The sequence below is a fragment of the Nannocystis exedens genome, assembly GCF_002343915.1.
GTDB classification, from domain to species: Bacteria; Myxococcota_A; Polyangia; order Nannocystales; family Nannocystaceae; genus Nannocystis; species Nannocystis exedens.
This window is the reverse complement of sequence record NZ_NETK01000001.1, coordinates 5,215,172-5,676,544: the sequence shown is the minus strand read 5'-3', so window position 1 is coordinate 5,676,544 and position 461,373 is coordinate 5,215,172. Positions and strand designations below refer to the sequence as shown.

The window sequence follows — 461,373 nt, the reverse complement described above, 5'->3', positions numbered from 1 at the left end:
GCAGCGCCTGCTTGGCGTCGTCGACGTCGAGCTGGACCTTGATCGGCAGCCCGCCGAGCACCTTGTGGCCCATCTCGCCGCTCACCAGCGCCTTGCCGCGCACGTGCTCGGCGTCGACCTCGGCGTGCGCGTGGACGTTCAGGGCCACCAGCGCCTGCTGCGGCAGCGGGCTGAACGGCTCGAGCGCGTCCTGGTCGAGCTTGTGGATGTCGAGGTCGATCTTGCCCGGCCGCTCGGTCGCCCACGCGAACTCGCCCGAGCGGAGGTCGACGTCGAGCGGCACCTGGCCCCCGAGCTCGAGGGTCGTCCTCTTGCCGAACCGACCGTGCCCGGCGACCTTCGCCAGCCCGTCGCGGAACTCGAGCTCGGCCCGCATGGCGCCGACCGGCTGGCCCTTGAACGACAACCTGTCCGCACGGACAGCTCCGCGCAGCTTCGGGTGGCGGCCCGCGCCGTCGAAGGTGATCCCGCCGGTGATGCGCCCGCCGAGGTTGAGGCCGAGCAGCGGCTCGAGCGGCGCCAGCTCGAGCTCGCGGAGGTCGAGCGTCAGCGCGTACCAGCCGTCGCGACGCCAGCGCACGCCCGAGTCGTCGAGCGCGACCGGGGCCAGCGCGCGGACCTGGAACCGCCCGATCTGGCCGCCGCCGCCCGACAGGTCGACCGCGGTCCCGCCGTCGCGCATGGTCGCCTGCAGCGACAGCGAGCCGAGCGCGATCCGGCGGTGCATCAGGCCCTCGCCGCGCAGCTCGGCCTGCAGCTCGGGCTTGGACACCGGGCCGGTCATCTCGGCCCGCAGCGTCAGCTTGCCGGCGGCGTCGTGACCCGGGGCGAGCGAGTCGAGCTGGTCGGCGACGTCGATGTCGTCGAGCTGCACCAGGACCCGGTGCTGGCGCTCGCGGTGCCACGCGAAGTGCCCGCGCAGCGGGTCGAGCTCGATCGGCACCTGCACGTGCACCTGCGCCCGCCCGCCGCTGCGGTGGAGGTCGACGTCGCCCTGCAACCACTCGCCGCGGTGGGTGACGCTGACCATCACGTCGCCGACCGGCGCGCCGGCGATCACGAGGTCCTCCGCGCGCCACTCGGTCACCACCCGCGGCGACGCCAGCGGCCCTTCGCTGGTGTGAGCCTCGAACAACACCATCCCGTCGACCTTGCCGGCGATCTCCGGCCGCTTCACCCACGGCTGCAGCCGGTCCAGCCGGAGATCCTGGGCCCGCAGCTCGACCTTGGTGTACGCCTGGCCGATCGACCCTGTCCGTTGCGACATGTTCACATGGACCGGCGCCTCGGCGCGCAGCTCGAGCTCGCGGGCCAGCGGCCCGCGCAGGGCGGCGTCGACCTCGGCGCGGCCGTCGGCGAGGCGGGCCGCGACGGCGAGGTCGCCGAAGCGGCCGCCCTTGAGGCCGGCGCCGGCGATCCGCACGTCCGCCGCGATCGACGGCGCCTCCGGCCGCCCGTGGACGCGCACGTGGGCCGAAGCGAGCCCGGCCGGGCGCAGCTTCGGCACCAGCGGCCGCAGCCGCGCCAGCGCCAGCCCGGTGAGGTCGATTTTCAGGTCACTGGGCCCGTCGGCGTCGACCACGCCGGCCGCCGCGAGACGCCCGCCGGCGATCTGCAGCGCCAGGTCCTCGACCTGCAGCTTCGTGCCCGACAGCACCGCCCGCGCCGGCTGCTCGAGCTCGGCGTGGAAGCCGGCGAGCTCGGCCTTGAGCATGTCGAGGTCCGCCCGAAGCTCCTGACCTGTCCGCACGGACACGTCGAGCTCGACCCGCGCGCCCGGCCCGAGCGCCCCGGCCCGCACCCGCGCGAGCAGCGGCGGCAGCGCGGCCGGCACCGGCGGCGCAACCGGCCCCGGCGCCAGCTTCTCGACGTCGACCCGGACCTCGCCGCGCTCGACGGTCTGCCCGCCGGCCCGCAGCGCCTCGACCGCGACCGCGACTGTCCCTCCGGACATGCCCTGAAGAACATCCAGATCGACCCGCGCCTGCTCGATTGCCACGCCCGGCGCGTCGACCCGACGCAGCTCGAGCGCGCCGGCGCAGCGCAGATCGGGGCCGACGCAGGTCCCGCGGCCCGTCAGCGTCCCGTCCAGCTCCGGCACCCTGGCGAACTGGCGCCCGACCGCAGCCGCGCGGGCCACGTCGACCACCGCCAGCCGCCAGTCGATCTCGCGCAGCGCCCCGCCGACGGCCGTCACGTCGACCAGCGCCCCGATCCCGGCCGCGTCCAGAGCTGCCTCGAGGGACAGGTTCTTGCCGGCCGGGTCGATCACCCCGTCGACGTCGAGCGAGACCCCGCCGAGCCGCTCGCACTCCGGGCAGCCCAGCCCGCCGGCCAGCGCCAGCCGCTCGCTCGGCATCTGCCGCGCGTGCAGCTCGAGCGTCGGCCGCACCCGCCCGAGCCGCGCCTGCGTCCACGGCGCCAGATCGACGTCGGCCGCCACGGTGATGTCGGCCTCCGGCGTCCCGCGCCACGCCCCCGCGCCCGCCAGCCGCAGCGCCAGGTTCGGCGCCAGCGCCAGCCGGACCTCGGCCGACATGTCCTCGGGGACACCTTCGGCCGCGACCGCCAGCTCGAGCGTGCCCGCCGGGGTCTTCAACTTCTCGAGCGAGCCCGGCGGCAGGTACTCGGCCAGGAGCCCCAGCGCCGCGCGGGCCTCGACGTCGACGATCATCCGCCACGAGCGCACGTCGAGCTGGGCCTCGGGGATCTCGAGCGACGCCGCGTCGGCCACCACCCGCAGCCCCTCGACCGCCGCCACCGGCGAGCCCCAGCGCGCGCGCAGCGCCAGCTCCTCGATCTCGCGGCTGCCCAGCAGGCGCCCGCGGCCCGCCAGCACCTCCGCCTCGGCCGCGCGCCCGATCCCCCGCGCGCGCAGGTCGAGGTCGACCGCCTCGACGATCGGCGCCCCGTCGGCGAAGTAGACCGCGGCGTCGCGCAGGTGCAGGGCCGCGGCGATGCCGAGCGGCAGGTTCGGACCTGGCGGTTCGGACATGTCCTTCGGGGTATCGTCGCCGGGCGGCGCGATGTCGGCGAAGCTGCCGCCGAGTCCGGGGAGGTAGACGCGCGGGCGCTCGAGCAGCAGCGAGTCGACCGCGAGGTCGCGGCCGAGCAGCGCGAGCGGCGACCAGTCGACCGCGATCGCGTCGGCCGTGATCAGCGCGCGGCCCTCGCGGTCGGACAGCGTCACCCCGCGCAGGGTGAACGAGCCCAGCAGCGAGCCCTCGGCCGCCTCGATCGCCACGCTGCCGGCGATCTTGTCGTTGTAGATCGGCAGCCCGACCCGCAGGGCGAGGCGCAGACCGACGTTGGTGGTCAGGATCACCACGACCGCCCCGACCACGATCGACAGGAAGATCGCGAGCCCCTTGAGCGTCGTGCGTGCGATCTTCCCGATCCTCGTCATCGCGTCCCCGCAGCTCGTCCTTGTTAGAATGCTTCACCGAGCCCGAAGTGCACGGCCCAGATCTTCTGGCCCCGCGCGTACTCGGTCTCGTTGAGGCGGAAGCCCACGTCCAGGCGGAACATGCCGATCGGCGTGTCGAGGCGGACACCGGGCCCAGCCGAGTAGTTGAATTGATTCAGCGCGAATTCGTTGATCCCGGCGCGCACATCGCCGCCGTCGGCGAAGGCGACGAAGCTCAGCATCTTGGTCGCCCGCACCCGCGCCTCGATGTTGGCGAGGATCATCGTGTTGCCGCCGACCGGGATGCCGCGACAATCCGCCTCGCCCGGCATGCAGCCGTCGGGGAACACCTGCGGCGACAGCCGCCGCAGGCCCCAGCCGCGCACGGTGTCGGCGCCGCCGAGGTAGAAGCGCATGTCGATCGGCGCGCCGCCCTTGGCGCCGTACGGCACGATCCACCCCATCTCGAAGCGGCCGGCGAAGGTGACCCGCCAGTGCGGCGTCCAGTACAGGCGGACGCTCGGGCGCACGCGGTGGGCGCTGAAGTCGCCGCCCAGGCCCATGATGTCGTAGACGACCCCGAGGATCGCGCCGTTCTGCGGCCGCAGCACCGAGTCGGTGAGGTAGATGCGCAGCGACGGCTCGAGGTAGCTGAGCGTGTACGGGTCGCGGAAGTCGAGGCCGAGGATCGAGTCCTGCCCCTGCAGGGTCGGCGACACGTTGAAGAAGTCGACGAAGCGGAAGTTGTAGGCCAGCTCGGCCTCGACGAAGCGGCTGAAGAAGCGCGACAGGCCGGCCCGCATGGTCGGGCTGTAGAACTGGTAGCCCTCCCAGATCCCCAGCTCGAACGCCGGCGACAGCGACGCCACCGTGCGCTTCTCGATCAGCCCCTTCTGCCGCAGCGTCGGCTCGAGCTTGACGATCGGCCCGTGCTCCTGCGGGTTGAACATGCTCGGCAGCTCGGCGTAGCCGGCGCGGGCGCGCAGGTCGAAGCGGGTCAGGTTCTTGAACAGGTTCTTGTGGGTGTAGAGCAGGCTGCCGCGCTGCTCCCAGCGGACGGGGTCGAGGCCGAAGCCGGCGCCGAGCTTGATCGACTGCGGCTTGGCCGGGCGCGCCTTGACCACCAGGTCGATCGTCCCCGGCTTCGTCTTCGACGGCTGCTCGTCGATCGTGACGGTGTCGAACACCTCGAGCCCGTAGGTCGCCGCCTCGACCTTCTTGACCAGCTTCGGCGAGTACGTCTTGCCGGGCGCGTAGTCGACCTCGTTGGCGACGTAGCGCTCGGGCACGTCGCCGAGGCCCTCGAAGCGGATCTCGCCGATCTTGTAGTACGGGCCCGGGCGGATCTCGAAGCGCACGACGGCGCCGACGCCCGGCGTCACCTCCGCCGCCTCGCGCACCTCCGCCTCGGCGTAGCCGGCGTCGCGCAGCGTCTCGAGCAATTGCTCGACCGAGCGGTTCAGCTTCGGCACCTCGAACGCGCGCTCCAGCTCGAGCGCGATCCTTTTGCGCAGCGCGGCCTCGCCGACCCTCGGGTCGCCGACGTCCATGCCGGGGCGCCCGGCCGGGAACGTCAGCTCGATCTTCTTGACCACGGTCGGCTCGCCCTCGCGGACGACCACCTTGATCGTCGCCTTGCCCGGCCTGCGCTCGCCGGGCGTGCGGGTGAACAGGCGCACGCGCCCGGCCTTCACCGTCGGCGTGATCGACACCACCTCGGCGTCGTAGTAGCCGTGGGCCTTGTAGACCTCGACGATCCGCTTGGCGTCGACCGGGATGTTGGCCGGCAGGAACGCGTAGCGGTCCTTCCACGGCAGGATCGACGTCTCGCCCATGTGCAGGTACCCCAGCAGCTCGTCCTCTTTGAACCGCTTGACCCCGACGAACTGGACATCCTTGATATAGGCGTCGGACCCTCGAACATCGTCGAGCTTGCTCGAGCAGCCGACGAGGACCGCGAGCACGAGTCCGAAGAGACATGTCCACAATGGGCGCACGACGCGCGAACTATGATCCCGACCGGCCTCAGGGGCCACGCGCGCGCCTGCAAGATTCCCCGCGCGGGCGGTGCTCCAGCCGTTTTCGGCCCATCTCACCGCGACGCCGCGCAAACTCCGCGAGCGAACGACCCCGCGCCGGTTCAATCATGACATGCCTGCAACGACATGCCCTTTCAGACATGTGCTCGCAGACGTCCAGCCACGCCCGGCTCCGCCCGTCGCTGGCCGTGCCCGGCGATCCGGATCAAGATCGCCGGACAAGCCCGGAGTCGACCCCATGCGGACACTGCGCAAGATCTTCCTGTTGCTCAAGGACGCCGCGCTCGAGTTCACGCGGGAGGACCCGTTCACGCAGGCGGGCGCGCTGTCCTACTACACGATGCTGTCGCTGGCGCCGTTCCTGCTGCTGCTCGTGGCGGTCGTCGGCCTGATCTACGGCGAGGAGGCCGCGCGCGGCGAGGTCGTCGACCGGCTGGCGCACCTCATCGGCGGAGAGGCCGCCGGCCTGGCGCAAGACATCCTCGCCCACGCGCACAAGGCCGGCGGCGGGTTGCTGTCCGCCGTCATCAGCGGCGTCGTCATGTTGGTCGGCGCGACCACGGCCTTCGGGCAGTTGCAGTCGGCGCTCGATCACATCTGGAGCGCCACCCCGAGCCAGGCCGGCTGGCGCAACACCTTGCGCGGGCGGCTTCTGGGCCTCGTCCTCATCCTCGCCCTCGGCGCCGCGGTCGTCGCCCTGCTGGTGGCCGGCTCGATCGTCTCGGGCCTGTCGGCGCTGCCCGGCTTCGAAGGTCTCGGGTGGTTCTGGCGGCTCGTCGACCTCGGCGTGTCGCTGACGGTGATGACCGGCCTGTTCGCGCTGCTGTTCAAGCTGTTGCCGAACGCCGAGGTCCGCTGGCGCGAGGTGGCGATCGGCGCCGCCACCACCTCGCTGCTGTTCACCGTCGGTCAGTGGGCGATCGGCGTCTACCTCGGCCGCGCCGCCGTCGGCTCGGCCTACGGCGCGGCCGGCTCGGTGGTGGTGCTGATGGCGTGGGTCTACTACTCGTCGCTCATCGTGCTGTTCGGCGCCGAGATCACCCAGGTCCACGCGCGGCGCTCCGGTCGCGCGATCGTCTCGCGGGGGCAGCAGGAGGTGCGCCAGGTCCCGGCCGGGGCCGTGACCTCGCATTCGTGACCGCGGTAGCGTCGGCCGGCGGCGGCGACTATGCTGCCGAGCCACGCCATGGCGCACGACACGCTCCTCGTCTGCGACGATCGCATGCTCGGCCACGAGCAGAGCCCTCTCCACCCCGAGAGCCCGGCGCGGCTGCGGGCGATCTGCGACAAGCTGCGCGACCAGCCGATCGCCGGCACCCGCTGGCTGTCGGCCCCCCCGGCCACGCGCGAGCAGGTCCTCCGCGTGCATCACCCGATCTACGTCGACGCCGTCGACAGCGCCCGCGGCGTCGCCTTCGACCTCGACCCCGACGTCCTGCTCGGCCCCGGCAGCGTCGACGCCGCCTACCTGGCCGCAGGGGCAGGTATCGCCGCCGTCGAGGCCGTGGTCGGCGGGGCCGCCCGCCGCGCCTTCGCCCTCGTGCGCCCGCCGGGGCACCACGCGGAGCACAGCATGGCCATGGGCTTCTGCGTGTTCAGCAACATCGCCGCCGCCGCCGAGCACGCCCGCGTCGCGCTCGGGCTGTCGCGCGTGCTGGTGATCGACTGGGACGTCCACCACGGCAACGGCACCCAGCACCTGTTCGAGGACCGGCGCGACGTGCTGGTGTTCAACACCCATCAGTCGCCGCACTACCCGGGCACCGGCGCGGCCGGGGAGGTCGGCAACGGCGACGGCCGCGGCTTCACCGTCAACGTCCCGCTGCCGGGCGGCCTCGGCGACGGCGACTACGCGGCCATCTATCGCGACCTCCTGACCCCGATCGCCGAGCAGTTCGCCCCCGAGCTGATCCTCGTGTCGGCCGGCTTCGACCCGCACCGCGACGACCCCCTCGGCGACATGCAGGTCACCGCCGACGGCTTCGCCCACCTCTGCGGCGTGGTCTGCGACCTCGCCGACCGCCTCGCGAACGGCCGCGTCGTCCTCCTGCTCGAGGGGGGCTACGATCTCCGCGGCCTGGCCGACAGCGTCCACGCCTGCACCGCCGTGCTGGCCGGCAGCACCCCGCCCGGCGGTCGCCCCGCCAGCCCCGGCGGCGAGGCGGCCGTCCGCCGCGCCCGCGCGGCCCAGGCCCCGTACTGGCGCTTCTAGCCGGCCGCCCCGGCGCCCGTGAGCTCGCCCAGCTCGGCGCGCGCGCCGGCTTCCGTTACTCTCCGCCTCCGCCGCCGAGCCATGGACATTTTTAAACAGTTCCGCTTCGAGGCCGCCCACCGCCTCCCGAACGTCCCCGCGAATCACAAGTGCGCGCGGCTGCACGGCCACTCGTTCATGGTCGAGATCCACGTGACCGGCCCGGTCGGCGAGACGAGCGGCTGGGTCGTCGACTTCGCCGACATCGCCGCCGCCTGGCAGCCGCTGCACGCGCTGCTCGACCACAATTATCTCAACGAGGTCGAGGGCCTCGAGAACCCGACCAGCGAGCTGTTGGCCCGGTGGATCTGGCGCCGCATGCTCCCCGCCCTGCCCGGCCTGTCGCAGGTCGTGATCCGCGAGACCTGCACCTCCGGCTGCATCTACCGCGGCGAAGACGAGCGCTGAGTCTTTTTTCACAACGAGGCGCCCCGTGCGGCTCGATGCGGCCGCGGGCTGCGAGCTGAGGGGGCCGTGGCGACGATGCGCGCCGGGCCCTTTCTCGCGGGAGCGGGGCGCCGGCCGCGTACGGCTCGATGCGGCCGTGGGCTACGAGCTGCGCGGGTCGTCGTGACGATGAGCTCGCGAGCGCGCATGTCTGCGAGGACATGTCGCATCGGCCATGTCCACGCCGCCGCCCCCGGCGCTGCTGCGGCGAACCGCCCGCGCCGCGATGGTGGGACGGCGAGCCCATGACGCAAGCGCGACCACCCGCAAGGTGGCGCACGAGCGCCACGAGGCGCTCGTTCGGCCCGCTGCGGGCACGGGCCTGTCTCAAACGACATGTCTCTCCAGCCAGGTATGGCGTCGCCCGGGTTGACCGGGGCGCGATCTGACCGCCGGTCACCACTGTTTCTCGTGTTCCATGCCGCGCCGCGCGCACATGGCGCAACCCGCCCATCGACTGCAAAGCGGCTTGACGCTCCATATGTTCGTTGCTACTTACCGTTCGTGCCCACTTACCAAGCCAATCCCTGGGACGCGCTGGGCGACCCGAGTCGGCGGGTGATCTTCGAGCACCTGGCGGACCGGCCCCACTCGGTGGGCGAGCTGGCCGACAAGCTGCCGATCAGTCGCCCGGCGGTCTCGCAGCACCTGCGCGTCCTGAAGGAGGCCGGGCTCGTGGTGTACCGCGCCGAGGGCACGCGGCGCGTCTACACGATCCACACGGCGGGCATCGCCCGCCTGCGTGCCGACCTCGACCGCTTTTGGACGCTCGCGTTGTCGGCGTTCAAACAGGCGGCCGAGGCCGACGAGCCCGTGAACGACGACGACGACAAGGAAGCGCCATGAACCAACCGATCCCCGTCCCCACCACCGAAGGCAAGAGCCTGCTCGTCTCCAAGTCCATCCACGTCGCCACCACGCCCGAGCGGGCGTTCCGCGTGTTCACCGAGCAGCTCGGCACCTGGTGGCCGCTCGTCAGCCACCACATCGGCCAGGTCGCGCCCGCCACCGCGGTGATCGAGCCGTTCGCCGGCGGCCGCTGGTTCGAGCGCGGCGTCGACGGCAGCGAGTGTCTCTGGGGACATGTGCGGGTGTGGCAGCCGCCCGGCCGGCTGGTCCTGTCGTGGGAGCTCAACTGCCAGTGGCAGTACGAGCCCGGCCAGGACACCGAGGTCGAGGTCCGCTTCATTCGCGAGGGGGACGGCACCCGCGTCGAGCTCGAGCACCGCCTGCTCGAGCGCTACGGCGACAAGGCCGAGCACATGGCCGGCGTCCTCGGCGGCGAAGGCGGCTGGGGCAGCATCCTCGCGTCGTTCGGGCGCACGGCCGAAGCCGCGGCGTGATCCGTCCCGCCCGCGAGGAGCGACCCCCACCGCTCCTCACGGCCCGCCGCGCTCGCGTCGAGGTATGTCGCGGCCGATCGGGTCGCTCGGTCCACGCGTGCACGACAGGCAGTCGCTGTCGAGCTCGCGTCGGTCGGGCGATCGGCCTCGCACGTCGCCGCACGACAGGCCCCGCTCGCGAGCGACGCGCCCCGCACGGGCGCGTCGGCGGGCGCCCTTGCCCTCACTTGCTGAACGTGCGCGAGTACAGCTCGTTGCCGTTCTTGTCGAAGATGACGCCGGTGAAGCTGTTGTCGTTGAGCTCGACCCAGGTGAAGCCTTCCATCTCGGGCACCTGGAAGTGCTGCGGGTTGTTGCCCGGCAGGCCGTTGGCCTTGCTGCCCGCGCCGGCGACGATGAACTCGGTGCCGCACTGGGCCTGCAGCCACTGCATCGTGTGGTCGTGGCCGCAGATATAGACGTCGATCTTGCCGCAGACCGACTCCTCCATGAACTCCTTGACGTTCTCGCCGGCGACGAACGGCAGCGGGATGCCCTCGAGGTCCTCGTAGTCGCCGGCGTTGCCGTGCTCGCCGTTGGACAGGTAGGGGTGGTGGCCGAAGGCGATCTTCCACGTCGCGGTGCTGGCGGCCAGGGTTTGGTCGAGCCAGGCCTGCTGGTCGTCGGAGCTGCCGTTGAACGGGTCGGTCATCACCTGGTTGGTGTCGAGGCCCCAGAACTCCGCGTGGGCCTGCTTCCACGAGTAGTACTTGTCGGGCATGCGCCACAGCTCGCTGTGCTGCGTGTACTCGACCTGGTAGTCCGACTTGCTGGTGTCGAAGTCGACGCCGATGCCGTTGCCGCCGTAGTCGTGGTTGCCGAGCACCGCGTAGATCGGGAACGTGATGCCCATGTACGGCAGCTCGAACTTCTCCTGCCACTGCGGGTCGTCGACGCCGTCGACGCCGCTGTCATAGAAGTTGTCGCCGGTCAGCATCGCCCAGTCGCAGCCGCGCTGCTCACACACCGCGATGATCGCGTCGGCGACCTGATACTGGTCCTCGTTGCCCTCGCCGACGTCGCCGAGCACCACGAAGCGGACCACGTTGTTGACGCCGCCGGTGGTCTCGTCGCCGGTGGTGGAGGACGCGGTCGCGTTCGTCGTCGTCGTCGTGTCGGGGCTGGTGGTCGCCGTCGCGGTCGTGGTCGTCGAGGTCGTCGAAGTCGGCGGCGTGGTCGTCGGGCCCGCGGTCGGGTCGGGCTCGCTGGTCGTAGTGGTCTGGCCGCCGGACTGGGTGCCGTCGCTCGAGCCGGTCGGGTCCGGATTCGAGGTCGGCCCCGGGCTCTGCGTCGCCCCGCTCGTGTCGGTCGTCTGCGCCGTGGTGTCGACGTTCTGGGTGCCCGCGCCCGTGCCCCCGTCGTCGCTGCAACCACCGGCGAGCACCGCCGCGAGCACCGTCCCATGCGCAATTCGGCTGACCATCTTCATGTCCATCGTCCCCTCAGGCCGCGGCAATATACACGAGCGGCCCTCGCTCGCGCGTCCGGAAGGCCCCGCGCGGGCACACCCTTCTTCGATGGTCGACGCACGTGCGCAAGCTCGCGGGTCGCCTGCAGCGTCACGACTGGGGGCTCGCCGCGACGCCGGTCGCCCGTCCGCAAGCTCGCCGAAGGCCGCCCGAGGGACCACACACCGTGGACCCGAGGACGCGGAGCCGGCGTGGGTCGACGTCGTCGCAGGCTCGCGAATCACGAGCGTCGCGACGCTTGTGTCGACTCGCCGGCTCTCGCTCGGCGCACCCGCGCGGCCGGAGCCGCGGCGCACGCGTTCCCGCCGCGAGACCTGGGCCTCGCGACTGGCCCGCCTGCGCGCCGTCTCCCGCAGCGACCCGCCGCCGCTCGCCTCACGCTCGGCGCAGATCGGCGCCCCTCGCCCGCGCGGTCGGCCGCGACCGCCCGAAGCCCCGCCCTGACCGCCGCGTCGGCGCGAACCGTCGCTCGCTGCGCCGCGCGTACCCATCGGCTCGCCGCTCTCGCGCGCATCCTGACCGTCAGGCAGCCGTTGCGAGCCCGACGGCGCGAGCTCGCCTGCCGGTTTCGGCGCGACCTCCGGCGCGATCGGCCGCCCGGGCCCGCAAGGCCCGTCCTCGCGCTGTTGCGCCCGAAGCGCGACCCCGATCGGAGATTCGTGCTACTCGCGAACCATGTCGCCTGCTGCCGTCTCCTCGAGCGTCCCGCGCGGTTTCCAGCTGGCCGTCCGCGGCCTGCAGCTCGCCCTCGCCAGCGCCGAGGTCCGCCGCGCCTACGCGCGCCTGGCGGTGGTCCTGGTCGTCCTCGCGGTCCTGCTGACGGCGGCGCTCGGCGGCCTGTTGTGGTGGATGGTACCTGTCGATGGGGACATGTCCTGGACGACATGGCTCGGAAGATGGGCGCTGCGGATCGGCGGCGGCCTGCTGGCGCTGGTCGCCGCGCCGATGCTGGCCTACTTCACCGTCAGCATCGGCTTCCCGATCCTGGCCGACGGCGTGTTCATGGCGGGCCTGCGGGCGACCGACCCGGCGCTGGCGGCCCGGCTGGAGCGGCCGGCGGAGCTCGGGTTCGTGAAGGCGACTCTCGGCAGCATCCGCCGCGCCCTGTACTTCCTCGGCGTCACGCTGGCCCTGTTCGCCCTCACGCTGGTGCCGTTCGTCGGGCCGGTGCTCGGGCCGCCGCTGCAGCTGTGGTACGCCGCCCGGACCTTCACCTGGGAGCTGCTCGACCCGTACTTCGAGCGGGTCGGCAGCGACTACTCGCATCAGCGGACCGTCGTGCGGGCGCACCGCGCGACCCTCGCCGGCTTCGGGTTGCCGTGGGTCGCGGTCATGGCGCTCCCGTTCGTGGGCCCTCTGCTCTTTGGTCTCGCGCAGGCGGCGGTCGCCACGGTCGTCGCCGACGAGCTCGAGGCGAGAGCAGCGCGCTGATCCTGTCCGCGGGGACAATCGGACGCCTGTCCGGGCGACCGTCCGAAACCTGTCCCAAAGGCCAGGTCGTCGGCGGGCCTCACGGAAGGCCCGGGGTCCGCGATCGGGACAGCGCTCGAACCGCGTTCGTCAGGCCCCTGAGGGGCGTGGACGCGCCCCCCCAGGCTGACCGCTGTCACGTGGCCTTCCAGCCCTGTGCATACGACGTGGGATAAACACCGCTATGTCGGCGCGGAGGGCGTCCTAGCGGCCCGTTCTCGGCAAATTGACGCTCCCCCCGGCTTGGCAAGGTTCTTGCTGTTCGAGACATGCCCCCCCTGGAGCCGCCATGTCCGCGAAGACCGAAGTTCCCTGGGTTTACCTGTGCCTCAAGGTGCAGTACGCCTTTCCGCAGGTTGGTGCCCGCCTGGCTCTGGGGCTCGCCCATACCTGGCCCGCCAACGACAGCGCAGAAGCGCCGACTCCCGCCGTGCCGGGCAAGCTCGGCGCCCGTCGTGACACCGCCTAGACCGCTGTTCTCCTGCCCTGGCGGCCGCCACCTGTCGCCGCCAGGCCTCACATCCCGTCCCGTCTCCGCGTGCGAGCCCTGCGTTGGGGGCCGCTCGTGGGACCGTGACAGCCCGGCCTGAAGCCCGGACCACCGTCCGCCTCGGGCTGTCACCTCCACTGCAGAGGCTGCCGCCTCTCCGTCCGCCGGCCGATCTCCATGTGGGCTGGCCCCGCCCGTCAGACCGGCCCGGGCGGCTCGTAGAGTCCTCCCGCCCGCGACCGCGCGGGGGGAGGAACCCATGGAGTACCGCAATCTCGGGCGCAGCGGCCTGTCGGTATCGACGCTGTGCCTCGGCACGATGACGTTCGGCGAGGCCGACGAGAACTCGTTCATGCACAAGGTCGGGTGCGACGAGGCGACCTCGTTCCGCATCATGAACCTGGCCCTCGAGGCAGGTGTCAACTTCTGGGACACCGCCGACGTGTACGGCCAGGACGGCCTCAGCGAGCGGGTGATCGGCAATTGGTTCGCCGAGACGAAGCGCCGCGACGAGGTCGTGCTGGCGACCAAGTTCCGCTTCCGCATGAGCAAGGGCGCCAACGGCACCGGCGCCTCGCGGCGGCGGATCGTCCGCTGCGTCGACGACTCGCTGCGCCGGCTGCAGACCGACCGCATCGATCTCTACCAGATCCACATGCAGGACAGCGACACGCCGGAGGAGGAGACCCTGCGCGCGCTGGACGACCTGGTCCGCGCCGGCAAGGTGCTCTACATCGGCTGCAGCAACTACGCCGCGTACCGCCTGGTCGAGAGCATCTACACCAGCGAGGCGAAGCACCTCGAGCGGTTCGTCAGCCTGCAGGCGCAGTACAGCCTGGTCGTCCGCGACCTCGAGCTCGAGCTGGTGCCGGCTTGCGTACGCCACGGGCTCGGGATCTTGCCGTGGTCGCCGCTGGCCGGCGGGTTTTTGTCCGGCAAGATCGAGCGCGGCGCGCCGCCGCCGCCCGGGACCCGCCTCGAGAAGTGGAAGGAGCGGTTCGCCGCCTTCGACACCGACCGCAACTGGCGCACGCTCGCCGCGGTGAAGGCCGTCGCCGGCGAGCTCGGCGCCACGCCGTCGCAGGTCGCGCTCGCGTGGCTGCTGCACAAGCCGGGCGTCACCTCGTGCATCTTCGGCGCCCGCTCCGAGGACCAGCTGCGCGACAACCTCAAGGCCGCCGAGCTCAAGCTGTCGGCCGAGCAGCTGCGCGGCCTCGACGAGGCCTCGGCCAGCCCGCTGCCCTACCCCTACTCGATGATCCGCAACATCCAGGGCCGCTGGTAGCGACGGGCGCGCCGCCCGCTCGCGACGCGCTCGCAAAAAAGGACAGGTCCCCGAGGACCTGTCCTTTCTAACATGTTTGAGAGGACCGACTCAGTGCAGCCACTCGTGGCGGCGCGCCCGCTCTTGCAGCGCCTGGACCGAGTCGTTGGTGTAGTCACCGATGATCTCGCGGACCACGGACTTCTGCAGCGAGCCCCTGGCGACCTCGCGCAGGCGGCCGACGAAGTCGGCCGGGGCGGCGATGACCAGGCGGCCGAACTGGCGCTGGTGCTGGGCCTGCGTCAGCCGCTCGACGATCTGGCGCACGAACTTCGAGTCCTGCTCCTCGGCCGCGCCGCGGGTCTCGCTGACCAGGTCGCGCCGGCCCGACGCGCTGCTCTGGCCGCCGCGCCGCTCGTACCGCGGGCGTTCCGGACTCTCGAGCGTCTCGATCGGGGTCAGCGTGGGCTTCATGCGTGAACCGTGGACCTCGAAGAGCAGGGCCTGACTGCGATCCGCGACGACGAACCAGGTCGATTCCATTCCGGTACCTCCTCATTTTCGATGCTGGGGCAGGCCGCGGGGCCTTACAAGCCGGATCGGGCCGCCCGGCCGCGTGAACAACCGCGGGGCCCCGGTCGCCCATTCCCGCCCGGCGATCCCCCCGGCGGGGCCCGTGGACCCGGCGCGCGGGCGGCAAAACTCCGTGACTACGCGTGAATTTCCCGCCCGCGGGCCTTGGCGCGCTTCGTGAGGCGGCGCATCTGCGTCGACGGCTTCGCGGACCGCCGCTGCGGGCCCCTGCGAAGGCGCTGGAGGGCCGGGCACCGCCGGGGCGCGGGGGGCGCCGCCGGGGCCTGCAGCGGCCGGCAAAAGCGCGTAGCCGCGTCGGACCGCCCGCGCTATCCTCCCGCCCCTCACGGCGTATGGCGAGCGAGCAGAAGACGGGGATCAACATCGAAGACGAGATGCGTAGCTCCTTCTTGGACTACGCCATGAGCGTCATCATCTCGCGCGCGCTGCCGGACGTACGCGACGGCCTCAAGCCGGTCCACCGCCGGGTGCTGTACGCGATGGACCAGCTGCGCAACACCCACGCGCAGCCCTACAAGAAGTCGGCGCGCGTCGTCGGCGACGTCATCGGCAAGTACCACCCGCACGGCGACGCCTCGGTGTACGACGCGCTGGTCCGCCTGGCCCAGGACTTCGCCATGCGGTACCCGCTGGTCGACGGCCAGGGCAACTTCGGCTCCATCGACGGCGACGCCCCGGCGGCCATGCGTTACACCGAGGTCCGCATGAAGCGGCTCACCTCGGAGCTGCTGGCCGACCTCGACAAGGACACCGTCGACTGGACGCCGAACTACGACGACAAGGAGCTCGAGCCGAGCGTCCTGCCGACGAAGATCCCGAACCTCCTCCTCAACGGCGCGGTCGGCATCGCCGTCGGCATGGCGACCAACATCCCGCCGCACAACCTGCGCGAGATCGTGGACGCCTGCATCGCTCTGGTCGACGACCCCAAGCTGCCGGCCAACCGGCTGCTGCAGATCGTCTCCGGCCCGGACTTCCCGACCGGCGGTCAGATCATCGGCCGCGCCGGCATCCGCCAGGCCTATGCGACCGGCCGCGGCAGCCTCACCTTGCGGGCCAAGTGTACGATCGAGGAGGACGAGAAGGGCCGCGAGGCGATCATCGTCCACGAGATCCCCTACCAGGTCAACAAGGTCCGGCTGATCAGCCACATCGCCGAGCTGGTGCGCGAGAAGAAGCTCGAGGGCATCAGCGACCTGCAGGACTACTCCGACCGCACGGGCATGCGGATCTGGATTCAGGTCAAGCGTGACGCCTCGGCCCAGGTCGTCCTCAACTCGCTCTACAAGTCGAGCGACCTGCAGGTCAGCTTCGGCGTCAACATGATCGCGATCGCCGGCGGGCGCCCGCAGGTGCTGAGCCTGCAGGAGTGCCTGCAGCACTTCATCGACCACCGCCGCGTCGTCGTCACCCGCCGCTCGCGCTACGAGCTGCGCAAGGCGCTCGAGCGGCGCGAGATCGTCGAGGGCATCGGCGTCGCCATCGACGCGATCGACCGCATCATCGCCATCATCCGCGCCGCGCCCGACCCGGACGCCGCGCGCGTGGCCCTGTGCGCCGAGCCGCTGCACGGCTTCTCCGGCTTCCTGGCCCGCTGCGGCCGGCCCGAGGCCGAGGTCGAGGCGGCGAAGGGCAAGCCGTACCACCTCAGGCCCAACCAGGCCAAGGCGATCCTCGACATGCGCCTGCAGCGGCTCACCGGCCTCGAGCGCGAGAAGGTCGAGGCCGAGTACAAGGAGCTGTGCGCGACGATCGCGTACCTCGAGAGCATCCTCGCCTCCGACGCGATGTTGATGCAGGTGATCCGCGGCGAGCTGGTCGGGATCCGCGACGAGTACGGCGACGACCGCCGCACGGAGATCGTCGACGACGAGTCGGAGATCGAGCCGATCGACCTGGTCGCCGACGAGCCGATGATCGTCATGCTGACGAACAACGGCTACATCAAGCGCCTGCCGGTCGGCGAGTACCGGGTGCAGGGCCGCGGCGGCACCGGCGTCAAGGGCGGCGTCGGCCGCGACGCGACCGACTTCGTGGTCGAGCTGTTCGAGGCCAGCACCCACGCCCACGTGCTGATGTTCACCAACACCGGCCGGGTGTTCCGCACCCGCGTGTTCGAGCTGCCGGCCGGCCGCCGCGACCACGCCGGCAAGGCGCTGGTCAACTTCCTCGACCTGCGCGACGGCGAGCGCGTGCTCGGCATGGTCCCGTACCGCGACGAGGACCTCGAGGGCGGCCACTACTACGTGGTGATGTGCTCGCAGCAGGGCTACATCAAGCGCACCGCGCTCGACGAATTCGCCAACATCCGCTCGACCGGCATCATCGCCGTCACCATCGAGGACGGCGACCAGCTGATCGACGCGCGCCTGACCAACGGCAAGCAGCAGATCATGCTGACCTCGGCCCAGGGCATGGCGATCCGCTTCACCGAGGACGACGTGCGCCCGATGGGCCGCACCGCCCGCGGCGTGCGCGGCCAGGACCTGCGCGAGGGCGACGCCGTCGTCAGCATGACCGTGCTCGAGCCCGAGAGCGAGGGCTCGATCCTCACCATGTGCGCCAAGGGTTACGGCAAGCGCACCGCCGCCTCGGACTACAAGGTCCAGAACCGTGCCGGCCTCGGCATCATCACGATCAAGGTCACCGAGCGCAACGGCCCGGTGGTCGCCGCCCTCCGCGTCGACGCCGACGACCACGTCATGGTCGTCACCAGCCGCGGCAAGGTCATCCGCACCACCGCCGCCTCGATCAGCGAGATCGGCCGCAACACCCAGGGCGTCCGCATCATCCGCATCGGCGAGGACGAGCGCGTGGTCGCGGTCGAGCGCATCGTCGACCGCGAGGAGGAGGCCGGCGAAGAGGTCGGCGAGGCCGCCGAGGCTTCCGCCGGCGACGAGCCGGCCGGCGACGAGGGCGGCGAGGAGTAACCTGCCCCTACGGACATGTTCCGAGGCACCTGGTCTGAAGGACAGCGATGAGCACCACGCCCGAGTTCTGGACCCAGATCCCCGGCGACGGCCGGGCCGGCGCCAACAGCCGCGCGCTCTTCAACGCCGCCCAGTTCGTCATCCCCGGCGGCGTCAACAGCCCGGTGCGCGCGTTCAAGGCGGTCGGCGGCGACCCGCCGTTCATCCGCGCCGCCCGCGGGCCCTACCTGCTGACGGAGGACGGCGTCACCCTGGTCGACTACGTCGGCACCTGGGGCCCGGCGATCCTCGGCCACGCCCACCCCGAGGTGGTCGACGCGGTCTGCCGCGCCGCCCGTGACGGCCTGTCCTTCGGGGCATGTACGGCCGGCGAGGTCGAGTTCGCCGAGCTGCTGTGCCGGCTGGTCCCGGCGCTCAAGGGCGGCATGGTCCGCCTGGTCTCGTCCGGCACCGAGGCGACCATGAGCGCGCTGCGCCTGGCCCGCGGCTTCACCGGCCGCAGCAAGATCGTCAAGGTCGACGGCGGCTACCACGGCCACGCCGACTTCCTGCTGGTCGCCGCCGGCTCGGGCGCCGCCACCCTCGGGATCCCCGGCTCTGAGGGCGTGCCCGCGGCCACCGTCGCCGACACCCTCACCGTCCCGTTCAACAGCGCCGCCGCGGTCGAGCAGGTGCTCGAGCAGCACCGCGGCCAGGTCGCCGCCGTCATCGTCGAGCCGGTCCCCGGCAACATGGGCTGCGTGCCCCCGCGGCCGGGCTACCTGCAGGAGCTGCGCGACCTCTGCACCCGCGAGGGCGTGGTCCTGGTGTTCGACGAGGTCATGACCGGCTTCCGCGTCGCCCTCGGCGGCGCCGGGCAGCGCTACGGCGTCATCCCCGACCTCGTCTGCCTCGGCAAGATCGTCGGCGGCGGCATGCCGGTCGGCGCCTACGGCGGCCGGCGCGACATCATGCAGCACGTCGCCCCGCTGGGCCCGGTCTACCAGGCCGGCACCCTCAGCGGGAACCCGGTCGCGGTCGCCGCGGGCCTGGCGACCCTGCAGATCCTCGCCCGCGACGACCCGTACGCCGCCCTCGAGGCGACCTCCGCCGCCCTGGCCGCCGGCCTGTCGGCCCGCGCCGCCAAGGCCGGCGTCCCGGTGGTGATGAACCGGGTCGGGGCGATGTTCACCGGCTTCTTCCGCGCCGGGGAGGTCCACGACTACGACGACGCCAAGGCCAGCGACCTCGGCGCGTTCGCCGAATTCCACCGCGAGATGCTGACCTGCGGCGTCTACCTGGCGCCGTCGCAATTCGAGGCCAGCTTTGTCTCGCTCGCCCACGACGCCGCGGCCATCGACCACACCCTCTCGGCCGCCGAGGCCGCCTTCGCCGCGGTCGCCCGTCGCTACGGCTAGCGGGAGGGATCTGCCATGACCGAGCGCCGCCGCAAGAGAGAGCCGCTGCTCAAGCAGGCGGGGTGGTTTCAGCTCGCCGAGGCCGGCTCGGTCGGCATCGAGATGGCGGTGGCGATCGCCATCGGGGCGTTCGGCGGCATGTACCTCGAGCGCCACGTCACGCACTGGGCCCCGTGGACCTCGTACATCGGCCTGGGCGTCGGCATCGGCGCCGCGGGGCTGGCGGTCGTCCGCACGGCCCGCAAGTTCAGCGCCCGCATCGAGGCCGAGGAGCGGGCCGCGGGGCAAAGTCACGAGTCGAATGACGATCCCGAGGTCCGGTAGTCGTGCGCGCCGACACCTGGGATCTCGTACGGCGTCGCGTGTATTTGTGGACGCTCACGCTCACCGCGATCGCGGCCGGTTCGGCGGCCGCGCTGGCGGGCGCGGAGCAGGCGTGGAGCGTGGTCGCGGGGGCTTTGATCGGCTTCGTCAACCTCGCCTCGCTCGCGCGGGCCGTGGTGCGTCTGGTGGCCGAGGTCCAGGCCGACCCGCAGCGCGGGGCCGGCGGGGGCGGCGGAGCCGGGCTTGCACTGGTGCGCTGGCCGGTCGCTGCTCTTGCGACCGTCGCCGTCCTTTGGTACATGCCCGGCCGACCTGAGGGGCTCGCAGCAGGGGTCCTGGCGGCGCTCGCCGCCTTCTGCCTGGCGGCTCTCCAGAGCCGCGCCGACCTCTCCCGCGACGATCCCGAACCGGACGCCTGAACATGGGTGATCACGACAGTTGGTACACGCTCCTGATGCCCGAGTTCTGGGCGCACTTGGAGTCCAGCGCCGCCGAGCATCTGGCCCGTGACAAGGCGTTTCTGATCTTCGGCGCCACGCACTTCACGCTGGTCCACGTCGCCGGGGCCGTCCTGGCGTTCGTGGTCCTGATCATCGCCGCGCTGCGCTACCGCGCCAGCTTGCAGGACAGCACGCGCGGCGTGGTCCCGCCGCGCAGCTTCGGCCTCGCCGCGATGGTCGACGGCTTCGTCGGCGCCGTCTACAACCTCTCGGTCGACGTCATGGGCGAGGAGGACGCCAAGCGGTTCCTCCCGCTGACCGGCACGCTGGCGCTGTTCATCTTCGTCTGCAACATCCAGGGCCTGATCCCCGGCATGTTGCCGCCGACCGACACGCTGAAGACCAACCTCGTCTTCGCGCTGATCGTCTTCCTCGTCTACAACGTCGCCGGCGTGGTGCGGAACGGCTTCGGCTACTTCGCCCACTTCCTCGGGCCGAAGATCGGCGGCTTCCCCTGGCTGTTCCCGCTGTTCCTGCCGATCGAGATCGTCAGCCACCTGGCCCGCCCGGTCTCGCTGTCCTTGCGCCTCACCGGCAACATCGTCGCCGACCACAAGGTCGTCGGCGTGGTCGCCCTGATGGTGCCGCTGCTGGTCCCGCTGCCGTTCCTCCTGCTGGGCACGGTCGTGGCGATCGTCCAGACCCTCGTCTTCACCCTGCTGACCATCATCTTCATCGGCCTCGCCGTCGAGCACGCCGAAGAGCACTGAGCCCCCTGTCCTCGCGGCCCTGGCCGTTCGGAGCTGTCCCATGCGCAACATCACCAAGATCGCCTCTTTCCTGTTCACCTTCCTCGTGCCCGCGATCGTCCTCGCCGCCCCGGCCGGCGCCGCCGAGACCTCCGGCTCCGAGCGCTCGATCTACGGCTTCGCCATGGCCCTCGCCATCGGCCTCGCCGCCCTCGGCGGCGGCATGGGCCAGGGCCGCGCCGTCGCGGCCGCCCTCGAGGGCATCTGCCGCAACCCCAACAGCGCCGGCAAGGTCCTCGTCCCGATGCTCCTCGGCCTCGCCTTCATCGAGTCGCTGGTCATCTTCGCGCTGATCATCGCCTTCACCCTCGGCGGCTACGTCGCCCCGACGATCGGCTGAGCCCGGCCGAGCCGCGCTCCGGCTCTTCGGCGCCCCACGAGCCCCTCGGACGGCCCCGTCCGCGGGGCTTCGTGCTTGGGTCGCGCCTGCCTTTCGGAGCATGTCCCCGAGGACCTGCTCCAAAAACTCTCGATCACTCCCATCGCGGCGCGAAGGCGCGGGACCCGGTGGCTCATGGCGCGACTCATTCCACCGCCGTGAAGCGCGAGGCAGTAGCGCCGGACCCCCTCACCGGACCGAGGCGCGCGAGGAACGAGCGCTCATCCTGCCGGTCAACTCGCGGCCGGCCCTTCCCCGGACCCCCCGCGAGGCGCAGTCGGCAATTCGGGGAGCATGCTCCCCGAGCTCGTCGGGCCCTTCGGGCGAGCTCAGTAAGGGCTGGCCGTCTCGCTCTTCTTGTCCGCCCCCGCCACCGACCGCTCGATGTACGCGATGATCGAGTCCGCGACATCGATCTCGGTCGTGCGCTCGATGCCCTCGAGCCCGGGCGACGAGTTCACCTCGAGCACCACCGGTCCGCGGCGGCTGCGGAGGATATCGACGCCCGCCACCTTCAAACCCAGGATGGCCGCCGCCCGCACCGCCGTCGACCGCTCTTTCGGCGTCAGCTTGATCTTCGTCGCCTTGCCTCCGCGATGCAGGTTCGAGCGGAACTCGCCCGGCGCCCCCTGGCGCTTCATCGCCGCCACCACGCGGTTGCCGACCACGAACGCGCGGATATCGGCGCCCTCGGCCTCCTTGACGAACTCCTGGACCAGGATGTTGACGTCGAGCCCGCGGAACGCCTCGATCACGCTGCGGGCCGCTGCCGGCGTATCGGCCAGGACCACGCCGATGCCCTGCGTGCCCTCGAGCATCTTCACCACCACCGGCGGCCCGCCGATCACCTCGAGCAGGCCCTCGATATCCTTGATCGAGTGGCCGAACCCCGTGACCGGCAGCCCGATGCCCTTGGCCGCCAGGATCTGCATCGACCGCAGCTTGTCGCGCGAGCGCGAGATCGCCTGCGAGCGGTTCGGCGTGAACACCCCCATCATCTCGAACTGGCGGACCACCGCCGTCCCGTAGAACGTGTTGGACGCCCCGATCCGGGGGATGATCGCGTCGACGTCGGTGAGGTCCTCGCCGTGATAGACCACGTGCGGTCGGCTCGACGTGATGTTCATGTAACAGCGCAGGTAGTCGACCACCTGCACCTCGTGCCCGCGCTGCTCCGCCGCCTCGCGCAGCCGGCTGGTGGAGTACAGCGACGCGTCACGCGACAAGATCGCGATCTTCACGACACCCTCCGCAGCTTGTGACCGCAGCAGTAGCTCCGCTGGGGGTCGACGAGGAAGCGCCCGCGCACCGCCTCGCGCCCCAGCAGCATGCGGAAGCCGAGCAGCGCCCGGTTCGACAGCGTGAGCTCGACCTCGAACTCGTGCATGCCGACCCTGACGGTCGTCTGCACGACCGGTCGCAGCTCGCTGTGGCCGCCGGACGTCCGGACCACGCGCTCGTCGACCAGCGTCGCCTCCGACACGACCTGCTCGCCGTCGTGGTTCTGGTGGGGGTGGACGCGGAAGCGGACCTTGGCGTTGGGCAGCTTCTCGACGCCGAACGCGTGCAGGGCCGAGGTGCGGGCGCCGGTGTCGACCTTGACCTTGAGCGCGCCGATCCCCAGGTCTGGCAACGCGACCCATTCGCGCCAACCGAGCACAACCAGGGCGTCGACCCCGAGCGTCGTCATCACCACCACTCTGTTCACCTCGTCGGCGCGTGCGCCTTGGCTAACGCTTGCCGAACTCGATGATACGGTCAAGCGCACGCCCCCCGGCGCGAGCGTGGCGCGCTCCGGGGGGCGTGCGACCTCACGCGTCGGTGAGGTAGTGAACGTGTCTGCTCACTCCGCGGCGAACTCGACATCTTCGCCGTGCGTGTCACACGGAGGGAGCACGTCGGGCTCGGCCGCGAGCGCGTCGGAGGCCGGGGCGGGGACCTCGCCGTCGTGCGTCGGGCGCGGCCGGATCGTCAGGCCCTCGCGGGCGCCGAGGCCCTCCGCGTGAGTGAACACGATTGGGTTGCGGAGCTCCTTCAGGCCCTCGGGGCGCTTGTGCGGGCGGTGGGTCACCAGCCGCTCGTCGGCGAGGTCGAGCTGCTCGAGCTCCGCGTCGAGCGCGTCGATCTCGTCGGCGGACATCACCTCGAGGTCCTCGACCGTCACGCCGAGCGCCTCGTAGTTGGCGGCATCGTCACAACCGGGCGCGACGACGGTCGCGGCGGCGAGGGCGGTGAGGGTGAGCGTGCGAATACGGGTGATGAACGACATGGCTATGGATCCTTGTGTGGTCCGCTGCTGGACCGGATGCCGCGCCCCTGTACAAGCCCCGCGCCGTCCTGCTTCTCCTTGAAATTATTCAATTATCGCCCGGAACGCCGATCCGAACCGCAACGACCGTCGCCAGCGACGGTCGCCCCCGCCGGCTACTCTGGTTGCCACACGCGTACAGCCGCCTCGGCGACGCCGCCGCGCACCTCGGGTCCGAACGCGAGCAGCTCGAACGCCGCCGCCGCGAGGCCGAGCCCGAGCGCCACCAGCACCCCGAGTCCGAGCGGCGCGGGCAGGCGCGAAAAGGGCGCCGTCAGCACGCGCAGGGCCGGGATCAACGCCCCCGCCGCCGCCAGGTAGTTGGCGAAGCCCATGCCGAAGGAGAACCCGAGGAACCACAGCAGGCGCTGCGTCGGCGGCCACTCTGCGGGCGCGCGCGGGTCGACCACCCCGAGCGACACCTCGAACCCCTGCAGCGCCACCAGCCCGAGGTAGGTGAGCGCCAGCGCGAACGTGTAGCGCACCGGCCGCGAGTCGATCGCCATCCACAGCGGCATCCGCCGCGTGTGCTCGCCGTAGTCGATGCGGCCCTCGATCGCGCCGGCGAGCAGCAGCAGCGGGAAGCAGGCCCACAGCATCGCCGCGTGGGCCTGGGCCGGGATCTGCCCGCCGAAGCCGTCGAACCGCGACAGCACCATCGCCGCGAACACCAGCGTGAACAGCCAGAACAGCGGCGCCACCGCCCCGGCCGTGAGGTCCTGCCTGCGGGCCATCGCTCACCCCGTGCGCCGGTTCATCGTCCGCCGCGTCGGGTAGGGCAACCCCGCCGCCGCGCGCAGCCCGGCGCAGATCTCGAGCGCGTCGCTCGGCCGCCACTTCATCGGGAAGCCCACGCACTGCGTCGGCTTGATCGCGTGGACCTCGCAGGTGTTCTCGGGCGTGAGGTACACGCACGAGCGCAGCGCGTCCCCCTGGTCGATCAGACAGGTCGCCCCGTCCTCGCGCCGCCAGGTGTAGCGGGCCAGATACGCCTCGACCGCCAGCCCCGCGTGCGCAGCCAGCCGGACGACGTCGTCGGGCGTCAGGGCCACGTCGCCGTCGCCGCGGCAGCAGTTGCCGCAGCGATGGCACTCGAACTCGGACACCTCGTAGGGCCACTCGGTTTCGGGGGGCGTCGCCATCCGGCCGCGACTATCGCCGCGCTCTCCGTCCGCGTCGAGCCCCCTCGGGCGTGGCATCATCCCCGCGTGTCGCCCCGCCTGCTCCTCGCCTGCGCCCTCCTCCCCGCCTGCGCCGCGAGCTCCGCGCCCCCGCCTGCGCCGGCGGCCGTCTGTCCGGTCCCCGAGCGGGACGCCCCCGTCGTGCGCGCGAGTGACATGTCCCCAGAGACAGCCAGCGCCGAGGCCCTCCTGCTGCGCGACGCCCGGCTCATCGACGGCAGCGGCGGCGCGCCGCAGGACGGCGTCGACGTCCTCGTCCGCGGCGGACGGATCGCCGAGATCGGCAAGAACCTCGCCGCCCCCGCCGGCGCTGCCGTCATCGACCTCGGCGGCCGCACCCTCCTGCCCGGCCTCATCGACGCCCATACCCATTTGCTCAGCGAGATGGCCCCGTCGCACGCCGAGGGCGTCATGCGCGAGGTCCAGGAGAGCGACGCCGACCTCGCCTTGCGCGGCGTCGCCCACGCGCGCGCGACCTTGCTGGCCGGCTTCACCACCGTGCGCGACGTCGGCGGCACCTTCGCCATCCGCAGCTTGCGCGACGCCATCCACGCCGGTCGCGTCAGCGGCCCGCGGATCGTCGCCGCCAACCACGCGATCGGCATCACCGGCGGCCACTGCGACGCCACCAACGGCCTGCGCCCCGACGTCTTCGGCGGCCCGCCCGACTTCCGCGCCGGCATCGCCGACGGCCCCGACGAGGTGCGCAAGGCCGTGCGCCATCAGATCAAGCTCGGCGCCGACGTGATCAAGGTCTGCGCCACCGGCGGCGTGCTCAGCTCGGGCGACGGCGCCGGCGACCCGCAGCTCACCCCGGCCGAGCTGGCCGCGATCGTCGACGAAGCGGCCCGCGCCGGGCGCAAGGTCGCCGCCCACGCCCACGGCACCGAGGGCATCAAGGATGCCGTGCGCGCCGGCGTCCACAGCATCGAGCACGGCAGCCTCCTCGACGCCGAGGCGATCGCGCTGATGAAGAAGAAGGGCACCTTCCTCGTGCCCACCGTCTACGTCGGTCGCGTCATCGAGCAGGCCGCCGACGGCGGCAAGCTCGCGGCCGACAGCGCCGCCAAGGCCAGGTTCATCGCCCCGCGCATGCGCGACAGCTTCGCCCGCGCCGCCAAGGCCGGCGTGAAGATCGCCTTCGGCACCGACGCCGGCGTCTTCCCTCACGGCGACAACGCCCGCGAGTTCTCCGTCATGGTCGACCTCGGCATGGCCCCCAAGGACGCCATCGTCGCGGCCACCAGGAGCGCCGCCGAGCTGCTCGGCCTGCGCGACCTCGGCCAGGTGAGGCCCGGCTTCATCGCCGACCTCGTGGTCGTCGACGGCGACCCGCTGGCCGACATCCGCGTGCTCGAGCGCCCCGCGCTGGTCGTGCAGGGCGGTCGTCCGGTGCGGCCGCCCGCCTGGTGATGTGCCAAACTTGCGCGCGCGTGTCCCCGCTCCCGCGCGACCTCAGCCTGCGGCTCGACGCGATCGGCAGCCCGCTGCCCGATCCCGCGCCGTTCCGCCACGCCGCCGTGCTCGCCCCGATCCTGGTCGAAGAGACACCCGGCGACGGCCCGCGGATCCTCCTCATCGAGCGCGCCGGCAACCTGCGCAACCACCCCGGCCAGCTCGCCTTCCCCGGCGGCAAGCCCGACCCCGACGACCCCGACCTCGTCGCCACCGCCCTGCGCGAGGCCTGGGAGGAGGTCGCCCTGCCGCCCGCGCGGGTCACCGTCCTGGGCCGCCTGAACCCCGTCCCGGTCCCCACCGGCTACGTCATCATCCCCTTCGTCGGCCTGGTCGACGGCCCCTTCGTCCCGACCCACGCCGAGGCCGAGGTCACCGCCGTGCTCATGCCGTCGCTGCGCCGCGTCGCCGACCCCGCCGTCTACCGCTTCGCCGGCGAGCGCGAGTGGCAGGGCCAGCGCTACGAGCTACACGAGTTCCAGATCCACGAGCCCCCGCTCTGGGGCGCCACGGCCCGCATCGTCTACGATCTTCTGCAACGGCTCGACCTCGCCCCCGCCCGCCCGCCAGAGGCGCCGTGAATCAACCTGTTCCCAAAGACAGCCCTCCAGGACCGGACGTCACCCCCGCGGGCGAGGCCACGCCGCGCGGCTCACCTGTCCCCGAGGACAGCGCCGCATCGACCCCAGCCCTCGCCGACGAGGCTCCGGTCCTCACCCCCGCGATCCTCGCCCGCCTCGCCGCCGTCGCCGAGGGCAACGGCCTTTTGAAACTCGGCGTCGTCCGCCTCGACCACCCCGGCTTCGCCCCGGCCCGGGCCGCGCTGGACGCCTACGTCGCCGCCGGCAAGGCGGGCGACATGGACTTCATCCCGCGCACCGTCGACCTGCGCAAGCACCCCGAGGGCATGCTCCCCGGCGCGCGCAGCTTGCTCGTCGCCGCCGTCCCCTACGGCGGCGAGCCGGGCCCGATCGCCCGCTACGCCCGCAGCCGCGACTACCACACCGTCGTCCACCAGCGCCTGATCGCCCTCGAGGCCGCTCTGCACGCCGAGCTGCCGGGCGTGCGCAGCCTGATCTGCGTCGACACCAAGCCCGTCCTCGAGCGCAGCGCCGCCGCCCTGGCCGGGCTCGGCTTTCTCGGCAAGCACGGCTGCCTGATCGTCCCCGGCCTCGGCAGCTACGTCCTGCTCGGCGAGCTCCTCTGCACCGCCACCTGGCCCGAAGGCCATCCCACCGCCGCCCCGACCAGCCCGCCGTGGGACGCCTGCGGCGCCTGCACCCGCTGCCTCGACGCCTGCCCGACGGCAGCCTTCGACGCCCCCGGCCAGCTCGACCCGCGGCGCTGCCTCAGCTACCTCACCATCGAGCACCGCGGGCATGTCCCGGAGGACATGTCCGAAAAGTTCGGCGAGCGCCTGGCCGGCTGCGACGTGTGCCAGGAGGTCTGCCCCTACAACGCCGGTCTCGGCCGCAACGCCCGGATCCCCGCCGTCGCCTGGCTCCCGCCCGCGCCCCGGCCGGCGCCCACCGTCACCGCCATGGCCGCGCTCGGCGGGGCCCAGTATCGCGGCTTCGTCCGCCACACTGCCCTGCGGCGGATCCCCCACCGCCTCATGCGGCGCAACGCCCTCCTCGCGCTCGGCAACCGCACCGGCGCGCCCGACCCCGGCGAGCGCCACGCCTTCGCCGCCGGCCTGCTCGAGCCCGACCCGCGGGTCCACGACGCCGCCCGGTGGGCCGCCGCCCGCCGCGGCCTCGACGAACAGGCCCTCGCCCCCGAGCTCGAGGAGCTCCGCCGTCTACGCGAAGCCGCGGCCGCTGCCGCCGAGGCCCGCGAGCGAGAAGACGACGACTGACAGGCCGCGGCCGCCCCCACACAGGAGCATCGGGCTCTGCTCGGACGATTGACGCCTCCACGCCATGGACGCGCCCGTCGCCGTTTGCTATGCGGCCTCGCGGCATGAGTGTCGTCGTATCGAAAGCTCCTGTGTTTGTTCCGCAGGGCCCCATCGTCCATCTCAATCCTGAACTGCATCCCGACTTCGAGTACTTCGGTGAACCGTTGCTGCTCGGCAGCTGGACGCTCGGGGACGAAGATCCCCTCACCGCGATGGCTTACCTCATCAAGGACAAGTCCGCCCACCCGCCGCGCGTGCTGGCTGAAGTCTGGTTCTGGGAGCCGCGCCTCGGGAGGCGACCGCACGGCGCGTTCCGGATCGAGCCAGGAGGCGGGCCGTACGACGAAGCCTGGACGCATTCCCTGCGCTGCGCGCTGCATGAACGGCTCTTTCCGCCGCCCGACAAGCGCGCGAGCTTGTAAAAGCTAGCGACGCTCGCTGCCCCGCGAGCGCACGAAGAGACCTGTCTCAGGGCCGGCGCGAGGCTCGCCTCACGCCGGCCCCGCCAGCCACGCCGCCATCGCCGCGTGTCCGCGGCGCAGCGCCGCCGGCCCGGCGTCGAGGCGGAACGGCGTCACCCGCGGCAGGTCGTCGACCACCAGCACCTTGCGACCTGGCCCATCGGACAGCCCCTTCGGCACCTCCGCCGACAGCCCGCGCCACGGGCTGCGCGAGCGCAGCGCGTGGTGGAGCGCCCGTTCGCCGGGCTGCAGCGCGCACAGGCCCAGGCGGTCGGCCACCCCGCCGTCGAGCAGCAGGCGGCCCTCGTGGCGGAGCGGGCGGAACATCAGCGGCACCGTGCAGGACGCCTGGATCGCCGGTCCCAGCGGCCCCTGGTCGACCGCGCGGACCCGGCGGGACGCGATGTCGTAGACCACCGCCGCGAACGGCAGCCGGCAGTCCTCGACCCGGCGGACCCCGCGGTCGTCGAGCAGCGAGCGCAGCTTCGCCGCGAACTTGCCGCCTTTGAGCAGCCCTCCGAGCGGCAGCCCCGGGTCCCAGAAGTCGGCCCGGCGCAGGCGCAGCAGCTCCTCGGCCAGCTCGGTCGCCGACAGCCCGGACGCCCACAGCCCGCCGGCCAGCGCCCCTGCGCTGACCCCGACGATCCGCCGCGGCGTCAGCCCGGCCTCCTCGAGCGCCTGCAGCACCCCGGTGTGGGCGAAGAAGCCGAAGAACCCGGCCGACAGGGCCAGCGTGAACGGCTCGGCGGCGAGCCACTCGCGGTTGGAGGCGTGCTTCATGGATGACTCAAGGGACATGTGCGTACAGCAAGGCGAGGACACGATACCCGGCCACCAGCTCCTCGGGAAGCCCGGAGCCCGGCAGCCCGCGCGCGCGCGCCTCGGCGAACAGCTGGGCCAGCGCCAGGGCCGCGGCCGCGAACAGCGCGTCGTGCGGCGCCTCCTCGGCCAGGGCCTGCTGGATCTCCGCGTTGCGGCGCCCGAGCTCGATCGACCACGCGCGCCCCTCCGCGTTGCCGAGCCGGGCCGCCTGCCACGACAGAATCGCCCCCTCGACCGCCACCGGCCGGGTCAGCGCCTGCCGCAGCAGCCCCTCGAGCCGGCGCGGCCCCGGGGCCAGCCGGCGCAGCGGGTGCTGCTTCAGCGACTGCGCGCACATGTCCGATAGGGCATGTGCGTCGAGCCCTGGCTTTTCGCGCATGAACTCCGAGACAGGCGAACCAGGCGCCGCGCAGCGCTCGTGGAAGGCGTCGAGCCCGGCCCGCTGGGGCGAGCCGGGCGCGTGCAGCAGCCGCTCGCGCAGCGCCGTGCGCACCACCTCGCGGGCCAGCCCCTTCACCTGCGCCGCCAGGCGTTCGCTCCCGGCCCGCGCGCCCTCGCGGGTCAGCGCCAGGCGTCCGCCGATCCAGTCGAGCGGCGGCGGCAGCTCGAGGTCGTTGATGTGCAGCCCGCCGCCCCACACCGCGATCTTGGCCGGCCGGGCCTCGACGCGCAGCGCTCCCAGGTACAGCGCGTCGGCCACCGGCAGCACCGCCAGCGGCGGCGGAGCCCCCCCGGCGCGGCGCACCGGCGCCCGGGTGGGTCGCGTCGTCGTCGCTGCCGTCGCCGCGGCCGCCAGCGGGTGCCCGGCCGCGTGCAGCAGCCGCGCCTCGCCGGGCGTCACCAGCAGCGCCGGCCCGGCCAGCGCGCGCGTCCCCGACCCCGGCGGCAGCAGCCCGAGCTGCTCCGTCCGCGCGTCCGAGCGCGACACCATCCGCACCGGCTCGAGCGTGCGTGGGTCGTAGCGGACCCACAGCGGCGCGTCGACCACCTCGGCCACCGCCAGCCCGAGCGCCTCCGCGACCAGCAGGTGGGCTCGCAGCTCGGCGCGCTCCCACGGCGGCCGCGCCGACGCGAGCGCCTGCGCGATCGCACCTGGCCCGAGGACCAGGCGCCGCTGGTCCTGCGCCGGCGCCGGCAGCAGGTGGCCCTCGGGCGTCGTCGGCATGTCCCAAAGGACAGCCGCGCCGATCATCCGCTCGCACAGCGCCCGGCCCTCGCGGCTCAGCGCCCACGGCTCGTGGCGAGGGTCGGGCGAGCGGAAGGTCGTCCAGCGCTGCTTCGGGTCCTCGACCACGATCCCGCCGACCTCGCGGCAGCGGACCAGCGCCTGCTGCAGCGTCACCGGCTGCCCGGCCATGTCGTGCCCGACCGCCAGCGCCAGCAGCGGCGACTCGTCCCACGCCAGCGCCGCCGCCTCTTCGCCGCCCGGCTCGCGCCGCGGCCGGTAGCGCACCGCCAGCGCCGCCCCCGTCAGCGCATTCGCCTGCGCGCGCACCAGCGGCAGCTCCCACGGGCTCTCGTGGGCCAGCGCCGGCGCCAGCAGACGATCGAGGACCCGCAGCGCCGCCGCCCGGCAGCTCTCGGCGATCGCGTTGAGGAGCCCCTTCTCGGCCCGCAGCCCGTCGATCGTCAGCGCCTCGGGCGTCTCGCCGGCCAGCTTGGCCACCAGCGTCACCCCGGCGATCGTGCGCGCCGGCTCGCGCACGTGGGCGACCCGCCGCTCGTGGAACAGCAGCGCGATCGCCCCCTCCTCGGCCGACGCGAACCGATGCACGAACGCCTCGACCGTCACGCGCACGCGGGCGCCCGCGGCCGTGGCCGCGCTCGCCTCCGGCCCCATCGGAACCTGTACAGGAGGCAATGCGCTTTTGAACAGGTTCGAAAGGTCAGCTCGTTCGAACTGCGGGCTCTCGCCGAGCGCGCGCGCCGGCACCGGCCGGGCCTCGGGGATCTGCTTCAGCAGCAGCGCCAGCTCCGACGGCCACAGCGCGTACACTCGCGCCTGGATCGCCGGCGCCACCGACTCGGCCTGGTGCGGCCACACGTAGACCAGGTCGCGGCCCTGGCGGCAGCGCTGGGCGACCTGCTCGATCGGCGCCGGCCGGCCGCTCACCGTCGGCGCGTGACGCAGCTCGGTCGGCCACTGGACCGCGAAGCCCGCCGCGCTCTTGTCGGGGAAGCTGTGGGCGCGCGCGTCGAGCAGCCACGCCGCCAGCAGCTCGCAGCCGGCGTCGAGCGCCACCGACGCCTCGTCGGCGGTCAACCGCACCCGCGGGCACTCGATCCACCCCGCGAACTCGGCGGGCGTCAGCCCGAGGCGGGTCAGCGCCGGCGCCAGCGACACCAGCCGCACCCCCTCGCGCACCAGCCACGGCCCGCCCTGCTCCGGCGCCCAGCCCCACGTCCCGACCGGCGCCTCGGCTGTCCCGAGAGACACCTTGAGCCCCGGCAGCGGCCGTCCCAGCTCGATCCCCTTGCTCGCCGTCTGGCTCGGCTCCGCCCCCGGCAGCGCCGCCAGCCACAGCTCCGTCAGCCCCGCCTCGGCCCCGGCCTGGCGCGCCAGCCAGCTCGTCAGTCGGCGCCCGAAGCCCGGCCGCGGCCACTGCAGCTCGACCTCGAACGCCTGCGGCAGGCAGCGCCCGGCCGACCGCAGCTCGCCGTACGGGTCCTGGCCGGCCGCGTGGCTGTCCTTGCGGACATATCGCACCGCCCCCGCCGCGGTCCGCACCTCGACCGCCACCGGCGCGCCGGCCAGCGCCTCGTTGACGCCCGCGCCGACCAGCCGGCGCCACGCCGCCGCCGGCCCCGAAGGATATGACCCTTCGGACATGTCCGAATCGCCCTCCGCCGCCGCCAGCACCAGCCCGCGCAGGTCGACGTCCGCGTAGTCGAAGCCGGCCGTCGAGAACGTCAGCGTCAGCGTCCGCAGCTCGCCGTCCTCGCGCTCGCGGGCGAAGCCGCGGGCCCCGGGCGCCACCGCGTTGGCCGCCCGCACCAGCGGCAGCGTGAAGTGCCACGCCCCCGGCCGCGGCAGCTCGCGCAGGCGCAGCACCGCCTCGGTGCGCGCCACCGTGAACGCGCGCAGCGCCCCCGCGTCGCCCTCGGCGCGGCGGATCCGCGCGAGCACCGAGGCCACGCTCGGGTGCAGCTCGCTCATCCGCGGCCCCTCCCGCGAGCGCTCGTCCCCGTCCGCCGCGCCGGCACGCGCGCGAGTCTACCGCAACCCGGCGCCCCGCACCCGCGCGCGGGCTCCGTCACGCGCAGACGAGCGGCGCCGTCACGCACTCGAGCTGCTGCGAATCGACCAGGATGTACGGCCGCAGGCACGCCCACGCCGCGCTCGCGGTGTTCTGCGCCCGACAGTCGGCGAACAGCTGCGGCGGCTCGAGGAGCAGCGCCGCCTCCCGGTACTCGTAGTTGAAGTCGTTGAGGACCTCTCGGCGCGAGATCACGAACTCGCCGGCGATCTCGAGCGCCCCCCTGTCGGTGCCCAGCACCGGCCAGCTCAGCTCGTACGTGACCAGCCCCGGCGTGCGGTCCCGCAGCGCCTCGAGCAGGCAATGCACGCGCGACAGATCCTCGGTGCCGGCCGCGTCCTCCCGCTCCGGCGCGCCCTCGAACGTGAACAGCCCCGCCGGCCCGTTCGACGGGCACACCACGGCGTCCTGCCCGCACGTGAACTGCACCGGCAGCACGTCCTCGTCCGGCGGCTCGAACGTCTCGAACGCCACGCACTCCCCGCCGGTCGTCGTGTCGCTCGTCGTCGTCCCCGGCTCCGTCGTCGTCGTCCCCGGCGCCGTCGTCGTCGTCCCCGGCTCCGTCGTCGGCGCCGTGGTCGTCGGCGCCGTGGTCGTCGTGTCGCTCCCCGTGTTCGTCTCCGACGGCGTGGTCGCGGTCGTCGCCGGCTCGGGCCCGCAGGCCCCGCTGACAAGAGCCAGCGCACCGAGGAGGGTCATGAGCTTCGTCGTCGTCAACGTCGGTCTTCCGGCGCGGGTGGTGCGCTCACTGTCGCACGCGGCGGCTCCGGTCGCCATCGCCGATCGAAGGCTGCGACCTGCCCGGCAACCAGGCGCCGGCGCTCGGGTCTGGAGCATGATATGTCTCTCGAGACAGCCAGCGCGCCGGCCCACGAGCCACGGCCGCGCCTCGCCGTCTCATCGACATGTCTCTCGGGGCACTCGCGCCGCGGGAGGCGCCCCGCCGGCCGACGCTCCGCTCCCGCCTCGCTCCGCGAGCACGCCGTCGCCGGCCTGACCTGACTCGCCACGGTCACGCGACCGAGCCGCTCTCACCCCGCGCGCCCGAGCGCCGCGTCGATCGCCTCCGCCACCCGCTCCGGCGCCGGCGCATCGAGGAGCTGCGCGCGGATCGCCAGCGCCAGCGCGCGGCAGGCCGCCCGCGGCTCGGCCGCGTGGCTCTTCGCCGCCGCGCGCAGCAGCGGCTCGCCGGCGTCGAGCCACAGCGGCGCCGCGCGCCAGCACGCCGCGGCCACCGGCTGACCTGTCCACAAGACCAGCACCCCCACCGGCCCGCGCCCGAGCTCGATCCCGACGCCCCCGCGCGGCGGCTCGCCAGCCTCGCCGGTCCCCACGCGCAGCCGCACCGGCGCCCCCGCGCTCACCAGCCCCGCCTCGACCGTCGCCCGCAGCGCCTCCGCCTCGCCGGGCGCCTCGCGGATCAGCGCGCAGCCGCGGCCGAGCTCGGCCATCGTCAGATCTGTCCCTTCGACCAGGCGAGCGAGCCACTCGAGGTCCCCCGCCTCGGCCGCCAGCACCGGCACGCCTGCCCCCGCCGCGACCGCCAACAGCCGCGAGGTCGCCTCGCTGGCCTGCAGCGGCGCCCACAGCAGCGGCCGCCCCAGCGCCTGCAGCTGCGCCAGCGACAGCGCCCGCTCTCCGGCCAGGTCGCGCAGGATCGGCCGCCCGAGCAGGCTCGCGCCGAGGTGGCTGCGCTCGCGGGCCAGGTGCGCGTGCAGGTACGCGTAGTGATCGTGGCGGGCCGGCGTCCACGGCCCGGCCTCGGCCGCGGCCTCGGCTGTCCTCTCGACCAGGCGCTCGCGCAGCCCCGCGATCGCCTGCGCGATCTTCCCCAGCACCGCCGCGCGGCCCGGGTCGTCGACGACCTTGTCGCGCGCCATCGTCGTGCGCAGGTTCGGCGAGTCGGCCCAGACCTGCAGGTGCTCGAGCGTCGGCCCCTGCGGCGGCTGCAGGTCGGGCAGCAGATCGGCGGCTGGCCCTTGAGACAGCACCAGCCCGCGCCGCAGCAGCACCGCCTCGGGCGGCACCGCGAAGGCCACGTGGATCGCCCCGTCGGCCTGGGCCTCGACGACGGCCAGCGCCCCCGGCGGCGCCGGAGCGTCCTGGATCAGCTCCGGCCCCTCGCCGCCGGCGACGTCCTCGAACGACAGCTCGAGCCGGCAGAACCGGCACCAGCGCCACAGGCTGTCGCGCACGGCCTCGGCGATCTGGACCCGCTCGGGCGCCCGGCCCCGGCGCAGCAGCGTCACCGTCGTGCCCTCGAACGGCTCGGCGAGCGGCCGCTTGTCGAACCGGCGGTCGGCGTAGAACGTCAGCTCCCACGCCTCGCCGGCGCGGCCCGTCTGCACCACCACCGCGTCGGGCTGCCAGGCGAACACGCTGACGAAGCCGATCCCGAACCCGCCGGCCATCGTGCGGTCGTCGGCCTTGGTCGACGCGAACAGGCGCGTCAGCCCGCCGTCGATGATCGCCTCGTCCATGCCCGCGCCGGCGTCGGCGACCCGCAGCTCGAACACCACCTCGTCGGGGTCGGCCGACTCGCCGGGGTGGACGTCGAGCGCCACCTCGGCGCGGTCGCTGCCGGCGTCGAGGGCGTTCTGCACCAGCTCGCGCAGGAAGTCGTAGGGCCCCTCGAACTGCGCGACCAGGCGGTCGAGCAGCGCCGCGACCCCGCTCACGCGCGACCGACCTGTCGTTTGGGACCTGGCCTCAAGAACATGCCTTACGTTCTTGCGGGCTTCCTTACGGCGCTTCGCCGACCAGCGCCGCCAGCTCGGGGTCGGCCGCCAGCAGCGCGCGCACGTCGCCGGCGATGTCGAGCTCGAGCGGGCTGGAGATCGCCGGGCGCCCGCGCAGGCCCCAGATCCGCTTCGACTGGTAGCGCACCGCGCCGAGCGGGTCGCCGTGCAGCATGATGCAGGCGTCGAGGCCGGCGTCCGGCTCGCACGACTCGGTGCGGATCTTCACAGACTTGTCGTCCTGCAGCAGGCGCATGTGAGCCCGACCCTCTTGCCCGTCGGGCTGCCACTCGAACAGCTCGAAGCTCCCCCGCAGCATCGAGCCCTTGTACAGCGCGCCGAACTGGCGCCGGCCCTTGGCCTCGAACACCACCAGGGCGCCGACGCTGTCGTCGACCTTCTTCGGCACGTGGGTCAGCCACACGCGATTGGTCAGCGGCAACGAATTCTCGGCGCCGTCACCGCCGCACGCAGTCATGGTTGTCAGGGAGACCCCGACAAGCGCCAGGGTCGCAGTTTGCAGAATGCGCGAAAAGCTGGTCACGGTGCGCTATGGTCGCAACAGTCATGGTTCGTCGCAAGCGTTCCGCACCAGTTCTGTGCTCTGGCCCGTTGCTCCTGCTTGGGGCCGCTCTCGCGGCGGCCGGCTGCGAGGGAGGCGCAAGCAAGACCGCCCCGGCCCCTGCCGTGGCGAGCAAGACCGAGAGCAAGTCGGAGGCCCCGAAGAAGAAGGCGAGCCGGCCGGTGCCCTCGGCCGCGCAGCTGCTCGAGACGGCGAAGAAGTACTTCTCGCCGCTGCCGGCCACCGCCGACTCGCCGACCAACCCGATCACCCTCGAGAAGGTCGCGCTCGGCCGGATCCTCTACTACGACACGCGGCTGTCCAAGAACCACGACCTGTCGTGCAACAGCTGCCACAAGCTCGACGACTACGGCGTCGACCACGAGGCGACCTCGCCGGGTCACAAGAAGCAACGCGGCGAGCGCAACACCCCGACGGTCTACAACGCGGCCATGCACATCGCCCAGTTCTGGGACGGCCGCGCGACCGACGTCGAGGACCAGGCGCTCAAGCCGGTGACCAACCCGGTCGAGATGGCGCTCGCCGACGAGGCCGCCTGCGTCGCCTCGGTCAAGTCGGTCCCGGGCTACGCCGACCTGTTCAAGGCCGCCTTCCCCGGCGACCCCGACCCCTGCAACCCGCGCAACATCTCGCTGGCGATCGGCGCCTTCGAGCGCGGCCTCACCACCCCCGCGCCGTTCGACGACTTCCTGAACGGCAACATGACCGCCCTCAACTCCGACGCCCTCCGCGGCCTCGAGCTGTTCATCGAGCTCAACTGCGTCAGCTGCCACACCGGCCCGACGCTCGGCGGCACGATGTACCAGAAGCTCGGCGCCGTGAAGCCGTACGAGACGAAGGACCTCGGCCGCTTCAAGGTCACGAACAAGCCCGAGGACAAGTACGTGTTCAAGGTCCCCGGCCTGCGCAACGTCGCCAAGACCGCGCCCTACCTGCACGACGGCTCGGCCAAGGAGCTCGGCGACGCGCTCGACGTCATGGCCGAGTACCAGCTCGCCAAGGGCAAGCTGTCCGACGAGGAGAAGACCTACCTGATCGCCTTCCTCGACAGCCTCACCGGCAAGATCGACATGGACTACATCAAGCTGCCCGAGCTGCCGGCCAGCGGGCCCGACACGATCAAGCCCGACCCGAACTGACCTGACCCGAAGGTCAGTTCGCCCGTCGCGCGACCTGACCTTTCGACCATCGGACAGCGGTGCCGCGGACCCGCGCGTGACCGCGGCACCGCTGTCACACTTGACCGTCCATGCCGGCCGAGCTACCCCGATCGTGCATGCGTTCGCTTATTTTCGGCTGTTCATCCGCGCTCCTCCTGCTCGCCGCCGCACCGGCCTCCGCCGCCGAGCTCGTCACCACCAGCGACACCGACTTCGAATTCGCCTCGGTCGTCATCGTCTCGCCGGAGGACGGCGCCGTCCTCGAGGGCAGCCCCGACGCCGTCGTCCCGGTCACCATCGAGCACGAGGGCTTCAACCCTCTGGCCGTCTCGCTGTGGGTCGACGACGAGAAGCTCGCCGACTGTCCCGAGGCGCCGCCCTGCACGATCGAGGCGACCCTCTCCCCGGGCATCCACAAGCTGAAGGCCGTCGGCGACGACGCCGTCGCGCAGTTCGACAGCCACGAGATCACGATCGAGGTCAAGGAGGCCGGCAACGCCACGGAGGGCCCCGACACCGAGACCGGCGCGGACACCGAGACCGGCTCCCCCACCACCGGCGTCGAGCCTGCCACCGACACCGACGCCACCGCGGGCGACACCGACGCCACCGCGGGCGACACCGATCCCACCGACGGCGGCGAGAGCGACGGCAGCGGCAGCGGCAGCGGCGACAAGGAGGGCTGCGGCTGCAAGGCCGTCCCCGGCGCGCCCGACCTGCTCGGCCTCGCCATGTTCGCCCTGTTCGCTCCCTGGCGCCGCCGCCGGCACGCCTGAGCCGCCGAGGCGCCATGCGACCCGCCCCCGGCCTCCGTCCAGCAAGCGCGCGGCTCGGCGCGCTCGCCACGATCGCGGGCGCAGCCTGCCTCCGACGCGCGCGCGCGGGGTTCGGCGCGCTCGCCATGATCGCGGGCGCGGCCGACCTTTTCGCGTGCGCGCAGGAGCCCGGGCCCGTCGCCTCACCTGTCCCCGAGGCCATGGTCCATCGCCTCACCGCCTTCGAGTACGCGAACACGGTGCGCGACGTCCTCGGGGTCGAGGCCGCGCTGACGCGCGAGTTCCCGGCCGACCCGCCGGCGCTCGGCTTCGACGCGGTGGCGGCGTCGCAACCCCCCTCCTCGCTGCTGGTCCAGCTCTTCCAGCACTCGGCGGAGTCGATCGCGGACGCGACGCTGCGCTCCGGGCCGGCCCGCGCGGCGCTCGTGGTGTGCGAGCCGGACCCCGCCGAACCCGCGCCGTGTCTGCGCGCGATCGTCGAGCCGCTGCTCGGCCGCGCCTGGCGGCGCCCGCCGACCGACGCCGAGCTCGATCGCTACCTCGCGCTCGTCGACCCCGCCGAGCTCGACGCCGGCCTGCGCCTCGTGCTCGAGGCCGCCCTGCTGTCGCCGCACTTCACCTTCCGCTGGGAGCGCGACCCCGGCGGGCCCGGCGAGTCGCACTGGCTCGACGACTACGCCCTCGCCGCCCGCCTGTCCTACTTTCTGTGGAGCAGCGCCCCCGACGACGAGCTGCTCGCGCTCGCGGCCGTCGGCGCGCTGCAGCACGCCCCCACGCTCGCCGAGCAGGTCGAGCGCATGCTCGCCGACCCGCGCAGCGCCGGCTTCGTCGACGGCTTCGCCGGCCAGTGGCTGTACTTCCGCGGCCTCGACGACATCTTCCGCGACGCCCACCGCTACCCGCGCTACGACGACGCGGTCCGCGAGTCGATGCGCGAGGCCATGCGCCGCCGCTTCCGCGAGTTCCTGGTCCCCGGCCGCGACCTCCGCGACCTCCTGCTCGACACCCACGCCCACGTCGACGCCGAGCTCGCCGCGCTCTACTACCTGCCCGAAGAGCTCGCGATCGACACGTTCACGCGCATCGACCTCGGCCCGCACAAGCGCCGCGGCCTGCTGACCGAGCCGGGCCTGATGACGGTGCTCGCCTACCCGTTCGCCAGCTCGCCGACCCGCCGCGGCCGCTTCGTGCTCGAGCAGCTGCTGTGCTCGCCGCTGCCCCCGCCCCCGCCCGAGGCCGCCGCGCAGGCCGAGAGCGAGGCGAGCACCGCCCGCGAGCGCCTCGAGCAGCACCGCGCCGATCCGGCCTGCGCCGGCTGCCACGCGATCCTCGACCCGATCGGCCTCGCCTTCGAGCACTTCGACGCCGTCGGCGCCTGGCGCGGCAGCGAACACGGCGAGCTCATCGACGCCGCCGGCGAGCTGCCGACGGGCGAGCGTTTCGCCGATGTCCGCGAGCTCGCCGCGATCGTCGCCGACGACCCCCGCTTCCCCCGCTGCGTCGCCACCAAGGTGCTGACCTACGCGCTCGGCCGTCCGCTGGTGGCCGAAGACGAACCTGTCCTCGAGGACATCTACAAAAAATTCGTCGCCTCCGGCCGCGATCTGGTCGCGCTGCTCGTGGCGGTGGTCCAGAGCGATCCGTTCCGGATCCGCCGCGCCCAGGAGCCCGCATGAAGCCCGCGCGTCTCGCTCCTACTCGGCGGCACGGCGCTCGGCGTTCGACCTGCGCGGACCTGGCCTCGAGTTCATGTGACTTCTCGTTCCTGCCGCAGGAGCCCGCATGAAGTCGACCACGCGTCACGCTCTCTCGCGCCGCGCCCTCCTGGCCGGCGGCGCCGTCGCGGTCGGCCTGCCCTTCCTCGACGTCATGCGCCCCTCGGCCCGCGCCGCCGGGCCGGTCCGTCCGCGGCGGCTGCTGTGCTACTTCGTGCCCAACGGCGTGCGCGGCGACGCGTGGTTCCCGGCACCCGACTCGGAGCTGCAGCTCTCGCCCTCGCTCGCCGCGCTCGCGCCGGTGAAAGATCGCCTGATCGTCTTCTCCGGCCTCGCCAACGCCCCGGGCATGCCCGAGCTGCCGGGCTCGCACGCCTCGGGCACGGCCGCGTTCCTCACCGCTCGCAAGGCGCGGCGCTCCGAGGTCGACCTGCACGTCGGCGTCTCGCTCGACCAGCGCTTCGCCGCCGCGAACGCCGGCGCCACTCCGCTGGCCTCGCTGCAGCTCGGCTGCGAGGGCGGCGGCTCGTTCGGCGCCTGCGACATCGGCTTCGCCTGCGCCTATCATCGATCGATCTCCTGGTCCTCGCCGACCACCCCGCTGCCCAAGCTCACCTCGCCGCGGCTCGCCTTCGACGTCATCCTCGCCGGCGACGACCCCGGCGCCAGCGCGGCCGCGCGAGCCGGGCGGCGGGCCGCGAGGCGCTCAGTCCTCGACGTCGTGCTCGCCGACGTCCACGACCTCGAGAGCGACCTCGGCGCGGCCGATCGCGTGCGGCTCGACGCCTACCTCGACGGCCTGCGCGCGCTCGAGCGCCAGGTCGATGCCCCAACCGGCCTCGGCGCGTGCACGGCCGCCAGTCCGCCGGGCGAGCCGGCCGACTTCCCGGTCCACGTCGACATGATGACCGAGCTCATGGTCCTCGCGCTGACCTGCGACCGCACCCGCGCGATCTCCTTCATGCTCGGCAACGCCGCCAGCAACCGCGCCTTCCCCTTCCTCGGCGTCGAGGGCGGCCACCACGACCTGTCCCATCACGCCGGTGACGCCGCCAAGATCGCCGGGCTGCGCCGAGTGGATGCCTGGCAGGCGGCCCAGTTCGCGCGCCTGCTGCGGCGGCTCGCCGACACCCCCGACGGCGACGGCGACCTGCTGCGTTCGACCGTCGTCCTGCTCGGCAGCGACGTCGGCGACGGCAACAGCCACACCCACCACGACCTCCCGGTCCTGCTGGCCGGCGGCGACGACCTGTGGGGCGGCGGCCGTCACCTGGTCTACGAGACAGGCACCCCCCTGGCCCGCCTGTACGTCTCGATCCTCCAGGCGCTCGGTCTGCCCGACACCCGCTTCGGCGAGGACGGCGACGGACCCCTCCCCGGCCTGCGCCTCGACGCCTGACGACCAAGATCGCCGGGCTCATGGAGCTGCGCCAACGGGCATGTTTACAGGAACATGTGCGAAAAAACATGTTCTGACGGACATGTCTTGATGCACTTGTCCTGTCTTTAACCCTTCGCCGACTTCGCCTTCCCGGCCTGCCTCGCGCGCTTCTTCTCTTTCGCCCGCGCCGCCAGCAGCGAGTCCATCGCCGGGGCCGGCGCTGCGAGCCACCAGCGGGGCACCACCTCGTCGAGCAGGGTGAGCCCGCCGTTGGTGGCGTAGCCGAGGGACACCTTGAACTCACCCTGTTCGACGATCCCCCAGCGGCCGAGCGGCACGCGGCCGCGGAACTCGTCGGATTCCTCCCTGGCCAGGGCGGCCGCGAACTCCTCGCGGGTCACCGCGACGTCGCCCTGCCCGGCCTCGGCCAGCGTCACCAAGAAAGCGCGCGCGTGCAGGCGGATCCCGGCGATCGCCGAGTTTCCGGCGACCTTGGCGAACAGCTCCGGCAGCCCCTCGCGGGCCTGCATGCGGTACGCCAGCGCGCCCAGGTTGTATGCCGCCGCCACCTCGTCCACGTCGGCCTGCGCCGCGCGCTCGAGCATCGTCATCGCCGCCGGGATGTCGCCGGAGAGGGCCGTCACCATCGCCGCGTTGTTGAGCGCGAGCGCCCGATCCTTCCCCGTCTTGCGCTCGCCCAGCGCCGCGAACGCCTGGGCTGCCCGCTGCAGCGACGCCTTGTCGCCCTCGCGGCCGGCGATCGCGTCGAGCGTCGCGCGGATCGTCAGCGCCGTGTCGGCGTCGACGGTGTCCGGCAGCGTCATGCCCGACTTCATCGCCGCCAGCAGCAGCTCGCCGTCCTCCCACAGGAGCGCCACGTCGAGCTGCGCGCGGACCTGTTGCACCCGCAGGTCGGGGTCCTGCTGCAGCGACGCCGGCAGCGGCGCGTTGGCCAAAAGCCGCGCCTTGCGCGGGTCGTCGAGCAGCCGCGTGCTCGAGAACACCAGTCGCCAGGCGTCGCGCGACTCGGGGAACTTGCGCGTCAGCGCCATCGCCTTCTCGGGCAGCTTGCGCACCGTCGCCATCGCCGGCTCGCGCTGCTTGGCCAGGAATTTCGGCACCGCCTCGCGCGCCAGCGTGAACAGCAGCTCGAGCACCGCCGCGCGCGCCGGGTCGTAAGCCCGGAAGCCGCGGGCCAGCTCGAGCACCTCGTCGAAGCGCGCGTCGAGGTCGGTCACCGGCGCGTCGGGCTGCTGCGCCAGCTGGGTCGCGACCTCGCCGATCATCATCGGCGGGATCGTGCCCAGCGCCACCTCGTAGTACAGCCGATCGTGATTGCTCAGCTTGCGCGCCGCGCGGATGTGGCGGATCACCCCTTCGACGTCGAGCTGGCGGTGGATCGCCACCAGCCCCAGTCCCGTCAGCGGCCGCGCGTCGTTCGGGTGGGCCGCCGCCAGCGCCTCGAACGCCCGCTGCGCGTCGCCCAGGCGGTTCAGCTTCAGCAGCAGGTGCCCGCGCTCGAGCTGCTGCTCGAGCTGCGTCGCCTGCTCGAGCTCGAGCGTCCGCCGCACCATCGTCCCCGTCGTCGCGAGGTCGGCCAGTCGTTTTTCGAACGCCGCCGCCTTGTCTTCGCCCGGCTCGTCGGGCCCGCGCGCCTCGGCCTGCTCGCGCGCCGCCTCGGCGCACGCCGGGTCGAGCGCCGCGTAGCACACGCCCATCACGGCCGCCCAGTCGCTGCCGGTCGCGCGCTCGCCTTTGCGCTGCACCGCCAGCCGGCGCAGCGCCACGCCCTCCTCGTACTGCTCGGCCTCGACCTTCGCCTGGCTCGCGCGCGCCAGCACCTCCGGCACCGTCGGGTGGTTCGGGTGCTCGCGCAGCAGGCGGGCCGTCGCATGCATGTGCAACGCCGGCGCGCGCTCGACCGCCCGGTCGAGCGCCGCCACGGCCTCTTCGATCTGCCGCGCCTCGAGCTGCGCCTCCTTGCGCGCCAGCTCGACCGCCAGGTGCAGCGTCTGCCCGAACAGCCCGCTGCGCTGGAGCATCCGCAGGCCGTGGACCACGCGGTAGGCCTTCGTCAGCGCCGCCAGCAGCTCGGGGTCGTCGCTGCCGGCCGCGACCGCGCGCTCGGCCAGGATCAGCCCGCGCGCGAACACCAGCGCGCGCTGCATCGCCGCCGCCGTGTCGGCGGCGTCGACCTTGTCCCACCCCGCGATCGCCTCGCGCGCCTCGGCCACCACTTGCGCCGACTTCGGGTCGCCGCTCAGCGACGCCTCGATCTTGCCCTTGAGCCAGGTCGGGAGCACCTCGTGGAGCGGCGGCTGCGGCCCGGGGTCGAGGCGAACGGCGACCGCCGCGAGCTCCGTGTCGACCACCTTCGGAGCCGCCGCCGCGGGCGACTCGGCCGGCGTCGACGTGGTGGGGGCGGGCTTGCACGCGGCCGCGAGGGCCATCACCAGCGCGAGTCGTCGCATCGACGCAGCTTACCGCGGGCCGCGCAGCGCCGTCTCGACCGCGGGATCGCGCCAGGACAGCCACAGCCACAGCGCGGCAGCGAGCGCGAACGCGGCCGCGAGCACGAAGGCCCACTGCAGCCCGAACTCCGCCGCGTGCCCGCCCGCGCCCGAGCCGATGAAGCGCGCCGCGCCGTAGCACAGCGCCGCGTACAGCCCCTGCACCGAGTTGCGAAAGTCGGGCGTCGCCTTGTGGTCGAGCACCATCGGCGGCAGCAGGTACAGGCTCATCACCACCGGGCCGTGCAGCACCTGCGTCGCCAGCACCGTCGCCGGCGTGGCGACGGTGGCGAGCAGCGCCATGCGTGCGGTCATGCAGGCCGCGCCGAACAGCATCAGCGAGCGCACGCTCGCGCGGCGGAGGATCGCCGGGGCCAGGAACAGCCACGGCAGCTCGGACAGCACCCCGAGGTTCGACGCCAGGCCGACCCATGCCGGATCGATCCCCACCTCGACCACCAGCCGCGGGTAGAACGCGTAGAACACGCTGATCGACACGAACAGCAGCACCAGCGGCCCGACCAGCGCGAACGTCGACGGCCGCCGCAGCTCGGCCCACGCCGCCGCCGTCGGCACCGTCGCCCCGCTGCGCGGCTCGGGCACCACGCGCGGCAGGAGCGGCGCGCACACGACCGCCAGCGCCGCCGCGGCCGCGCCCGTCAGCATCGCCGCGCGGCCGCCCGCGAGGCCCGAGTGCATCAGCGCGAACAGCACGAACGCCGGCGCCATGAAGCCGAGGCTGCCCCACACGCGCAGCGCCCCGTAGTTCGGCGCCGTCGCCCCGGTCGCCCGCGCACGGGCCATCTCGGTGAACGCGAGCGCGTCGAGCAGCGGCGTCATCGGCGTGTAGGCCAGCCCGAACGCCGCCGACAGCAAGAGCGGCGCCGTGAACCCGTCGGCCCACGCGAACACCAGCAGCACCGCGCACGACAGCGAGTAACCGACGGCCACCAGCGTGCGGCCGGGGACCTTGCGGTCGGCCAGCGCCGCCATCACCGGCGGCGCGAGCAGGACGGCGAGCCCGTACGCCCCGGTGATCCAGCCGATCTGGCTGTCCGGTAACTTCAAATCATGTCCCAAGAACACTGGCACATAGGGCAGGTACGCCCCGACCACCGCGTACAGCAGGAAGTAGTGGAGCTTGAACCCCGCCGTGCGCATGCGCCTCAGCGGAACACGTTTTCGCGGTAGAAGCGGAGCTCGGCGATCGACTCGCGGATGTCGTCGAGCGCGCGGTGGGTCTCGCGCTTGGCCGGCGCGCTGACGGTGGGGTACCAGCGGCGGACCAGCTCCTTGACTGACGACACGTCGATGTTGCGGTAGCTGAGGTGGCCGGCGAGCGCGGGCATGTAGCGGATCAGGAACCGGCGGTCGTGGCCGATCGAGTTGCCGCACAGCGGCGACTTGCCGGGCGGGCAGTGGCGGCGGACCAGCTCGAGCACCTGCGCCTCGGCCTCGGCCAGCGACACCGTCGACGCCTTGACCGCCGCGGTCAGCCCGCTGTTCCCGTGCTGGCGCGTGCACCACTCGTCCATCGCGTCGAGCACCGCGTCGGGCTGGTGGATCACGAGGTCGGGGCCCTCGGCGACGATGTTGAGGTCGCCGTCGGTGACGATCGCGGCGATCTCGAGGATCTGGCAGTGGTCGGGGTCGAGGCCCGACATCTCGAGGTCGATCCACACGAGCGGGGGCGCGGCGTCCATGGCCGCGCGATCCTACTACGGCTCTTGCAGGGCCGCGAGCACCTGTCCGATCTCCGCCAGCTCGGGATCGTCGGGCAGCGCCTTCTTCGCCGCCTCGAGCCGCTCCCACGCCTGCTCGATCGCCAGGGTGTCGCCGGCGTAGTACTGGATCGCCCGCAGCGCCGCCGCGTACGCCAGCACCGCCTCGCCTTTCTGCAGCCAGGCCGTCTCGCCGGACAGCAGCTCGGTCAGCTTCCACTGGGCCACGGTCTGCTTCGGCTCGCCGGAGACCGCGTCGGCCCAGCGGATCTCGACCTCGAGCACCCCGTTCATGTCGAGGTCGGCGACGCACGGGCGCAGGCGGCGGTGGACCACCGAGTTGTCGGTGGGTGCCGCGGTGACGTGGTCCTGGCCGACCGCCTCGGCGTCGGGCGCCGACGCGGGCTCGAGCTGGAGGCCCGGCGGCAGCGTCACGCGGACGTCGACCGTCGAGGCGGTCAGGCCGACCAGGCTGAGGAAGCGCTTGCCGAGCTGGATCTCGGCCGCCTCGGTGCTGCCGACGTAGATCGACGGCCCCGCGCCGGCCACGCCGATGGCGTCGATGAGGCCGCTGCGGTAGAGGCCGGGGTCACCGACGCCGACGCCGATCGCGTGGACGCCCGTCTTGTACGCGACGTCGCCGGCGCGCTTGGCCATCTCTTCGAGGTCGTCCTGGGTCGCGGTCGCGCCGCCGTCGCTGATCAGGATCAGGCGGTTGATGTCCTTTGGGACATACGCCATGTCGGCCTGCGCGTAGCCGGCGCTGAGGGCCTGCGTCAGCTCGGCCGAGCCGCCGACGGTGAACCCGTCGATCGCCGCGAGCAGCTTGGGGTCGTTCGGGCCGGCGACCATCGTCGCCGGCAGCAGCGGCGCGTCGGCCTGGTTCCAGCTGACCACCGCGACCGTGTCGCCGGCGCGCAGCTTGCCTGCCAGCACGTGGCCGGCGGTCTTCAGCAGCTCGAGCGCCTTGCCCTCCATCGAGCCCGAGTTGTCGAGCGCGAGGGTCAAGTGGACCGGCGGGCGGTCGGCCTCGGCGAGCTCGGGGCCGCGGATCGCCACCTGCAACTCGAACATGTCCCCGAGGTCATCCTTGCTCGCGCGCAGCTGGGCCCCCGCGAGAAGCTCCCCGGGCGGGGCCAGCGGGTAGGCGAACGTGTAGTAGTTGAGGAACTCCCACGGGCGGATCGCCACGCTGGTCAGCGACGGCCACGGCCCGAGCATCGCCTCGCGCGCGTGGGCCGGCGACGACATCGCGTCGGGGTCGCGCGCCGCCAGCCGCCACGCGGTGACCTGGTCGCCGCCGCACAGGTCCGCTTCGGGGACGTTCTGCGGGTCTTTCTCGTCGCTCGGCGCCGGCTCGTCGGAGGGCGGGGCCGGCAGTTCGCCGGAGCTCGAGGTCGTCGCGGGTCCGGGGTCGTCGCCGCCGGTCGTGAAAGAGCCGCCGGACACCTCCGACGTGCCCTCGGTGCCGGAGTCGCCCTGCGAGGCGGACAGCGATTCACCCGACGCGAACCCGCCGAGCGCGTCGCTGTCGGTCTCGCCGGCCTGGCCGCCGTCGAGGTTGGCGGCCGACGAGCACCCGACCATCAGCGCCCACAGCCCCAGCGCGGCGCCGAGGCCTCCCCGCCACGACCGCGCTCGCGGTGCATCGTCGGTGCGAGCTGCGTCCGCGGGGCGAACGACAGCGGCGGCAGGGGTTGGCGAGCACGCAGGGGGGGACCCGCGAAGAGAGGACATGGCGACCTCAGACAAGGAGTAATTCAGTGGGGGGGCCGAGGCCCGGGGCCCGGGGGCCCGTCCGAGGCCCCGTGGGGGCTTTCGGAAGCGCAAGCTTGAACTCAAGAGGCCGAACTCGGCCCGAGTTCAGTATATCGGGCCTGGCTGCGACGCGCCAACCCGCGGCAGCCACCCGACCGGCCCCGGCGAGCGCAGACCGGCGTCAAGTCGCGGGCCGTCCGAGCACCCGGTCGAGGGCGGCGCGGATCCATGCGATGTGATCGTAGTCGGAGCGGCCGCTGATCGCCTGCGGCGCGACGACCCGCGCGACCACGTGTCCGGGTGGGTCATGCGGTTCGGCCGGGCGCTCGACGAGGTGGATCTCCACCTCTTCCGGACACGCGGTGCACCGCGGCAGCGCGACCTGGCCGCCGTAGGCGTCGACGCAGTCGCGATAGTGCAGCCCGATGACCTCCGGGGCCTCGACGGCGAAGCCCGAGCGGTCGAATTCTCCCAGCCGCACCATCACCAGGCCGAGCCCGTGCAGGAAGTAGGTCGCCTGCTGCAGCGCCGGCAGGTCGCGCGACAGCCCGTCGAGCTCGAGGTCGACGCTGCCGAAGCGCCGCATCCCGCGGGTCGTGAGGCGCACCGCCTCGGGCTGGCGCGGGTCGACGAACGGGACCACGACGACCTGGTCGGCGACGTTGCCGAGGCTGGCCTGCAGCCGGCGCGCGGCGAACGCCGCCGGCCCGACGGTCTCGAGCGTGTCGGGGTCGTGGACGAGCGCGCCGGTGTCGGCCGCCACCGCCCTGACCAGCGCCTGCAGAAGCCGAAGCCCGCGGACGCCGCTCTGGTTGCGATACAGCGCGCGCAGCATCACCAGCTGGGTGCGCTCGGGCAGGCTGGCCCGCTCCTCGGGCTCGAGCGTCCGCGTCAGCTCGGGGTCGGCGAGCAGCTTCGGCTCGACCGCCGCGGCCGGCAGCGCCTCGATCTCCAGCCCCAGCAGGTCGGAGGTGGCCCAGACCCGGGCCGCCGCCTCCGGGTCGAGCGGCTGCTCCTCGCTGGCCTTCGGGACAGCCGGGTCCGGGCTGCGCAGCGCGCTCATGTCCGCGCGCGGCGGCGTGGCCACCAGGTCGAGCAGCAGCGCGACCTCCGGGTCGTCGATGCTCTCGGCGAACATGCGGCGCACGATCGCCTGCAGCTCCTCGCGCGTCGGGGCCGGCCCCGGCGGGCCGGGTAGCAGCAGCACGTACCCGAAGGTGATCCGGTCGGCGAACACCACCCGATGGGCGGCGGCCTCGGCCCGGCGCGCCTCCTCGGCCGCCAGCTCCGCCGGCGTCGGCGCGGGCGGGGGCGCCTCCTTCGCCTCGCTCGGCGCCGGCTGCTCCGGCGTCGCCGCGCGCGGCCGCGCCTGCTCGGCCGGGCGCCCGCACGCGAGGCTGCACAAAAGGACATGCCCCCAGAGGCATGTCTTCTTAAACATTGTCCTCGGAGCCATGTCCTTCATGACCTGTCCCGAAGTTCACACCGCCCCCGCGTGGCGGCCGATCAGCGCCGCCACCAGGGCCGGCTCGACGTTGCCGCCCGACAGGAGCACCCCGACCCGGCGCCCGCGCAGCGCCCCGGACAGCGCGGCGGCCAGCCCGGCCGCGCCGGACGGCTCGACCAGGACCTTGGCGTGCAGCAGCAGGGCCACCAGCGCGCGCCCGAGGGCGTCGTCGTCGACCTCGAAGCTGCCACGGACCGCCCGGCGGGCGATGTCGAAGTTCTGCTCGCCGACGCGGACCGGCCTCAGCCCGTCTGCCAGGGTCGGCCCCGGCGGGACCGGCACGCGCGCGCCGGCGCGGAGGCTCTGGGCCAGAGCGTTGCAGGTGCCGGGCTCGGCGCTGTAGACCGCGATGTCGGCGGCCTCGGCCACCAGGCAGGCGCCGGCGATGAGGCCGCCGCCGCCGACCGGCACGACGATCGCGTCGAGCTTCGACCCGCGGGCCAGGGCCTCCTCGACCAGCTCGAGCGTCGCCGTGCCCTGGCCGGCGATGATGTCGGGGTCGTCGAACGGGTCGACGATGGCCCCGCCGGTGCGCTCCTGGACGGCGAGCGCCGCCGCGCGCCGCTCGTCCGACGTCGTCCCGGCGAACACGATCTCGGCCCCGAGCGCGCGCACGCCGGCGACCTTGACCGCCGGGGCGTCGACCGGCATGGCGATCGTCGCCGGCACCCCGAACTCGCGCGCGGCCAGGGCCACGGCCTGCGCGTGGTTGCCGGAGCTGTAGGTGATCACGCCGCGGCTGCGGGTCTCGGGGCTCATGCGCCCCACCGCGTGCAGCGCCCCGCGCGCCTTGAACGCCCCGATCCGCTGCAGGCACTCCGCCTTGAGCCACAGCTCGGCGCCGGCCAGCGCGTCGAGGGCCGGCGAGCGCAGCACCGGCGTCCTCACGACCTTCCCGGCGAGGCGCTCCGCCGCGGCGCGCACGTCTTCGACCGACATCGACACGCGCGCCAGGCTACACCGGCGGCCGCGGCTTTGGTACGACTCTCCCGCTCGTGGCCTTCGGACCCGCCTTTCGCCCGCCGACCTGGGCGCTGTTCGCACTCGCCGCCCTCGCCGTCGTCGCGCTCAGCGCCTGGTCGATCGCCGCCTGCGGACCGTGGGACCCGTGGGAGACCCACTACGGCGAGGTGGCGCGGCAGATCCTCGTGCGCAGCGACCCGCTCGACCTCTGGTGGAAGCCCGGCGTCGGCCCCGACGGCAACGCCGAGAACACCTTCTGGTCCAAGCCGGCTCTGCCGTTCTGGCTGATGGCGCTGAGCATGAAGCTGCTCGGCGTCGGCCTCGGTGCGGCGCCGGACGAGATGGTGCGCGCCCCCTGGCCGGAGCTGGCGATCCGCCTGCCGAGCATGCTCACGGGCCTGGCCTGCGCGGTCTTCCTCGGCTGGGCCTGCGCCCGCCTGCTCGCCGCCGCCCGTCCGGCCGACCCCGGCCAGCCGGTGCGCGCCGGCTCTTACACCGCCCTCGCCCTCGTCACCATGCCGCAGTGGGCGATCGTGAGCCGGCAGGCGCTGACCGACATGTTCTTCGTCGCCCCGGTGACCCTGGCCATGGCCGCCTGGGCCCTCGCCTGGCTGCGCCCGGACCGGCCCCTCCGCCGCCGCGCCCTCGTCACCCTGCTCCCGCGCCGCCTCCGCGCCCGCTTCGCCGGCCCCGCCGACGCGCCGAACCGTCATGTCTCTTCGGACATGGTCCATCGGCCAGCGACGTCCGACGCGCGCGGCGAGCTGTCCGCGCGTACAGGTGCGCGTCCGGCGGGGGCGAGCGCCGTGAACCCGGCGCAGGCCCGCGCCGACGCGGCTTTTGCTGCCGATCTGTCCGGAGAGACAGGCGGCGCCGACCTGTCCGCATCGACAGCCTCGCCCGACCCCGCGGCCCGCGCGGCCGGACGGCGGGAGGTGTCCGATCTCCCGCGCGCCGCGACCGGCTGGCGCGCCCGGATGGCCGCCGTCGGGCGCTGGACCATCCCGTGGGACGCCGCCTACCTCGGCTTCTTCCTCCTCTTCCTGCTCGCGGTGGTCGCCCCGACCGCGGCCCTCGACCTCCACGTCAGCAGCGACCACACCGTCGCTCGCGTGTCGCGCTTCGTGAAGAAGCCCGGCGTCCCGCACTTCGGCACGCTCGTGAAGATCCACCTCGTCATGCTCGGCTACGCCGCCGTGGCCCTGCTGGTGCTGCTGCGGACCTTCCGCTGGCGCACGCGCGCGCAGGTGTGGATGGGCGTGCTCTACCTCGCCGCCGGCGTCTCGCTGGTCGGCAAGGGCATGATCGGCCCCGGCCTCGTCGGCCTGCTCGTGCTGCTGCACCTGCTGGTCGGCGGTCGCCTGACCGTCGCCAACCTGTGGCGCTGCGGCCCGCTGACGGGGCTCCTGCTGTTCGCGCTGGCCTCGCTGCCGTGGCACCACGCGATGTGGATCTACCGCGGCGACTCGTGGCTCAACGAGCTGATCATCGTCAACAACCTGGCCCGCTTCGGCAGCGGCGAGCAGGACCAGGCCGTCGGCGGCTTCGCCTACTACCTGCGCACCCTCGGCGTCGCCGCGCTGCCGTGGTCGGCCGCCCTGCCCGCCGCGCTGTGGGCCGCCGCCCGCCGCCTGCGCGACGACGGCGCCTCCGAGCACGTCCCCGGCGACCTGTCGCATTCGACAGGTCCCCAGGGACATGCCTCTCGGGCCAGCTCCATCGCCGACGCGCCGGCCCCGAGCTCGTCCGAGCTGTGGCGGTTCGCCCTGCTGTGGTTCTGCGCCACCCTGGCGCTGCTGACCACCAGCGTCACCAAGTATTATCACTACCTGCTGCCGGCCCTGCCGCCGCTGGCCCTGCTGCTGGGCCTGTGGCTGAGCGAGCCGGCCCCGGCCGCGCGCGACCGCAAGCTCGCGTGGGCCGCGGCCGGCCTCGGCACCGCCCTGCTGGCGCTGGTCCTGCGCGACGCGATCGTCGAGCCGGCGTGGATCACCCACCTCACGACCTACCTCTACGATCACATGTGGCGCAACGGCGCGCCCGAGACCACCGGCCTCGTCGCCTGCGCCCTGCCGTTCGCGCTCGGCCTGGCGCTGTGGGCCGCGCGGCGCCAGCGGGCCGCGCTGGTCGCCATGCTGCTGGCGGGCTTCGTCACCCTGCACTACACGCTCAACAGCTACCTGCCGGCGGTGTCGGAGCACTGGTCGCAGCGCTCGGCGATCCGCCACTACTACGACCACCGCGGCCCCGACGACCCGCTGGCCAGCTGGTGGTTCTACTACCGCGGCGAGACCTTCTTTACGAAGGGGGCGGTGTGGGTGCAGAAGGAGGCCGACCGCGAGACCCTGGCCGAGCTGATCGAGGCCAACCGCGGTCACGGCCGCAACGTCTGGATCATCACCACCGGAGGCCACGGCGCCCGCGCCAAGAGCTCGCTCCCGGCCGACCTCCGCGCCCGCAGCGAGGTCGCCTACGAGAACGCCCACTACACCCTGCTCAAGGTCCCGGTCCCCTAGAAGGTCCGCCGGGTCCTGGCGGCCGAGCACGGAGCCGGCCGCGCATCAGACCGAAGGGACATGCCCTTGCGTACATGTCCCTTCCGCCATCGAGGCTCGTCAGTACAGGCCCTGGCCGCTCGCCTCTGCTTGAAAGAACATGTCCCCCCGGACATGCCCTCCCGCTCTCAAGCCCGCAGCGCCGGTCGTTCGCGGGCCGGCGGCAGCGCGGCGATCACGTCGCTCGCGCACGCCTCGAAGCATTTCTTGAAGGCGACCTCCTGCGTCGCCTCGAGCTGCTTCGCCGCGGCGCGGCGGGACAGGCCCTTGCGGTGGGCGTCGAGGGCCAGCGCGTAGCTGGCCTCCGGGAGCGACAGGCCGGCCCGCATGTTCCGCAGGTCGATGCCGCAGCCGCCGCCGCAGCAGGCGTTCTCGAACATGTAGGCGCCGTTGGCCACCCACACGCCGAGGCCGAGGGAGATCGCCGCCAGCTCGGCCGCGGCCTCGCCGTCGATCTCCGCCAGCGCCGGCGACGACGTCGGTTGTATCCACAAGCCGATCCGTCCCAGTTCGCGGGCCAGGTTGCCCAGCAGCAGCGTCGGCGCGCGGAACACCTGCGGCATCACCACCAGCGCGAGTTCGGACCCGCGCACGAACGTGTGCAGCAGGTGTCCCGACGGATCGCCGAGCACCTTGAAGCCCGGCGGCACTGCCGCAGCGCCTGCTCCCGGCGGCGCCAGCGTGATCTCGACGTCGCCCTGGCCGATGTGCTCCTGGGCGGCGCACACCAGCTCGAACAGCGCGTCGAGGTCGCGCGGCGGCGAGGCCTTCTTCAGCGGCGACTCGGACACCCACTGCTGCTTGCGCGCGGGTGGCCCCAGGTGGGCCACCACGACGGCGAGGCTGTGCGCCAGCCAGGTGCGAGTCTCGGGGTCGGGGACGAACTCCGGGGCCTTCGCGGCCCGCTCTCCGAACTGCAGCATGTTCCGCCGCAAGATAGCAGCACCGGCGCGCCCCTGCAGGCCAGCTCGCGTGCGCGACGCCCCGCGCGTGTGCCCGCGGCCCCACGAAACGCCCGGGTGCGGGCCGGGCCGCGTCGGCGACGCGCCGCGCGTACTCGCGGCCCCGCGGGACGGGCCTGGCCGCGTCCGCAACGCCCCGCGCGTGCTCGCGGCCCCGCGGGCGCCCGGGTGCGGGCCTGGCCGCGTCCGCGACGTCCCCGCGCGCGTGCTTGCGGGCCTGCAAGGTCGCCGCGTGCGCGTGCTTGCAGACGGCGTCGTGCCTGCACCCGTGATCCCGTGCACGACGCGCTGCACCCCGCTGCGGCCTGCAGCGCGCCCGCGTACCTCCAGCCCATCGCGTGCGCGACGCTCCGCCCCGCTGCGAGCTGCCGGGCACTCGCGTGCTCCAGACCTGATCGCGTGCATGACGCCCCCTGCTGCCGGCTGCAGGGCGCCCGCGGCCCGTGTCATGGCCCGCGGCGAAGCGCTGCGTTCTTCACAAACTGTCCGCGGCGGCTCGGGTCAGGCGGCGGTCCGCGGACACCCGTGATCGCGTAGGCCCCGAGCCTCCGTTCGCTGCATGCTCGCGATCACCCGCGCGATGTGCTTCGCACCCCTCGGTGCGCACCGCGCAGTTTTTTTCCGCTGCGTTTCGGGTACTGTCGATCCTCGGGTGATACTGGCCTCGCGTTTCGGTCGGCACGTCGGTCCGCGCCTCGCAGCGCTGGCGGTCCTGTTCGTCACTGCGCTGGCGTTCACGCCGGCCTTCGCCGCGGACAAGCACGTCGTCCCCGACATCCGCGGCGAATCGCAGCCCGAGCTGCGCGCCGGCGCCCGGCTCGTGCGCCTGCCGCTGACGATCCACGTCGCCACCGGCGCGGACAAGGTCGTGTTCGACCTGCGCCGCCTCAACCGCGCCGTGTGGCGGGCCAACGAGGCCCTGCGCGCCTCGGGCATCGAGGTCTACGTCGCCCGCGTCGAGCTGCTGCCCGACGGCTTCGCCTCGATCCGCCACCGTCGCGATCGCCGGCGCCTCGCCACCTTCGCCCCGCCCGACGGCACCGTCCACGTCTTCCTCGTCGGCAACCTCGAGCTCGGCGGGGCCCTCCGCGCCGACCGCAGCGTCCGCGGCCTCCACTGGCGCTACCGCGGCCTGCTCGGCAAGATGCGCAACCGCGAGTACCTCATCGTCAGCAACGACGCCCCCGCCACCACCTTCGTCCACGAGCTCGGCCACCTCTTCGGCCTCGAGCACGACACCTCGCACCAGAACCTGATGTGCTCCTGCCGCCAGGGCCCGCGCCAGATCTTCACGCTCGACCAGGGCCGGCGCATGCGCAGCGGCGCCCTCGCCTTCGTCGCCCGCCAGCGCTGAGCGCCTGGCCCTGAAGGCACGCCGCCCAGAGCGCGCCGGCCCGGGCTGGATCTCGCGAAGAAACATTCTCACCCGCGCCGCGCGTATGTCCCCAAGGACATGCCGCCCCTCGACTCGTGTCGAGGCCCGGGCCGGGCCTCGCGCCGCGTCGCCCTCACCAGCGCCGAGCGTGTGCCCCGAGGACAGGCCGCCCGGCGACTCGTGTCGAGGCCCGGGCCGGGCCTCGCGCCGCGTCGCCCTCATCGGCGCCGAACGCGTGTCCCAAAGGGCAGGCCGGCCCGCGGCCTGCGGCCGAGCCGCGACATGCCCCATGGCACATGCCTTGACGAACATGCCTGTCGGCGCATGTCCGCCGAGACAGACTCTATTCGTCGTCCTCCTCGACGACCTCGCCCAGCTCTTCGAGCGCGTTGGCCGCCTCGGCGCGCACGCGGGCCGGGGGCGCGGCCACGACCGGCTGCAGGCGGGCGCGCGGGGGCGGAGGCGCGGCGATGGCCGCCCACTCGCCGCCGAGCGGCTGCAGCAGCGCCGCCAGCCCGTCGATCGCCGTGCGCACCAGCTCCGGGTCGCCGCCGGCCAGCACCGCCCGGGCGTCGCGCAGGCCGCCCTCCACCGTCGCGCGCACCTCGGGCGCCAGCTTGTCCTGCTCGGCGAGGATCCGCTCGCAGCGCTGGACCATCCCTTCGAGCCGCGTGCGCCGCTCGTGCGCCTCGCGCTCGAGCCGCCCCGCCGCCTCGCGCTCGCGCGCCGCCTCGACCATGGCAGTGAGCTGCTCCTCGGGGATCCCGCCGCGCTCGCGCACGTGCAGCCGGGCCTCCTTGCCGCGCAGCAGCTCGCGCACCGACAGCTCGAGCACCTGGTTGTCGTCGACGCGCAGCTTGACCTCGACCTCGGGCCGGCCCGTCACCACGAAGCTGGCCAAGAGGTCATCCTCCTCGGCCCCGCGGTCGCCCTGGTACAGCCGCGCCTCCGCCGAGGCCCGCCCGTCGCCCGGCGTGTTCAGCACCACCGCCGTCTCGGCCGGCACCGCCGCGCGCGCCGTCAGCAGCGTCTGCACCTCGCCGCCGGAGAGCCGCACCACCAGCGGCTGCACCAGCGCCTCGTGGACGCGCACCTCCGGGTGACGCGACGCCAGCAGCCCGGCGAGGATCGCCGCCCCGCGCGCGACGGTGTCGACCGCGTCCAGCTTGCTCGACGGGATCTTCTTGAAGATCGCCTCGATCTTCTCGTGCAGCGCGGGGATCCGGCTGGTCCCGCCGAGCAGCATGACCTCGCCGACGCGGTCCTGGGCCACACCTGACTCTTCGAACACCCTGGCCACGAGCCCGGCGATCCGCTGGACCACGTCGCCGGCCAGCTTCTCGAGCCGCGCCTGCGTCAACTTGGCCGCCAGGTGCTTCGGGCCCGCCTCGTCGGCGCTGAGGAACGGCAGGTGGACCTCGACGTCCTTGCGCTCCGACAGCGCGATCTTGGCCTTCTCGGCGGCGTCGCGGATCCGCGAGCGCACCAGCTCGGGGTCGCCGCCCTCCTCGCCGCGCTCGCTCAGCAGCCACTCGGCGATCCGCCCGTCGATGTCCTCGCCGCCGAGCGCGAGCCCCCGCTGGGCCAGCACCGCGACCTCGCGCTCCTTGATCTCCACCACCGCGCAGCTCACCCCGCCCGCGCCGGCGTCGACCACCACGATCACCTCGTCGTCGACACCTGTCCTTTCGGCCTGGTAGAGCAGCGCCGCCGCGGTCGTCGGGTGGACCAGCCGCCGCACCTCGAGCCCGCCGAGCCGGCACGCGTGCAGCAGCGCCCGCCGCTGCGCGTCGCCGAAGTGGACCGGCACCGTCACGACCGCGTGCGTCACCGGCTCGCCGAGCTGCTCCTCGGCGACCGCCCGCACCTCGGCGACCTGCGCGGCCACCAGCGCCTGCGGCAGCAGCGAGTGGTCGCCCAGCTTGACCGACGCGTCGCCGTGCTCGGCCCGCACCAGCGTCTGCGGCTGCCACACCCCCGGCGTCACCGCCTCGAAGCGGCGCCCGAGCAAGCGGTGGACGTAGAGCTGGCTGGCGTCCGGCCGCAGCAGCGCCATCCGCCGCGCCCGGTCGCCCACCACCACCGCGCCCTCGCCGTCGATCGCCACCGCCGCCGGCAGCACCATCACGCCCTTGCCCTGCAGCAGCGCCGACGCCCGACCGTGCTCGAAGATCCCCACCGTGCAGCGCGTCGTCCCCAGATCGATCCCGATCGCCGTGCTCATGCGCGGCGCACTCTTGCAACCCCCGCCATCGCTGTCAACACCCGCATCACCTGTCCCTCGGGACATGTCCGAAGATCACGGCCTCGCCCGAGCGCGTGGCCGTGAGCGGGTCGCGGCGCCGGCGGCCCGACCGCACGCTCCGCCGCTCGGCCTGCCCTCTCGGCTCCGGGCGCGGCGGGCGGTGTGGAGCGGACGGGAGCGCAGGCGGGGGAGGAGCCGCGCTCGCCGCCCGCACGGTCGTCCGCGCAGGAGGCTCACCTGTCCTTCGAGACACCTCGTGCTGGCGCGGCGGCGCCGGCCAGCCGCAGCGCCCGTCGTCGGCTGCGGCCCCGGTTTGGTGCCGCGCTCGCGCCCTCCGGGCCGCCTACTCGCCGTGGCCGAGGCGGCGCGCCAGCTCGTCGATGATCGCCTCGGCCGCGCGCGTCAGCACCGTGCCGGGGCCGAACACCGCGGCCACGCCCATCGCCTCGAGCGTGGCGACGTCTTGCGGCGGGATCACGCCGCCGACCACCACCATCATGTCGTCGCGGCCGAGGCGCTGCAGCTCGGCGCGCAGCTCCGGCACCAGCGTCAGGTGGCCGGCCGCCAGCGACGACACCCCGACCACGTGGACGTCGTTCTCGACCGCCTGCATCGCCGTCTCGGCCGGCGTCTGGAACAGCGGGCCGATGTCGACATCGAAGCCCATGTCGGCGAACGCGGTGGCGATCACCTTGGCGCCGCGGTCGTGGCCGTCCTGGCCCATCTTCGCCACCAGCAGGCGCGGCCGGCGGCCCTCCGCGCGGGCGAACGCCTCGGCCCTCGCCTGCACGCGCGCGACGCTGCGGTCGTCGTCCACCGCCGCACTATAGACCCCGCGGATCGTCCGCGTCACCGCCTGATGGCGGCCCCACACCTGCTCGAGCGCCGCGCTCACCTCGCCGACCGTCGCCTTCGCACGCACCGCGTCGATCGCCAGCGCCAGCAAGTTCCCCTGGCTGTCGCCGGCGCAGCGGGTCAGGGCCGCGAGCGCCGCCTGCGTGGCCGCCTCGTCGCGCCCGCGCTTCAGCTCCTCGAGGCGCGCGAGCTGGGCCGCGCGCACCGCCGAGTTGTCGACCACCAGCACCTCGAGCGGCTCCTCCTGCTCGAGCCGCTGGCGGTTGACCCCGATCACCGCCTGCGCCCCGCTGTCGATCCGCCCCTGCGTCCGCGCCGCCGCCTCCTCGATGCGCAGCTTCGGCAGGCCCTGCACGATCGCCTGCGCCATCCCGCCGAGCGACTCGACCTCCTGAATCAAAGACCATGCCCTTTGGGCCAGCTCGTGCGTCAGCGACTCGATGTAGTAGCTGCCGCCGAGCGCGTCGATCGTGCGGCACACCCCGGCCTCCTCTTGCAGGTAGATCTGGGTGTTGCGGGCGATCCGGGCCGAGAAATCGGTCGGCAGCGCCAGCGCCTCGTCGAAGCTGTTGGTGTGCAGCGACTGCGTCCCGCCGAGCACCGCCGCCAGCGCCTCGACGCAGGTGCGGGCCACGTTGTTGTACGGGTCCTGGGCCGCCAGGCTCCACCCCGACGTCTGGCAGTGCGTGCGCAGGGCCAGGCTCTTGTCGCTCTTGGCCCCGAAGCCGCGCACGATCTTGGCCCACAGCAGCCGCGCCGCCCGCAGCTTGGCGACCTCCATCGCCAGGTTCATGCCGATGCCGAAGAAGAACGACAGCCGCGGCGCGAACGCGTCGACGTCGAGGCCCGCGCGCACCCCCGTGCGCACGTACTCGAGCCCGTCGGCCAGCGTGTAGGCCAGCTCGAGGTCGGCCGTCGCCCCCGCCTCCTGCATGTGGTAGCCGGAGATGCTGATGCTGTTGAAGCGCGGCATGTGCTTCGCCGTGTAGGCGAAGATGTCCGCCACGATCCGCATCGACGGCTCGGGCGGATAGATGTACGTGTTGCGGACCATGAACTCCTTCAAAATGTCGTTCTGGATGGTCCCGCTGAGCTGCTCCGGCCGCACTCCTTGCTCTTCGGCCGCGACGACGTAGAGCGCGAGGATCGGCAGCACCGCCCCGTTCATCGTCATCGACACCGACATCTGGTCGAGCGGGATGCCGGCGAACAGCACCCGCATGTCGAGGATCGAGTCGATCGCCACCCCGGCCATGCCGACGTCGCCGAGCACGCGCGGGTGGTCGGAGTCGTAGCCGCGGTGGGTCGCCAGGTCGAACGCGATCGACAGGCCCTTCTGCCCGGCCGCGAGGTTGCGGCGGTAGAACGCGTTGCTCTCCTCGGCCGTCGAGAACCCGGCGTACTGGCGGATCGTCCACGGCCGCTGGGTGTACATCGTCGCGTACGGCCCGCGGGTGTACGGCGGCAGGCCCGGCAGCGTGCGCAGGCAGGCCGGCTCGATCGCCTCCAGCGCCTCGGGCACGTAGCTCGGCGGCACCGCGACGCCCTCCGGCGTCGTCCATGCCTGTCCTTCGGGACCTGTCGCAACAGACACCTGCGGCAGCTCGTCGTAGCCGAGCTGCGAGAAGTCGGGGAACGGCCGAGTCGTCGTCACGCGTGCACCTCCAGGCGCTGCTGCACCGCGCCGAGCGCCGCCAGGACGTCGGCGCCGGCGGCGATGAACACATCGACGCCCGCGGCCGCGAGCGCCTCCCACTGGTCCTTGGGCCGGCCGGCCAGCACGATCACCCGCGCGCCCGCGGCTTTGAGCCCGGGCACCAGCTCCGGCACCGCCGTCGCGTAGCGAGCGTCGGTCCCGCAGATCACGGCGACCCGGGCCCCGCTGTTGGCGAACCGCGCCGCCGCCACCTGCAGCTCCTCCGTCGCCTCGGCCTCGACCACCTCGAAGCCGCCGACCGGGAAGTAGGCCCGCGCGTACTCGACCCGCGGCCGCACCTCGCTCGCCGTGCCGAACGGCACCAGCGCGACCTTCGGCGAGCCGAGCGCCTCCCCGCGGGCCCGCAGCGCCTCGAACGGGGCCGCCAGGCGCCCGCGCCCGAGCGGCGTCACCCGCTCCCCGGGCCCCGGCCGGACGAACCCGCCGAGCCCGCGACCGGCCACGAACTTGGCTTGCACTTCGGACATGCTCCGAAGTGCATGTACGTCCGGCCATGGCGCATGCGACAGGTCCTCTGGGACAGCCGCGTCGCGCCCGGCCGAGCGACTCGCCCCCGCGCGCCCGGCGTCGCCAACCGCCGCCTCGCCCTCGCTCGGCCTCGTCGACCGGCCCGCGGAGCCCGGGTCGCCCGCGCCGCGCTCGCCCGCGCCCGGCGCTGCCGCGTCGCGCTCGGCCTGGGCCCCCAGCCGCGGGCCCATCGGCCGCGCCGCGTAGCGGCTCGCGCCGACGATCGGCAGCCGCAGCGTCGCCACCGCCTGCTCCTGCGCCCGCGCGGCCGCGGCCGCGCGCTCCTGCACCGCCCCCGCGCGCAGCGACGCCAAAAGGCCGCCCTCGCGCTCGATCGCCTGCAGCCGGTCCCACGCCGCCCGCGCCAGCGCCTCGGTCGTGCGCTCGATCGAGTAGCTGCCGCCGGCCGGGTCCTGCACCGCGCCGAGGTGCGACTCGTCGCGCAGCAGCAATTGCGTGTTGCGGGCCAGCCGGCGCCCGAGCGGCGACGGCTCGCCGAGCGCCTCGTCGAGGGCGGGCAAGGCCACCGAGTCGGCGCCGCCGAGCGCCGCCGTGACGCCCTCCGTGGTCGCGCGGATCAGGTTGACCCACGGGTCGAGGTTGCTCAGCTCGCGCCGCGACGCCCGCGCGTGCAGCCGCATCACCTGTCCTTCGGGACCGACGCCGCAGGCGGCCGCGACCCGGGCCCACAGGCTCCGGGCCGCCCGCAGCTTGGCCAGCTCGAGCGGCAGGTCGCGCCCGACCGCCAGCACGAACAGCAGCGCCTCGGCGGCCGCGTCGATCGTCGCCCCCGCGCGCACGAGCCCGCGCAGGTGCTCCAGCGCGACCGCCAGCGCCCCCGCGATCTCGTCGGCCGCGCTCGCCCCGGCCTCGTGCCACGCGGTCGCGTCGACCAGCGCGGTGCGCAGGCCCGGCGCCGTCGCCCGCGCCCAGCCTGTCAATTCGGCCATGTCCTGATAGACATGTTCGATCGACCAGCCGATCTCGCCGACCGCGAGCAGCAGCGCCAGCGGGTCGCCGGCGACCGCCCCGCGCAGCTGCCCGGGCGCGACGTTGCGCCGCTCGGCCTCCGCCGCCAGCGCCGCCGCGACCGGCAGCGCCCGCACGCCCGCGTCGATCACCACCTCGGCCCGGGCCAGGTCGACGCCCGCGAGCAGCGCCGCGACGTCGGCCGCGTCGCCGACGACCACCCCGGCGCGCGCGCGGCCTTCGCTGCCGCGCCCGACGCCCGCGCCCTCGCTCGCCGCGACCGCGGTGCGGCCGCGCTTTGCCACCTCGCGCTCGCCCGCCGCGACCTCGGTGGCCGCCGTGCGGCCACTCTTTGCGACCTCGCGCTCGCTCGCCGCGGCCTCGGCGCGGCCGCTGTCTGCGTCCCCGCCCGCCGCGCCCTCGCCCGCCGCTGCGCGCCCGCTCGCCACCCCGGCCGCCACGGCCTCGTCGAGCACGAACCACGCCGCTTCTGTCCCGTGGGACAGGTCGTCGGCCGCCGCCGCCCCGGCCGCGTGGGCCCGCGTCTGCCGGTACTCCTGGGCGACCGCCCAGCCGCGGCGGGAGCGGGCCAGCAGCGGCGCGCGCGGCACGGCGGCGCCGACGTCCTCGGCGGTCACCAGGGGCGCGAGCTCCAGGCCCTCGGGCGTGCGGGCCACGAGTTTTTGGGTGGAGGCGCCCCCCAGCTCGCGCGTGGCAAGCTCGCGCCAGTCGGCGAGCGTGACCGGGGGGAATCCGCAGAGGCTGTCGCGCGTCGCGTCGTCGTCCGCCACGCGCCGATGATACGCCGCGGGCGTGCGACCAGCTATAGTGCGCCCCGCCCCGAGCCCGCGATGAACCAGCCGCTGCCCGTGACCTCGCCCTCGTCGCCGCCCCCGTTCCGCCCGTCGCGCAACCCCATCGTCCGCCTGGTCCTGTGGTTCACCGAACCGTCGATGATCAAGGGCATGGCGGTGGGCGTCGTGCTGGCGCTCCTCGGCGGGGTCGCGCTCAAGCTCGACGCCGCCTGGTACATCGCCAGCGGCCTGATGCTCGTCCTGGCCGCGCTGATCTTCGGCGCCGTGGTCGGCCACTATCTGTTCGAGGCGCGCCGCAAGCGCCTGCAGCGGCACGGCCTTCAGATGCTGCGCCAGGCCGGCAGCGAGCTGCCGGGCCTCGGCGACGAGCTCGCGGTGGTGGTCCTGCAGCGCGACATGAGCCACCTCCCGGGTATCTGGGAGCGGCTCCGTCGCCTGCGCCCCGCGGTCGAGGAGGTCGCCGGCCTCGGCCTCGCCGCCTTCTTCCGCATGGCCGCGCTGTCGGCCCTGTTCGCGGTGCTCGGCAGCGCGATCAGCTTCGCCGTGTTCCTCACCTCGTTCATGCAGGTCGAGCGGATGACCGAGCAGAACGAGCTCATCCGGGTCCAGACCGACCTGACGATCAAGCAGCTCGAGTTCGAGGAGAAGCGCCAGGCCGTCGAGATCGCGCTCAGCATCGCCGACCGCCGCCAGACCACCGCGCGTGAGGTGTTCGCCGCGATCGCGGGCGACCCGGGCAAGCCCGGCTCCGACGACGACCGCAAGAAGCTGACCCAGGGGACACGTCTCCTGATCACCGCGACCGTCTCGCAGCTGCAGCCGTACAAGGGCGTCGACCCGGTCTCGAACAGCGTGACCGAGCAGATCAAGAGCCCCGAGCAGGAGCAGGTGCTGCGCTACCTGTCGGCGACCAACGTCGACGTCAGCGAGATCGACCTGTCGCGCGCCTTCCTCGACCACGTCGACCTGCACAGCACCGAGCTGCCGCAGGTGCAGCTCCCGGGCGTCAGCATCCGCCAGGCCGCGCTCTACGACGCCAAGTTCCCCGGCGCCAACCTGGCCCTGGCCGACCTGTCGATCTCCCAGCTCGCGCGCACCGACCTCAGCGGCGCCAACCTCACCGACGCCAAGCTCGTCGACGCGGTCCTCGTCGACGCCGTCCTCACCGACGCCAACCTCGTGCGCGCCGACCTCACCCGCGCCAGCCTGCGCAAGGCCGTGCTCAAGCAGGCCCAGCTCGGCAGCGCCAACCTCGGCGGCGTCGACTTCGCCCAGTGCGACCTCGCCAGCGCCGACCTCACCGACGCCGACCTCGCCCTCGCCGACCTCAGCGCCGTCGACCGCACCCCGCTGGTCCCCAAGGTCCGCGCCGCCGCCTGGTGGTGGCTCGGCGTCTACAGCGACGACTACGCCGCCAAGCTCGGCGTCAGCCCGGCGCAGAACGCCAAGAACCGCGAGGCCATGACCCGCCTGCGCGCCGCCGCCGGCATCGACGCGGCGCGAGCGATCCTCGCCGAGGCCAAGGCCGCCGCCCCCAACGCGCCGGGGTGAGCTGTTGAAGGGGCATGTCCGGCCGGACAAGCGCCGAGCCCGCCGAGCGGTCGCCGTCGGTCGCCGCGGCGCGTCCGTGCCATGATCATGCCGACGCTCGCTGCGCGCGCCCGGAGTGACATGACCCAAAAGCCAGCCTACCTCGCGCCCGACTGCCCGCTCACCCTCGCCGAGGGCCTCGAAGCGTTCGCCGCCGCCAACCCCGGCCTCTTGCCGCCCGGCGACGGCGAGCTGCGCGAGTTCATCCGCGCCCACGACGCCTGCCACGTCCTGTTCGGCCTCGGCACCACCGTCGAGGACGAGGCCGTCGCCGACACCTGGACGATCTTCGGCTCGGACGTCGGCCTGCGGCGCTACGCCTCCTACCTGGGGCGCCCGGAGATCGCCGGCATCATCCAGCAGATCGGCTGGTGGAACCTGACCGCCGGCAGCGCTCGCGCGCTCCCGCGGGTGCTCCGCGCGATCGTACGCGCCCGTCGCATGAGCGCGCCGTGGCCCTTCTTCGACTATGCTCGGTCCCTCGACGTGCCGATCGCCGCGCTGCGGCGGCGCTACAACGTGCGCCCGGTGTAGCGCTCGCGGCGACTGCCGGGGGCCTCGGCCCGGATTGACGCCCGCCGCGGGCCGGTGATAAGCGAGCACTTAATCACCGACGAACGAGGCATCATGGCGTTTCTCCTGCACAGCCCGCTCTGCCTCCTGATCGCGCAGCTCGTCGTCATCATCGTCACGGCGCGCCTGCTCGGCCTGGCGGCGCGGAAGATCCACCAGCCGCTCGTGATCGCCGAGGTCGTCGCCGGCATCCTGCTCGGGCCCTCGCTGCTCGGCCTCGTCGCACCCGACGTCGAGGCCGCGCTGTTCCCCGCGGCCTCGCTCGGGATCCTCGGCATGCTGAGCCAGGTCGGGCTGATCCTCTTCATGTTCCTGGTCGGCCTCGAGATGGACCTCGGCCTGCTGCGCGGGCGCGGCCACACCTCGGTGCTCATCAGCCACACGAGCATCGTCGTCCCGTTCGCCCTCGGCGCCGTGCTGGCGCTCTACATCCACCCGACGCTGATGCCCGAGGGCGTCGCCTTCTCGTCGTTCACCCTGTTCATGGGCGCGGCGATGAGCATCACCGCCTTCCCGGTGCTGGCGCGCATCCTCACCGAACGCCGCCTGCTCCGCACCAAGGTCGGCGCCGTCACCATCACCTGCGCCGCCGTCGACGACGTCACCGCCTGGTGCATCCTCGCCTTCGTCGTCTCGATCGTCCGCGCCACCGCGCTGACCGAGGCCATCGTCACCACCGTCCTCGCCGTCGCCTACACGCTGGGGATGCTGCTGCTCGTGCGCCCGTTCCTCGCCCGCGTCGCCGCGCGCGGCACCGGCCGCGAGGGCCTGACGCAGAACATCGTCGCCGTCACCTTCGTGCTGCTGTTCCTGTCGGCCTGGGCGACCGAGCTGATCGGCATCCACGCGCTGTTCGGCGCCTTCTTGATGGGCGCGATCATCCCGCGCGAAGGCGGCTTCGCCCGCGTGCTGGCCGAGAAGCTCGAGGACATCGTCGTCATCGTCCTGCTGCCGACCTTCTTCGCCCTCAGCGGCCTGCGCACCCAGATCGGCCTGCTCAACACGCCCGAGGCGTGGATCCAGTGCGCGCTCATCATCGCCGTCGCCTGCCTCGGCAAGTTCGGCGGCAGCTACGTCGCCGCGCGCTGGACCGGCCTCGGCTGGCGCGAGTCGACGGCCCTCGGGATCTTGATGAACACCCGCGGGCTGATGGAGCTGATCGTCCTCAACATCGGCCTCGAGCTCGGCGTGATCTCGCCGACCCTGTTCACGATGATGGTGCTGATGGCGCTGGTCACCACCTTCATGACCACGCCGATCCTGCAGGTCGTCTACCCGCCGGAGCTGCTGGCAGCGGACGTGATCGACCCGCCGCAGCCCGACACGCGCGTCACCTTGCCCGAGGGCTTCAGCGTCCTGATGTGCGTCGCGTTCGACCGCTCCGGCCCCGGCATGGCCCAGATCGCCGGCGCCCTGGTCGGCAAGCAGACCGCCTCCGACCGCCTCTACGGCCTTCAGCTGCACCGGCCCGCCGAGCGTACCTCCACCTTGCTCGAGGACGAGCACAGCCCCGAGAGCCCGGGCGCCCTCGAGCCCCTGCTCGCGCGCAGCCGCGACCACGGCCTCAACGTGCGGCCGATGTCGTTCGTCTCCGGCGAGCCCGCGCGCGACATCTGCAGCGTCGCCGAGGTCAAGGACGTCGACCTGATCCTCCTCGGCTGGCACAAGACCCTGTTCGGTCAGGCCCTCCTCGGCGGCACCGTGCACGACGTCATGAAGGACGCGCGGGCCGACGTCGCCGTCCTCGTCAGCCGCGACCTCACGGCCGTGCGCCGCGTGCTGGTCCCGTTCTGCGGCGCGCCCCACGACGAGCTCGCGGTCCGCCTCGCGCGGCGCATGGCCTTCGCCGTCGGCGCCGAGGTCACGATCCTGCGGATCCGCTTCCGCAACGCCGACGCCCCGCGCGTCGACGCCTTCCTCGCCGGCATGGCCGCCGACAAGGTCACGGTCGTCGAGGCCGTCGACGACGGCAACAAGGCCGTCGACCTGGTCGTCAAGGCCGCCCTGGGCCAGGACCTCGTCGTGCTCGGGGCCGCCCCGCTCTCGCCCGACCAGATCATGACCCGCTGCCCGACCTCCTTCCTCGTCGTCCACCACCACGAGCGGGCCCAGCCGGCGCAACGACGGCCGCGCCCGCTCACCGAGCCGCAAGCCGACGCGGTCGCGCACGGCTAGTCGCGTATCATCCCCCGCGAGCCCCCATGCACTTCGGCGCCACCCTCCGCCTCCTCCGCGTCGACGCCGGCGTCAGCCTCCGCGCCCTCGCGCAGAAGATCGGCGTCTCGAGCGCGTACCTCAGCCGGGTCGAGAACGGCCACGACCAGGCCCCCACGCCCGACCGCCTGATGGCGATCGCCCGCGCGCTCGACCTCCCGCCGACCCTCCTCATCGACCTGGCCCAGCGCGTCTCGCCGTTCGTCGCCCGCTACCTCGAGGATGTCCCTTCGGCCAGCTACCTGTTCCTCGAGATCGCCCGCCGCAAGCTCAGCGCCGCCCAACTGGCGCGCGTCCACGCCTTCCTCGAGGCCGAGTTCCCGGCCCGGGGCGCGACCGCCGGGCCCGCGACCCCGCGCCTGCACGAGCTGCTCGCCCCGGAGCGCGTCATCCTCAAGCTGTCGTGCAGCTACCTCGGCGACGCCATCGACGTCGCCGCCGTGCGCCTCGCCAACGCCGCGCCCGGGCTCAGCGCCGCGGCGATCGCCGCCGAGATCCGCGAGCGCGAGCGCGAGTCACCGACCGGCGTCGGGCACGGCGTCGCCGTCCCGCACGCCCTCGGCGCCAGCGTCCAGCCGGTCGCCGCGCTCGTCACCCTCGCGCGGCCGCTCCCCGTCGCCACGCCCGACGATATCCCGCTGCAGATGCTGCTCGTGCTCGTCGGCGGCGGACGCTCGCCGCTCGAGCTGCTGGCCCGGGCCGCGCGGCTGGCCACGCCCGCCACCGTCGCCGACCTGTGCCAGGCGAGCACGCCCGAGGCCGCGCTCGGGCGGGTGCGCCACGTCGAGAGCGAGTTCGGCTGACATGCTGAGCAACGACCCGCCCGTCCACTTCGCGCGGGTCCGAGAGATCTTGCAAGGCGCGACCTTCGAGCCGCGACCGAACTCGCGGGCCTCGAGCATCCTGCGGGCGCTCTTCACCGGCGAGACGGACACCGAGATCTCCCCGCGAGGCTTCGTCGTCCGCTTCGCCGGCGGCGGGACCATCCCGTACGTCAGCGAGGCCGCGCCGGCGACGATCCACGCGCTCCTGGCCCGCGCGCAGATCTGTCCGCAAGGACAGGCGCTCGCGTTCCGCCTCGAGGACGAGGACAGCTACGCCCTGGCCGGGCTCCCCGACGCGGCGCGCTGGGTCTGGGTGATGCCCGGCGAGGACGTCGTGCTGGTGTCGCTGCGCCGTCCGACCAGCGCCGGTCCGCCGCCGGCCGAGCCGCCGCCGCTGCCGCTGCCGAGCAAGCTGAAGAAGCTCTACGCCCACCTGGCGCAGCCGCTGGCGTGCCCTCACTGCGCGCGCGCCTCGTCGGTGTACCGCGCCACGCAGGAGACATGGGTATGCGGCGGCCCGCGCTGCGGCCAGTCGTTCAGCCCGCCGCACCGCGTCCGCGCGCTCGCCGAGCTGCGCGACGACGCCGGCGGGACCGTGCGCGAGACGACCGCGCGCGCGAAGATCTACCGCTGACACGCCAAGAAAAGGCGGGCCGCGACGAGGTTCGAAGCGACATTCTTACCACGCGCTCTACCAGACCGAGCCACCGTTCCCGCGAGGGAGCGGGCTGGATTCGAACCAGCGACCTCGTGGTCCCTTTGTAGTCACTTCGGCATTCGCGACCCTGAAGAAGGCGGCTGCGACGAGGATTCGACGAGACGTTCGATCGTGTGAAGATGGAGTCCCGCCGAGCATTCGCAGCCAGAGACAGGTGGACCTCGACGAAAGGTACGGAGACGTTTCGTGCTCTACCAGGCTGAGCTACCGCCCCGTGAGCGTGGAGCGGGTCGGATTCGAACCGACGACCTCGACCTTAAAAATGTAGTCCCCGCGGGCATTCGAGGGCCGAAACGGTGCGTGACGGAGAAAGGCGGCCGCGACGAGGATTCGGCGAGACGTGTGATCGTGAAGAGATGTAGTCCCGCCGAGCATTCGCAGCCAGAAATGTGCTCTACCGGTCTGAGCTACCGCCCCGGGCGAGCGGAGCGGGTCGGGTTCGAACCGACGACCTCGACGTGACGATGTCGTCCCCCCGGGCATTCGCGGCCCGAAACGGTGCGTGACAGAAAAGGTGGACTCCGACGAGGGTCGGAGAGACGTCCGCGCTCTCCCGCTGAGCTACCGCCCCATACTCGGAGCGGGCTGGATTCGAACCAGCGACCTCGATCTCCGTAAGATGTAATCCCTCCGTGCATTCGGAGTCCAAAAGCGTGGGTGTGCGAAAAAGGTGGGCCTCGACGAGGGATCGAAGGGACGAACTGCGGTCCGCTCTGCCGCTGAGCTACCGCCCCATACTCGGAGCGGGCCGGATTCGAACCGGCGACCCTACCGTTAAAGATGTAGTCCCCCCGGCATTCGGGGCCCGAAATCGTGGTGCGTGAGAAGGTGGGCTTCGACGAGGGATTGAAGAGACGACCAGTGCGTTCTGTCCGCTGAACTACCGCCCCACACACGGGGCGGGCCGGAGTCGAACCGGCGCCTCACCGTTGGAATGTAGTCCCTCCGGCATTCGAAGCCCGGAGATAGGCGGCTGCGACGAGGCGGTGGGCGAGACAGCGTCAACCACGATGTAGTCCCGCCCGGCATTCGCAGCCAGAGGTCTCAGGCGTTCACAGCGCGACCGCCTCGATCGCGCGGACCCAGTGCTCGCCCGCGAGGCCGCCGCGCGCGAACGCGGCGATGAGAGAGAACACGTCGTCGGAGAAGCCGCCGACGTTGAGGATGTCCTTCCGGTCAGGCGCCTGCGTGGTCGCCCCCGGCTGGACGTCGATGCAGACCAGCTTCGCGTTCGGGTTGCGGCGCTTGAACTCGCCCCACTCCTCCATCACCTGCGTCCCGCGGCGCCACGCGCTGCGGGTGTCGATCCACGACTCGTTGTCGGACACGTAGATCACGAGGTCGCCCTTGGCCTTGCGGCGGTTGAGCTCCTGCAGGGGCACCGCGCAGTTGGTGCCGCCGGACGGGAGCTGCGCCAGGCGCTGCGCGTTGGTGAGGACGCTGTCGCGGCCGTCGATCTTGCACGGCACGACCTTGTCGTGGAACGGGATCACCTCGGTGTCAGGGTTCTTGCGCAGGAACGCCGCGGCGACCAGGGCCGCCACGTCGATGCAGCGGACCGCCGTGGTCGCGCCCTTGCGGTGCCCCGTGGCCGGGGAGTGCATCGATCCCGAGACGTCGAGCAGGACGTAGACTTGCCCCTCGACCTCGGGCACGTTGTCGAGCGCCGCCTCCATGGCGTCGTGGAGCGCCTCGCGGATCTTCTTCGGGACCGCGACGTCGGCCTGCTTGTAGGCCATGAGCAGCTGGTACGGGAACACCCGCGCCTTGCGGACCTCCTCGGGCGCGGCCAGCTTCTTGGCGAGCGCCTTGGTGAGCGCCGCGTCGTCGAACACGCCGTGGCGCAGGAAGGTGTTGAGGTTCATGCGCAGCATCTGCCAGCCGGCGCGGGCGGCGATGGCCCGCCACGCGCTCTCGGGCAGCGGCGAGCCGGTGAGCAGCTGGAACGGCACGTCCGGCACGTCGCTCGCGCGCCCGGCCTTGAAGTCCTCGAAGGCGCGGACGCACGGCGGCAGCTTGTCCGCGTCGTGCGGGCGACCGAGCAGGTAGCCGTAGAGCGCCCGGCGGCCGTCGTTGCCCGGCTTCGGGTGGACCATCCGCAGCACGTCGGTCAGCGACGGGTCGTTGCCGACCGAGTCCGCCAGCACCTGGGCGTCGGTGCGCCGGTCGAGCCACCGCTGCACCAGCCGCTTCGGCCGCGTCCCGAGCGAGCGCCGCCCGGTCGCGCCCGACCGCACGATCTGCACGAAGTTGCGCAGCATCTTGCCGTTGTCGACGACCCGCCCGAACACCTTGTCGAGCATCTCGCCGTTGCGGCTCGCCAGCTCCGCCAGCAAGAGCGCCGGCATGTCCTTCATGTGGCTGTGCTGCCGGGTGTACACGGCCGTCTTCGCCACGAACTCGGCGTCGACCTTGGCGACCAGCGCCCGCACCGCGTCGAGCTGGCCCTGCCCGCTCGTATAAAACGTGTTGTTCAGGCAGCCGGTCGCGGCGTACTGCGCCAGCGCGTGCTTGTCGCTGAAGGCGTACGCCCGACCCCCGGCCTCGTTCACCGCGTTCGCGGCGGGAGCAACCTTGCGGGAGGTGAAGATCGAGAGGTTGACCATGACGGGCTCCTTGTCCTTGTCCCCCCCTTGAGCAGGCGGCAGGCCGAGCGCCGAGAGAAGGGCCGGGTCTGCGTAATTCCGAATATTTGAATGTCTTTGCCCGGGGAAAAATGGAACTTTTCTCTTATCCGGCGATATCTACCGGTAGACGGTCGTCGCGGGCGGAGCCGACCGCATGGCTTTCAGGACAGCTCGCTCTTCACGCAGGTCGACGCCTGCAGAGGGCTGTCTCTCGGGCCAGGTCCTCGCGGAGCCGCGGAGGCGTTCGTGCGCGGGCCTCGGGCCGACGGAAGGGAGCAGGTCCTGTCCCTCGGGACAACTCCTCGACCTCGGTCTCGCCTGACCTTCAAGCCAGCTCATCGAGGGCCAGGTTCGCCGCCTGTCCCTCGGGACATCTCATCGAAAGACAGCGCTCGTCACGGGCGCTTCGGCGGCGAGTCGGGCTTGCCGTCGAGGTCGGGTCGGCCGTCGAACAGGTCGCGGCTGATGGCGATCGCGCGCTGGATCATCGCGTTGAGCGAGGGCGAGCGGGCGAGGTCGGGGTCGCGGGCGCGGACGTGGTCGACCACCTGCTCGACCTTCACTGCCCCGCCCTGCTTCAGCTCGTGCAAGATCGCCAGCAGCATCCGCTCACTGCGCTCGCGCTCCGTCTGTTCGCGGCGGCGGACCACGATCGCGCGGGCCAGCAGGAGCCCGAGGATCACGACGATGAGCGCGAGGACCCACGCGATCCGCTCGCCGACCTGCGCGCCCTTGTGGAGCGTGTCGTCGATGCGGCCCCAGAAGCGCTCGCGGAAGGCCTGGTACTGCGGGTCGGTCTCGACCACGTCGAGGGCATCGACCGCGCCGAGCAGCGCCTCGCGGCTGACCTCGCGCGACACGCGTCCGGCTGCGGGCGCGAGCTCGCGGGTCAGCGCGTCGCGCAGCGCGGGCGCGACGTCCTTCTCGATCGTGTGGCGCAGGGCGGGGCCGACGTTGTCCTCGACCACCCGCTGGATCGCCGGGCCCACGTTGCGCTCGAGCACCGTCTGCGTCGCCGGGCCGAGCTCGTCGCGCAGGCCCTCGCTCAGCGTCGTCAGCGTCCTGCGGGTCAGCGCCTCGGCCATGTTCGCCGCGCCTTGCCGGGTCGTCGGCGACAGCGCCGACCGGAGCGCCTGCTCGACCGCCTGCCGCGTCGTGTCGACCACCGCCGGGCTCACGTCCTCGCGCAGCCCCTGGCCGACGGCCTTCGACAGCGCGCCGACGTAGTCCTCGCTGACCCGGCGGACCTTGGCCAGGCGCTGCTCGTCGGTCAGCCCGTCGAACGCCCCGGCCGCGACCTGCTCGGCCAGGTCGCGCGCGGCCTGCTGGACCTCGGGCAGGTCGAGCAGGTCGTCGATGCGCCTGCGGACCTGCGGGTCTTCGAGCGTCTTGAGGGTCTCGTCGATCCCGGCCGGCACCGCGCGGCGGACCATCCTCTCGGTTCCTGTCGCACAGGACATGTCCAAAAGGACAAGTCCGAGCGCCAGCGCGGCGGCGCGCGTGAGGGCCGGCCGGCGGCCACCTGCGCGCGGACGAGACGGCATCCGCGTCAGGATAGGAGAGCGGCGTCCTGGCCGCCAGTTCGTCAGCCGACCGGCGCCGCGCCGCTGACGACCCGGTCGATCCCGGCCGCGTCGCGGCGGATCTCGACCGCCTGGTAGCCGCGCGCCAGCAGCAGCTCGCGCGTCGCCTCGGCCTGGCCGAGCCCGATCTCGAGGAACAGCCGGCCTTCGGGCACCAGCACCCCCGGCGCCGCGCACTCGTCGATCAGCCGCCGCACCAGGTCGAGGCCGTCGCGGCCGCCGTCGAGCGCGAGGCGGGGCTCGTAGTCGCGGACCTCCGGTTGCAGCCCGGCGAGCTCCGGCGAGGCGATGTACGGCAGGTTGGCGGCCACCGCCGCGAAGCCGCCGGCGGCAACCGGCACGCCGCGCAGGAGATCGCCGCGGGCGAACGCGACCTGCAGGCCGAGCCTGGCCGCGTTTTCGCGCGCGACCGCGAGGGCGTCGGGCGAGACGTCGACCGCGACGACGTCGACGTCGCGGCGCGCGTGCTTGACGGCCAGCGCGATCGCCCCCGAGCCGGTGCCGACGTCGAGCACATGCAGCGGGAACGGCGGCGGCGGCGGCGGCAGCAGCTCGAGCAACCAGTCGACCAGGTGCTCGGTCTCCGGCCGCGGGATCAACACCCGGCGGTCGACCGCGAGCTCGAGCCCGAGCCCGTGGAAGCCGCGCTTGCCGGCGATGTACGCCACCGGCTCGCGCGCGAGCCGCCGACGGATCAGCTCGCGCAGCGTGGCGCGCTGGTCGTCGTCGACGAGCGCGTCGTAGCGGAGGAAGATCTGCATGCGCGAACAGCCGAGCGCCTGCGCCACCAGGTGTTGCGCGTCGGCGCGGGCCTCGCCGAAGCCGGCGCGCTCGAACCGTTCGACGGTCCACTGCAGCACCTCCTGGACGGTCCAGAGCTGCTGGCGCGCGGGTCGGGGCGGGGACGCGGAGGACACGGGGCGCGGAGTGTAGCCTGGACTTCGGGGTCTCAGGGCGCGGCGGTGTGTCCGCCGGCGGGGATCCCCAGCTGCCCGCGGAGCTCGGCGATCGGGATCTTCAGCACCACCTCGGCGTCGCGGCCGTCGACGTAGAGCGAGCGCTGGCCCTTCGCGGCGCGGAACGCCCGCAGCGTCCGCAGCGGCGCGACGAACAGCCCGCCGACCACGGCGGTGAGGTTGATCATCCACAAGAAGGGCGTGTTGCAGCCGGCGCGCAGCTCCCAGGCGCCGATCTCCGCCTCCCCGGCGAGGTCGGTGCCGTAGCCGGTGAGCACGTGGTGGAGGTCGTGCAGCGCGACCACGCGGCGGCGGGCCGGCGGGTTCGGCAGGCGCACCGCCCGGCCGAAGATGTAGAACGCGAAGGTCGGCGACGAGTACTCGGCCATCGAGAAGCCGTTCTGCTCGAGGTAACGGTCGCGGCCCTCGCCGAGCGGCAGGTCGGACGGCACGTGGGTGACGCGCTGCAGCGGCATGGCTCTCGTGTCGCGCACCTCGCGGGGGATGACCAGCCGTCGTCGCTCGCGCCGCGGCGGGCGCGCTCGCGCGGCTGCGCTCGCGAGGACATGTCTCTCGGGACAGCTACGGAGCGAAAACTACCGGCTCAGGACGAGGCCTTGGCCGGCTCCTCGAGCGGCGCCTCGATCTGCGCGACCATGCGCCGCAGCAGGCCCTCGACCATCAGCGCGCGCTCGCCCGAGTCGTACACGCCGTCGTGGTAGCGGGCCTGGATGTCCTCGTACTTCTCGCGGGTGTCGTTGATGAGCTGCTTGTAGGGCTTGCGGCGGGCCAGGACTTCTTTTTGGTTCTGCCAGAAGAACGAGACCATGGCGGCGACGGTGAAGCCGGTGAGGGCGACGCCGATCGGGCCGCTGACGATGTAGGCGAGGCCGTAGCGGAGGGCGACGACGCCGCCGACCCCGACCGCGAGCTCGCGGATCCCGCTCTTCTTCATCTTGCCCCAGGCCATCGGCAGCAGCTCGCCGGAGGCCAGCACCAGGGCCACGAATTCCGGCCGCTTGGCCCCGCGCTCGTAGGTGTCCTTGATCACCTGCTGCATGAAGGCGTCGAAGGACTCGTACACCTCGCTCGGGTAGGCCGTGTGACTGCTGCTGCTGGCTGCCATGCTCGCCAGCATAGCAGAGCCCTCGGATTCCTTTGACACGGCCGCGCGCGGCTCGCACAATTCCCGCCCCCATGCCGCGCTCATGGTCGTCCCGTCCGCGTGCCGCGTGGCCCGTGCGCTTGCTCGCGGCCCTCGCCGCCGCCACCGCCGCGTGCCGCACGGCCCCACCGGCCGCAGGCCCGCCGGCGAGCTCTGACCTGTCCGAACGTACAGCTCCGCCGCCGCTCGAGCTGGGCGGCCTCGACGTCCCCGAGGAGGGCGACGAGCCGGTCGCCAAGCCGCCGCCGAAGCGGCCCGAGCCCGCCCTCGTCCACGATCTGGCCGGCGCCTTCGCGGCGCTCGAGCAAGGCAACCCGGAGGGCGCGGCCGCCTTCCTCGCCGGCGCCCTGCGCCAAAAGCCAGGTGACGAGCGGGTCCGCCTCGCGCTCGCGCACGCTCATTTGGCCACCGGCGCCACCGACCTCGCCGCCACCGCGCTCGACCTCAAGGCCGGCCAGCCGAGCCCGGCGCGGCTGCGCCTGCTGGCGCGACTGCTCGCCGCGCGCGGCGACCAGGCCGGCGCGATCGCCCTGCTGCAGAGAGCCGCCGCCGATCCCTCCGAGCTGCCCGCCCGCGGCGAGCTGCTCAGCCTGCTGGTCGCCGCCGGGCAGGAGAAGGACCCCAAGGCCGTCGCCCTGCGCGAGCAGCTCTACGACGCCTACGACGCCGGCAAGGCCAAGAGCGTCGAGGAGCTGACGGCGGTGGCCCGGGCGGCGCTGGCCCGCGGCTCGACGGGCGCGTTCCACGACGCCAACATGGTGCTCGGCGAGGCCGAGAAGCTGCCCCTCGAGACAGCCTCGCTCGAGCCCGCGTTCGCGCTGCGCGACCGGGCGCTGCTGCTGCGGGGGGCGATGTTCCGCGAGAAGTACGCGGCGGCCGAGGCGATCGAGACGTACGAGCAGATCTTGCGCCGCGACGCGTGGCACGCCGAGGCGCTGGCGGGGGTCGCCGCGGCCCACCTCGAGGAGCTGCGCCTGGCGGCCGCGAGCGAGGCGGCCCAGCGGGCGCTGCAGGTCAACCCGCGCCAGCCCGAGGCGCTCGGCGTGCTGGCCAAGGTCGCGCTGGTCGAGGGTCGGCGCGACGAGGCGACCGCGCGGGCGCAGGGCGACATGCTGGCGGCCAGCCCCGGCCACCCGGACGCGCTGGCGGTGCTCGCCGGCGCCGCGCTGGCCCGCGACGACCAGGCCGCCTACGCCCGTTTGCGCGACCAGGCCGCGGCCGGCAACCCGCTGCCGTTCTACCTCGCGCTGGCCGACCTGCTCGTCTCGATGCACATGTACGAACAGACGGGTGCGGTGCTCGACGAGGCGGCCAAGCGGGCGCCCGACAACGCCTACGTGCAGTCGGCGATGGGCCTCAACCTGCTGCGCCTCGGCAAGGAGACCGAGGGCCGGGCCGCGCTCAAGGCCGCGTGGAAGCGCGACCGCTTCAACGAGCGCACCCGCAACACCCTCGACCTCTACGACCAGCGCATCGACCCGCTCTACACCGACGTCAGCGACGGCGACCTCAGCCTGCGCCTCCTCAAGGAGGACCAGGAGTATGTCTCTCCGGACATGCTGGCGATCATCGCCCGTGCCCGCCAGAGCCTCGACAAGCGCTACGCGCTGCGCCCGACCCCGCTGCGCATCGAGGTGTTCGCCGACCCCAGCGACTTCTCGGTCCGCACGATCGGCGTGCCCAGCCTCGGCGCCGTCGGCGTGTGCTTCGGCCGCCTCATCACCGCGCTCGGCCCCTACGCCGGCACCCACAACTTCCACCAGGTCGTGTGGCACGAGCTCGCCCACGTCTACGCCGTCCAGCTCAGCAAGGGCCGCGTCCCGCGGTGGTTCACCGAGGGCCTGTCCGAGTGGGAGTCCGAGCTCGCCGACCCGTCGTGGGCCCGCGAGAGCGCCGAGCTCCTGGCCGTCGCCCGCCGCAAGGGCACCCTGCGCCGCCTGTCCGAGCTCGAGCTCGCGTTCCTGCGGGCCGGCAGCGCCCAGGCGATGGAGGTCGCCTACACCACCGCCGCCTACGCCGTCCGCTACCTCGGCGAGACCTACGGCCTGCCGCGCCTGATCGCCATGCTCAAGGGCTACGGCGAGGGCGGCACCACCGAGGCGCTGATGGAGCGCCACCTCGGCAAGCCGCTCGCGGTGGTCGAGCAGGAATTCGAGACCTGGCTCTTCGGCCAGCTCGACAGCAAGATCAAGGGCTGGGAGCCCGCCAAGAGCCGCGGCGACAAGCCCGACGAGCGCGACAAGCTGCTGGCCGAGGCGCTGGCCCACGCGCAGAAGAAGGACATGACCTCGGCCGCGCGCGCGCTGCAGCAGCTGATCCAGGGCCGCGGCGACGGCTACGTCTCACGCATGACCCTGGCCGAGGTGCTGATGCAGGGCCCGAGCTGGAAGCAGGCGGCCGAGCACTACGACAAGGCCCGCGGCTTCCGCCCCGAGTCGGTCGAGCCGATCGTCCGCCTGGCCGAGCTGGCCCGCCGCGACGGCGACGTCGCCCGCGAGAAGGCGCTCCTGCGCGAGGGCCTGGCGATCGACGGCATGAGCTACGACCCGGCCGCGCGCCTGGTGATGCTCGCGGCCGTCACCGCCGACGCGCCGAACCGCGACTACGCGCTGGACCGCGCCGCCGCGATCGCCCCGCTCCACCCGCTCACCCTCGGCGCGCAGGCCCTGCGCGCCGCCGCGGCCGGCGACAAGGCCCGCGCCCGCAGCCTCAGCGACCGCGCCCTCAAGAACATGAACGACGGCCCGCTCGCCAAGGGCCCCGTCGACACCCTCGTCGTCCTCGCCCTCGCCGCCGAGGCCGCCGGCGACACCACCCGCGCCAAGATCCTCGCCGCCCGCGCCGGCGCCGAGCCCAAGCTGCCCGCCCCCGCCAAGCAGGCGATGGAGCGCGTCCGCACCGCGAAGTGAACCCGAGGACATGCCCTTTGGGGCATGTCCTCCACCGCATGCTCAATGAAGCATGTTCCGAAGGTCAGCTCCCGTCGAGCTCCCACCCGACCTCGGCCCGACCCCGCCGAGACGCCCGACCGCGAGCGGCACGGCCAGCGCCGGCGGCGACCAGCCCCGCGAGGCGTGCCGGTCGGTCGGAGCCCACGTCTCGCGTCCCGCTCACCCGCGCGCGAGCACCAGACCGGCCACCACCACGGTCGTCGCCAGGCGCCCGACCTCGAGCGGCACGGCCCAGCGCCGGCGCTCGACCAGCCCGGCGAGGGCGACCGCGCCGGCGATCACCGCGGCGCAGGCCAGCGCGGCCAGCCAGGTCGGCCACGAGCCGGCGGCGATCAGCACGGCCATCGCCGCGGCGACGATGCCGACCGCCTGCAGCAGGACGTAGAGCGCCATGGCCGAAGAGACAGGCACGTGGAAGCGCCCGGCGGCCCGCGCCGCCAGCTCGGCCTCGGTCAGCGGCGCGGCCGGCCCGCGCGGCGTCCAGCCCGGATGCGCCAGCAGCACCCGCAGCTTGCGCCCGAGCCCCCGCTCGGCCCGGGCCCGCCGGGCCAGCTCGGCGAAGTGCTCGAACTGCGCCCACAGCGGGTTGAGGCTGCCCAGCCGCCTGGTGGTGCCGTACACCGGCGCCTCGTCGAGCCGCGCGAACGTCCCGAACAGCCGGTCCCAGACGATCGAGATCCCGCCGTAATTCTTGTCGAGGTAGCGCGGGTTGACGGCGTGGTGGACGCGGTGGTGCCGCGGCGTGTTGAGCACCGCCTCGGCCGGGCCGAGGTCGCCGATCAGCTCGGTGTGGATCCAGAACTGATACAGCGCATTGATCGCCTTGCTGACCCCGAACACCAGCGGCGGCACCCCGAACAGCGCCAGCGGCAGCCCGAACACGATCAGCACGCCGGCGGTGAAGATGCCCTGGCGCAGCGCGACCGCGAGGTTGTAATCCTCGCTGTGGTGATGCACCACGTGCGTCGCCCACAAGAGGCCCACCTCGTGGCTGGCGCGGTGCCACCAGTAGTAGACGAAGTCGACCCCGATCATCGCCACGAGCCACGTCGTCGCGGCGCGCGGGTCGAGGTCGAACAGGCGAAACTCGTAGACGAGGAAGTAGATCGCCACGAACGCGGCCGAGGTCAGCACGCCGAACAGCTGCTGGACCACGCCGCAGCCGACGTCCGAGACCGACACCGAGAGGCGATAGACATCGCGCCGGGCCCGCCGCGCGAGCCAGTACTCGAGGACGATGAAGGCGACGAAGACGGGGATCGACCAGGCGATGAGGTGCATGGCCTTCGGGCCTCGAGCTTCACTTGAGCACAATGCCAGCAGCCCCGCCAGCGCCACGACCCGCACCAGCTGGACCGCTCGGCGAGGGCGCCGCACGCGAGCAGCAACGCCGGCGGCCCTCGCTCCGCGGGCAGCAGCAGGCAGTACGTCGACCACCGCGAGCGCCGCGACGCGCACGAGCAGGGCCGGCCAGTCTCGGCGTCGTCGCTCGGCGAGGGCGCGGAACCCGATCCCGGCCCGCCCCACCGCACACGGCGTCCAACGCTCCGTCATCACCGGCTTGCAGCGTGACGGCATCAGCGGCACGTCGAGGCCGGGCGCCGCAATTCCGGCGCGCCGACGCCGATCCGGCGTCGCGACCCAGGTGCCTCACACGTACGCAATCGCGCGATGCGGTCGCCCGTGACCGACTCGACCCTCCACACCGGTGCAGCGTGCCCGTGGCGACGCTTCGGGTCCGCGGGGACAACGCGGCGTGCGCCGCGTGACGCACTCCGGACAGCCGCCCGCTCGGCCCGGCCAGCGGCCCTGATCGGCGCGTCCTCGCCGGGCCCGCGAGACGAGTGACGCTGCGGAAACACCGAAGCGGCGGCGCCTGGCCCGCTGCACGACCCGGCAGACCATCCGTGAGCTCGCGTTCATCGGCCGTCGTCGCCGCGCGACGAGCGACCGACCTCTCGTGGGTCGACGGCCCGCCAGGGTTTTCGCTGCCGGGCCGGCCTGGTAGCGTGGGCCCCGCCATGGCCGCGCTGTTCCCGTTCACGACCGACGAGGCGAATGCCGTTCTCCGGGCTTTGAAGACCGTGGCGATGGCCGACGGCACCTTCGCGGTCAAGGAGCAGTCGTTGCTGTCCGCCTCGGCCGAGCTGCTCGGCGTCGACGCCGGCCCCGACGCGGTGACGACCATCACGCCCGAGGAGCTGGCCGGCGCGCTCGTCGATCCCGAGCGGCGACTGATGGCCCTCAAGGCCTGCCTCGTGATGGGCATCGTCGACGGCCAGATCTCGCCCGAGGAGTGGCGCGTGCTGTCGGCGTTCCGCTCGGCGCTCGAGGTCGAGGAGAGCGCCATGCAGGTGTTCCACGTCCTCGTGCAGCAGCACCGCCAGCGCACCCAGTACGAGCTGCAGCGCCGCCTCGGCTCGCCGCAGGCCGGCACCCTCTACGCGGCCCAGGGCTGGCAAGGCGTGCTCAACTTCTTCACGGAGGACCTGCTCGCCCTGCCCAAGACCCGCGAGAACAGCGAGCTCGCCTGGCGCTACCGCCGGATCGGCCTGCTGCCGGAGGGCACGCTCGGGCGCGAGCTGTGGCGGTACTACCGCGAGCGGCAGTTCGCGTTCGCCGGCGAGCAGGGCGGCGTGCCCGAGGCCCTGGTCCACCACGACATCACCCACATTTTGGCCGGCTACGAGGGCGACCTCCAGGGCGAGCTCGAGACGCTGGCCTTCATCGCCGGCCTGCGCGGCGAGGAGCCGTCGAGCGCGCTGTTCCTGGTGCTGCTGCAGCACGCCGTCGGCGCCCGGGTCGGCGACGGGAACGGCCTCAGCTTCGATCCGGCGCGGATCCTCGCGGCCCAGGAGCGCGGGCGCGCGACCACCGAGGACTTCTCGCGCCGCCACGACTTCTGGGACGTGATGGACCGGCCGATCAGCGAGCTCCTGCAGCGCTTCGGGGTGCCGCCGCGGTGACGGGCGCGCCGCAGGTGTTCGACCTCTCCGAGGTCGACGCCGACGCGCCCGAGGTCGTGCTCGCGTGGGTCGAGCGCCTGCGCGCGGCCGCGGCCCACGGCCGCGTGATCGTCCGCGAGTGCCCGCAGATGCTCGCGCACACGCTTTACAAGAGCGCCCTGCTCGGCGACGCGATCGTGCTCGAGTCGGTGCGCGCCGAAGAAGCCTACGGCTGAGCGCCGCGATCCCGTGCGCCTCGCGGCCTGCGTTCGAGTCGATCGGCGCCGTCGTCCCGCCGGCCCGCATGCAACCCCGCGCTCCAGCCTCTGCGCGCCGCCGAGTTCGCCCGCGACCCCGCGGCGCCGCCGCGAGTTTCACCGCTCCCCGCGCCCCGCCCGTTCGGTCGCGCCGGCCGGGGCCGCGAGCGCGCCGGGTTCGCCATGCTACGCTGCGATGCGATGTCCTCCGCAGCGCGCGCCTTCGCCAGAGCTCACGACCAGGCCCAGGTCACCCGGCGGGCCCGCGGCGCGCTCGTCGCCAGCGCCGCGCTCACCCTCCTGCTCTATCTCATCCCCTTCGGCGGCCTGCTGATCTACCCGCTGCTGCTGCTGTCGACCCTGGCCCACGAGCTCGGCCACGGCCTGGCGGCGCTGGCCACCGGCGGCTCGTTCCAGGCGTTCTACCTGTGGCCTGACGGCTCGGGCATGGCCGTTCATTCCGGTCCCGAGGGACATGTCCTTCAGGCCATCGTCGCCGCCGGCGGGCTGATCGGTCCGGCCGTGGTCGCCGGCGCCTGCTTCGCCCTGGCCCGCCGCGCCCGGCTGGCCCGCCTCGTGCTCGGCCTGCTCGGCCTCGGCTTCCTCGCGGCCGTCGTCCTCGTCGTCGAGAACCCGTTCGGCTTCTGGTACATCGGCGGCGTCGGCGCCGCGCTGCTGGCGCTGGCCGTCCGCGCCCGCGCCCCGGTGGCCCAGACCGCGCTGGTCTTCCTCGCCGTCCAGCTGGCCCTCAGCGTGTTCTCCCGCGCCGACTACCTGTTCACCGCCAGCGCCCAAACCTCCGCCGGCGTCATGCCGTCCGACTCGGCCCACATCGCCGCGGCGCTCGGCGGCTCCTACCTGCTGTGGGGCGCCGTCTGCGGCCTGTTCTCGGTGCTGGTGCTGGTCCTCGGCCTGTGGCTGTTCACCCGCGGCGCGAGCCGCGTCAGCCTGGCCAGCCTCCGCCGGTGACCCGCGTGACCCCCGAGCTGCGCGCGCTGGCCTCGCGGGTCTTGGAAGATGTCCCGGAGAGCATGCTCTTCTGGACATGTCTTCAAAGTCATCCACAGGGCGCCGCGATCTGGCGTGTCACCGCACCCGCAGGCGCGCTGGTCCTCAAGCAGCATCGCCACCCGCGCCCGTTTTCTCAGGAGCTGCGCGCCTATCGCGAGTGGCTGCCGGCGCTGGCGCGAGCCCCCCTGGAGGTCGGTCCCCTTCGCCTCGACGTCCCGGCGCTGCTCGCCTGCGACCCGCCCACCCGCACCCTCGCGCTGACCGCCGCGCCCGGCGAGCGGCTGTCTCTCGGGACCCATGACCCCGCGCTCGTCCCCGCCGCCCACGCGGCCGCCGGCCGGTTCCTCCGCGCCCTCCACGAGCTCCCGGTCGCCGACGACGACCCCCTGCCGCTCGTCGACGCCGTCGCCGCCCGCCAGGACGAGTGGCACGCCCGCGCCCGCGACCTGCTGACCCCGGCCGAGCGCGACGCCCTGCAGCGCCTGGCCGCCCGCCGCGACGCCTTCGCCGGCGCGCGCCGTGTGCCCTGCCACCGCGACTTCACCCCCGACAACTGGCTGCTCGCCGCCGACGGCCTCCACGTCCTCGACTTCGAGCACGCCCGCCTCGACGCCCCCGAGGCCGACCTCGTCAAGCTCCACGCCGACGTCTGGCCGGACCGCCCCGACCTCGCCGAGGCCTTCCTCGCCGGTTACGGCCCGCTGACGCCCGACGCGACCGCGCGCCTCGACGTCCTCCTGGCGCTCCACGCGGTCGCGACCCTGGCCTGGGCCGAGCGCCACGCCGACCCGGCCTTCGAGGCCCTCGGCCGCCGGGCCCTCGCCGTCGCGCTGGCACGCTCCTGACAGGCCCCGATCGACCTGCCTGCAAGCGCATGCCCCTCAGGACATTGCCCTCGGCGCATGTCTCCCAGGGCATGCCCGATCGAGCACCTCAGTGCAGCGCCGCCAGCTTGTCGGGATTGACCATGATGTGCAGCGAGTGGATCTTCTCGTCGTCGGTCTCGATCGACATCGCCGCCACGGCCACGCCGTGGTCCCACAGCACGGCGGCCGGCCAGCCGTTGATCTCGACCAGCGAGAGCGTGCCGTGAGCGCCGCCCTTCTTCGCCGTCCCGATCAGCAGGCGGGCCACGCGGTCGGGGCCGAACACCGGGTTGCGAGCCGCCCGGGCGCGCCCGCCGCTGTCGGACCACGCGATCACGTCGTCCGCGAGCAGCTGCTGCAGCCCGTCGAGGTCGCCCTGGGCGATCGCCCCGAGGAAGGCCCCCAGCAGCTGCTCGTGCTGCTCGCGCGAGCGGGCGAACCGCGGCCGCTTCGCGCGCACGTGCTCGCGCGCGCGGTGGGCCAGCTGCCGGCACGCCGCCTCCTCGCGGCCGATGATCGCCGCGATCTCGGCGAAGTCGTAGTCGAACACCTCGCGCAGGACGAACACCGCCCGCTCGAGCGGGCTCAGGGCCTCGAGCAGCACGAGGAAGGCGAGCGAGATCGACTCGAGATCCGGCGCCGTCTCGAGCCGCTCGGTCGGCAGCGGCTCGGGCAGCCAGGTGCCGACGTAGGCCTCGCGCCGCGAGCGGGCCGACTTCAGTTGGTCGAGGCAGAGCCGCGAGACGACCGTCGTCAGCCACCCGCCGGGCGCCTCGATCGTCGCGTGGTCGGCCGCCTGCCAGCGCACGTGCGCCTCCTGCAACACGTCCTCGGCCTCGGCCGCGCTGCCGAGCATGCGGTACGCCAGCCCGAACAGCCGCGAGCGGTGGGCCCCGAACAGCGTCGCCGCCTCGTCCGGACTCATTGCGCCGCCTCCACCGCCACCAGCGGCCGCGCCGGCCTGCGCTGCCAGCGATAGGCCAGCAGTTGCCGCTGCTCGGCCCGCAGCGCCAGCAGCGTGTAGCGGCACACCTGCTCCTTGATCCAGGCCGCCACGCGCCCCTTCAGAATCCGCTCGCGTGGCTGCCCGGCCGCGTCCATGAACTGCAGGATGCCATCCCGCCGGCCCAGGCTCACGCAGTAGCCCAGGTCGCCGTAGCTGAACTCGCGCACCGCGCCGCCGGTCAGCTCGGCCACCGCCGTGTCGGCCGCGTGCGCCGCCATCGGCATCGCCGTCTTGCAGCCGGCCCCCAGCCAGCCACCGCCGGCCGACGCGAAGGCCGCGGCGTCCCCGGCGACCAGCAGGTCCGGCCGGGCGTGGAGGTAGGCGTCGACGATCACCCGCCCGTCGGCCGCCATCGGCAGGCCGAGTCCGGCGAGCAGGGGCATCGCGCGGAAGCCGGCCGCCCAGGCGCACAGGTCGAAGCCGATCGGCCCGGCCTCGCTGTCGAGGTGGTCGGCCGCCACGGCCGTCACCCGCACGCCCTCCCGCACCGCCACCCCAAGGCGCTTCAGGACCGCCCGCGCGTGTTCGCGCGCCTTGCCGCCGAGCCCCGGCACGATCTCGCTCGCCGACACCAGCTCGACCCGCAGCCCTGGCAGCGCCTCGGCCAATTCCGTGGCGATCTCGACGCCGGTGAGGCCGCCGCCGCACACGGCAACCCGGCCGCCGCGCGCGGCAATGCGCCGCGCCTCGCTGAACAGGCGGGCGACGCGGTCGCCGTCGATGGCAAACGCGTGCTCGCGCGCGCCCGGCACGAGGTCGAGGTCGACCGAGCCGCCGGTGCAGACGATGGCGCGGTCGAATTCGAGCACGCCGGCGTCGGTGACGAGTCGACGGGGCGCGACTTCGAGCGCGCGCGCGTGGACGAAGCGGACCGCGGTGCCGGCGATCAGCTCTGCCACCGGGTGGGCGACGCTGCGGCCGGTCGCCGCCTGCTCGTGGAGGCGGACGCGCTCGACGAGCTGGTCGCTGGCGCCGACGAGGGTGACGGCCACGCGACCGCGGGCGATCCGCGCGGCGCGCAGGGCCGCGAGCAGGCCGGCGTAGCCGGTCCCGATGACGACGAGATGCGGGGTCATGCGAGTTCTCCTGGTTCGCCGGCATGACGAGGCAGCCCCCACGCCGCGTGACACGATTTTTTTCGCGTCGATCGTCGAGCCCACGACGCGGCCTCGGCTCGGAAGCGCCCGCAGGTCTCCGCCAGGCGACGGAGAGTAGAGGAAGCGGTCGAGGCACACGCGATTGCCGCGGACCGACAAATCGGCGCGGCGCCCCGCTCGCCTCGGGCAGTGAGTAGCGGGCCTCCGCCGCCCTTATCGCCGCCGAGCCGGCCGCATCGATCAGCCGGCACGGCCCGCGGACGCGTGATCCTCCAGCACCGCGTCCGAGCTCCTGCAGCACGAGCTCGACCCCCTCGACAGCGTGCTCGCGGTCGCCACGCCCAGCGGAAGTGGCGGATCCCGTCGATCGCCCACACTCCCCGCATCGATCGCACCGGCGCTCATGCCACGCCGGGGCTGACCGCGTTCCTGGCGGGCACGAGATGATAGGTCCGAAAAGACATGTTCGAAGAAACATGTGCGAGGTTGAGCGCCGCGGCGCTTGTCGGCGCGCGGGGGACGTGCGAGCGTCGGCGGGTGAAGCGACTCGGCGGCGTGCTCTCGGGCGAGGACCTGCTGTGGGCCGGCTGGCTGGCGCTGCTGCGGCCGGCCAGCGGCGGGCTGTTCCTCGAGGGCGGGCGGGTCAGCTGGTTCCTGGTGCTGGCGGCGGCTGGCTTCTGGGCCTCGGCGCTGACCAGCGAGCGCGGGGGAGGGCCGCGGCGCGGGACGGTGCTGCTGATGAGCCTGGGGATCTGCGCGATCATGATCGACGCCGGGCTCAAGCAGGTCGGCGCGGCGATCGAGGTTCGGCAGGTGCACACGGCGGTGGTGCTGGTGCTCGGCGCGCTGGCGGCGATCCAGCACCAGCGGACGCGCGGCGCGGCGTGGGTGCAGGCGCCGCGGTGGCTGCGACGCGGGCTGTCGTGGCCGTTCATGATGGTCTTGGCGGAGATGTTCTGGGGGATGATGGAGGCGATGGCGGCGCCGAAGGCGTGGATCGGGCCGCCCGTCTCGACCGGCGAGCGGCTGTTCTCGCTGGGCTTCGTGTTCCTGGTCTCGCTGCCGGTGGTCTACGTGTTCTTCGTGGTCGCGCCGCGCCTGGTCGCCTGTCCCGGAGAGCATGTCCGAACGGGCGGGTGGGTGCTGCGCTACCTGTGGGCGGTGGCGACTGCGCTGTTCGGGGCGCTGGTGCTGGGGCCGCTGCTGGGAGACACGTGATGCCGACGCTGGTGCCGTCGCCGCGCTACAGCGAGGACTCGATCGCCCGGTCGATCGCTGAACCTCGACCTCAGTAGAGGAGGCAGAAGCCGAAGTTCGTGGTCCCCTGGGCCGCGACCTCGGCGTTGTAGGGCTCGCCGTCCACACGAAGTGCATCGCGTCCTGCGTGTACTTGGCGTTCCACGCGTTCTGGATCGCGCCCTGCATGGCGAGCACGACCTGCCAGGCGATCGGCGCGTCGGTCGTGTTGCTGACCGTGACCGAGTTGCGCTCGCCCTGCTCCCACTTCGAGTCCTGAACGATCTGCACGTCGATGCCCGGCGACGTCATCGGCCCCGGCCCCGGCTCGCCGGTGGTCGTGCCGCCGCTCGTGGTCGTCTCGTCGCCGGTCGTCGGGTCGCCGCCCGTCGTCGGGTCGCCGCCCGTCGTCGGATCCTCGCCCGAGCTCGGCGCCCCGCCGCGCTCGCGGAAGAACCGCGTGCCGACCAGCGCCAGCACCAGGCTGTCGAGCCGCCCCTCGGCCTCGACGAAGGCCGCCGTCAGCTCGTCCTGCACGCACTTCAGCTCGCTGCCCGCGGCCGAGCCGACGGCGTAGCGAGTGTCATGGCGGCTGCCCCGACGACGACAGCGGGCGCGCCGAATCACATGTCCGCGAAGACAGCCCGTTTCAAAGGCTGTCTGAAGGGACAGCTAGGCGCGCGGCCGCACGTGCATGCGGATGCTCGCGGCCGGGCCGACCGGGACGTTGAAGCGGTGGCGGGCGTCGCTGTTCTCGGGGACCGGCGAGAACTCGTAGCGCAGCGCCAGGCGCGACAGCACGATCTTCGCCTCGAGCAGCGAGAAGTGCTGGCCGACGCAGCTGCGGGGGCCGGTGATGAAGGGCAGCCAGCGGTGGCCGACCGGCTCGTCGCCGAGGAAGCGGTCGGGGCGGAACGCCTCGGGCTCGGGCCAGTGGCGCGGGTCCTTGTGCAGCGCCTGCATGTGGACCATCACCTTCGTGCCGCGCGGGATGACGAGCTCGCCGAAGCGGTCGTCGACGACCGCCTCGCGCACGACGATCGGCACGATGTTGTACAGGCGCAGCGCCTCCTTGAGGCACGCGCCGGCGAAGTCGAGCCGCTTGAGCTGCTCGTAGTCGGGCATGCCCTCGCCCTTCCACACGGAGGCGGCGTCGGCCCGCAGGCGCTCGAGCTCGGCCGGCTGCTGCGTCAGCGCGTGCAGCGTCCACGTCAGCATCGCGCTCGAGGTGTCGTGGCCGGCGAACAGCATGGTCTTGAGCTCGTCGCTGACGAGGCGCTCGCTGTCGTCGGTCCAGCCGCGGTCCTCGAGGCTGATGAGCAGCATGTCGAGCATGTCGGCCGGGCGCGCCTGCGGGTCGGCGCGGCGGGCCTGCAGCCGCGCGCGGATCTTCTCGAGCAGGAACGCATCGAGCTGGGCCAGCGAGCGGTCGTAGCGGAACTTCGACGGCGTCGGCAAGTAGCCGCGGAACGGCAGCCACACCCGCTTGTTGGCCTCCTCCACCAGCGGCTCGTAGAGCCGCGGCAGCACGTCGTCGCTCTGGTGCGGCGGCATCTGCAGCGTCGCCTCCGCGATCACCTGCAGCGTCAGCCGCCGCATCTGCGCGCCGATGTCGACCGGCCTGCCGCTGCGCGCGTGCGCGTCGAGCACCGCCGCGAGCCGGTCGACCGCGCGGATCGACGCCTCGGCGACGTTGCGCAGCGCCTCGATGCGGAACGCCCGCGCCAGCACCGCCCGCTGCTTCTTCCACAGCTCGCCGTCGCTGGTCAAAAGGCCATGTCCGAGGATGTCGAGGAAGGCGCCCATGGCGCGCAGATCCTTGACGTAGTTGTCGGCGGCGCCGACGATCACGTGGCGGATGAACTCGGGGTCCGAGGTCACGAGGTAGCTGGCGCCGGGGATCTGCAGCCGCACGGTGGGCCCGCGCTCTCGCAGCCAGCGCTCGGTCACGTCCCACGGCGCTCCGGCCATGAGGGCGGCCATGTGACCGACGACAGGCAGCTTCTGCGGCGCGTGGGGGACCTGATCGAGCATGCGGCGGAGCATCGACCCCCCGGCCCGGCGCGCGCAAGACCGGCCTCCCCCGAGTGTGCGGTGAGCCCGCGCAAGATCGGTCCGAAGCTCGCGAAATTGCCCGGGGCAGGCCCCCCTGTGCTAAAAACCCCGGGCATGCGCGCCCTCGGCCTCGACGTCGGCAGCAAGACGATCGGCGTCGCCGTGTCCGACCCGAGCGGCACGATCGCCAGTCCGCGCCAGGTCCTCACGCGCCGCGGTCACGCCGAAGATGCCGCGGCCGTGGCCGCGCTCGCCCGCGACCTCGGCGCCAGCGACGTCGTCGTCGGCCTCCCGCTCGAGCTCGACGGCTCCGTCGGCCACCGCGCCCGCCAGGTCCAGCGCTTCCTCGCCGCCCTCGAGCCGGCCCTGGCGGCGCTCCCGGGCTCGCCCCGCGCCTGCACCTGGGACGAGCGCTTCAGCACCGCCGGCGCCGAGCGGGCGCTGCTGCAGGCCGACGTGTCGCGCGCGCGCCGCAAGCAGGTCATCGACGCCGCCGCGGCCCAGTTCATCCTCCAAGGCTGGCTCGACGGCCAGCGCCGTAAGGACATGTCCGGAGAGACAGGCACATGACGCAGGCCTCGAGCGCGGGGAGCAAGCGCCAGCGCCTGCCGTGGTGGCGACCGCGGCGCTCGCGCTGGGCGCAGTACGTGGCCCTGACGGTGGTGGCGGTCACGCTGGTGGTCGGCGGCGTGTGGCTGTCGCGCACGTACCAGCGGGTGATCGACTACCCCGACCGGCCGGGGGTCGGCAGCGCCGAGCCGATCGCCATCGAGGTGGCGAAGGGGGCCAGCTTCCCGCAGGTGCTGACGCAGCTGATCGAGGCCGGGGTGATCCCCGAGGACGAGGGCCTCTACTTCAAGCTGTTCGTGCTCCACCGCGGCGCGGCCGGCAAGATCACCGCCGGGGCGCACACCTTCCGCGCCGACATGACGCCGGAGCAGGTCCTCGCCGAGCTCGTCCGGGCCCAGCGCACCGAAGAGACGCGGGTGACGATCCCCGAGGGCCGCAACATCCTCGAGGTCGCCGACATCCTCGCGGTCGCCGGCTACGGCGACGCCTCGGTGATCCTCGCCGCCATGCGCGATCCCGCCCTGCTCAAGGAGCTCGGGATCGAGGGCGAGAGCGTCGAGGGCTACCTCTACCCCGACACCTACAAGTTCCCGACCGCGGCCACGCCGGACCAGCTGATCCGCCGCATGGTCGAGCAGCACCGCAAGGTGTTCGACAACCTCAAGCGCAGCCACCGCGAGTCGCTCGAGGAGCTGAAGAAGACGCTCGGTTGGGGCGACCGCGAGATCGTGATCATGGCCTCGCTGGTCGAGAAGGAGACCGCCGCCAAGCACGAGCGGCCGCTCATCGCCGGCGTGTTCCTCAACCGCCTGCGCTTCTCGTCGTTCCAGCCCAAGCGGCTCGAGACCGACCCGACGATCATCTACGGCTGCACGGCGGCGCTGAAGAAGTCGGCCGCCTGCGAGAAGTTCGAGGGCCGGATCCGCCGGATCCACCTGCGCGACCCCGACAACCCGTACAACACGTACACCCACGAGGGCCTGCCGCCGGGGCCGATCACCAACGCCGGCAAGGCCGCGTTCGAGGCCGTGCTCGCGCCGAAGAAGTCGCGCTTTTTGTACTTCGTGTCGCGCAACGACAAGACCCACCAGTTCTCCAAGACGATCGCCGAGCACGAGGCCGCGGTCGAGAAGTACATGCGCCAGGGCGCCGTCGGCGACGGCTCGGCCGCCGGCGCCGCCGACCCCGACGCGGAGTAGCCGGCCGCGCGCGTGCCACCCCCGGGGTCGTCGCTGGCCGGCAATCACATGTCCTTCGCGACATGTCCCGCCGGGCAGCGACGACTCGGCGCGCAGTGAGCAGCGCGCCTCCTCTGTCCCTCACGCGAGGACGCCTGCGACGAGGCGCGCGGCGTGGGCGCGCAAATCAGCTGTCCCTCGCGCCATGTCCACGTAGCGAGGACGAGCGACGGTTCGCCGACAGCCCCGGCAGCGCTCCCAGGCGGAAGAGCGCCCGAGCGCGTCCGACGAGGAGCAGCGCGGATCCGAGGATCGCATGTCTCCGAAGACATGTCCTTGAGATCAGCGCTCGGCGGCTCCGGGCGCGGTCTTCGCCGCGGCGTCCGCGGGCGCAGCGAGCTTCAGCTCGCTGAGGACCCAGCGGTCGCCGGTGCGGGCGAACGTCAGGCGGTGCGGTGGTTCGCGCAGCGTCACGGCGACGCGGCGCTCGCCGAGGGCCTCGCGCGAGGCCACCGCGAGCTCGCCGACCAGGGCCGCCAGCAGCTCGGGCAGGCGGTTCTCGGTGAACAGGAGGTGATCGTCGAGCGCGCGCGTGAGGTCGGCCAGGGCCTCGGCGCGCTGCTCCGGGCCCGCGGCCGCGTCGCGCACGGTCGCCGCCAGGCGCTGCAGCTCGGCGACGATCGCCTCCGGCTCGCCGTCGAGGCCGCGCACGCGGACGAACTCGTTGCCGGGGCGGGCGATCGCGGTGCGTATCGTGTCGAGCTGGCCGCGGGCCTCGCGGGGCGCGTCGAGGGCCACCAGCTCGCGCGCCTCGCCGACCCGCTCCAGCCGCTCGCGCGGGTTGTTCTGGCTGAATTCCCACACCTCGAGCCGCGGCGCCGCGCCCGGCCTCGCCACGGCCACGCCGATCTCCGCCTGCCCGTGCCGACCATCGGCGAGCTCGAACACCGGGCGCACGGCGAGCCCGGCCGGAGTGCTGTCGCGCAGGGCCGGCCCGTACAGCCACGGCTCCGGGGCGCGTGCGGGGGTCTGCGCGGGCTGCGGAGGTGGTGGGTCGGCAGCGGGCCCTTGCGGGCAAGCGGGCGCGAACGCGAGCGACGCGGCGAGCAAAGCGGTGCGGAGGGGGGTCACCGGGGCTTGCACAGGGTGGGATGGTGGAGGGGCTAAGGTCAAGCGTGATAGCCTCGGGAAGAGATGGACCTCGCGCGACGGAGCCTTGCGGTGGCGATGGCCGCCAGTGTGTGCCTCAGCACTTCGGGGATCGGTGAAGTCGCGGCAGCGGCCCCGCGGCCCGTGCTGACGTTCGCGGCCCCTGGCGAGGGCGCCGAGCAGCAGGGCGCGAAGCTGGCGATCTTGCCGCTCGTGGTCGAGGGTTCGCTCAGCGAGACCGACCAGAACTCGCTCACGCAGGCGCTCCTCAGCGGCCTGCAGCGCGGCAACTTCACCGTGCTGACGCCCGACCAGGTCGTCGCCGCCGACGACGGCGCCGCCAGCTGCGACAACGCCGTCTGCTACAAGTCGATCGCCACCAAGACCGGCGCCGCCTACATCGTCCGCGCCGCCGTCACCGTGCGCGACCGCGACTACAACGTCCACGTCGACCTGTTCAACGGCAGCGACGGCCAGCGGATCGCCGCCACCCAGGATGGTTGCGAGATCTGCGGCGTCGTCGACGCCAGCGGCCTCATCGACTCCGCCGCCGCCACCTTGCGGCTCAAGCTCGACGCCCTGGCCAAAGGGCCAGCCTCGTTCAAGCTGCAGACCGACCCGCCCGGCGCCCTCGTCACCATCGACGGCGAGATCGCCGGCACCACCCCGCTGAACCGCCCGATCGTCCCCGGCAAGCACGTCATCCGGATCAGCAAGGAGGGCTTCATCGCCCTCGAGCGCGAGGTCACCTTCGTCGAGGGCGTCGGCGAGGAGCTGCAGTACTCGCTGGAGAAGCTGCCGAGCCGCCTGCCCGGCAAGCGCTGGGGCTACGCCTCGATCGCCATCGGCATCCTCGGCATCGGCGGCGGCGTCGCCCTCACCGCCATCGACGGCCGCAACTACTCGTTCGACTGCGAGGGCGAGAACGTGATGAACCCGGGCATCACCGGCGAGAAAGAGTGCAAGTACCTCTTCAACACCAAGTGGTACGGCGTCGCCGCCACCCTCGCCGGCGCCGCCCTGCTCACGCTCGGCACCGTCATCCTCGTCAGCTCCCGGCCCAAGACCGACGCCGGGGACAAGCGCGCCGCTCGCCGCGGCGTCCAGCAGCTCGGCATCGGCCCCGGCAGCCTGATCCTCCGCGGGCAATTTTGATACGGGACATGCTGCTCAGGACATGTCCTGAACAGCATGTCTCCAGTACCATGCGAATCCCGCCAGCGGGCGAGCTCCTGGCGGATCGATCGAGTGGTAGCCGCTCCGGCCCGCCCACCGCGAGCTTCGACTGCGCGACAGGAGCCATTTCATTGGCACGAGACGACGCGCGACTGACGTGTCTCAAGGACCAGGCGAGCCCGGCGCCGCGCCCGTCATCGTCGCCCACGCCTCCGCCGCCAGCCACGACGCATCGGCTGCCGCGTGCGGCATCACGCCGAGGCACGGCAGCCCGCTCGCGGCCGCGATCACGGCCGGGTTGTGGGCGCGCGCCGCGTCGGGTCCGCCGTGGGTGTCGACCAGGAAGAACCCGCGCGGCGGCAGGCCCAGCGCGCGGAGGGCGAAGATCGTCAGGAGCGCGTGGTTGACCCCGCCGAGGCCGAGGCGACCGACGACGATCGGCGCGGCCCGCAGCCCGGCGATCCACGCCGGCAACCAGGTCCCGCCGGGCATCGGCACCCACAACCCGCCGGCCCCCTCGACCAGCGTCACGTCGGGCCGGTGCGCCGCCTCGAGCGCCTCCATGACCGTTCGGACATGCCCGATCGGCCCTGTCTCTTGCGCCGTGTCTTTCAAAAATCCCAACCGAGGGCCGCTGACGAAGGCCGAAGCGTCGTCGACGATCCCGGGGGCCAGCGGCGGGGCGTAGCGCAGCGGGCAGATCTCGCTGGCCGCCACGCCGAGGTCGCTGGCCGCGGCGAGGCGCTCGGGGTCTCCCGCCGGCCCCGACGGGCCGCTGGCGGCCGGCTTGAACGGCAGCGCGCGCAGCCCTGCGTGCGCGGCCGCGCGGAGCAGCGCGCACGCGAGGGTCGTCTTGCCGCAGTCGGTGTCGGTGCCGACCAGGAACACCCGCGGGGGCGGGCCTGCGGCGCGCGCTGCAGGCCCTGGAGGAGCCGCGGCGCTCAGAAGGCCTCGAGCAGCTTGGCGCGCTTGGCCTTGTACTCCTCTTCGGTGAGGAGCTCGGCCTCGAACGCGGCCTTGAGCTTGCGCAGCTTGGCCTCGAGGCTGTTGTCGTCGGCGGGCGGCTGCTGCTGCTGGAACTGCTGCGGCTGCTGCTGGAACTGCTGCTGCTGCGGATGGAACTGCTGCTGCGGGTTCATGGCGCCGGCCATGCCGCCCATCATCTGCGCCATCATCTGGCCCATGCCCATGCCCATGCCCATGCCCATGCCGGCGGACGAAGCCCCGCCGGCGCCGGGGTTGCGGGCCGCGTCGCGCATCACGCCGAGGCCCTCCCACGCCATCGTGTTGTCGACCCCGCGGGCCGCCTGCGCCGCCGCGGCGTCGAGCGCCTTCTCGATCTCCGGCGGCAGCGAGATGTTCTCGATCACGAAGCTGGTCAGCAGAAGGCCCAGCTTGCCGAACTCCTCGGCCAGGTCGCCCTTGACCGCGTTCTCGAGCACGTTGTAGTGCGCGGCCATGTCGGCGACGCTGAGGTCGCTCTTGCCGGCGGCGATGGTGAACTTGCTGACGAGCTGGCGCTTTAGGTACTCGGCGATCGAGTCGGTGGTCGTCAGGCCCTGGGTGCCGACGATCTCCTTGAAGAACAGGCCGGGGTCGGAGATCTTGAAGTTGTACGAGCCGAACGCCCGGATCCGCACGCGCCCGGGGCGGCCGCCGACCGAGAACTCGGGGTCCCGGATCAGCACCGGGTTGGCCGTGCCCCACTTCTGGTCGACGTACTGGCGCAGGTTGACGAAGTAGATCTCGACCTTGAACGGGCTGTTGAAGCCGTATTTCCAGCCCTTCAGGCGCGACAAGATCGGCAGGTTCTGCGTGCTGAGCGTGTGCGTGCCGGGGCCGAACACGTCGGCGAGCTGACCCTCGTTGATCAGGATCGCGGCCTGGTTCTCGCGGCAGACCAGCTTGGCGCCGTTCTTGATCTCGTGGTCGTCATCGGGGAAGCGGTAGACCAGCGTGTAGTTGGTGTTGTCGAGCCACTCGATGATCTCGATGAACTGGCCCTTGATGAAGCTGAGGATGCCCATGGTGCTCCGGTGCTGCTGCGGGTGATTCGAGAGGGTGACGCGGCCGGTGATTTTCAGGCCAGGCCCGCGCTGAGGGCCTCGTTTTCGAGCTCGACGAACTCGACGTTGCTCAGGCCGAACACGTCGGCGAGCTCGGCGAGCGCCAGGCGCTCGGCCACGCTGGTGCGCCCGTCGCGGTGGACCAGGGCGATCGCGGTCTTGAGGAAGATCCGGCGCAGGTAGGTCTTGTCGAGCACCTGCACGGCCTCGAACTTGCTGAAGCTGGTGCCCTTCAGGTCGTCCATCGTGATGCTGGCGCCTGCCTCGCGCAGGAAGTCGGCGATGAGCTCCGCCTCGCGCGGGTCGATGCCGTCGACGCTGGCGAGGTGGTGCAGACCGCGGGCGAACACGTCGATCTCCTCGGGGGTCATGCTGCCTTGCTGGCTCTCCATGGCCCGAGATGGTACGGGCACGAACCCGCCGCCGCCAGCGCCGGCCGCAAATAGAAAACGCCCGCGGTCCAGCCTGGACCGCGGGCGTCGCACGACTCGACGCCACCAAGCAAAGGACGTCTAGAGGACCTCGAATTCGCGGGTGAGCAGCAGTTGCGCGGGCTCGTCCCCCGCCAGCGTGAACACCTCGACCTTCCACCGGCCGCGCTCGTCGGGGTTCAGCGGATGGCTGGCCGCGAGCGCGAGCGTGGTCGTCGGCGCGAGGACGCCCGGGACCTCCTCGCGCGAGTCACCGTGCGTCCACACGAAGGTCACGGGGCGCGGCTCGAGCAGGCTGTCGGCGCGCAGGTGCAGGTGGACCGAGCCGGCCTCGGCCGGGAATGTGGCGGCGTCGACCAGCGGCCCGGCCGCCTGCGCCGCCAGCACGGCCGCGACCTGGACCGCGTGCCCGACCGGGCGAGCAGGCGTGGCCGCGAACGCGGCCTGGGACGACGACAGATCGGAGCGGAGTTGCCCGTCGGGCAAGATGTGCTCCGGAGTGATGGGCGCGTCGACGCAACCCACCACGAGCACGGCTGCAACGAGGGAGAGCAGGTTCGTGGTGCGCAAGCGGAAAACTTGACATGCCTGTCCCGTGCCAGGGGGCATGATCAGTGTTTCAAGCGACTTGGCTGGGGGCGCGAGATCCGCTCGCAATGAAAACCATCATCGTCGCGATGATTCGTAGATTTGCCCCCGATGCCCCCACATCGGCCATCGGCAGGGGCCGCCGGACGTTATGCTAGCGCCGATGGTCGCTCGTCGCCTCGCCGCGGGTCTCGCCTCCGTTTTGCTCTGCGCGTGCTCCGCGAAGGATCCCGGCGAGGCCGCGGCGGCCGCCCGCCCGGCCGAGGAGGCGGCCGCACCGGAAATCGACGTCGCCGCCCGCCTGCAGCTCGACCGCCGCCGCTTCCCGCTGACCGTGTGGGCGGCCTACGTCGTGCAGCAGGAGTACTTCGACAAGGAGCGCATCGACCCGCGCGAGCAGTTCGCCGAGGCCCTGCGCCACCTCGGCCTCAACACGCCCGAGTTCTTCGCCGCCGTCGCCGGCGACACCGCCACCGTCACCGTGGCCGACTTCCGCCGCGAGTTCTCGCTCGCCGGCCTGACCGACCTCCCGAGCGTCGCCGACCGCCTCGAGGAGGTGCTCGCGTTCGTGCAAGACAGCCTGCGCCTCGACGCCGAGGCCACGCACAAGGTCGAGTACGCCGCGATCAACGGCATGCTCGCGCCGCTCGACCCGCACACGATCCTCCTCACGCCCGAGGAGCACACCGACCTCGGCGTCAAGACGCGCGGTCAGTTCGGCGGGATCGGGGCCGAGATCCGCGAGGACGAGCGGCGGATCCGGATCGTCAAGGTCCTGCCGAACAGCCCGGCCGCGGCCGCCGGCCTCAAGGACGGCGACCTGCTGCTGCAGATCGACAAGCAGAGCACCGTCAACCTGCGCTCCCCCGACGCGCAGCTGATGCTGCGCGGCCCGGTCGACACCAAGGTGACGGTCAAGATCCAGCGCGGCCAGGAGACGCTGACGCTGACGATCACGCGCAAGATCATCCGCGTCGACAGCGTCACCGCCTCGCTGCTGCCGGGCAAGATCGCCTACCTCGAGATCTCCACCTTCCAGGAGAACACCGGCGAGCAGGTGCGCAAGGCCATCGCCGACCTCACGCCGAAGGGCGAGGCGCTGCGCGGCGTGGTGCTCGACCTGCGCGACAACAGCGGCGGCCTGCTGACGCAAGCGGTCGAGGTCGTCGACGCGCTGGTCGCCGAGGGCGAGCTGGTGATCGTGCGCTCGGCGATGGGCCGCGAGGCCGAGGACGCCGCGCCCGAGGTCAACCTGCCGGCCGACGCCGCCGTGGTCGCGCTGATCAACGAGGACTCGGCGTCGGCGGCCGAGATCGTCAGCGGCGGCGTCAAGGCGCTCGGCCGCGGCGTCGTCGTCGGCCGCCCGAGCTTCGGCAAGGGCACCGTCCAGCTGCTCAAGCCGCAGAACCTCTACGGCCGCGAGCTCGCGCTCAAGATGACGATCGCCGAGTACCAGGTCGCCGGCGACACCAAGATCCAGACCGTCGGCGTGCGCCCCGACCTCTCGATCTACCCCGTCGAGCTCAGCGAGATCGTCGCCGTCGCCAACTACTTCGACACCGAGCGGTTCGAGCGCCGCCGCGAGTCGACCCAGGTCGCGCACCTGCCCTCGGCCAAGCACGAGGCCGCGTTCGCCGGCAAGGCCGCCGGCGACGAGCCGCGCCTGCGCTACTTCGCCGGCCGCCAGGGCACGTCGCTGCCGCGCCCGAGCGAGGGCCCCGCGGCGATGGCCGACCCGGAGGTGCAGATCGCCCGCGACGTCGCCGACGCGCTGGCTGGCCTTTCGGACAGCAAGCAGCGGGCCGCCAGGCTCGCCGCGCTGACCGGCGAGATCGCCGCCCGCGAGGATCAGAAGATCGCCGACGGCATCGCCGCCACCAAGATCGACTGGACCGGCGCGCTCGGGGCCGGCAGCGACCCCGCGCTCGAGCTGCGCGCGCGCGTCGTCGACGACAAGAAGATCGCCGCCGGCCAGCCGTTCACCCTGCGCGTCGAGGTCACCAACACCGGCAGCGAGCCGGCCGAGCGCGTCCACGTGATCACCGACTGCCTGCGCGACGAGCTCGACGGCATCGAGCTGCTGCTCGGCCGCATCGAGCCGGGCGCCACCGTCAGCCGCGACGTCCGCCTCTACGTCATGGCCTGGCACACCGACCTCGTCGACACCCTGCGGGTCGACGTCCACGCCGGCGAGCCCGGCCCCGCGCCCGACGCCACCGCCACCGTGCGCTTCGACATCGCCGGCCTGCCGCGGCCGCGCTTCGCCTACGACTACTGGATCGTCGACGACCCCGAGCTGGCGACCGCCGCGCCGCAGCGGCCGAAGTCGCCGCCCATCCCGGGCGAGCCGCCGTTCGCGGTCAAGGGCAACGGCGACGGCGTCCTCCAGCCCGGCGAGCAGGTCCTGCTCGCGCTCGAGATCCGCAACGACAGCGGCGCCGACAGCTCCGACGCGCGCGCCCTGATCCACAACATGTCCGGCGCGCAGGTGCTGCTCGAGGAGGGCTTTTTGCAGCTGGGGAAGATCCCCGCCAAGACCGCCGTGCGCGGCGCCTTCGGCCTCAGCGTCAGCGAGCAGGCCGACCCGAACAAGCCCGTCGAGCTCGAGGTCATCGTCGCCGACGTCGTCGTCCGCGAGAGCGTGCGCCACAAGTTCGACGTCCCGCTCGGCCCGCCCGCGTCCGGCTTCGTCGCCGGGCCCGCGCGCGTGGTCGCCGGCGAGGAGCCGGTGCGCCTCTACAACGCGGCCGACAGCCAGGCGCGCCAGCTCGCCGAGGTCGCCGGCGGCACCGCGCTCGACATCCTCGGCGCCGCCGGCGGATGGAGCGCCGTCGCGGCCGGGCCCGGGCGCCGCGCTTGGCTGCCCAGCGACCTCGTCAAGCCCGGCGGCGCCGTCGGCAAGGGCAGCAAGCTGCCCGACCGGCCGGCCCTGCTGGTGCAGCCGCCGGTGATCGAGGTCGACCCGGTCGCTCCGGTGGCCACCGGCGATACGGTGGAGATCCGCGGCACCGCGCGCCACGAGGGCCGGGTCCGCGACGTCGTCGTCGCCGTCAAACCGCCGGGCACCGCCCAGGTCGAGCGCAAGCTCGATTACCGGGCCAATCCCGCGCATCAGGGCGCCGCCGCCCGCAGCCTCGACTTCGCCGCGCAGGTGCCGCTGGAGCCGGGCAGCAACCGGATCCTCGTCACCGCTCGCGACGGCGACGACATCGAGGCCACCCGCGAGGTCTGGGTATTTCGCGAGTGACGGGGGAACCTCCCCCCGCCGCCGCGGTCCCACCGGCCGCACGCCACTGTGATATAGCTGCACGGGCCTCCGGCCCCAAACGGCTGCACGGGCCTCCGGCCCTGGATTTGCGAGGTTGTCGTGAGCGAAGCGACGGATCCAGCAGACGACACTCCCCCGCCCTCGGGGTCCGATTCCATGGCCGGCGCCCCGCGTCGGCGCCGCTCTCCCATCATCGACGTCGCGGTGGTCGCGCTCGGCGGCTACCTGCTCTACTGGATGTTCGGCGACGTCCGCTACTTCCTGCAGGGCAGCGAGCCCCGCGACCTCGGCGACGCCGCCGCCTTCGTCGAGAAGGGCCTCGCCGAGGACCTCGACGACAGCTACGTCGTCCTCCGGGGCACCCCCGACGTCCAGCACGCCGCACGCCTGCGCATCGAGCCCAAGGGCGGCGGCAGCGGGCGCACGATCGGCTACCTGCGCATCATCGAGGGCGGCGGCAGCCTGTTCGCCGCCATCCCGCGGACCACCGAGGCCGCGCCGCAGCAGTTCGAGGGCGTGTTCGAGGGCCGGATCCGCCGGCTCGCCGACTCGCCGAACTTCGTCGCCATCCAGCAGCACTTCGACGGCGAGCGCATCGTCGAGGAGCGCGACGCCACCCCCGCCGCCCTGCTCGACGCGCTCGGCAAGCGCCAGGGCGACGCCCTCACCGTCGTCGACACCGCCGGCGAGAGCATCACGCTCGGCACCAAGGCCACCGTCACCCTGGTGGTCGAGCAGCCCGACGTGCAAATCCAGCTCGGGCGCAGCAGCTTCGACTCGCAGGCGTCCGCGGAGGCGGCCGTGGCCGCGCTCGGCTTCCCGTACTACGCCCCGCCGGAGCAGACCAGCACCCGCTTCTACAGCTTCTACGTGCGCCTGCCCGCCGGCGAGCGTGAGTCGGCGCAGGCCAAGCTGTCGGTCGCGGCGGTCATCCCGGAAGGCGCCAAGCCGGCCGACCCGAGCGTGGGCGCGGTGATCTTGCCGTGGATCACCAGCTACCCCGTGCCTGCGAGCGACATCACTGTCGAGGACGGCAAATTCAGCTTCGTGCCGGGCGACAACGCCAAGCCGGGCTTCGACCTGCAGGACGGCAAGCTCGTCCCGCGGCCGCTGCAGGCCGGCCGGCTCGTGCTCGCCCCCGGCGACGTCAAGGCCGTGCGGCTCGAACGGCCGGTCGTCGTCGACCCGCAGGGCTATGTGATCGACGTCGGCGTCCGCCCGCGCGACCGCTGGCTCGAAGTGGCGATGTGGTGCCTGGTGCTGCTGGTGGTCGGGTGGAACGTCGCCAGCCTGGTCGCAGGGTGGCGCGCCCGGCGGGCATGAGGCACACTGCCTCGCCCGAGATGAGTACGACGCCCACGCTGCTTCTTTACGACACCATGAGCGGGAGCAAGCGCCCGCTCGAGCCGATCGAGCCGGGACACATCGGCCTCTATCTGTGTGGCCCCACCGTCTACGATCTGAGCCACGTCGGGCACGCCCGCTCCGCCATCTGTGCCGACACCGTGGTCCGCTTCCTGCGCGAGCAGGACGTCCGCGTCACCTTCGTCCGCAACGTCACCGACATCGACGACAAGATCATCAAGCGGGCTCAGGTCGAGGGCATCAGCGCCGGCGAGGTCGCCGCCAAGTACACCGCGGCCTACCACGAGGACCTCGACTCGCTCGGCTGCCTGCGGCCCGACGTCGAGCCGCGCGTCACTGGCACGATCCCCGAGATCATCGCCCTCATCGAGACCTTGATCGCCCGCGGCCTGGCCTATGAGTCAGCTGGCGACGTGTACTTCCGCGTCGCCGCGTACCCGGCCTACGGCGCGCTGAGCAAGCGCAGCCTCGACGACATGCAGGCCGGCGCGCGGGTCGAGGTCAGCGAGCTCAAGGAGAACCCGCTCGACTTCGCGCTGTGGAAGGCGGAGAAGCCCGGCGAGCCGGCGTGGCCGAGCCCGTGGGGCCCCGGGCGGCCGGGCTGGCACATCGAGTGCTCGGCGATGAGCAAGGTCCACCTCGGCGAGACCTTCGACCTCCACGCCGGCGGCCGCGATCTCATCTTCCCGCACCACGAGAACGAGATCGCCCAGTCGCAGGGCGCGTGCGGGGCCGGCACCTTCGCCCGCCACTGGATGCACAACGGCTTCGTCGACTTCGCCGGCGAGAAGATGTCGAAGAGCCTCGGCAACTTCTTCACCATCCGCGAGGTCACCGCGCTCTATCCGCCCGAGGCCGTGCGGTGGTTCTTGCTCGGGGTCCACTACCGCTCGGGCATCAACTTCGACGTCGAGGTGCCGTGCCCGGCGTGCGCGCGCGCGCTCGACACCGAGGCGCAGCAGGGCAGCGCGTGCCCGGCGTGCGGCGCCGCGCTCGACCGCGAGCGCCTGCGGGCGCACATCCGCTTCCCCGGCCTGGAAGAGGCCGACGAGCGGGTCGCCTACGTCTACGACACCCTCGCGCGCGCTCGCCGCGCTCTGGCCGAGTCCGAGGACGGGCCCGAGAACACCGTCTCCGCGGCGGTGGCCGGGATGCTGGCCGCGTTCACCGCGGCCCTGCGCGACGACCTCAACACGGCCGCGGCCGTGGCCGCTTTGAGCGAGCCCTTGCGCGAGATCAACCGCCTGCTCGAGGCCAAGAAGAAGGGCGCCGCCGCCGGTCGCACGGCCACGCTGCGCCGCTTCCTCGCCGACTTCCCGGCCGTCTCGCGGATGCTCGGGCTGTTCGCCGCCGATCCGGAGGCCTGGCTGCTCGAGCGCCGGGCTCGCAAGGCCGCGCGGCTCGGGCTCGACGTGGACGATGTCGAGCGGAAGGTCGCCCTCCGCGACGAGGCGCGGGCCAAAAAAGACTGGAAAGAGGCGGACCGCCTGCGAGCTGAGTTAAGCTCGATCGGGGTCCTCGTCCGCGACGGCGTCGACCGCTCCACCTGGACCCTCTGAGCCCGTCCCCGCGGCCCCGCGGCCCGAGGGCTTGCATCGCCGCATCCGAGCGCTTCACTACGAACGACAAGGTCGTGTCCGCCAGCAGTCAAACCATCACGCTGCGCCTGTTCGGGGCGGGGGGCGCGTTCTCCCGCCGCTACGGGACGACCTGCTCGATGGTCACGCTGCGGGACGGCAAGCGCTGGCTGCTCGACTGCGGCCGCCAGGCGCCGGACCAGCTGCACGCGGCCGGCTACGCCTGGCACGACATCCACGGCCAGATCATCACCCACTGCCACGGCGACCACGTCTTCGGCCTCGAGGACTTCGCGTTCGTCCGCTACTTCGAGACCCACGCCGAGGTCATGGCCTCGAGCCGCGGCGGGCCGCTGCCGAAGTACATCTCGCACAGCGCCGTGCGCGACGAGGTGTGGGAGACGCTGGCGCCGTCGCTGCGCTACCTGCAGGACGGCCGCGGCAACCTGCGCTGCGGCACGCTGCAGCACTTCTTCGACGTCATCGCGCCGACCGCGGTCGAGCCGCCGCGCAAGAACCCGTGGAACCACTCCGAGACCTTCGAGGTCGACGGCCTGCGCGTGGTCACCCGCGAGAACGAGCACGTGCCCGGCAAGCCGTCGTGCGCGCTCGAGCTGCACGTCGGCGACGACCCGCACAGCCCGAAGATCGCCTGGTGGTCCGGCGACGGCACCGTCGACGCCGCGTTCCTCCACAGCATCGAGCCGCGCACCAGCATCTACTTCCACGACTGCACCTTCATCGACTACCCCGGCCAGGTCCACGGCTTCTTCGACAAGCTCGAGGCGCTGCCCGAGGCGGTCCGCCGCAAGCTCGTGATCATGCACCACGAGGACAACCTCGAGCTCTACCGCGCCCGCGTCGAGGCGGCAGGCTTCCGGATCGCCCTGCCGGGCCACGTCTACGACCTGGTCGCCGGCCAGCAGCTGCTGTAGCGCCTCGTAGCTGCTCGGAGGGACATGCCCCGCGGAGCATGTTCTTTGTGACATTGCGCGAAGAACATGGCCAGAGAGACATACGCCGAGGCCGCGCCGTCTCCCTCGACGCTCACGCCCGGCGCATCCTCCCTCACGGCCCGACCGCGCGCAGGTACGGGAACGCGGGGATCGTCGGCACAGCCGCGCCCGCTGCACGTCTGTGGCATGCCCTCCGCGACATGCCCCATGGGACATCCGCGCTCAACCCGGGCGCTCGCCGCGGATCCGCGGCAGCAGCTCGACGAAATTGCAGGGCCGGTGGCGGTGGTCGAGCTGCTGCAGCAGGATCTTGTCGAAGGCGGTGCGGACCGCGCCGGTCGAGCCGGGCAGCAGGAACACGTAGGTCGTGCCGCACAGGGCCGCCTCGGCGCGGCTCTGGATCGTCGAAGTCCCGATCTCGGCGAAGCTGAGCCAGCGGAACAGCTCGCCGAAGCCGGGGATCGGCTTGGTCACCAGCGGCGCGAGCGCCTCCGGGGTGACGTCGCGCGGCGTCACCCCCGTGCCGCCGGTGGTGATGACGACCTCGACCTCGGGGTCGTCGATGAAGCCCTTCAGGGCCGCGCAGATCGCCTCGCGGTCGTCGCGGACGATGGCCCGGCGGATCACGCGGTGACCGGCCTCGGTGAGGCGGTCGACGGCCAGGCGGCCGGACGTGTCGGTCTCGATCGTGCGGGTGTCGGAGACCGTCAGCACGGCGACGTGGACGGGGATGAATTCGCGGTCCGAACTGCTCATGGCCTGTTCAATACTCCTGGATCTCCGGCGCCACCACGAACTCGAGCTCCTGGATGGCCGCCGGCTCGCCGAAGGTGTTGAGCTCGATGTGGACCTTGCCTTGCTGGCCGGTGAGCGTCTGCGGGTCGGCGATCGCGTCGGGCACGATGATGGCGATGTACATGTGCTCGAGCGTGCCCATGCCGTCGTCCAGCGGGTAGAAGCCGACCGAGTAGTTGTTGAGGCGGGCGAAGTGGCCGCCGAAGCCGACGTTGTGGCCGTCGATGTCGACCCACATGTCGACGCGCGGCATCTTCGGGTTGTCCCAGTCGTTGGGGTCTTCGGTGATGACGAAGTTCTTGCCGCGGAGGCCGAACGGCAGCATCAGCAGGCCCTGGCCGCCGCGGACCACCGGCATCGTCCCGCCGGGCTCGAGCTTCTCGTAGACCGGCGGCAGGAACGGGTCGACCGGGTCGAACACCGCCTGACCGATCTCGAACTCGACGTCCGACACGATGCCCTCGTCCTCGCAGGCCGCGACCTCGGGGAACGCCTTCGCGTAGTTGCGCAGCTGCGCGTCGCACAGCGCCAGGCAGTCGGCCGCCGCCGCCTCGTCGCCGGACCAGCAGCTCCCGTTCGCGCCGTGGGTGGCCTCGGCCTCCGCGCCGGCCTCGGCGTCGATCTCCTCGAGGCAGGCGACGTAGCGCAGGCACACCTCGGGCGCGCCGTCGCCGTCGGTCGTGCCGGTGGTGCTGCCGGTGTCGCTGTCCGAGGCCGACTCGCTCTCGTTGTAGACGCGGAGCTCGCACGCGCCCGCGAGGCAGGCGATCCCGGCGACGAGCGGCAAAATCGGCGCGAACGACCTCGTCTTCGTCGTCTTCGTCGTCTTCACAGTCGAGGCGCCCGTCGACCTGGCGCCCAGGCCTCCGCGCGCCGGAATAAGCGAGTTCATGGGCGAGATGGTGCGACAGGCGCCGGGCGGCGGCAACACACATCGCGGGCGGCGGCCGGGCGGCGCGGATTTTCGCTATCATGGCGCCGCCTTGCTCGCCGCCGATCGCCGCCCCATCGCCGCTCTGATGCGCGCCGCGCTGGCGCTCGCGGTCGGCGTCGCCGGCGGCTGTTACAGCAACGAATACCTCGACGGCCTGTGCGCCAACACGGGCGTGTGTCCCGACCCGCCGCCCGAGAGCCCGGTGGCCTTCCGGATCACCTCGCTCGAGCTCGTCGACCCGCACACCTACACCTTCGACACCGTGCTCGGGGTGTGCACCGACTCGACGGCCACGCTCAACGGCTTCATCGCCCAGGGCATCGCCGACTACGACGTCAGCAACGTGCTCGTGCTGCGGCCGCTCGACCCGAAGAGCGCGGTCACCAAGCTGCAGTTCGTGTCGGCGCTGTGCATCGCCGGCGAGCCGACCAACTGCACCGACCGCATGGTCGCCGGCACCCACACCGTCGACGTCGACGCCTTCAACCGCGACGTCGGCGCCTGCGGCGGCACCGAGCCCAACTCGCTCAACTCGGCCTACGACGCCCCGCCGCAGCCGGCCGCCCCGTGCCTCGTCAGCGAGACCATCCCCGGCACCCCGGTGCGGCTGGCGGCGCAGGCGGGCATGCTGCCGCTCGACCTCGCCCTCGTCGAGGTCGAGATCGCGGCCGCCTACGCGGTCGACGGCGAGCCGCAGAAGCTCGTCCAGGGCGCGCTGCGCGGCTTCATGCCCGCGGCCACGGCGATGCTGCCGGCCGGGCAGGCCAACGGCATCAGCTTCGTCCCGTGGAACGTGCTCGCGGGCGGCGCCGGCTGTCAAGTCGACGCCATGAACACCTTCAGCGACATCGACAACCACGGCCTCTACGGCCAGGGCGTGTGGATGTACTTCAACTTCACGGCCGAGCGCGTGCAGTGGGCCACGGACCGGCCCGAGCCCGTGCCTGAGACCGGCGGGTCCGGCGAGACCGACGGCACCGGCACCACCACGACCTCGACCAGCGCCACCGGCGACCCGACCGCGACGACGACGGTTGGCACCGGCTCGTGAATCGCGCATCCTCACCCCTCGGATGGCCGAGACGCCGCAGGAACCGAAGTTCGAGCCGACCGACGCGAACGTCGTCCCGGTCGCGACCGAGCCGGCCACGCCGACCGCGTCGCTGAGCCCCGAGCTGCAGGTGGCCGCGGCCGAGCTGGCGCAGGTCGGCGACGACATGGGCGAGCCGTCGAATGTCCCGAGGGACATGTCGCCCGGCGACCTCGCCACCGTCAAGCGCTTCGCCAGGCTCCGCGCCTTCTTCGCCAAGCACGGCCACCTGCTGTGGTGGCTGCACTCGGCCTACGCCATGACCTTCGGCGCGTTCGTCATGATGTACGCCGCCGAGGGCTACGAGCGCGCGCGCTGGATGGTCGTGCTGCTGTGCGCCGGCTGGCTGGTGATCGTCCTGTTCTTCCGCCACTTCGGCCAGGGCCGCGGGCAGAAAGACAAGGTCACCGACACCAAGTCGAAGCTGCGCTTCTACGTGATGACCACGGCGCTGAAGAACCTCTACCAGAGCATGCTGTTCTTCCTGGTGCCCTTCTACTGGAAGGCCGCCACGCTCGACGCCGACAACCGCTTCTTCCTCTACCTGCTCGGCCTCCTGGCGCTGCTGTCGACCGTCGACGTCGTGTTCGACCAGGTCCTGATGCGCTACAAGGCCCCGGCCTCGATCGTCTACCTGTTCATCCTGTTCGCCTGCCTCAACCTGGTGCTGCCGGCGATCTTCCCCGACACGCGCACGCTCGTCACCCTGCTCGCCGCGGCCGCGCTGGCGACGGTGGTGTTCTTCACCATGCACGTGCCGTTCAAGAACCTGCTCAAGCCGGCGTGGTTCTTCGCCCTGATGGCCGCGGTCGGCGCGGCCGTGTTCGTCGCCTACGCCGGCCGGCGCGGCATCCCGCCGGTGCCGATGTACGTCTCGGTCGGCGCCGTCGGGCCGACGCTCTTGCCCGACGGGCGCCTCAGCATGCACGTCAGCGCGCTGCACGAGTCGCTGATCACGGAGATGCACGCGCTCACCGACGTCGTCACCCCCGGCGGCCGCGGCGACAACCTGCTGCACGTGTGGCGCCACCGCGGGCTCGAGGTCCAGCGCGGCGCCAGCGAGCCGGCCGCCGACCCGCCGCCCGGCAGCGTCCGCCTGCGCTCGACCCTGCGTTCGTTCCACATCCCGTCCGACCGCACCGGCCCGTGGAGCATCGACGTCGTCACCGAGGACGACCAGTTGGTCGGGCGCGTCGAATTCGAGGTCATACAATGACGAGCGAAGTCCGCGTCCGCCCCCCGCCCGGCCCGATCGTGGCCGCCCTCACCCCGCCCGGCTCGAAGAGCCTGACCAACCGCGCGCTTGTCCTTGCGGCCATGTCCGAAGGGACATCCGTCTTGCGCGGCTGCCTCGACTCCGAGGACACCCAGGTCATGCGCGCCGCGCTCGGCCGCTGCGGCGTCGTCTGCGAGGCCAGCGAGGACGCCGGCGAGGTGCGGGTGGTCGGCGTCGGCGGCCCGCTGCCGCGGGTCGACGAGCCCGAGCGGCCGATCGACGTCGCCACCGCCGGGACCGCCGCGCGCTTCCTCGCCGCCGTGTTCGCCGCCTCGCCGATCGCCTGCGTCGTCGACGGCAGCGCGCGCATGCGCGAGCGCCCCATGGAGGGCCTCCTGCAGGCCCTGCGGGCCCAGGGCGCCGACATCCGCTGCCTCGGCAGCGACGACATGTTGCCGTGCGAGATCCGCGGCGCTCGCCTGCGCGGCGGCGAGGTCCGCCTCGCCCGCCCGCCGAGCTCGCAGTTCATCTCCGCCCTGCTGCTGGCCGCCCCGCTGGCCGAGGCCCCGCTGCGCGTCGTGCTCGAGCAGGGCACCCCCGCCCGGCCCTACGTCGACATGACCCTCGCCTGCCTGCGCGACTTCGGGGCCGACGCGCGGTGGCTCGAGCAAGATGTCCTCGAGGTCAGCCCGACCACCCTGCGCGGCCGCGACTACCAGGTCGAGCCCGACGCCTCGGCCGCGACCTACTTGCTGTCGCTGGCGGCGATCTACGGCGGCGAGGTGCGGGTGCCGGGCCTCGGCCGCACCAGCCAGCAGGGCGACGCCCGCTTCTGCGACGTGCTCGGGCGCATGGGCGCGAACGTCCTGCAGGGGCCGGAGATCACCCTGGTCCGCGGGACCGGTGCGCTGCACGGCGTCGACCTCGACCTGTCGGACATGCCCGACACCACGCTGACCGCCGCGGTGCTGGCGCTGCACGCCGCGGGGCCGACGCGGATCCGCGGGGTCGACGTGCTCCGCCACCACGAGAGCGACCGGATCGCCGCGGCCGCCACCGAGCTGCGCAAGCTCGGCGCCGAGGTCGTCGAGCACGACGACGGCCTCGACATCACCCCGCCGGCGCAGATCATCCAGGGCGCGGCGATCGACACCTACCGCGACCACCGCGTCGCCATGGCCTTCAGCCTGGCCGGCCACGTCACGATCCGCGACCCCGGCTGCGTCGGCAAGACTTTCCCAAAGTACTTCGAGGTCCTCGCCGGCCTCGGCATGGTCGAGTGAGCGTGCGCGCGGGCGACGTCCTGATCGTCGACCTCGAGCTGCTCACGCCCGAGGGCGACGGGCTGGCCGAGAGTACCGGTACTTTCGTACATGTCCCCGGGGGCTACCCCGGAGAGCGCGCCGAGGTCCGGGTCGAGCACGCCTCGCGCCAGGCCCCGCGGGCCCACGCGCGGCTCGTCTCGCTGCTGCAGGCCCACCCGGCCCGCCGCGCGCCGCCGTGCCCGCACAGCGACGCCGGCGCGGCCCCCCGGGCGGGCGCGTGCTCGGGCTGCCCGCTGCAGGCGCTGGACGTCGCCGCCCAGCGCGAGCTCAAGCGCGCCGCGCTGGTCCGCCGCCACGGCCTCGACCCCGGCCCATTGGTCCCGAGCCCCGACGAGTGGGGCTACCGCTGGTCGAGCAAGCGCGTCGTCACCGGTACTTCGGGACATGTCCTCGTGGGCAGCTACCACCGCGGCTCCCACGAGCCGGCGGCCATGGACGACTGCCGCGTCGACCACCCTGCCATCGCCGCTGCCGCGCGCGAGCTGCAGGCGGCCGCCTCGGCCCTGGCGATCGCGCCCTACGACGAGGCGACCGGCGCCGGCGACCTCCGCTACGCCTGGTTCAAGACCGACGGCCGCGACGTCCTGCTGACATTGATCACCGCCGCGCGCCCGAGCCGGGCCGCCGAGCTGTTGCCGGACGCGCTGAAGCTCCCGGCGGGCATCGCCTGGAGCGTGCAGGCCGGCCGCGGCAACGCCGTGCGCGGCGACCCGCCCGTGCCGCTGCGCGGGAAACCTGTCCTTTCGGTCAGCCTCGCCGGCGTCCCCGTCGAGGTCGGCCCGCTCGGGTTCCTGCAGCCCAACCCGCGCGTCGCCGAGCTCGCCTACCGCGACCTCGTCGCCGACGAGGCCGGCGCCCCGCACCGCGGCGCGCTCGCCTTCGACCTCTACGCCGGCGCCGGGGTGACCACGGCTTTGCTGCGCCGCGAGTTCGCCGAGGTCGTCCCGTGCGAGTCCTACCCCGAGAGCGCCGCGGCCCTCGGCGTCCCGCCCGAGCCGGCCGAGGTGTTCCTCGCCCGCCAGCAAGCGGCAGGGCGCAGCCCCGAGCTCGTGGTCGCCAACCCGCCGCGCGGCGGCATGGGCCCCGCCGTGTCCGCCGCGCTGGTCCGGCTGGCCGCGCCGCGGCTGCAGATCATGAGCTGCAGCGCCGACGCTCTGGTCCGCGATCTCGCCGTGCTGCAGGCAGGAGGCTACGTCCTCCGCCACCTCCGCGCCTACGACACCCTGCCCCAGACCCCGCACCTCGAGCTGGTCGCCTGGCTGTCTCATAGGACAGGCGAAGGCTGAGCGGCCGCCCTCGTCTGCGTCGCGCTTTTCCCCGCGATCGCCCTTCCTCGGCTCCGGCTCTCGCGGGCTCACCGACTGGCCCAGGCCGCGAAGGAGGTCGACTCGACGCGAGGCACCGCGACCATCGGTTGACCCCGCGACGGACCATTTCTCGGGCCGGAGCGCCGGAGCGATCTCCCCGACCTCCCTCACTCGACGCTCCGTATTGCTGAGCCCGCTCGCGCTGCGAAACCCGGTCGCGCCCCCGACAAAACGTGCTCTTCCGGACATGCCCTTACAGGCATGTGCCATCATTCCATATTATTGGAATACGAACGGGTGATCAGAACTGATCTTCGATCTCGCGCAGCAGCCCGGGCAGCGCGCAGAGGTCGGCGGCCAGCCAGCGAGCGCCGGCCGCGCGGAGCTCGTCCTCGCTGCCCATGCCGTGCAGCACGCCGATCGTCGGGATCCCGTGGGCCGCGGCGCCGACCACGTCGTGGCGGCGGTCACCGACCATCACCAGCCCCTCGGCGCGGCCGGCGAACGTCTGCAAGGCGCGAGCGATCACGGCCGCCTTCGGCTCGGCGTCGAGCTCGAGCGAGCGGCCGCAGATCGCCCGGAACAGGTGGGCGACGCCGAGGCCGGCGAGGATCGGCCGCGCGAACACCTCGGGCTTGCTGGTCGCCACGGCGAGGTCGGTGCGGGCCGCCAGCTCGGTCATTACATCGACCAGGCCGGCGGCGGGCCGCGTCTCGTCGACGGCGGTCGCCGCGTAGCGCTCGCGATAGGCGGCGATGAAGCGCGCGAGCAGCTGCGGGTCGTCGCCGATCACCGACTGCGCGCTCTCCTCGAGCGGCGGCCCGATCAGCGGCCGGAGCGACGCCAGCGGCAGCGGCGGACGACCGAGCGTCTGCAGCGCGTGGTTGAAGCAAGCGCCGATCGAGGCCAGCGAGTCGACCAGCACACCGTCGAGGTCGAAGAGGACGCCGCGGAGCACGAGGGCTGTCTAGCACTCGCAGCGGCTTGAAGTCGCGCTCCAGAAGAGATCCAGACCTCTGGGACAGATCGCGTGCGGATGCACACAGCTGCGTCGCAGCGCGACGCGGCGCCCGACGCACGCAGCACGACGCGTGTCATCTTCGCGACCGCGACGCTCGCGACGATCGCTGCGCCTTCGGACCTCGTGATGCGGCGCGGCGAGTCAGCACACGACTTGTCCCAAAGGACAGGTCATTCACCGCCGGCCGAGCGCCGAAGGAACTCGGCGAACTTCGCCGTAGAACACCGTTGAAGCCCGAAATTCCGCGATCCGTGCGAGCGCACACGCGTGCGCGTCCACACGGGTCTGCGTCGATCCGCGACGTCGTCGACGGTCGCGTGGCGATCGCCACGCAGCTCCCCCGGCCCACCGCACGCGCCTTCCAAGCCGTGCGAGAGCACACTTGGAAGTGCGGCACACGAAGCGACGAGCCCATGTAATTTTTTGTCTGCGATGGACGCTTCGCCGCAGCAACACCCCCCCGTCGAGTTCGAGACCGATCCCTCGCGGTACCGCCATTGGCAGGTGCAGTACGACGGCGCGATCGCCAAGGTGCTGATGCGGGTCGACGCCGCCGCCGGTCTGCGCCCCGGTTACGAGCTCAAGCTCAACAGCTACGACCTCGGCGTCGACATCGAGCTGGCCGACATCGTCCGCCGCATGCGCTTCGAGCACCCCGAGGTGCGCACCGTCGTCGTCACCTCGGGCCACGACAACGTGTTCTGCGCCGGCGCCAACATCTTCATGCTCGGCAGCTCGACGCACGCGTGGAAGGTCAACTTCTGCAAGTTCACCAACGAGACGCGCTGCGAGATCGAGGACGCGACCGCCAACAGCGACCAGGTCTACCTCGCCGCGCTCAACGGCACCTGCGCCGGCGGCGGCTACGAGCTCGCGCTGGCGTGCGCCGAGATCTACCTGCAGGACGACGGCAACTCGGCCGTCAGCCTGCCCGAGGTGCCGCTGCTCGGCGTGCTGCCCGGCACCGGCGGCCTCACCCGCGTGGTCGACAAGCGCAAGGTCCGGCGCGACCGCGCCGACATCTTCTGCACCACCGCCGAGGGCGTGCGCGGCAAGCGTGCGCTGCAGTGGGGCCTCGTCGACGCCGTGTTCTCGCGCAGCCGCTTCGAGCAGGAGGTCGCCAAGAAGGCCAAGGCCTCGGCCGAGCGCAAGGTCGAGCTGCGGTCCGGCGAGCGCGTCGGCGTCAAGCTCGGCCCGATCACCCCGGACCGCGGCGAGAACCGCCGCAGCTACCGCCACGTCACCCTGAGCTGGGACCCGGCCGCGCGCACCGCCACGGTCACCGTCCGGGGCCCGAGCGCCGAGGACGTGGCGATCGTCGAGCAGGGCGGCGCCGCCATCCACGCCGCGGGCGATCAGCTGTGGGCGCTCCGGGCCATGCGCGAGCTCGACGACGCGCTGCTGTGGCTGCGGTTCAACCTGCTCGACGTCGGGCTCGTCCTGCTGCGCACCGAGGGCGACGCGGGCCGCGTGCTGGCGCACGACCGGGCGCTGTTCGCCGCCCGCGACCACTGGTTCGTCAACGAGGTGCTGCTGCACATGGCCCGCGTGCTGCGTCGCCTCGACCTGACCAGCCGCTCGTTCTTCGCCCTCGGCGACGGCACCGACTCGGCCTTCGCCGGCTGCCTGCTCGAGCTCGCGCTGGCGGCCGACCGCTTCTACCTGCTCGACGACGAGGACGTGCGCGTCGGCCTCGGCCCCCTGAACTTCGGGGCATTGCCGATGAGCCATGGCCCTTCGCGCCTGTCCGTAAGGCTAGCCGCCGATCCGAGCAAGGTGCAGGAGCTGCGCGAGCGGCAGGAGCTGATGGGCCCCGAGGACGCCGACGACGCCGGCCTCGTCACGGTGCGGCTCGACAAGATCGACTGGGACGACGACACCCGCGTCGCCATCGAGGAGCGCGCCAGCCTGTCGCCCGACGCGCTCACCGGCATGGAGGCCAACCTGCGCTTCGTCGGCGCCGAGAACGACACCAGCAAGATCTTCGCTCGCCTCTCGGCCTGGCAGAATTGGATCTTCATCCGGCCCAACGCCACCGGTCCGGAGGGCGCGCTCAGCCTGTACGGCAAGCCCCAGCGCCCGCACTTCGACCTCAACCGCGTGTAACTACCCCCCGATCGTTTTTGGAGCACCCGGATCCCATGGTCAGCAACAACGTCGACCTCAACGCCAAGATCCCCAACAACGTCGGGCTCGCCGACGACGTGAAGCTGCAGCGCGCGCTCGAGAAGTGGCTGCCCAGCTACCTCGAGTGGTGGAACGACATGGGCCCCTCGGACTTCGCGCAGAAGAACGTCTACCTGCGCACCGCCGTGTCGGTCGACAACGACGGCTGGGCCCACTACGACTACGTCAAGATGCCGGAGTACCGCTAGGGCATCTTCCTCAACCCGCGCCAGGAGGAGTCGCTGATCCGCTGCGGCGACGACGCCGGCAAGGCCGCGTGGCACGAGGTCCCGGGCGAGCACCGCAACGCGCTGCGCCGCATCATCGTCACCCAGGCCGACACCGAGCCGGCCAGCGTCGAGCAGCAGCGCCTGCTCGGCCACACCGCGCCCAGCCTCTACGACATGCGCAACCTGTTCCAGGTCAACGTCGAGGAGGGCCGGCACCTGTGGGCGATGGTCTACCTGCTGCACAAGTACTTCGGCCGCGACGGGCGTGACGAGGCCGACATGCTGCTCGAGCGCCGCAGCGGCGACCCCGACAAGCCGCGGATCCTCGGCGCCTTCAACCAGCCGTGCGACCACTGGCTGAGCTTCTTCGCGTTCACCATGTTCACCGACCGCGACGGCAAGTATCAGCTCGCCGCGCTGGCCCAGAGCGGCTTCGACCCGCTGGCCCGCACGACCGAGTTCATGCTGACCGAGGAGGCGCACCACCTGTTCGTCGGCGAGACCGGCATGGACCGCATCGTCAAGCGCTCGGCCGAGCTGCAGCGCCTCGACCCCAACGGCGACGTGCGCAACCAGGGCGGCATCGACTTCGACCTCATCCAGCGCACGATCAACTACTGGTACACCTACTCGCTCGACCTGTTCGGCGGCGAGATCTCGAGCAACGCCGCCGACTTCTTCGCCACCGGCCTCAAGGGCCGCTACCGCGAGGACAAGTACGAGGAGCACCGCGCCCTCGGCGGCACCTACCGCCTGCCGGTGGTCGAGGACGGCCGCCTCACCGAGCGCGACGTGCCGCTGCGCAACGCCATGAACGAGGTCCTGCGCGACGCCTACGTCCACGACTGCGAGCGCGCGCTCCGCAAGTGGAACCGCACCCTCGAGGAGGCCGGCTCGCCGACGCGGCTGTCGCTCCCGAGCCGCCGCTTCCACCGCCACCAGGGCATCTACGCCGACCACGCCTTCGACCCGAGCGGCAACCTGATCGGCAAGGACGAGTTCGAGAAGCACCGCAGCGAGTGGCTGCTGACCCCGAACGACAACGACTACCTGCTGTCGATCATGAAGCCCGCGCACGAGCCGGGCAAGTTCGCCAACTGGATTGCCCCGCCCACCCGCGGCATCGAGGGCCAGCCGATCGACTTCGAGTACGTCCAGATGCGCGACTGATCCCTCGCCGGCGAGGATGAAGGCGGCCCCGGTTCGGCGAACCGGGGCCGTTCGCGTCTTCGCAGCGCCGCTGCCCGCGAGGACGTGAGGACCGAAAGAGCATGCCCGATCGGACATGTTCTATACAACAGGCACGCCGCAGCCGGCCCGGAGTAGGCTTTCCGGTCCTGTTGCGGGCGCTCCCTGTCGGGGATAGCATGCGCGCATGGCACACCCATGGTGCCTATCGATAGGCTTGACCGCGGCGCTGGCTATCGGCTGCGGCAACGACAGCGACCCCTCGACACATTGACGACGAATCCTACGGCCTCCACGCCGGGGCCGGGGCCGGGGCCGGGATCCGGGCAAGATCCGACCGCGAACCCCGGCGACACGTCGACGACGTCCGACGACACCGGCGGGCCCGTCACCGAGGGACCCCCGACCAGCGGCACGACGACCACGACGACAGACGACCCGACCGACGGCTCGTCCACGGACCGCACGCCGTGCAATCGCTATATCGAGTGCGTCGCGGTCACCAACCCCGGCGGGCTGCTCGACGCCCAGGAGGACTTCGGTGAGGCCAGCGCCTGCTGGACCGGCACGCCGGCCGACGCCGAGCTGTGCATCACGGCGTGCAAGGCCGGGCTCGCGCAGGGCCACGCGCTCGCGCCCGACGAGCCCGCGTGCTTCGAGTGCGCCAGCGACGACGAGTGCGACGTCGGCGGCGGCGAGGCGTGCGTCGAGGGCAACTGCGAGGTCCCGACCCCCGGCGCGGCGGTGCAGCCGATCGGGAACACCTACTGCATCGAATGCCACGTCCAGGGCGGGTCGGCTTCGGGTTGGTTCATCCTCACCGAGGACGTCGCCTACGACAACATCGTCAACCAGCCGGCGCTCGGGGCGCCGCTCCTCCTCGTCGCGCCCGGCGACCACCAGAGCAGCTACCTCTGGCACAGGGTGAACGGCTCGCACCTCGAAGTCGGCGGCAGCGGCCCGCAGATGCCGCCCGGCGCACCGCTGCCGCAGGACGTGATCGACGAGATCGCCGCGTGTCTCGATCAGGGCGCGCCGCCCTGACCGCCGTCTCCGCGGCCGACACCGCCGGCGCGCTGGGCCGCGCCGACGCAGCCCAGCCGCCTGTCTTTACGACCTGTCCCTCGCACCCTGCGCGAAAGACCAGGAGCGACCTCAGGAGCGGCCGTAGACCGGCACGATCGCCCCGCTCGTCACGCCGAGCCCCGGCGACACGAGCGCGTGGATGACCCGGGCGATCTCCGCCGGCTTGGTCCAGCGCGAGAAGTCGGCGTCGGGCATGTCCCTGCGGTTGGTGGGCGTGTCGATGAGGCCCGGGGCGACCGCGTTGACCGTGATGCCCTCCTCGCGCAGCTCCTCGGCGAGCTGGGTGGTGAGCGCGACCACGGCGCCCTTGGACATCGCGTAGGCGCTGATGCCCGCGGTCGGGTGGGCGACCGTGCGGGCGACGGTGTTGACGATCCGGCCGCCCTGCTTGCCGGTCGCGCGGATCTTCGCCACCGCCGCGCGGCTGCACAGGAACGCCGTCACCGCGTTGAGCGTCCACTGGCCCTGCAGCTTGGCGAGGTCGGTGTCCTCGATCTTGGCCCAGGTGAACCCGCCGGCGACGTGGACCGAGGCCCACAGCGCGGGCAGGTCGGCGTAGAGCGCGTTGACGGCCGCCTCCTGGGACAGGTCGACGCGCGGCACGTAGCGCACCCCGGCGACGCGGTCGGCCGGGCCGTCGTCGATCGCCGGGACCACGATGGTCGCGCCGGCGTCGGCCAGCTCCTGTACGACGGCCCCCCCGAGCGCGCCGGCGCCTCCGGTGACGACGATGGTGAGCCCTTCGAGATCGCGCTGCATGCTTGAGAGATCCTTCCTTGTCTCGTTGCTGGTGATGATCTGTCCGAACGGTCAGCCGCGGTGGACGAACACCTTGATCATGTGCCACTCGATCTGGGTGATCTGCTCGGGCGTGGCCTTCATCTCGTTGTCCTCGATCATGCGGCGGATGACCTCGATGACCTCGGCCTCGCTGGTCGGCGGCGCCTTCTCGACCTCCGACAGCTCGTGGCACTGGCTGCACACGCTCTCGTAGGTCTTGCGGGCCACGGCCGGGTCGATCGTCGGCGGCGCGACCGGCTCGGTGGCGACCGTGGGCGCGGCGGCGGGCGGCGGCGCGGCCAGCACGGCCTCGGCCTGCTCGCGCTGCTCGTCCTGGGCGCGGCGCTCCTTGAGCGAGCGCTGCAGGTCGCGCGAGATGGCGATCAGGTACGCGGTGACCTGCCAGCCCTCGAACTCGGAGATCGGCTCGTTGAAGCTGGGCTTGATGACCATGCGGTCGACGGTGCCGACCCAGTCGAGCGGCGAGCGCGGGCGGTCGAGGATCGTCTTGAGGTCGTGGCAGGCGACGCATTTCTTGAGGAGCACCTGCCGGCCCGCTTGCAGCGAGTCGACCGACGAGAGCTCGTCGATCGGCGCCTCCTCGGGCAGCTTGGCCGCCTGCAGCAGCTTCTTCACGCGCTCACGGTTCTCGTCGCCGTAGACGTCGCCCATCTCGCTGGCGAGCGCCATCTCGCGGAACGCGTGCGGCATCGACAGCCCCGCCAGCATGATCGTGCACGCCAGGAGCGACGTCCCCAGCGCCGGCATCCACTCCTCGAGGTGGCGGAAGAACCGCAGGATCACCACCTTGATCATCAGGATGAAGCCGACCCCCATGCCGAGGCACATGTGCGCGACGGTCCGCGCCGGCCACTCGACCTGGTAATTCCACATCCGCGGCACCATCTCGAACATCAAGACGATGTAGATGACGATGTAGAACCACCCGAGCTGCCGGTGCAGCCGCATCAACGACGGCGGCGCGGCGCTCGTGCGCGTGGCTTTGTCGAACGGAAAGCCCCAGAGGTAGTACATCAGGAACACGGCAGCCGTGCCGACGACCAAAAACAGGAGCCCGAGGGAGGCGCTGAGAATGACGTCCATGTCGTTCGCCTGGGCCCATCATAACCCCGGGTCCTGCGCCCCGGCGAGGGCGTACAGCAGGATCGCGGTGGCGGCCGCGACCCCCAGCGAGTCGACGCCCGGACGCATCGGGATCGCGACCTCGTCGTCGCTGACCGCGCGCAACGTCGCCGGCAGCCCCTGACCCTCGCTGCCGACCAGGATCACGAGCCGCGCCGGTCGCACGACCGCGCCCAGGGGCCGCGCCCGCGGACCGGGGGTCGCCGCCAGGACGGTCGCGCCCGCCCGCCGCAGGCGACCGACGACCGCGACGAGGTCGCCGACGCCGGCGATCGCCTGCGCGAACACGTTCCCGGCGGCGGCGCGGATCGCCCGCCGGCTCAGCGGGTCCGCGCCCGCGCGGTCGAGCAGCAGGAGGTCGACGCCGAAGGCCCGCGCGGCGCGGACGATCGCGCCGACGTTGGCCGGATCGCTCAGCCCCTGCGCCAGCGCGATCGTGTACGCCGGCCGCTCGCCCAGCGCGGACAACATGTCCTCCGGGACATCTTCGAAAGCTGTCCCTCGAGCCATGTCGGCCCAGCGCAGCGCCGGCGGCCGCAGCCCGCAGGCCGCGACGCCGCGGTGGAAGTTGAAGCCGACGACCGTGCGCAGCAGCGCCTGCTCGCCGACGTAGACCGGCACCTCCGGGCGGCTGGCCAGGGCCGGGCCGAGGCGCGCGCGGTGGCTCTCGGTCGTCAGCACCGAGGCGACCGGGTACGGGCTCCGCAGCAGGCGCTCGACCACCAGCTCGCTCTCTGCGATGAAGCGGCGCGGGTCGGGGCGGTGGCCGAGCGCCTCCAGCTCGCGGTAGTCGGCGAGGCGCGGGTCGTCGGGGTCGTCGACGCGGACCGGGGTCATCACCGGCCTTGTAACAGCCGGTGCCAGGTCCGCACCGGGTCGCCGGACCCGTCATCCCCGGCCTCGCAACCGCCGGTGCCAGGTCCGCACCCGGGTCGCCGGACCCGTCATCCCCGGCCTTGCAACAGCCGGTGCCAGGTCCGCACCCACGTCGCCCGGCTCGCCGTTCCCGGCATGCCGCTGCCGGCAAGCAGCGCGACGCAGGCCGGGAAGACCCACGCCTCGCCGGTCTCGGCGGCGGCGATCGCCGCGCGCACGTCCGGGTGCTCGCGGCCGAGGTACAGGGTGGCCGGCTCGCCGGTCACCCGCGGCGAACCGGCCCCGGCGCACAGCTCGACGCGCTCGGGCGCCCCGGCGCCGCCGCGGACGGCCGCACGCAGGCTCGCCAGGAATTGCCGCTCGGCCGACGACAGCGCCGACTCCGGCAAGGGCCGCCGCGCCCCGCCGAAGGCTTGCCAGAGCCGCCGCCAACCGCGCGCCAGGTTGGCCGAGATCGGCATGCGCTCGTTTCCGCGCGGTGGCGGCGAGCGGAACCGCAACTGCAGCAGCTCGGCGAGGATCCCGCGGTCGGCGGTGCCGAGAAGGAGGACGGGCGGGCCGGGCAGCGCGAATTCGTCCGGGTTCTGCTCGGGGTCGAGGGCGAAGGCCGGCTCGGGGCGGGCCAGCGCGGGCAGGCTCTCGATCGCCAGCCAGCGCCGCTCGTCGCGGCTCACCAGCGCCGGCACCACCGGCAGCGCCAGCACCTCGGCCGCGCGCCGACGCGAGCGCAGCGCCTGCAGCAGCAGGTGCAGCACCCGCGCCTGGCTGACGGCGGGCAAGCTGGCCGAGCGCGCGCCGGTCGCCAACATCAACTGCACGCCGGCGTCGACGATCGCCTCGAGCGCGGGCGCGATCGCCTCGCGCAGGTCGGCCGCGGTCGCGGCCGGGGTCAGCTCGCCGGCGGCGAACTTGTCGGCCAGCTCGACCACCGCCTCGAAGCAGGGCGCGCGCGTGACCCCGACGTGGGTCGACACCACCCCGTGGACGAGCAGCCAGATCCGCGCCGGCTCGCCGCGGTGGGCCAGGGCCACGCTGCCGCGCAGCTTGAACTGCGGCAGCTCGAGCTCGGCGCGCGCGAGGTAGCGGCGCAGGCCGTCGCTGACGTCGGTCCCGTCGACGCGGACCGCCGCCGGCGCGAAGCGGGCGACGTCGGCCAGGTACGTGCGCGCGCGGGCCGGCTCGAGCTCGGCGCCGCGGACCGTGAACTCGGTCCCGCGGCCGCCGGACGGATCTGCACCTTCGGACAGGTTGGCGCGGCCCTGCCCGGCGAACTCGAGCCGGCGCACCAGCCCGTGCGAGCGCGCGACGACCTCGACCCGTCCCGGGCGCAGCGCCGGCAGGGCCAGCAGCGCCAGCGCGCCGGCCTGCTCGAGCGCGAGCAGGGCCCGGTGGCGCCGCTCGGCCTGGACCCCGGCGTCGAGCAGGTCGGTCAGCGCCAGCAGCAGCTCGCGCCCGATCGCCGCCCCGTCGTCGCGCACGCGCACCGAGGCCCGCCCGAGCTCGACCTCGACCGTGCGCGCCCCCGCCGACAGCGACCGCCGCACCAGCTCCGCCGGTAGCTGCCACGGCCCCTGCAGCTGCGCCGACGCCAGCTTGCGCAGCTCGGCCTCGATGTCGATCGCCAGCAGCTGGCGCAGGTCGACCGTCTCGCTCACGCCGACCTCCGCGACCAGTTTTTGACAGCATGGCGTCCGGATCTGCCCCGAAGGACATCTCCCGCGCGCGCCACGTCGCCCCGGTCCGGCGACGCGACCCTCGACATGTCCCGAAGGACACCTCCAGTCTTCGCCTCGCCGTCGCCCCCGCGCGGCCGCGCCACCGACATGTCCCGAGGGACGTCCTCGGTCCTCGCCGCTCCGCACGGGCCTCGCCGGGCGCCCCTCGACATGTCCCGAGGGCCATCTCTCCGCACGCTCACGCCGGCCTCCCGCGGGCCGCCTCGTGGACCGCCTCGCGGGCCGCCTCGCGGAGCAGCCGGGCGGTGCGTTCGGGGCCGAGGTCGAGGCGGTCGAGCAGGTAGTCGAGGGCCGCGAACACGGCGGCGGCGGGGCGGGCGGCCAGCACCCCGGCGGCGTCCTGCAGCCACGGGTTCTGGGCCCCGACCACCACCACCCTGCGGCCCCGCAGCGGCGACTTGCGCAGGCGGAGCGGCGCCAGGTCGAGGCTGCGCAGCTCCTCGGTGCCCAGCGAAGCGCTGGCGAGCACCTGCCACGGCTCGCCCGACGCCGTCAGCCGCGCGCTCACGGCCTTCAGCAGCGCCGTCTCGCCGGCGGTGGCCAAGAGCGCGTCCCACAGGTCGAGGTCGGTCGCGCCGAGGGCGTCGGCCACCGCGCGGGCCTCGGGGCGCTCCTCGTCGAGCACCGCCGCGTCGCCGGCCAGCGCGTCGACGGCCAGCGGTGGGCGCCGGCGCGTGCGGTAGAGCCGGCCGCGCGCGGCCAGCCGCTTGGCCTGCGACAGCGACAGCGCCCCGCCGGCGGCCGTCGGCACCAGCGGCCGCTCGAACACCGCCGGCACCGCCTGGAACACCTCCGGCTGCTGCAGCGCCCCCTGCAGCAGCCGCGACAGGTCGCCGCTGGCGTCGAGCGCCACCCGCCGGCGGGTCCGCTCGCGCAGCAGCCCGAACAGCGCCACCGCGAACAGCGCCGCCGCCCCGACGGCCAGCCCCCACGGCGCCAGCGCCCGCTGCCGCGACATGCCCGTTCCGACATGCTCCAAAGAACCTGCCCCGACGGCCATCTCGGGCTGCGCGTCGACCGACGCGGCCGGCGCCGGTTCGGCGCTCGTGTCGGCCGCGTCCGGCGCATCCGTGGTCTCGGCGGCCGCGTCGAGCTCGCCGGGTTCGCTCGGCCCGCCGGGCGTGCCGAGGGCGATCCCCGTGCTCGCGTCGGCCACCGCCCACTCGCCGTCCTGCCCGCGGTACTCGGCCCACGCGTGCAGCCACGGGTTCACCCGCCCGTCCTGGCCGACGAACCCGATCGCCAGCCGCGACTCGACCCCGGCCTCCTGCAGCAGCGCCGTCAGCAGCCCGTTCTGCACGTCGCAGTCGCCTTGCCCGATCTCGAGCGCGCGGGCGATGAAGTGCTCCCCGGCCAGCGCCCGGTGCTGCGCCGCCACCTCCGGCGCCGTGCTGTAGGCCACCAGCTCGCGGGTCAGCCGGGTCAGCGCCGACACGCGCGCGGCGATCGACTTCCCGCGCAGCGCTCGGGCCTCGCGGCGCACGTCGGGCGGCAGCAGCCCCGACGACGCCGGCCGCGTCGGCCGGTCCGCCGGCGCCGGCGCCGTGCGGTACACCAGCGTCGCCTCCGACGGCGCCGCCAGCACCAGCAGCGCCTCGCCGTCGGCCCCGACCTGCAGCGCCGCCGGCGTGCCCTCGGGGTGGTCGGCGTCGACGAGCGCCGCGCTGCCCGCGACCACCCGGTGGCCCGTCGGCACCGGCACCCGCATCGGCCCGGCCGGCGCGCCGAGGCGCAGCTCGACCTCCGGGCACACCTGTCCCTCGGAACATGTCGTGAAGACGTAGTCGCCGCGCGGCTCGGGCGCGCGGGCCTCGGCCGTGTCGCCCAGGCGGGTGAACAGCAGCGCGGCGAAGTGCAGGCGCAGGTCGGCCGGGCGGAACGTCAGCGGCGGCTCGCGGGCGCCGGCGCCGGTGAGCACGTCGACCTGCGGCCCGCGGTAGCGCGCGGCCAGGTCGGCGTAGCGGGCCGGCAGGTTGGCGCTGGCCGTTTCGCCATGTCCGATAGGTCCTGTCCCGTAGGACATCCCCGACGCGGACCGGAAGCGGGTCCACACGCGGTCGCCCCACATCGCGTAGGCGGCCCCGCCGGCCAGCGCCGCGCCGAGCAGCGCGGCCAGGAACATGCGCACCGCCAGCGAGCGGCGGACCAGGTCGCGCAGCCCGGCCCACGGGCGCTGCCACCACGGCAGCGGGCGGGCCGCGTCGAGCTGGCGGGCGATCAGGCCCTCGAGCTCGCGCTGGGCCAGGTCGACCAGGCGGCGCAGCGCCTTGTTGTCGCGGGCGTCGGAGCGCGACAGCATCAGCTCGAGCGCGTCGCTCTCGAGCAGCGCCTGCGGGGCCAGCCGGCCGGGCAGCTCGGTGAAGTGGACGCGGCTGTTGTCGGTGCTGCGGCCGCCCGCGACCACGAAGTCGGCCAGCGACGCGGCGGAGCGGACCCTGAGCCCGCGCGAGAACAGCTCGACCCGCGCCGCCTCGCCGAGCGCCACCACCCCGCGCACCCGCCCGCGGCGGAAGCTCGCGCTCGGGGCCGGCAGCGCGAACGGCTTGTTCACCTTGCGCCCGTTGACCGTCACGATCAGCGGCCGCTCGGGGTCGTCGCGGGTCGCCAAAAAGCGCGCGTTCTGGAACGCCGCGTCGAACACCCGCCGCTCGAGCGCCTCGTCGACCGCCGCCCGCTCGAGCTCGATCTCCGTGCCCGGCAGGCTCGGCGGCGTCGTCCGCCGGGCCGTCGACAGGTCGCCGTCGAGCTCGAGCGCCCACGCGCCCGACCTGTCCTCCGGGTCAGGTGAGTTCGGGTCGGGCCGGCGCGCGCGCGAGCGGATGGCGATCCGCTCCGGCTCGAAGCGCAGCACCGACCAGAAGCCGACGCCGAAGCGGCCGACCTGGTCGCGCCGCGACTCCTTGCTCGAGGCGTACAGCGCGAACAAGTAGCGGCGCGCGTGGGCGAAGGTCATGCCCTCGCCGTCGTCGCGGCAGCGCAGCACCCACCGCCCGCCGCGGGCCTCGCAGGTAAATTCGACCTTCGTCGCCCCGGCGTCGCGGGCGTTCTGCAGCAGCTCGCGCACGAACACCCACGGGTCGGGCCCGTAGCGCTCGGCCTCGGCGCGCGCGCGGGCGCGGAACTCGGACCCGGGCGACGCGCTGGTCATCCTGCGGCCTCGAGCCGGCCGTGGTGCGTCGGGGACACGGCAGCAGTGTACCGGCTGGCGCGGCCGGGACGAGCGCGCTTGTTTTCATGCGGGCGCCAGGGCGCGCGGCGGCGGCTCGGGCCGGGCGCGGCCCTCGTGGCTGCGGACCGGGGAGCGCGCCCGGCGACGGCGCCTGCGGCCGGAGGACGCGCGAGCCGGGGCGCGGCCGTCCTGGCTGCGGACCAGGGACGGCGCTCGCGCCGAGGCGCGAGCTCGACGCGGCCCGAGCAGGGCCGCTGCGGACCAGGGCGACGCTGCACGCGGCGAGGCGAGGCGCGAGCTCGACGCGGCCCCGGGCCGAGCACTCGCGGGCGCGCGGCCACGCTTTCGCGCCGCGGGCACTGCGGCCAGGCCCGTGCCCGCGCCGCAGCGCGGCTCAGCTCTCGAGCTTCGCCGGCTCCTCGTCGCTGTGCACCAGAAAGTGCGCGCTGGCCACCGCGATCGGGCGCGAGCGGTCGTCCTGCCAGGCCTCGACGCGGACGTTGGTCACGCGGCGGCCCTGGCGGGTCGGCATGCCGCGCGCGAACGTGTCGACCGGGCGACCGGAGCGCAGGTACTCCACGGTGAGACCGATCGTCCGCGGCGTCGCCGACAGCGCGCTCTCCCAGAGCAGCTGGAAGATCGCCGTCGACTCGAGCAACGCGCACAGGGCCCCGCCGTGCAGCGCCGGCAGCACCGGGTTGCCGATCAGGTGCTCGCCGAACCGCATCACCCCGAGCAATTCGCCCGCGTGCGGGCCGTCGGGCGCCAGCAGCAGCGAGATCCCCATCGTCTGCGCGTACGGCACCGCCGCCGCCAGACGGCCCGGGTCGCCGGCCGCGCGGGCCTCCGCGATCGCCTGTCGCAGCCACGGATGGGTGGTGCTCACGCGGCCCCCTCCGTGCGGCTGGTCGTGCGCGTGCCGAGCATGAAGGTCCCGGCGCTGGTGGCGATCGGGTCGTCCTCGCTGTCGAGGAACGCGACCCCGCGGACGAACGCGACGTGGCGCGTGACCTTGTAGCAGTGGGCGCGGGCGATCACGCCGCGGCCGGGCGCGGCCGGCTTGAGGTAATCGATGCGCAGGTCGAGCGTGGCGATCGCCATCGGCTTGCGCAGCGCCTGGAACACCGCGGCGCCGCAGCAGGCGTCCATCAGCGCCGAGATCGCCCCGCCGTGCAGCACCCCGGTCTCGGGGTTGCCGACCAGGCGGAGGTCGTAGGGCAGGAAGATCTCGGCCCGGCCCTCGCTCACCGCCCGGAGCTCGAGCCCGAGCGCGTTGTTGTGGGGCACGGCCCGCATGAAGCGCTGGCCGAGCTCGCGCAGGCGGGCCAGCTCTTCGGCGTCGAGTCGCTCGTCGGACATCGATCGTGGTTATGCCACGACCTCGACCGGCACGGCGTGCTTGGGGTTGAGCCCGGGGATCTCGGTCTCGGCGATGAGCACGTAGCGCAGGTTCTCCGCGTTCGGCGCCAGGTCGGCCGGCAGCGTGAGGACGACCGGCAGCTCGAGCTGCTCGTCCTTGCCGAGCATCCGTCCGCCGAGCGGGATGGTCACGCTCGCGTGCTGCTGCCAGAACGCGAAGTCGCCGCGGCCCTGCGCGGTGTACACCATGCGCTCCTCGTCGAAGTGCAGACGCACGTCCTGGACCGCGACGTCGTAGTCCCCACCGCGCAACATCACGGTGGCGTGCAGCTCGGCGCCGGGCCGCACCGGCGCGTCGACCTTCGTCAGCTCGATGGTCGCCTTGCCGATCCCCACGATGCTCTTGAGTCGGTCCAGGATCTCCATGCCTGGCACTTAGCCGAACCCGGGTCGCGCGGCACGTGAATCTCGGTTCATACGCTGCGCCGCCGCGCGGCCCGTCCGCCGGCTTTCACCGGCGACAGCGAGTGGGTGGCCCGGTGTGGGTCGGCGCCGCTGGCCTCGCTGCGCTGGCGCGCTCGCGCGGGCGAGACGGAGCACTCGTCGTGTTCTTCCGAGGTCCGCCGAGGGCGTGCCGCGAGCGGCGGCCGAGCTCGGTGGACCGTGCTCCTCGCGGCCGTCTTCGGCCGTCACGGGTCACTGTGGCCCGGTCCGTTTCCTTGAGCGGTCGGCCGGCCCGCGCTAAAAGCTGAGCTGCGCCATGCGTGCAATCACTCCTGTCCTGCTCGGCCTGTGCCTCCTCGGCGTCGCGTGTAACCGGTCGCGCTCGGACGCGGACGCCTCGGCGCCCCCCGACACCGCCGCTGCCAACACCGTCGCCAGCGGCCCGGGGAACGACCCATGCGCCGTCTACATCGAGCGGGTGGCCCCGGGCGTGCGCTGCGCCGCCGTCGACGACGCGCATTGCACCTGCGAGCTGGTCGCGGCTGCGAGCGCGCCGGCGCCCGAAGCCGCCGCGAATTCGAGCAGCGCTAGCGGCGCACCCGCCTCGCCGCCGACCGACACGGCGGTGGCCAACCTCGAATTCGCCAAGGGTCCGCAGAACACGATCGTGCAGTGCGTGAGCGGCCCGTGTCCGACGCGCTCGGCCGACTTCATCACCGGCGTCTACCCGCCGATCCCGATCCCCGCCGGCGGCGCCACCGTGCAGCTCGAGTTCCGGGCGATGCACTACAAGCCCTACGTCGGCACCTACAACCTCGTGCCCGGCCGCAACTACATCCAGTTCGCGCTCGAGCGAGAGTTCGGCGCCCCCGAGAGCGCCGTGTTCCAGTTCGAGGGCGCCCCCCCCGGCACCACCGTCGAGTGCGTCAGCGGGCCGTGCGTCAACAACAAGGCCTACACGGTCGACAAGTTCCCCGAGATCCCGCTCAAGGACGACGGCGCGACCTTGCTGCTCCGCTTCAACGCCCCCGGTTACCGCACCGCGATGACCTCGTTCCAGGTCCGCCGCGGCCCCAACGCGGTGCCCGTGCTGATGGAGAAGGCGCCGCTCGGCAAGTGAGCGCGAGCGTCGGTCGGGGCAGTGACTCGGCCCGCCATCGCTTATGCTTCGCCGCCCATGGCGACCCGACCGACCGCTCCGGCTGAGCCCGTGACCGAGCGCCCCGACGCCGCCTCGCGCGAGCCCGCCGGCGAGCGCCGCGAGCCTGCGACCGTGAGCGAGACCGGCGAGCCCGCGGCCGCCCTCTCGCCCGAGCGCCGCGAGCAGCTCGCGCGCGCCGTCGCCGACCCCGGCTTCACGCCCGGCCGCCACGACCTGCGCGACGTCGTCGAGCTGCTGGGCGAGGACGAGGACCTCGCCGTCCACGTCGAGCGGGCCCTCCTGCGCGCCGGCGCGGCCGCGAGCCCCGCCCTCTTGCGCCGCTTGCCCACGGCCGAGCCGCCGCTGCGCCCGCGCCTCGTCCGCGTCCTCGGCCGCCTGCCCGCCGACCCCGCCGTCGAGATGTCTTTAAAAACATGTCTCGACGACCATGACCCGAAGACCAGGAGAAACGCGATCGGCGCCCTCGGCAAGCGCGGCGGCCCCGGCGTCGCCGCGGCCCTGCTCGCCCGCGCCCGCGCCGAGACCTCGCTGCCGCACCTGCGCAGCCTGGTCGAGGCGCTCGGCAAGGTCGGCGACGCCGACGCCCTCACCTGGCTCGAAGCGCTCGCGACGGACGACCCGGAGCTGCAGCGGCTGACCGCGCGGGCCCGCCTGATGCTGGGCCGCAGCCTCGGCCGCGGCGAGTCCGGCTCGGCGATCGACCTCGACGCCGTCGCCGCCGAGCCGCGCCCGCTGGTGCTCGGCTGCCGCCCCGGCCTCGAGCCGCTGCTGGTCGACGCCCTCGGCCCCGCCTTCGCCCCGCGCCCGCTGGGCCCCGGCCGCGTCGCCGCCACCCTCCGCGGCCCGCTGCGCGACCTCCTCGCCGTCCGCCTGTGGACCGAGGTCGGCCTGCCGCTGCAGCCCCTGTCCCGCGGGACAGATCTGCCCGCGACCATCGCCGCCCTGCTGACCGGCCCCGAAGCCCGCCTGGTCTTCAAGACATATACCAAAGGACAGGTCCGCTACCGCCTCGCCTGGGCCCGCGGCGGCCACCGCCGCGCCCTCGTCTGGCAGGTCGCCGCCGCCGCCGCCGCGCTGTGGCCCGAGCTGGTCAACGACCCGCGCGAGACGACCTGGGAGGTCGTGGTCGACGACGCGGGCCCGCAGATCCGCGCCGAGCTGCGCCCGCGTCGCTGGAGCGCGATCGACAGGCCGGGCGAAGAACCTCCGCCCTCTCGCAGCACCGATCGCGAACCCGCGCCCCCTCGCAACACCACCGACCGCGAACCCGCGCCCTCTCGCAACACCACCGACCGCGAACCCGCGCCCCCTCGCAAGACCACCGACCGCGAGCCCGCGCCCCCTCGCAACACCACCGACCGCGAGCCCGCGACCTCTCGCCACCGCAGCGGCGCCGGCGAGCCATCCGATCCCACCGACGACAGGCCCGCGCTCGAGTCCGCCGACCCGCGATTTTCCTACCGCAGCGGCGACGTCCCCGCCGCCTCGCACCCGACGATCGCCGCCGCCCTCGCGCGGCTCGCCGAGGTCCGCCCCGACGACGTCGTCTGGGACCCGTTCGTCGGCTCCGGCCTCGAGCTGTGCGAGCGCGGCCTGCTCGGTCCGGCGGCCGCGCTCCTCGGCACCGACCTCGACCCACGCGCCCTCGCCGTCGCCGCCACCAACCTGCGCAACGCCGGCCTCCGCGGCGACCTCACCCAGGCCGACGCCACCACCCACCGGCCGGCCGGCGTCACCCTGATCGTCACCAACCCGCCGATGGGCCGGCGCGTCCATCGCGGCGACGTCGGGCCGCTGCTGACCGCCTTCGTCGCCAACGCCGCGGCCGTCCTGGTCCCCGGCGGCCGGCTCGCGTGGATCTCGCCGCTCGCGCGGGTGACCGACCCGGCCCTCCAGGCGGCCGGCCTGGTCCTGCGCCGCTCGCTCACCCTCGACATGGGCGGCTTCGTGGGCCAGCTCCAGCGCTGGGACAAGCCGCTGCGCCCGCCGGGCCGCCGCGGCCGCCGCTGACTCGCTCGCGGGACCAAACGCGAAGAGGCGGGGCGCCGCGCGCTCCGCCTCTTCCGCTGTCTTCTTGAGAGTGCCCAGGGACGGAATCGAACCGCCGACACGGGGATTTTCAGTCCCCTGCTCTACCAACTGAGCTACCTGGGCGTGGGGGCGCAGTGGTACGAGATCCGCGGCCTGGCGTCAAGCACCTGGCGACCGGGACAGGCGGCGAAAGGCATCTGCCCGCCCCACACCTGGAGATATTTCTCACCATCCCGAGCTCCCGCGAGCAGCGCCTCGCGTCCCGGCTCGCCGCCCCGGCACAGGCCGACGCCCGGCTCGAGGTCGACGCCGGCGATTCGGAGATCCCGAATTGTCGCCACCGCGCAGTCCAACAAATGCGGCGACGTCCTGCGATGGATCGACCGCGTCACGCCTCCGGACAATCGCAGCCGCAATCGCGTGAGAGCGCGCGCTCGATCGCGGCCTGAAGCCGCAGCGCCGCCTGACGACCCTGCTCGGATGGTTCGGTGCGGACCTCGATCCACTCCGCGTCGCGCGGCTCGACCTCCGCCTGCCCTGCGGCAGCTGTCAACATTCGACCGCCCCCCCCGTCAGCAGCAGCGCGTCGACGTCGTCGCGCTGCATCACGCGGCCTACGGCAGGAGCTTGGCCAGGAAGCCGTCGCCCCCGGGTTGGGCGACCAGCTGCTGGTCGCCCCAGAACATCGTGCCCGCGAACGTGCCCCCGACGTAGACGTGCCCCTGCGCGTCGCTGTCGACCCCGTGGGCGTCGTTCCAGGAGTGGTCGCCGACGATCCGGGCCCAGCGGAAGTCGCCGTCGGCAGCGCCATACTTGGCCACGATCGCGGCGCCGTTCGTGACCACCAGCCCACCGCCGAGGTCGAGCGTGTCCGCGGCTCCGCCGGCGACGATGACTGCGTCGCCGCTGTCGCGGGCGACGTCGTAGAACCCCCCGAAGCTGGTGAAGGGGCGCTGCCACTTCGCGCCGCCGTCGGCGCTGTCGAGGGCGACCAGGTAGTAATTACCGTGGACCGGGCCCAGGCCGAAGTCGACGCTGTGCAGACCGGGTTGCCCCGAATCGTTGTACGTTGCGAGCCACACCGTGTCGTCGTCGGCCGCGAGCGCACCGAGGCCGAGCGTGCCGAAGTGGTCGTAGGCGCACTCGAACTGCCGGGCCCACTTCGGCTGACCGTCGGCAGCGGCGAGCCGGGCGACCGCGAACGCGGCGTGCGACGTGTGCAGCGGCTGGCCGCCGATGTCGATCGTCCCTTCGTTGCTCGCCGCGACGACGAGGTCGCCGCCCGCCGTGAACGCGGCCGCGTGCCCGCTCTGCATCTGCCCAGCCCATCACCGGAGGGGTGTGTCCGGGCCAGGGACGATCGCCGGGCTCGGGACCGGTTCAATTGCACGAGGACGACAATCGCTTTCGCGAACGCGCCAAGCCGGACGGGTTCGACGGAACGGCGACCCGCGGCGTCAACCCGAGCGAGAGCGGCCATCAGAACTTCGGGAACACCGCCATCGTCAGCAGCGAGTCGACGTCCTCGCTGCGCATCACGCGGCCGAGCGTCTCCTTGAAAATTTCGGAGAACGCGAGCGACCCGAGCGCGCGGGTGCGGATGAACTCGAGGTCGAGGTCGTTGCGGATGTCGACCTGGTAGTCGCGGCGGCTCGGCCTCAACGACGGCACCCACGAGCCGTGGATCGTGAACGCGAAGTCGAGCTCCGAGTGGCCGAGGCGGACGAGCGGGCCCTGGGTGATGTCGGCGGCGTCGAACAGCCACAGCTCCTCGCCGGTCGAGCCGAGCGTGCGCGGCACCGTCTCCGACGCGTGGGCCAGCACCGCCACGTAGCCGTCGCGGGCGTGGCGGGGGCCGCCGCGGCGCGGGATGAAGTTCGGCGACAGCAGGCTCCAGCCGTTCGGCGCCGTATAGCTGCGCATCGCCCCGGTCGTCGTGTCGACCTCGAGCAGGCGCGGCGGCTCGCCCTCGGCCAGCGGCAGCGCCCCGATGTCCACGCGCGGCGCGTACGCCGTGAGCAGGCGGGCCGGCACCAGCTCGGGCGCGAACCCGCTGGTGTTGTAGTACACGACCTCGATCGGCTTCTCGCGGCCGCGGCGCGCGTATGTCCCGAGGGCCAGGCCCCAGGTCTCGCGGCCCTCGACGAAGCGCGACTCGGCCTCGCCCGACGTCACGTGGACCCTGTGGATCCCCAGGCGGCCGCGGGCCAGGGCGCAGGGGATCTGCATGCCCGCGACCGCGATCCCGGCCTCGCCGCCGCTCAGCAGGTCCTCGCCCTCGTGGATCCACTCCGACACGTCGAGCGTCGGCGTGTGCGGCACGATCAGGCGCACGTGCTCGCCGTCGTCCTCGAAGTCGGCGTAGAAGTGGACCGACTCGCCCTCGAGCTCGATCCGGTGGGCCATCACCGGCGTCGGGTGATCGGCGAACCCGCCCGCGCGCGGCCGCAGGTCGCGGCGGCGGATCGCGTGGATGATCGTCGTCGGCCGCTGCGTCCGCATCGAGCTCGCGCCCAGCAGCTCGCGCAGCGGCTCGACCGGCAGCACCTGGCCCAGCACGTCGAGCGCCAGCTGGCGCATCTCGACCACGAACGCCGAGTCCTGGATCAGCACCCAGTTGCGGGTGACCTGGATCTGATGCACGCACTGGTGGATCTGGATCGGCTCGCCGTCGCGGTCGATCAGGCTGAAGTGCTCGAGCGCCCGACCTGTCCAGCGGACCAGGTGCGAAAAGCCAGGTCGCCCGCCGGGCGCCGGGTTGGAGAAGTTGACGGTGAACAGCTCGCCGGTGGCCTCGTCCTCGGCCGGGTGGGCGGTGCTCAGCACCAGCGGGAAGGCCCACGGCACCGGGATCGAGCCGAGCCACTCGTCGGCCTTGCCGATCGGGGTCACCAGCTCGAGCGTGACCGGGTCGAACTCCCACGGGCGGCCGGCGTCGGTCGTCACGATCATGCGGTCGCGCAGCGGGATCGGCGAGTTGCTCAGGACCGTACGGACCCCGAGCAGCGGCGAGATCCGCGACAGGCCGATGTCGCGGAACTGCATCAGCTCGCCGAAGCTCGCGGCCGCCCGGTCGGCGTAGTGACACGGCGGCCGCACGATGTTCTGCGCCAGGCGGATCCGGTCGGGCTCGAGGTCGAAGCGGTACAGGGTGCCCTCGCCGGTGAAGGCGGGGCGGCCGAGCGACGCGATCGAGCCGGCGATGAACAGGTGCCCGTAAATGTCCGCCGGTATCGCTCCGTCCAGCACGTTGAGCTCGAGCTCGCGGCGGTGACCATCGAGGTCCTCCGCGCCGCTGCTGAGCATCGACGTGGGCATGATGCGGCTGGGCCCCTGCGGGATCTCCATGGCCCTCATCGTCGAGGATCGGCGGCGGAAAGCCTCCTGATCGCCCACCGCGCAGCCGTGCGGATCCTCAAGGTTCGCCCGCGCGCGAACGCGCTGGAGGACATGTCCCGAAGTTCACATGTCGACCGCGTCACTTCTGCGTCAGCGTCTCGCTGTACGCGTCCTGCCCGCTGTCGGGGTCGATGAAGCGGACCTGTACCTCGTCGGCGGCCGGGTCGAACGTGATGATGCAACCGTGCGGATTGGACGAGCCGAACGAGAATTGGGGGGCGGCGAGGAAGTCGCCGAGGACGTTGGTGTTGCCCCCGGTCACGGCGATCTCGCGCGTCTTGGCGACCACCCCGTCGCCGTCGGGCTCGACGTGGCTGATGAAGCACGTGTGGAAGTCTCCCGAGAGGAACCAGACGTTGCCGATGTCCTCGGCGGCGATGAAGTCGAGCAGCTCCTGGCGCTGGACCGGGTAGCCCTCCCAGCGGTCGCCCGCCGCGAAGTCCCACGGGATCGTCGGCATGTCGGTGATCGGCACCGAGTTGAGGATCACCTTGAAGTGACACGGGCTCGACTGCAGCCGCTCCTTGAGCCAGGCCATCTGCTCCTTGCTGATGTAGATCGGGTCGGCCGAGTTGGCGGTCGACGGCCTCCGCTCGGTGCGGCAGTCGAGCACGATGAACTCCGCCGTCAGGCCCCAGCGGAAGCTCTGCCACACGCGGAACTGCATCGGCGTGTCGGTCACCGGGATCGCCTCGAAGTACGAGGTCATCGCGTCCTGCAGCCGCTGCGGATCGATCGTCTCGGGGTTGAAGTCGTTGGTGACCTCGTGGTCGTCGAGCGTGCAATAGAGCCCCGCCCGCGCGTAGGCCAGCGCCATCCCGCCGCCGTCGGCCACCGCCAGGTAGGCCTGCCAGTTGCCGCGGTAGTCCGACAGCGCCATCTCGCCGTCGTTGTAGGCCATGTCGCCGAGGTGGAGGAAGACGTCGTAGTATTCGTCGCTGGTCCGCTGCAGCGCGGGCCACGGGAAGTTGTCGAGCCCGTTGCAGCACGAGATCGCCACCGTCAGCGGCTCCATCGCGTCGTCGGCGATCGCGGTGCGGAACTCGCCGAGCACCCCGCGCGCGACCGGCTCGCCGCGGTCCGTGGCGAAGAAGCCGTAGCGGTACCACTGCCCCGGGCACAGCCCGTCGACGAGCTGCCGCAGGTAGCCGTTCTCGTCGGGCGTCACCTCGATCTCGCGGATCACCCGCACCGTGCCCTCGCCGTCGCCGGGCTGCCACACGCGCAGCAGCACCGGGTCCGGCAGCTCGCTGCGGCCGTGGATCAGCGCCGACTCCTGGCGCATCGCCCCCGCCATCACCGCGGTGGGGAAGCGCGCCAGATCTTCGGCCACCGCGTCGGGCGCGAACACGATCTCCTGGCCCTCGCACGCCTGCGGCTGCGCGCCCATGTCGCTCGGCTCGCCGGTGCTCGTGCTCGTGGTGCTGTCGTCGCCGGTGCTGGTCGAGTCGACGCCGGTGCTCGACGTCGTCCCGTCGCCGGTGCTCGTGCCGGTCGAGCTGCTCGTCGTCGGCGCCCCCGTGGTCGGCACGTCGCCGCTCGAGGTCGTGCTGCCGTCGCCGGTCGTACTGCTGCCGCCGGGCCCCTCGGTGCCCGCCATCACGTCGTCGGCGCACGCCGGCACCGCCGCCAGCGTCGCTCCTGCCAGCGTCTTCAAAAAATCTCGCCGCGCGAGCTTTCGTTCGCCCCCGTGCTCGTCGTCGTGGTCGGACATCGGGCCCGACTTTATGGGCACTTCACATCACATCGGCGCGAACTCGACGTGACCTTCAGCGCGCGCCCCGATCAGCCCTCCGGATGCAGAAGGCCCCGATCGGGGTTGCGAAGACACGCCACGCGGATCGGGTGACGGTCGGGGATCGGTCGCAGGCGACAGCCCACGCGCTCGTGCCTGCATCGATCGCCCGCTCGCGTGGGAAGAGCTCGTGCAGCTCCGGAAAGCCGACATGTCCCCCGAAGCATGTCCAAAAGGCACAGCAGCGACGGGCCGTCGCGCGCTCTCGACCTGTCCCGGGGGCCAGCCTGATCGCGGTCAGTACACGCGGAAGCTGTAGGCGAAGAACGCGTGTTTGAAGCTGCTGCCGGCCGGCACGGGCAGCCGCGCGTCGCGGATCAGCTCGATCATGCAGGCCGCGGCGGGGTCGGAGGCGGGGCGGCCGACCGGCTTGATCTGGGTCAGGCGGCCGTCCTTCGTCAGCACGAACTTGAAGGTCACCGTGGCGTCGATCGCGACCCCGTGCTGGCGGCCGCACTGGGCCGCGGCCGGGCGGAAGGGCTTGAGCAGCTCGTCGATCTGCGCCTCGGTGACGGCGGTCGCCTCGTCGGGGTCGTCGACGATGTCGTAGTTGACCGGCTCCTTGGGACCTGTCTCAGAGGACCTGGTCGTTCGGGCAGCCTTGATCGCGGTCGGCTGGGGGTCGCTCGGCGGCAGCGGGTCGGGCGGCGTGGTCGGCAGCGCGACCGGCGGCTCCGGCTCGGGCGGCGGCTCGTCGGGCTGGTCCTCGACCTGCGGGTCCTGTGTCGGCGCCGGCGGCGTGGTCTCGAGCACGCGCGGGTCGGTCTGGGCGGGCCGTGGGGCGTCGGGCGGGGCCATGACCGCGGCCGGCGCTGCGACCGGCGCGGGGCCCGGCGGCGGGGCGCCGGTGAGGAATTCGAGGCCCGGGGTGCCGGCGAACACCCAGGCGATCAGGCCCGCGGCGATCAGCGCCAGGATGATGGTGACGCCGACGCTGCTCTCTTTGACCGGCGCGGAGGCGCTGGAGGCACTGCGGGACGGACCGGACAGCGCCTTGGTGCGGATGGCGGTGGCTTCGGCGCGGCCGATGCGGGTGTCGTCGAGCAGGGCGAGGCGCAATTCCATGATGTTTTGATAGCGCTCCTCGGGGGCCTTGCTCAGGGCCTTGAGGATCACCCGCTCGACCACGCCGGGGATGTTGGCGTCGGGCGCGACGCGCCGCGGCGGGATCGGCGTGTCGAGCAGCTGCATCGCCAGCACGGTCGTCTGCTTGCCGCTCTTGAACGGGCACGAGCCGGTCAGCAGCTCGTAGAGGAGGACGCCGACGGCGTAGATGTCGACGCGCGGGTCGGGCTTGGCCCCGCGGATCAGCTCCGGCGCCATGTACTCCGGGGTGGACAGGAGCACGCCGTTGGCCAACAGCCCCTCGGGCAGATCTTCGTCGACGATCCGCGCGATGCCGAAGTCGACCACCTTGACGTAGTCGTCGCTGGTGGCGTGACGCACGCGGTAGACGTTGCTCGGCTTGAGGTCGCGGTGGATCACTCCTTGCGCGTGGGCCGCCTCGAGCGCGTCGCAGATGTGCAGGAACATCGGCAGGACGCGCGTCCACGGCAGCGGCCCGTGGCGGCTCAAGGTCTCGCGCAGGCTCTCGCCCTCGAGGTACTCCATGACGATGTAGGCGAGCCCGCCCTCGATGCCGAAGTCGACCACGTCGCCGATGTGCGGGTGGTGCAGGCGCGAGGCGACGCGCGCCTCCTGGACGAAGCGCCGCTGCACGACATCGAGCGCGCCGCGGTTGAAGTTCGCGTTGCGCAAGATCTTGACCGCGAACCGCCGGTCGCCGCCGGCCGCCGCCCGGGCCTCGTACACCGACGACAGACCGCGCCCCCCGAGCGGCCGCACCAGGCGGTAATTGCCGAGCACGCGGTCGATCAGGTCGTCGGGGTCGTCGGGCTCGACGACCTTGGCGAAGCCGGTGCCGCTGCGCGACGCCGGGTCCGCCTCCTGCGCGAGGCTGGGGATCTTGATGACTCCCGAGGATTCACCGGGGGCCGGCTCGTGCGAGTGGGGCGACGGGTCCATAAGACGGGAGCAGCGGGAGCGACGGGACCGCGGCAAGCATAACCGAGGGGGGCGACGTGGATCGAATCCGTCGCCAGAACGCGAGGACCCGCGCGCTATCGCGCAATTGCCGCGGCGAAGAATGCAGCTTGCCGCAGGGGCGCGACTCGAAGCTGTCCTTTGGGCCAGAAACTCGGGAGCGCGACGGTCCAGATCCGTCACCGATCTTCGACCCTCCCCGACGACGCCTCCGCACACCTACCGGCGTCGGACTCGGCTTGTAATCACCGGGCCCGTCACGCATCGTACTCGGGTCCGTGATGCTCTCTGCTCGTCGCGCCGCGTTGTCCCTGGTCTGTTTCGGCGCGCTGGCGCTCGCCTGGACCGTCGCACCGGCCGAGGCCGCTGCGGCCCCGCCGTCGGTCGGACCGCCGCCCAAGCTGCCCGACATCGGCCCGCCGCCGATGCTGCCCGACGTCGGCCCGCAGAACGTCCCGCCCACCAGCCCCGGCCCGTCGACGCCGCCGAAGACCACGGCGCCGACGCCCGTCAAGCCCGCCCCGGGACCTCCGGTCATGCGCCCCAGCGTACGCCCGACGTCGGCGCCCACCCCGCCCGCGCCGCCGGTCGCCGCGCCCGAGCCTCCGGCCGAGTCGGTGCCCCCGCCGGCCGCGTCGGTCGCCCCGCCGCCGACCTCGAGCCCGGTGCCGACCCCGCCGCCACCTGTCTCTTCGGGCAGCTCGCCCGACGGCGACCCGCTGCAGCCCGAGGGGCCGAAGTCGTCCGGTCTGACGGACACGCGGGCGCCGAGGATCGAGGGCGCCGACCCGACCGGCGCCGACGGCAAGACGGACAAGCCGGCCGAGCCGCCGAAGTCGCAGGAGGAGATCGAAGAGGAGGCGGCCCGAGCGCGGCGCAAGCAGCCGAAGAAGTGGCGCCACGCCGGCCTCATCGTCGAGCCGCGGTTCGGCACGCTCGGCTGCACGCGCCAGTTCTGCGCCAGCAGCAGCGGCCACGGCGAGCGGCCGGGCGCGCTGCTCGGCGGCTTCATCGGCGGCAACCTGCTCGGCCTGCTCGACCTCGGCATCGAGGCCCAGTGGGGCACGCTGCGGCCGCGCGACGTCGAGGGCAAGAACGCGGTGACGCTCTTCGGCATCGACCCGGCGCGCCTCGAGCAGGCGCTGTCGGAGCGGCTCGGCACCGAGGTCGACGTCGACTTCAACCAGCTGATCGTCAACAGCGCCAAGGCGCGGGCCGTCAGCGCCGGCCCGGCCCTGCGGATCCACTTCCTCCGCAAGGGCCGCGGCGTCGCCTATATCGGCACCGGCATCCACTACCAGCTGTGGCGCAACCGCTACGACACCACCGGCGGCCCCACGCGCATGGACTTCCACGGCTTCGTCGCCCCGTTCCGCGTCGGCGGCGGCGCCTTCGTCCACCCCAACATCGCCGTCACCGGCGAGTTCGCCTATCACTACGCGTTCTACGTCATCACCGGGGTCAGTCACCCCGAGCTGTCCGGCGTGGCGCCGCTGACGATCATCGAGGGCGCGGCGCTCGACGCCGGCGCCAACCTCCGCAAGGGCCTGCCGCACTTCTGGTCGTTCTCCGTCAGCGTCCGCTTCCGCCTGGGCCTGTGAACCAGCCTGCCGCGAGGAGGCGGCGGGCAGGGCCTCGGGACCCCTGGAAGGCCCCGCCGGCCCGCGAGTTTCGGACTGCGCTCTTTGCGCACGCCGCTCGGATTTGACGCTCGCGGGACCCCGCTCTAAAGTCCGCGGCGATGCTCCGCGGTCTGGTTCACCGTCTCGTCCCCCTCGGCTTCGCCTCCACGCTGGCACTGTCGGCCATCGCCGCGTGCGACGGCGGCGGGTCCTCGGCTCCGCCCGTCTCGGTCACGAGCGAGCAGCTCAAGCCGGGCGGCGTGTTCATCACCTACGTCAACGGCTGCGAGAAGGGCTGCAACGAGCTCGGCCGCGGCGACCTCGTGCTCGAGCTGAACGGCCAGCCGGTGTCGACGGCCAAGGACCTGCGCGTCAGCCAGATCGCCACCGGCCAGCCCGTCAAGCTCAAGGTCCGCAAGCCCTCCGGCCAGGAGGTCGAGGTCGAGCTGGTCGCCACCCCGAACGACAAGCTGCAGCCGATCAAGGAGGCCCCGCCGTTCTGGTCGGTCGGCGCCGCCGACCTCGACAAGGCGCCCCAGTGGGCCCGCCGCAGCCTGTTCGGCCACGCCAGCCTCATGATCATGCTGATGAACATGGACGGCGGCGTCACCGACGGCCGGCAGATGGCCGGCAAGAAGCGCCTGGTCCTGTTCTGGGACTGGGCGACGCGTGACGAGCAGGCCCAGGCCGCCAACATGCTGCGCGTGCTGCAGATGGCCCGCGAGGACCTGCAGAACGCCGGCGTGGAGATCATGTTCACCCACGTGACCTTCCCGTCCAACTTCACCGGCACGACCAGCCAGGAGACCGGTCGCCCGCTGCCGCGCGTGGCGCCGATGAACGACTCCGGCCTGCGCGAGTGGCAGAAGACCAACGGCCTGCCCGACAAGCCGCCGCTGCCGACCTACCGCTTCCCCAACGCGACCGAGTATCAGGCCTCGCGCGAGCTCGGCCTCGAGGGCGCGACCACCTACCAGCAGTACCTCCGCCAGTCGCCGGCGATCGTCCTCCTCGACGAGGACGGCATCATCCGCTGGCACTCCGAGGGCATCCAGGCCCCGCCCGCCGGCGACGAGCTGGCCGGCAAGGGCAAGGACGACCAGTGGACGATCATCCAGGCGATCGAGTTCGCCAAGAAAGAGCTCTGAGCCGCTCGCTGGCGCCCGAGCCATGGCCCTTCGGACCTGTCCGGAGGGCCATTTGATTCTCCGGAGCTCGTCCCTGCGCCTCCCGGAGGTCGCGCCCCGACGAATGGGCCGCGACGCGCGGCCTGGCCGCGCTGCCGTGTCCCGGTCGCCGCGCCAAATCACGACCTCGCGGGTCAGCCCGCCCCGAACACACGACGGAGCTCGGCCAGCTCGCGGCGCTGGCGGGCCGTGAACGCACGGGTCTGCAGGCGCAGCAGCACGCCGCGCGGGGCGCGGAGCTGCAGGTCGAGCAACAGCGCAGGCCGCCGGCGCATCGGTCCATCGGTCAGCGCCTCGACGACCTCGGCGCGACCGCGCGGCTTGCCTTGCAAGTAGCGCCGTCCGTCCTCGAAGCGCGGCCGCTGGCGCAGCCACCACTGCATCGTCGGCAGCGGATCGGGCCGCGGGAGGTCGTGCTCGGGCGTGTGCTCGAGCGCCTCGTCCTCGACCACCACCGTCAGGCCGGCGTCGTCGAGATCGACCCCCGTCAAGGCCTGCATCATCTCGCCGATCAGCGGCCCGCACGCGGCGTCGTCGAGCCACTCGAGGCACGCGTCGACCAGCTCGGGCGCGCCGACGTGGCCGAGGACGTAAATCGCGGCCGCGCGCCGCGACGCGTCACTCAGCGCCGCCTGCACCACCGCACGGTCGCCCGCGGCGTCGCGCAGCGCCAGCAGCAGCATGGCCAGCCCGCCCCCGGGCTCCTCGGCGCGCGCCCGCACGCGCGTCCACGTCGGCGCCGGCGCGAGCACCAGGCCGGCCGCGATCGCGGCGTCGACGACCCGCGGATCGTCGTCGCCGAGCCCGGCCTGGATCGCTCGCACCTGGCTCTGGCCGTCGACCTCGCCGGGCAGGGCCCGCAGGCCGAGGCTGCGCACTGCCGGGTCGTCGCTGGCGAGCAGCAACGACAGCGCCTCGCCCAGCGGCTCGTGGCGGAACACCAGCGCCTCGGCGCATGCGGCGACGATCGCCTCGTCAACGTCGGCGAGCCCGGCCCGCAGCCGCGGCAACAGCTCGGCGTGGTCGACGCACGCGAACGCGCGCACCAGCGCGGGCCGCTGATCGGGCAGCTCGTGCAGCGCCGCGAACAACGTCGCCAGCGCCGTGTCCACCGGCCCGAGCAGCAGCGTCGCCGCGGCCGCGCTGACCCGCGCCGATTCATCCGACTCGAGCGCCGGTACCAACAATCGCTCGACGGCCGGCGCGTCGCCGATCACCAGACCGTCGAGGTGGGCCAGCAGCCGCGATTCGACCCCGGCGGCGACCTCCTCGAGCGTATAATTGGGGGCGACCAGGCTCTGCTCCCATGATTCCCACAGGAACTCGGCCTCGTCGAGGTGCTCCTCGAGCACGTCCCACAGCGGCTCGTCGTCGCCCTCACGCATGATTCAGTTGATCTGCACCGAACCGCCCTTGATGCGATTCGTGCCCTTCGCCCGGGTCTCGACGTAGGCGCCGCGGATCACCAGCTTGCCGTCCTTCTTGAGCGAGATGCTGGCCTCGCCGCAGCGCAGCTCGACCTCCTCGGTGCCGGTGAGGACCACGCGCTTGCCGTCGACGCGGGCCTCGCGGGCCGACCCCGGCGCCTGCACCAGCCCGACGATCAGCGGCCGGGACGGGTCGCCGCCCTCGAACATCAGCGCCGCCGGCTGCCGCGTGGCGACCGCGTTCGTCAGCGCGCGCGCGTCGAGCTCGACCAGCAGCCGCGCCGGCACCGGCCCCGCCGCGTTGCCCGGGAAGTCGACCCGCGGCGGCTCGGCGGCGGTGAGCCAGCCGAGGAGCACCGCCGGCAACGCCGGTGCCGGGTTCGGCGGGACGATCGGGACGACGCGGGACGATGCGGGGCGACGCGCGGCCATGAATTGCTCCTCGGGTTCGAACGGCTCAGGCGTGAGAAGTTGAGGGTGGAGGCGAATCGGGCCCGGAGGGCCGTGGAACGCGCCGCGCGGGCGCGGGGAACGAGCGGCGCGGGGGTCAGTTGAGCTTGATCTTCGAGCCCTTGACGGTGACCTCGCCGGTGGCCTTGATGCTGAGCTTTTTCGCCTGGATCGTGATGTCGCCGTTCTTCTTGAGGACGACCGTCGCGTTGCCGCACTGGATCGACAGCTGGTCGGCGGCGACGACCGCGGCCTTCTTGCCGGCGGCGAGGTTGAGGTTCTCGCCGGCGGTGACGTTGACGTGCTTGCCGGCCTGGAGGCCGATGTTCTTGCCGGCGCTCTCGGTGATGTTGTCGGCCGCGCTGACGCTCTTGGCCCCGCCGACGCTCTCGGAGCTGCTGCCGCCGACGCTCAGCGCGCGGGCGAGGCCGACGGTCTCGGACTTGGCGAGGCCGACGTTCTCCGTCATCGCCCCGCCGACGGTCACCGCATAGGCCGCGCCGACGGCCAGGGTGCTGGCGATGCCGACGGTCTCGGCCTTGTTGGCGCCGATCGACTCGGTCTGGTCGACGGCGACGGTGAAGGTCGCGCTGGCGCCGACGGTCTCGGTGAGGTTCTGGCCGACGCCGATCGACATGTTGGCGCCGATCCGCTCGACGTGCATCTTGCCGACGGTGATCGTGCGGTCGTTGCCGACGTCGATCGTCTCGTCGTGGCCGATCGCCACTGCGCTGTCGTGGCCGACCGACCGCGCTTCGTCGTTGCCGACCGACTGGGTCTTGTCGTGCTCGATGACGATGTTCCAGTCCTTCTGGCCGTGGAGGAAGATCTCCTCGCTGCCCTTCGCGTCCTCGAAGCGCAGCTCGTTCGAGCCGCCGCCGCCCGGGCTCGACTCCGACTTGATCGTGCTCTTCGTCTTCTGGTCGGGCAGCGGATAGGGCGGCGTGTTGACGCCGGTGTAGATCCGCCCGGTGATGATCGGCCGATCGGGGTCGCCCTCGATGAAGTCGACGATCACCTCGTGGCCGATCCGCGGCAGGAACATCGCCCCGAAGCCGTTGCCCGCCCACATCTGGCTGACGCGCACCCAGCACGAGCTGCCGTCGTCGAAGGCGCCGCGGCGGTCCCAGTGGAATTGCACCTTCACGCGGCCGTGCTCGTCGACGTGGATCTCCTCGCTGCCGGGGCCGACCACCGTCGCCGTCTGCACCCCGTGCACCGTCGGCTTGGGCGTGCGCCGCGGCGCGCGGTACGGCACCTCGGCGGCGCTGCAATCGAAGCGGTTGGTGTACGAGAACTCGCCGGTCGCGGCCTCGTCGAGCACCTGCGGCTGCTCGCCGCGGTGGACGACGCGGATCAGCCGGTACTCGCCGGCGAGGTGGGGACGCGACTCGTCGGCGACGTTGAAGAAATAGCCGGGGGTCAGGCGCGGGCTGTCGCTCTCGCCGCTGCCCGAGCGCCGGGTCGCCTGCACCGCCTCGAGGCGCAGGCGCGCCTGCTTGCCCGCCGTCTCCGGGCCGCCGCGGCCGCCGACCTGGAAGCCGCCGGGGTAGTCGTAGAGCTCGCGCGCGTCGCCCTGCCCCTCCTCGGCCTCGACCTCCTCGGCGGGGGTGTGGAGGTTGCGGTCGCGCAGCGACACGCGCTGCGGGCGGATGCTCTCGCCGAGGGTGAATCGCAGCAGTCGCTCGCGCTCGCGGGTGGCGTTGAAGCCGAGCGCAGGATCTTCGGCGATCGGCGAGCCGCCGTCGGCCTGATCGGTGATCACGAGGACGTGCCTGTCCTCGTGGTGCTCGAAGAAATAATACATACCGTCGGCTTCCATCAGCCGATGGATGAAGTCGAGGTCGGTCTCGCGGTATTGTACGCAGTAGTCGCGCGGGGCGTAGGTCGCGTGCAGCTGCGTCCGCACCCCGGCGCGCGGGATGCCGGCCGTCTCGAGCACCTTGGCGACGATCTCGGGCGTCGACTGGCCCTGGAAGATCCGGCTGCCCGCGCGCTGCTGGAGCGTCCAGATCTCCGGCACCAGCGTGACCTCGTGGAGGGTGTAGCTCGACGATTCGCCGACGTAACGCGCGTCACACACCAGGCCGTGGACGTGGCGGGGCGCCTCGCGGCCCTGGATCGTCAGCACCGCGGCGTGGCCGACCAGGTCGTCGAGCGGAACCGTCACGGAGGCCAGCTCGAGGCGGAACCCGAACAGCGAGGAGACGGCCTCCTCGCCGGTGAACCGGACCACCCGCAGCTCCTCGCTGCAGCCGTCCACGGTGAATGTGAACATCGATCGATTGCCCAGCAGGGCGGTGCTGCCACTTTCCGTCATGAGCGCTCGAACGAAGTCGGAAAGCTACTACACGCGATCGGCCCCGACAAGGCGCGGAGGCCCTGCGACGAAAACGCCCCATTACAGCGGCGCGGGCTGCTGCGCGACTTCGGTCATGTCATATGCGGTTGCTCGCCCGCGCCGATCGGTGGATGCTCGCTACGGTCGTGACGGGCACCAGCGAGGCGAGAGCCAGGGTCGGAGACGTGCTCGGCGGGCGCTGGGAGCTGCGCGAGCCCGTCGGCGGCGGCGGCCTCGGACGCGTGTTCCTGGCGTGGGACCGCGAGCGCCGTCAGACCTGCGCGCTCAAACTGTTCGACGCTTCCGCAACCTCGTCGGAGGCGTTCCGCCGCTACACCGAGGCCATCCGCACCGCCGCCGCGGTGAGCCACCCCGCGGTCGTGCTGCCCCAGACGCCTGTCGTCGCCGGCGGGCCGCGCTTCGCCGTCGCGGAGTGGCTCGCGGGCGCCGACCTCGACGGCCTGCGCGCCCGCGGCGAGCCGCTGCAATGGGCGCGGGCCGCGGAGATCGTGAGCACCTGCGCGGACGCGCTCGCGGTCGTGCACGAGGCCACAGGGCTCGCGCACCGCGCGCTCAAACCAGGCAACGTGTGGATCACCGAGAGCTCGCAGGTGCGGCTGCTGGACCTCGGGATCGCCGAGCTCGCGGTCTCGCCGGTCGCCCCGCGGGACGGCGGCGTGTTCGTCGATTACCGCGCGCCGGAGCAGATCGAAGGCAACGGCGGCGACGCCCGCGCCGACGTGTTCACGCTCGCGGTACTACTATTCGAATTGACGACCGGGGTCCATCCATTCGCCGGTGCGTCGGCGTTCAAGGCGGCCCACCGGGTGCTGCAAGCGACGCCCGATCTGTCGACCGCCGGGCTGCCGCTGCAGGCCCGGTCGCTCTTGACGCGGGCGCTGGCCCGGCGCCCGGACGAGCGCCACGCGAGCGCGCGCGAGTTCCTGCGCGCATTGACGCTGGTGCGCCAATCCGTCGGCAGCATGGCGCCGCGGCCGACCGCCGCCGACATTGCACACACCGCAGAAACCGTCGACGAGCCGGCTCCCACGGTCGATCCGACCACGCAATTGCGGATCCCCGTGGCCCGGCCGAAGCCGCCGATCGCCGCACCCGAGGCCGGCGCCCGCGATCCGCACAAGGACGCGGCATTCGTGGCACCCGTCGCGCCCGCCACCGCCGATTCGCCGCCCGCGGCGGACGAGCCCGCGCTGCTCGGCTCCGGGGCCGAGCGGCCGACGCCGGCGCGTCCGTCGGCGACCGGCAAGCCGGCGCACGAACCACTGCCGCACCTCTCGACCGGGCCCATCGTCACTCCCGAACCGAGCACCGAGCGAGACGCTCGCCGGCCGACGGGCCCCGAGCTGACGATGGCGCTGCGCGAGCCGGCTCGGGTGTCCCGAAGGCCAGGTCCGGCCGGGCGCGACCCCAAACCGGCGCCTGCGCCGAAGGGCGGCAAGAGCCGGCCGGAGGCCAACTTCGTGCCCGCTCCGCCCGAGCTGCCCGCCGACTGGATCACCACCGAGCGCGACTTCCGGCGCCCGGCCCCCCCGCGCGAGGCGACCGTCGCCCTGCCCTTGCCCGCCGACCTGTCCAAAAAGCCAGGCGTCCCCGCGACCGGGCGCGACGGCCGGCGCCGGGCTCCGCCCGAGAAGACCGCGCGCCGGCCGAGGTCCGACGAGCCGTCGAAGCAGCCGGGTCTGCCCGCCGACTGGACCACCTTCGCGCGCGACGGCCGGCGCCCCGCGCCCGAGACGACCCTGGCCCTGCCCCGCGCCGGCGGGCTGGCCGAACAGCCAGGTCTGCCCGCCGACTGGACCACCACCGAGCGCGACGGCCGGCGCCCCGCTCCGGAGGCGACCATGGCGCTCCCCGATCCCGCTCGCGCGCCGGAACGCCGCGCCCCGGCCGACGAGGACGCGGCGACGACCGCGATGCCGACGCTGAAGCCGCGTCCTTCCCAATCTGTCCCCGAGGACACCTTCGAGGAAGCCAACGACGACGAGGTGACGCGGGCCATCCCCCGCATCACCGCCCTCGGCCATTCGGACCTGCACGAAGGGCCAGATGGCCAGCCCGGCCGGCGCCCCGAGTCGACGGTCGTCCTCGACCGGGGCGGCGCGCGGCCGGCCGAGTCGACCCTCGCCCTGCCTGACCCGAAGGACATCCCCGACCGCGGCCCTCGCGACGCCCGCCCCGCCGCCGTGCCCGCAGAAACGACGCAGGTGGTGTCAAACCTCGGGGAGCAGGCCCGCGCCGCGATGACGCGCCGCCCGGCCGGCGCTGCGGAGCCCCGGGCGCCGGCCGCCGACAAGCCGTCGCCCGGCGAAAACCCGTGGCTGTCGCCGCGCCGGCTCATCCTCTTCAACATCGCCCTCGGCGTGTTGATCCTCGCCGCGCTCGCCGTCGTGCTCACTCGCTGACGGCGGCCGTTCCCGCGTCCTCCTCGGCGCCCGTCGGAGGGCTCGGGCGAGGTCGTACCGTCCGGGGCGCGAGCCGCAGCTCATTCGCAGTTCTCCCACGAGAGGAACGCAGACGGTCGACCCGGGAGTCCGAGTCGCTGGCCGAGGTCGGCGATCGCGCGGAGCCGCTCGGCGTCGAAGACGCGGATGTCGTCCCGGATCAGCTCGGACGCGTTGCTCTCGTCGAAGTGGTGGCCGGGCGTGTCCGCGTAGATCGTGAGCCTGGCGTCATCATGCGTCGGGAGCCGGCAAGTGAGCACGTTCCAGCCGCCGAAGAACTCGAGCGCGTCGCAAGGCGCGAAGCAGACGAAGGCCTCGAGCCCGCTCACGAACGCCGGCACGTCGAAGAACCGCTCGAGGTAACGGGCGAGCGAGTCGAGCTCGGACGACTCGTACGACCGACCGCTCGTACCGACGAGCGCCCGCAACACGGGGTACTGGCGCAGCGTCTCCATGTCGGGGTCCTCGCTCATCGCCTTCAGCCCACGGACCAACACGTCCAGCGGACCCCCGTCGCGGCCGCGGTTGGCCTCGAGTCGTAGCAACGCCCCGAACGCGGTCGGATAGGACATGCAGTCGCCTCCGGCCTGCTGAAATACGCGGACGATGGCGCCGTCGGGCGGCAACGCGGCGTTCAAATGCTCGAGCGACACGGCGCCCGGCGCCTCGTAACCGATGAGGATCGCCGGAAGGAACACGCCGGTGCCGAGCGGCTCGAGGCTGATCATCACAGCGATGATAGCCGGGCACGCCGTCATGGTCGCGGCCGGCCCGGGTGACGCGAGCGGCGCGTCCCGGTTCACTCGGCGTCGTCGGCGGCCGCTGGCTGCGGCGGCGGCGTCTGCCCGCGGCGGAGCGGATGCTCGAGGATCGGCAGGCGCTCGTTCTCGCTGCGCTCGACCACCAGCTCGAGCCCGTCGAGCAGCAGGTCGGGCGTGCTCACGCTGACGTCGACCGTGTTGCTGAGGATCCCGTCCATCGAAGTCTCCGCGCCGAAGCCCCCCGTCGCGCCGGGGGCGATCCGCAGCGGCAGCGCCTGGGCGCTGTTGCCGACGGCGCGGATCCGCCGCAGCACCCGCATCGACGCCGGGGCCAGCATCGCCCCGCGGATCAGCGTCTTCTTGCCCGACGCGTCGAGCCGGTAGATCTTCGCCGGCAGCGGCAGCGACACCTTGCGGCCGGTGCTGTAGCTCGTCGCGCCCTCGCGGTTGACCGGCCCGAGGATGTTGCCGTCGCGCAGCGACTCGACGATGTACGCGTACTCGTAGCCGTCCTCGCGGGCGCGGCGGAGCAGCTCCTTCTCGAGCGCCTTGCGCGTCGACCCGCGCTTCTTCGACTTGAGCGACAGGTTGGTGATCGCCGCGCCCCAGGCCAGGCCCGGGCTGAGGCGGGCGCGGCCGTTGCTCTCCTTGCGGCGCGGGTTCGGCGTGCGCGTCATCAGCAGCTCTTGCAGCACCCCGTTCTTCACCAGCGTCAGCGGCTTGGGGACGAAGCCCTGGGCGTCGACGGTCATGCGGCCGAAGCCCTCGCGGGGGTCGTCCTCGAGCTCGAGGAACGCCGGCAGCACCGACTTGCCGAGGTTGTCCTGCCAGTGCGGTTCGAAGTCGCGGGCGCGGCCGTTGTCGCCGAGCGGGGCCGGCGTGCCGCCGGTGTGCACCGCGATCGTCGACGCCAGCAGCTGCGCCGACGCCGGCCCGGCGAACAGGATCGGCCCGTCGTAGTCGTCGTCGAGCATCGGCGCGTCGGCCATCAGCGTCAGCTCTCGCAGCACCCCGTCGACCAGCTCCTCGCCGCGCTTCTTCAGCTCGTCGGTCGCGCGCGGCAGCTCCTGCAGGTGGATCGCCGCCCCGTGGTCGAGGTGCATCCCGTCGAGCGCGCGCGTGTCGGCCATCACCGCCAGCACCGCCCGGTCGCGCTGCTCGTGCAGGACCACGCCCTCGCTGGTGATCGTCGTGACGTGGCTGCGCAGCACCTGCACGAACACGTCGCCGTTGTCGATCGCCGGGTGGTCGGCGAACCGCTTGCTCAGCGCCCGCACCAGCTCGCGCAGGCCGTCGCGGTCGATCGGGTCGGTCGCCGGCGGCGGCGCCGGCTGGCGCACGAGCGGCTCCGGCTTGGGCCCGAGGTCGGGCGGCAGCGGCTCGCCGGCCAGCCGGGCCAGGATCGCCAGCTTCTGCGCGTACGTGCCGGTGGCGCGGCGGAACGCCTGGTCGAGCCCGAGCCACAGCTTGTGCCGCGTCAGCTCAACCGACGGCAGCAGCGACAGGTTGAAGCGCGGCCACGCCCCGTCCTGGCCGAACACGCCCGTCTGGTCGCGCTCGGCCGAGCCGACGCGGATGTCGATGCCCGCGGCCGCCTGGTTCTCGTGGACGTCGGTGATGATGCCGCCGTAGCTGCCGTCGATGCTGAGCACCTCGGCGCGCACGACGTAGACCACCGCGTGGTAGGGCGCCGGCGAGTCCGGCAGGCGCAGCCCCGCGAGGCCGCGGGCGATCTCCTGCTCGACCGCCGCGATCTCGCTCTCGGCCGCCTCCGTGCCGGCCGCCGCGGGCGCCGTCGAGGCAGGCGCGGGCGCCGGCGCCGGCACCGGAGCGGCGGCGGGCGCAAGCGCGAGGGCCAAGACGAGCGGCTTCACCGCGACCTCCGGGCTGGCTGCGCTGTCTCTCGGGACAAGTCCCTACCGCCATGACCGCCCGCATTCACGGCCTTGCGCGGCGGCGAGGCGGCTGGCGCGGGGGACATGCCCTTCGGGTCAGGCTTGCCGCCGACCGGCGGCGGCGGCAAAAGCGGCGGCTTGCCGCGCTCGTGGGTGGCGCGCTCGACCTCGAGGTTGCGCAGCAACAGCGACGGGCTGACGGCCGACACCGGCACCTCGCCGGACTCGGCGCCGCACATGCCGTTGAAGATCCCGGGCGAGTCGCCGGTGGCGATGATCGTCTCGAACGCGGCGATCGGGGTGCCGACGATGTCGACGCCGCGGACCAGCTCGTCGGGGCGGCCGTCGGGCCAGATCCGGTAGACCAGGAGCGGCATGACCTTGAACGCCTGCGGGCCGGCGCGCTCGGTCATCGTGTAGCCGCCCTGGATGTCGGAGAACCACAGCCCGTAGGGCTTGTTCTGGCGCTTGACCTCGTCGATGAGCGCGCGGCGGAGCTCCTTGTCGGGGATCGTCTTGCGGCTGGTGACGATCAAGTTGCCCTGGCGGGCGACCGCCTGGTAGCCGCGCTCGCGCCGGCCGTGGCCGTTGCTCTTCGTGAACGGCAGCACCGGCGAGCGGCCGAGCAGGAACGTGCGCAGCTTGCCGCGCTCGACCAGGACCACCCGCTCGGCCGGCACGCCCTCGTCGTCGACGTGGTAGTGGCCGGACAGCGGCACCCCGCCGAGGGTCTCGGCGGTGGGGTCGTCGACCATGTCCAAAAAGACAGGCAGCACCCGCTTGCCGACCATGTCGGCGAAGGTCTGGCCCTCGAGGTCGTCCTTCTGGCGGTGGCCCTCGAGGCGGTGGCCGAAGATCTCGTGGAAGAACACCCCGGCGGCGCGGCCGGCCAGGACCGCCGGGCCGGCGTAGGGCTCGGCCAGCGGCGCGACCCGCAGCGCCAGCACCTCGTCGCGCAGGCGCCGGGCGGTGGCCAGCAGCACCGACTGCGCCGGCAGCTGCTCCGGGTCCTGGGCCTCGAAGCTCTCGAAGCGGTCGAGCGTCATGCCGTCGTCGGCCTGGGCCTTGGCCTGCAGCATCAGGCGCAGGCGCACCTGCGAGCCCTGGATCCGGGTGTTCTCGCTGTTGACGTAGGCGCGGTTGTCGACCCACGCGAGGAACACCACCTGGCTCTCCAGCACGTGCGGGTCGTCGGCCAGCGCCGCCGAGACCTCGCGCAGCCGCGGCTCCCACTGCTTGCTCAGCGCGGCGAGGTCGAGCGCCACCGGCGGCTCGGCGTGGATGTTCGGCTTCTCCTCGCTGAAGTCCGGCGACGGCGGCTTGTCCTCGGTCTGGCTCTTCAGCTGCTCGGCGCTCTCGGCCGCGCTGAAGGCCGCGAGCGCGTCCTTGTACTGCGTCTCGGTGTACTGCCAGAGCGCCTGCGACAGCGCCAGCGGGTCGTCCTGCACCGACACGAACATGCCGCTGCCGAGCCCGTTGCCCGGCCCGTAGTTGGCGTCGCCCGGGTGGCTGTTGTCGAGCTGGCGCGTGCCGACGCGGACGTCGACGTCGACCGTGCGGTCGCTGTCCCGCCGGTTGCGCACGATCTGTCCGTCCTGCGCCTCGAGCCACAGGTGATCGCGCGCGATCAGATCGTAGGCGAGGAAGTACGCCGGCACCTCGGCGCCCTCGCCCTGCAGCTGGGCCAGGTTCTTGAGCGTCTCTTGGGCCAGGAAATCAAGGACAGGTTCGGGCAGGCCCACCGGCGCCCGCGTGCGCGTGATCGCGTGCTCGCGCGCCGCGTCGCCGCCCGCCTCCCAGACGTCCGGCGCCGGCGAGGTCGCGGTGTTTCGCGGCCGGCAGCTCGTCAGCGCCAGCGCGACCGTCAGCGCGGTCAGCCAGGGCCGCGCGGACCGTCCGCGCGCGGCGGCACCACGGCTCGCGCGCGAGTGCGCCGGGATCGCCGCGGGTCTGGCCGACATCGGCGGCATGATAACCGACATCGGTCAGCGCCGCGGGAGCTCGATCCGCGGGCGCTTCGGATCTTCGCGCGAGCGGCGGCGGTAGAGCACGACCACGCGGCCGATCACCTGCACGGCGACGCTGCCGGTCTGGGCGGCGAGCTCCTCGGCGGCTTCGACCCGCTCGCCGGGGAAGTTCTGCCCGAGCTTGACCTTGATGAGCTCGTGGTCCTCGAGCGCGATGCTCGTGGCGCGCACGACTTCGGGGGAGATCCCCTCGGCGCCGACCTGCACCACGGGGGCCAGGCTATGGGCGAGCGACTTGAGGAAGGCGCGGCTGCGGGCGCCGAGGACGGGGCGGTTCACGCGGCCAGTGTAACCGGCCCGGGCGCTCCGGGCGGCCCGGCGCACGCGTGCGCGCGGTCGCGCGCGCGGCTCACGCCCCGCGGCGCAGCCACACCAAGAATTCGCGGTTGCCGTCCTGGCCCTCGATCGGCGAGTCGCACAGGCCCATCTGGCGCAGGCCGAGCGCCTCGGCGGCGGCGACGACCGCGCGGCAGGCCTCGGCGTGGTCCTCGGCGTCGCGGACGATCCCGCCCTTGCCGACGCGCCCGGGCCCGAGCTCGAACTGCGGCTTGATCAGCGCCACGATGTCGGCGCGGGCCGCCAGAAACGGCAGCATCGACGGCAGCACCTTCGCCAGCGAGATGAACGAGCAGTCGGCCACCGCCAGGTCGGCGGCCTCGGGGATCGCCTCGCGCGGGAGGGTGCGGATGTTGCTGCGGTCGAGCACCACGACCCGCGGGTCGCTCGCCAGCTTCCACGCCAGCTGCCCGTAGCCGACGTCGATCGCGTAGACCCGGGCGGCGCCGGCCTGCAGCAGGCAGTCGGTGAAGCCGCCGGTCGACGCGCCGACGTCCAGGGCCACGCGGCCGCGGACGTCGAGCTCGGCGAACCGGTCGAGGGCGCCGCGCAGCTTGAGCCCGCCGCGGGACACGAACGGGTGGTCGGCCACGCGCAGGCGGACCGCCGCGTCGGCGGGGACGAGCGCGCCGGGCTTGCTCTCGGTGTGGTCGCCGACGACGACCTTGCCGGCGATGATGAGCGCCTGGGCGCGCGAGCGGGAGTCGACGAGGCCGCGGTCGACGACGAGCTTGTCGAGGCGGACGCGGGGAGGTTGCGGCACGGGGCCATGTCGTATATCGCAAGCCGGTGGTGCGCACGCAGATCGCCGGCGGGCTCGGGGCGGCCGCTCCCGGGGCCCTCGAGCGCGCCCTGCAGTGGTTCGTGTCGCCGCAGGACGGTCCGCAGCTCGTGCTGCTCCTCGTCGTGGTCGCGTGTGGGCTGCTCGGGCTGGCCTGGCGCGGTCGGCACCGGCGGCCGGGTGCGTGATGTTTCGCCCATCGTCGGCGCCCGGCGCGGCCGCCTCGCCCGTCGCTGACGCTTGCTTCGCAGCAGCACTTCGGTTAGCTTCCCGGGCCTCCAAGTTCTCCGGGGCAGTAGCTCAGCTGGGAGAGCGGTGCGTTCGCAATGCACAGGTCAGGGGTTCGATCCCCCTCTGCTCCACTCGAAAGCGAGCCCGAAGTCGTCCGACTTCGGGCTCGTCGCTTTTTACGCGCGCTTGATCGACGCGCGCGGCTTTCGTCCGCGCGACGGCCGCGATCATGGCTTGAACCGGCTGCGCCGAGGTGCCAGGATCGGCGGACCTCACGCTTTCGCAGCCCTCGTTCATGTACAAGCTCTTCAAGCGCACGTTCTACCCGGGCCACTTCGAGGTGCAGATGGCGGGCGCCTGCGACACCGGGATGTCGCGCGAGCACAACGAGGACGCGATCTCGATCCAGGAGGACGACGGTCGCGGCTACTACCTCGCCGTCGTGTGCGACGGCATGGGCGGGCACAACGCGGGCGAGCTGGCCTCGGCGCTCGCGGTCGAGAAGATCACCGCCTACATCGACCACAACTTCCGCAAGCAGGGCCCGCGCGAGCTGCTGTACCACGCGTTTTTGCTGGCCAGCACCGCGATCACCGAGTTCAGCGCCAAGAGCCCCGACACCGAGGGCATGGGCTGCACCTGCGTGATGGTCATGGGCATCCGCGACAAGATGTGGGTCGCGCACTCGGGCGACAGCCGGGCCTACCTCGTCGACAAGAAGGCCGCCACGCCGATCACCCTCGACCACACGATGGTCCAGGAGCTCGTGAGCAAGGGCGTCATCACCAAGGAGCAGGCGGCCGTCCATCCTTATCGCGGACGGATCTCCCGCTGCCTCGGCCACGGCCGCTCCAAGGGCGTGCCCGACATCAACGCCGGCATCATCGAGGCCGGCGACAACATCTTGCTGTGCTCCGACGGCCTCTCCGATGTCGTCCCCAACGAGGAGATGCACAGCATCATCACCCAGCATCACCCGCAGGAGGCCACGCGCCGGCTGGTCAACGCGGCCAACCGCCACGGCGGGCCCGACAACATCAGCGCGGTGCTGCTGCGGCGCGTGGTCTAGAGCCGCCCGCCTCGGGGCGCCCGACGCGCCGAGGCCCGCGTGTCGGCTGCCGAGCCGCGGATGGCCGCCGCCGCCCGGCGGGCGACCCCTGCTCGTGAGTCTTGCGTCACGGCTCGACGTCGGGCCTTCGAGTCGGACACATCGATCGGCCTTCCGTCCGACTTCGGCCCCCTTACGAGGTTTGCAATGGCCTCGCCGCCTTGCTACCAAGCCCAGACCCATGTCTGCGGGCAATGACATTACGGTCCCGGTCCCTCGCTTCGATCTGGCCGCGCGCCGGCGCACCCTGCCGCTGCTGCGGGCCATGCAAGAGCGCGTGCTCGTGTGCGACGGGGCCATGGGCACCATGATCCAGGCGCGGACGCTGACCGCCGACGACTACGGTGGTTGCGACGGCTGCCCCGAGATCCTGGTGCGCACGCGGCCCGACGTCATCCGGGACATCCACGCCGCCTACTTCGAGGCCGGGGCCGACTGCGTCGAGACCGACACCTTCGGCGGCATGCCGCACGTGCTCGCCGAGTTCGACCTGGCCAGCGAGTGTTACGCGCTGAACCGGCGCGCCGCCGAGATCGCCAAGGAGGTCGCGCGCGCGTACTCGACCCCCGACAAGCCGCGCTTCGTGCTCGGCTCGATCGGCCCCGGCACCCGCCTGGTCTCGCTCGGACACATGAGCTTCGACGATTTGCTGGCCAGCGTCTCGCGCCAGGCCGAGGGCCTCATCGACGGCGGCGCCGACGGCCTCCTCATCGAGACCTGCCAGGACATTTTGCAGGTCAAGTGCGCGGTGCTGGCCGTCAGTCGGGTCGCGCGTCAGCGGGGCGTCGAGATCCCCGTGCTCGTGCAGGTCACCGTCGAGACCACCGGCACCCTGCTCGTCGGCACCGACACCGCCGCCGCGCTGGTCGTGCTCGAGTCGCTGCCGGTCGACGTCGTCGGCCTCAATTGCGCCACCGGCCCCGACCTCATGGTCGAGCACGTGCGCCACCTCGGGCGCACCAGCACGCGCATGGTCTCGGTCCAGCCCAACGCCGGCCTGCCGCAGAACGTCGACGGCCGGGCCGTCTACCACCTCACCCCGGCCGAGCTGGCCAAGGCGCACCGCCGGTTCGCCGAGGAGTTCGGCGCCGGCCTGGTCGGCGGCTGCTGCGGCACCACGCCGGCGCACATCAAGGCGATCGCCGAGGCCGTCGCCGGCATCAAGCCCGGGCCGCGCCCCGACAAGTTCACCCCGCAGCTGGCGAGCCTCTACAGCACCTGTCCTTTGGACCAGGACTCCGGCCCGCTGCTGATCGGCGAGCGGACGAACGCCAACGGCAGCCTCAAGTTCCGCGAGATGCTGCTGGCCGAGGACTGGGACGGCATCGCCGAGCTGGCCAAGGAGCAGCAGGCCGAGGGCGCGCACGTGCTCGACGTGTGCGTCGCCTACGTCGGCCGCGACGAGGTCCGCGACATGAGCGAGTGCCTCAAGCGGATCGTGCCGGCGGTGTCGCTGCCGATCATGATCGACACCACCCAGCTCGACGTGCTCGAGGCCGCGCTCAAGCTGATCGGCGGGCGGCCGATCATCAACTCGATCAACCTCGAGGACGGCGAGGGCAAGTTCGACAAGATCGCCGTGCTCGCCCGCGAGTACGGCGCGGCCCTGGTCGCGCTGACCATCGACGAGGAGGGCATGGCCAAGGACGCCGCCGGCAAGCTGCGGATCGCCAGGCGCATGCGCGACCTCGCGGTCGAGCGCCACGGCCTGGCCGAGTCCGACCTCGTGTTCGACCCGCTGACCTTCACGATCGCCCAGGGCGAGGAGGACAGCCGCAAGCTCGGGCTCGAGACCCTCGAGGGCATCCGCCTGATCGACACCCAGCTCCCCGAGGCGCGCACGATCCTCGGCCTGTCCAACATCTCGTTCGGCCTCAAGCCCTACCCGCGGCAGATCTTGAACTCGGTCTACCTGGCCGAGGCGCGCGAGCACGGCCTCGACGCCGCGATCCTCAACGCCAAGAAGATCATCCCCACCCACAAGCTCGGCGAGGACGACCTCAAGGTCACGCGCGACCTGATCTACGACCGCCGGGCCGAGGGCTACGACCCGCTGTTTTCCTTCATCGACCGCTTCGCCGGGGCCAAGAAGATCGAGTCGGGCCCGGCCGAGGACGCGCTGCCGCTCGAGGAGCAGATCAAGAAGCGCATCGTCGACGGCAACAAGGTCGGCTTCGACGTCCTGCTCGACCGCGCGCTCGAGATCTACCCGCCGCTGCAGATCATCAACGAGATCCTGCTCGACGGCATGAAGACCGTCGGCGAGCTGTTCGGCGCCGGCAAGATGCAGCTCCCGTTCGTGCTGCAGTCGGCCGAGGCGATGAAGACCGCCGTGCGCCACCTCGAGCCGCACATGTCGAAGACGGCCGGCCCGAGCAAGGGCTGCATGGTGCTGGCGACCGTCAAGGGCGACGTCCACGACATCGGCAAGAACCTGGTCGACATCATCCTCAGCAACAACGGCTACAAGGTCGTCAACCTCGGCATCAAGCAGACGATCGAGGCGATCCTCGCCGCCGCCGCCGAGCACAAGCCGGACACGATCGGCATGAGCGGCCTGCTCGTGAAGTCGACCGTGATCATGAAGGAGAACCTCGAGCGCATGCGCGAGCTCGGGCACGTGATGCCGGTGATCTGCGGCGGCGCGGCGCTGACCCGCGGCTACGTCGAGCACAACCTGCAGAACGCCTACAGCGGCCGCGACGAGGACCTGGCCGCCGGCGAGGCCGCGACCGACGCGTCGCCGCAGCGGCAGGCCGAGTCGCGCCCGCGCTCGCGGGTGTTCTACGCCAAGGACGCGTTCGAGGGCCTGGCCCTGATGGACGAGCTGTGCGGCCACGTGCCGCCCGACAAGATCAGCCTGACCGCGCCGAAGCGGATCAAGGCCTACCGCCAGACCACCCAGGAGGAGTGGGAGGCGCACCTGCGCAAGGCGATGGAGACCTACGTGAAGAGCGAGGTCCAGCCGGCCGCGCGGATCCCCACGCCGCCGTTCTGGGGCGCCCGGATCGCCGGCCCCGAAGAGGTGCAGCTCGGCGAGATCTTCCGTTACATGAACAAGAAGGCGCTCTACGTCGGCCAGTGGCAGTACCGCCGCGGCAAGATGAGCGAGGCCGAGTACGAGGAGCTGCTCGAGAAGACGGTCGAGCCCAAGTTCCGCATGTGGTGCGAGCGGGCGGTCGCCGACAAGATGCTGCAGCCGCGCGTGGTCTACGGCTACTTCCCGTGCCAGAGCGACCACAACGACCTGCTGATCTACCCGGCGCCGGGCGAGCCCGACGACCGCACGCCGCGGGTCAAGATCACCTTCCCGCGCCAGCTCGACAAGGGCCGCCTCTGCATCGCCGACTTCTTCCGCAGCGTCCGCTCCGGCGAGCGCGACGTCATCGCCCTCACCTGCGTGACGATGGGCGAGGTGGCGACCCAGCACTGCCAGGAGATGTTCGCGGCCAACCGCTACGACGATTACCTGCACTTCTACGGCCTCGGCGTCGAGGGCGCCGAGGGCCTGGCCGAATTGTGGCACAAGCGGGTCCGCCGCGAGCTCGACATCGCCCAGGACGACAGCACCGACATCAAGGGCCTGTTCGGCCAGCACTACCAGGGCTCGCGCTACAGCTTCGGCTACCCGGCCTGCCCGCGCCTCGAAGACCAGGTCCACCTCTGCAAGCTGCTCCGCACCGAGGACATCGGCGTCACCCTCACCGAAGAGGGCTTCCAGCTCGTCCCCGAACAGTCGACCAGCGCGATCATCGTCCACCACCCGGACGCCAAGTACTTCAATATCTAGCGCCGCGCGCAGCCGCGATGTCGCCCCCGCGCGCACCGGGGTGCAGCCATTCGCTGCTCCCGGCGCGCCTGCCTCACGCGCGGGCCCGCTTCTCGCCGCCCGGGCCGACTGCCATGATTGCGCCGGCATGGGGAAGTCCAGGGTCGACGACGCGAACCTCCATGAGCGAGCCCAGGCGCTCGCCGCCTCGCCGGCCATCGACCCGGCGCTGGTCGCCGACATCCTCCGGCTGCTGACCTCCGCCCCGCCGGCGCTGCGCAAGGACCTCGCGGGCCTCATCGCCAAGCTCGAGCGCGACGCGGCCGCGGCCGCGCTGGTGGCCGCCGATGAACGCCCCGCCGCCCCGAGCCCCGCCGACATCCTCGCCCTCGCCCGCCGCGGGCCGGCGGCGCGCGCCGAGCTGCCCACATTGCTGCGACTGCTCGACAACGAAGACGAGGAGCTGCGCAGCCGCGCCGCCGAGGCGATCGGCGCCGTCGCCCCCGGCAGCGCGGAGCTGCTGCCGCGGCTGCTCGCGGCCCTGTTTCACCACCCGGGCCCGGGCCCGCGGGCCAACCGCTACGCCCGCGCGGTCGCCTCGGTCGGCCCGACCGCCGCGCCGGAGCTGCTGCGCAAGCTCGAGACCGGCAGCCCCGGCGAGCGGGCTCTGGCCGTGACCGCCCTGTGCGTGCTCTCCCTCGATTCGCCCCAGCCGGCCGCGCTGCCGCTGCTCTCGCGCGCCTGCGAGGATCAGGCGCTCGGCGACGCGCGGGCCCACGCGGTCGCGGCTCTCGGCGCGCTCGCGGGTACCTCCGAAGCCGTGCTGCCGCGCCTCGCCGAGCTGCTGCGCGACCGCGACGTCCGCGTCGGTCGCGAGGCCGCCGTCGCCCTCGCGCGCAGCGGCGCCGACGGAGCCGCGCTGCTGCTGCGCGCCTGCGACAAGAAGACCCGTCCGCCCGCGCTCAGGAAGTTCGGCTGGCTGCTCGACGACCCGGCGCGCACCCTGCCGCTCTTGCTGCTGCTGCTCGGCGACGAGGGCCCGGCCCTCGCCGACGAGGCGACGCGGGCGCGGATCAAGCACTGCGTCGCCCAGCGCAGCAGCGCCCCGCCGGCCCTGCTGCACCGGCTCGTCCGCGACAAGGATCGCGAGACGCGGCTGTCGCTGGCGCTCAACCGCGCCGCGCCCCCCGAGGTCCTCGCCGCGCTGGCGAAGGACAAGAACGAGGAGATCCGCCGCCTCGTCGCCGACCACCGCGCCCTGCCGGCGGAGGTGGCTGCGACCCTCGCCGGCGACAAATCCGACGACGTCAAGCGGACGCTGGCCGAGAACCCGAACGCCCCCGCCGAGGTGCTCGAGTCGCTGCTCGCGCAGAAGCTGCCGAAGATCCGCCGCCTCGTCGCGCGCCACAGGAACACCCCGCTCGCGCGGCTCGAGGCGCTCGCCGCCGACAAGGAGCCGCTCGTGCGCTGCGCCGCCGCCGGCAACCCGAAGCTCCCCTACGCCCTGCTCGAGCGGCTGTGCCAGGACAAGGCGCTCGGGCTGAACGAGGCCGTGGCCATGCACCCCGACGTCCCGCTGCCCGTCCTCGAGGGCCTGGCGCGTCACTACGACCGGAGCGTCCGCGCGGCCGCGGCGTTGAACCCGAAATTGCCGGCCACGCTGCTCGGCGAGCTCGCGCAGGACAAGTCCGTCGCGGTGAAGCGCAGCCTCGCCGAGAACCCGAGCAGCTCGCCCGCGCTCCTGCAGGCGCTCGCGTCCAGCGGCCTCGACAAGGTCGCCGAGGCGCTGGTCGACCATCCGCGCACCCCTCCCGCCGCGCTGGCGATCCTCGCCGGCCGCGAAGAAGTCTGGGCCCGCCTCGGCGTCCTCGATCACGACAACCTCCCGGACGACGTGCTCGCGCGGCTCGCCGGCGACGCCGACCGCAAGGTCCGCGCCACAGCCTCGCTGCGAATGGACCCCCGCCGCCCGTCGTGGGCCGAGGTCGAGGCGTCGTGGGCCGAATACGGCGATACCGGCGAGTGAGCGATGAAATCACCCCACTCGGGGCACCGCTCCACGATCGGCCGCGCTCGCAAGACCGAAGCTCGGGCCCCTGTCGGTCCCTGCTGCTGAGGCCGGCAGGTCCCCCGCTCGATGCGCCCCCGCCGGACCTGCGCGGGCCGTTTCCGACGAGCCTGGCGATTACCCCGGTGGCTCGCCGCGCCGACCGGACAGCGAGCTCAGGCGAAGGGTTCGCGCGGTCTCTGGGCCGAGCGCCCGCTGCGGCCGATGAGCCGCCGCCGCTCGCAATGCTCGTTCCCCGCGATACGATCACCGTTCTCGCCGGCGCGACCTCACCGCGCCCGTCCGCGACGATGCACAGATCCGCGCCGAGCCGTCGCAGCAGGCGAATCGGCCGCCCCTGGCCCGCGCCCGCTGCGACGGCGCAGAAGTCCGGGGCCATTGTCGAGACGCGCCCCTCGTGTCACCATTCCCGCGTGCGCCGGTTTGCGCTCGTCCTGCTCGCTCTGCTCGGCTGTTACGGGCTCGCGGAAGGCCAGGCCGGCGTGCTCGTGGCCCCGCCCCGCCCCGCCGGTGCGCCGCTGCTCGTCGCCGCCACCGCCCCACCGTCCATGTTCCGGTCCGTCGATTCCTGATCGCCCATGTCATTCCGGACAGCCATCGAACACTACGAGCGCGACCTGGTCTCGACCTTCGTCGCCGACCTGCGCGCGCACCTCGTCGGCTATTATCGACAGTTCGGCGCCGACATCGTCACCGCCGGCGGCAACACCTTGCAGCAGGCCCAGGACGCCGTGTCGCTCGACCTCGTCGTCGAGCTGGCCGACATCCTGGACGACCCCTACGCCCACGACCTCGACACCTTCCGCGTCCTGCGTCACCCCGACGTCGTGTTCCCCGGCTCCGACATCTCCTGGTTCGGCGCCTATCACCGCGCCACCTGCGTGCTCAGCCAGATCTACGACTTCAATTGAGCCTGTCATCGCTGCAGCACCATCTCGGCGCTCTTCGATTCCACGCCGTCGCGGAAGCCGAAGCCGCGATAGAACGATTGCGCGTCGCGGGTCCGCAGGCCCACGTGCCGGCAGCCGCGGACCTGCGGGTGGTCGAGCAGCAGCCGCACCAGCGCCTTGCCGAGCCCGCGGCCGCGCCACGAGCTCGCCACCGCGATGTCGAGCAGGTAGGCCCAGCGCGCCCCGTCGCCGAGCGCCCGTCCGGTCGCGATCAACCGGCCCGCCTCGTCGCGCGCGCCGACCCACGCCGACGACCTCGACTGTCCGACGGCGATCCTGTCCCGCGGGACATCCACGTTCCAGTACTCGCCCGCCAGCAGCTCGACCGCCGCCGGCAGGTCGGCCGGCCCGAGCGCGCACTGAAGCCGCGCCCCCGCCGGCGCGCTCAAGAACTCCGGCGTCGGCACGTCCGGGTTGGCCGCGCGCACCAGGTCGACCGCCCGCGGGTCGCCCGGCTCGCCGCGCGCCCACAAGAATCGCAGCACCTTGCCCAGATCGTCGGGCCCGCGGTTTTGGCCGAGCTTGGCCTTGCCGTCGACCTGCGTCAGCGGCATGCCGACGATCGCGATCCCCTTCACCGCCCCGCGGTAGCGCGGATCGTCGGCGGTGATCGGCGCGTACCCGCCCTCCGGCTGGTGTTTCTCCATCAACACCTGCAGCACGCGGGCCTTGAGCGCCGGTTCGTCGACCGCGTGCAGCGTCCCGTGGGCCTGCGCGCTGAGGTAATACGTGGTCGCGGGGCACGCTCGCTCCGGGTCGAACACGTGGCTGGGGATCGTCGCAATCGCCTCGTCGGCGGCGATCACCGCCTCGCGCCCGACCGCCTCCGACTTCTCGCCGACCGGCGCCGCGTGAAAGTACAGCCAACCGTCGATGACCACCGCGTGGAGCGAGCGCAGCACCGGCTGCCCGCGCTCGCCGACGCCCGCCAGCCGGACCACCGGCGCCGCCGCCAGCAACGCCACCGCCTCGTCGCGCGCCATCCCGAAGAACTCCTGCTTGCGCATGCCTCGAGGATGGCCGCACACTGGTCCATGAAAAAGGTCCAGTTCTTCGATGTCGACTAGACCAGTTCGTCCGTGGCAGATCGCCGTCGACCTCGACCCTGCCGGCGATCTGCCGCTGTTCGTGCAGATCGCCCACGCCGTCTCGGCCGACATCCGGCGCGGCCGCCTGCGCCCCGGCGACCCGCTGCCCGGCAGCCGCCGCCTCGCCGAGGACCTCGGCGTCCACCGCAACACCGTCCTCGCCGCCTACCGCGAGCTCGAGTCCGAGGGCTGGATCGACAGCGCCCAGGCGCGCGGCACCTTCGTCTCGCGCACCCTGCCCGAGCCCACGCCGCGGCGCTCCGGGCAGGCGCTGCGCACCGGCGTCCCGGCCCGGCCGGCGTTCGACCTCGCGCCCGGGCCGGAGGGCTACTTCCCGATGCCGCGCGCCCCGGGCCTTTTGGCCCTGCCCGGCGGCGTGCCCGACCTGCGCCTGGTGCCCGCGGCCAGCCTCGCCCGCGCCTATCGCCGCGCGCTCGCCCGCCCCGACCTGCTCGGCTACGGCGACCCGCGCGGCCTCGTCGACCTGCGCCGCGTCCTCGCCGACATGCTCGCCGCCACCCGCGGCCTCGCCTGCGGCGAGGACGACCTGATCGTCACTCGCGGCAGTCAGATGGCCCTCTCGCTCGTCGCCCGCACCCTCCTGCGCCCCGGTGACGTCGTCGCCGTCGAGGACCCCGGCTATCGCCCCGCGTGGGAGGCCCTGCGCCTCACCGGCGCGCGCCTCGTGCCGATCGCCACCGACGCCGGCGGCCTCGACGTCGACGCCCTCGCCGCCCTGCTCGCGCGCGAGCCGGTGCGCGCCGTCTACATCACCCCGCATCATCAATACCCGACCACCGTCACCCTCGCCGCCGGCCGCCGCTTGCAATTGTTGGCGCTCGCCCGCGCCCACCGCATGGCGATCCTCGAGGACGACTACGACCACGAATTCCACTACGAGGGCCGCCCCGTGCTCCCGCTCGCCAGCGGCGACGCGGCCGGCTCCGTCGTCTACATCGGCACGTTGTCCAAGGTGCTCGCGCCGGGGCTGCGGATCGGTTATTGCGTCGCCCCGCAACCATTGCTCGAGCGCGTCGTCGCCGTCCGCTCCTACACCGATCTCAACGGCGACCGCACGCTCGAGGCCGCGGCCGCCGACCTGCTGGCGAGCGGCGAGGTCGGTCGGCACATTCGCCGCGCGCGTCGCATGTACCTCGCCCGCCGCGACGCCCTCGTCGACGCGCTCGCCGCCCGCCTCGCCGGCGTCCTGCGCGTCACCCCGCCGAGCGGCGGCATGGCCCTGTGGGCCCGCGCGCACGGCGTCGATCCGTCCGCGTGGGCGCGCGCGGCCCAGGCCCGCGGCGTCGCGTTCCAGGTCGGCCGCCAGTTCAGCTTCGAGTCGCGCCCGCTCCCGCACGTGCGCCTCGGCTTCGCCGGCCTCGACGAGCGCGGCCTCGCCGAGGCCGTCCGCCGCATGGCCCAGGCGCTCGCCGACCTGCGCAAGCCGTGACGCCGCCCGCGGGCTCGTGGCAAGGTGACGTCGATGCCGTCCGACGCATCGACGCCGCCGATCCGCACCGGCTTCCGCCGTCCGCTGGCGCCGAACCATGCGCACGCGGTGGGCGCGGAGCTCGTCAGCCGCGCCTTCGCCGGCTCGCCGGACTACGATGATTTGTGGATCGGCTTCACCGAGCCCCACCGCCTCGGCGAATCGGCGCCTGCCGAACTCCGCACATTTTGGTCGATCTTCTCCGTCGTCTGCAACCAGGGCATCTGGTACCTCTGCAGCGCCGCGGTCCCCTCCGCGATGCGACCGCTGGCCCGACGGATCCTCGTCGACCACGGCCTGCCCCGCGCCGCGGCCTGGCAGCGAGGCCCGCACCCTCCGACCTGGTTCTACGGCCTGCGTCGACTCCACATCGGCGCCGACTTTGCCACGCCCGCGCGAATGTGCGTACTCGAGCTGCACGGCGACCGACGGGTCGAAGCCTCGGTCCATCTGCTGGCCGTCGACGCTTGACGGTGCCCTCCCCCGCGTCGCTCGGGGTGTCCTCGCAACCTGTCCCTCGAACCACACGCCGATCCCCGTGTCCGGCCCCTGGGGACGTCCCTTGGGTGACCACCCTCCGGCGTCGAGCGTCGCACGCAGGCTCCCTCTCGCGGCCTTTCGAGGCGCCTGCTCTTCGAAGCACACGAAGACCCGCGCCTCGCCGCCCTCCTGCCGCATTTCAGGTCCATCGACCCTGACCGGCGCGGCAACCCCGACAAGCTCCGCGGCGCGACTGGGACCGGGACCGCCTCCGCCGCCCGCGCCCGCCCGGCTCGGAACGCACGCCCACCGACCTCACCCGCCGATCGCCGAGAACGCCAGGGGTCGATCCGGCCGGCGACGCCGGACTCACCGCGACGCGCGACCGGGTTCGGCCCGCGTCGCCGCCCGACCCCTCGAGCGCAGCGCCCCGGGCGGGCGCGGCCGAATCATCACGCGACCTCCGCCACCGCCGCGCGCTATCCTCGGCGTGCCGCCATGACCCGCCTCCTGCTCGTCAGCAACTCCACGCTCCACGGCTCCGGCTACCTCGACCACTGCGCCGAGCAGATCGAGCAGTTCCTCGGCCGCGGCGTCACGCGCGTCCTGTTCATCCCGTTCGCGCTGTTCGACCGCGACGCCTACGCCGCCCAGGCGCGGGCCCGCTTCGCCGCGCTCGGCTACCAGCTCGACAGCCTGCACGAGGCCGACGATCCGCGGGCCGCCGTGCAGGCCGCCGAGGCCGTGTTCACCGGCGGCGGCAACACCTTCCGCCTGCTGCGCCAGCTCTATGCGCTCGACGTGCTCGCGCCGCTGCGCGAACGTGTCCTTTCGGGCGTGCCATACATCGGCTCCTCGGCCGGCTCGAACATCGCCGGCCTGACGATCGGCACCACCAACGACATGCCGATCGTCGAGCCGCCGAGCTTCTGCGCGCTCGCCCTCGTGCCGTTCAACCTGAACCCACACTACCTCGACCCCGATCCCGGCTCGACGCACATGGGCGAGACCCGCGAGAAGCGGATCGAGCAGTTCCACGAGGAGAACCCGCAGCCGGTGGTGGGCCTGCGCGAGGGCTCGATGCTGCGCCGCGAGGGGCCGCGGCTCAGCCTGCTTGGCGTCACCGGCGCGCGGATCTTCCGGCGCGGCCAGAAGCCCGCAGAGGTGCCCCCCGGCGCCGATCTGAGCGATCTCCTCGCGTGAAGGGTGCTATTTAATCGCGGCCATGTCCGCCGTGCACTATCGGGTCGAGTTCGCCGGACCGCGCTTCATCACCGTCGATCGCCTCGGCGACCCTCCGGGCTGGTCGCTGCGCGTCGACGCCACCGAGGGCCTCGAGTCGCTGCTCCCGCGCGGGTGGGTCCGCGCCCTCGGCGACGACCTCGTGCTCCTCTTCACCGAGGGCGAGCACGCCCGCACCGGCGCCGCTTATCATCACAAGATCCACCGCCTCACCCGTGACGGCCGCCTGTTGTGGTCGCTGCGCGCCCGCCCGGTCGGCGACCCTGTCCTCCACGGGGGCTACCTGCTCCTGCCCGCCGCGCCGGTCGCCCCGCGCACGCCCGAGGACGACGTCCCCCCGCTGCACCTGCAAGTGCGCGACCCCGAGACCGGCGCGCTGCTCGCCAGTTTTCCGATTCAGGCGCCCACCGTCCTCCGCAGCGCCTACCGCCATGCCGCCCGCGCCCTGGGCGCCCGCCTCAGCCCCGGCCCCCACGGCGTCCACGTGGCCGTGTCCGCATGGTTCACCGGCCCGTTCGCCCCACCCCGCGGCGCCGGCGCGTTCGACGTCCTGCTGGCCCTCGATTAGCCCGGCGCGGGGGCCAGGTCGGCGCGGAGCCTGCCTCGAGGGCCAGGTCGCGCTCGACCCCCCGCGATGGCGCTGGTGTTCGGGGCAGCGGTGCACCACAGCGCCGACGTCGAGCCGCCCGCGCCCCCATGTTCCGCGCCCGCCCGCCTGCCCAGCCTCGCCGCGGCAGCAGGCCACCGCCGCTCCGCTCTCCGGACATGTCCTTCGAGGCATGTCCGTCTCGACATGCCCTTTCAAACATGTCCTCTCAATCATCCGCCGCCGCGCCGGCGAACTCGCCCCAGCGCGGCAGGTCGAGCATGAGCCCGGCCTTGCGGCAGCGGCCGCGCCACTGGCGGAGCTGGGACTCGAGCTGTTCGCGCTCGCGCTCGAGCTCGGCCAGCTTCGCGGGGGCGGGGGCCTTGCGCAGCTCGGCCGCGCGGCGCTGGAGGGCCTCGCCGCGGCCGACCAGCTCGCGGTCGCGCGCGGCCAGGCGCTCGCGGGCCGCGTAGAAGTCGTCGGCCGGGCTTGCGTCGTCGTCGTCGCCGCCTGCCTCCTCGGGGTCGGCCTCGTCGACCTCGCGGACCAGCCGCTGCAGCTCGGCGCGCAGCCGTTCGCGCTCGCGCTCGACCTGGGCCGCCTGCACGAGGAAAGCGGTCCGCGAGCCGCGGAAGTCGCGGGTGATGGCGCGCTCGACCGCCTCGCGCCGGCTGAGCAGCGCCTCGCCGTCGGCCATCAGCTCGTCTTCGATCGCGGTCATCGCCGACCTCGCACGTCACCTGTCCCTGGGACCATGTCGAGGGCATCACCGCGCGGGCGCGGCGGGCGGGCGGCAGGAGGATGCGACGCGGACATGACCCTCCTGTTGTAGCGGATCTGCGGGCCCGACGGCGCCGCGCGCGGGGCCTTGTGCCCCCGTGGCGCCGGCGGGGTCGCTCTGCTATGGGTCCGCGCCATGACGATGCAAGGCAAACACGTGCTGATCACGGGCGGCAACACCGGGATCGGCAAGGCCACCGCGATCGGGCTGGCGCGCATGGGCGCGGCGGTGACGATCACCTCGCGTGACCCCGCCAAGGGCGAGGCCGCGGTCGCCGACATCAAGCGCCAGAGCGGCTCCGACGCCGTCGAGCTCATGCGCCTCGACCTCGCCTCGCTGGCCGACGTGCGCCGGTTCGCCGCCGAGTACCTGGCCGGCCACCCGCGCCTCGACGTCCTCATCAACAACGCCGGCCTCGTCCTCTCCGACCGCAGCGAGACCGCCGACGGCTTCGAGACCACCTTCGCCGTCAACCACCTCGGCCACTTCCTGCTCACGCACCTGCTGCTCGACCGGCTGAAGCAGAGCGCGCCCTCGCGGATCGTCGTGCTCGCCTCCGACGCCCACCGCGCCGCCCGCGGGCTCGACTTCGACGACCTGCAGGCCCGCCGCAAGTACAGCGCCTTCCCCGTCTACTGCCGCACCAAGCTGGCCAACCTGCTCTTCACGCTCGAGCTCGCCGAGCGCCTGCGCGGCACCGGCGTCACCGTCAACGCCGTCCACCCCGGCGTCGTCGCCTCCGGCTTCGGCCTCGACGGCGACACCCGCGGGATCTACCGCGTCCTCGTCGGCATCGCCCAGCGCTTCATGATCACCCCCGAGCAGGGCGCCCGCACCTCGATCTACGCCGCCAGCGCCCCCGAGCTCGAGCGCACCAGCGGCCAGTACTTCATCAAGTCGAAGCAGGCCCGCCCGACCCGCTACGCCCTCGACCGCGCCGCCGCCCTGCGGCTGTGGGAGATCTCCGAGCAGCTCACCGGCATCGCCAAGTCGGCCGCCGCCTGACCTTCGGGACAGGCCGCTCGCCTGTCCGCGAGGCCTGCCGTCGACCCGGCGGGGCTCCATGTCCTCGGCCTCTGGCCGCTCGACCGCCGAAAGCGGCGAGACCGGACGCGCCGCCTCGGCTCGTCCGGTCTCGGCGCGCGCGTCCAGTCGTTACGACCGCTCGGCGCCGAGCTGCGGCGCGTCGCTGGACTCGGGCACCACGCGTTGCTCGCGGCGGAGCGTCATCTTGAGGATGGCCGGCAGCAGGAACATCGTCATCAACGTCGACGCGCCGATGCCGAACACCACCGTGGTGGCCAGCGGGCGCTGCACCTCGGAGCCGGCGCCGGTGGCCAGGGCCATCGGCAGGAAGCCGAGGGCCGCGACCGCGCCGGTCGTGAGCACCGCGCGCATCGTGTGGACGGCGCCCTTGACCAGCGCCTTGTCGAACGGGTGGCCCTCGTCGAGCGCGTGGCGCACGTCGTTGGCCATGACCACCCCGTTGAGCACCGCCACGCCGGCGAGGGCGATGAAGCCGACCGCCGCCGGGATGCTGAACGCCATGTCGCGGATGATGAGGCCGACGAACCCGCCGATGAGCGCGAACGGCACGATCGCGAACACCGCGGTCGCGTAGCGGATGTCGCCGAAGTTCCAGAGCAGCATGCCGAAGATCAGCATCAGGCAGATCGGCACGACCACCGCGAGGCGCTTCGACGCGCGCTCGAAGTTTTCGAACTGACCCGCCCACTCGACCTTGTACCCCGGCGTGATCTCGACCTTCTCGGCCACCGCCGCCTGGGCGTCGTTGACCCACGACAGCAGGTCGCGGCCGCGCAGGTTGACCTCGACGCGGACCACGCGGATCCGGTTCTTGCGCCGGATCTGCGCCGGCCCCTCCGCCTCGACGATCGACGCCACCTCGGACAGGGGCACGCGGTGGCCGTCGACCGTCTCGACGAACAGGTCGCCGAGCGCCTCCGGCACCGGCGCGCGCGGCGGGATCAGGAGCCGCGCGTCGAACCGGCGGATGCCCTCGTAGACCAGGCCGAAGGTCTTGCCGACGCGGGCGGTCTCGATCGCCAGCAGCGCGTCCTGCATGCTGACGCCGTAGCGGGCCAGGCGGGCCCGGTCGGGCCGCACGGTCAGCTCGGGCATGCCGAGCACCTGTTCGACGCGGAGGTCGCCGGTGCCCTCGATCGGCCGGACCGCGTTGGCGATCTTGTCGGCGAGGTTCTTGAGCTCGAGCAGGTCGTCGCCGGCGACCACGATCTGGATGTCGGCGCGCGAGCCGCTGATGATCTCGTTGTTGCGGTCCTCGATCGGCTGGGACACCGCGACGAAGGTGCCGGGCACCTGCGACTCGATGTCGTTCTTGAGGATCACGCTGAGCTCGTCGAGGTCATGCGCGGTCGTCCACTGGTCCTTGGGCAGCAGCGGGATCGAGATCTCCGTGCGGTCCTTGCCGACCGGCTCGATCGCCACCTCGGCGCGGCCCGTCATCGTCAGCGTCTTGAGGATCTCCGGGTACTTCAGGAGGATCTTCTGCGTCTGGTAGTCGAGGCGCTTGGCCTCCTCGAGGTTGATCGACGGCGGGCGGCGGATGCTGACCACCATGTCGCCCTCGTCGATGCGCGGCACGAAGTCGGCGCCCTTCTCCTTGAAGATGTAGCCGGAGACGAACAGCGCCGCGGCGGCGCCGAGGATCAGCGGCCAGCGCAGCCGGATCGCGTGCGGCACCGCGCGCTTGTAGCCGCGGGCGATCGGGTTGAGCCAGCGCGCGCCCTCCTTCTTCAGCGGCGGCACGAACAGCGCCAGCAGCGCCGGCAGGAACACCACCGAGTAAACGAGCGCGCCGAGCAGCGCGAACGCCATGGTGGTGGCCATCGGCTTGAAGAGCCGCCCCTCGACGCCCTCGAGGCTGAGCAGCGGGATGTACACCAGCATGATGATCGCCACCGCGAACGCGACCGGGCGCATCACCGCCCCGATGGCCGCGTTGTAGGCCTGCGCCCGCTCCTCGCGGGACATCTGCTGGCCGACGAAGGTGGCGATCAGCGCCTCGAGCACGACGATCGGGCCGTCGACGAGGAAGCCGAAGTCGATCGCGCCGAGCGACATCAGGTCGCCGGCGACCCCGGCCCAGTGCATGCCGAACAGCGCCACCGACATCGACGCCGGGATGCCGAGCACGCACACCAGCGCGCCGCGGACCGTGCCGAGGAACAGCACGAGGACGATGAACACCACCGCGGCGCCCTCGGCGAGGTTCTTGAGCACCGTCGCCAGGGTGCGCTCGACGAAGTTCGCGCGGTCGTAGACCGCCTCGATGACCACGCCGGCGGGCAGGTCGGCCTGGATCTCCGCCACCCGGTCCTTGACCGCGTAGATGACGTCGCGGCTGTTCGACCCCAGCAGCATCATGATGATGCCGGCGACCGCCTCGTCCTCGCCGTTGAACGTGACGACGCCGTGGCGCAGGGCCGAGCCGTCGCGCACCTCGGCGACGTGGCGGACCAGCACCGGCTGGCCGTCCGAGACCTTGAGGACGACGTTGCCGATGTCCTCGATGCTGGTGAACGTGCCGACCGCGCGCAGCGTGAAGCTCTCGGCCGTGCGGTCGATGTAGCCGCCGGACACGATCGCGTTCGAGCCGATCAGCGTGTCGCTGAGCTCGCGGATCGTCAGGCCGTAGGCCGCGAGGCGGTCGGGCTGGACGATCACCTGGTACTGCTTCAGGTCGCCGCCGATCGAGTTGACCTCGATGACCCCCGGCACCCCGCGCAGGCGCGGCACGATCTCCCACTCGAGCATCGTCCGCAATTGCTTGCGCGTGTGGACCGGCGAGCGGACCACGAACTGGAAGATCTCGCCGAGGCCGGTCGACAGCGGCGCCAGGATCGGCGTGTTGATCGTCGCCGGCAGGTCGCCCCGGGCCTGCATCATGCGCTCGAACACCAGCTGGCGCGCGAACCATGGGTCGGTGCCGTCGCGGAAGACGACGGTGATCGAGGAGATGTCGGCGCGGGAGACCGACCGCAGCTCGTCGAGCCCGGGGACGCCGTTGAGGGCGTTCTCCATCGGGAAGGTGACGTTGCGCTCGACCTCGAGGGCCGACATGCCCGGCGCCTCGGTGATGACCGTGACCTGGATCGTCGAGATGTCGGGCAGCGCGTCGATCGGCAGGTTCTTCGCCGCGATCGCGCCGGCCACCAGCAGCGCGGCGAGCAGGCCTGCCATCAAGTAGCGCAGGCGAATGGAGATATCGATGAGTGCGCCCAGCATGGGTCTCTCCTCGGCGCCTCGCTAGCGGAACAGCTCGGACTTGAGGGCGAACACTCCCTCGGTGATGATGCGCTCGCCCGGCTCGAGGCCCTTCTTGACCTCGACCAGGTCGGGCCCCTGCGCGCCGACTTCGACCGTGCGCGGCATGACCGCGCGCTCGCCGACCTCGACGAACACCGTGGGCTTGCCGTCGACCTGCACCATCGCCTTGCGCGGGATCGCCAGCGCCTGCTTGCGCGCCGCGCTCGGCCGGATCCTCGCGTTGACCGCCTGACCGACGCGCAGCTTGCCGGCCTCGTTCGGGACCACCACGCGCACCTCGGCGCTGCGGGTCACCGGGTCGAGCACCGTGCTGACGAACGTCACCGTGCCGGTCAACACCTCGTCGGGCGTCACCTGCGACGAGATCTCGACCGAGTCGCCGACGCGGATGTTGATCACCTCGCCCTCGAACACGCTGAGGCGCACCCACAGCGTGCTGCGGTCGGCGATCGTGAACGCCGTGTAGCTCGGCTCGACCGCCTGGCCGCGGAACACTCGCACGCGGACCACGTCGCCCTCGATCGGCGAGGTCAGCGACATCACCCCGAGCGCCCCCTTGTCGGACGAGCCGCCGCCGAGCGCCTGCACCCGCTGCTTGGCCGCCCGCAGCTCGGCGCTGGCGACCGACACCTCGGCGCTGGCCAGGTCGGCCGCGCGCTGCGAGGCGATGCCCTCCTGCAGCAGCCGCCGCTTGCGCTCCTTGTCGCGCTCCGCCAGCTCGGCCTTGGCGACGACCGCCGAGATCTCGGCCTGAGCCTTGCCGAGCTCCGCGCTGTCGAGCGTGGCCAGGACGTCGCCGGTCTCGACCTTCGTGCCCTCGATGACCTTGACCTCCTTGACGCGCCCGGAGATCCGCGAGCCGACCTCGGCGATCCGCAGCTCGTCGAACTCGAGCACGCCGGTGACGTGGACGACCGGCGACACCTCGGTCATCTCGACCACGGTGCTCTGCAGCGCCGCCTTCTCGGCGAACACCTCGGGCAGCTTGATCACGCCGTCTTCGAAGTACGGCAGCTCCGGCGGCTTGGTCGCCGCGTCGGCCTCGGCGGCCTCTCCGTGGTTGCAGCCGAGCGGCGTCGCGACCGCGAAGACGAACATGAGCACGAACCAACGTCGCGCGTGGTCGAGGAGGATCAGCCAGCGCGAGGCTCGACCGGGTTCAGAGGAATTGCTCATCACGACACGTCCTGGGAGTCTTGTAATCCGCGCGCCACACTCGTGCGCGAGCGTGGCGCCAGGCCCGGCGGGACGAGGACGAATCTCCCCCGAAAAAGGCCCTGGGATGGTGTTTCAAACACCATTGCTTACATTACGGGGCCTTCATGTCAAGGTTCCGCCCGCCCCCAGAGCGCTCGGGCCGTGTCGAAACTCTCGGGCTGTACAAGGTCCTTGGCAACCTCGGACCCCGCGTGTAAGAGTCCGCGGGCTTGACAGCGCGCGACGAACTTGTCCGCACTCCGATTCGCATGCCACGCCGCACAGCTCTCACCCGGACCTCGACGATGTTCACGCTGGTCGCGGCCGTGACCGCAGCATCGCTCGCCCCCGCGGCCGGAGCCGCGCCCGCGCCGGCACGCAAACCCGCCGACGCGCCCGCGCCGCTGCTCGCGCCGATGCCCGAGCCGGCGCAGACGATCCCCGAACCCGTCGTCGCCGGTGCTCAGGTCCTCCCCCTCGACACAATTTTAAAACACGCCGAGGAGAACGCGATGCCGGTCCGCACCGCGCGCTCGCGCCTCGAGCTCGGCGACGCCGCCATCACCGGCGCCAAGCCGCTGCTGCCCGACAACCCGCAGCTGTACCTCGGCATGGGCGCTCGCCTCAACCCTGCCGCAGGCTCGCCGCAGTTCGAGCTCCAGGCCACGCTGCAGCAGCCGATCGAGATCGGCCGCGAGCGCAGCCTCCGCATCAAGGCCGGCCGCGAGTACCGCGAGTACCTCGACAAGGAGCTCGCGCAGGTCCGCTGGACCACGCACGCGCAGGTCCACTACGCCTACAACACTGCGCTGATCGCCAAGGAGCGCGCACGCACCGCCGCCCGCACGCAGCAGTTCGCCGAGCGCCTCCTCGACATCGCCAGCCGCCGCCAGCAAGCCGGTGAGATCTCGCGCCTGCGCGTGCGCGTGGCCGAGGGTGAGCTGGCGCGCGCCCGCCAGGCCAAGCTGGCGGCGGACCTCAACTATCGGCTCGCGTGCATCCACCTGGCCGAGATGGCCGGCTGGCCTTCGGGACAGCTCATCGCCCCCGCCGGGGAGCTCGGCGATCCGATCAAGGTTCGCGACCCCGAGGACCTGATCGCCAACGTGCAGAAGGAGCACCCCGCGCTCAAGGCCAAGGAGGCGCAGGTCGAGCTCGGCGAGGCGCGCGCCAAGTCGGCCAGGCGCGACCGCCTGCCCGAGCCGTGGATCGGCGTCTACGTCGGCCGCGAGCGCGAGCCCGGGGTCACCCTGCCCGCCTCGCGGATCGTGCTCGGCATGATCACGATCCCGCTGCCCTTCTTCAAACGCAACCAGCTGGCGCGGGCGCAGACCAAGGCCGAGCTCGGCGTCGCCAACACCGAGCTCGAGGTCACGCGCTACCAGCTCGCGCTCAACGCTCGCCGGGCGGTCGACGCGATCAACACCGCGGCCGAGCGGGTCCAGACCTACTCGCGCGAGGTCGTGCCGCGCTTCGAGGAGAACCTGCAGCTGCTGCAGCGGGCCTTCGAGCTCGGCGAGGTCGACATCATCGAGGTGTTCGTCGCCCGCGAGAATTTCTTGCGGATCCAGACCGAGGCGCTCGACGCCTACGGCACCTACTTCGACGCCATGTACACGCTCGAGACGATCATCGGCCAGGAGGCGGCCAGCCTCGCCGCGGCCCGTCCGACCCGCGCGAGCACCCCGCCGGCGAACCTCCGCTGACGCCGGGTTGCCTGCCCCTTCGGACAGGCGTGGGACCTTTCGCCCGCGTAACCTTGCAGCCTGTCCTCCGAGACAGGCTCGCCCTCCACGCCTCCTGGCCCGCGTGGGACCCTCGAGAACCTTTCGCCCGCACGCCGCCCGAGCTGTCCCTCGGACCAGGCAGTCGTCGCCTGTCCCTGCGGGCAGCTAGCCGCTCTGGAGCTCGACGATCCGCTGGGCCAGCTTGGCGATCGTCCGCGGCGACGAGCCCTCGGCCTTGTTGTTGACGATCACGTACACCGGCAGGTCGAGGTCGGCCTCGGCGCAGACGCGGGCGAGCTCCTCGCGGTTGCCGGGGTCTTCGTCGACGAGGTGGTCGAACGGGTCGTAGCGGGCCTCGGCGCGCTCGTAGTTCATGCTCGGGTGCAGCATCCAGCGGCACACCAGCGCCGGAGCCAGATCTTGCCGCACGCGGGACCGCTGCGCCCGCGCCGGCGGCATGCTCGGGTAGACGTTGATGCAGTGGCAGGCGCCGAACTCGGCCAGCGCCGCCGCGTAGGCGCCGGTCATCAGCTCGCGGTTGCGCAGCTCGACCGCGTAGAGCGGCCCGCGAGGCAGCCCGTCGAGGAAGCGGCGCAGGCGGTCGACCAGCCAGCGCGCCCCGCCGAGCGCGCCGAAGTCCTGCGGGGCGAACTGGAACAGCAGCGGACCCAGCGCCTCGCCGAGGCCCTCCACCGCCGGCATGACCACGAATTCGCTGGCGTACACCGGGTCGAGGAAGCGCTCGTTGGGCTGGCCGCGGACCTTGCCGTAGCGCTGGTGCCGGGGCCACACCGCCGTCGTGCAGGCCTCGTGGGCCTTGACCAGGAAGCGGAAGTCGCCCGGCACCGCCGCCGCGTAGGCCGCGAACTCGTCGGTCCGCGGCGGCGCGTAGTACGAGCGGTCGATGCCGACCGCGCGCATCAGCGGGTGGCGCGCGTACGCGGCCAGGCCCTCGCGCGCGAGCCGCTGCTGCGAGTGCGGCAGGTCGTAGACGATCCCCGACCAGCCCGGGTAGGCCCACGAGGACGTCCCGAAGCGCAGGTTCTTCGGCAGCCGCTCGGCCAGCGCCGCCAGCTCGGCGGGGGTCGTGGCCGGCAAGATCGGCGGCGGCGTCTTCTTGCCGGCGCCGCCACGGCCGTCGCCGCCGGGGGTCGGGCCCTGCGAGGGATCGGCGAAGAGATCGAGCTGGGGAGCCATGCGCGACTTTGCGCAGGATAGCCCCAGCTGCCCGCCTGCGCAAGCGCAGCCGACCTGCCCCGGAGGGCATGTCCTTCAGGACTTGCGAAACACCAGCGAGAAGTTGTTGGCCGGCATCGCCACCAGCTCGGTCAGCTCGAGCCCGTGGGCCGCGGCCGCGGCGCGGACGTCGGCCTCGTCGCGCACGCCCCAGGCCGGGTCGCGGGCCCGCAGGTCGGCGTCGAAGGCCGCGTTGCTCGGCGCGGTGTGCTGGCCCCCGCGCCGGATGGCGCCGTACAGGTAGAGCGGCCGGCCCGGGGCCAGCACGCGCCCGGCCCCGGCCATCAGCGCCTCGCAGGCGGCCCACGGGGCGATGTGGATCATGTTGATGCACACGATCGCGTCGGCCTCGGTCACCGGCCACGGCCACGCGGTGACGTCGAGCCGCAGCGGCCGCAGCAGGTTGGGCGTCCCCTCGCTCTCGACCCGCGCGGCGATCGACGCCAGCGCCTCCGGGTCGATGTCGGTCGGTTGCCACGAGACCCCAGGGAACGCCGCCGCGAAGCTCACCGCGTGCTCTCCGGTCCCGCTGGCGATTTCGAGCACGCGCCCCTGCGAGGGCAGGACCCGTGCCAACACCTCCGCGATCACCCCGCGGTTGCGGAGCGCTGCAGGAGACGACCGTGCATGAGACTGCTGTGGACGCGGCGGATCGTGAGGCTGCATCACGCGATCGTATCTCGAGATGACAGACTCGTGGTTTTGCGGGTTTGCGAGCTTCACGGGCCCGCGTCGCGGACACGGAACGTGAGTCGGGCATCACCGGCTCGAGCGGCGCGGGGCGCGTGGTCGCGTGCTATGGTCGTCGACGATGAGGTCCGGCTCCCGGCTCATGGTGCTCCTCGCGGCGTCGATCGGCGTCGTCGCGGGTTGCCTCGTCGAGCTCGACCCGCCGGCCGACTGCGGCGACGGCTTCATCGACGTCCTCGCCCACGAGGACTGCGAGCCGGCGCTGGTCGACAGCTACGCCGACCGCTGCGCCGAGCTCGGCCGGGTGGCGAGCCCGGCCGCCTGCGACCCCAAGACCTGCCGCTTCGCCCCGAACGGCTGCTCCGCCTGCGGCAACGGGGTGCTCGACGTCGGCGAGGAGTGTGACCCCAAGGACATGACCGGACCGACATGTCCCGGAGAAGGGGTCGCGACCTGCCGCGACAACTGCACCGTCGACCGCTCGGCCTGCTCCGCCTGCGGCAACGGGGTGGTCGACGTCGACGAGGAGTGCGACTTCGCCGCCGACCTCGACGACATCGCCGTCCCGATCGCCTGCACCGAGCTCACCTCCCCCGCCGGCATCACCCGCCGCTACGGCTCGGGCGACTCGACCCGCTGCACCAGCAAGTGCGAGTGGGACCGCTCGGAGTGCTCGTACTGCCAGAACGACAAGCTCGAGGACGAGGAGATCGTCGACAACCTGTTCGTCGACTTCGAGCAGACGATCATGCCGCCGCCCGAGGTGTGCGACAACCAGCAGGCCGACAAGGACGCCCTGGTCGCCCACTGCCAGGAGGCGTGCGGCAGCAACTACCGCGTCGAGTGCAAGTTCCAGTGCGCCGCCGACTGCCAGGCGTTCCAGACCGCGGCGTTCCCGATCGACGAGCTCGAGTGCTGTACGGCCCAGGGCGAGCTCTGCCCCTACGACCAGCAGGACAAGCTGCTCGACGACCGCAAGCCCTGCTGCTTCCAGCTCGCCAACCCCGGCGAGGAGAAGTTCTGCGAGCCGCTGCATTTCGGCGATCAGCTGTTCCTCGTCTGCCGCTGACGCCCCGGCTCCGCGAGGCCGGCGCCGCGCCTCGGAGGGCGCCCGCGACGGGCTCGCGCGTGAAGGCGCGTCGGTGTGCCCACGCCTGGCGTCCGTCGCCGACGACCGCGCGTCCAGTCGCCGGGCCTTCGCTGCGCTCACGCCGAGCGACGGCCCATCCAGGATCTCCGCTTCGTCCTCGCGCGAGCGGCGCGCGCCCGACGTCGTCGCAGGCGGCGATCTCGCGCCCCTCGTCGCGCAGCGAACGGGCCGGCACGCGCCCTTGCGAGCTCCGTTCCGCGGCCTCGGTCCGGCTCCGAGCGCCCCGCTCGGCGCCGGCTCTCGGCGGCTTTCCGGCGCTCTGCGAGGGCTCCCGCGGCCGGTTTGCGCCGTGTGCTACCTTGACGTCGATGCGCTCGTCGTACGCGCTGCTCGTCGCCGCCGCCCTCGCTGCGGCCGGGGGCTGCCTCGTCCCGCTGGACCCCCAGCGCGACTGCGGCGACGGCTACGTCGACAAGCTCGCCGGCGAGGAGTGCGAGCCCTCGCTGGCCGAGAGCATGGTCGGCTACTGCGCGGCCGACGAGGTCCCCGCGGCCGACGCCTGCGACCGCGAGACCTGCACGTTCGACCGCGACGCCTGCACCCGCTGCGGCAACGGCGTGCTCGACCCCGGCGAGGCGTGTGACCCGACGGACATGTCCCCGCCGCCATGTCCGATCGAGGGCACCGCCCGCTGCCGCAGCGACTGCACCCTCGACGTGTCCGGCTGCCCGCGCACCTGCGGCGACAGCGTGGTCGACGTCGACCTCGGCGAGGAGTGCGACTTCGGCCCGGCGAAGGACCTGACCGACAAGGGCGCGCCGGTCGAGATCGACTGCAAGGACCTGAAGCCGCCGACCTACCGCGCCTACGGCGGCGGGACGTCCTCCCGGTGCATCGACTGCAAGTGGGACCGCTCCGACTGCACCTACTGCGGCAACGCCCGCCTCGAGAGCACGGAGGTCATCGACAAGGAGGACCTCCACCTCGACGACGGGAACCAGCACGAGTTCGAGCCCGAGGTGTGCGACGACGGTGTGGCGCCCGATCCGCAGGCGCTGAGCGCGTTCTGCCAGGACCGCTGCGACGCCGGCGGTCTCATGGTCGCGTGCACGTACGCGTGCAGCGAGCGCTGCGACGTCTTCCTCGAGCCCGCCGACGGCGGCCCCGACAACGGCTGCTGCACCCCGTCCAGCGCCCAGTGCCCGTACAACGAGAACGGCGAGCTCCTCAACAAGCGCAAGCCGTGCTGCGGCCTGGAGGGCATGGACTTGCAGCAGGACCCGTGCGTCGTGTCGGTGGAATCCCCAGGCAACTACTCGCGCACCTGCCCTTGAGCGGCCGACGCGGGCTCGCTAAAGTCCGCGCCTCGCATGTCCGAGCCTCGCGCATCACTCGTCACCGGCGGCTGCGGCTTCCTCGGTCGCTTCCTCGTCGACGCCCTCGTCCGCCGCGGTGACAAGGTCACCGTCCTCGACCACCGCATCGACCGCTGGCGCGACGACGTCGACTTCGTCGCCGGGGACATCTGCGACCCCGAAGCGGTCGCCCGCGCCTGCGCCGGCCGCGACGTCGTGTTCCACAACGCCTCGCTGGTCCACACCAAGCACAGCCGCGTCGAGCAGGTCCGCGCCGTCAACATCGACGGCACCCGCAACGTCCTCGCCGCCTGTCGCAAAGGCCAGGTGCCGAAGCTCGTCTACGTCAGCTCGGCCAGCGTCGTCTACGAGGGCGAGGACATCGAGCGCGGCGACGAGAGCCTGCCCTACGCCCGCAAGTGGCTGGCCCCCTACGCCGAGACCAAGCGGATCGCCGAGGAGGAGGTCCTCAGCGCCAGCGGCCAGGGCGGCGTGCTGACCTGCGCGATCCGCCCGCACATGATCTTCGGGCCAGGTGACACCCGCCTGCTGCCGGCGATCCTCGCCCGCGCCAAGGCCGGCAACCTCAAGTTCACCGTCGGCGCCGGCGACCGCCTCAACGACTTCACCTACGTCAGCAACATCGTCGACTCGCTGCTGCTCGCCGACGAGCGCCTGCAGCCCGGCTCGCCGGTCTCGGGGCGCGCCTACTTCATCACCAACGGCGAGCCGATGAACTTCTGGGACTTCGTCCGCCGCGTCCTCGTCGGCCTCGGCTACCCCACCCCGCGCTTTCGGATCCCCTACGCCGTCGCCTACGCCGCCGCCGCCGCCCGCGAGACCTTCGACACCGTCGTCCGCGGCGGCACCCTCCACGCCGAGGAGGGCCTGTCGCGCTTCTCGATCCGCTACATCTGCACCCACCACTACTTCAGCTTCGCCCGCGCCACCGCCGACCTCGGCTACACCCCGCAGGTGACGATGCTCGAGGGCATCCGCCGCACGGTGGAGTACTTCCGCGCCCAGGGCGTGGCCGCCGTGTGAGCGCTCGCGCGCCGCGACCTCCGCTAGCGTGAGCCTCGTGTCGATCTACGGCCCGCCCGCTCCGCCGGACCGCGACCACGCGCGCAAGGCCTCGGCCCACCTCACCCGCGTCGTCATCGCCGTCATCGTCATCGGCAGCCTCGTCGTCGTCGCCGTGATGGGGCTGCTCGCGTATCAGCGACGCAGCAGCGATCGCCTCGAGGTCGACCGCGCCGAAGCGATCCGGCTCGAGACCGGGGCCAGTCTCGAGGCGCAGCGGCTGCAGTCCGCCGACTTCCTGCCGGAGCCGCCGGCGCGGCCGAACAGCGAGCTCCCGCCGCCGCTGCAAACGGCCGAGCCGCTGCCGCGAGGCGCATATCCGCGGCCCGTCGCCGGCGCCGACGACACCCCGACGGCCGAGCCGACTGCGCGGCCGCAGGTCGCCGAGCCGCTGACCGCTCCGCTCGAGCTCGAGCGGAAGACACCGCCCGCGGCCGAGCCCGCTCGCCTGCAGACCGCCGAGATCCTCCGCTGACGCGTCAGATCGGCGCGCGCTTGCGTCACACTGCTCGCGTGGCCGCTCCGCCCGACGAACCAGGCCTGCGCCGCTTCCTCGGCGTGTTCCGCTACGGCCGTCGCGCCGTCGAGCTGGTGTGGTCGACCAGCAAGCCGCTCACCGTCGCCCTCGCCGCGCTCACCCTCCTCGTCGGCCTGCTGCCGGCGGCCGCGGCCTACGTCGGGCAGCTCATCGTCGACGCCGTCGTCCACGCCGCCCAGGCCAGCCACGACCCGGCGCCGGTGCTGCGGCTCGTCGCCGTCGAGGCGTTGCTCGTCATCCTGCTCGCCTTCGCCCAGAGATCGATCTCCGTCTGTCAGTCGCTGCTGCGCACCCAGCTCGGCCAGCGCGTCAACGTCATGATCCTCGACAAGGCGCTGACCCTCGACCTCACCCACTTCGAGGACGCCGACTTCTACGACAAGCTGACCCGCGCCCGCCGCGAGGCCTCGAGCCGCCCGCTGAGCCTGGTGGGCCGCACCTTCTCGCTGGTCCAGAACACCATCTCGCTGGCCAGCTTCGCCGCCCTGCTGTTCGGCTTCTCGCCGTGGGCCGCGCTGATCCTCGCGCTCGCCGGCCTGCCCTCGTTCCTCGCCGAGGCCAAGTTCTCGGGCGACGCCTTCCGCCTGTTCCGCTGGCGCGCCCCCGAGACGCGCATGCAATATTATTACGAGACGGCGATCAGCACCCTCGATTACGCCAAGGAGGTCAAGCTCTACGGTTTGGGTCCGCTGTTTCTGCGCCGCTACCAGCAGATCTTCCACGACCTCTACGCCGAGGACCGCAAGCTGACGCTGCGCCGCGGCTTCTGGAGCGGCCTGCTCGGCCTCGTCGCCACCGGCGCCTTCTACGGCGCCTATATGTGGATCGCCGTCGCCGCGGTGGCCGGCGAGATCTCGCTCGGCGAGATGACGATGTACCTGCTGCTGTTCCGCCAGGGCCAGAGCGCCGTCTCGTCGATCCTCGGGGCGATCGGCGGCATGTACGAGGACAACCTCTACCTCTCGACCCTCTACGAATATTTATCGCAGGAGGTCGCCGCCCCCTCCGGCACCGCCACCTCCGGCCCCGACCCGAGCGACGGGATCCGCTTCGAGCACGTCGGCTTCACCTACCCCGGCGCGGCCGCGCCGACGCTGCACGACGTCAGCTTTCACATTCGCCCCGGCCAGAGCCTGGCCCTCGTCGGCGAGAACGGCAGCGGCAAGACGACGCTGATCAAGCTGTTGACGCGCCTGTACGACCCGACCGCCGGGCAGATCCTCCTCGACGGCCGCGACCTCCGCGAATGGGACACCACCGCCCTGCGCCGCCGCGTCGGCGTCATTTTTCAAGACTTCGCCCGCTACCAGCTCAAGGTCGGCGAGAACATCGGCGCCGGCGACGTCACCGCCTTCGAGGACCGCGAGCGCTGGCGTGAATCTGCCCAAAAAGGCATGTCCGAAGATTTTATCAAGGACATGCCGAAGCAGTACGAGACCCAGCTCGGCCGCCTGTTCAAAGAGGGTCGCGAGCTGTCGGGCGGCCAGTGGCAGAAGATCGCCCTGTCGCGCGCCTTCATGCGCAGCGGCGCCGACGTCCTGGTCCTCGACGAGCCGACCGCGGCGATGGACGCCGAGGCCGAGGCCCAGGTGTTCGAGCACGTCCGCAACCTCTCCAAAGATCGCATGGTCATCCTGATCTCCCACCGCTTCTCCACCGTGCGCGCCGCCGACCACATCATCGTGCTGCACGGCGGGCGGATCCTCGAGGCCGGCGACCACGCCTCGCTGATGGCCAGGGGCGGCCGCTACGAGCGCCTGTTCTCGCTGCAGGCGCAGGGCTACCGCTGACGTCGCCGGCGAGGCGGGCTGCATACCTGGCCGGCGCGTCCGCGTCCGCTGAGGTGTCCGCGTCGCCGACAGACCGACGACGGCGCGCGGTGAAGCGCGCGAGCCGTGGCGGCACCGGGCTTCGCCGGGCTTCGCCGGGCCGCTACACTGGCTCGGCGAAGCCCGCTTTCGGCCCGAGCATGGCGACGAGGATCCAGCGCTCTCCCGGACGCATCACCACCGCGGCGATGCAGCCGTTACTGAGCGTGTTGAGCTCGAGCGGGGTCGACCCGGGCGCGCTGCTCCGGGGCATGGGCGTCGATCCGTGGGCGTTCCAGAAGGGCCAGTCCCGCTGGCTGTCGGCGCTCCTCACCGATCGGCTGTGGCAGACGGCGACGGCCCACCAGCCGGATTTGCCGCTGCGGATCGCCGCCGCGGTCGAGCCATCCACGTTCGGGCTGCTCACCTACCTGCTCGCGTCGCAAGACACCATCCAGGCCGCGCTCGTGGGGCTCACGCGGTATTACTCGCTGCTCAGCGAGGCGACGACGTACCGGCTCGACATGAGCGCTCGCAGCGCCTGCATGACCCTCGACCTGCACGGCCCGCGCCCGCCCAGCGTCGAGTCGTTCGCCGTCGCGGTCTCGCTCTGCTTCGTGCGCCGGCAGGCCCTCGGGCCGCTCGGCGTACGGGAAGTGAGATTGACGCAGGAGCGGCCGCCGGCCGCTCTGGCCGACACGCACAGGACGCTCCTCGGTGCGCCGGTGCATTTCGGCTGCGCCACGACTGCGTACGTGTTCGACCGGCAAGCGCTGGCGGTCCCGCTCCGGCGCGCCGATCCGGCGCTGCTCGTGCTCCTCGAGGCGCACGCGGCGTCGGTCCTTGCTGCGCCGTCGGCGTGCGAGCTCGCCGCGCGCGTGCGCGATCAGCTCGTCGCGCGCGGCGTCGACTGCTCGGTCAGGTCCGAAGACGTGGCGGCCGACCTCGGCATGAGCGACCGGACGCTGCGACGACTCCTGCAGGCCGAGGGCACGACCTTCCGCGCCGAACTCGACGCGGTGCTGGCGGCCACGGCGTCCGAGTCGCTCGCGCGCGGGGGCGGCACCGAGGATGTCGCGGCAGCGCTCGGCTTCGCCGACGCGGCGGCGTTCCGCCGGGCCTTTCGCCGCTGGTTCGGGACCACGCCGCGGGCCCACGCGGCCGCGGCTCGCGGCGTCACTCCTCGAGGACGTTGAGCGCGAGCTCGAGGTCCGTGACGTCGCCGTCGCCGAGCTCCACCGCGACGCAGTCGAGCACGCCGTCGCCCGCGCTGCGGGTATACACGAGATCGCCGGGCCCCGGCCGCGGCGTCATCGCCATGGCGTCGCCGTTGTCGTCGAGGAAGAGCGCCAGCTGGACGCTCGTCCGCGGCAAATTCTCGATCGTGAACGGGACCGCCGCGTCCTCGCCTGCGAGATCGGCGTCGGCCACCACCGCGACCCCGAGGACTTTCCCGCCCCCGGTCAGGTCGCAGACATCGAGGGCCGCGACGAAGAGCGTCCCCTTGCCGTCGTTTCCGGGCGCGACGTCCACGGTCCGCGTCACGGTCCCGGCGACCGAGGCGGCCTCCGCCTCGCCGGTCTCGGACTCGCCGGATCCGCCGGACCCGCCGGACTCGCCGGATTCGCCTTCCACCTCGCAGCCACCGGCGGAGAGCGCCCCTCCGACGAGCGCCGCCGCCAGGGCGACGCGGGTCATCGTATCGAGAACATGACGTGAATGATGAACAGCCATGAGCCGAGGATGAACGGACGCGGCCGTGCGGACGAGGTCCGAGCCGGCCAATGTCATGGCCGGTTCGGACCTCTGCACCGGCCGGCGATTCGATCCACTCTCAATACGCCTCGCGGAGCTCGGCCCGCTCACGCGCCTCGCGTTCGCGGATCTCCTGCGCCTCGATCGTCAGCCGCGCGGTCGGCTCGGCCCACAGGCGTTCGAACGGGATCTCCTCCTCCGTGTCTTCGCAGATCCCGTAGGTCCCGGCCTGCATGCGGGCCAGGGCGTCTTCGACCTCGCGGAGGCGGGAGCGGTCGTGGTCGGCGATGCTGAGCTGGGCCACCTGGGCGGCCTCGTTGGCGGCGAGGTCTTGTTGGTCGCCGACGTCGGTCGAGGGCGGGGCGGTCGTCTCGGCGCGGTGCTCGAGCTCGCGGCGGAGCAGGGACGAGCGCTCGTCTTCGAGGCGCTGCTTCAGGCGGGCGAGCTGGTCTTTGGTGAGGTGGTCCATCGTCGGGCGAGAGCGTAGTACTGTTCGGTCACCGACGCAGCGCTCGCCGCTGTCCTGGGCGACCTCGACGGCGGGCGAGCTCGGCTCCGGCTCGCCGTTGCGGCTCGGTTCGGCGGCGGACAGCGGTTTGCCGGCGTTCCGCCGGCGTGACGGTGAGGGACCGCCGGTCCGGCGGCGGGTCCCTCCGTCAGGCTCGCCACGCCGACTGCGTGGGACGCGATCCCCGACGGGGTGTGGAGATTCGGCGCGGCTCCTGCGATCCAGGCTGGACGGGTCGCTGCGCGACGCTGCCGCCGGCCGGCTCGTCGCCCGCGCCGCGCCGGCCGTGATACACCGGGCACGTGAACACCGACTTCGACTACGACTTCATCGTCGTCGGCTCCGGCTTCGGCGGCAGCGTGTCCGGCCTCCGGCTGACCGAGAAGGGCTACCGCGTCCTCATGCTCGAGAAGGGCCGCGAGCTCGGGCCGGCCGACTTCCCGAAGACCAACTGGAACCTCAAGAAGTGGCTGTGGATGCCGAGGCTCGGCTGGCGCGGCCTGTTCAAGCTGACCTTCTTCCGCCACGTCACCGTGCTCTCGGGCGTCGGCGTCGGCGGCGGCTCGCTGGTCTACGCCAACACCTTGCCTGTCCCGAAGCACAGCTTCTTCGAGTCGCCCTCGTGGGCCCGCCTGGCCGACTGGGAGAACGAGCTGAAGCCGCACTACGAGACCGCGCTGCGGATGCTGGGCGCCGCGCCGAACCCCGCGGTCACCCCGGTCGACCGCGTCATGCGGGCCGTCGCCGCCGACATGGGCAAGGCCGTCGAGCCGACGCACGTCTCGGTCTACTTCGGCGAGCCGGGCAAGACCGTGCCCGACCCGTACTTCGGCGGCAGCGGCCCCGAGCGGACCGGCTGCACCTACTGCGGCGGCTGCATGCTCGGCTGTCGCTTCGGCAGCAAGAACACCCTCGACAAGAACTACCTCTACTTCGCCAAAAAGCGCGGCATGGAGCTCCTGGCCGACACCGAGGTCACCGCCGTGCGCGCCTTGCCGGGCGGGGGTTACCGCGTCGAGGCGCGCAGCGGCGCCGGCCTGTTCGGCCGGCAGGCGCGCAGCTTCACCGCCCGCAACGTCGTCCTCGCCGGCGGCGTGCTCGGCACCGTCGACCTGCTGCTGCGCATGAAGCGGGACCCCGAGGGCTTGCCGAGGCTGTCCGACCGGCTCGGCGAGAACGTGCGCACCAACTCCGAGTCGCTGATCGGCGTGGTCGGGGCCCAGCGCCAGCACGACCTCTCGCGCGGCGTGGCGATCGGCTCGATCATCCAGCTCGACGAGCACTCGCACGTCGAGCCGGTCCGCTACTCGGCCGGCTCCGGGTTCTGGCGCCTGCTGCTCGCCCCGCACGTCCCCGGCGAGAAGGCCCTGGTCCGCCTGTCGCGGTTCGCCGGCGCCTTCCTGCGCCACCCGGTCAAGTTCGCCCGCGCCCTGATGGTGCCCGACCTCGCCAAGTACTCGATCATCCTGCTCTACATGAAGACCGCCGAGGGCACCCTGCGCCTGCGCCTCGGGCCTGCCGGCCTCGCCACCGACCTCTCCTCGGGCAAGCCGCCGACCGCCTCGCTCCCCGAGGCCACCGACATCGCGCGCCGCGTGGCCGAGAAGATCCAGGGCTACTCGATGTCGCTCGTCACCGAGACCCTGTTCAACATCCCGACCACCGCCCACATCCTCGGCGGCTGCACCATGGGCGACTCCGCCGAGACCGGCGTCATCGACCACCAGCACCGCGCCTTCGGCTACGACGGCCTCTACGTCATCGACGGCTCGGCCGTCTCGGCCAACCCCGGCGTCAACCCCTCGCTCACGATCACCGCCCTCGCCGAGCGGGCGATGAGCCGGATCCCCGCCAACCTCGAGATCGCCGCCTCGGCCTGATTCGCGGCGAGAACCGCGTCTCCAGCCACCTGTCCCTTCGAACAGCTGATTCCCTCGCGCGCCGCCGCGCGCCCTGGCCTGCCCCGCCCCGCCCTTGCCAGGGGCTGCGCTTCGGTGTCTAGTCGATCCTGCCGTTCTCCCGAGGCGACGCATGACCTTCTTCGACCGTGAATGGATCTTCGGCCGTACCCCGCGCGAGCTCGTCTGCATCCTCGGCGGGCTGGCGATCATCACCTTCGAGGTGCTGCCGCCGGAGCCGATCGACTGGCCCAACCTGGCGGTCTACGTCGCCGCCACCCTCGCGTTCGCCGTCCGCTTCTACGCCGCGCGGGCGGCCGCGGTCGCCACCTGCCTCGGCGCCGTGGTCCAGCAGTGGCCGCACCTGCGCTTCGGCGAGGTCGACTGGGAGACGCTCGGCCTGCTGCCGCTGCTCGCCTTCGTGCTCCTCGCCTCGTCCGACCTCGTCGAGCGGTTCGAGCGGGCGCCGTCGCGGGTCCGCTGGCTGCCGAACCTGTGGGCCGGCTTCACCGCCGCCCAGACCCGCATTCTCCGCTGGTCCGCCTACGCGGCGGGCGCCCTCGCCGGCCTCCTCGACCACATCACCGAGCAGGCCGTGCAGGACGCCGGCTGGGCCCGCGGCGGGATGATCGCCCTGACCGTCAGCCTGCTGCTGCTGTGCGCCGGCCGGGCCGTCGCCCTCCTGCTGCTGTGGGCCACCAGCCTGGTCGTCGCCGTCCACGTCGTGCCGCTGGTGCTGCCCGCGGAGGCCACCCTCGCGCTGTCCGGCGTCGAGAGCTTCGCCCCCGCCGGCACGCCGCCGCTCCCCGCGGAGATCGCCGGCGCCGACCTCTACATCCTGCCCGCGGCCGCCCTGGCCGGCGTCGCCCTCGCCCTCACCACCCCCACGGTCGTCCGCCTGCTCCGCCGCACCCTGTTCGGCTGACTCTTTTTAAAGAGAGAGATCGAAAAGCGGTCCCTGTCGAGCCTGTCCCTTCGGACACCCGCCGCTCCGACCGTCTTGGCCCGGCTCTGCCGCTCCCCGGCGTCCCATCGAGCTGTCCTTTCGGTCACCCGCCGCCTTGACCGTCTTGCCCCGGCTCTGCCGCTCTCCGGCGCCCCATCGAGCTGTTTTTTCGGTCACCTCGCCCCGCGAGCCGCGTCGCCTGTCCCGGGGGACATCTTTCGCCTCGACCCGCCCGCGCGCCTCCGCGGTCGCGCGGCCTGTCATCGCCTGACCTTTCGGTCCGGTCTCGAGCCCTCGGGCGAAACTACCGCGATGGTTCACCTGTCCCTTCAGCCATCTTCGTGAGCGACCCCGCGCCTGGCTCCGCCGACTCGTCCGTGAGCCGGGGCGCCTCGATCGATCTGCCGGCCAGCAGCACCGCGCAGACAGCTTCCGGGGCTTCGCTCACTCGCGGGTGACGCCGGTCTGCGAGGTCCAGGGCCCCCGGGCGCTTGCGCGGGCGGGGCGGCATCGGTCTACTCCCGAGGCATGTTCGCTGCCGCCCCCAAGCACCTGTCCGTTTGTACCTGTCTCTTGATGCTGGCCGCCTGTCCGTCGAGCGGCGGCGAGACCACCGCCGCGACCGGCGACGCGACGGCGACGGGCACCGCGACCACGACCGGCGGCACCACGGCGACCACCGACGGTCCCGGCACCACCGCGCCGACCACCGACGTCCCGACCGGCACGACCACCGGCGAGCCGGCCCAGCGCGAGCCGTTCAGCATTCAGGTGCTCGACAGGGCGTGGATCAGCGGCATGGACGGCTGGAACACCCAGCACCAGGACGTCGCCTTCGACCTCGGCGCGGCCCCGTTTGCGAAGGTCACGCTGGTCGTCGACCTCGACACCGACTGTTACCCCTGGGAGAAGTGGCAGGACAATCCGCCGCCGCAGGGGCAGTACTGGCCGGCCTCGTGCGACGCGTTCGACCGGACCATGGGCTTCGTCAGCGACCCGGGCGGCGACCCAGGCGACCCGCCGGGCTTCGAGCTGCTGCGCTCGATCACCCCGTTCGGCGGCCCGGCCCACCTCGAGGCCGACATCACCGACTACGCCAACGCCCACCCGGGCGAGCACGTGCTGCGCTCGTACATCAACTCGTGGCCCGACGGCGCGGGCCAGGTCAGCGGCTCGGCCGGCGGCTGGCACCTCAGCGTGCGCATCGACGCCGAGCCCGGCCCGGCCCCGCGCGCCGTCCTCGCCGCGATCTCGCTGTTCAGCGGCGACGTCGGGGTCGACGGCGCGACCACCACGGTGCCGTTCAGCCTGCCCGAGGGCGTGGCCAAGGCGGAGCTGGTCTACACCGTCAGCGGCCACGGCGGCGCGACCGACAACGTCGGCGACTGCATCGGCCCGGCCGAGGAGTTCTGCAAGCGCAAGCACAACATCAGCCTCGACGGCGCCCTCGTCACCGCCTTCGACGCCTGGCGCACCGACTGCAGCGAGCTCTGCACGATCACCGACAACCCGCTCCCCGTCGGCCCCGACAAGTTCTGCGCCGAGAACCCCTGCGGCGCGATCGCCTCGGTCAACGCCGCCCGCGCCAACTGGTGCCCCGGCGCCCTGGTCGCCCCGCTGCGCGGGCCGGTGACCTCCGCCCTCAAGCCCGGCGCCGACCACGAGTTCCAGTTCGCCATCGACGGCGTGGTCGAGGGCGGCACCTGGACGGTGTCGGCCGCGATCTACGCCTACGGCCCGTGAGCGAGCGGTCGGACGTGCCTGTTCGGGCATGTCCGGACGGCAATGCCCTGCAGGACATGTCAATCCGGACATGTCCTGCGGTTCACCTCGCCTCGGCGCGGCGGCGCAGCCGCTCGGCCTCGTCGCCGCGGCCGAGCGCCTCGAGCCCCTCGGCGAGGATCCGCGTGAACGGGCCGCGGAGGTCGCCGCGGCGGACGGGCAGGCGGTCGTACCAGCGCAGCGCCTCGGCCATGCCGTCGCTCGCCTGCGCCGGCGAGACGAAGGCTGCCCGCAAGGACAGCTTGGCCAGGCGCGCGACGCACAGCACCAGGTGGCTGGCGCTCTCGCCCCCGAGGGTGGCGTCGTCGAAGTTGTCGCCCTGCAGCAGCGGGAACACCCGGCGCACGAAGGCGACGTAGCGGCCGAGGTTGCGCCCGGCGTCGGCCAGGCAGGCGACGTGGGCCGCGAACTCCTCGTCGAGCAAGACCTCGAGGCAGGGGCGGTCGGGCCGGCGGCGCTTCCACGCCTCGACCGCGAGCAGGCCGAGCAGGTCCTGGTCGGCCTCGGGGAGGGTTTGAGTCATGTACACGCGCAGCGCGAGCTGCCACGCCGACGAGAACTCGGGCGCCTCGTCGAGGATCGCCAGGGCCCGGGGCAGGCGCAGCCCGCTGAGGCGATCGAGCCAGCCGAGCAGCGCGCGGTCCGGCAGCGCGGCGATCTCGCCGATGCGCAGGAACCCGGGGCAGCGCAGCGACCACACGCCGTCGTAGCGGTACTCCTCCTCGAGCTGCGCCGCGTACGCGGGGATCTCCTGCTCCGCGGCGATGCTGGCGATGCTGCGCTCGCGCTCGTCGAAGGCCGAGGCGCCGAACCACCGCCGCATCAGCGCCGTCTCGACCGCGACCGCGGCGCGAGCCTGGGCCCGGATCCGGCTGCGCTCCACCGCTCGCACGGGTCGCGGTCGCCCTCGCGGGACGCGCTGCGGAAACCTGGCCATGCCCCGGTCTATGGGGCGGCCTTCGCGGCGCGGCAACGCGCACCGATGCACGACGTGCGCAGTCCGACGTTCACGGTCCAAAGCGCGCTGACAATGGCAGCAGAACGCCGCTGCGAACGACGGTCGGCCCGCACGCCGCGACGCTTCACGAAGTCGTGTGCAGGAAGCCTCCGTCACGCTCGCAAGGCGCCGGGGACGCCTGTCCAGGTGCGCCTGGCCCTTGAGCGCCGGAGCCGCTTCGCGCAAGCTCGCAGAGGATAATGACGCCGTTCCACGCAGCGACCGCAGCCTTGATCGTGCTGGGCTCTGGAGTCCTGGCGCTGGCGGCGAAGCGGACCCTGGCGCTGCTGCGACTGCGTCAGGTCACACCCCACGCCGGACCGTGGCGGGTCCTGCTCTCCCTGATCATCGTCTTCATCGCCGCCTATGTGGCCACCGCGGTCGTGGTGCTGCTCGGCTGGCACGAGGCGGTGGTGGCGCTGATCGGCGTCCTCTTCCTCGGCGGTGGGATCTTCGTCTACCTGGCCGCGCGCGCCAGCTTTCGCACGATGCAGGCGCTGGTGAAGTCGAGCATGACGCAGCGCCAGGTCGGCGACATGCTCGAGGCGCTGAGCCACGCGGTGCTGCTGGTCGACGACCGCGGCGTCGTCCGCACCGTCAATCGCAAGCTGTGCGAGCTCACCGGCCAGCCGGCCAGCGCCCTGGTCGGCAAGTCGATCATGCAGGCGGTCGGGCTCGAGAACCCGTTCGCGACCTCGGCGGTCAAGAGCAGCATCGACATGCCGCACACCCACGAGCACGAGCTGCGCCGCCGCGACGGCGCGGTCGTGCCGGTCGCGGTGGCGATCGTGCCGGCCCACCGCGGATTCGTGTGTGTCCTGACCGACATCCGCGAGGACCGCATGCGCCGGCGCCAGCTCGACGACGCGGTCCGGATCGCCGAGGAGATCCTGCGCGCGCGCAACGAATTCATGGCGCTCGTCGCCACCGAGCTGCGCGACCCCCTGAACCAGCTCTCGCGGGCCTCTCGCGCCCTCGCCGACGCCCCGCCCGAGGCCGACGTCGCCGCCATGGCCCGCAAGATCGGCGTCGCCGGCGAGCAGCTCGAGCGCGTCGTCCAGAGCGTCCTCGACATCGGCCGCCTCGGCGGCAGCGCCGAGGGCGCCAAGGTGTTCTACCCGGCCGCGCTGCTGCGCGAGGCCGCCGAGGCGCTGTCGGCCCAGGCCGCGCGCGCCGGCGCGGTGGTGCGGCATTACGTCGAGCAGGGCGTGCCCACGACGTTCTTCGGGCGCGAGGCGCAGATCCGCCAGATCCTCGGGCTGCTCGGGCAGAACGCGATCGCGCGCGCCCCCGGCGGGGAGATCCGGATCGCCGTCGAACCTGTCCCCGGGGACAAATCATCACACCAGCTGTTGTTCTCGGTCCGCGACACCGGCTATCCGCTGACCGACACCACGGCCGACCTCGACTTCGACCCGCTGACCAGCGGCGCGCGCAGCCAGGGCGGCCGGCTCGACCTGGCGATCTGCCGGCTCCTGGTGCTGTCGCTCGGCGGGCGCATGTCGGCCGGCAACACCACCGGCAACACCGCGACCGTGTTCTTCACGGTGGTCGGCGGCGCCGCGCCGACCTCGCAGCAAGCGACGCTCGTCAATCAACCCGGCGAGACGCAGGCCGTCGCCTCGATGAGCGGCGGCGGCTGGAAGAGCTCGTTCGAGGCCTCGGCGCGGCTGGCCCGGCTCGCCCTCCCCGACGCCGAGGCGGAGGCCGAGCCCGAGCGGCGCACCGGCTCGGTCCTGGTCGTCGACGACAGCCCGACCAGCCGCGAATTGCTGGCCCATCAATTGCGGCAGGCCGGCAACACCGTCGAGGTCGCGGGCACCGCCAGCGAGGCGCTCGACCTGGTGTGGCAGCAGGAGTTCGACGTCATCCTGCTCGACGTCCTCCTGCCCGACAGCGACGGCATCGCCGTGCTCGAGGAGCTGCGCGAGAAGGGCGCGCTCGAGCGGCTCAGCGTGCTGATGATCTCCGCGGTCGAGGAGACCTCGAGCGTGGCCGCCTGCATCGAGCGCGGCGCCGAGGACTTCCTGCCCAAGCCGGTCAGCCCGGCGATCTTGCGGGCCCGCCTCGGCGCCTGCCTCGAGAAGAAGTTCCTGCGCGACAAGGCCCGCCACCACCTGGTCCAGCTCGCCGCCGAGGGCCGGCGCGCCAACGACCTGCTGCGCGTGCTGCTGCCCGACCCGATCGCCGACGAGCTGCAGTCGACCGGCGCGATCGCCCCGCGCCGGCTCGACAACGTCGCCGTGGTGTTCGCCGACATCGTCGGCTTCACCGCCTACTGCGACCGCCACAGCCCCGAAGAGGTGCTGATCAGCCTGCAGGACCTGTTCACCCGCTTCGAGGAGCTCGCGCTCGAGTTCGGGGTGCAGAAGATCAAGACGATCGGCGACTCCTTCATGGGCGCGGCCGGCCTGTTCACCGCCGACGACGAGCGCCCGGCGCTGCGCTGCGTCAAGTTCGGGCGCGCGATCCTGGCGGCCAGCGCCGAGCTGTCGACCCACTGGAACCTGCGGATCGGCATCCACGTCGGCCCGGTGGTCGGCGGCGTGGTCGGCACGCGGCAGTACATCTTCGACATCTGGGGCGACACCGTGAACACCGCCCAGCGCGTCGAACAGAACGCCCGCGTCGGCCAGGTGTGCGTCAGCGAGGCGGCGCGGCGGCAGGTCGAGCCCGACTACAAGACCGAGAGCATCGGCCGCTGCGAGATCAAGGGCAAGGGCGAGACCGAGCTGTTCGTCGTCGTCGGGGGCGCGAATTGACCGGCGCGACGGTCCTCCTGGCCGTCGTCGTCCTCGCGCTCACGCTCGCCCTGGTCGCGTCGGTGGTCGTCGGTCGGCGCCGCGCCGCCCACCACCGGGCCGAGCTCGCCCGGCTCGCCGAGGAGAACCGGGTCCTGCGCGAGCGCAGCGAGGCCGCCCACGCGACCGCCGAGCTGCGCTCGCGCATGGTGGCGCACGTCAGCCACGAGCTGCGCACGCCGATGCAGGCGATCATGAGCCTGCTCGGGCTGCTCGACGACCAAAGTCTGCCGCTCGAGCAGCGCCGGCAGCACCTGAGCACGCTGCGCGGCTCGAGCGAGGACCTGCTGCTGCTGCTCGACGGCCTGGTCGACACCTCGCAGATCGAGGGCAAGCGGCCGTCGCTGCGGGCGGACGACTTCTCGCCGCGGGCGACGCTCGAGCAGCTCGTCGACCTGCTCGGCCCGAGCGCGCACAAGCGCGGGCTCGAGCTGCGGGCCGCGCTCGCGTCCGATCTGCCGGCGCGGCTGCGCGGCGATCGCCTGCGGCTGCGGCAGATCGTCATCAACCTGATCGGCAACTCGATCAAGTTCACGCGCCAGGGTCACGTCGAGCTGCGCGCCTCGGCGCGGGTCGAGGGCCAGGTCGCCAACCTCCAGGTCGAGGTCAGCGACACCGGCGTCGGCATCGGCCCGGAGGCCATGAGCAAGCTGTTCCGCGACTTCTCCCGCGTCGGCGACCTCGACGTCGAGGGCGCCGGCCTCGGCCTGTCGATCAGCAAGCAATTGGTCGAGGCGCTCGGCGGCCGCCTCGACGTCGACAGCGACCCCGGCGTCGGCACCACGTTCCGCTTCGAGGTGGCGATGCCGCTCCTCGCCGTCCCCGCGGCCGAGCGGGCCGCCGAGGCCGACACGCGCCCGCGCGTGCTGGTCGCCGACGACGACGGCGCCGGTCGCGAGCTGCTGGTCACCGCGCTGCGCCGCGGCGGCTACGCGGTCGACGGCGTGGCCGACGGCGCGGCCGCGGTCGCCAGCGCGCTGGCGCGGCCCTACGTCGCGGTGATCCTCGACATCCAGCTGCCCGAGCTCGACGGCCCCGCCGCGGCGCGGCAGATCCGGGACGTCCGCGGCGACGTCGCCCTGATCGCCCTCACCGGCCACACCGAGATCGACGTGCTCGGCCGCTGCAAGGGCGCCGGCATCGACGCGATCCTGATCAAGCCGGTCAAGCTCGAGACGCTGCGGGCGACGATCGCCCGCGTCGCCGGCGAGCGCATGCAGGCCGTCGACCTGGCGGTGATCCGCGGCTACGTCACCGCCGACGACGCCGCGTTCGTGCCGGGCCTCATCGACGTGTACCTCCGCGAGGCCGAGCGCGACCTCGAGGCCATGCAAGAGGCCGCCGCGCGCCGGGAGATCGCGCGGGTCGCTCAATTGGCGCACCGGCTCAAGGGCAGCTCGGCCGGGTTCGGTGCGCGACTGCTCGCCGAACGCTGTCAGTCGCTCTATGCCGCCGCCCGGGCGGAACAGCCCGCGAGCGACGAACTCGCGGCCGTGGCCCGCGAATTCGCCAGAGTCAAGGCCGCGCTGTCGGCCGAGCGGACTCGGCTCATATCATCGTAGCGGTAAATCGCCGCGCGCGTCGGATGTGACGGGCCCCACCGGGTCGGACGATGGTCCAGGCGATCGGGCGCATATAGAACCTCATGCATCGCTTCGTGTTGGCGACGACGCTCGCGCTGGGGGCCGCGGCGGCGGCGTGTGAGAATCAGGGGAGCCACGACTCCGGCAGCGACGGGGCCTCGGGCGGAATCGTGCTGACGGGTGACGACTCCACCGGCGGCATCGACGTGCCGGGCCCCGGCGTCATCGGCAAGCTCGACCTGCCCCCTTCCGACGGCGGCAGACCGGACGACCCGGCGGCGGCCGGCTGCGCCAAGGCCGATTTCCTGTTCGTCATCGACAATTCGGGCTCGATGGCCGACGAGCAGGCCAACCTGATCGCCTCGTTCCCCGGCTTCATCGCCACGATCACCCAGACGATCGCGGCCCAGGACTATCACATCATGGCGGTCCCGACCGACGACGGCCAGACCGCCGGCCTCAGCACCAAGTGCAACGACAGCGGGTGCGCCTGCATGCCGGCGCCGATCTGCTGCACCAAGACCTGCGAGCTGTTCGGCAAGGACTGCAACGGCTACGCCTGCGACGCCCTGCCGATCTCCGCGTGCGACCAGGTCTACGGGCGCGGCAACATCTACAACGCCGTCGGTCAGCGGTGCAACCTCGCCGACGGGCGCCGCTACATGAAGGCCGACCAGCCCGACCTCGCCGGCACCTTCGAGTGCGTGGCCAACATCGGCACCCACGGCAGCGGCGCCGAGAAGCCGGTGCTGGCGACGCTCGAGGCCGTCAGCGAGCCGCTCAACGGGCCCGGCGGGTGCGACGAGGGCTTCCTGCGCGACGACGCGATCCTGATCGTCATCATCATCACCGACGAGGAGGACGACAACGCGATCGAGGGCGAGGGCACGCCCGGCCTGCCGAAGGAGTGGCACGACCAGCTCATCGCCGCCAAGCACGGCGACGCCGACGCGGTGGTGGTGCTCGGCCTGGTCGGCGACGGCAACCTCGACGGCGGCCTGTGCCCGGCCGGCGGCGGCCCGAACATGGACGGCACCGGCGCGGAAGCGTCGCCGCGGCTGCAGGAGTTCGTCGACCTGTTCGAGAACGGGGTGATCGGCAGCGTCTGCGCCACCGACTACACCCCGTTCTTCACCGAGGCGGTCGGGGTGATCGACTTCGCGTGCGACGTGTTCGAGCCGGTCGGTTGACGCGCGGTGCTGTCATTCCCGGCGAAACATCGAAGCGCCCGCATCTACGCGGCGCTCGCCCCGCGCGGCGGCTCGGGCGCCGCCCCGCGCGTCCGCGAGAAACACCGTCCTCCGGCGCCGATCGTCAATCAAAGCACATGTCCCCAAAGCCATTCGGCGGTGCGCCCGCCGCACGGCGCGATCGATACACAATCACCCGTGACGCCGCACACGAGTCGCAACATTCTTAAACGGTATCGGCGCGGTCATGGAGTGAGCGATGCTGGCGGCGATGATGCGTCGCTCTGTACGATTCGCCGTCGAATCATTCCTCGGGCTCGCCGTCGTCGCCGGCTGCGGCGACAGCGGCGGACCCAGCCCTGCCACCGCCACCGGGATCACCGGCGCCACCGGACTTACCGGTCAGGCGCCGGGGACGACGACCGGCCCGGACGCCCCGAGCGGCGACTCGACGGCCGTCCCGACCACCTCCGGCGACGCGAGCGCCGGCACCACCACCGAGAGCTCGCCGCCCGACGGCCTGCCGAAGCTCGACCTCGGCGAGCAGCCGGAGGGCACCACCGGGGAGAGCGACCCGCTCGCGGCCGGCTGCGAGAAGATCGACTTCCTGTTCGTGGTCGACAACTCGGGCTCGATGGCCGACGAGCAGGCCAACCTGATCGCCTCGTTCCCCGGCTTCATCGACACGATCACCAGCACGCTGTCGGCCAAGGACTACCACATCATGGCGGTCTCGACCGACAACGGCATGAACACCGGCCTCAGCAGCACGTGCACCAACGGCACGTGCAACTGCACCCCCGCGCCGGTCTGCTGCGAGAACGCCTGCGGCGGCTCGGGCGTGACCTGCAACGGCTTCGACTGCGACGACCTGCCGCTGTCGCAGTGCAACTACGAGTACGGCACCGGCAAGGAGTTCGACGCCACCGGCAAGCACTGCATGCTCGCCGACATGAAGCGATACATGACGGAGAGCCAGCCGAACCTGGCCCAGACCTTCGAGTGCATCGCCAACGTCGGCACCTACGGCAGCGGCGACGAGAAGCCGATGCTGGCCGCCACCTCGGCCCTCGGCGACGTGCAGAACGGCGCCGGCGGGTGCGACGAGGGCTTCCTCCGCGACGACGCGATCCTCGTGCTCGTGTTCATCACCGACGAGGAGGACGACCTCGCCGACGACGGCAAGGGCTCGCCCGGCGAGCCGGCCGAGTGGTTTCAGGCCGTCGTCGCCGCCAAGAACGGCGAGGAGAAGGCCGCCGTGGTCCTCGGCCTGGTCGGCGACAGCAACCTGCCGATGGGCACCTGCCCGCCCGGCGGCGACCCGAACGGCGGCGACGGCGTCGGCGCCGACCCGGCCCCGCGCCTGCAGAGCTTCGTCGGCATGTTCTCCAACGGCGTGATCGGCAGCGTCTGCGCGCCGGACTACACGCCGTTCTTCGCCGAGGCCGTCAGCGTCATCGACACCGCCTGCGACGAGTTCGAGCCGCCGGGCTGACGCTCGCCGCTCGCGCGTCGCGCGGGTCCCGCGCGCTCGCGCGGGACCTGGCGCCGAGGACATGTCCTCCAGACCCGGCGCTCGGCGCCGGCGGAGCCCGCCGGGCCCGGGCAGCTCCCGCACCCGCGAGCCTCACGCGGCGACGGAGCCGATCACCCACACGTACCAGTTCCAGCAGTTCAGGCAGTAGTACTTGTGGGCGGTCGAGACCACCGCGTCGAACCTGCGGCCCAGGGCGAGGAACTGGCCGCGGGTGCCGTCGACGAGCTCGATCGACGGGCCCTCGTCGTGCACGAACTTGAAGGCGATCCGCTCGGGGTCCAGGGTGTCGAAGCACTCGTCGCCGCACGGCAGCGGGCACACGCCCTCGACGGTGTCGATCGTCAGCGCGCCGAGGACCTCGTTGACGCCGGTGTTGTTGTCGTGGGCGACGCCGGCGAGCAGGACGGCCCCGGTGTCGGCGGCCTTGAGGACGAACCACTCGCCCTCGCCGACGTGGTGGCCCTCGCCCTGCCAGTACGCGTCGAGCGTGACCGCCTGGCCGTCCTGGATGTCGATGGCGAAGTCGGCCGGCGCGGTGACGAAGAGCTTGATGGCGACGTCGACCTGCTCGCCCTGGCTGCAGAGGAGGGCGACCTCGACCTCGCCGTCGACGTTGCTCGCCGTCTCGACGGTGCAGGCCGCGGCGACCTCGATCCTCTGCTGCTCGCCGTCGAGGATCGGCCAGTCGCCGAAGTCGACGCCGATGGAGGCGGTGACGGGCGGATCGGGCAGGACGCAGGCCTCGCCGCCGGTGTCGGTGTCGGTCGCCGCGGTGTCGGTGGCGTCCGTGTCCGTCGCCGCGGTGTCCGTCTCGCCCGTGGTCGGCTGGGTCGCGGTCGTGTCGGTCGCGTCGGTGTCGGTCGCGGCCGTGTCGGTCGCGTCGGTGTCGGTCGCAGCCGAGTCGGTCGCGTCGGTGTCGGTCGCAGCCCCCTCCTCGGGCTTGCAAGCGGGCGCGAGGATCGCGGAGACGAGGACGAGCGCGTGAAGGGAGAGCGGGTTGCGGGACAGCATGGCGGCGGGCCCTGAGCACACGACGTGCCAACCTCGCCGAAGCGAAATCCATCGCCGTTCGCCCGCGCGTGAGGAGTCCCGCGACACGCTCGCCCGGGCGCACGCATCGTCGCGGTCGCCCCGGCCTTCACGGTCCGGGAGAGACGCATGCGGGTTAATCCCGGCTCCTCGCGCGTGGACTTCAGCCCGAGGATGAACCCGCTGTCGAGGCGCGAGCCCGTGTCTGCGGCGGACTCGCGGCCGCGCCCGCGCGGTTCGGCGTCGACGCCACGTGCCCGAGCGCGGTGGTGACGAGGAGAAGGCGAGGACGCCGATGACCGTGCGGGCGCCAGCTCCACCGCCGACCTCGCGCTCGCGGCCGCCTGCGCCCACCCTCCTCGCCGAGCCCAGCGGCGCCGCTTCGAGCCCGGCGAACGCAGGCTCTCGCTGCCCGCGCCCAGGTCCGCGCGCGTCGTCGAAGACGTACGAGCCGAGCCGAGGCGCGCTCACGCCGCTCGAGCCCGTGAGGCGCAGTCAGGCGCGCGAGGCGTGGAAGAAACCTGTCTCCATGGACGTGTTCGATCGTTCATGTCTGGAACGACATGCTCGATAAGACATATCCGTTCAATCCGGGAACGCGCGCGAGCACTGGTCGAGCAGCCAGGGCAGCTCGGCGTTGCGGTCGGCGAGCAGCACGGTGACGCAGGCGGCGGCGCGCGGGCTGGTCTCGCGCTCGCAGGCGCTCTGGTCGGCGGCGCGGCTGGCCTGCAGCAGCTGCAGGGCCGTGCCGGCGGGGTCGATGTCGCGGTAGAGCGCGTCGGCGGCCGCGAACATGGCGGCGCAGGCCTGCTTGCGGTCGGTGGGCAGCGGGTCGGGCAGGCGCGACGCGACCTGGGGCTTGAGGATCGCCGCCTCGCCGTCGTAGTCGGGCTGGTTGGCGAACCCGCGCGCGTCGTTGTTGGCGGTGCGGCCCGCGGGCGGGCTCGGCTGGCTCGGCGGCGGCGGCGTGGCGTCCGAGGTCGTCGGCGAGGCCGAGCGCCCGTCGGGGGCCGGGGTACAGGCGGCGATCAGCACCGCCGCGAGGAGAGCGTCGCGCGCGCGAGGCATGCGGCCCGGAGCATAGCCGCCCACGCTGCGGACGTCTCGTTTCGCCGGCCGCACCGGCGCTGCCGCCCGCGGACGATCGGCCCGTCACCGCGCCCGCGAGGCCCTGTCGCCGCCCCCGCGAGGCCCTGGTGAGGCCCGATCTGCGCGCCGAACCGCACGCCCGTGCGCATGCGCCGGCGCCGGCGCGCCGCGATAAGATGCCCGCCATGACGTTGTTCGCTCGCGGCGCGTGGCCCACGGTCTCTCTCGCCCTCGCGGCGCTCCTCTCGGGGCGTGCGAGCGCCGCGACCGAGCCGGGCAGCCTGCAGAACCCGCTCGAGAAGTCGGCCGACTGTCGCAAGTGCCACGCCTTCGCCAACCCGCCGGAGCACGCCGACCTGCCCAACGTCTCGCCGATCGCCTGGGCCGGCGGCATGATGGCCAACGCCGCCCGCGACCCGGTGTTCTGGGCCGGGGTGGCGATCGCCGCCCAGGACATGCCGGGCGAGACCGCGAGCTGCGTCCGCTGCCACGCGCCGCGGGCCTTCGTCGCCGGCCGCGACGGCGCCACCGTCATCGACGACCTCGACCCCGACGACCTCGCGGGCGTCGACTGCGACCTGTGCCACCGCATGATCGACGACGGCGTGACGCCGCCGGGCGACGCCCACTACACGATCGACGACATCATCGGCGAAGCCGGCGACGTGCCGAAGCAGGGCCCGTGGTCGTACGACGGCGGCGACAAGCCGATGCACAGCTGGGTCGTGGGCGACCTGCTGGGCCGGTCGGAGCACTGCGGCACCTGTCACGACGTCACCACCGGGCGCGACCGCCTCGACGCCGAGGGCCAGCCGACCGGCGCCAAGTTCAACGAGCAGCGGACCTACAGCGAGTGGCTCGGCAGCGCCTACGCCGTCGAAGGCCCCGAGTTCAAGTCGTGCCAGGACTGCCACATGCCGGCGGTCGACGACGTCGCCGGCTGCGCCGAGTTCAACAGCCAGGGCATCACGCACGCGACCGGGGGCAGGCGGCACGACCTCGCGGGCGCGAACCGGCGGATGGTGGAGATCTTGAAGTCGCTGTACGGCAGCGCGGGCAGCGGCGACATCGACGACGCGTACTTCGACGTCGCGCTCGCGGGCATCGACCTGTCGCTCGGCGCCGCGGCCACGCTCGAGGTCACCGCGCCGGCGGAGGTCGACCTGCTGGCGGGCATCGACGGCTGGAGCGTCAAGGTCACCAACAACACCGGTCACAAGCTGCCGAGCGGCTACTCCGAGGGCCGCGTCATGTGGCTCGAGGTCACCGCCAGCTACATGGGCGAGCCCGTCTACGGCTCGGGCCGCTGGATCGCCGGCCAGGGCCTCGAGAACGACCCGCAGCAGCGCACCTACGAGGCGATCGCCGTCCACCAGCAGACCGGCGCGACCAACCACCTGCTGCTCAACGACTACTGGCAGGTGGACAGCCGGATCCCGCCGAAAGGCCTGCAGGCCGGCATCGAGACCGACCCGGTCGGCGACCGCTACACCCTGCTCCCCGACGAGACCTGGCCGCACTGGGACGAGACCACCTACGCGTTCGGCCCGGCGCGGCTCGTCGACCTCACGCCCGGCCAGGACGACCTCCTCGACCTGCGCGTCCGCCTCCTCTACGTCATCAACACGCCGGCCTACCTCGAGTTCCTCGCCACCGAGAACCAGACCAACAGCGCCGGGGCCGACGCGCAGGCGCTGTTCCCCGCCGACCCTGACCCATTGGTCCTGGCCGAATGGACAGCCTCGGTCCCGCTCCGCGGCCTGGTCGAGGAGGGCGACACGAGCGGCGGCGACTCGAGCGACGGCACCAGCGACGGCACCGGCGACGCGCCGACCACCGGCGCGACGAGCAACGGCACCGGGACCTCCTCGAGCACGGGGGCGACGCCCACCGGCACCACCACGGACGCGACCGACGGCGCGACCACCAGCGGCCAGCAGGGCGGCGGCGGCGGCGACGGCTGCGGTTGCCGACAGAGCGGCCCGGCCGGCGGCCTCGCGCTGCTGCTGCTCGCGCTCGGCCGCCGCCGTCGCGCCCGGGGCTGAGGCGTCGCGAGGAGCCCTGCAGAGGGCTCGTGCGCCGATTCGCCGCCCAGGAGCCGTGGCCGGCGGGACCCGATGGTCACGGAGATCGTCGGCGCAATTTCGCCCGCGCCCAACGCTCGCTGCGCATATCGCGCATACTCCATGAACAGCGTCCTACCCGCCCTGTAGGTCCCGCTTCAGTTAAAACCGCCTCATCCAGGCTGACCTTTTCAAGACAATATTTTCACGCAAATTACTGGCTGCTGACCTCGCCGAAACCCCTCCCGCGGCCATGAACTCGCCGCCATTCGCGCTGCGAGCCGGCCGTACCGACTTCGAGCGGCGCTTCGCTGTCACATTCGTCCCGCGGCCGATCGACATGTCCCTTCGGACATTTTTCCATCGACCGCGCCGATGAGCGCGAGTTCATCTGGCGCCGCGCTGGATCGGCCGCGAACCGGTGAACCGCACTTAACTCGACCGTCGCCGGGCCCGCTCCTACCTTGATGGTGTCGAGTCTCGCCAGTCGAGGCGCCGGGTGACGGCGCCGGGGAGAGCTCCTTTGTCGACACTGTTGAAGAGAATCGTCATGACCGTCACCGCCACATCCGTGGCGGGGTGCGCGTTGGAGCGTCGCGCTGCCGCCGTCGATCGGCGTCCCGTTGCTGCCGCTCGTCCATCTCGGCGTGGCCGCGCAGGTCGAGGCCACGCCGAGCGGCCGCCGGGGCGCGCGGCTGCTGCGAGCGCGGGCGACCCGCTGCGAGCGCGGCGGGCCTCACCACGACCTCGCCGGCGCGCGCGGCTCCTTCCGCGGGCACGCGCCCGACCTGCTCTTGCCCGGCGTCCGCTCCACCCGCTGGCCTTCATCCACGGCGTGCTCGACCGGCTCGGCATCGCCTGAGCGCGCCACGTACCTCCTCACCCACGGGCCTCGCACATGCCGGCGCACACACCACCATCCACGGCCAGGATCCTGGTCGCCGAGGACAACCGCAAGCTCGCCAGCTTCCTCTCGCGTGCGCTCTCCGAGGAGGGCTACGTGGTCGACCTCGTCGACGACGGCGCGGTCGCGGTGTCGCAGGCGCGCAGCGTCGAGTACAACCTCGTGATCCTCGACTGGATGCTGCCCTCGCTCGACGGCCTGCACGTGTGCCGCGCCCTGCGGACCGCCGGCAAGACGGTGCCGATCCTGATGCTCACGGCGCGCTCCGATGTTTGTGACCGGGTCTCCGGCCTCGACGCCGGCGCCGACGATTTCTTGCCGAAGCCGTTCGACCTCACCGAGCTGCTGGCCCGCGTGCGCGCCCTCGGCCGCCGCGGCCAGCGCGACCGATTCCTCGAGGTCGGCCAGCTCCGCATCGATCGCCAGGACCGCACCGTCACCTTCGCCGGCACGAACCTCGACCTCACCCACCGCGAGTTCATGCTGCTCGCCTACCTCGCGCGCGAGGCCGGCCGCGTGGTGTCCCGCGTCGAGCTGCTGCAGAACGTGTGGGAGACCGCCTACGACCCCGGCACCAACATGATCGACGTCCACATCAAAAACCTGCGGACCAAGCTCGGCGAGCACGCGACCATGATCGAGACCGTCCGCGGCGTCGGCTACCGCTGGCACTCCGAGCCCGGCCACCGCGTCGCCTGAGCCGGGCCCGCGCGCCGGGACCTGTCCCGAAGCCCCTGCCTATTCAAGACTACAGGTCGCCGCGGCTCGGCCGCCGATGACCGGGCGGGCTCGCTCGGCCTCCGCCGCGTCGGCCGCAGCGGCGCGGGCCACCGTCTCGACATGTCCGCAAAAACATGCCCTTTCAAGCATGTCCTATCGCACCTTCCCTTTCGGACCTGTCCGCTTGCGCCGTCCCGGCTCGAACCACACCGCCAGCTCGAGCCCGACGTTCAGCTCGACCCCGCCCACCGCCGCCAGCGCCGGCTCGCCGGGGCGGGCCAGCAGCGGCTTGCGCGGGCCGTCCGGGCCGGGTTCACCCGAGGCCCACAGCTCCGCGCGTGCGCCGGCGCGCACCGCGACCGCCGGCAAGCGCAGCCAGAAGCCGGGCGACAGTCGCAGCCCGCCGCCGACCAGCGGCCGCGCGCCGGCGCGAGCGACCGTGACCTCGCCCCCGGTCAGCCCCCACCACTCGACCCCGACGAGCCCGACGATCGGCAGCTCGAACGCCCGCACGCGCACACCGAAGCCCGCCCCCGCGGCCACGCGCACGCGCGCCAGCGTGTGGCGGTCGACCGGGGCCACCGCCGCGCGCACCTCGACGGCGGCGATCGCCCCTCGCCGCCAGCGCAGATCGAGGCCGAGCCCGAACACCGCCCCGCGCACGCCGGCCAGCGGCTGGTCGAGCCCGAACGAGGCCCCGTCGTACCGCACCAGGCCGAGCTCGAGCGCCGGCGCGGGCGGCGGCGCCGGCGGCGAGGGCAGCCGCGGACACGGCAGCACCTCCGGACATGTCTTTGAAATAATGTCCTTGGGGACATCCGACTGTACCGGCGGCGGCTCGGCGATCGCCGGCGGCACCGGCACGTCGCGCTGGTCGGGGGCGACCGAGTCGTCCTCGATGGCCGCGATCAGCAGCGCCAGGGCCGCGGCCACCGGGCGCGCGGGCGGCTCCCCCGCGGTGTCGACGGCGCGGAAGTAGGCCCGGCCGTCGGCCAGGATCAGCGCCACCTGGACCTGCGTCGGCGATGTCCGGCGCAGGTCGACGAACGCGCGCAACCCGTCCCCCGCCGGCAGCTCCTCGCCCTGCTGCGCCAGCGCCAGCGACGGCAGGCGCACTCGCAGCGCGCGCTCGAGGTCGGCGAACTCGACGCCCTCGACCCGCACGAGCGCGCTGCCGATCGTCGGCGCAGGCACGACCGCGCCCTCGCTCGCGCTCGTCGAGGCGGCGTCCGGGCTCGCCGGCGAAGCGCCCGTGCTCGACGGGGAGCTGTCGCTCGGCGGCGACGCTGCGGGCGAACTCTTGCTCGCCGCCGGCCGTGTCGTCGGCGGAGCGCTCTTGCTCGCGCCCGGTCTCGCAGCAGCGGGGGGCGATGGAACCTTCGCTCCCTCGCTCGCCTCCGACTGCGAGACGGTCGGCGAATGGTTGCTCGTCCCCGGCGCGGCCGGGCCGTGCTCCGCCGCGCCGGGGGGCGCGGCGGTCGGGCTCGTCAGCGCGAGCGCGAGCAGGGAGGCGGAGAGCACGACGAGCCGCTATATAGCCCGCCGAGGCCGACCCGGCGAGGGCTCAGGGCTGGCCGAGGCAGTCGGCCAGCTTCTGGTCGCACACCGCGGGCTCGTACCCCTCTTCGAGGCACGCCCCGTGCTGTTCGAAGCACGGGTCGGGCGGGGGCGGATTCGGCTGGCCCAGGCAATCTTGCCACTTCGCCTCGCACACCGCCGGCTCGATGCCCTCCTGCAGGCACAGCTCGAGCTCGAGGTCGCAGTCGCTCGGCACCGGCGGCGGCGGGTTCAGGCACTCGATAAGTAGCGCCTCGCACTCGGCGGGGTCGAAGCCCTGCTCGAGGCACACCTGGAAGTTCTGCGCGCACAGGTCCACGGGCGGCGGCGGGTTCAGGCACTCCAGCAATTGCGCCTCGCACTCCGCCGGGTCGCCCCCCTGCTGCAGGCACACCTCGAACTGCCACTTGCAGTCGTCCGGCGGCTGCGGGTTCCAGCACTGCTGCAATTGCACCTCGCACTCGCCAGGGTCGCCGCCCTGCTCGAGGCACTGCTGGAACTGCCACTCGCAGTCGTCGGGCTGCGGCGCGCACAGCTGCTCGCACACCTCCGGCGGCTGGCCCTGCTCGGCGCACTTCTCCCAGCAATCGTAGGGCGGCGGCGGCTCTCCGAGGCACTGCTGCAATTGCGCCTCGCACTCGGCAAGGTCGATCCCCTGCTGCAAGCACAGCTCGAATTGCCATTTGCAGTCGTCCGGCGGCGGCGGCGGCGGCTCCCAGCACTCCTGCAATTGCGCCTCGCACTCCGCCGGGTCGATCCCCTGCTCGAGGCACTGGTGGAATTGCCACTCGCAGTCGGGCGGCGGCTGCGGCTCGCACAGCGCCTTGCACGCCTCGGGCGGCAGGCCCTGCTGCTCGCACTGCAGCCAGCACTCCTCGGGCGGCGGGCCGACGCACAGCTGCAGCTCGACCTCGCACTGAACCGGATCGATCCCCGCCTCGAGGCAGAGGTGGAACTGCAGCTCGCAGTCGTCGTGCGGCGGCGGCGGGCACGGGTGCGGCGGGCACAGCTGCTCGCACACCTCGATCGGCTGGCCCTGCTTCAGGCACTCCGCCACTTCGTACTGGCAATCGACCGGCGGCGGCTGCGTCGGCACGCACTGCTCGAACTCGAGCTTGCAGATCGTCGGGTCGATGCCCTCCTCGAGGCACAGTTGCAGCTGCAGCTCGCAATCGTCCGGCACCGGCACCGGCTCGCAGCCCTCGAGCAGCGGCGCGCACTCGTCGGCGCTGTGGCCCTGGTCGAGGCAAAGCACGTACTGCTGCTTGCAGTCGTCGGGCTGCGGCTCCTCGCCGTCGCCCTCCTCGACGTCGACCTTCACGTCGCAGCCGGTGGGGACCAGCACGGCGAAGGCGGTGCATGAGAACAGGAAGCCGAGTCGGCGCAATAGGGGCAGTGTCTTCATTGTAACGTCCTTCTCGCGATGCGTTCGGCCGGTGAGTGACGCGGACCCTCCCGCGATTACAGCCCGACTCGAACGATCGCGATCACGGCGGCTGACACTCCGGCGGCCCGATGTACACGTCGTCCACGCTCCAGCCCGCCACCGGCGGCAGCCCGGGCTCGGGGTGGTGATGACAGAAGCGGACCATCAGCGCCGAGTTGAGGAACGGCGTGATGTCGATCAAGTGCGGCGTCCACTCGGGCTCGTCGAACGGCTCGTTCTTGCTCTCGAACACCGAGTTCCAGGCCTTGCCGCTCCACACCTCGACGCGCGCGCTGGACGGCTTGCGCAGCGGCAGCGGGGCCGCCGAGAGCTGACTCCAGTACAGCAGCACGACCGGCGCCGGCAGCTGCAGCGCATCGATCGGCGGGCTGGTGAGGCACGCGCCGTCCGGCAGCGGCTCGCTCGGCAAGCACCCGCCGATCTCCGCGCCCGCGAGCGTGTTCTCGCCGTCCGGCGAGTGGTCCTCGGGCGGATCTTCGAACCCGTTGGCCGCGCACGCCGAGGCGATCGCCGGCCCGATCATCCACGGCGGGTCGAACACCCACCCCCCGGGATCGTTGAAGTCGGTGAGCCACACCGGCCCCGGCTTGCCCACGCATTGACCCTGCGCGCAGAAGTCGCCGGAGGTACACGTCAGCCCGTCCTCGCACGGCTCGCCGTCGTTCATGAACTCGATCGCGCAGTTGCCCGAGTTCGGGTTACAGAACCCCTGCTGACACGGCCCGTCGAACCCGCCGCACTCGCGCGGCGAGCCCAGGCACTGGCCGGCGATGCATGTGTCGGAGTCGGTGCACAGGTCGCCGTCGTCGCACTTGATGCCGTCGAGGTCGAGGTAGACGCACTGCTCGTCGTCGCAGAGCGACTCGCGGCACGGAGCGGGCGGGCAGTCCTCGGCGACCCGGCACTGCGGGGGCAAGCCGCACAGGTTGTCGATGCACAGGTCGTCGAGGCAGTCCCACGGCCCCGCGCACTTCTGGCCCGGCCCGCACGGCGGACACGCCGGGCCCCCGCAGTCGACGTCGGTCTCGGCCCCGGAGACGACGCCGTCGAAGCACAGCTCCACCGCCCCCTCGGTCGGCGTCGGCGGCGGCGGCCAGGCGGCCGTATCTTCTGTCCCCGGGGACAGGGTCTCGGAGCTCGTCTCGGTCGCCGGAGCGGGAGGGCTGGCGCTGTCGTGGAACTGGTAGATCACCGACGGACAGGCCGCGAGCGACAGACACGCGAGCACGACGACGACGCAGTGCATGGACCCACCCGCGGCCGGCCGCGACCGCGCAGCCCGCGTCCCTTCGCCCGCCGCGACCGCCCTCGCCGCGACCGCCCCGTCAGCCCGCATCACTTCGCCGACCGCGACCGACCTCTCCGCCGTCGCTCCGCCACGCCCCGTCTCTGCGCCGGCCGCGACCGTCTCCGGCCCGTCGAGACCCAGTGCCCACCTCCGGCCGGCAGTCACTCGGGCCGTGTCCGTGGCGCCGCGTCTCACGGTTCGCCCTCGAGCACGCGCGCCGCCTGGTGCCGATGCACTCCGCTGGGGAAGTCGGCGAGGTAGTCGCGCCAGCAATTCGCGCGCTGGCCCTCGTCGGCGCGCCGGCACAGGCCGGCGCGCGCGTCGTCGGCGTAGCGCCCGCGCGGGAACGCCTGCAGGTACGTCCGCCACAGCGCGACCTCCTCGTCGCCGCCGTGGCGCTGGCGCGCCAGCGAGAACAGGTCGCCGTAGGCCAGATCGGCCGCGCGCGAGCCCGGCGCCAGCCCGACGATCTGCCGGTACAGCGCCTCGGCGCCGGCCAGGTCGCCCGCCTCCCACTTCGCCTCGGCCTCGCCGTCGAGCCGCCGCAGCCGCTCCACCAGCGTCTCCCCGCGCGGCCGCGCCGCGGCCTTTTCAGGCTGGTCCTTCGCACCTGCTTTTTCGGGCATGCCCTTCGGGACATCCTCGACGATCGGCGCCACCTCGATCGGCGCCACCTCGATCGGCGCCACCTCGGCCTCGCTCACCGGCGCCGGCGCGCTCGTGACCGGCCGCGCCCGCTCCGCTCGCGTCGGCGCCGGGGCGGGCGCGACCTCATGGCGCGACGGCGACGCCTGGTCCTGAAACGGCGCCTGGTTGGCGGCCTCGGGGCCGGCTTGCCCGCGGGTCAGCAGCGGGCGGACCCCGAACGCCAGCGCCGCGACCGCGGCCGCCGCGGCCAGCCACATCCACGGACGCGTCGCCGATCGCCTGGCCCTGGGGACAGGTACGGGCGGAGGCCCGGCCGCCCGCACGGCCGCGCAGTCGCGATCGATCTCCGCCCGCGCCTCCGCCAGCAGCGCCGCGAACTCGGCCTGCTCGCGCGCCGGCACCCGCGCGCTGGCGTCGCGGCGCAGCTGGGCCACCGGGGCCAGCTCGCGCACCTCCACCAGAGCGGCCGCCGGCACCCGCTTCGGGTCGCGCGCGTGCGCCTCGGCGACCACCGCGGCGAAGTCGGGCGCCAGCAGGTCGCGCCGCATCGCCTCGGCGAGGTCGGCCGCGGCGGCGTCGACGAGGACGTCGAGGTCCTTCACGACGGCTCCTCCGCTTGCGGCGGCAGCACGCCCCACTCGACCAGTTGTTTGCGGATCCGCTGGCGCGCCCGGCTGGCGCGCACGGCCAGGTTGCCGCCCGAGATCCCGAGCTGCTCGGCGGCCTCCTCGGGGCTCAGGCCCTCGAGGTCGCGCAGCACGAAGGCGACGCGCAGGTGATCGGGCAGGGTCTCGAGCGCGGCGTACAGGGCCCGCACGCGCTGGCGCTGGTGCAGCGCCCCGTCGAGCGGTTGCACGCCGGCGTCGAGCGACTTCATCACCTCGAGCCGCGCGTGCGCCTTGGCGGTGCTGCGCTGCGATCGCCAGTGATTGCGCACGACGTTGATCGCCACCCCGTGCAACCAGGTCGACAGCTGCGAGCGGCCGTCGAAGCCGCCGATCTTCAGCAGCGCCTGCACGAACGTCTCCTGCACCAGCTCCTCGCTCAGCCCGGCGTCGCCGGTCAGGGCGCGGACGTGGCGATAGACCCGCTCGTAGTGGTCCTGGTAGAGCCGCGACCACGCGCTCATCTCGCCGGCCTTGGCCCGCTCGACCAGCTGTTCGGTGCTGGCCCGCTGCGGCGGAGCCGCGGGAGACGTCGGGCCCGCGAGAGAGGGCACCGGCCGGAGGTGACTGCCGGGGGTCATGCGCTCGGACCGGTGAGCCGCGCGAACGGGCTCGAGATTACAGCCGATCGCACGACGCCGATGCGGACCTTCGCGGGCCGCTCACGGGCGCGCGGCCCTCAGGGCGCGTTGACGGCGCGCAGCGCCGCCGCGTGGGTCGCCACACCGAACACCGCCGGCGCGCCCCACAGGATGTTGCCGCGGAAGCCGATGTAGAACATGCCCCCCGCCGGCGTGCGCGCCCGCTCCGGCACGTCCTCGCGCGCGAGCGGGCTGTCGAACTGACCGCCGAGGACGATCGCCCCGAAGCCGCCGAGGCCGATGCCGACATCGGCGACGAAGCCGATCGGGCTGCGCACGTTGTCGAACCGCCCGTCGGGCTTCTGGATGCCGGCGACCTTGAACGCCAGGCCGCTCGAGAACTCGATCGTCGGCGACCAGCGGCCGCGCTTGAACCAGTAACGGCCGGCGAAGCCGACGTTCCCCCAGATGTCCTTGCTGTCGCTGGCGATGATGCCGCCCTTGGGCCCGAGCGACACCCGCGTGTACTTGAAGCCCCCGCGTTGCTCGACCAGCGTCGGGATGCTGACCCACACGTCGTACTGCACGCGGGCCGAGTTCCAGCGGTAGACATCGCCGGGCGAGGTGACGTCGCCCTGGCGCACGCGGTAGGCGTAGCCCGACGTCGCCTGCACCTCGACGACGAGGCCGCAGGTCGGGTCGGCGATCAGGCAGCGCCAGCGCGACTTGCGTTCGCTGGTCGGCGAGGTCGCCTCGAGGCCGTGGCGCACCCGGAGCTGCTGCATCTCGGCCTCGGTGTAGAACGGCGGCCCGGGCTTCTCCTTCGGCCCGGCCGAAGCGGAGGCGTCGGCGGGAGGCGTCGCCGGCGTCTCGGCCACCGGCACCGGCACCGGCGGCTCGGGCGGCGCCGCGGGGACGGCCCCGGTGGCGCTCGGGTCCCACGCCGGCAGCTCGGCCGACTTCGGCGCCTCCGCCGGCGGCGTCGGGGACGACGCGTGGGTCGTCCCGGCCGGCGTGGTGGCCGTCGCGGTCGCCGTCGTCGTCGTCGTCGTCGTCGTCGTCGACGACTTCGGCGTCTGCACCGGCGGCGGCGCGCTCGTCGGCGTCTGCACCGGCGGCTGCGCGAGCGCCAGCGACATGGCCCAAGAGACAGAAAGAGTCAGGAGCGCGCTCATTGCATCGCTCCTCCGGCCAGCAGGCCGAGCAAGACGAGGCCGATCGCCGGCAGCGCGGGGATGGCGTGGGCGCGGAAGCCGGTCACCACCCGCGAGTCGCCGTCGAGGAAGTCACCGCTGACGAAGAACCCGCCCCAGCCGCCCCAACCGGCCGCGACTTCGAGGTGGGTGCCGTTGTACCAGCCGATGTAGGTGAGCACCGACGAGCGGACCACGCCGACGGTCAGGTCGACGTGGAACGCGTTGCGCTTCTGGCTCAGCCACAGCTGGTTGACGAGGCCGAAGCGATACGAGGTGGTGTGCGGGGTCGACTGCACCACCTCGTCGGGCGCGTCGACGACCGAGCCGGTGCTGGCCAGCACGCCGGTGCCGCGCGACCAGCTGGCCATCAGGCCGACCGACCACGGGTTCCAGCGCTTGCGGGCCAGCGTCAGCGGGCGGACCGTGAAGCCGCCGCGGAAGTTGTAGTGGGCGTACGGCAGGTCGACGCCGCGGTCGCCGGCGATGCCGTTGATGCCGATGCCGACGTCGACGCTGGCGATCAAGGCCGAGCTGCAGCGCGCGTCCTCGACGAAGCAGAACGCGCCCTTGCCGACGGAGAAGCGCGGCGGCGCGGCCGGAGGCGGACCGCTCGCGAAGTGCGACTCGGTCGCCGCCTCGGGCGCGAAGAATGGCCCGTGCTCGGGGGTCGGACCCGAAGGCGCGGGGGCGGGCGCCTGAACCAGAACGAGCAGGAGGACGGCCGTAGTCACCGAAGGGACCCCAGGATGCAGAACTCGCGCGGGACTTACAACCCACCCGCGATCGGACCTGCAGGGAACGGCCGGGGCGGGTCCTGAACACCCCACCGTCAATTCGCGCATGTTGCGCGGCCGCGGCCGAGGGCCACGACGCGACGAAAGCGGCGGGCGAGCGCCGGTTATTCGCCGGCCAGGCGGTTGGCCCCGCGAGCGATCGCCTTGCCGATCGAGGTGCCGAGCAGCTCTTCGGCGTCGCGCTGGGCGGCCTCCCACGCCGGCGCGACGTCGGCGATGAGCTTCATGCCCTTCTCGGTGATCTGGATCTCGTGCGAGCGGGCGTCGTCGATGTCGGCCAGCTTGAGCCACCCGCTGTTGCACATGCGCTCGACGTTGCGGCTGACCGTCGACGCGTCCATGTGCATCCGCTGCGACAGCTCGTTCGGCGTCAGCCCCTGCGTCTGCATCACCACGACCAGCGTGTTGAGCTGAGCGATCCGCAGCTCGAAGGGTCGCAGCGCGTCGTCGTAGAGCTTGCTGATCGCGCGGTTGATGATGCGCAGTCGATACGCCGTGCACTCATCCATGATGCGCGCCGCAATATCACTCACCTGCTTCGTCGCCCGCCGGCCACCCATCGCCGCGACATTGTATAGGAGAGGAATCGCCGGTCAACCGGCCCATGTCGCGCGCGGACGGTCGTTCGCGAGCCGAGGCGCGACATCGCCACATGTCTCTTGGGTCAGATCAAGGGCGCGGGCCCGCGCCTTCGCCCGTGGGCAGGCGGCGGGCGCCGCTCTCCCCCGTCGCAACATGAGCGACCTCCGCGGGTCCGACGAGCAGCTCGACCCCTTGCGCACGTGCGGTGACTCCGAGGCCGACGACGTGATCCTCGACCTGTTCGCGCGCGGCGACGACGTCGTGCGCGCGATCAACATGCTGATGCGCGACCTCGTCGAGAACAACGACGAGCCGGCGGCCTCGCTGCCGGCCGGCGCGCGCGCGTACTTCCTCCCTGCCGAGCTGGGTCGACGGCGCGCGCATCGAGCTCGGCCAGCGCGTGTTCCACCGCTACGGCCCCGCTGGTCATCCTCCTGCTCGACACCTCTCCGCTGCCGATCGGCTACGCGGCCAAGGGCGCGCAGGTGCTGGTCCGCACCAGCCGGGCTGCAGTCGAACCCGCAGCGGCGAATCGTCGAGACCGCCCGGCTCGTGCTCGGACGTCATGGCGCCCGTCGGCGCGGTCATGGGCCTGCGACAGGAGCTGCTCCCGCGCGACTGCGCCGAGGGCCGCGCGCTCGCCGACCGCACCGGCCGGCGCCACTTCGTCGCCTGTCCCGAAGGCCAGGCCCTGCGTCCGGCTCGAGAGGATGGAGCACCTGGCCCCGGGCCCCGCGTTCGAAGGAATGCCGGCCGAGTTCGTGCGCTGGTTCGTCGGCGACCGCGTCGCCGACCTCCTCGCCGTCCCTTCCACCCGCGAGCGCTCGCCGCTCATCGACCTCTGGCGGATGTTCGGCCGCTTCGGCGACCGCCGAGACCATGCAGCGCGCGCCATCCTCTCGGCTCGCCTTCGTATAGAGCCGGGCGAGCCTGCGTCGGACGGTCTCGGCAACCTGGTTCGGCGGGCCGGCGAACCTGCTGGACCGACCTCGTGAACACCTGGGGCTCGCGGCGCTTGCCGGAATCGGCCCTGCGAAGAGCGCCCGCCTGCCGAGAACGGCTACGGCCGGTGGACGCCCCAGACCTGGCCCTGCTCGGTCGGGATGGGGAACGGCCGGCGCTGGCCGTCGTAGTTGTCCAACAGGAGGTCGGTCGCCCAGCCGGCTTGCTGGCCCCAAGGCCCGCACCCGGGCCGCCGAGGCCGCTTGCCGGCACGGCCGACGAAGCCCGCTCGCGGAGAATCCGGCCGGCGCCGGCCGACCGCTTGCTCCTCGGCTTGCCGGCACTGGCGAATACCCAGGCCCGCCGCGACAGCTTGCCGGCGTCGGCAGACGAAGCCCGCTCGCCGGATTGCCAGAGGCCGATCCATGGGCGCCTGTTCGTCCGCTCGTCCGGACCGGCCGTCCTCGCCTCGCCGGCAGACCCGATTCGCCGCGTCGCTGAGCCGGCCCGTGCGGGGGCCCGGGGCGGAGCAGTCGCGCTGTCACCGCTGCGGCTCGCGCCGGCTCGACCTCCACCACTGCTTCGCCGGCCTGCGCGCCGCCCGGAAAACTTGGCCGCCGGCGTGCCTGCCGGTATGACCGGGCGAACCGCTTGAGCACCGCCGCTGCAACGCCCGACCCGTCCTCGGGGCCCTCCGGGCCGGAGCAGCCGCCGACGCGGCGGGCCGGCACGGTCGCCTGGACGGCCTCGACCTACTTCGGCGAGGGCCTGCCGTGGTCGATCCTCCACCAGGTCGCCGCCGAGTTCTTCACCGCCGCCGGCCTGCCCGCGCGCGAGGTCGGCTTCACCTCGGCGCTGCACTTCACCTCGAGCCTCAAGTTCGTGTGGAGCCCGATCGTCGATTTGATCGGGACCCTGCGGCAGTGGATCGTCGCCACCCAGTTCGGCCTCGGCGTGCTGATGGCGGTGCTCGCGGTGCTCGCCCACAACATGGCCTCGGGGGCAGGTTCCGGCACGGCCGTGATCTGGCTGGTGCTGATCGCCATCGGCCTGTTCAGCGCCACCCACGACATCGCCTGCGACGGCTATTACATGACGGCGCTCGGCCGCCCCGACCAGGCCCGCTACACCGGCATCCGCGTGGCTGCCTTCCGCGTGGCGATGATGGTAGGGTCCTCGGGCCTCGTGTTCCTCGGCGGGCGCGTCCACTGGCTGGCCGGCTTCGGCCTCGGCGCCCTGCTCATGGTCGGGCTCGCCGTGGCCCACCGCGTGTGGCTGCCGCGGATCCACGCCGCCCGCCCGGTCGTCCAGTCGAGCGGCGACGCGGCGGCCGACTGGCGGGCCCGCATCGCCCACATCCGCGGCGCCTACTTCAGCTTCCTGCTGCAGCCGCGAGCCGTGATCGTCCTGCTGTTTTTGCTCAGCTTCAAGCTCGGCGACGCGCTGATGTTCGGCATGTCGAAGGTGCTGTTCCGCGAGCTCGGCATCGGCACCGACGACCGCGGCGTGCTCAACGGCTTCGGCACCGCCGCCAGCATCGCCGGCGCCATGCTCGGTGGTTTGTGGGTCGCGCGCGTCGGCCTTCAGCGGGCGCTCATGCCGATCGCCCTGATCATGGCCGGCGGCATCCCGCTCTACTTGTGGCTCGCCGCCCCGCGCCTGCCCGCCGACATCATGCTCGGCTTCGGCGCCCCGCTGAGCCTCGCGCACACGCTGTCGCCGCCGCTGTGGCAGGTCGGCACCATCCTCGTCATCGAGCAGCTGTGCGGCGGCCTCGCCACCGCGGCCCAGACGATCTTCATCATGAGCCGCTGCCACCCCGACCACAAGGCGGCCCACTTCGCGTTCGCGACCGCCATCTATTCGCTCGCGCAGACCATCTCGGGCACCTACAGCGGCTTTTTGTACGAGGCCCACGGACCGCTGGTGTACTTCTCGATCGCCGCCGTCGCCTGCGTCCCCTGTGTGGTCCTGATCCCGTTCCTCCGCCAAAATAGTTGAAGCCGCATGGACCGCGTCGCTCGCAGCGCCTTCGACGTCGCCCGTCAGCGGGTCGGCCGCGTGCTCGCGCCGCTGGTCTTCTTCGTCCTGCTCGTCACCCCGACCGGCCTGCCCGCGCCGGCGCACCGCCTGGCGGCGATCTTCGCCGCCACCGTGGTCTTGTGGATCAGCGAGGCGGTGCCGCTCGGGGCCGCGGCGCTGGTCGCCCCGGCGCTGGCGGTGGCGATGGACGTCACCCCCGCGGCCAGGGCGTTCGCGCCGTTCGCCAGCCCGCTGATCTTCCTGTTCCTCGGCGGCTTCATGCTCGCGCTCGGCCTCAGCGAGCAGGGGCTCGACCGCCGGGCCGCGCTGTGGCTGCTCGCGCGCGACTGGGTCCGCGGCTCGCCCGCGCGGGCGCGCACGGCCGTCGGCCTCGGCGCGTTCGCCTGCTCGATGTGGATCTCCAACACCGCCACCACGGCGATGTTGATCCCGGTCGCCCTCGGCCTGTGCACGGCGATCCGCGGCGTCGCCTGTCCCGAAGACCAGCCGGAGTTCGACCGCTACGCCGAGGGCATGCTGCTGACCCTGACCTACGCCTGCTCGATCGGCGGCATCGCCACCCCGATCGGCACCGCGCCCAACGTCATCGCCCTCGACTTCCTCGAGCGGCAGGTCGGCGTCCAGCTCGACTTCTTCCAGTGGATCAGCTTCGGCCTGCCGACCGGACTCGTGACCCTGGCGATCGCCCTCGTCTACGCCCACCGCCGCTTCCCCGCCCCGGTCGCGCGGCTCGACCGCCTCACCGTCGAGGTCCGCGACCAATTGCACAGGCTCGGGCCGATGTCGGCGGGCGAGCGGCGGGCCGCCGGCGTGTTCCTGCTCGCGGTCCTCGGCTGGCTGCTCCCGTCGATCTTCAAGGTCACGCTCGGCGCCGCCCACCCGGTCGCGCAGTGGGCCGACCGCGGCCTGCAGGAGGGCGTCGTCGCCATCCTCGCCGGCGTGCTGCTGTGCGTGATCCCCGGCGGGCGGCGGCCGGGCGTCCCGGTGCTGCCGTGGGAGCGGGCGATGCAGCTCGACTGGTCGACGCTCTACCTGCTCGGCGGCGGCTTCTCGCTCGGGGCGATGATGTTCGACACCGGCCTCGCCGAGGCGCTCGCGCGCGGCTTCCTCGCCGTCGCCGGGCCGCTCGCCGCCTCGCCGTTCGGCCTGCTCGCCACCAGCACCTTCCTCGTGCTGTGGCTGACCGAGGTCACCAGCAACGTCTCGACCACCAGCATGATGGTCCCGGTGCTGATCGCCATCGCCCAGGCGGCCGGCGTCGACCCGGTGCCGACCACCCTGTGCATCACGATGGCCGCCAGCTTCGCCTTCACCCTGCCGGTCTCGACCCCGCCGAACGCGATCGCCTACGGCACCGGTCTCATCCGGATCCAGTCGATGGTCCGCTTCGGCGTCGTCCTCGACCTGCTCGGCTACCTGGTGCTCATCGCGTGCGGGGCGCTCTTGCTGCCGGCCCTCGGCCTCGGGCCCTGATTGCGGCCGAGCGGCACGCGGACGATGAAGCGCGAGCCCATCTCGTACTCGCTCTCGACGCTGATCGTCCCGCCCATCGCCTCGACGAAGCCGCGGGCCAGCGCCAGGCCCAGGCCCGAGCCGCCGAAGCGCTTCCGCAGCGAGCTGTCGGCCTGGTAGAACGCCTCGAACACGCGGCTCTGCTGCTCGGCGCGGATGCCGATGCCGGTGTCGTGGACCACGAACTCGACCAGGCCGTCGTCCTTGAGCTGCACCGCCAGCCCGACCTCGCCGAGCTCCGTGAACTTGCAGGCGTTGCCGAGCAGGTTGAGCAGCACCTGGCGCACCCGCTCCTGGTCGCCGAACAGCGCCGCGTCCTGGTCTTCGGGCCAGACGAGCGCCACGCCGCGGCGCAGCTGCGGCAGCACCGTCCCCTTCACCGTGCGCAGCAGGGTCGCCAGCGAGAACACGTCCTCGCGCAGCTCGACCCGCTGGGCCTCGATGCGCGACAGGTCGAGCACGTCGGCGACCAGCCGCAGGAGCTGCTGCCCGGCGAGCTGGATCCGCTGCAGGTCGTCGCGCATCTCCTCCGGCGTCGCCTCGCCGAGCTCGTCGAGCATCAGCTCGCTGTAGCCGAAGATCGCGTTGAGCGGCGTGCGCAGCTCGAGGCTCAGGTTGGCGATGAACGAGCTCTTGGCCGCCGTCAGGTGCTCCGCCAATTGCTCGGCCGCCTGCAGCTGCTGCGCCTGCCGCCGCAGCTTGTCGGCCAGGATGTTGGCGTCCTGGATCGCCGTCTGCATCGTCTTCATGACGACCAGCATCTCGGTGGTCGGGTCGTGCAGCGCGAAGTCCCGCAGCATCAGCCCCGAAGCCGCGACCTGCCCGAGCTCGGTCAGCCACGGCGTGCCGACGAACAGCGCCCCGCCGTCGACCTCGACGATCTCCCCGCGCAGGCGCAGGTCGAGGTCGCGCACCTGCAGCAGCACCACCGAGTCCTTGCGGGCCAGCAGCGCCTTCAGCGACAGCTCCTCCAGCACCGGCCGGTCGATCACGAACCACTCGTCGAACGGCCGGCCCGACACGTCGGCCGCCATCAGGCGCCGCAGCGACCGCCCGAGCTCGAGGATCTGCATCTCCTCGTCGAGGTGGATCGAGAACGGGAACAGCCGCTCACATTGCTCGCGAAAAAGCAGCAGCATGGTCAGGCCGCCGGTTGGAGTTCGAGGCGGAACAGGTCGAAGCCGCCGCGCTCGCGGCCGTGGACGTGCTCGACGGCGATGTCCTCGGCGAACGTGCGCGCCAGGCCCTTGAGCAGGCCGACCACCATCGGCGCCAGCCCTTCGCGGCTCGAGTGATACTCGAGCTCGAGCGCCTGCGGCCCGGCTTCGCGGACCACGAAGCTGGGCGGCCGCATCCGCGCGAACGTCAGGCCGACGCGCGCGTGCATGTTGTCGAGGTTGGCCACGAACTCGCGCAGCGTCGCGCCGAACATCGGCAAGAGCTCGCCGTAGCCGTGGCGCGCGGTGAAGAGGATCCAGTGCTCGCCGACCGCCTCGAGCACCGCGGCCGCCGGCGCGCCGAGCACCTCGCTGGCGGCGGCGACGAGCTTGTACGTGACCTCGTCGGGGTACGACTCCATCGACACGAAGCCGGGCGTCTGCACCCCGGCGCGCGCCTGGATCTGCGCCCACGTCGGCTCACCGTAGTGCGCACACACCAGATCTTCGACCGCCTTGTTGACGAGACCGTACATCCTGTCGCCTCCGCGGACGCACCGGCGCCCCGCTCGAGTGTCGGCGAAGAACGGGGCCCGGGGCAACGCGGGGACGGACGGGGTGAGTCGGAGCGAATGTCGCGCCGAGTCTCACACCCCGATCGCCCGGATCGTCACCAGCGGACCCTCGGGGAAGCCGTCGCCGCGCAGGTCGACCTCGCCCTCGATGTGCCACAAGTTGTCCTCTTCGGGGTCGACCAGCACCTGCGTGACCCGCCAGCGCTGGTCGGCGACCGCCTCGATGCGGGTGTACTTGGGGAACCGCGCCCCGTGGTCGAAGCGCAGCGTCGGGTACTCGGCGTAGTACTCGGCCATCGCCTGGGCGAAGCGCTCGGGGGTCCACGGGTCCTCGGGGTCTGCACGCGTGCCGACCGCCGCGTCCTCCCAGTCGCGCTCGGCGAGCGCGCGGACCAGCGCGTGCATCTCCGCGCGGACGCGCGCCGCGAACGCCTTGGGATCGGCCGACAGATCGCGCGGCCCGACGGGCGCGGCTTCGCCCTCCGGCACCGGCGGGTGCAGCATGCGCTCCCACTCCTGCAAGAGGCTGGTGTCGACGTGCTCGAACATCGCCCGCAGGTAGCCGATCACGTCGTGGACCTCGTCGGTCTTGGCGGCGTCGGGCACCGTCTGCACGAGGAGCTTGTAGGCCTGCATCAAGTAGCGCAGCAGCACGCCCTCGCTGCGCTGCAGCCCGTACTCCTTGACGTAGTCGTTGAACGCGACGTAGCGCTCGACCATGTCGCGCACCACCGACTTCGGGCGGATGTTCTCCTGCCCGACCCACGGGTGCAGCGCCGAGAACTCGTTGAAGGTGTCGTAGATGAAGTCGGCCAGCGGCTTGGGGTACGAGACCTTCTCGAGCTCGGCCATCCGCTCCTCGTACTCGACGCCCGCCGCCTTGAGCTCGGCGATCTTCTCCGAGCGCGCGCGGTGCTCCTGCGCCTGCAGCACCACCTGCGGGTTCTCGAGCAGCGACTCGACCAGCGACACCACGTCGAACGCGTAGGTCGGCGAGTCCTGCGGCACGCGGCCGATCGCGTCGAGCAGGTACAGCGACAGCGTGTGGTGGAGCGAGAAGTCCTTCTGCAGGTGCTCGTCGAGCCGGACCGCGCGGCCGCCCCCGCCCTCCTTGCGCGCGTCGAGCGGCACCAGCTTGACGATGCCCGCCTTGCGCAGCGCCCGGAACAGCGTCGCCGCCTCGCGCCGGTGGCGGGTCTTGGCCCGCGCCTCGTCGTGCGCCGCCGCGATCAGCTCGACCAGCCGGCGGTAGCCGCCGCCCCACGCGTTGATGTTGGCCGGCGACTGGATCAGGCTCAAGATCATCCCGAACGACACGACGAACCGCGACTGCAGCGGCTCCGGGTCGCGCTCGATCAGCTTCTCGAACGTCGACCTGTCCCAGGGGACATACCCCTTCTCGGGCGGCTGCCGGCGCACGAACTTCTTCTTCTTCGGGTCGGCCGCCGCCTTGGCCTCGAGCTTCTTGTTCTCGATCACGTGCTCGGGCGCCTGACACACCACGTAGCCGTGGTCGTCGAAGCCCTTGCGCCCGGCTCGCCCGGCGATCTGCTTGAAGTCGCGGGCCCCGAGGATCCGCGTCTGCTCGCCGTCGTACTTGCACAGCTTGGTGAACAGGACCGTGCGGATCGGGATGTTGACCCCGACCCCGAGCGTGTCGGTGCCGCAGATCACCCGCAGCTTGCCCTGCTGCGCCAGCTTCTCGACCAGCAGGCGGTACTTCGGCAGCAGGCCGGCGTGGTGGACCCCCACGCCGTGCTTGAGGTAGCCCTGGATCTCCTTCCCGTACGGCGTGTCGAAGCGGAACCCCGCCATCGCCTCGGCGATCGCCGCCTTCTCCTCGCGCGAGCACAGGTTCGTGCTCATCAGGTTCTGCGCCTCCTCGGCGGCCTCGCGCTGGGTGAAGCTGACGATGTAGATCGGCGCGCGCCCGCGGTCGAGCAGGTAGCCGATCGTCTCGTGCAGCGGCGTCTCGCGGTACTCGAAGTCGAGCGGCACCGGCCGGGTCGCCGAGCGGACCACCGCGACCTCCTGCTTCGTCAGCCGCCTCAGCCCGTCCTCGACGCGGGTCGTGTCGCCGAGCGTCGCCGACATCAACAGGAAGGTCGTGTACGGCAGCGCGAGCAGCGGGATCTGCCACGCCATCCCGCGGTCCCTATCGCCGTAATAATGGAACTCGTCGAGCACCGCGTCGTCGACCGGCGCCATCCGCCCGTCGCGCAGCGCCATGTTGGCGAGGATCTCCGCCGTGCAGCAGAGGATCGGCGCGTCGCGGTTGACGCTCGCGTCGCCGGTCATCATGCCGACGCGGTCGGGCCCGAACTCGCGGCACAGGGCGAAGAACTTCTCGCTGACCAGCGCCTTGATCGGGCTCGTGTACACGCTGCGGCGCCGGCGAGCCACCGCCGCCAGGTGCATCGCCGTCGCCACCAGCGACTTGCCCGAGCCGGTCGGCGTGTTGAGCACCACGTGCTTGCCGGCGAGGATCTCGAGGATCGCCTCCTCCTGCGCCGGGTACAGCTCGAGCCCGGTCTCCGTGACCCAATCGAGGAAGCACTCGAGGATCGCGTCCGACGAGGTGCTCTTGTCGGGCTGCTCGATCAGCCTGGCCGCGAACTCCCGCAGCGTGCGCGGGCCGGCGACGATGTTGTCGACCGCGGTCACTGCGGCAAGATCTCGCCGGCGAGCGGGTAAGAGGGGCGGATGTCGACCGGGATGTCGCCCAGGCGATCGAGCGCGGCCTGGAGGAGCGGCGTGATCTTGCCGTGCTCCTCGAGCAGCTTGTCGGCCGCGGCCTTGTCGCCGCTGTGCTGGATCAGGCAGATGTCGCGCACGAGGTCGGAGATCGCCGTCTCGAGCTTGGCGAGGTCGACCTTGAACTTGCCGCTCGCGCTCTCGGGCATCACCGCGCCGGCCGCGAGGAAGCGGTTGAGCTGCAGCGCCGCCCCGCGCCCGTGCGCCTCGGCGACCCCGAAGCGGGCGCTGCGGAACAGCCCGGCGAAGTACGACAGCAGCACCTTGTCCTTCAGCTCGGCCGGCAGCTCGCCCTTCTCGATCATGTAGAGCACGTTGTACGCGCCCATCACGTCGGCCTTGGCCTCCTCGAGCGGCGAGTAGCTGGCCTCGAGCGCGACCCGGACGTCGACCTTCTCGGCCTTCTTGCCGTCCTTGCCCTTCGCGTCGCCGCCGACGAACGCCGGCCCGAGGCTGTGCGACAGCTCGTGGAACAGCACCTGCAGGAAGAACGCCTCGCCCGACAGCGACGCGACGTGGCCTTCGTGCAGCACCTCGTTACCGATCGGGCGCATGATCGCCTCGAACTTGGTCTGGATCAGGTTGCGCAGCAGCACCTTCTTGGCGCCCTTCTCGGCGCGGACCCGCTCGTCGTTGGGCAGGTTGAACGCGATCGTCTGCACCGACTTGCGCGCGTCGCCGGCGGAGAACACCAGGTCGACCACGCGGATCGGGCTCTCGCTGCCGCGCTTCGTCTTGACCTCGTCGGGGATCGGCAGGTGCTGCTCCATCTCCGGCAGGTACTTCTTGTACTTGGCCAGCTCGGCCGAGGCCTTGGGGTCGCTGACGGTGACGAACGCCTCGAAGCTGGCCTTGAGGCCGAGCAGCTCGTCCTCGTAGGTCTCGTAGGGCCCGATGGTGATCTCGACCAGGCTGTCGAGGTCCATCCAGTCCTTGTCGGACTGGTAGTAGTCGTCGGTGCGGAACGCCTGCGCGCGCGAGCGCAGGAACTTCGTCAGCGACTTGTTCTTCGTCAGCTTGGCCGCGTCCTCGAGCGCCTTCGCGGCGGGGCCGAGCCACTCGCCGTACTCGGCGCTGTAGGGCCGCGCCTCGAGCTTGTCGCCGACGCGGGCGATCACCGTGGTCAGGCTCTCGAACGCCGCCTTGTCCTCCGGGTGGTCGGCGACCCACTTTTTAAAGGCCTCGGCGCTGAGGTCCTCGGGGTAGAAGCCGGCGCCCGGGGGGTGGGGCAGCGTGGTCGCGAACGGGGCGTAGTGCGCCTGCCGGTCCCACGGCCCGCGCATGATCGTGAAGTAGTCGAGCTTGATCACGCCGAGCTCGCTGGTGTCCTTCTCGAGCTCCGCCCGCAGCGCCGGGTTGCCGGCCCACGCCTGGCGGTCGAAGATCGGGTCCATCAGCCGCGCCGCCTCGATGAGCTTGTCGAGCGCCGCCTTCTCGGACGGCGGCAGCGCCGACACGTCGGTCGTCAGCGGCGACGTCACGAACTGATCGATCTTCGCGCGCAGCAGCTCCGCCTGCGTCGGCGCCTTCGCCTCCGGCCGCTTCGGCGCCGGCTCCGCTGGCTCGGCGGCCTCGTCCGCGTCCTCGACCGCCTTCGCCGGCGCCGCCGGCTTGCCGCCCTTGCTCACGTCGGGGTTCTGGCACGCGGCGAGCGCGAGCGCCACGAAGATGGTCGAGCGGACAGGCGGCATGGGCCCGCAGGATACTACCCGGGGCCCGCCCCGTCGAGCGCGCGCCACAGGTAGGGCAGCGACACGTCGAGGCGGTAGCTGGTGTTCGAGTGGTCGTCGGGGAACTCCTCGTACACGTGCGGGATGCCGTGCGCCGCCAGCCGCCGCACCAGCGCGCGCGCGCCGAAGTGCGCGAGGAATTGATCGCGCGAGCCGGCGTCGATGAACAGCCCGTGCAGCCGGCGCAGGTTGGCCTGCACCTCCGGCGCCTCGACCATGCGCAGCGGGTCCCAGCGCAGCCAGCGGCCCCACGCCTCGGCGTCGAGCTCGCACGTGTGCGGGTCGACCGGCAGGCGCACGCCCATGAACGCCGACGGGTCGGGGTCGTAGGTCGCCGCCATCGCCAGCAGCATCAGCGGCAGGTGATCGCCGCCGCCCCACTTCGGCGCGGCCGCGAACGCCTTCAAAAACCCCTCGACCCCGCCGTGGCGCTGCAGCGCCGTCAGCAGCTTGGGGAAATCTGGCCGATAGACCAGGTCGAAGTTGCAGTCGCCGGCGTGACAGCCGATCGCGCCCCACACGTCGGCGCGGCGCATCCCGTGGACCAGCGCCCCGTAGCCGCCGCTCGAGTGGCCGAACAGCGCCCGCCCCGCGCGCCCCGGCTTGACGCGGAACTCGCGCTCGAGCCGCGCCGGCAGGTCCTCGGCGAGGAAGTCCTCCCATCGCCCGAGCGCGCTCGAGTTGATGTACTGATTGCCGCCCAGCGCGGTGAAGCAGTCGGGGAACACGCCGATCACCGGCCCCATCGTCCCGCTGGCGATCAGCCGATCGAGCCGCTGCGGCATCGACTCGCCGAACCCGGTCCACCCGAGCCGCTTGAGCCCCGAGCTGCTGTAGCCCGCGAGGTCGACGAAGATCGGATAACGCTCGTTGCCGCGGTCGTAACCCTCGGGCAGGTACACCGCGACCGCCCGCGACGACGGATCGCCGACCACGTTGGCCGCCAGCGCGGGCGAATCAATTTCAAGAGTGATGGTGGTGCCGCGCGGCTGGGCGTAGTTGTGGATCGGCATGTCGGCGCGCCGGAGCATACACCGCGCGGCGGCGACCGTCGACCTGGCGAGCGGCGTTCGCCGGTAGTCACGGCCGCGCCGCGCGTATCCTGTCCTCGGGGACATAAGCCGTTGGCCATGACGCTCTCGATCGACGGGCGCTCATCGAGCGCGGCGACGGGGCACGTCGGCGGGTGGGTCGGGGTGTCGAGCACCTCGTCCGTCGTGTGCCGGAGGCCCGGGCGGTCGCGTCGATGCACGGCGCAGCTTCGCCTCGGCCGCGTCGAACTCTCCATGCGACAGGTACGTCCGGCCCGAGGTCGCGAGCCCGCCGGCGATCCTCGACTCTTCGGCGAGATCTGTCATTGCGGCTGTTCGCGGGACGACGACAGGATCGCTCTGGGTTGATTCGCGCGAGCGGCCGCAGCGCGGCGGTCGAACGGGCGGGGTGGGCCCGCGAGCCCGGCGCGACGGTTCGCAGAGGTGCGCTCTGCTGCCGGATTCGCGGCTGTTGCTCGCGTCGCTCGGGGCCGGCCTGAAGAGCGGCCGCGCGCCTGGAATGTGTGTCGCGGTCTCATCGTGAGCCCTGCGCGGCGCGGTCATGCCCGAACTGGCGTGACCGCCAGGACCGGGGCAATGCGGCATCCTCGTCGCCGACACCTTCTTGTCCTGATTCGACTGTCGCGCTGCGCCGGGTGTCCGCGGCCGACATGGGTTCACGTCGTAGCGACGAGAGATCGGCACATGTACAACAGCAAGATCCACCCATCCTTTCGCGCCTCGCATTGCCTCCTCGCAGCCGCCCTGGCGGCGTCCGCCTGTGATTCGAGCGTCGAGATCACGGTCAACATCCACACCTCGGCGGGGGTGTGCGGTGACGGCGTGCTCGGCATCGGCGAAGAGTGCGACGACGGCAACCTCGTCAACGAGGACGCGTGCACCGACGTGTGCAAGCTGGCGAACTGCGGCGACGGCTTCGTCGGCCCGGGCGAGGCGTGCGACGACGGCAACCTCGTCAACGAGGACACGTGCACCAACGCGTGCGTGCCGGCGAGCTGCGGCGACGGCTTCGTCCAGCCCGGCGAGCAATGCGACCTCGGCGACCTCAACGCCGACGACGGCGCGTGCACCCTGGGCTGCCTGTTCCCGGCGGGCGAGTGCGGCGACGGGTCGGTCGATGCCGGCGAAAACGTGCGACGACGGCAACGACAGCAACACCGACGCCTGCACCAACCTCTGCGAGCTCGCGGAGTGCGGCGACGGCTTCGTGCACGCGGGCGTGGAGGCGTGCGACGACGGCAACGGCAGCAACACCGACGCCTGCACCAACCTCTGCGAGCTCGCGGAGTGCGGCGACGGCTTCGTACAGGCCGGCGAGCAGTGCGACGACGGCAACACCGCCGACGGCGATCTCTGCAACGCCAACTGCACCCGGCCGAAGCGCGTGTTCGTGACCAGCATCTCCTGGAACGGCAACCTCGGCGGGATCGCCGGCGCGAAGTCGAAGTGCCAGGCGCGCGCGGCGACGGGCAACCTCGGCGGGACGTGGGACGCGTGGATCAGCACCGGTACCAACAACCCCGCCGGCCGCTTCGTCAAGTCGACGACCCGCTACGCGCGCCTCGACGGCGTCGAGATCGCGCAGACCTGGGCCGACCTCACCGACGGCACGCTCGACGCGCCCATCAACGTCAACGAGTTCGGCGACATGTCCCCCCAGGCCGACGTCTGGACCGGCACGGCCGATGACGGCACCTCGCTCTCCGAGCACTGCAACGGCTGGACCACCTCCAGCGGCCTCGGCGTGTTGGGCATCGAAGGCCGCAACAACGCCGTCGACTTCAACTGGACCGCCCGGTCGTTGATCAATGCGTCGAACTGCTCGACGCTGCAGCGGCTCTATTGTTTCGAGCAGTAGGACCCGGACTTCGACGACCACTCGGTCGCGCCTGCGAGTCTCCGGGACTCGCGGGCTTCGACCTGCGAATCGGAGAGGCGGGTGGAGCCGTTCCAGGCCACGTGACAGCGACCCGGTGTCGGCGGTCGCGGCTCTCCGCCCGTCATCGGCGAGCAGGACGTCGTCTGCTTCGCGGTGGGTCCGGGGCGGCGCTCGCTGCCGCAGCGCGCCGCCCCTCCCGCCACGCACCGCGGCTCGGCCCGCTGTGCCGTCGCCCGCCGCGGAACGTCGCTTGCCGATCGCTCGCAAGACGCTCCCGCCGCTCGCTCGTCGTTTTTCCCGGGCCCTCTACGCGACCCGACTCACGTCCCGGGCGGTCCCGCTCGCACCCCGGGCGGTTTACCCTCGCGCCGCTCGTCATGGCGCGCACACCCCGGCTCACCCGTTCGCCTGCTCGAGAGCTGCGGCTCGGCGTCAAGTTGCGGGTCATCTACGCCGACACCGACCAGATGGGCGTCGTGTACCACGGCACCTACGCGCGCTACCTCGAGGCTGCGCGGGTCGAGTTCATGCGGGACGCCGGGCAGACCTACGCCGACGTCGAGGCCGCCGGGTACGCCTTGCCGCTGACCGACCTGCAGATCAGCTACCTCTCGCCCGCGCGGTACGACGACATCCTCTCCGTCATGGTCGGCGTGGTCGAGATCGGCTATGCGCGGCTGATCCTCGGCTACCACGTCCTGGTGGCCCCCGGCGATCGCAAGGGCCTGGGCCAGCCCTTGACCATCGCCTTCGCCGAGACTTGCCACTGTTGTATCGCCCGCGCCGATGGGCGGCCGGCGCGTTTTCCTGGCCCGTTGCGGGCCGCCCTCGCCAACCTGGCTCCCGAAGGAGACGACTGACATGGACCGCACCCTCGTCCTCGAGTACACCCGCGTCACCGAGGCGGCGGCGATCGCCGCCTCCACCATGATCGGCCGCGGCGACCGCAACGGCGCCGACGCGGCCGCCGTCAAGGCCATGCGCGACGCGTTCGAGCGGGTCGCGGCGCGCGGCACCATCGTCATCGGCGAGGGCGAGCGCGACGAGGCGCCGATGCTCTACATCGGCGAGAAGGTCGGCCCGTCCGACCCGACGCTGCCCGAGGTCGACATCGCCGTCGACCCGCTCGAGGGCACCAACCTGTGCGCCAACGGCTTGCCGGGCGCGATCACCGTCCTCGCCGTGACCGACCGCGGGCTCCTGCTCAACGCCCCCGACTGTTACATGATGAAGATCGCCTGCGGCCCCGAGGGTCGCGGCAAGATCTCGCTGTCGAAGTCGCCGCGCGACAACCTCTACACTCTGGCCGCCGCCAAGGGGCGCCGGCCCGACGAGCTCACCGTCGTCGTGCTCGACCGGCCGCGCCACGAGAACCTGGTCGCCGAGCTGCGTGAGGCCGGCGCCCGCATTCACCTGATCACCGACGGCGACGTCGCGCCGGTGGTCGCCACCTGCATCCCCAAGAGCGGCATCGACATGGTGTACGGCATCGGCGGCGCGCCGGAGGGCGTGCTCGGGGCCGCGGCGATCCACTGCATGGGCGGCGAGTTCGTCGGCAAGCTGGTGTTCCGCTCCGACGACGAACGCAAGCGGGCGATCGCCATGGGGCACAAAGACCCCGACCGCGTGTTCGGGGTCGACGACTTGGTCCGGGGCGACGTCATCTTCGTCGCCACCGGAGTCACCGGGGGCCCCCTGCTGAAAGGTGTGCGGCGGATCGGCGATCGCATGCACCTCCAGAGCCTGGCCATCCGCAGCAAGACTGGCACAATACGTTGGGTCGACACCTCGGTCGACGCGCACCGCTTCCTCCACGAGCACTGAGCAACATGTCCCTCAAGACCTGTCTCATCGTCACCGGCCTGGTCCTGCCCGGGCTCCTCCTCGGCTGCGGCGACCCGGCCACCCAGGGCACCGGCACCGAGACCGACGACACGACCGACACCGGCACGACCGGCGAGCCCAGCAGCGCCACCACCGAGCCGACCACCACTCAATCGGTGATGACCTCGGACACGCTGACGACCGGCGACGTCCCGGAGGGCTGCGGCGACGGCGAGAAGAACGGCGACGAGACCGACATCGACTGCGGCGGCGGCACCTGCGGCCCGTGCGACGACGACGCGGCGTGCATGGCCGACACCGACTGCAAGTCGGGCAGCTGCGACGGCGGCGCCTGCGCAGCGCTGCAACCGAGCTGCCTCGCGCTGCACGAGGCCAAGCCTGACCTGCCGAGCGGCACCTACCCGCTCGACCCCGACGGCGACGGCCAGGCCGGCGAATTCTACTGCGACATGGAGCCCGACAGCCCCGGCTGGACGCAGGTGTTCGCGCCCGGCGGCGCCGGCACCTGGGACCCGCAGGTCGAGGGCGCCTGCGGCGACCTCGGCGACATGATGGGCCCGTTCGGCATGGGCGACGTGCTCACGCTCGACACCACCGCCGCCCAGGTCCCGCACACCGAGCTGCGCGTCACCGCCGAGGCCGTCGTCATGGACTCGTGGGACGCCTTCAACAACGAGCAGCTGCTCGTCAAGCTCGACGACGTCGACATCTTCATGCACCTGTGCGACTCGGCCTCGCTGTTCTCCTGCAACCAGGAGGCGAACGCCTGCGGCGACGGCGACGTCGGCGACGGCGTGCTGGCGATCGTCACCGAGGCGGCCGCGCACGACGGCGACGCGATCGCCCTGAGCTTCACCAGCAACCTCGACGAGCCGATCGACGACGAGTCGTGGGGCCTGCGCGAGGTCGCCGTGTTCGTCAAGTAGCGCCCGCGTGACCCACTTCCTCTTCTGCGTGTGCCAGCTCGGCGCCGAGCCGGCCGTCAAATACGAGCTGGCGGCGCTGCGCCCCGAGCTCCGCTTCGCCTACAGCCGGCCGGGCCTCGTCACCTTCAAGTCGCCGACCCCGGTCGCCCCCGACGCCCCGCTGCCGGCCGTGTTCGTCCGGGCCTTCGGCGCCTCGCTCGGCCCGGCCGACAGCCCGGAGCGGGTGTTCACAATGCTCGCAGGGACATGTCCTGTGGGACAGCCCGTGCGCCTGCACGTGTGGGAGCGCGACGTCTCGCGCCCCGGCGAGGAGCCGCCCGGCTTCCGCTACGGCCCGCGCGCCGCCGAGGCCCGCGCGGCGCTCGTGGCCGCCTGGCCCGAAGGACAGCACCCGCTGCTCGCCGGCGAGGTCGCCGAGCCCGGCGACCGGGTGCTCGACGTCATCGTCGCCGAGGGCGAGCCGTGGTGGGTCGGCTACCACGTCCACGGCCCCGGCCACTCGCCGTTCCCGGGCGGGCGGATCGCCGTCGACATGCCGCCCGAGGCGCCCTCGCGGGCCTATCGCAAGCTCGAGGAGGCGCTGATCTGGTCCGGCGCCCCGGTGCGCGCCGGCGACGTGGCGGTCGAGATCGGCAGCGCCCCCGGCGGGGCCAGCTACGCGCTGCTGCGCCGCGGCGTCACCGTCTACGGCATCGACCCGGCGCTCATGGACCCGGTCGTCCTCGACTACCGCGGCCAGCCCCCGGCCGACAACCGCTTCATTCACCTGCACCGCCCGATGAGCATGGTCCAGCGGGCCGACCTCCCGTCCGCGCTGCACTGGGTGCTGATGGACGTGAACCTCGCCCCGCAGGTCGCCCTCATCACCGCCCGCCGCCTCGCCGCTCGCCCGCGGCACGCGCTTCACGGTGTTCTCCTCACTCTCAAGCTCGACGACTGGCGCGCCGTCCGGCACGTCCCGCGCCTGCTCGCCTCGATCGCCGCCATGGGCATGGAAGAGGTCAAGGCCACGCAGCTGCCGAGCAATCGCATGGAGCTGTTCGTCTGCGGCCTGACCCGCGCCGGCCGCCAGCGCCTCACCGGCCATTGAGTTCGTCGCTTCGTCGGCGCGGGTGTGGTGTATTTTCCGCGCATGCGCAGACCTGTCCGCAACCTCGTCGTCGTCCTCGCGCTCGCGGGCGTCGCCGGCTGCAAGGCCTCGGCCTCGCTGAACGTGTCCACGCCGCCGGTCGACGGCTCGGCCGACAAGCCGATCGTCCGCGCCCAGGTGACGATCGTGCGCCACGGCGACAAGCTCGACTACGAGAACGGCGAGATCGAGTTCGAGACCGGCTCGGCCGCCCTGCTCGGCGGCGGCACCGACGAGATCCTCGACCGCTACGCCGCCGTCCTCAAGCAATACCCGGACCTGAAGATCCGGGTCGAGGGGCACACCGACAGCCGCGGCAGCACCAAGTCCAACCAGGAGCTGTCCGAGCAGCGCGCCAAGTCGATCCGCAACGCGCTGATCCGCCGCGGCGTCGCCAGCGAGCGCCTCGACGCCCGCGGCTTCGGCGAGAGCCAGCCCGAGCGCGTCGAGCCGCCCGCCTGCCGCAACCGCTCCGAGGACACGGTCCCCGAGGCCAAGCTCGCCGAGTGTCAGGAGATCTGGACCGCCAACCGCCGCGCCGGCTTCATCGTCACCGAGGGCGGAGGCAGCCTGCCGGCCGACGGCGCCGTCGCCTCCGCGCCCGAGCCCGAACCTGTCCCCGAGGCCAGGCCATCCAAGCGCCCGCCCGACTGGGCCCTGCGCCTGTTCGGCGGCTACACGCTGATGTACCCGAACAACGACTTCCACGGCGGCCACTTCGGCGTCGGCGTCCACGCCTCGCAGCGCTTCGGCGCCCGCGACCGCGGCTACATCGGCGGCGGCCCGCGCCTGCACTACCGCGGCGTGCGCGGCCGCCAGCACGGCCTCGTCCCCTACGACATCGGCACCCACTACATCGGCCCCGAGGGCAACTTCCTGATCGGCGGCGGCAACGAGCGCATCGTCGGCCTGTTCTCGCTGCGCCTCGGCCTCGGCGCCGCCATCACCCACGGCACCCTCCGCGGCGTCGACTTCGCCGGCTGGCTGCTCGGCGGCCCGATGGTGCTCGGCAAGATCAGCGAGCGCTGGAGCCTCGGCGGCCACGCCGAGTTCGGCATCGCCGGCGGCGTCGGCTCGGTCGCCTTCACCACCGAGATCGGCATCAACGCCGCCTGGCACTTCGGCCGCGGCCGCCGCAAGGGCATTTGACGATTCCATCAAGCCTTGCGAGCGGTGCGAGGCCCTGTCGCGAGGGACGCGCGATGGCCGGCGGACGGCCGGGTCGTTGCCGTCGCAAGGGACATGTACCAAGGGCATCGAACATCGCGGTCCGGCGGTCGGTTTGGCCGGCGCATGGCGAAGCGGACATGTCCCCAGAAACATCCGCATCGCGGGGGCCGACGACTGCGACCTCGCCGCGCCCGCGGCTGCTATGAATCGTCGTCCGCCGCCGTGAGCGCCCGCGCGAGATACAGCCCCGTCTCGCCGTCATCATAATAATCCGCGATCGCCCGCACGAGCACCATCCCCGCGCGGCGGTTGAGCTCCTGCGCGGCCGTGTTCGACAGCCGCACGTGCGTCGTCTGCGTGCGGTAGCCCAGCCGATACGCGATCCCGGCCATGCGCGCGCGCAGCCACGACGCGTGGCCGCGGCCCTGCTCGCCGGCCCGCGTGCACGTCTCGACCACGTAGACCCGCCGCTGCCGGCGGTTGAGCTCGACCAGCGTGTAGCTGACGATCGCGTCCTTGCGGCGCAGCCCGATCGCCAGCGCGTGTGCGCGCTCGCGATAAAACCGCAGCTTCGCCGGCGGCAGCGCCTCCTCGCCGAACGCCGTCGCGCTCATCGCCGCGATCTCCGGGATGTCCTCCGCCGTCATCACGAACGCCCGCAGCCCCGGCCCCGCGCGGCGCTGCTGCAGCTCCGCGGCCAGGCGGCGCACGATCGCCGGCGTCAGCCGCGGCGGCGCTCCTCTCTTCGCGGCGCTCACATCCGCCTCCCGACGATCCCCGCCGTCCCGGCCACCCAGCCGCGGCCGGGCACGAAACGAGGCAGCCCGGCCGCGCACTCCGGCGTGGTCTCCCCGAGCAGCAGCACCGGCTTGTACGCGTCCTCGTTGACGACCTTGCGCTTGGCGACCCCGATCGACGGCGGGTCGTCGAGCCCGGTGCGGCAGGTCGGGTCGAGCCGGCGCACCGCCGGGAACGCGTCGATGAGCCGCGCGATCGCCTTCAGGTCGATCACCACCCCGAGCCCGTCGTGACGCAGGTCGAGGTTGCGGCTGGTCGACTGCGAGGTGATGACGTCGCCGCGCACCAGGTAGCCGTTGAAGTACGCCAGGGCGTCGCGGTCATGCACCCGCATGAACAGCGCCTGAGCCGGCCGCACCGCGGCGACCGCGACCGGCCACAGGTGCTGCGCCAGCGCGTACCCGGCGTCCTCCCCCCATTGACGCGAGAGCTGCCCGGCGACCCACGTCAGCTCGGCCTCGCTCGGCGGCTCCGGCGTCAGCGCGAAGCGGAACCCCGCCGATTCGTCGAAGCGCGCCAGCAGCTCGCGCGCCGCCCGGCGCCGGTCGGCCGTCAACGACGCGAGGTACTCCGAAAAACTCCCGGCGAAGCGGGCGCGCGGGCTCGACAGCCACGCGAACGACTCGCCCGCCGCGGCCGTCGGCTCGCCGAGCCCCTCCGCCTCGAAGGTGTCGGTCATGACGAGCGAATCACCACAGTCGTCCGCCAGCGTCGCCGCGATCGCCTCCGCGGCCGCGACGATCTCCGGCCCCGCCAGCGGCACCACCGGATGCGACAGCGCCCCGACCAGCGCCCACGCCCACGCGCCGCCGTCCGCCAGCGGGTCGCGATAAAACCCCAGCCCTCTCGGCACCGCCACCACCGGCGCCTCGAGCGGACCGCCGAGCCAGCGCGCGTGCAGTTCGAGGTAGCGCGCACACACGCGCGGGTCGTGCTCCGGCGCCGCCGCCGACTCGCCGAACCGGCCGAGCCGCGTCATCCAGCCGACGTACTCCTGCAGCGACATCAACACGGCGCGGCACGTCCGGGCAGGGGCGAGCGACGAGGCGGCGAGGCGGGCACGCGCTCACGCTTCTACCACCACCCGGCCGCCCGCGACCGCCGGGGAACGCACGCGCGCAATCGCGCGTCATGCTCCAGGCCGCGTGGACTGCCCATAGGCCGGCTTCTGCGCCGTTGTCCTCGCCGCGCCCCCCGCGCGGTCGACCCTGCGCCCGGCGAGACCTCGCGCCGCCGGCCCCGCCACGTCACCGATTCACCTGTCCTTTTCGCCAGGCGGCAGCTCACGCAGCGCTCGTCGGGCCGCCCGGGGCCGGGCCTGCTCACCTGCCTCTTGGGACAGCCCTCCGACTTCATCCAGCCGGCGACACCGCCGGCCTCACGCCTGCCGTCGATCGCACGACATCGCGCGGGGACGACACCCCGTCGACCCCGCGCGAACCTCCTCTGTTGCGTCAGAGCTCGTTCTTCAGGCGGTCAGATCCCGTCGTCGTCGACGAAGCCGTACACGGCGCACTCGTCGTCGCACTGCACCGTGCAGGTCTGGTCGGTGCCGCTCAGCACGGTGAGGACATCGGTGATCTCGGTGGTGGTCACGTTGCAGCGGGAGGCGCATTCTTCGCGCGGCTGGTTCTCGTTGGCGCAGTTGAGCACGCAGACGCAATCCGGGTCGTTCTGGCACGACGAGTAGGCGCCGCAGCAGCCGGTCTTGATGCACACGTCGCAGTCGGTGTCGTCGGCGTCCACCTCGCAGACCCCCTCGAACACGTCGTCGTCGTCGTCTGCGGCCGCGCAGCCGAGCACCAGCCCCGCCGTCAGCAGGCCCGCGTGGAACCGTCGCTTGGATTGGAAGATCATCGCTCGCACTCCTGTCGTCCGCTGCGAGAGGTCCGCGGCCCGCGCGGCGTTCGCGGCTCCCTCGGGAATGCCGTGAGTCTGACGGCGACTCGAATCAGGCGCCGCCTCGCTCGAGTATTGCCATTCGGCTCAGGTCGCCGCGATCTCGTCGTGCTCGGGCCCCCGCGGCGGCGCGGCCTCGATTGTGCTCACCATCACACTATGGACATTCGACGCCGAGCGCTCCGCCGAGCCCGTTCGCGCGCCGGCGCGATCGCGTCCCCCGCCCCGCCGAAGCGGCCGCTTCGGCCCGCACGGGCCGCTGCTGCGTCGACGAGGCCTGGCCGTCCCGGCCACACCCACGATTCCTCGCGATTCATTACATCACCGCTCCTCCCCGCGGGCGAGCGGCCTTTCCCTCGATGACGCGAGCGGCGACGGTCGCCGCATTCGCGCCGCCCCGCCGGGCGACCGGCGGACCCGGGCGAGCGGCTGGATTCATCCCAGCGGCGCCTTGCGCATCGGCACGAACGTGATCGTCAGCCCGCCCTGCAGCGGGATCTCCTGCGGTGCTGCGGCCTGATAGCCGAGCGCCGCGTACAGGCGCACCCCCGGGAGGGTCGCCATCAGCTCCGCGGCGACGAAGCCGGCCGCGCGGGCCTCGTCCTCGCAGCGGCGCAGGATCGCGCGACCGAGGCCCTGGCGGGCCCAGGCCGGGTCGACGAAGAACGCGCGGATCCTCGCCGCCTCGCGGGCCGGGTCGAGGCGGTCGGCCTGGCGCCCCGGCTGGTCGTCGCCGCCGAACAGCGTGCGGCGGAAGCTCCAGCCGCCGCACGCGACGGGCCTGCCCGCGGCCTCGGCCACGAAGTACGTCGCGTCGGCGATCAGCTGCGTGTCGACCCCGTAGGCCGAGCGCAGCGCCGCCTCGATCTGCGCCGACGAGTAGTCTCCCCGCTGCAGCTGGCGCGCGGACGTGGCGATCAGCTCGCGCAGCGCGGGCGCGTCGGCGAGGGTGGCGAGGCGGAGGGTCGGGCTCATGCGCCGATCTTGCGCCAACGCGCGGCCGCTTGCACCTGCGAATCAGGCGCCGAGCCGCTTGAGCTCACCGAACTTGCCGACGCGCAGCAGCACCCCGTGCTGCGCCAGCATGTCGACGAACTTGGGCCCGTCGACCAGCTTGAGGTTCGGCTCGCCGTGCGCCGCCCCGATCGCCTGGGGTGAGAACTCCGACGTCGTCACCAGCAGCGCCTCCGCGAATTGCTGGCGGCGGTAGGCCCCGAGCAGCTCGTCGACGTAGCGGCGCCCGACCGGTCCGGCGTAGCGCTTGGCCTGCACGGCGATCCGCGCGCGGTGGCCCCACGCGTCGATGCGCGCCGCCACCACGTCGACCCCGCCGTCGAGCGGCCCGCCGCGCTGCTCGACGTCGACGTAGCCCATCGCCTTGAGCAGTTCGGCCACGATCGCCTCGAACTTGCGCGGGTCGACGCTCATCAGCCACAGCAGCGTCTGCTGCTTCACCAGCGCGTTGTGGCGGGCCACCAGCGCCTCGATCTGCGGCGCAGGATCGCCGAGCTCGAGCCCTCCCGGCGCCGCGTCCGGACCCTGCAGGTAGCGACGCCACTTGATCAGCGTCTGCGCCCGCCGCTCCGCCGTCGTCCGCGACAGCCCCGTCAGCACCTCGAGCCGGCGCGTCAACGTCGCCAGGTCGAGCGGCTCGCCGGCGAAGAACGACGCGAACGGCCGCAGCGCCCGCGCCAGCCCGACCGCCTCCGCGAACACCTGCCGCTCCTCGCGCGAGCCCTCGCTCGTGGCCAGGAGCCGCTGTCCGAGCGACGTCACCAGCACCTCGCCGCGCGCGTTGAACTCGACCACGCCGAGGATCACCGCCGCCTGGCGGTAGTACAGGAAGTGCCGCCGGTCGACGTCCAGCAGCTGGAGCAGCATGCCCGCGTGTTCGATGCCGTCGCGCACCGCCGCCACCAGCTGGCGGATGTTGCTCAGCCGATCGGCCTGCGGCACGTCGAGGGTGCGGTGCAGGCGATCGACGCGGGTCGCCTCCTGCTTGTGGAACTTCACCACGCACCGACCATCCCACGCCGCCAGCCCCTTGGGTACTGCTTTTTCGGCCAGATCGCGCGCGGGCCGGGGCTTTGCGGGGACTCGGCGGCACCTGCGGGGAATGGCGGCAGTCGCGAGTCGTCGCAATGAGCGGGAGCGCGCCGACGTCTCGCACGGCCCCGCCCGCCGCCGCCGGGCCCGTCCGACGCTCGTTGTCGATACAACCGCACGCGGCCCGCGACCGCGATCGCGGGCTCGCTCTCGACCCTTCAGGCCGCCGCGCCCTGCTTGCGCCGGCGGAAGCCCACCAGCACCAGCAGCATCGGCCACGCCGCGGTCGCGTTCGCGTCGCTCGAGCAGGCGCAACCGCTCGCGTCGGTCTCGCTGTCGCCCGCGGTCGCCGCGTCGGCGCCGGTCGAGCCGCCGTCGGTCCCGGCGCTCGCGGTCGCCGAGCTCGTCGGGCCCACGCCGCCCGTCTCGCCGTCCGAGCTCCCGCCGGTGTTCCCGTTCGTGTCGCTGCCGGTGTCGTCGCCGCTGTCGCCGCTGGTCGGCCCGCTCGTCGGCCCGCTCGTCGGCCCCGCGGACGTGCCGTCGCTCGACGTGCCGTCGGTCGGGTCGTCGGTGGTCGACGACGTCGTATCGCTGGTCGTCCCGGTGTCGCTGAACTCGTACGCGCCGACGTCGGGGGCCCCGTCGTCGCGCGGCACCCCGTCGTGGTCGTCGACGATCTCGATCTCCGGCACCGGCAGGCCGACGTTGCGCAGCGGCGAGTCCTCCGTCAGGTGGAAGTCGCGCGCCGCCGCGTCGACGAACCCGAAGCCGTCCGGGTCGTCGGCCGTCTGGTTGCCCTCGTCGATGAATTCGGGCACCTCGCCGCCGATCGCGATCTCCGCCATCCCCGCCCCGGCGACCACGTTGTTGCGCAGGAAGCCCGGCCCGAGCGCCGCCCCGAACACCGCGATCCCCCAGTCGCCCGACGAGATCACCGTGTTGTGGGCGACCTCGATCTTCGACCCCATGTCGAGGTTCTGGTCGTTGATGTAGATGCCGGTGTCGGCGAAGTCGGCGACCACGTTGTTGTAGAGCTGGGTGTGGCCGGCGCCGAAGATGAAGAAGCCGTTGGTCGGCCCACCGAGCAGCGTGTTCCCCCAGATCTTGCAACTCGAGGCGCCGCCGACCTGCAGCCCCTGCTGCTGGTACAGCTCGCCCGCGGTGCCGACGTTCTTGATCGTGTTGCGATAGAAGTGACAGTCCTTCGGCGTCACTCCGATCTGCGCCCCGTCCCAGCCGGTGTTCTCGATGATGTTGTCGTGGATCCACGCCCCGTGGTGCTCGTGCGGGTAGAGCGTCACTTCCTCGCCGTCGCACGTGAACACGCGCCCGCCGTAGCCCGTGCTGCCGAAGTAGATGCCCTCGCCGTGCACGTCGTGGATGTACATGTGGTGCAGCCGCGAGTTGTACATCACGAAGTTGCCGAGGTTGGCCGAGCCGTCGCAGCGCGACTCGGTCTTCATCACCACCCCGGCGAAGCCCGCCTCGTACACCTCCATGTGATCGATCTCGACGTCGCTGCTGAGGTCGCCCACCGCCACCCCGAACGCCGAGTAGTCGGGCCCCATCCGCGACGCCCGCACCTTGAAGCCGTACATGATGTCCGGGTCGCCCGCCCCGGTCACCCGCACGTGGCGCGACCCGTCGACGGTGAGGCCGTAGCCCTTGTCGTCGTTGTCGATGTTGACCTGGCCCTCGCAGTTGCGGATCTCGATCGGCGCGTTCTCCTCGCCGATGAATTGTTGCAGGCGCAAGAACGGCCGGTCCCCGCCGCGCACGCACACGCTGTCGCCCGGCTGCACCCCCATGTCGGTGCCGTTCACGACCTCGCCGGACAGCTCGATCACGTGGTCGCAGTCGCACGGCGCCGCCGCCTCGGCCGCCCCCGGCGTGGTCAGGATCGACGCGACGAATGGTGCGAGGACGACAATGCGATGCTTCATCCCGCGAACGTCGACCACGGCCCGCCGGCCGTCAACCCGGGCCTCACCGAGCCGGCGCCGCCGCTATCCCTGCACGACGCCTTCGACGTACACCCAGCGCCCGTCTTCGCGGACGAACCGGCTGCGCTCGCGCTGCACGAAGCGGCGCCCCTCCGACTTGAGCGCCGCCTCGAACTCGACCACGCCCGTGTCGTCCGCGGCCCCGCCGGCGACGGTATCGACGATGAGCAGCGACATCCCCCGGAGCCCGCGACAATAGGCGGCGAGCTGCTGGCGATCGATCGTCCCGCGCGTCGCCGCGCTTGTGGTCTCGAGGAGATAGTCCACCGCCCCCTCCACATACGCCGTGTAGCGGCTGCGCATCAGATCTTCCGCGGTCTCGGCCCGCCGCGCGCCGGCGAGGAGCGGACCGCAGCAGCTCTCGTAGGTGCGACGACCGCACGGGCAACGCCTGGACATGTCGCGCATGGTGCCACACATCGGTCGCCGCGACGACCCGTCGCACGGGCGCCGCGCTCGCTGCACCGGGCCTTGTCTTCCCGCGCCGGCCGGGTAGAAGCTCTGGCGCCGCGCCGACCTGCCCTTCCGGACAGCCTGCCCCGGCGCGACCACACATCTCATGGACGACACGATGACCGACTGGAAGCTCCCCTGGACCGGCGGATGCCGCTGCGACCGCGTGCGGTTCCGCGTCACCACGCCGCCGCTCATCACCATGGCCTGCCACTGCCGCGGCTGCCAGCGCATGAGCGCCAGCGCCTTCTCGCTGAGCCTGCTGACGCTCTCCTCGGGCTTCGAGCTCACCGCCGGCGAGCCGGTGATCGGCGGCCTCCACGGCCCGAACCGCCACTTCCACTGCCCTCACTGCAAGTCGTGGATGTTCGGCCGTCCCGACGGCCTGGACCACCTCGTCGTCATCCGACCCACCATGCTCGACGACCCCACGTGGTTCGCCCCCTTCATCGAGACCGCGACCGCCGAAAAGCTGCCGTGGGCCAGCACGCCGGCGAAATACTCGTTCCCGGACCTGCCGCCGCCCGAGCGGTACGGCCCGCTCATCGAGGACTTCGCCGCTCGCGGCCCGCGCCCGGCCTGAACGCAGGCCGCGCACTTCGACCCGCGCTCGCGGCGGAACATTGATCGGTCGGCCACCCACCTCGAGCCTCTCCGGATGCGCGGCGCGCTCCTCGCCGGCGTGTCGGCGGAAGGCCCCACGCACGGCGCTCCGCCGCGGTTGTATCGTGGCCGCGGAGGAGCACCGACGACATGCGATATGCCAGGCCCAACACTCCCGGCGCGAAGGTCAGCTACGAGTCGCGCTACGACAACTTCATCGGCGGCGAGTTCGTCGCCCCCGTGCAGGGGCGCTACTTCGAGAACCCGAGCCCGGTGACCGGGCAGACCTTCTGCGAGGTCGCGCGCTCGAGCGCCGAGGACATCGAGCTGGCGCTGAACGCCGCACATGGCGCGAAGGACAGGTGGGGCAAGACCCCGGCCGCCGAGCGCGCTCGCCTGCTCAACAAGATCGCCGACGTCATGGAGGCCCACCTCGAGGAGCTCGCCGTCTCGGAGACGTGGGACAACGGCAAGCCGATCCGCGAGACCCTGGCCGCCGACCTGCCGCTGGCGATCGACCACTTCCGCTACTTCGCCGGCTGCATCCGCGCCGACGAGGGCACCCTCGCCGAGCTCGACGAGCACACCGTCTCGTACCACCTCAAGGAGCCGCTCGGCGTGGTCGGCCAGATCATCCCGTGGAACTTCCCGCTGCTGATGGCCGCGTGGAAGCTCGCGCCCGCGCTGGCCGCCGGCAACTGCGTCGTCCTCAAGCCGGCCGAGCAGACCCCCGCCACGATCCTCCTGTGGGCCAAGCTGGTCGGCGCGATCCTCCCGCCCGGCGTGGTCAACATCGTCAACGGCTTCGGCATCGAGGCCGGCAAGCCGCTGGCCCAGAGCCCGCGCGTCGCCAAGGTCGCGTTCACCGGCGAGACCACCACCGGCCGCCTCATCATGCAGTACGCGTCCGAGAACATCATCCCGGTGACGCTCGAGCTCGGCGGCAAGTCGCCCAACCTGTTCTTCGCCGACATCCTCGACCACGACGACGACTTCCGCCAGAAGGCGCTCGAGGGCTTCGCCATGTTCGCGCTCAACCAGGGCGAGGTCTGCACCTGCCCGTCGCGCGCCCTCATCGACAAGAAGATCTACGGCACCTTCCTCGAGCTGGCGACCGAGCGCACCAAGCGGATCGTCCAGGGCGACCCGCTCGACACGAGCACGATGATCGGCGCCCAGGCCAGCAACGACCAGCTCGAGAAGATCCTCGCCTACATCGACATCGGCAAGAAGGAGGGCGCCCGCGTGCGCACCGGCGGCGAGCGCGTGCGCCTCGGCGACGGCCTCGACGACGGGTTCTACGTCGCGCCGACGATCTTCGAGGGCCACAACAAGATGCGGATCTTCCAGGAAGAGATCTTCGGCCCGGTGGTCTCGGTGGCCAGCTTCGACGGCTTCGACGACGCGATCGCCCAGGCCAACGACACGCTCTACGGCCTCGGCGCCGGGGTGTGGACCCGCGACGTCCACACCGCGTTCCGGGCCGGCCGCAACATCGCCGCCGGCCGCGTGTGGACCAACTGCTACCATTTGTACCCGGCCCACGCGGCGTTCGGCGGCTACAAGCAGTCGGGCATCGGCCGCGAGACCCACCGCATGATGCTGAACCACTATCAGCAGACCAAGAACCTGCTCGTCAGCTACGACCCCAAGCCCATGGGGTTCTTCTGATGAGCGAGACGCCGCCCGCGATCAGCGCCACCCCGGCCGCTCTGGCGCTGATCGCCGCGCTCCGCCGGCAGCACGGCCCGCTGATGTTCCACCAGTCGGGCGGCTGCTGCGACGGCAGCGCGCCGATGTGCTACCCCGCCGGCGAATTCAAGCTCGGGGCCCGCGACGTCCTGCTCGGCCACGTCGGCGACGCCCCGTTCTACATCGGCGGCGACCAGTACGAGCGCTGGCGCCACACCCGCCTCACCCTCGACGTCGTCCGCGGCCGCGGCTCCGGCTTCTCGCTCGAGGCCCCGGAGGGCGTGCGCTTCCTGATCCGCTCCGACGTCTGCGCGGTCCCGTGATCTCGAGCTGTCCATAACGACATGTCGCTCTCGACATGCCTCCATGGACAGCTCAGCAAAGCTTCTCGAGCAACCCGCGCAGCTGCGCCTGCTCGCCCACGGAGAGGCGACCCAGCCGCTCCGCGAACGCGTCGGCGAGCAGCGTCAGCCCGCGCTGCATCACCTTGCGCCCGGCCGGCGTGACCGCCAGCCGGTGCTTGCGCAGGTCGTCGGGGTCGATCTCGCGCCGGAGGAAGCCCGCCGCCTCGAGCCGCTTCACGTACACCGTCATCGTCGGCTTCGGCATCACCAGCGCGGCGGCCAGCTCGGCCGGATACGGGTGCTCGTCGACCTCGGACAGCACGAACAGCTCCTTGACCTCGAGGCCCAGCGCGCCCACCTCGGCCGCCACCGCGGCGATCACGGACATCAGCAAACGGTGATTGAGCGACCACAGCCTGGCGGCGTCGATTTTCGTCATGACCCCTCTTGCGCTCCAGTTAGTTCAACATTAAACCAGTTCAAGGTTGAACAAGTTCGAGGCTGAACCAACTCGAACATACCAGGAGTCACGATGCCTCTCGACCATTATGTGACGCTCGGCCGCTCCGGCCTGCGCGTGAGCCCGTTTTGCCTCGGTGCGATGACCTTCGGCGAGGACCTCGGTTGGGGTTCGAGCGTCGAGGAGTCGCAGCAGATCATCGACCGCTACATCGAGCTGGGCGGCAATTTCATCGACACGGCGAACTTCTACACGAAGAGCCACTCGGAGAAGATCCTCGGCGACCACATCGGCCGCCACCCGGCGCGCCGCGACCGCCTGGTGCTCGCCACCAAGTTCAGCGGCAACCTCTACCCCGGCGACCCCAACGGCGGCGGCTCGGGCCGCAAGTCGATCGTCTCGGCGTGCGACAACTCGCTGCGCCGCCTGCAGACCGACTACATCGACCTCTACTGGCTGCACAACTGGGACGTCCACACGCCGATCGAGGAGACCATGGCGGCGCTCGAAGACCTCGTGCGCGCCGGCAAGGTCCGCTACGTCGGCGTGTCGGACACGCCGGCGTGGAAGGTCGCGCAGGCCAACGTCACGGCCCACTTCCGCGGCTGGTCGGCGTTCATCGGCCTGCAGATCGAGTACTCGCTGCTCGAGCGCACGGTCGAGCAGGAGCTGGTGCCGCTCGCGCTCGAGTTCGGGATCGGCATCACCCCGTGGTCGCCGCTGAAGAGCGGCGTGCTCAGCGGCAAGTACACCCGCGCGACCGCCGGCAGCGCGAAGCCGGCCCGCGGCGGGTTCGTCGAGCCGTTCCTCAACGAGAAGACCTTCACCCTGGTCGACGCGCTCGAGGAGATCGCCAGGGCGCACGAGACCACCGTCGCCCGTGTCGCGCTGGCGTGGGTGCAGGGCCGGCCGGGCGTGACCTCGACGATCATCGGCGCGCGCCGGCTCGACCAGCTCGAGGACAACGTCAAGGCGCTGGAGGTGAAGCTCGGCGCCGACGACCTCGCGCGCCTCGACGCGCTGACGAAGCCGACCTTCGGCTTCCCGCAGAACATGCAGCCGATCTTCCCCGCCATCCACAACGGCGGCACCCGCGTCAACGGCGTGCAGATGCCGCCGAGCCCGTTCATCCTGCAGAAGGGCGAAAAGCCGTACTGATCGGGAGCCGCGGCGCATGCCCCCGCGAGCGGCGCCGCGAGCCCGCGCGGGCGATCCCGCCTCAGTTGACCTGCCGCGTACGCCCCTCCCAGTAGGGCGCGCGCAGTTTGAATTTCTGCAGCTTGCCGGTCGACGTGCGCGCCAGTTCGGTGCGCAGCTCGACCGAGGTCGGGCACTTGTACTGGGCCAGGCGCTGGCGGCAGTGGGCGATCAGCTCCGCCTCGGTGGCCGACTTGCCGGGCGCGAGCACCACCAGCGCCTTGACCGTCTCGCCCCACTTCTCGTCGGGCACCCCGATCACCGCCGCCTCGGCGACCGCGGGGTGCGAGCACAGCGCGTCCTCGACCTCGATCGACGACACGTTCTCGCCGCCGCTGATGATCACGTCCTTCTTGCGGTCGGAGATCACCAGGTGACCCTCGGCGTCGAGCGAGCCGCCGTCGCCGGTGTGGAACCACCCGCCCTCGAGCGCCGTCGCCGTCGCCGCCGGCTCCTGCCAGTAGCCCGCGAGCACCGTGTTGCCGCGGGCCAGCACCTCGCCCTGCGCGTCGACCTCGATCTCCGTGCCCAGCGCCGGCGCCCCCGCGCGGCCGAGCTTCTCCGCGCGCTCGTGCTCCGTGAGCCCGTCCCACTCCTCGCGCGTGCGGTTGATCGTCAGTAGCGGCGACGTCTCGGTCAGCCCGTAAATTTGTATAAATTCCCATCCGAGCTCCGCCTCGACGCGCTCGATCGTCCGCGTCGGCGGCGGCGCCCCGGCACACACCACGCGCACCTCGCCGCGCCCCGGGGTCGGCCCTTGCCACTGCTGCGCCGCCGCCAGGATCGCGTTGAACACCGCCGGTGCCCCGCACATCAGCGTGACCCCGTGGGCCGCCACGCGCCGCAAGATCTCCGCCCCGTCGACCTTGCGCAGCACGTGCTGCTTGGCTCCCAGCCCCGCCAGCGCGAACGGCATGCCCCAGCCGTTGCAGTGGAACATCGGCAGCGTGTGCAGATACACGTCGCGGTCCGAGACCCCCGTGTGCAGCGCGAACGTGGTCGCGTTGATCCACAGGTTGCGGTGCGTCAGCTGCACGCCTTTCGGGCGGGCCGTCGTCCCGCTGGTGTAGTTGATCGTCGCCGTCGCCTGCTCGTCGGCCTGCCAGCGCGCCGGCGCGGCGTCGTGGCGGAACAGCAGCGCGTCGCTCTCGGCCCCGAGCACGAACCGCCGCGCGCACTTCACCTCCGCCAGCGCCGCGTCGAGCTCCGGGTCGACCAGCAGCATCGACGCCCCCGAGTGTTCGACGATGTACGCGATCTCGGCCGGGCTGAGGCGGAAGTTGATCGGCACCAGCGCGCGCCCGTGACCCGCCACCCCGAAGAACGACACCAGCATGCGCGCCGCGTTGTGCGACACGATCGCCACCCGCTCGCCGAATCCGACCCCGAGCGCGTCGAGCCCTGCTGCCTGCGCGCGGGCCAGCGCGGCCAGCCGCCCGTACGTCAGCGGCCCCAGCGGCGCGGCCGGCTGCATCGGTTCATCGAACACGGCGACGCGCTCGCCGTAGACCTGCTCGGCGCGGCGCATGAAGTCGAGGATCGTGAGCGGGACCAGCAAGACGGGCTCCTGCGGCGAGAGAGAGGCCGACAGGATCGCACGAAATCAGCGGCGCGGCGATCGCCGCCGACGACCCGCGCCTTCGCCTCGAGGTCGGCGGAGCAGACCTCGCCCGCGGCACTGATTCGCCGCCGCCCGGCGCTTCGAACCCTGGCCGGACTCTGCAGCGCGTCGGTGCAGACCGCCCGGCCGGGCGACCTCGCTTCCCCGGCCGTCGCGCCTCGCGACTTCGACGACCCGCGCGCTTCAGGTCGGCTCCCACGCCTCGGCGTCGAGGTCCGGAAAGAACACCTGGCAGGTGCCTGCGGGGATCCGGCTCAGCCGCGCGACGCCGAGGGAGTCGGTGAAGCCGCGCCACTCGACGCCGTCCGGCGCGACGATGCGGTAGCGCTGGCCTGGGATCCCCTCGCCGTCCTCGCCGACCAGCTGGATCTCCACCCAGTGCGTCGGCGGCCCCGCCTCCATCGCCGCGAACGCGTCCTCGCCCTCGCGCTCGCCCTGCGCCTCCTCGCCCGCCGGGCCCACCAGCGGGGCCTCCGGCGCCCCGCCGCGGGTGAACACCAGCCGGCCCGTCACCAGCGCCCCCGCCAGTCGGCTCACCACGTCCTCGCCGCCGTGGTACTCGAGCTCGCCGGCGAGCCGGCGCAGCACCACCGCGTCGCGCGGGTCGGCGAGCAGCTGCGACACGAACGCCGCCGCCGCCCGCACATCGACGAATTCGACCCGCTCCCCCGACCCCGGCGCCTCGCCGAACAGACGGACCTCGAGGTCGGCGACGCGGAGCGAGCGGAAGTCCACGGTGGGGCCACGCTATCGTAGCCGCCCGGGCCCAGCAAGGCGCGCCCGCGCGCTCCGGCCGTCGACGAACGACATGTCTCTCGGGACACCTCGAGATCGCGCGCCCTCGACCCCCGAGCGCCGCGCTGTGGCGTACGATGGCCGCGTGCGTCGCCGCAGCTTCCTCGCCGCGACCGCCGCGCTCGCGTGCGGCCGGCGGGCCAGCCCCGAGCTCCGCTTCGGCGAGACGCGCGACACCGTCGCCGCGCTGATCGACGCCTGGCGCGAGAAGATGCCGGTCGTCGGCCTGAGCATCGCCCTGGTCGACCGCGGCCAGCTCGCCTGGGCGGCGGGGTTCGGCATGGCCGATCGCGAGGCCGGGACCCCGGCCACCGCCGACACCGTCTACGCGATCGGCTCGCTCACCAAGATCTACACCGCCCTCATGGCCGTGCGCGCCTCGCAGGCCGCCGAGCTCGACCTCGACGCCCCGCTGCAGCGGCACCTCCCGCAGCTGCGCGCCCCCGGCAGCGAGGCGATCCGCCTGCGCCAGCTCCTCTGTCATCGCTCGGGCCTGATCTCCGACTGGCACCGCGGCAGCCTCGGCGCCCGCCCGCCCGACTGGCGCCGCCTCGCCGACGAGATCGCCGACGAACCGCTGATCGCCGCGCCCGGCAGCTGGTACGCCTACTCCAACGTCGGCTACACGCTCTTGGGACATGTCCTCGACAACATATCCCCGAGGCCATACGACGAGCACGCCCTCGCCGTCGCCCGCCTGGTCCTCGGCGGCTCCGGCCCGCGCTTCGACCCGCCGCCGCAGATGGCCGCCAGCTACTGCGCCGGCCGGCGCGAGGACGAGCCGCGCCTGCGCCTCCAGCCGGCCGCCGGCATGTACGGCAGCGTCGTCGACCTGGTCCCGCTGATCCGCTGGCTCCTCGCCGGCGAGGGCGCTGCCGCGGCCATGCTCACCCCGCAGGCCGCGGGCCCGCTCGACTTCGACGAGCGCTGGGGCCTCGGGCTCGCGCTGCAGCACGTCGGCCTGGTCCACGCCGGCCGCGTCGCCTGGCACACGGGCCGCACCTTCGGCCACCGCGCCGTCCTGTTCGTCCTGCCCGACCGCGGCCTCGGCGTCGCCGTGCTCGCCAACTTCCGCGAGGCCGGCGGCGTCGAGGACCTGGCCGCCTTCGCCTTGCAGACCGCCCTGCTCGAGCGCGACGGCCTCGACCTCCCCCCGAGCGCCGGCGACGCCGAGAGCCGCCCGCGCGCCCCGTTCGACCGCGCCGCCCTGCACGCCCACGTCGGCCGCTACGCCAACGAGTTCGACGTCGTCCGCCTCGACATCGAGCGCGGCGGCCTCGTCTCGCGCGCCGAGCTCGGCAAGACCGCCCTGATCCCCGCCCCCGGCGGCGGCTTCCACAGCGCCGACAACCCCGACGCCCACGTCACCATCGCCGACCGCGCCGGCCACCACGTCGTCACCAGCACCGTCCGCGGCGTCGAGACCCGCGTCGGCGTCCGCTGTCCCGAAGGACCTGTCCCCGAGGACTGGCTGCAGCGCGTCGGCCGCTACCGCCCCGAAGCCGGCCCCGGCGAGGTCGTCGCCTTCAAGGCCGCGCACCTCGAGCGCGTCCCCGGCGGCCTCGAGCTCCGCCTCGAGCTGCCGCAGGCGTTCGCCACCAGCTCGACTTTGGCCCGCTACGCGCTCGAGACCCTGGGACCGCGCGAGGCCCGGATCTTCGGCGTCGGCCGCGGCAAGGGCCAGCGCGTCGCCGCCGAGGCCGACGCGCCCGTCCTGTCGTGGGCCGGCTACCGCCTCGTCCGCAGCGACGCCTGAGCGGCGCCGACGGCCCTGCGGACCCGCCTCGAAGGACGGCTCCACGCGCCGCCGCCCGAGCGGCCCGGAGCACATGTCTCCGAGGTCAGCCTGCCGCAGCCGCGCCTGACCGGCGCCGGACGTCGGCACTAACATGTTTCGAAGGTCAGCTTACCGCACCACCGGCGCCGAAGGTCGCGGATCGCACATGTCTCGAAGGTCAGCTTACCGCAGCCACGCCTGGCCGCGCCGCCCGTCACGACCATCACATGTCTCGAAGGTCAGCTTACCGCACCACGGCGCCGGAGGTCGCGGCTCGCACAGCTCACCGTCGCGGCGCCGTTCTCCGGGCGCCAAGCCCCGCACCTGCCGTGAAGACAGTTCGCTGCGCGCCGAACTCCGGCCGCCTCGCCGCCGTCGCACCAGCCCGACCAGCGCCAGCGCCGCGAGCCACGCCTCGCCCGCCCCACCGTCACTCGAGCAGGCGCACCCGTGCTCGACCAGCCCGTCGGCCGGATTCGTCGTCGCGCCCTCGTCGGACGTCCCCGTCGTCCCGCTGCCCGGCTCGCCCGGCCCGCTCGTCGACCCGCCGGTCGTCGGGTCCCCCGTCGTCGGCGCGTCGGGTCCGCCGCTGCTCTCCTCGCTCGCCGGCCACGCCATGCAGCGATCGGGGTCCCACGAATCGCCGAGCTCGTCGATCTCGCACACGTACGGCGCTCCGACGCACACCGCCAGCTCCGGCGACTCCGGCGTCAGCGTCTGCGGCCCCAGCCGATCGACCAGCGCGTCGCCGTGGCACTGCTCCGGCCCCGCAGCCGTCGCGCCGGTCACCAGGTTGCGCAGCACCACGCGGTCGCAGAACGGGCTCGTGTCGCGCCCGCGGAACTTGAACGACTTCGTCACCAGCGCCTCCTCGACCACGACGTCGCCGATCACCCGCGCCGCGCTCACCATCGACGCCCCCTCGCCCGCGCCCGGCACCAGGCCCGAGAGCTCGACGCTCAGCCGCCCCGTGTACTGCATCGGCACGCAGTGGCCCTCCGTGAAGTCCACCGTATTGCCGCCGCTGCCGCAGCCGGGGAACGTCACCGGGAACGCCCCGTCGCAGCACACCAGGTTGTCGAGCGCGAGCTTCTCGGCGAACTCCACCGTCGCTTCGGCGCTCACCTCGGGCGGCACCAGCGGCGGCATCAGATCGCTGCCGGTCGACACCTCGAACTCGAACGGCTCGAACTCCAGCCCGCAGCTCGGGTTGCCCGGCATCGCGTCGAGGTTGTGGATCGTGCCTGCCACCACGTACGTGCTGTCGGCCTGCAGCGGCGAAGCCGGCCGCCAGCCGAGCAGCCCGTCGATCCCCGTCTGCTCGAGCGAGCCCTCCACGACTGCCCCCCCGAGCGTCACCTCCACCGTCATCACGTCGAGCGGCACGGGCGCCAGCGCCGGCCCCGAGACCTGCAGCAAGATCATCCCGTCGAGCGGCACCTGCTGCCGCCCCGCCACCGACTGCACCATCGTCCACGTGGCGACATCGGCGCACGGATCGCCGATGTCGAGGCAAGCCGCGGCCTCGCGCGCGCCGAGGCAAGTTGCGAGTGCGAGGCCCATTACCGCGGGCCGTGACGTGAACGCAACCATCATTCGCCTTCTATCACGGCCTCCGAGCTCGGCCAATGGGCCGTCACGCATCCGCGGGCTGATGCACCGCAGCCACTTCCTGAATCGGGGCATCGCCGGCGGTGGCCAGATCGCGATGATTCTGTCATGCCCCGCCGCTCGGGCAGGGCCAGGTAGCGACCGAGGCGCAAGAATGGGCCCTGCGAAAAGCGCAGGCCCCGACAGCCGCTGCTCGAGCGGGCACTCCACGGTGGTCGGGCGGCCTCACCGACGCAGCCTGTCCTGGAGCTGCACCTCAACCGACCTCGGCCTCGGCGGGCTCGGTCTGCCGCGCTGCCTCCTCGTACGCGAGGAGGAGCAGCGGACGCAGCCGGTACAGGTCTTTCACCGAATTGATGTACACGTATCCCTTGTCGACCTCGAAACCCGGCGACAGCGCCTTCGCCTGCTCGGGCGACACCTTGGTGAAGATCGACTTCTTGCGCTGGTTGAAGTAGAGCCGCACGAACCATCGACGAATCGAGATGGTCGAGATCGTGAACCAATTGCTCGTATCCCTGTGGAGAATCGGCGCATTCGCACTCATCGGTGAGTCGGCGCAGATCGCACGAATGATATCGAGCGCCTCGAGCTCCTCCGCGGTCGTCACGATGTTCGGCGCCGCCGGCACCACCGGCGCCGCTGGCTTCTCTTCGACCTTGATCACCGGCGGCGGAGGGAGCGCAACCGCCACGTCGACCTTCGGAGGGTGCGCAACGGCCGGCATCTCCGCCTTCTGCTCCCCCTGGTCCTTGATCGACCGCGTCGCCATGTCGAGCAGCGTCGCCTGGATCGCGCGCTTGATCGTGGGCGTGAACTTCTCGATGACTCGCGGCGTGAGTCGCTTGCCGGCGAAGACGCTGAGCTCGCCGAGGACGAAGCGCGTGAAGCTCTCGGGAGGGTTCCGCAGGATCGAGCCGATATAGCCGCTGATCTTGCTCGTGTAGATGATCTCCTCGGCCTGCTCGCGCACGCCGCTCGGATTGAACCGCTCGCGCGAGAACGTCTCCAGCACCTCGACGTCGGCCTCGGTGAACGACAAGATATCGAACTCGAAGAACGCCTTCTCGCTGAGGATGTTCCGCTCCTCGAGATCGGTGAAGAACAGGTACTTCACGCCGTTCGTCAACACAGCGACCGGGCACGCCGGAGTGGCGTTGAAGTAGCGAGCGAGCTGTCCGCTGAAATTGTGCAGGGATACATCGGCCGACTTGCACTCGACGAAGATGACGGGTGTACCGGCCAGGTGAATGGCATAATCGACCTTCTCCGGCGGACCTCCCGGGCGCTTCTTGGCGAAATCGGCCACGTATTCGGGCCGGATCTCCGTCGGATCGTAGATATCGTAGCCGAGCGCGCCAATGAAGGGCAGAATCAGCGCCTGCTTTGTCGACTCTTCACCGTGTACGTGGGGCAAACGCTTGCGAATCTGCTCTGCAAGTCTCTGCAGCTGGTCATGAAATGCGCCCATGTTCTCTCCGATCTTTCAAGTTTAGGTCGGCGATGTCCCTGGGGTCAACAAACCATGCCGCGCGCGAGCGTTCTCGCCCGGTTCAGGTTCAACAGCGACAGACCAATGTTCATCTTCAGTTGTGCCCTGCTTCGGCCGCCCCGACCTTTCCAGGATCCGCCGCGAGAGGTCCTCTTCCGCCGTGTGGGGCGGCATGAACAGCGCGGCTGTGGCCCTCCGCCATCCCTGGGTGTGCGGCTCTCCGACGCGCCGGCGCGAGCGAGTCAGGGGGTGCCGGGCGCGTTCGAACGCGTGCGCGCGCGCAGTCGTCACCGGCCCGGGCGCCGCGGATTTTCGCTACGATCGGTCGCATGCAAGCTCGCCTTTCGGACAGACGCGCGCGGATCGAGGCGCTCGTTCGCTACCTCTGTTCGCCGGAGTGCGCCGGCCGGGCGCCCGGCACGCCCGGGGGTGTGGCCGCGCGGATGCGGATCGTCGACGAGTTTCGCGCCATCGGAGCCGCGCCGGGCGGCACCGACGGGTATTTGCAGCCCGTGCCCGACTGCGGCGCCAACGTCCTCGCCGAGGTCCCCGGGGCCGGGCCGCTCGGCGAGCGAACGATCGTCGTCGCCGCGCACTACGATCATTTGGGCTCGCTGTCCGACGACACCGTCTTTTGGGGCGCCGACGACAACGCCGCGGCGGTGGCGATCCTCGTCGAGGTCGGGCGCGAGCTGGTCGCGCGGGGGCGGCCGGGGCGGCGCGTCGTCCTCGCCGCGTACGACGGCGAGGAGCCGCCGCACTTCCTCCACGGCACCATGGGTTCGATGTACCACGTCGCCCATCCGACCGCGCCGCTCGCCAGCATCGACATGATGGTGTGCATGGACCTGTGCGGCCACGCCCTCGGGCCGGTCGGCTGCCCGAGCGAGGTCCGCGACTCCGTGTTCGTCCTCGGCGCCGAGCTCAGTCATGGCGCCGGCGAGCTGGTCGACGACGCCGCGATCGCCGGCGGCATCTACCCGCGCCGCGCCGATCTCGACGTCATCCCGCCGCTGAGCGACTACCACCCCTTCCGCGAGGCCGGCGTCCCGGTGCTGTTCCTCAGCTGCGGGCGCTGGGAGCACTACCACCAGCCGACCGACACCCCCGATCGGCTCGACTACGACAAGATCGTCGCCACCGTCGACTACCTCGCCCGCCTGGTCCAGCTGCTGCGCGAGCGGCCCGAGGTGCCCGCCCCGTTCGACACCCACGCCCGCGACGACGTCGCCACCCTCGCCTCGTTGCGGGCCCTCGCGCGTCACCTCGCGCCGCACCTCCCTGCCGCCTCGCTGGCCCTCGCCGAGCTCGACGCCCTGGCGGCCGCCGCCGCCCGCGGTCCGCTGACCCACCCGCAGCGCCAGCAGCTCTCGTGGTTGGTCGCCGGCCTCGAAGACGTCCTGTCCTGATCGACATGCCCTCGAGGGCATGTCTCGCGCGACATGCCTGGAGGCGGCGGGCCGTCCGCGATCGGGACCTCGGAGGTCGGAGTCGATCGCCGCGCGGCGCGCGGTCCGACCGCCATCGGACCTCGCGTCACTCAAGTACGTGCAATCACTGCACTTTCACCACCTCCGCGGACCACCCGCCGGGAAAGTGGCCGGCGGCCCGATCGAAGTGACCACCGCGATCACTACGCGATCGAGATGGTCAACGCGACCCCGACAACGACCGCGAGCGACCGCGCCGTCGCCTCCGTCCGCAGCCTCCTCGACCGCGCCGTCGCCTCCGCCTTCGTGTGCGCGCGGCCCGAGGCGGTCCCGCCGCTCACCGCCACTCGCTGGGCCTGGCGCCTGGCCGGCCTCTACCACCTCACGCACTCCACGCCGACCCTGCTCGGCCTCGCCGCCGAGCGGTTCGCGGCCGCCGGTCGCAGCGTCCTCGCGAATTGGGCCCGCGAGCGTGCGCGCGAGGAGAGCCACCACGATCGGCTCGCGCTGAGGGACCTCCGCGACCTCGGCTACGACGCGCTGCGAGTCGTCGAGCGCGTGCGTCCGGCCACCGCGATCCGCCTGGTCGAGTACTTCGAGCGCAGCGTCCACGCCTTCGACCCGATCGGCTGCGTCGGCTACGCCTACGCCATCGAGCGGCTGGCGATGACGGTGCGCGAGCCCGACATCCGCGCGGTCGAGGCCATCCTCCCCGCCGGCACGCGCGCCACCCGGTGCTTGCGGGTCCACAGCGCCGCCGGCAGCGACGGCGATCACGTCGCCGACACCCTCCTCGCGGTCGCCCGCCTCACTGTCGGCGAGCAGACCCGGATCGCCGAGGCCGCGCGCGACACCGCCGTCCTCTGCTTCACCCCCGCACCCGCCGGTCCGCCGAGCGACCTCGACATCGAGGCGCTGCTCGCCCCCTGCCGGCTCCACTGAGCTCCTCGAATCCTATCACTATCCACCATTGTCATCACCACGGAGAAACGACCATGAACAAGCAAGAGAACACCCAGTCCGCCGAGACCACCCACAGCCAGGACAGCCGCTTCGAGGTCCGCGAGGGCCAAGCCGAGGACCTGCAGGTCGTCGAATTCGACAGCGTCCCCCTGACCGACATCAACTTCGGCTTCTGAGCCGCCCAGCCGCCGCGGAGCCGACCCCCCGGCTCCGCGGCGCTTTTTTTGCCCGTCCTTCGCAGCATCGAGACACCGAGGATTCGCCATGACCGTCGAGCATGCAGATTGTGTCGTTTTGGGCGGCGGCCCCGCCGGCAGCACCTTCGCCGCGATCGCCAGGAAGTACGCCCCCGGGGCCAAGATCGTCCTCCTCGAAAAGTGTCGGTTCCCGCGCTGGCACATCGGCGAATCGACGATCCCGGCCGCCAACGGCGTGCTCGAGGACCTCGGCGTCTATCAGACGATGCTCGCCTCCGATTTCGTGAAGAAGATGGGCGTCACCTTCATCTGGGGCAGGGACCGCACGCCGTGGACCGCGGATTACCTGACGCTCAAGACGATCTCCCGCGCCGGCGGCGACGCCTCGATCATCGAAGTCACCGGCCAGGACTTCGAGAAGCTGCTCGGCCCCGGCCACACCCAGCGCACCCCCTATTCCGCGTTCAACGTCGAGCGCTCGCGCTTCGACGAATTGCTGCTCGACAACGCCCGCCGCCTCGGCGCCGACGTCCGCGAGGGCACCAAGGCGCTCGGGGCGCAGCGCGTGGGAAATTCGTCGCAGCACATGATCACCTGGGAGGACGACGCCGGCAACAGCGGCTCGATCACCGCCGACTTCGTGCTCGACGCCACCGGCCTGTCGCACCTTTTGACGAAGGGCGAGCGGGTCTACGACGAGAACCTCAACAACTTCGCGGTCTACGGTTATTTGCAGGGGGCCGAGTGGAAGGTCACCTTCAGCGGCTCGCAAGATCGGTCGACCGTCTTCATCGCCGCCATCGAGCACGGGTGGATCTGGTACTTCCCGCTCGGCCGCAATCGGATGACCGTCGGCGTCGTCACCAACCGCCACCACTTCGCGGACAAGCTGGACGGCGTCGACCTCGAGACCTTCTTTTGGAAGTCGCTGCGCTCGTGCCCCGAGGTCGCGGGCTTGATCGAGCACGCGACCCTGCGCGACGACATTTTACCAAAGGGGGCGCGCGTCGGGGCGTGCCAGGACTGGTCGTCGTGGGCCAGGGAGACCGTCGGCGACGGCTGGGCGGCCGCGGGCGACGCGGCGATGTTCGTCGACCCGATCCTTTCGACCGGCGTCACCCTGGCCCTTCAGACAGGTCACCGCGCCGCTTACACGTGGCTGACCCGGCGCGCGCGGCCCGACTTGCCGGCCGCGAGCCTGTGGCGGGCGTACTCGGATTATCTGCGCGGCGAGTACGGCGCCTTCCTCACCCTCGCCCGCTATTTCTATGGGAACAACAAGGCGGCGCCCTCGTGGTGGTGGACGGCGCAGCAGCTCGTCAACGCCTCGGGTCGCCTGCGGCTCGAGGACCGGCAGGCCTTCACGATGGCGACCGCCGGGTTCTTCCCGGTCCCGCGGGCGCTCGGCGCCGGCGCGGAGGTGGTGGTGCCGCTGATCCAGGGCATCAGCGGCGCGGCCGACGGGCTCGAGGCGATCTACCGCGACGCCGGCGTGCCTGACCCCGAGGACCTGTCCCGCGAGACATACGCGCTCGTGGCCCCGTTCCGCCTCGACCTGCGCACCGAGCCGGGCCTCGAGCGCGGCCTCAGCGGGCACCTCGAGGTGTACCATGACCTCGTGACCGAGACCCCGCAGATGAGCCACCGGCTCGCGGCCACCCCCGCGCGCATCGACCCGGCGCTGGCCCCCGTGGTCGCGGCCATGCGCGAGTGCAGCGACGTCGCCGGCCTGCTCGCGCGCGCCCGGGCGCTGTTCCCCGCCCGCGACCCCGCGGTCCTGCGCGGCGCCGTGCTCGGCATCGTCCGCGTGGCCGCGATGAAGGGTTTCATCAGGCTCGAAGGCCCGCGCGCGCCCGCGTCGGTGCCGCCCCCGCTCGAGGCCGTCGCGTGCGCCTGAGCTTGCAGCTGGCCGCGGCGGCCGATCTGGGCGACCTCGCCGACGCGGTCTCGTCGCCCGGCGATCCGCGGTTCGGCCGGCACCTCGATCGCCCCGGCCTCGCTGCCCGCATCGCCCAGCCGCCCGCGGTCCACGCCGCGGTCGCGGCGTGGTTCGCAGGCGCCGATCTTCGCCCCGTCGCGACCGGCCTCGCCGACCTCACCTGGCACGCCGAGCTCGACCGCGCGCAGCTCACCTGTCTCCTGGGACAGGCAGGTGCGCAACAGCTGCTCGCCCGCCGGCGCCTCGTCGACGACGCCGCGCGGCTGCTCGTCCCGCCCGAGCTCGCATCCTGCCTCGATGCGCTCGAGCTCGGCCCGTGGCGCGTCCCGGCGCCGCCGCGCCTGCTCGTCGATCCGGGCGTCGCGCCGCCGTCCGCGCCCGCGACCGGGCTGCGGCCCGCCGAGCTCGCCCGCGGCTATCGCTTCGATCGCGACGTCGACGGCGAGGGCGAGACGATCGCCGTCATGGCCCTCGGCGGCGTGCCCGACGCCGCCGACGTCCACGGCTTCGCCCGCGCCTTCGGCCTCTCGCCGCCGCTGGTCGAGTTGGTCGAGCTCGCGCCGCTGGCCGCCTGCGCCGCCGACCCGCGGTTCCGCTTCGAGACCACGATGGGCCTGCAGTGGCTGGCCGCCGTCGCCCCGCGCGCCCGCCTCGTCGTCTACTTCATCGACCCGACCGTCGCCGCCGACCCGTGGGGCACATTCTTGGAGCATGTTCTTTCGGACATGTCCCGAGCGCCGACCATCGCCGTCACCAGCTGGAGCGCGCCCGCGCGCCAGTACTACGCCGTGCACGGTCGCCGGCGGTTCGCCGGTTTGCTCGATCGGGCGGCCATCCTCGGCGTCACCGTGATCGCCGCCAGCGGTGACTGGGGCGCCTACGACGGCTTCCCCAGCAGCGGCCCCGCGCGCGACGCCTGCGACGCGCTCGTCCCGCGCGATACGTTTCCCGGGTGCGAGGCCCGCGTCCTCAGCGTCGGCGGCACCCAGGTGGTCGCGCACGAGCCGTGGCGCGAGGTCGCCTGGAGCGCCCCGGTCTCGTCCGCCCTGCGCGAAGCGATCGGCCTGCCCGCGCTCGCCGGCAGCGGCGGCGTCAGCGTCCACGTGCCGGTGCCCGCCTATCAGCGCGGCGTCTTGCCGCGGGAGATCTCGCGCGGCCCCGCGGGCGCTCCCGTGCCCGCCGCGGGCCGCGTGCAGCCCGACGTCGCCCTGATGGCCTGGGGCCCGGACGCGGGCGAGCGGCCCACCGCCTACGCCTGCCTGCTCGACGGCGAGTTCCGCGACGACGCCGGCGGCACCAGCCTGGCCGCGCCGATCTGGGCCGGCATCGTCGCCCGCCTCAACCGACGCCGCCGCGCCCGCGGGCTCGCGCGCCTCGGCCAGCTCCAGCCGCGCCTCTACGCCGCCTGCGCCCGCGATCCCGCGCTGCTGCGCGACATCGTCGACGGCGACACCGACCTCGAGCTGCCGCTGCTCGCGGATGACAGCACCCGCCGCTGGCAGCTCCTCCCCGGCTTCCGCGCCGCCCCCGGCTTCGACCCCGCCACCGGACTCGGCGTGCCGAACGTCGAACACCTCGCCGCGAAGCTCGGCAGCTCCGACGACCTTGGACCTTATCTCTGCCCTCGTGGACATGTCCTGGAGGTCATTCTGCAGAACCCATCCGATGCCCCCGAAGAGCATGTCCAGCTCGCCGCGCTGGGGTCATGACTTGCGCCCGACGCGAGCCGCCGCGGCCGCGAGGCGGATCGTCTCGATCTCGGCGCGCTCGAGCCCGTAGGCCGCGAACGTCGCGCGGTCGATCGCCGTCGCGTCGTCGGGCCTCGCCGCGATCAGCGACGCCCGCACCGCGGCGGGCACGTCGTCCCAGCGGGGCACGCGGATCCGCCGCAGGTACTGCGCCTGGAACCGCAAGAACCCGCCGGCCATCTTGACCCCGTAGTTGGCCACGAACAGCAGCGCCAGCGACGAGCGCAGGATCGTCGCCAGCGCGCGCAGGTCCCACGTCGACGCCGTCACGTGATAGAGATTGTGGTGCGGATAATAAAGACCCTCGTCGTACGCGACCGTCGCCTCGCCCTTGATGTCGGGGATCAGCAGCTTGGGCGTGCGCGTCAGCGCCGGGTCGATGCGATCGATGGTCCGGTACCACGCCTCCGGGTTGCGCCGGGCCACGTAGCGCCGCTGCAGCGCCTCGCGGTGCTCGCCGACGTACGCCGCGAATTTCGGGTACCTCTCGACCTCGGCCAGCGCCCCGTCGGCCTCGAACGGATTGACGATCCCGCGGCCGCCCCACGCGATCGCCCCCTCGCGCAGGTCGGCCGCCATCACCAGCCGTAGCTTGCGCGCCGGCTCGACCGGCAGCCGCGCGAAGTCGGCGATGAACACCCGATCGGCGCCGGTCGCCACCCCGATCCCCACGCGACAGCCGGCCTCCTCGAGCGTCACGAACTCGCGTTCGAGCCGGCGGAGCACGCGGAGCTGATCGGCGCTGTCGAGCAGCCACGGGTCCTCGCCGCGGACCGCCTGCGCGACCTCCTCGACGCGCGGGTCACCCACCGGGCCGGCGCGCGTCATCGCCTGCACCACGGCCGGCAGCTCGCCCTCGATCCGCGGCCTGCGGGCGATCCGCGTCCACTCGCCCGCGCCGCGGCGGATCACCGTGATCGCCGGATACGCGAACACCTCCGACTGGAACGCGTCGGTGCCCTCCATGTCGATGTAGTGCGACAGGTGATAGTCGCGGGCCACGAGCCCGCGCAGCGGCCCGCCGTAGCGGTTCTTGAGCCAGCGATTGGCGCAGATGAACGCCAGCCGCCCGCCGTCGCCGAGGAGCCGCAGGCCGCGCTCGAAGAACGGCACGTACAGGTCGGCGCGGTCGTAGATGGTAAAATAGCGCCGACGATATTCTGCGAGCAGGGCCTCGGGGATCCGCTCCTGCCGCACGTAGGGCGGGTTGCCGACCACCACGTCGAACGGGCCCGCCAGCGGCGCGAGCAGGAAGTCGCCGCGGAGGAGCCACGCGTCGCTCAGCCGGGTCGCGTCGCGCCCGCTCGCGCCCCACCGGCGCAGGCGCGCCCGCACGCGCTCGCGGGTGCGTTCGAACGACTCGGCGTGGACCTCGACCCCGCGCACCGCCGAGCCGAGCTTGCGCGCGTCCTCCGGTCCGAGCCCCGCCTTCGCGCACGCGGCCAGCAGTCGCTCGACGATCGCCGACAAAAAGTCACCCGCGCCGAACGACGGCTCGAGCACCGACCATGCGTGCAGCGGTCGATCTGCCGTGTAACCTGCCAGGTCGAGCAACGCCTCGACCACCTCGGGGCGCGTGAACACGGCGCCGCGCTCGCTCGCGTCGGTCCCTGCGAGGCGGGACCGGGGCGCGCGGGGCTCGAGCGACGACTGCACGGGGCTTGCGAGATCTTAGCGCGTCCCCGGCCCGCGTGCGCTGCGCTCGCGCGGCCTCTCGGCCGGGGGCGGCCGACCTGCGGCGACAGGGGCGGCGACGGGCAAACGAGCCCTCGCATCGGCCGCGAGCGCCGCGCTGCCACCGAGGCTCCGCACCCCTTGGCCCGGACGTCCTCGGCATCCTCGCCCGCCTCGCGTACCGTCTGCCGCCGACGCACCGAGCCGCTGCCGCCGACGAAATCCCGGCCGGGAGGTCTGCCCCATCCTCGCGTTCGCTGCCCGCGCCGCCGCGCGCGGCCCTACACTGCGGCCCGAGATGCCGCGGCTGCTCGACTACCCCAGCCAGTGCGCCGAGCTCGAGAAGATGGCGCGGCTCGAGTCGCCTCCTCCCGCGACCTTCGAGCCTGCCTCGCTCGCCGCCCCCTCGTCCGCGGCGACCTGCCTCGTGTGCGGCGCCAGCCCGGCCCGCGCCTGCCTCGGCTGCGACGGCGTCGCCTACTGCGGCGACCCGCACCGCCGGCTCGACCTCCGCTGGCACGCCCCGGTCTGCCCCGAGCTGCGGCGGATCGCCGACGACCTCGCCTGTTTCGCCGAACACTCGCGCGAGCAGCTCGAGGCCGGCCTCCTCGCCCGCGCGCGACGCAGCGCCGCCGTCCCGACCGGCTGGGACGACTGGCTCGGCCCCGACCTGTCGCCCGCCCTGCGGCGGTGCCTGAGCGACCTGGCCACCCGCCCGCTGACGCTCGCCCACGTCCTCACCTTGCTCTCCGAACATGTCCCGAAGGCCACCTCGGGAACGACCGCCGTCCACGTGATCGCCGCCGCCCAGCGCGAGCGCGACGTCTCGCCCGCGCTGTGGCTCGAGCTGGAGCGGCTGTTTCCCGGGCGGCGCTTCGCCATCACCCTCATCGGCCCCGAGCTCGCCGCCGGCGACCTCGGGCCTGCGGTGCGCGTCGTGCCCGGCCTGTACCGGCGCGCGCTGTGGGCCGAGCTCGGGCGGCCCGACCTCGTCATCGGCTACGACTGCGGCCTCCTCCTCTATCCCTCGTGGAAGTCGACCATGCACGACCTGCGCGGCTCGGGCGTCCCGTTTGCGATCACCAGCTATCGCGGGTGGGAGGCCGCGGGCGAGGCCCGCGTGTTGCGGGCGATCGGCGCCGTCCCGCTGCTGCCGCCGGCCCCCAACCCGTTCGCCTCGCTCTCGGCCCGGCGCTCGACCACGATCGCCAACGACCTCGCCCGCGACAACGCCTTCCTCAGCGCCTGGCGCTGATCGCCCTGCCCCGATTGGCGTGACGGCGACGATTCGCCGGCCCCGCCCTGGCCCGAATCGCCGGAGACGACCGCGCCCTATTTGTGGACGATGTCGAACTCGTCGATCAAGTCGCCCTTGATGTTCTTGAAGTAGCCGTGGGCGGCGTTGGGGTCGCCGTCGACGTAGAAGCGGAGGAACAGGGCGCCGTGTTCGGCCTCGAAGTTCTCCTCCTCGACCCCGTTCTTGAGCCAGTAGTTGCCGGTGTACACCGAGGCCCACCAGGTCTCGTCGCCGTGGAGGCCCGAGTCCCAGTCGCGGATGCTCTTGCCGCCGAGGCCCGACACCACCGAGAACGTCCGGCCCGGGCCCACCTCTAACAACTCGGGCATCCCGGTAGCACCATGTGCTGCACCCTTGTTACCCACGTCGGTGAGCGTGCGCGTGCGCGCGTACGAGTGTTCGTGGCCCATGGCGATGATCGACCCGTCGTTCTGGCAGGTTTGGAGCGCCTCCCACGTCAGGTCGTCGGGTTTGTCGCCGGCTTGCAGGTCGCGCTGGTTCTTGTGGAACGTGCACAGGCTCCACAGGTGGTCGTCGGCCGCCAGCACCTGGGCGATGTGCTTCTCGTGGTCGCCGTCGGAGCCCTTCGTGCCGAGGCCGGACAGCACGAAGTGGAGCCCGCGGTAGGTGCAGCTCGACTTGACGCCGAGGTCGCCCTCGCAGGTGGCGCCGGGGATCTTCGCCAGGCGGGCCTGCAGCTTGTCCTGGTAGCCCGACCACGCGTCGGTGTCGTGGTTGCCGATCACCCCGAACACCGGGAAGCTGTCGCCGAGCACGCTCTCCATCTCGCTGGCCCAGGCGTCGGGGTCGTCGCCGTAGTCGAAGTCGCCGAGGATGAGCACCATGTCGGCTTTTTCGGAGAGCAGCAGGTCGTACACCGCCTTGGTGTCGCTGCCGGTGCCCTGGTCGCCGATCAGCGCGACCAGCAGGTTCTCGTCGGTCGCGTTGTCGGGCGGGGGCTTGCCCTGCCCGCCGGTGGTGCCGTCGCCCGTCGTCCCGGTCGTGCCGGTCGTGGTCTCGTCGGGGCCGGGGCCGGTGGTCGCCGGCCCTTCGTTCGTGGTCGTCGGCACGCCGCCGCCCGTGGTCAGGTCCGACGTCTCGAACGCCCCGCTCAAATTGCCGGTGGTCGTCGAGGCGCCGCCTGTGGTCGGCGCCGGCTCGGCGGTGGTCCCGCCGTCGGTGCCTACATTGGACCCCCCGCTGCTCGACCCGCTGCTGCTCGTGTCGGCCTCGGTGAGCCCCATCGTCGCGGGGGCCGTATAGCCGCTCGCGCTGAGGGTCGCGCTGCTGAATCCGGAATGTTCGGTCCCCGCGCCGCTCGAACAGGCGATGCCCAGACACGCAGGGAGGCCCAGGAGGAAATGACGGGAGTGCATAAGAACGCAACCTACTCCAGTTCATCGACGCGGTGTACACATTCAATTCGGCGCCGATACCGCCATTCGAGCCCCTGGAGCCAGCGGTCTCGGCCTGGGAACGCTGTCCAGCCCCGGATTTGACCGCTTCCTGCACCGGTGCGCAGGGGCAAACATCGCAGCAATCTCGGCACAAATTGTGCCACATGGCGCCCGAATCGGCTCGCAGGCGCGCCCGCTGTCACATCCAATGCGGCACTCCATCCCACTCGCACAGACAGCTCGGATGTGTCACGATTCTCCGGCGGTGACAACGCGAATGCGTGAAGACCGCGGCGGCGATGACAGGATCGTGACACGCGCATGATGGACGGCTCTCGCCCGGTCTGCGCAAGCGCAGAAATGCCCGCACCCGTCAATGATTGCGATCGCGTCGAATTCGTCGACCACCTCGCCGCGGATGCGATGATTCGCAGGTACGCCGCTCGCGGGTCATGACCCGAGCTCGGAGCACCGATCGGCGCGACCGGCAGCTCCAGATCGATCGACCGCCCGCGCTGCCCGCCTCCTCGGCCCCTCGCGCATCGTCGTCGACGTCGCCGCGGTCGTCATCGGCGTCGGCCGCACCTGCTGCCCCTTCTCGGTTCTCTCGCGCATCCTCGACGTCGCCGCCGCGGTCGTCATCGGCGTCGGCCACACCTGCTGCCCGCCCCTCGGCCCTCGCGCGCATCGTCGTCGACGTCGCCGCGGTCGTCATCGGCGTCGGCCACACCTGCTGCCCGCCCCTCGGCCGTCTCGCGCATCCTCGACGTCGCCGCCGCGGTCGCGCCGGCCGTCCCGTGTACGCTGCCGACCTCGCGCACGCAGGTCGGCAGCGCGCGGCGGTGCATGGGGGCCGGCCTCATGGCCGCGCTCGTCACGGCAAATTCAGCGCAAGCGTCGCGACTGCCCGGATGCAAGGGGGCCGGGGCGTCGCCGGCGTGCCCCACGCGTCCCGCCGGCCGGGAGCGACGGCCTGCGACAAGCGGCCGCACCGCGGCCCTGCCGCCGCCTCGGCTACAGTCGTCCGCTCGCCGCGGTCGTGCGTACCGCGATCCACCTGCCATGAAGACGATCCTCGCGCCCCTGCTCCTCGCCCTGACGGCCTGCGGGACCACCCATTCCGGCACCGACCACGACTCGCACGACACCAGCGGCGACGACGCGCACGACACCTCGACCACCGACGGCACCAGCACCGCCGGCACCACCGAGCACGAGCACACCACCGAGCACGAGCCGACCTCGACCGGCCACGAGCACACCGCGACCGACCCGACCACCGACGGCAGCTCGCCCGCTGCCGACTATTGTGAGTGCATGCTGGTGAACTGCCACGATCAGTATCACGGCACCTGGGGCGAGGCGCACCCGCAATCGGAGATCAACTGCAACGCCGACGCCGCGATGTTCCCGACCGTCGGCACGCCGGCGATGTCCGGCGATTCGCTGGAGTGCCGGCTGTACCACTGCGAGCAAGCGGCCGGCGACGCGTCGCTGTGCGAGGCCGCCATCGGCGGCGCCCCCTGTGCCTGATCTCGCCGGCGGAACAGCGAAAACCATCGGTCCGCCGACGGACGTCCGCGCCCGCCTCCGCCCGTCCTCCGCGACCTCGGCTAAACTGGCCGGATGCGCGCGCTCCTCGTGTCCCTCGCCGTCCTCGCCGCCTGCACCGAACGCGACCCCGACGACGGCACCATCGAGCTGTTCTTCCGCCCCACCGTCGCCGGCTCCTACTTCAGCTGCAGCGAGGTGTACCCCGAGGCCGCCGCCAACGCGAAGCCGCAGGACTTCCGCGTGTTCGTGCACGCCGTCCGCCTCGTCACCGCCGACGGCACCGAGCACCCGCTGGAGCTGCTCGACGACGGCCAGTTCCAGGCCCGCGGCGTCGCCCTCCTCGACTTCGAGGACGCGAGCGGCGAGTGCCGCCGCGGCACCCCTGCCCTCAACAAGACGATCCGTGGCGTCCTCTCGGAGGCCCACCGCCGCGAGCGGGCGGACTACGTCGGCCTCCGCTTCCGCGTCGGCGTCCCGCCCGAGCTCGACCTCGCCGACCCGGCCAGCCTGCCCGCCCCGCTCGACGAGCCCACGCTCCGCTCCGCCGTCACCGGCGCCCACGTGTTCTTCGCCGCCTGGGCCAAGTTCGAGCCCTACGTCGCCACCGACCCGATCTTCTCCGGCGTCGGCGTCGACCTCGGCGCCGACGGCTGCCTCGGCACCTGCCAGCGCCCCAACCAGTTCGACGTCGCCCTCGACGGCTTCGACCCCGACTCGAGCACCATCGTCGCCGACTGGCGCAGCGTGTTCGACGGGATCGACCTGCGCTTCTGCAGCCAGGGCGCCGGCGCCCCCTGCGGCTGCTGGTCCCGCCTCGTCGACCCGCTGTGCCCCCAGATCTTCCCCCGCCTCGGCGTCGATCTGGCCAGCGGCGCCAGCACCGGCGCGCAGGTCGTGTTCAAGGTCGACTGACTCCGCCCGTCGCTGACGGCGCGTCGGAGAGCGGCGGGCCTTCAGGACATGTCCTGCAGGACATCATAAAGCCGGGCGCCGGCGCCGCGGGCCCGGCCGCGGCTCGCAAGACTGTCCCCGAGGACATGCGACGCGCTCACGGCGTCCGGCAGATGTACGGGAGCGGCGTGCCGCAGCCGAGGTCGTTCCACAGCCCGCCGGACCACGTCGGCAGGTTGACGCAGTCCTCCTCGCCGACGTTGTTGGGCTCGCCCTCGTTCCAGGCCGTGAAGGCGAGCGGGGCGCCGTCGGTCCACACGAAGTCGTCCTCGGCGTCGACGTCGTTGAGGCCGATCCACCAGTCGCTGCCGGCGACGGCGAACGCCTCGGCGACGGCCCAGTCCTGGATCTCCTGGCTCGGGATCGACAGCAGGTGCCCGCCCTGGGCCACGCAGTCGGCCTCGGCCTCGGCGAACGGCAGGGCGACGAAGCAGAGCTGGGCCGTGCCGGGGCCGGGCAGGTCCTTCTCCACGCAATGGGGGCAGAGCGGATCTTCGTCCCAGATCCCGTCGCAATTGTCGTCGTCGAGGTCGCAGGCCTCCTGCGCGTCGGGGTGGACGTCGGGGTCGTCGTCGTTGCAATCGTCGGTGCAGGCGGAGTAGCCGTCGCCGTCGAGGTCGACGTCGCTGGGGACCGTGCACGCAAGGCCGGCCTCGACCGAGGCCTTGCGCTGCAGGAAGAAGTCGACGTTGGCCGCGATCGCGTCGGTGTTCTGGCCGTCGCTGCACTCCTTGCGCGGGTCGGCGGCGACCGCCGGGGCGATGCTGGCGCCGAGCTCCGCCGCCGCGCCGGCGAGGTCGAGCGCGTCGACGCGGGCCAGCACGTGATCGACGCTGTCGGCCAGCAGCTCGCGGCACGGCAGCGACGCCGCGCACATCTGCGCCAGGCGTCCTTGCCCCCCGAACGGATCGAGGTGGTCGCGCAAGATCTGGTCGATCCCCCACGGCATGAACGTCCACAGCGCCCCGTCCTCCTGCAGGCGGTGGATGTAATAGTTGTTCTTCGTCCACGCGTAGCCGTCCCAGTGGCCGAGGTACAGCTCGGTGGCGGCGAAGTCGAGGTAGCGCGGCAGGTCGAGCACCGCGGCGACGTCGGCGGTGAACGTCGCGGGGTCGGCGATCGCGTCGAGCGCGGCCGCGAAGGCGTAGAGGTCGGCGGAGGCGATGTCGTCGCCGTTGTCCTGGTCGAACGACGGCACCAGCTGATTCTCGATGTCGCTGCCGTAGGCGCCCTCGTAAATGCTGCCCTTGTCGCTGCCGTACCAGTGGTCGAGGTAGGGCTCGTTGTCGACCGACTCGACCGCCGTGTACAGGCCGTAGGGCTCGCCGTTGACGCGCACGACCACGTGACCGGCCCGCGGTGCGGCGACGCCGACGTCGCGGAACAGCATGTAGCCGAGGATCTCCTGCTGCATGCTGCAGTCCTGGACCATGTTGTTGACGGCCAGCTTCTCGAGGCCCAAAAGCCGCTGGTCGTCGACGTAGCGGTCGAAGTTGAGCAGGAACGCCGCCTTCTGATCGAGCGTGCGATACGAGCCGTAGTTGCCCTTGAGGCGCACGCCGATCTCCGGCAGCTCGTAGGTCTGGCCGTCGATCACCGCCACCAGGTCGCCCTTGGTGTATTCCTTGCCGTCGGCGTTGAGGGCCGCGATCGCCTCGTCCGACAGCGTGATGTCGAACTCCGCCCTGGCCCCGAACGCGAACAGCGGCTCGGCCTCGGCGTAGGGGTCGGGCTCGCCGCCGGTCTCGGTGGTGGTCTCGGTGTCGCCCGTCGACGCCGTGCCGCTGGTGGTCTCGGTGTCGCCCGTCGACGCCGTGCTCGTCGTGCCGGTCGGCGGCTCGCTGGTGGTCGCGTCGGTGGTGACGACCGTGGTCGCGTCGTGGGTGGTCGGGTCGGTGGCCGTGCCGGTCGTCGGCGCCGTCGTCGGGCCGGCAGTCGTCGTGGTCTCGCCGCCGCTGGTGCCCGTGGTCGGATCGGTGTCGGTGGTCTGCGCCGAGGGGCCGGTGCAGGCGACAGCGACGAGGAGCGGTGCGGTGCGATAGGCGAAGTTTCGAGCCATGGTCCGCGACGGTACGCCGACCGCCGTCGACCAGCAGGGTCGGCGTTTGCGGGCCAGGCGCGCCTGGCCGGGTCGCTTGCGACGAGCGAGGCCCCGGGACGACGCGTGCATGGCGGCCGCCGAGTCCGCCCCCGCGCACGACGCCCCCGAGTCCGCACGATGGCGCGCCCGGGCCTGCCCGGCAAGACGGCGATCCTCCGCGAGACCACAATGTCCCTTCAGGCAGGTGCAATGATTCGCGCGCCCGGCGGACTCAGCGACAGCCCAGGCACGATCGAACCACCACAGGCGAAGTGCGACCCGCAGATCGAGGGCCGCGGCGCATGACGGCCTCAGCACCGGCTGATTCGCACCGCCTGACGCCATACAAATTGCGACCCCGGCGAGAATCGCCACGACTCCCTCGCCGCGAAGGGTGACCGCCGTGCTTGCCGCCCGAAAGCGGCTGTTCGGCGGCCAGCCTCTGGCCGTCGAACAGGGGCCCGTGACATGTCCCCGAGGACACCTCGCATCGAAGCCGGCGCCGGCGGTCAGCCTCTCACGGCTACGGCCGTGCCAAAGTTCCGGGGAAGGGCCGGACGCGAAGGTCGGAGGCCATGGACAGCAGGGCGGCGAGCTCGGCGGGCCACAGCCGGCGTAGCACGTCGTCGGCGGCGAGCGTGCCCACGGCGAGCGAGACGTCGACGTAGGCCGGGTGCACGTCGTCTGCGAGCGTGCTCGCCAGGGCCCGCGCGTGGGCCTGCCCATCATGCTGCGAGCTCTCCGTGCAGCCGCGCGACTCCGAGGACGATCATCTGAAGATGTCGAAGTTGCCGAGGACGATCCACAAAAGGATGAAGATCAGGACGGTGCCAATGACACCACCGCCGAGCTTCCAAGCCCCAACACCCGCGACGGCACCTCGTAGAAGTTTGCTCATGGTGGTACTGATTTGGCCGCTTTTTGCTGGCGCGCCAGTGCGCGGAGTGCGCAATTCACAATGGGCGAATGCAGCGTGGGCGGCGGACCTGGGCCTAACTTTGTCGTAATTGCAGACATCGAGCGTGCTCGAGTGAGGCGGGAACATGAACTGCTTACGAGCCTGTGGACCCCCAAGTCGCGCCGGTGGCGTTCACCCCGCGCGCCGACAGGGGTCGCATCACTGCCCGGTGCGCGGCACTTGGCGCGCAGGGACCGTGTCCCTGGAGCGGTTCTCGGGCGTGCTCGCCCCGCGCGATACCAGCGGCCTGAGCGAGCGAGCCGCCGCGAAGGCGATCGCCTGGCCGCTGACCGACGAGCCGATCCAGCAAACCGACGCGGCCTGCCGCCGGGCACGCCGCCGCGCTCGCGCCGCCGCAGCTCGGCGCGCTCATCGCCGCGACCCGCATCCGTGCGTTCGACAACCTGTGGTTTCGCCGCGACGAGCGCCTGATCCAGGCCTCGCTCGTGCCGTGGCTGCCGGGCGCCGATCACGGCCCGCGATCGACGCCGCCGCCCGGGCGCCCCGCGACCCCGGGGGAGACGAGGACGCCGATCTACCGAGCCCGTGAAGCCGCCGAGCGGCGCGGCGCGCCTCACACCTGGGCGACGCCGCCGTCGACGAACAGCTCGATGCCGGTGATGAACGTGCTGTCGTCGGAGGCGAGGAACAGCGCCGCCCTGGCGATCTCCTCGGGCTTGCCGAGCCGCCCGAGCGGCAGGCTGGCGGCCAAGTTGGCCTTGAGCCCCTCGACCTGGTCCGCCGGCACACCCGGCCCTCCGTCAAGCAGCTCCCTCAAGCGCCCGCGAGCGGAGGCACCGCAGTGGGATTCCCGTGCGCATCGAGGGCCACCAGCACGAACCGCCCGCGCGTCCCGAGCTGGCGATCCCCGGTGAGCAGATCCTCGGCGAACACCTCGACCTCGACCGTGATCGAGGTCCGCCCCGTCCCCACCACGCGGGCGATCAGCTCCACGAGCTGCCCCTGCCGGATCGGCACATGAAAGTCGACGCGCTCGCTGCTCGCCGTCACCACCGTGCGCCGCGCGTACCGCGAAGCCGCCACGAACGCCGCCTTGTCCATCAGCGCCAGCGCCTGCCCGCCGAACAGCGTCCCGTAGTGGTTCGTCTGCTCGGGAAACACCATCTCGACGAGCCGGGCCTCGCGCACGCGGCCCGCCTCGATCCGCTCGTTGTTGTCGTCAGAACGCTGCATCGAGCACCACCTGTCCGGACACGCCGACCTGGTACGCCGAGACCCGGCGCTCGAAGAAGTTTGCCACCTCCTGCACGTCCTGCAATTCCATGAACGCGAGCGGGTTCTTCACCCCGTAGCGGCGCGTCATCCCCAGCGTCGTCAGCCGCTGGTCGGCGCAGAACTCGAGGTACTGGCGGATGTCGGCGACCGACAGCCCCGCCACGCCGCCGCCGACCAGGTCCTCGGCGAATTGCGTCTCGCAGTCGATCGCCTCCGCGATCATCGCCTGCACCTCGGCCTCGAGCGACGCGTCGAACAGCTCCGGCTCCTCGCGGCGGATCGTGCCGACCACCTCGAACGCGAACCGCATGTGCGCGCTCTCGTCGCGGAACACCCAGTTGGTGCCGGCCGCCAGCCCGTGCAGCAGCCCGCGCGAGCGCAGGAAGTACACGTAGGCGAACGCGCCGAAGAAGAACAATCCTTCGACGCACGCTGCGAAGCAGATCAGGTTGAGCACGAAGCGGCGCCGCTGCTCGCGGGTCTCGAGCCGCTCGGTGCCCTGCAGCGAGTCGAGCCAGCGCATGCAGAACTCGGCCTTGCGGCGGATCGACGGGATCGTCTCGATCGCCGCGAACGCCCGGTGGCGCTCGTCGGGGTCGGGCACGTACGTGTCGAGCAGCGTCAGGTAGAACTGCACGTGCAGCGCCTCCTCGTAGAGCTGGCGCGACAGGTACATCCGCGCCTCGGGGGCGTTGATGTGGCGGTACAGGCTCAGCACCACGTTGTTGGCGACGATCACGTCGCCGGTGGCGAAGAACGCGACCAGCCGCTGCACGAGGTGTCGCTCGGCCGGCGACATCCGGCCGCGCAGGTCGGCGACGTCGGTCGAGAAATCGACCTCCTCGACCGTCCAGGTGTTCTTGATCGCCGCCCGGTACATCTCGAAGAATACCGGGTAGGCCATCGGCCGGAGGGTGAGGCACAGGCCGGGGTCGAGCAGGCGGGCGGGGCGGTGGACGTGACTCATTGGCAGGCCTCACAGGATTCGGGGTTCTCGAGCGAGCACGCGACCGCCGCCCGCGGCGCCGGCGGCTCGGCGCCGGTCGCCACCGTGGCCTTGGCGATCCGCGTCGCCGGGCGCGAGCGCAGGTAGTAGGTCGTCTTGAGCCCGCGCTTCCACGCGTAGAAGTACATGCTCGACAGCTGGCCGATGCTCGGGCTCTCGATGAACAGGTTGAGCGACTGGCTCTGGTCGATGAACGCCCCGCGCTCGGCCGCCATGTCGATGAGCGAGCGCATCGGCAGCTCCCACGCCGTGCGGTACACCAGCTTGAGCGCCTCCGGCAGCCCCTCGAGCTGCTGCACCGAGCCCTCGGCCAGCTTGAGCCGGTCGCGCGTCGCCTCGGTCCACAGCCCGAGCTGCTTGAGCGTCGCCACCAGGTAGCGGTTGACCTGCAGGAAGTCGCCCGACAGCGTCTCGCGCTTGAACAGGTTCGACACCTGCGGCTCGATGCACTCGTAGCAGCCGGCGATCGCCGCGATCGTCGCCGTCGGCGCGATCGCCACCAGCAGCGAGTTGCGCAGCCCGTGCGCGCGGATGTCCGCCCGCAGCCTGTCCCATCGGGCAGGTTCGCGCGGCGTCACGTGCCAGGCGTCGAACTGCAGCTCTCCGCGCGCCACCCGGGTCTCGCCGAAGGCCGGGTGCGGCCCGCGCTCCTGCGCCAGCGCGCACGAGGCCGCCAGCGCGTGGAAGTACACCTCCTCGGAGATCTGCCGCGACAGCGCCCGCGCGGCCGCGCAGTCGAACGCGAGCCCGAGCTGGAAGAACACGTCCTGCAGGCCCATGAGCCCGAGCCCGACCGGCCGCCACTGATGGTTCGAGTCGCGCGCCCCGGGCAGCGAGTAGTAGTTGAGGTCGATCACCCGGTCGAGCTGCCGCACCGCCTGCCGCACCGTCCGCGACAGCTTCTCGAAGTCGAACTCGACCTGTCCTTCGGGGCCTGTCCTCGTGTGCCGCGCGAGGTTGATCGAGCCGAGGTTGCACACCGCGACCTCGTCGCCGGCCGTGACCTCGACGATCTCCGTGCACAGATTCGACAGGTGCACCACCCGCCCCGGCGCCCCGGTCTGGTTGCAGGTGGTGTTGCAGCGATCCTTGAAGGTCATCCAGCCGTTGCCGGTCTGCGCCAGCGTCCGCATCATCCGCGCGTACAGCTCGCGCGCCGGCACCGTGCGCACTGCCAGGCCGGCCTGCTCGTACTCGACGTAGCGGGCCTCGAACGCCTCGCCGTACAGGTCGGGCAGGTCCTTCACCGTCTTGGGGTCGAACAGGCTCCACGCCGCGTCGGCCTCGACCCGGCGCATGAACAGGTCGGGCACCCAGTTGGCGAGGTTGAGGTTGTGCGTGCGGCTGGCCTCGTCGCCGGTGTTGTCGCGCAGCTCGAGGAACGCCTCGATGTCGGCGTGCCACGACTCGAGGTACACGCAGCAGGCGCCCTTGCGCTTGCCGCCCTGGTTGACCGCCGCCACCGACGCGTCGAGCGTCTTCAGCCACGGCACGATGCCGCAGGAGATCCCGTTCGTCACGGTGATCAACGAGCCGCGCGAGCGCACCCGGTGATACGCCAGGCCGATGCCGCCGGAGAACTTCGACAGCATCGCGACGTCGTGGTAGCGCTGATAGATGTGCGACAGCTGGTCGCGCGGCGAGTCGAGCAGGAAGCAGCTCGCCAATTGTTCGTGCCGCGTGCCGGCGTTGAACAGCGTCGGCGAGCTCGGCAGGTACTCGAGCGCCGACAGCAGCGCGTACAGCTCGCGCGCCTCGGCCACCGACTCGGCCAGGGCGCAGGCGATCCGCATGAAGAACTGCTGCGGCGTCTCGATCACCTGCCGCGTCTGCGGGTGGCGCAGCAGGTAGCGGTCGTAGACCGTGCGCAGGCCGAAGTACTCGAACTCGAGGTCGCGCGACCGATCGATCGCCGCGTCGAGCTCGCCCGCGGCCGCGCCGACGAACGCCTGCAGCCGCTCGTGGATCAGGTTCAGCCGCCGGCCGAGCGCGACCGACTCGGAGAACGTGCGCACCCCGGCGAGCCCGACCTCGGCCTCGATGTACGCCGACAACAGCCGCGCGGCCAGCCGCGAGTACTGCGGCTCCTCGGCGATCAGCGCCGCCGCGGTCTGGATCGACAGCAGGTCGAGCTCCTGCGTGGTCGCGCCGTCGTACAGCCCGCTGATCGTCCGCGTCGCCACCCGCACCGCGTCGACCGCGTCGAGGCCGGCGCAGCAGCGGTCGACCGCCTGCACGATCTTGTGGATGTCGACCGGCTCGAGCGCCCCGCTGCGCTTCTTCACCCGCATGCTGGTCTGAAAACCAGGTCGGGTCGGCTCACCCGAAAGCGTCGCCTCGCTCGTCGTGCTGTCCCTGTCCATCTCGCCCTCCTCGTGTTCGCGCGTGGACCGCGAGGAGGAGCCGGGGCAGAGGGTCAGCGCGAGCGAACGCCCTGCACCGACCTCTCGCCCCCGCGGGCGACCGGAAGTCGGCGCGGGACAGGGGCAGAGGCGAGTCGCGGGGTCCCGCTTCGCATGCACCGCGCCTCCCGCGAGGCTTCCAGGTCGTTCCGGCGGCGGATGTCTCCCGTCGCCGGGCGCAGGCAGGTCTTCGGGCTCACGAGCCGCTCGACGTCGCCGCCGAGTTCCTACTGCCCACACTTCCCGGCCGCGCGGCCAGTGCTCCGTGGGGGTCGTTCTCGCTTACCGCTGCGGGGCAGCCCCGGATTCTCACCGGGTTCCCTTTTAAACCCGCTGCGTCTTCGCAAACGCAGAGGGTACCAGCGCCGACCGCAATATATGGGGGTGCCTGCAGGGCGTCAACACAAAATGTGGGAGACCTGCGCATCCGCGCAGCATCCTCGACAGCGACGACCATGCTCTAGCTGTCCCGAGGGACAGGTCCTACGGCGAGCACTCGACCTCGCGGGAGATCCACGCCAGGAAGTCGACGTAGGTCTCGTCGGTCTTGTTCGCGAACTTGTCGTGCCCGCCGTGCATCACCCCGCCGGCGCTCTCGGCCAGCGGCTTCAGCAAGAGGAGGCTCTGCTCCGGGTCGTCGTAGTCCACGAGCCCGCGCTCCAGCACGTTGCGCATCGTCATCAACGACCCGAGCTCGCACGAGCCGGTGGCGATCCACTTCGGCGCCTCGATCTCGGAGCTGTCGAAGTGGCACGGGAAGCAGCGGTCGCGCCACGCGTACACCTTGTGGCGGAACAGCGACTCGCGGGTCAGCGGCGAGCAATCGCCGGGGTCGACCCACGCCGGCGCCGCGTCGTCCTCCTCGCACTCCTCGCCGCTCGGCTCGCCGCACGGCGAATCGCCGGACCAGCACAGCCCACATTGCGCCGTCGCCTCGATCCACGCCAAAAACGCCTGGTACTCCTCGTCGATCACCGACGGGTCGATCAGCGGGCTCGCCGGGTCGGCGCGGGAGATCCACCCCAGCACCACGCTCGCCTCCGGCGCGCTCAGGTCGACCAGACCCTTCGACTCGAGGCACGCCATCGTCTGACACGGCGTGTCCTGCACGAACATCTCCATGTCGACGCCCGACAGGTGACAGGTGTTGCAGGTCTTCGGTCGGTCCGTCGCCAGCAGCGGCGCGATCCTTTTGATGAAGAGCTCGTCCGGCCCGCCGGCGCAGTCGATCGGCGCGCCGGTGCTCGCGCCCGTGGTGCTCGTGCTGCTGCTCGCGTCGGTGCTCGCGGGCGTGGCCCCGCCGCAGGCGGTCAGGAGCAGGACGGCGGCGAGGGCGACGCGCACGCCTCACCGTACCGGAGTTCCCGGCGACGGGCACGCGACCATCGGTCGCAGGCCCCGCGGCCGCCCGCGTCACTCGCTGCGCGCGGCCTGCTCGAGCTCGGCGACGGCGATCTCGCGCATCCGGTATTTCTGGATCTTCCCGGTCACCGTCATCGGGAAGCTTTCGACGAATTTCCAGTACACGGGCGCCTTGAAGCGCGCCAGCTTGGCCAGGCAGAACTGCCGCAGCTCGTCGGCGGTGACGCTGGCGCCGGGGCGCAGCTTGATCCACGCCATCACCTCCTCGCCGTAGCGCTGGCTCGGCACCCCGATCACCTGCGCCTCGCTGACGGCCGCGTGCGTGTGCAGCAGCTCCTCGACCTCGCGGGGATAGATGTTCTCGCCGCCGCGGATGATGAGGTCCTTGATCCGCCCGACGATGCTGACGTACCCCGCGTCGTCGACCACCGCCAGGTCGCCGGTGTGCATCCAGCGGGCCTCGTCGATGGCCGCGCGGGTGGCCGCGGGGTCGTTCCAGTAGCCGAGCATCACGCTGTAGCCGCGGGTACACAGCTCGCCGCGCACGCCTCGCGGCACGACCGCCCCCGTCGCGGGGTCGACGATCTTCACCTCGAGGTGCGGGTGGACCCGCCCGACCGTCGTCACCCGCTGCTCGAACGGGTCGTCGCAGGCGCTCTGCGTCGACACCGGCGACGTCTCCGTCATGCCGTAGCAGATCGTCACCTCGTGCATGTGCATGCGCGACTGCACCTGCTTCATCGTCTCGACCGGGCACGGCGAGCCGGCCATCACCCCGGTGCGCAGCGTGCTCAGGTCGAACTCGGCGAACCGCGGGTGCTCGAGCTCGGCGATGAACATCGTCGGCACGCCGTAGAGCGAGGTGCAGCGCTCCTCCTGCACCGCCTCGAGCGTCGCCGCCGGGTCGAACACCTCGCCGGGGATCACCATGCACGCGCCGTGGCTCGTACACGCGAGGTTGCCGATCACCATGCCGAAGCAGTGGTAGAACGGCACCGGGATGCAGACCCGATCGCGCTCGCCGTAGCGCAGCGTCTCGCCGATGTAAAACCCGTTGTTGAGGATGTTGTGGTGCGACAGCGTCGCCCCCTTGGGCGCGCCGGTGGTGCCGCTGGTGTATTGAATGTTGACCGGGTCGTCGAATTGCAGCGTCGCCTCGCGCGCCGCCAGGTCGTCCTCGGACACCGACGACCCGCCCGCCAGCAGCGCGTCCCAGCCGTCCTCGAACACGATCGTCAGGCGCAGCGCCGGGCAGCCCGGCATCACCTCGGCGACCATCGCCGCGTAGTCCGAGCCGCGGTGCCGCCGCGCCAGCAGCAGCACCGACACGCCCGACTGGCGAAGCGCGTACTGCAGCTCGTCGACCCGGTAGGCCGGGTTGATGTTGACGAGGATCGCTCCGACCCGCGCCGCCGCGTACTGCGAGATCACCCACTCGGCCCGGTTGGGCGACCAGATCCCGACCCTGTCGCCGCGCTGCACCCCGAGCGCCATCAGCCCGCGCGCGGCCTGGCCGGTCCACGCCCACAGCTGCGAGTACGTCGCGCGGAAGCCCTGCGAGCGGACCACCAGCGCCTCGGCGTCGGGCACCCGCAGCACCGTGCGCCGCAGGTTGTCGCCGATCGTCTCGCCCAGCAGCGGGGTCGCGCTGGTGCCGTGCACGTACGACAGCCTCGGCGTCGTCATCGCCGCGTCACGTCGCCGGGGTGAACTGGATCGCGCCTTGCGGCAGCAGGTAGAGCACGAACGCCCGCCCGCCCGCGACCGTCGGCGTGTGCGCGCTGCCCGGCGGATACACGCACCAGCCGGCGCCGTGGCCGTCGAACTTCGCCTCGCCCTCGAGCGGCATCACCATGTCGATCTCGCCGTTCGGATGCACGTGGTGCCCGCCGGCGATCTCGTTCATGTCGACGACGTCGACCGAGAACCCGTGCGTCGCCGGCCCGGCCTTGATCACCCGCCCGTACTTGATGCCCGCGTGCTCGCGGCTGCACATCCACCCGGCCGCCACGGCCTCGCGGCAGGCCTGCGCGATCGCGGCGAACTCGGGCCCGTCGGCCGGGACCTCGCGGTTGAGCCACTCGGCCAGATCGGCGTCGAGCGAGCGTCCTGCGACCTTCGCGGTGAGGTCGACCATCAGGGCTTCGAAGCGCGGCAGATCCATGATCGTCGGCCGACGCTAGGCCGTTTCGCGCGCGCCCGCAACCCCTCACGCCGCGGTCCACGGCGGCAGCGCCGCGAGCGGGATCCGCCGCACCACCCTGGGCTCCCCGCGCATGTCAGCGGGGCCGACCCGCACCGCCACCTCGTCGCTCGAGATCCACAACACCCGCTCGATCGCATGCTCGGCCGGCGCTCGCAAGACCCGCTGCTCTCGCGGGTCGAGCCGGACGACCATCACCTCGCCGAGGCTCTCGCGCAGGGGAATCGCCACCACGCCGCCGCCGAAGTGCGGCGTCGGCATCGTCTTCGACGGCACGGCCAGCACGCGCTGCGCGTTCGCCAGCGCCGGCCCATCGATCACGTCCGCCGCCCACAGGTCGATGGTTTTATAGAAGTTGTTGTTGTCGCGCCCGCGGCCCTCGACCCACACCGCGCGAGCTCCGTCGATCAGCACCGGGCTCGTGCCGTCCACCGGCTCGCGATGCAGCGGGTGAGCCCGCTCGCCGAGCCGCGCGGCCATCGGCCGCTCGGGGATGGCCGCGTACGAGAACACCACCGCGTCGCCGTGACCGCTCGCGCAGCACTCCCAGCCGTCGTGCGAACCGGGCACCTCGTACCATCGCTCGCCCTCCGGGTCGAACCAGCGCAAAGGTCCCCCGTTCTGCTCGACCATCACGCGCCCGCCGACCGACAGCACCGACTCGCTGATGAAGCCGCGGAACTTTCCCCGCGGCAGCACCGCCGCCACCTCGCGCCAGCTCGGGTCCTCGGCCAGCGGGCCCCGCAGGTACGCGCGCGAGACGTCGGCGTCGTCGCTGTCGAACAACACCTCGACCACCGCGCCGTCGTCCGAGAGGCCGACCTGTCCCAAGGAACATTGCGCGTCCTCCGGCCCCTCGACCGCGAAGAACGGCAGGCCGTCGCGCGGCGCCAGCAGGTAGCGCGAGCGCCGGCCCGGCAGCGAACGGCGCACCGCGATCGTCACCTGCCCGCCGCGCGACAGCCCCGTCAGGTCGACGTCGGGCGCCAGCGCCCCGGCGGTTCGGGTCGGCGTCTCGACGCAGCCCTCCGGCCCGCCCGCGCACGGCTTCCACGCCAGCGGCGGGCCCAGGCTCGCCGGCGCGTCGGCGATCTGCAGCTCGCAGCCGGGCGCGACCGTCAGCGTCGTCCACGTCGTGCTCGCCGGCGGTGACTTCGGCGGCAGCGGCTCGCGCGGCGCGGCCGGCTCCGGCGGCGCCTCCGCGGGCTCTTTTGCGACAACGTCCGCCGGCGACGGCGACGGCGCGTGCGGCGTGCAGGCGAAGATCGTCATCACCAGAGTGAGCACGGGGCGTCGCATCGGCGCGACCATACCATACGAGTTATGCAGCTCGGGCCCGCTCGAACTCGCACGATTGGCGATCGGTCCGCGCTCGGCGCGCGCATTCGACCCCGCGCAGCGCGTGCTAACCGATAAACATGCCGACCCTCCATTCGTGTGGCGCCCTCGTGGCTTTGCTCGGCGGCCTCGTCCTCGGCGGCTGTCGCCCCGGCGGCGGCACGACCTCCGGCGAGACCGACGACGGCACCACCGCTGGCGAGACCTCGGCCTCCAGCACCCTGCCGCCGGAGGAGATCGGCCCGCGCGAGGGGCCGTGGGAGGTCGCCGTCGACGCCTTGCCGTTCCCGCTCGCCGACATCCGCACGCTCACCGTCGGCCGCAAGGAGTATGACGGTAACTTCGCCAACCGCGGCGTCGTCGAGGTCCTCCTCGATCACGACGAGGAGACCATCACCATCGAGACCCGCAAGTACGTGTTCGGCGACGCCCTCGAGACCGAGGTGCTCGAGCGGCTGTCGCTGTGGGCATTCGTCCTCGCCGGCAACCCCGTGCCCCGACCCCCGGCCGAGAACGATTGCACCAAGGGCGCCTGGAAGCACAACTGTGCGATCTACGCCTATTACGACGGCCAGACGCAGCCGCTCCGCACCGGCATGGACATCCGCGTCCACCTGCCGCGAGGGTATCGCGGCGAGCTGTTCGTCACCACCGAGGACAACACCGCCGAGGACGCCTGGCCGCGCCGCAGCGACGTCACCGTCCTCGACCTGTGCAGCGGCGGGGAGATCGAGCTCCAGGCCGGGAGGGCCAGGGTCCGGATGTGTCGCGACCTCTCGCCGGCCCCCGCCTGTCCGCCGGCCAGCGTCGCGGCCTGCGAGGGCTTCCCCGACGGCAGCGGCCGCGAGGCCTGGTCCCCCGAATGTCCGTGCGGCGTCGACAACTTCGGCCAGCTCGTGATCACCGCCCCGGAGCCGTGGGCCGCCGACATCACCGTCGACGTGCCGACGGGCGTGTGGCTGAACGCCACCCTGCAGAACATCGCGCCGATGAAGCAGCCGCAGTGCCTGCCGCAGCTCGGCGACTGCGAGGCCCCGCGCTGCATCCTCGACGACACCGACCCGTTCGCGCCGACCGCCGAGTTCAACTATCCGAGCGAGGCCGCCCCGCACGGCGCCGGCTTCAACTTCTCCGCCGTCAGCGGCGGCTGCACCCTCATCCCCTACGCCGAACCCGGCGCGCCGTGGACCCCGGGCGAGCCGCCGAAGGAGGAGCTGCGCGGCAAGGTGCAGCTCTGCAGCGGCTGCCTGTGAGCCTCACGCCGCGGCGCGGACCGAGCCACGACGCTATGGACAGACGGGGACCGCCGCCGCGCAGCCGGTGAACCAATTGGCCGCATCATGGCATTCCGCCAGTTGCCCCTGATCGACGGCAGCGGCGCACTCGGTGAAGAAGGCCGGCTCTCGCAGGGCGCAGCTTTTGGCGACCCCCCAATTGCGATCGTCGCACGAGCCGAGGCAGGAGACATCGCATTCACCGCGGAGCCAGGTGGCGGTACCGTCGCCGCGGAGATAGACGCGGTCGTCCAGGTCGGGATCACCGAGGTTGGTGTGGGTGCGGAGGACGGCGGGGGCGTCGGCGAGGACGGCCTCGAAGATGCAATCGTCGGCGGGATCCCACTCGAAGCCGCCGTCGAGGTCGGGGCACGGCTGCGGCAACCCGCAGCCCTCCATCAGGTCGAGGGCGGCATCGCCGGGGCAGACGCCGCCGGCGCACACGCAGGCGCACTCGGGCGGCGAGCCGGGGGCGCCGCACTCGGTCCAGTGCGACGGGTGCTCGGTGCCGAAGGACCCGCAGCCCTCGCTGCCGGACCGGGCAATGTGCAGAGCGCCGTCGACGACGGCGAAGAAGGCGCTGTCGTACTCCGGATCGGTGGCGGCGACGTCGGCCGCGCAATAACCGGCGGGCGACAGGGTGCACAGGGCCGGATCGTCGACGACCTCGGCGTGCACCCACAGCGCGCAGCCGGCGAGGCTGCACTTGGTCGGGTCGTCGAGGGTCTCGCAGAAATCGACGGAGGGCGCCATGGCCGGGGCGATGACGGCGTCGATCTGAAAGCCGACGTCGGCGCCCGCGCCGTCATTGGGCATGGTGAGCTTGGCCTGGAACGTGATGTGCTCGCCGGGCGCCCTGCCGACCCACCGCGCGTCCAGCTCGCCGATGCCCTGGCTCTGCACATAGTCGAAGGTCTGCGCCTGGCCGGGGGCAGACGTGAATGTGTAGAGGACGTCGACGCCGTCGTAGACGCCCGGCTCGGGCGGCCAGCTGCTCGTGCCGTAGATGCGCTCGCCGTCGCTGACGACGACCTCGAGCAGGCTCTCGGGGCCGTCGCCGACCGCGGGACCGAACGCGAGGCGCACGCCGCCGAGCCTGTCGCCGTCCCAGCGGATGCACGCGGCGGGGGTGCCGTCGGGATAGACGACGCCGGGGTCGAAGACCTCGGACGGCGCCGCGCCGGCCACGTTGAGGTTCAGGTCGGCGACCACGGCGGCCGGGAGCTCCCACTCGCCGTCACAGGGGTCGACGTCGGCGCCCGTGGTGCCGCTATCCGTCGGATCGCCGGTGCTCGTGGTCGGCAGCCCGGTGGTGGTGGGATTCGCCGTCGTCGTGGTCGCGCCAGGGTCGCTCGTGGTGGAGGAGGGATCGGTGTCGGGGCCGTCGGTGGCGGCCTTGCCGGGGCCGCAGGCCGCTCCGGTCAGGACGGCGAGCAGGACACGGGATCGAAGCCAGGCAGACATGCCGTCCACTCTACTACGGGGATGCCGGGCTCGGGACGGGCGGAGACGAGGCGTTGCCGGCCCCCGCGCTCTCGACCGAGAGCGGCAGCTCGACGCAGAAGGTCGAGCCCCGGTCGACCTCGCTCGACAGGCGGATCCGCCCGCCGTGCGCCTCGACGATGGTGCGAGTGATGTAGAGGCCGAGCCCGAGCCCGCCGTAGTTCCGCGACGAGACGCCGCGACGGAAGCGCTCGAACAGCTGCGACTGCACCTCGGCGGGGATCCCGATCCCGTGGTCCGTCACCGAGAGCCGCGCGACCCCGGCTTCCGCGGTGACGGCGATCTCGATCGGCGCGTGCTCGCCGAACTTGATCGCGTTGGCGACGAGGTTGGTGACGACCTGCTCCAGGCGGTACGGGTCCCACTGACCGATGACCGGCTTGTCCGCGCGCAAGGCGAGCGTGCTGCCCGACCGCGCGAACTGGTCGTCGAACTGGGTGACGGCCTGGGTGACGAGCTCGCGCAGATCGACGGGCGCCCGGTTCAGGTCGAGCTGCCCCGCCTGGATCCGCGAGACGTCGAGGAGCATGTCGACGAGGTCGGCGAGGCGCTGGACCTGGCGGCTGGAGAGGGCGACCGCGGCCCGCACGCGCTCGACGTCCATGCCCCGCGAGAGCCGCTTCTCCAGCGATTGAATGGCGAGCTGCAAGCTGGTGAGCGGGGTGCGGAGCTCGTGCGAGGCGATCGAGAGGAAGTCGTCGCGCTGGCGGACGGCCTCCTCTGCCGCGGCGCGGGCCCGCCGCTCGTCCATGAGGAGTTGATCGCGCTGCTGCTCGGCGTGCACGCGCGCGCTGACGTCGCGGAAGCTCCAGACCCGCCCGACCACGCGCTCGCCGAGGCGCTGCGGCTGCGAATAGCGCTCGAAGACCCGCCCGTCCGTGAACTCGATGGTGCTCACGTTGCTCTCCTCGGGCGCGGCGTAGAGGGCCTCGATCCCGCGCAGGAAGGCCTCGGGTTCGCGGAGCTGGTCGCAGACGTAGGTCCGAAACGCCTCATCGGACTCCTCGGCGAGGACCTCGGCGGGGACGCGCCACATCTCCACGAACCTGCGGTTGTAGCGGATGACGCGCTGCGCGCGGTCGACGACGAGGATGCCGTCGGCCGTCGATTCGAGCGTCGCCTCGAGGAGCGAGTGGGAGCGGCGCAGCACCTCCTCTGCGCGCTTGCGGGCGGTGACGTCGGTCGAGATGCCGCACACGCCGTCGGGGTGGCCGGCGGGATCGCGGAGCGGGAACTTGAGGGACAGGTACGTGCGCGTGCCGTCGCTCTGGGGCGCGACCTCCTCGACCTCCATCAGTCGATCCTGCGCGAGCACCAGCAGGTCGTTGGCGCGGTAGCCGTCGGCCTGGTCGCGCGGGAACAGCTCGTGGTCGGTCTTGCCGAGCACCTCCCGCCGGCTGATGTGGAACAGCTCCTCGAACCCGCGGTTGACGAGCATGTAGCGGCCCGCGAAGTCCTTGGCGAACACGACGGCGGTCGTGTTGTCGACGATGGCTTGCAGCAGCGCCTGATTTTCGCGCAAGAACGCCTCCGCCCGCCGGCGCTCGGCGTTCTCCTGCTGCAGGTCGGCGTAGAGGCGGGCGTTTTCGATGGAGATCGCCGCCTGGGCCGAGAGCAGACGGATGAGCTCGACCCGGTCGGGGGTGAAGGCCGAGCGGGTGAGGTCGTTCTCGAGGTAGACGATGCCGGCGAGGCGCCCCTTGTAGACGATGGGGGCGGCGAGCGAGGAGCACGGGGCGGCGCCGACGAAGCGGGGATCGCCGCCGAACGGCCCGTCGCTCGCGCGGTCGTCGAGGAGGACGGGCTCGCGGGTCCGCGCGACGTAGGTGATGACGCTGCGCGGCAGGTCCGAGCGGCTCTCGAGCGGCGCCGCGCCGAGCACGTGGACGGCCGCTTCGCCGGTGCGGTGCTCGGCCTCGACGACGAGCCGTCCGTCGCGCAGCAGCAGCAGCACGCCGCGCCGCGCGCCGGCGTTCTCGACCAGGATCCGCATCAGCGCGTCGAGCAGGCGGTCGAGGACGATCTCGCCGGAGATCGCCTGGGAGGCCTTGAGCACCGAGGCGATGTCGAGCGCGGCGCCGCCGGGCGCGGCGAGGACCTCGGCGGGGACGAGCTCGGGGTGCGAGCGCTCGAGGCGCCGCATCGCCTCGGTCGCGCCCCAGCGGCCGTAGGCCCGGTGCGCCTCGGTGAGGTAGGCGCGCGCGACGGTGGTCTTGCCGCGCGCGAGGAAGCAGAGGCCGGCGAGCTCGTTGGCGAGGGCCTCGTCGTGGAGGTAGCCGCCGCGCTGGGCGAGCGCGATCGCCTCGTCGTAGCGCTCCTCTGCGGCGCGCGCGTCGCCCCGCGCCCGCTCGAGCTCCGCGCCGAGCAGGGCGCTGCGGTGGGCCAGGTTCTCCGGGCACAGGTCCGCCCAGCGCGCGAGCTTCTCGGCGAACAGCTGCGCGCGGGCGAGGAAGCGCGCGCGCTCGTCCGGCGGGGCCAGGTCCGCCGCCCGGGTGAGCGCGACGCCGGCGTAGCAATGGAACGCGGGGTTGCCGAGCCAGGCCGCCACCGCCGGGATGTCGACGTCGAGCGTGAGCGCGACGCGGGCCGCCTCGGCGAACGCGCCCTGGAAGACGCCGAGGAGCACGACGTAGAAGTGGGCGAAGAAGAGCGAGGCCTGGTTGTCGATCCGGCGCGCCTCGGCCACGACCTCGTCGATGTCGACCCACTCGCCCTTGAGCGCGGTCGGGCGCGCCGTCTCGACCGAGAGCTGGTGCGCGAGCTGTCCGACCGCGCCGACCGCCCAGGTGATGGCGTTGAACTTGTCGAGCTTGTGGATCGGCTGGCAGCTCTGCGCCTCGGCGAGGAGGTCGGCGAGCGGGAGGCCGCGCAGGAGGCTGTTGGTGATCAGGTTGGCGGCGTTGTAGAACGCCCAGATGTATTGGCCGGTCTCGAGCCCGGCGTGCATGCCGAAACGCAGCGGCGCTCTGCAGGCGGCGTAGCCCTCCTTCCAGTGCTGAATGAAGGCCCCCCACATGTTGCAGAGCACCGGCTCGGACTTCTTGTCGGGGTACCGCTCGGCGAGCTCCGCGGCGATCCGTCCGAGGCGATAGCCGAGCTCGATGTCCCCCCGGGCGCACAAGAACATCCCGAAGTGCACGCAGCCGTAGATCGCGGTCTTCGACAGCCCGTGGCGCAGCGTGTTCTCGAGGATCTTGGCGACGGTGATGCCGAAGTTGAGCGAGGCCAGGAAGTAGCAGGGGACGAACAGCTCCTGCAGCACGTCCTGCATGACGCAGATCTCCGGGTCCTCGAGCGGCGGCAGGCCCGGCAGCGCCGCCAGCGTCCGCTCGCGCAGCAGCGCCATCGTCGCGCCGATCTGGGCGTCGAGCATGGCCTGGTCGGGGAAGAGCGGCAGGTCGAGCCCGAGCGGGCGCAGGGCCGCGAGCCCCTCCTCGAGCGCGGCGGGCAGGTCGTTCTTGAGCACCTGCACGTTCATCTTGAGCCGCAGCACCTCGGTGCGATCGAGCCGGCTCGCGGCCCGCTGCAGGCAGTCGGAGAGGAGCGCGAGCGCGTCGTCGTGCCGGCCGCACAGCGCCAGCATGAGCGCGGTCCGCTTCGCGTACTCGAGGCGGAGCGAATACTGCGACGTCCAGGCGTCGGCCGGCAGGCGCTGCAGGCCCGACTGCAGGTAGCGGAGCGCGGCGCCGAAGGCCGCCGACTCCTCGGCCCGGACCGCGGCGTCGAGGCTCATGCGGGCGACGCACAGGCGCTCCTCCGGGTCCGACACGAGGTCGCCGGCGCTGTTCAGGTGGCCGACGACGTCGAACAGGCTCTGGCTGTCCTCGAGGTCGAGCTTGCCCGCGAGCAGGCGGCCGATCCGGAGGTGGAACGCGGGCCGGTCCGCCGCCGGGATCATCGCGTACGCGCTCTCCTGGACCTTGTCGTGGGCGAAGCGGTAGCCGTCGCGCCCGGCGATCACGAGCCCCTCGCGCACGGCCGGATCGAGGCGGGCGTACGCGTCCTCCGGCGAGCACTCGCTGACCGCGGCGAGCACGTCGAGGTCGAACCGGTTGCCGATCGCCGCGGCCAGCTGGAGCGCCTTCACGGTCGAAGGGGGCAGGCGCGCGATGGTCCGCACCATGAGGTCGACCACGTTGTCGGTGTAGCCGAGCGCGTCGATCGCCGCGAGGTCCCAGGACCAGCCCGCGCCGGGCGTGTACGCCAGCACGCCGTGGTCGTACAGCGACCGCACGAACTGCTTGACGAAGAACGGGTTGCCGCCGGTCTTCGTCTGCACCGCGTCGGCGAGCGGCCCGCAGTCGTCGCGCCCCAGGCTGTCCGCGAGCATCTCGAGCAGGTGCGGGCGCGCGAGTGGGGCGAGGACGATGTCGTGGACGACGAGCTCGGCCTCCTCGATGGTCAGGAGGAACGGGTGCCCGGGCGACACCTCGTTGTCGCGGTAGGCGCCGCAGAAGAACAGCGCCTCGAGCGAGTCGTCGGTGAGCAGCACGCGGAGCAGGCCGAGGCTCGCGGGGTCGATCCACTGCAGATCGTCGAGGAACAGGACCAGCGGATGGGCACCGCGGGCGAACACCGAGACGAACTGCAGGAAGGCGCGGTTCAGGCGGTTCTGCGCCTCGATCGGGCCGAGCGCCGGGACGGGCGGCTGGGCGCCGATCACGTGCGTGAGCGACGGAATGACGTCGCAGACGACCTGCGCGTTCGTCCCGAGCGCCTCGGCGATGGCGCTCCGCCAGCCGAGGATGCGCGCCTCGCTCTCGCTGAGGATCTGCCGCACCAGGCCGTCGAACGCCTGGATCACCGCGCTGTAGGGCGCGTCCCGGTTGTACTGGTCGCACTTGCCGCTGGTGAAGTAGCCCTTCTGCCGCGCGAGCGGCTTCAAGATCTCGTGCACGAGGGAGGACTTGCCGATCCCCGAGTAGCCGGAGACGAGGACGATCTCGCGGCTGCCCTCGAGCGCGCGCTCGAACGCGGCGGTGAGCGCCGCGACGTCGTGCTCGCGGCCGTAGAGCTTCTGGTGGATCCGGAACAGATCCTGGCGATCGCGCTCGCCGGCGACGAAGGGCGCGATGGTCCCCGTGACGCGCAGCTCCTCGCGGCAGCGCTCGAGGTCCGCGAGCAGGCCCTCGGCGCTCTGGTAGCGGTCCTCGGCGTTCTTCGCCAGCAGCTTGAGCACGACGCCGGAGACGGCTTCGGGGAGCGTCGGATCGACGCGGAGCGGCGGCACGGGCGCGAGGGCGAGGTGCGCGTGGATGAGCTCCATCGGGTCGCCCGCCGCGAACGGCCGCCGGCCCGTGAGCGCCTGATACAGGACGACGCCGAGCGCGTAGAAGTCGGCCCGGTAGTCGACGCCGCGGTTCATGCGGCCGGTCTGCTCGGGGGAGACGTACGGCAGCACGTCGGCGAGCACCGCCGGCGCGTACAGCTGCTCGTGCGCGCGGGTCAGCTCGGCGTCGACGCCGAAGCCCGTGATCTTGATCGCGCCGCCCGCCCCGATCAGCACGTTGTGCGGCCGCAGATCGCCGTGCATGAGCCCCGCCGCGTGCACCGCAGCGAGGCCCTCGGCGAGCGCGACCGCGAGGGCGAGCGCCTCGTCGAGGCGCATGCGGTGGGACGGACACGCGGCGAGGATCGCCGCGAGCTCGCGGCCCGGGAAGTCTTCGGTGACGACGATCAGGGCGCCGGCGAGCTCCTCGACGCCATGCACCGTGACGAGCCGCGGCGAGGCGAGGCGCGCGATCCGCTCGTACTGATGCTTGAAGCGCGCGACCTCGGCGCCGGTCGAGCCCTCCGCGCGCAGGACCTTCAGCAACACCGGCGCGCCGTCGTCTTCGCGGCTCGCGCGGTAGGTGCTGAAGGTCGTCGTTTCCTCGATCTTGTCGCGGAGCGCGTAGCCTCTCACGGCGATCATTCAAGACCTTGCTCACCCGTGAACGCGCGCTCGTACAGCCGGCTCGACCCGGGACTCGGCGATCACCCCGCCTGCGGGAGGCGGCGGTCGGGCGTAACCAGGGTAAACACCCCGCCCCGACTCGCAGATCAAATTCGCGACAATTTGAGCATCGGCTCAGGCGAGGGCCATGGCGAATGCGCGGCGCAGCGGAGGGCTATCGACAATCGGCGGCGGTCGATCACCGAGCCGCTGGCGGTTCGCCCGGACCACGCGCTGGCGCTCCTGGCGACCCGTGGCGGAGCGCTTCACGCAGGCGCGACGGCGGGCGACGTGGACGCCGCGCCCCGCCGACGGGCGTGCATCTGCTGTGATTCACGACCGTCGCGGCGGTCGGTCGAGCCGGCGGTCGTCCCGATTGTCTATCCGCCGAGACGCACGATATGGTTCCCAGTGCATGTCCTTTTCGACATGCTTCCAAAGTCATGTCCACACGCGCTACTTCGGAGTCGGCGCCGCCAGCAGCGCCCGCCCGCGCGGCGACAGCCGGTAGCCGACGGTTAGACTTTCGGTCAGGCCGAGCTCTTTGAGGCGGCGGACCCGCGCCTTGAAGTTCGGGGTCGGCAGGCCGGCTGCGGCGGCCAGGTCGGGCGCGCGCACGCCCGGCTGCGCGGCGATCGTGCGCAGCAGCTCGACCGCCCACGGCAGGCGCTCGAGCTTGGCCTGGAGCGCGGCCGTCTGCTCGGCGTCGGGCAGCGTCTCGCGCAGCGCCACGCGGGGGTCGGCCCCGGCCAGCGACAGCTCGACGCGGTACACCGTGCCCTCGTGCCCCGCCAGCTCGGCGCGCAGCGCCGCCAGCGACGGGCTGCCCGCGCGTCGGGCCTCGGCCGCCGTGATCTTGGCCAGCGCGACCGGCTCGACCGCCGCGATCGCCAGCACCCCGCGCGAGGTCCGCAGCGTCCCGCCCGCGCGGACCGTCGGTCGACGCCAGCGGCGAAACTGCAGCGTCACGCCGCCTTCGGCGATCTTCTCGAGGATCTCGCGCCGGATCAGCATCGCTCACCTCGTCACGGGGCGACCGTCGCGAGCAGCGCCGGATCGTCGGTCATGATGCCGTCGACGCCGCGGCCGATGAGGTCGACCATGCGATCCTCCTCGTTGACCGTCCACGGGTGGACCTTCAGCCCCAGCTCGTGGGCGAACGTCACCAGCTCGGCGCTGGTCAGGTCCCACGGCGAGTGGACGAACCGCGCCGGCGCCACGTACTCCGGGCTGCCGACCTTCAGGTACAGGTCGAGCACCTCCGGCGTGCTCAGCGACGTGAACACCTCCGGCGCCGCCGCCCGCACCGCCATGATCGTCTCGAGGTCGCCCGACGCGACCACCACCCGCTCGAGCGCCGCATGCTGTTCGAGCGCCGCCAGCAGCCCGTCGACGATCGGCGGGTCGGTCTGCTTGATCTCGATCAAGTAGTACGAATCGGGGAACTGCTCCAAAATTTCGTCCAGCGTCGGAATTTGGAGCCCCATCCCGCGGTACGGGAACGTCTGCCCGCCGTCGGGCGTGAAGCGGTAGCCCGCGTCGAGCGCTCGCAGCTCGTCCAGCGTCTGCGCCTTGATCGCCCCCGTCCCGTCGGTCGTGCGGTCGACCGTCGCGTCGTGCATCGCCACGAGCACCCCGTCGCTGCTCGCGTGCACGTCGAACTCGAGCACGTCGGCCCCGACCGCCAGCGCGTGCTCGAACGCCGGCAGCGTCTCCTCCGGCCGCAGCAGCCCGCCCCCGCGGTGGGCAATGTTCAGGAATTTGTCCGACAGCAGCAGGTTGCCGGGCGGCTGCCCCGTCTCGCTGCCGGCCTCGGTCGTGCTGCTCGACGTCGTCGGCGCCTCGCTCGTGCCGCCGGTCGTCGTCGAGCCGGTCGAGGTCGTCGTCGAGCCGCTCGCGTCACCTGTCTCTCCGGACATCCCCGGGGAGCCGCACGCCGAGCAGCTCAGCAACAGGGCAGCGCCGATCTCTCGCAGCATCCTTTCATGCTACCACGCCCGCCTCGCGGTGCTCGCTATCGCGCCGCTTGCGGATCGTCACGACGCGTCCCTGCTGCCCGCCTGGGATGACCCCAGGGCCAGCGGCTCGTGGCCGCATGGGCTCATTTCACCGGCGCGGGCCACAGCGAACGCTCGCCCCGAAACGATTGTGCTTTTGCGGCCGCGAGCCCGGAGCGGCGGTTGCAGTCGGGAGCGCTTCGAAGGAACCAACATGGCACGCGACAGTGTCGTCATCGCAGCGACGACCCTCGGTATGGTGTTTGCGCCGGCGCTCGCCCAGGCGCGGGGCCCCGACTTCGACCGCGACGGCTACGAGGATCTGGCGATCGGCGCCCCGGGCGAGAACGTGGGCTCCATCGCCGGTGCGGGCGCCGTCAACATCCTCTACGGGAGCGCGTCCGGCCTCGACGACCCGGCCGATCGCATCACCACCCTCTACCAGGACGCGCCGGACGTCTTCGACGCCTCCGAGGCCGGAGACGCCCAGGTGCTCTACACCGCCAGCTCCACCGCGCCCTCCCTCGTCGCCGGCGAGCAGTGGACCCAGGCCGACATCGACACCCAGCTCACCGAGCCCGAGGACACCTTCGGCGCGGCCTTCACGGCCTCGCGCCCGATCGGGGTGAGGCCCGCGAGCGAGTGCATCATGTGAGCCGGTCGCGCCCGCCTCGACATGTCCTTCGGGACATTCGGCCGGCGAGCCCGTCGCCGGCTGTCCTGGAGGACATATGACCGCGCCGCCTCACCCGCCGCGCAGCGCCGCCGAGCGCTCGGCGAACGTGCGCACGTGGTGGAGGATCGACCGCAGCTTGGGCAGCCCGGCCTGCGCGGCCGGGAACGCCACCTGGAGGCTGCGCTGGCGACCGATCAGCTCCGGCAGCACGGGCACCAGGAGCCCGTCGGGCACGCCCGGGTCGGGCAGCATCGCGTCGGGCAAAAAGCCGATCCCGAGGCCGGCGATCACCATCTGTCGCAGGCAATGCACGTCGGCCGTCACCAGCGTCGGCTCGACCTCGAACGACTCGCCGGCCAGCGACGGCAGCACGCGCGGGTCCTCGCCGGGGGGCGCCCACGCCAGCACCTCGTGGCGCGTCAGCTCCTCGAGCGTCTTCGGCGTCCCGCGGCGCTCGAGGTAGTCGCTCGACGCCAGCAGCCACTCCCGCAGGCGCCACACCTCGTGCGACAGCCACGGCCCTTCCGGCCCCTCCGGCCCGAAGTGGCACAGCATGTCGACGTCCTCGAGCGGGCCGGCCACCGGGTCCTCGCTGAAGCGGAGCTGCAGCGACAGCCGGGGGAACGTCTGGCGCAGCGCCGCGAACAGCGGCGTGAGCGCGTGCGGCGGCAGCCCCATCGGCATCAGGACCCGCAGCACCCCGACCGGCTCGCGCCCGATCTCCCGCACCGAGGCCACCAGCGCGCTCGCCTCTTGCAGCACGTGGCGACCCCTGGCGGCGAGGACAGCTCCGGCCTCCGTCACCACCACCCCGCGGGCGCTCCGCTCGAGCAGCGGCACGCCGGCGCGGGCCTCGAGCGCCTCGACGCGGCGCCGCAGCGTCGCCCGGGCCATGTTGAGCTGGGTCGCCGCGGCCAGGAACGAGCCGGTCTCGACCACTCCGAGGAAGGCCCTGAACTCTTCGAGATCCATCCGCGCCGATCGTAGCCGAGCCGACCTGCGCGCCGATAGCGGGCCGCATCGGGCGAGCGCGCGGAATCGCCCGAGCGAACGACGTACCGCCCGCAGCCTGCGCGCCACCTGTCCCTGAAGACATGTACCCGCCCTCGCGCTCGTCCGCGCTCGCCGGGCGATCGCACGCAGTGGCACGCGCCTTGACGGCGGCATACCCTCAGCGTCCCCATGGACCTCGAGCACCTCGAAGCACTCGCGCTCTCCGACGACCGCGCCGCCGCCCTCGCGGGCCTCTTGCCCGGCACGCCGGAGCACGACTACTGGCGCGGCGTGCATCTGCAGCACCAGGGCCGGCTCGACGACGTCGACGCGATCCTCGCCGGATGGAAGAAGCGGCACGGCCGCACCGACGAGCACCACGCCCGGCTGTCGCGCCGTCAGCTGCTCCTTCGGGCAGGTCGCGACCTCGGCGAGCACGCCGACGCCCTGCGCTTCGAGGCCCGCGTGCGGCTCGACGACGAGGCCGAGGCGGTCACCGCCGCCCACCGCTACCCCACGCGCCTCGACCCCGCGCTGATCGACCAGGCCGCGCTGGTGGCCGACGCGCGGGCCCGCGGCCATGAGCTCAACTACCTCACCGACTGGGCCCTGCCCGACCTCGTCGGCGAGAGCCTCGACGCGACCGAGCGGCGCAACCTGCTGCAGCGGCTGCAGCGCACCGACTTCCCCGGGCTCGTCGCCCTCGTCGCCGCCGACCTCGGCGAGAAGTCCTCGCGCGGGTTCGGCTCGCTGGCGGTGCACGCCCGCCTCACCCGCGCCCAGCTCGACGAGCTCGCCGCGCTGCGGCCCGAGCTGCGCAAGCACCCGCAGTTCGTCGCCGCCGTGCTGGTGCGGCTGCGGCCGCCGACCCATGTCGACTGGCGCACCGACCTCGCCGCGCGCGCCGCCTACCTCGCCGAGCTGTGGGCCTACGTCGCCACGCTCCCGCCCGCCTTCAACGCGCTCAAGGCCCAGGTCCTCTACCACCAGCTCGACCTCGACCGCCGCCGCGGCGTCCTCGACCGCGAGCGGTTTTTGCGGTACCTCGCGCTGCCGCGCAAGGTCCACTACGTCCCTGCCGAGTACCTGCGCCACGTCCCCTCCGACCAGCAGGTCGTGCCCGGCACCGACGCCGCCCAGTCCGCCGGCCTCGAGCCGGTCCCCGACGACGAGCCGCTGGTGCGCGAGTACCTCGAGCAGTTGCTGTTGCAAGAAGAGGGCGACGCCTTCGCCGAGTACCTGCGCGCCGACTGGCTCGAAGAGCAGCTCGCCACCGCCCGCCTGCTCGCCGGCGCCCCCGAGCCCGAGCGCTGGGCCGCCGTGCTCGGCCCGGCCCGCCTGGCCGCCCTGCGCGACCGCGTCGACCTCGAGCTCACCGTCCGCAACCCCGCGCGCGTCGCCGCCGACGCCCCCGTCGCGCTCGAGGCCTCAGTCAAGAACGTCCCGCGCCTGGTCGTCAAGACCTACCGCATCGATGCCGTCGCCCACTTCCTCGCCCGCCGCGCCGAGGTCGACACCACCATCGACCTCGACGGCCTGGTCGCCAGCGACGAGCAGGTGATCCTCGGCGACGCCCCGGCGATCCAGCGCGTGCGCCGGCAGATCGCCCTGCCCACTTGCAACCGCCCCGGCACCTACGTGATCGAGCTGATCGGCGGCGGCAAGTCGAGCCGCGCGCTGATCCGCAAGGGCGGCCTGCGCCACACCGTCCGCGTCGGCGTCGCCGGGCCCACGGTGCGCGTCCTCGACGATGCCGGCCGCCCGCTCGAGGGCGCGCGGCTCTGGCTCGCCGGCCGCGAGTACGAGCCGCGCGACGACGGGGCGATCACGATCCCGTTCTCGACCGCCCCGTCGCGCGCCACCGTCCTGCTGGTCCACGGTGACATCGCCCAGGCCGAGACCCTGCAGCACCCCGCCGAGCAGTATCAGTTCCACGCCGGCATCCACCTCGAGCGCGAATCCCTGGTGCCCGGCAAGACGGCGCGGATCTTGCTGCGACCGATGCTCACCGTCGCCGGCTGGCCCGCGCCGGTCGCGTTGATCGAGGACCCGGTGGTCGAGCTCGCCGTCACCGACGGCGCCGGCACCACGTCCACGAAGACCCAGCCGGTGGTCCTGCGCGACGACGCCGAGACCGTCGTCGAGCTCGTCGTCCCCGAGGACGCCGCCCACGTCTCGGTCACCGCGCGCGGGCAGGTCCGCGTCGCCTCGGCGCAGAAGACCGGCGACCTGGCCGACACCGCCAGCGCCGAGGTGGCGCGGATCCACCGCAGCGAGTCCACCGAGGCGCTGCACCTGTCGGCCGGCGCCGACGGCCACGTCCTCCACCTGCTCGGAAAGACAGGTGAGCCGCGGGCCGGCCGCGCCGTCGCGCTGAGCTTCAAGCACGTCGCCGTGACCTTCGAGCTGTCGACCACGCTCGAGACCGACGCCCACGGGCGCATCGAGCTCGGCGCCCTGACCGGCATCGAGCGCGTCACCGCCTCGCTGCCGACCAGCGAGACGCAGCAATTCCACCTGTGGCCCGAGCTCGACGCGGCCCGCACGATCCACGCCGTCGCCGGCGAGCAGGTCCTGCTGCCGCGGCCGCCGGCGATCGGCGCCGGCGACGTCTCGCTGGTCGAGCTGCGCGGCGGCGCCCCAGCGCGCGACGTCTCTTCCCGCGTGTCGCTCGGCGAGCGCGTGCTGGTCGTCGCCGGCGACCTCGAGGCCGGCGAGTACCTGCTGCAGAGCCGCGGCGTCGCCGACGTGCGGATCGTCGTCGTCCCCGCCGACACCCCGATCAGCGACGGCTGGGCCGCCGCCGGTCCGACCTCGATCGAGCTGTCGCCGCCGCTGCCGCTGCTCACCGGCCTGCGCGTCGACGGCGATCACCTGCGCCTCAAGCTCGACGGCGCCGGCCCGCTCACGCGCGTCCACGTGCTGGCGACCCGCTACCGCCCCGACCGCGCGCTGCCTTGCAGCCTGCGCCGCGCCCCGCGGCCGCCGCTGGCCGGCGCGGTCGCGCCGGTGCTGTCGCACTACGTCTCGGGCCGCGACATCGGCGACGAGTACCGCTACGTCCTCGAGCGCCGCAACCTCCCGCGGCGGCCCGGCATGCTGCTCGAAAAGCCAGGTCTGCTGCTCAACCCGTGGGCGGTGCGGACCACCACCACCGGGGTCCAGCACGCCAAGGGCGGCGGAGGCTACGCCGCCAGCCCGCCGCGTCCCCCGGCCGCGCCGGCGACCGCCGCCCCGCGCACCCAGGCGTCGATGATCGGCGAGCAGGGCGGCTTCGTCGCGCTCGACTTCCTGCCCGCGCCCGCGGTCGTGCTCGCCAACCTGCGCCCCGACGCGAGCGGCGAGCTGCGCGTCCCGCTGGCCGACCTCGGCGCCGCCCAGAGCGTGCGCGTCCTCGTCGTCGACCCGGCGCTCACCAGCGTCGCCGACCTCGGCCTTCCGCCCACCGAGCTGCGCCCGCGCGACCTCCGGCTGCGCTTCGCCCTCGCGCACGACCGGCACTTCACCGAGCTTCGCGGCGTCGACGCGGCTCCGGCCGGCGCCACCCTCGTCGTCGAGGACCTGCGCTCGGGCAAGCTCGAGCTGGTCGACACCGTCGCCCGCGCCCATCAAGTCCTGCTCTCGCTCGGCGCCCCCGACACGTTGCGCGAGTTCGCCTTCGTCACCCAGTGGCACGCCCTCGACGACGCCACCCGCCGCGCCCGCTACAGCAAGTACGCCTGCCACGAGCTGCACCTGTTCCTCTACTTCCGCGACCCCGAGTTCTTCGCCCGCGTCGTCCGGCCGTACCTCGCGCACAAGCGGCGCAAGACCTTCGTCGACCACTGGCTGCTCGGCGCCGACCTCTCCGGCTACTGCGAGCCGTGGGCCTTCGATCGGCTCAACGCGCTCGAGCGGGCGCTGCTGGCCCGCCGCCTGCCCGACGTGCGCGAGTCGATCGTCCGCCTGCTCGGCGACGCCGTCGACCTCATCCCGCCCGACCCCGAGCGCGACGATCGCCTCGTCGACACCCTGCTCGGCGCCTCCGCGCTCGAGGGCGGTGGGGTCGCCGCCGCCGCGGCGATGGACTTCATGGAGCGCGAGGTCGCCGCCGAGCCCGCCCCCAGGGAGAAGGCCAAGAAGCGCGACAGCAGGGCCCGCCGCGGCCGCAGCGAGGGGGACGAGCTGGCAGCCGACGCCGACGACGAGGAGGTCGAGCCCCAGTCCGCGGCCCTCATGGAGATCGGCGGCCCGCCGCCCGCGCCCGCCGCGGCGATGCCGATGCGCGGCCCCAGCCGCGGCGGCGGCGACTTCGGCGACGCCACCGTGGCGGCCGACCTGCGAGAGCGTCGCCGCAGCGCCCCGCTCTACCGCGGCGCCGACAAGACCCAGGAATGGGCCGAGTCGGATTGGTGGCACATCCGCGCCGCCGCGGCCGGCAACGCGCTGATCGCCGTCAATCGCTACTGGCGCGACTTCGCCCGCCACGATCCGGCGGTCGGTCCATTCCTGTCCCCGCACTTGGGCGAGTGCGCCGGCGACTTCGCCTCGGCGCTGTGCGCATTGGCGGTGCTCGACCTCCCGTTCGTCGCCGGCGCGCACGCCGTCGTCGTCGAGGACACGCGCCTCAGCCTCACCTGCGCCACCCCGGCCCTCGCCGCGCGCACGCGGATCGCGGCCGTCGAGGCCGAAGGCGACGCCCGCGACGCCCTGCTGGTCGGCCAGAGCTACGTCCGCAGCGACGACCGCTTCGAGTGGGACGGCGCCGAGCAGCGCGAGAAGGTGGTCGAGGGCGAGCTGCTGGTCGGCGTCGTCTATCGCTGCCTGGTCGTCGTCACCAACCCGACCAGCCGTTATCGCCGGGTCGCCGCGCTGCTGCAGATCCCCCGCGGCGCGCTGCCGGTCGCCAATGGTTTTTACACCCGCACCTTCAACCTCCACCTCGGCCCCTACGCCACCGAGCAGCTCGAGTACGCGTTCTACTTCCCGGCGCCCGGGCAGTTCCCGCACTTCCCGGCCCACGTCAGCCAGCACCGCGCCGATCGGGCCGAGCTGGTCGGCGCCGCCCCGCCGGCCTTGCTCGACGTCGTCGTCACCCCGACCCGCGTCGACGCCAAATCATGGGCTCACGTCTCGCAGCACGGCACGACCGACGAGGTCCTCGAGTTCCTCGCGACTGCCAACCTCGGCCGCGTCGAGCTCGAGAAGATCGCCTGGCGCATGAAGGACCGCGACGCCTTCACCCGCGTCCTCGCCCTGCTCACCTCGCGCCGCACCTACCACGATCGCCTGTGGGCCTACGCCCTGGCCCACGCCGACCGCCCGCGCGTGGCAGAGTGGCTGCGCCACCAGGACGCCTTCGTGCGCAAGGCCGGCCCCGTGCTCGGCGGCGGCATCGTCGACCTCGACCCGGTCGAGCGCAACTGGTACGAGCACCTCGAGTACGCCCCGCTGATCACCGCCCGCGCCCACCGCCTCGGCAGCAAGCGCCAGGTCCTCAACGACGCCCTCGCCGCGCAATACAACCAGTTCCTCGAGCTGGTCGCCCACCGCCCCGCGCCCACGCCCGACGACCTGCTGGCCGCCGCGCACTACCTGTTCAGCCTCGACCGCACCGACGACGCCCTCGCCGCGCTCGCCCGCGTCGACCCGGGCAAGCTGGCGACGCGCCTGCAATACGACTACCTCGCCGCCTACGCGGCCTGCTGCAGCGGCGATCTCGCGGCCGCCCGCGCCCTCGCCGAGCCGTGGCGCACCCACCCGGTCGACCGCTGGCGGAGCCGCTTCGTCGCGCTGCTGGCGATGCTCGACGAGGCCGAGGGCCGCGGCCCCGCGGCCGCCGTCGACGTCGACAGCCGCGAGCAACGCATGGACGAGCTGGCCGCCCGCCAGCCCGCGCTCAGCCTCACCGCCGAGCAGGGCCGGGTGATCGTCCAGCACCACAACGTGACGAGCTGCCAGCTCCGCTTCTACCGCATGGACATCGAGCTGCTGTTCTCGCGCCAGCCGTTCGTGCAGGGCGAGGTCGAGCGCTTCTCGTGGATCGAGCCGGGCGCGACGATCGACGTGACGCTGTCGGCGACCGAGGGCCGCACGGTCGTGGAGATCCCTCAGGGCATGCGCGGCGCGAACCTGGTGATCGACGCGGTCTCCGCCGCCGGCCTGCGCCGGTCGATCACGCACTACTCGCACGACCTGGCGACCCAGCTCGCGCAGCAATACGGCCAGGTCAAGGTCCTGCGCGCGTCGACGCAGGCGCCCCTGCCCGCGACGTACGTCAAGGTCTACGCCCGGCAGCAGGGCGGGACCGTGGCCTTTTACAAGGACGGCTACACCGACATGCGCGGCCGCTTCGACTACGCGACGCTGTCGACCGACGACCTCGACCGCGCGGAGCGGTTCGCGATCCTGGTCGTGAGCGACGAGGCCGGCGCGACGGTGCTCGAGGCCCCACCGCCTCCGCGGTGAGACGTTGCTTCACGAGACTCGCCCGCCGCGAGCGCCTGCAGCGATGCTCGCGGTCGGCGACGGCGCTCGCCGCATCCTGCGGTCCGTACGCCCGCCGCGGAGGGCCATCAGCAAGCGTTTAGACCGCAGCTCCCGCCGGAGTGAAAATTCCCGCGGCCAGCGCTACGCTCACGGCGATGCGTCGTCTCGCGCTCACCGCCCTCATGCTCGCCGCCTGCAACCGCGACGGCCACGAGACGGGCTTCAGCACGAGCGTCACGACCGCGCCACCACCGGGGTCCACCTCGAGCGGCGGTGACACGGCGACCTCGACGTCGAGTTCCACCAGTTCGGCCGAGGACTCGACGGCGGCGAGTTCGGAGGGCTCGGCGAGCTCAGCCTCGACGAGCTCGGGCGCCATCCCGGACTTCGGGACGTCCCCCGACGGCGGAGACGGCCCGCCCCCGGGCTGCAAGGGCAAGGTCGACTTCCTGTTCACGATCAGCGGCGCGCCGACCATGGAGCCCAAGCAGGCCCGGCTCAAGGCGAGCTTCCCGGGCTTCATCGCCACGCTCGAGAGCGAGTTCGCGGACTTCGACTATCACATCCTGTCTGCCAACACGGCCGGCTTCTGGGGCTATCCGAGCTGTGCCGGCTGCAAGGACGTGTGCGCGGAGCTCCCCGAGTTCCCGTGCGGCGTGTCCCCGCAGCCCTGCGACCTCGTCCGCGGCGCCGGCATGACCTACCCGATCGGCGAGGGCGCGAGCAACCAGCGGTGCGAGCTCGCCAGCGGCCTCCGCTACATCACCTCGGGCCAGCCGAACCTCGAGGACGCGTTCACCTGCATCGCCTCGATGGGGACCAACGGCGGGAGCGGCGTCGCGGAGGTCACGGCCATGGCCCTCTCCGACGACATCCATGCGCCCGGCGGGTGCAACGAGGGTTTTCTCCGCGATGACGCGCTCCTCGTCGTCGTGGCGATCCAGGACACCTACGACCAGGGCAGCGAGGGCACCGCGGACGACTGGAGGGACGCTTTGGTGGAGGCGAAGGGGGGCGACGCCGACGCGGTGGTCCTGCTCGTGATCTCGACGGACAAGGACGACCCCGCAGGGCTGTGCGGCTACAGCCCAGGCAGCGAACACGAGCTCCGCACGTGGACCGAGCTCATGCAGCCAAACGCCCTGTTCGGCTCGATCTGTGCAGAAGAGTACGGCGACTACTTCGCCACAGTGGCGAAGATGATCAAGTCGCAGTGCGACGTGTTCGTGCCCCAGTAAGCACCTACGGGTACAGGCGCAGGGCGAAGGCTCGCGGCTGCAAAGCATCGAACTCGCTGCCCGCGACGTACGTGTAGCCCCACGCATCGATCGCCAGACCAGCGGCCTCGTCGGGTCCTTGCCCGGGACCGTTGCGAACCACTTCCCACACTGGAGGTCCGACCGGCCCGGGGATGGCGAAGACCCACGCGTTCGCGTCGGTCTTTGGCTGCTGCCGCATCCCAGCGATGATGAGCTTGCCCTCGCGGTCTTCGCCGACGACCAAACCGACCGCGTCGTTCGAGGGCGTTGGCTCGATGCGTATCGCGGTCGGCTCTCCTGCAGCCGAGAACCAGCGCGTCACCACCTGGCGGATCGTCTCCTGGTCCCGCCCCCACCCAACCACCGCGAAGCCTCCGTCACGCAGCGGCGTGATCCCCATCCCGGCGTCCTCTTGGAGCTGTTCGCCCGGCGAGGTCCACTCGGCCAGCGGTTCGCCGTCTAAGCCATGGCGCAGGACGATCGTGCGTCGCACGAGTTCGTCGTCGACGGTCAGAAATTGGCGCTCACCGACGACCACGACCTCGTCACCGACGAGCGCCACGCCGCGCGCGACCTCGTCGAACCAGTTCTGCGGGTCATCCAGGAACGGCGCGGCGAACGCTCGTACATTCAGAAGCTCTCCCGTCTCGGCCGAGATCCACCAGACCCAGAGGTCATGGGTGCCCGGCCCTTGCGCGAACGCGCCGGCGAGGACGAGCACGTCGTCCACGAGGGCGATCGCGTTGACCGAGGTGTCGAGCGGCCCCGTCCAGGTCGGCCCCTTCGCCTCTCCGAATTTCACCCGCGACACCGCCCACTGCGTGGTGGCGGCGACAGGCTGTGTCCACGCCACGAACGCCGCGTCCTCGCCGGCAGCAGCGATCGCCGGCCCGCGCCCCCGCCCGTCACCGCGACCGGCCCGAGCAGCACCGGCGCCCCTTCCGGCTGTCCCTTCGTCCCATCGATGCGCACCGCCACCGCCTCGAGCCCATCCTGCGTCTCGAAGTACCCCGCCACGTCGATCCCGTTGCCACGCAGCGCCGCACTCGTAAAGCCATTGATCGGCCCCGCCTTCACGTAGGGCGGCCATACGTCGCTACCACCGGGCTGCACGTCGACGAGCAGCGCCTCGCTGCCCTCGCCACTGACGCCGTCGGCCGCATGGGCGATCGCCCGGATCGTGTGCGTCCCGTCGCCGGGGACATCTTCAGAAGTCACCTCGAACACGTGGACGGGGTTCCCGGGCGCGGCGCCGAGGACCAGCGGCACGTCCTCGTTTAAAAAGACGTCGATCGACGACACTGGCCGCGACGTCGACACGGACACCTGCACCGGCCCGACCGCGGTCATCGGCGACGGATCGAGCAACACCTCGACCTCGACCGGCAGCGCTGCCTCACCGCCCGAGCCCGATCCCTCGCTCGCGCCCGTCCCCTCACCGGTGCTGGTGCCGTCACTGTCGCTGCTCGTGACTGTCTGGATCTCCCCGGTCATGCTCGGGTCGCCCACGCTCGCCGCGCTCGTCGTGGTCGTGCAGGCGTCGAACTCGGCGCAGCCCACAGCCCGGTCCCACGGCGGGGTGCATGCCGCGCTCACGAGTGCGAGGGTGTTTATTAAAAACACGCGGAGAGGGTGGACATGCGGGGCCTCGTGGGCATTGGGTCAAAATCGCGCACGAAAAGCAACACCGCCAGGAACCGGAACAATTGCCGTCCGCGACGCGGTCCGGGCCATGCGGCGGGCACCTACACCGAGCAGCACGGCGCCCACGACGACGGACGTGCCGCCCACCAGCGCGAGCGCGAGGGTCGGCGGCCCGAGGCGCCGGTAGTCGTGCCGCAGCGCCGCGTCCTCGGCGAGCTGCTCCTCCGTTGCATAGCCATCGAACGACGCGTGCAGCACCTCCGCGGCGCGCCGGGTCTCGACCAGCCGCGACCCCGTGTAGCTCGCCACGCCCGCGAGCACGAGACCCAGCCCGAGCGTCACGCTGCCGCCGATGACCAGGCCGCGACCCGGGCGAGGCACCGACGTGGTCTCGCTCGCCGGCCGCCGCGTCACCGCCAGCAGGTCTCCCTCGGACGGCCCGGCGGAGGGCTTGGAGTTCAGCGTCCCAGGCGTCGCCTGCTCCGCCGCGACCGCATGCACGGGCGCGGGCTCCGAGGATGCCTTCGTCACGACCATCGCCGCCTCACCCGTGGTGTTCGCCGCGGCGTCCGGAGAAGGCTCGCCCGGCGACCTGCTCGCCGCGACGTCCAGGGTCGAAGGCTCGTCCGGCGACTTGCTCGTCGCGGCGCTCGCCGGCTTCTTCGCCACGCGCCCGCGCTCGCCCGGCGACCGATTTCTTAAAAAATTACCGCAGCGCACGCCTGCCTTGCGCTCGCGCGACGTGAGGTCCTCGAGCTTCGCCACGAAGCTCGCGCGCTGCTCGTCGGGTTGGTCGGCGATCGCCACGCTCTCGTCGTAGGCGCGGCGCGCCTTGCAGACGAGCGACGCCTCGCCGACCTCGTCGAATACCGCGAGGTAGGCCCGGTGCGCCGCGAACAGGTACATCGCGCGGTGCCGGTCGTTCTTCGCCGCCTTCGCGCGCCGCAGGAACAGCTCGGCCTCGCAGCGGTTGTCGGTGAGCTCGCACTCCGGGGTGCGGGCCGGGGCGGGGTTTGCGGCCTGCAGCGCGAGCAGGCACGCGAGGGACAGGGACATCGGGCTCATGGCATGTACTCCTCGGAGAACGACTGCTTGCCTGCCGGCGCGAAGCGGATCTTTCCAGTCGCATCGTCGACGCAGCGACGCACCGCGTCATCCGTGTTGCCGGGCAGCGCGACCTTGACGAACGCGGGTTGATTCTCCGCCGTCTCGAACTCGACCAGCAGCAGCCCGCCTGCCAGCTCCGAGCAGCGGCGGAGCGCGGGCCCGGCGTCGTCGAGCGCCTTGCGGACGGTCGGGAGCGGCGCGGCCTCGGTGAGCGTCGGCGACTCCGCGGTGGCCGCCGACGTGGGCGACGTCGGTGGTTCATTCGTCGACCTCGCCAGCAGAATCACCCGGGGCTCCGGCGCTCGCGGCGATTCGCGGAGCGCCTGCCAGATCACGACGCACAGCAGCGACGCGACGAGTGCCTCGCCGAGCACCGCGCGCCGCCATGACGTCGTCGCCGGCGAGGTTACGAGCGGCGCCGACGTCGCGCCCGCCTTCCCGTCGCCCGACGACGCCTTCGTGCGCGTCGATTCATTTTTCAAAATTGCCGGGGCAGTCGGCTCGGGCGTGCCGCTCGAACCCGCGGCCTCCGCCTCGACCTCGTCCTCGCAACACTCCTCGGCCCACTCCTCGGCGGCCGCGTCGAGCTTCCTTATCAAACCTTGCATGTCCACGCGCGCGGCAGGGTCGTCCTCGAGCGTGTTGAGCAGCGCGCTCGCCAGCGCGACCGGGCACGACGGCACGTGCTTTCGCGGCGAGACCCACTGATTTCGCTCGTCCCGCACCGGCCGCTTCCCGCTCAAGAGCTGGTAGAGCAGCAGGCCGAGCGAGAACACGTCGCTCTTGGCCGTCCAGCCCTTGCCGGCGCGGGCCTCGGGCGCGGTCCAGTCCATCTTCTCGAGCCCGCCGGTGCCCAGCTTCACCCGCGACTCGGGTGGCGTCGGGTAGCGTTGCGCGACGGTCGCATAGAACTTCGCCTCGAACTCGACCATCCCGCAGTCGATCAGCGCCGCCGTGGTCTCGCGCCCGAGGTCGAGCAGCACGTTGCGACCGTGGACGTCGCGGTGGACGATCCCGTGCGCGTGCAGGGCCGCGAGGGCGCCGGCGAGCTGTTTCCCGATCGCGATCACCTCACCCGGATCGAGCCGCCCGCCGCCATAGTAGAAATCACGCGCCGGCCGGCCCTGCATGAGCGTCATGACCAGGTAGGGCCGGCGGTGCGTCCGCGCCGTGCGGCACTCGAACAGCCGCGGCAGGGCCGGGTGCTGCACCGCGCTCAGCGCTCGCGCCTCGCGGGCGAAGCGGAGCCGCTCCTCGTCGTCCTCGCGGGCCGACTCGTCCAAAATTTTGAGCGCCACGTAGCGCGCCGCGTCGCGGTCGTACGCGCGATGGACCTCGCCCTTCGCCCCCGAGCCCAGCAGCTCGATCAGCTCGTAGCACCCCTCGAACAGGAACGGCGAACCGTCCTCGATGTGCGCCACGCGGACGCGCTCGAGCCGGCGCTGGAACTCCGCGACGCCGGCGATCCGGTCCTCGGGCCGCAGCGCCAATGCGTCCGCGACCAGGGCCTCGAGCTCGGGCGGGACGCCGCACTCGGGCCGGACCTCGCGCATCGGCCGGTAGTCGAGGTGATTGGGCAGCTCGCCGGTACAGAGCAGATAGATCGTCGCGCCGAGCCCGAAGACGTCGAAGCCGGGGTTCGGCCGCACCAGCGCCGCCTCGGGCGGGATGAACCCGTCCGTCCCGACGAGCTTGCCGAGCTCCGTCTGGTGCCGCGTCACGGGCTCGCCGTCCGCTACCTCGATCCGCTGCCAGTCCTCGACCTTCGCGCCCCCGAGGTCGATCAGCTTGACGAACGGGCGGCTCGTCGCGCTCTTCACCGCGACGATGTTGTTCGGCTTCACGTCACGGTGGATCACGCCGACCCGGTGGAGCGCCTCGAGCGCGCCGGCGACCTGCGTCATCACCTCGACGACCTCGAGCCAGTGCAGCGGGCCCTCCCGCAGCAGGCGCGCGTCGAGGTTCTCGCCGGAGAGCCGCTCGAGCACCATGAACGGCGCCTTCGCGTCGGTCTCGCCGACCGCGAGCACCTGCACGAGGTGCGGGTGGCGCAGGTGCGTGAGCAGCCGGCCCTCGTCGACGAAGCGCCGCCGCGCGTCCTCGTCGGCGCTCGTGAGGATCTTGATCGCCGCGTTCAGGTTCTTGCACGCCCACACGCACGACGACCCGCCGCTGCCGAGCAGCTCACCGAGCTCGAAGCGGCCCCCGACCATCCGCCGCCTGTCGCTGGCGCGCGCGCTCGCCGGCGCGCCCGGCGTCGGCGTGGGCTCGTCCTCGCCGGCGAGGGCGAAGAAGGTCCAGCTCCGGGTGTTCGGAGGTCGCGGCGGATCGAGGCCCTGCATCGCGGCTCAGGGTGCCAGATGAGCCTCACTCCAGGTCATGTTTGCGACCCGAACACACCCTCATGCACGTTCGGCCAAGTCGGCGGAGAGAGCAGCAAGAGAATAGAGCATGGCAGCCGAACATGTTTGAAAGGTCAGGTCGGCATCGCTTTGAACGATGGCGACTTGTCTGCGACAATGCGCTGGTCAGCGGCTCAGCCCGCGCGGCGTCGCTCGCGCCCCAGCAGAAGCGCTGTCGCGAATCACGCCACCCGCCATGAGCGACACCGATCCCGCGCCTCGCCGCCTCGGCACCCTCGCGCTGCGCTGGTGCGGGCTCGCCTACGTGTGCGCCGCCCTGCTCCTCGCGGGCATGATGGCGCAGCCGGTGCCGCTCCTGTTCGGCGTCGTGGCGAAGATCGTCTTCGGCGCCTTGCTCCTCGCAGCGGCTGGGCTGGGCGTCGCTGCGGTAGCGCTGGGCCTGGCGGCGATCTGTCACGGCATCTTCGCCCGTGGATCCGCCCGCGAGGCGCTGATCGGGCTCCTCGCCGTCGCGCTGTGCCTCGGCGGGCCCGTGAGCGTCTGGTTCGGCTCCGACCTGGTGTGGCCGATCGCGGGGCTCGCGATTCTCGTCTGGGCTGTCCTCGCGGACATTCACGACAAGCCGGCGCCGGCATCGCAGCGGCGGGAAGAAGCGCCGGCGAGCGAGCGGGTCGCGCCATGACGAGAGCCCGGCGCGTTCGCCGTGATGGCCACGTACGAGCGCCGCTCGTCGATCACGGCGTCTCCGTCTCCGCGACCCATTCGTCATTCCAGGCGTACCCGCTCTCACGGGCACGACATTCGATAGCGCCACCGTTCGAATGATTGGCGCGGCCGCCGCTGCACGGCGAGCCCTTCTTCTCCGCCGCTTTCGCGGTAATCACAGCACAGGCTGGCCGCGCTTTCGCGACCGGCACCGCTCGCCGCTTTCACGCCGGCTCGAATGCCGCGATCCGGCTCTCGGGACGCGCGTCGACGTCGACGCGGCGGCAGCGGAGCGGGCGTGGGTCCCAGTCGGTGCGCTTCGGCTTGTGCCCGGTCTCGGCCTGCGCCGCGGCCAGGGCGGCCTGCAGCTTCTCGGCGTTGAGCGGCTGGGGACCGTCGGCCTCGAAGAGGGCGGCGGCCCGCTCGAGCAGCGCGCGGTCCTCGGCGCTGGCAGGGCCACTGACCGCGACGCAGGCCGTATGGGTGCCCTCGACCACGTCGCGGAACACGACCGGACGCGTGGCATCCTCGCCGCCGAGCATGATCTCCTGTTCCACGCGCTCGCCGTGGTCCTGCTTCAGGGCCTCGTACGTCGCGGGCACCTCGGTGAGCTCGCCGGCGAGCAGCACGTGGCGCGACTGGTCGGTGTCGGGCGGCACGGCGGCGTCGACCCGGAGCCATCGCCCGGCGGCGAGCCGTTCGGCGACGCCGCGGTCGGCCTTCGCGGTCGCCAGCTCCCGCACGGTGGCGAGCGACCTCGCCCGCTCTCTCGCTCGCTCGCGCACTCGCTCGCTCGGCGGATCGGCCGGCTCGTCGTCGCAGGCGGGGAGCAGCGCGGTGGATAGAAGAAAATAGGTGAACAGCAGTCGGGAGGCGGACATCGCAGTTTTTCCTGGTCGTCACCTCCAGGTTCCACCGGTCGGCGGATCAATTGTCGAGTCGCCGAAAAAATCGTCCGTGCCGCCGGCGGGGGCCCTCGCGCGCCGCAGAACGCTGAAAGCGCTCCGGCCGCGCGCTCCGCGATGAAGCTGGTCCAAGAGACAGATCCGGAGGGCGACGCCCGTCGCCTGACGCGCGCAAGCGCGCCCGATCAATTGATCGCCGGGCGCCGGCCACAGACTCAGGCGATGGCCACCGATGCTCCGCTCATTCATCAGCTCCTCGAGCAGCTCGAGCTCGAGGGGGTCACCCACGTCTTCGGGGTCCCGGGCGGCCCGCTCAGCGCGTTGTTCGAGGCGCTGAAGGCCCGAGGGCGCATGCGCTTCGTCCTGGCGCGCCACGAGGCGGGCGCGGCCTTCATGGCCAACGCCCACGCGCGGGTCCGCGGCGAGCCGGCCGTCTGCTGCGTCACCTCGGGGCCGGGGGCCACCAACGCGCTGACGGGCGTGGCCTCGGCCCACGCCGACTCGCTGCCGGTCCTCTACCTCACGGGGCAGGTGGCGACCGGGATGTTCGGCCTCGGCGCGATTCAGGAGAGCACCTGGCACGGGGTCGACGTCGTGGAGATCTTGCGACCGGTCACGAAGCTGTCGGCGATGGTCGTGACGGCGCAGATGGGCATGCGAATGCTGCGACACGCGCTGCGCACGGCGACCACCGGCCGCCCCGGGCCGGTCCACCTCAACATCCCCGCCGACCTCGCGCGCGTGAAGGTGCCGTACGAGGTGCGCGAGCCGGCCAGCTACCGCCCGCCGTGCCTGTCGATGGCCCGCGCCGAGGACATCGAACAGGCCGCGCGGCTGCTGGCCGGCGCGCGGCGGCCGACGCTGTTCGCCGGCCACGGAGTCGCGCTCGCCCGGGCCGAGGCGGCGCTGCTGCGACTGGCCGAGCGGCTGCAGGCGCCGGTGGTGACCTCGCCGAAGGGCAAGTCGGTGTTCCCCGAGGATCACCCGCTGTCGCTCGGCGTGTTCGGGATGGGCGGCCACGCCCGGTCCGACCGCTACCTCGAGGACGACGACGTGATCCTCGTGATCGGCTCGAGCCTCGGCGAGTTCGCCTCGAGCGCGTGGAGCCAGCGGCTGCGCGCGCCGGGTGCGTTCTTGCAGATCGACGTCGACCCATTGCAGCTCGGCAAGAATTATCCAGTGACGCTCGGCCTCGTCGGCGACGCGCGCGCGACCCTCGACGCGATCACCGAGGCGCTCCCCCCCGGTCCGCCGCGAACGGCCCCGGAGGCGCTGGTGAACCTCACGCGCGAGGTGCCGCGGTGGGAGCAGGCGGAGCAGCGCGTCTCCGAGGCCTCGCCGCTCTCGCCGCCGCGGGTGATCACCGAGCTGCGCGCGGCCCTGCCCGACGACGGGCTCCTGTTCGTCGACACCGGCAACTCGAACCTGTGGGCCGGCCATCACTTCGAGGCGCGCCGGCCGGGCACGTACTTCAGCGACATGGGCCTGGCGGCGATGGGCAGCGCGGTCGCGGGGGTGATCGGCGCGGCGCTGGCGGCCCCGAGGCGGCGCGCCGTGGCGCTCACCGGCGACGCGGCGTTCGCCATGCACGGCTTCGAGGTCCACACCGCCGTCGAGCTCGGCGTGCCGGTGACGTGGGTGGTGCTCGACAACGCCGGCCACGGGATGATCCAGCAGGGCGAGCAGCTGGCGTTCGGCGGCGACGCCGGCTTCTACGGCTTCCGCCACCGGATCGACGCGGCCGCGGTGGCGCGCGGGTTCGGGGCCGTCGGCGTCGAGGTCGACGACGTGCCGTCCCTGCGCGCGGCTCTGCGCCAGGCCCTCGCCGGCGACCGCCCGACCGTGATCAACGTCCGCGTCGACCCGACCGTCATGGCGCCGACGCTGGCCCGCCGCGCCCGCGCGGTGGCGGAGTTCTTCGGTACCGATCGGTCGCCCGGCCCGGCAGGTGCGGCGTGATCACCGACGTCGAACTTTCCCGACCGCCGGCAATTCTTCTCCGGCACCCTTTGCGTGCTCGGCCCGACAGGCGCCACGTGATCCCCGACATCGAATTCCACGACCTCGAGATTTGTTTCGGCACCCTCTGCACGCCCGACCCGGCAGGTGCAGCGTGATCACCGATGTCGGCATCCTCGGCTTCGGTCACGCGCTGCCCGACACCGTCCGTCACAATGACGACCCGCTGTTCGCCGCGCTGCCGCCCGCCGGGCCGTTCACCGGGTTCCGCGAGCGCCGGGTGCTGGCCGCGGGCGAGCGCGTCGAGGACCTGGGCCTGCGGGCGGCCCGGGCCGCCCTGGCCGACGCGGGCGTCGCCGCGGGCGCGATCGATCGCCTGTACGGCGCGGTGTCGCCGTCCGAGCACCTGCTGCCGAGCGGCCTGTTCGCGCTGCACGCCGAGCTCGGCCTGCGTCGCGACGCGACGGTGGTGCCGATCCACTCCGACTTCACCAACTTCGTGGTCGCGCTGACGAGCGCGTGCGAGGCGGTCGCCGCCGGCCGCTGCGAGCGCGCGCTGGTGGTGGTCGCCGCCGGCTGGAGCCGCCTGGTCGATTACGCCGACGCCGGGGCGTTCGGGATCGGCGACGGCGCGGGCGCGGTGGTGGTCGGCCGCGGCGGGTCCCTCCGCTTCGTCGACGAGCTCGGCGAGACCCACGGCGAGCTGCACGAAGCGATGACGGTCCAGGTCCGTCGGCCGAAACACGCCGAGCCCGGCACCGACCCGCGACCGACCTTCGTGTTCGAGGCCGCCGCCCGCCGCGTCTACGCCGAGCTGTCGACCGCGGCGCCTTCGCGGCTGTGGACCGCCCTGCTGGCGCGCCACGGGCTGTCGCCGGCCGAGGTCGCGCTCGTCACCCACCAGCCCAACCGCCCGGTCCTCGAGGCCTGGCAGCGCGCGCTCTCCCCGGCCGAGCTGCCGAGCGTGGTCGAGGCGCTGGGCAACTGCACCCTGGCGACCTCGGCGATCGTCCTGTCGCTGCACGCCCGCGCGCTGCAGAGCCGCCACGTGGTGCTGATGGGGTTCGGCTGCGGCCAGAACTTCGCCGCGCTGCTGCTGCGCCGCGCGTGACGGCCCGGCGGGCGCGCCGCAAACATCCTCGCGGCCATGGCCCGCATCCCTCGGCCCGCACCTCACGGCGGCCGGCTGCACCGGTCGGCTCGCCGCGCGCCGCGTGTTACCGTGCTGCGGTCATGAGAGCCCCGCACGACACGCTGACCTCCGAGCGCCTGGTGCTGCGCCGCTACACCGCCGACGACCTCGACCTGCTGGTGCGCCTGCACTCCGACCGCCGGGTCATGCGCTTCGCCGGCGGCGTGCACGAGCGGAGCAAGACCGAGGCGATGCTGCGCGAGCGGATCCTCGCCTACTACGACCAGCACCCGGGGCTCGGCATCTGGCTGACCAGCGAGCGAGCCACCGGCGCGCCGGTCGGCATGCACCTATTGAATCACATCCGCGACGACACGGTCATCCAGGTCGGCTACCTGCTCTACCCCGAGTACTGGGGCCGCGGCTACGCCACCGAGATGGCCGCGCGGCTGCTGCGTTACGGCTTTGGCGAGCTCGGGCTGCCGCAGATCTCCGCGATCACCGACCTGCCGCACGTCGACTCCCAGCACGTGCTGCTGAAGATCGGCCTCCGCCGCGACGGCGAGCGCCACTTCCCCGCCTACGGCAGCGACCCGCTGGCCTTCTTCACCCGCGACGCCGCGAGCTGGCTCGCCGAGCACCCGGCCTGAGCGGGGCATGTCCTTTCGGACATGCCCCGAGCGCCATCACATCCATGTCCGCAACGCGGCGAACGCCGCCTGCGAATCACCGCACCCTCCTCGCAGACGATCCGCCGCGCTCAGGCCTTGGGCCCGAACACCTTCAAATATTCGTCGCGATGCTTGCCGTCGAGCAGGGCCAGCGAGCTGTCGGCGTCGTCCTGGTGGTGGACCGCGTAGCCGGCGTCCTTGAGCGCGCGCAGGTGGCGGCGGACCGCCTCCGCGTCGATCTGGAACACCTTGCCGATCTCCTCGGGGTCGCAGATCACCCGCGGCGCCTTGGCCGGGCCCTTGCGGTTGCGGTAGGTCGCGGCCAGGTTCGCGTCGACGAACGTCCAGAGGTACGCGAGCACGACCTTGGCGCCCGGCGACAGCGGGTCACCCTCGGCGGAGGTCGCGGAGAACAGCTCTCGGGGCATCTCGGCCATGCGGTGTTTGCGGGCTAACGCGATCGGCGCTGGGCGTCAAGTTCGAAGTCGAACGTTGTACAGGTCGGCTCTGGAGTGAATATCGTGTGCGCGGAATCGCGCTTCGCCTGCAAGGCCTCGTCGGGGCCGCTCGGCGGGCCGCGCCGAGGTCCGCCGCCGTTCGGGTCGGCGCGAATCATGGCACCCCGCGCCGCGTGCTCATCGCGCTCTCGGGGCTCCCCGGCGTCGGCAAGACCACCCTCGCGCGGGCTCTGGCCGCGCGGACCGGCGGCGTCCACCTGCGCATCGACACCATCGAGCAGGCGCTGGTGCGCGACGGTTTGCCCGCGGCCGACCTCCACGGACGCGGCTACGCCGTCGCCCGCGCCCACGCCGGCGATCTGCTCGCGGGCGGCTTCTCCGACCTCGCCGACGCGGTCGACCCGATCGCCGCCACCCACACGGCCTCGCACGCCGCCGGCGTCGCCTGCCGCGACGTCGAGGTCGTCTGCGGCGATCGCCACGAGCACCGGCGCCGCGTCGAGGCCCGCGTCGCCGACATCGCCGGTCACGTCCTGCCCGCCTGGCGCGACGTCGAGGTCCGTGAATTCGAGCCGTGGCTGGCCGCGCCGCGGGTCGTCGTCGACACCGCGCAGCTCGCCGGCGACGCCGCCGTCGAGCACGTGGTCGCGGCCCTCGGACTCGACGCATACGCGCTGGCGTGAGCGCTCGCCACAATGCACATAGGCGCGGCGCTGTCGACATTGCCCGGTCTCACCATTGGCAGCGCCGCGGCGGCCTCGCGCGGTTTCGCGCATCCCGTCTCGGCTCCTCCCGCGCGCCTGGGGACACCGGAACTCCGCGCGGTCGATCGCGCCGGGTCGCCTCGGGCCCGGCCCGAGCGGGGGGCGTGCGCCGGCGGGATTTGCCTTGACTGCGACGGCAGCCCGGGTAGCCTCACGAGAAATGCCACTTAACTTCACCTTACTGACAATTCGTATGGCGGTCTCGCGGGCGATCGAGCGATCGCGTGTCTGAGCGCGCAGCAGCCCGCGACCGCGCCGGCGTGGGACCTCGAAGCTGCGCTCGCCCGCGAATCGGCGCACCTGACTTGACTTGACTTTGCCTGCGGATCTTTCGCCGCGGACTCGCCGACCGCCATGTTCTCTATCGCCCAGACGACCTCGAAAGTTCGATTGTCGGCGTCGCTCGCCACCGCCGTGGCGCTCGCGTGCCTCGTCGCCCCCGACGGTTTGAGCTCGCCCGTGCTCGGGCTGTTCTTGTTCGGCGGCGCCGCCTTCCTCGTCGCCGGCTTCGTCGCCCTCGACCTGCTCGGGGCCGTGCTGCCCGCCGGCGGGCTGACGGTCCGCCGCCTGCGACGGGTCGCGGCGCTGGTCCTGAGCGCCCCGCTGCTGCTGCTGACCGCGCTGATCCTCGGCTTCCAGTCGTCGGCGCTGGTCGTGGCGCTGCCCGCGGGGCTGGTGTTCGCCGTCGCCGTGGTGGTCGCCGTCGAGCGGCTGGCCCCGCGCCTCGGCGCCCCGGAAGACCCGCGCTTCTGGCTCGCCACCGCCGTCGCCGCCGTCGAGTTGGTCGCGCTCTTCCTCTACGTACATGTCTCCGAGGACACCTTCGCGGTGGTCCGCCCCGGCACCGAGCGGCTGCACGCGGTGCTCTGGTTCGGCACCTGGGCCGCCTCGCTGGCGCTGCTGCTGCCGTGGGGCGCGCGGGTGGCCAGCCGGGCCGGCGCCGCCCCGCCGTCGCGCTGGTGGACGGCCTGGAGCGGCCTCGCGGCGCTGGTCGGCCTCGGCTTCATGGTCGCCGACCGCCGCTTCATGGTCGGCCTCTACCCCGCCGTCCACCTGTGGCTGCAGCTCGTCGCGGTGCTCAGCCTCGACGCCGCCCTGAGCCGCGGCCTCGCCCTGGCCCAGCTCGAGCGCCGGCGGCTCGCGCCGGCGACGATCCGCAAGCTGACCCGCGCCGGCGGGCTCGCCCTCGCCCTCGTCGCCGCCGCCGCCGCCGGCTTCGCCGTGGTCGCGTTCGGCGGCTACGCCAGCGACCGGGGCTTCCGCGCCCAGGTCGGCGAATCGACGGTCGGCACCTCGATGATGCGATTTCTCCGGCGCGGCGAGGGCCGCACCCGCGGCCACCTCAAGGAGCTCGACCACCCGCTCTACCACGACGTCCCGCCGCCGCAGAACGACTGGAACATCCTCCTGATCAGCGTCGACGCCCTCCGCGCCGACGCCCTGCCCGACCCCGACGAGGCCGACAAGCGCGCCGCCCCGCGCCTGTCCGCCCTCGGGGCCCAGTGCGCCGATTTCCGCCGCGCCTACGCCCCCGGCTCGCGCACCGCGATCGGCATGGGCGCATTGATGCTCGGCCGCTACAGCGCCCACATTCAATGGGACCTGTGGATGTGGGACGGCAAATTGATCAACCCCAACAAGGCCACGGCCGCCGACATCCGCGGCCTGACCAACGGCGTGCAGTACACGACGATCCCGCAGATCCCGCCCGAGGGCAACCTGGCCCAGCGGATGAAGGCCGCCGGCCTGCGGACGCTGGCGACCCCGTGGGACGGCTACAGCCGGTTCTTCCGCAAGGACGCCGGCTTCGACCCCGGCTTCGACGAATACACCGACTTCAACCCGATGAGCTTCCGCGAGCCGGCCAGCCCCAAGGTCCTGCCGATCGCGCTGCAGCAGCTCGACAAGGCCAAGGGCGTGCGGTTCTTCCAGTGGGTCCACCTGTTCGACCCCCACGAGTCGGGCGGCGACCGCGAGCGCTACGCCGAGCTCGTGCAGGAGATGGACGCGGCCCTCGGGGACTTCCTCGACGGCCTCGAGCAACGCGGCCTGCGCGACAAGACGGCGATCTTCCTGGTCGCCGACCACGGCGAGGCGCTCGGCGACCACCGCAACGCCACCCACGGCACCTCGCTGTACGAGGAGCAGGTGCGCGTGCCGATGATGATCTGCCTGCCCGGCCGCAAGGGCCAGGTGTTCCGCCAGCCGGTGTCGACGCTCGACGCCACCGCCACCATGCTCGCCCTCGCCGGCGGCGACCTCACCGGCATCGATGGCGTCAACCTGCTGCCGCTGATCGAGGACGGCACCTACCCCGCGGAGCGGCCGGTGTTCACCGAGCTGCACCGCTACATGTCGAACCAGGCCCAGCGCACCACCGATTTGCAGGCGGTGATCAACGGCCGTTGGAAGCTGATCCGCGACCTCAAGAACGACACCGTCCAGCTGTTCGACCTCGAGAACGACCCCAAAGAGGAACAGAGCGCGCTGTCTTCCCGCCCCGACGTCGCCGACGACCTCGAGGACCTGCTCGACGCGCTCAACGCCGACCGCGCCAAGCCCAAGCCGCCCAAGCCGCTGTTCGCCGCCAAGCCGGCCGCCTTCGAGCCCGGCCAGGACTCGGTGATCCTGTGGGCCCGCTCGACCTTGCCGGCGTCGATCCACTTCGAGCTGGCCAAGAACGCCAGGTTCAAGGACGCGCTCGCGACCACCGCCAGGGAGGTCACGCCCGAGGGCGACCACGTCCGCGTCGTCGACGTCACCGGCCTCGACCCGGGCACGCGCTACTGGTACCGCGCCGTCCTCACCCACGAGGGCGAGCGCCTGGTCAGCGACACCGCCAGCTTCACCACCGCCCCCGACAAGCCGCGCAACGTCAAGCTGGCGTGGAGCGCCGACCTGCTGGCCGACAACGCCCCGTTCCAGATCTTCGGCCCGCTCAAGCGCGAGAAGCCCGACGTGTTCCTGATGCTCGGCGACACCATGTACGCCGACATCCCGAAGAAGAACAAGGGCAAGGACCTCAAGACCTACCGCGCCCGCCACAAGCTGGTCCGCCGCGACGAGAACCTGCAGTCGTTCCTCGCCTCGACCGCGACCGCCGCGATCTGGGACGACCACGAGATCAGCAACAACGCCCACCGCGAGACCGAGAACCTCGCCGTCGCCCGCCAGGTGTTCCGCGAGCAGTGGCCGGTGCGCAGCGCCGACCCCGAGGACGTCGGCCTCTACCGCTCGTTCCGCCCGGCCCCCCAGGTCGAGGTGTTCATCCTCGACGTCCGCAGCTTCCGCGACCTGCCCGGCCGGAACCGGACCATGCTCGGCGAGGCGCAGAAGGAGTGGTTCATCACCTCGCTGAAGTCGTCGACCGCGCGCACCAAGATCGTCGTCACCAGCGTGCCGATGTTCGCCCCGTTCGGCCAGGACAGCTGGAACGCCTTCCCCGACGAGCGCGACGAGCTGCGCACCGTGTTCGCCAGCGAGCCGCCCGGCACCGTCTTCGTCCTGTCCGGCGACTACCACCTCGCCTGGCACCTCGTCGACCAGGAGACCGGGATCCACGAGCTCATCGCCGGCCCGCTCGACGCCTGGGTGTTCGAGGACATGCTGCCCCAGCACATGACCGACGTCGCCAAGCGCGGCGGCTTCGCCATCACCGACGGCCCCAACTACGGGGTGCTGGAGGTCAAGCAGGACGGCTCGGTCGTGGTCCGCTACCACGACGTCAAGGGCAAGCAGAAGTACCGCGCGGTGCTGACCGGCCCGGACGAGGTGCCCGCCCCCGGCGCGGCGAAGGAGCCCCCCGCCGCGCCCGAACGCGCCGTCACCGGCTCTTCCGCAGCTTCGGCAGGCACTGGCCCGACACGTTGACGAGGCCCTCGCCGCAGCGCGCGGCCTTGGCCGCCACCACCGGGGTCGGCGCGATCAGCTTGCGCAGCGCGTTGCTGCGCTGCATCGTCGGCTTGATGAGCGGCGTCAGCTTCTTGACGTCGAGCTTCTTCGGCGCGACCCACTTGTCGGCGACGACGTCCTGGCGGTTGACGAGGTCGAGCTGGATCGAGCGCAGGCCGATCGACTGGCAGCCGATCATCGGCGTGTCGTTGCTCGCGTTCGAGTCGACCGTGCACTTCATCGCCGTCAGCACGCCGCGGGCGTTCTTGTTGAACGTCTCGGTGCGCGGGTCCTCGCCGGTCTTGCCGCTGAGCATCCCGTGGTACTTGGCGTTCTGGATCATCTGCACGCAATCCTCGTAGGCGCCCTTGTTGAGCGCCTTCATCGGCCCGCACACCGCCTCGGCGTCGGCGGTCACCCAGGCCGCCTTCACGCCGGTGCCCTGGTACGAGCACTGGGCCAGCGTCTCGCCCGGGGTCGGCCCGGCCAGGTCGAACACCGGCGTCTTCAGCGTGGTCTCGAACGTGGTGTGGTCGGCCTTCGACTCCTCCATCCGGATCTTCAGCGTCGACAACAGCTTGCGCACGTCGAGCGGGTCGCCGCCGGTGTGGTCGGGCTTGAACGTCAGGTTGGCGCTGAAGTTGACCGGCCCGCCGCCCATCTCACGGTCTCCCTTGGTGTTGCTGAATTGCCCCGTCGTCGTCGCCAGCGCCTGGGTCAGCTTGCTCTGGATCGCCTCGCCGGCGTCGCGCGCCGCGTAGCACTCCGACACGTAGCGCGTCGGGAACTGGTCGTACTCGGCGACCACGAAGTCCTCGAAGTCCTTCCACCTGTCGTACAGCGACTCGCAGGCCGGCTGGCCCGTCCAGTCGACGTCGCAGTCGCGCGCCCGGTTGCGCATGTCGGCGAGCTGGGCCTGGTAGAAGGCCCGGCGCGTCTTGATGTAGGCGATCCGCGCGTCGCGCTTGGCCGGCGTGGTCCCGAGCGCGAACAGCTTGGCGTTCTGGATCATGAAGTCCGAGTCGTCGATCAGCGCCGTCAGCCCCCACGCCGCCTCGGCCAGCTTCGTCAGCTTCTGCTCGGAGGTCAGCGGCGCCAGCGGGTTGTTCACCGGCCAGTTGGCGACGATGTCCTCGTACGGCACCGCCATCAGCTTGAACGTCTGCTTGGCCCCGTTCTGCCCGGGGAAGGCCTGCACCTGCTGCAGGAACTGCTCGACCGACAGGCTGGCGCTGTTCGTCCCGCTCGAGGTCACGTGGATCTCGAGGTCCTGGGTGTTGCTGGCCTGCTTGAGCTTGTTGATCGTGCTGACGCCGACCTCGGCGTTCATGGTCGCGTAGTCGACCCCGATCACCCCGCTGGCGGCCAGCTTGCTCTCCGTCAGCGTGTCGCGCACCGACAGCTGCACCGTGCCGAAGAACCACCGCCCCTTCTGCTCGCCGATCACCAGGTAGTCGCCGCACTGCTGGCGGAACGCCGGCGTGCCGACCATCGCCAGGTACTCGGGCTTGAGGTTGATGTCGCCGGCGACGAACTTCATCGGCTCGACGTTGTGGTACTTGGCGAGGATGGTGTGGGTATTGAAGTTCGTCTTGGTCGTCTGGAAGAAGTCGACCTTCGAGCTGGCGTTGGCGCTGACGAGCCCCATCGACGCGGAGAACTTGGTATTGACGGCGAGGTTCATCTCGTCGGCGAGCTGCGAGTTGGAGACGATCGAGCTGAACTTGAACTCGTCGCCGCTCGCGCCCGAGCCGTCGAGCAGGGCGTTGCCGAACTGCACACACTGGCGCAGCACGAACTCGCGGCTGATGCTGTTGTAGCCGTAGCCGCGGCCGGTGAGCGTCTTCGGCGGCTCGAGCTCGAGGTACTGGTCGGCCGCGAGGGCCGTCTGCGCCACGCTGAGGGTCAAGAGACCGCAAGTCACACCCGCCAGCCGCTGCCTGGTTCCACTCCGCATCGTCCACTCCTTGTGCGCTCCGGCGAGCGACCGCGCCCGAGGGCCATCGCCCCCGACGTTCGCCATCGGCTCGGGAAACGCTTCGACCCAAAGTGATCGTCGAGGCCAAAACAATTGCGGCGATCTGCACGAGCGAGTGCGCTCGCGTCGGCGTGATACTCTGGTCGCGTGCGAACACGACGCGCGAGATCGGAGTGGGTCGTCGCCGTCGCGCTGACGAGCGCGTGCGGCGGCGGCGGCGGGGGCAGCAGCGACGGCGACGATCCGTCGAGCACGGGCGCGACGACGACCGCCGCGACGATGACGGGGCCGACGTCGACCGCGAGCCCGACGAGCGGCGACGACCCACCGACCTCGACCGCGGACCCGACCGGCACGAGCACCACCGAGGCGCCCGCGACCTCGACCGGCGACGACAGCGGCACCACCGGCGCGCAGCCGACCGCGTGCGCCGACGACTGTCATTACGTCAGGGCCGGCGCGGCCGGCAGCGGCGCCGACTGGAACGACGCTCTCCCCGAGCTGCCCGCCGAGCTCGAGCGCGGCCACATCTACTTCATCGCCGCCGGCAGCTACCCCGCCTATCTGTTCGACGACGCCGAGGCCGGGGACGTCGTCATCCGCGTGCTGCGAGCCAGCGCCGACGACCACGGCACCGACGTCGGCTGGGACCCCGCGTTCGCCGCCGGAGAGGCCGTGTTCGGCGAGCTGCGCTTCACCAGCGGCCGCTACGAGTTCGACGGCCGCGACGCCACCCGCATCGTCGGCGGCTTCGAGGGCACCGTCGTCGACATCGCCGCCCCCGCGGTCCAGTTCCGCAGGAGCGACGTCGACGGCGCCTTCGCCGGGCGCGGCGGCAAGCACGTCGGCGGCGCCTGCACGGCCATGACCATCAGCGGCGACGACGTCGTCGTCGCCGGCAACCGGATCCACGACGCCGCCGACGACGGCGTCTCGATCGCCGGCCTCGTCAACCTCTCCTTCACCGGCAACGTCATCCACGCCCTCCACGGCTGCGGCACCGACGGCGACTGCGGCCCCTGCTACAACGGCCACAGCGACGGCCTCGAGCTGTTCGACGTCGCCGACAGCGAGCTCGTCGGCAACATGATCTACGACGTCCGCAGCACCGCCGCAGTGTTCTTCGGCAACTGGGCCGACGAGCTCGGCATGGGCGCGAGCGAGTACTGCGAGAACATCCTCCTCGCCAACAACATCCTCTACAGCCCCGAGACCGGGTTCGTCGCCTACATCGAGGACGCGCGGGAGATCCGGGTGCTGAACAACGTGATCTGGGGCCTGCGCCAGGGCGCCTACGGCGGCCTGTCGATCGGCGTCAACGTCAGCGACCTCGACCTCTACAACAACGTCATCCTCAGCATCAACTACACGCACATCGGCGGCGAGTACGATCCGGCCGAGCACCGCGGTGACTACAACCTGTTCGGTTATTCGCTCGGGCAGTGGCAGGACGGCCCGCACGACATCGTCGCCGCGGACCCCCAGTTCGCCGCGATCGCCGGCGGCGAGGGGCCCGCGGCCGAAGACCCGGCTCCCGACGCGTTCGCGCCCGCGGCCGGCAGCCCGCTCGTCGACGCCGGCTGGCCCGGCGACGCCGACATCGTCATCCCTCCCTTCGACTTCTTCGGCCAGCCGCGCGGCGACGCGCCCGACATCGGCGCCATCGAGTGACGGGCGCGCCGGCAAAACGTGATGCGCGCGTGGTAGCGTCGTGGCATGGTCGAGACGCATCGCATCACCTTCGAGTCCCACGGCGCGACGATCGTCGGCAACCTGTTCGTCCCCGCGCGTGAGGGCCGATCGCCGGCGGTCGTCGTCGACGGTCCGCTCACCTCGGTGAAGGAGCAGGCCCAGGGCAACCACGCGCGCGCGCTCGCCGAGCGGGGCTTTGTCGCCCTCGCATTCGACCACCGCTTCTTCGGCGAGAGCGGCGGCCAGCCGCGCCAGTACGAGTCGCCGCCGGAGAAGATCGAGGACCTGCGCGCCGCGGTCGACTTCCTCGCCGCGCACGAGCGCGTCGACGACCAGCGGATCGGCGCCGTGGGCGTGTGCGCGGGCGCGGGCTACGTCGCCGGCGCGGTCGCCGAGGATCCGCGGATCCGCGCCTTCGCGGCCGTCGCCGGGTTCTTCCACGACGTGCAGATGCAGCTCAAGTGGATGGGCCAGGCCGGCTTCGAGGCCACGATCGCCGCGGGACGGGCCGCGCGCGAGCGCTGGGAGGCCACCGGCCAGGCCGACACGATCCCCGCCGTCGGCGAGGGCGACGTCGCCATGCCCCTCGCCGAAGCGTTCAACTATTACGGCACCCCGCGCGGCGCCGTCGACAACTACGTCAACGCCTTCGCGGTGATGTCGCGCGAGCACACCGTCCCCTACGACGCGCAGTCCGCCGCCCCGCGGATCCGCGTGCCCACGGCCGTCGTCCACTCCGAGCAAGCCCTCGCCCCGGCCCTCGCCCGCAGCTTCCACGCCGCGCTCGCCGGGCCCAAGGCGATCCACTGGCTCACCTCGCAGGGCCAGGTCGACTTCTACGACGACCCGAAGCTGATCGCCGCCGCCGCCGACATCGTCGCCGTACACTTGCGCGCCGCGCTCGGCTGAGCGTAAAGACCTGTTTAGAAGTTCAGCGGGCGCGGACGGAGCCCTCGTCGTCGGACCGGACCGCAGAGCGCGTCTCATCGGCTCGCAAGAACATGTCCTTCGGGCCATGCAGGCTCGCTCGCCAGCCTCGCGTCGCTCGTCGGGCCCCGGCGCGACCGGCGGGTCCTTCACCCCCTGACCTCGCCCGGGTCGCGCCGCGCTTCCGCGAGCCTGCCGGAGGCGCGTCGGTGGTAGCCTGCGCGGCGTGCCCGGCGTCCTGACCGCGCTCGCGCTGCTCACCGTCCTCGCGGTCGCGGCGCTCCTGCGCGATCGCCTGGGCCTCTCCGCCGCCCTCGGCGTCGCGCTCGCCGGGGTCTTCCTCGCCGTCAGCGCGACCGGCCTGATCCTCCTCGACCTCGGCCGGCTGCAGCCGTGGCCGCTGCGCCTCGGCCTGCTCGCAGTCTTCGCGGCGCTCGTCCTCCTCGCATTCGTCGCACGCCGCCGACTGCCATCCATCCCTCCCGGCATTCCGCTGCACCCGCGCGCGGTCGCGATCGGCCTCGGCCTCCTGCTGTTCGCCGGCGTCGGCCTGCGCCTCGCGCCCTCGCCGTACCTGCAGGGCGGCCAGGACCAGGGCATCTACGTCAACGTCGGCCATCACATCGCCCGCACCGGCCGCTTGCGGCCCGTCGATCGCCTGCTGCGCGGAGCGGTGCGCGGCGTCCCGCAGGCCGACGTGCTCGCGGCCTACCGCGTCAAGCCGCAGGCCGCCGATTCGCCGCTCGTGGGCGTCCGCGAGGGCCGCTGGACCGCGGGGATCCACATCGAGGACGCCCGCGCGGGCCGCCTGGTCCCGGCGTTTTTTCACCTGATGCCGGTGTGGTTCGCCATCAGCGAGCTCGACTGGGGCTTCGCCCGCTCGACCTGGCCGCTCGTGCCGTTCTGGGCCCTCTCGGCCCTGGCGCTGTTCGGCCTCGCGCGACGCCTCGCCCTCGAAACCGCCGATCCGGGGGTCCGCCGCCGCGCCGGCACGATCGGCCTCGTCGCGCTCGCCGGCCTCGCCCTCCACCCGCTCGACCTGTGGATCTCGACCTTCACCGTCACCGAGAACCTCGCCCGCGCCTGCCTGCTCGCGGCCGCCTGGCTGGCCCTCGAGGCAGGCGCAGCCGAGCGCGAGGAGCGGCCGGGCGCGCGGCTGCTGGCGACCCTCGGCGGCCTCTGCTTCGCCGCCGGCGCCTTCACCCGCGGCAGCTTCGTCGCGCACGCGATCGTCCTCGCGCTCGCGCTCCTGCTCGCGCGCGACGAGGCGTCGCGCAGTCGCCGGGCCCTGTTCACGGCGCTCGTCGTCGGCACCGCGCTCGCGGTCGTGCAGGCGGTCGTGCACTCGTGGCCTTACTTCTTCTCCGCCGCCGCCAACCACTTCCACGTCCCGCGGCTCACCCCGCGGCCCGGCGTCGCCGTCGCCTGCACCCTCGCCGCCGGGGCCGCGCTGCTGCTCCTCGACCTCGGCCTGCGCCGCCTCCCCGCCCCCTCCGCGCCCTCGCGCCGCGGGCGCTGCGGCTCGCCGGCGGCCTCGCCCTCGTCGTCGCCGCGGCGGCGCTCGTGCTCGGCGGCGGCGAATCGAGCCCCGACCAGCAGGTGCTCGCCGTGCTGCTGCGCCACGGCGGTCCGCTGCCGCTGCTGTTCGGCCTCGTCGGCCTGGGCCTCGCCCTTCGCCGCGCCGACGCGCGGCGCCTGCCGTGGCTCGTCCTCGCTGCCGCGATCGTCCTGACCGCCGCGCTCAAGTCGGGCGTGCGCTACGAGTTCTACTACGCCCGCTACTTCGTCGCCGACGTCGTCCCGGTGCTGACCGTCGCCGCATCCTGTCTCTTGGGACACATCCTCGCCCGGGTCGAGCGCCGCCTGAACGCGCGCGCGGCCGCCCTCGCCGGCGGCGCGCTGCTGCAGGCGTGGTTGCTCCCGCCGCTGCGGCTGCTGCCGCGCGAGGTCTACTGGACCCGCGACCTCGCCGACGACCCCGCGGAGCTGACCAGCGTCTTCGAACATGTCCCGGAAGACAGCCTCTTGCTGTTCGACGACCGCGCCCCCGGACGCTGGCGCGGGCTCCTGGCCGCGCCGGCCCTGCTGTCGTTCGGCCGCGACGCGCTGGCCGTGCCGCCCGGCGGGCACATCGTCGAGGGCGCGCTCAAGGCCGGCACCCCGGTGTTCCTGCTCTCGGGCGGCTGGGAGCCCGACGATCGCCAGCGCTGGCCCTCGGCCGCGCACGGGCCCTGGCGCACCCGCGTCGTCGCGCGCGGCACCTACCACGCCCTGCGCGCCGAGACGGTCGAGGGCGGCGCGCCGGCGCGGCTGGTCGACGGCGGCGGCCCGTGGGAGCTGCAGCAGTTGGACCGATCGATCTGGCGCAGCTCCGGCGCCTTCAGCCTCTACCCCGACAGCATGTTCGTCACGGCGACGGCGGCCGGCTTCGTCACCGAGCCGCTGCCGCTCCCCGAGGGCGCGCGCGTCGAGCTGTGGCTGCCCGCCGGCGCTCCGGCCTGCGACGTCTCCGCCGCGGTGCAGACGGACGCCGGTCGATTCGAGCTCGCCTCGCTGCCGCGCGCGCCCGACGGGCCGCTGCTGTGGTCATTGCCCAGCCCCGCGCCCGCGGCCGCGGCGCTGACGATCGCCGCGGCGTGCGACGGCCCGTTCGCGTGGCGCTGGCTCAGCGTGCGCGCCGCACCGTGACATGTCCGCATGGACATGTTTGAAGATTTGCTCTCAGGGGATCGACGCGCCTCTGGGCCGTCGACGTCAGCGACCCGCATTCCGTCGCGAGCCGCCGTGCGCCGCCTGGGTCAGGGGTTCTGGCCTCACATGTCTCATGCGCCGTGTTCTTCAAGACATGGCGCATGAGTCATCTTTTTCAACCGCCGAGCGGCACCTCGATCTCGAGCGTATCCGGGAACGTCAGCGGCACGGTGACCGTCAGCTCCTCCGAGAGAATGATGCCCCCGTCCAGCGTGCAGTGGCCGCCGGGGTTGGGCGGCACGCAGTCGCAGGTGCCGAGGCACTGCTGGAAGGCCGAGACCGTGACGTCGTAGCTGCCGGCGGGGCGTTCGCGGGACGCGGCGCACTCGCCCGCGCAGCCCTCTCCCGGCGCGCACTCGGCCGTCATCTCCATGAACTCGACGTCGGCCGCGGCCCACAGCACCGAGAAGCTGGCGCCGGGTTCGAGGCGCAGGCCGGCCGGGACGCCGCAGTTGGCGCAGCCGCGGATGCACTCGCCCTCCAGCAGAGACTCACAGGTCGGCGGGAAGCAAGGGTCGGGGGCGACGAAGTGGTCTTTCCCCTCGGTGTCGCGGATTGCCATCGCCGGCAGCCCGGCGCAGCCGACGGCCGTGAGCCAGAGCGGCCCGTCGGTGACGTTGGTCAGCGTGATCGTGGTCTGGTCGCCGAGGATTTCGTCGGGCAGGAACGCCTCGCAGGACGCCGGCGTGCCGGTCGTCGTCGGGCTCGTGCCGGTCGTCGTCGTCGTCGTCGTCGACGTCGGGCCCTCGGTCGTCGACGTGCTCGTCGGGTCGAGCGTGGTCGTCGGTTCGGAGTCGGTGGTCGTGGTCTTGCCCGGCCCGCACGCGGTGCAGGCGAGCGTGACGATCGTGGCGAGCGTGAGTCTCAAGGTGACCTCGTGCGCCCACGGTAGCGGCGGCCGCGGCGACGCGTCCAGCGGAACGTCGTCGGTCGTACGCCCTCGGCTGCACGCATCGCCCGGACGTGAGGTCGTCGCGCGACGTGCTTCCTCACCACCGACGACGCCCTGCGCCTCCCGCTCGCCGGGCGCGGACGCGGCGCCGTGCATACCCCTGCGCGAGTGCTAGGCTGCCCGGGTGCGCCTGATCCTCAACGTGCTGTGGTTCCTCGTCGCCGGGCTGCCGCTGTTCCTCGGCTACTTCGCCGCCGGCATCGTGCTCTGTCTGACGATCGTCGGCCTGCCATTCGGGGTGCAGGCGTTCAAGCTCGCGCTGTTCGCCGCCTGGCCTTTCGGTCGGGTCGTCGTCACCGTCCCCGGCGACGGCGGCGCGCTGTCGGCGGTGGGCAACCTCCTGTGGCTGATCTTCGCCGGCATCTGGCTCGCCATCGGGCACCTGCTCGCCGGCCTCATCCTCTGCCTGACGGTCATCGGCATCCCGTTCGGAATCGCGTGCATGAAGCTCGCCGGCCTCGCGCTGACGCCGTTCGGCAAGACGATCCTCAGCGTCGAGGAGGAGCGCAGGATGCACCAGCCGCACCAGGTCGTCGTGTCCGGCCTGTAGCTGCCTCGCCCTTGACGGCTCCGGCGGGCTCGGCAAGGCTCGCCGCCATGTCGAACAATCCCCGCACGTTCTACTACGGCTCCGGCTCGCCTTACGCGTGGAAGGTCTGGCTGGCGCTCGAGTTCAAGCAACTGCCGTACGAGTTCAAGCTGCTGTCGTTCGACAAGGGCGACACGCGCGCGCCGGAGTTTTTGGCCCTCAACCCGCGCGGCAAGGTGCCGGTGCTGGTCGACGAGGGCCACGCGCTGTACGAGTCGAGCGCGATCGTCGAGTACCTCGAGGACAGGTACCCCGAGCGGCCGCTGCTCGCCCGCGACCCGCTGACGCGCGCGCTGGCGCGGCGGATCTCCGCCGAGGTCGACGGCTACTTCGCCGGCGCCGTCCGGCCGCTGGCCCTGATGGTCTTCGGCCGCGAGCAGTCGACCCCCGAGTCGCTGGCGGCCGCGCGCGACGGCGTCATCGCCGAGCTGCAGCGCTTCTCCGGCTACCTCGGCGACCGCGACTACTTCGCCGGCGAGCTCGGCCTGGCCGACTTCGCCTTCTACCCGCACTACCGGCTGGTGCAGCGCTTCGACCTGCGCCTGCCCGGCCTCGGCCTCGCCGACGCGCTGCCGGCCAACCTGCGCGCCTGGCAGGAGCGCCTCGTCGCGCTGCCGTACCACGACCGCACGATCCCGCCGCACTGGAAGGCGTGACCGTCACTCGACCTTCTCGCCGGTCGTACGCACCATCCGGATCTCCAGCGGCGCCGGTGCCTTCAACTCGACGGGCACCGGCGCCTCCGTCTTGAACCAGAGCTCGTCGTCGGCGTCGCGCACGCTGGCGCTGACGCCGTATGGAGTGTTCGGCTCGATCTTCGAGAGCTTCACCTCGAGCTCGAACGGGATCGGCACCTGCGTCGCGTTGAACACGTCCGAGGCGATGGCGCCCCCCGTCGCCTCGGCGTTCCGCAGGTCGACCACTTTCACGTGCAGCATCGAGCCGGGCGGCAGCGCGATCCGCTCGAGGTAGAACGCCTTGCCCTGCAGCGTCACCGTCTGCGCCGAGCTGGTCTCGCCGGTCTTGTCGGCGTCCTGGCAGGCGGCCAGCGGCAGGGTCAGGGCGGCGCACAGGGCCAGCGACAATCGGCGCATCGAGCTCTCCTCGGGCATGGGATTGGGAATCGCGCGACAGCATGGCCGAGGCGCCGCGCTGCGCCGCGAGCACGTGCGAGCGCGTGCGAATCACAACACCTCGCGCTAACGACGCATTTCGATGCGCGCTATTGCGCAGGAGGCGCGCCACCAGCCACACGAGCGGGCGGCCTGGCTGACTTGTCGCCGGCGCGGCGATCGCCCATCTTCCGCGCCGTGACGCGCCCGCTCGCTTCCGCCTCGCTCGCCCTGCTGCTGGTCGCTTGCGGCCCCGGCAAGGGCGAGCCCAACACCACCGACGACGCCTCCACCACCGACGCGACCGAGTCGACCACCGCTTCCGCGGAGGATGAGCCGTTCGGGTTCGTCTGCGCGAGCATCCGCAAGGCCGGCAGCGCCGAGGGCGATCCGTTCGCCGGCACCGCGCAGATCCGCCTCACCCTCAAGTACGATCAGTGCCTGATCGATTATTACAACGAGCGGCACCCCGAGCATCGATTCGACGCCGCCGAGGGCGCGGCGATCGTCGACGAATGGCGTGCTCGCCTGTGCAGCGAATCCGTCGCCGCATCGCTGGTGGGCTGCGAGGTCGAGAGCCTCGCGCAGACCTTCGACGACGGCGCCTCGAAGTTCGAGATGTCCGTGACCTACCAGATCGCCGACCCGACCCAGATCGACGGCCGCGTCCTCCTGTGGGGCCCCGGCCCGGTCGACGCCGCCGCCGAATGCGAGGCAGGCCAGCTGCCCTCGGCGCGCATGACCTTGCCGGGCGACATCGTCGGCCTCGACGCCGGCGGCGCCGTGCTGTGGAACGCGCAGAGCTGGGCGATGCCGCAGAGCGTGTTCAAACACGCCGCGACCGGCTGCATCGAGGTCGACGCCGGCCCCATGTGACGGGCGCGACATACTGGCGCGAGGATGCCGTCGCGTCATCGGCCGCAGTCTTCACGGCGCGCTGACCGATGGCTCGACCCGAGCCCGACGAGCGTCGCCGCCACGCATCCGGCGACCTGCGCAGGAACACCGGGTCGAAGCCGCGGCGCCGCCGAGGATGGCCCATGGCGCTTGTTTGCCCACAAGCTACCACGCCCTGCGCGTCGCGCCGGCGACCTTCGGACCTGCCCGCGGCCCGTGCGCCGCGCCGCGCGAGCGGGCCGGATCGACGTGATCCTCATCGCCGAGCTCGCGGGCCGGCGCGAGCGATCACGATCTCCGCGCCGTGCTCGCCCGCGACGCTTTTACGGTCGACCATTGCCGATCGCTCCCCGCCTCCCTGCGATCCGATACCCTGGGGCGATGCACCGCTCCTTGAACGTATTCGGCGACGCGCGCCTCGTCGTCGCGCTCGCCTCGCTCGGCCTGGCCGCCTGCGGCGACGACGGCACCGCCACCGACAGCGCCGCAGGCCCCACCACGACGGGCACCGCCACCACCACCGACGGCACCGCCACCACCACCCCGGACGTGCCCACCGGCACCGATTCGACCGCGACCGAGGGTTCGGGCTCGATGAGCGAGACCGTGAGCCCGACCGAGCCGCCGACCGGCACGACGACCACCGGCACGACCGACACCACGGCCACCGACACCAGCGGCCCGGTCAGCGCCACCGAGACCACCACCGGGACCACCGGCCCGAGCTGTCAGGGGGCCGAGTGTTGCGAGATGGGCGAGGTCTTCTGCGGCGAGGTGTGCTGCAGCGTCGGCGAGGTCTGCAACTTCACCAAGTGCGAGCTGCCCGGCGCCGAATGCAAGGAAAAGGCCGATTGCGCCGAGGACGAGTATTGTGATTACTCGCTCGGCGAGCCCGACGTGAAGCCGCCCGACCCGATGTGCATGGGCGGCGTCGCCGAGCCGACCGGCAAGTGTCTGACCAAGCCGCCGCTGTGCGGCCCGAACGACCCGCCGCAGGACCCGAACGACCCCGAGTGCCTGCAGAGCTGCGAGTATGCCACCGGCGGCGAGTTCAACCCGATCGTCAAGTTCGCGTGGGGCGGCGTCGTCAACCCGCCGTACAGCAGCGACATCATGATGACCCCGATCGTCGTCCAGCTCGACGACGACGATTGCGACGGCAAGCTCACCGAGCGCGACATCCCCGAGATCGTCTTCTCCACCTTCACCAGCGGGCAGTACGGCGCCAACGGCTCGCTGCACGCGATCTCGATCGAGGACGGCGTCGTCGTCGACAAGTGGAACGTCCTCGCCGGCACCGTCAACCCGACCAAGCAGCTCGCCGGCGGCGACTTCGACGGCCAGCCCGGCACCGAGGTCGTCGCCTGCGGCAAGAACGGCGAGGTGTTCGCGGTCAAGGGCGAGGACGGCTCGCTGCTGTGGACCGCCAACCAGACCTGCTTCATGCCGGCGATCGCCGACCTCGAGGGCGACGGCAACGCCGAGGTCATCGTCGAGGGCGCGATCCTCGACGGCGCCACCGGGGCGGTCAAGGCCAGCTTCAATCCGATCCTCAACAGCTCGTTCGTCGTCAGCGACCTCGACGACGACGGCGTCCTCGACATCATCACCTCGAGCCGCGGCTACCACGCCGACGGCAGCGTGTTCGTCGACACCATGCTCGCCGCCGAGAGCCAGTTCTACGCCACCCAGGACTGGAAGAGCCCGTGGCCGGCCGTCGCCGACTTCGACCTCGACGGCGCCCCCGAGGTCGTCGTCATCGACAACCTCAACCACGCCCTGTCGATCTGGCGCCACGATCCGAACGCCCCGAACGGCTTCGCCGTCGTCCGCAGCCCCGTCGACATCAACGGCACCCTCGACCCCGCCTCGTGCCCGCAGGGCTCCTGGGGTCGCACGCACGGCGGCGGCCCGCCGACCGTCGCCGACTTCGACGGCGACGGCGTCCCCGACGTCGGCACGGCCGGCGGCATCGGCTACGCCGTGTTCAGCGGCGCCGCGCTCGTCGACCCCGGCGTCGCCGGCCCCGACACCTTCTTGTGGATCAAAAAGACCGTCGATTGCTCGTCGGCCTCGACCGGCAGCTCGGTGTTCGACTTCGACGGCGACGGCAAGGCCGAGGTCGTCTACTCCGACCAGAACCGCCTGCGGATCTACGAGGGCCCGACCGGCGAGGTCCTGCTCGAGCGCTGCAACACCACCGCGACCCTGATCGAGTACCCCGTGATCGCCGACGTCGACAACGACGGGCAGGCCGACATCGTCGTCGTCTCCAACGCCTACGGCAAGAACGATCCGAACATCACCTGCGTCGAGGACGGCGTGAACGGCCAGTCCGGCGTACGCGTGTTCGGCACCGCCGGCGGCAAGTGGGTCCGCACGCGCCGCGTCTGGAATCAACACACCTATCATATCACCAACATCCACGAGGACGGCTCGCTCCCCGTCGGCGAGGAGCCGAACTGGACCGTCGCCGGCCTCAACAACTTCCGCCAGAACAAGCAGCCCGACAGCGAGCGCGGCGCCCCGGACGCGATCGTCGCCGTCGCCCCGCTGTGCGAGGACCGCGACTACTCCCTGGTCGCCACCGTCCGCAACGTCGGCGAGGCCGCCCTGCCCGCCGGCGTCGTCGTCGGCTTCTACACCGGCGAGCCCGACACCGGCACGAAGATCGGCGAGCTCACCACCACCAAGGCCCTCTACCCGCTCGAGTCCGAGGCCCTGAAGCTCCCCTTCAACGACGCCCCCGACGACGTCAAGAACGGCATCGTCGACGTCTACGCGATCGTCGACGACACCATGGTCCCGCACCCCGAATGGCAGGAGTGCCGCGTCGACAACAACACCGGCACCAGCACCGGCAAGTGCCTCATCGCCGGGTGACGCGGACGACTCGCCGACGCTCGCCGGCGCGCGGGCGCTGCCGCCCGCATCCGTGGACGCTCGACGACCCCGTCAGCCGGCCCTGACGCGAAATTCTCGCTCGTAGCCGCGCCGGCGCGACGAGCCGCCAAGAACGCCCAAGCCGGGCTCCGGCGCGCGGCTATGATGGGCGCATGGCGTCGCGGGCCGAGCCTCTGTCCGTTTCGTTGCCGGGCTTACGCGCCATGCGCATCGTCAGCGACGAGCCGTACTTCGGCATGAAGGAGACCTTCCTGATCGGCCGGTTCGAGGCCGGCCGTTCGGAGTTTTGGACGCATGGCCGCGAGTGGAGCGGCGCCCCGGGGTCGGTGGTCCTCTTCGCGCCCGGCGACGTGCATCGCGACCTCAAGCGCGACGGGCCGGTGACCTACCAGCTCATCGGCTTCTCGACCCCGCGCATCGATTCCCTTGGCGTGCAGTCGTGCCTCGCGGCGGACGACCCGCGCGGGCTGCCGTTTCAGCGGCTGCACGACGCCGTCGCGGCCGGGGCCGATCGCTTCGCCCTCGAGTGTGCGCTCACCGAGGCGATCGGCGCGATGGCGGCGATCGAGGAGACGAGGTTCGAGCCGACGCGGCCGGTGCGTCGCGCGCTGGGGCTGATGCGTGAGCGCTGGGCCGACGCGCTGACCCTCGACGAACTCGCGGAGTACGCCGGCCTCGACAAATATCATTTGTGCCGGGCGTTTCGCGCGCAAGTGGGTATGCCGCCGCACGCATACCTGACGCAGCTCCGGATCTTGCACGCGAAGGCGCTGCTCGCCGCCGGCGCGAGGCCGAAGGACATCGCCCCGCAGGTGGGGCTGTACGATCAGAGCCAGCTCAACCGCCATTTTCGCCGCATCGTCGGCATGACGCCCGGGCAATATTCTGCCAAGAACCGCCAATCCCCCGCGACGGCCGGCCGCTAGTGTTTCGGGCATGAAAATCTTCGTCACTGGAGCCTCCGGCTTCGTCGGCAGCGCCGTCGTCCGGGAGCTGATCCAGGCAGGTCACGAGGTCGTCGGCCTCGCGCGTTCCGACGCGAACGCGAGGACGATCGCCGAGGCAGGTGCCAGCGTGCACCGCGGCTCGCTGGAAGATCTCGACAGCCTCCAGCGCGGCGCCGCGGACAGCGACGGCGTCATTCACACCGCCTTCGTCCACGACTTCTCAAACTACGCGGCCTCGGCCGAGGTCGACGGGCGCGCCATCGAGGCGCTCGGGGCGGCGCTCGCGGGCTCGGGCCGGCCGCTGGTCGTGACCTCGGGGGCGCTGGTCGCGTCCGCGGGCAGCATCGCCACCGAGGACATGCCGACGGACGCGAGCTTCGCCCGCCGCTCCGAGACGACGGCGCTGCCCTTCGTGGCCCGCGAGGTGCGGGTGTCGGTCGTGCGCCTGCCGCCGACCGTGCATGGCGCCGGCGATCACGGCTTCGTGCCCGAGCTGATCCGGATCGCCCGGGACAAGGGCGTCGCGGCGTACGTCGGCGACGGCACCAACCGCTGGCCCGCCGTCCACCGGCTCGACGCGGCGCGGGCGTATCGGCTCGCGTTCGAGAAGGCCCCGGCTGGGACCCGGGTGCATGCGATCGCCGAAGAGGGCATCCCGACGAGGGAGATCGCCGCGGTCATCGGCAAGCGCCTCGGCGTGCCCGTGGCGACGAGGCCGGTCGAGCACTTCGGGTGGCTCGGGCCCTTCTTCGCGCGGGACCTCCCGACCTCGAGCGAGAAGACGCAGAAGCTGCTCGGGTGGCGGCCGGTCGAGAAAAGCCTCCTCGCCGACCTCGACAGCGCGGCCTACTTCGGCGGCTGATGGACCTGCCCGCGAATCGTAAGAGGGCCGCGGTGACCCCCCATAAGAGCACCGGCGAGCACCTCGCCGCCGGCGTGACCGACGGCGTCGCTCGCATCAAGCGCGGTCGCAGACCACGACCGCGTTGCGCAACTCGTAGCTGAGCAGCGTATCCGACCAGCCGATGTCGGGCGCGCGCTCGAGGCGGACTCCGGGCACGCGGAGCAGCGCGTCGAGGAACATGCGCGTCTCGTGGAGCGCGACCTGCTTGCCGGGGCAGTGGTGCGCGCCGGCGCCGAAGCTGAGGAACGCGCCGTTCGTCTTGAGCCGCTCGGCACGATCGGGGTCGAGCGCGCGCGGGCACGGGCCGACGGCGGCCTCGTCCTCGTGGATGGCCCGCAGGTCGAGCGCGTACTTCTCCTTGCGCCCGTCGGGCGAATCGGGCGACCGCCGGTAGAGGAGCGACGCGATCGGCTCGAGCCGGAGGATCTCGTTCAAAACCGCGAACTGGCGCGCCTCGTCGCCCGCCAGGAAGTCGGCGCGCAGCTCTGGGTCGTCGAACAGGTGCCACGCGGCCATGACGATGAACTCGCGCGTCGTCACCATCCCGGCCGCGGCGTAGGTCATGCATTCGGTGAGGATCGCTCGCCGCGAGGCGCCCTTGGCGAGGAGCTCGGAGAGCAGGTCGTCCTGCGGCGATTCGCGGCGCGCGCGGAGGGCCGGGGTGATGTCGTTGACGTAGAAGCTCAGCATCGCTTGCCCCTTCCGCAGGCCGGCGGACAGCCGGCCGAGGAGGCCGAGCTGGTGCTGCATCCCGCTCGACAGCATGACCGCCAGCCGCCGCGCCATCCTCGGCACGTCGCTGTTGGTCAGCCCGACGATGTTGGCCGCGACCGCGACCGTGAGCTCGAAGCTGATGACGTCGAGCTGCGATCGCCCGTCCCGCCGGAGTTGATCGAGCAGCCGCGTCGTCTCCCGCTCGATGATCGCGTGGTAGCGGCTGGTGATCGCCTTCGGCGTGAAGAAGCGGGCGATGCTCGTGCGCTTCTCCCGGTGCGGGGCGCCGTCGAGGAAGAACACCGGCGACTTGTCCGGATCGCTGGTGTCGACGTACTCCGCGCCGGCCCCGCCCTGCAGCAGCTCCTTGCTCAGCAAGATCTCCCGCGCCCGCTCGTATGCGCGAATACGCTCGGCCCCGCGCTCGATCTTCAGCCGCTGCGCGACCACGGCCGCGCTCTTGCTGGCGTCGCGGGCGGAAGAGAAAGGACATTTTGCCGCAAAATCCGCACTCATCGCCGCTCCCTGCTCATTTTATGAGACACACTGAATCATAAATGGTCTCCGAGGCCTCAGCAACCGACGCCCGGCAGGTGCGCACCCGCGCCAAGCTCCTGCGCGCGATGCTCACTTTGCTCGAGCAGGGGCCGTTCGACGGCATCACCGTCCGCGCGCTCGCCACGGAGGCGGGGATCGGCTACGCGACCTTCTTCCGCCACTACCCCTCCAAGGAGGCGCTGCTCGACGACCTCGCCGCGGGCGAGATCGCCGGGTTGCTCGGCGAGGCGATGCCGCTGTTCTCCGCCGAGAACACGGGCCGCGCCTGCGTCGCGCTGTTCGAGTTCATCTCGCGGCGCAAGGCCCTGTGGCGCGCGCTGCTGACGGGCGGCGCGGCGCCGCTGCTGCGCGAGCAGTTCGTCGGCCAGGCGCGTCGGCTCGCCGCGAGGTTCGCCACGCCCGACACGGCCACGTGCCCGATCGATCTGCGCTTCACCTTCGCGACCTCGGCGACGATCGAGATCATCGGCTGGTGGCTGCGACAACCGGAGGAGCTGCCGAAAGAGACGATCGCGGGGATCCTCGATCGCCTGGTGATCACGCCGACGGTCGCGGAGCGCTGAAGTCGTCGTCGGCCTGTCGATGAGTCCGCGAGTGAGCAGGCTGGCGCGTCGATCCCCCACCGCCAGTCGCTCGGCGGCAGGGTCTACCCGGCGGTCCGCCGTGCCTCGCTTCAGCGATCGGGCGTCGCCGGCAGGAACGCCGGGTTGACCGGGTTGCACAGCGGCATGTTGCTGGTCGTGCTCGTCTCGGTCCAGCGGAAGCACGCCGCCGGCCATCCCTCCCGCATTGCATGACCACTGCGCAGGGTCCTCGAGGACATGCATCCGCGCGGCGAGCAGCGGGTCGAGGACCGCTTCATGTCTCGGTTGTCTCACCGGCACACGCCGCCCTGGCCCCCTGAGCACCCGACATCGCCGCCGCCTGCAGGCGCGGTCGAGTACGTCCAGGGCGAGCCGCTGGACCTCGCGAGCCGCCGGCGAGCCGCTGCTCGATCGTCGCCAGCGTGAACCCCTGCGCGAGCAGCGTGCGGATCTTCTTCGCCCGCGCGAGCGCCTCCGGGCTCCAGCGCGCCGGCCGTCCGCGCCGGCCCTCGATCGGCGGCGGCAGCAGCCCGCGGTCGATGTAGCGGTAGAGCGTGGCGCGGCCGCAGTCGAGCGCCGCCAGCAGCTTTTCGACCGTGATGTCCGCCGGCTCGGTCGCCCGCTGAGACATCTGAGACACCATCAGGTCGACCAGCCGGTGCAGGAACGCCTCGTCGGTCGGCGTGTGCTCGAAGAACAGCCACCAGTTGAGCGCCGCGCCGAGGACCTCGAACAGCAGCGCCGGGTCCGCGCCCGCCCCGATCTCGCCGCGCGCTCGGGCGGCGGTGAGCACCTCGCGGGGCACCGGCTCGAACGCCTCGCGCAGCGATCGCACGATCGCCAGCAGCTCGGCGTCCTCGCCCTCGGCGACGAAGATCCGGAACAGCCCGCGGTACTCGGGGCGGGCGGCGAGCGCGGCGTTGCGGCGCGCATACGCCAGCACATCGCCGCGCAGCGAGCCCGTGCGCGGCGTCGTGAACACCTCCGAGGTGATCGACAGCAGCGCGTCGCGCAGCAGCGCCTGCTTGGTCGGCCAGCGGCGGTACACCGTCGTCTTGTTGACCCCCGCCCGCGCCGCGACCTCCTCGATCCGCAGCCCGTGGTAGCCCGCGCGTCCGACCTCGCGCAGCGCGGCCGCGAGCACCTTGCGGACCACCGCCTCGCCCCGCGTCTCCGAACTCCGCCTCGCCTGGCCCTGCGTCCTCATCTCCGGCTCGTGCGGGAGCGTAACGCGGGGCGCCCTCACTTCGCAACATCTTGTTGCGATCTGCGCCGCGATGTGCCACCCTGGCGGAGGCCACCGGAGGTCGCGCTGAACGGCGTCTCGCGGTCATGCGGCCTCGCGCGGCCTCACCTCTCAGGAGCTCCGATCCGATGAATCGTCGTGCTGTGCCGAAGCCCGCCGAAGCGGTGCGCTCTCTCTTCCAGCCCGCCCGGGGCGCGCGGGGTTGACGATGCGGACGCCCGGGCCTCGGCTGCTCCAATTCATCCACGGCGTGCGCAAGCGCGGCTTCCTCGACTTCATCGGCACGCAGTGGCGCGAGCACGGGGACGTGTTTCAGGTGCGCATCGGTCGGCGCACGTTGCTGTTCGCCATGCACCCCGACGCGGTCGAGCACGTAAGCGTCTCGCACCGGCAGAACTACGACAAGCGCGCCAGCTACGACTCGGTGCGCAAGTACCTGATCGGCGACGGCCTCGTCACCAGCAGCGGTGAGCTGTGGCGACGGCAGCGCAAGCTGATGGCGCCGTTCTTCACGCCGAAGGGCGTGCAGACCTACGCCGACCTGTTCATCCGCGACTGCGCGCGGCTCGTCGAGCGCTGGCAGGAGCTCGCCGCTGCGGGCACGGAGGTGGAGATCGCCGAGGAGATGACGCTCATCACCGCCTCGATCATCTTGAAGGCGATGTTCAGCACCGAGACGATGGAGTCGATCCATCAGATGAAGGACGCGGTGGGGACGATGATCGCCTTCGCCGACACGGCGATGACGGGCTTCTACCTGCCGCTGTGGGTCCCGACGACGAAGAACCGCAGGTACCTGGCCGCGCGCGAGATGGTGCATCGATCGATCGCCGCGGTCATCGCCCAGCGGCGCGCCACCGACGAGTCGACGTGGCCCGACGACCTGCTGTCGCGCCTGATGAAGGCGCGCGACGAGGAGACCGGCCAGCCGATGTCCGAGGTCCTGCTGCGCGACGAGTCGATCACCACCTTCTTCGCCGGCCACGAGACCACCGCGCGCACCATGACCTTCGCCTGGTACGCGCTGGCCACCAACCCCAAGGTCACCGAGCGCCTGCACGAGGAGCTCGACCGCGTGCTCGGCGGGCGCGCCCCGACCGCCGACGACCTGCGCCGGCTCCCGTACGCGCTGCAGGTCGTCAAGGAGGTCCTGCGGCTCTACCCGGCGGCGCCGTTCTACGTGCGCGACGCCGTCGCCGCCGACAAGATCGCCGGCTTCGACGTGCCCGCCGGCGCCGCGGTGATGCTGTCGCCGTACTACACGCACCGGCACCCGCAGTTCTGGGACGACCCCGAGGTGTTCGACCCCGACCGCTGGACCCGCGAGCGAGAGAGCGCGCGCCACGGCCACGCCTATCACCCGTTCGCCGCGGGTCCGCGGATCTGCATCGGCAACAACTTCTCCCTGCTCGAGAGCCACGTGCTGCTGGTGATGCTCGCCCAGCGCTTCACGCCCCGGCTGCGCCCCGGCTACGAGCCGCGGTGGGTCATGCAGGGCACGCTCGGCCTCGCCGGCGGGCTGCCGATGACGATCGCCGCCCGCTGACGTCAGCCGCGGCGCCCTGCCGGCTATCCTCGAAGCACTCGCCATGAGCAAGTTCCACCCCGACCTCGCCCTCATCGCGCGCCTCATCCCCCGCTTCGCCTTCGGCCCGCGCCTGGTCAAGTCGATGCGCCGGCTCGCGCCGAGCGGCGGCGCCCCGCGCAGCACCCCGGGCGTGACCGCCTCGCTGCGATCGATCCCGGGGGCGGGCACCGCCCGCGTGTTCGCGCCCACCGGCGTCACCCAGCCCACCCCGGTGATGCTGTGGATCCACGGCGGCGGCTTCATCGTCGGCTCGCCGGCGCAGGACGACGCGCTGGCGAGCATGTTCGTGCGCGAGCTCGGCATCACCGTCGTCGCGCCGTCGTACCGGCTCGCGCCCGAGCACCCGTTCCCCGCGGCCATGGACGACCTGTACGCCGCGCTCGCGTGGATCCACCGCAGCGCCGACGCGCTGCGCGTGCGCGCCGATCGCATCGTCGTCGCCGGCGCCAGCGCCGGGGGCGGGCTCGCGGCCGGGCTCACGCTGCTCGCCCGCGACCGCCAGGAGGTCCCCGTCGCGTTCCAGCTGCTCGTGTATCCGATGCTCGACGATCGCACCGTCGACCGGGACATCGACGGGAAAAATCACCGGCTCTGGACCGCCACGAGCAACCGCTTCGGCTGGACCTCGTACCTCGGCCGCGAGCCCGGCGGCGCCGACGTACCGATCTACGCCGCCCCCGCGCGCGCCGAATCACTGGCCGGCCTGCCGCCGACGTGGATCGGCGTCGGCACCTTCGACCTCTTCCACGACGAAGACCTCGAGTACGCCCGCCGCCTCGTCGCCGCCGGCGTCCCCGTCGAGCTCGAGGTCGTCCCCGGCGTGTTCCACGGCTTCGACAACTTCCGCGGCAAGGACGTCTCGAAGTCCTTCTTCGCCAGCCAGGTCGCCGCCCTGCGCCGCGCCCTCGCGTGACGGCGTGCGTGCAATGATCGAACCCGGGCTCGCCGCGTCGACCGCCGACCTGTCCACGCGCGAAGCGATCACCGCGTCGCCGTGACCGGGAACATCTGATCGATGCACGGCGCCCCGAGCATCCCGTTGAAGCACGAGCACTGATCGCCGGTGAACGTCAACCTGTACGTGCCCGACCACGTGTCCTTGTCGACGAAGTCGCCCTCGAGCGCGTACGTCTCGGTGCAGCCGCCCTGGAGCGAGCCCTCGTTGGCGAAGTCGCCGTCGGGGCACATCGTCGGCTCGCCCGCCATCCCGACCGGGTTCGACGGGCTCGACACGATCGTCGCGCCGTCGCCCGAGAACGTGAACGCCGTGATGTTGACCGACACCAGCCCCTGGCAGCACGTGTAGCTGATCGGCGCTCCCTCCACCGTGTAGAGCCCGTCGGGATCGCACGCCTCCACCTGGCACTCCGCGTCGCAGCCGTCGCCCGCGTTCGTGTTGCCGTCGTCGCACCCCTCGCCCGCGTCGACCTGCCCGTCGCCGCACGCGCTGCAGCCTTGCGTATCGAACTCGCAGGAGTCGAGGCACCCGAGCTCGCCACCGTCGAAGCCCTGGGATTCACACGATTCGCCGCCGAGTTGGTCGCCGTCGCACAGCTCGCCCGGATCGAGGATTCCGTCGCCGCACGCCGTCATCGGCCGCCCCGTCGTCGTGCTCGTGCTGTCGACCCCCGTGGTCGTCGTCGTCGTCGTCGTTCCCGGCTCCCCCGTCGTCGGATGGGTCGTCGTCGTCGTCGTCCCCGGCTCCCCCGTCGTCGTCGTCGTCCCCGGCTCCCCGGTCGTCGGCGGGTCCGTCGTCTCCCCGGTGGTCGTGCTCGTGCTCGTGCTCGTCGACGTACCGCTGTCGGTCGTCGCGCCCGGGTCGTCCCCGCCGCAGCCGATCAGCACCAGCACCACCATCCACCCCATCCGACCAGGACCTCGCGCAAGCTCGTTCATCCCTCGATGAGACGCCGGAACACCGCCCCTGGCAAGCCGGTCCGGGCCGCCCCGCTCGCGTTCGCGGACGCGCGCGAGGCCGACGTCCGCGACGCGCTCGTGCTCGAGCGCCGGCCCTTCTACCTGCGCCGCCCTCGACCCGCCCGCGTCGCCTCGGACTTCGCCGCCGGCCCCGAGTAGCCGGCCACCCGCAGCCCGAGGTGCATCGCCAGCAGCACCGCCGACTCCACCGGCACGATCGCCTCGCGGGCCTCGTTCGCGGCCGGGTCGACGAACACCCCGGTCGCCGCCGAGAAGTCGGTCTTGCGCAGCTTGCAGCCGCGGAACACGCTGCCGGCCAGCGAGCTGCCGCGGAAGTTCGCCTCGCCGAGATCGACCTCGAAGAAGTTGGCCTCGGTGATCGTGCAATCGAAGAAATCCGCCCGACACAGGCTCATCCGCAGGAACGACGCGTACTGCAGCGTGCACTCGGAGAAGCCGAGGCCGACGAAGCGGCCGAGCTCCGTCCACTCGACGCCCATCAGCTTGCAGCCGCGGAACTGCAGCTTGCCGGCGACCATCCCGGCCGGTCGCGCCTGCGTCAGGTCGCAGCGCTCGAACACGCAGTCCTCGAGCCGGCACCCGCGCCAGCGGCTCTCCTGCGCCTTGCAGCCGACGAAGGTGCAGCCGGCGAACTCCTTGCCCGCGAGGTCGGCCTCCTGCAGCTCGAGCCCGGTGAACGTCCGGTCCTCGAACGACCTGCCGCGCAGCAGGCTGTCGAGGTCGGACCCGTCGTCGTCGTCCGGCGGCGCCATCTCCCGGCGAAGCTCGCACCGGAGGTCCACCCGGTCAAGCAGGGATCCTCGCCGGCTCGCGAGCGATCGCCGGCCCGGCCCTCACCCATCGCTCGCCTGTCCCCGAGGACATCCGATCCAAAGGACAGGCTCCGCGCCCGCTGTCCACCCCTCGTGACTCGCCCCTCTCCGCACTCGTCGGCGCCTGCCGCGGGCCCGCGCCGCCTCACCCCGCCCCGTTCGCCGTCTTGCGCCGAGGCTGGCTCACCTGCGCTCGCCGAGCGCCAGCAGCTCGCGCGCGCGGGGCCGCAGCGCCTGCCACACCGCCCACATCCCCGCCGGGAACAGCCTCTCCGCCCCCGCGAACGCCGCCTGCGACCACCCGACCCAGAAGTAGCAAGACTCCCCGTCCGGCAGCCGCCCCGCGCGACAGGCCCCCGCCAGCTCGGCGCAGCGGCTCGCAATGTGCCGGCAGGCCAGCTCCGCCGTGTCGTCCTCGTCCCCGAACTCACCCGGCGTCCGCGCCGCCACGGCGTCGAGCTGCGCCAGCAACACCCGACGCTCCGCCGCCGCGCTCGCGCAGTACAAGTAGAACGGCAACCAGCACGGCGTGTTCCACGGATGCTCGTCGGCGACCTCTTCGTACGTCGCGACCAGCGGCGGCCGCGGCTCCCAGAAGCGATATGCCAGCGCCCCGACGAGCAGCTCGGCGATCGGCCCGGCCACGCCCGGCAACCCCGCCGCGATCCGCCGCTGCAAGGCAGCCGGCTCGCTCGTGATCGGCTGTCCCAGGGGACATGCTCCCATGGCCATACTCCGATCGGCCAGCTCCGCCGGCAGCGGCGCCGTCGGGCGCAGCGCCGGCAGGTGCAGCCGCTCGACCAGCCCGCGCGCCCGGCTCTCGCAGATCAGCACCTCGTCCAGCACCGTCCAGCCGTCTCCGACGACCCGCAGCGCCGGCGCGCCGGCCAGCCCGAGCCTGCAGGCGATCGTGCGGTGCTTCTCCCGATAGACCATCACCACCGCGTCGTCCCACCAGCGCAGGTGGCCGATCTCGCAGCCGAAGTACGGGTTGTACGTGTCGACCACCCTCTCGCGGATTTGCGTCTCGCCGACGCGCATGCGCAGGAAGTAATCGACATCGACCCAGCCTCCGTCGTCCTTCTCGACCTTCTCGACCCACGCCACCCGCTCGCCCTCGACCGCCCCGCCGACGATCGCGTGGATGAAGTCGTCCTTCGTCAGCCATTCGCGCTCGACCCCGAGTCGCGCGCAGACCGCCGCGATCGCCGCCGGTTGCTCCTCGCTGACCTCGTCCCACTCGGGAAACAGCGCCCCCACGTCCATACCTCCGCGAGGGTACGCGAGCGACGCGCCCGGCGCGGCCTCGTGCCACCCGCGAACCGGTCCCCGCGGGTGACTCTCATGCCGTGCGTCGCGTCGACGCACCTCCGCTCCTGGGGTTTGCCGCCGACCGTGCTCCCCCGCCCCGTCGCTCCCGGGCCCCCGCAAACTTCGCTACCCTTCGGTCCATGCGCCCCGACCCCGACCTCGCGCGCCGGCTCGCGCTCGCCGAGCACATCCAGCGGCAGTGGTACCCGACGTGGACCAGCGCGTGGCTCAAGGCGGTCCCCGCGAGCGACGTGATCGAGCCGATCCACCGCGAAGCGCTGGCCGAGGCGGGCACCGATCCCGCCGCCCTCGTGACGGCCAAGCGCGCCATCGTCCAGACCTTCCTCGAGGATCACTTCAACTGCTGGACCCCCGAGGACGCCCCTTACGGCACCTTCGTCGACGGCACCTGGCGCGCGATCGACCGCGCCGAGATGCTCGCCTGCGTCGACGGCCTCCTCGCCACCGCGCGCGCCCGGATCGCCGAGGTCGAGGCCGAGGAGGCCGCCGAGCGCGCCGAGGCCGAACAGGGCGGCTGGCTCGCCTCCGTCGGCCCCTCTGCGCTCGCCGACCTGATGATCGACCTCGACGCCCTCCGTCGATGGTTCACCGCCGAGCTGTGGGCCGACGCCGAGCCGACCTGGTTCACCAACACCGGCCCCGGCATCCAGAGCGAGCCGGCCGTGGTCGGCCTCGACGACCACATCGTCACGATCCTCTGGCTGCCCTGATCCGGCGCGAATCACCCGCCGTGATTCACCCAACATGTCCGCGAGGACATCTCATCGCCGCCGCTCCCCGGCCGCCCTGTCCGCCCGGAGACTCCTCCTCGCTGGACCTACCCGCAAGGACATGTCCTCTCAGTCATTCGCTACGCTGGCGCTCCCTCGCCGCCCTCGTCGCCCTCCGCCGGCCGCCACCCGGCGAGCGCCCGCTCGGCCTCCTCGATCGCCTCGAGCCGCTCCGCCTCGTCGCGCCACGGCAAGTCGGCGGCGGGCCGCTCGTACAGATGCCGCCGCACCTGCGCGACGGTGCTCTGCCCTCGCGGCGCCGCCAGCAGCCGCCGCAGCAGCAGCCGCCGCGTCGACACCCGGCCTTCCTCCGGGTCTCGCACCGCCCGCGCCGCCTCCGGGTCGTCACGCCAGCGCAGCGGAAACCGCTTCAGCGGCCCGTGCATCCTCGCCCGCGGGATCCACGGCGGCTCGTTGCGAACTTTGATCGAAAAGGGCCGCTCCTCGCCCTCGAGCTCCGGCAGCGCACGCACGAACCGCGGCGACACCTCCGCCTCGATCTGCGTGCGCCCATGTTCGACCGCCACCACCACCATGTCGATCCACAGCGGCACCAGCCCGTCGCGCCACAGCAGCGCGATCACCTCTTCCGCCGGGCCGGAGCGCCGCTCGCGAAACCTCTCCGCGTCCTCCGCGAACACCACCTCACCCGGCCCGAGCGGCACGTGCGCGACCCACGGCTGCATCGCCGGCGAGTACCGCACCGCCGCGGGCAGCGCGTCGATCACGTACGTCCGCGTCAGCGCCAGCAGTCGACGCGTCGCATCCGCCAGACGTCGCGCGAACTCGTCCCGCTCCATCGCCCTCACGTCGCCGGCAGCGGCCCCACGTACGCGACCACGTCGGCGCGCCCGCGATCTTCCGCCCGCAGCGCCGCTGCGACCTCCGCCACCACCGACAGGCGCCACACCTTCGCCGAAGGGTTGCTCGCGCGGACGCGCTGATACAGCCCGCCGGCCCCGTCCACGTGAAAGCCGCCGACCACCTGCACCACCGGCCGCGAGCCTGCCGCCAGCGCGCGGCCGATCGACCCGGCCATCGTCGCGTCCCACACGTTCTGCGCCCGGTAGAAGCCCTCGAGCGTCGCCGCGTCGACCCCGGCGTGCTGGCCCATCAGCGCCACGAACTGCTCTCGGTATGTCCCTTCGGTCAGCTCCTCGGGGACCTCGATCAGCGCCTTCTCCTCCGGCCCCAGCGCCCGCAGCGGCTCCAGCCCCTCGAGCCGCGCCCGCTTGACCAGCGCCCGCGCCGCGTTGGCCGCGATCACCGGCCGGCCCTTCGCCTGCGCCGCCAGCACCATGCGGCGGTGCCCCGCGGGGAACTTGCGCTCGCCCTCGAGGTCGGCCGCCTTGCGGAACGCCGCCTCGTCGAGCTCCGAGCGCAGGAACGCGTCGAGCTCCGCCTGGTGATCGCGCCCCACGCTCTCGAGGGCCAGCGCCGCATTCGCGCCGGTGGCCAGCAGCTTTTCAAAGAGCTCCGCCGCCAACGCGAGCCCGAGCGGGTGCCCGTGCTGCTCGCCGATCAGCACCACGTCGCTCGCCGCCATCGCCGCGACCACCTGCGCCTCGGAGATCGGCGCCCCATCCTCGCCGGAGAACAGCCGCGCCTCCGTCACCGCCGGCGCGCGCGTCGCCTGCCCGCGGCACGCGGGCAGGCTCATCGCGCCGCCTACGAGCTGCATCCACCGGCGCCGCGACTGCCCTCGCACACCGCGAGGCTCGCACAGCCCCGGCGCCGCCACAAGTCGGTGGCTCCGCCCGGCCAAACCCCGAGCTTGCAGCGCACCCACGCGGCGAATGGCGGCGCCACGAGTCAGTGGTTCGCCCGCGCCACGAGCCCGTGGATCCGCCCAACCGAGCACCGAGCTTGCAGCGCACCCACGCAGCAAATGACGGCACCACGGATTCGTGGATCCGCCCGGTCGAGCTGTCGGTACAAGCCGACAGCTGCCGCGCCCGAGTCGAGCCCGGCGGCCGGCGAATCATTCAGCCCGTCATTGCGCCGCGATCAATGAATTCGCCCCGCCGAGCCGAGCTTCCAGCGCACCCGCGCCAGCGTCAGCGGCACGATCGCCGCCTTCAACTTCGCGTCCTTTCGCAGCACCCGCGCCGCCTCCTTGAGCGTCGCGCCCGAGCCGACGAAGTCGTCGAGCAGCAGCACCTCGCCGCGCACGCTGCCGCTGCCGAGCTTCATCGTGTTCTCGACGTTCTCGCGCCGCTGGTCGTTGTTGCGCAGCTCGCCCTGCCTGGCCCGCGGCTCCTCGCGCCACACCAGCAGCTCGGGCAGGGCCGGCACCCCGAGCGTGTCGGCGGCGATCTGCAGCGCCTCCTCGCGCTGGCGCCAGTCGCGGCTCGGCACCGCCGCCACCGCCGCGAACGCGAACTGCTCGCCGAGCGCGCGCACGTGCGTCCGCAGCAGCTCGACCAGCGCGGGCGGCAGCGAATCCGCCGACTCGCGCCCCTGGAAGAACCCGCGGAACAGCGGCCCGGCGATCTCCCCGTCGAGCAGCGCCAGCCCCTCCGCCACCTCCGGCCGCGCGCTGGCGGCGATCGGCGACGGCCGCGACTCGAGCCAGCGCTGCGCCTCCGCGGCCGCCGACGCGACGTCCACGCTCGACTGCTGCCCGCGGCACAGCGAGCAGCGCCCGCACGCGGCCGCCTCGCGATCGCCGAGCGCCCGCCGCAGCGTCGCCATCAGGCAGTCGGCCTCGCCGCGCCCGTAGGCCAGCATGGCCGCCAGCTCGCGCGTGCGCACCGCCTGCTGCGTGCGGTAGCGTTCGAGGTCCGGCTTACCTGTCTTTTGGGTCAGCCCATAGACCTGCTTGCCGCCGGCGCTCTGCTTGCGGACAAAGCCCTGCTCGACCAGCTCGGCGACCACCACCGTCACGCGCGTCGGGTGCAGCCCCGTGCGGACCTTGATCGCCGTCAGCCCGAGTGGTTCGTGCTCGATGGCCTCGACGATCGCCGCGAAGTCCTCCGGCTGCGGCTGCGCCGAGTCGATGAAGTGCTCCTGGATCCGCCTGTCCTCCGGGTCATACAGCAAGATCCCGCGGGCCGGCCGGCCGTCGCGCCCGGCCCGGCCGACCTCCTGATAATAGGCCGTCACCGAGCCCGGCACGTCGACGTGGATCACGTAGCGCAGGTCCGACTTGTCGATGCCCATCCCCAGCGCGTTGGTCGCCGCGATCACCGGGCAGTCGCCGTGCAGGAACTCCGCCTGCAGCTCGCGCTTGCGCTCCGGCTCGAGCCCCGCGTGGTACGCCGCCGCCTCCAGCCCGCGCGACTGCAGGTACCCCGCGACCAGCTCGGTGCGCTCGCGCGTCGCGCAGTACACGATCCCCGGCGCCGGCAGCCGCGGCACGATCTGCGCCAGGTAGGCCAGCTTCTCCGCCATCCCCGTCAGCCCGACCGCCGCCAGCGACAGGTTGGGCCGGTCCATGCTGCTGCGATGCACCACCAGCGGCGCGCCGCCGGGCCGCTGCAGCTGCGCGCGAATGTCCTCCTCCACGCGCTCGTCCGCGGTCGCCGTCAGCCCCAGCACGCGCAGCGACGGGTGACGCGCCTGCAGGGCGCGCAGCAGGTGGACGATCTGCCGGTACGCCGGGCGGAAGTCGTGGCCCCACGTCGAGATGCAGTGCGCCTCGTCGACCACGAGCAGGCGGATCGGCAGCGCCGCCAGGGCCTCGAAGCGGTCGACGTGGTCGAGGTGCTCGGGCGACACGAACAGCAGCCGCACGCGCCCCTGGGCCGCCGCCGCCTTCGCCGCGTCGTTCTCCTCCTCGCTCTGGTCGGAGTTGATGCTGGCCGCCGGCAGCCCGAAGCGGTCGTTGAGGTGCTGCAGCTGGTCGCGCATCAGCGCCAGCAGCGGCGACACCACCAGCGTGATCCCGTCGAGCAGCGCCGCCGGCAATTGATACAAGAGGCTCTTGCCGTACCCCGTCGGCTGGATGCAGAGGAGCGCCCCGCTGCCGAGCAGCAATTCCTCGACGCTGCGCCGCTGCCCGGGACGGAACTCCGAAAAACCGAACCGCTCGGCGAGGACGCGGTCGAGATCGGCCTGTTCGATCATCGCGCCTGTCTAGCACCAAATTCGGGCGGCGGCCGCAGCCACGTGCAATTTCGCACCAGGGCCTCGTACAGGCCCGGAAAACGGCCCGCGCCCGGCTCGTCGGTCACGTGCTCGCCGAACGACCCGAGGTCACCCGCCAGCGGCGCCTCGCACCATCGTCGTGCTGGAGCGATCGAGCGGGTCGTGCTCCGCGGCTGTCCGAAGGAGCACGTCCCTCTGCCGCCATCGCGGGACATGCTCCTTCGGACATGCGCGAGAGAGCATGATTCCCCGCCGCGCTCGCCACCCGGCGCTGCCCGGGGAACATGTCTGTTCGAACATGTTCTCTGGGGTGACCCCACGCCCCTCACCCCGCGCGCGCCGCCAGCTCGCGCTGGCCGATCGCGTTGATGTCCCTCGTCTCGAGGATGTACTTCGCCGTCCCGTCACGGGCCACCGCGATCATCGCCCGGGCGAGCTGCTCGGTGTTCGTCACCAGCCCCGGGAACAGCACCTTCCACAGCGGGTACAGGGGAGCCAGCACCGCGTAGAGCGCGTTGTACAGCCGCGTGCGCGAGCGGATGCCGTGCATCGGCTGGATGAAGCCCGGGCGGACCACGTAGCTCGCGCGGAACGGCAGCTCGCGCAGCGCGTTCTCGGTCTTGCCCTTCACGCGGGCCCACATCACGCGCCCGCGCTCGCTGCTGTCGGCGCCGCCGCCCGACACGTACACGAACGTCATGTCCGGGCACAGCGCGGCCAGCCGGCGCGCCACCGTCAGCGTGAGGTCGTACGTCACCCGCGTGTAGTCGGCCTCGGACATCCTGGCCGACGACACCCCGAGGCAGAAGAAGCACGCGTCGTGCCCGGCGAGCTGCGCCGCGATCGGGGACAGATCGCCCAGGTCCGCGTGGACGAGCTCGCGCAGCTTCGGGTGGCGCTGGCCGGTCGGGTTGCGGCCGACCACCGTCACCAGATCGATCTGCGGGTCGAGCAGCGACTCGCGCAGCACCCCCTGCCCGATCATCCCGGTCGCCCCGAAGATCAGCGCCTTCATCGCCGCGCTCCTTCTGCCTGTCTCCTAGGACAGGTCGAACCGCACCCCGGTCAGCTCCTCGGAGCGCTGCCACAGCCGCGCCGCCGTCTGCTCGTCGCGGGCCTGCGGGGGGATCCACGCGTGGATCGGGGCCCCGCGCATGAGCATCAGCCACGGCCCGTAGTACTCGCCGCCTTGCACGTCCGGGGCCGTCGCCGCGCGCAGCGACGGCAGCGCCCCGGCCTGCGCCGGCTGCCCGAACAGCTTGATGCTGCGGGCGAAAGCGTGCTTCTGCAGCCCCGTCGTCGCCCCGCCGGGGTGGGCCGCCACGCTGCGCAGGCCCGTCCCCCCGGCGCGGCGGTGCAGCTCGAGCATGAACAGCAGGTTGGCCAGCTTCGACCGCCCGTAGGTGCCCATCGGCGTGTAGCGCCGCTCGCTCTGCAGGTCGTCGACGTCGAGCCGCGCGCCCCAGGCCACCGCGCTGCTGACCGTCACCACCCGCGGCGCCGCGCTGGCCCGCAGCGCCGGCAGGAGCAGCCCCGTCAGCGCGAAGTGCCCGAGGTGGTTGGTGCCGAACTGCTTCTCGAACCCGTCGACCGTGGTCTCGCGGCGCGGCAGCGCCATGATCCCCGCGTTGTTGACCAGCACGTCGAGGCTCGGCAGCCGCCGCCGCACCTCGTCCGCGAACGACCGCACCGACGCCAGCGACGACAGGTCGAGCGGCACCAGCTCGACCTTGCCCCCCGACTGCTGCCGCAGACCCTTGAGCGCCTCCTCGCCGCGGCCCGCGTCGCGGCAGCCGATCACCACCTGCGCCCCCGCGCGCGCCAGCTCCAGCGCCGTGTAATAACCGATCCCGCTGTTCGCGCCCGTGACCACCGCGGTCTTGCCGTCCAGTCGTGGGATGTCCTTCGTGCCCCAGCCGCTCATTGCGTACGTCTCCTCGGTTTCGGTAAACGATCGTTTACTTGCGGGCAAGCTTGGACCGCCCGTGGTAGAAGTCAACAGCCGTTGACAAAAAACCGATGGCCCAGCGCAAGAGCCCGACCCGCCCCCGAAGTGCCGCCCCGCCGCGCCCCCGCGACGCCGAGCAGACCCGGTCGGAGATCCTCCACGCCGCGCGCGTGCTGTTCGCCACCCGCGGCTACGCCAACGCGGGCATGCGAGAGATCGCCGCCGCGGCCGGCATCACCCCCGCGCTGGTGGTCCGCTACTTCGGCTCGAAGCGCGACCTCTTCATCGCCGCCATCGAGTCCGACATCGGCCTCGGCCCGTTCCTCGGCCCCGACCGCGCCACCGTCGGCCGGCACATCGCCCGCTACTTCTTCAGCAAGCCGGTGCGCGAGGCCGACACCCTGTCGATCCTCCTCCACGCCGCCGGCGAGCCCGAGGTGTGCGACCTCGCCACCGAGCTGCTGGCCGCGCGGGTGATCCAGCCGCTCGCGCGCTGGCTCGGCCCCCCGCGCGCCGAGGCCCGCGCGGCCCTGCTCCTGGCGATCATCTCGGGCACCTGGCTGTTCCGCCAGGCGCTGCCGATGCGCGCGTTCGCGGGCGGGCCCGACACCGCGCTGGCGTCGTGCATGGCCGCGCAGCTCCAGCACGTCGTCGACGGCTCGCCGGAGGCTTGATCGCGGGTCCGTGGTCGTGTCCACCATGCAGGCATGCCCGACTCGTCCGTCCTCGTGTTCACCGACGCCGACTTCCAAGCCGAGGTGCTCGGCGCTCCGCTGCCGGTCTACGTCGAGTTCTGGGCCACGTGGAGCCCAGCCTCGCGGGCCGTCGCCGCGAGCACACAGAAGCTCGCGGTCACCTACGCCGGCAAGCTCAAGGTCGGCCGCCTCAACGTCGACGAGAATCAAGACACCCCGCAGACCTACGGGATCCGATCGATCCCCACCGTGCTCGTGTTCAAGGGCGGCAAGGTCGTCGCTCAGGTCGTCGGCGCCAACTCGTACTCCGCCTATCAAGCCGCGATCGCCAAGCTCGTGTAGTCCCGCGCGATCACGCCGCGGCCGGCAAGAACACGCGGAAGCACGAGCCGCGCCCGGACTCGCTCTCGACCGTGATCTCGCCGCCGAGCAGCTGGCACAGCCGGCGCGTGAGCGCGAGCCCGAGCCCGGTGCCGCCGTGACGGCGGGCCAGCACCTCGTCGACCTGCACGTAGGGCGTGAAGAGCCGCCCCAGTTGTTCCGGCGTCATCCCGGCGCCGGTGTCCTCGACCTCGAACACCACGCCGCGGCGGCCGGCGCGGAGCGCCGGGCGGGCGCAGACCGTCACCGTGCCCTCGCGGGTGAACTTCGCCGCGTTGCTGAGCAGGTTGTAGAGCACCTGGCGCAGCCGCAGCTCGTCGGTCCGCAGCCGCCGCGCCGCCGGCTCGACCGTCACGCGCAGCGCGTTGGCGCCGTCCTGCAGCTTGGCCCCCAGCGCGTCGGTGACCTCGGCGACCACGCTCTCCACGTCGACGTCGGAGAACGTCAGCACCAGCTTGCCCGCCTCGACCTTCTGCAGGTCGAGCAGGTCGTTGACCAGCGCGTGCAGGTGGCGGGCCGCCTGCACGATCTTCTCGGCCTCGCTCACCAGCTCGCCGCCGGTGTCGAGCTCCGTCAGCTCCTCGGCGAGCAGCTCCCCGTAGCCGATGATCGCGTTGAGCGGCGTGCGCAGCTCGTGGCTGACCGCGCCGACGAACAGCGACTTGGCCTCGCTGGCGGCCACCGCCTCCTCCGCGATCCGGCGCAGCTCCGCGGTGCGCTCGTCGACCTGCTCCTGCAGCGTCGCCGCCAGCCGCTGCAGCGCTTGATTGGTCTCGTACAGCTCGCGCGTCTTCGTCTCGGCGAAGACCTCGGCCTCCTTGCGGGCGCGGCGCTCCCGGTCGTAGCGGCGGCGGAAGATCTCGAGCTCGTCCACGGCCCTCTCGCTCACTCCGCTGGTTGTAGCTTGCGCAGCCGGAAACGCACGTGCGTCCGCGCGCCGCCCGACAGATCCTCGACCTCGACCGCGATCGCCTCGCCGTAGTGCTCCGCCGTCGCCTCCATGAGCCCGTGCGCCAGGTCGGCGAACCCCCGAGATGACCGATAGACCATGTCCATTCGGCCATCTACCACCGGCGAGCACACGAACGTCGGCAGCTCGGCGTCCTCGTACAGCTTGCGCACCTCGGTGTGGACGTAGCCCTCGACCCGATTCAGGAACCCGAACGTGTCGCGCGCCGCCGTGAAGAAGTCCGGGAAGCCGACGGCGAAGCGGCGCAGCAGGTGGCGCCCGAACTCGTGGACCAGCGCGCCCGCCGGAGCACCTGTCCTTTCGGACAGCGCGCCGACGAGCGCCACCAGCTCGCGGTGGTCATAGGTGCCGATCGACGTGTAGGCCCCGCCGGACGCCAGGTCGCAGCTGCCGAGCAGCTCTTCGACCATCTCGCCCGAGAACCGGGACTCGACCATCTCGAGGAACTCGGTGAACACGACGCCCTTCATCGGCGACCACGCTATCGCACCGCCCCGCGGCGTGTCATCCGGCGTCCTATGCGCTCGGGCATTTTCGGACACGTGTCCAAATTCTGGCCACGGCTTCACCCTTTGATTACTCTCTCCGCGCCGGATCTGCCGTGAACTTGCCTCGCCTCTCGTGGAGCGTGCTCGCGGCCGTCCTGGTGCCAGCGGGCTGCTTCACGCCCGTTCCCTGCGAAGATCCCGGGTCGCTCTGCCTCTCGATCGCCGACGTCTCGCGCGTGCGGGTCGGCGTCGCCCCCGACGCGCTCACGATCGCCGACGTCGACGGCGACGGCGCGCGCGACCTCGTCGGCGCCAGCGGCCCCGCCGGCACGATCACCGTCCTGTGGGGCGGCGACGATCTGTTCGCTGGCGGTGCAACGACCTGGTCGATCGACCAGGAGGTCGCCGGCATCGTCGTCGCCGACCTCGACGACGACGGCGACCTCGACCTCGCCACCGCCGTCCCGCGCGCCGACGCCGTCGCGGTCGTGCGCGGCCGCGGCGGCCGCTCGTTCGCCGATCCGGAGCGCTTCCCCGCCGGCGCGGTCCCGCGCGCCCTGATCGCCGCCGACCTCGACGGCGAAGGCCCGCCCGAGCTCGTCACCGCCGACCTCGCCGCCGGCACGGTCACCGTGCTGCACCAGTTCGTCGCCGCGCCGCCGCTGGTGGTGGGCCCCGGCCCGCGCGCCCTCGCGGCCGGAGATCTCGACGGCGACGCTCAGCTCGACGTCGCGGTCGCCCTGGCCGACGCCGACGCCGTGCAGGTGCTCCGCGGCGACGGTCACGGCTCGCTGCAGCCCGCCGCGCTGCTCCCCGTCGGCGCCGCCCCCTACGGCCTCGTCGCCGCCGACTTCGACGGCGACGCCCGCCTCGACCTCGCCACCGCCGACAGCCTCGACGACACCGTCAGCGTCCTGCTCTCCGCCGGCGGCGGCGAATTCAACAATCGCAAGGCCTGGCCCACCGTCCCGCTCCCGAGCGGCCTCGTGGTCGCCCGGCCGCCCGACTCGCCACCTGTCCTCGGGGTCCTGTCCGAAACGACAGATCGTGTCGAGCGCCTCGACCCGCGCACCGGCGAGTCGTTCGTCGGCATCCTGGCGACCGACCCCTCCGCCCTCGTCGCCGACGGCGGCGCCCTCGTCAGCGCCGGCGCGGCCGTCTCCAGCCTGTCTCCGGGGACAGGCATCATCATGACCCCGATGCTCGAGGTCCAGTCCGCCCTACCCGACGCCTGGCCGGTCGACATCGACGGCGACGGCCGCGACGAGCTGCTGCTGGCCAACGGCTTCAGCGGCGGCTTGACCCTGCACCGCGACGATGACTCGCTCGACATCGACCTCGGGGAGGGTCGTCCGGACGCCGTCCTCGCCGCCGACCTCACCGGCGACGGACGGCCCGATCTGGCGGTGGGCAGGAGCACCGAGCTCTCGATCGCCGTGCAGCAGCCGGACGGCGCGTGGCAGCTCGGCCCGGCCTTGCCGCTCGCGTCATCCGATGACCTCGCCGTCGCCGACATCGACGGCGACGCCGTGGCCGAGCTGCTGATCCTGAGGCCCGACACCGCCGAGAGCCGGCTCGGCGTCTACCGCAGCGACGAGACCGGCCGCGCGACCCTCGCCGAGACCATCACGGTCAGCGCCGAATACCCGCCCGAGCAGCTGCGCGTGCTCGACGGTGACGGTGACGACCGGCCCGACCTGCTGCTGTGGAACTACAGCGGGCACTATTTCCACCTCGAGGACGCCGTCGCCGCGGCCGATCATCTCGGGTGGTTTAGCGGGTTCGGCGTCCCCGACATCGTCCCCGCCGATCTCGACGGCGACGACCGGCTCGACGCGGTCTGGTGCACGAACGGCCACGTCTTCGCCTACTCCGACTTCCTCGGTCAGATCACGGACGCCGAGCAGCTGTTCGCCGCGCCCTGCGACTCCCTCGACGTCCTCGACCTCGACCGCGACGGTGACCTCGACATCCTCGTCCACGAGGTCTTCTTCGATCCGGAGGCCGCGACCCGGTTCACCCCGTGGCTCCGCGACGGCGACGCGTGGAGACCCGGCGGCTCGCGGACGTTCCCGCAGTCGCTCAGGAACACCCGGCTCGCCGAGCTCGACGGCGACGGCACGCCCGAGCTCCTGCTCCCGTCGAGCGTCGACGTCAAAGCCTTGCACCTCGGCATCGGACCGTCGCTGGTCGAGGCCGAACAGCGGCGGCTCTCCGCGGCGCCGCGGCTGCGCTTCGGCGACCTCGACGGCGACGGCGCCGCCGATCTGCTCGCCTTCGGCGAGACGCTGGCGGTCGCGCCGGCCGACGGGCGCGGCGGTTTCGGGCCGCTGACGCAGCTGTGGGCCGCGCCGCCGGACAACCGCTCGTACGTCATCGACGGCCTGCTCCTCGCCGGCGACGACGGCGCGCGCTTCGTCTGGACCTCGGGCAGGGACGGCCTGCCCACCGACTACGTCCAGGTCGCCGACCTCTCGCTCGCCGGGCTCGCGCAGACGTCCAATTTGAACGGCTTCCTCGGCAGATCCTTCTTCAACTTCGCCGTCGACCTCGACGGCGACGGAAACCGCGACATCGTCGTTTTCGACGTCACTTATCGACCGCAGGGTTTTTGGTCGCGCGGCCGCGTCGACGGCGGCTTCGAGGACTTCGTCCCGCTCGGGTTCGACGAAAAAAGTTCTGTCGACCGGATCGGCTTCCACGACATCGACCGCGACGGCCACCTCGACATCGCGGTCGCCTACAACGATTATCCCGTCAGCACCGGCGTGCGCGTGTTCCCCGGCGTCGGCGACGGGACCTTCGGGCCCGCGTTCGACTGGAACGGCGTGCGGCCGGCCCTCTGGCACCACGCGCCGCTCGTCTTCGGCGACTTCGACCGCGACGGGCGCGTCGAGCTCGTCATGCACGATGGGGTCGGCACCCTGACGTGGGCCCGAGGCGGTGAATTCCGCGGCGTCCGCGAGCTGCTGACAGGCGTCGTCGCCTACACCGCCGCCGACCTCGACCGCGACGGCTATCCCGAGCTGCTCGCCGCCGGCTCCGCGGTCGGCGGCGTCACCCTGCGACTCGGTCGCAGCCGCAGCGACGGCAGCTTCGGCTTCACCGAGCATTTCATCGCCGACGTCGGCGTGCGCGAGCTCGCCGTCGCCGATGTCGACGGCGACGGCGAGCTCGACGTCGTCCTCGTCGACGAATTCGGCGCGGCGATCGTGAGGCGGGCGCCATGAGGCTCGTCGCGCCCGTCCTGGCCGCGACGCTGGCTGCCTGCGGCGACCTGCCGGAGCCGCAGATGTTCGGAGCGCACGTCGTGATCGCCGCCGATCCGGGGCTCGAGCCGTGCGGCGGCACCCTCGTCCACCTCGACGAGTTCGTGGCTCGCCTCGCCGACGTGCTAAGCGTCGATCCTCCGACCGGCGACGACCGCTTCCTCGTCTACTGGCTCGCGCGCGAGGACTTCCATGCCCGCTCCGGCTGTCCCGAGGGCGCTCTGGCGTGCGCCAGCGGCGACCGCACCAGCACCCCCGTCCTCCCGCTCAACCACGAGCTCGTCCACAACCTCGCCGCGACGATGGGGCCCACCCTGCCGCTGTTCGCCGAGGGCCTCGCCACCGCCTTCGAGGGCCTCGGTGACGAGGTGGACCACGACATGTGGCCACACGGAGCCGTCCACGACGTGCTCGGCCTCCTCACTGGCACCCAGCTGGGCCAGGCGAACGGCTACTCGCTCGCCGGCGCGTTCACGACCTTCCTCATCGAGCGCCATGGCATCGACGCTTACTTGCGCATGTACGAGGCCGTGGGCCCCCTCGAGACCGCGCGCGGGGTCGACAGGATCTTCCGCGAGGAGTTCGGCGTGTCCTTCGACGACAGCGTCGCTGAATTCGCCGCGCTCGACGCTCCCGACTGCGGGAAACTCGAGCGCGACGCCAAGGTCCTCGAGTGCGCCGCGCCCGAGCTCGAGTGGAGCGTCGGTCGCTTCGTCCATCACCGCTCGATGGCCTGTGAACAGGACGACGTCGTCGGCCCCTACGCGGGCGACGACGCCCTCGTCTTCCACACCATCACGGTCCCCGCCGACGGCGACTACCTCGTCACCGTCCTCGGCGACGATCCGAACAACCGCATCAGCCTGCAGCCGTGCACGCTCTGCGGCAGCCAGGGAGTCACCATCCCCGCGGGTCAGCCGCCGTTCACCGTCGCGCTCGCGGCCGGGCGTTACTCGTTGCGTCTACACGGCCCGGCGCGCGCGCGCACCAGCCTCGGCGTCCGCATCGAGCCCGCGGACGCGAGCGCTCCGTGATCGCGGGCGCTGACGGCCGCATCGAGCCTCGCGGACGTGTCGCCCGCGATCCGGGAGCGCGCAGCCGTGCCGGCGCTCGCAACAGCCTCGACGCCCCCATCGAGCCCGCGGACGCTTGCCTACGCTCCGTGCTCGCGCAGCCGTGCCGGCATTCGTAACCCTTCGCCGCCCCCATCGAGCCCGAGCTGCGAGCGTTCCGCAGCGAGCCCGCGGACGCGCCCCGTGCTCGCGCGGCCGCGCGCCTGTGCGGCCAGCTTTACCCCTCGCAGCGATTGCGGTACCCACGGTTCGTGCCGATCGCCTTCTCGCGCTCGCTGCGGGCTCTGGCGGCCGAGAGCGCGCGAGGCACCGTCCTCGGCGTCGCCCTCGCGGTCGGCTTCCTCGCCGCCTGGGCCGCGTGGCTCGTGTTGGCGAGGGTCAGCCTGATCGCCACCAGCGAGGAGGCGCGCCTCGAGGTCGCGCGGGCCGCCGTGCCGCTCGCGCCGGTCGTCGACGGACGTGTCCTTTCGGTCAGCCTCGCCCTCGGTCGGCGCGTCGACGCCGGCGAGCTGCTGCTCGAGCTCGACAGCCGCGGCCTGCAGCTCGCGCGGGCCGAGGTCGACGCCGAGCGCCAGGGCCTGCTCACCGAGCTCGGCGCCCTCGCCGGCGAGCACGCCGCGCTCGCGGCCGCGATCGAGGCCTTCGAGGCGGGCGGGCGCACGCGCCAGAGCGAGGCCAGCGCCAGCGCCCAGGAGGCCCGGGTCGCCGCCGCCTTCGCGCGCACCATGGCCGAGCGCAGCGAGAGCCTGCGCGGCCTCGGCGTCGAGTCGAGCGAGGCCGCCGAGCTGCTGCAGGCGCGCGAGCGGGGCAGCGCCGCGGTGGCGACGATCCGCCGCCTGCAGGTCGCGCGCACGCGGGCCGAGCTCGGCGAGCGGCTGGCGACCATGCGCATCGACCTCGCCCGCACCAGCCGCGCGGAGGCCGAGCTGCAGCGCGAGCTGGCGGCGAAGATCGCGGCGATCGCGACGCTCGACCACCAGATCGATCAACACTCGCTGCGCGCGCCGATCGCCGGGCGGCTCGGCGGCGTGGTCCCGCTGCAGCCCGGGGCCGTGCTCGCGCGCGGGGCCGTGGTCGCGGTCGTGATCCCCGACGACCCGCTGCGGATCGTCGGCCGCTTCACCCCCGCCGGCGTCGGCCGGATCCGGCCCGGCCAGCCCGCGCGCATGCGCCTCGACGGCTTCCCGTGGGCCGAGTTCGGCAGCCTCCACGGCCGCGTCGCCGCCGTCGCCAGCGAGGCCGAGGACGGCCTCGTCCGCGTCGAGTGCGACATGTCCGAACAGGCAGATCAAATGTCCCCCGGGACAGGCAGCAAGATCCCCGTCGAGCACGGCCTCACCGGCGTGCTCGAGATCGAGGTCGAGGCCGTCTCGCCCGCCGCCCTGCTGCTGCGCACGATCGGCCAGGCGCTCGCCCCATGACCGCCTCGCCGCCGCGCCGCCGCCGTCTGGTCGCCGAGGTCATCCAGAGCTCGGCGATGGACTGCGGCCCGGCCACGCTCAAGTGCTTGCTCGAGAGCCATGGCCTTTCGGTCAGCTACGGCCGCCTGCGCGAGGCCTGCCAGACCGACGTCGACGGCACCTCGATCGACACCATGGAGGACGTCGCGGTCCAGCTCGGCCTCGAGGCCGAGCAGATCATGTGCCCGCCGGACCACGTCTTCACCGCCGAGGCCGCGGCCCTGCCGGCGATCGCGGTCGTGCTCTCGCCCGGCGGCCTGACCCACTTCGTCGTCGTGTGGTCGTGCGTCGCCGGCCTGGTCCAGCTCATGGACCCCGCCGTCGGCCGCCGCTTCGTATCGCGCGAAGCGCTGCAACGCGAGCTGTTCGTCCACCGCATGCCGGTCCCGCGCGAGGACCTGCGCGAGTGGCTCGGCGGCGACGAGTTCACCGGCCCGCTGCGCCGCCGCGCCCGCGCGCTGAAGCTCGCCCGCGCCCGCGTCGACGCCTGGCTCGCCGCCGGGGCCGCCGACCCCGGCATCCTCGGGCTCGCCCGCCTCGACGCCGCCGTCCGCCTGGCCGAGTCGCTCGCCCGCGCCCGCGCCCTCGCGCGCGGCGGCGAGGCCGAGCGCTTCGTCGCCGGCCTGCTCGCGGCCAGCGAGGGCCTCACCGGCGACGCGCTGCACGCCGTCCTGCCCGAGCAGTTCTTCACCGCCGCGCCGGGCCCGGACGACGACACCGCCCTGCTGCGCGGCGCGGTGCTGGTGCGGGTCCGCGGCGTGCGGGCCGACGCGCCGGCCTTGCACCGCGCCGACCTGTCCCAAAGTACACTCTCACCCGATCTCGTCGCAGCCCTGACGGAGCCGCAGATCTCGCCGCTGCGTCAGCTGTTCGCGCTGGTCCGCGCCGACGGCCTCGCGCTCCCGGCCGTCCTCGCCGTCGGCCTCGTCACCGCCGCCGCCGTGGTCGTCGCCGAGGCCCTGGTGCTGCGCGCGCTGCTCGACGTCGGCGAGCGGATCGGCGTCGGCGAGCAGCGGCTCGGCGCGGCCGCGGCGATCCTCGCCTTCTTCGTCGCCGTCCTCGCGCTCGAGCTCCCGCTGGCCGCCGGCGTGCGCCGGGTCGGCCGCCGCCTCGGCGCCCGCCTGCGCGTCGCCTTCCTGACCCAGATCCCGCGCCTCGGCGACCGCTACCTCGCCAGCCGGCCGATCTCCGACATGGCCGAGAGGTGTCACCGAGGACATGTGCTTCGGCACCTGCCCGATGTCGCAGCCCGTCTGGTGCGCGGCGGCTTCGAGCTGGTGTTCACCGCGCTCGCGCTGATCTGGCTCGACCCGGGCGGCGCGCCGTGGATCGTCCTGACCGCCGTCGTCGTGCTGGCGCTGCCGCTGGCGCTGCAGCCGGTGATGACCGAGCGCGACCTCAAGGTGCGCAGCCACGGCGGCGCGCTCGGCCGCTTCTACCTCGACGCCCTGCTCGGCCTCACCGCGATCCGCACCCACGCCGCCGAGCGCTCGCTGCTGCGCGAGCACGAGGCCCTGCTGGTCGAGTGGTCCCGCGCCCAGCGGTCGCTGTTCCGCGTGCAGGTGGTCGCCGTCGGCCTCAGCGCCGCGCTGGGGATGCTCCTCGCGGCTGTCCTCTGGGACACCTACGTCACCCGCCACCCCGAGCCGGCCGGCGCGCTGCTGCTGCTCTACTGGGCGCTGTCGCTGCCGGCGATAGGGGACCACGTGGCCGCCGCGGCGTTCGAGATCCCGGCCCTGCGGGCCGCCGCGCTGCGCCTGCTCGAGCCGCTGCACACGGCGCCCGACGGCCCCGAGCCGGTCATGCGCGCCGAGCCGTGGTCCGGCAGCGGCGGCGTCGCGCTCTCGTTCGAGCAGGTCAGCGCGGTCGCCGGCGGCCACCCGATCTTGCAGGAGCTGGACCTGCAGATCGGCCCCGGCGAGCACGTCGCGGTGGTCGGCGCCTCGGGGGCCGGCAAGTCGAGCCTGCTCGGCCTCCTGCTCGGCTGGCACCGCCCCGCGAGCGGCCACCTCGCGGTCGACGGCCGGAGCCTCGACGAGCCCGCCCTGGCCGCGCTGCGCCGCGTCACCGCGTGGGTCGACCCGGCCGTGCAGCTGTGGAACCAGTCCCTCCTGCACAACCTGCACTACGGCAGCGAGGCCCAGCACCACCGCCTGCCGCAGGCGCTCGAGCTCGCCGACCTCGGCCCCGTGCTCGAGCGCCTGCCCGACGGCCTGCAGTCGATCCTCGGCGAGGGCGGCGGCCTCGTGTCCGGCGGCGAGGGCCAGCGCGTCCGCCTCGGCCGCGCCCTCCTGCGCGACGATCCGCGCCTCGTCCTCCTCGACGAGCCGTTCCGCGGCCTCGACCGCCACGCCCGCGCGGCCCTGCTGGCCCGCGCCCGCGAGCGCTGGCGCGGCAGCACATTGCTGTGCGTCACCCACGACATCGCGGCCGCCCTCGGCTTCGACCGCGTGCTGGTGATCGACGGCGGCCGCCTGGTCGAGGAGGGTGTTCCAAAGGACCTGGTCGATCGGCCAGACTCGCGCTTCGCCGCCCTGCTGCGCGCCGAGACCGAGCTGCGCGCCGACGGCTGGAGCGACCCGCGCTGGCGCAAGCTCCGCGTGGACGGCGGCCGGCTCGGGACATCGCCTCACCCGGAGGCTTCGTGCTAGACCTGCTCGCGCTCGGCTGGCCGCTGGAGCGCGCGGGCGAGGCCCTCACCGCGCTCGCGGTGCAGGCCGGCCTGCAGCCGAGTTTGCGCGAGCTCGGCGCCCCGGGGCCGGCCGCGCTCGCCGACCCGGACGACGCCGCGATCGAGCGCTGGCTTGCGGGCGCGGCCGCGGGGCTGGGGCTCGAGGCCGAGGCCGTCGACACCGACATCGCCGGCATCGACGACCTGCTGCGAGCGGCCGCGCCGGCGGTGCTGCGCGTGGGCCCCGGCGGGCGCAGCCTGCTGCTCCTGCTGCGCGGCGGTCGGCGCGACCTCGTCGTCGTCGCCCCCGACCTCCGCCCGCGCCGCGTCGCCGCCGCGGACGTGCGCCGACTCGTCTGCGAGCCCGTCCTCGCGCCCCTGCGCGGCCGCGCCGAAGCCCTGGTCGATCGGACAGGTTTGAAGAACGGGGGAGCCCGGCGCGAGCGCGCCGTCGAGCTGCTGCTGCGCGAGCGGCTCGGCGTCCTGCGGGTCGGTCGGGCCTTCGTGCTGCGGCCCTCGCCGGCGGCCCCGCTGCTCCGCCTCCTGCGCGCCGAGGGCCTCGTCCGCCGCACCGCCGCGCTCGCCGGCCTGCACGCCGCCGAACTCGCGCTGACGATCGCCGCCTGGGCGCTGATCGGCGACCTCGTGTTCGCCGGCCGCACCGACGCCGGCTGGTCGCAGGCGTGGCTGCTCCTGCTCCTGACCGTCGTGCCATGTCGTATGGGCCAGGCGGCGGTCGCCGGCGACATCCTCCAGCGGGCCGGCGCGCTGCTCAAGCGGCGGCTGCTCGTCGGCGCGCTGGCGCTGCCCGGCGACCTGACGCGGCGCGAGGGCGCGGGCCTGCTGCTCGGGCGCGTGCTCGAGACCGCCGCCGTCGAGTCGCTCGGCCTGCGCGGCGGCCTGGTCTCGCTGGTCGCCGCGCTCGAGTTCGCCGCGGCCGTGCCGATCCTCGCGCTCGGCCCCGCGCCCGGGCTGCACCTCGCGCTGCTGGCCGGCTGGGCCGCGCTCGGCGTCGTCCTCGTGCGCCGCACCGGCCGCCACCTCGCGGCCTGGACCGACACGCGCGCCGAGCTGACCCACCACCTCGTCGAGGCCATGGTCGGCCACCGCACCCGCCTCGCCCAGGAGCCGCCCGAGCGCTGGCACGACGACGACGACGCCCGCCTGGTCCGCGTGCTCGCCGACGAGGCCCGGCTCAATCGCAGCGAGTCGCTGCTGGTCGCCCTGCTGCCGCGGGGCTGGCTGGTGCTCGGCCTCGCCGCCCTGCTGCCCGCGTTCGTCGGCAGCACGGCCCCGGCGGCGACCGTCGCCGCCGCCATCGGCGGGGTCCTGCTGGCCCAGCGGGGCCTCTCGACCTTCGTCGTCGGCGCCACCGCGCTGCTCGGCTGCGGCGTCGCGGTGCGCCAGGCGCTGCCGATGCTGCGCGCCGCCGAGTCGGCCGACGCCGGCGCCCACGGCCTCATGCTGGCCTTTCCGCCAGTACCCGAAGGACAGCCGATCGTCGTGGCCCGCGGCCTCGGCTTCCGCTACCCCGGGCGCGAGCGGCCGGTGCTGCGCGACGTCGACCTGGCGATCGCCGCCGGCGACCGCCTCCTGCTCGAGGGCGGCTCCGGCGGCGGCAAGTCGACCCTGGGCGCGCTGGTGGCCGGCCTGCGCGAGCCCACGAGCGGCCTGGTCCTGCTCGCCGGCCTCGACCGCCCCACCCTCGGCCTGGTCGGCTGGCGCCGCCGCGTCGCCGCCGCCCCGCAGTTCCACGAGAACCACGTCGTCACCGCGCCGCTGGCCTTCAACCTGCTGATGGGCCGCGGCTGGCCGCCGACCCGGGCCCAGCTCGCCGAGGCCGAAGCGGTCTGCCGCGAGCTCGGCCTCGGCGACCTGCTGGAGCGCATGCCCAGCGGCCTGCAGCAGATGGTCGGAGAGACCGGCTGGCAGCTGTCGCACGGCGAGCGCAGCCGGCTGTTCATCGCCCGCGCCCTGCTGCAGGGCGTCGACCTGGTGGTCCTCGACGAGAGCTTCGCCGCGCTCGACCCGGCGACGCTGCAGCAGGCGCTGCGCTGCGTGCTGAACCGCGCGCGGGCGGTCCTCGTGATCGCGCACCCGTGAGAGTGACGTGTCCGATGGGACATGTCCCTGTCGTCTCGGTCCGCGCGGGCCCGGAGTGACGTGTCCGATGGGACATGTCCTGCTTGCGTCATGGTCGGCGTGACCTGCTCGATGGGTCACGTCTTCGAATTCTCGGCCCCGTATGAAGTCAGCGACGAGCGCCTCGCGCGGAGCCGAGCGCGGCGCTTCGTGGGGCAAAACGTGGCGCCGCCCTCCGAATGACCCTTGCGAAGGGCGGAGCATGAGCGCTGCACCGGGGGCAGACGGCGCAGCCGGTGGGGCACTTCGCGGAGCTTGGCGCATTGCGGAGGCAAGGGAGGCGCTTCGCAATCTCCGACTGCGCCTCGCCGCTTCCGAAGCGGCCCGCATGTCCGCAGCGCCACGATTGCGAACGGAGCGGCGCTGCCGCCAGCTCACGCCCCTGCGGCAGAGCCGGATCGGAGGGCTGCCCCGAACCCCGGGCGCACCGGTCAGGACGGCTCGCGAAATCCGCTGGAGCGCCTGCGCGACGACAGATGGCGACCGGCGGCACGAAAGCACGAAGCCGGACCATGAACCCGTCGGCGGCCCTGTCGACATGGGCTTCGCCGCGACGCCGCCCCCGAACGAGCCGAGCTTCTCGGCCGGGCGATCGTCGACCTGCCTGCGGAGATCCGCGCGAGCGCTCCCTCGGCCTCCTGCGCCGCCATGCGAGCGCGAGCCAGCCGCGCCGGTCTGATAGCATCCAGGGCGATGAGCCTCGCCACCGCCCCGACCCTGCCCGGCGCGCGCTTCGACGACGCGGAGCTCGCCGAGCTCGCCACGGCCCTCGGGCGCGACTACACGATCGAGCGCGAGCTCGGGCGCGGCGGCATGGGCGTCGTGCTGCTCGCGCGCGACCTCCGGCTCGAGCGTCTGGTCGCGATCAAGGTGCTGCCGCGCGAGCGGGCCGCCGACGCCGCGCACCGCCAGCGGTTCCTCCGCGAGGCGAGGACGGCGGCGAAGCTGTCGCACCCGAACATCGTGCCGACCCTCCACGCCGACGAGGCCGGGGCGTTCGCGTACTTCACGATGCCGTACGTCGACGGCGAGACGCTCGCCGAGCGCGTGCAGAGCCGCGGCCGGCTGGCGCCCCGCGAGGTCGCGCGGCTGCTCCGCGAGGTCGCGTGGGCGCTGGCCTACGCGCACGCGCGCGGCGTCGTGCACCGCGACATCAAGCCGGAGAACATCCTCGTCGAGCGCGCGACCGGCCGCGTGCTCGTCAACGACTTCGGGATCGCGTTCGAGGCCCAGGCGTCGCGGCTGACCGGCGACGACCACATGGTCGGGACCGCGGCGTTCATGAGCCCCGAGCAGATCCTCGGGCGCGAGCTCGACGGCCGCAGCGACCTCTACTCGCTCGGCGTCGTCGGTTACTGGCTGCTCGCCGGCCAGCACCCGTTCGAGGGCGCCGCGGCGCCGACGGTGCTCGTCAAGCACGCGACCGAGCCGGCCCCGCCGCTGCGCACGCTCGTCCCCGAGGTCCCCGCGGGCCTCGCGGCGGCGATCGACCGCTGCCTCGCCAAGGAGCCCGACGCGCGCTGGCCGTCGGGCGAAGCGCTGGCCGAGGCGCTCGCCGCCGTCGAGGACGAGCTCGGCGGCGTGCCCGCGCGCACCGGCGGCGACCGCCTGCTCGACGAGCGCGAGGTCTCCGTGGTGCTGCAGCGCGCCGCCCAGCTGCAGGCCGACGCCGCCCGCCGCGTCGAGGAGCGCTCGCGGGCCGCGACCTCGCCGGCGCCGACGACCGCGAGCGCGCTGCGGGTGTCGGAGGTCCAGGCCGCCGCGGCCGAGGCGGGCATCGCCCCGGAGTTCGTGGCGATGGCCGCCGCCGAGATGACCCCCGGCGGCGCGCTCGCGGTCCCGGCGGTCTCGGCCGCCGCGGAGGGCCGCTGGGCCGTGCGCCTGTTCGGCAAGGACGTCCGCCAGCTCGTCGCCTCACGGGTGTTCCGCGCGCCGGCGAAGGCCGTGCTCGACGCGCTCGCGCACGTGTGGCAGGCCAGCCCGTACAACCTGCGCCTGCTCGACGCCGTCGGCCCGCACCCGCTCGACGGCGGCGCAGTGACGTTCCGCGTGCCGAAGTTCACCTTCAACGCCGACGGCTCCGCCATCGGCGGCTTCCCTTATTACATGTACGTGCTGTCGATCCGCCAGGTCCGCCTGACGATGCAGCGCCGCGGCCGCGACGCGATCGAATGCACCGTGACCGCCGAGCTGCACGAGACGATCGTGGCCGGTCGCCGACTGTTCTATCCGTGGATGGGCGGCGCGACCACGGTCGCCGGGGCCGCCGCCGGCGTGGCGATGTTCATGACGATGCTCCCGATCCTCGCCGTGCTCGGGACCCTCGGCGTGGTCGCCACGGTCTACGGCGGCCTCTACAAGCTCAACCACGTCGCCTACGCCTATTACATCAAGATGGCGCAGGAGCACCTCGAGACCATGCTCGCCGACGTCGACGCCAACCTGCGCACGCAGGCCGTGTTCGGCAGCCTGCCCGCCCCGCGCCCGGGGCTCTCGCGCGAGGAGGACTGATCGGACATGTCCGCCACGACATGTCCTGCCTGGTTCCGCGTAAGCCGACAGGACGAGACGATCGAGAGGCTGTTCGTCGATCACGGTACGGCCGGGCGTCGGACTCACCGTGACAGTGACTTGCCGACCGTCCATCCTCTCCACGCCCTGTCGCGGCGCCGCGAGATCGGGCGGCGGTGGTAAGCTCCGGGGCGATGCGCGAGACCCTGCTCGACACGTCGGCGCCGTTCGTTCGGGCGGTGCTGGCGAGCGGTGAGGATGGCGCTGGGATCGACGCGGCGGTGGAGGCGCTCGTGGCGGCGGAGAACCGTCACGGCGTCCGGATCTTCCACGAGGAGACGGTCGGCTCCCTCGCGCAAGTCTGGGTGCCGGTCCGGACTCCGCGGCCGACGCTGCGCGAGCTCCGAGCGTTGATGGCCCGGCATCCCTGTGCCCACGGGCGTTCGATCGATCCGGCGACCTGGGACGCCGAGATCGCGGCGTTCGAGCGCTTGCGGGCGCCACTTTATCGCGACGGCGACGACGACGATACGCCGGACGCGCCGCTGTTCGCGTTCCTGTCCGAGACGTCGCTGCTGCTCGGTGGCACCGACTTCGCCAACGACCACTGGATCGAGTTCCCGGGCGGCGCGATCGGCTCGTGGACGCAACGGGCGTGGGGCAAGTGCCTGGCGCAGTGGACCCGGACGCCCGCAGCGCGGCGGGCCCCCCTCGACTCGATCACGTGTACGTACTACCTGTACACGCTCGACCCGGACTACGAGACCTGGTGCGCGAGGGCACTTGCGGCGATTCGACGCAAATGCGCGCAGCAATTCGATGTGTGAGCCCGCCCGACGATCGTCGGCTCCACCCATTCGACGGCTCGCGGACGTCGTCGACGCGCACGCCGACTCGCTCGACGTGAGGCCAGGGTCGACGATCGCTCTGGGCGGCCGGATACGATTCGCCGCCGGCGGGCCGCGCGTTCACGCGTTCGTCTCGCGGGGCGCCGCGTCCCACGCGAGCGGCAGGCGCTCGTATCCTCGCAGGATGATGAACGCGCGGCGCTCGGCCGGCCGGGTCGGGTGGAGGCGGACGCCGGGGAGGCGCGCGAGCAGGCGTTCGAACGCGACGCGGCCCTCGAGGCGCGCGAGCGCGTTGCCGACGCAGAAATGAATGCCCTTCGAGAACGCGAGGTGCGGGGTCGCGGGGCGGCGGCGGATGTCGAACACGTCGGGGTCGGGGTACGCCTGCTCGTCGCGGTTCGCCGAGCCGTACAGCAGGAACAGCCGCGCGCCGGCCGGCAGCGCGACGCCCGCGAGGGTGGTGTCGACGGCCACGCGGCGAAACAGCCCGCGGACGGGCGCCTCCATGCGCAAGATCTCGTCGACCGCGTCGGGGACGAGCGACGGGTCGGCGCGGAGGGCCGCGAGCTGCTCGGGGTGGGCCATGAGCAGCGTCATGCCGTTGCCGATCATGTCGGTGGTCGTCTCGTGGCCCGCGGCGAGCAGGTCGATCGCGTTGCACACCGCCTCCTGCATCGTCAGCGGCGCCGTGCCGCCGATGTCGCTCGGCGCGAGCAGGGTCAGCAGGTCGCCGCGCGGCTCGTCGACCCGGGCCTCGATGTGCGCGCCGAAGTAGCGCTGCAGGTCCACGAACTCGCGGGCGCATTCGGCCAGCAGCGCCGGCGGGGCGGCGCCCGCGAGCAGGATCTGCTTCGCGTTCGAACCGCGCTTGAGCCGCGGCAGGTCGGACCGCGGGACCCCGAGCAGCTCGCCGATCACCGCGCCGGGCAGCGGGAACGCGAAGCGCTCGATCAAGTCGACCTCGCCGTCATGCACGAACCCGTCGATCAGCTCGTCGGCGATCGCGCGGACCTTCGGCTCCAACGCCGCGACCCGCTGCGGCGAGAGGGCCTTGTTGAAGACGTTGCGCACGCGCGTGTGGTCGGGCGGGTCGCTCTGGACCAGCGACTGGAATTCCAGATAGCCGGTCCGCAGGATGGCCGTCACCTCGTCCGGGAACACCGCCGAGGACTCGAGCGCGCCGGCCGAGGAGAACCGCTCGGTGTCGCGGGCGACCGCGGCGATGTCGGCGTAGCGGGTCACGACCCACGCGCCCAGGCTCTCGGCGAAGAACACGGGCTGCTCGCGGCGCGCCCGCGCGTACAGGGGATACGGATCGTCGGTCTGATCCGGCGCCATTGGATCGAAGGTCGTGCTGAGATTCATGGCCTTGGTGCAGGCTACCCTCGGGCGATGCATCGAGGGAACGCGCGGACCTGCGCGGTCCGCCGATGCGGCGCTCGGTGGATTCGTCCGCGAGACGGCCCCGCGAGGCGGTCTTCACCGCCTCGCTCGCCCGCGCCCGCTTGTGCCCGACGCGCGGCGGCGGGATACTGCGGCGCGGTCGTGGATCGCTCTCTCCGCGCGCACATCGCCGCGCTGGCGATGATCGACCGGGTCCGCTCGCTGGCCGCGTTGTGGGCGCTGTCCGTCGCGGCGGGCGACCCGGCTCGCGCGGCGCGGCTGCTGCTGCCCGAGCGGCTGAGGCGGGCCCGGCGGCTGCGCGAGCGCCTCGCGCGGCTCGGCGAACCGATCGCGCGCGTCGACGCGGACATCGCCGGCCTCGTCGCGCAGCTCGGGGCCGACGCGGCGCTGCCGATGCCGCGGTTTCACGAGCGTCGCGCGCTCGCCATGGAGCGGCTCGGTCTGCTCGCGGACGACGGCGCGGCGCAGAGCGTATGCCCGCGGCCGCGTCGGGCGATCAGTCGGCTGGCCGCCTTCGTGCCGCGGCCGGACGGGCGCGACCCGGCCGAGCTCGCCGACGCGGCCGCCGTGTGCGCCGACCTCCACCTGCCCGCGCGCGGCTGGCACGAGGAGACGCGCGAGCAGGTGCTGCGCGACCTGGCCCGCTGCGCCGCGCGGCACATGGCCTACGGGACAGCTCGCCTGAGCGACGAGGAGGCGCGGTCGTTCGTGCGGGCATTCGTCGCGCTCGCGCCCGCGGACGCGCGCCTGCTGCGTCCCGACGGCGAGCTGGCGGGCAACACCTTCGAGTACGGGGTCGCGCTGATCCATCCCGCGCGGGTCGCGGTGTTCGCGGTCGGCGACGAGGACTGAGACCACGATGACGATGAGCCCGGCGACCTGTTCTCGCGCCAGATCGCCAGCGGGCCGCAGGGCGACGTCGCGGTCGCGACCCACGCCGACCGCGCTCGCGGGCTGCTCGCGTCGAGCCGGTTCCCGGGTGAGCAGCCTTCCCGACGACGGCAGGGGAAGGAAGGCACGCCTCGGCCGAGGCCGTACGGTCACAGGGCGCGGCGGGCCGCCGGCAGGCAGCGCGCCGTCGTGGACGTCGTAGACTCTAGCGATGCCCGACGCTCCCACCGGCCACAGCGCCTCGCAGCGCCGTGTGCTGCAGCTGGTGCAGCGGCACGGCTGGAACGTGACCGCGTTCCAGACCTTCGGCGCGGAGTTCACCTACTTCTTCCACGGCGACGGCTGCGTGGCCTATGTCGATACCGGGTCGGCGTGGGTGGCGGCCGGGGCCCCGATCGCCGCGACCGACGAGCTCGCCGCGATCGGCGGCGCGTTCGTGCGTGCGGCCCGGGAGGCCCCCCGCCGCTGTTGCTTCGTCGCCACCGAGGATCGCTTCCGGCATGCGACCGCCGCTGATCTACGCGCGGTGGCGATCGGCGAGCAACCAGTGTGGGATCCGCAGACCTGGCCCGACACGCTCCGGCGTCATTCGCGGCTGCGCGAGCAGCTGCGCCGCGCGCGGGCGAAGGGGGTGCGGGTGCGCCGGATCGACCCCGCCGAGCTCGACGCGGGCCCGTTGGCGGACGCCACGGCAGAGCTGGCTCGACGGTGGCTCGCCACCCGGGCGATGCCGCCGATGAGGTTCCTCGTCGGCCTCGGCCCGTTCACGTTCCCGGAGCTGCGGCGGTGCTTCGTGGCCGAGCGAGACGGCCGGGTCGTCGGCGTCGCGCACGTGATCCCGGTGCCGGGCCGCCGCGGCTGGTTCCTCGAGCACCTGGTGCGTGACCCGCAAGCGCCGAACGGCACCGTCGAGGCCCTCGTGGACGCGGTCATGCGGCGGGCGACGGAAGAGGGCTGCACGTGGCTCACCCTGGGCACCGCGCCGCTGGCCGGCGCGGTCCCACGGCCGTTGCGCTTCGCTCGCAGCCGCCTGCGCTTCCTCTACGACTTCGAGGGCCTGCAGCGGTTCAAGGCCAAGCTGCGGCCTGCCGCGTGGTGCCCGATCTACCTGTCGTATCCGCGGTCGCAGGGCGTCATCGTCACGTTCCTCGACGTGCTCGCCGCGTTCGTGCCGGGCGGGCTGTTGCGCTTCGGCGCGCGCTGCCTCGCGCGCGGCCCGTCCGTGGTGCTCGTCGGGCTCGGGGTGTTGCTGGTGCCGTGGATCGCCCTGATGGCGGGCGCGTCGGCCGAGCAGTGGTTCGGCGGCCGTCCGGGCGTGAAATGGGCATGGGTCGGGTTCGACGTGCTCCTGCTGGTCGGCCTCGTCGTCCTGCGACGTCGCCGCTCGCCGGGGCTCGCCACCGGCCTCGCGCTCGCCGTCACGGTCGACGCGCTCGTGACCCCCGTCGAGGCCGCGTTGTGGAACCTGCCGCAGCTCCGCGGCTGGCTCGACGGCCTCGTCATCGCCCTGGCGTGCATCGGGCCCGCGCTGGCGGCGATCGTGCTGTGGGGGACGCGCGCCCGGCTCGTGCGAATGGCGCGCGAGCCAGCCCTCCTGCGATAGAAGGGCGTGGATCGCCGGCGCGTGCCGGTGCGCGATCGCGCGCCCTGCGCCGCTGCAGCTCGCCGATGCGCGGCGCGGCGCGCCGCTCCCCGTGAACGGCACGACGGGCCGGGCGCCGGCGTCGAGCGCCGGCTCGGCCCAGACCTCGGGCGAGGCCCGCGGACGCGAGCCCCGGGGTGCGATGCCTACGAGTGCGAGCCATCGCTGGAGGGGGGTGCGGGTCTACACGATCGGCCATTCGACGCGGACCTTCGACGAGTTGGTCGCGCTGCTGCGCTCGTTCGACGTCGCCGTGGTCGCGGACATCCGCACGGTCCCTCGCTCGCGGCACAACCCGCAATTCAACAGCGACGCGCTGGGGGCGGCCCTTCGTCGCCGGCGCCTGCAATACGTGCACCTCCCGCGCCTCGGCGGTCTGCGGCGCGCCGGCAAGGACGCGACGAACAGCGCGTGGCGCAACAAGAGCTTCCGGGGCTACGCCGATTATATGCAGACCGACGAATTCACGGCCGGGCTGGCCGAGCTCCGCGCCTGGGCGGCGAAGGGTGGCGTCGCGCTGATGTGCGCGGAGGCGGTGCCGTGGCGTTGCCACCGCTCGCTCGTCGCCGACGCGCTCACGGCCCGCGGGGCCCGGGTCGAGCACATCACCGGCCTCTCGCGCTCCTCGCCGCATCGGATGACCCCCTTCGCGGTGGTCGAGGGCACGCGGGTGACCTATCCGGGCGAGCGCGACGGCGGCGGGTCGCTCGCCACGCCCGCGCCGTTCCACCTCGAGGCGACCGTCCGGGTGTTGCAGCGTCGACCGAGCAATCGCGTCGACATATGGGACGACGGCCGTTATCGGCGGGTGCTGACAGTCGCGGGAGAGCTCGTATTGGTCGAGGTCGAGGACCGCGGGACGGTCGACGCGCCCGACCTGCGATACGTGGTGTCGCACGGTGACGTGCCGCCGGCGGCGCATCCGCAGCTCGCGGCCACCTTGCGCAAGGTGCTCGGCCTCGACGTCGATCCCGCGCCGCTGCTGCGGCTCACCACCGCCGATCGCGGGCTCCGCCCCACCGGCCTGGCGCTGCGCGGCATGCGGCCGCCGCGGTTCGCCGAATGGTTCGAGGTGTTCGCCAACGTGGTGCCGTTCCAGCAGGTGAGCCTCGACGCCGGCGCCGCGGTGGTCGCCCGCCTCGTCGAGCGCTTCGGCAAGATGATCGAGCACGCGGGTCGGCGCTTTCACGCCTTCCCGACCGCCCCGGCGGTCGCCGCGGCTCGCCTCGACACGCTGCGAGCGTGCGGTCTGAGCGCGCGCAAGGCCGAGGTGCTGCGCCACCTGGCCCGGGCGATCGCGTCCGGCGAGCTGGCGGAGGCGACGATCGCCGGCCTGGCCACGCCCGACGCGCTCGCGACCCTCCGCGAGCTGCCCGGCATCGGCCCGTGGAGCGCCGCCCTGGTGCTGCTGCGCGGCCTCGGTCGTCTCGACGTGTTCCCGCCGGGCGACGTCGGGGTGGCCCGCGGCCTCCGCACGCTGATGCGCGTCGCCGCGGACGCTCCGCTGGACGTCGAGCGCTTCGGCGATCGTCGCGGCTACCTCTACTTCTGCGCGCTCGGGGGCGACATGGTGGCGCGGGGCCTCATTCACGCGGCGCCCTCGCCGAGGCGTGCGCCGGGCTCCGGCCGCTCGCTGCGCGCGGGCACTGCGAGGAGGACATCGGGGGGCCGGGTGTGAGCGCGGCGAGCCGACGACCGCGTGACGGTCCCCGCCGCCGCGCCGTGATGCGCGCGGCGAGAGAACCAGGGAACTCGCGGCCGCGGCGTCCCCCGTCTCTCGCGCGCGACCTGGCTTTTTCGCGCAAGTGGACCGCGACCCTTCGCCGCGGCGAGCGGCGCCGTCGACTCCGAAATCTGCATCGTCGTCGCTCGGCGAGCGGGCTGTCGCTACCCGCCCCCGCAAGCCTCGTGAGAGCCAGGCTCTGGAGCGCGGCGATCCGGGCGCACTCGTGGCGCTCTTGAAGGAGCGATCGCAAACGGCTACGACGCTCGACCATGACCACGCGTCGCGCCTCCTGTACCTGCGGCCAGCTCGGTGTCACGTGCGAGGGCGACCCCGTGCGCGTCTCGATCTGTCACTGTCTCGCCTGTCAGCAGCGAACCGGGAGCGCCTTCGGCGTCCAGGCGCGCTTCGCTCGCGAACAGGTGACGTTCTCGGGCGCCGCGACCGAGTTCGTGCGCACCGGAGACAGCGGCAGCCGGGCGACCTTCCGCTTCTGTCCGACGTGCGGCTCGACCGTGTTCTGGGAGTCCGACGGTTTGCCCGGCTTCGTCGCGGTCGCCGTCGGTGCGTTCGCGGATCCGAGTTTCATGGCGCCGACGGTGTCGATCTACGAGGTTCGCCGCCACGCCTGGGCGATCTCGCCGGACCTCGACATCGAGCGCCTGGACTGACCGCCCGGATCACCGGCGACGGCGCCTGGTCGCGGTGGTGCTCGCCTTCAACCGTGAGCTTGTCGATGACGGCGACGGTGTCGAGGTCGAGGCCCGCCATCGAGTTCGACTGGCCCGCCAGCTGCGGGAGGTCGCCGGAGACCGACAGCGCGCTCCCGAGAGCACGCCGTCGAGGTGCACCGCGTGCTGGACGTCGAGGTGCGCTGCGCCGTATCATCGCGCCGCCTTGGCCATCAAGCGTACAGCGATCGTTCTCGGCGGCTCCGGCTCGGTCGGCACCGCGCTGCTCCGCGAGTTGTTCGACGATGCCGACTTCGAGGCCGTCATCACGCTCTCGCGCCGATCGATACCCGAGGCGGTCGCAATGGCTCGCACCACTGGCCGCACGCTGGTGGAGAAGCTCGTTCCCGAGATGAAGCCCGCGCCGCTGGCCGCGGCGACGCTCGATGCATGCCGGGAGCTCGACGGCGACCTGGTGGGCTTCAGCGTGCTCGGCGTCGGCGCCGGCACCGCGAAGCTCACGCTGGAAGAACATCGCGCGGTGGACGTCGCCTTGAACGAAGCGTTCGCACGGGCGCTGCGCGATTCGGGCAAGGTCCGACACCTCGCGTTCATGAGCGCCGCCGGTGCGGACCCGACTGCAAGAGCGACCGGCAGCGGCGCCGCGGGCATGTCGCGGTACAACCGCGTCAAGGGCGAGTCCGAAGCGGCCGTGCGCGCGAGCGGACCGGCGACGGTGAGTGTCTTCCGTCCCGCGATGATCATCGGCTCACGGCACACGCCCTGGCTCCTCGAGAAGACACTGCCGTTATTTTCATTCATCACACCCGCGAAGTACAAGTCGATCACCGTGGAGCAGATCGCTAAGGCCATGATCGCGACGGCGAAGCACACTCCGACGACGAGCGCGATCTATCACTATCCCGAGATGATGGGGCTGATCGCGGGCGCTCGGAGATAGCCGTCGGGCGTCCCGACGGTCCTCCAGGCTCCGCACCCACGCCCCAGCCCCGGGAGAAGGACGCGAGACCCCGCCGGCCAGAGTGGGCCACGGACCGCCGACGCCGGCGCGAGAGGAGCGTCTACCCACCTCGCGTCACGCGGTGCCGGCGGCGATCGCGTCCTGGAGGCGCGGGTACTCCGGGCGGAAGCCGAGGTCCTCGCGGATCCGTCGGTTGTCGAGCACGATCTCGAACGCGCGCGCAGCCTCGGCGGCGGAGCCGTCGGGCGGCGGCGCGCCGACCGATGCAAAGAGCGTCGCCAGGTCGGGCGCCTCGTCATCGGCGACGTTGTAGATGCGGTGCGACGGCGACGCCTTGTCGAGCACGCGCGCGACCGCCTGCGCGACGTCGGCGTGGTGAGCGATCGACATGCGCTGCGTCGGCAAAAAGCCGCGCATCATCGGGACCACTTCCTCGACGTGCGGATCGCCGTCGCCGTATACGAATGGGAGGCGGAGCACGCGGACGTCGAGGTTGTCGATCGCGAAGAGGGCGCGCTCGGCAGCGAGCTTGCTCGCCGGGTATCCCGGCGCCGGCGTGCATGGATCGTCCTCGCGAGCGCTGCGCCCCCCAGTCGCGCCGTACACCAACCCGGTGCTCGTGAACACGAAGCGCTGCACCGACGCGGCGCGCGCCGCAGACGCGAGGTGCTGCGTGCCGACGTCGTTGACGGCGTGCGCTTGCTCTGGCGTCGCGCCGCGGAAGAACGCGGCGCAGTGGACGACGGCGTCGACGCCGCGCACCGCGGCCTCGAGAGACGCGCCGTCGAGCAGGTCGCCCCGCACGACTTCGACGTCGCGCGCGCGCAGTGCCTCGGCGCGGCTCGGATCGCGCACGAGAGCGCGCACGTGATGACCGCGGTCGGCGAGGCGACGAGCGAGACGACTTCCGACCTTTCCGGTCGCTCCTGTGACGAGAATCTTCATGGCGCGGACCGTAGCGAGCCACACGACAGGTGGATTGGAAAAACCGGACAACGTCGCGCCCCGCTTGTACGGGCGAGCGCCTGACCGCATCCTCTCTGCCATGCACCCAGGCGCGGCCCATCGCCAGTCTTACGACCCGAGCGGCGCGTCGACGGCAGCGGTCGTCGAGGTGCTCATGGTACACGAGCTCGATGCCGATGCGCCGCACGTCTTGATCCCGCGCGCAGAGGTCGAGATCGTCGTCCGCTTCGGACCGGCGGCGCGGAGAGGGATCGACGCACACGTACTCGGCGCGCGGGAGCACGTCCGTCGCAAAGTCCCCCGCGGGACGCAGCGCAGCCTGAGTGCGCGGCTGCGGCTGGGCGCCTCCGAGGCTGTGCTCGGCGTCCCCGCGTCGGCGGTCGCCGGCCGCGTCGTCGCGCTCGAGGATGTCTGGGGCGACGCCGCGGCGCGCCGCCTCCTCGAACGACTCGCCGCGACTCCCGACGGGCTCGCGGCCGCGAAGGTCCTCGACGCCGCGATCGCCGAGCGCGTGGCGACCGATGCATGCCGGCCCTGCTCGCGCCTGGCCCTCGAAGCAGCCGAGAAGCTGCGCAACAATTTGTTCGTCCCCGCGAACGTGAACGCTGTCGCGGATGAGCTCGGCGTGAGCGAGCGCCACCTCCGTCGGGTGTTCCGCGGAGCTTTCGGCGTCGGTCCCAAGGCGTTCGCCAAGCTCGCGCGCTTCCAGCGTGCTCTGCGTGCTGCACGCGAGGACGAACGGGCCGCGTGGGCGACGATCGCCGCCGACGCCGGCTACTACGATCAGGCCCACCTGATCGCCGAGTTCCACGCCATCGCCGGCGCGCCGCCGCGTGTGCTGCTCGGCGAGCTCCGGGTGGCCGCTTCGATCGGCTGACGTCGGGGCGACGACGCCGACCCGCGCTCCTTGCCCGCCCACGATACGTCGCCGGCTGTTGCGCTCAGTATCTCGCCAGGGTTATAGGTGCCGCCGATGCCTCGCCGGTTCTCCATTCCCTTCGTCGCGCTCCTTGCCGCCTGCGGATCGGGCCCATCAGCCGAGGAGGCGCAGGCGTTCTGGACCGCGTACGAGTCCCTCGGACCGATCCGCACCAAGCTCGCCGCGGTCGATGCTGCACTGCCGGCGCCCGGAAGCGAGACGAGCGTCGCGTGTGCTCCCCGCGTGGCGACGAGCAAGCTCGCGACCATCCACTTCGCGCAGCTGGAGTACCTGCTCGAGAAGCCCACCCAGGTCGAGCAATGGGAGCGCATGAACCTGACGGACGAGGGCTTCCAGCGCATGTGGAACAAGGCCGACGCGCAGAATACGCTCGACAAGTCGCCGGTCCCGACGAGCGAGGCCGCCGGCCTGCGCGCGGCCGCGGCAGCGCTCGCTCCCGTGGACACCCTCGTGGTCTTCAGGCCGAGCCGCATCGAGCGGGGCGAGCTGGGGGACAGCCCGGAACCCGGCGTGCGAGCGATCGTGCGTGACGCCCGCTGGGAGGGCTGGGCGTTGGTCTATCGCTTCGCCGACCAGCCGGTGCTCGAGGGCGCGTTCCCGGTGGCCGCGAGCAACGGCGCCGAGGTGTCGCGGATGGTCCCGCGCGGCACTTCGCTCGCAGCCGGTGATCTTCTGCACGACGCGATGCGACGGCTCGAGGAACAAGCGCGGGCCCGGTTGAGCGTGCCTGGCTGCCCGGCCAGCGAGTGAAATGCTGGCCGGTCGAGCTCTCCGCCGGAGCTCGACACGCTCGCGGATCGTCCTCGTCCTGGAGGCGAGCCGCACCGGCTCGGTGTTCGAGTTCAAGCAGGTCGCCGATGGCCGTTCGACCTCACTACCAACACCGGACTGCATCGCGCAGGCGGCTCTTCCGCGTCGAACGCTCGAAAGACCGCGCCGCGGAAGAAGCGCGAGGAGACCCGCCGCGAGAAGTCGCGGCCGCATCGTCACATCGCCTCGGCGCTGCGCGTGATGCAAGGACGTCACACCGTCGCCATCGGCCAAGTTCGGGTCGGCGCCCCCCTCGAGCAGCCGGCTGCACGATCTCCGGGTGCGCCGGCCCGGCGTTCGACAGGATGATAACCTCGAGCTGCGCGGTCCAGCCCAGCCGGTTGACGTAATTCACTTTTGACGCCCGCGGCGATCAAAGTCCGCATCTCCGCCCGAGGTCGTGCGCGAGGGCCTCGACGCGTTCCAAAGGATCGGCCAGGTCGTCAGCGAGGTGGTCGAGCGGCGAGTGGGCCGCCCGCGTGGTCCCCTGGCGCTCGGCGCCGTCCCGGGGCGCGATCTGCCCGGCGCAGCCATCGCTCGCCGTGGTAGTCATGCGCATGGCGTTGACCGCGACGCTCTACAACCTGCGCATCAACCTCTCGGACATCGACCGCGGTGTCTACGAGGACCTCGACCTGCGGATCGCCCGTCACCCGTCGGAAAGCCCGCGGTTCATGTGGACGCGCACGATCGCGTACTGCCTCAGCCTCGCCGAGGGCATCGCCTTCAGCAAGGACGGCATCGCCTCGACGGACGACCCGCCGATCGCCGTGCGCGATCCCACCGGCATCCTGCTCGAGTGGATCGACGTCGGCACCCCCGCCGCCGAACGCCTGCACAAGGCCACCAAGGCCGCCCGCCAAGTCTCGCTGTTCACCGCCACCCCGCTCACGCAGCTGCGCCGCGACGCCGCCAACGGCGCGATCCACAAGGCCGACACGATCGCCGTGTGGCTGCTCGACCCGGCCTTCCTCGACGCCCTCGAGGCCAGGCTCGATCGCAAGGCCAAGCTCGAGCTCGTGCGCACCGACGGCCGGCTCTACGTCACGATCGGCGGCAACACGATCGAGGGCCCGATCACCCGCGACTCTCTGGTCGCGGGCTGACCTCCGCAGCCGCAGCCGCAGCCTACGGTGGTGACGGATGACATCATCGAGCTGGACCCGGACAACCTGAACGAGTTGTGGAAGCTCGACATCAAGAACGAGTGCAAGGACGGTGGCAAGCACCGCCTCGGCGACGATTCGATGCTCGACAGCGAGGAGTTCAGCGACGAGTACGAGTACGAGGTAGCACGGCCGCGCCCGCGCGGCCCTGGCCGAGGCAATGCCGAGCGCGGCGCCGGCTCTCCCGTCGCTCCCGGCTCCCAGCGCCTCGAAAAATGCAGCTCACGGCGCGACCTGGCGGCCTGTCCCTTCGGCCATCTCGCGCCGCGACCTCGCGGCCGCCCCTCAGGCTCGCTCTTCGTCGCGGTGCGGCAGCCACGACGGCCGGACCTGGGCCCACATCACCTGCGCCACCAGCCCGAGCTTGTTGCTCGCCAGCATCGCCGCCCCGGTGACCTGGCGCAGGCGGTCGCGGGCCGGCAGCGCGCGGGCGTGGCGGGGCACCAGGCTCGTCTCGAGCGCGTGGCGGGCCGTCTTGAGGTACTCGCTGAGGAACACCGACGGACGGCCCTCCGCGCACGACAGCAGCGCCATCGAGCGCACGCGCGACTCGTGGCTCGCCTCCCAGTAGTCGAACAGCGCCCGCTGGATCGCCCGCGCACCCTCGTTGCCGCCGCGGAAAACCTCGTAAATCGCGTCGGCCAGCGCCTGCCGCGTCGGCACGTAGCGGTCGTGGATCGCCCGGTAGCGGCGGACCGCCGCGTCGTCGAGCCACGCCTCGTGCAGCGACGCCCCCGCCCGCAGCCGCGCCTGTTCGCCGAGCACCTCGGCGTCGCGCAGGCCCATCGTCATCCCGCTGGCGGTGATCGGGTGCGAGCAGCCGGCCGCGTCGCCGACCAGCACCAGCCCGGGGAAGCTCGCGCGCGGGGCCGGCAGGTTGACCGTCGGCGCCATCTCGAACGGCCCCTTGTGGTTGCTGATCGCCGCCGCCAGCTGCTCGCCGAGCGCGCTCGGCAGGTAGGGGATGAACGTCTCGAGCAGGAACTCGGCCAGCTTGGCGCCCTTGGCCGGCAGCTGGGCCGGCAGGTCGAGCGTCACCCGGTACGTCAGGCCCTCGGCGTCGCGGTGGATCGGGTAGATCAGCACCGGGCCCCACGCGCCGAGCACGATGTTGCCCCACGTGGCCGCCGACACCGCCGCGTTGCGCAGCTCGAGCCCCGCGGTGAAGCCGATCGTCTGCCGGTCGTCGGGCAGCCCGGCCAGGCGGCGGACCTGGCTCGCCTTGCCGTCGGCCCCGACCACCAGGTCGGCGCGGACCTCGACGTCCTCGCCGTCGGGCCCGCTGAGCACCGCCCCGAGCACGCGCTCGCCGAAGCCGCGGACCAGCGACTTGATCGTCCAGCCCTCGAGCAGCTCGACCTGCGGCCGGCGCGAGATCACCTGCCGCATCACCTTCACCAGCGTCTTGTGGTGGACCGCGATCCCCTGCGGCCGCTGGCCGACCACGTCGGCGTAGGGCAGCTCGACGTAGCGACCCTCGGCCCGCTCGCGCACCGTGAAGCCGTCGACGTCGACCGCGCCGGCCGCCTTGAGCGGGCCGTAGAAGCCGAGGTCCTCGAGCACCTGGGCCCCGCGCGGGTGGATGAACTCGCCGGCGAACCGCGGCGCCGAGCCCTTGTGGCGGTCGATCACGAGGATCTTGCGCCGCCGCCCCTTGTCGGCCAGCGCCAGCGCCTGGGCCACCGCGCAGCCGGCCATGCCCGCGCCGATGATCACGACGTCGTAGCGCGCCCCCGGCCTCGCTCCCGCTTCGTTCTTGTCTGGCTGCATGGTCATGTCCTTTCGCGCATGTCTTATAAGTCAGTCAAACACTCAGAGGTTGCCGCCGAGCGCCACGAACTGGTCGAGGGCCAGCGCCGCCTCGCGCACCCCGGCGGTCGGGTCGTGGCACACCGGCGACAGCCCGAAGCCGTCCGACCACGCCCCGCCGAGGTCCTCCTTGTCGGCCTCGATCGCCTGCACCAGCTCGCGCACGGCCCGCTGCGTCTGCACGCAGGCCGCCCCCTCGAGCGCCATCAGGGCCTGGGCCGCCAGCGCCGTCAGCACCGGCGCCCCGAAGCTGCCGTCCTCGCGCTGGCGCCCGCGGAGCTGGCGTTCGACCGTCTGCCGCAGCGGGTGGGTCGGCGGGCACAGGGCCGCCGCGCACATCCCGACCTCGGCGAGGGTCGCCACGTCGATGTAATCGGATGTCCGCGAGGACAGATCGGATGTCTTCGAGGACAGGTCCATCGTCACCCGGCGCCACAGGAACTCGAGCCCGCGGGCCACGCGGTCGTCGTCGGCCTGGAACCCGAGGCGGGCCAGCTGGCGCAGCGCCGCCGCGGTCACGCGCACGCGCGCCGGCCCGTGCGGGTCGCCGGCCGTCAGCAGCGCGACGTCGCGGATCGGGAAGCGGGTCATGAACACGTCGGACTCGCCGCGCTCGAAGCGGCAGAACCCGCCGTCGTGCTCCTGCATCGCCAGCAGCACCTCGACCGCGCGGCGCGCCGCGGCGCGGATCCGCGTCTGCAGCGGCGACGTCTTCGGCGCCGCCGCCAGCGCGTCGAGCACCGCGCAGGTCGTCAGCGTGTCGACGTAGCGGTCGGCCCCCGGCTCGTACGGCCAGCCGCCGGCCGGCGCGTTGACCCGCAGCTGCCACTCGCCCGGCGCCGTGATCTCCTGGTCGAGGAGCCAGGCCAGCATCGCCTCCGCGTCCGCGTCGCCCGCGGCCACGGCCACGCGCACGAGCCGGGCCGTGGTCGCCAGCGGCTCGCTCACCTGCCCCTGGGCCAGGTGCACCGTCTGGCCGATCGTCCCGCCGGCGAAGCGGGTGCGCCCGCGCGCGCGCCGGAGGTAGTCGAGGCCCTCGCGGATCCGCGGGTCGTCGAAGCTGGCCCCGAGCACGCGCAGCGCCATCAGGCTGAGGAGCGTCGGCTGGGCCGAGAACCACCCGCCGTGGCGCTGCTGCGCGTCGACCAGCCAGCGCTGCACGCGGGCGAGCGCCGCCGTCAGCACCGGCCCGCGCGGCAGCTTGCGGATCACCTTGACCGCCTGGTCGAAGCTCTGCAGCAGATCTCCGGCCAGCCCCGGCTGCGTCAGGCGCGGCAGGATCGGCTCGCCATCGGGCCGCGTGAGCAGCAGCGCCCGCGGGTCCGACAGGTGGACCCGCGCCGGCGCGCGCGACAGCAGCAGGTACGGCGTCATCACCCCGCGGCCCCACGGCGCCACCCGGCTCGGCGACAGGATCGCCCACGCCGGCAGCAGCCACAGCTCGGCCGGGAAGGTCGGCACCCAGCTCCACGGGATCGCGTCGGCCATCGCCAGCCACATGCGCACCGCCGCGTTGGCGCGCTGGGCCCCGCCGAGCTCGTGGACCACGCGGCGCGCCCGCACCAGGTGCTCGGCCGACGGGTCGTCGCCCGCCTCGACCAGCGCCCACCAGCCGAACACGGTCAGCGACAGGTCGGGCCCGCCGCCGGGCAGGTGCCACGCGCCCGAGGGCTGTTGGTCGGCGCGGATCCACCGGGCCAGGCCGGCGGATTCTTCGGGGGTGAGGTCGTGGAACAGGCGATCGGCCAGCAGCACCTCGCACGCGAGGCTGATGTCCGGGACACCCAGGGACCAGCGCGGCTCGCTACCGGCGCGCCCGCTCACCGCCGCCCGCTGCCGCCAAACGGCTGCGCGTGCGAACACTCGGGCCTGCGCCGCTGCCAGCCGCTCGTGAAGCGTCGATTTCGCCGCTGGAGCCGTCATGAGGCGCCGGCGACGCTAGCACGCGGACCGTGGCGGTCTGGTGATGCCCGTCACAGGCAAACCGCCGCCCGGACGCCGTCCAGGCTCATGCGCAGCCGGCGCCGCGTGCCCGCGGAACCGTCCGCGCGGCCCGCGGCGAACCTGCTTGCGACCCGGCGCTCGGGTTTGCAACACTGGCCGCGATGTCCCGCCTCTCGCTCATCGCCGCGCTCGGCCTCTGCACCACCAGCACCCTCTTCCTGTCCGCCTGCCCGCAGGAAGAGGAGGAGAAGTTCGGCTTCACGTGCGTGGAGCTGAACCAGGCCGACAATCAGGACGAAGACCCGTTCGTCGGCACCGCGAAGATCAAGGTCACCCTCAAGTACGAGCCGTGCCTGATCGACTACTACACCAAGACCAACGTCGACCAGGCGATGAACGGCAAGGACGGCGAGGCCGTGTTCGCCGAGTGGGCCGACCGCCTGTGCAGCGAGAGCGTCGGCGACCCGCTGGTCGCCTGCGAGGTCGAGAGCTTCGCGCAGACGCTGCAGCCGTCGGACAACAACCCGATCTTCCAGATGACGGTGACCTACCGCGTCACCGACCCGACCAAGATCAGCAACCGCACCCTGCTGTGGGGCCCCGGTCCGGTCGAGGCCTACGCCGAGTGCACCGGCAACCTGCGCCCCTTCGTCAAGCTGACCTTGCCCTCCGACGTCATCGGCGTCGACAAGGACGGCAAGACCTTGTGGAACGCCCAGTCGTGGAGCAACCCGCGCGGCATCATGCAGCGCAACACCGCCGGTTGCATCAAGGCCGCGATCGCCAAGCAATGAGCCGCCGACATGACGCTCCGGCGCGTGGCCTTCGCGGCCGCCCTGGCGTGTAACCCTCCGGCGAGCAGCGAACCGGCCCCCGTCGCGCCGGTCGAGGCCGCCCCGCCGGAGCCGACCTGCGAGGAGCCCCCGCCCGGCACCCTCGCCTGGCTGCCCGAGCTGCCCGACCCCGCCGCCGAGGGCCTCGGGGCGATCGGTCCGCCGCGCCCCACCGACGCGGCCGCTCGCATTGCTTCGACGTCGCCCGCCGGCGCAGCCGGCTCGCCTCGCCCGGGCGCGACCGCTGCGGGTTCGCCTGCCCGCCATGACCGCGCGGACATGCCCGATCGGACATGTCCCTGGGTTTTATACGAGAAGGCCGGCGAGCTCGCCGTGCGCCCGCTCGGCCGCGGCGAGGCCGCCCCGCCGCACGTGCGCGCCCCGGTGCCGGTGCTCCCGCCCGCGGGCTGCCGCCCGTGCCGCTGGTCCGGGGTCGTCACCCCGGTGGGCCCGATCTTGCTCGCCGTGCGCCCCTCGGCCGACAGCGAGCTGGCCGCGGAGGCGTGGCTCGGCGCCGGCATGCCGCCCTCGCCGCGCGTCGACGTCGAGCCCGCCCCGGTCGTGTTCACCCCGCTGTGGTTCGGCCAACCTGGCTTCGGCGACAGCACCCTCCAGGGCCCCCCGTGGGCCCTCGCGCCGCGCCTGTGCGGCCGCTCGCTGGTCCTCCTGCCGACCCCGCGCCTGCCCGGCGCCGGCGTCGAGGAGCCCCCGCCCGCCCTCGTCCGCGCCGCCGGCATCTACGCCGCCGCCGGCGGCGAGCTCCTGCGCCAGGACGCACCTGTCCCCGCGGACATGTCCAATTGCACCGCCGTCCCGCTCGAGCTGCCCTGAGCTCGGCCCGACCGCCCTCCGAGCCTCGACGACCTGTCCTTCGCGCCAGGTCGTCGCTCTGCCCCCCGGCCGTCCCGGGCCCGTCCTCGACGACGTCTCACCCCGCAGTCACGGCGGCAGCGCCGGCTCGGGCGCCTCAGGGCGCGCCGCCGGGTCGAGGCTGGTAGAGCTGGATGAGGTTGCCGCAGGTGTCGGCGAAGATGGCGATGCGGACCGGGCCGGCGTCCATCGGCTCGCGCGTGAACACCACGCCGCGCTGCTTGAGGCGCGCGTACTCGGCGTCGAGGTCGTCGACCTCGAAGGCGGTCAGCGGGATGCCGTCCTGCATCAGGGCCGCCTGGTAGGTCTTCGCCGCGGGGTGGGCGTTGGGTTCGAGCGTCAGCTCGAGGTTGTCGGGGCCGTCCGGCGAGACGACCGTCAACCAGCGATACTCGCCCACGGGGATGTCGTGCTTCTTCTGGAAGCCGAGCACCTCCGTGTAGAACTTCAGGGCCTTGCTCTGGTCGTCGACGATGAGACTGTTGAGGCGGATCTTCATGGCCCGGCCCGGATATCACGCGATCGCGCGCGCGGTCTTCTCGGAATTTGCGATCTGCAGCGCGGCCGGCCCGCACATCAGCAGCAAGCACCCGGGGAAGAGCACGGGCTGGCGAACGCCGGGCACCTGCACCGTCGTCCGTGCCTGCCGCCGATAGCGCGAGGGCGACACCCCGACCCGCCGCGTGAACAGGTCGCTGAAGCTGCCGAGGCTCGAGAACCCGAGCTCGAAGCAGACCTCGGTGACCGAGTGCTCGCCGCGCGCGAGCAACCGTCGAGCCCGCTCGAGCCGGGCGGCGATCCGGTGCTGGTGCGGCGTCTCGCCGAACACCGCGGCGAACCGGCGGATGAAGTGGTACGTCGACATGCCGGCCTCGCGCGCCAGCGCGGCGACCGACGGGTCGTCCACGTCGTCCCGCAGGCGCTCGCGGGCCTGGCACAGGCGCACGAGGGTCGCGTGCGTCAGCATGCACGGAGGGTACCCTCGCGCCGCGAGCTCGTCCACCGCGCGCGTCGACGGGCGACCTGTCCTTCGCGCCATCTCCTCGCCTCTCGGCGAGCCGGCGTCGGCATGCGGATTGAACACGCGCATCGCCGAGCGAGCCGCACGGGGCGGTCGGCGGGCCCAGCGGCTACACTATCGTGATGGGCACGCCGCGCGCTCCTCACCGCCCGCCGCCCCGCGTCCTCACGCTGGACTGGGCGGGGAACGCCGCGGGCGCGCCCCTGTTCGTCGTCCGCATCCCGCGCCCCGCACCGCCGCCGCCCGGGCCGCTCGTCTCGACCTTCTTCATGATCTTCGTGATCACCGGCGGATCGGGCAAGGGTCGTCACTTCGAGGTGCTGGACCTCCAGGCCGGGGACGTCCACCTCGTCCCCGAAGGCGTGGAGCATCAGCCCCTCGACGTCGGCGATCTTCAGGGTTGGATCGTCGGCTTCGATCCCAGGCTGCTCGGCGCCTTCGCGCCCTACTCGCCGCCGGGACGACCGCGGAGCCGCGACGACGCGAGGCCCGCGCCCGCGCGCAGCCTCCTCCTCCGCGGGTTGCTCCGGCTGCGGCCGCGACCGAGCCGGCGCCAGCGGATCGAGGGCCTGATCGCCGAGATGGACGCCGAGCTGCGCGAGGCGCGGTGGGGCGCGGAGAAGGCCGCGCACGCGCTGTTCGTCCTGCTGATCACCGAGCTCACGCGCGAGCTGCAGGAGCACGCGCCGCTGGCACCCGTCATGCTCACCGGGCTCGTCCGCGACGCGCTCGCCTTCATCGAGGACCACTGCCTGGAGCCGCTCTCGCTGCAGGATGTCGCGGCGGCGCTCGGTCGTACGCCCTCGCACCTGGCCAACGCGATCCGCAAGGAGACCGGCCTGACGGTCGGAGATTGGCTCCGCGAGCATCGCATGTCCGAGGCGCGTCGTCGCCTGCAAGACACGGGCGCGAGCATCGAGAGCATCGCAGCCCAGGTCGGCTACGCCGACGCCACGCACTTCATCCGCACGTTCCGTCAGGTCCACGGCGTGACCCCCCGGGAATGGCGGGAGCGGCACCGCACCGGGACCTGAGGGCGCTCCGGCGCACCGCAATCCGGGCCGATCTTCGCAACAATCCGCGCCATGGTGGCCGTGGTCGGCGCTCCCTAGCTTGCCGGCATGACGGACATGACGACGAGTGGGGACGGACGCCGCGTCCTGGTGGTCGGCCTCGGCATCAGCGGCCTCGCAACCGCCGTGCGGCTGCACCGGAGCGGATGGCGGCCGCTGATCATCGAGCGCGCGCCGGCGCGTCGCAAGGGCGGCTACTTCATCGGATTGTTTCCGCCCGGCATGAGCTCCGCGCGACGGCTCGGGGTGCTCGACGCCATGGGCGACCGCACCGCCCGCGACGGCATCACCTACGAGGTCGACCGTCTCGGTCGCCGCCGCCCAAGCATGAGCTTCACCGACATCCCGGGACAGCCGCGGGTGTTGATGCGCGGCGACATCGAGAACGGGCTCTTCACCTCCCTGCCGGACGACGTCGAGGTCCGCTTCTCGACGGTGCCCACCGCGATCGCTCAGGACGATCGCGGGACCTCCGTCACGCTGACGAATACCAGGTCCGGCCAGACCACGACCGAGCGCTTCGACCTCGTGGTCGGCGCCGACGGCCTGCGCTCGACCGTTCGCCAGCTCGTCTTCGGCGCTCACGAGCAATTCCTCCACTCGCTCGGCTACATGATCGGCGCCTGCATCATGAGCAGGCCCGTGCCCGACCTCGACCTGCACGATGGCATGATCCTCGCCGAGGCGGGTCGATCGGCGTGGGTGTTCCCGTTCGCCGACAGCAACCCCGGCCTGTTGTTCTCGTACCGCGTCGACGCCGTCGGCCCGGAATTCGCTCGCCCGCCGATCGAATCGTTGCGCAAGGCCTACGGCCCCGAGCCGACCGGGCCCTTGTTGACCCATTTTTTGAAGGAGTTCGAGGCCGCCGAAGAGCCGCTGTTCGACGCCGTCCAGCAGGTCCGCATGCCGCGATGGCATCAGGGCCGGGTCGTCCTGGTCGGCGACTCCGCGTGGTGCTTGACGCTGTATTCGGGGATGGGCGCCTCGACCGGCCTGGCCGGGAGCGAACTCCTGGGCGACATGCTGGACCGGTACCCGGGCGACCCGGCCGGCGCGCTCGCAGCGTGGGAGCGCGAGCTCCGCCCGTTCATCACCGACCTGCAGGCCCGCGGGGTGAAGATGCGGCAGTTCTTCACCCCGGGCAGCGAGATCGAGCGGTTCCTCCGCAGCGCGACCCTCCGCCTCCTCGAGTCGAGGTTCACCAGGCCGATCTTCCACAGGCTGCTCGGGGACCGGCAGAACTCGATCGACATCGTCGCTCGGGTTTCCTCGAATATCGAGGCAACGCCGGCCGCCTCCCCGGGCTCGAGCCTGCCCCGTCGATCCAACGACCTCCGCCCGCCGGACCTGGTCCGGCGCCCCGGCTGAACTCTCGCCTCCTGCTCGACCGCATGCCGCCACGCCATCTCTCACCCGAGCCGAGCCCAGCCCGCCACGCCACGAAGCCACGCCGTGCATGATGGCAGGTGGCGGCTGGTCGGCGGCCAGCCTTGGCCGTCGACCAGCCCCTCATGACCTGTCCCCGAGGACATCTGCCAACGGAGCCCACGACGGCGGGGCGGCCTCTCACGGCTGCAGCCGTGCCAGGGGTCCGGGGAAGAGGCGCCGCGAATTAGAGGCTGGATGGATGCGAGGCACGAGCGGCCATCCTGCCGGCCAACTCGCGGCCGCCCCTTCCCCGGACCCCCCGCGAGGCGCAGTCGGCAATTCTCGAAGCACCAGATTCAAGCCCGCGAAGCTCAGACCCTAGCCAAGCCCCAAGAAGAACGCAGTCCGCCGAGCCTCTCCAGGCCCCGGATCACCGCGAGAGCAAGCCCCGCGCACCCGCGCCCCTGCTCCATGGGGTCTCCCGACCCGCGCGCCGCCGCACATGTCCCGAAGGACATACACACCATCCCGCTCGAGCGCCCCCTCCGCGTATACTCTCGGCATGAAGTATCGCTTGCCCTTGTCGCCCGCGCTATTGCTCGTGCTCGCCTGCAGCCCCAAGTTCGAACCCGGCGAGTCCGCCTCCGACTCGCAGACCGGCACCGAGACCGCCGGCACCACCTCCGGCTCGAGCGGCGACGGCACCGTCACCATGGGGCACAGCCAGACCTCGGCCAACCCGAGCGACCCCGTCAGCACCACGGCCGGTCAGACCGTCACGACTTTGCCCACTTCGGACGGCACCACCCTCGTCCCCGTCACCGAGGGCTCCGCCACCGACGGCGACCCCAGCGACACCCACTCGAGCACCGTCTCGACCGTCACCACCGGCATCGAGTCGACCTCGATCGGCTCCGACAGCTTCAGCACCGGCGCCTCCTGCAACGACCCCCTCGGTCAGCCGCAAAACTCCTCCTGCACCGACGCCAGCGGCTGCGGCTGCGAGTCGGGCAAGTGCTTCCTCGTCCCCGCGCTCGGCGGCTTCTGCGGCGAATGCCTCGGCGACGACGACTGTCCCGACGGCGGCTGCACCGTGGCCAACCCGATCGCCGGCGTCGGCTCGGTGTGCAACCTCGGCAAGGCCGGCGACGGCTGCGAGAGCGACGCCGCCTGCAGCGACCCGACCGCGCAGGACTGCAGCCCCGTGCTCTCGGTCCCCGGCATCATCACCGTCGCCACCTGCGGCGAGTGCAAGACCGACGCCGACTGCCCCGCGCAGGCGCCCCACTGCACGCCCGACTACGACATCCCCGACTTCAGCGGCCAGAAGAAGTGCAAGGCCGCCGGCTCGGTGCCGAACGACGCCGGCTGCGACTTCGCCGGCACCGGCGACCAGGCGTGCGCCTCGGGCTTCTGCGGCGAGGCCAACGTGATGGGCCTGCTGAAGCTGGGGATCTGCGGCGAGTGCAACAGCGACGCCGACTGCCCCGTGAACCAGCTCTGCACCGACCCGGGGGTCGACCTCGACATGGGCGTACTGCTCGGCTCGGTGTGCCAGTGAGCCCCGCGCGAGCGCGCCCGTCGCCGACCCGCGCTATCCTCCGGGCATGACCCGCGACGACCTCGACCCGCCGTCCCCCGACATGGCCCGCGCGTGGCGTCCGGTCGCGGCCCCGCCCGCCAGCGACCGCGACGACGAGCTCATGCGCGACCCACCGCCCGGCGAGCACCACCTCGGCCGCTTCGCCGGCTACGCCGCCGCCCGGCGCATCCGCCGCATCCTGATCGCCTGCCTCGCCGTACTCGTCGCCGGCACCGTGTTCGCCTGGTACCGCTGGGCCCGCCAGGGCGAGGAGCCGGCCGCCCTGCGCCAGTTCGAGCTCCCCGCCGGCACCGACACCTCCGAGCGGCCGCGCGTGCTCGCCTGGTCGCAAGGCAAGGCGCGCCTCGGCCTCACCCGCGAGCCGCCCGGCGTCGACACCATCGAGCTGCCCGACCGCACCTTGAAGCTCAAGGACGGCTCGGACATGGCCCAGTTCAAGGTGGTCGTCGAGGACGGCAAGACCACCGCGCTCGAGCCGGTGTCCGGCGAGATCGTGGAGATCTTGCAACCCGGCGCGACGCCGCTGCTGAAGCCGTGACCTGTCCCTCGGGACATCCTGGCTCGGCGCCTGACATGTCCCTGAGGACATCCGCTGTCCGCGCCTCACGGCGCCAGGATCGCAGCGAGCTCGGCCGGCCAGGGCGCCGTGAATTGCACCTCCGCCCCGCTCGCCGGGTGCGGCAGCGTCAGCGCGGCCGCGTGCAGCGCGTGGCGTTGCAGCCCGAGCTGGGCCCCGAGCTCGTGCAGCTTCCGTCCGCCCTCGACCACCTTCAAAAATTCTTCCTCGGGCAGCCCGTACAGCTTGTCGCCCACCACCGCGTGGCCGATCTCCGCCAGGTGGACCCGGATCTGGTGCTGCCGCCCCGTCTCGGGCAGCGCCTCGACCAGCGTCACCGGCATCTTGTTGAATTCGCCGTGCCGGAGCGGGCGCACCGTCGTCGCCGCCGGCAGGCCGCCCGCGGCCACCGGCACCGGCCCCATCTTGATCCGGATCTTCGAGCCGATGGCGAACCCGAGCGGCACGTCGATCCGGACTTGCTCGTGGAACGAGCCGTGGACCAGCGCCAGGTACGTCTTGCGCACCTCGCGGCCGAGGAACGCCTTCTTGAGCGCGGTCGCCGAGCCCGCGCGGCGGCCGAACACCATCACCCCCGACGTCTCGCGGTCGAGGCGGTGGGCCATGTCCCAGCCGTGGCCCGGGCCGAGGCGGTCGCGCAGCACCTGGGTCAGCGTGTGGCGGTGGTAGCTGGCCGACGGATGCACCGGCAGCCCGGCCGGCTTGTCGATCACCAGCAGCGCCTCGTCCCGGTAGATCTCCCGGTAATCGAGCACCACCTCGGGCTCACGCGGCGCGGGGCGGCGGATCACCAGCGCCTCGCCGGCGCGCACGCGCTGGGACGCGCGCAGCAGCACCTCGCCGGTGTCTGCGCGGCGGACCTGGCCGTTGTCGACGATCGCTTGCACGCGGGTGCGGGACAGCCGGGCGATCCGGCTCGAGAGGAAACGATCGAGGCGAAAGCCGTCGCGGGCCGGGTCGACGATCAGCGGGATCTCGATGAATTCCTCCGGGGGCTCGCTCACCGCGGACATGCTATTCTCGCCCGCGTATGTCCGAACCTGGTCCCAAGCCGGCAACAGCGAACCAGCCCGAGTCTGCGCAGGGCGGCGCGCTGTGGGCGCTGATCGTGGGCGGCGCGATCCTCGTGGTCGCCGCGCTCCTCATCTTCTGGCCCGGGGGCGACGCGGCCTCGGGCGCGGCCGGGGCCGGCAAGGGCAAGGCCAGCGGCGGCCAGCAGGCCAGCCTCGCCCAGGGCGGCGGGCCGGAGACGCAGGCGCTCGGCGTCGGCGCCCGCGATTACGACCCCAACCGCGGCGGCGGCAAAGCCCGCGTCAACCCCGGCCTGCTCCCGGTCGGGCCCAAGTCCGACTCGCTGGCCCCGCCGAAGAAGCCCAAGCCCGAGCCGACCAGCTTCCCCAGCGCCGGCGCCGAGATCGCCTACTGGGAGAAGAAACTCGACATCGCCCGCAAGGAGCTGGCCCAGCGGACGATCTTCCTCGAGCGGATGAAGAAGGTGAAGGACAACGCCCGCACCTCCGAGCAGATCGAGCTCGCCGAGCGCCGCGGCGCCGTCGTCGAGAAGAACTACACCGACCAGAAGCAGCTGGTCGAGGACCTCGAGCGGAAGGTCGCCGGCCTCAAGGAGAAGCAGCGCCAGTCCGGCCTGTGAGCCGGCGGGCTCGCCTGCCTCTCGGGGCAGGTCCGAAGGGGCATGCTCTTGCGAGCATGCCCCTTTCAGCATGTCCGAACAGCCAGCCATCGCTCACTCGGGCAGCGAGAGCCCCAGCGCGGCCGCCCGCTCGATGCGCAGTTCGGCGTAGGGCCGGTCCCAGCGCGGCGACGCGGCCGCGTCCCAGGCCTCGACCGGCAGCAGCCCGGCGGCGGCCAGGTCGGCCAGCAGCAGCGACTCGGCCTCGGGCTCGCGCGAGAACGGGAACGGGTTGCGCACCTGTCCTTCGGGCAAGCTGGGATAGACCGCGTCGTCCGCGGCGATCAGCTGCTCGAGCTCGCGACCGCGGCGCTCCTGGTGGTCGATGAAGGCCGGCGCGAACGGCCCGACCCCCCCGCGCTCGTCCGGCTCGCGCTGGACCCACTTGGCCCAGTCGTAGCCGTACAGGAAGTCGTGGACGTAGCGGAACCGGATCACCGTGTTTTGGCCGTAGAGCGCCTGCAGCCCGGCGATCCGTCGCCCCTGCGTCGAGACCTCGCCCGGCCCCGCGCGCAGCAGCTCGGCCGCCAGCAGCTCGATGTCCCAGAAGATGTTGCCGGGGAACGCGGCCGCGGCCGCCGCCTCGATCTCCCGCAGCGCCGCCGTCAGCTCGGCCGTCGCCGGCGAGCCGTCGGCCACGAGCGCCACGACCTCCTCGACGCTGCGGCTGCGGCTGCGGCCGGGCGCCAGCGACCGCCCGGGCCAGCTCATGCCCACCCCGCCAGGCGCAGCATCACCAGCGCCAGCGCCAGCGCCAGCGACGAGCCCCAGATCAGGCGGTGCAGCGCGGTCTTGTAGCGGCTCTGGGCCTTGAAGCAGTTCGTCAGCGCGTGCGGGCTCTCGCGGGTCAGCGCGCGCCACGGCAGCGCCGCCGCGAGCACGGCGATCTGCACCGGGATCAGCGGGAACCCGCCGCCGCTGGCGCGCACGGCGAACATCCAGGCGATGAGCCCGGCGAACGCCGAGTACTCGGCGGCCCGGCGCGCCGCCCGGTTGCCGTACATCGTCGTCAGCGTCGACTTGCCGCCGCGGCGGTCGCTCTCCTCGTCGGACAGCCCGCTGGCGGCGGCCGACGCGAACGCCAGCAGCGCCAGCCCCGGCAGCGCCCACACGTACCACGGCGACGTCGGCTGCCCGCTCTGGGCGTACGCGCTCCACCACGGCACGAGCACCCCGACCCCGAGCGCCTCGACGAATTCACCGGCGCCGCGGTCGTTGAGCCGCAGCGGCGGCGCCGAGTAGACCAGCAAGAGCCCGAGCCCGATCACCGCGCCGAGCATCAGCCCCGGCCGCCCCGGCAGGAACAGCTCGCCGCACAGCGCCACCGCCAGCGCCATCACCCCGAAGCCCGCGCCGGCCAACAGCACGCTCTCGGCCGGCAGGATCGCGTCGGGGATCGTCTTCGGCGAGCCCGCCTCGGGGAACATGCGCCGCTTCAGCGCGTCGACGTCGGCGTCGAACCAGTCGTTGAGCAGCACCACGTAGATCGTGGCGAACACCGCGAACGCCAGGCCGACGACCGCGGCGCCGACGCTGAATGTCCCCGAGGACATGGCCCCGAGGACCTGTCCGAGGAGCGCGGGCGCCAGCACCTTGGGCCAGCTGGCCGGCTTGAACGCGTAGAGCCACCGGCGCAGCGGCGAGGCGAAGGCCGGGTGCATGGCGTCAGCCCTTGGCGCGGGCCAGCTCGGCGTCGATCGCCTCCGACAGGCCGGCGACCGTCGGGTTGCCGTCGAAGGTCTGGCCGTTGATGTAGAAGCTCGGCGTGCCGCCGACGCCCGCATCGCCGGCGACCTTCATGTCGGCCTCGATGAGCGCGCCGACGCGGGTCAGGCACTCGTCGAGCTTGGCCTGATCGAGCCCGACCTTGGTCGCCAGCTCCTTGAGCTTGTCGGTCGACAGCTCGCGCTGGACCGCGAAGATCTCGTCGTGCAGCGGCCAGAACTTCTCCTGCTCGTGCGCGCACTGGGCGTACTCGGCGGCCGGGCGGGCGTTCGGGTGGAAGCTCAGCGGGAAGTGGCGGAACACGAACTGGACCGGCTTGTCCGCGTACTTGTCCTTGAGCTGCTTGAGCGTGTCGGCCGCGCGGGCGCAGTACGGGCACTCGAAGTCGGAGAACTCGACCACCTGCACCTTCGCGTCGGCGCTGCCGAGCCACGGCGAGTGGGTCGCCGCCAGCTCGAGCGCCGGCGGGCGGACGTCGGGCAGGCGCTTGTCGATCGAGGCGGTCGCGCGCAGCTCGTTGAGCATGCCCATGAACACCTCTTCCGACTTCTCGGCCTTGATCGCCTGGACCACCTGGTCGCGGACCTGGTCGAGCGGCGGCGCGTCGGGCGACTTGCGCGAGTTGTAGAACGCCTCGATCTCGGCGTCGCTCGGGGTCGGCACCGCCGCCTCCATGCGCTCCTGCACGTACTCGTTGATCGGCTTGCCCGCCTTCTCGGCCGCGGCGGTCAGCACCTTCTGCTGCACGAGGTTCTCGAGCGCGGCCTCGCGCACCCGCGCGACCTCGCTGCAGTACTGCCGCAGCGCCTTGTTCTCGGCCTGGACCAGCTGCTCGCCGAGGTCCTCGAGCTTGACGTCGACGCCGTCGATCTGCGCGACCACCGAGCCGGGGGCCAGCTTGAGCGAGGCCTGCTCGCACAGCGTCGAGCCGGGGGCGGCCGCGGCCCGCATCGCCGGCGGACCCGACGGCGCCTTCGCCGTGGTGGTCGCGGCGCCCGCCGCGGCGACTTGCTTGTTGGCGGGCGGCTTGCCGCGCTCGGACAGACAACCAGCCGCGAACACGAGCGCCGCGGCACCGATCAGGGTGCGAACATGCATGAGCGGCGCGAAGGATATCCGCGGCCGGCTCGCGCCGCCACCGCCGCGGACCGGGCTCAAACACACGTCCGGGCCGCGGCACGGCGATTGCCCGGCCTGCCGCGTCCGGCGTAGGTTCGGCGCGTGAGCTCGCGTCGCCCTCGCTCGCCTGCCATCTCGGGCTTCGTCCTGTTCCTCGCGTGTAACCGCGGCGCTCCGCCGCAGCCGCCGAGCGACGTCGCCGCACCCGCACCCGACGTCGCCGGTCGCACCGCGGCGCCCGCGGTCGTCAGCGACGGCCCGCCGCGCCTCTTCCGCAACGCCCGGATCATGACCGCCGCCGGCGACATCTTCGAGCGCGCCGACCTCCTCGTCGTCGGCGGCCGGATCTCCGCCGTCGGCCCCGGCCTCACTGCGCCCGACGGCGCCGTCGTCGTCGACGCCGCCGGCAAGACGATCACCCCCGGCATCATCGACACGCACTCGCACATCGGCGTCTACGCGGCGCCCGGCCTCAACGGTCACAGCGACGGCAACGAGGCCAGCGCGCCGAACACCGCCTATGCGCGGGCCGAGGACGGGTACTGGCCGCAGGACCCGCAGATCGATCGGGCCCGCGCGGGCGGGGTGACGACGGCGCAGATCCTGCCCGGCTCGGCCAACCTGATCGGCGGGCGCAGCGTGACCGTGCGGTTTTTGCCCGACGCGCGCAGCGTCGGCGACGTCAAGTTCCCCGGGGCGCCCTACGGCCTCAAGATGGCCTGCGGCGAGAACCCCAAGCGCGTCTACGGCGACAAGGCCGGCCCCAAGACGCGCATGGGCAACATCGCCGGCTTCCGCGACGCCTTCCAGAAGGCCAAAGAGTACGAAAGGACATGGTCCAAGTACCACAAGGACCACGCCGACTGGGAGAAGAACAAGGACAAGCCGGGCTCGGCTTCACGGCCCTCCGGGCCTGCGGGCGCGGGCAAGGACGGTCAGCCCGGCAAGCCGCCGGACGAGCCGCAGCCGCCCGCCCGCGACTTCGGGCTCGAGACCCTCGGCCTCGTGCTGAAGGGCGAGATCCTGGTCCACAACCACTGCTACCGGGCCGACGAGATGTCGCAGATGCTCGACCTCGCGGCCACCTACGGCTTCAAGATCCGCAGCTTCCACCACGCCGTCGAGGCCTACAAGATCGCCGACCGCCTGGCCGCCGCCGACACCGCCGCCTCGATCTGGGCCGACTGGTGGGGCTTCAAGGCCGAGGCCTTCGACGGCATCCTCGAGAACGCCGCGCTGCTCCACGCCGCCGGCGGCCGCTCGATCATCCACTCCGACAGCCCGACCGGCATCCAGCGGCTCAACCACGAGGCCGCCAAGGCGATGCACGCCGGCCGGCGGATCGGCATCGACATCAGCGACAACGACGCCCTGCGCTGGCTCACCGCCAACCCCGCGTGGGCTCTCGGCATCGACCACGAGGTCGGCACCCTCACCCCCGGCAAGCGCGCCGACCTCGTCGTCTGGTCCGGCGACCCGTTCAGCGTCTACACCCGCGCCGAGCAGGTCTACATCGACGGCGAGCCGGTGTTCGTCCGCGGCAGCCACGAGCCCGGGACCGACTTCGAGCTCGGCTACAACCCGGGCGCCGCCCCGCCGGCCCCCGTCCAACCTGTCCCTTCGAACCTGTCCGCTGCGCACTGACCGCGAGGACCTGTCCCATGAGCCATATCCTCCTCGCCGCCCTCACCCTGCTCGCCCCGGCCCCGGCGGCCCGTGCCGCCCCGCCCGCCCGCCCGGCCGCCCCGGTCGCGGTCGTCACCGGCGGCGACCTCCACGTCGGCGACGGCACCGTCGTCAAGAACGCGACCGTGCTGATCCGCGACGGCAAGTTCGCCGGCGTCGGCGGCCCCGAGCTGGCCGCGAGCGCCCCGGCCGACGCGGTCCGCGTCGACGCCACCGGCAAGGTCGTGACGCCGGGCCTGATCGCCTGCGACAACCAGCTCGGCCTGGTGGAGATCGATCTCGAGGGCAGCACGCACGACGACGCGCGCTCGGGCGACCACCCGATCCGCGCCGCCTACGACGCCAGCCGGGCCTTCCACGCCGAGTCGAGCCTGATCCAGGTGCAGGCGATCGGCGGCGTCACCACGGCCGCGGTGGCCCCCGCGGGCGGCTTGCTCTCGGGACAGGTCGCGTGGGTCGACCTCGTCCACGGCGACCACCGCGGCGCGCTCGCCAGGGCCGGCGTGGCGATCGACGGCAACCTCGGCCACAGCTTCGCCGGCTCGCGCGCGGCCGCGCTGGCCAAGCTGCAGGAGGTCCTCACCGACGCGCAGGTGTTCCGCGGCCGCAAGGACGCCTACGAGCGGGCCCAGACCCGGCCGTTCGCCGCCCACGCGCTCGACCTGCAGGCGCTGCAGCCGGCGCTGGCCGGCCAGGTCCCGCTGACGCTGACCGCCGACCGCGCGAGCGACATCCTCGCCGCGCTCGACCTGGCGAAGGAGTACAAGCTGCGGCTCGTCGTCGTCGGCGGCTCGGAGGCGTGGAAGGTCGCGCCGGAGCTGGCGGCCGCCAAGGTGCCGGTGATCGTGCAGCCGTCGCGCAACCTGCCGAGCAGCTTCGACACCCTCGGCGCGCGCCTCGACAACGCCGCCCTGCTCGCCGCCGCCGGCGTGCCCGTCGTCATCGCCTGGCTCGACGACTCGCACAACCTCCGCAACATCACGCAGGAGGCCGGCATCGCGGTCGCCAACGGCCTGCCCTGGGCCACGGCGCTGCGCGCGATCACCCTCGAGCCCGCCCTCGCCTACGGCCAGAGCGCGACGCACGGCAGCGTCGCCGTCGGCAAGGTCGCCAACCTCGTCGTCTGGAGCGGCGACCCGCTCGAGCTCAGCAGCCGTCCCACCCACGTGTTCGTCCGCGGCCGCGCGATCCCCATGGTCTCGCGCCAGACGCTGCTCCGCGACCGCTATCGCAGCCTCGACAAGTTCGGCGCCGGCGGTCCGACGAAGTCGACCGACGCGCGCCCTCGCCCCGACACCGGCGCCCCCGCGACCACCGCGGCCCCCCGCAAAAGTGACGCCCCCGCCCGCCTCGCGGTATAGATCGCTGGCCTCATGACGAGTCATCACCGAAGCCCCCACCAGCTCGAGCACGGCCCGATCTTCTCGTGGCACCGCGACCACAACGGCTTCATCTTCACCTCCGGGCACGCCGCCGTCGACGTCGAGTCGCTCGGCATCACTCTCGGGGACCTGGTGGCCGAGACCCATGCCACCCTCACCAACCTCCGCCGCACGCTCGAGAAGGCCGGCTCCAGCCTCGAGAAGGTGTTGAAGATCACCGCCTTCATCACCGACATGGGCCAGTTCGCCGCCTTCAACAAGGCCTACGGCACGTTCTTCCCCGGCCCGAAGGTCCCCGCCCGCACCTGCATCGAGGTGGCGCGCCTGCCCTTCAACTTCAAGGTCGAGATCGAAGCCATCGCCCACGTGTGAGCGGCCGCCGTCTTCGGCGTGGCGCGAGACGTCCTCTCCCGCGCGGGCCGACCCGAAGAGTCGTGTCCGCGCGATGAGCTCGGCGAGGAGCGAGCTGCCTGCTCCCGGCGTCATGGTAGCGGCGGAACGCTGCAGACCCCGAGCTCGACGAGCTCGGGAATTCGACGCCGAGCTCGGCGAGGGCCGTCGAGAGACCATCCGAGAGCCGCCTGCACCCGATTGAACATGAGCCTCGGATGCGTCGCAGGCGGCAAGACAGCGCCCCTTCGTGCTCGGAGCGGATCGCCGTGCCCGCAGTCCTTCCCGCGGCCACAGGAGTCGAACGGCTGCCCATATTGCCGCCCGTGTCCGAGACGCAGACGCTCGGTGGGCTGCGCGTCGGGGAGGCAGACGTGGAGCCCGACCGGCTCGACCTCCCCTCCACGGCCCGCCGACGAGGTCACACGCCGCGCTGACCTATGAGTGCGGCAGCGAATGATCTCCGCCGTCGCCGTCCCCTCGCTCGCCCTCACCCGCGGCGCGCAGCCGAATCGGCTCGTGTCGCGCTTTCGCCATCGAGGTCGAGTTCGCGGCGACAGCCCGGCTTGAGCCCTCGCGCGACGCGGGCCCCAACTGGGATTTGCGACGTCGGCAGCGCCGTTGCCTCGATTGTGATTCATGATAGGTTGCCCCGCATGCGACCATTTCGCGCGTATTCGTTCTCACTCACCGCTTTGTTGTTCGTCGCCTGTAGCGACTCCGAGAGCCCGCTGACGGCCGGGCCAATGGCGGGTCAGCTCACCGGTCCGTGTATCGAGGGCCAGTGTCTGCCGGGGCTCATGTGTTTCGTCGACAAGTGCCAGCCCGGCGGCAACAGCAGCCAGGGGAACAGCAGTCAGCCGCCCGACGACGACACGTCCAGCACCGGCGGCACCGACCCCACCGACGGCGGCACCGGGAGCATCACGACAGCGGTGACGAGCCGACGACGAACAGCACGCAGCCCGAGACGGCCGGCACGACCGACGGCGAGTCCACGACCACCAGCGGCCCCGGCACGACCGGCGTCGACCGGACCACCGGCCCCTCGACCTCGGACTGGCCGAGCACCGAATCCGAGAGCGACAGCAACAGCTTCATCACCTCGGACTCCGGCGACACCACGGGCACCTTCATCCGGCCGCCCGACGACCCGTGCGTCGAATGCAGCGCCAACGAGGTGTGCGTCTTCATCGACGACATCGCGTACTGCAACCCCAAGTGCGACCCGCTGAACCAGGCGTTCTGCGGCCCGGACAACGAGTGCGTGGGGGTGGAGGACACGTTCGCCTGCGTCCCGGACGCCTCCGGCAACACCGGCGCGGTCGGCGACGGCTGCGCCTTCTCCAACGGCTGCGACCCGGGCAACATCTGCATGAACGGCCAGTACGTGGCCGGCTGCAACGGCCAGTACTGCTGCTCGGCGTTCTGCGACACCGACCTCGCCGACCCCTGCGCGCAGTACGGGATGCAGTGCGTCGCCTGGTACGAGATGGGCATGGCCCCGTCCGGCCTCGAAGACGTCGGGGTCTGCGTCATCCCGTGACGCATCAGCGACATGCTGCTTGGGACATGCTCATGCGAGCATGCTCCGAGAGACATCTTGCTCCGGCTCGAGGCCCAGAGCTCGCGGTTCGTGGCCGTACGAACCGCGCCGGACTGTCCCTCCGCCGAGCTCGATCTCGGCGGGTCGGGTCGGTCGAGGCGGGGACGACCTGCAGCGCCGGCAGCTCGGCCGGGTGGACCCTGCCCTTGAGCGGGGCGGCGCCCGGCATCCGCTCACCGGAGCCTTCAGGACGTGCTTTTTCAAAAAAAGAGGTCGTGAAGGCCGGCGCTCACGGGTGCGCGAACTTCGGCTCGTCGGTCAGCGGGATCCGCTCGTGCTCGTCGCCGGGGACCAGCGGGAAGCGCTGCTCCTTCCACTCGTGGGTCGCCTGGAGGATGCGGTCCTGCGAGCTCGAGACGAAGTTCCACCAGATGTAGCGCGGCTCGCCCAGCGGCTCGCCGCCGATGAGCACCATCCGCGTCGCCGTGGTCGCCGTCAGCGCCTCGACCTTGCCGCTGCGCAGCACCGCCAGCGTGCGCGGCGGCACCGTCCGGTCGCCGCTGCGCAGCTCGCCCTCGATCACGTAGACGGCCCGCTCGGTCGCCGGCGGCAGCTCGAACCGGGCGCCCGCCTCGAGGTGGGCCTCGACGTAGACCAGCGGCGACGCGATCGGCGTCGGCGCCGTCACCCCGTAGGCCGAGCCGGCGAGCACGCGCACGCGCACGCCGGGGCTCGACAGCTCGGGGATCGTGTCGGCCGGGTGGTGCGAGAAGGCCGGCTCGGTCTCCTCGGCCTCGCGCGGGAGCGCGACCCACAGCTGCAGCCCGTGCAGCTTCGGCCCCTGCGCGCGCGTCTCCGGCGGCGTGCGCTCGGAGTGGACGATCCCGCGGCCCGCCGTCATCCAGTTGATCGCGCCGGGGCGGATCGTCTGCAGCGAGCCCAGGCTGTCGCGGTGGAGGATCTCCCCCTCGAACAGGTACGTCACCGTCGACAAACCGATGTGCGGGTGAGGCCGCACGTCCATGCCCAGCCCCGCGTCGAGGTGCGCCGGGCCCATGTGATCGAAAAACGCGAACGGGCCGACCATGCGCCGGGCCGTCGCCGGCAGCACGCGACCGACCTCGAACGCGTCGAGCCGGCGCGGCCGCGCCGCGATCTCGAGCTCGATCGCCGTGTGCGCTGAATCGTCTGCTTGCATGGCTGTGCTCCCTGGCGATGGTTCCAATTATACGGATGTCCGAAGGGTCAGGCGAGCGACTGACGGATCTCCACCGTCGAGGTCGTCATCAGCTTGTGGATCGGGCAGCGCAGGACGGTCTCGTGCAGCTTGTGCTTGTCGGCGTCGGTCAGCGCGCCCTCGAAGGCGAGCTTGACGCTGAGCACGTAGGTGCCCTGGCGCTCCTGCGAGTCGTCGCGTTCGACCTCGACCGTGACGCGCTCGAGGGCGATGCCGCGCGACTTGGCGAACACGCAGGCGGTCAGCGCCTTGCACGTCGCCAGCGAGGCGTCGAACAGGTCGTGCGGGCCGGGCGCCGAGGCCGTGCCGCCGAGCGCGCCGCTCACGTCGGCGTGGAGCGTGTGCGCGTCGATCGACACGACCTGGCGGAACTGCGGGGGGCTCTCGTTCGTCGAGCGGATCGTCATGGTCTTACTTCTGTTTTACCAGAGAGACCTCGATGTCGATCGTGACCTCGTCGCCGACCATGGCCCCGCCGAGCTCGAGCAACGCGTTCCAGGTGATCCCGAACTCGGAGCGGCGGATCTTGGTCTTCGCCGAGGCGCCGATCCGGGTGTTGCCCCACGGGTCGGCGGTCTCGCCGGTCACGTCCTCGACCTTGAGGACGACCTCGCGCGTCTGGTCGCGGATCGTCAGGTCGCCGACGACGTCGTAGCCGTCGCCCGTGCGAGTGACGCGCTTCGACTGGAAGGTCATGGTGGGGTACTTGTCGGCGTCGAAGAAGTCGGCGCTGCGCAGGTGGGCGTCGCGCTGCTCCTCGCGGGTGTGGATCGAGCCGATCTCGACGGTCGCGCTCACGCTCGCAGCGGCCGGGTCCTGGGGGCTCAGCACGACCTCGCCGGCGAACTTCTTGAACTCGCCGCGGACGTTGGTGATCATCATGTGGCGCACGCTGAAGCCGACGCTCGAGTGCGAGGGGTCGATGGTCCAGCGGGTCGGGGTGTTCGTGGCAGTCGTCATGGAGCCCAACGATGACGCCCGACGGCAGCAGCAACTAGGCCTCGACGGGCGAACCGATTGTTGCTCTCGGGCGAACAATCTTCCGGGATTTCCTCGGCTCACGGGCCGTGCGCGCCACACAGGCTGGGCGCGGCGGCTCGACTTCGCCACGCGGAGACCTGACGTGGGTGCTCCGCGAATTGCCGACTGCGCCTCGCAGGGGTCCGGGAAAGAGGCGGCCGCGAGTTGACCGGCAGGATCGTCGCTCGTGCCTCGCACCCATCCAGCCTCTGATTCGCGGCCGCCGCTTCCCGGACCCCTGGCACGGCAGCAGCCGTGAGAGGCCGACCCGCCGTCCCGGGCTCCGCTGGCAGATGTCCTCCGGGACAGGCTCCGGGGCGGCTGTTGGACGGCCAGGGCTGGCCGCCCAACAGCCGCCCTCTGGCGTTCAAGTTGCGGCGTGTCTCTCGGGCGGCTCGTCGGCGCCGGGCTCGCTCCCGCCGTCGGACAGGAAGAGACGACGATCATGACGAGGCGCGCGGGCAGCGTCGTGCGGGTCGATTCCGACGCGGAGTCGGAGCGCGCCTCGAGCATCCCACCGTCGACGATGTCGAGGACCTCGCACGCCGTCGACGGCGGCCGATCCTTCCACGCACGGTGCACCCACTGCCCGGGTCGCGCGCTACCCCGCTGCGTCGGCGTGATGGACACGATCGTCGCCCCTCCTGCCGCGACGCGCTCGCGCGCGAGCGCGTCGTCCTCGTCGCGCCATGTCCGGGGAACCAGAGCGATCTGCACGCCCAGCGTCGAGCCGGACGACGCCGCTGAATTTGCGCGCTCGAGCCGGCTCCGACCTCACGCCATCGACCACTCGAGCCGCGCGTCGCATGTCCTTTCAAACATGTCCCTTCGAACCTCCACAAACGCAGGGCCGCCGCGATCTCGGGCCTCGGGAGCTACGAGCCGACCTTTCCGGCCTCGCTCGGGAATGCCCTCGCGTTGTGCTTGGTAGCTCCTGGAGTACCGGCCGGGTCGGGACAGCCTCGAAGTCGTGGCTCTTGGCCCACACGCTCCCCTCTCGTCGGGGGCGAAGCCTGGTGAAGATCCTGAGCAAACGCTGCCCAAAGCTCACGTCGGCCCGCTTTTCCCCAGGCGCATCCGGTCAAGTACTGTGTTACGCTCACGCAAGTTTCTCCATGCGTCCGGGGGTCGGTGCAGGATGGCGGTTCGTCGTGGCGCTGCTGATCGCAGTGTTCACGGCGCTGCTGTTCTCGCCCGGGCACCTGTGCGGGCGGACGGACAAGCCGAGCGACGACTACGTCATCGCCGGGAGCCAGGACGTCCCCATCGCGTCGCGCCAGGAGACACCGCAGCACTCGGCGCGCCGGGACGGCGACGACCCGGTCGAGCTGAGCCTGAGTACATTCGAGTCGGTCGCGGCGCACGCGTTCGCCACCTGGCCGTTGCTCACCTCGAGCACGTCGCCACGCGCGCGCGAAGCAGGCAGTCGACGAGCGCGCGGCCCTCCCGCGTGCTGATCTCCGTCGACCGTGGCTCGCTTCACTTCTGTCGCCTGCGATTTCGCCGGCGCTCGGTGGCCGCGAGCGGATTGCCTCTCCATCGCTGACTCTTCCGGCATGCGTCGGGTCCCGTGACCGCCGCAGTGTCAGGCCGCGCCTTGGGTCCGAGCCGACACCCGCCTCATGTACTCCAACTTCCCTAACGACCCCACCCGTCGTATCCCCGGCCGTCTGCTCGAGGTCCTGGCCGAGGTCACCGGCCACGCCCTGGCGCCCCAGGCTGCGAGCAGAGCGACCCAGGACGCGTGGATCGACCCGTCCGCGTGGGTGCCCCCGGCGGTGCGGGCGGCCCGCCTGGCCGGCCTCAAAGCGGCGCAGTTCACGGTCCAGACGGCCGCGGAGATCACCCGGCTGAGCCGCCTCGACTCGCCGGCCTTCACCCTGGTCGGCAAGCGCTGGCTCGTGCTGCGCGGCGCCCGGCACGGCGTGCTCGACCTGGTCGTGTTCGACGAGCTCGGCGAGCACGCGCTCCGCATGCGCGCGCCGGGGCTGCTCCGCTGGCTCGCGGCTCACCACACCGAGCCGCCGATGGCGTGGCTGGCGGTCGAGCCGCGGCTGATGTTCTCGGCCCTGTCGCACGCGCCCACCGCCGCCCGTCGCCTGCTGCGGGCCTTCAAGCTCGAGCGGCGCGGGATCTACGTCGTCCTCGTCTACGGCGTCGCCATGGCCGTGGCCTCGCTGGCCATCCCGATCGCCACCCAGGCGCTGGTGGACACGATCGCCGCCACGGCCATGCTGCGGCAGATCGTGGTCCTCGCGGTGCTGCTGGCGATCACCCTCGGCGCGGTCGCGGTCCTGCGGGTGCTGCAGATCCTGGCGGTGGAGCGGATCCACCGCCGCCTGTGGGTGCGCGGCGCGACCGACTGGATCCGCCGCCTCGCCCAGACCTCGCGAACCTCGCGCCGGCGGGTCTCGAACCGCGACCTGTCGAACCGCTTCCTCGACGTCGCGCTCCTCCAGAAGGACTTCGCGGCCCTGCTGCTGAGCGGCTCCTCGCTGGTGCTGGTGATGCTGGCGAGCCTGGTGCTGCTGGCGTTCTACCACCCGGTCCTGTTCGCCTTCGACGCGGTGCTGATCCTCGGCATCGGCTTCGTCGTGCTCGTCGGCCTGGGCGCGAAGTCGGGGGCCAAGCGCGAGGCGAACGCGCGCTGGGACCTGTTCGCGTGGATGGACGACGTCGCCAGCAACCGCCTCACCTTCGCCGACCCGCGCGGTCGCGCCCTCTCGGACGTCCGCGGCGAGCTGCTGCTGCGCGACTGGCTCGATGCGCGCGCCGGTTACTTCCGCCGGCTGCTCCGCCACGTCGTCACCGGCGCGGGCCTCGAGGTGATTGCGACCGTCGCCGTGCTGGGGATCGGCGGCTGGCTGGTGGTCGCCCAGGAGCTGACGCTCGGCCAGCTGGTGGCGGCCTCCGTGCTGGTGTCGCAGATCGGCTCCGGCGTGGGCCGGTTCGCCCGCCAGCTCGACCCCATCTACGAGGCGATCGCCGCCGTCGACTCCATGGGCAAGGCCCTCGACGCCGACCTCGAGCCGAGCAGCGGCGAGGTCCTGCCGCGGCTCACGCAGCCGCTCGCGGTCGAGCTGCAGGACGGCGCCGGCCAGGTCGTCCTGTCGGTCAAGCCGGGCGGACGCACCGCCCTGGTCGGCGCCAGCGACAGCCACAGCCGCGCGCTCGACCTGCTCTACGGGCTCTTCGGCAGCACGCAGCTGCCGGACCTGTCGGCCTGGCTCGACGGCCGCGAGGTGCACCTGCTCGAGATCGACAGCCTGCGCGACCAGGTCGCGCTGGTCCGCGGCGGCGAGGTGGTGTGCACCAGCGCGCTCGCGAACCTCGTCGGCGCCGGCTGGCCCGGCCATCCCTCCGAGCTCGACGCGCTGCTCGACCTGGTCGACCTGCGCCCGGCGCTCAATCGACTGCCGCAGGGCATGCAGCAAGATCTGCTGCCGGACAACGACGACGGCCCGCTGACCGAGAGCGAGGTCCGACGGCTCGTGCTGGTGCGGGCGCTGATCGCCGCGCCGCGGCTGTTGCTCATCGACCTCGGGCTCGACCGCCTCGGCCTCAGCGCGCCCAAACGCGCGGCCCTGCTCGACTGGATCTTCGACCGCAGGCGGCCCTGGACTCTGGTCGTCGTCACCGACAGCGTCGACAGCCGCGATATCCTGGCGCGCTGCGACCACCAACAAGTGATTCGGAGCCGAAGGAGCGACCGATGAAGGCACACACCCCCATCGTCCCGGTGTTCGACATGACGCGCCCGAGCTTGCTGTCGGTCCGCCAGCCGCACAGCACCCAGGTCACGGTCCGCCTGCTCGGCCTCGCGTTGCTGATGATCGTCGCGGCGCTGGTGCTGGTGCCGTGGCAGCAGAGCGTGCCGGGCCAGGGCCGCGTCATCGCCTACGCGCCGCTCGACCGTCAGAGCTCGATCGAGGCGCCGATCGACGGCCGCCTCCAGACCTGGCACGTCGAGGAGGGCTCGCACGTCAAGGCCGGCGATCCGATCGCCGACATCAGCGACAACGACCCCGAGATCCTCGGCCGCCTCGAGCGCGAGCGGATGGCGATCGAGTCGCGGCGGGTGGCGGCCCAGAGCGCCGTCGAGATCGCCCGCGCCAAGATCTCGGCGCTCGAGTTGAGCGAGGCGGCGCAGTCGTCGTCGGCCGATCTCCGGACGAAGATGGGCCGCGACCGCCTCGACGCCGCCCAGCGCGCCGTGGACGCGGCCGTCTCGGCCGAAGAGACCGCGCGCCTCAACCTGACCCGCACCGAGGCGCTCTTCAACGAGGGCCTGGCCTCGGAGCGCGAGCTCGAGCTCGCCAAGCTCGAGGCCGCCACCAGCTCGGCCAACCTCGACACCGCGCGGGCGTCGCTCAAGGCGGCGGAGCGCGAGATCGGGGTCCTCGACTCCGACGCCGAAGCCATCGAGACATCCGCCCGCGCCAGCATCGAGGAGGCTCGCAGCGCGCTCACCGACGCCGAGAGCAACCTCGCCGCGGCCGACGCTGACCTCGTCCAGCTCGAGGTCCGCTTCGCCCGGCAGCGGCGGATGAAGATCGTCGCCCCGCGCGACGGCACGGTCCTCAAGCTGGTCGGCCGCCACGGCACCGACATGGTCGCGGCGGGCGACGTGATCGCCACCTTCGTCCCCGACATGGGCACCACCGCCGTCGAGCTGTGGGCGTCCGGCAGCGACGGCCCGCTGATCTCCGCCGGCCGCAAGGTCCGCCTGCAGTTCGAGGGTTGGCCCGCGGTGCAGTTCGTCGGCTGGCCGTCGGTCGCGGTCGGCACCTTCGGCGGCGTGGTCGTGTTCGTCGACGCCATGGCCGCCGAGGACGGCCGCTACCGCGTCGTCGTCCTCCCCGACCCCGAGGACCTGCCCTGGCCCGAGAGCCGCTGGCTGCGCCAGGGCGTCCGCGTCAACGGCTGGGTCCTGCTCGAGCGGGTCCGCCTCGGGTTCGAGATGTGGCGCCAGATCAACGGGTTCCCGCCGGCCCTCGGCGCGGCCCCCGACGCGCAACCCGCCCAAGGGAGCAACTGAGCGATGATGACGCGAACTTTGCGAGCCGCGGGCTCGGCGACCCTGCTGGGCGCCCTCCTCTCGGCAGCGAATGCGTCGGCGGCCCCGCCGGTGCCCCGCCCGCGCGACACCGGGCCGCTCGAGGTCCCCGTCGAACCCCCCAAGGCCCCGCAGAAAGAGGTCCCGGCCTGGGAAGACCAGGACGAGGCCGGCGAGACGATCCCGAAGACGCGCGCCGGCCCGGTGTTGACGCTGGCCGAGGTCCTCGACAGCGTCGAGCAACGCGACCCGCGGATGAAGAGCGCCGAGCTCGGCATCCGCGGCGCGGAGGGCCACGCCAAGGGCGCGCGCGGCATGTACGACCCGGTCGTGCGCGGACGCGCGGTGGTCGAGCCCGTCTACCGCAACTCGATCCTCGACGCCCGCGTCGAGCAGCCCACGCCGCTGTGGGGCCTCACCGCGTGGGCCGGCTGGCAGGTCGGCGTGGGCCGACGGCCCTACTACAACACCACGATCGACACCATCCTCGACGTCGACGATCGCGTCGGCAGCCGCGACGTCCGCTCGACCCTCGGCACGCTGTCGGCCGGCCTCACCCTGCCGCTGTGGAAGGACCGCGCGATCGATCGCCGGCGCGCCAACATCCGCCAGTCGTCGATGGAGCGCGACCGCATGAAGGAGGTCCGCGACGCCAAGCTGCTCGAGCTCGAGGTCGCCGCGGCCACCAGCTACTGGACATGGGTCGCCAACGGGCTGCGCCTCGAGATCGAGGAGACCCTGCTCGCGCTGGCGCAGAAGCGCGAGGGGGCGCTCCGCCGGCGCATCGAGCTCGGCGCGCTCGACCCGCTGGCCGGCGTCGACAACCGGCGCCTGATCCTCGACCGCGAGGGCCGCGTGGTCGCGGCCGAGCGCGCGTTCCAGCAGGCCGGGCTCGACCTGTCGCTGTACCTGCGCGACGGCGCCGGCAACCCCGTCATCCCCAGCGTCGACCGGCTGCCGGCGCGCTTGCCGGCGATGGCCGACCCGGACAACGGCAACATCGAGGCCGAGATCGGCGCCGCGCTCGAGCGCAGGCCCGACCGGCGGGCCCGCCTGACCCTCCGCTCGCAGGCCGACGTCGAGCTGCGCTGGGCCAAGAACCAGCGCGCGCCGAAGGTCGAGCTGTCGGCGTGGGTGTCGCGCTACATGGGCCGGCCGCTGCTCCCCGACTTCGTCCGCACCGGCGCCGTCCTGGCGCTGGTGTTCGAGATCCCGATCCCGCTGCGGTACGCGCGAGGCCAGCTCGAGGCGACCCGCGCCTCGGCCGAGGCGATCGCCGCCGAGCTGCGCCTGCTCGACGACACGATCAGCGTCGAGATCCGCGACGGCCACCAGGCGCTGGTGGCCGCCTACCGCCGGGCCCGCCTGGCCAATCAGGAGGTCGACCTGACGCGTCAGCTCGCGGCCGCCGAGTACCGCAAGTTCCAGCTCGGGGCCGGCGACCTCCTCCTCGTCAACCTCCGCGAGGTCGCCAGCGCCGACGCGGCCCACAACGAGATCCAGGCCGTCTCCGACTACTTCGTCGCCAAGGCGAAGCTCGAGGGGTCGCTCGGCATGGGCGTCCAGCCGGTGACCCCGTGAACCCGCTCGCTCGCCGCACGCACGTCCAAGCGACCGCCGCAGACCCTCATGGATGACGCCACCCAGATCCCCCCACGCGTCCTCGAGCTGGTCGCCGCGGCGACCGGCCAGACGCTCGCGACGGTGACGCACGCGGCGCCCGCAGAGTCGGACGGCGGCCCGCAGCCGTGGGACGTCGCCGCGGAGCGGGCGGTCCGCCAGGCGGGCCTGAAGGCCGCCCGCTTCACCGTCGAGACCGAGGAGGAGCTGTCGCGCCTGTGCTCGCTCGAGGCGCCGGCGTTCACCTCGGTCGGCGACCGCTGGTACGTGCTGCTCGGCGCGCGGCGCGGCGCGCTCGACCTGGTCGTCCTCGACGGCCGCAGCGAACGCCGCCAGCGGATGCGCCCCGCGGCGTTCATGGCCGGCCTGAAGCCGCGGGGCTCGAGCGAGCCCGCGCCGCCGTGGCTGGCGATCGAGCCGCGCCTGATGCTCTCGGAGATGTCGCACCCGCCGAGCGAGTTCGTGCGCCTGGTGCGGGCCTTCGTGATGGAGCGGCGCGAGGTGTTCGTCGTCTGCGTGTACGGGGCGGTGATGGCGGCCGTCTCGCTCGCGGTCCCGGTCGCCGCCCAGGCGCTCGTCAACACCATCTCGAGCACCCTGATGCTGCAGCCGATCCTGCTGCTGTCGACGATGCTGCTGGTGGCCCTGGCCGCGGTCGCGCTCCTGCGCGTGCTGCAGTTCATCGCCGTCGAGCGGGTCTATCGCCAGCTGTGGGTGCGCGGCGTGACCGACTGGATCCGCCGCACCGCGCGGACCTCCCGCAAGTCGCGGCAGACGGTCTCGAACCGCGAGCTGTGCAACCGCTACATGGACATGCCGATCCTGCAGAAGGACTTCTCGTCGCTGCTGCTCGACGGCACCTCGCTGGTGATGGTGAGCGCGGCGAGCCTGGTGCTGCTCGCGTTCTACCACCCGCTGCTGCTCGCCTTCGACGCGGCGCTGATCGTCTGCATCGCCGGCGTCATGCTCGCCGGGCGCGGCGCGGAGCAGCGCGCGATCCACGAGTCCGACTGCAAGTGGTGGCTGTTCCGCTGGATGGACGACGTCGCCAGCATGCGGCTCGTGTTCTCCGACCCGCGCGGGCGGGCGCTCGCCGACGCTCACGGCGAGGTGCTGCTGCGCAACTGGCTGCAGGCGCGCGGGAGGTACTTCGACACGCTCCTCCGCCACATCGTCACCGGCGCCGCGCTCGAGGTGCTGGCGACCGTCGGGGTGCTGGCGATCGGCGGCTGGCTGGTGATCTCGCGCGAGCTGACGCTGGGCCAGCTCGTGGCCGCGTCCGTGCTGGTGAGCCAGGTCGGCGCCGGCGTCCGCGGCCTCGGGCAGCAGCTCGACCCGGTGTACGAGGGCGTGGCCGCGGTCCAGACCCTGGCCCTGACGCTCGACGCCGACCTCGAGCCCCGCGGCGGCGAGCTCTTGCCGACGGCGGCCCGGCCGATGGCGGTCGAGCTGACGTCGGAGCCCAGCAACCTCACCATTCGTCCGGGCGAGCGCGTCGCGCTGGTCGGCGGCAACGACGGCCACAGCCGCGTGCTGGACCTGCTCTACGGCCTCTACGACCGCACTCCGCCGCTGACGCTGACCGGCCGGCTCGACGGCCGCGACGTCCGGTACCTCGAGCTCGACAGCATCCGCGAGCAGGTCGCGCTCGTCCGCGGCGGCGAGCTCGTCGGCGCCAGCCTGCTCGAGAACCTCGTCGGCGCCGGCTGGTCGGGCGACCGCGCCGAGCTGCACGCGCTCCTCGACCTCGTCGACCTCCGCCGCACCGCGCTGGGGCTGCCCGGCGGCTTCGACCAGCTGCTGCTCGGCGACGGCGACGGCGGGCTGCTGACCGACAGCGAGATCCGCCGGGTCGCGCTGGTGCGGGCGCTCGTCGCCCAGCCCAGGCTGCTGCTGATCGACCTCGGCCTCGACCGGCTCGACCTCAGCGCGCCGCAGCGGACCGCCCTGCTCGACTGGATCTTCGACCGCGCGCGCCCGTGGACCCTGATCGTCGTCACCGACAGCCTCGAGAGCGACGAGGTGCTCGCGCGCTGCGACCGCCAGCTCGTGCTCTACAACAACAACGCATGACGCCCGCTCGTCGCGGCCCGCGAGGCCGCGACGAGCGCGCCTGAACGAGACTCAGCGCGACAGGTACGGGTAGCTCTGCAGCACCCCGAGCAGCCACGACTCGCCGAGCGTCGTCTCGACCGCGAGGTGGCGGTCGCGGAGCCAGCGGATCATCCGCTCGACGTCGAAGTCCATCGCCGACAGCACGTCCTCGCAGGTCGCGCCCATCTTGATCTCGAAGGTCAAGTTCTCGCCGAGCTCGACGCGCTCGCTGCCGGGCAGGACCATGTCGTCGTCCGGGTTGCGGAGGATGACCTCGTGGCAGCGGGCGAACAGGTTGTGCACGTTCGCCAGGCTGTCCTGGTACGCGCCCGTCATGAAGAACCCCAGGTAGTACTTCTCGTCCGAGCCGCGGCGCTCGTGCAGCGGCAGGTACGGCATGTTCTCGTCGGGGTGGGCGAACGTCTCCACGCAACCGTCGCTGTCGCAGGTGATGTCGACGATCTGCGCGTTGATGGTCGGCTTCTCGCCGTGGCGGGACAGCGGCGCCGCGGGGAACACCTGGTCGATGCTCCACGCGTCGGGGATGCTCTGGAAGATCGAGAAGTTGACGAGGTACTTCTGGTGGGCCTTGCCGAGGAAGTCGACGATCTCCTCGGGCGGGTGCGGCATCGACTCGACGATCTGCTTGACCTTGTTGCGGATCCGTCCGAACAGGCCCTCGGCGCTGGCGCGGTCCTGCAGGCTCAGGTAGCCGCGCGAGAACAGCTGCAGGCACTCGTCGCGGTAGTCGATCGCGTCGTGGAAGTACTCCTCGACGTTCTTGATGTTGAGGCTCTCGAGCGTGCTGCGCAGCTCGTGGACCAGGCGGTGCTCGTCCTCGCCGGGCTCGGGCACCGGCAAGAGCTCGCCCTGGACCTCGCGCAGGTCGGCGATCGTCACCGCGTGGTTGGCGACCACCACGCGGCCCGACTCGGTGAGCAGCGTCGGCTGGCGCGCGCCGACCTCGCGGCAGGCCTCGATCACCTCGAACACCACCTGCGACGCGTACTCCTCGAGCGAGTAGTTGGCCGACGACGGGTACGACGTGCGGGAGCCGTCGTAGTCGACGCCGATGCCGCCGCCGAGGTCGAGGTAGCGCAGCTGCGGCGCCAGCTGCTGCAGCTCGGCGTAGATGCGGGCGCCCTCGCGGACGGCCGTCTTGATCCGCTTGATCTGGGTGATCTGCGAGCCGATGTGGAAGTGCAGCAGCGACAGCTGCTCGACCATCCCGGCGGCCGTCAGCTCGCGCACCACCGCCAGCAGCTCGTTGGTCGTCAGGCCGAACTTGCTGCTCTCGCCGCCGGAGCTCTGCCAGCGGCCGCTGCCGCGGCTGTACAGCTTGGCGCGCATGCCGACCTCGGGCTTCGCGGTCCAGTCCTGCTCGTTGTAGACGTCGAGGTAGCGGCGGACCTCACGCGTGCTCTCGAGCACGATGATCACGTGGTGCCCGAGCTCGGCCGCGTGGAAGGCCATGCGCATGAACTCGCGGTCCTTGTAGCCGTTGCAGACCAGGAGCGAGCCCTTGAGCGGCGGCTGGGCCATCGCCAGCAGCAGCTCCGGCTTCGACCCGGCCTCGAGGCCGTAGTTGAACTTCTCGCGCGCCTTGACCACCGTGTCGACCACGCTGCGGCGCTGGTTGACCTTGAGCGGGTACACGCCGATGTGCTTGCCCTGGTAGTTGTTGTCGGCGATCGCCTTGGCGAAGCCGTCCTTCAGCGTGCCCATCTGGTTCTCGATCATCGTCGGGAAGCGGACCACGTAGGGCGTGCGGATGCCGCGGCGGGCCAGCTCTTGCGACAGCGCGAACAGGTCGACGGCCGGCGAGTTGGGCGCCGCGAACACCAGGTGGCCCTCGCCACTGGCGCGGATGAACGCGCTGCCCCAGCGGTTGATGCCGTAGCGCTTGAACGACGTCTCGACCGCCAGCGCATGCGCCTGCGCCGAGCGCTTGCTCGCGTCGGGCTCGACGCCCACCGGCACCTCGACCGCCACCGGCGCCGCCGGCTTGAGAACTTCTGCTTCCGTCGTCTGGCTCATCTCGCCGGGGATGATGGGTGCGCATCGGCCCCGGCCGCAAGCCCTCCCGGCGATCTCCCGCTCCCCGCGCCGGCGGTCGGCCGCGCCGGCCCGGCAAATGCCGGCGCGCAGGCCCGCCGGCCCCGGCGGGCGCCGGAGCGGCGAGAACCTCCGCTCGCGCCGGTCGCGGCCGGCGGGGCTCGCAACTGCCGCCGCTCACGGCCGCGGTTGCTCGCCCGCGCCTCTGCTATCCTCCCGCCCCGCGCCCGCAGGGCGCTCCAGGAGTCGTCACGGCATGGCCTCGTATCAGTACATCTACACCATGAAGGACCTGCGCAAGGTCTACCCCGGCGGCAAGGAGGTGCTGAAGGGCATCTGGCTCAGCTTCCTCCCCGGCGCGAAGATCGGCGTGCTCGGCCTCAACGGCTCCGGCAAGTCGACCCTCCTCAAGATCATGGCCGGCGTCGACAAGGAGTTCATCGGCGAGGCGTGGAGCGCCGAGGGCGTCTCGGTCGGCTATCTGCCGCAGGAGCCCGCGCTCGACCCCAAGAAGGACGTCAAGGCCAACATCGAGGAGGCCGTCATCGGCATGAAGCAGACGCTGGCCCGCTTCGAGGAGGTCAGCATGAAGCTCGGCGAGCCGATGAGCGACGACGAGATGAACCGCCTGCTCGCCGAGCAGGCCGAGCTGCAGGACAAGATCGACGCCGGCAACGGCTGGGAGCTCGACCGCACGCTGGAGATCGCCATGGACGCGCTGCGCTGCCCGCCCGGCGACTCCGACGTCACCAAGCTGTCGGGCGGCGAGAAGCGCCGGGTCGCCCTGTGCCGCCTCCTGCTGCAGCGCCCCGACCTCCTGCTGCTCGACGAGCCGACCAACCACCTCGACGCCGAGAGCGTCGCCTGGCTCGAGCGCCACCTGCAGGACTACCCGGGCACCGTCGTCGCCGTCACCCACGACCGCTACTTCCTCGACAACGTCGCCGGGTGGATCTTGGAGCTCGACCGCGGCTCCGGCATCCCGTGGAAGGGCAACTACTCGTCCTGGCTCGACCAGAAGAAGAAGCGCCTGGCCCAGGAAGAGAAGGCCGAGTCCAACCGCCAGCGCACCCTCCAGCGCGAGCTCGAGTGGGTGCAGATGAGCCCGCGCGCCCGCCAGGCCAAGAGCAAGGCCCGCGTCAAGGCGTACGAGGAGCTGCTGGCGCAGGCGAACGACAAGCGGGTCGACACCACCGACATCGTCATCCCGTTCACCAAGCGCCTCGGCACCACGGTGGTCGAGTGCAAGGGCATCAGCAAGGCCTACGGCGACCACCTGCTGTTCGAGGACCTGACCTTCACCCTCCCGCGCGGCGGCATCGTCGGCGTCATCGGCCCCAACGGCGCGGGCAAGACCACCCTGTTCCGCATGATCACCGGCCAGGAGAAGCCGGACGGCGGCAGCATCAAGGTCGGCGAGACCGTCGACATCGCCTACGTCGACCAGACCCGCGACGCCCTCGACCCCAACAAGACCGTGTGGCAGGAGATCTCCGGCGGCCAGGAGGTCCTCAGCATCGCCGGCCGCGACGTCAACTCGCGCGCCTACGTCAGCAAGTTCAACTTCAACGGCGCCGACCAGCAGAAGAAGGTCGGCGTGCTGTCGGGCGGCGAGCGCAACCGCGTCCACCTGGCCAAGCTGCTCAAGCGCGGCGGCAACCTCCTCCTGCTCGACGAGCCGACCAACGACCTCGACGTCGACACCCTCCGCCACCTCGAAGAGGCCCTCCTGGCCTTCCCCGGCTGCGCCGTCGTCATCAGCCACGACCGCTGGTTCCTCGACCGCATCGCCACCAACATCCTCACCTTCGAGGGCGACTCCAGGGTCACCTGGTTCGAGGGCAACTTCGCCGACTACGAGGCCGACAAGAAGAAGCGCCTCGGCGACGACGCCCTCCAGCCGCACCGGATCCGCTACAAGAAGCTCACCCACTGAGCTCCTCTCTCCCGGAGCGCGAAGAAGACGCCCGCGAGGACATGTCCTCGCGGGCATCTTCGTTCTGAGGCTCGATGCGGCGCGGCGTCTCGCTCAGTAATTCCACGCGACGCAGTCGGTCGTCGTGCGCACGACGAACTCGGCCAGCGTGCGCATGTTCTTGACGAACGTCGCGGTGTCGAGGTAGTCGCCGGGGGTCGCGCCGCTTCGCGGGCCGCCCGGGCTGTACGTCGTGATCCACCGCTCGTTGTTCACCGCCGTGTCGACGGCTTGCGCCGTGTCGGCGCGGAGCTTCTGGCACGAGCGCTTCATGACGGTCGTGTCGCTCGCCAACCGGTCGTACTCGGCGCGGATCGCGGCCAGTTGCGACGGGACCACCCACCCGTAGTTCTGGTAGGTCGGCGGTGCAGGCGAGAACTGGACCGGGTAACCGTTGGGATTGACCGTGTAGAAGCCGACGTTCGCCGGCGAGGTGTCGTCGAGCTCGATGTAGCGGTGGATCAGCGTGTCGTTCGCGTGGTCGACGGTCTCGAGGTACGCGAGCGCGGCCCCGACCGCGTCGCGGTTGGCCGGCACGCTCGGGTCGAGCTGGTAGAGGCGAAGGAGCGCCCACATGACGTCCTGGCTCTCCTGGCCCGCGATCGCCGGAGCCTCCCAGCTACGCGCCCACCGCGGCTGCATCTGGATGTCGTACTGCTGCGCCCAGGCGGGCTGCGGCTGAGGCATCTGCGCCCGGCGAAGGAAGTCGCCGTAGGCGGTGAGCATGGCCCCGTAGGTCGCGGCCTGCGCGGGATAGACCTCCTTCGCCCAGTACAGCATCTCCACGAAGGCCGACGCGAGGTTGTCGTTCAGGGTCGGGTCGTCCCAGTACTCGGTGGTGTAGAGGTTGGCGTAACAGTTGGCGAGGCCGCACGAGGTCCCGATCGAGGGCGGATAGCTCGCCTGAAGCGCCGGCCGTGCGGCGACGGGACCGGCGAACCCCTGAGGAAAGCCGCCGTGCGTCGGGAATTGCGAGGTCTCCACCCGCGCGCGGGCGTAGGCGGAGGAGCCGGAGATCGCCGCGTCCGCGAAGCCGAGGAGCTGATCGGTGCGCATCATCGCGATGAGCGCCGTCTGCGTGACCTGGTCGTCGTAGACCGTGAACTTGCAGCCGCCGCAGCTGCAGTTCGCCGTGGTGTTGAGGTAGCACGCCTTCAGCGTCGGCGTCGGCTTGAAGTCCGCGTAGAGGCGCCAGCCGCCCGACTTGACCTGCCCGTGACGCAACGCCATGGCCGCGTCCCTCGCGTAGGTCTTGAGCGCCGGGGTCGCCGGGTCGGCGAGGGCGGCCTCGACGAACGCGATCGTCACGTCCGCCGTACCCGGTGACTGGATCATGATCTGATCGGCGTCGAGCTGGATATCGCCCCAGCGCTCGTTCAGGTTGGTGGCGTTGTGGTGCCACGCATACCCGCCGTGGCGGGCGACATTGTCGTGGAAGTACTTCGCCGCGTTCCGCATGCGCCCGAGCGCCTTGGCGCGGAGCGGCGTCGAGGCGGCCGGCTCCGCCTCGCCGACCGCGAGGGTCGGTCGGAGGCCGTCGCGCTCCACCTCGGTGTCCGTCGAGTCGCGCTCCACCTCGGTGTCCGTCGAGTCGCTCTCCGCCTCGCTGCCTGTCGAGTCGCAGGCGATCGTCGAGAGGACAGGATAGAGAGCGAGCGTAAGAATTCGTTTCATGAATGAAGTTCCCCTATTTGTCAGCGGTCTTGAGCGATTGGCTGGCCACGAGTGCGGCTTCGGGGGTTCTGCCGACACGCACGCGCCAGCGAGCGCAGCCGGTCGTACACCGCGGAATGGCCGGTGGATCGGAGCGCGCCGGAGCGCGCGGCAGTCGGAGCGGAGAACCCACGCAGGGGCACAGTGCCCGGTCGGCCGGCAAAGTTACAGGCAGCAGCACCGACCTCGTGAGCCCGTCCCGCGACGAGCGCGAGCGAGCTCGAGTCCGTCGCCGGCTCTGCCGCGAGCCGCACGCTCTCGGCCGCGAAGAGGCCGGCGACGAACCTTTCGGCGCCCGCGCGCACGGCAGCGCGAGCGAAGTTCTCCCCTCCTCGCGCCTTGCCGGCCCGTCGGCTCCCGGCGCGAGGGCTACGCGAAATGCCCCGGTCGAGGCATCAGGTTTTGGCGCCCCGTCACCTCGGGCGCCTCACCGCGGCCCCGCGGCGCGCCGCGATCGCTTGCTGTCCGATGGGACATGCCCTTCAGACCAGCCGCGGCATCCGCTCCTGCGCCGCCTGCCGCTCGTGCAGCACCGCCGTCAGCACCGCCCGCACCCCCGGCGCCTCGAGCCCGCGCAGGTGGCCGAGCAGCGCGTCCATGTGGATCTGGAAGCCGCACCGCGTCACCTCGACCGGCGTCAGCGGGCACTGCAGCTCTCCGCGGTGGAGCAGCGCCAGCAGCCGCTTGAGATCTTCGGTGGGCACACGGACGAGTGCGTTCTGCAGCATCGCCGGGGGCATAGCCCCTCGCCCGCCCACGGGCAAGCGCGGGCGCCTCGCATCCCCCGCTCGCCGGACTCGGGGAGACCACGTCAAGGCGCTCACCTGCCCCGATCGGCCGCGCTCGCTCGCGTCGCCGGGCGGCTCGCGGACCCGCCTCGTCCGGCATCAGGCACGATCGTCGCGCCCGCCCCGCTTTGCGACCGGGGGTCGCATCGGCGCACGCCCGCCGCCTCACCCCTCTCCGCCAGAGGGCCGCATCGGCCACGCACCTCGCCGCACGCCTCGGGCGACGGCCATCTCGGCCCACACGCGCCGCCTCACTCCTCTCCGCCAGGGGCCGCATCGACCACGCACGCCACCTCGCCTCCCTCCTCGGGCGGCGGCGATTTCACTCCTCTCCGCCAGAGGCCGCATCGACCACGCACGCCACCTCGCCTCACTCCGCGGGCGGCGGCCATCTCGGCCCACGCTCGACGCCTCACTCCTCGCCGCCAGGGGCCGCATCGACCACGCACGCCACCTCGCCTCCCTCCTCGGGCCCACGCGCGCCAGCAGGTCCGGCTCTTCGCAGGCCATCTCGGCCCACGCGCGCCGCGCCCCGTCACTCCTCGGGCGGCGGGTCCGGCAGGCGGAACGACCGTATGAAATCCTCGCCGGCGCTATGGCAGCCGACGCACACGTCGGGCCGGCCGGAGAAGCGGGGCTCGTCGCTGGAGCCGTCGTACTGCTCCCACGCCCACACGCCGCCCTGCTTCTGCATCACTGCGACCTGGACGAGCGACCCGCCCTCCATCGCGTCGTAGCCGGCCAGGATTACCATCGCCTCCTCGGACCACGCGGGCAGCCCCTCGGGCAGCACCATCGCCAGGTCGGCGACCACCACGTCGTTGATGTAGATGTCGACGAACCCGCCGTGGGGCGCGACCACCGGCTGGCGCTCCTCCCGGTTCTTCGGCCGGGCCCACATCGTGTAATCGCCGGCCTCGGCCAGGAGCGTCGGCGCCTCGGACACCGGCTGCAGCGGCTCCTCGCAGCCCGCGGGGAGGGCCCCGAGGGCGGCGGCGGCGATCGCGGCGCGGCGGCGCGTCGACATCGCCGACACCATAACACCCTTTGCGGCTACGATCCGCGCCCCCGTGCCGAGAAACCCCATCACCGCCCGCGCGCTCGCCGTCCATACGCTCCGGCAGATCGAGCAACGCCGCGGCTTCAGCAACCGGATCCTGGCCGAGCAGTTCGAGCGCCACCCGGACCTCGAGCGGCGCGAGCGCGGCCTCACCACGACCCTCGTGTACGGCGTGCTGCGCCACCGCGGCCGCCTCGACGCCCTGATCGACGCCGCCGCCGCGCGCCCCAAGGCCCTCAGCGCCCGCGCGCGAGAGATCGCCCGCGTCGCGGTGTTCGAGCTGCGCGAGCTGCAGCACCCGCCGCACGCCGCGATCCCCCAGGCCCTCGGCCTCGCCACCGCCCTCGACCCCAGCGGCGGCCTGGCCCGCCCGCTGCACGCGATCCTCGCCGCCATCGACCGCGAGGGCGCCGCCCTCGACGCCCGCCTCGCCGCCGGCAAGCCGCTCGACGTCCTCGCCAATCGCTGGTCGATCCCCCGCTGGCTGGCCGGCCGCTGGCTCGCCACCCTCGGCCCCGACGTCGCCCTCGCCCGCGCCCGCGCCCTCGCCGAGCCGCCCGCCGTCGAGCTCCGCGTCGACCTGTCCCGAACGACAGCCGACGCCGTCGCCGCCGCCCTGCGCGAGGCCGACCCCAAGGCGGTCGTCGAGCAGCTCCCCGACCAGCCGCAGGCGCTGCGCGTGCGCGGCGGCGGCGAGCTGGTCCGCCACCCGCTGCACGAGCGCGGGCTGTTCTCGGTCCAGGCCCTCGGCGCGCAGCGGGCGGCCCTGGCCCTCGCGCCATGTCCTGAAGAACATGTCCTCGACGCCTGCGCCGGCATGGGCACCAAGTCGCTGCAGCTCGCCGAGCTGATGCGCCGCCGCGGCCGCCTGGTCGCCGCCGACGCCAGCGAGCACCGCCTCGGCGAGCACGCCGCCCTGCGCCGGCGCGGCGAGCTCGACGTCGACGGCTTCAGCTTCACCACGGTGGTCGCCGACCTCACCGCCCCCGAGCCGCAGCCCGGGGTCGACGACGGCCCCTACGACGCGGTCCTGCTCGACGCCCCCTGCACCGGCCTCGGCAACCTCGCCCGCCACCCCGAGCTGCGCGCCACCGTGCAGTTCGACGACATCGCCGCCTGCGCCGACCTCCAGCGCCGCCTGCTCGACCGCTGCCGCGCCCGCGTGCGCCCCGGCGGCCGCCTGGTCTACGCCGTCTGCAGCCTCGAGCCCGAGGAGGGCCCGCGCCTGGTCCGCGCCGCCTGCGACGCCGGCGCCTTCGCCCTCGAGCACGAGGAGACCTGGACGCCCGAGGCCCACCACACCGACGGCTTCTACCTGGCCCGCCTCCGTCCGACCTGAACCGCGACCTGCCCTGAAGGACAGGTGCCCGCATCACCCGCCGCCGCGACCGTCGCGGGCCCGCGCCTCAGCGCTGCACCCCCGGCGACGCCGGGGCCGGCGGCACGCCGCCCATCATCTGCTGCAGCTTCGCGGCGTTGGGGTCGTCGCTGGGCACGGCGTCGATGAACTTGCGGGCGTGGTGCTGGGCCTCGTCCTTGACCCCGGCCTCCCACGTGAGCACGGCCAGGTTGAAGCGGGCCGGGTTGTAGTTCGGGTCGGCCTTGAGGGCCGCCAGGTAGCGGCTGCGGGCGTTGTTGTACTTGCCGCGCTTCTGGGCCACGAGGCCGAGGTTGTAGAGGACCAGCGCGTCGCCGCCGTCGCTGGCGAGCGGCTCGAGCAGGCGCGTCGCCTCGTCGAGGTCCTCGCGGAGGATCGCCAGCTTGGCCGCGAGCAGCTTGGCGTCGCGACCCGCGCCCGCGGCGATCGCCTGCTCCACGGCGATCCGGGCCTCCTCGTGGCGCCCCGCGGCCTCGAGCTCGAGCGCCTCGCGGTACTGCTTCTCGGCCTCCGGCGACGCGGCCGGCTCGGCAGCCGGGGTCTCGGCGCTCGGCCGGTCCGGCGGGGCGGCGGGTGCCGAGCCGTCACAGGCCACGGGCAACGCGAGCAGGAGCGGGAGCACGACACGGCGCAGACACGGCAACATCAGGGACCTCGATCGACCTCGCAGTCATAGCATTTTCCGCCGCCTCGACGTCGGCGATCGCCGTCGTCGGCGCGCGCGGGCGCGCCCCCCGCCGCGCCGGATCCGACCCCCGATCCGCGCACCGTCGCTCCACCGCCTGTCTCTCGGGCCATATCACATGAGACGTCCGCGCCCGGTCGCCGCACCTCGGCATGTCCTTCGGGACATCCGGGCCCGTCGCCCGTGAAGCCGGCGACGCAGGGCCTCGCGCGAAAGTGTGTCTTGTCGACGCGATCTCAATCATGATAGCTTGGGCCTCGATCGCCGCGTCGTGGGGCGCGTCGATCGCCGCGTCTCTCGTTGCAGACGTCGATCTTCCGACTTGGGGGTGAGCATGCACCGAACCGCGCGTACGCGCCGGTATGGGGCTGTATTGGGGCTGGTATGCGCCGCGACGCTCGCGGCTGGATGCGCCGACGACACGACCGCCGGCACGATGTCCATGAGTGGTACCGAGGGCACGACTGCCACGACGGACGCGCCGACGTCCACCGATTCGCCGACGTCCCCGCCCACCACCGACACTCCGACCACCACCCATCCGGTGACCTCCACCGATTCATCGACCACCGAGCCGCCGACCACCACGGTCGCCCCGACCACCACCGACTCGACGACGTCCACCACCGGCGACACCGATTCGACGACCACGTCGACGTCGACCTCGACCACCGACACCGGCACCACCGGCGATCCCGTCGCCGGTCGCTCCGTCACCCAGACCGTCAACAGCGGCACCGTCGCCACCAGCCCCAATTTCCGCATGGTCTTCACCCTGGGCCAACCGACCCAGAACCAGGGCATCTACACCTCCGACAACTTTCGCCTGCAAGGCGGCCTGATCGGCGCCAACGGGAACCCGCCATGAGATCGACGCGACGCAACTCGATGAGGAAGAGGTGGTGGCTGGGCGCGCTCCTCGCGACCGCGTGGCTGCTCCCGGCAGGCGCCAGCGCCCTCGCCGTCCCCGCCCTCGTCACCCACCAGGGCCGCCTCTTCGACGCCAACGGCGTCCCCGTCGACGGCACCCAGGACATCACCTTCGCCATCTACGACGCCGAGCTCGCCGGCAACGAGATCTGGGCCGAGACCATCAGCGTCACCTTCGAAGAGGGTTTCTTCTCGGTCCGCCTCGGCGAGCAGCTCGTCCTCGACGAGCTCGTCTTCGACGGCAGCACTCGCTGGCTCGGCATCACCGTCGGCTCCGACCCGGAGATGACCCCCCGCGCCGCCATCGTCAGCGTCCCCTATGCCATGTTCGCCGGCGACGTCCGCGGCGAGATCAACCCCACCAGTGTCAACATTCAGGGGTTCGGCCAGGTCATCAACGAGAGCGGCCAGTGGGTCGGCGATCCTTCCGGATTGATCGGCCCCGCCGGCCCGCCCGGGCCCGCCGGTCCTGCCGGCGCCGAGGGCCCCGCCGGTCCTGCCGGTCCCGAAGGCCCCGCCGGTCCCGCCGGTCCCGCGGGCCCTGCCGGCCCCGAAGGTCCCGCCGGTCCCGCCGGCGCCGACGGCCCGGCCGGCCCTGCGGGTCCCGCCGGCCCTGCCGGCCCCGAAGGCCCCGCCGGTCCCGCCGGCGCCGACGGCCCGGCCGGTCCCGCCGGCCCGGCCGGCCCCGCAGGACCCGCCGGCCCCGAAGGCCCCCAGGGCCCGCAAGGCCCCCAGGGCGAGATCGGCCCCGCCGGTCCCCAGGGTCCCCAGGGCGAGATCGGCCCCGCCGGTCCCCAGGGCCCGCAAGGCGAGGTCGGCCCCGCCGGTCCCCAGGGCCCGCAGGGCGAGCCCGGCCCTGCCGGCGCCCAGGGCCCGCAAGGCGAGCCCGGCCCCGCCGGCCCACAGGGCCCCCAGGGCGAACCCGGTCCCGCCGGCCCGCAGGGCGTCCAGGGCGAGCCCGGTCCCGCCGGCCCTGCCGGTCCTGAAGGCCCTGCCGGGCCCGCCGGCCCGCAAGGCGTGCAAGGCGATCCCGGCCCCGCCGGTCCCGCCGGTCCTGCCGGCCCGCAGGGCCCCACAGGCCCGGCCGGAGCCCAGGGTCCCGCCGGTCCTCCGGGACCGCAGGGCGCCGTCGGACCGATGGGCCCCGCCGGTCCCGCCGGCCCGGTCGGTCCCGCCGGCCCGGCAGGCCCCAGGGCCCGCAGGGCGCCACCGGCCCGCAGGGCCCCCAGGGTCCCCAGGGCCCGCAAGGTCCGCAGGGCGTTCCCGGCCCGACCAGCGTGCCCGCCTGCCCCGTGGTCAACTTCGCCGATCAGCTCGCGTCGGTGAACACCGCGCGCTCGCTGCTCTGCGTGTACCACGAGAACTTCGGCACCAACTGGAACCTGTCGGCGAGCGACTGTTACACCTTCTACGGCGGGGCGCACCTGTGCCGCCACGAGGAGATCCGTCGCGCCTGCATCGCCGGCGGCTTCACGCCGATCGCCAATTCGTGGATCGCCGACCGGATCGACGACGACGACGCGCTGTTCATCAACAGCAACGATTGCAGCAACTTCGACGGCCAGGACGGGGTCGGCGCCGGCAAGACCGGCAAGTACTGCTGCTCCGAATGGCCGAAGTACTGAGCCTCGCGCCCGCCCCGACCCCGCGGCCGGGGCGGCGACAATGATCATATGTCCCGAAGTTCAGACATCGTCGCGCGCAGCGGCCGGCGGATCGCCGGCTACCTCGGCGGCAGCGCCGTGCTCCTGCTCGGCAGCTGGTACGCGCTGTCCCCCGGCGACGGGCCCGCGCCGCCGCCCGTCCCCGCGCCCGAGCCCGTCGTCGCCCTCGGCGTGCAGGCGGCCGACGCCGACCCGGCCGGCCGGTCCTTCGACGACTTCGACCCGCGCCCCGACCACGTGGCCCCGTCCCCGCCGCCGATCGAGCCTGTCCCCGAGGACATGTTGACCGCCGAGCGTCGGGCCTGGCTCGCCGACCCCGGCCCGCGGGTCGAGGTCGACGCGAACGCCCAGGCCACGCTCGAGTCCGCCCGCGCCGCCGCCACCGCCGAGCTGCAGAAGGTCCTCGACGACCGGCGCAACTCGCTCCTGCGCGCCTGCGGCGGCAAGGACGCGAGCAACATCTTCGTCCAGGCCACCTTCGGCGCCGACGGCAAGCTGCTGGCGCGCGAGTTCGCCGACCACGGCAACGACACCGCCGTCCGCGAGTGCCTCCAGTCGCAACCGTTCGCCATGTCGATCCCACCCCCCGGCGTCGAGCTCCGAGTCCGCGGCGTGCTCGCCCCGCGGTGAAAGGTGCTCCTGTCCGCAAGGACAGCTCTCGCACGCCGACGCCGCTCGTCCGCCTCCGCAGAGCCAGCCGACTTCGGGTCATTCGCCGCAGCGCCTCGATCCGTCGGGCGGTCCAGCCGTCGAGCGTCGACCGCTCACGATCGAGCTGTCCCCGGGGACAGCGCACGATCGCCGCCGTGAAGCCGCCGACGCACCCGTACGCGCGAAACTGCGGTCTTGTTGGCCTGTAGACATTCGTGATAGCGTCCACGAATCGTCGCGTCGTCCGACGCGGCTGGGCTCTGGACGGGGGTGGGGGCATGCGCCGGGCCGCGCGTACGCGCAGGTGTCGAGCGGTATTGGGGCTGGTGTGGAGCGCGGGTCTCGCGGCCGGGTGCGCCGACGACACGACCGCCGGCACGATGTCCATGAGTGGTACCGAGGGCACGACCGCCACGACGGACGCGCCGACGTCCACCGATTCGCCGACGTCCACGCCCACCACCGACACTCCGACCACCACCCATCCGGTGACCTCCACCGATTCATCGACCACCGAGCCGCCGACCACCACGGTCGCCCCGACCACCACCGACTCGACGACGTCCACCACCGGCGACACCGACTCGACGACCACGTCGACGTCGACCTCGACGACCGACACCGGCACCACCGGCGATCCCGTCGCCGGTCGCTCCGTCACCCAGACCGTCAACAGCGGCACCGTCGCCACCAGCCCCAATTTCCGCATGGTCTTCACCCTGGGCCAACCGACCCAGAACCAGGGCATCTACACCTCCGACAACTTTCGCCTGCAAGGCGGCCTGATCGGCGCCAACGGAAACCCGCCATGAGATCGACGCGACGCAACTCGATGAGGAAGAAGTGGTGGCTGGGCGCGCTCCTCGCGACCGCGTGGCTGCTCCCGGCAGGCGCCAGCGCCCTCGCCGTCCCCGCCCTCGTCACCCACCAGGGCCGCCTCTTCGACGCCAACGGCGTCCCCGTCGACGGCACCCAGGACATCACCTTCGCCATCTACGACGCCGAGCTCGCCGGCAACGAGATCTGGGCCGAGACCATCAGCGTCACCTTCGAAGAGGGTTTCTTCTCGGTCCGCCTCGGCGAGCAGCTCGTCCTCGACGAGCTCGTCTTCGACGGCAGCACTCGCTGGCTCGGCATCACCGTCGGCTCCGACCCGGAGATGACCCCCCGCGCCGCCATCGTCAGCGTCCCCTATGCCATGTTCGCCGGCGACGTCCGCGGCGAGATCAACCCCACCAGTGTCAACATTCAGGGGTTCGGCCAGGTCATCAACGAGAGCGGCCAGTGGGTCGGCGATCCTTCCGGCTTGATCGGCCCCGCCGGCCCGCCCGGGCCCGCCGGTCCTGCCGGCGCCGAGGGCCCCGCCGGTCCTGCCGGTCCCGAGGGCCCCGCCGGTCCCGCCGGTCCCGCGGGCCCTGCCGGCCCCGAAGGCCCCGCCGGTCCCGCCGGCGCCGAGGGCCCGGCCGGTCCCGCCGGTCCCGCCGGCCCTGCCGGTCCCGAAGGCCCTGCCGGTCCCGCCGGCGCCGACGGCCCGGCCGGTCCCGCCGGCCCCGCCGGTCCTGCCGGCCCCCAGGGGCCGATGGGCGAGCCGGGCCCCGCCGGTCCTGCCGGTCCCCAGGGCCCGCAAGGTCCGATGGGCGCCACCGGCCCGATGGGCCCCCAAGGCCCGCAGGGTCCCATCGGTCCCACCGGTCCGCAGGGCCCGCAGGGAGATCCGGGCGTCCAGGGCCCGCAAGGCCCCCAGGGCCCGCAAGGCCCCCAGGGCCCGCAAGGCATCCCCGGCCCCACGAGCGTGGCGGCATGCCCGAATTTCCCGGCCTTCTCGACCTACCAGGTCAACACGGTTACCTCGCTGCTGTGCCTCTACTACGACACCGCCGGCGGCAATCAGAACTGGTACCAGAGCGCCGACCGCTGCCGCACGGCCTATGGCGGCGCCTATCTCTGCACGTACGAGCAAGTCCGCCGCGCCTGCGCCACCGGCATGACGCTGCAGCTCAACACCTGGATGGGCGACCGCGTCGACGACGACCGGGGCATCCGCGTCAACGACACCAACTGCGCCAACTTCGACGAGGACGAGAACTTCGGCGCGACCTTCGGCGCCCGCTACTGCTGCCTGCAGTGGATGAAGTACTGACGCCCCGCGCCCGCGCCCGCTCCCGCTGCCGCGCGTCCACGCCGCGCGCCGCGAGTGCCGAAAGCGCGTGAGTCACGAAGGCGAGTGCCTGCAAGCGCCCGTGAGAAGGCGAGTGCCGACAGCGCCTCGTGAGTGCCCGACTGCCCCCGTAAGTCACGAAGGCGAGTGCCCGCAAGCGCCTCGTGAGTCACGAAGGCGAGTCGACTGCGCGTCGCGGTCGGGCCGAGATGTCCGAAGCGACAGGTCGCTGCGTCAGCAATGGAGCTGGCCGGACCGGGGCCGCGAGCTCCCTTCGACGCGCCGACCGGCGCGGCCCCGACGCGCTCGCCGCCATCCGCGCCGTCGCCCCTGCGCCCTGCGCACCGCTCGCGGGATCGGCTCGGAGACACCTACGAGACCGTAGAGGCCGCCTGCCTCGCCGACCGCGACCCCGAGGAGGAGCCTGGTCGGCTGTCCTTCGGCCCCGGTTCGGTCTATAGCGGCGTCATCTTCACCTTCGCCTCCAAGCGCGACCAATTCACCGAGATCTTCTTCGGCGCCGCCGCCGAGTGATTGCGTGCCGTCATGAACGAACTGCTCCCCTGCGTCGAGGTCGAGGCCACGGTCCCGGCCACAGCCAGCGTCATCTTCCTCCACGGCCTCGGCGCCGACGGCCACGACTTCGAGCCGGCGGTCCCGCTGTTCGCTCTGCCGTGGGCGCGCTTCATCCTCCCGCACGCGCCCTCGCTGCCGGTCACGATCAACGGCGGCTACATCATGCCCGCCTGGTACGACATCCGCAGCCTCGGCTTCGACCCGCACGCCGGCCCGCGCGAGGACGAGGACCACATCCGGGCCAGCGCCGCCGCCATCACCCGCCTCATCGCCCGCGAGAACGCGCGCGGCATCCCCAGCGACCGCATCGTCCTCGGCGGCTTCAGCCAGGGCGGCGCCATGGCCCTCTACACCGGCTCGCGTCACCCCGAGACCCTCGCCGGCCTGCTCGTCCTCAGCGCCTACGAGCTGTTGCCCGACAAGCGCGACGAGCAGACCCGCGCCAACTGCGACACCCCGGTCCTGTTCTGCCACGGCCGTCACGACCCGCTCGTGCCGATGTTCGCCGGCCGCGCCGCCCACGACGCCGCCCTCAGCCCCGGCCGCGACGTCCGCTGGCACGACTACCCGATCCAGCACGAGGTCTCGACCGCCGAGCTCCAGCTCGTGTCCGCTTGGCTGCACGAACGCCTGCCGCGCTGATCTTTCTCTCGAGAAGAACCTGTCGCGCTCGGCGCCTGAGCACGCCGGGCCTGTCCCCTCGACCATCTCCCGATTCGCGACGCCCGCAGTCGCCGGGACGCGCGGGAGGTCTGCGGGTGGCCGAGAGATCACGAGAGGCCGACGATCTGCACGCCGTGAAGACGCCTGTCTCTTCGACCAGAGCACCAACCGCAACAGCTGCCTCGGCTCGTCGGCCCCCCCGGTTCCCTTTCCGGATCGTCCTCCGACGCTCACGTCCTCCCCATACCCTTCGACCGGCGCATCAGGACCCGCGGCCACGTCCCTCGGCCTTGCACCTGTCCCTTGGACCAGCCTCGCAGAAGCGCGCTCGCCTGTCCCTTCGACCGGCGCATCAGGACCCGCGGCCACGTCCCTCGGCCTTGCACCTGTCCCTTGGACCAGCCTCGCAGAAGCGCGCTCGCCTGTCCCTTCGACCAGCCCCTCCGAGGCCGGCCACGCGCCTCGGCAAACGCCGGCCCTCGCCTGTCTCTTCGGCCAGCCGGTCAGAACCGCAGCAGCAGCGTCGCCCCGCCGATCGTCGGCGACACCGTCGCCCGGCCTTCCTTCCAGCGGAGGAACGCCTTGCGACGAAGCACCCCGTGCGTGAACAGGCCCCAGCCGATGGCCGCCGTCACCAGGCCGCCGCCGATCAGCGGCACACCGGCGCGACGGTCCTCGCCGAACACGTCGGTCGTGCGGGCCGCGATCCCGAGCCCGAACACCACCAGTCCGATGGTGCCGAGCGCCGCGCCGATGATCATCCGCGGCGTGCCGTTGGGCGGCTCCTTGTTCGGATCGATTGGCGCCTCGGACACCTCTACCACCGTCGGCATCTGCCCGTTCGGCGGCCCCCAGCTGTGCTCCGCCCCGGGCAGCGGGCGCTGGTAGATCTGCCACGTCCGCGGCTTGGACCGCCCCTGCTCGGCCGGCGCCTCCACGGCCACCGATCCGCCCGGAGCCGTCGTCGGCGGCGCCGTCTCGGCGCTCGTGGTCGGCCCTCCCGAGGTCGTCCCGGCCGAGCCCGTCGCAGCCGGTGCCGTCGTCGTACTCGCAGGAGCCGTTGCGGTCGGCGCCTCCACCGGCGTCGTCGCGCCCGGAGTCGCCTCGGGCGGTGCCGCGGTCGATGCCGTCGCGTTCGTCCCGCTCGGCGCCGTCGCGCTCGAAGCGACCCTCGTCCCGTCCGGAGTGATTCGCCCCCGCGCCGTCGCGCTCGAAGTCGTCCCCGTCGCACCGTCCGGAGTCGCGACCCCGGTCGCCGCGGTCGCGTCCGGCGACGTGCGCATCGGCGCCGTCGCCGGCGGCGTCGACCCTTCCGCTGTCCTCGACCTCGCCAGCGTCGTCGACCCCCAGGTCGTCGCGCGCGCCGGCGTCGGCGATCCTTTCGAAGCCGTCCCTTGCGAACCGGCTTCTCGCGCGGTCGTTGCAGTTGCCACGTTCAGCGGCGCCGCGGACACCAGCGACGGCGTCGACGTCAGCAACACCGTCAAGCAGATCGCCCGCGAGCGCATGGACCTCATGGCGGGCGCATCCTCGCACATTCGCGCCGCGAAGTCGCCCGCTGCGAGCCCCGCGCCGACTCGGTATGCTCCAGTCCGCATGGCGCTGCGCATCAACGGAACCCTCGACCCGCCCGGCTCCCCCTGGTACGAGCGTCTGTTCGCCGACCAGCTCTGCACCGTCATCATCGCCTGCGGCTTCGACGAGTACGGCGCCAACCGCTCGCAAGACGAGCTCCTCGAGTCCGGCCTCGTCGCGCGCGGCTTCTCGCGCGACGACGCCGGCGCCCTCGCCCGGATCGCCGCCGGCAAGCGCGTCGCTCCGCAGCGGCCCGCCGAGCACTGGATCGCCGGCGCCGCCGCGACCGACGCCGCCGGCCGACCGGTCGACGTCGTCGTCACCCTCGTGCGCGCGGGCGACGGCAGCGCCGGCGGCGACGCGGCCTCCGCCTTCCTCGACGGCCTCGGCCGCTGCGACGTCGCCATGTACGGCGGCCACGGCCGCTACGGCACCGGCCCCGACTTCGACTACAACTTCACCGCCGACCTCGTCGACGACAAGGGCGCGATCGAGGCCAGCTTCAGCGAGTACAAGGACCTCGAGGAGTTCCTGGCCGAGCGCGGGCGAGCGACCAGGCGCTCGCCGCTGGCCGAGTACCGCGCTCTGGTCGCCAAGGGCCGCCTGCAGATCCGCCGCGTCAACTCCGGCAACCTCGTGATCAACCTGCGCAACTATCACACCGCCGAGTTCGGCGCCCACGTCATGGTCGATCAGCTCAAGACCGACCCCAACATCCGCCGCATGTCGAAGCAGGCGTTCGACAGGCGCTACCGCCTGTGGCTGTTCAACGGCTGCCGCACCAACGATTACTTCTACAACCTGCGCAAGCTCAACCCGAAGGCCAACGCCGGCGGCCTCGACCTGATCGGCACCCGCCGCGTCACGTATTGGAGCATGATCGGCGACACCATGCTGAAGCTGCTCGACGAGCTGCTGCAGCGGCGGACGTTCTCGCAGATCTTGCAAGCACTCCACGCGGTCAACCCCGACAACCCGGGCGACGACGCCAGGGGCCCGAGCCACGTCGCCGACCTCGGTCGCCGCGCCTGACACCACGGAGCCGACCATGCCCACCCCCGACTTCGCCAGCCGAGTCCAGGCGTTCGCCGGCCTCGGTCGCCGCGCCTGACACCACGGAGCCGACCATGCCCACCCCCGACTTCGCCAGCCGAGTCCAGGCGTTCGCCGACCTCGGTCGCCGCGCCTGACACCACGGAGCCGACCATGCCCACCCCCGACTTCGCCAGCCGAGTCCAGGCGTTCGCCGACAACCCCTCGCCCGCCGCCGCCCGGGCCCTCGCCGCCGAGCACGACGACCGTGCCTTCGCGGCCCTCGTCGAGGCCATGAACGACTTCATGGAGGGGCCCGACGCCGTCGCCTACCGCGAGGCCGTCCGCACCGTCGCCACCCCCGCCGTCCTCGCCAAGTGGATGGCCGGCGACCTCGACGCCCGCCGCACCGCCGCTCACGCGCTCAGCGCCCGCTTCCCCGAGCACGTCCCCTTCATCGCCCAGGGCCTGCGCGACCCCGACGACCAGGTCCGGGCGATCTGCCGCCGGTCTCTTCGGTCATGGTCTTCGAGCCCTGGCCTTCACGACCTGTTCCTCGAGGCAGTCCGCCACGAGGACCCGCGCGTCCGCCTGCTCGCCGCCGAGGGCCTCGGCAAGCTCGGCAAGCCGGCCGACCTGCCTGCCCTGCAGGCGGCCCTCGACGCCGAGCAGGACGACCGGACGCGCGACCGGCTGGCCTGGGCGGTCGAGCGCATCGAGGGCCAGACCGCAGACGAGCAGGGCTGACCCTGCGGACGGTCGCCCGCCCGGAGGCCCGGTCCGGCCGTCCGCGATGCGCCCGCGGCCGCGACGTCCGTCCGCACGCTCCGCACGCGCGACCCGTCCGTCCGCACGCACGACGGCATCCGTCCGCACCGACGAGGACACGGAGTCTCCGCACGCGCGACCGTCACGCCGTCCGTCGGTCCGCACCGGACGCGACGACGGAGCCCTCCCACCCCGGTCGACGCGCGCCGAGGCGATGAACCCTCCCTCGCCATCGCAGGCGCGATCGTCACGCGACGACGAGCTTCGCGCCCACCGGACGCGGCACAAGACGATGAAGCCTCCGCACCCGTCCGCACGCAGCGGGCGCGGCGACACGAGACGATGAAGCCTCCGCAATCGTCCGCACGCAAGCGGACACGAGCGTGTCGTCACGAACCTTCGCGAGCACCGCACGCGACCCGCAGAGCGACTCGCAGCACGCCAGCCCCCGCACAGCTCGGCGGCGGCGTAGCGGCCGGACCCGCGGGTGTGCTAGCTTCCCGCGCTCCTTCACCAAGCCTCATGGCCAGCCGCTCCACCGCCCGCAAGCACACCCTCGCCGAACAGGCCGACCGCTTCGCCCTCTATCAAGAGGCAGTCAACGCCCCCGCCGACAACATCGACTTCATCGAGCGCGTCTACACCGAGATGCGCGGCGCCAAGCCCAAGGTGCTCAAGGAGGACTTCTGCGGCACCGCGCTGCTGGCCACCGAGTGGGCCAAGCGCGGCCCCCAGCGCCGGTCGATCGGCGTCGACCTCGACGCCGAGGCGCTCGCCTGGGCTCGCCGTCACAACCTCGGCCCCGCCGGCCCAGCCATCGCCAGCCGCATCGAGCTGGTCCACGCCGACGTCCTCGCCCCCAACGAGCACCGCGCCGACGTCGTCTGCGCCCTCAACTTCAGCTACTTCCTGCTGCCCTCGCGCCAGCAGCTGCTCGCCTACTTCCGCAACGTCCGCCGCTCGCTGCGCCCGCGCGGCCTGTTCGTGCTCGACTGCATCGGCGGCACCGAGGCCGTGGCCGACTACCACGAGCGCCGCGAGTACGACGGCTTCTCGTACCTGTGGGACCACAGCGAGTTCAACCCGCTCGACCACACCGCCCGCTGCTCGATCAGCTTCGCCTTCCCCGACGGCTCGCGCATCGAACCCGCGTTCGCCTACCGCTGGCGCGTGTGGACCCTGCCGGAGCTGCGCGACCTCCTCGACGAGGCCGGCTTCGCCGCGCCGCGGGTGTTCTGGGAGTACACCGACGAAGAGGACGGCACCACCGAGTACCGCGAGATCGCCCACGAGCAGAACCAGGAGATCTGGCTGACCTACCTGGTCGCCTCGACCTGACCCGCAGCATGTCGAACCCCCTCCGGGACAGCGAGCCAGCCCGCCTCTCCCAGGCGACGACCGCGTCGGCCGACATGGCCGCTACGACATGGCCGCTGCGACATGGTCGTCCCGACATGGTCGGGAGAGCAGCTCGCCGTTCGTGGCCCGCGCCGCCCCGCGGCGGGCGCAGACCGCTCAGCCGCGCGCTCACGAGCGCGCAGCCTCGCCCTCGCTCGCCGCAGCCGGTGCTCGCGGCGCGCCCAGACCGCATCACGGCCTGCCCCGAAGGACAGCACGCCTCGCGCGCGCACCGCCCCGACTCCCCGGGCCGCACCACCACCCCTTTCTTAAGCCAGCGCGATCCGCTCGCGCCCGGCCTGACATCGCCTCCAGTCGACGCTCCACCGCTCCTGCCCGTCAGGACATGACCCGAAGGACAGCATGACGAACTTCCGCTCCGACAACAACGCAGGCCTGGTCCCGGAGGCGCTGGCGGCGTTGGTGGAGGCGGCGCAGGGCGAGGCGGTGGCTTACGGCGGCGACGACGTCACGCTCAAGGCGGCGACCCGGGTCGCCGCCCTGTTCGGCGCCGAGGCCCGCGCGGCGGTGTTCTTCGTCGCCACCGGCACGGCGGCCAACACTCTGGCGATCGCCGCCTTGACGGAGCCGTGGCAGCGGGTCCTGTGTCACCGCCACAGCCACTACAACGAGGACGAGTCGACCGCGCCCGAGCGCATCACCCTGTGCCGCACGACGCCCATCGAACCGGGCGCCGACCCGACGCGCCTCGGCCCCGAGGACCTGCTGCCGCACCTCGTCGGTCGCCGCGGCGACGTCCACGAGCCCGCGCCCGGCGTGCTCACCCTGTCCAACCCGACCGAGTTCGGCACCGTCTACGCCCCGGCCGAGCTGGCCGCCCTGTGCCGGCTGGCCCACGAGCACGGCTTCCGCGTCCACGTCGACGGCGCGCGCTTCAGCCAGGCCGTGGCCCACATCATGCGTACGCACGACCTGTCCGAAGAGGCAGCCTGTCGCGCCCTCACCGTCGACGCCGGCGTCGACGGCCTGTCGTTCGGCGGCACCAAGGGGGGCCTCGCGCTCGGCGAGGCCGTCGTGCTGTTCGTCGGTCGCTCGCCCGCCGCCGCCCGGGCCGCCGAGCGCCTGCCGTTCCTGCGCAAGTCGACCGGCCACCTGCTGAGCAAGCACCGCTACGTCTCGGGCCAGTTCAACCGCGTGCTCGCCCACGGCGCCTGGGTCCGCCACGCGGCCGTCGCCGCGACGATGGCCGAACGCCTGGCCGCGGGCCTGCGGATCCGCGGCCTCACGCCCGCCTTCCCGCGCGAGTCCAACGCCGTGTTCGTCGACCTGCCCCCCGCCGTCGATCGCCGCCTGCGCAACCGCGGCCACGCCTACTACCCGTTCGCCACCCCCGTCGGTCCGCGCGCCCGCCTGATGTGCAGCTTCGCCACCACCCCCGCCGACATCGACGCCTTCCTCGCCGACATCCCACCGCCCTGATCGCGGCGACCGACGCCCGGCGAGCGCTCGGCCTCGTCGAGCGCACCGGCACGTCTCGCGCGCTGCGAGCCTGACCACTGCGAGCGCTGGCATCTCTCGCGTCACGTCACGCGCACCGATCGCCCCATCACGCGCGACTCGTCGTCCACCATCGACCGCCGAATCATGGCGCACGGATCGCGGTGCCGAACCTCCGACCAGCACGGGCGCTCCCTCGCCATGGCGCCGAATCGCTGCCGCGCTCTTCACCGGCGCTGTCCGCGTTTCTCATGGTTGGCCGGGCGCCCCCGTCACGCTTCGCGCCGATCTCTTCTGCACTGCTCGCCGACGTTCCTTCGCTGTCTCGTCAAGGCCGAAACCTGCCGCGCTCGCGTCGCTCGTCGCGCCGAATCTCGACGTCTCACCCGGCGCTCCGCTGCGGCTCGTTGCCTCGTCCCTGATCGCAGCACCATCCTCTGCACTTCTCACCCCGCGGCGCCGTCGTGTCGCGCGTCGCGCCGAATCTCGACGTCTCACCCGGCGCTTCGCCGGGCTCGGTGCCCTCGTCCCTCATCGCAGCAGCACCCTCTGGACTCCTCGCTCCGTCACCGATCTCGCTGTCACCCGCGACTCGTGCCGCGATCCATCAAGCTCGCGGCGCGAACATCCACCGTGCAGCGAGCGTCGCGATCCTCATGGCCAGGACCCCTCGCGGACCGCTCGATGCTCGACTCCGGCGAACGCCGCATGAGCAAGTTTCGTCGCATCGCGGGACCCCGGAGCCGGACACTTGACCGGGGCGCCACGGAACATGCCTCCTTCGACATGTCCCGAAAGACAGCGCGATATCGATCAGTGCGGCTTTTCGCCCTCGCCCGACTCCTGGAGACAAGCGCGCCGGACTCCTTGAGCGCTAGAGCCGGAATTCTCGCAGAGCCCCGATCTGAGGCCGAAAACCGGCGAGAACGCTGCGCGCTTGCACGCCTCGGCACGCTTCTTCACGCTGGGGGGCGATGGCCATCATCGTCGCCTTCACCGTCGCCGCCCTCGCGTTCGCCGCGCCCGTCGCGCCCGCACCCTCGCGCGCAGCGCCGACGACCGCGCCCGCGTCGCCGGGTGCGCCGGCGGCTGCCAAGAACCTGTCCTCCGGGCCAGCCGCAACCACCACCCCCGGCGTCGCTGCCCAGGTGCAGGTCGACTGGCGCGACCGCGTCGCCATCGGCGTCGCCGCCATGCAGGCTTCCGACCCGGCGCGGCTCGCTCGCCTCGAGGCGCTGCAGCCCGACCGCAAGGTCGAGGACGCCGTGTTCTTCTCGCCCGGCGAGCTGCAGGATCCCAGGGTCGCGCCTGTCCTTTTGCGCAGGCTCCTTCAGAGCCGAGATCCCGTCAAGGTCCGCTGCGCCCTCGTCGAGGCGCTGCCGCTGACCGGCGGCGACTGGCAGGAGGGCGCCGCCGCGTTGGTGGCGCTCGACGCCTCGCCCAAGGTGCGCAAGCAGCTCGTCGAGGTCATGCGCTACGCCGGCGCGCCCTACAACGTCGACGGCCTGCGGCGGGGCTTCAAGGACGAGGACTCCGAGGTCAACATCGCCGCCGCGCGCACCGCCGGGTTCGCGCGCAACGGCGAGGAGCTGTTCCCCGAGCTCTACTCGAGCACCTTCGACGCCGACTGGGACCTGCGCGCCGCCGCCGTCCAGGCGCTCGGCATGCTGCGCCTGCCCAAGTCGCGCGACGTCCTGATCAAGGCGCTCAGCGACGACGAGCGCGAGGTCCGGCTGCAGGCCTTCCTCGCGCTCGAGCAGATCGATCCGGAGGGCATCATCTGGCTGCCCGAGCTCGAGTCTCTCGCCAAGGATCGCAAGAGCCACCGGATCGCCCGCAAGGCCGAGCTCATGCTGCGCAAGCGGCGGGCCGCCGAGAAGGCCGCCAAGAAGGCCGGGCGACCGATCACCAACGCCGCGCGGCCGACCTCGCCCGAGCCGAGCCCGCCGGCCAAGCCCGTCAGCGGCGGCAGCGCGGCCAGCGGCGCGATCAAGCTCGACCCCTCGGCGACGCTGCCATGAGAGCGATCGGTCAGAGCGTTTACGGCGGCCCCGAGGTCCTGCAGGTCTTCGTCGAAGTCCCCGAGCCCGAGCCGGGCCCGCGCGACCTCGTCGTGCGCGTCCACGCCACCGCCACCAACCCGGTCGACACCAAGGTCCGGCGCGGCGGTTCGCCGGGCAGCCCCGTCCCGTCGCCGCCGCTGATCCTCGGCTGGGACGCCAGCGGCGTCGTTATCGCGGTCGGCAGCGAAGTCGAGCACTTCCGCGTCGGTGACGAGGTCTACTTCGCCGGCAACGTCGCCCGCCCCGGCTCGTACGCCGAGTACGTCGCCGTCGACGAGCGGATCGTCGCGCATCGCCCCAAAACCCTGTCTCACCGCGATGCCGCCGCGATCCCGCTGACCGCCCTCACCGCCTGGGAGGCGCTGGTCGAGAACATGGGGGTCACCCCCACCGACCGCAGCAGCGAGCACGCGCGCACCTTGCTGGTGGTCGGCGGCGCCGGAGGCGTCGGCTCCATGGCCATCCAGATCGCGCGCCAGGTGTGCGGCCTCCGCGTGATCGCCACCGCCTCGCGGCCGGAGAGCGCCGCCTGGTGTCGCAAGCTGGGCGCCGACGCGGTGATCGACCACACGAAGCCGCTCCTCGCCCAGCTGCGGGAGGGCGGCGACGACGGGGTCGACCTCGTGCTCAACACCGTCCAGCCGATGCAGAACCTGCCGCAGGTGCTCGAGGTCGTGCGGCCCTTCGGCCACGTCTGCGGGATCGTCGCCCCGAGCGGTCCGCTCGACCTCGGTCCGCTGTTCCGCAAGCGCGGTCACATCTCCTTCGAGTACATGTTCACCCGCCCCCTCTTCGCGGCCGCCCCGTCGCGCCAGGGGGCGATCCTCGCGCGGGTCGCCGATCTCCTCGACCAGGGGGTTTTGCTGGGCACGCGCACCACCACGATGCCCTGGGACCAGGTTCAGGCCGCGCACCGCCTGCTCGAGTCGGGGCGCTCGGTCGGCAAGACCGTGCTGGAAGTCGTCCCGTAGCGCCGCGCGAGTGCGCCGCGCGCCGGCGGGCTTGGTCTGAGCCAGATCAGAAGCCCACCTCCCGTCGCCGGAAGTTCCGGGTATAACCCCACGCGTCGCCATGCTCAGTCCACGCATGCCCATCCCGACGGTGGAACAGCTCGGTCCGCGCTTCGCCGAGTTCCTCCGCGGACTCAAGCGGCCGCTCATCTTCTTCGACACCGAGACCACGGGTACCGACCCGGCGCTCGATCGTGTGGTCGAGATCTCGATGATCCGCCTCAGCGCCGAGCGCGGGGTCGAGCCGCCGCGCACCTGGCGGATCAACCCCGGCGTGCGGATCCCGATCGAGGCCAGCGAGATCCACGGGATCACCAACGACGACGTCGCCGACAAGCCGACGTTCGGTCAGATCGCCGACGAGCTGCTCGCCTACCTCCGCGGCTGTGACCTCGCCGGCTTCAACATCGGCCGCTTCGACGTGCGGGTGATGCAGACCGAGTTCGCCCGCGTCGGCAAGGCCTTCGACCTGTCCGGCGTGCGCGTCATCGACGCCCAGGTCATCTACCACCAGAAGGAGCCGCGCAACCTCACCGCGGCGATGCGCTTCTACTGCGAGAAAGAGTTCGTCGACGCCCACGGCGCCGAGGCCGACACGATCGCCACGCTCGAGGTGTTCGCCGGTCAGCTCGACCGCTACGGCGAGCTCGGCCTCGACATCGAGGCCCTGCACGAGGTCTCCAACATCACCAGCGCCGGCTACGTCGACGGCGCCCGTCGCTTCATCTGGCGCGACAACGAGCCGGTGTTCAACTTCGGCCGCCTCAAGGGCAAGTCGCTGCGCTGGGCCGCCAGCGAGCCGACCGAGCGCGCCTACATGCGCTCGATCGTCACCGGCAACTTCGACGAGGACACCAAGGGCATCGTCCGCGACGCCCTGACCGGCCGGATCCGCCTGCGCCCGCGCGAGACCGAAGGCTAGCCGGAGCGACATGTCATGTGGGACATGTCGTTTGGGACATGTCCCACCTGCGCTCTCGGCCTCCTCAGGTCGCCAGGCCGAGCTGGCGGAGCATGGTGAGCTGGTCGAAGAACGCCTCGTTGGCGACGATCTTCCCGTCGGGCCCGAAGTGGTAGATCTCGCAGTACCTGATCGAGTAGCGCTTGCCCGTGGCGGGCTTGTCGCCGATCGGGCCGGTGTTGGTGCCCTCGCCGTAGAAGATGCCGACGATCGTGTTGCCGGCCTCGAGCAGCTCGATGCTGTGGGCCGCGGCGTCGGAGAACATCGTGTGCCAGCGCTCCAGGTGGGCGCGGATCGCCGGGCGGCCGCGGTGGACGACGGTGACCGTGTTGTTGGTCAGGGTCGCGTCCTCGGCGAAGTAGTCGGCCGCGACGTCGAGGTCCTTGCGACAGAACGCGTCCAGCACCGCGATCACCCGCTCTTTATTGCCAGTCTGCATGCGCGACCAGCGTAGGCTCGCCGTCGAGCCACGGTCAATGCGCGCGCTCACCGCGGCGTTCAGGGCGCTCCAGACTTGTCGCCGCTCTTCTCGAGAGCGTGCTTCTCGAGCCCGTTCTTCTCCAGTCCGTTCTTCTCCAGTCCGTTCTTCTCCAGTCCGTTCTTCTCGCCGTTGAGGGCGAAGAAGCGGAGCGTCGGCGTGTCGAGGACCACGGTGGTGCCCGGGGGGACGCTGCGCGTGAGCCACACGTTGCCGCCGATGGTGGAGCCGCGGCCGATCACCGTGTCGCCGCCGAGGATCGTCGCGCCGGCGTACACGGTGACATCGTCTTCGATGGTCGGGTGGCGCTGGACCTTGCGCCCGACCTCGCGCGACTTGACCGAGAGCGCGCCGAGGGTGACGCCCTGATACAGCTTGACGCGGTTGCCGATCACCGACGTCTCGCCGATCACCACGCCGGTGCCGTGGTCGATGAAGAAGCTGCGGCCGATGGTCGCGCCGGGGTGGATGTCGATGCCCGTGCGGCTGTGCAAGATCTCCGCGATCATGCGGGGCAGCAGCGGCACGCGCCTGCGGTAGAGGTGGTGGGCGATTCGGTGGCCCGCGATCGCGGTGACGCCGGGGTAGCTCATGATGATCTCGGCGTCGCTGCAGGCCGCCGGGTCGCCGGCGAGGGCGGCCTGGACGTCGGCGGCGAGGGCGGCGCGGATCGACGGGATCGCCTGCAGCAGGTCGAGCGCGTGCTCGTGGGCGGCCTGGGCGATCTCGTCGGCGGGCCGGCGGCCGGTGCAATCGACGGCGAGCGAGCGGCTCACGACCTGCTCGAGGCGGCGCAAGATCCGGGCGCAGCGGGCTCCCACGAAGTAACGGACCGTGAGGTCGTCGAGCGGCTCGTAGTTGAAGTACCCGGGGAACACGATCGACAGCACGTCGTCGAGCAGCTCCGAGACCTCGCTGCGGGCGGGCAGGTTGTTGCCGTCGATGTGGTTGATGTTCCCGTGGTCGCGGTACGACTCGAGGACCCCCTCGACGACGCTCGCGAGCCGGCGTTCGTGGTCGTTCACGGCGAGAACCATAGTCCAAGCGGGGGCCGTCTCCACGCGGCATGTGGTTTTTTGGCGTCGCGCGCGGACCGGGTTTAAGCTGGTGCAGGTTTGCCCGCGTTACCGCTCCACATGCTCGTCCAACAGTTGCTCCTCGGTCGCACGGAGGGGCTGAGCGGGCCGCAGCTCGCGGCTTTCTTGTCCGGCTGGACGAGTGTCCTCGAGTTGTTGCGACGCCCTGAGCTCTGCGTGCCCGACGCCGCGCCGGAGGTGCAGGAGGCGTTGCGTTCGCTCGCGGAGCAGATCGAGCGCGCACAAGCGGAGATCTTGAGCGACGACGACGACTCGGACCTCTGAGCTCGCTGGGGAGCTGGTGAATCAGCCAGCGCGTCTCTGAGCGCCGGCCCGGGGGGTTCGGGTGGCGGGATGCGCGGTTTGTCGCCTCGCAACGGCGGCTTCGGGCCCTTCGTCAGCGAGCCGAACTGTTGTTCACGCTCACTGGAATTGCAGTGAAGTAAAACTGCTTTTTCAGTTCACGCTGAACCGACAGCGCGCCGATTCGCGCAGCGGCGAAGCTCCAACAAATCTGCCAAACACTGTTCGTCGACCGCGCACTTTCGACCATTCCGGCGAACATGGCTCTCCCGCCGTCCGCCCGCCCGACCGCTCGGAATGGCGAAACGACACCCACACTCTGGGATCCGGAAAAAACTTGGAGAGATCCCCGTGAGATCTCCCGCCCCCCTCGAAGCGCCGTCCGCCCGGCCTCGACCTTCCGATCGCGCCACGCCAAAAACGTGCGCAGGACGCGGAATCGGAGCCCTCGGCGCCGAACAGCCCGCTTAAACGGAAACAGCGCGTGACCGGGGGTCACGCGCTGGTCGGGGGCGTCGGAGGTGAGGAGGCTCCGAGGCCCAGGAGGTCAGCTAGCCGAAACGCTTACCGCGGCGGAATCGCTCGCCACGGTGCTGTTCGGGCGGGGCCACTCGATGCGGTGCTTGATAATGCGACGCTTGAGGGCGTGGCGGGTGATTCCAAGCAGCTGAGCGGCTTCGACGATGCTGCCGGCGGCGTTGAGCGCTTCCACGCAAAGCATTCGTTCGGCGGCATTGAGGTTCAGATCTTCGAGGATGAGGCGCATGGCGGCAGGATAGGCCAAGGCTTGGGGACAGGGAAGGACGATTTTGTAAGCCCGCATCCAAAAAGAACAGTCGCCGAAACTGAACATCGTTTTGTATTATGCGGAAGCTAACATCGTTTGCGCGCGATCACGCCCCCCACTTGCACCGAACGTCAGCCCACTTCGTGGGGCGCTTCACACCCGCGGCCGTCCGAGGGAGCTACACTTGCTGGCTCCTCGGACGGCCGTGAAAAGCTCAAAACCGATCCAGTTTGCCGGATTGAAGCCGCGAGAACATGGCGGATTCACCATGGCCCGAGCGCACGGGGCCCGAGGCCGGTCCTAGGTTGCATAAAAGCCCTGTCGCAAGGGCGCGCAGAGTAAGATAGGGAGCCGCGTGCCGCAGAACGCCAAGCCGAAGTCGTCCGCCGTGATCCACACCCTCGTCGTGGTCGACGACATGCTCTTGCAGGCGGCGATCGAGCGCCGGCTGAAGCACGAGGGGCACGTCGCGGCCTCGGCCAGCGGCTCGCGCGAGGCGATCGATCGCCTGCGCCGCGAGCTGTTCGACGTCGTGCTGTGCGACCTGCACACGACCTCGGGCGACGGCGCCGAGCTGCTTCAGTGGCTCGGCAGCTACTTCCCGTCGATCCCGGTGGTGCTGATCGTCGAGGCGCTGAGCCCGGAGTTCCGCGGGCAGTACGAGGGCGGCGGCTCGGTGCGGATCGTCGAGAAGCCGATCGACCTCGACAAGCTCGTCAAGGCGATCGAGGCCTGCGGGATCCGCAAGGGTTTCTACGGCAACCAGATCGAGGTCGAGTTCTTCGACTACGTGCAGATGGTCGCCGGCTCGGGCCGCGACAAGGCCGTGGTGCTGACGACGCATCAGGGCACCGGCTACCTGTGGATCGAGCACGGCGACATCGTCCACGCGCAGTGGGGCGAGATGCGCGGCGAGCAGGCGTTCTACAAAATGCTGTCGGTCGGCCGCGGCAGCTTCCGCGAGAACCTGTTCCGCTCGCCGCCCGCTCGCACGATCGTCCGCTCGAGCATGCACCTGCTCATGGAGGCCGCGCGCCAGGCCGACGAGGGCATCCTCGGCCAGACCGACGAGACGGTCGAGGAGCGCGAGGACGAGAAGCCGCGCGCCGCCCCCCGCCGCCCGAGCCGGAGCCGACGCCGCCGCCGCGCCCGGTCGCCGAGGCGAGGCCGACGCGAGCGCCGATGCCGAAGCCGGCGACCTCGCCCGCGCGCTCGGCCCCGCCGTCGTCGCAGCCGAGCTCGCCGTCGCACGGCGGCAGCGGCCTGCGCCGGGCCTCCGACGTGCGGCCCGACGACGTCGACATGGCGAGCGTGGCCGACTCGGCGATCGCTCGCATCGACGATCTGGCGCTGCCGCAGGACGACGAGGAGATCGAGGCGCGCAGCCCGAAGGCGCCGCCGTCCCGCGCGCCGGAGCGGTCGTCCGAGCGCTCCGGCGAGCGCCTCCCCGAGCGGTCGTCGTCCGAGCGCTCGGGCGAGCGTGCGCCCGAGCCGTCGAACGACGGCGTGCCGGTGCTGCGCCGCCGCGTGCAGACGCTCGAGCGCCGCGTGGCGCAGCCCGCGATGCCGACGCCCGCTCGCGGCACGCCGACGTCGGTGCCGGCCCTGCGGGCCACCCCGGCCTCGGTGCCGGCGCGCGCCACTCCGGCCTCGATCCCGGCCGTGCCGGCGCGCGCCACTCCGACGTCGATCCCCGCCGTGCGCACCACGACGATCCCGCCGGGCCAGGGGTCGGGGGTGACGCGCGCCCCCGCGGCTCAACCCGCGCGCCCCGACGCCCGGCCGATCAAGAAAGCCAACACCGTCGACCTGCTCGAAGACCCGGAGACGCGCGAGCTGATGCTCGGCCAGTTCTGGCAGTTCGAGGGCGTCAACGGGGTGGCGATCATCTCGAGCACCGGCAAGGTGATCGCCGAGGACATGCGCAACAACAGCACCGTCGTCACGCTCGCCGGCTTCTACATGCGGGGCGCCGCTCGCATCGCCCGCACGCTCGGCTATCACGTGTTCGACGGCGTGATCGCCCGCTCGGCCAGCGGCCAACAGATGATCATGGTCGGCATGGGTGCCACGTCGGCGGTGCTGTCCATCGCGCCGGGACATGACCCGGAGGCCATCCGCGACGCGATTATGGGAGTCGATACCAAACGATGAGCGCCGAGCCGAACCGCCAGCTAGTCAGCCTCCTCGAGGAACTCGACCGGCTCCCCGGCGTCCGCGGCTCGCTGGTGGCGACCGTCGACGGCGGCTACACCGCCAGCGAGAGCAACTTCGACGCCGCGACCGCGACCGACATCGCCAAGACGGTCCGCCGCATGGTCGTCGCCTCGGCCACCGTCGGCTCGCCCATCGAGGAGCTGCTGATCACGTTCCACACCGCCCGCATGATGATCGTCCCCGTCCGCGAGGAGGCGACCCTCACCATCATGCTCGAGCGCGACTCGGCCCAGCCCTCGGTGCGAGCTGTCCTGAAGAGCAGGCTCGCCGGGCTCCGCTCGTCGATCGGCAGCTCGTCCGCCGAGAGCAGCATGTCGGCCGGCTCGGCGCCGGTGCCCGAGCCCGAGGACGAGGTCGATCGCCTGATGCTCGGCGAGCTCGGCCCGGTGCTCCGCGAGGTCCAGAGCGTGTTCACGTCGTACCTCATCCGCGCGGGCAAGACCGCGAGCGAGGCCGGCGTGATGATGCGCGAGCAGATCCGCGAGTGGCTGCTGATGGTCAACCCGTCGCCCTACACGTTCCCCGTGCTCGTCGATGCGCTGGTCCAGCTCACCAGCCGCGACGAGCGCGAGAACTTCAAAATCGACGTGCAGCAGGCGATGCGAAACTCGCGGCTGTGGCCGAAGAAGAACGTCCGCTGAGCTCGCGGGGGGTCGTCGAAGCCTGGGCGCGCTCGAGCAACGCCCGGGCGGCCTCGTCGGCCGGCGCGTCACGCTGCTTCGTCCGACGCGAGCACGTCACAGACTGCCGGTCTCTGATATGCTCTGAAGGACATGGTCCAAAGGACATGCCCCGGGGAGCATGTCCCTGGCTTGAAGAGCTCACACGGGCACGTCGAACTCGCGCAGGGCCTGATTCAGGCTGGTGCGCTCGTCGGTGCTCTCTTTGCGGCGGCCGATGATGAGGGCGCAGGCGACCTGGAATTCGCCGGCGGGGAAGCGCTTGGGGCGGGTGCCGGGGACCACGACGGAGCGGGCGGGGACGCGGCCCTTGTGGGTGACGGGCTCGGGGCCGGTGACGTCGAGGATGGGCGTCGACGCGGTCAGGGTGACGTTGGCGCCGAGCACCACCTCGCGCTCGAGGTGGACGCCCTCGACGACGATCGCGCGCGAGCCGAGGAAGCAGCCGTCCTCGACGATCACCGGGGTCGCGCCCGGCGGCTCGAGCACTCCGCCGATGCCGACGCCGCCCGAGAGGTGGACGTTGCGACCGATCTGCGCGCAGCTGCCGACGGTCGCCCAGGTGTCGACCATCGTCCCCGAGCCGACGTAGGCGCCGATGTTGACGTAGCTCGGCATCAGCACCGCGCCCGACTCGATGAAGCTGCCGTGGCGGGCCGTCGCCGGCGGGACCACGCGCACCCCGGCGCGGGCCCAGTCGCGCTTGAGCGGCATCTTGTCGAAGTACTCGTAGGGGCCGAGCTCGATCGTCTTCATCTCGCAGACCGCGAAATAGAGGAGGATCGCCTGCTTGACCCATGCGTGGACGGTCCACGGCTCGCCGGGCGCCCCCGGCGTGGCGACCCGCAGCCGGCCGCGGTCGAGCTCGGCGATCGTCTCCACCACGGCGTCGCGGTACACCTGGTCTTTGAGCAAGGTTCGATCGGCGAACGCCTCGCCGATCCGGGCCTGGAGGTCCGCGTGGTCGTGGGACGAGTTCTGCATGCCCGGGGCATCGCACAGCCCGGTGGCGGGGCGCAAGCGCTCTCGCGGCCGCCCGCCGGGCCGGCGCTCGTGGTACCCTCGGCGTCGAGGTGTCCATGATGTCCTGCCTCCGCCGCGTCCCCCTCGCGCTCGTGCTGTCCCTCGCGCTCGCCCCGCTCGCCCGCGCCGGCGAGCCGCAGACCGTGTCCCCCGCCGAAGAAGAGGCGCTCTACAAGAACGAGCGGGCGACCGCGCTGCCGGCCAAGGAGAAGCCCGCCGGCGTCAAGTTCGCCCGCGAGGGTTGCTTCAACGACCCGGCGAAGTGCAAGTGCCAGAGCAGCGACGCCGGCCAGAGCCAGTTCTGCGGCACGATGCTCGGCCACTTCTGCCCCGACAGCACCCTGCGCTACCTCGCCGCCGCCTGCATGGACCTGTTCGGCGGGGCCACGCTGTGCCAGTGCGCGGCCAAGCAGCAGATCGAGGCCCACATCAAGGCCGAGGACGCCGCCAAGGCCAAGGCCGACAAAGAGGCGGCGAAGAAGGCCGCCAAGCAGAAGAAGAAGGCGAAGTAGCGCGGCTCCTCCTCGTGAAAAACGGGCGGGCCCGGCGACCGGGCCGCCGTGGCCGACCCGGGGGCGCGAACGCGTCCGAGCGCCGAGGTCGTCGGCCCGGCGCGCCGCGAGCACCTGTCCTTTCGGACACCTCGCCACGCGCGGCCGCGCCGCCGCGCGTCGAGCATGTCCGAAAAGACAGATGATCAGCGGTCGAACAGCGCCATCAGCTCGGCGTGGCGGCTGGCCGCGTCTTGATAGCCGAGGTCGATGAGCTGGCGGCAGTAGTCGGGGTCGAACAGGAGGTACGACGCGAGGTCGCTCTCCTGGCGGGCGTCGTCGGCGGCGACGGCCCAGCGGATCAGGCGGGCGACGATCCCCGAGTAGCGGCTGAGGCCGGTGCGGCGCACCGTCTCGAACGCGATCCGGCCGATGTCCTGGCTCGGGCGGATGAGCAGCGTGTCGATCGTGTCGTACGCGGTGCTCTTCTCCTTCTGCATCCCGGTCGCCAGCCGCAGGGCGAAGTCGGGCCCGAACTCGCGCGCGCCGGCGGCGAGGATCTGGTTCATCCGCGTCACCCGCTCGATGTCGGCCTCGACCTTCTCGAGCAGCAGCACGTTGAGCACCTTGCCGAGCATGAACATCGCGCTCGGGAACGTGCCCTCGGCTTCTTGACGGATCTGCCGCACCTCCTCGTCGCCGGCGGTGTGGCGCAGGCTGACCACCAAGAGTCGCGTGGCGCCGAGCCGCATCGCCGGTCGCAGCGGCGTCTGCTGGCGCAGGCCGCCGTCGGCGTACAGCAGGTCGCCGACGCGCACCGCCGGGAACAGCACCGGGATCGCCCCCGACGCCAGCGCGTGCGAGGCCGTGATCGGCGTGAGCACCACGTTCTGCCGCTGACTCTCGGGCCAGCGCTGCGGCAGCTTGCCGTCGGCGGTCTGCACGAAGGTGGTGACGGTGCCGGTGGCGACCTCGGTGGCGGTGCAGGCGACCGCCGAGATGTGGCCGTGGTGCAGGTTCTCGGTGATGCCGCGCCACGGCAGGCGCGCGCGCACGAAGTTCTGGATCGCGCGCGGGTCGATGAGGCCGCCGATCTGCTGCCCGTGCCCGACCTTGTCGCCGGTGCGGCCGAACAGCACCTGCGGCAGGCTGCGCATCTGCGTCCACCCGAACCGGCACACCTCGTCGAGGTCGAGCTCGGTCCACACGCGCGCGAGCAGGCGCCCCTGCGCGCGCGGGCGGTCGGCGGTGGCTGCCACGTAGGCGCCGTTGATCGCACCGATGCTGCTGCCGGTGATGATGTCGAAGCGCGACTCGCCGCGGATTCGCTCGCGGATGTAACGCAGGACACCGACCTCGTAGGCGCCGCGCGCTCCGCCGCCGGACAACACGAGGCCGACTCTGGGGCGCTCGCCGCTCATGCGAACGCTCCGTCGGTGCGGCTTTTCGAGCGACGCGTGACCCCGCCGTCCTGGCGCGACCGCAGCACTAGAAGCCGATCTCCTTGCAAGTACACTTCGCCGGGTCCTTGCAGTCCGGGGGCGCCGGCGGATTGTTCGGATTCATCGACAGCTGGAACACGCGGCCCGAGTCCTGCGGGTATTTGTAGATGATCTGCCACACCGCGTCGTAATTGTTGGTCGCGTCGATCTCTTTGGCGTCCTCGTTGGTGAGGAACGGCAGCTCGAGCGTGCCGGTGCCGGTGATCGCGCCGCTGCTCTGCGTCGACAGCGGGCCGGCCGAGGCCTCGATCGTGACGTACTTGCAGTTGGCCTTGGGGAACTCGCCGAACGCGGCGGCGGGGCAGGCGGCGCCGACGGCGTCGGGCAGGTAGACGACCAGGGCCGCCTCGCAGACCGTACCGTTGCACTTGTACTGACTCTTGAACTTGTGACCCTTCGACGTCACGCATGGATCGACGCACATCTCGAGCTTCACCGGGATCTTGTCGCCGGGCTGGATGTTCGTCGCCGCGCACACGGTGCCGCGGAAGAACGGCAGCGTGTCGGTGAAGCCGGCGGGCGCGGGATCGGGCCCGGTGGCGTCGACGTCGAGCATCTGCAGCTCGCACGTCTTGGTCGTGTCGTCGCACGCCTCGCCGCGGCGAGGACAAGGAGCGCCCGCGCTGCACTCGCCGCTGTCTTCCGCGAAGCAGCCGAACAAGAACCCCGCGACGGCGAAGCTCGTGACACCGAACACTCTTCGAAGGCGAATCATGATCGTCTCGTTTCTCTTTGCTCTCAGCCGTGCATCGTAGCCGATGTTTCGCTGACCACGCACCTCCGCGATCGCCTGGGTGAGACCTCGCGCCGACCGCTGTTCCATGGCGCTGCGCCAGCAGATCCGCGGAGCATACATTTCAACCCCGGTATCTAGCGCTTGACACCGGGAACGCGGGAGCCGGTACGCATCGCCGCTCTCGCAGGCCCCTTCTAGGAGTTCGGTTTCATGCGCTCAAACGCCCTTCTCTCTCTCTCCATGGTGCTCGCTTTCGCCGCCTGCAACGAGCAGGAACCGGCGACTTCGGCGACGGACAGCACCACCAACGGCACCACGACGGCGCCGGCAACTGCGACGGAGACGCCGGCAACGAGCACGACGACGACCACCACCGGGGAGACCACGACGACCACCACCGGCGAGACGGCCACCGAGGCGATTCCCACCACCGGGCCGGCGACGACCACCGGGACGACCGCCGAGGAGACGACGACCACCACGACGACCACGACGACGACCACCACCACGGGCGAGCCCGAGACGGAGGGCACGACGACGATGATGGTGATCCCGTCGACCGGACCCTACGAGAGCTGCAGCGTGGCCAACAACGTCGACTGCGACGGCAACGCCGCCTGCGTCGACTCGAGCAGCACCAGCGGCAAGGTCCAGGGCTCGTTCTGTGCGCCGAAGTGCATGGGTCAGGGCATGTGCCCGAAGCCCGACGGCCTCGACCCCGACGTGCAGGCCGTCTGCGCCTTCGACACCGACATGGACCAGCAGGCCGACATCTGCGCGCTGCTGTGCGTGATCGCCAACGACGACTGCCCCGAGGGCTCGATGTGCGAAGACATCGGCATCCCCGAGATGCAGATGATGAAGATCGGCGTCTGCACCTACCCGCCGGGCTGACCGGTCCGCGGGGCGAGGCGCTCAGGCCGCGGCGGTGGCGGCCTTGAGCTTGTCCGCGAGCTCGCCGTTCGCGTCCATCTCGCGGACGATGTCGCAGCCGCCGATGAACTCGCCGTTGATGTAGAGCTGGGGGATCGTCGGCCAGCTGGCGAACTGCTTGACGCCCTCGCGCACGGCCGGGTCGGACAGCACGTTGAAGGTCTCGAACGGCACCGCGTGCTTCTTGAGGATCTCGACGACCACGGCCGAGAAGCCGCACTGCGGGAAGCTCTTGTTGCCCTTCATGAAGAGCATGACCTTGTTGTTGGCGACGAGGTGGGCGATGAACTTCTGGACGTCCTCGTGGGCTTGCATCGGCGGTCTCACAATCAGGGGAGTCGGTGGCCCGGGAGGGCCGTGGAGTCGGTGGCCGGGAGGGCCGTGGAATTCGCGGGGCCGGTGTGTCGGTCGTGGCCGCAAGGTGGGCGGCCGTGGTGGGAGTGGCCAGTCCGGCCGCGGACCGTGCGTTTATAATTGGTCCCGCGGGCCGGGGTTCGCGCGCATTCGATCGCGGGGGCCCGCTCTCGCGGCGTTAGATACACGCTGGGCCGCACCCCAGCAAGGCGCCGCGAACGCCCTTCTTGCGGAAGGTCGGCCGCTCGGGTCATAACCACTTCCGCTCGCATGGCGCCGCGGACCCTGCCCTCGCCCCAGTGCTCACGTCGGACCTGGTTGCACGGCCTCGCCGCCGCCGCCGGTGCCGCGCTCCTGCCCCGACCGGCGCGCGCGGCCGAGTCCGCCGAGCCCCCGAAGAAGCGCATCCTCATCGTCGGCGACAGCATGATCGCCGGCGGCGTCGGCCTGTTCCTCGAGAACGGCCTGCGCAAGGAGCACGGCTACGTGGTGCGGCGCAAGGGCAAGAGCAGCACGGGGCTGGCGCGCCCCGACTTCTTCTCCTGGCCCAAGGAGGCGCAGAAGCAGGTCGACGAGTTCGTGCCCGACGCCGCGGTGGTGATGTTCGGCGGCAACGACGTGCAAGGCCTGCGCATGCCGGACAAGAGCTGGATCACCTGGCCCGAGCCGGAGTGGCCGGAGGAATACGCGCGGCGCGTCAACGCCTTCGCCGACATCGTCGCCCCCGGCGGCAAGCCGCTGTTCTGGATCGGCATGCCGGTGATGCGGCCGGAGAAGTTCCACGTGCGGGTCCAGCGGGTGAACACGATCTACCGGGCCGAGATGGCGATCCGCCCGAACGCGCACTTCATCGACATCTGGCGGCTCTTGGCCGACGACAAGGGCGCCTACACCGACCGGCTCGACGCCGACGGGGTGCCCGGGGGCAAGACGGTCCGAGTCCGCGCGGGTGACGGGATCCACCTCAGCGTCGCGGGCGCCCAGCGCGTCGAGGCACATGTGCGGGCCTTCATCCACGCGGAGCTGTCCGGGGCCCAGCCGGATACGTCGGCCGACCTCGCGGTCGCCGGTGCGCCCGCGGAAGCGCCCACGCCTGCAGGGTGAGAGCGGCGGGCCTTTCGCGGCCGACAGCTGTCCTCCGGGCCCGGTCGGCGCGGACCCGTGACGCCACGGCCCGGCGTGGCAAAAATCGACGGGCAAACTCACCCCCGGCCTGCGCGACGATGCACATGCACCTCGCGCTCGGCCGGCCGCTTGGGGCAAGATGGCCCCGCCCGTGTCCGAGGCCTCGCACAAGCGCCTGCGTGAACGGTGGATCGCATGGGTCCTCGCGCAGCACCGCCTCGTGCTCGCGCTGGCGCTGGTCCTCACCGTCGTCTCCGCCTACCTCGCGTCGCTGCTGCGCGTCGACAGCGACCTGCGCTCGCTGCTGCCGGAGGACCACCCCGTCCTCGCCAGCCTCGATCGCATCGAAACCTCGTTCGGCGCGCTCGGCAGCGTCAACGTCGTCATCAAGGAGGGCTCGCCGGAGCAGCGCCACGCGCTCGCCGACGCGATCGCCGAGCGCGCCGGCAAGAGCCCGCTGGTGCGCGACGTCGAGTACCGCCTGCGCAGCGACTTCTTCGCCGAGCACGCGCTCTACTACCTGAGCGACGCCGAGATGGAGGCGCTCGACGAGCACTTTCAGGCGTGGACGCACTACGAGCTGTGCCGCGCCGAGCCCGACGTGTGCCTCGACGAGCCCGACCCCGAGGCGCCCAAAGCCCTGCGCAGCTTCATCCGCAGCAAGCAGGACGCGGCGCTGGCCCGCACCAGCTTCAAGGACTACTTCGAGCGCGACGAGATCTCCGCGCTCGTGCTGCTGATCCACCCGACCCAGCCGTCGAGCGACCTCGACTTCGCCGCGGCGGTGTCGAACCAGATCCGCGCCGACGTCGCCGAGGTAATGAACCAGCCCGGCGCGCCGTGGTCCGACTCCGGCATCCACTACAGCGTCGTCGGCCCGTACACGATCAAGGCCGAGGAGCGCGAGACGATCCAGCGCGACATGCTGCGCAGCGGCGCGTTCGGGGTGCTCGGCGTCGTCGCGATCCTCTACCTGCTGTTCCGCTCGGGCCGCGCGGTGCTGACGCTGCTGGTGCCGCTGGTGTGCGGGGTGACGTGGTCGATGGCGGTGACGGAGCTCGTGCTCGGCCGGCTCAACGCGATCACCAGCCTGATCTCGACGGTGGTGGTCGGCATGGGCATCGACGCCGGTATCCACTTCCTCGTCCGCGTGCGCGAGGAGCAGGGCCGCGGCAGCGACCGCGAGGCGATCGCCCGCGCCTTCTCCAACCTGATCGGCCCGCTGCTGATCGCCTCGGCGACCACGCTCGGCGCGTTCGCGGTGATGGCGAGCTCGGTGTTCCCGGCGTTCCAGGAGTTCGGCCTGATCGCCGGCTTCGGCGTGGCGCTGTGCCTGCTGGCGATGCTCACCGTGTACCCGGCGGTCCTCTGCCTCGTCGGCGTCAAGCGGGTCGGCGAGCGGCAGGCGGGCAGCCCGCGACCCGGGCTGCTCACGCGGGTGGTGCTGGCGCGTCCGGGGCTGATGCTCGGGCTGGTCGCGGCGCTGACCGTGGGCGCGGCCGTGATGGCGCCGAAGGCCGAGTTCGAGAACTCGACCCGCGAGCTGCAGTCCGCCCGCACCCGCGCGCTCTACAAGCCCGAGGTGTTCCTCATCAGCAAGATCTTCGGCAAGGACATCCACGCCGGGGTGCTGGTGGTGTCGACGCTCGACCAGGCGCGGGCGGTGCTGGCGCAGGCGCGCAAGGTGCAGGACGATCGCGTGGCTGATGGGACAGGTACCGTGGTCGCAGAGCTGCTCGGCGCGCCCGACCTGCTGCCCGATCCGGCGATCGACCCGGCCAAGCGCAAGGAGGCGATCGCGGCGATGACGGCCGACATCCCCGAGCGCACGTGGAAGCGGCTCGAGGAGCGCGCGGCCGGGCGCGGCGAGGACGACGACGCGGGGCTCTCGGCCGAGGACGCGCGCCGGCTGCAGAACATGCTCAAGGCCGAGCCGGTGACGGTGGAGCGGTTGCCGCCGGCGATCCGCGACAAGGTGTACAGCCAGGACGGCCGCTTCGCGGTCTACGCCTACCCGAACTTCGACGCGGCCGACATCTCCATGGGCCTCAAGTTCATGGAGGAGACGGCCAGGTACACCGCGGGCGTCGAGGGCCTGCAGTCGGACGACGCGCTGTTCGTCGGCGAGACCACGGTCTACGCGCTGATGTACAAGCTGATGCAGTCCGAGGCGCCGACGGTGCTGGCGATGGCGCTGGTGCTGATCGCGGTGATCGTGGTGGCGCAGATCCGTTCGCTGTCGCGCACGCTGTGGACGCTGGCGCCGCTGTTGCTCGGGATGCTGTGGCTGGTCGGCCTGATGGCGGCCGCGGGCGTCCGCTTCACCCTGTTCAACATCCCGATCTTGCCGGCCATCCTCGGCATCGGCGTCGACAACGGGGTGTACTTGACCGACCGGATCCGCCACCTCCGCCACGAGGCCGGCGGGATCGCCCACGCGCTCGGCGAGACCGGCGCGGCGATCGGCGCGGCCACGGCGACCACGGCGATGGGCTTCGGCGCGTTCTGCATCGCCGACTCCGGCGGCCTGCGCGGGATCGGGGTGCTCGCGGTGTTCGGCATCGGCATCGCCGCGGTGACCGCGATCCTCGTGCTGCCGAGCGTGGCCGCCATCGCCACGCGGCGCAAGCGGTAGCGCTACGCATGACCTTTACGGCATGTCCTCGAGGTCATGCCCTGGCGCGGGTATCGGGTGGCGGAGAGGCGCGCGAGCTGACGGCATGCGGCGGGCGCCTCGGTGACCTTTACGCGGGGGGGGGCGTCCTTCGTCGCCCCGCGGCGCCGCTGCTGGTCGAGGGGCTCGGGGGCCGAGCCGACGGGGCGACAGCCGGGTCACTCGAGGTAGGTGACGCGGGTGGCGCACCGATAATCCGCCTCGCGCTCGCGGCGTGCGGCCTTTGCATGACCTTTGGAACATGACCCAATGGTCATGTCGAGGCGCCTCTCGTGGGTGGCGAGAGGTCGCGCGAGCTGGTAACGTGCGGGCGTGACCACGACCGGCGAGCGGGGGTCCGGGCTGCGCGGCGCGGCAGCGTTCGTCGCCGCGGCGGGGCTGCTGGCCGGGGCGCTCGCGCTGGTACAGACGCGACTCGAGCCGCCGCCGGCGCGCGGTGAAGATGTCCCGGAGGACATGTTCTCGGCGGCCCGCGCGCTCGCTCGCCTGGAGCGGCTGATCGGCGACGACGCGCCGCACCCGGTCGGCTCACCGGCGGCGGCGGCGCTGCGCGAGCGGATGCTGGCCGAGTTCGCGGCGCTCGGCGTGCAGGCGGAGGTCCAGGAGGGCTTCGCCTGCGGGCCGCGCAGCGCCGGCTGCGGCCGGGTGTGGAACGTGGTCGCGGCGCTGCCGGGGCGCGAGGAGGGGCCGGCGCTGCTGGTCTCGGCCCACTACGACTCGGTCGCGGCCGGGCCCGGGGCCGGCGACGACGGCTCGGGCGTGGCCGCCTCGTTCGAGGTGGCGCGAGCGCTGCTCGCGGGGCCGCGGCCGCGCAACCCGGTGGTGTTCGTGCTGGTCGACGGCGAGGAGTCGGGCCTGCTCGGCGCGCAGGCGTTCGTCGACGCCCACCCGCGCGCGGCCTCGATCGGCGCCGTCATCAACCTCGACGCCGGAGGCACGCGCGGCGTCACCTCGCTGACCCGCACCACCGCGGACAACGACGGGCTGATCGCCGCGATCGCCGAGGCCGTGCCGCGACCGTACGGGGCCAGCGTGATCGGGGCGGTCTACGGGCTCACGCCGTACGACACCGACTTCACCGTCTACAAGAACGCGGGCTGGCCGGCGCTCGACTTCGGCTTCGGCGAGGACAAGGCCCACTACCACACGCCGCTCGATCGCCTGGCCAACCTCGACCCGCCGAGCGTGCAGCACCTCGGCGACACCGCGCTCGCGGCCGTGCGCGCCCTGGCCGAGGCCGATCTCGGGGCGCTGCCGGAGCGCTCGCGGGTCTACGTCGACGCGCTCGGGGCGAGCCTGCTCCACCTGCGGACGCTGTGGATCCCCGGGCTCGCCGCGCTCGCGCTGGGACTGCTCGTGCCGGTCGCGCGGCGGCTCGCGCGCGAGGTCGGCGGCGATCGCAGGGCGTGGCTCGCTCGCGGGCTCGGCTTCGCGGTCCTCGTCGGCGCGCCGGCGGCGATCGGCGCCGGCTTGATGGCGGCGATCGCCTGGCTCACCGCGGCCGAGGTCGCCGGCCACGCGGCCCCGCTGCCGGCCCGGGTCGCGCTGTGGACGGCCGTGCTGGCGGCCGGCGGGGCGCTGGTCGGGCCGCTCGCGCGCGCCGACGCGGCCGCTCGCGCCTGGCTGTGGCTCGGGCCCTGGCTGTGGCTGGCGGCGATCGCCGCGGTCACGGCCGTCGCGCTGCCGGGCGCCAGCGTCGGCGCGCTGCCGCCGGCGCTGCTCGCGGGCGTGCTGGCGTTTGCAACATGTTGTATCGGACATGCTCGATCGGGCATGTCGTGGGGGACATGGCCTTCCGGACTCCTCGTCCTCCTCGGCTTGGCGCTGCCGGCGCTGATGTGGCTGCAGGCGGCGGTGCGGGTCGAGGCGGTGTTCGGCCTCGGGCCCGCGGCGGCCGGGGTGCTGGCGCTGCTGGCCTCGCTGTTGGCGCCGCTGTGGCACGGGCTGAGTCGCCTGCGCGGACCGCTCGTGCTGGCGCTCGCGGTCGTCAGCGCGGGCGCCACGGCGATCGCCGTCACCTCGCCGGCGTACAGCGAGGCGCGGCCGCGGCGCCTGAGCCTGCTGTACCACCTCGACGCCGACCGCGACGCCGGGCGGTGGGTCGTCGGCGCGGACGCGCCGCTGCCGGCGGGGTTGCAGGGGGCGGCTCCGTTCGGTCCGGCCAAGCCGGCGTTCGCGTGGGACACCGACGCGTCGCCGAGCTTCGTCGCGCCGGCCGGGTCGCCCCCGCCCGAGCTGGCGCCCCCGCAGGTCGAGCCCGAAGCGGACCCGGAGCCCCCGCCGAGCTCGGGTCGACGGGTGGTCGTGCGCGTGCGGTCGGCCCGCGGCGCGCGAGTGATGGCGATGTTCGTGCCCGAGGCCGCGGGGCTGCGGGCGGTGGCGATGAACGGGATTGCCTTGCCGCCGTATCCGGAGCACCGGCGCAAGTACGTCGCCGGCGGCGAGGTCTACGGGCTCGTCGCGCCGCCGCCGGAGGGCGTGGTGGTGACGCTCGAGCTGGACAGCGAGGACCCGGTCGAGGCTGTTGTTTGGGACCTGTCGGAAGGGCTTCCTGCGGCGGGTGACGCGCTGAAGGCGGCGCGCCCGACCTGGGCCGTTCCCTCGCACGGCGGCGACCGGACCATGGTGTCGCGCCAGATCTCGCTGTGACGACCCGCGCGCAGTTCCGTCCACATGGTCGCAGATGTCACGCGTCGGCAGGCCCGATCGGCAAGGCCCTGCGGTGCTCGTCGCCGCGGCGGATGCCGCGGGCCCGCACGAGGCCCGAGGCCGGTGGCGGGCGGGCTCGAACGGCGCTCCGGGCTGCGCGTCTGCCGGGCCTCGTCGGCGAGCTCACCCGCGGCGCGAAGCTGCCCGGAATTGTCGCCCTCCGCACGTCCGGCGGCGACGCTCCGCGACATTTGCTATGGTGAACCAGAAGGCGGCTGGCCGCGCGAGCGACGGCCCGTGACAACTCTTCACGACGGACTACTCTGGCTCTCTCATGAATCGTCTCCGGCCCACGAAGGGGCGCCGGCCCCTCGGCACCGCGCGTCGCCTGCGCCCCGACCTCGCTCGTGAAGGCGGGCTCGAGGCGGAACGCGAGGCATCGGAGTCGCAAGCGCTGGCCCGGCGCGGCGTCGGTTGGGACCAGTCGGCGGCGCTCGAGACGACGCCGTTCCGCGAGACGGACCCGCTCGATTCGCCGCTGTCGGCGCGGATCTTGAGCCTCCTGTCCGACCCGCGGATCGACTTCCTCACGGTGGCCTCGGCCGCCGACGCGCTCGGTTCGCCGCGCCAGGACGTCGAGAACGCGCTCGAGGCGATGCGCCAGGCCGGCGTGCTGGTGGCGATCGGCGGCGGCTCGGTGGTCCGCTACGGCGTCACGCCCGAGACCAAGGGCGAGCTCGAGGCCGAGTTCCGCGCCGCGGCGCAGGAGCTCGGCGAGCACGCGCTGCTGGCCCGCCTGTCCGCAGAGACAGCTCTGGTCCCGTTCGAGGACGAGGAGCCGCGCCTGCCCGCGACCGCCGGCCTGCTCAGCCTGTTCCTCCCCGGCACAGGCCAGCTGCTCAACGGCGACATCGGCCGCGCCTCGCTGGTGTTCGCGGTGTGGAGCCTCGCGTGGATCACCCACCTCTCGCCGGTGTGGACCTTCGTCTGCCTGTACGCCGGCGCCGAGGCGTTCTTGACCGCGAAGATCCGCAGCATGGAGCGCAAGCTCGCCGAGGACAACCACGCCCTCCCGCCCGGCGCCGCCGGCCCGAAGAAGCTGCCCTCGCCGCGGCTGACCTGAGGGACATGCCCTTTTGGGCATGTGCCAGCGAGCATGTCCGCCCGAGCATGTCGCTCCGGACATGCCCCCTCGGCTCAGCCGTGGTCGACCGGGCCCGGCGAGACGCCGCGGACGCGGCTCGGCAGGGTCAGCGGCACGTAGGGCAGGCGTTGGGCCGCGGTGAGCTCGGCGGGGGCGTGCAGCCAGCGGTAGCTGAGCCAGCGCTCGAGCACCGATTGGGTGTAGGCGCGGGTCTCGTCGTAGGGGATGGCCTCGATGAAGAGGTCGAAGTCCCAGTCCTTGCGCTTCTCGAGCCACTTGTCGACCGCGCCGGCGCCGGCGTTGTAGCTGGGGATCGCCAGCGGCACGGCGGCATCGTCGCCGCCGAAGCGACGCACGAGGTTGCCGAGGTAGAGCGTGCCGAGGTCGAGGTTGAGCGACGGGTCGTAGAGGCGGGCCTCGTCGAAGCCGTCGACGCCGGCCTGGCGCGCGAGGTCCTTGGCGGTGGCCGGCATCAGCTGCACGAGGCCGCGGGCGCCGGCCCACGACGTCACGCCGGGCTCGAAGCGGCTCTCGGTCTGCATGATGGCGAAGGTGAGGAACCACGGGACCTGGTGCGCGCCCTCGCCGGCGCGCACGAGGTCGGAGAACGCGAGCGGGTGGGCGATCGTCCACAGCTCGCGGTTGGCCGCGCCCGGCGGGCTCTGCCGCCAGCTGCTGCCGAGCGCGCCGAGCAGCCGCTGCGACTCGCCGTAGAGGCCGGCCTGGGCCAGCACCGCGGCGGCAGGCCAGCCGTCGATCTTGGCGTCGCTGAGCTCCTCGCGGGCCTCGTCGCCGAGGCCGAGGCGGGCCAGCAGCAGCGCGCGCTCGGCCGCGGGCGTGGGCGGTAGGTCGAGGCGCACGGCCGCCTGATCGGCCGACTTCGACAGCGCCGCGATCCCGCGCGCCAGCGGCTCCTCGCCGGCCTCGCGCAGGCGTGACATGGCCTGAAGGCCAGAATAGCTCAGCGGCGCGGTGGCGATGACGTCGAGCCAGGCGGCCACGGCGTCGTCGGTGCGGCCGAGGCGGTGGAGGGCCCGGCCGCGGAAGTAGTGCAGCTTGGCGCGGTCGCGCAGGTCGAAGCCTTTGCCCGCGAGGCCGTCGTCGGCCAGCTTGAGCGCGTCGGCCGGGCGGTCCTGCGTCAGCGCCAGCACCAGCAGCCGGCGGCGGGCCTCGAAGGCCATGTCGCCGTCGCCGAAGTCCTTCAGCATGCGCTCGTAGGCCTGGCGTTCGCGCGGCTTGTCGTTCTTCTCGGCCCACGACTCGCCGGCCAGCAGCAGCGAGTCGTCGGCGTAGCTGTGATCGGGGAACTCGTCGGCGACCGCGGTGAACTGCTTGGCCGCGCGCTCGTACTCGCCCTCGGCGTAGCGGCCGCGGCCGGCCTGGTAGAGGGCCTTGACGAGGGTGTCCTTGCGGCCAGGTCCGGCCTTGCGGCAGGCCGCCGCCGCCGACTCGAACACCGGGCGCGACTTGGCCCGCTTGCGCTGCTTGAAGATCGCCGTGCCCTTGAGGAACAGCGCCTCGCAGCGGTCGGCGTCGGCCGGCTGCAGCGCGAGGAACTCGTCGACGTCGCGGATGACCCCGGCGTAGCGGCTGCGCGCGAGCTGGTCGCGGATCTTCGCCAGCTGGCGCTGGCGCACGGCGTCGCGGTCCTCGGTGAAGCTGCGCCGCAGGCCGAGCTTCTGCGCCAGCGCCGGCAGCCGCTCCTCGGCCTCGGCGCCGTAGTCCGACAGCGGCACGTCGAGCAGCAGCTTCTCGTACAGCTCGATCGCCTCGCGCAGCTCCTCCGGCGCCTCGCCCTCGGCCAACAGCCGGGCCCGCTTGGCCCGCACCTCGTGCCGCCGCGCCGACTCGGGGAACTTGGCGAGGAAGCCGGCGTACTGCGCCAGCGCGCCGTCGCGGTCGCCCGTGCGCGCCTTGGCGTCGGCGCCGGTGATCGTCGCGGCCGGCTCGATCGCGGTGCCGGCGGCGGCCTCGACGAGCCCGGCGAGCGGCGCCTTGGCCTTGTCCGGCATGCCGGCGTCGAGCCACGCCTGGGCCTCGAGCAGGCGCAGGCGCGGCGCGACCGCGGCCAGCCCCGGCGCGGTGCGGGCCTCGGCCAGCCGCGCGGCGCCCTCGGCGAACTTCTGCGCCCGCAGGTCCTCGAGCGCGCGCAGCCACAGCGCCGCGCCCCGGTCGTCGGTTGCGAGCGAGCCGTCCTGCAGCACCTCGTCGAGCAGCTTGACCGCGGCCGAAAAGTTCTGCCGCTCGCGGGCGAGGATCGCGTCACGGCCGGGCCCGCTGGAGAACCACAGCTTGCGCTCGGGCTCGGCGACCGGCGGCGGCTCCCTCTTCTTGTCGGGCTCGCCGGCGGACTTGCCGAGGTCGCCGGTGAACAGCGGCGGCGTCGACTCGCCCCGACATGCCCCAAAAGACAGGCTCACGAGCACGAGCAGGGCCACCGGGCCGCGAATCGAGGGGCGTTGCATCACCTGCTCCTTAGACCAGTCGGGTCGGCTCGTTCTCGGGGTCGTAGATCTCGACGCGATCGCCGCCGGCGCGGCGGGCGATCGTCAGCGCCGACTCGGCGGCCTTGATCAGCGCCTCGGCGGTCGGCTCGTGCAGCAGCGCGAGGTCGGCCACCCCGAGCGAGAGGGTCAGGTGCTTGGGCTCCGCGCCGGGCAGCTCGCGCGCGGCGATCGTCTCGCGCAGCCGCCGGGCCGCCCGCGAGGCGCGCATGGCGTCGACGTCGCGGCAGAGGAACGCGAAGTCCTCGTCGCCGAGGCGGGCCAGCAAATCGTCGCTGCGGGTGCTCTCGGCGATCGTCAGGCACATGGCCCGAAGGACCTGGTCGGCCGCGGCATCGCCGACGGCCGCGCGCACGCCGGCGAAGCGGTCGACCTCGAAGCGGACCAGCGCCAGCGGCTTGCCGTGGCGCAGCGCGACGGCGACGTCGCTCTCGAGGCGGTTGAGGAAGTACCCGCGGGCGAACAGGCCGGTGAGGCGGTCGCGCAGCGTCGACTCGTACAGCTCGCGCTGCTGGTCGTCGTCGGTGTCCTCGTGGAAGGTGAAGCGGAGCACGCTGGCGGCCCCGAGCTGGATCTTGTCGCCCTCGCGCAGCGCATGGCGGTCGACGCGTTCGCCGTTGGCGAACGTCCCGTTGGTCGAGCCCGCGTCGGAGAGGTAGTACACGCCCTTGTCGACGGATACGGCCGCGTGGGTGCGGGAGATTCCCTCGTCGTTGATCCGCACCGTCGCGGTCAGGCCGCGGCCGATCGTCGTGTACGCGGGGTCGAGCTCGAACATCTCGCCCATGCGGTCGCCCGCGAGCACGACGACGAACGCCCTCCGCGGACCCTCCTTGTCGGAGGGGCGGTCGGGAGGTTGAAAACGTCCGGGCGCAGGGGCCACTGGCCGGCATCGTAGGGCCGGCGTCCCCCGCGGGGCAACAATTGGGCCTCGTGCGCCGGGGCGCCCGCGGCGCGCGCCCGCGGCCTTGCGCGGGCCTGTCGGCCGACTCATACTCTTCATCCGCCGCGGCGCCCGTCGCCGCGGCGAAAAGCCAACCACTCACGGGGGTGTCAGGTTTCGACGGGGGTACTGAACGTGACGGATCGCGTGCCGGGGCTGCCTACTCAGCCACGTAAAAATGAGTGGGAAACATAGCTGCCAACGACAACAGCTACGGCCAGATGGCCCTCGCGGCGTAAGAACCCGCGACATCCCCGCCCGAGAGGCTCCGATAGGGACGGGGGTGTGATCACCGGAGCTGGCGTGCGCGCCTCGCCCCGAGCGCACATGTGAGATGAGGGGATCGCACCGGAGAGGGCCTGCCGTGGGCATGCTCCGGGGCTAAATCAAGTACAGCGGCTACGCACGTAGTGGTCCCACCGGATGGCTCGCGGACCCGGGTTCAATTCCCGGCGCCTCCACTCTTCTCGGCCGGACTCGGCAACACGAGTCCGGCCTCCCCGCCTTCGCAAGGTGACGAGCAAGGTCTCGTCGACCTGCCGCCTCGCTGGCAGACCGCCGTCTCAAACGGCAGCCTGGGCGGGGCGTCACTTCTCCCGGCCGGACTCGGCATTCGAGTCCGGCCACCCGTCTCCGCACGGTGACGAGCACGGTCTCGTCGACCTGCCGCCTCGCTGGCAGGCAGCCCGAACGGCTGCCTGGGCGGGGCGTAACTCTCTCGGCCGGACTCGGCACCCGAGCCCGGCCAACCCATCTTCGCATGGTGACGAGCACGGTCTCGTCGACCTGCCGCCCCGCTTGCAGACCTGCCCTGACGGCAGCCTGAGCGGGGCGTAACTATTTTCGGGGCCGCTCCGCACGCGGCAATCCGCGCCTCTCACCTCGGAGGGAGCTGCCTGCTCGCACACTCGGCTCGCCGACTGTCACGTCTCCGCTCGGGTCTGCCGCGAACGGCTGCCGCGAACGGCGAGACGTCCCGGAGCAACCTCATCGTCCCGATTTCCTGCGGCCTCGCGCCCGCGGCCCGCGCACTCGCGGCTCAATAAATTCCGTCGATGCAGTCGGCGACGGCGAACAGCGCCTGGTCGCCGGCGTCGTCGGGGTCGAACTTGGACTCGTCCACACTCTGGGCGGACGCCGGCAGGGCGGTGATCCTCCGAAAACCCTGGCCCGCGCGCAGCCGCGGCGAGCGGAGGAGGTAGACCCGGCCGCGCGAGACGTAGAAGACCCGGCGATCGTCGGCGTAGAAACCGTCGCGGACGCGCACCAGCGCGAAGTCGTCGCCGTACACGTGCATCTCGAGCGTCGCGCCTGGCGCGGGGCGTGCGACCGTCCGCGTCTCCGGGGTCATGAAGGTCGCGAAGTCCAGCTGCTCCCAGGCCTCGTAAGCACGCATCGATCGCCTCCGACTCCAGAGGCATTTAACAGCCTCCGCCGCCGGGGCCGTCAAGCGCCATCGCCGGCCAGCCGGCGAGCCGGTCGTCCCGGGGCTGTGGATCGGGCTGTGGATAAGTCGGCGGAGACCTGCAGAACCGACCGAACGCCCGGCTCTCGCGCAGCTCGGAGTCCACGCCTCGCCGGCGTGAGCTGGCGTCTCGCGCCTTCGCACATGAGCTCGCCTTCGGGGCTGAAGCTGCACGAGCTGCGCGGAGCCGCGCAGTTCGCATGTCCTCAAGGACATGCCTTTTAAAGCATGTCCCTTCGGACATGCATTTTGGAGCATGCCCGAAGCGTCAGCCGAGCTCGACGCGCACCGTCGAGATCATCCGGCGCAGCGCGCGGGCCACCACGTCGGTGTCGGGGTGGCGGAGGATCGCGTAGCCCTCGCCCTCGTACGACTCGGCGCGGGGTTGCCCGATCTGCGGCAGCTTGACGTCGACCACCAGCTCGCCGAGCTCGCGCTGGGCCTCGGCCACGCCGTGCAGCGCGACCACGCGGGCGCCCGGGCGGGTCTTGCCCTGCCCGCGGAAGAACGCCACCCCGGCGGCGTACTTGCGCGGCGGCGCGTCCCACTGGTCGAACACGACCAGCCGGGCCCAGCGCTCGTAGAAGTCGACGCCGTGGGCGTACGAGTTGAGGCTGACGATCTGCGCCCCCGGCGGGCGCGCGCCGACCTCCGAGATCGCCACCGGCGGGCCGCCCGGGCGGTCGCGGCGGAACCACTCCATGTGCGACAGGCCCGTGCCCATCCCGAGCGCCTGCAGGGCCGCCAGCGCGTGCGGGCGCGCGAGGCGGGTGTCCTCCGTCTCCTCCTCGCGCGGCATCAGCACGGTCCACTGGATCCACGGGTTCTCGAGCACGTGCAGCGGCGGCGGGTCGTACAGCGTCGACGAGAACCACACCGGCTTGCCCTTGATCGTCACCGTCTCGAACGAGCGCTCGCGGCCGGTGACGAACTCCTCGGCCACCGCCGGGCGCTCGGGCGACGGGCGCAGCGCCGACAGGGCGTGGTGCAGGGTCTCGGCGTCGGTGACGCGGAAGGTGCCCTTGGCCGCGGCGGCGTCCGGCGGCTTCAGGATCAGCGGGTAGCCGACGTCGAGCGCGAACGCCCAGCCTTCGCCGGCCGAGGTGATCCTCCGGTGGCGCGCGCACGGGACCCCGGCGCGCTGCAGCACGTCCTTCATGCGCGCCTTGTCGCGGAAGTTCCGCGAGGCCTCCTCGCCCATGCCCTCGATGCCGAGGCGGTCGCGCAGCTGTCCGAGCTGGACCTGCAGCTGCTCGAGCGTGCCGATCAGGCGGTCGACGCCGCCGAGGCGGCGCGCCACCGCCTTGACCCCGGCCTCGAGGTGGCCGACGTCGAGCGCGTCGCCGACCCGCTCGTAGGCCGCCAGCCGCCGCCGCAGGTCGGGCGCGAGCTTCTCGATCGGCTCCTGCGAGATCAGCCCCAGGCGCACGTTCGGCAGCGCCGCGACGGCGTAGACGAAGCGCATCGTCACCGGGAGGTGGAAGGGCGCGATGAAGATGACGGCGGGCATGATTCGATGTCTCTTCGCGCAGGTCCGTTCGGACAGGAACCTGCGGACAGGGCTCAGGAGTGCTCGGCGAGGTACTTGGGCAGCATCTCGCGCCAGGTCGGCCAGTCGTGGTCGTGGTCCTGGCCCCACAGGTCGACGCGGTTGGGCACGCCGCGGCGGCCGAGCACGCTGGCCATCTCCCACGAGTTGCCGGGGCGGTCCCAGCGGCCCTCGCCGACGGCGAGGATCGCCAGGCGGGTGCGCAGGCGGGCCAGCTGCGGGCCCTCGGGCAGCGTCGGCAGGAAGTGGATCGGCGAGAAGTAGTGGAAGTCGAGCGTGTGGACGCCGTTCATCCAGCCGGTGAGGTTGTAGGTGCCGCTCATGCCGATCGCCAGGGCGAACGCGTCGGGGTGGCGGGTCAGCGAGGCGACCGCGTTGAGCGCCCCGATCGACGCCCCGGCGGTGACGATCTCGATGTCGGGCGTGCGGCAGTCGGCGCGGATCGCCGGCACCAGCTCCTCGGCGACGAACGCGTCGTACTGGTTCTGCAGCCACGCCTTCTGCTGCGGCGAGCGGTCGTCGCGGATCCAGTTCTTCCCCGCCGTGCTGTCGGGCGAGTAGACCTTGATCCGGCCGGCGTCGATGAGCGGCGTGAGGGCGCGGATCATCAACATCCGCTCGCACTCCTCGCAGTCGCCCCCGGCCGTCGGGAACAGCAGCACCGGGCGGCCGTAGCTGCCCCAGCGCGCGAAGGAGACCTCCTGTCGGAGGCGCGACGAGTACCAGGTCGAGCGCGTCTTATCCATGGCCATGGCTGAGGAGGCACCGCGAGGCGGGCCGGACGTCCGGCTCCGGCCCCGTCGGGCGGGGCCGGACGAGCCGGTTCTTGAGGACATGTCCTTCGGCACAGACTAGTTCTTGACCTTCTTGCCCTTGCCGGCCTTCGGCGGGGCGGCCGGCTTGACCGGCGCGAACGCGGCGGGCTCGGGCGCCGGGGGCGCCGCGGCGGCCGCGGGCGCGGGCTCGGCGACGTCGGGCGCGGTCGCGGCCTCGAGCGTGGTCACCACCTCGGGCGCCGCGACGGCCTCGGGCGTGGTCACCACCTCGGGCGCCGCGACGGCCTCGGGCGTGGTCACCACTTCGGGCGCCGCGACGGCCTCGGGCGTGGTCACCACTTCGGCGGCAGCAGCGGCGGCGGCTGCCTGCTCCTTGACCGCGTTCATGCGGTCGGCCTCGCACTTGCGCCAGAACTGGATCAGGCCGAAGAAGTGGTCGGTGAACATGTCCACTTCGTGCGCGGGGAACAGCGCGGCGACCTTCTGGCGCACGAAGCCCTTGGCCATGTCGGTGCCGAAGAACTCCCACGCGACCTCGTCGAGGTGCGACAGGTGCTTGGCGACGAACTCCTGGAAGCGGTCGTGCTCCATCCGCTCGCGGGCGATCTTCGCGTAGCCGGCCAGGCGCTCACGGTACGGCAGGTCCTTCTTGGCGATCTCGAAGAACGGCGCCCAGTCGAGGTTGAGCGCCTTCTTGCGCCCGGTGGCCGCGCAGAACAGCGACCAGCGGACCATGTTCTTGACCAGCTCGGGGAAGTGGAAGTGCAGCGACGTGACCTGGAAGTCGGGGCACGCGTTGGCGAAGTCGATCGGGTAGAAGGTCCCCTCCTTGCGCAGCGACTCGCACGAGTTGAACTCCCAGCCGAAGAACGCGTTGATGGTGAGGCAGGTGTCCTGGAGGACGCTCCACTCCTCGCCGTCGACGAAGAAGAAGTCGACCTTGTAGCGGTCGTGCAGCGGGGCGTCGGGGTCGTAGCGGACGATGTGGACCTGCGGGCCGATGCCGATCGCGCGCACGAACAGGTCGAACGGGTCGACCGCGCGCTGCAGGTGCATCACCCGCCGGCCGCTCTGCTCGTAGGCCTTGAGCAGCTGCTGGGTGTTGTTGATCTTGGTGACCCCGACCCACGCGCCGCCGTCGTAGGGCTTCATGAACAGCGGGTAGCCGAGCTTCTCGCCGATCTCGGCCAGCTCGAACTTCCGCCCGTAGCGCTCGAGCGTCGGGTAGATGTCGGGGTTGTCGGGCGAGAGCTCGCGCGGCGGCACCATCCACGTGTCGGGGATCGGCATGCCGAGCGCCATCATCGCCGAGTAGGTCGTGTGCTTCTCCATCGACTGGAGCGACCAGGGGTTGTTGAGCACGTAGAGGCCGTCCATCACGACGGCCTTCTTGATCCACTCGCGGCTGGTGTGGAACCAGTGCGTCAGGCGGTCGAGCACCACGTGGTAGCGGACGGGCTGGCGTAGGTTGAACGGCTCGACGCTGACGCGCTCGACGTGGAACTTGATCAGGTCCTCGCCGTAGGGGATGTTGAGATCGAGGCGCTTGACGATCTCTTCGTAGCAAGCGGGCCAGCACAGGTCGGCCCCGAGGGACAATCCGATGTTCTTGGTGACGTTGGCCATGGTCGGCTCCTCCTACGGCAGCCGCGACTCTTGCCAAATTCGCCCCAGTTTGCAAGGGCCGGCGCCCGCGCCGGGCGCTACTCGTAAACCATCCACAGCGGCCCCGGGAACAGCCACGAGAGCCCGCTCCGCAGGCGGTCGCGCCAGTTCTCCCAGTTGTGACCGTCGCGCGCCTCCTCGTACTTGACGTCCATCCCGGTCGACTGCAGGAGCGGCACCAGCGACCGATTCTCGTAAATCAAGCTCTCGTAGGTGCCGCAGCTGAGGTAGACCTTGTCGCTCGGCTTGCCGGGGTTCTCACGAAATGCGTTGACGAACTCGACCACCCTGGCGAACACCGGTCCGCGCTTGTTCTCGCCGATGTCGGTGAACGCAAAGCTCCCCGATTGCAGGAGCAGCCGCCCGAACGTGCCCGGGTAGCGCCAGGCCGTCGAGAGGGAGGCGACGCCGCCGAAGCTCGCGCCCATCAGGCAGCGCGCCGCGGGCGCCGCGTACAGCGGGTAGCGGCCCTCCATGAACGGCAGCAGGTGCTCGGCGATGAAGGCGGCGTGGCTGGGGTTGTTGGGGTACTCGCCGATGCGGTCGCCCGGGTGGGTGATCGCCGCCACCAGCGGCGCGACCTCGAGGCGGTGGATCAGGTTGTCGAGCACCGTCTTCAGCGCCGCGTAGCGCAGGTAGTCGCCGCCGTCGTGGACGATGAGCAGCGGGTAGCGCCGGCTCTCGCGAAAGCGGGCCGGCAAGTAGATGCTGACCCGCTGGGTCCCGAGCGGCGTGCCCTCGAGCTGGGTCTCGACGATCGTCCCGGGCCTGGCCTCCGGGTCATGTTCGGTCCAGGCCGGCGTCTTGTAGCCCTGCCCGTGGGCCACCGAGTTGGCGCCGAACGGGTCGTGCGCGAGGTTGGGGTTCAGCGGGTCGCGGATCCACGTGCCGACGCCGCCGAGGATCACCTCGAGCTTGTACTCGACCCGCGACTGCGGCGGCAGCTCGAGCGTGTGGTACCAAAAGTCGGTGTTGCCGACCCGCGTAAACGGCTGCGAACTGCCGAGCCCGAACACCCAGTGGCGCAGGTTCACCTGGTCGCCCGGGCCGCGGTAGACGAAGGTGGCGTTGCGGCCCTCGATCAGCGGGAACGAGTGCGCGCGCAGGAACTTGTCGATCGCCGCCGCGTCGACCGGGCCGTGCGCGAGGAAGCTCTGGATCGCCAGCTTCATGGGCGGGTTCAGACGGGTGTTCATGGCCGGCATCAGTGCAGCGCCACCAGGTGGCCGTCGGTGCGGAGCTGGAACGTGTTGGTCCCGGCGCTCCAGCGCGGGCCCTCGAAGTGGATGAAGCAGCGCTCGTCGAGCGCCACGCAGGTGGCCGGCGCGAACCGGCGGGCGAACACCGTGATACGCCCCGGGTCCTGCAGGTTGAGCCGCCGGCGCGCGTGCGGCAGCGGGACCACGCCCGGGAACAGCCCGAGCCCGCCTTCTAGGACCTCGGCGTTGCCACGGCCCTGCGGCGGGCTGTCGTGGAACAGCACGATCCGGCTCGAGACCACCATGGCCCCCGCCGACCAGGCGATGATCGGCAGGTCGGCGAGACGCGGGCCGAGGTCGAACAGCCGCAGGCGATTATAAAGGACGGCGACGTGCCCGCCGGCGATCGCCACCCCCGCGCAGCCGGCCAGGATCGCCTCGATCTCCTTCAACTGCTTCACCACCGCCGGCCGCTCGAGCGGCTTCACCTTGCGGTCGAAGTCCTTCTGGATGTGCTGGGTCTTGACGACGTGGTGGGCGTCGAGCAGGCGGATCGCCTGGACCGCCTCCTCCAACTCGGACTCGATCAGGTCGCGCGGCGCCTGGGCCTGCTGGACCCGCCGGGCCGCCTTGAGGTGGCTGGCGAGCCGCAGGCGATAGAGATCTTGCAACTGCCGCAGGCGGTCCTGCTTGGCCCGGTGGGCCGCGAACAGCTCGGGGTCCTCGCGGAAGGCGGTCTCGGCCCGCGCGTGCAGCATCAAGTTGACGGCCCGGTTGCCGAGCGCGGCGCACAGCTCCTGGTCCTCGGCCTCACGCTCCTGCCAGCCCGCGGTGACGGCGGCGATCCGGCCGTCGATGCCGAGCATGTCGGCGGCCTTGTCGACGATGGGGTGCAGGCGCTGAGGGCCGAGGAGCACGCCGCGCGTCATGGAGTTGTTCTCCCGCGCGAGGCCGTGGTAAGGCGCCTGAGTGGCCCCTGCGCGTCGACCCATCCGACGCAATCGGCGGCCCGGAGGGGTACAATCTCGTCATGCATGTCCTGTTCGTCGCCCCGCACTTTCCCTCTTACCAGAGGCATTTTGTCCGCGCCATGCATTCGGTCGGCGCCCGCGTGACCGGGATCGGCGAAGCGCATCCGTCGCAGCTCGACGATGAACTGAAGAGCTGGCTGCACGGCTACGAGCAAGTGCCCTCGGTCGTCGACGAGGGTGCGCTCTACGACGCGGTGCGGCGCTGCCAGAAGCGCGAGTGGGTCGACCGACTCGAGTGCACCATCGAGGCCCACATCATCACCACCGCCAAGGTCCGCGAAGCGACGCGGATCCCCGGCCCCTCGCTGCAGTCGGCGATGCTGTGCCGCGACAAGCCGATGATGAAGGAGTTCCTGCGCAAGCACGACATCCCGTGCGCGCAGTCGACCGGCGTCGACTCGCTCGAAGAGGGCCTCGCGTTCGCCCGCCGGGTCGGGTTCCCGCTGATCGTCAAGCCGCGGGCCGGCGCCGGCGCCTCGGGGACCACCCGCGTCGACGAGGAGCAGCACCTCGTGCAGACCCTCCGCGAGATGAACGTCGGCCGCGGCGCCTCGGTCGCGCTCGAGGAGTTCATCGAGGGCCACGAGGGCTTCTACGACACGCTCTCGATCAACGGCCGCCCGGTGTTCGAGTTCGTCTCGCACTACTACCCCAACGTCCTCGACGCGATGCGCAACCGGTGGATCACGCCCTACATCGTGTCGACCAACCGCATCGACGCGTCGGGCTACGACGAGCTCAAGGCGATGGGCCGCAAGGTGATCGAGGTGATGGAGCTCGGCACCACCGCGACCCACATGGAGTGGTTCTACGGGCCCAAGGGGCTCAAGTTCTCGGAGATCGGCTCGCGCCCGCCGGGCGTCGGTCAGTGGGACGTCTACGCCGACGGCAACGACATCGACATCTACCGCGAGTGGGCCAACGCGGTCGTGCACGGCCGGGTCGAGCGGCGGCCGTCGCGGCGGTTCGCCAGCGGCATCATCGCCCTGAGGCCCGACCGCGACGGGCGGATCCGCGGCTACGAGGGCATCGACGAGGTCCAGCGCCGCTTCGGCCAGTACATCTGCCGCGCCCACCTGCCGCCCGCGGGTTGGCCGACCCAGCCGATCGAGGCCGGCTACATGGCCAACGCCTGGATTCAGATGCGTCACCCCGACTACGACACCATGCGCGAGATCTTCGAGGTCATCGGCCGCACGGTGAAGGTCCGCGCCGGTTGAGGAGCCAGTCCATGAAGGTTCTCTTCATCTCCCCCCACTACCCCGAAGAGATGCAGGACTTCACCCGCGGCCTCGCCGAGGTCGGGGCGCAGGTCTACGGCGTCGGCGAGCTGCCGAAGGCCGCGCTGCCGGCGAAGGTCCAGCGGCACCTCCGCGACTACTTGCAGATCCCCAGCCTGTTCGACGAGGACGGGGCCGTGCGCCACATCGTCCAGGCGGCCCGGCGGATCCGCCCCGACCGCGTCGAGTGCCTGTGGGAGCCCTGCGTCGTGCTCGCCGCCCGCGTGCGCCAGGAGCTCGGCATGCCGGGCATGAGCCCGGACGTCGCCATCGGCTTCCGCGACAAGCCGATCATGAAGCAGCGGCTGTTCGACGCCGACCTCCGGGTGCCGCGGTTCGCCCGCGTCCGCACCGCCCGCGAGGCGTTCGAGGCCGCCTACGCGATCGGCTACCCGGTGTGCGTCAAGCCGGTCGCCGGCGCCGGCTCGGCCGACACCTACCGCGTCGGCGACGACGCCGAGCTGCGCGCGGTCCTCGGCGCCGTCGAGCGCCACCCCGAGATCAACCTCGAGGAGTTCATCGAGGGCGAGGAGTTCACCTACGACACCGTCTGCATCAACGGCGAGCCGGTGTTCGAGAGCGTCGCCCAGTACTTCCCGAAGCCGATGGAGGGCCGCAACAACGAGTGGATCACGCCGGCGCAGGTGGTCTTCCGCGACCCCTACCAGCCGGCGCTGATGCCCGGCATCGAGCTCGGGCGCAAGGTGCTCAAGGCGCTCGGCATGACGACCGGCTTCACCCACATGGAGTGGTACAAGAAGCCGAACGGCGAGGCCGTGTTCGGCGAGATCGCCGCCCGCTCCCCCGGCGGCAAGCTCGTCGACCAGATGAACTTCGCCAACGACTTCGACCTCTACCGCGAGACCGCGCGCGCGATCTGCTGGAAGAGCTTCGAGGCCAAGCCGCAGCGCCGCTACCACGTCGCCGCGCTGTTCAAGCGGGCCATGGGCCAGGGCAAGATCCGCCGCATCGAGGGCCTCGAGGAGATCAAGCAGCGCCTGGGGCCCAGCCTGGTCGTCTCCGACCTGCTGCCGATCGGCAGCAACCGCCGCGACTGGCGCCAGACCCTGCTGTCCGACGGCTACATGATCCTGCGCCACCCGGACTTCCGCACCTGCATGGACATGATGCGCTTCGCCATCTCGACGCTGCGGATCCACGCCGGGTGAGGCCGGCCGAGCTGCGGCTGCACGAAGGGACATGCTCTTTTGGGCATGTCCCTTTCCATATGCTCGAAAGGGCATGTCCCCCAGAACACGCCCGTTCGGGCGCGCCGCCGGCCACAGCTCGGCGCGGCCGGGCGAGCCCCCCTCGCGGTGCGAGGCCTCGACCTCACCCGGCGCTCGCCCGAACGAGCCCTCACCCAGCGCTCGCCCGGACGAGGCCTCGCCCAGCCCTCGCCCGGACGAGGCCTCGCACAGCCCTCGCCTGAACGCAGGATGGCCGCCCGGCCCAGAGCTCGCCCGAACGAGCCGTCGCCCGGCGCTCGCCCGAACGCGGCCGCGTGCTCGCCCGGCGCTCGCCCGAACGCAGGAAGGCCGCGCCCTCGCGCGGCCCTCCTTTCACCCGCGGCCTCCGCCGCGCCGTCAGTCGGCCTTGACGCCGGCCGCGGCGTCGTGGGCGCGGTCGCGGACCCACTTGGAGATCGCCCGCAGCGGCTCGGCCTTGTCGCCGAGCGGGGCCGCGATCGCGTCGCACTCGCCGACCAGCTGGTCGACGCGGGCCAGCGCCTGCGCGCGCAGGGCCTTCTGGTCGTCGTCGAGGATGTCGTCGGCGTGCTGGAACGCGACCCCGAACTTGAGGCCCCACGACTCGAGCGAGCGCACGGTGTCGGCGTCGGCGCCGGCGTAGAGGGCCCCGAGCGCGCCCGCGGCGGCGTACAGCGCCCCGGTCTTGAGCGCGTGGACCTGCTCGAGCGCGGCGAGGTCGCGGATGTCCTGACCGAGCGCCAGGTCGAGCGCCTGACCGCCGACCATGCCGTCGACGCCGGCGTGGTGGGCGAGCACGCGGACCGCCGCGACCAGGTTGGCCGGCGGCACGCGGTCCGCCCCGCGCATCAACGCCGCGAAGGCACAGGTCAGCAGCGCGTCGCCGATGAGGATCGCCTCGGCGTGGCCGAACGCGACGTGGACCGTCGGCTGGCCGCGGCGCTCGAGGTCGTTGTCCATCGCCGGCAGGTCGTCGTGCACGAGCGAGTAGGCGTGGACCATCTCCAGCGCGCAGCAGGCCGGCAGCGCGGCCTCGGCGGCGCCGCCCACGGCCTCGCAGGCGGCGATGATCACCAGCGGTCGCATGCGCTTGCCGCCCTGCAGCACCGCGTAGCGCATGCCCTCCTTGAGGCGGCCGGGGTCGCCGGCGCCGGCCTCGGGCAGCGCGCGCACGATGGCCTCGTCGACCAGCTTGCGGCGCTCGCCGAGGTAGGCGTTGAGCTCAAAAGTTTTCGTCATCGTCGTCACTCTCTTCCGCTTCGCCGGCCCCGGGGAACGGCACCGCCTCGTCACGGCCCTCGAGGAGGACCTCGACCCGCTGCTCGACCGCGTCGAGCAGGGCCGTGCCGCGCCGCGCGAGTCGCACGCCGTCTTCGAAGCGCTGCAGGGCCGTCTCGAGCGGGAGGTCCCCGGCCTCGAGCTCGGCGACCACACGCTCGAGGCTGGCGAGCACCTGATCGATGGCCGGGCCTTCGCGCGCCGGCTCCGCCGCGGGGTCGGCGGGTTTCCCGGCCGCGGGGCGTTTGGATGGGTTCGGTTTGCCCGGGGACGCCATGCGGCCGCGGAGTATACGGGCCGGAGATCCAGCCTCGCAACGCTTGCCGCGGCGGCTTTGCCGCGATAGCTTTCCTGCCGATGCACGACCGTCGGCAATCTGCGGTGCCCGACATCGAGAGCTTGATGGGGCAGTTCCACGCCTACCTCAGCAAGAAGCAGCTCAAGTCGACCCGCCAGCGCGACCTCATCGCGCAGAAGTTCTTCGCGGCCCACGGCCACATCAGCATCGAGGAGCTGCTCACCCTGAGCCGCGCCGAGAACCCGCGCATCGGCTACGCCACGGTCTACCGCACCCTCAAGCTGCTCGCCGAGTGCGGCCTCGCGGCCCAGCGCCGCTTCGGCGACGGCCAGACGATGTACGAGACCGCCGGCGACACCGAGCACCACGACCACCTGATCTGCATCGAGTGCCAGCACGTGCTCGAGTTCCAGAACGACGACATCGAACACGAGCAGGAGCGGGTCGCTCGCAGCTTCGGGTTCAGCCTGGTCCGCCATCGGCTCGAGCTCTACGGCCTTTGCCCCAGGGCCCGTGGGATCAAGGGCGGGTGGTGCCCGAACGAGGAGCAGCGCAAGCTCAGCGACTGACGTACGCTTTTTGTGCTGCGCGTCACCATGCCCGAAGCCGATCTCCAGGTCCTGCTGCAACAGCTCGCCGCGCTCGCCGCCGTCGCTTTGGCAGCGGGCTGGCTCACCGCCCGCTGGCTGATCCGCCGCCGGGCCGACTGCGGCGGCTCGTGCGCCCGCTGCGAGGGCGCGAGCGCCTGCGAGAAGGCGGCCGGGGCGGTCCCGCCCGGCCCGGGGACGACCTCCAGTGCGCCCCGCGGCGTGCGTTCTCCCGCCCTCCGCGTCATGCAGTCCGGGCCCGGCTCGGCCGCTCACCCAGGAAATCTGCCCGGCCCCCCCGCCGTCTGACCCGGCACATCGGAGCCTCTCACTCATGCGCAAAGCCTCGCGTCCTCTCCTCCTCGTCTCCCTCGCCCTCGCCCTGGGCGCCTGCGCCGGCGGCTACTCCGGCAGGTTCAAGGGCAACGGCACCGGCGCGCGCGTGCCGGCCTCGCAGGTCAAGACCGTCGCCTCGAAGGAAGCCCTCGGCGACACCGCCTACACCACGCTCGGCACCGCCATCGGCAAGGCTCCCACCGCGCAGGAGGCCGTCGACCTGGCCAAGCAGCACTGCGGCATGAACGGCGGCAACCTGCTGATCCTCAACACCGAGCCGTATCAGTCCGGCAGCCGCTACATCGCCGACGCCGCCTGCGCCACCGACGGCTCGGCCCCCAAGGCCGCCAACACCTCCGGCAAGGGCAAGCCCGCCCGCTGAGCCGACCCCGAAGCGCCCGCGAGCGTCGTCGAGATGCTCGGCGGGCGCTTCGCCGTTCGCGGCCCCCGCGAACCTGCCCGCCGGAGCATGTTCCACGGGGACTGCTCTTGAGGACATGTTCGTGAGAACATGTCCTTGTGGACCTGCCCTCGGGGACCTGTCTACAAGTCCTGGTCGAACGAGCCGGACTGGCTGGCGAGCTCGCTCATCAGCAGCCGCTCGCGCCGCGCGGTCTCGTTGGCCTCGTCTTCGCGGCGCGCGTGCTCCATCAGCAGCCAGGTGATCGACATCGGCTCGAGCGAGAGGTCGTGCATCTCGCGCGGCTCGAGCGTGAAGAACTCGAACTGACCCGCCTCCCAGCCCAGCAGGTCGAACACGCGGTCGATCGCCGAGGCGGCGTAGCCGAGGTTCTTGACGTCGCGCAGCACGCCCTGCACGAGCCGCAGCACCGCGCTGTCTTGCCCGCTCTCGAGCCGCAGGTCGCCGGTCTTCTTCTCGGCCTCGAGGAACGACAGCACGCTGCCGAGCCGCACGTGCTGCAGGTCGCCGCGCAGCCCGCGGTTCTCGGCGGCCCCGAGGCCGGCCCGGCGGGCGACCACGCCTTGCAGACGGGCGACGATCTCGTCCGCCGACAGGTTCTTCGGCAGGTAGTCGTCGACCCCCATGCGATAGCCCTGAAGCCGCGACATGTCGTCGGACAGCGCGGTGAGGAACACGATCGGCACGTGGGCCAGCTTCTTGCGGCCGCGGGCCATCCGCAGCAGCGTCCAGCCGTCCATCTCGGGCATCTCGACGTCGGTGAGCAGCAGGTCCGGCTCGCTCTTGAGCGCGGCGGAGATCGCCATCAGCCCGTTGTCGGCGGTGGTGACGTTCAGCCCGCGTTCGCGCAGCGCCGCCGCCATCTCGGTGCGGACGCTGGGCGAGTCGTCGACCAGCAGCACGTTGAGCGGACGCGTCGGCGGCGGCTCCGCCTTCGGGCTCGTCGACGCGTCCAGCACCGAGTTCACGCACAGGCCGAAGATCCGCTCCTGCTCGGCCGTGAACGCCGCCAGCTGGATCAGCGTGCCCTTGCCGCCGTCGGCCCCGAGGTCGACCGCCGTCCCGCTGAGGTACAAAATGGCGCGATTCGGCAGGCTCAGCTTCACTCGTACCGGCTGGTTCACCTCGAGGCTGCGCACGCCGGGGAGCAGCAGAAACCCGCGCCGCAGGTTGTCTGTGTACTCCACGAGGAAGTCGTCGTAGGATTCGAAGCGCACGCCGAACGTGGCGATCTTCGCAGGCTTCGGCGCGTCAGCCATTCCCGTCGCCACATCCTACGGGTTTTCCCCGCGAGGATCCAACGACAGTCTTCACTGGCCCCCACGCCACTCACTCGAGATAGTATCTGCAAGTGAACATTTCGCGCAGCGCACCGAGGCACGCCCGGCCGGCCATGAGCGCGTCCGCGGCGCTGAGCTCGCTCGGCGCCTTTGCGCTCGTCCTCGCGTCGATGTTCGTGGTGCCGTTCGCGCTGTGGTGCAACTTTTCGCTCGCGCGAACCGCCCAGCTCGACGCCCGCGTGTCGGCCCCTTGGCTGTGGCTCCTCGCGTTCGTCGTCACCCTGGGCCTGCCGGTCGCCCTCGCCGTGTGGAAGTACGGCACCGACGGCCGCCGCCTGTCCGCGGCCATGATGTGGCTCCCGCTGCTGTGGAATTTGGGCGCGATCCTTCTCTGCACTCAGGTGATCCCGGGCCTGCTGGTCCAGTCGCTCCGGGCCCAGGGCGACCTCGCGGGCAAGCGCTTCGGCGACTCGCACAAGGTCGCGCGGATCCTCAGTGCGGTTGGCAACGGCCTCGCAGATCGCCTCGCCCCGCCCGTCCCCGCCGCTCCCCGCGCCACCGCGCGCGAGACCGCGCCCGTCACCGCCACCGCGGGCGCGGCGCCCGGCTCCGCGATCGCCGTGCCGTTCTCCGCCGCCGGCAACGCGATCCTCATGAACGTCGAGCTCGAGGGCCCCGCGGGTCGACTCAGCCTGCCGTACCTGTTCGACACCGGCGCCTCGTTCACCACGGTGCACACCGAGACCGCCGCGAAGCTCGGGCTCACCGTCCCGCCCGACGCCCCGACGCTGCAGTTCAACACCGCCAGCGGCCCGCGCGAGAGCCGGATGGTCTACTTGCCGAAGCTGCGCCTCGGCGGCATCGAGCTCAAGGGCCTGCTCGTCTCGGTGTGTGACGGCTGCGCCAACGACCGCTCGCAGGGCCTGCTCGGGCTCAACGTCATGCGCGAGTTCCTGGTCGAGATGGACTACCAGGCCGAGCGCATGAAGCTGCTGCCGCGCCCGCACGAGGGCCGGCCGAACCGCGCCTACGACATCTACCCGGCGGTGCAGATCGAGGTCGAGGGCTCGCCGGAGATCTGGCTCGGACGGATCCGCTGGGTCCTGGTGGTCAAGAACCGCAGCACCGTGGCGATCGAGAACGTGGTCCCCGAGGTCCACTTCTCCGACGGCCAGCGCATGGCCGGCGCGCCGATCGCCCGCATCGAGCCCGGCGGCTCCGGCCGCTCGCTGGTCGAGGGCAAGACGGTCGCCGAGGACCACGAGAAGCTCGGCTTCACCCTCGCGCTCGCCGAGGCGTACTGGTGATCGCCATGGTCGAAGAAGCCGTCCCGACCTTCGAGTGGTCCTACGTCGTCCTCGCCGTCCTGATCCCGGTCGCGATCCTCGTCTACATGCTCGGCAACTTCCGGGCGAAGCGCCTCGGCAGCGCCCGCAACCTCGAGCCCAAGGGTCGCCGCATGCCCAAGGGCGCCCTCAAGACCGACCCGCAGTTCTCCGGCTTCGTCGGTCGCGCCCTCCAGCGCGGCCTGCTCACGCCGATCGCCGGCGCCGACGCCCAGCCGATCATGATCCGCGGCGTCATCACCTCGGCCGACGGCAACCTCGGCGGCGCCCCGGGCCGCGAGTGCGTGTGGCGCAACCGCAGCGGCGCCCCGCGTGACGCCGCCGTCGCCGCCGAGTTCGTCGTCGTCGCCGACAGCACCGGCCGCGTCACCCTCGAGAACCTCGAGCGCGCCGAAGTCATCGCCCCCGAGGAGAAGACCGGCCCGCGCGTCGCCAGCACGGGGCTGTACATCGGCGACGAGGTCGAGGTCATCGGCCGGTTCAAACCCGAGCGCTTCGGCAACGACCCCGACCCGACCCGGCTCGTCTACGGCTCGATGGGCGGCGACGGCAACCTCTACGTGCGGGTCCACAGCCGGCCGAATTCGCCCGCCCCCTCAGAAACTGCCGTCCGCGCCGCCGCCGAGGCGCTATCCTCCCCTCCCTCCCCCGCACAGGCCCCGCAGGAGACCACCGA

365 protein-coding genes, 3 tRNA genes, 1 other RNA gene, 5 pseudogenes and 1 riboswitch (2 of these 375 only partly in view) are annotated in these 461,373 nt (G+C 72.3%); of the genes and pseudogenes, 196 read left to right on the top strand and 178 right to left on the bottom strand.

Features of this window, described 5'->3' with window-relative positions:
• Both NAEX_RS22370 and NAEX_RS22365 read right to left on the bottom strand, forming a co-directional pair.
• On the bottom strand, positions 1–3,406 hold the 5' portion of the coding sequence (locus NAEX_RS22370; RefSeq protein WP_096329506.1) for a translocation/assembly module TamB domain-containing protein. It extends 1,601 nt beyond the left edge of the window; the window shows 3,406 of its 5,007 coding nt (coding positions 1–3,406); its start codon is at positions 3,404–3,406; its stop codon lies off the left edge, out of view.
• Between the two features lie 23 nt (positions 3,407–3,429).
• Entirely contained in the window at positions 3,430–5,403 is a 1,974-nt protein-coding gene (locus NAEX_RS22365; protein ID WP_170135917.1) for a BamA/OMP85 family outer membrane protein, read from the bottom strand.
• Positions 5,404–5,683: 280 nt separating this feature from the next.
• Between NAEX_RS22365 and NAEX_RS22360 the strand changes: the two genes are divergently transcribed.
• The 5 genes from NAEX_RS22360 (at position 5,684) to NAEX_RS22340 (ending at position 9,486) form a co-directional block, all read left to right on the top strand.
• On the top strand, positions 5,684–6,583 hold the full coding sequence (locus NAEX_RS22360) for a YihY/virulence factor BrkB family protein (RefSeq protein ID WP_170135916.1): 900 nt from the start codon (positions 5,684–5,686) through the stop codon (positions 6,581–6,583).
• Between the two features lie 48 nt (positions 6,584–6,631).
• Complete coding sequence (locus NAEX_RS22355; RefSeq protein WP_096333702.1) at positions 6,632–7,657, top strand: histone deacetylase family protein; 1,026 nt, start codon at positions 6,632–6,634, stop codon at positions 7,655–7,657.
• A gap of 81 nt (positions 7,658–7,738) precedes the next feature.
• A complete protein-coding gene (queD, locus tag NAEX_RS22350) occupies positions 7,739–8,104 on the top strand; it encodes a 6-carboxytetrahydropterin synthase QueD (protein WP_096329503.1) in 366 nt (121 codons plus the stop codon).
• Positions 8,105–8,647: 543 nt separating this feature from the next.
• Positions 8,648–8,989 carry an ArsR/SmtB family transcription factor gene (locus NAEX_RS22345; RefSeq protein ID WP_170135915.1) on the top strand — a complete coding sequence of 114 codons (342 nt, stop codon included), beginning with the start codon at positions 8,648–8,650 and terminating at the stop codon, positions 8,987–8,989.
• Complete coding sequence (locus NAEX_RS22340) at positions 8,986–9,486, top strand: SRPBCC family protein (RefSeq protein ID WP_096329501.1); 501 nt, start codon at positions 8,986–8,988, stop codon at positions 9,484–9,486. The genes NAEX_RS22345 and NAEX_RS22340 overlap by 4 nt, the downstream gene beginning before the upstream one ends.
• A gap of 223 nt (positions 9,487–9,709) precedes the next feature.
• Here the strand turns inward: NAEX_RS22340 and NAEX_RS22335 are convergent, their stop codons facing one another.
• On the bottom strand, positions 9,710–10,954 hold the full coding sequence (locus NAEX_RS22335) for a metallophosphoesterase (RefSeq protein ID WP_143825606.1): 1,245 nt from the start codon (positions 10,952–10,954) through the stop codon (positions 9,710–9,712).
• A 715-nt stretch (positions 10,955–11,669) separates the two neighbouring features.
• Between NAEX_RS22335 and NAEX_RS22330 the strand changes: the two genes are divergently transcribed.
• The 3 genes from NAEX_RS22330 to NAEX_RS22325 all read left to right on the top strand — a co-directional run bounded on the left by NAEX_RS22330 (position 11,670) and on the right by NAEX_RS22325 (position 14,239).
• Positions 11,670–12,425: an EI24 domain-containing protein gene (locus NAEX_RS22330; RefSeq protein ID WP_096329499.1), complete on the top strand. Its 756-nt coding sequence runs from the start codon at positions 11,670–11,672 to the stop codon at positions 12,423–12,425.
• Between the two features lie 328 nt (positions 12,426–12,753).
• Complete coding sequence (locus NAEX_RS48105) at positions 12,754–12,933, top strand: hypothetical protein (RefSeq protein WP_143140235.1); 180 nt, start codon at positions 12,754–12,756, stop codon at positions 12,931–12,933.
• Between the two features lie 280 nt (positions 12,934–13,213).
• Positions 13,214–14,239, top strand: coding sequence for an aldo/keto reductase (locus tag NAEX_RS22325; protein ID WP_096329498.1), 1,026 nt, complete (start codon positions 13,214–13,216; stop codon positions 14,237–14,239).
• A gap of 90 nt (positions 14,240–14,329) precedes the next feature.
• On the opposite strand, the gene NAEX_RS22320 is transcribed toward NAEX_RS22325, so the two are convergent.
• Positions 14,330–14,761, bottom strand: coding sequence for a host attachment protein (locus tag NAEX_RS22320; protein ID WP_096329497.1), 432 nt, complete (start codon positions 14,759–14,761; stop codon positions 14,330–14,332).
• A gap of 383 nt (positions 14,762–15,144) precedes the next feature.
• On the opposite strand from NAEX_RS22320, the gene gyrA reads away from it, so the two are divergent.
• The 6 genes from gyrA to NAEX_RS22290 are packed head-to-tail and all read left to right on the top strand — an operon-like array spanning position 15,145 to position 21,052.
• Positions 15,145–17,742 (top strand): DNA gyrase subunit A, encoded by a 2,598-nt coding sequence (gene gyrA, locus NAEX_RS22315; RefSeq protein ID WP_096329496.1) that lies wholly within the window; start codon positions 15,145–15,147, stop codon positions 17,740–17,742.
• 47 nt (positions 17,743–17,789) lie between these two features.
• Positions 17,790–19,139: a glutamate-1-semialdehyde 2,1-aminomutase gene (gene hemL, locus NAEX_RS22310; RefSeq protein ID WP_096329495.1), complete on the top strand. Its 1,350-nt coding sequence runs from the start codon at positions 17,790–17,792 to the stop codon at positions 19,137–19,139.
• 15 nt (positions 19,140–19,154) lie between these two features.
• Positions 19,155–19,463, top strand: a complete 309-nt coding sequence (locus NAEX_RS22305) for an AtpZ/AtpI family protein (protein ID WP_096329494.1) — start codon at positions 19,155–19,157, stop codon at positions 19,461–19,463.
• 2 nt (positions 19,464–19,465) lie between these two features.
• Positions 19,466–19,882, top strand: a complete 417-nt coding sequence (locus NAEX_RS22300; RefSeq protein WP_096329493.1) for an ATP synthase subunit I — start codon at positions 19,466–19,468, stop codon at positions 19,880–19,882.
• Between the two features lie 2 nt (positions 19,883–19,884).
• Positions 19,885–20,673 (top strand): F0F1 ATP synthase subunit A, encoded by a 789-nt coding sequence (gene atpB, locus NAEX_RS22295; RefSeq protein ID WP_096329492.1) that lies wholly within the window; start codon positions 19,885–19,887, stop codon positions 20,671–20,673.
• Positions 20,674–20,713: 40 nt separating this feature from the next.
• Positions 20,714–21,052 carry an ATP synthase F0 subunit C gene (locus NAEX_RS22290; RefSeq protein ID WP_096329491.1) on the top strand — a complete coding sequence of 113 codons (339 nt, stop codon included), beginning with the start codon at positions 20,714–20,716 and terminating at the stop codon, positions 21,050–21,052.
• Between the two features lie 368 nt (positions 21,053–21,420).
• Here NAEX_RS22290 and rimK read toward each other — a convergent pair whose 3' ends face one another.
• From rimK to NAEX_RS22265, 5 genes are all read right to left on the bottom strand, one after another.
• Positions 21,421–22,332 carry a 30S ribosomal protein S6--L-glutamate ligase gene (gene rimK, locus NAEX_RS22285; RefSeq protein ID WP_096329490.1) on the bottom strand — a complete coding sequence of 304 codons (912 nt, stop codon included), beginning with the start codon at positions 22,330–22,332 and terminating at the stop codon, positions 21,421–21,423.
• Positions 22,329–22,781, bottom strand: coding sequence for an ATP-dependent zinc protease family protein (locus tag NAEX_RS22280; RefSeq protein WP_177325869.1), 453 nt, complete (start codon positions 22,779–22,781; stop codon positions 22,329–22,331). Before NAEX_RS22280 ends, rimK begins: the two co-directional genes overlap by 4 nt.
• Before the next feature lie 153 nt (positions 22,782–22,934).
• Positions 22,935–23,360, bottom strand: a complete 426-nt coding sequence (locus NAEX_RS22275) for a hypothetical protein (protein ID WP_096329489.1) — start codon at positions 23,358–23,360, stop codon at positions 22,935–22,937.
• A gap of 155 nt (positions 23,361–23,515) precedes the next feature.
• Entirely contained in the window at positions 23,516–24,133 is a 618-nt protein-coding gene (locus NAEX_RS22270; protein ID WP_096329488.1) for a hypothetical protein, read from the bottom strand.
• A gap of 3 nt (positions 24,134–24,136) precedes the next feature.
• Positions 24,137–24,541 carry a YkgJ family cysteine cluster protein gene (locus NAEX_RS22265; protein ID WP_211302452.1) on the bottom strand — a complete coding sequence of 135 codons (405 nt, stop codon included), beginning with the start codon at positions 24,539–24,541 and terminating at the stop codon, positions 24,137–24,139.
• A gap of 66 nt (positions 24,542–24,607) precedes the next feature.
• Here NAEX_RS22265 and NAEX_RS22260 point away from each other — a divergent pair, with 66 nt between their 5' ends.
• The 4 genes from NAEX_RS22260 to NAEX_RS22245 all read left to right on the top strand — a co-directional run bounded on the left by NAEX_RS22260 (position 24,608) and on the right by NAEX_RS22245 (position 28,357).
• Positions 24,608–25,993, top strand: a complete 1,386-nt coding sequence (locus tag NAEX_RS22260; RefSeq protein ID WP_211302451.1) for a metal-dependent hydrolase family protein — start codon at positions 24,608–24,610, stop codon at positions 25,991–25,993.
• Between the two features lie 20 nt (positions 25,994–26,013).
• Positions 26,014–26,616, top strand: a complete 603-nt coding sequence (locus tag NAEX_RS22255; RefSeq protein WP_170135913.1) for an NUDIX hydrolase — start codon at positions 26,014–26,016, stop codon at positions 26,614–26,616.
• Positions 26,613–27,893, top strand: coding sequence for a tRNA epoxyqueuosine(34) reductase QueG (queG, locus tag NAEX_RS22250; protein WP_170135912.1), 1,281 nt, complete (start codon positions 26,613–26,615; stop codon positions 27,891–27,893). Before NAEX_RS22255 ends, queG begins: the two co-directional genes overlap by 4 nt.
• Positions 27,894–27,997: 104 nt before the next feature.
• Positions 27,998–28,357, top strand: a complete 360-nt coding sequence (locus NAEX_RS22245; protein ID WP_143140234.1) for a hypothetical protein — start codon at positions 27,998–28,000, stop codon at positions 28,355–28,357.
• Positions 28,358–28,426: 69 nt separating this feature from the next.
• On the opposite strand, the gene NAEX_RS22240 is transcribed toward NAEX_RS22245, so the two are convergent.
• The 5 genes from NAEX_RS22240 to NAEX_RS22220 all read right to left on the bottom strand — a co-directional run bounded on the left by NAEX_RS22240 (position 28,427) and on the right by NAEX_RS22220 (position 35,691).
• Positions 28,427–29,176 carry a patatin-like phospholipase family protein gene (locus tag NAEX_RS22240; protein ID WP_096329483.1) on the bottom strand — a complete coding sequence of 250 codons (750 nt, stop codon included), beginning with the start codon at positions 29,174–29,176 and terminating at the stop codon, positions 28,427–28,429.
• A gap of 7 nt (positions 29,177–29,183) precedes the next feature.
• On the bottom strand, positions 29,184–32,375 hold the full coding sequence (locus NAEX_RS22235) for a hypothetical protein (RefSeq protein ID WP_096329482.1): 3,192 nt from the start codon (positions 32,373–32,375) through the stop codon (positions 29,184–29,186).
• Positions 32,376–32,472: 97 nt separating this feature from the next.
• The gene (locus tag NAEX_RS22230; protein ID WP_143825604.1) at positions 32,473–33,174 is read right to left on the bottom strand and encodes a hypothetical protein; all 702 of its coding nucleotides are present in this window, start codon (positions 33,172–33,174) and stop codon (positions 32,473–32,475) included.
• Between the two features lie 332 nt (positions 33,175–33,506).
• Positions 33,507–35,153 carry an ATP-binding protein gene (locus NAEX_RS22225; RefSeq protein ID WP_096329480.1) on the bottom strand — a complete coding sequence of 549 codons (1,647 nt, stop codon included), beginning with the start codon at positions 35,151–35,153 and terminating at the stop codon, positions 33,507–33,509.
• 64 nt (positions 35,154–35,217) lie between these two features.
• Positions 35,218–35,691, bottom strand: a complete 474-nt coding sequence (locus tag NAEX_RS22220; protein WP_096329479.1) for a hypothetical protein — start codon at positions 35,689–35,691, stop codon at positions 35,218–35,220.
• Between the two features lie 209 nt (positions 35,692–35,900).
• On the opposite strand from NAEX_RS22220, the gene NAEX_RS22215 reads away from it, so the two are divergent.
• The 4 genes from NAEX_RS22215 (at position 35,901) to NAEX_RS22200 (ending at position 40,846) form a co-directional block, all read left to right on the top strand.
• Positions 35,901–36,935 carry a cytochrome-c peroxidase gene (locus tag NAEX_RS22215; RefSeq protein WP_245913779.1) on the top strand — a complete coding sequence of 345 codons (1,035 nt, stop codon included), beginning with the start codon at positions 35,901–35,903 and terminating at the stop codon, positions 36,933–36,935.
• Between the two features lie 137 nt (positions 36,936–37,072).
• Positions 37,073–37,732, top strand: coding sequence for a hypothetical protein (locus NAEX_RS22210; protein ID WP_096329477.1), 660 nt, complete (start codon positions 37,073–37,075; stop codon positions 37,730–37,732).
• 200 nt (positions 37,733–37,932) lie between these two features.
• Positions 37,933–39,408: a DUF1592 domain-containing protein gene (locus NAEX_RS22205; protein ID WP_170135911.1), complete on the top strand. Its 1,476-nt coding sequence runs from the start codon at positions 37,933–37,935 to the stop codon at positions 39,406–39,408.
• A gap of 106 nt (positions 39,409–39,514) precedes the next feature.
• Positions 39,515–40,846 (top strand): DUF1552 domain-containing protein, encoded by a 1,332-nt coding sequence (locus tag NAEX_RS22200; protein ID WP_096329475.1) that lies wholly within the window; start codon positions 39,515–39,517, stop codon positions 40,844–40,846.
• Positions 40,847–40,953: 107 nt separating this feature from the next.
• On the opposite strand, the gene NAEX_RS22195 is transcribed toward NAEX_RS22200, so the two are convergent.
• From NAEX_RS22195 to NAEX_RS22170, 6 genes are all read right to left on the bottom strand, one after another.
• Complete coding sequence (locus tag NAEX_RS22195) at positions 40,954–43,299, bottom strand: hypothetical protein (protein WP_143140232.1); 2,346 nt, start codon at positions 43,297–43,299, stop codon at positions 40,954–40,956.
• Between the two features lie 9 nt (positions 43,300–43,308).
• A complete protein-coding gene (locus NAEX_RS22190) occupies positions 43,309–44,499 on the bottom strand; it encodes an MFS transporter (protein ID WP_096329473.1) in 1,191 nt (396 codons plus the stop codon).
• Between the two features lie 5 nt (positions 44,500–44,504).
• Positions 44,505–45,041: an oligoribonuclease gene (gene orn / locus NAEX_RS22185; protein ID WP_096329472.1), complete on the bottom strand. Its 537-nt coding sequence runs from the start codon at positions 45,039–45,041 to the stop codon at positions 44,505–44,507.
• Between the two features lie 15 nt (positions 45,042–45,056).
• Positions 45,057–46,646: a vWA domain-containing protein gene (locus NAEX_RS22180; RefSeq protein WP_170135910.1), complete on the bottom strand. Its 1,590-nt coding sequence runs from the start codon at positions 46,644–46,646 to the stop codon at positions 45,057–45,059.
• 352 nt (positions 46,647–46,998) lie between these two features.
• Positions 46,999–48,258 (bottom strand): hypothetical protein, encoded by a 1,260-nt coding sequence (locus NAEX_RS22175; protein ID WP_143140231.1) that lies wholly within the window; start codon positions 48,256–48,258, stop codon positions 46,999–47,001.
• Positions 48,259–48,297: 39 nt separating this feature from the next.
• Positions 48,298–49,263, bottom strand: coding sequence for a threonine ammonia-lyase (locus NAEX_RS22170; protein WP_096333699.1), 966 nt, complete (start codon positions 49,261–49,263; stop codon positions 48,298–48,300).
• Positions 49,264–49,319: 56 nt separating this feature from the next.
• On the opposite strand from NAEX_RS22170, the gene NAEX_RS22165 reads away from it, so the two are divergent.
• Positions 49,320–51,803, top strand: a complete 2,484-nt coding sequence (locus tag NAEX_RS22165) for a hypothetical protein (protein WP_096329469.1) — start codon at positions 49,320–49,322, stop codon at positions 51,801–51,803.
• A gap of 167 nt (positions 51,804–51,970) precedes the next feature.
• Here NAEX_RS22165 and NAEX_RS22160 read toward each other — a convergent pair whose 3' ends face one another.
• Complete coding sequence (locus NAEX_RS22160; protein ID WP_096329468.1) at positions 51,971–52,765, bottom strand: hypothetical protein; 795 nt, start codon at positions 52,763–52,765, stop codon at positions 51,971–51,973.
• A 691-nt stretch (positions 52,766–53,456) separates the two neighbouring features.
• Here NAEX_RS22160 and NAEX_RS22155 point away from each other — a divergent pair.
• Positions 53,457–54,158, top strand: coding sequence for a M12 family metallo-peptidase (locus NAEX_RS22155; protein WP_096329467.1), 702 nt, complete (start codon positions 53,457–53,459; stop codon positions 54,156–54,158).
• Positions 54,159–54,522: 364 nt separating this feature from the next.
• Here the strand turns inward: NAEX_RS22155 and NAEX_RS22150 are convergent, their stop codons facing one another.
• The 3 genes from NAEX_RS22150 to NAEX_RS53045 form a co-directional block, all read right to left on the bottom strand.
• The gene (locus NAEX_RS22150; protein WP_170135909.1) at positions 54,523–56,403 is read right to left on the bottom strand and encodes an Hsp70 family protein; all 1,881 of its coding nucleotides are present in this window, start codon (positions 56,401–56,403) and stop codon (positions 54,523–54,525) included.
• Between the two features lie 364 nt (positions 56,404–56,767).
• Positions 56,768–58,873 carry a methylmalonyl-CoA mutase gene (gene scpA / locus NAEX_RS22145; RefSeq protein WP_245913963.1) on the bottom strand — a complete coding sequence of 702 codons (2,106 nt, stop codon included), beginning with the start codon at positions 58,871–58,873 and terminating at the stop codon, positions 56,768–56,770.
• Positions 58,874–58,929: 56 nt separating this feature from the next.
• A complete protein-coding gene (locus tag NAEX_RS53045; RefSeq protein WP_177325868.1) occupies positions 58,930–61,263 on the bottom strand; it encodes a methylmalonyl-CoA mutase family protein in 2,334 nt (777 codons plus the stop codon).
• 60 nt (positions 61,264–61,323) lie between these two features.
• Here NAEX_RS53045 and NAEX_RS50525 point away from each other — a divergent pair, with 60 nt between their 5' ends.
• The 5 genes from NAEX_RS50525 to NAEX_RS22115 all read left to right on the top strand — a co-directional run bounded on the left by NAEX_RS50525 (position 61,324) and on the right by NAEX_RS22115 (position 67,122).
• Positions 61,324–62,838: a pentapeptide repeat-containing protein gene (locus NAEX_RS50525; protein ID WP_170135908.1), complete on the top strand. Its 1,515-nt coding sequence runs from the start codon at positions 61,324–61,326 to the stop codon at positions 62,836–62,838.
• 120 nt (positions 62,839–62,958) lie between these two features.
• Positions 62,959–63,411: a hypothetical protein gene (locus NAEX_RS22130; protein WP_100792757.1), complete on the top strand. Its 453-nt coding sequence runs from the start codon at positions 62,959–62,961 to the stop codon at positions 63,409–63,411.
• 93 nt (positions 63,412–63,504) lie between these two features.
• Complete coding sequence (locus NAEX_RS22125) at positions 63,505–65,625, top strand: cation:proton antiporter domain-containing protein (RefSeq protein WP_245913778.1); 2,121 nt, start codon at positions 63,505–63,507, stop codon at positions 65,623–65,625.
• A 26-nt stretch (positions 65,626–65,651) separates the two neighbouring features.
• A complete protein-coding gene (locus NAEX_RS22120; RefSeq protein WP_096329461.1) occupies positions 65,652–66,467 on the top strand; it encodes a helix-turn-helix domain-containing protein in 816 nt (271 codons plus the stop codon).
• A gap of 1 nt (position 66,468) precedes the next feature.
• Positions 66,469–67,122 (top strand): hypothetical protein, encoded by a 654-nt coding sequence (locus NAEX_RS22115; RefSeq protein WP_096329460.1) that lies wholly within the window; start codon positions 66,469–66,471, stop codon positions 67,120–67,122.
• A gap of 508 nt (positions 67,123–67,630) precedes the next feature.
• On the opposite strand, the gene NAEX_RS50520 is transcribed toward NAEX_RS22115, so the two are convergent.
• The 6 genes from NAEX_RS50520 to NAEX_RS22095 form a co-directional block, all read right to left on the bottom strand.
• Positions 67,631–67,777: transfer RNA gene (locus tag NAEX_RS50520), tRNA-OTHER, on the bottom strand.
• A 481-nt stretch (positions 67,778–68,258) separates the two neighbouring features.
• Positions 68,259–69,812: a TROVE domain-containing protein gene (locus NAEX_RS22110; protein WP_096329459.1), complete on the bottom strand. Its 1,554-nt coding sequence runs from the start codon at positions 69,810–69,812 to the stop codon at positions 68,259–68,261.
• Between the two features lie 416 nt (positions 69,813–70,228).
• The gene (locus tag NAEX_RS22105; protein WP_096329458.1) at positions 70,229–71,266 is read right to left on the bottom strand and encodes a hypothetical protein; all 1,038 of its coding nucleotides are present in this window, start codon (positions 71,264–71,266) and stop codon (positions 70,229–70,231) included.
• Positions 71,267–71,418: 152 nt separating this feature from the next.
• Positions 71,419–72,333 (bottom strand): peptide chain release factor N(5)-glutamine methyltransferase, encoded by a 915-nt coding sequence (gene prmC, locus NAEX_RS22100; RefSeq protein ID WP_170135907.1) that lies wholly within the window; start codon positions 72,331–72,333, stop codon positions 71,419–71,421.
• Between the two features lie 32 nt (positions 72,334–72,365).
• Positions 72,366–72,848: a hypothetical protein gene (locus NAEX_RS50515; protein WP_170135906.1), complete on the bottom strand. Its 483-nt coding sequence runs from the start codon at positions 72,846–72,848 to the stop codon at positions 72,366–72,368.
• Positions 72,849–72,976: 128 nt separating this feature from the next.
• Complete coding sequence (locus NAEX_RS22095; protein WP_143140227.1) at positions 72,977–73,498, bottom strand: hypothetical protein; 522 nt, start codon at positions 73,496–73,498, stop codon at positions 72,977–72,979.
• A gap of 113 nt (positions 73,499–73,611) precedes the next feature.
• Between NAEX_RS22095 and NAEX_RS22090 the strand changes: the two genes are divergently transcribed.
• On the top strand, positions 73,612–76,446 hold the full coding sequence (locus tag NAEX_RS22090) for a tetratricopeptide repeat protein (protein WP_170135905.1): 2,835 nt from the start codon (positions 73,612–73,614) through the stop codon (positions 76,444–76,446).
• 201 nt (positions 76,447–76,647) lie between these two features.
• On the opposite strand, the gene NAEX_RS22085 is transcribed toward NAEX_RS22090, so the two are convergent.
• On the bottom strand, positions 76,648–77,769 hold the full coding sequence (locus NAEX_RS22085) for a sterol desaturase family protein (protein ID WP_170135904.1): 1,122 nt from the start codon (positions 77,767–77,769) through the stop codon (positions 76,648–76,650).
• Between the two features lie 740 nt (positions 77,770–78,509).
• On the opposite strand from NAEX_RS22085, the gene NAEX_RS22080 reads away from it, so the two are divergent.
• The 4 genes from NAEX_RS22080 to NAEX_RS22065 all read left to right on the top strand — a co-directional run bounded on the left by NAEX_RS22080 (position 78,510) and on the right by NAEX_RS22065 (position 81,546).
• Complete coding sequence (locus tag NAEX_RS22080; protein WP_096329453.1) at positions 78,510–79,454, top strand: TerB family tellurite resistance protein; 945 nt, start codon at positions 78,510–78,512, stop codon at positions 79,452–79,454.
• Positions 79,451–79,669: a hypothetical protein gene (locus NAEX_RS22075; protein ID WP_096329452.1), complete on the top strand. Its 219-nt coding sequence runs from the start codon at positions 79,451–79,453 to the stop codon at positions 79,667–79,669. The genes NAEX_RS22080 and NAEX_RS22075 overlap by 4 nt, the downstream gene beginning before the upstream one ends.
• A 222-nt stretch (positions 79,670–79,891) precedes the next feature.
• The gene (locus NAEX_RS22070) at positions 79,892–80,659 is read left to right on the top strand and encodes a M50 family metallopeptidase (protein ID WP_170135903.1); all 768 of its coding nucleotides are present in this window, start codon (positions 79,892–79,894) and stop codon (positions 80,657–80,659) included.
• Positions 80,656–81,546: a phosphotransferase enzyme family protein gene (locus NAEX_RS22065; protein WP_096329450.1), complete on the top strand. Its 891-nt coding sequence runs from the start codon at positions 80,656–80,658 to the stop codon at positions 81,544–81,546. Before NAEX_RS22070 ends, NAEX_RS22065 begins: the two co-directional genes overlap by 4 nt.
• Positions 81,547–81,634: 88 nt before the next feature.
• Here the strand turns inward: NAEX_RS22065 and NAEX_RS22060 are convergent, their stop codons facing one another.
• Together NAEX_RS22060 and NAEX_RS22055 are read right to left on the bottom strand one after the other, a co-directional pair.
• On the bottom strand, positions 81,635–82,492 hold the full coding sequence (locus NAEX_RS22060) for a sigma-70 family RNA polymerase sigma factor (RefSeq protein WP_096329449.1): 858 nt from the start codon (positions 82,490–82,492) through the stop codon (positions 81,635–81,637).
• Complete coding sequence (locus tag NAEX_RS22055) at positions 82,489–83,649, bottom strand: NAD(P)/FAD-dependent oxidoreductase (RefSeq protein ID WP_096329448.1); 1,161 nt, start codon at positions 83,647–83,649, stop codon at positions 82,489–82,491. Before NAEX_RS22055 ends, NAEX_RS22060 begins: the two co-directional genes overlap by 4 nt.
• A gap of 558 nt (positions 83,650–84,207) precedes the next feature.
• On the opposite strand from NAEX_RS22055, the gene NAEX_RS53040 reads away from it, so the two are divergent.
• Positions 84,208–84,888: a hypothetical protein gene (locus NAEX_RS53040; protein WP_096329447.1), complete on the top strand. Its 681-nt coding sequence runs from the start codon at positions 84,208–84,210 to the stop codon at positions 84,886–84,888.
• Between the two features lie 204 nt (positions 84,889–85,092).
• Here the strand turns inward: NAEX_RS53040 and NAEX_RS54605 are convergent.
• Positions 85,093–85,218, bottom strand: a pseudogene (locus NAEX_RS54605) (hypothetical protein); the annotation flags it as partial.
• On the opposite strand from NAEX_RS54605, the gene NAEX_RS53035 reads away from it, so the two are divergent.
• Positions 85,202–85,483 (top strand): hypothetical protein, encoded by a 282-nt coding sequence (locus NAEX_RS53035; protein ID WP_096329446.1) that lies wholly within the window; start codon positions 85,202–85,204, stop codon positions 85,481–85,483. The pseudogene NAEX_RS54605 and the gene NAEX_RS53035 overlap by 17 nt on opposite strands.
• Positions 85,484–85,578: 95 nt before the next feature.
• Here NAEX_RS53035 and NAEX_RS22035 read toward each other — a convergent pair whose 3' ends face one another.
• Positions 85,579–86,940 (bottom strand): cytochrome P450, encoded by a 1,362-nt coding sequence (locus tag NAEX_RS22035; RefSeq protein WP_170135902.1) that lies wholly within the window; start codon positions 86,938–86,940, stop codon positions 85,579–85,581.
• Positions 86,941–87,075: 135 nt separating this feature from the next.
• Between NAEX_RS22035 and ruvX the strand changes: the two genes are divergently transcribed.
• Both ruvX and mltG read left to right on the top strand, forming a co-directional pair.
• Positions 87,076–87,531: a Holliday junction resolvase RuvX gene (ruvX, locus tag NAEX_RS22030; RefSeq protein WP_096329444.1), complete on the top strand. Its 456-nt coding sequence runs from the start codon at positions 87,076–87,078 to the stop codon at positions 87,529–87,531.
• Positions 87,528–88,730: an endolytic transglycosylase MltG gene (gene mltG, locus NAEX_RS22025; protein WP_096329443.1), complete on the top strand. Its 1,203-nt coding sequence runs from the start codon at positions 87,528–87,530 to the stop codon at positions 88,728–88,730. The genes ruvX and mltG overlap by 4 nt, the downstream gene beginning before the upstream one ends.
• Positions 88,731–89,051: 321 nt before the next feature.
• Here mltG and NAEX_RS22020 read toward each other — a convergent pair whose 3' ends face one another.
• Positions 89,052–89,840, bottom strand: a complete 789-nt coding sequence (locus NAEX_RS22020) for a hypothetical protein (RefSeq protein ID WP_143140225.1) — start codon at positions 89,838–89,840, stop codon at positions 89,052–89,054.
• Between the two features lie 96 nt (positions 89,841–89,936).
• Between NAEX_RS22020 and NAEX_RS22015 the strand changes: the two genes are divergently transcribed.
• A complete protein-coding gene (locus NAEX_RS22015) occupies positions 89,937–91,013 on the top strand; it encodes a PEGA domain-containing protein (protein ID WP_170135901.1) in 1,077 nt (358 codons plus the stop codon).
• A gap of 183 nt (positions 91,014–91,196) precedes the next feature.
• On the opposite strand, the gene bioD is transcribed toward NAEX_RS22015, so the two are convergent.
• The 4 genes from bioD to NAEX_RS21995 all read right to left on the bottom strand — a co-directional run bounded on the left by bioD (position 91,197) and on the right by NAEX_RS21995 (position 94,101).
• On the bottom strand, positions 91,197–91,922 hold the full coding sequence (gene bioD, locus NAEX_RS22010) for an ATP-dependent dethiobiotin synthetase BioD (protein ID WP_170135900.1): 726 nt from the start codon (positions 91,920–91,922) through the stop codon (positions 91,197–91,199).
• Between the two features lie 53 nt (positions 91,923–91,975).
• Positions 91,976–93,061 carry an SPFH domain-containing protein gene (locus tag NAEX_RS22005; protein ID WP_096329440.1) on the bottom strand — a complete coding sequence of 362 codons (1,086 nt, stop codon included), beginning with the start codon at positions 93,059–93,061 and terminating at the stop codon, positions 91,976–91,978.
• A gap of 53 nt (positions 93,062–93,114) precedes the next feature.
• Complete coding sequence (locus NAEX_RS22000) at positions 93,115–93,492, bottom strand: hypothetical protein (protein WP_096329439.1); 378 nt, start codon at positions 93,490–93,492, stop codon at positions 93,115–93,117.
• A gap of 120 nt (positions 93,493–93,612) precedes the next feature.
• A complete protein-coding gene (locus NAEX_RS21995; RefSeq protein WP_143140224.1) occupies positions 93,613–94,101 on the bottom strand; it encodes a hypothetical protein in 489 nt (162 codons plus the stop codon).
• Positions 94,102–94,282: 181 nt separating this feature from the next.
• Here NAEX_RS21995 and NAEX_RS21990 point away from each other — a divergent pair, with 181 nt between their 5' ends.
• The 4 genes from NAEX_RS21990 (at position 94,283) to NAEX_RS21975 (ending at position 101,264) form a co-directional block, all read left to right on the top strand.
• Positions 94,283–97,366, top strand: coding sequence for an MXAN_5808 family serine peptidase (locus tag NAEX_RS21990; protein WP_170135899.1), 3,084 nt, complete (start codon positions 94,283–94,285; stop codon positions 97,364–97,366).
• Between the two features lie 177 nt (positions 97,367–97,543).
• A complete protein-coding gene (locus NAEX_RS21985; RefSeq protein ID WP_096329436.1) occupies positions 97,544–98,710 on the top strand; it encodes a hypothetical protein in 1,167 nt (388 codons plus the stop codon).
• A 20-nt stretch (positions 98,711–98,730) separates the two neighbouring features.
• Positions 98,731–100,311: a cysteine--tRNA ligase gene (gene cysS, locus NAEX_RS21980; RefSeq protein WP_096333696.1), complete on the top strand. Its 1,581-nt coding sequence runs from the start codon at positions 98,731–98,733 to the stop codon at positions 100,309–100,311.
• Positions 100,312–100,385: 74 nt separating this feature from the next.
• Positions 100,386–101,264, top strand: a complete 879-nt coding sequence (locus NAEX_RS21975) for an MBL fold metallo-hydrolase (protein ID WP_096329435.1) — start codon at positions 100,386–100,388, stop codon at positions 101,262–101,264.
• Positions 101,265–101,507: 243 nt separating this feature from the next.
• Here the strand turns inward: NAEX_RS21975 and moaB are convergent, their stop codons facing one another.
• Together moaB and NAEX_RS21965 are read right to left on the bottom strand one after the other, a co-directional pair.
• Positions 101,508–102,041 (bottom strand): molybdenum cofactor biosynthesis protein B, encoded by a 534-nt coding sequence (moaB, locus tag NAEX_RS21970; RefSeq protein ID WP_096329434.1) that lies wholly within the window; start codon positions 102,039–102,041, stop codon positions 101,508–101,510.
• A gap of 7 nt (positions 102,042–102,048) precedes the next feature.
• Complete coding sequence (locus NAEX_RS21965; protein WP_143140222.1) at positions 102,049–102,972, bottom strand: hypothetical protein; 924 nt, start codon at positions 102,970–102,972, stop codon at positions 102,049–102,051.
• Positions 102,973–103,063: 91 nt separating this feature from the next.
• On the opposite strand from NAEX_RS21965, the gene NAEX_RS21960 reads away from it, so the two are divergent.
• The 4 genes from NAEX_RS21960 to NAEX_RS21945 are packed head-to-tail and all read left to right on the top strand — an operon-like array spanning position 103,064 to position 107,931.
• Positions 103,064–104,065: a hypothetical protein gene (locus NAEX_RS21960; protein ID WP_143140221.1), complete on the top strand. Its 1,002-nt coding sequence runs from the start codon at positions 103,064–103,066 to the stop codon at positions 104,063–104,065.
• A gap of 22 nt (positions 104,066–104,087) precedes the next feature.
• Complete coding sequence (locus tag NAEX_RS21955; protein ID WP_096329431.1) at positions 104,088–105,320, top strand: DUF5924 family protein; 1,233 nt, start codon at positions 104,088–104,090, stop codon at positions 105,318–105,320.
• A complete protein-coding gene (gene aroA, locus NAEX_RS21950; RefSeq protein ID WP_096329430.1) occupies positions 105,317–106,603 on the top strand; it encodes a 3-phosphoshikimate 1-carboxyvinyltransferase in 1,287 nt (428 codons plus the stop codon). Before NAEX_RS21955 ends, aroA begins: the two co-directional genes overlap by 4 nt.
• Before the next feature lie 2 nt (positions 106,604–106,605).
• Complete coding sequence (locus NAEX_RS21945) at positions 106,606–107,931, top strand: class I SAM-dependent RNA methyltransferase (RefSeq protein WP_143140220.1); 1,326 nt, start codon at positions 106,606–106,608, stop codon at positions 107,929–107,931.
• A 322-nt stretch (positions 107,932–108,253) separates the two neighbouring features.
• Here the strand turns inward: NAEX_RS21945 and NAEX_RS21940 are convergent, their stop codons facing one another.
• Entirely contained in the window at positions 108,254–108,910 is a 657-nt protein-coding gene (locus NAEX_RS21940) for an HAD hydrolase-like protein (RefSeq protein ID WP_096329428.1), read from the bottom strand.
• Between the two features lie 495 nt (positions 108,911–109,405).
• Between NAEX_RS21940 and boxC the strand changes: the two genes are divergently transcribed.
• From boxC to NAEX_RS21925, 3 genes and pseudogenes are all read left to right on the top strand, one after another.
• Positions 109,406–111,079, top strand: a complete 1,674-nt coding sequence (boxC, locus tag NAEX_RS21935) for a 2,3-epoxybenzoyl-CoA dihydrolase (protein ID WP_096329427.1) — start codon at positions 109,406–109,408, stop codon at positions 111,077–111,079.
• A 35-nt stretch (positions 111,080–111,114) separates the two neighbouring features.
• A pseudogene (boxB, locus tag NAEX_RS21930) lies at positions 111,115–112,539 on the top strand (benzoyl-CoA 2,3-epoxidase subunit BoxB).
• Positions 112,540–112,827: 288 nt separating this feature from the next.
• Entirely contained in the window at positions 112,828–113,601 is a 774-nt protein-coding gene (locus tag NAEX_RS21925; protein WP_096329426.1) for a hypothetical protein, read from the top strand.
• Between the two features lie 111 nt (positions 113,602–113,712).
• Here the strand turns inward: NAEX_RS21925 and NAEX_RS21920 are convergent, their stop codons facing one another.
• The 8 genes from NAEX_RS21920 to NAEX_RS21885 all read right to left on the bottom strand — a co-directional run bounded on the left by NAEX_RS21920 (position 113,713) and on the right by NAEX_RS21885 (position 123,132).
• Positions 113,713–114,402, bottom strand: a complete 690-nt coding sequence (locus NAEX_RS21920) for an SDR family NAD(P)-dependent oxidoreductase (protein ID WP_096329425.1) — start codon at positions 114,400–114,402, stop codon at positions 113,713–113,715.
• Positions 114,403–114,453: 51 nt separating this feature from the next.
• Complete coding sequence (locus NAEX_RS21915; RefSeq protein ID WP_096329424.1) at positions 114,454–115,527, bottom strand: hypothetical protein; 1,074 nt, start codon at positions 115,525–115,527, stop codon at positions 114,454–114,456.
• Positions 115,528–115,545: 18 nt separating this feature from the next.
• Positions 115,546–116,403, bottom strand: coding sequence for a TrmH family RNA methyltransferase (locus tag NAEX_RS21910; protein WP_100792754.1), 858 nt, complete (start codon positions 116,401–116,403; stop codon positions 115,546–115,548).
• 107 nt (positions 116,404–116,510) lie between these two features.
• Positions 116,511–118,097 carry a hypothetical protein gene (locus NAEX_RS21905; RefSeq protein WP_096329422.1) on the bottom strand — a complete coding sequence of 529 codons (1,587 nt, stop codon included), beginning with the start codon at positions 118,095–118,097 and terminating at the stop codon, positions 116,511–116,513.
• 259 nt (positions 118,098–118,356) lie between these two features.
• The gene (locus NAEX_RS21900; RefSeq protein ID WP_096329421.1) at positions 118,357–121,326 is read right to left on the bottom strand and encodes a sacsin N-terminal ATP-binding-like domain-containing protein; all 2,970 of its coding nucleotides are present in this window, start codon (positions 121,324–121,326) and stop codon (positions 118,357–118,359) included.
• Positions 121,327–121,741: 415 nt separating this feature from the next.
• Entirely contained in the window at positions 121,742–122,233 is a 492-nt protein-coding gene (locus NAEX_RS21895; protein ID WP_211302450.1) for a PaaI family thioesterase, read from the bottom strand.
• Positions 122,230–122,706: a PaaI family thioesterase gene (locus tag NAEX_RS21890; protein WP_096329420.1), complete on the bottom strand. Its 477-nt coding sequence runs from the start codon at positions 122,704–122,706 to the stop codon at positions 122,230–122,232. The genes NAEX_RS21895 and NAEX_RS21890 overlap by 4 nt, the downstream gene beginning before the upstream one ends.
• A 9-nt stretch (positions 122,707–122,715) precedes the next feature.
• Positions 122,716–123,132, bottom strand: a complete 417-nt coding sequence (locus NAEX_RS21885) for a sporulation protein (RefSeq protein ID WP_096329419.1) — start codon at positions 123,130–123,132, stop codon at positions 122,716–122,718.
• 334 nt (positions 123,133–123,466) lie between these two features.
• Here NAEX_RS21885 and NAEX_RS21880 point away from each other — a divergent pair, with 334 nt between their 5' ends.
• Both NAEX_RS21880 and NAEX_RS21875 read left to right on the top strand, forming a co-directional pair.
• Positions 123,467–124,270: a hypothetical protein gene (locus tag NAEX_RS21880; protein WP_096329418.1), complete on the top strand. Its 804-nt coding sequence runs from the start codon at positions 123,467–123,469 to the stop codon at positions 124,268–124,270.
• Between the two features lie 90 nt (positions 124,271–124,360).
• The gene (locus NAEX_RS21875; RefSeq protein ID WP_143140219.1) at positions 124,361–126,322 is read left to right on the top strand and encodes a HEAT repeat domain-containing protein; all 1,962 of its coding nucleotides are present in this window, start codon (positions 124,361–124,363) and stop codon (positions 126,320–126,322) included.
• Positions 126,323–126,393: 71 nt separating this feature from the next.
• Here the strand turns inward: NAEX_RS21875 and NAEX_RS21870 are convergent.
• The 5 genes from NAEX_RS21870 to NAEX_RS21845 form a co-directional block, all read right to left on the bottom strand.
• Positions 126,394–126,466: transfer RNA gene (locus NAEX_RS21870), tRNA-Phe, on the bottom strand.
• 491 nt (positions 126,467–126,957) lie between these two features.
• Entirely contained in the window at positions 126,958–127,659 is a 702-nt protein-coding gene (locus tag NAEX_RS21860; protein WP_096329415.1) for a hypothetical protein, read from the bottom strand.
• 163 nt (positions 127,660–127,822) lie between these two features.
• Positions 127,823–129,691, bottom strand: coding sequence for a carotenoid oxygenase family protein (locus NAEX_RS21855; protein WP_170135898.1), 1,869 nt, complete (start codon positions 129,689–129,691; stop codon positions 127,823–127,825).
• Positions 129,692–129,821: 130 nt separating this feature from the next.
• Positions 129,822–131,456: an alkaline phosphatase D family protein gene (locus NAEX_RS21850; RefSeq protein ID WP_096329413.1), complete on the bottom strand. Its 1,635-nt coding sequence runs from the start codon at positions 131,454–131,456 to the stop codon at positions 129,822–129,824.
• Between the two features lie 318 nt (positions 131,457–131,774).
• Entirely contained in the window at positions 131,775–133,562 is a 1,788-nt protein-coding gene (locus NAEX_RS21845; protein ID WP_096329412.1) for a serine/threonine-protein kinase, read from the bottom strand.
• A 323-nt stretch (positions 133,563–133,885) separates the two neighbouring features.
• Between NAEX_RS21845 and NAEX_RS50510 the strand changes: the two genes are divergently transcribed.
• Entirely contained in the window at positions 133,886–135,181 is a 1,296-nt protein-coding gene (locus tag NAEX_RS50510; RefSeq protein ID WP_170135897.1) for a hypothetical protein, read from the top strand.
• Positions 135,182–135,321: 140 nt separating this feature from the next.
• The gene (locus NAEX_RS21835; protein ID WP_096329411.1) at positions 135,322–136,350 is read left to right on the top strand and encodes a PDZ domain-containing protein; all 1,029 of its coding nucleotides are present in this window, start codon (positions 135,322–135,324) and stop codon (positions 136,348–136,350) included.
• A 173-nt stretch (positions 136,351–136,523) separates the two neighbouring features.
• Here NAEX_RS21835 and NAEX_RS21830 read toward each other — a convergent pair whose 3' ends face one another.
• The 3 genes from NAEX_RS21830 to NAEX_RS21820 form a co-directional block, all read right to left on the bottom strand.
• Positions 136,524–137,774: a TIGR02270 family protein gene (locus NAEX_RS21830; RefSeq protein WP_096329410.1), complete on the bottom strand. Its 1,251-nt coding sequence runs from the start codon at positions 137,772–137,774 to the stop codon at positions 136,524–136,526.
• 3 nt (positions 137,775–137,777) lie between these two features.
• Positions 137,778–138,248 carry a DUF6484 domain-containing protein gene (locus NAEX_RS21825; RefSeq protein WP_245913776.1) on the bottom strand — a complete coding sequence of 157 codons (471 nt, stop codon included), beginning with the start codon at positions 138,246–138,248 and terminating at the stop codon, positions 137,778–137,780.
• Positions 138,249–138,363: 115 nt separating this feature from the next.
• Positions 138,364–140,586: a type VI secretion system Vgr family protein gene (locus NAEX_RS21820; RefSeq protein WP_096329409.1), complete on the bottom strand. Its 2,223-nt coding sequence runs from the start codon at positions 140,584–140,586 to the stop codon at positions 138,364–138,366.
• A gap of 152 nt (positions 140,587–140,738) precedes the next feature.
• Between NAEX_RS21820 and NAEX_RS21815 the strand changes: the two genes are divergently transcribed.
• Positions 140,739–143,030 carry a serine/threonine protein kinase gene (locus NAEX_RS21815; protein ID WP_170135896.1) on the top strand — a complete coding sequence of 764 codons (2,292 nt, stop codon included), beginning with the start codon at positions 140,739–140,741 and terminating at the stop codon, positions 143,028–143,030.
• A gap of 80 nt (positions 143,031–143,110) precedes the next feature.
• On the opposite strand, the gene NAEX_RS21810 is transcribed toward NAEX_RS21815, so the two are convergent.
• From NAEX_RS21810 to NAEX_RS21790, 5 genes are all read right to left on the bottom strand, one after another.
• Positions 143,111–143,797, bottom strand: a complete 687-nt coding sequence (locus NAEX_RS21810) for a hypothetical protein (protein ID WP_096329407.1) — start codon at positions 143,795–143,797, stop codon at positions 143,111–143,113.
• Between the two features lie 71 nt (positions 143,798–143,868).
• Positions 143,869–145,704, bottom strand: coding sequence for a metallopeptidase TldD-related protein (locus NAEX_RS21805; RefSeq protein WP_096329406.1), 1,836 nt, complete (start codon positions 145,702–145,704; stop codon positions 143,869–143,871).
• Positions 145,701–147,686, bottom strand: a complete 1,986-nt coding sequence (locus tag NAEX_RS21800) for a TldD/PmbA family protein (protein WP_170135895.1) — start codon at positions 147,684–147,686, stop codon at positions 145,701–145,703. Before NAEX_RS21800 ends, NAEX_RS21805 begins: the two co-directional genes overlap by 4 nt.
• Before the next feature lie 24 nt (positions 147,687–147,710).
• Complete coding sequence (yhbY, locus tag NAEX_RS21795; protein ID WP_096329404.1) at positions 147,711–148,031, bottom strand: ribosome assembly RNA-binding protein YhbY; 321 nt, start codon at positions 148,029–148,031, stop codon at positions 147,711–147,713.
• A 70-nt stretch (positions 148,032–148,101) separates the two neighbouring features.
• Positions 148,102–148,851, bottom strand: coding sequence for a TlyA family RNA methyltransferase (locus NAEX_RS21790; protein ID WP_211302449.1), 750 nt, complete (start codon positions 148,849–148,851; stop codon positions 148,102–148,104).
• A gap of 29 nt (positions 148,852–148,880) precedes the next feature.
• Between NAEX_RS21790 and NAEX_RS52190 the strand changes: the two genes are divergently transcribed.
• The 6 genes from NAEX_RS52190 to NAEX_RS21765 all read left to right on the top strand — a co-directional run bounded on the left by NAEX_RS52190 (position 148,881) and on the right by NAEX_RS21765 (position 156,956).
• Positions 148,881–149,057, top strand: coding sequence for a hypothetical protein (locus tag NAEX_RS52190; RefSeq protein WP_211302448.1), 177 nt, complete (start codon positions 148,881–148,883; stop codon positions 149,055–149,057).
• A gap of 101 nt (positions 149,058–149,158) precedes the next feature.
• Positions 149,159–149,231: transfer RNA gene (locus tag NAEX_RS21785), tRNA-Ala, on the top strand.
• A gap of 164 nt (positions 149,232–149,395) precedes the next feature.
• Positions 149,396–150,169, top strand: a complete 774-nt coding sequence (locus tag NAEX_RS21780) for a PP2C family protein-serine/threonine phosphatase (RefSeq protein ID WP_096329403.1) — start codon at positions 149,396–149,398, stop codon at positions 150,167–150,169.
• Positions 150,170–150,389: 220 nt separating this feature from the next.
• Entirely contained in the window at positions 150,390–153,998 is a 3,609-nt protein-coding gene (gene metH / locus NAEX_RS21775; protein ID WP_096329402.1) for a methionine synthase, read from the top strand.
• Positions 153,999–154,125: 127 nt separating this feature from the next.
• Positions 154,126–156,003, top strand: a complete 1,878-nt coding sequence (locus tag NAEX_RS21770; RefSeq protein WP_096329401.1) for a HEAT repeat domain-containing protein — start codon at positions 154,126–154,128, stop codon at positions 156,001–156,003.
• Between the two features lie 620 nt (positions 156,004–156,623).
• Positions 156,624–156,956, top strand: coding sequence for a hypothetical protein (locus tag NAEX_RS21765; protein WP_096329400.1), 333 nt, complete (start codon positions 156,624–156,626; stop codon positions 156,954–156,956).
• A gap of 5 nt (positions 156,957–156,961) precedes the next feature.
• On the opposite strand, the gene NAEX_RS21760 is transcribed toward NAEX_RS21765, so the two are convergent.
• Entirely contained in the window at positions 156,962–158,002 is a 1,041-nt protein-coding gene (locus NAEX_RS21760) for a GNAT family N-acetyltransferase (protein WP_245913775.1), read from the bottom strand.
• Positions 158,003–158,051: 49 nt separating this feature from the next.
• Between NAEX_RS21760 and pdxR the strand changes: the two genes are divergently transcribed.
• The 4 genes from pdxR to NAEX_RS21740 all read left to right on the top strand — a co-directional run bounded on the left by pdxR (position 158,052) and on the right by NAEX_RS21740 (position 161,862).
• Entirely contained in the window at positions 158,052–159,533 is a 1,482-nt protein-coding gene (gene pdxR / locus NAEX_RS21755) for a MocR-like pyridoxine biosynthesis transcription factor PdxR (protein WP_096329399.1), read from the top strand.
• A 33-nt stretch (positions 159,534–159,566) separates the two neighbouring features.
• Positions 159,567–160,043 carry a hypothetical protein gene (locus NAEX_RS21750; RefSeq protein ID WP_096329398.1) on the top strand — a complete coding sequence of 159 codons (477 nt, stop codon included), beginning with the start codon at positions 159,567–159,569 and terminating at the stop codon, positions 160,041–160,043.
• Between the two features lie 507 nt (positions 160,044–160,550).
• Positions 160,551–161,255, top strand: coding sequence for a dipeptidase PepE (pepE, locus tag NAEX_RS21745; RefSeq protein ID WP_096329397.1), 705 nt, complete (start codon positions 160,551–160,553; stop codon positions 161,253–161,255).
• 22 nt (positions 161,256–161,277) lie between these two features.
• Positions 161,278–161,862 carry a hypothetical protein gene (locus tag NAEX_RS21740; RefSeq protein ID WP_096329396.1) on the top strand — a complete coding sequence of 195 codons (585 nt, stop codon included), beginning with the start codon at positions 161,278–161,280 and terminating at the stop codon, positions 161,860–161,862.
• A gap of 247 nt (positions 161,863–162,109) precedes the next feature.
• Here the strand turns inward: NAEX_RS21740 and NAEX_RS21735 are convergent, their stop codons facing one another.
• Positions 162,110–162,601 carry a hypothetical protein gene (locus NAEX_RS21735; RefSeq protein WP_096329395.1) on the bottom strand — a complete coding sequence of 164 codons (492 nt, stop codon included), beginning with the start codon at positions 162,599–162,601 and terminating at the stop codon, positions 162,110–162,112.
• A 195-nt stretch (positions 162,602–162,796) separates the two neighbouring features.
• Between NAEX_RS21735 and NAEX_RS21730 the strand changes: the two genes are divergently transcribed.
• Positions 162,797–163,666, top strand: a complete 870-nt coding sequence (locus NAEX_RS21730) for an SDR family oxidoreductase (RefSeq protein WP_245913774.1) — start codon at positions 162,797–162,799, stop codon at positions 163,664–163,666.
• 150 nt (positions 163,667–163,816) lie between these two features.
• On the opposite strand, the gene NAEX_RS21725 is transcribed toward NAEX_RS21730, so the two are convergent.
• A complete protein-coding gene (locus NAEX_RS21725) occupies positions 163,817–166,930 on the bottom strand; it encodes an efflux RND transporter permease subunit (protein ID WP_096329394.1) in 3,114 nt (1,037 codons plus the stop codon).
• A 21-nt stretch (positions 166,931–166,951) separates the two neighbouring features.
• Positions 166,952–168,148, bottom strand: coding sequence for an efflux RND transporter periplasmic adaptor subunit (locus tag NAEX_RS21720; protein WP_096329393.1), 1,197 nt, complete (start codon positions 168,146–168,148; stop codon positions 166,952–166,954).
• A 290-nt stretch (positions 168,149–168,438) separates the two neighbouring features.
• On the opposite strand from NAEX_RS21720, the gene NAEX_RS21715 reads away from it, so the two are divergent.
• On the top strand, positions 168,439–169,875 hold the full coding sequence (locus NAEX_RS21715; protein ID WP_096329392.1) for a TolC family protein: 1,437 nt from the start codon (positions 168,439–168,441) through the stop codon (positions 169,873–169,875).
• Between the two features lie 186 nt (positions 169,876–170,061).
• Here NAEX_RS21715 and NAEX_RS21710 read toward each other — a convergent pair whose 3' ends face one another.
• Both NAEX_RS21710 and NAEX_RS21705 read right to left on the bottom strand, forming a co-directional pair.
• Positions 170,062–171,093: a DUF72 domain-containing protein gene (locus NAEX_RS21710; RefSeq protein ID WP_096329391.1), complete on the bottom strand. Its 1,032-nt coding sequence runs from the start codon at positions 171,091–171,093 to the stop codon at positions 170,062–170,064.
• A gap of 75 nt (positions 171,094–171,168) precedes the next feature.
• Entirely contained in the window at positions 171,169–171,798 is a 630-nt protein-coding gene (locus NAEX_RS21705; protein WP_096329390.1) for a DUF938 domain-containing protein, read from the bottom strand.
• 145 nt (positions 171,799–171,943) lie between these two features.
• On the opposite strand from NAEX_RS21705, the gene NAEX_RS21700 reads away from it, so the two are divergent.
• From NAEX_RS21700 to NAEX_RS21675, 6 genes are all read left to right on the top strand, one after another.
• A complete protein-coding gene (locus NAEX_RS21700) occupies positions 171,944–172,891 on the top strand; it encodes a hypothetical protein (protein WP_143140217.1) in 948 nt (315 codons plus the stop codon).
• Between the two features lie 389 nt (positions 172,892–173,280).
• Positions 173,281–174,246 (top strand): hypothetical protein, encoded by a 966-nt coding sequence (locus NAEX_RS21695; protein WP_100792750.1) that lies wholly within the window; start codon positions 173,281–173,283, stop codon positions 174,244–174,246.
• A 36-nt stretch (positions 174,247–174,282) separates the two neighbouring features.
• Entirely contained in the window at positions 174,283–175,311 is a 1,029-nt protein-coding gene (locus NAEX_RS21690; protein ID WP_096329387.1) for an NAD-dependent epimerase/dehydratase family protein, read from the top strand.
• Positions 175,312–175,348: 37 nt separating this feature from the next.
• Complete coding sequence (locus tag NAEX_RS21685; RefSeq protein WP_143140216.1) at positions 175,349–175,825, top strand: hypothetical protein; 477 nt, start codon at positions 175,349–175,351, stop codon at positions 175,823–175,825.
• A gap of 38 nt (positions 175,826–175,863) precedes the next feature.
• The gene (locus NAEX_RS21680) at positions 175,864–177,678 is read left to right on the top strand and encodes an ABC transporter ATP-binding protein (protein WP_211302447.1); all 1,815 of its coding nucleotides are present in this window, start codon (positions 175,864–175,866) and stop codon (positions 177,676–177,678) included.
• A gap of 227 nt (positions 177,679–177,905) precedes the next feature.
• Entirely contained in the window at positions 177,906–178,892 is a 987-nt protein-coding gene (locus NAEX_RS21675) for an AraC family transcriptional regulator ligand-binding domain-containing protein (protein WP_170135894.1), read from the top strand.
• Here the strand turns inward: NAEX_RS21675 and NAEX_RS21670 are convergent.
• Positions 178,873–179,394, bottom strand: coding sequence for a hypothetical protein (locus tag NAEX_RS21670; RefSeq protein ID WP_096329384.1), 522 nt, complete (start codon positions 179,392–179,394; stop codon positions 178,873–178,875). The two genes, NAEX_RS21675 and NAEX_RS21670, sit on opposite strands and share 20 nt — an antisense overlap.
• Before the next feature lie 136 nt (positions 179,395–179,530).
• Positions 179,531–179,920: a TraR/DksA family transcriptional regulator gene (locus NAEX_RS21665; protein ID WP_096329383.1), complete on the bottom strand. Its 390-nt coding sequence runs from the start codon at positions 179,918–179,920 to the stop codon at positions 179,531–179,533.
• 341 nt (positions 179,921–180,261) lie between these two features.
• Here NAEX_RS21665 and NAEX_RS21660 point away from each other — a divergent pair, with 341 nt between their 5' ends.
• The 3 genes from NAEX_RS21660 to NAEX_RS21650 all read left to right on the top strand — a co-directional run bounded on the left by NAEX_RS21660 (position 180,262) and on the right by NAEX_RS21650 (position 184,546).
• Entirely contained in the window at positions 180,262–181,839 is a 1,578-nt protein-coding gene (locus tag NAEX_RS21660) for a GMC oxidoreductase (RefSeq protein ID WP_211302446.1), read from the top strand.
• A 151-nt stretch (positions 181,840–181,990) separates the two neighbouring features.
• Positions 181,991–182,782, top strand: a complete 792-nt coding sequence (locus NAEX_RS21655) for a hypothetical protein (RefSeq protein WP_096329382.1) — start codon at positions 181,991–181,993, stop codon at positions 182,780–182,782.
• 549 nt (positions 182,783–183,331) lie between these two features.
• Positions 183,332–184,546, top strand: a complete 1,215-nt coding sequence (locus NAEX_RS21650; protein WP_096329381.1) for a peptide-N-glycosidase F-related protein — start codon at positions 183,332–183,334, stop codon at positions 184,544–184,546.
• A gap of 82 nt (positions 184,547–184,628) precedes the next feature.
• Here NAEX_RS21650 and NAEX_RS21645 read toward each other — a convergent pair whose 3' ends face one another.
• Positions 184,629–185,468, bottom strand: a complete 840-nt coding sequence (locus NAEX_RS21645; RefSeq protein WP_096329380.1) for a hypothetical protein — start codon at positions 185,466–185,468, stop codon at positions 184,629–184,631.
• 350 nt (positions 185,469–185,818) lie between these two features.
• On the opposite strand from NAEX_RS21645, the gene NAEX_RS21640 reads away from it, so the two are divergent.
• The 4 genes from NAEX_RS21640 to NAEX_RS21625 all read left to right on the top strand — a co-directional run bounded on the left by NAEX_RS21640 (position 185,819) and on the right by NAEX_RS21625 (position 192,651).
• Positions 185,819–188,344: an adenylate/guanylate cyclase domain-containing protein gene (locus NAEX_RS21640; protein ID WP_170135893.1), complete on the top strand. Its 2,526-nt coding sequence runs from the start codon at positions 185,819–185,821 to the stop codon at positions 188,342–188,344.
• Positions 188,341–189,945: an ATP-binding protein gene (locus tag NAEX_RS21635; protein WP_096329378.1), complete on the top strand. Its 1,605-nt coding sequence runs from the start codon at positions 188,341–188,343 to the stop codon at positions 189,943–189,945. Before NAEX_RS21640 ends, NAEX_RS21635 begins: the two co-directional genes overlap by 4 nt.
• Positions 189,946–190,028: 83 nt before the next feature.
• Complete coding sequence (locus NAEX_RS21630; protein WP_096329377.1) at positions 190,029–191,156, top strand: hypothetical protein; 1,128 nt, start codon at positions 190,029–190,031, stop codon at positions 191,154–191,156.
• A 271-nt stretch (positions 191,157–191,427) separates the two neighbouring features.
• Positions 191,428–192,651 (top strand): hypothetical protein, encoded by a 1,224-nt coding sequence (locus NAEX_RS21625; RefSeq protein ID WP_143140215.1) that lies wholly within the window; start codon positions 191,428–191,430, stop codon positions 192,649–192,651.
• Positions 192,652–192,783: 132 nt separating this feature from the next.
• On the opposite strand, the gene NAEX_RS21620 is transcribed toward NAEX_RS21625, so the two are convergent.
• Complete coding sequence (locus NAEX_RS21620; RefSeq protein WP_096329375.1) at positions 192,784–193,704, bottom strand: hypothetical protein; 921 nt, start codon at positions 193,702–193,704, stop codon at positions 192,784–192,786.
• Positions 193,705–194,307: 603 nt separating this feature from the next.
• The gene (locus NAEX_RS21615) at positions 194,308–194,790 is read right to left on the bottom strand and encodes a hypothetical protein (RefSeq protein WP_096329374.1); all 483 of its coding nucleotides are present in this window, start codon (positions 194,788–194,790) and stop codon (positions 194,308–194,310) included.
• 206 nt (positions 194,791–194,996) lie between these two features.
• Between NAEX_RS21615 and NAEX_RS21610 the strand changes: the two genes are divergently transcribed.
• Positions 194,997–196,856 carry a multiheme c-type cytochrome gene (locus tag NAEX_RS21610; protein WP_170135892.1) on the top strand — a complete coding sequence of 620 codons (1,860 nt, stop codon included), beginning with the start codon at positions 194,997–194,999 and terminating at the stop codon, positions 196,854–196,856.
• A gap of 916 nt (positions 196,857–197,772) precedes the next feature.
• Complete coding sequence (locus NAEX_RS21605) at positions 197,773–198,477, top strand: response regulator transcription factor (RefSeq protein WP_096329372.1); 705 nt, start codon at positions 197,773–197,775, stop codon at positions 198,475–198,477.
• A 174-nt stretch (positions 198,478–198,651) separates the two neighbouring features.
• On the opposite strand, the gene NAEX_RS21600 is transcribed toward NAEX_RS21605, so the two are convergent.
• The 9 genes from NAEX_RS21600 to NAEX_RS21555 all read right to left on the bottom strand — a co-directional run bounded on the left by NAEX_RS21600 (position 198,652) and on the right by NAEX_RS21555 (position 207,640).
• Positions 198,652–200,019 carry a hypothetical protein gene (locus NAEX_RS21600; protein ID WP_096329371.1) on the bottom strand — a complete coding sequence of 456 codons (1,368 nt, stop codon included), beginning with the start codon at positions 200,017–200,019 and terminating at the stop codon, positions 198,652–198,654.
• Positions 200,020–200,062: 43 nt separating this feature from the next.
• Positions 200,063–201,460 carry a hypothetical protein gene (locus NAEX_RS21595; protein WP_143140214.1) on the bottom strand — a complete coding sequence of 466 codons (1,398 nt, stop codon included), beginning with the start codon at positions 201,458–201,460 and terminating at the stop codon, positions 200,063–200,065.
• An 82-nt stretch (positions 201,461–201,542) separates the two neighbouring features.
• Positions 201,543–202,748: a hypothetical protein gene (locus NAEX_RS21590; RefSeq protein ID WP_096329369.1), complete on the bottom strand. Its 1,206-nt coding sequence runs from the start codon at positions 202,746–202,748 to the stop codon at positions 201,543–201,545.
• Positions 202,749–202,981: 233 nt separating this feature from the next.
• Complete coding sequence (locus tag NAEX_RS21585; protein ID WP_096329368.1) at positions 202,982–204,040, bottom strand: hypothetical protein; 1,059 nt, start codon at positions 204,038–204,040, stop codon at positions 202,982–202,984.
• Complete coding sequence (locus tag NAEX_RS21580) at positions 204,037–204,657, bottom strand: RNA polymerase sigma factor (RefSeq protein WP_170135891.1); 621 nt, start codon at positions 204,655–204,657, stop codon at positions 204,037–204,039. The genes NAEX_RS21585 and NAEX_RS21580 overlap by 4 nt, the downstream gene beginning before the upstream one ends.
• Before the next feature lie 125 nt (positions 204,658–204,782).
• Positions 204,783–205,823: a hypothetical protein gene (locus NAEX_RS50505; RefSeq protein WP_170135890.1), complete on the bottom strand. Its 1,041-nt coding sequence runs from the start codon at positions 205,821–205,823 to the stop codon at positions 204,783–204,785.
• A 32-nt stretch (positions 205,824–205,855) separates the two neighbouring features.
• On the bottom strand, positions 205,856–206,611 hold the full coding sequence (locus NAEX_RS21570; protein ID WP_100792748.1) for a hypothetical protein: 756 nt from the start codon (positions 206,609–206,611) through the stop codon (positions 205,856–205,858).
• A 167-nt stretch (positions 206,612–206,778) separates the two neighbouring features.
• Positions 206,779–207,183 (bottom strand): MarR family winged helix-turn-helix transcriptional regulator, encoded by a 405-nt coding sequence (locus NAEX_RS21560; RefSeq protein ID WP_170135889.1) that lies wholly within the window; start codon positions 207,181–207,183, stop codon positions 206,779–206,781.
• 160 nt (positions 207,184–207,343) lie between these two features.
• Positions 207,344–207,640 carry a hypothetical protein gene (locus NAEX_RS21555; protein ID WP_096329363.1) on the bottom strand — a complete coding sequence of 99 codons (297 nt, stop codon included), beginning with the start codon at positions 207,638–207,640 and terminating at the stop codon, positions 207,344–207,346.
• A gap of 326 nt (positions 207,641–207,966) precedes the next feature.
• Between NAEX_RS21555 and NAEX_RS21550 the strand changes: the two genes are divergently transcribed.
• From NAEX_RS21550 to NAEX_RS21540, 3 genes are all read left to right on the top strand, one after another.
• Positions 207,967–208,251, top strand: a complete 285-nt coding sequence (locus NAEX_RS21550) for a hypothetical protein (protein ID WP_096329362.1) — start codon at positions 207,967–207,969, stop codon at positions 208,249–208,251.
• Between the two features lie 598 nt (positions 208,252–208,849).
• Positions 208,850–210,199: an MFS transporter gene (locus NAEX_RS21545; protein ID WP_096329361.1), complete on the top strand. Its 1,350-nt coding sequence runs from the start codon at positions 208,850–208,852 to the stop codon at positions 210,197–210,199.
• Positions 210,200–210,205: 6 nt separating this feature from the next.
• The gene (locus NAEX_RS21540; protein WP_096329360.1) at positions 210,206–211,714 is read left to right on the top strand and encodes an SLC13 family permease; all 1,509 of its coding nucleotides are present in this window, start codon (positions 210,206–210,208) and stop codon (positions 211,712–211,714) included.
• On the opposite strand, the gene NAEX_RS21535 is transcribed toward NAEX_RS21540, so the two are convergent.
• From NAEX_RS21535 to NAEX_RS21515, 5 genes are all read right to left on the bottom strand, one after another.
• On the bottom strand, positions 211,654–212,892 hold the full coding sequence (locus NAEX_RS21535; RefSeq protein WP_096329359.1) for a sensor histidine kinase: 1,239 nt from the start codon (positions 212,890–212,892) through the stop codon (positions 211,654–211,656). The two genes, NAEX_RS21540 and NAEX_RS21535, sit on opposite strands and share 61 nt — an antisense overlap.
• A gap of 2 nt (positions 212,893–212,894) precedes the next feature.
• The gene (locus NAEX_RS21530) at positions 212,895–213,446 is read right to left on the bottom strand and encodes a heme NO-binding domain-containing protein (RefSeq protein WP_096329358.1); all 552 of its coding nucleotides are present in this window, start codon (positions 213,444–213,446) and stop codon (positions 212,895–212,897) included.
• Between the two features lie 111 nt (positions 213,447–213,557).
• Positions 213,558–216,149 carry a DEAD/DEAH box helicase gene (locus NAEX_RS21525; RefSeq protein ID WP_275937556.1) on the bottom strand — a complete coding sequence of 864 codons (2,592 nt, stop codon included), beginning with the start codon at positions 216,147–216,149 and terminating at the stop codon, positions 213,558–213,560.
• Complete coding sequence (locus NAEX_RS21520; RefSeq protein WP_245913773.1) at positions 216,146–217,930, bottom strand: dipeptidyl-peptidase 3 family protein; 1,785 nt, start codon at positions 217,928–217,930, stop codon at positions 216,146–216,148. The genes NAEX_RS21525 and NAEX_RS21520 overlap by 4 nt, the downstream gene beginning before the upstream one ends.
• 14 nt (positions 217,931–217,944) lie before the next feature.
• The gene (locus NAEX_RS21515; RefSeq protein WP_096333687.1) at positions 217,945–218,982 is read right to left on the bottom strand and encodes an alpha/beta hydrolase; all 1,038 of its coding nucleotides are present in this window, start codon (positions 218,980–218,982) and stop codon (positions 217,945–217,947) included.
• A gap of 615 nt (positions 218,983–219,597) precedes the next feature.
• Between NAEX_RS21515 and NAEX_RS54600 the strand changes: the two are divergent.
• The 7 genes and pseudogenes from NAEX_RS54600 to NAEX_RS21480 all read left to right on the top strand — a co-directional run.
• Positions 219,598–220,062 (top strand): annotated as a pseudogene (locus NAEX_RS54600) (DUF4215 domain-containing protein); the annotation flags it as partial.
• Between the two features lie 76 nt (positions 220,063–220,138).
• Positions 220,139–220,879, top strand: coding sequence for a DUF1554 domain-containing protein (locus NAEX_RS53020; RefSeq protein ID WP_143140213.1), 741 nt, complete (start codon positions 220,139–220,141; stop codon positions 220,877–220,879).
• A gap of 398 nt (positions 220,880–221,277) precedes the next feature.
• Positions 221,278–221,760 (top strand): acyl-CoA thioesterase, encoded by a 483-nt coding sequence (locus tag NAEX_RS21500; protein WP_096329357.1) that lies wholly within the window; start codon positions 221,278–221,280, stop codon positions 221,758–221,760.
• A gap of 1 nt (position 221,761) precedes the next feature.
• Positions 221,762–222,724, top strand: a complete 963-nt coding sequence (gene glpX / locus NAEX_RS21495) for a class II fructose-bisphosphatase (RefSeq protein ID WP_096329356.1) — start codon at positions 221,762–221,764, stop codon at positions 222,722–222,724.
• A gap of 5 nt (positions 222,725–222,729) precedes the next feature.
• The gene (locus NAEX_RS21490) at positions 222,730–223,671 is read left to right on the top strand and encodes a fibrinogen-like YCDxxxxGGGW domain-containing protein (RefSeq protein ID WP_096329355.1); all 942 of its coding nucleotides are present in this window, start codon (positions 222,730–222,732) and stop codon (positions 223,669–223,671) included.
• A gap of 7 nt (positions 223,672–223,678) precedes the next feature.
• Complete coding sequence (locus tag NAEX_RS21485) at positions 223,679–224,761, top strand: class I SAM-dependent methyltransferase (protein ID WP_096329354.1); 1,083 nt, start codon at positions 223,679–223,681, stop codon at positions 224,759–224,761.
• 42 nt (positions 224,762–224,803) lie between these two features.
• Complete coding sequence (locus tag NAEX_RS21480) at positions 224,804–225,949, top strand: OmpA family protein (RefSeq protein WP_096329353.1); 1,146 nt, start codon at positions 224,804–224,806, stop codon at positions 225,947–225,949.
• Between the two features lie 221 nt (positions 225,950–226,170).
• On the opposite strand, the gene NAEX_RS21475 is transcribed toward NAEX_RS21480, so the two are convergent.
• The 7 genes from NAEX_RS21475 to NAEX_RS50500 form a co-directional block, all read right to left on the bottom strand.
• Entirely contained in the window at positions 226,171–226,728 is a 558-nt protein-coding gene (locus tag NAEX_RS21475) for a GNAT family N-acetyltransferase (RefSeq protein WP_096329352.1), read from the bottom strand.
• Entirely contained in the window at positions 226,725–227,780 is a 1,056-nt protein-coding gene (locus NAEX_RS21470) for a hypothetical protein (protein ID WP_143140212.1), read from the bottom strand. Before NAEX_RS21470 ends, NAEX_RS21475 begins: the two co-directional genes overlap by 4 nt.
• A gap of 464 nt (positions 227,781–228,244) precedes the next feature.
• On the bottom strand, positions 228,245–228,625 hold the full coding sequence (locus NAEX_RS21465) for a hypothetical protein (RefSeq protein WP_096329350.1): 381 nt from the start codon (positions 228,623–228,625) through the stop codon (positions 228,245–228,247).
• A gap of 477 nt (positions 228,626–229,102) precedes the next feature.
• Positions 229,103–229,642 (bottom strand): GNAT family N-acetyltransferase, encoded by a 540-nt coding sequence (locus tag NAEX_RS21460; RefSeq protein WP_096329349.1) that lies wholly within the window; start codon positions 229,640–229,642, stop codon positions 229,103–229,105.
• A 42-nt stretch (positions 229,643–229,684) separates the two neighbouring features.
• Positions 229,685–230,683: a restriction endonuclease gene (locus NAEX_RS21455; RefSeq protein ID WP_143140211.1), complete on the bottom strand. Its 999-nt coding sequence runs from the start codon at positions 230,681–230,683 to the stop codon at positions 229,685–229,687.
• A gap of 248 nt (positions 230,684–230,931) precedes the next feature.
• Positions 230,932–232,656 carry a right-handed parallel beta-helix repeat-containing protein gene (locus NAEX_RS21450; protein ID WP_096329347.1) on the bottom strand — a complete coding sequence of 575 codons (1,725 nt, stop codon included), beginning with the start codon at positions 232,654–232,656 and terminating at the stop codon, positions 230,932–230,934.
• Positions 232,657–232,719: 63 nt separating this feature from the next.
• The gene (locus NAEX_RS50500) at positions 232,720–233,115 is read right to left on the bottom strand and encodes a YchJ family protein (RefSeq protein WP_170135888.1); all 396 of its coding nucleotides are present in this window, start codon (positions 233,113–233,115) and stop codon (positions 232,720–232,722) included.
• Between the two features lie 172 nt (positions 233,116–233,287).
• Here NAEX_RS50500 and NAEX_RS21440 point away from each other — a divergent pair, with 172 nt between their 5' ends.
• From NAEX_RS21440 to NAEX_RS21430, 3 genes are all read left to right on the top strand, one after another.
• The gene (locus NAEX_RS21440; protein WP_096333685.1) at positions 233,288–233,752 is read left to right on the top strand and encodes a GFA family protein; all 465 of its coding nucleotides are present in this window, start codon (positions 233,288–233,290) and stop codon (positions 233,750–233,752) included.
• Positions 233,753–233,922: 170 nt separating this feature from the next.
• Positions 233,923–235,443, top strand: a complete 1,521-nt coding sequence (gene exaC / locus NAEX_RS21435) for an acetaldehyde dehydrogenase ExaC (RefSeq protein ID WP_096329345.1) — start codon at positions 233,923–233,925, stop codon at positions 235,441–235,443.
• Positions 235,443–235,787, top strand: coding sequence for a DUF779 domain-containing protein (locus NAEX_RS21430; RefSeq protein ID WP_096329344.1), 345 nt, complete (start codon positions 235,443–235,445; stop codon positions 235,785–235,787). Before exaC ends, NAEX_RS21430 begins: the two co-directional genes overlap by 1 nt.
• A gap of 52 nt (positions 235,788–235,839) precedes the next feature.
• On the opposite strand, the gene NAEX_RS21425 is transcribed toward NAEX_RS21430, so the two are convergent.
• The gene (locus NAEX_RS21425; RefSeq protein WP_177325864.1) at positions 235,840–236,247 is read right to left on the bottom strand and encodes a MarR family winged helix-turn-helix transcriptional regulator; all 408 of its coding nucleotides are present in this window, start codon (positions 236,245–236,247) and stop codon (positions 235,840–235,842) included.
• Between the two features lie 93 nt (positions 236,248–236,340).
• Between NAEX_RS21425 and NAEX_RS21420 the strand changes: the two genes are divergently transcribed.
• Positions 236,341–237,426, top strand: a complete 1,086-nt coding sequence (locus tag NAEX_RS21420) for an aldo/keto reductase (RefSeq protein WP_096329343.1) — start codon at positions 236,341–236,343, stop codon at positions 237,424–237,426.
• Positions 237,427–237,487: 61 nt separating this feature from the next.
• Here NAEX_RS21420 and NAEX_RS21415 read toward each other — a convergent pair whose 3' ends face one another.
• Together NAEX_RS21415 and NAEX_RS21410 are read right to left on the bottom strand one after the other, a co-directional pair.
• Positions 237,488–239,023, bottom strand: coding sequence for an AMP-binding protein (locus tag NAEX_RS21415; RefSeq protein WP_096329342.1), 1,536 nt, complete (start codon positions 239,021–239,023; stop codon positions 237,488–237,490).
• A gap of 246 nt (positions 239,024–239,269) precedes the next feature.
• Positions 239,270–239,821, bottom strand: coding sequence for a hypothetical protein (locus tag NAEX_RS21410; protein ID WP_096329341.1), 552 nt, complete (start codon positions 239,819–239,821; stop codon positions 239,270–239,272).
• 145 nt (positions 239,822–239,966) lie between these two features.
• On the opposite strand from NAEX_RS21410, the gene NAEX_RS21405 reads away from it, so the two are divergent.
• Positions 239,967–241,637, top strand: coding sequence for a serine hydrolase domain-containing protein (locus NAEX_RS21405; RefSeq protein ID WP_170135887.1), 1,671 nt, complete (start codon positions 239,967–239,969; stop codon positions 241,635–241,637).
• 204 nt (positions 241,638–241,841) lie between these two features.
• On the opposite strand, the gene NAEX_RS21400 is transcribed toward NAEX_RS21405, so the two are convergent.
• A complete protein-coding gene (locus NAEX_RS21400; RefSeq protein WP_096329339.1) occupies positions 241,842–243,221 on the bottom strand; it encodes an MYXO-CTERM sorting domain-containing protein in 1,380 nt (459 codons plus the stop codon).
• A 304-nt stretch (positions 243,222–243,525) separates the two neighbouring features.
• Positions 243,526–244,740: a type I restriction endonuclease gene (locus NAEX_RS21395; protein WP_096329338.1), complete on the bottom strand. Its 1,215-nt coding sequence runs from the start codon at positions 244,738–244,740 to the stop codon at positions 243,526–243,528.
• Positions 244,741–245,090: 350 nt separating this feature from the next.
• On the opposite strand from NAEX_RS21395, the gene NAEX_RS21390 reads away from it, so the two are divergent.
• From NAEX_RS21390 to NAEX_RS48070, 5 genes are all read left to right on the top strand, one after another.
• Entirely contained in the window at positions 245,091–246,170 is a 1,080-nt protein-coding gene (locus NAEX_RS21390) for a M28 family peptidase (protein WP_096329337.1), read from the top strand.
• Positions 246,171–246,407: 237 nt separating this feature from the next.
• Positions 246,408–247,133 carry a heme oxygenase-like domain-containing protein gene (locus tag NAEX_RS21385; RefSeq protein ID WP_096329336.1) on the top strand — a complete coding sequence of 242 codons (726 nt, stop codon included), beginning with the start codon at positions 246,408–246,410 and terminating at the stop codon, positions 247,131–247,133.
• A gap of 53 nt (positions 247,134–247,186) precedes the next feature.
• On the top strand, positions 247,187–247,330 hold the full coding sequence (locus NAEX_RS50495; protein WP_170135886.1) for a hypothetical protein: 144 nt from the start codon (positions 247,187–247,189) through the stop codon (positions 247,328–247,330).
• A gap of 88 nt (positions 247,331–247,418) precedes the next feature.
• On the top strand, positions 247,419–249,248 hold the full coding sequence (locus NAEX_RS21380; RefSeq protein ID WP_096329335.1) for an NAD(P)/FAD-dependent oxidoreductase: 1,830 nt from the start codon (positions 247,419–247,421) through the stop codon (positions 249,246–249,248).
• Complete coding sequence (locus NAEX_RS48070; protein ID WP_100793144.1) at positions 249,239–250,999, top strand: S53 family peptidase; 1,761 nt, start codon at positions 249,239–249,241, stop codon at positions 250,997–250,999. The genes NAEX_RS21380 and NAEX_RS48070 overlap by 10 nt, the downstream gene beginning before the upstream one ends.
• Here NAEX_RS48070 and NAEX_RS21370 read toward each other — a convergent pair.
• Positions 250,994–252,694, bottom strand: coding sequence for an Eco57I restriction-modification methylase domain-containing protein (locus NAEX_RS21370; protein ID WP_096329334.1), 1,701 nt, complete (start codon positions 252,692–252,694; stop codon positions 250,994–250,996). The genes NAEX_RS48070 and NAEX_RS21370 overlap by 6 nt on opposite strands.
• Before the next feature lie 316 nt (positions 252,695–253,010).
• Here NAEX_RS21370 and NAEX_RS21365 point away from each other — a divergent pair, with 316 nt between their 5' ends.
• Positions 253,011–253,967 (top strand): MSS51 C-terminal domain-containing protein, encoded by a 957-nt coding sequence (locus NAEX_RS21365; RefSeq protein WP_096329333.1) that lies wholly within the window; start codon positions 253,011–253,013, stop codon positions 253,965–253,967.
• A gap of 77 nt (positions 253,968–254,044) precedes the next feature.
• On the opposite strand, the gene NAEX_RS21360 is transcribed toward NAEX_RS21365, so the two are convergent.
• The gene (locus NAEX_RS21360; protein ID WP_143140798.1) at positions 254,045–255,253 is read right to left on the bottom strand and encodes a metallophosphoesterase; all 1,209 of its coding nucleotides are present in this window, start codon (positions 255,251–255,253) and stop codon (positions 254,045–254,047) included.
• A gap of 1,215 nt (positions 255,254–256,468) precedes the next feature.
• On the opposite strand from NAEX_RS21360, the gene NAEX_RS21350 reads away from it, so the two are divergent.
• Positions 256,469–256,939, top strand: coding sequence for a hypothetical protein (locus tag NAEX_RS21350; protein ID WP_096329330.1), 471 nt, complete (start codon positions 256,469–256,471; stop codon positions 256,937–256,939).
• 93 nt (positions 256,940–257,032) lie between these two features.
• A complete protein-coding gene (locus tag NAEX_RS21345) occupies positions 257,033–257,872 on the top strand; it encodes an MbnP family copper-binding protein (RefSeq protein WP_096329329.1) in 840 nt (279 codons plus the stop codon).
• Positions 257,873–258,008: 136 nt separating this feature from the next.
• On the opposite strand, the gene NAEX_RS21340 is transcribed toward NAEX_RS21345, so the two are convergent.
• The 11 genes and pseudogenes from NAEX_RS21340 to NAEX_RS21300 form a co-directional block, all read right to left on the bottom strand.
• On the bottom strand, positions 258,009–259,970 hold the full coding sequence (locus tag NAEX_RS21340) for a CotH kinase family protein (protein WP_100793146.1): 1,962 nt from the start codon (positions 259,968–259,970) through the stop codon (positions 258,009–258,011).
• A 544-nt stretch (positions 259,971–260,514) separates the two neighbouring features.
• Positions 260,515–260,670 (bottom strand): hypothetical protein, encoded by a 156-nt coding sequence (locus NAEX_RS50490; protein WP_170135885.1) that lies wholly within the window; start codon positions 260,668–260,670, stop codon positions 260,515–260,517.
• Positions 260,671–260,760: 90 nt separating this feature from the next.
• Positions 260,761–260,889: a hypothetical protein gene (locus tag NAEX_RS53865; protein WP_256254071.1), complete on the bottom strand. Its 129-nt coding sequence runs from the start codon at positions 260,887–260,889 to the stop codon at positions 260,761–260,763.
• A 634-nt stretch (positions 260,890–261,523) separates the two neighbouring features.
• Positions 261,524–261,670, bottom strand: a pseudogene (locus tag NAEX_RS21335) (SDR family oxidoreductase); the annotation flags it as partial.
• 53 nt (positions 261,671–261,723) lie between these two features.
• A complete protein-coding gene (locus tag NAEX_RS21330) occupies positions 261,724–262,143 on the bottom strand; it encodes an acyl-CoA thioesterase (protein ID WP_096329326.1) in 420 nt (139 codons plus the stop codon).
• Positions 262,130–263,152: a ribonucleotide-diphosphate reductase subunit beta gene (locus tag NAEX_RS21325; RefSeq protein ID WP_096329325.1), complete on the bottom strand. Its 1,023-nt coding sequence runs from the start codon at positions 263,150–263,152 to the stop codon at positions 262,130–262,132. Before NAEX_RS21325 ends, NAEX_RS21330 begins: the two co-directional genes overlap by 14 nt.
• A complete protein-coding gene (locus tag NAEX_RS21320; protein ID WP_096329324.1) occupies positions 263,149–265,554 on the bottom strand; it encodes a ribonucleoside-diphosphate reductase subunit alpha in 2,406 nt (801 codons plus the stop codon). Before NAEX_RS21320 ends, NAEX_RS21325 begins: the two co-directional genes overlap by 4 nt.
• 203 nt (positions 265,555–265,757) lie before the next feature.
• Positions 265,758–265,972, bottom strand: a riboswitch (cobalamin riboswitch).
• Positions 265,973–266,076: 104 nt separating this feature from the next.
• Positions 266,077–266,937: a hypothetical protein gene (locus NAEX_RS21315; protein WP_096329323.1), complete on the bottom strand. Its 861-nt coding sequence runs from the start codon at positions 266,935–266,937 to the stop codon at positions 266,077–266,079.
• Between the two features lie 69 nt (positions 266,938–267,006).
• A complete protein-coding gene (locus NAEX_RS21310) occupies positions 267,007–268,641 on the bottom strand; it encodes an AMP-binding protein (protein WP_096329322.1) in 1,635 nt (544 codons plus the stop codon).
• A gap of 7 nt (positions 268,642–268,648) precedes the next feature.
• Entirely contained in the window at positions 268,649–269,119 is a 471-nt protein-coding gene (locus NAEX_RS21305) for a 4-hydroxylaminobenzoate lyase (protein WP_096329321.1), read from the bottom strand.
• A gap of 45 nt (positions 269,120–269,164) precedes the next feature.
• The gene (locus NAEX_RS21300) at positions 269,165–270,457 is read right to left on the bottom strand and encodes a hypothetical protein (protein ID WP_143140799.1); all 1,293 of its coding nucleotides are present in this window, start codon (positions 270,455–270,457) and stop codon (positions 269,165–269,167) included.
• Between the two features lie 119 nt (positions 270,458–270,576).
• Here NAEX_RS21300 and NAEX_RS21295 point away from each other — a divergent pair, with 119 nt between their 5' ends.
• Positions 270,577–271,749: a hypothetical protein gene (locus NAEX_RS21295; RefSeq protein ID WP_096329319.1), complete on the top strand. Its 1,173-nt coding sequence runs from the start codon at positions 270,577–270,579 to the stop codon at positions 271,747–271,749.
• A 33-nt stretch (positions 271,750–271,782) separates the two neighbouring features.
• Here the strand turns inward: NAEX_RS21295 and NAEX_RS21290 are convergent, their stop codons facing one another.
• The 4 genes from NAEX_RS21290 to NAEX_RS21275 all read right to left on the bottom strand — a co-directional run bounded on the left by NAEX_RS21290 (position 271,783) and on the right by NAEX_RS21275 (position 281,187).
• Entirely contained in the window at positions 271,783–273,234 is a 1,452-nt protein-coding gene (locus tag NAEX_RS21290) for a hypothetical protein (protein ID WP_143140800.1), read from the bottom strand.
• A gap of 13 nt (positions 273,235–273,247) precedes the next feature.
• Positions 273,248–279,187 (bottom strand): AAA family ATPase, encoded by a 5,940-nt coding sequence (locus tag NAEX_RS21285; RefSeq protein WP_096329317.1) that lies wholly within the window; start codon positions 279,185–279,187, stop codon positions 273,248–273,250.
• A gap of 477 nt (positions 279,188–279,664) precedes the next feature.
• The gene (locus tag NAEX_RS21280) at positions 279,665–280,222 is read right to left on the bottom strand and encodes an ASCH domain-containing protein (RefSeq protein ID WP_096329316.1); all 558 of its coding nucleotides are present in this window, start codon (positions 280,220–280,222) and stop codon (positions 279,665–279,667) included.
• An 11-nt stretch (positions 280,223–280,233) separates the two neighbouring features.
• On the bottom strand, positions 280,234–281,187 hold the full coding sequence (locus NAEX_RS21275; RefSeq protein WP_096329315.1) for a glycerophosphodiester phosphodiesterase family protein: 954 nt from the start codon (positions 281,185–281,187) through the stop codon (positions 280,234–280,236).
• A 232-nt stretch (positions 281,188–281,419) separates the two neighbouring features.
• Between NAEX_RS21275 and NAEX_RS52175 the strand changes: the two genes are divergently transcribed.
• Complete coding sequence (locus tag NAEX_RS52175) at positions 281,420–281,860, top strand: integrin alpha (RefSeq protein ID WP_177325959.1); 441 nt, start codon at positions 281,420–281,422, stop codon at positions 281,858–281,860.
• A gap of 90 nt (positions 281,861–281,950) precedes the next feature.
• On the opposite strand, the gene NAEX_RS21265 is transcribed toward NAEX_RS52175, so the two are convergent.
• On the bottom strand, positions 281,951–282,853 hold the full coding sequence (locus tag NAEX_RS21265; RefSeq protein WP_096329313.1) for a LysR family transcriptional regulator: 903 nt from the start codon (positions 282,851–282,853) through the stop codon (positions 281,951–281,953).
• Between the two features lie 210 nt (positions 282,854–283,063).
• Between NAEX_RS21265 and NAEX_RS21260 the strand changes: the two genes are divergently transcribed.
• Together NAEX_RS21260 and NAEX_RS21250 are read left to right on the top strand one after the other, a co-directional pair.
• The gene (locus NAEX_RS21260) at positions 283,064–289,321 is read left to right on the top strand and encodes a hypothetical protein (protein WP_096329312.1); all 6,258 of its coding nucleotides are present in this window, start codon (positions 283,064–283,066) and stop codon (positions 289,319–289,321) included.
• Positions 289,322–289,497: 176 nt separating this feature from the next.
• A complete protein-coding gene (locus NAEX_RS21250) occupies positions 289,498–290,580 on the top strand; it encodes a hypothetical protein (protein WP_143140801.1) in 1,083 nt (360 codons plus the stop codon).
• Between the two features lie 4 nt (positions 290,581–290,584).
• Here the strand turns inward: NAEX_RS21250 and NAEX_RS21245 are convergent, their stop codons facing one another.
• From NAEX_RS21245 to NAEX_RS21230, 4 genes are all read right to left on the bottom strand, one after another.
• Positions 290,585–291,403, bottom strand: coding sequence for a hypothetical protein (locus tag NAEX_RS21245; protein WP_143825603.1), 819 nt, complete (start codon positions 291,401–291,403; stop codon positions 290,585–290,587).
• Positions 291,400–292,095 carry a hypothetical protein gene (locus tag NAEX_RS21240; protein ID WP_170135884.1) on the bottom strand — a complete coding sequence of 232 codons (696 nt, stop codon included), beginning with the start codon at positions 292,093–292,095 and terminating at the stop codon, positions 291,400–291,402. Before NAEX_RS21240 ends, NAEX_RS21245 begins: the two co-directional genes overlap by 4 nt.
• Positions 292,096–292,263: 168 nt before the next feature.
• A complete protein-coding gene (locus tag NAEX_RS21235) occupies positions 292,264–293,151 on the bottom strand; it encodes a hypothetical protein (RefSeq protein WP_143140803.1) in 888 nt (295 codons plus the stop codon).
• A 155-nt stretch (positions 293,152–293,306) separates the two neighbouring features.
• A complete protein-coding gene (locus NAEX_RS21230) occupies positions 293,307–295,694 on the bottom strand; it encodes a protein kinase domain-containing protein (protein WP_096329306.1) in 2,388 nt (795 codons plus the stop codon).
• A gap of 352 nt (positions 295,695–296,046) precedes the next feature.
• Between NAEX_RS21230 and NAEX_RS21225 the strand changes: the two genes are divergently transcribed.
• Positions 296,047–296,397 (top strand): hypothetical protein, encoded by a 351-nt coding sequence (locus tag NAEX_RS21225; protein ID WP_143825601.1) that lies wholly within the window; start codon positions 296,047–296,049, stop codon positions 296,395–296,397.
• A 247-nt stretch (positions 296,398–296,644) separates the two neighbouring features.
• On the opposite strand, the gene NAEX_RS21220 is transcribed toward NAEX_RS21225, so the two are convergent.
• Positions 296,645–297,301 (bottom strand): hypothetical protein, encoded by a 657-nt coding sequence (locus NAEX_RS21220; protein WP_096329304.1) that lies wholly within the window; start codon positions 297,299–297,301, stop codon positions 296,645–296,647.
• Positions 297,302–297,547: 246 nt separating this feature from the next.
• Here NAEX_RS21220 and NAEX_RS21215 point away from each other — a divergent pair, with 246 nt between their 5' ends.
• The 3 genes from NAEX_RS21215 (at position 297,548) to NAEX_RS21205 (ending at position 301,066) form a co-directional block, all read left to right on the top strand.
• Entirely contained in the window at positions 297,548–299,284 is a 1,737-nt protein-coding gene (locus tag NAEX_RS21215) for a thiamine pyrophosphate-binding protein (RefSeq protein WP_170135883.1), read from the top strand.
• Positions 299,285–299,438: 154 nt separating this feature from the next.
• Positions 299,439–300,395, top strand: coding sequence for a 3-oxoacyl-[acyl-carrier-protein] synthase III C-terminal domain-containing protein (locus tag NAEX_RS21210; protein WP_096329302.1), 957 nt, complete (start codon positions 299,439–299,441; stop codon positions 300,393–300,395).
• Between the two features lie 122 nt (positions 300,396–300,517).
• Positions 300,518–301,066, top strand: a complete 549-nt coding sequence (locus NAEX_RS21205) for a GNAT family N-acetyltransferase (RefSeq protein ID WP_096329301.1) — start codon at positions 300,518–300,520, stop codon at positions 301,064–301,066.
• 110 nt (positions 301,067–301,176) lie between these two features.
• Here NAEX_RS21205 and NAEX_RS21200 read toward each other — a convergent pair whose 3' ends face one another.
• Positions 301,177–301,524 (bottom strand): helix-turn-helix domain-containing protein, encoded by a 348-nt coding sequence (locus NAEX_RS21200; RefSeq protein WP_096329300.1) that lies wholly within the window; start codon positions 301,522–301,524, stop codon positions 301,177–301,179.
• A gap of 194 nt (positions 301,525–301,718) precedes the next feature.
• On the opposite strand from NAEX_RS21200, the gene NAEX_RS21195 reads away from it, so the two are divergent.
• Both NAEX_RS21195 and NAEX_RS21190 read left to right on the top strand, forming a co-directional pair.
• On the top strand, positions 301,719–302,228 hold the full coding sequence (locus NAEX_RS21195) for a P-loop nucleotide/nucleoside kinase family protein (protein ID WP_096329299.1): 510 nt from the start codon (positions 301,719–301,721) through the stop codon (positions 302,226–302,228).
• A 435-nt stretch (positions 302,229–302,663) separates the two neighbouring features.
• A complete protein-coding gene (locus tag NAEX_RS21190; protein ID WP_096329298.1) occupies positions 302,664–306,179 on the top strand; it encodes an alkaline phosphatase D family protein in 3,516 nt (1,171 codons plus the stop codon).
• Here the strand turns inward: NAEX_RS21190 and NAEX_RS21185 are convergent.
• Positions 306,133–308,157, bottom strand: coding sequence for a hypothetical protein (locus NAEX_RS21185; protein WP_143140804.1), 2,025 nt, complete (start codon positions 308,155–308,157; stop codon positions 306,133–306,135). The genes NAEX_RS21190 and NAEX_RS21185 overlap by 47 nt on opposite strands.
• A gap of 168 nt (positions 308,158–308,325) precedes the next feature.
• On the opposite strand from NAEX_RS21185, the gene NAEX_RS21180 reads away from it, so the two are divergent.
• From NAEX_RS21180 to NAEX_RS21170, 3 genes are all read left to right on the top strand, one after another.
• Entirely contained in the window at positions 308,326–309,849 is a 1,524-nt protein-coding gene (locus NAEX_RS21180; RefSeq protein WP_096329296.1) for a right-handed parallel beta-helix repeat-containing protein, read from the top strand.
• A gap of 45 nt (positions 309,850–309,894) precedes the next feature.
• Entirely contained in the window at positions 309,895–310,779 is an 885-nt protein-coding gene (locus NAEX_RS21175; protein ID WP_096329295.1) for an alpha/beta hydrolase, read from the top strand.
• Between the two features lie 244 nt (positions 310,780–311,023).
• On the top strand, positions 311,024–312,529 hold the full coding sequence (locus NAEX_RS21170; RefSeq protein WP_096329294.1) for a hypothetical protein: 1,506 nt from the start codon (positions 311,024–311,026) through the stop codon (positions 312,527–312,529).
• Between the two features lie 1,134 nt (positions 312,530–313,663).
• Here the strand turns inward: NAEX_RS21170 and NAEX_RS21165 are convergent.
• Complete coding sequence (locus NAEX_RS21165; protein ID WP_096329293.1) at positions 313,664–314,416, bottom strand: hypothetical protein; 753 nt, start codon at positions 314,414–314,416, stop codon at positions 313,664–313,666.
• Positions 314,417–314,624: 208 nt separating this feature from the next.
• Between NAEX_RS21165 and NAEX_RS21160 the strand changes: the two genes are divergently transcribed.
• A complete protein-coding gene (locus tag NAEX_RS21160; RefSeq protein ID WP_096329292.1) occupies positions 314,625–315,050 on the top strand; it encodes a YccF domain-containing protein in 426 nt (141 codons plus the stop codon).
• A gap of 47 nt (positions 315,051–315,097) precedes the next feature.
• Entirely contained in the window at positions 315,098–315,745 is a 648-nt protein-coding gene (locus NAEX_RS21155) for a glutathione S-transferase family protein (protein WP_096329291.1), read from the top strand.
• 3 nt (positions 315,746–315,748) lie between these two features.
• On the opposite strand, the gene NAEX_RS21150 is transcribed toward NAEX_RS21155, so the two are convergent.
• Positions 315,749–316,183 carry a YbaY family lipoprotein gene (locus NAEX_RS21150; protein ID WP_170135882.1) on the bottom strand — a complete coding sequence of 145 codons (435 nt, stop codon included), beginning with the start codon at positions 316,181–316,183 and terminating at the stop codon, positions 315,749–315,751.
• A gap of 216 nt (positions 316,184–316,399) precedes the next feature.
• Here NAEX_RS21150 and NAEX_RS21145 point away from each other — a divergent pair, with 216 nt between their 5' ends.
• From NAEX_RS21145 to NAEX_RS21130, 4 genes are all read left to right on the top strand, one after another.
• Positions 316,400–317,077, top strand: coding sequence for a hypothetical protein (locus NAEX_RS21145; protein ID WP_096329289.1), 678 nt, complete (start codon positions 316,400–316,402; stop codon positions 317,075–317,077).
• Between the two features lie 402 nt (positions 317,078–317,479).
• Positions 317,480–319,981, top strand: coding sequence for an FG-GAP repeat domain-containing protein (locus NAEX_RS21140; protein WP_096329288.1), 2,502 nt, complete (start codon positions 317,480–317,482; stop codon positions 319,979–319,981).
• A 224-nt stretch (positions 319,982–320,205) separates the two neighbouring features.
• Entirely contained in the window at positions 320,206–320,928 is a 723-nt protein-coding gene (locus NAEX_RS21135) for a helix-turn-helix domain-containing protein (protein ID WP_245913771.1), read from the top strand.
• 10 nt (positions 320,929–320,938) lie between these two features.
• Entirely contained in the window at positions 320,939–321,811 is an 873-nt protein-coding gene (locus NAEX_RS21130) for an SDR family oxidoreductase (protein ID WP_096329286.1), read from the top strand.
• Between the two features lie 96 nt (positions 321,812–321,907).
• Here the strand turns inward: NAEX_RS21130 and NAEX_RS21125 are convergent, their stop codons facing one another.
• Positions 321,908–323,017: a cytochrome P450 gene (locus NAEX_RS21125; protein ID WP_245913770.1), complete on the bottom strand. Its 1,110-nt coding sequence runs from the start codon at positions 323,015–323,017 to the stop codon at positions 321,908–321,910.
• A 173-nt stretch (positions 323,018–323,190) separates the two neighbouring features.
• On the opposite strand from NAEX_RS21125, the gene NAEX_RS21120 reads away from it, so the two are divergent.
• On the top strand, positions 323,191–323,688 hold the full coding sequence (locus NAEX_RS21120; RefSeq protein WP_211302445.1) for a TetR/AcrR family transcriptional regulator: 498 nt from the start codon (positions 323,191–323,193) through the stop codon (positions 323,686–323,688).
• A gap of 295 nt (positions 323,689–323,983) precedes the next feature.
• On the opposite strand, the gene NAEX_RS50485 is transcribed toward NAEX_RS21120, so the two are convergent.
• Complete coding sequence (locus NAEX_RS50485; protein WP_100793152.1) at positions 323,984–324,916, bottom strand: TetR/AcrR family transcriptional regulator C-terminal ligand-binding domain-containing protein; 933 nt, start codon at positions 324,914–324,916, stop codon at positions 323,984–323,986.
• A 247-nt stretch (positions 324,917–325,163) separates the two neighbouring features.
• On the opposite strand from NAEX_RS50485, the gene NAEX_RS21110 reads away from it, so the two are divergent.
• Positions 325,164–326,501, top strand: a complete 1,338-nt coding sequence (locus NAEX_RS21110; RefSeq protein WP_096329283.1) for a cytochrome P450 — start codon at positions 325,164–325,166, stop codon at positions 326,499–326,501.
• Between the two features lie 43 nt (positions 326,502–326,544).
• Positions 326,545–327,456 (top strand): alpha/beta hydrolase, encoded by a 912-nt coding sequence (locus tag NAEX_RS21105; RefSeq protein WP_096329282.1) that lies wholly within the window; start codon positions 326,545–326,547, stop codon positions 327,454–327,456.
• Positions 327,457–327,524: 68 nt separating this feature from the next.
• Here NAEX_RS21105 and NAEX_RS21100 read toward each other — a convergent pair whose 3' ends face one another.
• The 3 genes from NAEX_RS21100 to NAEX_RS21085 form a co-directional block, all read right to left on the bottom strand.
• Positions 327,525–328,439, bottom strand: coding sequence for a hypothetical protein (locus NAEX_RS21100; protein ID WP_143140805.1), 915 nt, complete (start codon positions 328,437–328,439; stop codon positions 327,525–327,527).
• A 119-nt stretch (positions 328,440–328,558) separates the two neighbouring features.
• Positions 328,559–329,233, bottom strand: coding sequence for a pentapeptide repeat-containing protein (locus NAEX_RS21090; RefSeq protein WP_096329279.1), 675 nt, complete (start codon positions 329,231–329,233; stop codon positions 328,559–328,561).
• 243 nt (positions 329,234–329,476) lie between these two features.
• The gene (locus tag NAEX_RS21085; RefSeq protein ID WP_096329278.1) at positions 329,477–330,559 is read right to left on the bottom strand and encodes a hypothetical protein; all 1,083 of its coding nucleotides are present in this window, start codon (positions 330,557–330,559) and stop codon (positions 329,477–329,479) included.
• A 185-nt stretch (positions 330,560–330,744) separates the two neighbouring features.
• Here NAEX_RS21085 and NAEX_RS21080 point away from each other — a divergent pair, with 185 nt between their 5' ends.
• Positions 330,745–331,335, top strand: coding sequence for a hypothetical protein (locus tag NAEX_RS21080; protein ID WP_096329277.1), 591 nt, complete (start codon positions 330,745–330,747; stop codon positions 331,333–331,335).
• Positions 331,336–331,475: 140 nt separating this feature from the next.
• On the opposite strand, the gene NAEX_RS21075 is transcribed toward NAEX_RS21080, so the two are convergent.
• From NAEX_RS21075 to NAEX_RS21055, 5 genes are all read right to left on the bottom strand, one after another.
• Complete coding sequence (locus NAEX_RS21075) at positions 331,476–332,195, bottom strand: hypothetical protein (protein ID WP_096329276.1); 720 nt, start codon at positions 332,193–332,195, stop codon at positions 331,476–331,478.
• 5 nt (positions 332,196–332,200) lie between these two features.
• Positions 332,201–333,055: a ChaN family lipoprotein gene (locus tag NAEX_RS21070; protein ID WP_170135881.1), complete on the bottom strand. Its 855-nt coding sequence runs from the start codon at positions 333,053–333,055 to the stop codon at positions 332,201–332,203.
• A gap of 347 nt (positions 333,056–333,402) precedes the next feature.
• The gene (locus NAEX_RS21065) at positions 333,403–335,463 is read right to left on the bottom strand and encodes a RecQ family ATP-dependent DNA helicase (protein ID WP_096329274.1); all 2,061 of its coding nucleotides are present in this window, start codon (positions 335,461–335,463) and stop codon (positions 333,403–333,405) included.
• Positions 335,464–335,809: 346 nt separating this feature from the next.
• A complete protein-coding gene (locus tag NAEX_RS21060) occupies positions 335,810–336,499 on the bottom strand; it encodes an NAD(P)H-binding protein (protein WP_096329273.1) in 690 nt (229 codons plus the stop codon).
• 24 nt (positions 336,500–336,523) lie between these two features.
• Positions 336,524–337,408, bottom strand: coding sequence for an oxidoreductase (locus tag NAEX_RS21055; protein ID WP_096329272.1), 885 nt, complete (start codon positions 337,406–337,408; stop codon positions 336,524–336,526).
• Between the two features lie 95 nt (positions 337,409–337,503).
• Between NAEX_RS21055 and NAEX_RS21050 the strand changes: the two genes are divergently transcribed.
• Together NAEX_RS21050 and NAEX_RS21045 are read left to right on the top strand one after the other, a co-directional pair.
• Positions 337,504–338,106: a TetR/AcrR family transcriptional regulator gene (locus NAEX_RS21050; protein WP_096329271.1), complete on the top strand. Its 603-nt coding sequence runs from the start codon at positions 337,504–337,506 to the stop codon at positions 338,104–338,106.
• Positions 338,107–338,139: 33 nt separating this feature from the next.
• Positions 338,140–338,469, top strand: coding sequence for a thioredoxin family protein (locus NAEX_RS21045; protein WP_096329270.1), 330 nt, complete (start codon positions 338,140–338,142; stop codon positions 338,467–338,469).
• A gap of 10 nt (positions 338,470–338,479) precedes the next feature.
• Here NAEX_RS21045 and NAEX_RS21040 read toward each other — a convergent pair whose 3' ends face one another.
• Together NAEX_RS21040 and NAEX_RS21035 are read right to left on the bottom strand one after the other, a co-directional pair.
• A complete protein-coding gene (locus tag NAEX_RS21040) occupies positions 338,480–339,397 on the bottom strand; it encodes a sensor histidine kinase (protein ID WP_096329269.1) in 918 nt (305 codons plus the stop codon).
• A complete protein-coding gene (locus tag NAEX_RS21035) occupies positions 339,394–339,948 on the bottom strand; it encodes a heme NO-binding domain-containing protein (protein WP_096329268.1) in 555 nt (184 codons plus the stop codon). Before NAEX_RS21035 ends, NAEX_RS21040 begins: the two co-directional genes overlap by 4 nt.
• A 131-nt stretch (positions 339,949–340,079) precedes the next feature.
• Between NAEX_RS21035 and NAEX_RS21030 the strand changes: the two genes are divergently transcribed.
• From NAEX_RS21030 to NAEX_RS21000, 7 genes are all read left to right on the top strand, one after another.
• Positions 340,080–343,196: an FG-GAP repeat domain-containing protein gene (locus NAEX_RS21030; protein WP_096329267.1), complete on the top strand. Its 3,117-nt coding sequence runs from the start codon at positions 340,080–340,082 to the stop codon at positions 343,194–343,196.
• Positions 343,193–344,269, top strand: coding sequence for a hypothetical protein (locus NAEX_RS21025; protein WP_096329266.1), 1,077 nt, complete (start codon positions 343,193–343,195; stop codon positions 344,267–344,269). The genes NAEX_RS21030 and NAEX_RS21025 overlap by 4 nt, the downstream gene beginning before the upstream one ends.
• A 290-nt stretch (positions 344,270–344,559) precedes the next feature.
• Complete coding sequence (locus tag NAEX_RS21020) at positions 344,560–345,729, top strand: HlyD family secretion protein (protein WP_143140807.1); 1,170 nt, start codon at positions 344,560–344,562, stop codon at positions 345,727–345,729.
• Positions 345,726–348,419 (top strand): ATP-binding cassette domain-containing protein, encoded by a 2,694-nt coding sequence (locus NAEX_RS21015; RefSeq protein WP_096329264.1) that lies wholly within the window; start codon positions 345,726–345,728, stop codon positions 348,417–348,419. The genes NAEX_RS21020 and NAEX_RS21015 overlap by 4 nt, the downstream gene beginning before the upstream one ends.
• Positions 348,413–350,542, top strand: coding sequence for an ATP-binding cassette domain-containing protein (locus NAEX_RS21010; RefSeq protein WP_096329263.1), 2,130 nt, complete (start codon positions 348,413–348,415; stop codon positions 350,540–350,542). Before NAEX_RS21015 ends, NAEX_RS21010 begins: the two co-directional genes overlap by 7 nt.
• Before the next feature lie 732 nt (positions 350,543–351,274).
• Entirely contained in the window at positions 351,275–353,092 is a 1,818-nt protein-coding gene (locus tag NAEX_RS21005) for a serine/threonine-protein kinase (protein ID WP_170135880.1), read from the top strand.
• Between the two features lie 194 nt (positions 353,093–353,286).
• On the top strand, positions 353,287–353,919 hold the full coding sequence (locus NAEX_RS21000) for a hypothetical protein (protein WP_096329261.1): 633 nt from the start codon (positions 353,287–353,289) through the stop codon (positions 353,917–353,919).
• A 141-nt stretch (positions 353,920–354,060) separates the two neighbouring features.
• Here the strand turns inward: NAEX_RS21000 and NAEX_RS20995 are convergent, their stop codons facing one another.
• Positions 354,061–355,305, bottom strand: coding sequence for a cytochrome P450 (locus NAEX_RS20995; RefSeq protein WP_170135879.1), 1,245 nt, complete (start codon positions 355,303–355,305; stop codon positions 354,061–354,063).
• A gap of 180 nt (positions 355,306–355,485) precedes the next feature.
• Here NAEX_RS20995 and NAEX_RS20990 point away from each other — a divergent pair, with 180 nt between their 5' ends.
• The 5 genes from NAEX_RS20990 to NAEX_RS20970 all read left to right on the top strand — a co-directional run bounded on the left by NAEX_RS20990 (position 355,486) and on the right by NAEX_RS20970 (position 361,232).
• Positions 355,486–356,196: a hypothetical protein gene (locus tag NAEX_RS20990; protein WP_096329259.1), complete on the top strand. Its 711-nt coding sequence runs from the start codon at positions 355,486–355,488 to the stop codon at positions 356,194–356,196.
• 250 nt (positions 356,197–356,446) lie between these two features.
• The gene (locus tag NAEX_RS20985) at positions 356,447–357,838 is read left to right on the top strand and encodes a DUF2156 domain-containing protein (RefSeq protein WP_096329258.1); all 1,392 of its coding nucleotides are present in this window, start codon (positions 356,447–356,449) and stop codon (positions 357,836–357,838) included.
• Between the two features lie 214 nt (positions 357,839–358,052).
• A complete protein-coding gene (locus NAEX_RS20980; protein ID WP_245913769.1) occupies positions 358,053–359,555 on the top strand; it encodes a DUF488 family protein in 1,503 nt (500 codons plus the stop codon).
• A gap of 317 nt (positions 359,556–359,872) precedes the next feature.
• Positions 359,873–360,271, top strand: coding sequence for a GFA family protein (locus NAEX_RS20975; protein ID WP_096329257.1), 399 nt, complete (start codon positions 359,873–359,875; stop codon positions 360,269–360,271).
• A gap of 226 nt (positions 360,272–360,497) precedes the next feature.
• Entirely contained in the window at positions 360,498–361,232 is a 735-nt protein-coding gene (locus NAEX_RS20970) for a Rossmann-fold NAD(P)-binding domain-containing protein (RefSeq protein WP_096329256.1), read from the top strand.
• 135 nt (positions 361,233–361,367) lie between these two features.
• On the opposite strand, the gene NAEX_RS20965 is transcribed toward NAEX_RS20970, so the two are convergent.
• Positions 361,368–362,198, bottom strand: a complete 831-nt coding sequence (locus NAEX_RS20965) for an NAD-dependent epimerase/dehydratase family protein (protein ID WP_096329255.1) — start codon at positions 362,196–362,198, stop codon at positions 361,368–361,370.
• On the opposite strand from NAEX_RS20965, the gene NAEX_RS20960 reads away from it, so the two are divergent.
• The 3 genes from NAEX_RS20960 (at position 362,197) to NAEX_RS20945 (ending at position 365,075) form a co-directional block, all read left to right on the top strand.
• Positions 362,197–363,096 (top strand): helix-turn-helix domain-containing protein, encoded by a 900-nt coding sequence (locus NAEX_RS20960; RefSeq protein ID WP_245913768.1) that lies wholly within the window; start codon positions 362,197–362,199, stop codon positions 363,094–363,096. The two genes, NAEX_RS20965 and NAEX_RS20960, sit on opposite strands and share 2 nt — an antisense overlap.
• A 96-nt stretch (positions 363,097–363,192) precedes the next feature.
• Positions 363,193–363,909 (top strand): hypothetical protein, encoded by a 717-nt coding sequence (locus NAEX_RS20955; protein ID WP_143140809.1) that lies wholly within the window; start codon positions 363,193–363,195, stop codon positions 363,907–363,909.
• A gap of 611 nt (positions 363,910–364,520) precedes the next feature.
• Positions 364,521–365,075 (top strand): YaeQ family protein, encoded by a 555-nt coding sequence (locus NAEX_RS20945; protein ID WP_211302444.1) that lies wholly within the window; start codon positions 364,521–364,523, stop codon positions 365,073–365,075.
• Positions 365,076–365,420: 345 nt separating this feature from the next.
• On the opposite strand, the gene NAEX_RS20940 is transcribed toward NAEX_RS20945, so the two are convergent.
• Together NAEX_RS20940 and NAEX_RS20935 are read right to left on the bottom strand one after the other, a co-directional pair.
• Positions 365,421–366,911, bottom strand: coding sequence for an FAD-dependent monooxygenase (locus tag NAEX_RS20940; protein WP_096329250.1), 1,491 nt, complete (start codon positions 366,909–366,911; stop codon positions 365,421–365,423).
• A gap of 36 nt (positions 366,912–366,947) precedes the next feature.
• Entirely contained in the window at positions 366,948–368,768 is a 1,821-nt protein-coding gene (locus NAEX_RS20935; RefSeq protein WP_170135878.1) for a hypothetical protein, read from the bottom strand.
• Positions 368,769–369,049: 281 nt separating this feature from the next.
• On the opposite strand from NAEX_RS20935, the gene NAEX_RS20930 reads away from it, so the two are divergent.
• Both NAEX_RS20930 and NAEX_RS20925 read left to right on the top strand, forming a co-directional pair.
• The gene (locus NAEX_RS20930; protein WP_096329248.1) at positions 369,050–369,682 is read left to right on the top strand and encodes a hypothetical protein; all 633 of its coding nucleotides are present in this window, start codon (positions 369,050–369,052) and stop codon (positions 369,680–369,682) included.
• A gap of 9 nt (positions 369,683–369,691) precedes the next feature.
• Entirely contained in the window at positions 369,692–370,552 is an 861-nt protein-coding gene (locus tag NAEX_RS20925) for a hypothetical protein (protein WP_096329247.1), read from the top strand.
• 136 nt (positions 370,553–370,688) lie between these two features.
• Here the strand turns inward: NAEX_RS20925 and NAEX_RS20920 are convergent, their stop codons facing one another.
• Positions 370,689–371,090, bottom strand: a complete 402-nt coding sequence (locus NAEX_RS20920) for a VOC family protein (RefSeq protein ID WP_096329246.1) — start codon at positions 371,088–371,090, stop codon at positions 370,689–370,691.
• A gap of 15 nt (positions 371,091–371,105) precedes the next feature.
• A complete protein-coding gene (locus NAEX_RS20915; protein ID WP_096333682.1) occupies positions 371,106–371,558 on the bottom strand; it encodes a helix-turn-helix domain-containing protein in 453 nt (150 codons plus the stop codon).
• Between the two features lie 176 nt (positions 371,559–371,734).
• On the opposite strand from NAEX_RS20915, the gene NAEX_RS20910 reads away from it, so the two are divergent.
• From NAEX_RS20910 to NAEX_RS20895, 4 genes are all read left to right on the top strand, one after another.
• Positions 371,735–372,646 carry a helix-turn-helix transcriptional regulator gene (locus NAEX_RS20910; protein ID WP_096329245.1) on the top strand — a complete coding sequence of 304 codons (912 nt, stop codon included), beginning with the start codon at positions 371,735–371,737 and terminating at the stop codon, positions 372,644–372,646.
• 87 nt (positions 372,647–372,733) lie between these two features.
• Entirely contained in the window at positions 372,734–374,053 is a 1,320-nt protein-coding gene (locus NAEX_RS20905; protein ID WP_211302443.1) for an FAD-dependent monooxygenase, read from the top strand.
• Between the two features lie 562 nt (positions 374,054–374,615).
• Entirely contained in the window at positions 374,616–375,614 is a 999-nt protein-coding gene (locus tag NAEX_RS20900) for a hypothetical protein (protein WP_143140810.1), read from the top strand.
• A 46-nt stretch (positions 375,615–375,660) separates the two neighbouring features.
• Positions 375,661–376,194 (top strand): hypothetical protein, encoded by a 534-nt coding sequence (locus tag NAEX_RS20895; protein ID WP_096329243.1) that lies wholly within the window; start codon positions 375,661–375,663, stop codon positions 376,192–376,194.
• A gap of 65 nt (positions 376,195–376,259) precedes the next feature.
• Here NAEX_RS20895 and NAEX_RS20890 read toward each other — a convergent pair whose 3' ends face one another.
• Entirely contained in the window at positions 376,260–377,237 is a 978-nt protein-coding gene (locus NAEX_RS20890) for an RluA family pseudouridine synthase (RefSeq protein ID WP_170135877.1), read from the bottom strand.
• A gap of 26 nt (positions 377,238–377,263) precedes the next feature.
• Here NAEX_RS20890 and NAEX_RS20885 point away from each other — a divergent pair, with 26 nt between their 5' ends.
• Positions 377,264–377,884 (top strand): hypothetical protein, encoded by a 621-nt coding sequence (locus tag NAEX_RS20885; RefSeq protein WP_096329241.1) that lies wholly within the window; start codon positions 377,264–377,266, stop codon positions 377,882–377,884.
• Positions 377,885–377,977: 93 nt separating this feature from the next.
• On the opposite strand, the gene NAEX_RS20880 is transcribed toward NAEX_RS20885, so the two are convergent.
• The 3 genes from NAEX_RS20880 to NAEX_RS20870 are packed head-to-tail and all read right to left on the bottom strand — an operon-like array spanning position 377,978 to position 380,746.
• Positions 377,978–378,634, bottom strand: coding sequence for a ferrochelatase (locus NAEX_RS20880; RefSeq protein WP_096329240.1), 657 nt, complete (start codon positions 378,632–378,634; stop codon positions 377,978–377,980).
• A complete protein-coding gene (locus tag NAEX_RS20875) occupies positions 378,631–379,584 on the bottom strand; it encodes a prenyltransferase (RefSeq protein WP_096329239.1) in 954 nt (317 codons plus the stop codon). The genes NAEX_RS20880 and NAEX_RS20875 overlap by 4 nt, the downstream gene beginning before the upstream one ends.
• Before the next feature lie 4 nt (positions 379,585–379,588).
• Positions 379,589–380,746 carry a thioredoxin domain-containing protein gene (locus NAEX_RS20870; RefSeq protein WP_096329238.1) on the bottom strand — a complete coding sequence of 386 codons (1,158 nt, stop codon included), beginning with the start codon at positions 380,744–380,746 and terminating at the stop codon, positions 379,589–379,591.
• A 123-nt stretch (positions 380,747–380,869) separates the two neighbouring features.
• On the opposite strand from NAEX_RS20870, the gene NAEX_RS20865 reads away from it, so the two are divergent.
• The 3 genes from NAEX_RS20865 to NAEX_RS20855 are packed head-to-tail and all read left to right on the top strand — an operon-like array spanning position 380,870 to position 384,207.
• Positions 380,870–382,411: an amidohydrolase gene (locus NAEX_RS20865; protein ID WP_245913767.1), complete on the top strand. Its 1,542-nt coding sequence runs from the start codon at positions 380,870–380,872 to the stop codon at positions 382,409–382,411.
• A 17-nt stretch (positions 382,412–382,428) separates the two neighbouring features.
• Positions 382,429–383,814 carry an amidohydrolase family protein gene (locus NAEX_RS20860; RefSeq protein ID WP_096329237.1) on the top strand — a complete coding sequence of 462 codons (1,386 nt, stop codon included), beginning with the start codon at positions 382,429–382,431 and terminating at the stop codon, positions 383,812–383,814.
• A gap of 12 nt (positions 383,815–383,826) precedes the next feature.
• Entirely contained in the window at positions 383,827–384,207 is a 381-nt protein-coding gene (locus NAEX_RS20855) for a RidA family protein (RefSeq protein WP_096329236.1), read from the top strand.
• A gap of 942 nt (positions 384,208–385,149) precedes the next feature.
• Here the strand turns inward: NAEX_RS20855 and NAEX_RS20850 are convergent.
• Positions 385,150–385,419 carry a hypothetical protein gene (locus NAEX_RS20850; RefSeq protein WP_143140811.1) on the bottom strand — a complete coding sequence of 90 codons (270 nt, stop codon included), beginning with the start codon at positions 385,417–385,419 and terminating at the stop codon, positions 385,150–385,152.
• Here NAEX_RS20850 and NAEX_RS20845 point away from each other — a divergent pair.
• The gene (locus NAEX_RS20845) at positions 385,406–385,771 is read left to right on the top strand and encodes a hypothetical protein (protein ID WP_096329234.1); all 366 of its coding nucleotides are present in this window, start codon (positions 385,406–385,408) and stop codon (positions 385,769–385,771) included. The genes NAEX_RS20850 and NAEX_RS20845 overlap by 14 nt on opposite strands.
• Positions 385,772–386,060: 289 nt before the next feature.
• Here the strand turns inward: NAEX_RS20845 and NAEX_RS20840 are convergent, their stop codons facing one another.
• Genes NAEX_RS20840 through NAEX_RS20830 form a run of 3 tightly spaced genes read right to left on the bottom strand, consistent with a single transcriptional unit; the run spans position 386,061 to position 387,968 of the window.
• Complete coding sequence (locus NAEX_RS20840) at positions 386,061–386,969, bottom strand: pirin family protein (protein WP_096329233.1); 909 nt, start codon at positions 386,967–386,969, stop codon at positions 386,061–386,063.
• Positions 386,970–387,016: 47 nt separating this feature from the next.
• The gene (locus tag NAEX_RS20835; protein ID WP_096329232.1) at positions 387,017–387,415 is read right to left on the bottom strand and encodes an OsmC family protein; all 399 of its coding nucleotides are present in this window, start codon (positions 387,413–387,415) and stop codon (positions 387,017–387,019) included.
• Positions 387,416–387,419: 4 nt separating this feature from the next.
• Positions 387,420–387,968 (bottom strand): YceI family protein, encoded by a 549-nt coding sequence (locus tag NAEX_RS20830; protein ID WP_096329231.1) that lies wholly within the window; start codon positions 387,966–387,968, stop codon positions 387,420–387,422.
• Between the two features lie 1,175 nt (positions 387,969–389,143).
• Between NAEX_RS20830 and NAEX_RS20825 the strand changes: the two genes are divergently transcribed.
• From NAEX_RS20825 to NAEX_RS20805, 5 genes are all read left to right on the top strand, one after another.
• On the top strand, positions 389,144–389,485 hold the full coding sequence (locus NAEX_RS20825) for a hypothetical protein (RefSeq protein ID WP_143825600.1): 342 nt from the start codon (positions 389,144–389,146) through the stop codon (positions 389,483–389,485).
• A gap of 165 nt (positions 389,486–389,650) precedes the next feature.
• The gene (locus tag NAEX_RS20820; RefSeq protein ID WP_096329229.1) at positions 389,651–391,744 is read left to right on the top strand and encodes an ATP-binding cassette domain-containing protein; all 2,094 of its coding nucleotides are present in this window, start codon (positions 389,651–389,653) and stop codon (positions 391,742–391,744) included.
• On the top strand, positions 391,741–393,066 hold the full coding sequence (locus NAEX_RS20815; protein WP_245913766.1) for an HlyD family secretion protein: 1,326 nt from the start codon (positions 391,741–391,743) through the stop codon (positions 393,064–393,066). Before NAEX_RS20820 ends, NAEX_RS20815 begins: the two co-directional genes overlap by 4 nt.
• Positions 393,067–393,069: 3 nt before the next feature.
• Positions 393,070–394,665, top strand: coding sequence for a TolC family protein (locus tag NAEX_RS20810; protein WP_096329228.1), 1,596 nt, complete (start codon positions 393,070–393,072; stop codon positions 394,663–394,665).
• A 48-nt stretch (positions 394,666–394,713) separates the two neighbouring features.
• Positions 394,714–396,777 (top strand): ATP-binding cassette domain-containing protein, encoded by a 2,064-nt coding sequence (locus NAEX_RS20805; RefSeq protein WP_096329227.1) that lies wholly within the window; start codon positions 394,714–394,716, stop codon positions 396,775–396,777.
• A 51-nt stretch (positions 396,778–396,828) separates the two neighbouring features.
• Here NAEX_RS20805 and speA read toward each other — a convergent pair whose 3' ends face one another.
• Entirely contained in the window at positions 396,829–398,835 is a 2,007-nt protein-coding gene (gene speA, locus NAEX_RS20800) for a biosynthetic arginine decarboxylase (RefSeq protein WP_096329226.1), read from the bottom strand.
• A gap of 274 nt (positions 398,836–399,109) precedes the next feature.
• Between speA and ettA the strand changes: the two genes are divergently transcribed.
• A complete protein-coding gene (gene ettA, locus NAEX_RS20795; RefSeq protein WP_096329225.1) occupies positions 399,110–400,789 on the top strand; it encodes an energy-dependent translational throttle protein EttA in 1,680 nt (559 codons plus the stop codon).
• Between the two features lie 93 nt (positions 400,790–400,882).
• Here the strand turns inward: ettA and NAEX_RS20790 are convergent, their stop codons facing one another.
• The 3 genes from NAEX_RS20790 to NAEX_RS20780 all read right to left on the bottom strand — a co-directional run bounded on the left by NAEX_RS20790 (position 400,883) and on the right by NAEX_RS20780 (position 404,356).
• Positions 400,883–402,502: a pectate lyase gene (locus NAEX_RS20790; RefSeq protein WP_096329224.1), complete on the bottom strand. Its 1,620-nt coding sequence runs from the start codon at positions 402,500–402,502 to the stop codon at positions 400,883–400,885.
• Between the two features lie 521 nt (positions 402,503–403,023).
• The gene (locus tag NAEX_RS50480; RefSeq protein ID WP_170135876.1) at positions 403,024–403,269 is read right to left on the bottom strand and encodes a hypothetical protein; all 246 of its coding nucleotides are present in this window, start codon (positions 403,267–403,269) and stop codon (positions 403,024–403,026) included.
• Between the two features lie 595 nt (positions 403,270–403,864).
• On the bottom strand, positions 403,865–404,356 hold the full coding sequence (locus tag NAEX_RS20780; RefSeq protein WP_143140812.1) for a hypothetical protein: 492 nt from the start codon (positions 404,354–404,356) through the stop codon (positions 403,865–403,867).
• 43 nt (positions 404,357–404,399) lie between these two features.
• On the opposite strand from NAEX_RS20780, the gene NAEX_RS20775 reads away from it, so the two are divergent.
• A complete protein-coding gene (locus NAEX_RS20775; RefSeq protein WP_096329221.1) occupies positions 404,400–405,728 on the top strand; it encodes an RsmB/NOP family class I SAM-dependent RNA methyltransferase in 1,329 nt (442 codons plus the stop codon).
• 67 nt (positions 405,729–405,795) lie between these two features.
• Here the strand turns inward: NAEX_RS20775 and NAEX_RS20770 are convergent, their stop codons facing one another.
• Positions 405,796–406,389, bottom strand: coding sequence for a tetratricopeptide repeat protein (locus NAEX_RS20770; protein ID WP_096329220.1), 594 nt, complete (start codon positions 406,387–406,389; stop codon positions 405,796–405,798).
• 505 nt (positions 406,390–406,894) lie between these two features.
• Here NAEX_RS20770 and NAEX_RS20765 point away from each other — a divergent pair.
• From NAEX_RS20765 to NAEX_RS20730, 8 genes are all read left to right on the top strand, one after another.
• Positions 406,895–407,320, top strand: a complete 426-nt coding sequence (locus NAEX_RS20765) for a hypothetical protein (protein ID WP_143825599.1) — start codon at positions 406,895–406,897, stop codon at positions 407,318–407,320.
• Positions 407,321–407,340: 20 nt separating this feature from the next.
• Positions 407,341–408,708 carry a collagen-like domain-containing protein gene (locus NAEX_RS20760; RefSeq protein WP_096329218.1) on the top strand — a complete coding sequence of 456 codons (1,368 nt, stop codon included), beginning with the start codon at positions 407,341–407,343 and terminating at the stop codon, positions 408,706–408,708.
• On the top strand, positions 408,705–409,007 hold the full coding sequence (locus NAEX_RS53015; RefSeq protein WP_245913765.1) for a hypothetical protein: 303 nt from the start codon (positions 408,705–408,707) through the stop codon (positions 409,005–409,007). Before NAEX_RS20760 ends, NAEX_RS53015 begins: the two co-directional genes overlap by 4 nt.
• 48 nt (positions 409,008–409,055) lie before the next feature.
• The gene (locus NAEX_RS20750; RefSeq protein WP_096329216.1) at positions 409,056–409,676 is read left to right on the top strand and encodes a hypothetical protein; all 621 of its coding nucleotides are present in this window, start codon (positions 409,056–409,058) and stop codon (positions 409,674–409,676) included.
• A gap of 407 nt (positions 409,677–410,083) precedes the next feature.
• The gene (locus NAEX_RS20745; RefSeq protein WP_143140814.1) at positions 410,084–410,509 is read left to right on the top strand and encodes a hypothetical protein; all 426 of its coding nucleotides are present in this window, start codon (positions 410,084–410,086) and stop codon (positions 410,507–410,509) included.
• Positions 410,506–411,837 (top strand): collagen-like protein, encoded by a 1,332-nt coding sequence (locus NAEX_RS52170; RefSeq protein ID WP_177325964.1) that lies wholly within the window; start codon positions 410,506–410,508, stop codon positions 411,835–411,837. The genes NAEX_RS20745 and NAEX_RS52170 overlap by 4 nt, the downstream gene beginning before the upstream one ends.
• A 258-nt stretch (positions 411,838–412,095) precedes the next feature.
• A complete protein-coding gene (locus NAEX_RS20735; protein ID WP_096329214.1) occupies positions 412,096–412,389 on the top strand; it encodes a hypothetical protein in 294 nt (97 codons plus the stop codon).
• A 12-nt stretch (positions 412,390–412,401) separates the two neighbouring features.
• The gene (locus NAEX_RS20730) at positions 412,402–413,073 is read left to right on the top strand and encodes an alpha/beta hydrolase (RefSeq protein ID WP_096329213.1); all 672 of its coding nucleotides are present in this window, start codon (positions 412,402–412,404) and stop codon (positions 413,071–413,073) included.
• 524 nt (positions 413,074–413,597) lie between these two features.
• Here the strand turns inward: NAEX_RS20730 and NAEX_RS20725 are convergent.
• Positions 413,598–414,032 (bottom strand): hypothetical protein, encoded by a 435-nt coding sequence (locus tag NAEX_RS20725; protein ID WP_096329212.1) that lies wholly within the window; start codon positions 414,030–414,032, stop codon positions 413,598–413,600.
• A gap of 337 nt (positions 414,033–414,369) precedes the next feature.
• Here NAEX_RS20725 and NAEX_RS20720 point away from each other — a divergent pair, with 337 nt between their 5' ends.
• From NAEX_RS20720 to NAEX_RS20690, 7 genes are all read left to right on the top strand, one after another.
• Positions 414,370–415,701, top strand: coding sequence for a hypothetical protein (locus tag NAEX_RS20720; RefSeq protein ID WP_143140815.1), 1,332 nt, complete (start codon positions 414,370–414,372; stop codon positions 415,699–415,701).
• 174 nt (positions 415,702–415,875) lie between these two features.
• Positions 415,876–416,448, top strand: a complete 573-nt coding sequence (locus NAEX_RS20715; RefSeq protein ID WP_096329210.1) for a HEAT repeat domain-containing protein — start codon at positions 415,876–415,878, stop codon at positions 416,446–416,448.
• Positions 416,449–416,991: 543 nt separating this feature from the next.
• Positions 416,992–417,807, top strand: coding sequence for a class I SAM-dependent methyltransferase (locus NAEX_RS20710; protein ID WP_170135875.1), 816 nt, complete (start codon positions 416,992–416,994; stop codon positions 417,805–417,807).
• 423 nt (positions 417,808–418,230) lie between these two features.
• Positions 418,231–419,307 carry a threonine aldolase family protein gene (locus NAEX_RS20705; RefSeq protein ID WP_096329208.1) on the top strand — a complete coding sequence of 359 codons (1,077 nt, stop codon included), beginning with the start codon at positions 418,231–418,233 and terminating at the stop codon, positions 419,305–419,307.
• A gap of 992 nt (positions 419,308–420,299) precedes the next feature.
• Positions 420,300–421,346 (top strand): HEAT repeat domain-containing protein, encoded by a 1,047-nt coding sequence (locus tag NAEX_RS20700; RefSeq protein ID WP_096329207.1) that lies wholly within the window; start codon positions 420,300–420,302, stop codon positions 421,344–421,346.
• A complete protein-coding gene (locus NAEX_RS20695) occupies positions 421,343–422,359 on the top strand; it encodes a zinc-binding alcohol dehydrogenase family protein (protein WP_096329206.1) in 1,017 nt (338 codons plus the stop codon). Before NAEX_RS20700 ends, NAEX_RS20695 begins: the two co-directional genes overlap by 4 nt.
• A 115-nt stretch (positions 422,360–422,474) precedes the next feature.
• Positions 422,475–423,320 (top strand): 3'-5' exonuclease, encoded by an 846-nt coding sequence (locus NAEX_RS20690; RefSeq protein WP_096329205.1) that lies wholly within the window; start codon positions 422,475–422,477, stop codon positions 423,318–423,320.
• Positions 423,321–423,384: 64 nt separating this feature from the next.
• On the opposite strand, the gene NAEX_RS20685 is transcribed toward NAEX_RS20690, so the two are convergent.
• On the bottom strand, positions 423,385–423,798 hold the full coding sequence (locus tag NAEX_RS20685) for an ester cyclase (RefSeq protein WP_096329204.1): 414 nt from the start codon (positions 423,796–423,798) through the stop codon (positions 423,385–423,387).
• Between the two features lie 59 nt (positions 423,799–423,857).
• Positions 423,858–424,862, bottom strand: a complete 1,005-nt coding sequence (epsC, locus tag NAEX_RS20680; protein WP_245913764.1) for a serine O-acetyltransferase EpsC — start codon at positions 424,860–424,862, stop codon at positions 423,858–423,860.
• 204 nt (positions 424,863–425,066) lie between these two features.
• Between epsC and NAEX_RS53860 the strand changes: the two genes are divergently transcribed.
• Positions 425,067–425,198, top strand: a complete 132-nt coding sequence (locus NAEX_RS53860) for a hypothetical protein (protein ID WP_256254073.1) — start codon at positions 425,067–425,069, stop codon at positions 425,196–425,198.
• A 565-nt stretch (positions 425,199–425,763) separates the two neighbouring features.
• Here the strand turns inward: NAEX_RS53860 and NAEX_RS20670 are convergent.
• Positions 425,764–425,982: a helix-turn-helix domain-containing protein gene (locus NAEX_RS20670; protein WP_170135874.1), complete on the bottom strand. Its 219-nt coding sequence runs from the start codon at positions 425,980–425,982 to the stop codon at positions 425,764–425,766.
• Positions 425,983–426,421: 439 nt separating this feature from the next.
• Here NAEX_RS20670 and NAEX_RS54595 point away from each other — a divergent pair.
• From NAEX_RS54595 to NAEX_RS20655, 3 genes and pseudogenes are all read left to right on the top strand, one after another.
• Positions 426,422–426,991, top strand: a pseudogene (locus NAEX_RS54595) (response regulator); the annotation flags it as partial.
• A 194-nt stretch (positions 426,992–427,185) separates the two neighbouring features.
• Positions 427,186–428,157 (top strand): hypothetical protein, encoded by a 972-nt coding sequence (locus tag NAEX_RS53005; protein ID WP_245913762.1) that lies wholly within the window; start codon positions 427,186–427,188, stop codon positions 428,155–428,157.
• Positions 428,154–428,861, top strand: a complete 708-nt coding sequence (locus NAEX_RS20655; protein ID WP_096329199.1) for a roadblock/LC7 domain-containing protein — start codon at positions 428,154–428,156, stop codon at positions 428,859–428,861. Before NAEX_RS53005 ends, NAEX_RS20655 begins: the two co-directional genes overlap by 4 nt.
• Positions 428,862–429,041: 180 nt before the next feature.
• Here NAEX_RS20655 and NAEX_RS20650 read toward each other — a convergent pair whose 3' ends face one another.
• Positions 429,042–429,884, bottom strand: a complete 843-nt coding sequence (locus NAEX_RS20650) for a 2,3,4,5-tetrahydropyridine-2,6-dicarboxylate N-succinyltransferase (RefSeq protein WP_096329198.1) — start codon at positions 429,882–429,884, stop codon at positions 429,042–429,044.
• 95 nt (positions 429,885–429,979) lie between these two features.
• Between NAEX_RS20650 and NAEX_RS20645 the strand changes: the two genes are divergently transcribed.
• Positions 429,980–430,435: a hypothetical protein gene (locus NAEX_RS20645; protein WP_096329197.1), complete on the top strand. Its 456-nt coding sequence runs from the start codon at positions 429,980–429,982 to the stop codon at positions 430,433–430,435.
• A 185-nt stretch (positions 430,436–430,620) separates the two neighbouring features.
• On the opposite strand, the gene NAEX_RS20640 is transcribed toward NAEX_RS20645, so the two are convergent.
• Positions 430,621–431,835 carry a patatin-like phospholipase family protein gene (locus NAEX_RS20640; protein ID WP_096329196.1) on the bottom strand — a complete coding sequence of 405 codons (1,215 nt, stop codon included), beginning with the start codon at positions 431,833–431,835 and terminating at the stop codon, positions 430,621–430,623.
• A 67-nt stretch (positions 431,836–431,902) separates the two neighbouring features.
• Positions 431,903–432,631: a hypothetical protein gene (locus NAEX_RS20635; RefSeq protein ID WP_143825597.1), complete on the bottom strand. Its 729-nt coding sequence runs from the start codon at positions 432,629–432,631 to the stop codon at positions 431,903–431,905.
• Between the two features lie 261 nt (positions 432,632–432,892).
• Between NAEX_RS20635 and NAEX_RS20630 the strand changes: the two genes are divergently transcribed.
• Positions 432,893–433,546 (top strand): hypothetical protein, encoded by a 654-nt coding sequence (locus NAEX_RS20630; protein WP_096329194.1) that lies wholly within the window; start codon positions 432,893–432,895, stop codon positions 433,544–433,546.
• Positions 433,547–433,567: 21 nt separating this feature from the next.
• Here NAEX_RS20630 and grxD read toward each other — a convergent pair whose 3' ends face one another.
• The gene (grxD, locus tag NAEX_RS20625) at positions 433,568–433,900 is read right to left on the bottom strand and encodes a Grx4 family monothiol glutaredoxin (protein ID WP_096329193.1); all 333 of its coding nucleotides are present in this window, start codon (positions 433,898–433,900) and stop codon (positions 433,568–433,570) included.
• A 309-nt stretch (positions 433,901–434,209) separates the two neighbouring features.
• Here grxD and NAEX_RS20620 point away from each other — a divergent pair, with 309 nt between their 5' ends.
• The 4 genes from NAEX_RS20620 to NAEX_RS20605 all read left to right on the top strand — a co-directional run bounded on the left by NAEX_RS20620 (position 434,210) and on the right by NAEX_RS20605 (position 441,510).
• The gene (locus NAEX_RS20620) at positions 434,210–435,043 is read left to right on the top strand and encodes an SGNH/GDSL hydrolase family protein (RefSeq protein WP_096329192.1); all 834 of its coding nucleotides are present in this window, start codon (positions 434,210–434,212) and stop codon (positions 435,041–435,043) included.
• A 172-nt stretch (positions 435,044–435,215) separates the two neighbouring features.
• Positions 435,216–437,699 carry an efflux RND transporter permease subunit gene (locus NAEX_RS20615; protein ID WP_170135873.1) on the top strand — a complete coding sequence of 828 codons (2,484 nt, stop codon included), beginning with the start codon at positions 435,216–435,218 and terminating at the stop codon, positions 437,697–437,699.
• Positions 437,700–438,050: 351 nt separating this feature from the next.
• On the top strand, positions 438,051–440,387 hold the full coding sequence (locus NAEX_RS20610; RefSeq protein WP_096329190.1) for a M20/M25/M40 family metallo-hydrolase: 2,337 nt from the start codon (positions 438,051–438,053) through the stop codon (positions 440,385–440,387).
• A gap of 334 nt (positions 440,388–440,721) precedes the next feature.
• Positions 440,722–441,510 carry a hypothetical protein gene (locus NAEX_RS20605; RefSeq protein ID WP_096329189.1) on the top strand — a complete coding sequence of 263 codons (789 nt, stop codon included), beginning with the start codon at positions 440,722–440,724 and terminating at the stop codon, positions 441,508–441,510.
• Positions 441,511–441,584: 74 nt separating this feature from the next.
• Here the strand turns inward: NAEX_RS20605 and NAEX_RS20600 are convergent, their stop codons facing one another.
• A complete protein-coding gene (locus NAEX_RS20600; protein WP_143140817.1) occupies positions 441,585–443,996 on the bottom strand; it encodes a lytic transglycosylase domain-containing protein in 2,412 nt (803 codons plus the stop codon).
• 10 nt (positions 443,997–444,006) lie between these two features.
• Positions 444,007–444,918: a diguanylate cyclase domain-containing protein gene (locus NAEX_RS20595; protein ID WP_170135872.1), complete on the bottom strand. Its 912-nt coding sequence runs from the start codon at positions 444,916–444,918 to the stop codon at positions 444,007–444,009.
• Positions 444,919–445,081: 163 nt separating this feature from the next.
• Here NAEX_RS20595 and ssrA point away from each other — a divergent pair.
• Positions 445,082–445,442: a transfer-messenger RNA gene (gene ssrA, locus NAEX_RS20590) on the top strand.
• A gap of 575 nt (positions 445,443–446,017) precedes the next feature.
• Here the strand turns inward: ssrA and NAEX_RS20585 are convergent.
• From NAEX_RS20585 to NAEX_RS20560, 6 genes are all read right to left on the bottom strand, one after another.
• Positions 446,018–446,374, bottom strand: a complete 357-nt coding sequence (locus tag NAEX_RS20585; RefSeq protein ID WP_096329186.1) for a hypothetical protein — start codon at positions 446,372–446,374, stop codon at positions 446,018–446,020.
• A gap of 337 nt (positions 446,375–446,711) precedes the next feature.
• The gene (locus tag NAEX_RS20580) at positions 446,712–447,953 is read right to left on the bottom strand and encodes an ATP-grasp domain-containing protein (protein WP_096329185.1); all 1,242 of its coding nucleotides are present in this window, start codon (positions 447,951–447,953) and stop codon (positions 446,712–446,714) included.
• A gap of 53 nt (positions 447,954–448,006) precedes the next feature.
• Entirely contained in the window at positions 448,007–448,744 is a 738-nt protein-coding gene (locus NAEX_RS20575; RefSeq protein ID WP_211302442.1) for an esterase family protein, read from the bottom strand.
• Between the two features lie 99 nt (positions 448,745–448,843).
• Positions 448,844–450,394, bottom strand: coding sequence for an ATP-grasp domain-containing protein (locus NAEX_RS20570; protein ID WP_096329183.1), 1,551 nt, complete (start codon positions 450,392–450,394; stop codon positions 448,844–448,846).
• 77 nt (positions 450,395–450,471) lie between these two features.
• Entirely contained in the window at positions 450,472–451,629 is a 1,158-nt protein-coding gene (locus tag NAEX_RS20565; protein WP_211302441.1) for an alpha/beta hydrolase-fold protein, read from the bottom strand.
• Positions 451,630–451,637: 8 nt separating this feature from the next.
• Positions 451,638–452,549, bottom strand: coding sequence for a Type 1 glutamine amidotransferase-like domain-containing protein (locus NAEX_RS20560; RefSeq protein WP_170135871.1), 912 nt, complete (start codon positions 452,547–452,549; stop codon positions 451,638–451,640).
• A 173-nt stretch (positions 452,550–452,722) separates the two neighbouring features.
• Between NAEX_RS20560 and NAEX_RS20555 the strand changes: the two genes are divergently transcribed.
• A complete protein-coding gene (locus NAEX_RS20555; RefSeq protein ID WP_211302440.1) occupies positions 452,723–453,883 on the top strand; it encodes an ATP-grasp domain-containing protein in 1,161 nt (386 codons plus the stop codon).
• 11 nt (positions 453,884–453,894) lie between these two features.
• Positions 453,895–455,112: an ATP-grasp domain-containing protein gene (locus NAEX_RS20550; protein ID WP_096329180.1), complete on the top strand. Its 1,218-nt coding sequence runs from the start codon at positions 453,895–453,897 to the stop codon at positions 455,110–455,112.
• A 417-nt stretch (positions 455,113–455,529) separates the two neighbouring features.
• Here the strand turns inward: NAEX_RS20550 and NAEX_RS20545 are convergent, their stop codons facing one another.
• Together NAEX_RS20545 and xseB are read right to left on the bottom strand one after the other, a co-directional pair.
• Positions 455,530–456,390, bottom strand: coding sequence for a polyprenyl synthetase family protein (locus tag NAEX_RS20545; protein ID WP_096329179.1), 861 nt, complete (start codon positions 456,388–456,390; stop codon positions 455,530–455,532).
• A complete protein-coding gene (xseB, locus tag NAEX_RS20540) occupies positions 456,374–456,706 on the bottom strand; it encodes an exodeoxyribonuclease VII small subunit (RefSeq protein ID WP_096329178.1) in 333 nt (110 codons plus the stop codon). The genes NAEX_RS20545 and xseB overlap by 17 nt, the downstream gene beginning before the upstream one ends.
• 80 nt (positions 456,707–456,786) lie before the next feature.
• On the opposite strand from xseB, the gene NAEX_RS20535 reads away from it, so the two are divergent.
• From NAEX_RS20535 to NAEX_RS20525, 3 genes are read left to right on the top strand one after another with little or no spacing between them, the layout of a single operon-like run.
• A complete protein-coding gene (locus tag NAEX_RS20535) occupies positions 456,787–457,296 on the top strand; it encodes a Fur family transcriptional regulator (protein ID WP_096329177.1) in 510 nt (169 codons plus the stop codon).
• Positions 457,297–457,323: 27 nt separating this feature from the next.
• The gene (locus NAEX_RS20530; protein WP_143140818.1) at positions 457,324–457,623 is read left to right on the top strand and encodes a hypothetical protein; all 300 of its coding nucleotides are present in this window, start codon (positions 457,324–457,326) and stop codon (positions 457,621–457,623) included.
• A 25-nt stretch (positions 457,624–457,648) separates the two neighbouring features.
• Positions 457,649–458,032: a hypothetical protein gene (locus NAEX_RS20525; RefSeq protein WP_096329175.1), complete on the top strand. Its 384-nt coding sequence runs from the start codon at positions 457,649–457,651 to the stop codon at positions 458,030–458,032.
• Between the two features lie 161 nt (positions 458,033–458,193).
• Here NAEX_RS20525 and NAEX_RS20520 read toward each other — a convergent pair whose 3' ends face one another.
• Positions 458,194–459,330: a response regulator gene (locus NAEX_RS20520; RefSeq protein ID WP_096329174.1), complete on the bottom strand. Its 1,137-nt coding sequence runs from the start codon at positions 459,328–459,330 to the stop codon at positions 458,194–458,196.
• A 134-nt stretch (positions 459,331–459,464) separates the two neighbouring features.
• Here NAEX_RS20520 and NAEX_RS20515 point away from each other — a divergent pair, with 134 nt between their 5' ends.
• The gene (locus tag NAEX_RS20515; protein ID WP_096329173.1) at positions 459,465–460,658 is read left to right on the top strand and encodes a retropepsin-like aspartic protease family protein; all 1,194 of its coding nucleotides are present in this window, start codon (positions 459,465–459,467) and stop codon (positions 460,656–460,658) included.
• 5 nt (positions 460,659–460,663) lie between these two features.
• A protein-coding gene (locus NAEX_RS20510; RefSeq protein ID WP_143140819.1) for a hypothetical protein crosses the window boundary here: on the top strand, positions 460,664–461,373 show its 5' portion. 4 nt of this gene lie beyond the right edge of the window; only the first 710 of its 714 coding nucleotides appear in the window; it begins with the start codon at positions 460,664–460,666; its stop codon lies off the right edge, out of view.

Coding starts and splice junctions, on each gene's coding strand:
- NAEX_RS20945 (WP_211302444.1), top strand. CDS start 364,521: ATGCGCATGGCGTTGACCGCGACGCTCTACAACCTGCGCATCAACCTC.
- mltG (WP_096329443.1), top strand. CDS start 87,528: ATGACGCAGGCCTCGAGCGCGGGGAGCAAGCGCCAGCGCCTGCCGTGG.
- NAEX_RS21465 (WP_096329350.1), bottom strand. CDS start 228,625: ATGATCTTCCAATCCAAGCGACGGTTCCACGCGGGCCTGCTGACGGCG.
- NAEX_RS21670 (WP_096329384.1), bottom strand. CDS start 179,394: ATGACCCGCGTCGCCCTGGCGGCGGCGCTCGTCGGAGGGGCGCTCTCC.
- NAEX_RS20685 (WP_096329204.1), bottom strand. CDS start 423,798: ATGCAGACTGGCAATAAAGAGCGGGTGATCGCGGTGCTGGACGCGTTC.
- NAEX_RS21425 (WP_177325864.1), bottom strand. CDS start 236,247: ATGACGAAAATCGACGCCGCCAGGCTGTGGTCGCTCAATCACCGTTTG.
- NAEX_RS21595 (WP_143140214.1), bottom strand. CDS start 201,460: ATGAAGACACTGCCCCTATTGCGCCGACTCGGCTTCCTGTTCTCATGC.
- NAEX_RS21800 (WP_170135895.1), bottom strand. CDS start 147,686: ATGTCGGCCAGACCCGCGGCGATCCCGGCGCACTCGCGCGCGAGCCGT.
- NAEX_RS21065 (WP_096329274.1), bottom strand. CDS start 335,463: ATGATCGAACAGGCCGATCTCGACCGCGTCCTCGCCGAGCGGTTCGGT.
- NAEX_RS21885 (WP_096329419.1), bottom strand. CDS start 123,132: ATGGAGATCCTGGACCGACTCAAGAGCATCGTGGGGATCGGCAAGGCG.
- NAEX_RS22170 (WP_096333699.1), bottom strand. CDS start 49,263: ATGTCGGTCGAAGACGTGCGCGCCGCGGCGGAGCGCCTCGCCGGGAAG.
- NAEX_RS21055 (WP_096329272.1), bottom strand. CDS start 337,408: ATGAGCGGCTGGGGCACGAAGGACATCCCACGACTGGACGGCAAGACC.
- NAEX_RS21190 (WP_096329298.1), top strand. CDS start 302,664: ATGTTCTCTATCGCCCAGACGACCTCGAAAGTTCGATTGTCGGCGTCG.
- gyrA (WP_096329496.1), top strand. CDS start 15,145: ATGGCGAGCGAGCAGAAGACGGGGATCAACATCGAAGACGAGATGCGT.
- NAEX_RS20715 (WP_096329210.1), top strand. CDS start 415,876: ATGCCCACCCCCGACTTCGCCAGCCGAGTCCAGGCGTTCGCCGACAAC.
- NAEX_RS21025 (WP_096329266.1), top strand. CDS start 343,193: ATGAGGCTCGTCGCGCCCGTCCTGGCCGCGACGCTGGCTGCCTGCGGC.
- NAEX_RS50505 (WP_170135890.1), bottom strand. CDS start 205,823: ATGTCGCTGGCGCTCGCGCAGCCGCCGGTGCAGACGCCGACGAGCGCG.
- NAEX_RS22220 (WP_096329479.1), bottom strand. CDS start 35,691: ATGACTGCGTGCGGCGGTGACGGCGCCGAGAATTCGTTGCCGCTGACC.
- NAEX_RS21130 (WP_096329286.1), top strand. CDS start 320,939: ATGAAAATCTTCGTCACTGGAGCCTCCGGCTTCGTCGGCAGCGCCGTC.
- NAEX_RS21450 (WP_096329347.1), bottom strand. CDS start 232,656: ATGAAGCATCGCATTGTCGTCCTCGCACCATTCGTCGCGTCGATCCTG.
- NAEX_RS53005 (WP_245913762.1), top strand. CDS start 427,186: ATGCCGAAGCCGGCGACCTCGCCCGCGCGCTCGGCCCCGCCGTCGTCG.
- NAEX_RS21695 (WP_100792750.1), top strand. CDS start 173,281: ATGCGCTCGTCGTACGCGCTGCTCGTCGCCGCCGCCCTCGCTGCGGCC.
- speA (WP_096329226.1), bottom strand. CDS start 398,835: ATGAGCCAGACGACGGAAGCAGAAGTTCTCAAGCCGGCGGCGCCGGTG.
- NAEX_RS21285 (WP_096329317.1), bottom strand. CDS start 279,187: ATGATCGCCGTGAGAGGCTACGCGCTCCGCGACAAGATCGAGGAAACG.
- NAEX_RS20765 (WP_143825599.1), top strand. CDS start 406,895: ATGAGTGGTACCGAGGGCACGACTGCCACGACGGACGCGCCGACGTCC.
- NAEX_RS20820 (WP_096329229.1), top strand. CDS start 389,651: ATGTACTCCAACTTCCCTAACGACCCCACCCGTCGTATCCCCGGCCGT.
- NAEX_RS21420 (WP_096329343.1), top strand. CDS start 236,341: ATGCCTCTCGACCATTATGTGACGCTCGGCCGCTCCGGCCTGCGCGTG.
- NAEX_RS22120 (WP_096329461.1), top strand. CDS start 65,652: ATGCACTTCGGCGCCACCCTCCGCCTCCTCCGCGTCGACGCCGGCGTC.
- NAEX_RS21615 (WP_096329374.1), bottom strand. CDS start 194,790: ATGCCTCGCGCGCGCGACGCTCTCCTCGCGGCGGTGCTGATCGCCGCC.
- NAEX_RS22335 (WP_143825606.1), bottom strand. CDS start 10,954: ATGAAGATGGTCAGCCGAATTGCGCATGGGACGGTGCTCGCGGCGGTG.
- NAEX_RS21185 (WP_143140804.1), bottom strand. CDS start 308,157: ATGCGGAGTGGAACCAGGCAGCGGCTGGCGGGTGTGACTTGCGGTCTC.
- hemL (WP_096329495.1), top strand. CDS start 17,790: ATGAGCACCACGCCCGAGTTCTGGACCCAGATCCCCGGCGACGGCCGG.
- NAEX_RS53020 (WP_143140213.1), top strand. CDS start 220,139: ATGCCGGCGAAAACGTGCGACGACGGCAACGACAGCAACACCGACGCC.
- NAEX_RS20995 (WP_170135879.1), bottom strand. CDS start 355,305: ATGAATCTCAGCACGACCTTCGATCCAATGGCGCCGGATCAGACCGAC.
- NAEX_RS20930 (WP_096329248.1), top strand. CDS start 369,050: ATGTCCCGCCTCTCGCTCATCGCCGCGCTCGGCCTCTGCACCACCAGC.
- NAEX_RS21240 (WP_170135884.1), bottom strand. CDS start 292,095: ATGACCGGGGAGATCCAGACAGTCACGAGCAGCGACAGTGACGGCACC.
- NAEX_RS21825 (WP_245913776.1), bottom strand. CDS start 138,248: ATGGCCGCGCGTCGCCCCGCATCGTCCCGCGTCGTCCCGATCGTCCCG.
- NAEX_RS21605 (WP_096329372.1), top strand. CDS start 197,773: ATGCCGGCGCACACACCACCATCCACGGCCAGGATCCTGGTCGCCGAG.
- NAEX_RS21655 (WP_096329382.1), top strand. CDS start 181,991: ATGACCTTCTTCGACCGTGAATGGATCTTCGGCCGTACCCCGCGCGAG.
- NAEX_RS21710 (WP_096329391.1), bottom strand. CDS start 171,093: ATGGCTCCCCAGCTCGATCTCTTCGCCGATCCCTCGCAGGGCCCGACC.
- NAEX_RS21045 (WP_096329270.1), top strand. CDS start 338,140: ATGCCCGACTCGTCCGTCCTCGTGTTCACCGACGCCGACTTCCAAGCC.
- NAEX_RS22015 (WP_170135901.1), top strand. CDS start 89,937: ATGGCCGCCAGTGTGTGCCTCAGCACTTCGGGGATCGGTGAAGTCGCG.
- NAEX_RS21350 (WP_096329330.1), top strand. CDS start 256,469: ATGAAGACGATCCTCGCGCCCCTGCTCCTCGCCCTGACGGCCTGCGGG.
- NAEX_RS20645 (WP_096329197.1), top strand. CDS start 429,980: ATGATGTCCTGCCTCCGCCGCGTCCCCCTCGCGCTCGTGCTGTCCCTC.
- NAEX_RS21965 (WP_143140222.1), bottom strand. CDS start 102,972: ATGAACTCGCTTATTCCGGCGCGCGGAGGCCTGGGCGCCAGGTCGACG.
- NAEX_RS21920 (WP_096329425.1), bottom strand. CDS start 114,402: ATGCAGCGCGATCTCGAAGGGCTCACCATCGTCGTCACCGGAGGCGCC.
- NAEX_RS22200 (WP_096329475.1), top strand. CDS start 39,515: ATGAAGTCGACCACGCGTCACGCTCTCTCGCGCCGCGCCCTCCTGGCC.
- NAEX_RS21700 (WP_143140217.1), top strand. CDS start 171,944: ATGAGGTCCGGCTCCCGGCTCATGGTGCTCCTCGCGGCGTCGATCGGC.
- NAEX_RS20535 (WP_096329177.1), top strand. CDS start 456,787: ATGCACGACCGTCGGCAATCTGCGGTGCCCGACATCGAGAGCTTGATG.
- NAEX_RS20710 (WP_170135875.1), top strand. CDS start 416,992: ATGGCCAGCCGCTCCACCGCCCGCAAGCACACCCTCGCCGAACAGGCC.
- NAEX_RS21050 (WP_096329271.1), top strand. CDS start 337,504: ATGGCCCAGCGCAAGAGCCCGACCCGCCCCCGAAGTGCCGCCCCGCCG.
- NAEX_RS21440 (WP_096333685.1), top strand. CDS start 233,288: ATGACCGACTGGAAGCTCCCCTGGACCGGCGGATGCCGCTGCGACCGC.
- NAEX_RS20580 (WP_096329185.1), bottom strand. CDS start 447,953: ATGCCCGCCGTCATCTTCATCGCGCCCTTCCACCTCCCGGTGACGATG.
- NAEX_RS21100 (WP_143140805.1), bottom strand. CDS start 328,439: ATGAACGAGCTTGCGCGAGGTCCTGGTCGGATGGGGTGGATGGTGGTG.
- ettA (WP_096329225.1), top strand. CDS start 399,110: ATGGCCTCGTATCAGTACATCTACACCATGAAGGACCTGCGCAAGGTC.
- NAEX_RS20835 (WP_096329232.1), bottom strand. CDS start 387,415: ATGACGATCCGCTCGACGAACGAGAGCCCCCCGCAGTTCCGCCAGGTC.
- NAEX_RS22105 (WP_096329458.1), bottom strand. CDS start 71,266: ATGGTCCGCCGCGCGGTGCCGGCCGGGATCGACGAGACCCTCAAGACG.
- NAEX_RS21280 (WP_096329316.1), bottom strand. CDS start 280,222: ATGCTGATCCGGCGCGAGATCCTCGAGAAGATCGCCGAAGGCGGCGTG.
- NAEX_RS21490 (WP_096329355.1), top strand. CDS start 222,730: ATGTCCCTCAAGACCTGTCTCATCGTCACCGGCCTGGTCCTGCCCGGG.
- NAEX_RS21265 (WP_096329313.1), bottom strand. CDS start 282,853: ATGGATCTCGAAGAGTTCAGGGCCTTCCTCGGAGTGGTCGAGACCGGC.
- NAEX_RS21215 (WP_170135883.1), top strand. CDS start 297,548: ATGGCCACCGATGCTCCGCTCATTCATCAGCTCCTCGAGCAGCTCGAG.
- NAEX_RS20600 (WP_143140817.1), bottom strand. CDS start 443,996: ATGCAACGCCCCTCGATTCGCGGCCCGGTGGCCCTGCTCGTGCTCGTG.
- NAEX_RS21005 (WP_170135880.1), top strand. CDS start 351,275: ATGAGCCTCGCCACCGCCCCGACCCTGCCCGGCGCGCGCTTCGACGAC.
- grxD (WP_096329193.1), bottom strand. CDS start 433,900: ATGCAAGCCCACGAGGACGTCCAGAAGTTCATCGCCCACCTCGTCGCC.
- NAEX_RS22360 (WP_170135916.1), top strand. CDS start 5,684: ATGCGGACACTGCGCAAGATCTTCCTGTTGCTCAAGGACGCCGCGCTC.
- NAEX_RS22320 (WP_096329497.1), bottom strand. CDS start 14,761: ATGGAATCGACCTGGTTCGTCGTCGCGGATCGCAGTCAGGCCCTGCTC.
- NAEX_RS50480 (WP_170135876.1), bottom strand. CDS start 403,269: ATGCTGCAGAACGCACTCGTCCGTGTGCCCACCGAAGATCTCAAGCGG.
- NAEX_RS21720 (WP_096329393.1), bottom strand. CDS start 168,148: ATGAGCAATTCCTCTGAACCCGGTCGAGCCTCGCGCTGGCTGATCCTC.
- NAEX_RS21105 (WP_096329282.1), top strand. CDS start 326,545: ATGAGCAAGTTCCACCCCGACCTCGCCCTCATCGCGCGCCTCATCCCC.
- NAEX_RS20545 (WP_096329179.1), bottom strand. CDS start 456,390: ATGACGAAAACTTTTGAGCTCAACGCCTACCTCGGCGAGCGCCGCAAG.
- NAEX_RS21675 (WP_170135894.1), top strand. CDS start 177,906: ATGCAGCCGTTACTGAGCGTGTTGAGCTCGAGCGGGGTCGACCCGGGC.
- NAEX_RS20940 (WP_096329250.1), bottom strand. CDS start 366,911: ATGACCATGCAGCCAGACAAGAACGAAGCGGGAGCGAGGCCGGGGGCG.
- NAEX_RS20960 (WP_245913768.1), top strand. CDS start 362,197: ATGGCGCGGACCGTAGCGAGCCACACGACAGGTGGATTGGAAAAACCG.
- NAEX_RS21275 (WP_096329315.1), bottom strand. CDS start 281,187: ATGCTGCGAGAGATCGGCGCTGCCCTGTTGCTGAGCTGCTCGGCGTGC.
- NAEX_RS22355 (WP_096333702.1), top strand. CDS start 6,632: ATGGCGCACGACACGCTCCTCGTCTGCGACGATCGCATGCTCGGCCAC.
- NAEX_RS22000 (WP_096329439.1), bottom strand. CDS start 93,492: ATGGAGAGCCAGCAAGGCAGCATGACCCCCGAGGAGATCGACGTGTTC.
- NAEX_RS21305 (WP_096329321.1), bottom strand. CDS start 269,119: ATGGATCTGCCGCGCTTCGAAGCCCTGATGGTCGACCTCACCGCGAAG.
- NAEX_RS21730 (WP_245913774.1), top strand. CDS start 162,797: ATGACGATGCAAGGCAAACACGTGCTGATCACGGGCGGCAACACCGGG.
- atpB (WP_096329492.1), top strand. CDS start 19,885: ATGGGTGATCACGACAGTTGGTACACGCTCCTGATGCCCGAGTTCTGG.
- NAEX_RS20830 (WP_096329231.1), bottom strand. CDS start 387,968: ATGACGACTGCCACGAACACCCCGACCCGCTGGACCATCGACCCCTCG.
- NAEX_RS20555 (WP_211302440.1), top strand. CDS start 452,723: ATGCATTCGGTCGGCGCCCGCGTGACCGGGATCGGCGAAGCGCATCCG.
- NAEX_RS21295 (WP_096329319.1), top strand. CDS start 270,577: ATGCCGACCCTCCATTCGTGTGGCGCCCTCGTGGCTTTGCTCGGCGGC.
- NAEX_RS21725 (WP_096329394.1), bottom strand. CDS start 166,930: ATGCTGGGCGCACTCATCGATATCTCCATTCGCCTGCGCTACTTGATG.
- NAEX_RS21310 (WP_096329322.1), bottom strand. CDS start 268,641: ATGACGACGCCGAGGCTGTCGTACGTGCACGGCACCAGCGCGACCCCG.
- NAEX_RS21205 (WP_096329301.1), top strand. CDS start 300,518: ATGAGAGCCCCGCACGACACGCTGACCTCCGAGCGCCTGGTGCTGCGC.
- NAEX_RS21550 (WP_096329362.1), top strand. CDS start 207,967: ATGGAGCACCTGGCCCCGGGCCCCGCGTTCGAAGGAATGCCGGCCGAG.
- NAEX_RS50500 (WP_170135888.1), bottom strand. CDS start 233,115: ATGTCCAGGCGTTGCCCGTGCGGTCGTCGCACCTACGAGAGCTGCTGC.
- NAEX_RS21620 (WP_096329375.1), bottom strand. CDS start 193,704: ATGCTGTCCCGCAACCCGCTCTCCCTTCACGCGCTCGTCCTCGTCTCC.
- NAEX_RS21360 (WP_143140798.1), bottom strand. CDS start 255,253: ATGGGGCTCACCGAGGCCGACACGAGCAGCAGCGGGTCGAGCAGCGGG.
- glpX (WP_096329356.1), top strand. CDS start 221,762: ATGGACCGCACCCTCGTCCTCGAGTACACCCGCGTCACCGAGGCGGCG.
- NAEX_RS21810 (WP_096329407.1), bottom strand. CDS start 143,797: ATGATCAGCCTCGAGCCGCTCGGCACCGGCGTGTTCCTTCCGGCGATC.
- NAEX_RS20810 (WP_096329228.1), top strand. CDS start 393,070: ATGATGACGCGAACTTTGCGAGCCGCGGGCTCGGCGACCCTGCTGGGC.
- NAEX_RS20550 (WP_096329180.1), top strand. CDS start 453,895: ATGAAGGTTCTCTTCATCTCCCCCCACTACCCCGAAGAGATGCAGGAC.
- NAEX_RS20515 (WP_096329173.1), top strand. CDS start 459,465: ATGAGCGCGTCCGCGGCGCTGAGCTCGCTCGGCGCCTTTGCGCTCGTC.
- pepE (WP_096329397.1), top strand. CDS start 160,551: ATGACCCGCCTCCTGCTCGTCAGCAACTCCACGCTCCACGGCTCCGGC.
- moaB (WP_096329434.1), bottom strand. CDS start 102,041: ATGAGCAGTTCGGACCGCGAATTCATCCCCGTCCACGTCGCCGTGCTG.
- NAEX_RS21765 (WP_096329400.1), top strand. CDS start 156,624: ATGTCATTCCGGACAGCCATCGAACACTACGAGCGCGACCTGGTCTCG.
- NAEX_RS20880 (WP_096329240.1), bottom strand. CDS start 378,634: ATGAGCTGGCCCGGGCGGTCGCTGGCGCCCGGCCGCAGCCGCAGCCGC.
- NAEX_RS22195 (WP_143140232.1), bottom strand. CDS start 43,299: ATGCGACGACTCGCGCTGGTGATGGCCCTCGCGGCCGCGTGCAAGCCC.
- NAEX_RS20705 (WP_096329208.1), top strand. CDS start 418,231: ATGACGAACTTCCGCTCCGACAACAACGCAGGCCTGGTCCCGGAGGCG.
- NAEX_RS21080 (WP_096329277.1), top strand. CDS start 330,745: ATGCGCCCCGACCCCGACCTCGCGCGCCGGCTCGCGCTCGCCGAGCAC.
- NAEX_RS22035 (WP_170135902.1), bottom strand. CDS start 86,940: ATGCTCGATCAGGTCCCCCACGCGCCGCAGAAGCTGCCTGTCGTCGGT.
- NAEX_RS20670 (WP_170135874.1), bottom strand. CDS start 425,982: ATGCGCCTCATCCTCGAAGATCTGAACCTCAATGCCGCCGAACGAATG.
- boxC (WP_096329427.1), top strand. CDS start 109,406: ATGGACGCTTCGCCGCAGCAACACCCCCCCGTCGAGTTCGAGACCGAT.
- NAEX_RS48105 (WP_143140235.1), top strand. CDS start 12,754: ATGTCCGCGAAGACCGAAGTTCCCTGGGTTTACCTGTGCCTCAAGGTG.
- NAEX_RS22085 (WP_170135904.1), bottom strand. CDS start 77,769: ATGCACCTCATCGCCTGGTCGATCCCCGTCTTCGTCGCCTTCATCGTC.
- NAEX_RS21015 (WP_096329264.1), top strand. CDS start 345,726: ATGACCGCCTCGCCGCCGCGCCGCCGCCGTCTGGTCGCCGAGGTCATC.
- NAEX_RS20905 (WP_211302443.1), top strand. CDS start 372,734: ATGACGGACATGACGACGAGTGGGGACGGACGCCGCGTCCTGGTGGTC.
- NAEX_RS22305 (WP_096329494.1), top strand. CDS start 19,155: ATGACCGAGCGCCGCCGCAAGAGAGAGCCGCTGCTCAAGCAGGCGGGG.
- NAEX_RS21250 (WP_143140801.1), top strand. CDS start 289,498: ATGCGTCGTCTCGCGCTCACCGCCCTCATGCTCGCCGCCTGCAACCGC.
- NAEX_RS20885 (WP_096329241.1), top strand. CDS start 377,264: ATGTCCGAACCTGGTCCCAAGCCGGCAACAGCGAACCAGCCCGAGTCT.
- NAEX_RS21850 (WP_096329413.1), bottom strand. CDS start 131,456: ATGTCCGACCACGACGACGAGCACGGGGGCGAACGAAAGCTCGCGCGG.
- NAEX_RS22160 (WP_096329468.1), bottom strand. CDS start 52,765: ATGCTGCAGTTCGGAGAGCGGGCCGCGAAGGCCCCGGAGTTCGTCCCC.
- NAEX_RS20955 (WP_143140809.1), top strand. CDS start 363,193: ATGCCTCGCCGGTTCTCCATTCCCTTCGTCGCGCTCCTTGCCGCCTGC.
- NAEX_RS20875 (WP_096329239.1), bottom strand. CDS start 379,584: ATGCACCCGGCCTTCGCCTCGCCGCTGCGCCGGTGGCTCTACGCGTTC.
- NAEX_RS22180 (WP_170135910.1), bottom strand. CDS start 46,646: ATGGTCGGGTGCTCGTCGGCCGCCAACCTCGACGGCGGCCAGGCCGGC.
- NAEX_RS22340 (WP_096329501.1), top strand. CDS start 8,986: ATGAACCAACCGATCCCCGTCCCCACCACCGAAGGCAAGAGCCTGCTC.
- NAEX_RS21880 (WP_096329418.1), top strand. CDS start 123,467: ATGCGTGCAATCACTCCTGTCCTGCTCGGCCTGTGCCTCCTCGGCGTC.
- NAEX_RS21540 (WP_096329360.1), top strand. CDS start 210,206: ATGGACCGCGTCGCTCGCAGCGCCTTCGACGTCGCCCGTCAGCGGGTC.
- NAEX_RS20780 (WP_143140812.1), bottom strand. CDS start 404,356: ATGTCGACGCGCCGCCGCGCCGCGATCGCCGCCGCCGCCCTCGGGGCC.
- NAEX_RS22325 (WP_096329498.1), top strand. CDS start 13,214: ATGGAGTACCGCAATCTCGGGCGCAGCGGCCTGTCGGTATCGACGCTG.
- NAEX_RS21340 (WP_100793146.1), bottom strand. CDS start 259,970: ATGGCTCGAAACTTCGCCTATCGCACCGCACCGCTCCTCGTCGCTGTC.
- NAEX_RS21150 (WP_170135882.1), bottom strand. CDS start 316,183: ATGCGCCGATTGTCGCTGGCCCTGTGCGCCGCCCTGACCCTGCCGCTG.
- NAEX_RS22070 (WP_170135903.1), top strand. CDS start 79,892: ATGTCCTCCGCAGCGCGCGCCTTCGCCAGAGCTCACGACCAGGCCCAG.
- NAEX_RS22240 (WP_096329483.1), bottom strand. CDS start 29,176: ATGAAGCACGCCTCCAACCGCGAGTGGCTCGCCGCCGAGCCGTTCACG.
- NAEX_RS21110 (WP_096329283.1), top strand. CDS start 325,164: ATGCGGACGCCCGGGCCTCGGCTGCTCCAATTCATCCACGGCGTGCGC.
- NAEX_RS21650 (WP_096329381.1), top strand. CDS start 183,332: ATGTTCGCTGCCGCCCCCAAGCACCTGTCCGTTTGTACCTGTCTCTTG.
- NAEX_RS21815 (WP_170135896.1), top strand. CDS start 140,739: ATGCTCGCTACGGTCGTGACGGGCACCAGCGAGGCGAGAGCCAGGGTC.
- NAEX_RS21560 (WP_170135889.1), bottom strand. CDS start 207,183: ATGGATGAGTGCACGGCGTATCGACTGCGCATCATCAACCGCGCGATC.
- NAEX_RS21290 (WP_143140800.1), bottom strand. CDS start 273,234: ATGTCTGCCTGGCTTCGATCCCGTGTCCTGCTCGCCGTCCTGACCGGA.
- NAEX_RS22290 (WP_096329491.1), top strand. CDS start 20,714: ATGCGCAACATCACCAAGATCGCCTCTTTCCTGTTCACCTTCCTCGTG.
- NAEX_RS22060 (WP_096329449.1), bottom strand. CDS start 82,492: ATGAGTCCGGACGAGGCGGCGACGCTGTTCGGGGCCCACCGCTCGCGG.
- NAEX_RS20815 (WP_245913766.1), top strand. CDS start 391,741: ATGAAGGCACACACCCCCATCGTCCCGGTGTTCGACATGACGCGCCCG.
- NAEX_RS20895 (WP_096329243.1), top strand. CDS start 375,661: ATGACCCGCGACGACCTCGACCCGCCGTCCCCCGACATGGCCCGCGCG.
- NAEX_RS21955 (WP_096329431.1), top strand. CDS start 104,088: ATGGCCGAGACGCCGCAGGAACCGAAGTTCGAGCCGACCGACGCGAAC.
- NAEX_RS20620 (WP_096329192.1), top strand. CDS start 434,210: ATGGCGCCGCGGACCCTGCCCTCGCCCCAGTGCTCACGTCGGACCTGG.
- NAEX_RS21300 (WP_143140799.1), bottom strand. CDS start 270,457: ATGCGACGCCCCGTGCTCACTCTGGTGATGACGATCTTCGCCTGCACG.
- NAEX_RS21750 (WP_096329398.1), top strand. CDS start 159,567: ATGCCGTCCGACGCATCGACGCCGCCGATCCGCACCGGCTTCCGCCGT.
- NAEX_RS21400 (WP_096329339.1), bottom strand. CDS start 243,221: ATGGGCCTCGCACTCGCAACTTGCCTCGGCGCGCGCGAGGCCGCGGCT.
- NAEX_RS22005 (WP_096329440.1), bottom strand. CDS start 93,061: ATGGGCATCCTCAGCTTCATCAAGGGCCAGTTCATCGAGATCATCGAG.
- NAEX_RS20530 (WP_143140818.1), top strand. CDS start 457,324: ATGCCCGAAGCCGATCTCCAGGTCCTGCTGCAACAGCTCGCCGCGCTC.
- NAEX_RS21000 (WP_096329261.1), top strand. CDS start 353,287: ATGCGCGAGACCCTGCTCGACACGTCGGCGCCGTTCGTTCGGGCGGTG.
- NAEX_RS21175 (WP_096329295.1), top strand. CDS start 309,895: ATGGTCGAGACGCATCGCATCACCTTCGAGTCCCACGGCGCGACGATC.
- NAEX_RS21260 (WP_096329312.1), top strand. CDS start 283,064: ATGGACCTCGAGCACCTCGAAGCACTCGCGCTCTCCGACGACCGCGCC.
- NAEX_RS21830 (WP_096329410.1), bottom strand. CDS start 137,774: ATGCGTGAGGGCGACGACGAGCCGCTGTGGGACGTGCTCGAGGAGCAC.
- NAEX_RS20655 (WP_096329199.1), top strand. CDS start 428,154: ATGAGCGCCGAGCCGAACCGCCAGCTAGTCAGCCTCCTCGAGGAACTC.
- NAEX_RS22205 (WP_170135911.1), top strand. CDS start 37,933: ATGGTCCATCGCCTCACCGCCTTCGAGTACGCGAACACGGTGCGCGAC.
- NAEX_RS21395 (WP_096329338.1), bottom strand. CDS start 244,740: ATGGGCGCATTTCATGACCAGCTGCAGAGACTTGCAGAGCAGATTCGC.
- queD (WP_096329503.1), top strand. CDS start 7,739: ATGGACATTTTTAAACAGTTCCGCTTCGAGGCCGCCCACCGCCTCCCG.
- NAEX_RS20915 (WP_096333682.1), bottom strand. CDS start 371,558: ATGCTGACGCACGCGACCCTCGTGCGCCTGTGCCAGGCCCGCGAGCGC.
- NAEX_RS20910 (WP_096329245.1), top strand. CDS start 371,735: ATGGGCACGCCGCGCGCTCCTCACCGCCCGCCGCCCCGCGTCCTCACG.
- NAEX_RS21235 (WP_143140803.1), bottom strand. CDS start 293,151: ATGTACCTGTTCGCGGCGCACCGGGCCTACCTCGCGGTATTCGACGAG.
- NAEX_RS21220 (WP_096329304.1), bottom strand. CDS start 297,301: ATGTCCGCCTCCCGACTGCTGTTCACCTATTTTCTTCTATCCACCGCG.
- NAEX_RS21590 (WP_096329369.1), bottom strand. CDS start 202,748: ATGCACTGCGTCGTCGTCGTGCTCGCGTGTCTGTCGCTCGCGGCCTGT.
- NAEX_RS22265 (WP_211302452.1), bottom strand. CDS start 24,541: ATGGCGACGCCCCCCGAAACCGAGTGGCCCTACGAGGTGTCCGAGTTC.
- NAEX_RS50485 (WP_100793152.1), bottom strand. CDS start 324,916: ATGAGGACGCAGGGCCAGGCGAGGCGGAGTTCGGAGACGCGGGGCGAG.
- NAEX_RS21555 (WP_096329363.1), bottom strand. CDS start 207,640: ATGCGCGCGCCGTCGACCCAGCTCGGCAGGGAGGAAGTACGCGCGCGC.
- NAEX_RS53035 (WP_096329446.1), top strand. CDS start 85,202: ATGCCCGGCGACGTCATCGGCCCCGGCCCCGGCTCGCCGGTGGTCGTG.
- NAEX_RS21860 (WP_096329415.1), bottom strand. CDS start 127,659: ATGCAGAGCGGGCACGCGGCCGCGTTCACGGCGGGCGGCGACCTCGTC.
- NAEX_RS20860 (WP_096329237.1), top strand. CDS start 382,429: ATGAGCCATATCCTCCTCGCCGCCCTCACCCTGCTCGCCCCGGCCCCG.
- aroA (WP_096329430.1), top strand. CDS start 105,317: ATGACGAGCGAAGTCCGCGTCCGCCCCCCGCCCGGCCCGATCGTGGCC.
- NAEX_RS21230 (WP_096329306.1), bottom strand. CDS start 295,694: ATGCAGGGCCTCGATCCGCCGCGACCTCCGAACACCCGGAGCTGGACC.
- NAEX_RS21480 (WP_096329353.1), top strand. CDS start 224,804: ATGCGCAGACCTGTCCGCAACCTCGTCGTCGTCCTCGCGCTCGCGGGC.
- NAEX_RS22230 (WP_143825604.1), bottom strand. CDS start 33,174: ATGACCCTCCTCGGTGCGCTGGCTCTTGTCAGCGGGGCCTGCGGGCCC.
- pdxR (WP_096329399.1), top strand. CDS start 158,052: ATGTCGACTAGACCAGTTCGTCCGTGGCAGATCGCCGTCGACCTCGAC.
- NAEX_RS21835 (WP_096329411.1), top strand. CDS start 135,322: ATGCTCCGCGGTCTGGTTCACCGTCTCGTCCCCCTCGGCTTCGCCTCC.
- NAEX_RS22125 (WP_245913778.1), top strand. CDS start 63,505: ATGGCGTTTCTCCTGCACAGCCCGCTCTGCCTCCTGATCGCGCAGCTC.
- NAEX_RS20630 (WP_096329194.1), top strand. CDS start 432,893: ATGGTGCTCGCTTTCGCCGCCTGCAACGAGCAGGAACCGGCGACTTCG.
- NAEX_RS21910 (WP_100792754.1), bottom strand. CDS start 116,403: ATGACCCCGGTCCGCGTCGACGACCCCGACGACCCGCGCCTCGCCGAC.
- NAEX_RS50515 (WP_170135906.1), bottom strand. CDS start 72,848: ATGCCGCTGCAGCGCGTCACCCACGTGCCGTCCGACCTGCCGCTCGGC.
- NAEX_RS21430 (WP_096329344.1), top strand. CDS start 235,443: ATGAGCGAGACGCCGCCCGCGATCAGCGCCACCCCGGCCGCTCTGGCG.
- NAEX_RS21135 (WP_245913771.1), top strand. CDS start 320,206: ATGCGCATCGTCAGCGACGAGCCGTACTTCGGCATGAAGGAGACCTTC.
- NAEX_RS21820 (WP_096329409.1), bottom strand. CDS start 140,586: ATGACGGAAAGTGGCAGCACCGCCCTGCTGGGCAATCGATCGATGTTC.
- NAEX_RS20975 (WP_096329257.1), top strand. CDS start 359,873: ATGACCACGCGTCGCGCCTCCTGTACCTGCGGCCAGCTCGGTGTCACG.
- NAEX_RS20925 (WP_096329247.1), top strand. CDS start 369,692: ATGACGCTCCGGCGCGTGGCCTTCGCGGCCGCCCTGGCGTGTAACCCT.
- NAEX_RS22210 (WP_096329477.1), top strand. CDS start 37,073: ATGCGTTCGCTTATTTTCGGCTGTTCATCCGCGCTCCTCCTGCTCGCC.
- NAEX_RS50525 (WP_170135908.1), top strand. CDS start 61,324: ATGAACCAGCCGCTGCCCGTGACCTCGCCCTCGTCGCCGCCCCCGTTC.
- NAEX_RS22130 (WP_100792757.1), top strand. CDS start 62,959: ATGACCCAAAAGCCAGCCTACCTCGCGCCCGACTGCCCGCTCACCCTC.
- NAEX_RS20570 (WP_096329183.1), bottom strand. CDS start 450,394: ATGGCCAACGTCACCAAGAACATCGGATTGTCCCTCGGGGCCGACCTG.
- NAEX_RS20790 (WP_096329224.1), bottom strand. CDS start 402,502: ATGAAACGAATTCTTACGCTCGCTCTCTATCCTGTCCTCTCGACGATC.
- NAEX_RS20855 (WP_096329236.1), top strand. CDS start 383,827: ATGACGAGTCATCACCGAAGCCCCCACCAGCTCGAGCACGGCCCGATC.
- NAEX_RS22275 (WP_096329489.1), bottom strand. CDS start 23,360: ATGTCGTTCATCACCCGTATTCGCACGCTCACCCTCACCGCCCTCGCC.
- NAEX_RS21630 (WP_096329377.1), top strand. CDS start 190,029: ATGCATCGCTTCGTGTTGGCGACGACGCTCGCGCTGGGGGCCGCGGCG.
- NAEX_RS21705 (WP_096329390.1), bottom strand. CDS start 171,798: ATGCAGCCTCACGATCCGCCGCGTCCACAGCAGTCTCATGCACGGTCG.
- NAEX_RS20730 (WP_096329213.1), top strand. CDS start 412,402: ATGAACGAACTGCTCCCCTGCGTCGAGGTCGAGGCCACGGTCCCGGCC.
- NAEX_RS20520 (WP_096329174.1), bottom strand. CDS start 459,330: ATGGCTGACGCGCCGAAGCCTGCGAAGATCGCCACGTTCGGCGTGCGC.
- ruvX (WP_096329444.1), top strand. CDS start 87,076: ATGCGCGCCCTCGGCCTCGACGTCGGCAGCAAGACGATCGGCGTCGCC.
- NAEX_RS20525 (WP_096329175.1), top strand. CDS start 457,649: ATGCGCAAAGCCTCGCGTCCTCTCCTCCTCGTCTCCCTCGCCCTCGCC.
- orn (WP_096329472.1), bottom strand. CDS start 45,041: ATGGACGCCGCGCCCCCGCTCGTGTGGATCGACCTCGAGATGTCGGGC.
- NAEX_RS22080 (WP_096329453.1), top strand. CDS start 78,510: ATGGCCGCGCTGTTCCCGTTCACGACCGACGAGGCGAATGCCGTTCTC.
- NAEX_RS20745 (WP_143140814.1), top strand. CDS start 410,084: ATGAGTGGTACCGAGGGCACGACCGCCACGACGGACGCGCCGACGTCC.
- NAEX_RS21380 (WP_096329335.1), top strand. CDS start 247,419: ATGACCGTCGAGCATGCAGATTGTGTCGTTTTGGGCGGCGGCCCCGCC.
- NAEX_RS21890 (WP_096329420.1), bottom strand. CDS start 122,706: ATGTCCGACGAGCGACTCGACGCCGAAGAGCTGGCCCGCCTGCGCGAG.
- NAEX_RS20870 (WP_096329238.1), bottom strand. CDS start 380,746: ATGCATGTTCGCACCCTGATCGGTGCCGCGGCGCTCGTGTTCGCGGCT.
- NAEX_RS20985 (WP_096329258.1), top strand. CDS start 356,447: ATGCCCGACGCTCCCACCGGCCACAGCGCCTCGCAGCGCCGTGTGCTG.
- NAEX_RS21035 (WP_096329268.1), bottom strand. CDS start 339,948: ATGAAGGGCGTCGTGTTCACCGAGTTCCTCGAGATGGTCGAGTCCCGG.
- NAEX_RS21610 (WP_170135892.1), top strand. CDS start 194,997: ATGACGTTGTTCGCTCGCGGCGCGTGGCCCACGGTCTCTCTCGCCCTC.
- NAEX_RS21990 (WP_170135899.1), top strand. CDS start 94,283: ATGGTCGCTCGTCGCCTCGCCGCGGGTCTCGCCTCCGTTTTGCTCTGC.
- xseB (WP_096329178.1), bottom strand. CDS start 456,706: ATGGCGTCCCCGGGCAAACCGAACCCATCCAAACGCCCCGCGGCCGGG.
- NAEX_RS21900 (WP_096329421.1), bottom strand. CDS start 121,326: ATGACCAGCGCGTCGCCCGGGTCCGAGTTCCGCGCCCGCGCGCGCGCC.
- NAEX_RS20805 (WP_096329227.1), top strand. CDS start 394,714: ATGGATGACGCCACCCAGATCCCCCCACGCGTCCTCGAGCTGGTCGCC.
- NAEX_RS21500 (WP_096329357.1), top strand. CDS start 221,278: ATGGCGCGCACACCCCGGCTCACCCGTTCGCCTGCTCGAGAGCTGCGG.
- NAEX_RS21385 (WP_096329336.1), top strand. CDS start 246,408: ATGGTCAACGCGACCCCGACAACGACCGCGAGCGACCGCGCCGTCGCC.
- NAEX_RS22150 (WP_170135909.1), bottom strand. CDS start 56,403: ATGAGCACGGCGATCGGGATCGATCTGGGGACGACGCGCTGCACGGTG.
- NAEX_RS20565 (WP_211302441.1), bottom strand. CDS start 451,629: ATGAACACCCGTCTGAACCCGCCCATGAAGCTGGCGATCCAGAGCTTC.
- NAEX_RS21085 (WP_096329278.1), bottom strand. CDS start 330,559: ATGGACGTGGGGGCGCTGTTTCCCGAGTGGGACGAGGTCAGCGAGGAG.
- NAEX_RS21535 (WP_096329359.1), bottom strand. CDS start 212,892: ATGCTGCTGCTTTTTCGCGAGCAATGTGAGCGGCTGTTCCCGTTCTCG.
- NAEX_RS21060 (WP_096329273.1), bottom strand. CDS start 336,499: ATGAAGGCGCTGATCTTCGGGGCGACCGGGATGATCGGGCAGGGGGTG.
- NAEX_RS22095 (WP_143140227.1), bottom strand. CDS start 73,498: ATGGCAGCCAGCAGCAGCAGTCACACGGCCTACCCGAGCGAGGTGTAC.
- NAEX_RS21070 (WP_170135881.1), bottom strand. CDS start 333,055: ATGAGCCTGCCCGCGTGCCGCGGGCAGGCGACGCGCGCGCCGGCGGTG.
- NAEX_RS21715 (WP_096329392.1), top strand. CDS start 168,439: ATGCCACGCCGCACAGCTCTCACCCGGACCTCGACGATGTTCACGCTG.
- NAEX_RS22245 (WP_143140234.1), top strand. CDS start 27,998: ATGAGTGTCGTCGTATCGAAAGCTCCTGTGTTTGTTCCGCAGGGCCCC.
- NAEX_RS21665 (WP_096329383.1), bottom strand. CDS start 179,920: ATGGACCACCTCACCAAAGACCAGCTCGCCCGCCTGAAGCAGCGCCTC.
- NAEX_RS21140 (WP_096329288.1), top strand. CDS start 317,480: ATGCACCGCTCCTTGAACGTATTCGGCGACGCGCGCCTCGTCGTCGCG.
- NAEX_RS20825 (WP_143825600.1), top strand. CDS start 389,144: ATGCGTCCGGGGGTCGGTGCAGGATGGCGGTTCGTCGTGGCGCTGCTG.
- NAEX_RS21845 (WP_096329412.1), bottom strand. CDS start 133,562: ATGGACCCGTCGCCCCACTCGCACGAGCCGGCCCCCGGTGAATCCTCG.
- NAEX_RS22110 (WP_096329459.1), bottom strand. CDS start 69,812: ATGGTCAACCTCTCGATCTTCACCTCCCGCAAGGTTGCTCCCGCCGCG.
- NAEX_RS22330 (WP_096329499.1), top strand. CDS start 11,670: ATGTCGCCTGCTGCCGTCTCCTCGAGCGTCCCGCGCGGTTTCCAGCTG.
- NAEX_RS21320 (WP_096329324.1), bottom strand. CDS start 265,554: ATGGACAGGGACAGCACGACGAGCGAGGCGACGCTTTCGGGTGAGCCG.
- NAEX_RS21515 (WP_096333687.1), bottom strand. CDS start 218,982: ATGCCGATCCACAACTACGCCCAGCCGCGCGGCACCACCATCACTCTT.
- NAEX_RS22190 (WP_096329473.1), bottom strand. CDS start 44,499: ATGCGCACGGCGGGGTTCAAGCTCCACTACTTCCTGCTGTACGCGGTG.
- NAEX_RS21330 (WP_096329326.1), bottom strand. CDS start 262,143: ATGCAGCGTTCTGACGACAACAACGAGCGGATCGAGGCGGGCCGCGTG.
- NAEX_RS20640 (WP_096329196.1), bottom strand. CDS start 431,835: ATGAGCGGCGAGCGCCCCAGAGTCGGCCTCGTGTTGTCCGGCGGCGGA.
- NAEX_RS20750 (WP_096329216.1), top strand. CDS start 409,056: ATGTCCCGAAGTTCAGACATCGTCGCGCGCAGCGGCCGGCGGATCGCC.
- NAEX_RS52175 (WP_177325959.1), top strand. CDS start 281,420: ATGGCACGCGACAGTGTCGTCATCGCAGCGACGACCCTCGGTATGGTG.
- NAEX_RS52170 (WP_177325964.1), top strand. CDS start 410,506: ATGAGATCGACGCGACGCAACTCGATGAGGAAGAAGTGGTGGCTGGGC.
- NAEX_RS50495 (WP_170135886.1), top strand. CDS start 247,187: ATGAACAAGCAAGAGAACACCCAGTCCGCCGAGACCACCCACAGCCAG.
- NAEX_RS21740 (WP_096329396.1), top strand. CDS start 161,278: ATGTCCGCCGTGCACTATCGGGTCGAGTTCGCCGGACCGCGCTTCATC.
- NAEX_RS20850 (WP_143140811.1), bottom strand. CDS start 385,419: ATGAAGACGCACACCTCGTTGGCGCTGCATTCGACGCACGGGTCGTCG.
- NAEX_RS20700 (WP_096329207.1), top strand. CDS start 420,300: ATGGCCATCATCGTCGCCTTCACCGTCGCCGCCCTCGCGTTCGCCGCG.
- NAEX_RS21520 (WP_245913773.1), bottom strand. CDS start 217,930: ATGCCGCCTGTCCGCTCGACCATCTTCGTGGCGCTCGCGCTCGCCGCG.
- NAEX_RS20840 (WP_096329233.1), bottom strand. CDS start 386,969: ATGCAAGCAGACGATTCAGCGCACACGGCGATCGAGCTCGAGATCGCG.
- NAEX_RS21530 (WP_096329358.1), bottom strand. CDS start 213,446: ATGTACGGTCTCGTCAACAAGGCGGTCGAAGATCTGGTGTGTGCGCAC.
- NAEX_RS21365 (WP_096329333.1), top strand. CDS start 253,011: ATGCCGCGGCTGCTCGACTACCCCAGCCAGTGCGCCGAGCTCGAGAAG.
- NAEX_RS20760 (WP_096329218.1), top strand. CDS start 407,341: ATGAGGAAGAGGTGGTGGCTGGGCGCGCTCCTCGCGACCGCGTGGCTG.
- NAEX_RS21760 (WP_245913775.1), bottom strand. CDS start 158,002: ATGCGCAAGCAGGAGTTCTTCGGGATGGCGCGCGACGAGGCGGTGGCG.
- NAEX_RS21915 (WP_096329424.1), bottom strand. CDS start 115,527: ATGGACGTCATTCTCAGCGCCTCCCTCGGGCTCCTGTTTTTGGTCGTC.
- NAEX_RS21155 (WP_096329291.1), top strand. CDS start 315,098: ATGTCGAACAATCCCCGCACGTTCTACTACGGCTCCGGCTCGCCTTAC.
- NAEX_RS21120 (WP_211302445.1), top strand. CDS start 323,191: ATGCTCACTTTGCTCGAGCAGGGGCCGTTCGACGGCATCACCGTCCGC.
- NAEX_RS20650 (WP_096329198.1), bottom strand. CDS start 429,884: ATGCAGAACTCGTCCCACGACCACGCGGACCTCCAGGCCCGGATCGGC.
- NAEX_RS21225 (WP_143825601.1), top strand. CDS start 296,047: ATGATGGCGCAGCCGGTGCCGCTCCTGTTCGGCGTCGTGGCGAAGATC.
- NAEX_RS20575 (WP_211302442.1), bottom strand. CDS start 448,744: ATGGCCATGGATAAGACGCGCTCGACCTGGTACTCGTCGCGCCTCCGA.
- NAEX_RS21090 (WP_096329279.1), bottom strand. CDS start 329,233: ATGGCGCCGCCGGACGACGACGACGGGTCCGACCTCGACAGCCTGCTG.
- NAEX_RS21345 (WP_096329329.1), top strand. CDS start 257,033: ATGCGCGCGCTCCTCGTGTCCCTCGCCGTCCTCGCCGCCTGCACCGAA.
- metH (WP_096329402.1), top strand. CDS start 150,390: ATGTCTGCGGGCAATGACATTACGGTCCCGGTCCCTCGCTTCGATCTG.
- NAEX_RS21690 (WP_096329387.1), top strand. CDS start 174,283: ATGTCCGAGCCTCGCGCATCACTCGTCACCGGCGGCTGCGGCTTCCTC.
- NAEX_RS20900 (WP_143140810.1), top strand. CDS start 374,616: ATGAAGTATCGCTTGCCCTTGTCGCCCGCGCTATTGCTCGTGCTCGCC.
- NAEX_RS21855 (WP_170135898.1), bottom strand. CDS start 129,691: ATGGAGATCCCGCAGGGGCCCAGCCGCATCATGCCCACGTCGATGCTC.
- NAEX_RS22280 (WP_177325869.1), bottom strand. CDS start 22,781: ATGACGACGCTCGGGGTCGACGCCCTGGTTGTGCTCGGTTGGCGCGAA.
- NAEX_RS20690 (WP_096329205.1), top strand. CDS start 422,475: ATGCCCATCCCGACGGTGGAACAGCTCGGTCCGCGCTTCGCCGAGTTC.
- exaC (WP_096329345.1), top strand. CDS start 233,923: ATGCGATATGCCAGGCCCAACACTCCCGGCGCGAAGGTCAGCTACGAG.
- NAEX_RS21075 (WP_096329276.1), bottom strand. CDS start 332,195: ATGGAGCGGGACGAGTTCGCGCGACGTCTGGCGGATGCGACGCGTCGA.
- NAEX_RS20965 (WP_096329255.1), bottom strand. CDS start 362,198: ATGAAGATTCTCGTCACAGGAGCGACCGGAAAGGTCGGAAGTCGTCTC.
- NAEX_RS21770 (WP_096329401.1), top strand. CDS start 154,126: ATGGGGAAGTCCAGGGTCGACGACGCGAACCTCCATGAGCGAGCCCAG.
- NAEX_RS22055 (WP_096329448.1), bottom strand. CDS start 83,649: ATGACCCCGCATCTCGTCGTCATCGGGACCGGCTACGCCGGCCTGCTC.
- NAEX_RS21985 (WP_096329436.1), top strand. CDS start 97,544: ATGGCCGGCGCCCCGCGTCGGCGCCGCTCTCCCATCATCGACGTCGCG.
- NAEX_RS21460 (WP_096329349.1), bottom strand. CDS start 229,642: ATGAGCCCGACCCTCCGCCTCGCCACCCTCGCCGACGCGCCCGCGCTG.
- NAEX_RS22115 (WP_096329460.1), top strand. CDS start 66,469: ATGCTGAGCAACGACCCGCCCGTCCACTTCGCGCGGGTCCGAGAGATC.
- NAEX_RS20585 (WP_096329186.1), bottom strand. CDS start 446,374: ATGCGTGCTTACGAGGCCTGGGAGCAGCTGGACTTCGCGACCTTCATG.
- NAEX_RS20735 (WP_096329214.1), top strand. CDS start 412,096: ATGGAGCTGGCCGGACCGGGGCCGCGAGCTCCCTTCGACGCGCCGACC.
- NAEX_RS21625 (WP_143140215.1), top strand. CDS start 191,428: ATGATGCGTCGCTCTGTACGATTCGCCGTCGAATCATTCCTCGGGCTC.
- NAEX_RS21200 (WP_096329300.1), bottom strand. CDS start 301,524: ATGGCCGAGATGCCCCGAGAGCTGTTCTCCGCGACCTCCGCCGAGGGT.
- NAEX_RS20695 (WP_096329206.1), top strand. CDS start 421,343: ATGAGAGCGATCGGTCAGAGCGTTTACGGCGGCCCCGAGGTCCTGCAG.
- NAEX_RS21780 (WP_096329403.1), top strand. CDS start 149,396: ATGTACAAGCTCTTCAAGCGCACGTTCTACCCGGGCCACTTCGAGGTG.
- cysS (WP_096333696.1), top strand. CDS start 98,731: ATGAGTACGACGCCCACGCTGCTTCTTTACGACACCATGAGCGGGAGC.
- NAEX_RS53865 (WP_256254071.1), bottom strand. CDS start 260,889: ATGAGCAAACTTCTACGAGGTGCCGTCGCGGGTGTTGGGGCTTGGAAG.
- NAEX_RS20635 (WP_143825597.1), bottom strand. CDS start 432,631: ATGATTCGCCTTCGAAGAGTGTTCGGTGTCACGAGCTTCGCCGTCGCG.
- NAEX_RS21735 (WP_096329395.1), bottom strand. CDS start 162,601: ATGACCGCGATCGAAGACGAGCTGATGGCCGACGGCGAGGCGCTGCTC.
- NAEX_RS22235 (WP_096329482.1), bottom strand. CDS start 32,375: ATGAGCGAGCTGCACCCGAGCGTGGCCTCGGTGCTCGCGCGGATCCGC.
- NAEX_RS21390 (WP_096329337.1), top strand. CDS start 245,091: ATGCAAGCTCGCCTTTCGGACAGACGCGCGCGGATCGAGGCGCTCGTT.
- NAEX_RS22270 (WP_096329488.1), bottom strand. CDS start 24,133: ATGGCCCGCAGGCAGGACCTCACGGCCGGGGCGGTGGCGCCGCTGTTC.
- NAEX_RS22175 (WP_143140231.1), bottom strand. CDS start 48,258: ATGTTTAAGAAGACATGCCTCTGGGGGCATGTCCTTTTGTGCAGCCTC.
- NAEX_RS21325 (WP_096329325.1), bottom strand. CDS start 263,152: ATGAGTCACGTCCACCGCCCCGCCCGCCTGCTCGACCCCGGCCTGTGC.
- NAEX_RS20920 (WP_096329246.1), bottom strand. CDS start 371,090: ATGAAGATCCGCCTCAACAGTCTCATCGTCGACGACCAGAGCAAGGCC.
- NAEX_RS20605 (WP_096329189.1), top strand. CDS start 440,722: ATGAATCGTCTCCGGCCCACGAAGGGGCGCCGGCCCCTCGGCACCGCG.